Here is a 461,373-nt window from a genome sequence, read left to right as displayed (position 1 = left end):
TCACCCCAGTAACACTCGAATTGGGTGGTAAATCGCCTGTGATTATCGCCCCCGATATGCCGCTTGAGATAGCAGTAGAACGAATGATTTACGGTAAGTGTTTGAATGCCGGACAAATCTGCGTAGCCCCTGATTATGTGCTTTGCCCTAAAACCAAGGTGGATGACTTTATCGCCGCCTACCAAGCTAAGTTTAAGGCCATGTACGGCACCATTAACCACAATAAGGACTATGGCAGCATCATTAATACACGTCAGTTTGACCGCTTGATGACAGTGCTCGAAGACGCCAAAGCAAAAGGTGCCCGTGTTATTTCAGCAACTGACGAAGCCATAGATAGCCAACATCGTAAACTCGCAACTCAGTTGATAACTCACACCAGTGAAGACATGCTATTGATGCAAGAGGAAATTTTTGGCCCATTGTTACCGATTATTAGCTACGACACCTTAGATGAAGCGATTCAGTACATCAACCACAGAGCCAGACCCTTAGCGCTTTATGTGATGAGTTTCGATGAGCCAACTCAGCAAAAGATCCTCCAGCAGACCCATTCTGGCGGTGTTTGTATCAATGAAACCGTGTTTCATGTCGCCGCCGACGATGCGCCCTTTGGCGGAATAGGCCCGTCGGGCATGGGGCATTACCATGGCAAGGAAGGCTTTTTGACCTTCAGCCATGCTAAAACGGTACTCAGCCGTGGCCGATTCAACACAGGCAAATTTGTGCACCCGCCCTACGGCACTTTTATCCAGCGCATCTTAATGAAGCTATTTTTGCGCTAGTCATTGGGGGATAAATCTTGAATAAACCATCAACAACACAACCCATTAAAACCATGACTGATAAACGCCAAGCTATTCTCGATACTGCTTTAGCGCTCTTTGTCAGCCAAGGATTTCATGGCACGTCCACCGCCTCGATTGCGAAACAAGCAGGTGTAGCAACGGGCACCTTGTTCCATCACTTCCCTTCTAAGGAAGCCTTGATGGAATCTTTGTTTCTTACAATAAAACAAGAATTTGCCGATGCCTTACTGTTAAACACCCATAAGGGCAGCGATCTTAAACACAATGCCCTACAACTATGGCAAAGTGCGATAGATTGGTCGCTGGATAACCCTGTCAAACAACTGTTTTTTCAGCAATATTCAATGTCGCCCATGATTGCTGCTAAGGTGCGCGATCAAGCGATGAATAGCATCTTAGGCTTTATTAGCGAACTCATTAAGCAGGGACAAATGATGGGGCTAATCGCCCATTATCCAGTGGAATTGATGCTAGAAAACTGCCACGGCCAATATCTAGCAGCAACGCGTTTCTTTATCGATAATCCGCACTTGGGGACAGATAGAACATACCGCGATGCCAGTTTTGAACTGTTTTGGAAGGCCATGCAAACGGACTAAAATAGCCAAATATCAACTGACTGCTGCAATAACTGCAATAAAAAACCGAGTCAGCTTAACTGGCTCGGTTTTCTTTTTCGCTATCGCGACTAAGTGCTAAAGCAGAAGCCTGCTTTGCTCTAGCATCTAATACCGACTTTCAGGCACCTAGCCCTGACTCAACTCCTGGGCTTTTTCTGCTGGCTGCGCCACTTGAGTTGGGCTCCAGTAACCTTGTTTGATGCCCTTATCAATCAGCTCAGCGACCGCCAATTCAATGGCTTGTAATACGCAAAATTGCACTGGCTCATTGGTAGTAAAACCGACTTCAGCCTCAGCGAGTCGATTTAAACTCGTGTAACGGAACAAGCCCGCACGCATTTCTTGGGATAAAACACGTTTGCTGGTTGAGACCGACATCATGACTTTACCTGTGTGTACATCCACGGCGCGTAGATAAATGGTCACCAGATCTTCACGGTACATTTCAGAGGCGCCAATACCGTAGTATTCGACACCGCTACCACCAGTGCTAGTGTTGGTCTCATAACTAATCACCCCACCTTCGAGTAACAATCTGGCGGTGGATAATACGGGCACTTCATCGCCCTTAGTACCGCTCTGTTTGTTGCTGATCTTACGCTCGGTAAGCAAATTTTGTAGCCCTTCACGCTCAACGGGTGTAAACCATTTTGAGTCGAGCAAAGTCTGCATCAACATCGATGTTGCGCCCTGAGTAACCGCGGTCGAAAACGAACTCACGTTAGCCTGCGGCTTATATTGGCCAGTTTGATCGCGAAAGGAATACACGGCCACAGGGATAGGAAACTTAGGTCCTGGTTGAGTTTGCAGCCCACGCATCACCTCACTCAAGGGGTTAACCTCGGCAGCCGTGATATTTAAATCGGGTTTGGAGATCAGGCTACAGGCCGACACACTTAGCAGTAATAAACTCACTAACACTAGACGGGCCATTAGTTGACTCCTCCAAATGTCGGCATTTCAATCACAGTGACTTCACCGGTTTCAGTATTAGTAATAGTTAGCATCACGCCATTTCCCGTTGAAGCCACTTCAATCCGAAAATCACCTGTATCGTAAACACCATCGGTAATTTCACCATCAGCAACACCGCGGGTGATTGAGTTAATGATATTACGCTCTAGGGATTCTTTAAAACGGGTGACAAAGTCCTTCTCGGTCGAGGTAGATTTATTGTCATTCTGGGCTTGGGCTTTATTTAATAAGAAAGCCCCATTTTGTGGATTGCCGCCAAAACTGGGATTCACTGGCGTATAAATCAATTCAGTGGCTTGGCCACTGCTTGCCACACATAGCGTGACAAGAGCAAGTAACGTCCTGTATGTCATTATTATTATCCTAAAAGTCGTCCGATGTTCCTGAAAAATCACCTGTTATTGCATTGGCTCTGACTTGCGCTAAATAATCAATCGTAAGCAAAATCGCCTGCTCTGCGCTCTCTTTAATCGGATTTGCACGACGACCAAAATGGGTGGTGTAAATCCGAGTCCCGTTTACCTCTAAGGTTAAAACGGTTCCAGCCTGTGGAAACACTGTCTCATATAGAGTGACGTTAAAGCCTTGGGTAAAGGGCAATTCGCGCCAATAGCTTGAGTAGTAAAAGCCAAAGTCCTTACCAAACCGAGTCAAGGTTCTATCTATTACTAAGCCACTAATTTCAATGTCGTTATCGGCAATAGTGATAGGGGAAGCCAGCAGCAGGAATGGACATAAAACGTAAGTAAGCAGACGCTGTTTTAACTGTTTCACTTATCCCTCCTTAACCTTTTTAATCGAACCTTAAAAACCGCGCTAACCTCTGTTAGAACAAGGTGAGTTTTAACGCAAATTTTCGATAAAACAGGTTAACAGGGTTAAAGATCTCCCGTCATTACGCTAGGGGGCAAATTAGCCCGAAGAGCTAAGGTAAAAAGGCAAAAATAGCCCATTTGGCTAATACGCCAAGAGGCTGTTGAGGATAGGAGTTATGCATTAAACAAGCGGATAAGATAAGCAATAAAAATGCGACTTAAGAGTCGCATTACGGTGTTTATTCAAAACGCGAGCATTATTGTGGTAACCATAGTCGAACCAACAGGCCACCGTCACTGCGATTATGCATGCTAATACTGCCATCGTGGGCTTCGATAATTTCACGGCACAAAGGTAAACCTAAGCCTGTACCCGATTGTTTTGTTGAGTAAAACGGCAGTAGCGCCTGCTCTAATACTTCACCAGACATACCTGCGCCGCGATCCTCAATCACAATACTAAAACCTGCACCATCCACTAAGGTTTGATACCGAATCGACAGGGTGACATCCTCGGGGTTTGAGCCAGATTCATGGGCGTTTTTAAGTAAATTGAGGAGCACTTGCTCCATCTGTCCTTGATCGAAAAAACCATCAACCTCAGGTAACTCATGAATGAGTTTAAAGGGATAATGCTGAGTTAACTGGGCAGTAAATTGCGTCCAATTCACCTGACGCCGTTGCGGGAGCGGCAACTTAGCAAAACGAGCATAGTTGAAGATAAACTGGCTTAGATGGCTGGTGCGATTCTCGATGGTATCGAAAATTAAGGTTAGCTTGGGATTATCGATATCTTTGGTGAGCAGTCGGCCGGAGTTCACCATAGAGGCGATGGGCGCGACTGAGTTATTGAGCTCATGGCTAATAATGCGGATGACTTTTTTCCATACTGCCACCTCTTGACGATTGAGCTCGCGGGTCATCTGCTTGAGCAAAATCAAGTTATGCTGTTGGTTATTCAATAAAAATTGGCCGCGACTTAAATACCAAGTTTCCACATCATCTTCACCCATGGCGAAGAGTCCGTTCTTTTCATGTTTAAGCGCTAAGGCCAATACTTCGGGCAAATCCACCAGCAATTCATCTAAGCTCAAGCCTTCCATTCTGCCCTTTTTATGAAATAGGTGACGCGCCGCATCGTTGGCGTAAATGAGCCGCTGATGATCGTCCAGTAACAACATCACATTGGGAGAACTTTGAATCACCTTATCCAGTAATAACTCCCGCTGATAAATGTACTGCCTTTCTTGGCGCAATTTTGCCGCCGAATGGTTAAATAACTGCGCTAAGGTTTTGAGCTGACCTTCGCCATGTTCAGGAATACTCACACTAAAGTCATTATCACTAAAATTTAGCAAGCCGACTTCAAGGGAATCTAAACTGCGGCCGAGATGTCGAGTCAACCAAGCAATACCTAAACCACAGACAGCACAAGCGAGAAGCAACACGATCAAACCTTCACCTAAGGTCAAACTCGAGACACGCTCTCCCTTAGCTATCTCAGCGGATATCGCAGGAGATACAGGTGCTTTGGGCGGTAAAATGGATAGCGGTTCTACACGTAAAGGCTCAACCACATGAGGAATAGAATTAAACAGCCCTTCTTTAAGTTGTTCTAACTTGAAGAGTTTTATTTGTAACTGCTCTTGTTTAAGTTGTTCAAGCTTTTGCAGCTCGGCTTTAATCTGCTCGGCCCTCTGGTGCGCTTGCATCGCCGCAGCCTCCTGCAATTGCTCACTATTGTTAAGGGCGAGTTCGATGGAGGCGACCGTTTTCTCAAGCTCTGCAAAATCCAGTTGCACATTCACATCAGGGATTTCAATCGTGTTAGACGTGGCAACAGACGAAGCATCGGGTGAGATATACTTCACCAAAGCAAAACTCAGCAAGACGCCAAAGGCGCAGCAAGCCATTGAAAAAATGATAAGTTTAGTTCGAATTAACACTCAGATTCCTTAATCGATAGCCTTTACCCTAGCATCTGCACTTAGCCTATGACTTATCTAAACCAAACTTGTCCATCCGCCGATACAGCGCTTGGCGACTGAGTCCAAGCGCTTTTGCCACCCGAGCAATTACGCCATGATGCTGTTTTAACGCCGCTTCGATATCTTCTCGGCTCACGTCTATCGCCTCATTGGCATCTGACACTTGGGCACGAACAGACTCATGATAAAATGCGGTATTTACGGGGATGGAAGCGGGCGAATAAACAGGCAGAGGATCAGACTGTCTCAAGCCAGATAGCCGCGACTCAGATACAGCCGAAACACTGGAAGCCGATTTGATGACACTCGCAACAGTCGCCAAACCAAAGTCAGCTTCAGTCAACACATGGCTTTGCGCCAACAATACGGCTCGCTTACAGGCGTTTTCAAGCTCGCGCACATTTCCCGGCCAGCGGTGCTGTAATAACGCCTGCAACGCAGGTTTACTCAAGCTAAAATCGCTGCCAATAAAATGCTGCACTAAAGGTAAAATATCATCGATGCGTTGATTCAGCGGTGGCAATGCCAGTTCAATCACGTTTAAGCGGTAAAACAAATCCTCACGGAATCGCCCTTCAGCGATATCTTGGGCCAGATCCGCATTGGTCGCACTGATCACCCGCACTTTTACTTTCTGGGTTTTATGGCTTCCTAAGCGTTCAAATTCGCCGGTTTGTAGCACCCGCAATAATTTCACTTGCCCAGACAAAGGTAAATTGCCAATTTCATCTAAAAACAGCGTGCCGCCGTCTGCCGCTTCGAAACGGCCAATACGCGCTTTAGTCGCGCCAGTAAAAGCGCCCGCCTCGGCACCAAACAGCTCGGCCTCTAATAAATCCATCGGCAAGGCGCCGACATTAACCTTAATAAAAGGTTTGTTTTTTAAGGGTGAATTGGCGTGGAGAATATCGGCAAGCTTGTCTTTACCCGCGCCATTGGGGCCAGTGATCAAGACCGACACATCGGAGCGTGCCAGTTGCAAGGCTAAGTCAATACAACGTTGCATAGCACCGCTACCAAAGACAATACCGCAGAGATCCGCATCGGCGATCGCCACTTGGCGTTGATGATTCACCCGCTCCAAGCGGTGGTTAGCACGGGAGAGTTTATAAAGCGCAATCAGATTAGTGATGCTATTGAGTAGCTTAGCGTCATCCCAAGGTTTGCCCATATAATCGGCAGCGCCCGCTTTGACTAATTCAACAGCCGTTTCGAGCTGGGTCCACGCCGTCATCAAAATAATCGGCAAATCCCCTTGGCGTTCGCGCAGGGCGTAAAACAGCTGCCGACCTTCCTCACCCGAGGTGGTATCTCGGGTAAAGTTCATATCTTGGATCACTAAATCCACATCTTGCGTCGTCAATAACCCAAGGGCGTCCTCTGGGCTATGGCAAATCAGCACCCGATAATCATTGAGTTCTAGCATCAAACCTAGGGCTTGGCAGATGGCATGATTGTCATCGACGATAAGGATAGTATCCATAAGTGTGAGTGTTGTCCTAAGTAAAACTGTTAACCGTAAAGTAACAAAAAGTGCAATAACATCCTATTGTTATCGCACTTTTGTCGCGCTTTTATCGCACCTTGAGTGACATCAAATATTCAGTTATACGCTGCGAGTTGCGGTTGCTGGCGAAATATTTGCCGCTTTACGCGCTGGCAAGTAAACCGCTAACGTGGTGACAATAAACAAACCTGCCACAGTAATTAGTGGGTAGCTTAAGTCCAACATAGGCAAGCTATAGATTTTCATCAACTGTTGGCCTAACTGTATCGCTAACAAGCCGCCAAGCACGCCTCCCGCTAAGCAAATCAAATAATTCTCCACGAGGAAGTAACTGATAATATCGCGCTTTTTAGCACCCAATGCGCGGCGGGTACCTATCTGCTTAGTGCGGCGCTGGATATTAAACATCACCATGCCCGTTAAACCGAGCGAGGTGATAAGCAATAACAACACCACCATCATAGTTAACACAGTAATCATCAATTTATGATCTCGGTATGAGCTATCTTTTAAGGCCTCGATTGACTTAAAGCCATCGAGCACTCGGTTTGGATTCTCAGCCAGCAGCGCTTTTTTTATCGCGTCTTTAAGCTCGGCGTGAAACTCAGGTTTGGCCCGTACCATGTAAGAACTGCTGCCATAATCCACATTTTGAATCACACTATTTTCAAGGCTAGAACTGTCAATCCACGCGCCTTGCAGTTTTTCGACTACGCCAATCACAGTGATCTGCGCATCCTTACCTTCGTACAATACTTTGCCAAGTGCGGATTCATCAGGCCAAATGGCTTTCGCTAACGTACTGGAGATGATCGCTAATCGGCTAGGGCTATCGAGGTTATCCTTAAGTTCATGGGGGTAAAAGTTACGCCCCTCAATCAGCTTAATTCCTAAGGTCTCAATGGTGTGATCTGTCCCTAAATACATGGCAAATTGCGGTGTCGATTTAGCGCTATCTGGGTCGGGGCCCAGATTTAACGTGCTCGACCAGCCGCCACCGCTTAACGGCAACATATTGGTTGAGGTCGCATCAATCACATTGGGCAGCCCCCGCAAAATTTGCTGATCAATTTTGTTTTGCGCGGTTTTATCAATCAATGGATCGAAGTTGAACAAGCTAAAGGTCAAGACTTCTGACTCTTTAATCCCCGAATCACGCTGCATCAGGGCTAAACGCTCTTGAATAATAAAGCTCGCATTCGCCACAATCGCCACAGACAAGATAATCTGAATAAGCAGTAAGACTGGACCGCTTTTACTGCGCAATAAACTGCTGAGAATAGGTTTAATATGCAACATAATGAGTCCCTTACTGGCTTTTCAGATAAACACTAGGTTTAGTGCGACACACCACCCATGCGGGATACAAGCCAGCCAACAAGGCTGTGCCTACCGCAATACTTGGGGTGATAATCCACATACTCGCCGATAAATGGGTTAACCCCTTCGCGACCTCAAACTGGGCCGATAACCCATAAAGCGAAGCGTAGGCCCAAGCGAGTCCCAGCAAACCACCGAATAAGCCAATCATGCCCACTTCCACCATGTATTGAGCGAAGATTTGGCCACGGCTAGCACCAATGGCGCGACGCACTCCCACTTCGGGTGCGCGCTTGAGGAACTTTGTCAGCATTAAACCTAATATATTGACTAAACAAACACTTAAAAACAGCGCACTCAAGCCAACCAAGATTTTATTGTCTTCGGGCACCACATGATTGTATTCAAGCCAAGTTGCCACATCGGATACTTTGACTGAGTCAGCGGCAGATTTATTATCCGTAAAACGGCCTAGGGCTTTTTGCTCCGCTACATAATTGCTGAGCCAAGAACGGTAACTGGCTACTGCGTCTTTATTTGGTAACTCAACCCAATACAGCAGCCACACTTTTTCAGAGTTAAGGCGATCACTGTAACTATTCATCGTCTCAAACTTCCAACCCGACGTGTTACCCCATACATCAAACTCTTCGATAGGCGTCAGCGAAAACGGCACAAAAATTTGTTCCGTGTCGTTAAAGGCACCGTTAGTGGGATCATAATATTTAGGCTTAGGATCCCAAGCATCAATCACCCCCACCACTTGATAAGGTTTACGATTAAGATAGATAACTTTGCCAACACTGTTTTGACCCGCAAACAACTTTTGATTGAGTTTATCGTTAATCACCACTTGATAAGCAGGTTCAGTGTCGACGGATTTATCCCACGCATTACCGTACAAAAATGGCACGTCAAACAGCTTAAAAAAGTCACTGTCCGTCACCCGAATGCTTTCTAAAATAGGCGCAAAATTGGCATCCTCCGTTTGCACTGCCATCCCAGTGCGAAACATCGCAGCTTGGCTTTTAGGTAAGGTATTGTTGCGCAGATTCATCGCGTCTTGGTAAGTCACTAACGAGTTTAACTCATCCCAAGAATCAGGACCTTGGCTCCAAAGCTGTACCGCATTTAACTCATCAGAGCGTTCACCCGCAGGATTAAATGACATCATCTTGTACACGTTTAACGTAGTAATCGTGATACCAATACCAATCGAAATCGCCAACACCATTAACAGCGACAGCACCGGGGTTTTCTTAATGCTGCGCCAAGCTAAATCAACATAATAAAAGAACATAATGCATATCCTTAACGGTCGGCGTTGGCGACAAGTTTGTCGATATCAGTCGCAGCAGTGATGTCACTGACATGTCGATGACCTTGATGATACATAGTAAAATCACACACTTGACCATCGACAATTTGAATGTTGCGTTGGGCGCGGCGAGCGAGTTCAGGATCGTGCGTCACCATGATAATGGTCGTGCCCGCTTGATTGATATTTTCGAGTAATTCCATCACTTGACGTGCCATTAGGCTGTCGAGGTTTCCCGTAGGTTCGTCGGCGAGCAGGAAACGTGGCTCCCCCGCCAAAGCACGAGCAATCGCCACCCTTTGTTGTTGTCCACCCGACAACTGAGTAGGTAAATGTTGGAGCCGTGAAGCTAAGCCCACTTGCTCTAATGCCTCTTGTACACGACGTTGACGCTCCTTGGCATTAAAACCACGATAGCGCAGCGGCACTTCAATATTCTCAGCTAAGTTAAGATCGGGAATTAAGTTAAAACCTTGGAAAATAAAGCCAATTTTTTCATTCCGGATAGTGGCGCTCTTGTTATCGCTCAAGTTAGAGACGTTAATCCCATCGAGAAAATAGTCGCCGTGGGTAAAACCTTCGAGTAAACCTGCAATATTTAAAAAGGTGGTTTTACCCGAGCCAGAAGGACCTGTGACTGCGACAAATTCGCCTTCGTTCACCTCGAGGTTAAAATCGCGCAGGGCGTGGGTTTCTACTAAATCCGTTTTAAAAACCTTGCTCACATTCTTCATTGATAACATGTTAATTTCCTTTAAATAATCAAATCTATTTTGGCGCCTAGACTCTGCGTCTACACCTTAGGCATCGACTCATGTACGACCGTAATCAGCACACCTTTATCAGCCAAAGAATGGCTCAACGACACATTCTAAAAACCACATAAAAGCGCCCAGCATAAGGTTGGCAGTTTCGGTTGAAACCTCACCCACTTGGCGAAACTCATCCAAAGGATTACTCCATTCCAACAAATTGAGTCCGAGGAAAAACCAGCTATTGGCCTCACCGATACTTAGTTCCACCGCAACCACCAGTAATAATAAGGCTAGTACTCCAAACACTTTGGATGACATCAACATGCTGATATCAAATTGTTTATCACGCATATCCGGCTCCTATTCTTATCCATGTCGCAGCAGGTTTCGTCATTCACCTTGATCACTGCGCTGTTAAATTCATCAGATTGGTTGTTTAATAATTTACGAATATCGGTCATCAATGAATTCTGACCTGTTCGGCGTGATTAAAAGGGTCGACACTTGAAATAACCCACTCATCTCCGGCTTTGCCACCATCAAGCACTTCGACTTGGCTCAGGCTAGTACTGCCGAGCTTAACCTCACGACGGCTGGCTAAATCGCCCTCGACTTGATAAGCCACATTACCTCCACCGCTGGTCATAAAGGCGCCGCGTTTTACCATAAGAACATTGGGTCTGTGCTCTAATAACACTCGGGCCGAGATGCGTTGATTCTGGCGCAGTGTTAGGCTGTCGCTTTGGTCAAATTGCACCCTAGCGGTCACTTCACGGTTACGCACTTCAGGGGAAATCGACGATAACTTGCCCATTAACTTAATACTGCCAAAACTCAACTCGACTTCCATGCCTAAACCCAGATCATCCGCATAGGACTCAGGCACGGCTAACTCAGCCTCATAGGCGCTTAAATCCACGACGGTTAAAATCGGTTGGTTAGCGCTAAGACGGGTTTTCTGCTCGGTAATCCAGTTACCGATAATGCCGTTAACAGGTGCAACAATATTCAAGGCATCGACTTGGCGTTCTAATTCACGCACCGCGAGAGTTTGACGCTCAACTTCTAGGGCTTTATTTTTAATCTCAAAGGTTAACGTATCTTTCGTTAACGCAACTTCTTGCTCTGCATGCTTAAACTTCAGCTTGGCTTTGTGTAAATCATCTTTGCCCTTTTCATAATCAATCTGGCCAATAAGCTGACTTTGAATCAGTTCCTCTCCGCGTCGGCTTTCCCTATCCGCCGCTTCAAGATCGACCGTTGCGATATCTAAGGTTTGATAAGCTTGTAATTGATCGCGTCTTGCATCCAACTTAGCGCGCTCTAATGCACTCTCCATACCCGCTAATAGGGACTTGGCTTGCTCTAGCTGATTAGTGAGTCTTGGACTATCAAGTTTGGCGACCACATCGCCCTTATTAACAGTATCGCCAGGATTGCTGAGCAGAGTCACAGTACCTTCCTCTGTGCTATACAAAATAGGCGCATTGGCCGCCACGATTTTACCTGTGGTCGCCACATCGCGGGTTAACGTTCCAACGAAGAGTTTTGCGGTAGTGATGTCGCTGCGGCTTAAGGATTTGCTCACGCTATCAGTGCCCAAGCTCGCCCAAACTAAGGCGCTGACTAATAAGGCGCAACCGCCAATGATCAGCGGTAACTTAAGACGTTTAGAGGTCGATGGCACAAGTACTGTATCTTGGCCGCTAGTATCTTTAATCATGGCTTTACTCGCTTCCCTGTTGGAATCATCAGTGCCGGAACGTATCAACGGACACTATTGGAAATCTCTACCCTAGAGTTAGCAAAGCCTATGCCAAACAAGTAAAATCATATTATTTCAAAACGTTAACAAAAAATTGCAGATAAAAGTGTCCGCGGACACTGGCGCTTTCATTTAAAAGTGTCCGCAGCAGAGAAATGAAAAGTGTCCGATTGAAAAAAAGCAGTTCCTAGATTCTAGGGTCTAGAAATCTAGATTTATTAACCAAAACAGCCGAGTTTCCCTTTACAGTAAAATCCTTGCCACATAAGATCCCGCCACCCTCGCAGCAAAAACGATCAAAAGAAAACCCTATGACCACAATAACAATCACTCGCCCAGACGACTGGCATATTCATTTAAGAGACGCCGCCCAGCTTAAAGATACAGTGCGCGATATCAGCCGCTATATGGGCCGCGCCATCGTGATGCCAAACTTAGTGCCCCCCGCTATCGATACCGAAACCGCACTGGCCTATTACGATCGCATTAAAGCGCAAGTGCCCGCGGGCTCACAATTCGAACCTTTGATGGTGTTGTATTTAACCGACAAAACCAGCCCAGATGAAATCCGCAAGGCCAAAGCCTCGGGTAAAATTGTCGCCGCTAAACTCTACCCAGCGGGCGCGACGACTAACTCAGATTCCGGCGTAACCGATGTTAAAAACATCTATCCCGTACTCCAAGCCATGCAAGAAGTCGGTATGCTGTTTTTAGTCCACGGTGAAGTCACAGATTCAGCCATTGATATTTTCGACCGCGAGCGTGTCTTTATTGAAAATATCCTCAGTAAAATTGTCGCCGATTTCCCAGCGCTTAAAATCGTGCTTGAGCATATCACCACCAAAGATGCAGTTGATTTTGTCACTCAAGCCTCAGACAATGTGGCCGCGACTATCACGGCCCACCATTTACTGTATAACCGCAATCACATGCTGGCAGGCGGTATTCGTCCGCATTTTTACTGCCTGCCGATTTTAAAACGCAACACCCACCAGCAGGCGTTGTTAGGTGCAGCGGCAAGCGGCAGCAAGAAGTTTTTCCTCGGTACAGATTCAGCGCCACACGCCAAGGATAAGAAAGAAGCGGCCTGTGGCTGTGCGGGTTCGTACACGGCTCATGCCGCCATTGAGCTGTATGCCGAAGCATTTGAGTCGGTCAATGCGCTGGATAAACTCGAAGCGTTCGCAAGCTTTAACGGCCCTGACTTTTACCATCTACCACGCAATACCGATACCATCACGCTGGTCAAAAAGTCATGGGATGTTCCTGCAACTTACCCGCTTGGCGATACTAACGTCGTGCCTATTCGTGCTGGAGAAACCATTGATTGGCAAGTTGAGTAAGCCTTAAGTCTTTAACATCAAGTCGCCTACGGGCGACTTTTTTATCAGATTTTGATTTTTAATCCACAATCGGTCAGTATCCTGCGCTTAGAATACGGCCCTTACTTATCACCTTTTAAGAGAAAATCAGTATGCCCACAAGGATATTATTCTCCGTTTTATCTTCAAGCCTGTTGCTGACCGCCACGATCTCTTTGCCGACCTTTGCGGCCAATGAACTCACAGGGATCTGGCAGGGACAGTTAGGTAAAAGCAAGGTCAGAATTTGTTTTAATCAATATGGAACAGGCAGTTATTACTATCAACGCTACTTAACGCCGATAAGACTCGAGCAGCAAGATGAACTGTGGAAAGAAGAAGGCAATACAGGAAATTGGCAGTTTGATAGTGTCACGCCACAAAAACTGAGCGGCCATTGGTTTAAAGATACCGCGAGTAAATCGTTACCAGTGCAACTTGAGCGAGAAATCAGCCCAGATAAGGTCGAGGATTGTGGTGCCGATGCTTACAATCTACCGCTAGAAACCACGCCAAAACTCAGCCGAGGTAAATGGCAAAGCTACGAAAATATTGAGTATCGCCCGCTGACGTTTGGCACAGATGTAGGTATCGAATTTAAAGGCCCACAAACGGGTATATTGACAATTAATCAATGGCTTGAACATAAGCTCACCGATGAAGCCCAACTAGCACAAACCTTTGACACTCGCCGCAGAATGCTGGCACAAATGGGCAGTTTTGTAACTGACGAAACCTTTGCCGAACCGATTTTTATTAATCAGCATTGGCTCAGTGTGCGCCTATATCGCTGGGCGGCAGGTTATGGCGCCAATGGTATCAGCCAAGAATTTGTGAGTTTCTCCCTTAACGACGGCAAACCTTTCCACCCATGGCAATGGTTTCTCGCCGATACTCAACCACAAAGCATGCTCGAGGGTATGAGTCATCCTTTACCCCCAGCATTAAGGGACAAATTGTTTGCTGGCAAAGCACCGGACGCAGAATGCCCCACATCCGACGGCTCGGGATATTACCAGCTCACCCTCGAGCCAAAGGGCATCAAATTCTGGGAAACGCCCCGCGGCGATGGCTGTGAAAATGAGTTTATCCTCAGCCCGCAAGAAGCCATGCCCTATGCCACCCAATGGGGAAAAACACAGCTTAAGATATTGGAATAGTGTACTTAACTGAGAAAATATTAGAGGGAAAGAAAGCAGTCATGGCGATGATAGTAGTGCGATGATAGTAGCGCGACGACAAGCACTCTTTCCCTCCCGACACAGCAATCCATTTCGAGCTAATTCATTTCAGTAAGGAATCATCTTTGAGCAATTTAACCGCAAAAATAGCGACACCCGAGGCCTTAGTGCAAGCTCAGCTTGAAGCATAATATTTGAGCAAGGAGTGCCTACTACCTTGAAAAACACCGATGGTAGGTGTGAGAGCATTGAGAATTATAGATAAAAAAGGAGTTATCGATGAAGGAAATAGATTTTAATCAATTGCAAAATATAAATGGGATCTATTATGAAATAGATACACAAATACCTTTTACTGGGAAAAGTAAAAGGTATTATGAAAGTGATGATTGTGACGGATATAGGGAAATAACTTATAGAAATGGTCTAGAAGACGGTCCTTTTAAAACATATGATGAAGATGGTTTGCTATTGTTCGAAGGATCTTATAAAAATGGGTTAGAAGAAGGCCCTTACAAAAAATATTATGAAAATGGCGGAGTGGAGAAGGAAGGAAGTTATAGAAATGGATTAGAAGAAGGCCCTTACAAGATATTTTATAAAAATGGCGCTGTAAGGCTTGTAGGGAATTATAATAATGGATTAGAAGATGGTCCTTATAATAGATATTATGAAAGTGGGAGGATATTGAGAAAAGGAACTAAGAAAAATGGACTTCCAGAAGGAATTTGTGAATCATATTATGAAAATGGTCAATTGTGGGGAGTGGTTTTCTGTAAGGATGGTAAGCAGGAAGGCCTTTCTAGATATTATTATGAAAGTGGTCAGTTGTGGTGGGAGATGACGTATAAAAGTGGTTTGGAAAATGGCCACTCTATACATTATTATGAAAATGGAAAGGTCAATTGTGATGCAATTATTGAAAATAATCTAAAAGAAGGTCCATATAAGCGATATTATGAAAGTGGTCAATTGATGGAGGAAGGGACTTATAAAAATGACTTATTAGAAGGAGTCCTTAAAAGCTATGGTGACGATGGGCAATTAGCATCTGAAGAGATTTATAAAGATGGTCAATTAATCATGGTAAAAAATAAATAAAATTTAAATCTGCAATTCACTGAACCAGACTTATCTCGTCTGGTTCCCAGGGTAATCGCGTGAATGTTCATATTTTGTCCGCCTTGGCAAGTCCAGCCATTAATATCTTTTCAAGAAATGCGGTTTTCATCCAAGCTCGATTTCTTTTGGTCACTAGACTCGGCTTGCTCGGCTAGGCATTGAGCATATAAGCGAAAGTCAGGACTCCCATAACTCTTTTTCTGCTTTATTATCAATATTATCAAGACATCCATTGTTCATAGCCTGTACCTTAAGCATCTAAATGTGCCCATATCAACTCTAAGCTATTGTCGTGCTTTGTTTTTGACTGCTTGCTGCGATAACATTTGGTGGTAATAAATTCTATTGCCCAACTCAGATCGGCCTTGAACTGCGTATTACCACGCATGGCAGTAAAAAAAGCGGACAGCCATGAATTTTTTAAGAATCAACCATCTGACATACACAGGGATTAACCCAAATTAAGCACTACCATGGAAGTGACCATCCGTGGCATGGTCGCTTATTCACATCCATGTGATCGCGACATTATTATGTCCTATACAGCAGATTCCATTCTCGAGCATACATGGACGACTATTTTAAAACCAAAGTCGGCGTGTCACTAGAATGATAGTGCTTAATGGTTATGGGAATTAAAGCTCCACCAATATTTACAAACGCACGAAGGATTAAGTTGGCATCCAAACTAAACTGCGGACAAAACTGAGTATTCATGATCTCACCCAGCGGTAGATAGCATTAACTCACCAAAAGATTTTTTGTTTACGAAAAAGTCTTAACCAAACATATCCTCATTGATCAAAATAAGCTGAAAGAGCAAAATGCGCCTCTTGAAGCCGTATGCCAATTCGACTAACGCTCCTGTGTCTATGGCAAAATTAAATGTGTTGATTATGTGAAGGTAGGTGCAATGGATAGCTCAATATTAGTTTTTGATTCAGGTTCAGGTGGACTTACCGTCGCGGCCGAAATAAAAAAGAGAATCCCCAACATACGGCTGAGTTACGTCTCTGACGCTGGCTTTTTCCCGTACGGAAAAAAGCCACACGATATACTTAAAAAGCGAATTTTAGACGTTATATCCAAAGCAAGCTCACTGACTCAACCCGATATCATCGTTATCGCCTGCAATACAGCGAGTACCATTGCGCTAGACTTACTTCGTGCTGAACTCAATCTACCTATTGTCGGCGTTGTCCCTGCGATAAAACCTGCCGCTTCGTTATCAAAATCAAAGGTAGTGATGGTACTTGGCACTCACACCACGGTGAACTCAGCTTATGTTAAGATGCTGATCACGAATTTCGCCACAGAATGTAAGGTTTTAGTAGAAGACTCTGAAGTGCTGGTTCTCGCCTCAGAGCAAAAACTTCTCGGCAATGGGCTTGATCCCGACATTGTAACTCAGGAAATTCAGCGTATTTTTAGCAAACCCGATGCGTTTAATACCGATGTATTAGTGCTGGCTTGTACTCACTTTCCACTTATCAATGCAGAAATCAAAAATGCCCTTCCCCACCACGTTACCGTCATTGATTCTGGATTCGCCATTGCTAATCGAACGCACTCATTGTTGAAAATCGAACACCAAGCGTGTAGCCCGATACTCGATCCAGAAATAACGTTTTACACCACTGGGAATGTAGATTCAGAACAAGCGAAACAAAGCAAAATTGAAGCACTGCTTCAGTGCTCCATTAAATTTAAGCAGCTGTTATTGTAATATTTTTAACTCATTTTCTTTTAAAACCCGTTTTCAAAGAAATCTAAATGATTACCCTAAAAGACACCCACGAAATAAATGCTATGTACCATCGCTGATTGTTAAATATTGGATCTTAACAGGCCGCTATTGCGGCCTTTTTTGTATCAGCTACTTCCTGAAGTGCTTGTCTTCGCATAAAATTCGGCCCGTTTACTGGTGCGCATGAGGCGCAAGTTATCGGTGTAAAAGGTGTAGTTAAATGGAACTTTCGATTCGCAGTTTATTCACTGCAGCGGGCATGATGTTGTTATCCTCTTTAACGGTTATTCCTGCGGCAAGCGCTGCGGGCAAAGCCGTCCATCCCACTGTCGATTTACCAAATGGCCAATGGCTTAATTTTCACCAAAAAGACAATCAAGTGTGGAGCGAAATGTCCGACGGCGATGCGCCCGGCGTACATCTTGATGATTATGGTACGGCTGAAATTGTGGCCGTTTTTTACTATGACTTTGATAAGGGTGGCGACAAAGAAGTCGTGGTCATGCTTAAAGATGCTGATGGCCAGCATTTACGGGGTTATGGTTTTGAGGATTCAAAGCTCACTAAGCTGCCACGCCTTCAAGTTGTGCTGGATGAAGTCGCCCCGACGTTATCGTCATTTACCGTCAGCGACACCCGCAAAGTGTTAAACCAAATTCCGCCGCAGCAATATCGCATGACCTATGATGTTGAGGCGATTGAAGATCCTGCCATTAAAGCGATTATCGATGGATCAACCAAGCTCAAACCAACCTTAATCGGCTATCGCAATGCTAAAGGTTTACCCGCCGATGTGAAAACCGCGGACGAATATAAATTACGTTATCCCCTCACCCGCAAAGATAAAGATGCCCAAGGCCGCGAGCATCAATACAGTTTAGTGACCCACTTTTATCGCAATGATTATCGCGAACAACAGGGCAGTTTTGTGTTGGTGAGCGTTGTCTTTGAAGCCGATGATGTGAACTGGCTAAACAGCGGTGAGGGTGAGATCCCAAAAACGGGCCCAGCTTATGATTATATGAATCTCGGTGGTTCTTGGGCTGGACTTGCGCTTGAAAGTCATTATGCCCAAGGTGTGCTCGATGGCCCCTATATCGCCTACGATAACCGTAATGCCAATATCATGTTGAATGGTCAGTACAAACAAGGCAAAAAAGTCGGTAAATGGATGGAGGCTGACGGCCAAGCAAGCTATTGGGAAGGTGAATATCTTGACGGCAAAAAGCAAGGTAAATGGATTGCACAGTCCATGTTCGATGAGGCAGATAACTACGGTTTTGCCCATTACAATCAAGGAGTGCTCGATGGCCCATATGAAATCTATGAGCCCGAATATGGCGCAGACACAGGTGATAAGCGATTGTCTGAAAAAGGCATTTATCGCAACGGCGTCAAAGACGGTGAATGGCTTGAGAGCAATGGCAATAAAGGTCACTATCAAAACGGCATTAAACAAGGCCCTTGGGTAGATAAAGTCTCGCTTGGCGAATACCGCAACTATGTGGGTAACGGGGCTTACCTTGATGGCAAGCGCACTGGCCCTTGGGTATTTAAAACTGACAAGAAATCACGGATCGAAGTGACTTATCTCAATGGATTACGCGAAGGTGAAGAAAAACTAATCAGCGATGAAAATGTGCTCTTTGCCAATAAGCATTATAAGCAGGGCCTGCTCGATGGTCAGAGTATTTGGTACTCAGCACAGGATGTTGCCAGTGGCATTAGGCACTATCGCAAAGGTGAGTACCATGGCATGCAGGCGATTTTTGATCCTAACCATAATCACCGGCTTATGGAGTTAAGTCATTATGAATATGACGAAACCCTGCCCGTCAAGCCCTCCCAAGACGAGTGCATAATGCGAGAAAATCCCTATAGCAATGACTGTAAGGACATACTGAATGCCCCTTTTAGAAATACACCATCGATTAAGCATGGGAAACAATATTATTATGATAGTAAAGGAAAATTATACAAATTTTCTGATTATCATCATGGCAACCTCATCAAAGAATATGAATTCGATGAAGAGGGACATGTCCAAAAGCTGCAAAATAATGAACAGGGGCAAGACAGTCAAATCAGCATCCGCTACAAGAAGGATGGCGGTTATTCAATGTCCAATTACAGCGACAATGAGCAACGTGGCTGGACATATGAAATCGATAACAAGGATCGATTACTGTCCCTGAAGTATTACCACGATGGTGACAAAAAGGGGTTTACCATCCGCTATAACACAGATGGAAGTTATGCGATTACAGAAAGGTAAACATTAATATCGAACATCAGGCACTGCTTATCCTTTTATCCTAATGGTTAACTCAAGACCTTGAAGACAATTACCAGCAAAAAGGCAAAGTTTAAAGTTGGGATATAGGGTAATGCGGATGCCCTTGATTAAATTGACCTATATAAGTCTAATTAAAGTGCGCTTTATTCAGGCTAAGTGAAAATGGTTATTTTACCAATCACTTAGTTTGTTCTTGTTAATAGATGTAATGGTGCGTCATCACTTAAATAAATATCATCCACCAGATATAGCTTATTGGTACGGATCATCTGACGAATCGCCTCAACATAGGCGTGACCACGCTCCGAATATCGGTCTAACGTCCCTGCAAGTGCAGAGCCTGTCACAGCTTGATTAGCTTGTCTTGATTGGGCACGAAAATCTCGCATCTTCTGATAAGCATTATGGGTATTCAAATTCAACAAATACCCTTCTACTGAAGCAAATGGTGTATCGAATCGTGCTAAACCATAATTGCCTAAACCTTGGCGCTTTTGCCTAGGTTCCATACCATTACCCTTGAAATCCCACTGCCCAAATAATGCATTACCTTCACGGGCAAATCGCGATGTGCCCCAACCGCTTTCTTTTGCCGCTTGAGCTAACACTAACGATGGTGGCAGGATATCCACCCTTTCAAGTAGCATTTGTCTTTGGGCTTCTAACAGCGGTTTATCTTCACTGCTTATTACTTTGTACTTTACCCCTAAGGCTAATAACGCAATATCATCGAGGGGGGCAGACATAATGACCTGTCTTTCTTGTAAAATTTTCTCATTCGCCAATAAGACTAAAGGGGCAATCATCCTAAGAAACACCATTTTCTTTTGCTTCACCGGGAGTAGGCTTGACACTGAACTCCAGCCCTCTCCCACGGCATCAAAGGTCAATCTAGGGACCGATTTATTACCATCACGAAAGCTTTCTGGCGTGTAATTAAGCGAGTCAAACAAGCCCATGAGTTCATCGAGAGAACTGATATTCAGACTCAGTTGTTTAATCTCTGGATTATCTAAGGATGACTGCTCAAGCATTTTTGGGGATGAGAAATGTTCAGCAACCGTTGGATTGGCAACAGCACCTTGATTCGCTTGCGCCAGGGAAGTCGTCATCAGTTTTGGCAAACTCTGCATATGATGCAGAGCACTCTGACTGGCAACTAAAGGATTGGAAGCCGTCTGAGACTGAAAGCTAAGAGTATCAACTGGCAGCCTATTTGAAATCAGCTTAGTTACTCGCGTTTCTTGCACATACACCGAAGAGCATAAAACAGACAAAGCAATGAGTACGAGCATAGCAACGGGAAGCTTAAACTTTATAAACATGGTATCTCTTTAACTAAGGTAAAACGGTTGCAATGGGATTAGCCAATACATCGGGGGCGTAAGGTAACAGTAAAAACCTGACTGTTTGCTTAATAGATATACAAAATGGCCTATTAGGATCATTTTATTAAGGAGAATAGGACGAGCGCCTTCTTGGCCGCCTCTTGACCCAATGTCAGCAATTAAATCCAACACCTTGATTTATTTAAACTCAATATGAAAATAGCGAGCGTTCACTCGCCAATAGAGATTGGCGAAATAAAATCAACTTATTCCAGTGCCAGCAAAACGAGGTAAAGCCTCTTCAAGATAGGCGACGCAGGTGCGAAGTTTGGCAGACGTTTCTAATCGTGAAGCATAAATTACATGAATTTCAGCGGATTGATGATACTCGGGGAGTACTCTGACTAATCTGCCACTTAAGAAATCTTGCTGTAAATCCCAGATGGAGCGCAACATAATACCGTGGCCTTTAAGACACCACTGCTTAGCGACTGTGCCATTGTTGGTCATCAAGGAAGCCGCTAAATCAACCGAGGCTATGCCAGCCGCACTTTCCAATCGCCACACTCTATGGTTTTGATCGCGCTCGCGGATCCCTATGCACTTATGCTCGGCTAATGCCGCGAGATTGTTTGGCATGCCATGCGTGTCGATATAGGTCGGCGATGCCGCCAATACCCGATAATTACTCGCAAGACGCTTAGCAATCATTTGCGGTGGCAATTCGCCACCGACACGGATCTCCAGATCAAAACCTTCAGAGACCAGATCGACCGGGCGGTCGAGCAACTCTAAATCAACTTCTAATTCGGGATAGTGGAACACGAGGTCTGAAATAATCGGCGCAATACAGTGGCTGCCAAATCCTGTGCTAGTTGCGATACGTAATCGCCCCCGTGGCACTTGCTGCTCTAAACTAATTTCAAGGCTCATTTGCTCCATGGTATCGAGCAAACGTTCGGACCATTCCAAGGCAATCTTACCCTCTAAGGTGAGGCTGACACTTCTGGCAGAGCGCAGAAACAAGCGCACTCCGAGCGCTTTTTCTAATAGGCCAATGCGTTTACTCACATACGCTGGCGAAAAAGATAATTGCTCCGCAGCGGCTGTAAATCCCCCGCTTGTTGCGGCGATAACAAAGACCCGTAAATCTTCAAGTGGCGGCAGTTGACTCACGATTCGTAATCCTTAACAAAACATTTAGCCTATTCATACACGATACGAATATGGAATAACATACAAAAAACGCAGAATCCCCTATTGGAGTCGAAGATGTCTAAGGTAAAAATCGCCGTAATTGCCGGAGATGGCATAGGTACAGAAGTGATCCCCGAAGGGATACGCACACTCGAAGCCGCAGGAAAAATCTTAGGTGTAGCGTTTGAGTGGACCTACTTCGACTGGTCCTGTGAAACCTACCATAAAACCGGTCGCATGATGCCAGAGGATGGACTTAAGCAACTAAAATCCTTTGATGCCATCTACTTAGGCGCGGTTGGATTTCCAGGAGTTCCCGACCATATTTCACTCTGGGGATTGCTACTACCGATCCGCAGAGCCTTTGAGCAATACGTGAACCTTAGGCCTATTCGGTTATTTGAAGGCGTGCCCTGCCCACTCGCGGGTAAAAAGCCCGGCGATATCGATTTTTATGTAGTACGTGAAAACGTGGAAGGCGAATATTCCGCCGTCGGCGGCATTCAATATGAAGGCACTGAACATGAGATTGTCTCCCAGCAGAGCATTTTTACCCGTCGTGGCACAGATCGCATCTTAAAATATGCCTTCGATTTAGCCCAAAGCCGCAAAGCAAAGCACTTAACCTCGGCGACCAAATCCAATGGCATATTTCACTCTATGCCCTATTGGGATAGTCGCGTCGTGGAAATGGCAAAACAGTATCCCAATGTTAAGGTCGACCAATATCATATCGATATTCTGACGGCAAATTTCGTGCTGAAACCCGAGCATTTTGACGTGGTTGTTGGCTCAAATTTGTTTGGCGATATCCTGTCTGATCTTGGCCCTGCGTGCACTGGCACTATCGCCATTGCCCCTTCGGCGAACATCAATCCAAACAAGGAATTTCCGTCGATGTTTGAGCCGGTTCATGGTTCGGCGCCAGATATTGCAGGCCAAGGTATTGCCAATCCTTTAGGGACAATTTGGGCAGGCGCTATGATGATGCAACATTTAGGTTATGGCGCAATGCACGACCTGATACTCAGCGCGATAGAAAACGTATTGAAAGATAAGCAGTCTTTAACCCGCGATATGGGCGGAACGGCAAATACTTGGGAACTGACCGATGCGGTGATCGCTGCGATTAGTCGCAATTAAAACGTGCATTAAAACCTAATGCTAAAAGCCCTTTAGCATTAGGATTGAAAGGGGCTTAGACTATCAAGCCGCTGATAATAAACGCATCAATAAGCTAACCAGTTAATGCGTTAATTAAAGGCCCCTCCTTACAGTGGCATTCTGTACTCAATGACTCCCGGTTTTTCACCAATCCAGTTATAGAGTTTTTGCGCGGTTAAATTTGTTTCCTGTGTATGCCAGTACAGGCGCGCGCAGTTGTGTTCAATGGCCGCTTGCTTTACATACTCAATCAATTGTTTTCCAACATGTTGCCCCCTTGCCGTTGGGGCAACAAACAAGTCTTCAAGATAACAATAATCCGTTTCGGCCCAAGTAGAACGATGAAAAACATAGTGCACAAAACCGAGTAAGTTTTGGCCCTCTCTTGCGACGGCGCAATAAATAGGTTCTTGGTCATCGAAGAATCGGCGCCACGTGGCTTGGGTGGTCGCTTCTGATAACGCCACTTTGTAAAAAGTCTGGTAATCACGCCAGTGTGGTAACCAGAGTGAATAGTCCGTTTCTTTAACCATATCAATGGTTACTGTTAGTGATTGGCTGGACATTAGCGCACTCCTTGAAATTAAGTAAATGGTCTCAGTTTTACTGAAGCAAGATTCTAGATTCAATTGTGGTACCGCATAAGGTACACTTTTTGTATTTTTTACAGTACCAGTTAGCAAATGAAAAAACCTCAATCCAATTTCCCTCACTTGCAACTCAAAGATGGCATCCTCAAAGATCAGCTTTATCATGCGTTTAGAGAGGCCATTCTTGATGGACGTTTACACCCGCGAATGAAGCTCCCATCCAGCAGAGCCTTGTCGGAAACTATGCAGATTTCACGTAACTCAGTACTGCAAGGGTTTGAGCGCCTGATTGATGAAGGCTATCTGCTGACTAAACCGGGATCGGGCACTTATGTGTCAGATACCATTCCCGATGAACTGATCGATATTCCAAACTGTGCCAGAGAAAGCGCTCAAGCCTTTGATTCCGATTTAGAAATTAATCCACAGTTAATAGAAATGGCGCGACTAAAAGCGAAGGGGAATACGGACCACAGCCATAGCATGTTTAATATTGGCGTCGGATGCGTCGATCTTTTCCCGCACCAACTTTGGGGGCGGCTGTTAGGCCGAGTTTGGCGGCAATCGCGTAAAACCTTAGGTAAATCAAACCATAGAGCGGGGTATTTGCCGCTGCGTGAGGCGATAAGTGACTATGCGCGTTCGACCCGCGGCCTCAATTGCACACCTGAGCAGATCATCATAGTCAATGGAACTCAGCAGGCCATTAACCTCACGGCACAGGTACTACTCCAACAGGGAGATGAAGTCTGGCTTGATGAACCTGGGTATGACGGGGCTTTAGGCGCTTTTCTCTCGCAAAATATGCAAGTTCGTCCTGTGAGTGTTGATGATGAGGGCACAAATATTGCCGATGCGATCCAGCGGTGGCCCTCAGTGAAACTGGCTTTTACCGCGCCCTCACACCAATTCCCCCTCGGCGGAACACTAAGTCTGCCACGACGATTGGCCTTACTCGATTGGGCCGCTGAGCAGAGTAAATGGATTTTAGAAGATGACTATAATAGCGAGTTTCGTTATAGCGCCCGCCCAATTCAGGCACTGCAGGGACTCGATAAACAACAGCGGGTGATCTACGCAGGCACCTTTTCCAAGATGCTGCTACCCGAATTACGACTCGGCTTTTTGGTGGTGCCCCCTAAACTGATACAGGCTTTCCAGTTGGCAAAATATTATGCCGATACGCACACGGCTCACCTAGAGCAAGCAACATTAGCGTTGTTTATCGCCGAAGGACATTACGCGCGGCATGTTCGCCGAGTGAGAAAAGCCTGCTTAGCACGCCAAACGGCGTTAATCGCGGCAATTGAGCAGTATCTGCCCGATAAATTGTCCGTTCAAACCTCTGACTCAGGTATTCACCTCGTATGTTGGCTAAAAGGCAACTTAACCGAAGAGGAAGTGATCAATAAATGCCGCCAACTCAGTTTAGGTGCACAGCCTTTGTCTCGATATTGCCAAGCGCCCTATCCAAGGCAAGCAATCTTACTGGGCTATGCCGCTCATACGCCTGATGATCTGCGGGAAAGTATCAAAAAACTGGCGCAGATCCTTTAATATCCAAGCTTAAAAAGCCTGAAAGAAAATCCCGAAAGCACTGAAGATAGCAACAAACCATGTGAGGGATCTTAAGGTGCCTTTGTTGGCAAGATAGAGGATGTGATACACAAAGCGGGCGCCGACATGGACGATGGCGAGCCACTCAGTGGTGGGATTCACTTTGCCCGTGGCGATAACCACTAATACGGCTAGGCCAAACACCAGCAATGATTCAAAGGCATTTTGATGTCCTGCTAAAGCGCGAGCGCCAAAACCGGTTAGCTGTGCTTGCTGAGCACGGGGATGATTATTATCGTAACCACCCGTCTTTGCCATAGCCCAAGCCACTGGACCTTTCGCAAGATATGGCAATAACATGGCGACAAATAAGCAAATAAGTAAGGTATTCATGGGGTAATCTTCCTTTGATTGTTGTTTTGAGCTCTACTGTTTGAGTTCTACTGCTATAAGTGCCTAAGTTACAAGTGTATTGGTTAGCGCCGTTATTTCACCATATACATGCCTTCACTTGCGGGACGACTAAATTTAAAGCCAAACTTTTCATAGAGTTCAGGCACATCCGCCATCAGGGTAATATACGCGCCCTCAAAAGCCTCACGATCTAGATAAGCCATGATGTGCTGCATAATAAGCCGCCCTAATCCCTTACCTTGATGCTCAGGATCCACTGCGATATCGACAATTTCGAAGTTGAGCGCGCCGTCACCAACCACACGCCCCATACCCACAGTCTGCTCAGCGAGCTTTATTTGCACGCCATATAAACTCCTTGGCAAAGCCTTAATGGCGCCCTCCAATGGTCTAGGGCTTAAGCCAGAAATCTGTCGTAGGCGAACAAAATCATTGGCTGAAACAACCTCCTCAAGCACTTGGTACATGATATTTCCTATTGTTTTTATTCACTATAATTATCTTTCTATCACCTCAAGATCAAAGCCTTCATCCAGAGTCGGCGGCTGAAAATAACCGCTCACATGCCAGAACATCGCCTCGGTATCGAACATAGCGCGCTCAGGGTGGCTTTGTCTGCGTTTATCGAGTTGGCTCAAACAAAGCGCATCGCTGTGATTAAGATAAATAAGTTTATGGGCGGCGCAATCAGTAAAAATGCTTCGAAACCACAGGCGCTGATTGATAGTATTCGCGGGAAAGTCCATGACCACAGAAACACCCGAACAGAGCAGTTCCTTCACATGCTTTTTAAGCAAAGGCTTAAGGCGAGCGGAATAGCTCAAGTAAGTATCAAAATCTTTAATTTCATCGGGATATAGCGCCGCCAGCCATGCGTCTTCCGAGATTAAAATACAGTTTTCGGCCTCAGCAATTTGTCGCGATAAGGTTGATTTACCTGCGCCCATTTTGCCACAAAAGAATATTAACTTACCTTTACTGACCAATTGTCCTAACGCATTCTGCTGTGTCATCTTCACTCCTTGATTACTGGTCTTTTATCTCAGCCGACGATTTCACTCGCTATGACACCAATGAACGACAGTACAGAGCATCACATAAAGCATGAATACCGAGCAAGACTTGGGACGAGTTTAAGGTAATAAAATCCCATTACATTAATGACTATGCAGTGTTTAGACAGCAGACGTTTACCGCTATTCGCACAATCCACCGTTAGCTTTTTTTGAGATCTTACATCTCTTCGCCCGCTTAGATCGCCTCGCTCTCTGCGCCCTATCCTTGCCTTAAATCAGGGAGAAACCAAAGCATTTAACTCGAAAAATAAAACAATAAACCACATTATTAATCTAACAATTAAGCACTAAAGTAGTAATTTACGCTTAGCAATAAAAACATTGCCACCATTCATGCTATGACATTAATTTAGGCGTATGCTAGGGTAAGAATGAAAGGATAACCGTCATAAGTGCAAAGGAGGCTCTATGAGCACTGTCGTTCCACGTACCGTCACTTCCCCTAAAAAATTCATTATCGGCAAGGGCCTATTAGCTCAAATGCATGATTATGTTAAGGACTTTGGTGACAATGCTTTTATCATCTGCGATGAATTTATCCTCAGCCGCGTGAAGAATGAAGCGGTCGCTGGGCTAGATCAAAATGGGATCAGCAGCCACCTCGAAAAATTCAACTATGAGTGCAGCGAAGCCGAGATAAAGCGCTTAGGCGCGCTGGCAGAACAGCATCATACCAACGTTATTGTTGGAGTTGGCGGTGGAAAAACCTTAGATGCCGCCAAAGCCGTCGCCTTCTATCAAAAAAAGCCAGTCATCTTGTACCCCACAATTGCCTCAACCGATGCGCCTTGTACTGCACTTGCAGTGATCTACTCCGAAACAGGTGAGTTTGAACGCTATCTGTTTCTGCCACAGAACCCAGATGCTGTAGTTGCCGACACTGCTATTATCGCCGCGGCTCCGGCCCGATTTTTTGCGGCAGGCATAGGCGATGCACTGGCAACCTATTTTGAAGCTCGTGCCTGCTATCAATCAGATGGCGTCAACCTAGTCCTGAAAAAGCCTTCCCGCACAGGGCTGGGATTGGCCCAACTTTGTTATCAGTTACTGACTGAAAATGTTGAAGCTGCTATGGACGCCGTTAAAAACAAAATAGTCACACCTGCGCTAGAGCAAACCATTGAAGCCACCATCTATCTCAGTGGTGTTGGTGCAGAAGCGGGCGGGTTAGCCGCCGCCCATGCCGTAAACAATGGTATGTCAGCGGTGGCAGACTTACATAAAGCTCAGCACGGCGAGAAAGTCGTCTTTGGGCTGCTAACTCAGCTCGTGCTCGAAAATGCCCCAAAAACCGAAATCGATAACGTTATCCGCATCATCAAAACAGCGGGACTACCGCTCACTCTCGCAGATTTAGGGCTGAAAACCTTTATCGAGGCCGAGTGGCGCAAAGTGGCTGAGATAGCCTGTGCAGAGGGCGATACTATGGGCAATATGCCGATGAAATTAACCGCAGATGATGTCTATCAAGCCATGATAGCCGCCAATGCCATGGCTGAACGCTATAAAACAGCTGAAGCTTGTTAACCGTAACAATATGACGTGTACTCCGCAGGTGGCAACCATATGATTTTATTAATTAATACTACTGAAACAGTTCCTGCTGCCACACGAATTTACCGTTCATCCTAGGCTTCCTTGCCACATAATCAATGGCAAGGGAGTCCACAACAAACAAGACATTTCCACCCTCGATGCCAAAGCTGGCATTTACGCTCTATTTGTTAAACGCTTGGAGGCACATATGGCTTATGCAACAACCAATCCCTTTACGGGAAAGCTCATTAAAGAATTTCCAAATGCAACAGATACCGAAGTCACACAGGCGATAGAATCCGCCCATCAGGCATTTTTAAGCTGGCGAACCACTCCCTTTGCCGACAAGGCCGCAATACTGTCTAAGGCAGCGAAGATCCTCAGAGACAACAAATCCAAATACGCCAATCTACTGACCTTAGAAATGGGCAAAGTCACAGCAGAAGCCGAAGCTGAAGTCGAACTGTCGGCGCAAATTTTCGAATACTACGCCGAACATGCCGAGCGACTGCTGGCACCGCAAAAACTGCCGGTTGCCGATCCCGCCGAAGGTGAAGCGATACTGGTTAATGAGCCGCTGGGCGTATTATTGGCCATCGAACCTTGGAACTTTCCCTACTACCAAATTGCGCGCATCTTAGCGCCGCAGCTTGCCGCCGGAAATACCTTACTACTCAAACATGCATCCAACGTGCCCCAGTGCGCTGCGGCCTTTGAAGGCTTAATGCGCGATGCCGGACTGCCCTCAGGTGCATTCCAAAATCTGTATGCCACACGAGAGCAGATAGAACAGATCATCAATTCACCCAAAGTGCATGGTGTTGCGCTCACGGGATCAGAAGATGCGGGATCGATCATTGCCGCTCTGGCGGGTAAGGCACTGAAAAAGTCCACCCTAGAACTGGGTGGCGCAGATGCCTTTATCGTACTTGAAGATGCCGATCTGCCTAAAACTATCGACTGGGCTGTGTTTGGCCGTCACTGGAACGCGGGACAGGTCTGTACATCATCTAAGCGGATGATCTTAGTTGAAGCCATTTACGATGAATTTATGAAGGGTTATATCAAGGGGATCGAAGCGCTAAAAGCGGGCGATCCTATGGACTCGGCCACTACGCTAGCGCCGCTGTCTTCCCAAGGCGCGGCCGATGAGTTGAAGCAGAAGATCCGTGATGCCGTAAAACACGGCGCAACCGCGACCGAAGTAGGTCCTACAGTGCCGCAGCAAGGCGCCTTTGTGCAGCCAACAATACTGACAAACCTGACGCCAGATAACCCAGCCTACTATTGGGAATTCTTCGGCCCTGTGTCCAGTATCCACAGGGTGAAAGATGAGCAAGCGGCGATTGCCATCGCCAATGACTCGCCCTTTGGACTGGGTGGCTCAGTGTTTACCGCCGACACCCAACGCGGGCTGGCGGTCGCTAAGCAGGTTTCCACAGGCATGATGTTTGTCAATCATCCAACTATGGTCAAAGCCGACTTGCCCTTTGGTGGCGTGCGCCGCTCAGGTTATGGCCGCGAGTTGATTGATTTAGGATTGAAAGAGTTTGTAAACCACAAGCTGATTAATGTGGTCGACATCAACGCGCCTTTCTAAACGCTTAGAAAATAGCAACATCTGACTAAACGCCTGACGGAATAATCAGTCAGGCGTTTTATTTAACGTGCTTTATCCAAGGCATCACATAAGGCTTGAACGCCAAGCAAAGCTCTGGGCGTCGCGCGGTGTAATAAATCGGCATTGAGTTGATAAATATGCTGTTTCTTCACGGCAGGAATTTCTGGCCATTGGCGCCAATCAACCCCTTTCACATTACCTTCTTCCTCACTTTGCAAAATCACCTCGGGCAAGGTCAGCAAGACGTTTTCTAAACTGACTTGCGGATAATCACTGGCGGCATCGTAAAACACATTTTGTCCATGACACACACTGATGATCTGTTGGATCCAACTGTTTTTAGAGACAGTCATCAAGGGGGTCGACCAGAGTTGATAAAATACCTTAGGTTCTGATTTTTTAGCATTTTCAACCCGCAATCGGATAAGCTCAGCGCGATAAGCGGCCGCAGCCTTGCTTGCTTCTTCAACATGCCCCGTAAGTTGGCCTAACTCTTCAAGCTCCTTGGCGACGCCTTCTAAGGTTTTAGGATCGCTACCATAAAGGTTAAATCCTAACGTCCTAAGCTGGTTGATATCTTCGGCTTTATTACCCGAATCCCACACCACAATCAGATCGGGATTAAGCTCCATCACCCGCTCCATTTGAATGCCATAGTAACCACCAATACGCGGGATATTTTTTGCCGCCTCGGGATAATCCGCATAATCGGTTGCGGCCACAATCGTATCGCCCGCGCCTATGGCGTAAAGCATTTCCACCGCATGGGGAGAGAGCGCAATAATGCGTTTAGCGGGCTGCGCCAATACGCTATGGGGAAGAAACAAGCTAAGCCCAAAAACGAGTCCAGCTAAGTGTCGCTTAATCATGATATGCCTTAGTATTTATCCCCAAACCGCCTGAAGATGCAGGCGTAGTCTCTTCAGGTCACTTGGGGTTATAGAGTTAAACTAGCTGCTCTGGCCAGCCATAGTGTTCGATATAAGTTTGTAGATTCTTGGGGCGATACTGAGGATCTTGATCCCAGCGGGCCTTCACCGAATGATGCAAAAGTACTGGGACTTGCTCAGGGTCGAGTGGTCGCAAATATTCCTGTTTTATCCGATAAAAACTGCGTCTCGAGTTATGTAAGGTCGCAAGCGGATTTGGATGCACACTCGCGGCTAAGTGTGGCTCTAGGCTTAAATTAAATTTCTGCGCCTCGGATATCATCCACAACAGTGCAATATCCGACAACAATGAACCGTCTTTATCGGGTTTATAACTGCCGCCAATATTGCTATGGGCGCCCGCAAACCACACTTGCTGCATGTCCATATTGTCACGCAGTTGCCAAATAGTCGGCTCAAAATCACTGCGGTGTTCATCTATGGCTAACGCATGGCGGGCAACGCGCACATTGCGGCCAATTTTAGTGTCGTAAAACTCGTCTTTATCTTCGAACAAGCCTAAAAATGAAATAGGGATCCCCATAGCACCAACGGTATCCCACACGCCAACAAACTTGATTTCCCGTGATTCATGACTGTATCTCGCTCTAAATTCGAGGGATTTTTCACCATCAGGCGCAAAGGGCGCACTGCTTTTTTTATAGTGGTCGAAAGCTTGTTGAATCAACGCCGCATCGGGACGTTTGAGTATGCCGCAGTTATTAATCAAACCACACAAGCAACGCACAGTGTAAGCACCGCGGCTAAAACCAAAGAGATAAATCTCATCGCCTGGGGAATAGTTTTGCACTATATAGCGATACCCATCCATGATGTTTTTATGTAAACCGCGCCCTGTCGCACCGCCAATGGCTTGATCGTAATAGGAACCCACGCCCCAATCATAAAATACTTGTTGGGGTTTGCCATCAGCCGCTATCGGGCTGATAGCACGCGCGAGGCGTAGCACATTGGTGGGGAAATCGACCTTAAGATCTTTCTCGGGCCGATTCCAAGTCCCATCGGCACAAATCACAATACGTTTATTCATCGCATCATCCTTGAGTCACTGATGCCCAATCTCACAGGTAAAAAGCTGTCGATACAGACGCTAACGGGTTTTACCAAGAATAACAGCCTCAATAGCCTTGTTTACCAGCGATTCAAGGCGTTAAAAGCTCATCTTGCTTTACATGCTAACGTCGCAGCAAAAAACCTATAGTGACATAAAAACCTAAGCTGACAAATTAGAACAATAAGATGCCGCTATAGTTTGCATATGTAATGTTCGTACGAGAGAAGATTAATGCTTTCTTTAACAAGAGTTAGACTGAGGAGCGTTAAATATAGAAGGGTATTGCTTGGTTATTAAATGCAGGCCCCTATTGAAGGGCGCTCCATGGTATTTGCTCGACGACATTGTGAATAGAAACCTAGGGTTTCTAAGCTTATGAACGAGAGCCATGGATGGCGAACTGGCAATTAAACACGGATGTTGTCCAAGCCGCTCGACCGCCCCGACTTATAGGTTTGCCATGCCATTTGCTCGTCGACTCGCAGCCAGTCCATCCTTGGATGCTCGACCGCCCCGTCCATGGGGCGGACGGTCGTCTCGCAAATCACCACGGCTCACCGTTTTGGCTTTAGCGTAACCTGTAGATTTAAAAGACATACGCAACACAGTTTTGAGACATTTCCGTGTTAAAGCCTTAACTCTAACGCGTCTGTTTCGGATAAAGATTTCTATAGGTAACGCCGCCAACACGGGCCGAGCGATAGCGAGGTCCAGCCCGCGTTTTTTTGCGGGCGATGTGCTTGGCCTTGTTAATGGTTTACTCACTATGAACCACGACCATTTCGCCATCACTGTTTCTTTGCATGATTGTTCTCCCGATGTAGCACTGTGCTATTGGAGATAGTAATTCGATAAAATCAGCGATTTTTAGCATATATAGTTCCTTCTTCTTGCTGCGATCCGAGTTGAACAGAATGCCTTCGATATTATCTTTTGACTTGAAAGCGAATAAAAACGTATAGCTATGTATTATTTGATTAATAACATATGTAGTGGCACACTAATTTTGGCCACCTAAATAGAGGTGATATTATTACCTCGTAGATGACTTTAGGTGAAAACATGAGATCGACAACCAGAAAAACATTTAGTGCTGAATTCAAACTTGAAGCAGCCCAATTAGTCCTCGATAAAAACCATAGCATCATCGAAGCTGCAAAGGCGATGAACGTAGGTAAGTCCACTATGGATAAATGGGTGAGACAGTTAAAACTAGAACGCCAGGGTGGCACACCAAAAGCATCTCCGATTACCCCTGAACAAATTGAAATCCGTGAGCTGAAGAAGCAAATAGCTCGTCTTGAGGAGCACAATCTTATCCTAAAAAAGGCTACCGCTCTCTTGATGTCAGACTCGATGAACAATTTACGCTAATCAGCGCACTCAAGCAGAGCCACTCTATTCTCACAATTTGTAATGCATTCAAAGTGCATCGAAGTAGCTATAAGTATTGGCTAAAAAGAAAAGAACATATTGATACAGACTTTACTATTTTATGCAGTGAAGTGAAGGCCGCACATCGTATTAGTCATGGCTCTGCCGGTGCGCGAACGATAGCGCAATTAGTGACTAACAAAGGGATTGGTCTCAGTCGTTATCGAGCCCGTAATCTAATGAAAAAACTTGGGTTATTAAGCTGTCAGCAGCCTAAGCATTCTTATAGGAAAGCGACACAAGAGCATGTTGCAATCCCCAATACGCTTAATCGACAGTTTGCAGTAACTCAACCAGATCAAGTGTGGTGTGGCGACGTGACGTATGTTTGGGTCGGTAATCGCTGGGCCTATCTAGCCGTTGTTTTAGACTTATTTTCCCGCAAACCTGTTGGATAGGCTTTGTCATTATCACCAGATAGTGCGCTGACCTGTAAAGCTTTGAAAATGGCATTTGAGTTAAGGGGTAAGCCTGAGAATGTGATATATCACAGCGATCAAGGTTCGCATTACACAAGCTTGAAATTCAGACAATTAATATGGCGTCTTCAGATTGAGCAAAGTATGAGTCGCCGCGGGAATTGTTGGGATAACGCACCAATGGAGCGTTTCTTTAGAAGTTTGAAATCTGAGTGGATACCTGCCAGTGGTTATGGGAATTTTACAGAAGCAGATAAAGAGATCACAAATTACATCACTGGATATTACAGTGAGACCAGACCCCATCAATATAATGGTGGGTTAACGCCAAATGAGTCAGAACGTTTATATTGGAATGACTCTAAAACCGTGGCCAATTTTACTTGACCATATATGGACGCCTCAGCTTTTACAACACTTTTGAATGATTGGTTCACTACCATATATTCGGCGTCTAAATAGGCTTTTTACCCGCGCCATGATGTAAATCCGAAACCTATTACCTTATCACTACATCGGCATTTAATGCCTTGGTCAAGTCAGGCTCTAATAGGTACGGTTGACCGTTTATTCATCAGTGCATATAAACTTTTACGTGATGCTTAACGTCTTACGCAAACGCTTTATTAACGTCGAAATTATCGTTACTCGTGAGGATCCGCCATCCTATACGCGCTATTTTATTGGCCAATGCGACAACGGCTTTGTGTCGACCTTGCCTTAACGCAAGTGCATTAAACCATCGCCCAAGTCTATCATCACGTTTGCTCGCAAATCGGCCAACGGCTCTGGCGCCATGGATGAGTAAAACACGTAGTTCTGAGCTGCCATTTTTCGTGATCGATCCTAGTCGAACTTTTCCACCAGAACTCGATTGCGATGGCACTAAGCCACACCATGCAGATAATTGCCGGCCATTTTTAAATTGATGAGCCGAACCTAATTCACTCATAAAGCTTGCTGTGACTAATGGTCCAAAGCCAGGGATCGACAGCAATGCATTGTAGCGAGGTTGGATTTGACATAGCGCTTTAATGTCGCGCTCGATTTGATTAATTCTCTCATTTAAAACACATAAATCTTCATATAAAAGTTTTAACAGGTAATGAAGCGTATGAGACAGTTCATGCTCATTATTTGCTAAAATACGGCTAAGTGACGCTTGTAATTGCAACCTGCCGACAGAGAAGATCACACCAGACTCGCTCGCTAGGCTTCGAATTTGATTGACCATGGCGGTTCGATTTTGAACGAGACGACTACGTACACAACGTAATGCTTTAATGTCTTGTTGCTCAACAGTTTTAACTGGAACCATGTGGATATTAGGTCTGAAAACCGCTTCGCATATAGCGAGGGCATCGTTGGCATCATTCTTTTGGTTTGCAACAAATGGCTTAACATGTTGAGCAGGGATCAATTGCACTTGATAACCAAGAGCTTGAAATTGTCTTCCCCAGTAATGCGCCGTACCACAGGCCTCCATAGCAATAAGACTACCTTCGGGGAATTGTCTAATTTTATCGAGCAGCTTGTTTCTGTTAACCTTTTTGTTACTCATGACAGAGTTATCCATAAGACAAACACAAACTTGAAAAACATTTTTGGCTAAATCGATACCAATAACTTTAATATCCATGATGGATACCTCCAGAACTATTTGTCAGCTTTAAGCTTGGCATAATACTGCAAGCTTAGGTGCTGAGGCGTCCATCACATCACTACAAAGACAGCATTACTCTTTTTTCTAAAGCAGCAAAGGAAGCTTCCCTCCAAGTCGTCTGATGCAGCTTGTTGTGGAAGAATTCGACGTTCTTCTGTAGGTCATTTTTCCAGTATTGTGATTCAGAGATCATTGCTTTTGACCATTAACGCTTTGCCAAGGGGCAAATGCGAACGTTGTTGGGCGAAGCCCAGTGAGTATTTGTCCCCGCCGCGCTTTTTGCGGCGAATTTAGGCAACTTGTTATATGCCACTTTTACCCCAGTCATCTAGCACTTCTTGAAAGCTTTCAGCTACATCATTGGCATTAATATCAAAACAAGAATATCCGTATCCCAAAGCTACAATATCTTCTCTTACGTCTTTAATAGTATTCGCATTTTTAACGATTAGCATGCCTTTACGTGCACCATAACCTTCAATTAAGGCATCAATGACATATTTTTCGCCATTAACGCTTAAATGAAACGGCGCAAGGATAGTAAGTTGGTAACGTTCAGTTAGAAGTTTAATCGACAAGCCTAATCTCCCTGTGGCATATAACGCCTTTATAACGGGCAGCCTGTGGCGAAGCCACGCTTTAGGCTGTCCAGCCACGAAGTGGCGTTCGTTGATAAACTTGTTATAGGTTTAGTGGATAAAGTGTAAATGACTTATCTCCTTTTCGATTTACTAACCGATAATTTCTTTGAGCATCACAGACTTGAACCACCCAAACATAGTCGAATAACCCCGGCTCTATATTGGCCCCTGTTGAGTCAATGTCTTTGATAGGATCATATTTTCTAGTTTGGAGTACTTGAAGTGAATTGCACTCTTTACTGTTAATGGCCTCCATTAGAGCGATGTAGTCTAGAGACCATTGCACATCAGCTTCGTTTAGCAGGCTGCTTGTAACAATACGACTCCCATTACCTTTCCATTTCTCACGAACCTCTGAAAGCAAACCTTCAGAGACGCTCATATTTTTACCATTTAGGTTAAATACATGAGCGTCGCTAGACAAAGACTCTTTATTTGTAGCGCAACCAAATAGAGAAATAACTAACAGAGTAAAAATACACTTCTTCATGATTGACCTATAACGTTGAGCGCATGGGCGCCGCGTAGCGGCGTCCCAGCAGCCGAAGGCTGCAAATGACGCGAATTGTTATATTTTTAATCTGGATCAAATTGAAACAAGGATTCGCCACAATTACGACAGGAAAACCTTAAAAAATAGTGCAATTCGTCGTCGTCTTTACCTCTCTGTATATCTGTAAGCTCACGCTTGTCTAAATAGCTAGTTTGGAACAATCGTTCTTTTTGCTCAGCAGAAATATTCTTTATATCTTTCACTGTGCTTATTCCATGATATTCACAGAAATCACCACAATGATTTGGCCATTCAATTTCTTGATAACTTGAAAACCCAGGAGTTCGGTGAAGCAATTCATCGAAAGCACTTTCGCTACATTCTATCTCTTGTGGATTGCTAGGATCGATAATTGCCGGCATCAAAGAGACAAACTCAATTCCGAACATTTTAGCTGCACCACCATCGGCAATGCACCAAGGACAGATTGAGTCTGGCCTATTTTTACTATAAATAGAACCTGAGTAAACGTACCCCTGCTGATGCTTGCAGCAATCACATGAGTTTTTACTCTCTACTATACTCCCAGTTTTTATCGGATCGGGATGGTATTTAAACTTGGGAAAGATCATAACTTACCTTAGAAATATAACGCCGTGCTAAGACGCGCGCGCTTTTCGCGCGTCGGCTCTTGAGCACCTTGTTATGAGCCTTTAACGTAAATAGCACTTATATTAGGCTCCATGTATGGTTGATTTAGACAGGTTAGTAAATCTCGAGCATGCAACCTTAGTGCCTTAAAATCATCGCCGGATTTCATTTGCTCAATCATTTCTTCGTAATCCGATGGCAATTCAATGTTCTCTAATGCCTCGTCTAGAACTTGTACTTTAGAATATTGTTCTTTCGACAATAAACCAGCACTAACAACCAACCCTAAAGTATCCAACGATACTGCATTAAGAACTTCATCAGGAAGGTGCACAAATTCAGGCAAACGTCTTTCTTGAACCTCAAATTCGCTAGATATCAGGCGAAGCCCTTCGATTAACTCACCGTACCAGTATTCAGCACTTTCTCTATCAGTGGTCATAGCTCATAACATTTTATTAGTGCGCATGCGCGTTTACCTCATTAGACCAGTGAAAATGCGCACAGTTAACTACCTGTATGCAAAGAACTTATCAGTTTTTTATCAAATACACCATCCGGAAAAACGCGCATGCGCGTTTTCCAAACCTATTAACTAATTTTGGAAAAATATATACAAATGATTTTAAAGGGTTTTGTTAATTTCATGCTGGATAAACGCGTAAAAAAATGAGCTTAAAAACACTCAAAAGCATCTAAATTTAAATACGACTGTACCCATACATTGTTAGTCGCTTTACGGTAGGGCCAAACATTCGTTAAATAGATGAGATTTTGTAGGGCAATTTATTCGTCCGTTTTCGACTCACTAAATGAATGCTAGCAAGCTTTGGGGCGTGCGACGTGAAGTCGTATGAAGCGCTGTTCACCGCTTAACGAGTGAACCTTCTGTATCACCAGATGAACCTAGGAGCCTGAATAAAGTAGCGGCTCTGACAATGTAACGAAGATTAGTCTTTGACCAATCGGGATATAAACCGCGAGGGGATGATCCTCCTGATAACCACAAATCGGGTGAGTGCTAGGTAGTCAGTATGATGAATGTAAGTGAATCCGTGTAAGGTGCGTCATGCGATGAAACAGCGGAAGTGGTTAACACGCTGTAGCCAAAAGGCACGAGAGTCGGAAAGAGATTGTCCCATGCTCTTTCGTGATCATTGTACTCTCCGCACCATAGCGGGCATCTAACCTGACATTGCGCGACATACGGAACACGGTAAGCCTGTATCGCTCCCTCTGGGAAAGCCAATATAGCCGATGGCGGTGCAGGTATAGGATGTTGGAGAAAGCAAAGGCTGCATTGTAACGATGCAGATACAGACAACTGTCTGGCACGAAAGTGAGCCCACTTCCGACTGGTCTCCCGTTGCGAGAGAATTTGAAGAACTTTATTCAAGGTGAAACGCAAATGATGATTTCGCATGAAATCAGTGCCTCCCCTGACAGCAACCCGTGGAAATCCATTGACTGGAAGGCCGCTGAGTCGCTTGTATTAAAGCTTCAGATGCGTATTGCAAAGGCAACAAGAGAAGGTAAACAAGGCAAGGTGAAAGCCCTGCAATGGATACTGACTCACTCTCGCTCAGCAAAACTCCTTGCTGTTAAACGAGTGTCGAAAAACAAAGGCAGTAAGACGCCTGGAATAGACGGCATTATCTGGAACACAGATGCACGCCGCATGAAAGCAGTCAATCAATTGAGCAGAAAAGCTTATCAAGCCAAGCCGCTCAAGCGTATCTACATCCCTAAGAAAAACGGCAAGCTCAGACCTCTTGGTATCCCGTGCATGATAGACAGAGCGCAACAAGCACTCCACCTTCTTGCACTAGAGCCCGTGTCAGAAACACTTGCCGACCCTAACAGCTATGGGTTTAGACCAAACCGCAGTACTGCTGACGCTGTCGATCAGTGCTTTAAGTGTCTGGCTCTAAAGACATCAGCCCAATGGGTTCTCGAAGGTGATATCAAAGCCTGTTTTGACAAGATCGGTCATCAATGGCTTCTTGATAACATCGCCGTAGATAAGCGGATGTTGGAACAATGGTTAAAGTCTGGCTTTATGGATAAAGGGCTGTTTTATCGTACCGACGAGGGTACACCGCAAGGCGGGATCATCTCACCAACCTTGATGTTAATGACTCTTGCAGGCCTTGAGCAGCACATAAAATCCACCGCCCTCAAAAAGGGGACTAGAGCCAACTTTATTGGGTACGCCGACGATTTCGTCGTCACTTGTGCTTCAAAGGAAGTGCTGGAGAACGATATCAAACCGTTGATTACTGACTTCTTAGCAGAAAGAGGCTTAACACTATCCGAAGAGAAAACGCATATCACTCACATCAACGATGGCTTTGACTTTTTAGGTTTTAACCATAGGAAGTACAAAGGAAAACTGCTCATTAAACCGAGTAAATCCAATACGTTGATGTTCTTAAGTCATCTGCGTGAACTCATCAAAAAGCACGTAACCCTACCCGTGAACGATCTTATCAAACTGATAAATCCGAAACTTAGGGGATGGTCGAATTACTATCGACACTGCGTCGCGAAACAGGTGTTTGGATATGTAGGCCACAAGCTATTCCTTGCGTTATGGCACTGGGCTAAAAGGCGTCATCCAACCAAATCTAAAACTTGGATCGCCCTTAAATACTTCGTCAATCGAAAAGGCCAGTGGCAATTTCACGGTTGGCAGAAGCTCTTGGGTATGGATTGCCAGTTCAATCTCTTCCAAATAGCCAAAGTGCCTATCGAGAGACATGTGAAAATCCGAAGTTCAGCAACACCATTTGACCCTCAATACCAAGCATACTTGGCGAAGAGAAAGTCCAAAAGGCTAGCTCGCAGCTCTTGGAACGAACCTGCTCTGACTGCTTTATAAGTTGCTGGGTATCAAACGATGCTTTTGTGGAGGCTTGAGCCGTATGCAGTGAAAGTTGCACGTACGGTTCTTAGGGAGACGGCACTTGGTAACAAGTGTCGTCCACCCGACAATAGCTTTTAGCTAAACGAACAGCAGAAGTGTTAGTTGAGATTGGCATTGTTGCAACAGTGACCGTTGGCGACATGGATGTCGCCGTCGAGCCTATAGGGATATATTTACGGCGAGTCACTGGGGAAACAATGCCAATTCACGCAGCACAACTGACGACAAAGTTATCTTGCTTTGGGGCAAAAGCTTTTAGGCAAATGAACAGTTCAATAATCGCTAAGATTGTCACTATTGCAACAGTGACCGTTGGCGGCATGGCCGTTCTTTCACATCCATGTGATCGCGGCATTCGCACTTCCATATGCAGCAGATGCCGCCGCCGAGCCTCAGGGAGGCTTATTTTGAAAGAAATAGACGGCGAGTCACTGGGGAAGCAATGACAATTAATCCAACCACCTGACGACAAAGTTATCTTGCTTTGGGGCAAAAGCTTTTAGGCAAATGAACAGTTCAATAATCGCTAAGATTGGCATTGGTGTACCTGTGACCGTTGGCGACATGGCCGCTATTTCACATCCATGTGATCGCGGCATTCGCACTTCCATATGCAGCAGATGCCGCCGTCGAGCCCTCATGGATGCTTATTTTGAAAGAAATAGACGGCGAGTCACTGGGGAAGCAATGACAATTCATCCAACCACCTGACGACAAAGTTATTTTGCTTTGAGACAAAAACTTTTCACCAGATAAACAGCTCAATGGTCGTTAAGATTGCCATTGTTGCAACAGTGATCGTTGGCGGTATGGCCGCCATTTACTATCAGCCCAATATGGATATAAAAAATATCGCTTTATGATGATAACAACACGCTCAGTTTAATAATCAAAACCTTGCTGTGCCTTGATACCCGCTTCGAATGCGTGTTTCAACGGTTGCACTTCGCTGACAGTATCTGCAAGCTCGATAATCGAGCGATGACAAGCGCGGCCCGTAATAATCACATGCTGCATGGGTGGACGATTTTTAAGTGCGCTAAGCACACGTTCCACATCCAGATAGTGATAGCTCACCATGTAGGTCAGCTCATCGAGCATCACGCAGTCAATCGACTCATCTTGCAGCAGCTTTTCGGCGGCTTCCCAAGCGAGTACAGCGGCGGCGGTATCTTTTTCTTTATCTTGGGTTTCCCAGGTAAAACCTGTGCCCATTACATGAAACTCAACCCCTGCACCTTCGAGTAAATTGCGCTCACCGCACTCCCAAGTGCCTTTGATAAATTGCACTACCGCGGCTTTTTTACCGTGACCGACGGCGCGGGCCACTGTGCCAAAACCTGAGGTCGATTTGCCTTTACCGTTACCGGTTAACACCAGCAGAATCCCCTTCTCCTCTTGGGCGGCGGCAATTTTAGCATCCACACCTGCTTTCACTTTCTGTTGGCGAGCCTTGTGGCGTTCGGCCTTGATTTGCGCTTGTTCGTTGTCGTTTTGTGCTGTCATGGTCTTCTCTTCACTCTGCTGCTAAAAATGTCTGCTTCTAAAACTTATGCTTCTAAAATTGGCTGTAATTTTTGCATGTCTAAATGCTCGGCTAACACATCGGCTAAACGATCGAGTTGCTGCTCACGTATTTGATTGATATCTATCGCCTTAGCATCGTTTAATCCCGCCCAGCGCAAAATCAACTGACACGCATCTGGGCTATCAAACAGCCCATGTAAATAAGTGCCAAGGATTTGCCCGTCATCACTTTGTAAGCCATCAGCAAAGCTCACAGATGTGGATTCAGGGATTAACTGCAAGGGCGCATTCGTTTGTTCAAGCCTAGGGATAAGATAGCTTGATTCACCGCAGTGGATTTCATAGCCCTTCACAGCAACCTTTTGCCCAAGTAACGTTAGCTCACCTCTCACTCGCCGTAACTGTTTTTCGGCTTTGAGTTCTGTGCTCAGCGGCAGGTAGCCAAGTCCTGCGGTATCACCCGCACTGTCTTCAATGCCTAAGGGATCGGCAATGCTTTGGCCTAGCATTTGATAGCCGCCACAAACGCCTAGCACTTTTCCGCCGTAACGCAGGTGTGTGGCGATATATTTATCCCAGCCTTGCTGGCGTAAAAAAGCTAAATCGGCGCGCACATTCTTACTGCCGGGCAAGATCAATACATCGGCGGGCAAATGAGTGGCGTGACTCGCAGCTTGGGTTTGCAATGACACATAGTCAAAATCGATATCGGGATGCAGCCGCAGGGGATCAAAATCAGTGTGATTACTGATCCTTGGGTACACTAATACCCGCACTTTTAAGCGGCTGTTAGCGCCTTTGGTCGGCGAGCTTATCAGCGCATCTTCGGCATCGAGATGTAAATCATGCAGATAAGGCAACACGCCTAAAACAGGCTTGCTCGTATAAGCTTCAAGCCAATCGAGGCCAGATTGCAACAGGCTAATATCGCCACGGAAACGATTGATCACAAAGCCCTTTACCCGCGCCTGTTCGGATTCTGATAATAAGGCCAAGGTCCCGACCAAATGGGCAAATACGCCGCCCTTGTCGATATCGGCAATGATAATCACAGGACAATCTACGGCTTCGGCAAATCCCATGTTGGCAATATCGCCCTCGCGCAGATTGATCTCCGCCGGACTCCCCGCGCCTTCCACCACTATGGTTTGATATTGACCGCTTAATCGCTCGAAGGATTCCAGCACAGCACCGAGCGCCATTGCCTTGTAATCCTTAGATTTAGGCCCAAAAAAGGCCGAGGCTTCCAGCGTTGTCAGGGCTTTGCCGTGAACGATAATTTGCGCGCCCGTGTCCGAGCTAGGTTTAAGCAGAATAGGATTAAAATCGGTATGGGGCTCAAGATAACAGGCCGCGGCTTGCAACGCCTGTGCGCGGCCAATCTCGCCGCCATCAATAGTGACAGCGCTATTGAGCGCCATATTTTGCGGCTTAAAGGGCGCAACCTTTACGCCCTCTCGGGCGAGCAAACGACAAATCCCTGCCACTAAGGTGCTCTTGCCCGCATCCGACGTTGTGCCCTGCACCATCAAGACTGCCGCGCGCCGAGGTGAATTAACAGCAGGCGTATTAACTACAGGAGTGTCAGCGGTATCGAGTGCATTAGCACAGGCTGTGTTGTCTGTGTTTGGAGAGGACATAGGTTTAAAAGGCTTATTCTAGTTTGCAGTCATTAACATAACAGCTCAGTCTAAAAATAACTTAAGTATGCAACTTAAGCTTAAAACGTGGACTGAGCCCAAAGTCTAAAGTGGTTTCAATGCTAAGGGTAAACCAGCGACCACTAAGGTGACATTATCCGCTAAGGTCGCCACGGCTTGATTTAACCAGCCTGCTTCATCGACAAATTGTCGGCTCAACTCACCTAAGGGCACTATGCCAGAACCGACTTCGTTACTGATCAACACCACCACTCCCTCAAGCTCGACAAGGGAATCCACAAAAGCGGTTTTCTCGGCCTGCCAACTCGCATAAGCTTTATCGTCAGAGGTTGAAGTGGCAAAGGTGGAAACGGCAAAGTCAGTCGCATTCCACTCAGTCGGTGCGGGTTCATCATCGATGTTAACGTTCGATGCAAGTAATTGATTCGTTAACCAAAGGGTTAAACAGTCTACTAAAATCACTCGCCCAGGTTTTGCTAACTGTTTTAACAGTGCAGTGAGGGCGAGCGACTCTTCAAACAATTGCCATTCGATACCATCGTCCGATCGTCCCGCTTGATGCTTGGCGATACGTGTCGCCATTTCATCATCTAGCGCCTGCGCCGTCGCCACATAGCAGGCATCGAAGCCGAGCGCAGTGTACTGACGCACTAAGGCTTCGCCGTAGCGGCTCTTACCGCTACGGGCGCCGCCTAGGACGAGGTGGATCACAGTATGTTACCCACAACGAGCAATACAAAATAACACACGATTTCAGATATTTGCTGCGCCGCGCCTAAGGTATCACCCGTGTAACCGCCAATCTGGCGTCTAAAAATCACTATGATCAAACGGCGCAGTCCTATCATCACCAATAGCAATGACAATGCCGCTAACCCCTTGAGGAATAACAGCACTAATACGCCGCTGGCGATCAGGATAAGCAGCTCATTAATGCCTTGATGTTGCGATAGCGGCTTAGACTTACTGGTCTCGTCATCGCGGACATATTTTTCACTAAAGATGATACTGGCTGATACCACACGGCTCACTGTGTGCGCGACGATAAGTGCAGAACCCGCCACGACAGGATCGTACAGCGCCAACTCGACTAACAACTGCCATTTCAGCAGCAGGGCCAACATCAGCGCCAGTGCGCCATAACTGCCAAGGCGCGAGTCTTTCATGATCCGCAGCTTGTCTTCCGCCGTCCAACCCCCGCCAAAACCGTCGAAGGTATCGGCGAGGCCATCCTCATGAAATCCGCCCGTGAGCAAGACGCCAACCAACATAGCTAAAAGAACAGAAACGCCGGCGGGGAGCCAGTTCTGCGTCAGCCAAAACACTATGGCGCTTAACAAACCGACCAGAAGACCGACGAGACCGAAATAACGGCTGGCCTTATTCAACTTATCGCTATCGACTTCGACCCACTTAGGCATAGGAATGCGGGTAAAATAGCCCATGGCAACTAAAAATAAATCTATCTCTTTGTGCCAGCTTTCGCGTTCTGACATAAAGCATCCTTAGTGAATTCACACTTGCTGCAAGGTTTAAAATTAAAACGGTTGGCTAAAAGGCTATTATTTTAAATAAGTAAAATAAGCGACTTAGCAGAGCACATCATACAACAGCCTCAATCCCCGCATCACTAAAACTCGCCATTTGATTGTAAAAATTTACTGAGGCTTGAATAAGCGGCAACGCCAACGCCGCCCCCGTACCTTCGCCTAATCTCAGCCCTAGGGATAATAAAGGTTTAGCCTGCAAAAATTCTAACATTCGCAGATGACCTTGCTCATCGGATTGATGGGCAAAAATCAAATAATCACGCACATTGGGGGCGATTTGCACTGCGACTAATGCTGCCGCTGTCGCGATAAAACCGTCCACGACCACCAACATTTTACATTCAGCGGCAGCTAACATAGCTCCCGTCATCTGCACAATTTCAAAGCCTCCTAGGCAAGCTAACACTGACTTAGGTCCAGTTAAGGCGCTTTGATGCAGCAATAACGCGAGCTCAATCAGCATCAATTTACGTTCTAAGGTTTCGCTATTAATGCCAGTACCACGGCCGACACAATCAATCACATCCAACTGCATGATCGCCGCCATAATGGCCGCAGCAGAGGAGGTATTGCCTATGCCCATTTCGCCAAAGGCGACTAAGTTACAACCCGCTTGATGGTGACGCTCAATCAAATCGCGCGCCATAGCAAAGCCTTTATCGACGGTTTCCAATGTCATCGCGGGCTCTAAATGGATTGCCCCCGTTCCAGCGCCAAGACGTTGATCGATAATACCTTCAACCCCTTCAACTGGCGTTAACATACCGCAATCGATCACTTCGAGCTTAAAGCCCACCTGCCGACAAAAAACGTTAATCGCCGCGCCGCCATGGGCAAAGTTTTGCACCATTTGGTGAGTCACTTCGCTAGGGGCAATCGACACGCCTTCTGCGGCAATGCCATGATCCCCCGCAAACACTAACATGGTTGGATGGACTATTTTGAGCACATCCGTTTGTGGCTGCTCCGTTTGTTGTAAATCAGTCGCTTGCACGCGGGCAATCTGCAAGGCTAAGGATTCGAGCTGACCTAAGGCGCCGGGCGGCTTAGTCTTAAGATCAATTTTCTGCTGAATCACCAGATCCTGCGCTTTACTCACAGGGCTTATTTGAAAAGATACGGCTGACTGAGACATCCACACTCCACTTTGTAATCTACATTAAATAACCACAACGCATCCCGCGTCTATGACGAACATGTCCAATTGTGCATTTCCAATCGCGGGTGGGATATCAACAGAAATACTGATTATCCCGTCAGTCGGCACTTACGACATGACTCTAGGATGACGACTTAACTCTGGGTTTACGTCCTGACTAGGTGCCTACGGCATGACCTTGTATTTACGGCATGACTCTACGCTTACGCAAAATCAGCAAAAAGAACATGCTACCTATGGCGGCCGTGATAATACCCACGGGCAACTCTTGATTACCCAATAAACAGCGCGCTAATACATCAATCCACACCATAAATAATCCGCCCACCAGCGCCGTTAATAAAATCGGCTGACGACCGGGAAACAGCATGCGCACTGTGTGGGGGATCATTAACCCGACAAAACCGATACCGCCACAGGTAGCCACCAAAATAGCGGTAATCAAGGAGCAGAGCAGCAACATATTGAGCCGCAGCTTAGGCACATTCACCCCTAAGGTATGCGCCGTTTCATCCCCCGCCTGCAACGCCATGATCTGCCGTTTCATGCCTAAAATAATGAATAAACTCGCACCAATCACCAGTGTCGGCAGTACTAACAAGGACCAACTGGCCTTTGCAAAACTGCCTAAACTCCAAAACAGCACAGAGGCTGTCGCCTGCGGACTGGCGAAATACAGCAGCAGACTCGTTAATGCGCCGAACATAAAGGAGGTCGCCACACCAGAGAGCAGCATGCGCTCCACTTGACTATTAAGCCCTAAGCCTGACAAAGCAAGCACTATCAACACCGACAAACTCGCACCAATAAAAGCGCCCAAGGGCAAGCTAAACCAAAGTAATCCAGACAAGGCACCCGAACCGCTAAAAAGCCCAGAATGTACCGCCATGCCCGCATTATCAAAAAATCCAGAGCCAGTGAATAAGGTCAACATCACCACAGCGCCAAAGGACGCGCCAGAACTAATGCCAAACAAATAGGGATCGGCGAGCGGATTGCGAGTCACGGTTTGCAACACACTGCCCGCCAGTGACAAACCCGCACCCGCCACAAAAGCCAGTAAAATGCGCGGTAGCCTGAGCTCCATCACAATGCGCTCAGTCATGCCATTGGCTTGAGTGAGGTTCGTCGCCTTATTGATAAACACTTGAATAACATCCGTAAAACTGATGTTTGCCGCACCAAAACTCGTTGCGGCAATAGGCGTTATCAAAGTGATGATACCTAATACGAGCAGCATCAGTTGTTGTCTCGTCAACGGTGTCACGATACGCCCCAAATATGAGATGAAATATTGTTTACCCCCCTGAGTCATCCACCTTCGCCTCGCTCGTTCAGGCCATGATCTACATGGTGGTAACCATAAAAATAGCTGATTAAGGGCTTTTTATGTTGTGGATGGGGCGATACCTGAGCACACACGCCAAACACATCGCCAATTCGCGCCTCGGTTAATACTTCGGTTGGCGTCCCCATAGCGCTGACTTCCCCGTTATGGATCAACAACAAACTGTCGCACAGGGCACTGGCTAAATTAAGATCATGAATAGAGGCAATCACGCTGATGCCAAGACTACGCACCAATTCGAGGATTTGAATTTGATAGCGCACATCGAGGTGGTTAGTTGGCTCATCGAGGATTAAAAGCTGCGGCTGCTGCACTATGGCGCGGGCAATCAAGGCGCGTTGCTTTTCACCGCCGGATAAGTGTTCATATTGTTGGTGCATCTTATGGCTCAAGCCGACTTTCTCTAAAGCCTTAGCAATACGTTCAATATCACAGCTCGAATTGGTATCGAACATGCCCTTGTGGGGCGTTAAGCCCATGCTGACCAATTGCTCTGTGGTGAGGTCAAAATAGTGCGGTGTATCCTGCTGCACTACGGCGACGCGACAGGCAAACGCCTTGGGCGACAAGCGCTCAATATCTTGATCAAAAAGGGTAATTTTGCCCTGAGTCGGGCGAACAAACCGATACAAACAGCGCAATAAGCTAGACTTGCCCGCACCGTTAGGGCCAATCAGCCCCAGCATCTGCCCCGTTGGCAGCGTAAAGTTAATATCGGAAAGTATGGTTTTGCCATCGATACACCAGCTCAACTGGCTCACATTGAGCGCGACTGACGGGCTCAATGACGGGTTAGTGTCATTCACGGGGCTGTTAGTTTGGATTGCGGAAAGTTTCACCTAAGCGGCGCTCCTATCGAGTCCAAACCTGTATAAAAAAAGGTTGTGCACATTGTCATCTGCTCCCTCGAGTCACCCGCTCGAGAACTAAGGCTGCACGCAGCGATAACAGAAATAGGCAGGTCTCCTGACTTGTAGAAAAGAAGGAGCTAGGCTCTAGAATCTAGGTGCTTCTTTAAACTACTCACAGTTGCGGGCACAGTTCGGGCTGACTGACGAGCAGCTCCCCGATTCCCTATTATGTTTGGGTTGATATGCTCTTTGTTAACAACGCCACTGTGAATTAAAACAACGGAGCGATTCGAACAAAGAGAGTCTATTCCCAACACCTATTTCTGCGACGTTATCACTCATTGCGCATGTAATACGCTATCTCGTTCAAACGTCAGGGAAAAGCATTATCCTACATCTATCCCATTAGGCAATGCTGTTTAAATCAGAATATTTTCATATCAGCTTATTCTCGCCAAACGATCACGCCTACACCATAGCGCCTAGGTCGTGAAATAAGGCCTCAACACCTGCGCCCACTCGGCCAATCTAAACGCCAATAGCAGGCACCCTGTTCATCTTGCAGCACATTAATCCTCACCACGGCCGCCACGGGTAAATCGAGTTGACTATAAAACCCCACCGCCCGTTCAACCCCTAAGGCACGCGCCATTAAGTGACGGATCACCCCGCCGTGGGTCACGACCCAGACTTGAGTGGCAGGCATATTATCAGCGGTTTCATTAATGGCACTGTTTTCATTACCCATTTTATGTGAGTCAAGGGTCAATCGTTCAAACTCGGCGGCGAGTATCTGGTCAATCGTCCCATTCACCCGCGACTCAAAACTTGCCATAGTTTCACCATTAGGCGGCGGAGTTTGCCAAGGGTTTTGCCAATACGCCGCTAAGCGTTCGCCCTCTTGTTGATACAGTTCATCGAGCCGGCAACCGTCCCAATCACCAAAATCAATTTCCTGTAAACCCGACAAAAACTGCGCCTGTAATGGCCTTGACTCAGATATCAGTGCCGCCGTCGAATGCAGCTCGGCGGCAAAAGCGTGGGCAAAATCGGCGCAGCGGCGTGAAGTCGAGCTATAGATCGCGCTACACACGCTGGCCTGTGACTCAACTGCTGCCGACATTTGTTGCCAACCCTTTTTGCTTAAAGGCACATCCACACGACCCCGTAAAATAGCGCCGCCTTCACACTCACCGTGGCGCAACAATAACAATCGAACTTGTTTCATATATGCCTTTTTAGTTAGGGACTAGATGCTAGGAACTCAAGCCGAGGGCCTAAATTCTTGATTCTCGATTCTCGCTCCTAATGCCTTTGACTTTCATCTTGCCCTGACAATCATAAGTCGCGTATTATGGACGTCTATACGTTTAAATGTCCAAAACAAATTTTTAAGAACAAGTATTCAAAAAATGTCGGCTGACGACAATAAAATGCAATTAGCATAACAATGGTCGATTTTTGGACTTAACTTAGCTGTATTTAAGGTAATTATTTATGACGATACCCTCAACCAAAGCCAGCCAAATATTAGCAGACATTCGCAAACAGCTTGCAGAGCGCATTCTGATCTTAGACGGTGCCATGGGCACTATGATCCAAGGCTACAAGCTGGAAGAAGAGGACTATCGCAGCGAACGTTTTAAAGATTGGCATACAGATGTCAAAGGTAACAACGACCTCTTGGTCTTGTCGCAACCCCACATCATCAAACAAATTCACACCGACTACTTAAAGGCCGGTGCCGACATCATTGAAACCAACACCTTTAACGCCACCACCATCGCCATGGCCGACTACGACATGCAGTCGCTGTCCGCCGAAATTAACTTAGTCGGCGCGCGCCTCGCCCGTGAAGCCTGTGATGAAGCCTTTGCTGCCACAGGCATTCCACGCTACGTCGCCGGTGTGTTAGGCCCCACTAACCGTACGTGTTCGATTAGCCCTGATGTGAACGACCCAGGCTACCGCAACGTCAGCTTCGATGAGTTAGTGACTGCTTACAAAGAATCTACTAAGGCGCTGATTGAAGGCGGCGCGGATATCATTATGGTCGAGACCATATTCGATACCTTAAACGCCAAAGCCGCGCTATTTGCGATTGAATCCGTATTCGATGACTTATTCGGTCAGCATTCTAAAGACAGATTGCCGATCATGATTTCGGGCACCATTACCGATGCCTCTGGCCGCACACTGACTGGCCAAACGACCGAAGCCTTTTACAATTCCCTTCGCCATATCAAGCCCTTATCTATCGGTTTAAACTGTGCACTTGGGCCAAAAGAATTGCGCCCCTATGTGGAAGAATTATCCCGCATCAGTGAGTGTTATGTGTCGGCGCATCCGAATGCAGGCCTGCCGAACGAGTTTGGCGGTTACGATGAAACCCCAGAGGACATGGCGAACGTGATCGAAGATTGGGCGCGCGAAGGCATGCTCAATATTATCGGGGGTTGCTGTGGTAGTACGCCTGAACATATCCGCGTGATCCGCGAAGCGGTGAGCCGTCACGATCCACGTATTTTGCCAGACATTCCGGTAGCTTGCCGCTTAGCCGGTTTGGAACCACTGACTATCGACGCCCAATCCCTGTTCGTTAACGTGGGTGAGCGCACCAACGTCACAGGCTCGGCTAAGTTTTTAAAGCTGATCAAAGAAGGCAAGTTTGAGCAAGCGCTTGATGTGGCTCGCGAGCAGGTCGAAAGCGGCGCACAGATCATCGACATCAACATGGACGAAGGCATGCTCGATGGCGCCGAGATCATGCACAAGTTTTTAAACTTGATTGCCTCTGAGCCCGACATCAGCCGCGTACCTATTATGATCGACTCCTCTAAATGGGAAGTGATCGAAGCTGGCCTCAAATGTATTCAAGGCAAGGGCATAGTTAACTCTATTTCCCTCAAAGAAGGCGAAGCCAAGTTTATCGAGCAAGCCACCTTAGTGAAACGCTACGGCGCGGCGGCCATTATCATGGCATTCGACGAGCAAGGTCAGGCCGACACTAAGGCGCGTAAAATCGAAATCTGTACCCGCGCCTATCGGGTGTTGGTCGATAAGGTCGGCTTTCCGCCCGAAGACATCATCTTCGACCCGAATATTTTCGCCATCGCCACAGGTATCGATGAACACGACAACTATGCCGTCGATTTTATTGATGCCATTAAAGCGATTAAAACCACCCTGCCCCACGCAATGATTTCGGGCGGCGTGTCGAACGTGTCGTTCTCATTCCGCGGTAACAACCCAGTGCGCGAAGCAATTCACGCCGTTTTCCTGTACCACGCCATCAAAGTCGGCATGGATATGGGCATTGTCAACGCGGGCCAGTTAGCCATTTACGACGATATCGATCCTGAGCTTAAAGTGCGCGTCGAAAACGTAGTGCTTAACTTGCCCTGCCCAGTTGAAGGCTCAAGCAATACCGAGCAGTTACTTGAAATTGCAGAGAAATTCCGCGGTGATGGCGCGCAGGTGGGTAAAAAAGAAGATTTAGAATGGCGCAGCTGGCCGGTGAGCCAACGCTTATCCCATGCGCTAGTGAAAGGCATTACCGAATTTATTGATGAAGATACCGAAGCCGCTCGCCAAGAAGCGAAACGTCCACTGGATGTGATTGAAGGCGCCTTGATGGACGGCATGAACGTGGTCGGCGACTTGTTCGGCTCAGGCAAGATGTTCCTGCCGCAGGTGGTGAAATCGGCGCGGGTGATGAAAAAAGCCGTGGCTTACTTAAACCCCTATATCGAGCTTGAAAAGGTCGAAGGCCAATCTAATGGCAAGATTTTGATGGTGACGGTAAAAGGCGACGTGCACGATATCGGCAAAAATATCGTCGGCGTAGTGCTCGCCTGTAACGGTTTTGAGGTATTCGATTTAGGTGTGATGGTCTCGGTGGAGCGAATTCTCGACGCCGTGAAAGAACACAATATCGATATCATCGGCATGTCGGGGCTCATCACGCCGAGTCTGGACGAGATGGTGCATAACGTGAAAACCTTCCACCGTGAAGGCTTAACCATTCCGGCGATCATCGGCGGCGCCACTTGCTCTAAAATCCACACAGCGGTGAAAATTGCGCCCCATTATCCCCATGGCGCTATCTATATCGCCGATGCGTCCCGCGCCGTGCCTATGGTGAGTAAGCTCATCAACAACGAGACACGCCAAGCGACCATAGACGAAACCTATGCTGAATACGACGACATGCGCACTAAACGTTTATCCCAAGCCAAGCGCAAAGAGATAGTGTCACTCGAAGCGGCCCGTGAAAACCGCTGCCAACACGATTGGGCCAACTACACCCCGTTTACGCCAAACGTGCTCGGTCGCCAAGTATTTGATAATTATCCGTTAGAAGATTTAGTCGAGCGTATCGACTGGACACCGTTTTTCCGCTCGTGGGAATTGCACGGCCATTACCCTGAAATCCTCACCGATAAAGTGGTCGGTGAAGAAGCGCAAAAGCTATTCGCCGATGGTCAGGCCATGCTCAAACAAATCATCGAAGAAAAATGGCTCACGGCGAAAGCGGTTATCGGCTTATTCCCAGCCAATACCGTGAATTACGACGATATCGAGCTGTATACCGATGAGTCGCGCACCACAGTCGAAATGACCACACATCACCTGCGGATGCAGCTTGAACGTGTCGGCAACGACAACTTCTGCCTATCCGATTTTGTTGCGCCAAAAGACTCAGGCGTCGCCGATTACATGGGCGGCTTTGCGGTGACCACAGGCCAAGGCATCGACGAACATGTGGCGCGTTTTGAAGCCAACCATGACGACTACAACGCCATCATGCTCAAATGCTTAGCCGACCGTTTGGCCGAAGCCTTTGCCGAGCGGATGCACGAACGGGTACGTAAAGAGTTTTGGGGTTATGCGGCCGACGAGCAGTTAAGCAACGAAGCCTTAATCCGCGAGAAATACAAAGGCATACGCCCCGCACCGGGCTACCCAGCTTGCCCAGACCACACAGAAAAAGGCTTGTTATGGGACTTGCTCAAGCCCGATGAGACTATTAACTTGAACATCACCGAAAGCTACGCCATGTTCCCCACAGCGGCAGTATCGGGCTGGTATTTCGCCCACCCGAAATCCCGCTACTTTGGCGTGAGTAACATAGGCCGCGATCAAGTGGAAGATTATGCGAAACGCAAAGGGATGAGCATTGCGGAAACGGAGAAGTGGCTGGCGCCAGTACTTGACTATGATCCCGAGTGATTGGGATCTGCAATCACCCGCAGGGCTTAAACTTTCAAACTTCGTTTGAATTAAGCGTTAAAGTCGTGGGGCTTCACCCCACACCCGACCAAGGAGGACTGCTCGTCCTATCCTCCTTGGATTCTCCAAGACGCCCCTAGCGAAGTTACATGCATTAGTTACCTGTCTCATACTCCAATAAAAATCGCCTAACGGCTCAGATGGCACATCCATGTGCCCCCGAGCCTGCGCCATCATCCATGATGTCGCCACGGCATTTTTATCTGCGTATTTCGACAACTTCGCAGGGGATCGGTAAACTTCTGTGGCATTTAGAGTTAACTTTTCGCATTGAAAGAGTTATGCCAACTCCACACGCCTTATTGTCCTCAACTTACCAATTTATATAGTAGACTCAAGCTTATTATTGATACTTTTATAAACTAAATATAAGTGTATCAACTCAACCAAAGCGAAATTAACTATTACGACGGTGAAATATTGTAGATCACCCATAGACCATAAGTTAAATAAAAAGAAAACTTCTAGATATCGAAACTTAGACCACCTAAAGTAATTTGACGGATAATCTTTACCTATAAGCATAGGTAACACTTTAAAATTAAAAGTGACTGCAATAGCAATATATACACAAAGCATGCTAAGTAACGAAAATAATAACTTGAAGCTAAAAATATTCATCTGCATAAAAATCGATTCAGACTTAAATTCAACTATAAAATCAACTGCAAGGCCGATAACAAGTGTCAAAGCAAGCACTATGCTCATACCCAAAAAACTAATTTTTTTCATAAAACTCTTAAATCATCCCTAAAATAAATCAATAAACACAGTCAGCGAAACATCTTGAAAGTGAAAATTAACCCAATAAATTCAACCCATTATACTTTTTCATAAGTATATTAAAAACAAAGAACAAGGTCAGAAACATGAGTGTTTTTACAAAGATATCGATAAAACGTAATGGACTCATCCCGCCAGCTAATAACACATCGAAAACAGGCATTAATGGCAGCACAACAAATGTAAAAAATGAAGTACCTAACACAGAGTAAATAAAATACCTTGGATACCCAACTCGATTAATAATCAAAGCACATGCTAAAGAAAATATGATCATCAGTGGAAGATGTATCCAAAAGCAAAATACAACCATCCCCAAGTTTTCACTTAACGCTTTTACATTGAAAGATAACAGTAAATCCCACCACCATTTGCTATCGACAGACAACCCACTTCCATGCATAAATATCGACACAGCTATGCCGAAGATAATCACTAAAAACTTCAATTTACCTCCAATAAATCTGCTCTGTTTCGAGCTATTGCAAACTTTATCTTTTGAAATAAATAACAAAATAAAAATTATAGAATTCCATCCCACATCAGGGCAAGAAGGGGATCAACAGCAATCCCCCCTCTTGCATCTCCCCTAGCGAAGTTACATGTATTGATGACCTATCTCATACTCCAAAAAATCGCCTAACGGCTCAGATGGCCATCAATGTGCCCCGGGAGTCTGCGCCATAATCCATGATGTCAGCACAACATTTTTATCTCCGCATTTCGACAACTTCGCAAGGGATGGTTGCAGTCTGCGGTCTTGTAATTAACTCTTCACAATAAAGATTTATGTCTGCTCTTTTTATTTCTAGTATGAATGCAGCTCCAAAATCATGTTGATTACATTACACTATCCATATCATTATTTTGCAAATGCAAATGTCACGATCTCTTTCAAAGTCGCTTTACACCTTTCCGTCAGCTCAACTTTTCCATCAATATAATCTCGAACACGTTTCCATGAGTTATATGGCTTATCAGTAGATTTAGCTTTTTCACCCTCGACTTGATCCCATAAAACATGTTCAAAAGTATCATCAACTATGAAAACGCTATTAGCATTTGCGACAGACGCAATCTTTGCATTAGCTTTAAATGGATGAATTGCTGCTTTCTCTAACAACTCAGCATCTGTAAGGTTTTTGCGATCAGCATCGTGAATCACTCTATAATCTATTTGCAATGCATTCAATATCTTAACCAAGGCAGTAATTGTCCATTTTCCGCCAGCTGATATAACGGTAGTGTCCTTATCAAGGCTATTTTGAACACCTAGCATCTCTGCAAGTTCAGAAATCATGCTGAATACTGCGACTTCAGTGTCCCCCTCCACAATTACAACTCTTTTTGCAAATAAGCTTTCACAAACAGTTGGATGAAAGTCTAACGCAGCCCTCAATATATCTCTTTCATTGTACTCATCAGTAATTTCAAAAATAGTCGAGGATACTTGGTGCACAACTCGAGCATTTCCTGCATTTTTCTTTATGAGTTTCAATGATTCGGGTTTGTCAGCAATATTAATCAAAAAAGGTGAATGCGTTGAACAAATAACCTGCCACTTAGATGACTCTGAACGCGTTTGTAGAGTATTCTTAAGTCTACGCATTAAGTGAGGATGAATATATAACTCTGGTTCTTCATATAGAACCACAACTGTTCTCTGCTCTCCTTGAACAGATGACTCAACCTCAGCATTAGCCTCTAGCATTGCAAATGCTAAAGCTCTCTGCACACCACTTCCTTGATACTGCAGACTTGTCTCTATTTCATCATCAATTAAAAAAGTTGCAGCTTTCATAAACAAAGGTTCAACATCTATATCACCAACAGCAAGTTTAACCTTTGAGTCAAAATCTAATATCTGATTGAGTGTTTTTGACACTTCACCAAGAGCCTCCGCCAATCCCTCAATTATTGAACCATCTCCAGCTTTCCCCTTTAATTTATCTTGCAGTTCCGTAGCTTTTTCAATATATGCTGAATAGCTTTTATCTCCTTTAACTTTCGGAAAAAGCTTATTAGTAAATAGGAACGAGAAAGGACTATTATTTGTAGCTTTCAACTCATCTTCTATTTTAAAACTTGCTGGAACATACATCACGTGAGGTACTGCTTGCTGTAAGGAATTAGCAAATTTTTTAACATGCCAATCTTCAGACGATACTATTAATTCAGGTGAGTTTTCGACAACGTAAGCCACCAAATCAGCTTGTCTTTCGTTGTATTCATCAGCTTTTGTAATACCTAGTTCTTTTAAAATTGGTTTGCATATGTCGTCAACTTTAGCCTTAGAATGGCTCAGATCTGACCAAGGGTACTGCGTTTCAACGCAGTACACCGAATATTCATAAGAATAATCGGTTTGTTCAGTGTTCCACCACGCTGACATTTTTACTTTTAAACAGTCTTCATGTAACAGAGTTGAAATCGCTGACTTTCTTTTCTCCCAATCTTCGAGGTCTCCAAATTCACAGATAATGTCCATAACTTCTCCTGACGATTGCTGAGCAGGCCAGTCTTCTAGTTTTGGCTTTTTATTATCTAAAACTAAATGTATCGCATTGAGAATAGTAGATTTACCAATATTATTTGGCCCAACAAGTGTGGTGAAGTTTTCAAGGTTAATCTCGGCAAATCCAATACCACGAAAATTGTTAATTACTAGTTTTTTTAATTTCATTTTATTACCTACCAATGTACAAAAAGTGCATGGATCCAAACCGCCGAGTGTTTTCTATATAAGACGAAGTCATAAGTCTCACGCCGCGTTAGGCTAGCTTTCGAGGGGAAGCGATACCTCATAGAAGCCGGAGTAAAAAGGGCTTTTAACTCCGTTAGGCTTCATGGTGGATATAAGGAGGATAAGACGGCCAATCCTCCTTACTTACTGCATTGTGGGACAACAACCTTAATCCACATCAGCCACTAGGCCGCATCGCAGAAAAATTGTTAACAGAAAATGCTTACATCAGTTTTTACAGCCATTTTTATCGCAAGTTATTCGCTCAGCTGATTGAGTCCAATGATCAGCATTTTTTTTTAGTATCAGTGCCACAGCCTGTACTTCCGCCTTTAGTCCCTTTGTGAACAACGCCTGTAGGTGTATGTTTTACGGTCATAATAAATTCCTTTTACTAGTTTATGGATTATCTTTTCGCCGGGATCTCACCGGTTCATCAGCAGGCTTAGCCTGTAAGATATTTTCGATTCCTTTTTGAGTTTTACAAAAGACTTCAAACTCAAAATAAACTCCAACTATAAAATGCCACCCATCCCCTCGGAGTTGCCGCAGGGCGAATAGGCAAATTGCGTGAGTCTCGCCATGGATGGCGAGCTAGCTTTCGCAGGTGCAGGGACGCATCCTTCGGAAGCGATAGCAAATTTGGCAATGAGCACAAGGGGCTTTCAACTCCGTTAGGGGCGTCTTGGAGCATCCAAGGAGGATAGGACGAGCAGTCCTCCTTGGTCGGGTGTGGGTTGAAGACCCACGACCTTGATTCACCTCGGCCGCTAGGCCGCAAAACTGCCAGTTCACTACTTTGTGAAACGACAAATTGTGAACCGACAAAGCTTCCCCATTGCTACCGCACTTAGCCAACACCTGTCAGCCAAGCCATCAATCAAAACAAGGTTGCACCAACTCAAAACGTTCACTGCTGAACATTGAGCAAAATGCCAATAAGCACTATGGCAACAAGCATAAGTGCCAAAGCATATTCACCAATTTGCAGGAGGAGTTGGGTATCTAAGAAAGAGAAAAGACACATCGTCCTGATGCAAGTGACTCGAATCACGGGTACGCGATTAAAGCTCATCCTTGTTAAAAACCTAAGATAGCGACATAGCGTACACTTGTCTATAACTTTAGCATTACAAATCAAGTGATTAAGCAAGCACTGATTTAACAATGTCGATATGAATACATGTGACTAAACCAATCGCCATCAAATAACACTATCTCTTGATCTTGCAGTGACATGAAGTCTCGCGGTGTCAGGCGGTTTGGTTTTGGCAAGCGAGCCAATTTCGACATGCGAATAAGCCCCAATTGAGCTCATTGCTCAAGGGCTCGAACAAAGAGCACTGAGCAAAATTCAGCCATAACGTAACTGAGTTGAATCACAGTGCGAACATCACTGCAGAAGCCTGATAACACGGGTTTTACACTCTGATTTAGCTTGGTCAAAACTGCAACGATTAACCGCCTAAATTTGCATTTTCGGCCCTACATGCTAACGTGGCTAATGTAAATTTACATTCAGTGTTTATCAAAGCTATGTCGCAACAATCAATAAAAAGTCGATCGACAACAAGCTTATATCGGGCGATACCATGCAGCGCGGCTGATATTACACGGAAGCACAACTGAGGTTGAGATATGGAACCATCTAATACGTCACGCCGGACCTTTATTAAGCAATGTGTGATTGGCGGGGTTGCCGTATATTCGGCCCCTTTGTTGTGGGAAATGAGTCGCGCTAATGCGGCGATTGTCTCACCTGAACTGGCAGCCCAATGGCAAACTCAGGTTAATGGTCAATCCAAACCTAAGTTTCGTAATGACGGCATAGCTAAGGTCACAGGCCAAAAGGTCTATGGCCGTGATTACCGCGCTATGGACATGGAGGGCTGGCCCAAGCAGCAAGGTTACGCTTTTATCCTTCGCGCCGCCGATGCCTCCCATGTTTATCAAGGCTTTTCCCTCGACCACCTGCCCGCGTCGGCTAAGCCCTATAAAGTGATCACCGCAGCCGATCTGGCCCGTGATAAAATCAAGCTGCCCGATTTTTACGGTGACAACATGTTACTGGCCGAGGGGCAAACCGCCGACTACTTAGGTCATGCGGTGGCGATATTGTTGTTCGACAGTTTCCCCGCCTTTAAGCAAGCTAAGTCCTTGCTGCAATTTGACCAGACCTTACTGCGCTTTGGTGAGCAAACGCCGTTTGTATCGGACACCAAAGACCCGTACGCCAGCTGGCGCCTTATTCGAGTGGAAGGTGAAAATGGCGCACGGGAAGATTTATATAGCCCGCTCCACGATGGGCTATTTTTCCCCAGCGTAAAAGATCGCAAACCAGAATGGTTAGGCAATCCGAATGCCAAAGGGACAGTGTCTGAGCGCGGGCTTTATTATGCGGGTGAGATAGATAAGCAGATTGCTAGCGCCCAAGCCAATCAACAATGGCAAGTGCTAGAGCGGGAATATCGCACCCAGATCATCGATCCTATGATGATGGAACCCGAAGCCTTTAACGGCTGGTATGATGCGGCTAGCCAAACATTCCATACTGTGATTACCTCGCAGTCGCCGCAGGACTTTCAAGAGATGGCAGTGCACATGCTGTTATCTAGCCCACTGGCAGGCAAGGTAAAACATCTGGTGGTGCATTCGCCTTATATCGGCGGTGGATTTGGCGCGAAAGACCATTCGATATTTCCTTATTACGGCGTGATCGCGGCCGTTTATGCCAAAGGGCCAATCCGACTCGCCAATGACAGATTCGAACAATTCCAGTCTGGCCTTAAGCGTCATCCGTTCATCATGAAAAGCCGCTTAGCGGTGGATAAATCGACCTTAAAAATCCAAGCCTTAACTTCGCAGATGACAGTCGATGGCGGCGGACGAGTCAACTTTACCCCGTCTGTGACCTCAGTTGGCGCGACAGCGATGCAAAGCATTTATTACACGCCGCGCAACGATATTATCGCCACCGCCTATGCGTCGCGTAACCCAGATGCGGGTTCGATGCGCGGTTATGGCACGCTGCAATCGATGACGGCGATGGAATGCATGATCCATGAGATCGCCGACGAGCTAAAGGTTGATCCCTTTAAACTGCGCGCCGCCAACGTGATGGAATCCGGCCAGCGCAACACTCAAGGCGCGATTCCTAACGGTACTTTACGTTACCGCGAAATGCTCGAGATGGCCGAGCAAGCTCCCGTGTGGCAAAACCGCGCGGTGAATAAAAAGGACTATGAGGCCAAACATCCGGGGATGCGTTACGGCGTCGGTTTTGGTATCGCCACCAAAGATTATGGTACGGGCGCAGCAGCACCAAGTGCGGCGGTTCGCCTAGCTAAAGACGGAAAAATCACCCTAGAAATCGGCTTTATCGAAATGGGCACAGGCACGCAAACCTCCCAAGCCGTTGTGATCAGCGATGCCCTTGGCAACTTTGCCGATGAGGTAAAACTCGCCGAAGTGGATATTTGGGATGCGATGCAATTAGTGCAAACCGATAATCCTTATATTATTTCGCAGCAACGCCAAGATGAAATGGCGGCCAATCCACGCTGGACACCGGTTAAAGCCATGGCATCGTCGGCGTCTATGTCGGCCTATTACCAAAGCCATGTTACCCGCATCGCCGCCGATATTATCTATCGCCACGGCCTATGGCCTGCGGCGGTATCAATTTGGAACGAGTTGTATTTTAATACGCCAATGGGGTCGACTAATTTGCATAACTCACGGGATGGTCGCTGGGTCGATGGCAAGCTAACTGCCTTGGGCTTTCCGCCACTTTCTATCGATATTCTCGCTAAACGCGCCCACGATATGGGTTTAGTGGTCGGCGTGATGGGCCATGCCTTTAATCGCTGGGCTTGGGCCGAAGCCGATTTCGACATTCTTGGCACTAAAGAGCGTTTAGCACTCGATGCGCTGGCGCTGCAATACGGCGAAGGCAATGCGACGTTTGCGGCCACCTCCGACACGACTATGAGTATCAAAGCGCGCCAAGCCAGCATGAAGTCTAACGGCTATCACTTGATCGATCGTCAAGCCATGAGTTATCCCAAGGCCGAACTGAACAATGCCATGGTGACTTACTACGCCCCCTGCGCCACTTTGGTTGAAGTGGCCGTAAACGAAGGCAATGGCGAAGTCACGCTGCTGAGTTCTCATACTTGGTTAGAAGCGGGCAAAGTGATTGTTAAAGAATTAGTCGAAGGGCAAATTCAAGGTGGTCTTGCGATGGGGATTGGCCATGCACTGCATGAAGGCTTACCGCCATTTGAAGCAGGCGCTGGCAATGGTACCTGGAACCTCAATCGCTATCAGGTGCCGTTAGCGCGGCATGTGGGCGTGTGGGATCAACGTCATACCATATTGCCGCAGTTATCTGATAACGATCCTAGCCGTGGTATCGCCGAAGTCGTGATGATCCCTGTGGTCGCGGCGCTGATTGAAGCCGTGTATCAAGCGACCCATGTCCGCTTTTACGATTTACCTATGACAGCGAAAAAAATTAAGGAGGCCATGGCATGAGCCAGTCTATTAAACTGACCATTAATAACCAAGCCGTAGGCCCGATTGAAGTCGCCGATGGTGTGATGATGATTGAGTTTCTACACGAATACTTAAACCTCACAGGCACTAAGTTTGGTTGTGGCGCAGGCGTATGCCACGCCTGTACAGTGATCGTCGACGACGAGCAAGGCATGAGCGAAGTGGTGCGTACCTGCATCAATGGTGTAGAGCGTTTCAATGGTAAACGCGTCCGCACTGTTGAAGGTCATGCTAGACAAAACTCCCTTGGCGAAATCACCGCCCTAAGCCCAGTACAAGAGGCTTTTTTGGAGCATTTTTCGTTTCAATGTGGCTGGTGTACCTCAGGCTTTGTCAACGAATCGACCGCGCTGCTTGAGCGATTAGAGCGACAACCTATCGCTAAAGATCAAGTTGAAAAAGTCGTTGAAGATGCTTTGAGTGAACACGTATGTCGCTGTACTGGCTACGTAAAATACTATGCGGCGGTCAAAGATCTGATCCTCAAAACTAAGGGGCTAACCCTGTGATGACATCAGCCAATCTGCGCTATTTCCAGCGCAATTTCTCGTACATTAGTAGGATAAAAAATCTGTTGAGTCACAATCTACTCCTGAGTTTAGGGCTAGGTTTGCTCGCCTGTTCCAGCAGCGTTGCCGATGAAGGTGGCAATACAAATAACGACATCGCACGCGGCGCGTATCTGATGAAGATAGGCGACTGTGTTGCCTGCCATACTGCGGTGGGTGGGCGCGAACTCGCGGGCGGTTTGCCGTTCGAAACGCCCTTTGGCGCTGTGTACTCAACCAATATCACCTCAGATAAAGAAACCGGGATTGGCAAATACAGTTACGAGGAGTTTTTTGATGCCATGCACCACGGTGTTGGCGTCAACGGCAACCTTTATCCTGCTATGCCTTACACTTCCTACAGTTTGCTCACGGACGCAGACACTCAGGCGATTTATGCCTATTTGATGAGTACTAAACCCATCAAACAAGCCAATCGCGACAATGATGTTTACTTTCCGTTTAACCTGCGTTTTGGCTTAAAAGCTTGGAACTTAGTCGCACACGATGCTAAGGAATTTACCCCGAGCAAGGAAAAAAGCGAACATTGGAACCGCGGCAATTACTTAGTCAATGCCCTAGGGCACTGCGGTGAATGCCACACCCCAAGAGACACGCTGTTTGCCATGGAGCAGGACAAGCACTTTGAGGGCGCGATTATCGAAGGGCTAGAAGCATCGGACATTCGCCCCGCTGAGCTTAACAGACAGAACTGGACCCATGAGGATCTTAAATCACTGTTTACGCAAGGCTATTCCCGCAAAGGTACTGTCTTTGGCGGCATGTATCCCGTGGTGTATCACAGCTTTAGCCACTTAACCGATGATGATATGCGCGCGGTAAGCAGTTATCTGCTCGATAACGACGATGATCTTAAACCGGATCCGCTCACCTTTAACGGCCATAAACCTGAACTGCCAGGCTATACGCTCTACAAAGGTTACTGCGCCGGTTGCCATGGTCAAAATGGTGAAGGTCGTCCTAATGTCGCCCCTGCGATGGCAGGAAACGCCACCTTAGATAAAGCGAGTCCACACAATATCGTCGCCGTGATACTAAAAGGTATTCAGAGCCAGCATTACAACGCCACCACCAGCTTTTATGCTATGCCGGGATATGCTGATGAGTTAAGCGACGAGCAGATTAAAGACTTAGCCAATTACCTAAGACTCACCTGGAGCACACAAGCTGGTAATCTCGATGTGAAAACCATCCAAAGCTTAAAAGAAGTGATCCTCGAGCACGACTAACCCACATAGATATGTGGGAGATTTAAGATAAAAACCGCATAGGTATGTGGGAGATTTAAGATAAAAGCCGACGCTAGCGTCGGCTTTTGCTTGAATGATATAGAGTGCGAGAATCGGTCACTCATCGACTTAATCAAAGTAAGCGGGATCAGAGTAAGCGGAGCTTCACTTTCACTTAGCCACGCAGTCGAGTATCGAAGAAGGCTAAGCTGCGCGCCCAAGCGAGTTCGGCGGTGGCTTTATCGTATCGGCCAGTGGAGTCGTTATGGAAACCGTGATTCACATTCGGGTAAAGATAAGCGACATAATCGGCTTTGTTGGCTTTTAGCTGAGTTTCGTACTCGGCCCAAGTGTCGTTTACCCGCTGATCGAGCCCAGCAAACTGCAACATTAGCGGTCCCTTTACTCGGCTACGCAGTTCCGCAGCGGCTGGCGTGCCATAGAAAGGTACACCAGCATTAAGCTCATCGGGAATCGTGGCGGCCAGCATATTGACGATATAACCGCCAAAACAAAACCCCACGGCACCGAGTTTGCCATTGCTTTGAGGATGGGATTTTAAAAACTGCGCAGCGGCAATAAAGTCTTGCTCGATTTTGGCTCTGTCTAAACTGCTTTGCATGGCGCGGCCCGCATCATCATTGCCCGGATAACCACCTAGGGAATAAAGTGCATCGGGGGCGAAGGCGATATACCCCTGCGCGGCTAATCGGCGAGCCACATCTTCGATATAGGGATTAAGGCCACGATTTTCGTGCACCACTAATACCACAGCGGCTTTTTTACTGAGATCTAAGGTTTTCGGCTCACCTGCGGCACTGCCCGCGAGCAATAACTCATCGGGCATGACTAAGTAGCCGCGCCCTTCACCGTAACCATTTGGCGAGGGAAACTTAACATAGCTGGCTTGAATACTGGGATCGTTAAAGGAGACTTGCTCGGCGAGGGCATAGTTCGGCAAGAGTGCGCCCGTGAGCATCGTCATGGTAAAACCTAGCGCCACCAATCCTGCGAGCCGCCCCATAAACTCACGGCGATCGATAATGCCATGGGCATATTCGTCATACCAGTCAAAGGCTTCCTGCGGTATCGGTTGTACTTTCTGGGCATGTATCTGACTTGTTTCTGCTAAGGCTTGCTTGTCTTGTTGTGTCATCGTTATTCCTCCATTGAACAAGCTAACCACAGGTAACACGTCTTCCCTAGCTTGTGGGTGTTAAGATTTAACTCAAGAGTAAAGTAAGAATCGCACTTAGGGCAACTGACTTTAACGTTTGCCGTTTGGTAAGTTTGTTTTGAAATAGCACACGATCGGCACAAACGGCTGTCGGTTAGGGCAAGGCTAGCTTAAAATAGCGATTTAGATTCTAGAGGGCCTAGCGTGATACAACATAGAGCTAGCCAGATGGTGATATTCCACACTCTGGTGACCAGTGGTAGTTTTACCCAAGCGGCGGCCAAGTTAAAAACCTCGACTTCCTATGTCAGCAAGCAGCTGGGCGCACTGGAAGCCGAGCTGAACTTGCTGTTAGTCCAGCGCACTACTCGCACCTTAGTGCTAACCGACGCGGGCCAACAGTTTGCCCATTACTGTGAGCAAGTGTTTGAAGCGACGCAAAATGCCGATGCGATTATGCTGGATGCCCGCGATGACATTAGCGGTACGATTCGTCTCGGTTCCTCCCAGTCCTTTGGCACCTTACACATTATCCCCGCGCTGGAAGTGTTGCAGCAAAAATACCCCGAATTGCGATTTGAGCTAAGCCTGTTCGACCATAAAGCCGACATGCTAGAAGAAGGCCTGGATCTGTGGATCACTAACCATGAACAGCTGAACGATGGTTATATCGCCCAGCACCTCGCCGAGACTAACTTTGTGGTGGTCGCCTCTCCCGATTATTTACTCAAGCATGGCGTGCCACACCATCCACAGGCGTTAGCGCAACATAATTGCGTTATCTATCAAAGCAAGAGCCGTAATTATGATCGCTGGAGTTTTGCTAAGGATGACCTAGAACAAACCGTGCATGTGGCGGGAAATTACCGTGTCGATTTAGCAGAAGCCGTGCGCAATGCGGTGATTGCAGGGCGCGGCATAGGCTATGTTGCAACGTATTTACTCAGTGATGAGTTTCAAAGCGGAAAACTGATCCAGCTCTTACCCGATTGGAAACCACTGCAACAGATGCCCGTCTATGTGGTTTACCCAAGGCGGCGCCATTTACCGACTAAGTACAAGGTGATAATCGAGTGTTTAAAGTCCCATATCGGCCACCCGCCCTACTGGGATAAAAAGCTCAAACCTTGGTTAGGTAAGACAGTCACTTAAACTGCAGCCACTTAAGCTACAGTAACTTAAACTGCAGTCACATAAGCTGCATTTCAAACCAGCACTGACTACTGCACCAGCCTAAAGTCGTCTGTGGCGTGATTTCGATTATTGCCACAGACACAAATATTATTTCCTCTGGGCAACAGTAGCTAAAATAGCTTTTATTCTCCTGCATAAACAGCAACTTAAACTGTTGTTATTTTCGACTATTTTATCGTAACAGCCCAGTAACGCCCTCGACTTGCCCTTACTGCGACTCGGCCTACAATGCGCGGCTTCTTCCTTAACTCAAAAGAATAACCCCTTATGACCGCGATATTAGGCATGATTAGTATCTTGTTTTTTGCTTGGTTACTGTCAGTGAACCGCAAGAACATTCCCTACCGCACTGTGATTTTAGCCCTAGGCCTACAAATTATATTTGCCCTGTTAGTGCTCTACGTCCCTGCGGGTAAGGCCGTATTGCAGTCTGTTACGGCGGGCGTGTCGAGCGTGATAGCCTACGGCAACGAAGGGATTGGTTTCCTGTTTGGCGATCTCGCCACGGGTAAAGTCGGCTTCGTATTTGCGATCAATGTGTTAGGTATCATCATCTTCTTCTCGGCGCTGATTTCAGCCCTGTACCATATTGGGTTAATGCCTAAGGTGATCAACATTATTGGTGGTGGTCTGCAGCGTTTATTGGGCACGGGCCGCGCCGAGTCTTTATCTGCTACGGCGAATATCTTCGTCGGCATGATTGAAGCGCCGCTGGTGATCAAACCTTATTTAAAGCACATGAGCGATTCGCAATTCTTCGCGGTCATGAGCTGTGGTTTAGCCTCAGTCGCGGGCGGTACCTTAGTGGGATATGCCGCTTTAGGTGTCGATCTTAACTATCTGATTGCCGCCGCCTTTATGTCGGCACCTGCGGGTCTGTTGATGGCTAAAATCCTCATGCCGCCTAGCGACAATGACAAAAATAGTGCCGATGAAATCACCTCTGTCGAATTGCCACGCGCCACCAATGTGGTTGAAGCCTTAGCCGATGGTGCTATGTCTGGCATGCGGATTTCTGTCGGGATTGGCGCCACTCTACTGGCCTTTGTCAGTGTTATCGCCCTACTGAATGGCATGTTAGGCGCTGTGGGGGAATGGTTCGGTTACCAGTTAAGCTTCGAATTTTTACTCGGTTATCTGTTCGCCCCTATGGCGTGGCTGCTGGGTATTCCTTGGCATGAGGCCATTACTGCAGGCTCACTCATTGGCCAAAAAATCGTGGTGAATGAATTTGTGGCCTTTATTCAGTTAATGAAAGTCGAAGACCAACTGAGCGCCCATTCTCAGGCCGTTGTGACTTTCGCCCTGTGTGGTTTTGCGAACATTTCAACCATGGCAATTTTGATCGGTGGACTGGGTAGCATGGTGCCAGAGCGCCGCGAATTTATCGCCCGTAATGGTTTTCGCGCCATTGCCGCTGGCGTATTCGCTAACCTCATGAGTGCGGCAATTGCCAGCGTGATCCTCTCGCTGTAATCCATCAGCTTGGGCTTTTTTAGGCACTCATCTCACCATTGAGTTAGCCACTCTCGCGCAGCAAAACCGCGATCAACACAAACCCAAATCAAGCAAGCTTGGTTTGGGTTTTCTTTTATGCCTCAGATATTTTTTGTGTATAATGTCGCCAGAAAAAGATTAATGAGTTTACATTTCAATAACATGCGTAGCCAAAGGAGTACGAATGGCCATAGTGAAATACAAGGCAGTTAACGCCGCAATCGGTATAACAGCACTAGGCATAGCCTTAGTGCTCGCCGCCTGCGATAACTCAACGTCACCCTCCAATTCAGTTAATACCAACATACCCACAGAGCGTGAATATCAGATTATCTCCACCATAAACCTCAATGATGGCTTTGAAACCCGCAAAGTGCTGCAAGCACGACTGCTGCTGGATTACCAATTACAGAATGCAGAGGGTAAGGCGACCAGCTTAACGACGCCGTTAACCCATAGCGCCCGCTTTTTTCTCCAACCTAACCTATTGCAAATAAGCGACTATGGCTTGCCTATTCCGGTGAGTAATATCGACCCTAAAAGCAAGTCCAATGAAATCGTCCAATTGGTTAAAGACGGCTTTAATGTCGAGTTCAGCAAGGGTGAAGTCCGTCAACTGACGCCCATCGCGAAGGCGGATCAAAAAGAGGTTATCGAGCTATTTGAGCACTGGACTAATCTTAAATCACTGTTTGAACAGGCTCCAACCTTGCCCGTGGCGCTAGAGCCTCGCGTGGGTTATAGCATTAGCGCCCCCATGGACGCACGCCTAACTTGGACGGTTGAGGGAGTGACCGAAGATAAGTTATTTGCGGTAGTACAAGGTGAGAAAGACAACTTTAAGGCCTATGGCAAGTTCGAGCTTAACCGCAAAACCGGTTGGTTAGAGAGCATGGCGTTTTTTCAACAGGAAGTGCAGCAAGGCAGTACTCTCACCCGCCGCATCGCCATGGCGCCCAAGGATAGCCCTTATATTATGAGCATGCTTTGGCATGCCGACGCTCGCTACGATGCGGAGCGTGATATAGATGATCTGCAAAAAGAGCTCTACCCGATTAGCGATGTTCCGCGGGAATATAAAGCCCATGATAAGGACTTTATAAAATCCTTATTAGCTGATCAGCAAGGTATTCTTGATAATATTGGCCCATGGGGCGCTGACACGCCAGAAGTGCTGCAATTGCGCTTTGTGCATAATATGAGCCCGCGATATGTGGTTGCTAATGTGAATTATGAAGACTTAGCCGCCTTTGATGCCAGCGGAAATCCGATAGATATTCACTTCTGGCAGCACAGCAAAGGTGTGGCGATGAATTTCAACCGCTCGATTGAGTCTTCGGTGGATCTTATCGCCACAGGCTGGGACAACACCGCCAATAAACTCAAACAGATAGACCATATCACCGCCAAGCTGACCCTTATCCCCGAAAGCAATAAGATAGTCGAAAAATCGTGGGATGAACTGGTCGCCACTCCCTATACCTTTGGCGATGCGAGCCTCACGATTCAGGTGCTCGACGCCGAGGCAAAGCTATTTAAAGTCGTGACAAAGCAGAGTAAGACTAAAAACATTAACCTTCCTTTTCAGCAATTTAAAGGAAAGATGGCCGAAGCCCGTCGCGATGGTGATTATCCTAAATGGTTAACGGTGACGGATAAGGAACTACTAGGGGAATTAATCGGTGTCGATGATCCTCATCACCTTAGCACCCGCGCCCTGCTACTTAAGCTAGATGAAATCCCTAAAACCGTTGTAATACTGGAGAGCCAGCCACAGCCGGAGTTAAGCCAAACCAAGAACATCCGCTTTGTGACCTTTACCGACTACAACCAAAATCTGGCCAATCCCCTAAGCGAGTTTGGCGATTCGAGCCTCAATAACTTCCTCTATCAAGATCTTGAGCCATCAAACGCCGAAATCAGTGCGATCCAAGGGATAAAACCTGAGACTGAAAATGGCCATAATCTGTATATTCCTATGTCAGCCGCATTAGCGAGTGCCTGTAAACCTGAAATAGAACAAGGTTTTAAAGAGGGGAAACACGAAGTCACTTGGCTGTTTGAGCATAATGCCCCAAACGGACCAGCCTATACCCTGATGACGCCCGACCGCGAGCGGCAGTTTTTCTACGATAAACACATCCAAGGAAAAATCCATTGCCAAGGTGATATCAGTTGGCAACCCTTAGAGCAGGCAGCTAACCCACGTCCTTGGTTAATCGATTTACAAGCTTGGCTAACAAAAACCGGTTATGGTGACGAGCCGAGTAAAGATCTTAAGAACTACTTTAAAGTCGAGGATGCCCAAGGCAAATCCCTAACGATTCGACTGCCCGAAACCACCGAACTGCGGATTAAAGAGGCGCTGGTCGATGGCCGCTATTTGAGTGTGGAGGGCCCTGCAGCGAAGGTGAGTTATATGACTCTCTCTCAAAACCCCGTAGACATCCCCTATGAATTCACCTTTAAACCTTTGCCATAAAAAGGAGCGGTTATGCGTCTATTTACAGTAAAACTGCTCCTTGGAGCACTGGTACTTATCTGTATCACTATCAGTGCCAGTGCCAATGCCAATGCACAAAAGGTGTTACTCGATGCCCATTGGAAGGTTGTCAAAGATGAAAAACAGGCTCAATACTATCTAAAAAAATCGACCGAAGTTATCGACGGAAATTATAAGGCTGAAGTTTATTACAAAAATAACGATATGCTTTTCTGCGCCAGTGCCCTCGCCGATAACAAAATTGGCAAAACCCTCATAAGCGAACAATTTCGCGGTGCTTATCAATGCTACTTTGAGGATGGCAAGCCCTACGAACAAGGCTTTCGCAACGAGCAAGGTCAACTTCATGGCCTGCTCAAAAAATATATCGCCACCGGCCAATTGTATGTTGAATCGCACTATGAAAATGGCGTTAAACAAGGCCTTGAAACGGGTTACTGGGAAGGTGGGAAGATCCGGTACAAAACGACCTATAAAGATGGCAAAGAGGTCGGTATAAGCGAGCTTTTTGATAGCGAGGGCAAGCTTAGGGGCAAAGTCTGTAATAGTGGTACTTGTGTTACCCAGTACTATGACAATGGCAACTTACACGTCGAAATCCCTATGGTGGATGGGCTTACACATGGCAACGAGACCAATTGGGGCTTTGGTAAAATCATTTCGACCCAAGCTTATGTCAAAGGTAAGAAACACGGGGATTACTTCGAATATTTCGACGATGGCAAGGTAAAGCGCCACTACCGCTACCACAATGATTATAAAGTCGGTGAACAACTGGATTACTTTAAAAATGGCCAGATAGCCCAAAAGGAAATCATAGAGGCGCCATGGAATGTGAAGTTATCGATTAAATACAATGAAAAGGGCGAAATGCTCAGTTCAACCGAAGAAAAACACCAAGACAACAACTGGGTTTACCGTAAGCATCAACGCTTTAGTGAGGGTCAACTTACCTCTAACACAGAGGAGGACAAACTTAAAAAATGGGTCCTCAACGAAACATTTGAGCAAGGTGAGTTAATCAGCCGCAGCGAGCATATCGATAACCAATTGACCGGTTTATATCTGCAAACCTTAAACCGAACTCAAACCTTAAAAGTCATTACCCGGGAATATTTTAAAGAGGGCAAGCGCGAAGGCCCCTACGAAATGCTGAAAATTAACCATGAGACAGGGGAACAGTGGGTGGCCGAGCGCGGCCAATATGCCAACGACAAGCCCGTTGGCGCTTGGAAGAAACAACAAGAAGATGCCACCCTCACCTTTAGCTATGATGCCCAAGGCGAGCTCGATGGTGAGTTCCGTAATGAGACAAGTTCTGGGCAATTGCTTGAATTAATAAACTTTAACCATGGCAAACCCGAAGGATTAGTACAACGCTACGCCACTGACGGCCAATTGTATGAAAAGGGCGAATACCGCAATGGGCAACAGGATGGCGACTGGGTGTACACCCATGGTGAGTTCGGTTTCAACCCAATGCCAAATCCTGAGAGACACTATTGGTACGGACGCTTCGACCAAGGTAAACAAGTCGGCCACTGGGAACTGCGTAATACCGAAGACTATGTGCTTGAAATAGCTAATTATGACGAGCAGAGCAGGCTTCATGGTAAACAATACGAATTTAGGGATAATGGCTGGATAGAAGTGATCAATAGCTTCCATCATGGCGAGTTTTTAAATCGGGAAATACCGCCGCCGGTGATTACCTCGGACCATGTTTTCCCTATTTTTTAGCCTAAGCATATTCGCTTAATCGATTAACTTAACCCTTGGCGCTGTGCACTGTATATAAGTGCACAGCCCGATAAATAAACTCAACAGCAAAAAATTAGGATTCTTGTATAGGCTGCAAACCGCGCGGCCTTAAGACCCAGAACAGAGCAAGGAATCAGCATGTTCAATACGCCATTTCGCTTTATCAGCCTCGCGATTGCGGGAGCCAGCTTAACCAGTGTCCATGTACAAGCAGCGCAAAATCTCTCCTCCATGATGGTCGAAATCCGCCAACAGGACGGAATTCCCAGCTATTACAATCTCGCCACTGGCATGCCCTTAAATGGCGATATCGCCATAGTGCGCGATAACCAAGGCTATACCTTAGGGCAGTTTTCCGAGGGGATCCCTAATGGTAAATGGCAAGTATTTCATACCAATAACAGCAAGCTAGTCGAAGGAAACTATCAGCAGGGTTATCAAGATGGCACTTGGCATATGTTCGATTTGAGCGGCGCAGTTACTGAGGAACAGCAATTTGCCAAAGGCGTGCCCACGGGCGAATGGAAGGAATACAACAGCAGCGGCCATCTCAGCCAAACGACGCGCTATCAAGACGGTAAAAAGGAGCAAGTAAAACGTTTCTATGCCAGTGGCAAACTGCAAGCCCAAGAAAGTTACCTCGATAACCTGCGCCACGGGAAATGGGAAAGTTTCTATGAAAACGGCACCTTGTCCCAAAGCCAGAGCTATGCGAACAACCAACTCTCAGGTTCTTATTTAGAACAAAATCCCAATGGACAAGCCACAGTGACGGGCCGCTTCGATGCCGAAGGCCGTCGCCAAGGAGCATGGGAAACCTTTTTCGATGACGGGACTAAATCGAGCAGCAGCCAGTTTAATCTCAATCTGCTCGAGGGTGAAGAGCGGACATTTTACCCCAATGGTGAACTCGCCAGGCGCTGCCAATATAGCGCTGGGCAACGCCAAGGGAAATGCCAGCAATTTAATGATGCAGGTAAATTACAAGTTGAAGAACAGTATGTTAATGGTGCATTAGACGGGCCACAACAATATTTTAATGCCGAGGGCATTCTCACCAGTGCTCTCAACTATAAACAGGATCAACTCGCCGGTACGCAAAAGTATTTTCACAACAACGGCCAACTTAGAGAATTACGTAACTACCAAGACTCAAAGCTGGCTGACAATGGCCAATACCCGCTTCATGGACCATCGGAGCGTTATGACACCGAAGGCAATTTGCTCGAAAAAAGCCACTACAACATGGGAATTAAGGATGGCCAATTTGAGCGCTATCACGCTGGCAAGCTGCAATCCTCCGAGCAATGGCGACAAGGGCAGCGTCACGGTGAATCACGCCGTTACCACAACAATGGCAAGCTGCGGACGCTAGATCAATACGTTGAAGGTAAACCAACAGGGAAATCAGAAACCTATTTTGACGACGGCACAGTGAGTGAGCGCGGCGAACGTATCGATGGCCAATGGGTCGGAAAATATGAGTCATTTTACGATAACGGTAAACCTCGGGAAGTATCTCACTACGCACGGGATAAAAAAGACAATGCCAGTCGTTACCCTCTTGATGGCCATTTCGCCCGCTGGTATGCCAATGGTGATCCCAATGAAGAAGGCACATATCAAAACGGCAATAAAGAAGGCCTATGGATACAGTACAGCGAAGGCCTGAAACAACGGGAGCAAACCTTCGCCAATGGCAAACTTAATGGTAACTATGCAGAGTATTACCACGGACGCCGCCGTGTGACAGGGGAGTATCTGGACGACCAAAAAACCGGTCTATGGACGGATTATCGCTACGAAGAAAAAGACCCTACCTATGGCACAATCCCCGAGGGGAATATCCAGCAAAAAAACCATTGGCAGGAAAACAAGCGCCATGGAATTCGAGAGTTTTACAGCTTTAAGCAAGTGGTTTACCGCTCAGAAACCTATGATAAAAATGACAAAACTGGCCCATATGTCGAATACTATCCCAACAATGGCCAGCTAAAACTCAGCGGGGCTATGGATAAAGGTAATCAAACTGGACTGTGGGAAAGCTGGTTTGAGGACGGGATGCAAGCTGCTAGCACTGAGTTTTTAGAGGGTCAAAGCCATGGCCAAACGAAAGAATATTACAGTAACGGCCAACTCAAATTAGAGGCAACTTATGCTAAGGGTTCGCTTGATGGTCAAGTGAAGCAATATCACCAGAACGGTAAGCCAGAACTCGTTGAAACCTGGGTGAAAGGCCAAAAAGAAGGCGATGCCAGCTATTACCACAACAATGGCAAGTTAGCCGAACAAGGCACTTATCTTAGGGATCGCAAGGAAGGTCTATGGCAAAGTTTTTGGCCTAATGGTGAAAAACGCACTGAAGGCAGTTATCTCAGCGATCGAGAATCAGGGGATTGGAATCATTATGATCAACTCGGTAAGCTGATTAAAACAGAACACCATGGCTAGCTTAAAAATGGGGTTTTAGATTAAAAAGCGATCTAGTTCAAACATTTATCCTTAACTCCAAATCTAAAGGAAGTTTCATGCAAAGTGTGCCATAACCAGTGTCTATACTAACGGCCTTTTTTTTCGTTTAGGACAAATTGCCTATGAAGACATTTATGAAAGACGAGTTAGCCCTGCTACTGGGAATACTGACCTTAGTATTCTTTAAAACCGGTGGCGATAGCTTACTCGCCGATGGCACCGCCCTCTCGACCTATATTCCCGTTTCACTCGCCCTATTGGGTGTAGTGACTTGGGCTATTTTCTCTGTGGTACGCCACTCAGATGCACTAGCGATTAAGCTTGGCGATCCCTATGGCACCTTAATCTTAACTTTATCGGTCATTTCACTCGAAGTGGTGATGATCTCCTCCGTGATGCTGACCGGAGAACCTAACCCTGTCATGGCGCGCGACACTATGTTCGCCGTAGTCATGTTGATCATCAATGGCTTAGTGGGCTTTACATTATTACTTGGCGGCTGGCGTTACCATACCCAGCATTTCAATTTAGATGGCGTAAAATCCTATCTCGTGGCGATTATTCCCCTCGCTCTACTCTGTTTAGTACTGCCCAATTTTACCGAAGGTGGCACTATTGGCGGCATGTCTAAAGCCATGTCTTGGATGCTGATCATTATTTCGATACTGCTCTATGGCGTCTTTTTAGTGGTACAGACGAAGAGCCACAGCCATTTCTTTGTCGATGCCGATCATGAAGACCATGAGGAACACCACGGCATACTGCGCAGTAATGCTTACCATACGATTCTATTAATTGGCTACTTACTCGTGGTCATTTTGCTGGCAAAAACCTTAGCTATGCCCATCAATTACAGCGTAGCTACCCTAGGCGCTCCACAGGCATTAGGGGGCTTTATTGTGGCCTGCTTGATTTTATCCCCCGAAGCTGTGGGAGGCTTTAAGGCCGCGTTAAACAATCAATTACAGCGGGCGATGAATCTGTATTTTGGCTCAGTGCTCGCGACGATTGCACTCACAGTCCCCGCGGTATTAATTATTGGCAGCGTGATAGATCAAGAAGTCCATTTAGGCCTGTCACCCGCCGACATGGTGCTGTTAATCACCAGTTTAATGGTCTGTAAGGTAAGCTTTAGCAGCGGTCGCACCAATGCATTGCACGGCGCGACTCATATAGTCTTGTTTATCGTTTACTTGTTCTTAATGTTTGAACATGCCTAAACTTTATTAAATCCAAGGCCGAGCGTGATTTATTTGCGTCTCGGCTTTACGCTTTTCTCATCCAGATTGACCCGCAGTAAGAGTACAAACCAGACTAAAGCGCCAACAACAAACCAGATAAAAATCCACACTAACTTATGGCCATTACGAGCCTCAAATGGCTCAAATTTGGGCATAAAAATCGTTTGATGTTCAGCTTGATAAAGCGGACTTTTTTGTGCAGCGCTGAGCAACTCTGAACGAAGTGAGGATGGGGCTAATCGTTCAAGGTAAACAAAACTCTGGGGATCCAACTCATTGAACTCATTTAGGGATTTAGCCAAAAACGCTTTGAATTGCGCTTCTTTCTCATTGGGTTCAAGTCGATTACTGATCTCCTGCTGATAAACTTTACCATACCAAGCGAGGGCATTAGCATGCCAACTGTCTGCACGCTCTGCAAAAATCGGCATAGCGATATACAGCGCCATATTTAAGTGACTACTATGTTTACCTGTAACCTCTAGGCTTCGCTGCAAACCAATTTGCGTCTTATCAATATAAGATTGCTGCAACTGATAATACTGAGTATTTTTATGGAGATACAATTCTTGTATCGATGCTAATTGCGTTAACTTCCCCGTGGCAGTCTTGAGATATTCCTGCGCAACAATGCAAGGAACAGCCATTAATTGCACCGCGATCAATAAATAGAAAAAGCGCGAATTATCTTTAACAAACTTGAGTCGTTTTAGCCTAGGTCGGATATAAATGATCGACAATAACCAAGACAGTATCTGCGGCAGCCACAAATTAACGATATCTTCATCTAGGCTAAAAAACTCAAGGTTAACCAACAACAGCCAATGGACAAAACTGTAACCAGAAACAAATAACAGGCTGAGAAATAAGAAGGGAAAATAGATAAGTTGAATTTTTTTTAAAAATACATCCACACGAATGTCATCCTTGAGAACATAAAATAACGACTATGGTACGCTCAAATCCATCATAAATTTATCAAAATTGAGTAGAAACTCAAAGCGTTAAAACATAAAGGCCAGATTGATTGCTCATCTGGCCTGTTATGTTTGTACTTTTATAGAGCTGCAACCGAGAAACTAGGTCTCACTCAACTTAGCTAATTGCTGCTGGCTACGTTGTTTCTTGTATTGCTTAGCTTCAGCAGGAATAGGAGTGACTTTGCCTGTCTCTAGCCAGTTACGTAAACGGTTAGCATCCGCAATATGAGTATATTTGCCGTAAGCATCGAGCACGACAAATGCCACTTGGCGTTTTGCCATTTCAGTACGCATCACAAGGCAGTGCCCTGCTGCATTCGTAAAGCCTGTTTTGGTTAGATGAATATCCCAGTTATCTTTATAAACCAAACGATTGGTATTACGAAAATCTAAACTGTATCTTGGGTTGGCAAAGGTAACCGTCTTCTTCTCGGTCGAACTCAGCTGGCCTAGCATAGGATACTTTTCACTGGCCTTAAGTAATACAATCAGATCACTGGCACTCGAAACGTTTTTATAGGATAAACCTGTAGGTTCAACATAGCGGGTATTTTTCATTCCCAGCGCTTTTGCTTTGGCATTCATCGCCTTAATAAAAGCTTTATGACCACCGGGATAATGATGTGCAAGACTTGCAGCTGCACGGTTTTCTGATGACATTAAGGTCAGTAATAACATTTCTTTACGGCTGATTTCACTGCCGATACGAACTCGAGAATAAACACCTTTCATTTCTTTGGTATCACGAATGTTTACCGCAAGCTTTTGCTCCATAGGTAACTTTGCATCCAGCACCACCATAGCTGTCATCAACTTAGTGACAGATGCAATTGACATTACTGCATTAGGATTATTGGAATAAAGCACTTCATTGGTTTTTAAGTCCACGACTATCGCACTACGGCCTGCAATTTCTTGCTTTAATGGTGCTTGCTTCGTTTTTGCTGTCGATTGAGTTTTGGTGCTTTTATATGCGACAGAGGCCGAATCGGCTGAATGCGCTGTCGTGGCAACGGTGAGACTGCTGCACGCAAGAATAAAACTACTGAGCAGAAAACGGATCTTCATATAGATTTCACTGAATAGATAAGGGATCGATTGTGCTATGGCACAGGTTTTGGCTAAGTATAGGAGTTCTACAGTGAAAGAAATAGAATGCAATTAGACTTTTATCAGTAAGATCAGCACTTTCTTCTCAATTTTTTTATATAAAACCAGCTTAACCTGTCACCAATTCAGAGCAATAAAGCATCTAGATCTAGGCTTTTCAATTACAGTAGAGACAAAATCTTAGAAAGAGGCTTTTTTCAGTAGAATAATTTGAAATGAAAATAATGGGCGACTTTTTGCACTTTTAACAAAAGTCCCTGTACAACAGTGGTTTCAAGCATCTAAATACGTCATTTTAGGCGAATGAAAGCGTTAACATACGCCCTAAAATGCCGCGTTATAGCATCTTATCCGCTAGCGTAAGACAAATTCGAGTAAAGCTTCAGTATCTTCACACTCTTGTATCAGTTGGTCTGTCAGCACAAAACCGTGTTTGAGTAGTACTCGCTGTGAAGCTAAATTATGTTTAGCCACATGGGCAAAAAGGGGTCTTAAACTGACTAAAGGCAAAAATTGCGCTAAGGTCTGTGTCGCGATACCTTTGCCCCAATATTCACTGTCAATCCAATACCCTATAAGCGCTTGTCCATCACTTTGCCAATGCCCAATATTGCCCACAAACTTGCCATCGACCACTATCGCCCTTGGTAATACATTCACTTGTCCCAGAATATTTTGATGCCAATGTTTAAAAAACGCTTCCCGATCCCGAGGAGGAAATTGAGCAAGCTGGTTAGCAATGGGATCGCTTTGATGCACAAAAATAGCTTCAAGATCACTTTCAATAATCGGGCGTAAACTCACGCTGTATTGCGTGTTTGGTTGTTTGTCTGACTTACTAGACATAGGTATCACCATTAATACTATGTATTTCAACTTGGTACAGCATGCCACATTTTATGAAGGTAAGCTCAAAAAAAAAGCGCATAACCGAGAAGGAGTTAGCGCTCGAAGAGGCAAATTTGCCGAAATTGAGGTGTGTAAATTCAAGCCATAAAACTCACACGATAGCATTCAAAGCCTAGATAAAAATCAATGCAAAAACGGGTGCGCCTAACACCATAGCGATACCAATAAAAATCATAGTCAAACTGGCGATAACGCCCTCTTGCTTGCCGATTTCATTGGCTTTTGCGGCGCCCGCACCATGGGCAGATGCCCCTAGAGCAACACCTTTACCTAACGAAGTACGAATACGCATAAATTTGAATAAGGGATCGCACACCAAGATGCCAATGACGCCTGTGATTAACACCATCATGGCCGTCAACTCAGGCACGCCGCCAAAGGCACTAGTCGCCTCCATCGCAAAGGGCGTCGACACCGAACGTACCAGCAAACTCTTAGACAATTCCACCGGCAGAGGCACAAACTTTACCAACAGCCAAGAAGACATCATCCCCAAAAACAATCCCGCCGTTACACCTAACCCTATCGTCAGCGGATACTGGCGGATCAAGTTACGCTCACGATAAATCGGCAAAGCAAAGGCGATAGTCGCGGGCGCTAACATGGCCATTAACCAATGGGTGTATTCAAAATAGGTTGGCAGCGGGATCTTAAGATTAAACACCAATAAGGTAATCACTATTGGCGCTAACACTATGGGCGCTAACCACCAGACTCTATGGTACTTATAGAGACGCTTTGCGCCGAAGTAACAGAATATGGTCAGCAATAAGCTGAATAAGGCTAATCCCGTCTGCGACAACACAAAATCCACCACTTTTGAGTCAGTCATCATTAAGCCGCCTTAGCATGGCGACGGGCTTGCTTTTTGATGTTCAGTTGGCGCTCAAAACGAAACACTCTATCGACCACAAAGCCTGTACCAAACATCACACACACACTGCCCATCACTAAAGTGAATAAAATATTGGTGCCGTATTGCTCAAACAAACCTTCGTACTTAATAACAGATATCACTGGCGGGATGAAAAACAGCAATAACTCACCAATCAACCATGCAGCGCCCAGTTGTACGGCATTTTCAGGAATGAGTTTAAAACCTAATAAAAATAAGAGTATGCCTAAGCCAATCACACTCCCTGGAATAGGAGAATGTGCCCAAGTGGCGAACCAGTGACATGCGAAGGACAGTAAACAGAAGAGGCCGATTTGGCTTAATAACAAAGCCCAATGTCGACACTGACGTATTGCGGCTTGTGGGAATGACATGATTTTCTCGGTTAGAACAAAGTTTTCTATAGGGCTATTCTAGGCTTGCCTATTTGATAAAAAAAATGAATATTAAGAATGTAATGCATGAATTTTAAGAATACATTTAAAGGTGAACCTTAATGGACCTCAAAGTTATCCGCTATTTTATCGAAATCGTCGATGCTGGAGGCTTCGGTAAAGCCAGCGAAAAAGTCCATCTCACCCAACCTGCACTATCAAAGGCCGTACGCCAATTGGAAGAGGAGCTAGACCTCATCTTACTCGAACGCGGTAAACGCGGCACCCAAGTCAAACTCACGCCCGCGGGCGAAGTTGTTTATCGACATGGCAAAGAGTTACTCGCTGGCCGACAACGCATGCTCGCTGAACTCACGGCCCAACGCAGTTTAACCGCGGGCGAACTCAATCTCGGATTGGCTCCTCTAGGGAGTGCCGAAATTTTTGCCCCGATTATTGCCAAATATCGCCAGCAATATCCGCAGATAGAGATGCACTTACTCGTCCGTGGCGGTGTAGAGCAAACCGCGGCAATCCAAAAGGGCGAAATTGAACTGGCCACTGGGATTATTGATTTTGATGAGGGCTATGACGGCATACGCGTGTTTAACGATCCTATGGTAGTAGTGCTGCCTAAGGAAAATCCGTTATCCACCCGACAGATATTATCGTTTAGCGATCTCAGTGCCGACCCTCAGGTGATGTTCGAAACCGAATACACTCTCTATCAATTAGTGCTCAATGCCTGCCGACACGCCGGATTTGTCCCTAAAAACATTACCCGCGTTAGCCAAGCCGATTTCGGTATTGCCTTAGTCGCCGCGGGCACAGGGGTTATGGTATTGCCGCGCTCCATCGCGCGGCGCTACAGTGTACCCGGCGTCGTAAATATCCCGCTGGCGAGTGACGAGCTGCGCTGGGAGTTATCCCTCTTTTGGCGCAAAGACCAAGTCTTATCCTTCGCGGCTCAAGCCATGATCGCCTTAGTCGAGAAGCACTTAACCCATAAATAACCCTATTCTTACCAAGGAACAACTAAGCTTAAACGCACTAGCGTATCGCTATCCCATGGCAGAATAGGCAAATACTCAGCCGAGTTAACATCGACTTTGGCATAGTGGTCTAAATTGTACTGCGTGTGCTCAGCGCTCAGCATTAACACGCTATTGGGCCGCCAAAAATCGGTTTGGTAACTCAGCTCAAAGCGATATTGATTCTCTAACCATTGGTCTTCGTCTTGCCAGGTTTGTGAGGCCACTTGCATATGTAGCTTAGGCGTCACATTAGCCCCTACACTTCCCATAAAGGTATAAGCAAACGTACCATTCCCAAAATCGCCACGATCGTAACCTCGAGTTCTAGGCACATCGTCATCGATTTCGAGATAGTAATAACCCGCACCTGCCTTGAACTGGGCCTGTAATGCTTGTCCGTCAAAGTTAGCTGTCAGCCCAGGAAATACCTTAGCTTGTTTCTCAACCGAGCTAACGGTATTACGCTTTCCCTGTAAATCGAACTGCCAACCAAATGAAAACGCGGGATTAACACGATAAAGTTCACCGCTCGCGGCATAGGCAGACTTAAACCACACAGGGATGTGGTCAGGGTCGAGTTTATCGACATCTACGTCTATATAGGCATCCAGCGCCGCCGTCAGCAAAATATCGCTTTGGGTTTTATGTTCTAACAATAGACTCGCATTCACCCCTAAGGTGTGAGAATCCTCGACCACAAAATTATGGCTGCCTAAGCTGTAATGCCACTGAGTTTGCTCTTCGGCCTGCAGTGCACTCGATAAGCACAGGGCTAAGCACACTAATGCTGAGTTGAGATAGTTCACTTTTAACTCCTGAAACATCGTTTCTAGCTTGATAATCAAATCAGCCAGAGGATTAAACTGCATAAAATAGGAATAACACCAACTAAGGTTGCCGTTAAAGAGCGGCTAAACTAGCCAATTTAATCAAAGAATAATAGGCGATAGTTCAAATTATGACACTCTCATTGAGCTGCCGCTAATAAACACCACAGAAGTATAGATAGCCAAAAACCTAACAGTAACAATAGTTATAGACCAAAACACAATAATTCAACCCAGAGAAAACAACTTACACACAAATTTGTACAGGAAAGCAGCGCCCCTCAATCTTGCGACTGAAAACCGCAAAATAGAAATGAATTTTTAATCAAATTAACAGCATAATTATTGACACTTAATGCTCATCTGCCTATAGTCGCCACACTGATAGTGAAATCGAACAAGAGAGTCTTAAATGAAAAAATCCATGTTATTAGGCGGCCTGACCTTAACTGCCACCTTGTTGTTAGCTGGATGCGGAAAAAGCGATGACGTGTTAGTCGTTGGCACTAATGCCGCCTTCCCTCCTTTTGAATATGTTGGCGGCCAAAGTGGCGATGAAATCAAAGGCTTTGATATCGATCTGGCCAAGCAAATCGCTAAAGATGCGGGCAAGACGCTCAAAGTCGAAAACATGAAGTTCGATTCACTGATCGTCGCGCTTAATTCAGGCAAGATTGATTTTATCGCCTCAGGTATGACGATTACCGCTGAACGTCAGGCCAACGTAAACTTCTCTGAGCCTTACTACGAAGCGACCCAAGTGGTACTGGTTAATAAAGATAACAATAGTATTCATACGCTTGAAGATATTAAAGGCAAACACTTTGCGGTGCAGTTAGGCACAACCGCTGACATCATGTCGAAAAAATATACCCAAAATATCACCGCCTTTAATACGGGTTTCGAAGCCATTATGGAGCTTAAAAATTCAAAGGTAGATTTAGTGTTATTCGACAGCGAACCTGCCGCTAACTATCTGGCTAAAAATCCTGAATTAAAGATGATTAAACTGGATTTTCCTGCTGAGTTTTATGGTTTCGCCGTGTCGAAAGAGCAGCCTGAACTGCTGGCGAGCATCAATAAAACACTGGCTAATATGAAAGCTGACGGCCAATATCAGACGCTCGTTTCTGCCCATATAAAGTGATATCAGCATGATAGACGCAATTAATACCTCGCTGTTTAGCCCGATTGGCGAAGATGGCATGATAGGCATACTGCTGATATTAAATGGTTTGAAAGTGACGTTAATCGTCACTTTCTTCGCCATGTTATTAGGCGCAGTGTTAGGCATTGGCACTACCTTTATGAAGATGTCGTCTAAGTGGTATATCCGCTTCCCCGCCAATCTTTATGTCGGTGTGATCCGTGGCACCCCAGTAGTTGTGCAATTAGTGATCCTTTACTTCATCGTGCTTTCAGCCTTAGATGTCGATAAAATCACCGCCGCCATTATCGCTTTTGGTCTCAATAGCGGCGCGTATATTTCTGAGATAATCCGCGCAGGGATTCAAGCCGTTGATAAAGGTCAAACCGAAGCGGCCCGTTCACTTGGCTTGTCCCAAGCAATGACCATGAAATCGATTATTCTGCCCCAAGCGATTAAGAATATTCTGCCCGCACTTGGTAATGAATTTATCGTGCTCCTCAAGGAAACCGCCGTCATTGGCTTTATCGGTGGTGTTGACCTTATGCGCGCCGGTGAAATCATCCGTAGCCGTACCTTCGAGGACAGTGTGCCCTTATTTACCTGCGCCCTCATCTACCTATTCCTGACCTACAGCTTCACGTTTGTGCTGTCGAAATTTGAAAAGAGGTTGAAACAAAGTGATTAAAATAACCAACCTGCATAAAAACTTTGGCGATAACCAAGTGCTCAAGGGCATTAGCGAGCATATTCGTCAGGGCGAAGTGGTGAGTGTGATCGGCCCAAGCGGCAGTGGCAAGAGTACCTTTTTGCGCTGTATCAATCTGTTAGAGCAGCCAAGCCAAGGCGATATCGAGATTGAAGGTCAATTGATCACAGCGCCAAACGCCTGCGTAGATAAACTGCGGCAAAAAGTGGGCATGGTGTTTCAAAACTTTAACTTGTTCCCCCATAAAACCGTCATCCAAAACATCACCTTAGCGCCTATTAGTCTAAAACTGATGACGCCAGCTCAAGCCGAGACCAAAGCCCTCGACCTACTGGCACAGGTTGGTTTAAGTGACAAAGCCAATGCCTACCCCGCCAGTTTATCGGGCGGCCAAAAGCAAAGGGTCGCCATTGCCCGCGCATTAGCGATGGAACCAGACTTGATGCTGTTCGATGAGCCAACATCGGCACTCGATCCCGAAATGGTCGGGGATGTATTAGACGTGATGAAAGACTTAGCGCTAAAGGGCATGACCATGGTCATTGTCACCCACGAAATGGGCTTTGCGCGCGATGTATCCGATCGCGTGATCTTTATGGACGGCGGTTATGTAGTCGAATCTAGTCCGCCAGATGAGCTATTTAGCCACCCGAAAGAAGCCCGTACCCAAGCGTTTTTAAGCAAGGTATTGCGTTAGCTTAAGCGGCTTAAGTCCTGTCCCTCATGCTCACTGTCGTGACCTTTATAAGTACGTGCAGTGAGCGAAGGATTCAAATTAGGATCCCAACATTCAACGTTGATGACAAAGACTAAATTAGACAAGTCAGGATACAATCATCTTTCACAACACCATAAAAATTATGCCTTTGAATTAATAGGTATTGAACAAAAACTAAATAGCCGTTTATCTGTTCTGGGAGTTTATTGTCATTGTGTCTCCAGCGACACGCCGTGAATATGTCCTTATAGGCTCGACGGCGACATCCATGTCGCCAACGGTCACTGGTGACCCAATGCCAATTTTAACTACCAGTTTTGCTATATATACGTAAAAAGCTAGTAGACATAAATGAGTTAGAATTCTTGCTCTAATCTATGATTTTCGGATTAAATTTTCTATGGATTAACGCCGCGCTCTAGGACAAACCGAAGCGCAGCGCAGATTTGTCCCTAGCAGCGCCTTGTTATGCGCTTGCCGCTTCACTTAAATCAATCTCCATTGGAATCTGATATGAATTTGTGTAAAGGCTAGCTTTAAATGATGCCCTCGGCGTGATCAGGACTTTTCCATCTTTTACTGAAATTGTACCGACAAGAGGAAATATATCCGATGGTCCCTTAAGATCAACAAACCTTTTAGTGAAAGTAGCACCTGTTTTGTGGTTAATGTATTTTACAAGCCCATGAGATGCTTCGCCATTTGGGCGCAATTTATATGAAACCAGAACCGAATATGACTTAGTATGTTTTGCCTTAACCGGAAGCTCGACCGCAGAACCAAATCTTTCCACCTCGTTTGAAGCAAGCTTGATTTTTTCGGTTTTTTCTATGCTCAACTTACAAAGGTGCTCAAGACACTCAAAGGTACTGCGAATTACAAATTGTTCAAGTTCGGACTCATTTAATGATTTTAATTTCTCAAAATTTACACCGCAGTCTATATACCTAAGCCACTTTTCTGGTGTTCTATCGGAAAAAACCATCGTGCCTTCTGGAATAGCATTTGTGTAGTTTACATATAGGTGATCGAATTCTCCGAGGGATAATCCATTTGCACCAAGTATTGTGGCTATACGAGCACCCCAGTAATGAAGCAGCTTAGGAAATTTGAAAAAGCTAGAACAACTCGAAGGTAGACTCTTACCTGTCTCATATAAGGAGTCGCTAGCGTAATACCTAATATCTATTAATGCTTTTTCCATTTATATATCCGATCTCTCTTCACGCATAAGCCGCAAACAGCCGCTGCTTTGTAGTGGATTGTTTTGCGATAGCGTAGCAAAACAAGGAACGAAAAAGCCATCAGGCTGGTTTGCATTGTTATGTGTTACTCACAGAATGGACAAAATAAGTTGTTCATGAAGTCTAGTGGATCAATATTGCAGCTAGGTAGTAGAACCGTAACTCTACCGTGCTTTTGACATTCTATTTCTTGGAAGCCACCTTCTGCTTTTAAAGTACTTATTTCCAGATCGCTCCAGCCGCACCAAGGGCAACATTTTATCTCAGCTTCAGTGATAGCAGCTATTTCCTGCTCCCAGTTACACTCTCCGCAATGGACTTTGCGAATCGTTCTGGCTTCTGTGAGGTTTATTACTTTGGGTCTTTCGATCATTAAGATTCCCTTACACATAACGTTGGGTATAAGCGGATCCGCGTTAGCGAATAATAAATCAAGCCATCCATTTCAAACCAACAACATAATGCACTTTTGGTTTGCCTTCAACCAACGATTGCTTTGTTAAGTAACTAAAATCATTAAGCTGTGTGCTAGGCTATATGCAGGGTGAACACTGGAAGCGAGATATTTCGATAATACCTATTCTTGCTCCCAATTATCCCCTTCTCGGCGACAAACATAGTCATAGTAAAGGGTGGAACCAAAGGGCTGAAATTCCATCTCAATGCCGTTTTCGTAATACTGACCATTTTCGCAGTCCATTCTGTCATTAAGTCGTACTAAGGCATCATGAATACCACCACGTCTAGCATTAATAAGCATCTTGACGAGAATCTCTCTTTGCTGGACAGTTAGTGACGTTAAGAACTCATTTATTTCTGAATTTTCCTGCCTGTTTGGATAGCTCCCTTCTTGCAAGACCCATTTTTCAAATACTCCATCATGTAACTGAGCAAACTCGTCAACAAAGCTTTTCCACAATTCAACTGAACTCATTTTTTCTCCTGAGAGCATAACGCAGTGCCCATGCGCGTAAACTTGTAAATGCCGCGGGTCTCGAATGCCTCACTCTGTTATGTGTCTGCTGCTTCATTAAACAAAATCCTGTTTGAAAACGGATCTGTTACAGTAAAGCAACGATCGCCCCAAGGCGCATCTTCAATACTAGGTTTGTTGTATTTATATGGCTTAGAAGTCACATGAGCAAATAATTGATCAAGTTCACTCACATTCACAAAAACCTTACAGCCAGGAGTACAGTCGCCTGAATGTTCGCTCAAGTGCAAAACAAAATTACCAAGTGAAACTTGTATATAAATCGGGTAGCCATCCTCAAAGCGATGTTCCCAATCTAATTCCATTCCCAGAAAGCCAAGGTAAAACTCTTTGGCTTTATCTTCATCAAAGATCCGCATAATTGGGATTGTCTGAAACTTCATGCCATCTACTCCATCACACATAAGCTTTGTCTAGTGCGCATAAGCACCCAGTTTCAAATTTTTTTTGAAACTAATACCTGCCTTGATCACATTGTTTTTTACTTAAACCTGCTTAAAATGCTGCCATTGAATTTGTATTCCTTAATGATTTGGAGCCGTTACATGAGTGATTTAAGTTTCTTCGCCAAAAAGCGCTACACCACTAAGGCCTTTGATCCAACTAAGACGATTCCTGCGGATAAAATAGCAGAAATCAAAACCTTATTGCAGTACAGCCCATCATCGACTAACTCACAGCCTTGGCATTTTGTGTTAGCGAGTACGGCGGAAGGTAAAGCGTTAGTTGCCCAAGCGACCGAAAACTATGCGTTTAATACCCAAAAAATTCTCGATGCTTCCCATGTACTCGTACTCTGTGCTCGTGCTCAATTAGATGAAGCACACTTACTGCAAGTACTCGAGCAAGAAGCGAAGGATGGCCGCTTTGCTAATGAAGAAGCCAAGCAAGGCCAACATAATGGCCGTTCTTTCTTCACTAATATGCATAAATTTGAGCTGAAAGATGCCCAGCATTGGATGGAAAAACAAGTCTACTTAGCGCTTGGCACTTTAATGCTCGGTGCAAGTGTATTAGATATTGATGCGTGTCCGATCGAAGGTTTTGATGCCACTAAAATGAATCAAGTCTTAGGCTTAAGGGAGCAAGGTCTATGTGCCTGTGTGGTTGTCGCATTAGGTTATCACTCAGAAAATGATTTCAACGCTAAGTTGCCTAAGTCTCGCTTAGATCAAGAAGTGATCTTCACCGAAATCTAGTCCTTCACTCTATGTGAAAAATAAGCATGCCCTTGATTTTATGTGATATAAACAAGGGCGTCATGTCTAAAACTAGCCCTCTCTTAACTACCTTCCCCTAAAACCTCACTGCTGTTAACGGCTTATTTACGCCGAGAAACCATCTAAAGTAGGAGTAAACCATCACGGTATTGCTCTAAAATTCATCTTTGCCTACACTTTGGCTCTGTGGCATAGTTTGCGGCTCAACTTAGTGAATGATCATTTATCGTCGCCTTTCGAGTCATATTTGTTGCAGCCCAGCGGTTTTATCGGCGCATTGGTAACACTCACAATTTAGGATGGGACAGTCAGTATGTTATTTGCCAAACCCTCACTCACTGAAGAACCTCAATCGATTCGGGTTGCAAACACTAAGGGCGATAACCCACTGATTTGGCCGTTGCTTACGGTTTTACAAGCCTCAACTCAAAGTTGGAAAATCCATCACTTAGCCACTGAATTACAAACCCAAGGGCTGATCCACCAGCTTGATGAAAATCCGGGTAACGATTTATTCAAACGTAACTTCCTACTGATGAACGCCCTGTTTGAACTGCAGGAAATATTACTGCCCAAGCAATGGCTACAAGTCAAAGCCATGGAAATTCAAATCTTCCGCTTAGTACCATCAAACGTTAACCTGCTGATAATGCAAGATACTTCCCTGCGTGAGTATTACCTCGATTGGAATAACTACGACACCAGCGAAAACGTAGTACGAGAATTACTTGAGGCATTCTGGAGCAATTATAAGAGCTATATTGGCTTAAATATCAATCTGATGAACAAAGGTAACGCGCTGCGAGTTTTCGAATTAGACGAGAGTGCTACCGCCCGTGATATCCGCAAGCAATGGCGTCGTTTAGCGCTTAAATGGCACCCAGACAGGCCCGATGGCGATGCGGCGCGTTTTCGCGAGGTGTGCGAAGCTTGGCAGTCGCTTAGGGATATTGCGTAAGAATTTAGCCAGTGGTGATGCAGAACGGGGCTTTAATCAATATGCACCGACTTAGCGATGCGATCCTGTCTGCAGTCCTGCCAAATCTAAGGTAAAACTTCCATTGAGATCACAGATTTAGCCTACTAGCTTCATGCCAATTCAGTCATAATTAAGCCTTTCCATTTAACCTGAACCTATGTGTCAACGCTGCCATTTGGGCTAGCTTAACTCCTAGGTTGAAGCTCACTCTATCTCTAATGTTGACCGTTGAATATCAACGATAACAACGACTGACATTGTGAATTCAATCCCACCGAATTTGAGGAAACTATGATTAAACAATTAGCCTTGGCAGTAACCTTAGCGATTGCACCATTGAGCACCTTTGCCGCCAATTTTGTTGAAGGCACACATTACACTCAAATCTCGACCAAAGCGCCTAGCAGCGAACCAAAACTCACTGAATTCTATTCATTTTATTGCCATAACTGCTTCAATATGGAAACCAACTATTTGCCTGATATCAAGGCAAACCTCAACAAACAGATAAGTTTCGACAATAAGCATGTCGACTTTATGAATAGCGACATTGGCACCGAAGTGATGCGTTCATTAGCCGTGATCCAAAGCGTTGATAACAAAGACGCCTTAACCCATGCCATGTTTACCGCAATCCAAGGCGCAGAGGGCGCAAACGGCCACGATCATAGTGCACCTGGCCATCAGCATGAGCCGCAAATTAACAGCCGGGATGACATCAAAAAAGTCTTCGCCCAATTTGGTGTCGATGCTGCTAAATACGATGAATTAGCCGATAGCAAAAGCACTAATGAAAAGCTTTCCCTGTGGCGCACCCAGCAGAATGAATTCAAAATCGACAGCGTACCCGCCTTTATCGTGAACGATAAATATGCGGTAAATTTAAACAGCATCAAAACCTTAGATGAGTTAATTGGGTTAATTAACTACCTTGCTGTTGAGAAAGATGCCGCCCCTGCTAAAACCTCATCGGGTGGCAGTCTAGGCTGGTTATTTCTAGTCTTCGCCGCCGCAATTGGTGTGACCCGTCAGCAACGTCTTAGCTAATTCAAAACAATCGTTGGAATAAAAAATGGCCTCCAAATTAGGAGGCCATTTTTATGCATGTTCAATCCAAGCTATCGATATAAGCGCTCAATATGAGTTCTGAAGTTTATTGCCGAATAAAATCAAGAATATGGCTCGCAGCCAAGACGAGATGTAGGATCAAGAAACCAATAAAAGCCTGCGCAAAGACTTGATGATAACCACGCCATGCCAGTGCCGTTGGCGTCCCTTGAACGATAAACCAAACTAGGCCCGTAACCCCTGTAGCCACCAGCAACAGCATGCCAATACCTTCTATGGCACTAAACAGCCCTTTGCCACCAGCCACGGGGAATTTGCCTTTAGCAAGTCCAACAATATCTTGCTTTAACTGTGCCCAATCGCCCGCCAACCAGCCAAAGTATTGGTGCCACTTGCCACGCAAGGTATTGCTGAGTAAGAAAAGAACCCCAAGCACAGTGCACGCTAAACCTAAATATACATGCAAATAATCCCAAAAACTGGCGTTATCGGGTATCCGTCGGCCCATAAAAATCCACGGACTGGAACACACGAGTAAGATAGTCGACACGACAATCCACACATGCAGTTGCGCCATAATGACTCGGCATAAGGAGCGAAGTTTAGTCATCATACTGATCATATTTAATGCTCCTTTGCCCTTGTGACTAAGGCATACATACAGCTTTCAGGGCGCGAATAGAATAGGGCTAAATGAAGCACCGAAATTTGATATCAAGCTTAAGCGCTGTGGATCTGCTCACCAAACTCAGTCACTTTCTGCCAATCCGTGTATTCAACATTGGTAACAGGGTCAGTAGGTCCTTTAGTTAACCACATGATGAAACGGATAATATTTCTATCTAAAGCGTTATAGCCTTGGTAATTCAAGTTCCCCCCAAAAACGCGCAACAATTGTGGCCGCCAAGTGGTTTTACTTAAAAATGCCTGCATGTAAGGATTGGTCTCTGGGGTGTTTTTCTCGGGTTTACGTGCCACTAAGCTGACAGAGAAAAAACCACTTACCTTATCCGTCAATACGGCTTGATGCTTTTCAATAAACTCGTACAAACTTGGGTTATGTTTACCATGGCGAATACTGGCGCCTATGATGATTTTGTCGAACTCAGTGAGCACTGGAGCGGCCTTGATATCGGCAGTAACCACTTCATTACCCAAAGCCATTAACTGCTGTGCGAGCTTTTTAGCAATCTTTTGGGTCTGGCCGTGAACACTAGAGTAAATGATAAGAATTCTTTTCAATTTAGCCTCGATTAATCCCAAGCAAAATAACAATAAGCGGCCTAGAAAAGACGGTGCAGGCGACTTAATTTCGACTCTCTATGCCCGTTCGGCATATCAAATGACATCACAACGCTCAGACTAAATGCGCTAAAAGTAGCAATGGACACCCAGAGTCATTGGCATTCCAGTGGAATTTAACTTGGTATGCAAAAGTAAAATGACAATTAAGATATTTCATACTAGGTGATTTACCCGCCAATTTACATGAAATAGATCACGGGCTTAGCGCCAAACACCCCAAGTATATGCGGTAGTTTTAACTGCCTCACAAAAATAACGCCTTAGGTATATTCTCGCTTTAGCGTCTTTGTAACCTAGGGAGTTAATTCGCCTAAACATTGTTACAAAATTGAAAGGGATAAGTCACACCTTATATAGCCAACCTAAGGAAAAAGCATTAGCATTTGAACACTTATCGCCTGAGTCCCTTATCAATGAAAGCTATTCAAGCAAAAGATCCTAAAGCACTCTTGCTGTGGATGACCTTTGTTATGTCGCTCGTGTTTGCCGTTTGGCAGGCATTGCTCAACAACTTCGTGATTGAGAAAGCCCAATTCACTGGGGCTGAAATCGGCATGTTACAAAGCCTGCGCGAAATCCCCGGCTTCTTAGCTTTTACGGCAATTTTTGTGCTGCTGCTCATTCGAGAACAAGCCTTCGCCCTGCTCTCGCTCGCCATTTTATGTATCGGCGTAGCGGTAACAGGTTTCTTTCCTCAGGTCATAGGCCTGTATCTAACGACTGTGTTGATGTCTGTCGGGTTTCACTATTTTGAAACCATCAACCAATCGCTAACGCTGCAATGGGTCGATAAAAAAGACGCGGCTGGATTTATGGGGAAAGCACTGGCGTGGCGTTCGGCGGCCGCTTTAGTCGGTTATGCCAGCATTTGGCTAGTAATGACTTGGTTGAAGCTAGACTACCTGCATATGTATTTGATTATAGGCGTATTAGGTCTCATCATTGTGCTAACCATAACATGGTATTACCCCAAGTTTGAGACAACGGAAATACAACACAAAAAAATCATACTGCGTAAACGCTATTGGCTCTATTACCTGCTCACCTTTTTTTCAGGTGCAAGGCGGCAAATCTTTATGGTATTTGCGGGCTTTATGATGGTTGAAAAGTTTGGTTATAGCGTCAGTGAAATCACTGCGCTGTTCTTAATCAACTATGCCGTTAATCTACTGTTTGCGCCTGCTATTGGTCGTTTGATTGGACGTATTGGTGAGCGTAATGCGCTTACTGTGGAATATATCGGACTCATCTTAGTCTTTATCAGCTATGCCCTAGTCGAACAAGCCAATATGGCGGCAGCACTCTACGTTATCGATCATTTACTTTTTGCGATGGCAATTGCGATGAAAACCTATTTTCAAAAAATCGCCGACAGCAAAGATATTGCCGCCACTATGTCAGTCAGTTTCACCATAAACCACATAGCGGCTGTGATTATTCCTGTGCTTTTGGGCTTATTGTGGTTAACCGATCCCGCCTTTGTATTTTACATAGGGGCGGGCTTTGCCGTATGTTCGTTAATACTAGCGCTGAATGTTCCGCGCCATCCTGAACCGGGTAATGAAACCTTATGGTCTTGGCCAACTAAAAGTGCGAAATCAATCGCTAAAGTCGTTAAATAAAACGGCATAATAACGAACCAAAGAATTGGCTTAACGAGATGCTCAAACTAAAGAGATGATCATCTAAAGTGAGCTACAACCGAATGTAAGAGTTCACTAAGCCCACACCTCAACCACAGTGCAAGCTCAAGGATTAATAACGCGATGAAGGATTCAGATATTTTGCAGTTGGCAGAAGAAGGCGAGTCAGCATCCGAGGTATCCGCTCGCAAAAAAGCCCTGCTACTTGGTCGCCAATTAGGGCTCGCCAGTGAGCAAGAATATCGCCCTGCGAACGCCTCAATAGCCGAGCGAGCTCAACATAGAGCACGCAAGTTATCGAGCGAATATCAGGCCAATGTGGAAACCATTTTTGCCTTAGCCCTCAGTTATACCCACTCAGATGTCACTGGGGTCGATCTTGATCCTGATTGGAGCCATCAATTTTTCTTGATGGCGGAACAAATCCATAACCGTAAGATGCAAGATTTGTGGGCTCGGATATTGTCGAGCGAAATAGTGAATCCGGGAAACTTCAGTCTACGTACCCTAGCGCTGCTCAAGCAACTGACTCACAGGGAAGCACAAATTCTTGAAAAAGCCCTTGGCATGGCGGCTAAGGTGAATAACGAGCAGCGCCTAAAACTCATCAGTGGCTACCGCTTGTCGGGTGGGATTGGCCAGTATTTCCGTAAAACCACCTCAGTCAATTTAGGCTTATCCCAGTTTGGGCTACCTTATTCCAGTATTCTGACCTTAGTCGATGCGGGAATACTTCACAGCAGTGAGTTCGAAACCGGCCTACTCAATAACAAAACACCGATTCAATTTGCCCTGCAAGGCATACAAATGAAGCTTACGCCCAAGAGCGGCAATCTGCTTTTTAGCTATTATCGCTTAACACCGATTGGTGATGAACTCGCCCAACTAGTACAGCCTAAGCCAGATCAAGAATACTTGAAGGCTCTACAGCTCTTGTTTGCTAAAGACTTTAAAATAGAATAATTATCACGCCATAAAAAATTATGAATCAATGGTATAAGCAGTAAAACCCAGAAATAACAAAGGAGCCTAAAGGCTCCTTTTAAGCAAGATAAGGGCTAAATGTTAAGCTAGCGCTTTTGCCTTATCGGCATTAATGACATTGATCGCCGTTAAATAATCGATTAATGCACGCACTTGTGTCACTAAATCGCCTTTGCTGGTATCTATGGTTAACTCAGCGGCTAATGGCGCTTCATAGGGTGATGAAATACCAGTGAAATTGCTAATTTCGCCACTGCGCGCTTTCACATACAACCCCTTAGGGTCACGCTGCTCGCACACACTCAAAGGCGTCGCTACATGCACTTCAATAAACTGCCCTGCAGGAAAACGGGCACGAATACCATCACGTTCTTCACGGGTCGGGGAAATAAAGGCCGATAACACCACAAGCCCCGCATCCACCATCAATTTAGCCACTTCACCCACACGACGCAGGTTCTCATCACGGTCTTCAACCGTAAACCCTAAATCTTTACACAGGCCATGGCGCACATTATCGCCATCGAGCAAATAAGTGTGGAATCCCGCCTCAAATAACGCCCGCTCTAGTGCACCCGCCAATGTTGACTTGCCCGCGCCAGAAAGTCCGGTAAACCAAAGTAGTACTGGGTTTTGGCCTTTCTGCTCGGCTCTGGCGGCTTGGTCTACAGGATGTTGATGCCACACGATATTTGTCATAAAAACTCCTCAATCCCCATGTTGACTAACCGCTAACATAAGGGCAATAAACTCAAGCTAATCACTAAAATGGAAAGATGATCGGCACCATAAATATCACTATCAGGGAATACAGCACAGATAACGGCAATCCAAGGCGGACAAAGTCACTGAAGCGATAATTACCCGCATTAAATACCATCAAATTGGTCTGATAGCCGTAGGGTGAAATAAAGCTCGCACTGGCACCAAAGACAACGGCCATAATAAAGGGCCTTGCATCGACACCGTAATTAAGTGCAATCGCGTAAGCGATAGGGAACGCCAGCGCCGCCGCTGCGTTATTGGTCACCAGTTCAGTCAGCAATAAAGTCATTAAATACACGCCGACAAAAGCGCCAAATACCCCATAACCGTTAATAACTGAGAGTAATCCTTGGGCTAAACTGTTCGCAAGGCCTGTACTCATCATCAAGTTGGCAAGCCCTAATGCACTCCCCACGATCACCACTAATTCCAATGGGAAACGGCGTTTAAGCTCAGCCAGTGTGACTGCGCCTATGGCAAAATAACTGAGCAGCAATATCACTAAACCTTTAGCCAAGGGTAATATGCCAGTGACACTCAGGATGATCGTTGCCGCAAAGCCCAGCAATACCCAACGACCACGACGACTGTCTAGACGCACATTCAAATCTAAGCCACTGATCGCTGCAAACTCTGAACTCAGCTTTGCGCTATTGCTAAAACCATCACCTGGCGTCAATAACAACACATCACCGGGTTGCAGAATAATGTCACCGAGTCCACCCTTCAACGGATGATTTCCGCGGCGAATGGCCATCACAGCCGCATCAAATTGCTCACGAAAACGCGATGCTTTCAATGAACTGCCCACTAAACTGGACGACGGTGCGAGTACAGCTTCAACTAAATTTTGTCCTTTGGCTTGATGTTTACCAAACCAATCTAAACCATCGAATTGGTGCAATAACTCAACCGATTCCACCGCGCCACTAAAGCGCAGCACATCGTCCGCTTGCAACACTAACTGGGGCGGCACAGGGCAAATACAAATGCCACTGCGTTCTAATTCAACCAGATATAACTTTTTTAGTGCCCTAAGTTTGTTATCCACCACACTGCGACCGACCAAGGACGAACCTTTCGCCACATGGGCTTCGAGCAAATATGGCAGCGCTTCTTCACCTGATTCTTCCCGTCTGTCGGGCAGAATGTTCGCCAGTAAGGTCAGTAACAAGATGCCTGCGACGACGATCACCACTGCAACTGGCGTAAACTCGAAGAAGCCTAAGGCGGGTAAGCCGGCGTTTTCTACAAAGGAGTTCACAATCAAGTTGGTCGAGGTACCAATCAGGGTCAGTGTGCCACCTAAAATTGCCGCATAATTTAACGGCAATAATAACTTAGCCGGCGCGTGTGCCTGATTGCGGCGCACAACACCAATCAGTGATGCCACGACCGCAGTGTTATTAGTAAATGACGACAGTAAAGCCGTCGAAAAACCGAGCTTTGCCATTGTCATAGGCAAAGAACTATTGCCTATGACTTGACTCAACTTCCCCAGCAGGGACGTTTTTTCTAACGCCGTCGCGGCCAACACCAGCAGGACCAGCGTGACTAAGCCAATATTGGTAAAGCTTGTTAATGCGGTATCGAGCGCAACCATGCCAAGCAAATAACAGAGCAAAAATGCAAATAAAAACAATACCGCTGGATTGATACGGCCGCTAATTAAGCCAGCCACAAGCCCTATCAAAATAATCGCTAATAGCCACAAGTCACTCACAAATTAAGCTCCAAGCTTAGTGATATCTATCGCTTGCCAATGGGGGAAGTGTTTACGCACTAAGGCATTAAACTCGACTTCAAAGGCACTAAATTGCGATGCAGTTTGTTTGTTAACGTGTTGACCCGACACCACCATCACAGCGGCAACCGTCGCATTGCTCAGGCGATCAATTAAGATCATTCCGCCCGTATCACGCACTAACGAATATGCATCAAACACTATGTCTTCGGTCAGCTCTAAGGTCACACGCGCAATGGCGTTTAACCCAAGCGTATCCGTCGCACTGCGCGCTAAGGTATTAACGTCAACCACATAATCGATAGCAGTCACAGAGGCTTGCGTCTTCTTACCAGCCACTTTGATGTCGTATAACTGACCAAGTTGTAATGGCTTTTCATCCATCCACACTATGTCAGCGCTGATCACGTTAGCGACGGCAGGTGCAGAATCCGGTTTTGCCAGTAAATCGCCACGGGAAATATCAATTTCATCTTCCAGCGTGATAGTCACAGCTTGGCCTGCAACCGCTTCTGGTATGTCACCATCGAAGGTCACAATACGTTCAACCTTGCTGCGTTTGCCCGATGGCAAAGCGACTAACTCGTCGCCAACATTAATGATGCCAGAGGCTAAAGTGCCTGCAAAACCGCGAAAATCTAAGTGAGGGCGCGACACATATTGTACCGGAAAACGCACTGGCAATGAGCTGAGTTCACGTTGAGTATCAATGGTTTCTAGCAGTTCAAGCAGTGTACCGCCTTGATACCATGGGCTTTGGGTGCTGCGCTCAACCACGTTGTCACCATTAAGCGCCGATAACGGCACAAAGTGGATATCGAGATTACCGAAGTCTTTAACAAAATCCGTAAAATCGGCACGAATACGGTTAAATACTTGCTCGTCAAACCCAAGCAAATCCATCTTATTCACGGCCACAACAAAGTGACGAATACCCAGTAATGACGCGATAAACGCATGGCGCTTAGTCTGAGTCTGCACGCCGTAGCGGGCATCGACTAAAATCACCGCTAAATCACAGGTTGATGCACCCGTTGCCATGTTGCGAGTGTACTGCTCATGCCCTGGCGTATCGGCGATGATGAACTTGCGCTTATCACTTGAAAAATAACGATAAGCCACATCGATAGTGATGCCCTGCTCGCGCTCAGCTTGTAGGCCATCCACCAGTAAGGCTAAGTCAATGGCTTCACCTGTGGTGCCCATCTTAGCGCTGTCGCTCTTTAGGCTCGCTAATTGATCTTCATAGATCTGCGCGCTGTCGTGTAACAGACGGCCGATTAAGGTACTTTTACCATCGTCAACACTGCCACAAGTTAAAAAACGCAGTAAGCCTTTGTGTTGCTGCAGGGCTAGATATTCTTTCACACCATGGAGGGTAATTTCTGCCGCCATGAGATTGGTTTTATTGACCGCTTTGTCCATCATATTCTCACTCTTGATCTGCTTGGCTGAAGGTCGCGCTGATTAGCGCCACCTTCGCGAAATAGGGTTAACCCTGTAGAGATTAGAAGTAGCCTTGACGCTTCTTCTGCTCCATAGAGGCACTTTGATCTGAGTCGATCAATCGGCCCTGACGTTCGCTCGAACGGGTTAACAGCATTTCTTCAATAATCTTTTCTAGACTGTCGGCCTCAGAATACATGGCGGCCGTGAGTGGGTAGCAACCTAAGGTTCTAAAACGCACCACTGCTTCTTTAATCTGCTCGCCCTCGGCTAACTTCATCCGCTCGTCATCGGCCATGATTAACTGACCACCGCGCTCAACCACTTTACGTTTAGCAGCAAAGTACAAAGGCACTAACTCAATGTTTTCTTGATAAATATATTGCCAAATATCCAGCTCAGTCCAGTTAGATAATGGGAACACACGAATACTTTCGCCCTTGTTCACTGCGCCGTTATAGGTGCGCCATAATTCTGGACGTTGATTTTTAGGGTCCCATCTGTGGTGGCGGTCGCGGAAGGAATACACGCGCTCTTTGGCGCGAGATTTTTCTTCATCGCGGCGAGCCCCACCGAAAGCCGCATCGAAACCATATTGGTTAAGTGCTTGCTTTAAACCTTGGGTTTTCATGATGTCAGTGTGTTTCGCACTACCATGGTCGAAGGGGTTAATTCCCTGCGCCAAACCTTCTGGGTTGATGTGCGTCAGTAACTCGAAGCCAAATTTCTTTGCCTGCGCATCACGAAACGCGATCATCTCTTTGAATTTCCAACCTGTATCGACATGCAGCAGCGGGAATGGGATCTTGCCTGGATAAAAGGCTTTACGCGCTAAGTGCAACATAACGGAAGAATCTTTCCCGATGGAATACAACATCACAGGATTATCGAATTCGGCTGCAACTTCACGAATGATCTGGATGCTCTCAGCTTCCAGTTGTTGTAAGTGGCTTAGTTCACGCCCGGCCATACTATTCTCCGTTACCTTAAATTCGCCGTGTTACCACAGCATGGATTAGCTTAATTTGTTTAACTGCTTAATAGCTTTAACTGTTTGCGGCTTAGCTTATCGACGCGACGGCCGAGACTCTAACCGATTGAGTCTGTTCATCGCTGACCTGAGTCGATTCAATCGCTTCAGGTTTGAACCAATGCAAGGTGTCACTCAGCGTGACGACTTCACCTATGATCATCAAAGCTGGCATTTGTAATTCTGGATCGGCGGCAAGCTGTTCAAGCTCACCTAAACGGCCGATAAAACGACGTTGCTCTTTAGTGGTTGCCTTTGACACTATCGCCACGGGTGTTTCAGGGCTTCGGCCCGCATCGACTAGACCTTGGCGAATAATGCCTGCGTTCAGAATCCCCATATACACGACTAAGGTATTGTTAGGATTAGCATAACCTTGCCAATCCATAGGGCGACTCTCTAACTGACAATGGCCAGTGATAAAAGTGACGCCTTGGGCATGGTCTCTGTGGGTTAGGGGAATTCCCGCATAGGCTGACGTGCCGCTGGCAGCGGTAATGCCGGGAACGACTTCAAACTCAACCCCAGCTTCAACTAAGGTTTGTAACTCTTCGCCCCCGCGGCCGAAAATAAAAGGATCGCCACCTTTAAGGCGCACCACATTTTTACGGGTGTAGGCTTTAGTGACGAGTAACTGATTAATCTCGTCCTGTGCGGCGCTATGCTTGCCCGCACGTTTACCTACGGCAATCTTCTCAGCGTCTTTGGGAATAAGATCGAGGATATCTTGGCTGACTAAAGCGTCGTATAGCACTGCATCAGCAGTTTTAAGGATGCGCCATGCCTTTAACGTCAATAGCTCAACGTCGCCGGGACCTGCACCCACCAGCCAGACTTTGCCTTTGGCCGCTTGGCCCGGTAAAGAGAAAATTTCCATCAGAATCCCCAAGATCACTTTAGTCTGTAGAAATATAGCGCGTCTTATATTCCATAATAAATAGATAATTATTAGTTTTTATATCATTTAGATATAAAAGAATGAGTGACCACTCACTTAAAGTGGGGGAAACCTTGGGTTTCAAAATCAAAAATGCCCTAAATCCAAGTTAACCCATTGAAATAAAAATGACTTAATAAGATTAAGCGAATTGCATCAAATTAATTTCTGTCCGCTAAGTGCATGATTTTGGCACTATGTTATTGCCAAAAATTCTACCTAAACATGTCTCTATGTGACTAAAAATGGCTGACTACAAGATTTGTCATTAAGTGACACAGGATTTTTCCATAACCATAAATTCACTTTCTAATGTTAAGCTGGAAATAACTATCTTTGTTGAGTACGACTGACAAATAAATAAACACATCAAGGAGGGCAGATGAAACCACTTTACTCAGGTATTGCATTGGCAGGGCTATTAGCCTGTACGGACATAAATGCCGAAGAATCATTAGTCAAAGGAAGAGTAAAAGATGAACTTGCCACGGCGGATCTACCTTTTGTGATTACGCCACATAAAGTGAATTACCTTTTACCAGTCACCTACAGCCCAGATCCCAACATGGCACCTTTCACCGAAGATGCAATACTCAACCCCTATTCTTTAGATGAGTTTGAGGCTAAGTTCCAAATCAGTTTTAAATTTCCTATTTGGTACAATGTGTTTGGTGATAATGGCCATTTATTTTTTGCTTACACCAATCAATCCTATTGGCAAGTTTATAACAAAGACACTTCGTCGCCTTTTAGGGAAACCAATCACGAACCTGAAGTCTTTATGCTGTTTAATAACGATTGGAAAATTGGCAGTGTGACCAATTCCTTTTGGGGGTTTGGTGCCGTACATCAATCGAATGGTAAAGCAGGGCCACTTTCCCGCAGTTGGAATCGCCTCTATGCCACTATGATTTTTGATGCAGGCCCACTCGCCTTCTCCACCAAAGTGTGGTGGCGTATTCCTGAAGATGAAAAAACAGATCCATATAAAGCCAGCGGCGACGATAACCCTAATATTGATGACTATATAGGTAAAGCAGAGTTTATTGGCGTTTATGGTATCGATGAACATAGATTCACTTTAACCGTTAAAACGAATCTAGAAGATATCGACAGAGGCTCAGCAGAACTGACTTGGAGTCATCCTATCGTCGGCAACTTACGCTTTTATACTCAATACTTTAATGGTTATGGCGAAAGCCTAATCGATTACAACTATCACAATCAACGTATTGGTATCGGAATTTCACTCAACGATATTCTTTAAGAAAGATATACCCACTTGATCCCGCTATTTAAGATTGTTTGGGTATATAAAGTGACTAAGTACAAAAATCGACCATAATTTGCTGCTAATCTACCAAGCCTGCTGCTAAATTGCTCAGATGGACCTGAGTTTAGGGCAGAGCAGGACGATTTACATTGATCCGAATGGCATTTAAGCCGATAGTCGCACACCTTTTTGTGCCCTGAAGCAGCGCCTTAACATCATGGAGGAATATGAGTTTTAGCTACCGCAGCATAGTCATGCTACTCAGTGTCATTATTTTCGCGAGCTTACTTAAGCTCGCGTTTTTCGCTGTGCCAAAAGATAGCGCTGCACCAGTGCTGAATGCACAAGAGGTACGCCAAGATCTCTATGCCTTATTGGATCAAATCGAGCAACACTCAGCGTTTTATGCCTTAACGGCCGACAAAGCCAACCCGCAGCTTAAATTTATGGCTAGCCTTATTGTTGAACAGTATCAAGATATTACTCCCAATGATCGTTTTGCTGCTGAAGTCACTAAATTACTCAATACCCTCAAAGATCCAGGCGCTCAAGTGCATAACTTCGACGATCAAAGCGGCGATCTCCCGTTAACGCTAAGGCCAGTCAACGACCAATGGTTAGCCTTGGATAACGGTAATAATCCAGTCAACAACGACTTCCCCTTTATCACTCATATCGATGGTTTACCTATGAGCAAATGGGTAGCGACCAGTCAAGCCTACTTACCTGAGCCGGCAAAACAAAGTCAAGAAATGCAGTTACCTTGGCTGAAAAAACTTAACCTACTGCGCGAAGACTTAGGACTCAGCATAAAGCCCTATGTAGTCATTACGCTAATTAATGATGATCTGCAAAGCCAGCAGGTGACTCTCGCCCTGCCAAGCCATAAACCGCAAGTTCAATTAGCAACTATCAGTGAAAAAGACGAGACTCAAGATATTAATGTGCTCGAGTTTATTAACCAATTATCTCAATTTGAGCGCACCGAATTTCAAGACATGCCAAATCAATTAGAGACGGTCAACAATACGACGGTCAAACTTAAGATCAGCGATCTCTACGCCTTTGAATTAGATAAAGAACAACAGCAAGAACTGCTCAAAGGCATGACACATCCCTTACTGATCATTGATTTACGTGATGCCAGTGGCTTTAGTCCGAAATTATTGACTATGCTGTCGCGATATCAAGATGCGGATTTAAATAACACTTTAGCACCTAACGTGATGGGATTTGCGCACTATCGCCGCTCACCAGAGCTGAGAAATGATTATCTACAGCCGCTCAATTTTATGCCTCTGGATGCGTTAGAGTACAGTCCTCCTAGGCTCAAATCTCTCACCCGTAACTTACCCTCTATCGATAAAGAGAAATTCAGCCCTTGGTATGTTCGCACTAAGCCTGCGGTGGCTCCTGAAGGGCGAAATCGCTTAGCGCTACTCGTGAGTCCCCATTGTCGCCAAGAATGCGAGTGGATTGCCTATCGTACTAAATCTTGGTCTAGGGCAAATTTGATTGGTGAAAAAACCTCAGGCGACTTTGCACGTCAGTATCATTTCAAACTGCCAAACAGTGGATTAAACATAAGATTCAGCAGTTCGTTAACCTATGATGCACAGGGGAGACTCCTGTCCGGTATTGGGACTGAACCGGATATTTTGCTCCCTCAGAACAGTGATATTCAATGGCAAGGGCTCGTTAGTTTAATGCGCTCCGCCAAGCCCAAAGCGCAACTTGTTCTGCCAGCACAGCACACTAAGTTGGCTCAAGCTAAGCTAAATTAAGCCAAAAAAAGAGCCAGCAATCTGCTGGCTCATTTCAAACAAATATGAGTTTACTAACGCATTACTTCTTTTCAGTCGCTTTAGAATTGGCGACTGAACCTATGACCAAGCCTTGCTTATTCACATCGAAGCTCATTTGAACTCGCATGTTGTAATCTTTAAGCATTTGCATTTCTTCAGGGATCGGCTCACCGCTCATTTCTAACAGTGTAAGCACTGGCGTAAACATCTTGCCGTAATCAGCAGACAAGCTGTACATGCCATTAGCTGACAGTTTCTCGCCTGCTAATTTGTTGGCTAAAGCCAAGCCTTTATCACCGCTATACACCACTAAATGTTGGCCTTTAATCGCCAGCATTGGCTTAACACCTAACTCTGGAGGCAACATCAATATTGGAGATAAATCAGTAGCATCGCCGTTATCGGCTAATTGCACTTCAGCCAGCATAGGGGCGAAAGGTTTGACCATATTGAACAACATGGATGGGTTTTCGGCGCTAAGGCTGACTAAAGCATCTAAGCTTTCTAACTTAGGCTCTTGATCTTGTGTGCTCATTTTAAAGTCGAGCAATGAAACGCTCATGCCTTTCACACCGTTAGCCATGCCAGTGAACATGCCTAGCATAGCTGGGCTCTGTTGGCTCAACTCAGCCTGCAACTCTGCCAATGGTGCACAGGTCAGTTGTGGCTTTTGCAGATCATCCCAAATAGCCGTTAATGAAGGGGTAATTTCATTGATATCTAAACCTATACCCATGGAGAAGATAGTGCTGTCGATATCCGCCAGATGCGATGGAATAAAACCACGCATCTTTTGCATTGCCGCAAGAATAGGTTGATTCTTCGTTTCGACAACAAATGAAGCCGCCATATGGCTTTCTTTTTCAGTCACAGAAAACGCCGTTAAACCAGCAACAGTACGCGGCCAGTTAGCGGCAATCGCAGTCAGTTCGGTACGACATTCTGGTGTTCTGATTTGAGCTAATGGATCTTCACCCTCACTTTCATCAGCAAAAAATTGAGTCAGTTGCTTAGCTAGCATATTGCTATCTGCAGAGGTCAATGCCTTTACAATTTCCACATGGTTAATAAAGCTAATGCTGTCATCTTTAAAACCATGGGTCTTAATAATATCTTCTAATATGCCAGAAGCGGCTAATGACTGCGGCGCCTTCTTAATACCAAATGCCATTTCTAATAACTCAGGCTCGGTAATAGAGGTGCTGAAAGTCATCGTTAATATGCCATCTTTCTGGGCAAATAGCAGTTCTGCTTTCTCTGCTGAGCTTTCATCCGATAGTGCATAAGCGCGATAATCAACATCGCCCACTTTACGCATTTCGTGGGTTACACCACTGTCTTTTTCGGCTTTATCTAATACAACCCAAAATGCTTCGGCCTGATTAACATCAATCTTTAATACTGGCAAAGCACCTAAAGTATAAATATAAGGTTTAACTTCATCGGGGAAACCGAAGGTTTTTAACAGTAAGGCAGGATCTTTCATCCCATCCATATACTGCTGATAAATGCTAACGAAGAACTTGCCCATAGGGCTATCCTGCACACCGAGTTCATCAAGCGTATTACTTGGATATTGCTGATAATTTCCAGAAATAGACTGTAAATACGCTTTTAACGGGAAGGGTTTTAACTGGCCCGAAAATATCGGCGTATCGGCAGGCACATAGTCGAGCAAAGGATTAGCAGAGGCACTAGAACCCGCGCCATTCTGCATATACCAATAACCACCAGCACCTGCTGCAATAATTGCCGCGGCAATCACAATCTTTTTCATTTAAGAAACTCCATTTAATGACATTCAATTTTATGAAAACAATACCTAAAGAACTCACCTTAGGTATTTAAATATTTATCCGCTCTTACATATCCCTTATGCAGATAATGCAAAATCAGAAAACGCAACGACTCAGCCCTACGCAATACAAACCCAGTTTAAAATGCTTAGGCTAAGCGAAACTAAGGTATAAAATTTTCCCGATAATTTAACATTAAACCGACACAGAAGCGAACAGGATAGGAGTTCGCAGCATTAAAAACGTATTAGAACTAACGTTTATTCAACATGATTCCAATCTTATTTCAATTCGGTAATAAAACATCTCAAAGTCATCGACGATTAAGCAAAGAACTCAATGACAAATTAAGCTCATCTCACTCAAACTAACTCACCAGAGCGTCATCGTGCTTCGTGGACTTTTTTAAGCGTGATGTCACCTAGCTGACGCATTTGCTTACGGATCCAAGCTGAGCGCTGCTGCACATAGGATGACGGTGGAGACACCTTATAGCGCCAAGGATTGGGTAAAATGGCTGCGAGTAATGAGGCCTCGTATTGGGTGAGTTTTGCCGCTGACTTTCCAAAATAATGCTTTGATGCCGCTTCGGCGCCATAAATGCCTGGACCAAATTCTACAATATTTAAATACACTTCAAGAATACGCGACTTATCCCAAGTCAACTCCATCAATAACGTAAACCAAGCTTCCAATCCCTTACGAAAGAAACTGCGACTCGACCACATAAAAAGGTTTTTCGCCGCCTGCTGACTTAAGGTACTTGCCCCACGGACTTTGGTGCCTTTTTGGTTGTATTTCAGTGCCGAACTTATCGCGGCTAAATCGAATCCAGTATGCTCAACAAAACGTTGATCTTCCGCAGCAATCACAGCCAATTGTAATTCGGGAGAAATTTGCGTTAAATCGCGCCATTGATGCCTAATCTCACCGATAGGTGCTGGTGGAAATAAGGCACGCTCGATACGCCAAGTCCACATAGGAGGATCGACGAATCGTAGTAGGATCACTAATAAAATTGAGCAAATAAATGCCCAAACTAATCCCTTAAATAACCAAGACAATAAACGACGAAAACCACGCTTTCGTCTCTGAGGTGCTGGGTCACTCGACTTATTAACACTTGGACGCCTGACATGATCTCGCATCGCATATAAAGGGGCCGTCATTTATACCATCTCATCCACACACTCTCATTTCTTGTTTCTCATCTATCCAGTCAAGCCATCCCATTGCAAGGATTCTTTGGCGCAACCTAGGCTTACAGAAAATATTCTAAAGCTTTACGCGAGTTGCAAGCTGATCATGCTACGAGAGTAAAGGAAACACCAAGGATATCTTACTCGATAATCAAAGATAGGTTGAGAAATAACCATAACAAGAACAAATCACTATTAGAGATTAACTGGGGTCGACTTAACTTGACCTCGGCAGCTTTGACGACAGCTGACCGAGGTAATGATGGCTGATTAACGAGAGCTAGCAAGTCAATCAAACTGCTTGATACTCGCAGGTGCGAGTCAGGTTTTCAACGCTTTCACTGCATCCAATTAAGCCATATCGATACACAGCAAACCCAGCCCATAAATACCGATATACAACAACTTAACGTCATAAAAGACATGAATCATGTCAATTAACGCAGTAAAACGCTTCAAAACCATCTACGGGAACTTCAAAATATAGCGCAGGCTTAACCAATATGCATAACTCTGTGAGTAAAAATGTACAACATTTTTAGCATTTAAAAATGAATGCAAACTAACTCTATGAATATCAATCTATCTTAGTTAAATGACGCTTAAATGACATCACTTAACTTCCTCGGCAATCCAGAGTATTAAATTCACCCCAAACCCCACCTACCTTAAAATGATAAAAAAACGCCCCAAACTAAGTTGAGGCGTTTAATATTTAAAATCAATAAAATGACTAGATATCGTAGTGCAAACCACACTCACGTTGTAGGCCATTAAAGCGAGTTTCTTCCTCTGTCATGCCTAATTCGAGTGGTTTACTCGAATGGGTATCTCCCACAGAAACATATCCTTGGTCCCAAAGTGGATGGTACGGCAAGTCAAATTGAGTCAGATAGAGGTGCACATCTTTATTCGACCACTCAATAATCGGCAGTAACTTAAAGCGCGTGCCATGAATCGCCAGTATCGGCAACGCCTCACGGGTACTGGCTTGGCTGCGTCTCAGCCCTGCAAACCAAGTGCCTACCTCAAGCTCGGCTAAAGCGCGTTGCATAGGCTCAACTTTGTTTAACCGGTTGTATTGCTCTAGTCCGTTGACCCCTTGCTCCCACAACTGGCCAAAGCGCGCCTCTTGCCATGCCGATGTCATCACTGCTTGGTACACTTTTAAATTCAGTGATAAACGATCTGTCAGCTCGTCGATAAACTGATAAGTCTCAGGGAATAAATAACCCGTATCTGTGAGAATAACCGGAATATTCGCCTGTGCCTGACTCATCATATGCAGCATTACAGCGGCTTGGATCCCAAAACTTGAGGACAGCACATGATTACCGGGCAAATAAGTTAAGCCCCATAGCACTCGCTCTTGTACGCTTAATCCACCTAAGAACTGATTAATACGTTCAAGCTCTATCGCTTGCTCTGCCTTAGGCGCACTCAATAATGCCTTGAGTTCGGCAGCGCTGACCACAGTCGGCACTTTATCACTGGTTTTTTGCTCAATATCAGCCATGAAAATCCTTAGCGGCATCGATCACCGCCTTCACTACACCCACGCGGACTGTGAAGTTACCAAAGGTTTCGCCAGCATCACGCTCTACGGCGTAGCGGCCAAACAGGGTATCCAATTCGGCGAGGATATCCGCCTCTTGGATATTTTCTCTGTGCATTTTGTTCAGACGAGTCCCTTCAAAGCTTGCACCTAAGTACAAGTTATAACGGCCCGGCGCTTTACCCACAAGCCCAATTTCAGCGGCAAATGGGCGGGCACAACCGTTTGGACAACCCGTCATCCGCACCACAATCGCTTGCTCGCTAATGCCGTGTTTTGCCTGCAGCGCATCGATGTGATCGATAAACTCAGGGAAATAACGCTCGGCTTCCGCCATCGCTAATGGGCATGTCGGCAACGCCACACAGGCAATCGAGTGACCGCGAGTTTGCGTCAACACTTGCCCCAGCAGACCATGTTTACGGGCTAAACCTTCAATGGTAGCTTTATCTTCCGCTGCGACGCCTGCGATGATCATGTTTTGATTCGAGGTCATGCGGAAATCGCCCTTGTGGATCTTAGCAATTTCACGCAGCCCCGTTTGCAGGGTTTGGCCCGGTAAATCTTTAATACGACCGCTTTCGATAAATAAGGTTAAATGCCACTTACCGTCAACGCCTTCGACCCAACCATAACGATCGCCGCGATCGCCAATCACGACCTCACGCTTAGGTTCAAACTTCACCCCAGCACGTACTTCAACTTCGGCTTTAAATTTCTCATAGCCGTGGTCAACGATAGTGTATTTAAGGCGCGAGCGCTTACGATTAGAGCGATTGCCCCAGTCACGTTGCACAGTCATCACAGCTTCGGCAAACTTCATCACGTCTTCAGTTTTGATAAAACCAAAGTCGTCCGCTAGGCGTGGAAAGGTTTCTACTTCGCCATGGGTCGAGCCCATGCCGCCGCCCGCGGTTAAGTTAAAGCCAACTAGCTCGCCGTTTTCAGCAACAGCAATAAAGCCTAAATCGTTAGTGTAAACGTCAACATCGTTATCGGGAGGAACCGCAACCGCCATTTTGAACTTACGTGGCAGATAGGTTTTGCCATACACAGGTTCAACGGTTTCATCTTCGGTTGAGAGTAACTTTTCTTCATCTAACCAGATTTCGGCGTAGGCGCGAGTGTGTGGCAATAAATGATCAGACAGTTGTTTCGCTACCGCATAAGCTTGCTCGTGCAGTTTCGATTCCACCGGATTGGGGTTACACATCACGTTACGGTTAACGTCACCACAAGCGGCAATCGAATCCAGCGCTTCACGATCTAAGTCTTGAATAATGGTCTTCAAGTTACGCTTAGGAATACCGTGGTATTGGAAGGTTTGGCGGGTCGTCAAACGAATACTGTTCGAGCTGGTGAGCGTCGAGGCAATTTTGTCCACGCCTAACCATTGCTGTGGAGAACAAATACCGCCAGGTACACGGGCGCGTAACATAAAACTATATAAAGGTTCGAGTTTTTGCTCTTTACGTTCGTTACGTAAATCGCGGTCATCCTGCTGATAGAAGCCATGAAATTTGATCAGCTGCTGATCGCCGTCACTGAAACTGCCAGTCACAGAAGAATCTAAACCTTCTTTGATGGTCCCGCGCAGGTAATCACTGTCGGTCTTTAGGTATTCGTTTAACGCTAACTTTTGCTCACTCATGGCAACTGCCTCTTAAAATTGGGTTCGCTGGCTGCACAGGTCATCACGTGTGCAGCTTTGGCTATTCTTATGCGTTTCTTATCTGCGCAACGGTTGAGATTAATACACGTCTTTTTGGTAACGTTTATCGCTGCGCAGGGTTTCAAAATAGGCTTCGGCAGCTTCGGTATTCAAACCACCGACTTCGACTGCCACCTCAATCAAGGCTTGGTGAACATCTTTCGCCATACGTTCAGCATCACCACAAATATAAAGGTGCGCGCCATTTTGCAACCATTGCCACAGGGCTTGGCCTTGTTCTTTAATGCGGTGCTGCACATAAATCTTATGGGCTTGATCGCGTGAGAACGCCACGTCGATACGGCTGAGATCGCCATTTTTCAAATACTGTTGCCACTCAGTTTGATACAAGAAATCCTGCTCAAAGTGAGGATTGCCGAAGAATAACCAGCTATCACCTTTAATTCCTTGAGCAACGCGCTCCTGCATAAAGGCACGGAAGGGTGCAACACCGGTACCAGGCCCAACCATAATAACCGGTGTTTCTGGATTTTCAGGCAAACGGAAATGCTTGTTCGACTCAACATAAACCTTAACTTGCGTGCCTTCCTGCGCAGATGCTAAGAAGTGTGACGCACCGCCAAAACGTGCTGAGCCGTGGCGCTCATCTTCCACTAAGGCCACAGTTAAGTGGACTTCTGTTTCGACTTCGCTTTGACTTGAGGCGATAGAGTAAAGTCTTGGCGTTAATGGACGCAGTAGCTCAAGCAGTTTTGCTGCATTTAAGGTTACTGAGTTATTTGATAACGGATACTGAGTGACTAAATCGGCAAATTGATGCTTAAGGATAAAGTGGCGCACTTGTTCTTTATCTTCGCTCAATGCCAGCAGTTCAGCGCTGCCGCTCAATTCGGCCCAGGCTTTGACTAATCCAGGGTATAACTGGGTCAGTTCTTTCTTATCAACCAAAGCTTGCTTAAGGGACAAGGATTCTGTGCCTAGGGTTACTAACTCATCAGCGACCAATGACAGGCCTGCTAAGACTTCATCGACTAACACTTCGTTATTACTAAACCACACACCAAGGGCATCACCCGCTTGATAGGTTAACCCTGAGTCGCCTAAGTCGATTTCAACATGGCGCACATCTCGGTCTGATCCACGGCCGGTAATTTTCTGGCTCACAAGCACTTCGGCGCTATAGGGGTTTTGCTTAGTAAATTCACTTTCGCCAATCGCTTTAGCAGTGCCGATGGATACCACACTGGCGGACGAGGTTTCAATTAGCGGCTTAACGGCCTCTAATACATCGGCGTGCCACTGGCCCGCGGCAGCTTCATAATCCACATCACATTCAATTAAAGGTAACAGTGATTTAGCACCGAGTGCAGCTAGGCGGGCATCGAAGTCTTTACCAGTTTGGCAGAAAAATTCATAGCTAGAATCCCCCAGCGCAAGCACAGAGTAATGTAGATTGTCTAACTTAGGGGCACGTTTCGATGCTAAAAACTTGTGTAATTCAATCGCATCATCCGGCGCTTCACCTTCACCATGGGTGCTGACCACCAATAAAAGCACAGCTTCTTGCTTTAATTGGCGAACATTGTATTCGCCCATTGAAGCCAGATTGACCGCATAACCTTGCGCCAGTGCCTTATCGGCGAGCGCTTTAGCGACACCACGGCCATTACCCGTTTGGCTGCCATAGAGGATAGTCACAGTTTGAGCCGTTTGCGTTTGCGCGACGGGCGCTAATTGGCCCGCATTGGCTGTGGCAGCAAGATAGCCACTCACCCAGGCCAATTGCACAGCACTTAACTCAGAAGTGAGTTGTTTTAGCTTCTCGACTTGTCCTTGAGACAATGGCGAAGCCAGCGATGAAAGTTCTTTTAACAACATGAGACGGCCCTATGACAGTGTAATGTCCAAAAGCTTATCGCGGTTTAAGAAAAGCAAAAAAGAATAAAATAGGATTTTTAATTCCATTTTGGAATATACAAAGTGCAAAATTTAAGCTACAAAAGTGTGCACTGGTTAAAAGTTTTTGATCCGACCAGTGCAGAAACGGCCTGCTTGAGAAATATGCACTTGTGCCAAGCTAAAGTATTGCCACAATGGTCATGAGCCTGTCGAACAATAATTTCTGTTGCCCACAGAATAGTTTGTTTTAAAAACAAAAAGTGTCCATCCTAGATTGAATGCCCTAACTGACTCGAATCACCCGCCGAATAAACGCTGGTGACGACAGATTTTGCAGTTGAGTACGATGAAGGAAGAACAGCAGGCGGAACGATTATATAAACCATCAGGGAGTAGTCATGCAGATTGGAATACCGAGAGAAAGTCTCGCCGGTGAAACTAGGGTCGCCGCGACCCCAGCCACCGTTGAGCAGCTTAAAAAACTCGGCTTTGAAGTTGTTATTGAGGCCAATGCGGGTCAACTGTCAAGTTTCGATGATGCTGCTTTTGAAGCTGCAGGCGCGAAGGTGACAACAAACGTTTGGCAAGCCGATCTGATCTTTAAGGTCAATGCGCCAAGCGACGCCGAAATTGAACAAATCAAAGACGGGGCGACTATCGTCAGCTTTATTTGGCCCGCACAAAACCCTGAGCTGGTTGCGAAGTTATCTAAACGTAAGATCAACGTGATGGCAATGGACATGGTGCCACGCATCTCCCGTGCCCAGTCACTTGATGCCCTCTCCTCTATGGCAAACATTGGTGGATATCGCGCCGTTGTTGAAGCCGCACATCAATTTGGCCGTTTCTTTACCGGTCAAATTACCGCTGCCGGTAAAGTACCGCCCGCCAAAGTGTTAGTCATTGGTGCTGGTGTAGCTGGCCTTGCCGCCATTGGTACAGCTGGATCGCTTGGCGCCATAGTGCGCGCCTTCGATACCCGCTTAGAAGTGGCCGAGCAAATCGAATCTATGGGCGGCCAATTCCTTAAACTGGATTTTGGTAACGAGGAAGGTGGTTCATCGGACGGTTATGCTAAAACCATGTCGGATGAATTTATTGCCGCCGAAATGGCACTGTTTGCCGAGCAAGCCAAAGAAGTCGACATCATCATCACCACAGCGCTAATTCCTGGTCGTCCAGCGCCTAAGCTCATCACCAAAGCCATGGTCGATAGCATGAAGAGCGGCTCAGTGATCGTCGATTTAGCCGCTGCGACGGGTGGTAACTGCGAATACACTCAATCGGGTGAGCTGTTTGTTACTCCTAACGGCGTAAAAGTGATTGGTTATACCGACCTTCCCGGTCGTCTACCGGCGCAATCGTCACAGCTTTACGGCACTAACTTAGTCAACCTGATGAAGTTAATGTGTAAAGAAAAAAACGGCACAGCCAGCATCAACTTTGATGATGTAGTCATGCGCAATATGACAGTGATTAAAGAAGGTGAAGTGACCTTCCCGCCGCCACCGATTTCGGTTTCTGCGGCGCCAGCAAAACCAGCGGCGAAAATCGAGCCTAAAAATACCCCCCCAAAGGCGCCATCTAAGCTCAAATACGTGCTCGCCGCCTTAGGCGTTGCAGGATTTGCTGCCGTGGCATCGGTAGCACCACCAGAGTTCCTGTCGCATTTCACAGTATTCTTGCTGTCCTGCGTTGTTGGCTATTACGTGGTATGGAACGTATCCCACTCACTGCATACGCCTTTAATGTCAGTCACTAACGCGATTTCGGGCATTATCGTGGTCGGCGCCCTACTGCAAATCGGTCAGGGTTCAACTTTGGTCACTGTACTGGCGTTTATCGCCGTGCTGATCGCCAGTATTAACATCTTCGGTGGCTTTACCGTCACTCAGCGCATGCTGAAGATGTTCCGTAAGGATTAAGGGGGTTTAACGTGTCTCAAGGACTGGTAACAGCAGCTTACATTATTGCCGCCATTCTCTTCATCTTCAGTCTCGCGGGACTGTCGAAGCAAGAGACGGCAAAACACGGCAATTTATTCGGTATCTTAGGTATGGCAATCGCCCTACTGGCTACCATTTTCAACCCCGATACTAACGGAATTGCGTGGATCTTAATCGCTATGGTGATTGGCGGCGCGATTGGTATCCGTTTAGCACTAAAAGTCGAAATGACTGAAATGCCTGAACTGGTTGCTATATTGCACAGCTTTGTGGGTATGGCCGCGGTATTAGTGGGTTTCAACAGCTTTATCGACTTACACCCACAGGAAGTATCACAAGTCGTGGTGGCTGTCGGTGGTGATATCAATACGACCCTCGCCGCAGTACAAGATGCGCTAAGTGAAGCGGTGAAGACCGCCAGCAAAGAGCACCTCACTGGCGCTATGCTTAACATTCACTTAGTCGAAGTCTTCCTCGGGATCTTCATCGGTGCGGTGACCTTTACGGGTTCTATCGTTGCCTTTTGTAAGTTACGCGGACTGATTTCATCTAAACCTCTGATGCTGCCACATCGCCACAAGCTAAACCTAGTCGCAGTGCTAGTGTCTTTCGCCCTGTTGGTATACTTCGTACAGACAGGCGGCACTATGCCAGCACTGCTGTTGATGACCTTGATTGCCTTCGCCTTTGGCTGGCATTTAGTTGCATCCATTGGCGGCGCGGATATGCCAGTGGTTGTGTCTATGCTGAACTCCTACTCAGGTTGGGCAGCGGCAGCAGCAGGCTTTATGTTGTCGAACGACCTCTTGATTGTGGTCGGCGCGTTAGTGGGTTCATCGGGTGCTATTCTGTCTTACATCATGTGTAAGGCCATGAATCGCTCATTTATTTCAGTTATCGCGGGCGGCTTTGGCACAGATGGTGTGGCCTCGACTGCCGATGAAGAAATGGGTGAATACCGTGAAACCAACGCCGAAGATGTGGCGGATATGCTGAAAAATGCCACTTCAGTCATCATCACTCCGGGTTACGGTATGGCAGTGGCGCAGGCGCAATATCCTGTTGCGGAAATCACTCAAAAACTACGTGATCGCGGCGTGAAAGTCCGTTTTGGTATCCATCCAGTTGCTGGTCGATTACCAGGCCATATGAACGTACTGCTCGCTGAAGCGAAAGTCCCCTACGATATCGTGCTCGAAATGGACGAAATCAACGAAGACTTTAAAGACACAGATGTCGTGCTAGTGATCGGCGCCAACGACACGGTTAACCCCGCGGCAATGGAAGATCCAGGCAGTCCAATCGCAGGTATGCCAGTGCTGGAAGTATGGAAAGCGCAAAACGTGATTGGCTTTAAACGTTCGATGAACACAGGTTATGCCGGCGTGCAAAACCCACTGTTCTTCAAAGAAAATACCCAAATGCTGTTTGGGGATGCTAAGGCCAGTGTTGAAGCCATTTTAAAGGCACTTTGAGCTTGATTTAATATCAACAGAGTAAAAATCGTTTAGGCGATAAACACTATTCTAAAGAAATGAAGGGAGCCAATGGCTCCCTTTCTTTTCACATTTTTTTAAGCCTATTAAGCTAGTCTCTGCGCCAATATGATGCGAGGCTTATCTGCCCACAATGCTGATATGCTTAATGTAAGCTAAAACAGTAAGTTAAATCTAAAGCTGGTTTAAGGAAATAATAAATGTTGCTTGGGCTGTTTATCCTGTCTGCCGTATTAATCAAAACCTCATTACTCGGGCTTGGCTGGATATCGATTACCATCGGCCTGAGTGGGTACCTGTTTTGTCGATGGTTTAATATCAATTTAGATATCAAACTGATTGATAAATTTAAACGACTCTTTATCACTGGCGCGGCTCTGCATCTTCTCGTCTATATCGGCTTAATCACTAAGCTTTTCCTTATCGACAGCTTTGAAGACTTGCCCACATTCCTGATAAGTCACTTAGTCTTCCACCACGCAATCAGCGCCGTGATTGCTGCCGCATTAACCTTCTTGGCGATTCGCATCTATCTACAACAGCAAAAATTAACTCAAGCCTATCGACAGGAATTAAGCTAACTCAACAAGGTTTTGATGACAAATGCAGACGAATAAAAGCTGGCTAGATTCATCATTAGCTTAAGTGCCATAAAATACTGGGGGACTAAAGCTGATCAGGCAGAGATGTTGTCAGCAACACTGAATTCATCAATGGATTCAAACATCAGGGATAAGAATGACCCCTGATGTTTTTGGGGGGAAGCTAAGCCAAGATACGTTAGTCGACGGCAATATCGTTATCTTTAAGCTCTTTTGACAGGGTTTCATAATTCGTTTTGAGTTTTGGCAAAGTATCTTCTTTGATTTTACTCAATACATTTTGCAACTGATCCTTACCGTAAGAAACGCTATAGTGACGGGTTTCAATATTGCTAATGATCTTCTCAGACTCTAAATACAAACGACGAATATCAGACAAAATATCACTCGGTGTTTCTAGCGCATTGGCAGAATAGCGCATGTTATCCCAGACAAATAATCCCATCTGCGGATGCATTTTCACTAAACTATTACTACTCACAGTCTCAACTGTGTCAGCGTAATGACTCAAGATTTCAACATTGTCACTCACTTCGTCATATAGGGCATGACGCAAATGATAGTTATTCTGCATATTGCTCAGGGCATCAAATTTAATTGCCTGTGACAACCCTTCTTGCGCGGCTAAATACACGCCAACAACAGTCGCAATGATTATAAAAATCTGACTCACCCAAAAACTGGTTTTGATAAGCTCAGTGTTATCAAGCTTAATGGCGCGTTTAGGCATATCTGCCTCATTAGAGATGGGGGTCATGTCCATATGTTTTATCCTGTCAAATCAAGAGTAAAAGGCAATATCACTAACTTAAATCATTGTTAAGTGGTCATCCTACACTATTGGGGTATGACTTACCTCAGTACAAATCACGATTTTTACCCACAAAAAAGGAGCCATCTGGCTCCATTTTTATATTCATTGGTCAGTCTATTATGCTGCTTTTGCCACATCAAAATTGGATAACAACATCACAGCTGTACGGCCTAATAAATGGTTGATCGTGCGATCGCCCGCTAAGCCTAACTCAGCAATCGCTTGCTGACGCGCTGTACTCACCGCTCTAAAGAGGGTAATTTCATTATTCGCACCACCACAAAGACTAAAGAACAGTCTTAATACTGCGCGGTAATGCTCTTCCTGCATTGCCTGCATCCAGGATGTTTCCAATGCCTCTTGGCTAGAAAAATCCAGCGCAGCAACAAATAGATTGCCGATACGACTATCTAAACGAACAAGAAAATCGCTTTTGCGTGGAAAATGGTGACTAATACCTGTGCGACTAATACCCGTTGCTTCAGATAACGTAGTATAAGACATAGTCTCAAAGCCGATAGTCAAAATTTGTCTTAACGCTTCATCCATAATTTGATTTATGGTTTGCTCAGTTTGTACTCGCGAGCGCTTAGCCATAGTAATGTCTCCCCTCTTATTTTTAGGGGGAAAGCTTACCAAAGCCGCTCAGGGATTACTGCTGTTCACTGGGCCGTAACCAGCGTATTTCACTTTTGTTCAGCTAGGGTTCAGTTTAAAACAGGCTTCACCACTGATTTAATTAACACATTCATAACATTGAATTTTGTACCAACCAGTTATGTGCTTTTTCTTCGCCCATGAGTAAAACGAACGTCGGTTGGAGATAGTGTCCAAGATCAGCTTTTCGCCAAAATAGATATTCAGGAAGGGGTTGCAATACACTCGCGCCAAAAGTGCGTTGCATTAAGCTCGAATACTCACCTAATAATCTCGGCTCTAATTGCTCGGCTTTAGGGTAGAAATTCGTTAAAAAGTCCCGATACTCGGCAAATTTAGCCACTTGAGCAACATCGTATCGATGCAACACTTGTATCAACATTGGCGAGCTCCAATGCAACAAATATTGCGGGCTTGTTAATGCATCAAGGTTGCGTCTGTGGTATTGCTGCCACGCCAAGGCAAAATCATTTTTCTCCCGTGCGATACGCCAAACCAAATAAATGTCAGCTAGCCATTCATGTTGATATGCACTCAAGTGAATAGGTAACACAGAGCCTTGCAGAGCAAGGTTCTCCAAATGACCGAGCTCATGCCATAGGGTTAATTGCGGCTGTTCAAGCAAAGGTAATTGATAGGTCACCATATCGACACTGGCTAACTGTACTTGTGGTGTCAGCTGCTCATTCACTAAGACTAGGCCCGCAATCTTATTGTCATCGACGGGCATGACCATGGCACTTCTGCGGCCTAAATCAAGCCTAAATTGTTCGAGTGTTGCAGGAAGCTGCACCAACACTTGCTCTGGCAGTAATGCCAAGCAAGTGCCAAGCTCTGGTAAAGGGCAAATCAAAGCCTGCTTATCGGCAATGGGCGTCCAAGTCAGGCTAGATGCGAATGCCAGAGCGACTAAGCTCACTGATTCGCCATGATATTTTGAATAATCGCCGTGGTTGAAATACCATCCTCAAAGCCCAGCACTTGCACTTGACCACCTGCGGCAATCACTTCAGCGCCACCAGCAATATCCTCAAGCTTATAATCACCACCTTTGACCAGCAGATTTGGCAGCAATCGAGTAATGATGCGCTGCGGCGTATCTTCACTAAAAGGCACAACCCAATCAACAGAAGCTAAGCCAGCGAGCACAGCCATACGACGATCAACCTGATTAACTGGACGGCCTTCACCCTTGAGGCGTTTAACCGAGGCATCATCGTTTACCGCGACGATCAAACGATCGCCCAAAGCTTTCGCCTGTTTAAGATAGCTCACGTGGCCCGCATGTAAAATATCAAAGCAACCATTAGTCATCACCACACGTTCACCGCGTAGTTTGGCTTGCTCTAAGGCGTAGGCCAGTTGATCTTCACTCACCACCCCAAAACCCGATTCTCCATGGTGCAAAGCTAGGGCTTCAATAAGCTCAATGCGGCTCACGGTAGAAGTGCCAAGTTTACCTACCACAACGCCAGCGGCGGTGTTCGCAATTGCGCAAGCCTGCGGTAAATCGGCGCCCGCGGCTAATGAGGTTGCTAAGGCTGAAATCACAGTATCGCCAGCACCCGTCACATCATAGACTTCACGGGCAACGGTAGGAATGTGCAACTCAGGCGCATTAGCGGTCACTAAGGTCATGCCCTTTTCAGAGCGGGTCACTAAAATGGCATCAAAATGATGTTGCTTGAGTAAGCCACGGGCTTTTTCTAGCAGATCGGCTTCAGAGGTCACAGTGCCAACAACGGCTTCAAACTCACTCATATTTGGGGTAATGAGTGACGCGCCATGATAACGACCAAAGTCACTGCCCTTAGGATCGACTAATACCATCACACCTTTCGAACGCGCTAAAGCAATAAAATCTCGCGGCTGATCGATAGCGCCCTTAGCATAGTCAGATAACACCACGACATCGACAGAATCGAGTAAGGCCTCGGATTGTTTCAATAAACGCACGCTATCGGCCTTGTCGAAGGCTTCTTCGAAATCGAGGCGGATAAGCTGCTGATTACGTGATAACACCCGCAGCTTAGTGATGGTTGGTTTATCAGCAATACTTAACCATTGGGGTTCAACCCCTAAAGTTTGCACACCGAGCGTTAGGGCATGGGCAGTATCGTCTTGACCGACGAGCCCGGCAAGTTGGACTTGCCCCCCTAAGGTCGCGATATTGAGCGCCACGTTGGCCGCGCCGCCGGGTCTGTCTTCGACTTGATTAATCTTCACCACAGGTACGGGGGCTTCAGGGGAGATACGTCCCGTAGGGCCAACCCAATAGCGGTCTAACATCACATCGCCGACGACTAACACTCTGGCTTTTTCAAATGCTGGCAGAGAAACCTTCATAGTGCTCTTATCTTTATGCAGAAATTAAACCGTGATTGTACCTAATTTTCAGCAAAAATTGAGTTAGAATGAGCAGTAATTTTCAAAAGTAGTGAGTATTTTTGTGGTCGAGAAAGCCGAGTTTTCATCTTCTTTATATCATCCTAAGCATTGGCCCATGTGGTTTGGCGTATTTTTGATGCGTTTAACTCAGCTTCTACCGCTTCCTTGGCAGATGACGCTGGGGAAGGGATTCGGTCGCTTAGTAATGAAATTCGCAGCTGGCCGCACCCACACAGCGCGCCGTAACTTGACCCTCTGTTTCCCTGAAATGACGGAAGCACAGCGAGAAGATTTACTCACGCGTAACTTTGAAGAAACGGGCAAAGCCATTTTCGATACCATCAATGCATGGTGGTGGCCCGATGAAAAAGTGCAGCAGCACATGAGTATCAAAGGCGAAGAACACGTACAAAACACGTTAAATGCTGGCCACGGCGTGATCCTCTTTGCCGTGCATTGTTTACCGCTGGAAATGGGCGCACGTATCTTCGGCCAATTCCAACCCGGCGTGGGGGTTTATCGCCCACACAATAATCCAGTGATGGAATACCTGCAGGTCAAAGGCCGTTTACGCTCCAATAAAGGTCTCATTTCTAAACGCGACTTGCGCCAAATGATACGCTGCCTCCGCAATCCCGATGTGATTTGGTACACGGCCGATCAAGACTTTGGCCGTTCCAGCGCGGTATTTATCCCATTTTATGCCATGCCAGATGCGGCAACGATTACCGGTGCCACCACTTTAGCTAAACTCGGCAAAGCCAAAGTCCTGCCTTTTTTTGTGGAACGTACTACAGATGATAAAGGCTATCGAATTGAAGTGATGCCACCGCTGGATAATTTCCCCGGCGAAGATGAGTTAGCCGACGCCATTCGCGGTAACAAGATTATCGAATCCATCATAGATAAAAACCGCGCCCAATATATGTGGTTACATCGCCGCTTTAAGACCCGTCCCGACCCAACGGACAAATCTTTATATCAATAAGCTCAATTAGCTTTGAATACAAAAATGCCAGCAAATAAGCTGGCATTTTTTATGGTAACTTTCGATAGTAAGGACCATCTAGCACATAGGATTAGAGCGCATTCTCAGTCGGTAAACGAATACCTACGTTAGTGACTTTGCCTTCATATAGCCCCGCCACCACCCAATGCAACGATTGCCAGTGGAACTGATCCCCAAGTACAGGATTGGCGCCAAGCTGAGATACCACAAGGTCTGCGACTGTCATATCATCAGCGAGATTATCTAAACTCAAACCATAAATAGGCGCGAGATCCGCAAGCTTAACGTCTGTTTCAATAAAGAAATCACCGAAGAATCGTTGTACTTCTTTATTTTCTGGCGCTTGGCTAAAGAGGTTACTCAAGGCTTCTAAACTTTTCTCCTGACCCAGCACACAGAGTATATCGCCCGCTTCGAGGCGAGTACTACCCGATGGATGCAACAAAGTGTCATCCCTAAATACCGCCGCAATCCGTGTCCCATCTGGCATAGCCAAGCGCTTTAGTGGCTCACCAATACACCACTTACTTTCACTCAAACGATAGACAAACACTTCCCATTCGCTGCTCGGGTAAATTTCAACTCCCGAGCGCGAAACGGGTAACGGCTTTGGGGGCAGTTCCACCTTAGCTAAACGCGCCGCAGTGGTCAAAGATGCACCTTGAACCAGCAACGACACTAATACAACGAAGAAGGCTAAGTTGAAGTACAACTGAGCACCCGGTAAGCCCGCCATCATAGGGAATACTGCTAAGATGATAGGCACAGCGCCGCGTAACCCCACCCAAGAAATAAACCAGCGGTCGCGACTGCTAAAGCTCTTAAACGGCAATAGACTGATCCATACGGCGACAGGGCGAGCAAATAAAATCATTCCGAATGCCAGAGCAAAACCTGGGATCATGATATCGACTAAATCTGAAGGGGTAAGCAATAACCCTAATACGAGGAACATGCCGATTTGACTGACCCAAGTCATACCATCCAGTACGTTCAAAATCGCATGACGGCCACGGGTTGGCTTATTGCCGAGGAACAGACCCACTAAGTAAATCGACAAAATACCGCTACCACCCAGTTTGTTGGACGCAGCATAAATAATCAGACCACCGCTTAAAACTAAAATAGAGTACAGACCATCAGCTAACTTGCTTAAATTGACGAGCTTCCACAGCATCCAGCCGCCGCCCAAACCTAAACAAATACCCAGACCAAATTGCTTAATAAAGCTAATAAGCATAAAGCTGAAGGACAACTCACTGTCGACATTGGCAAGAATGGCAATCAAGGTTACGGTTAAGAATACCGCCATGGGATCGTTACTGCCGGACTCAATTTCTAAGGTCGCACCAACCCGCTCATTAAGGCTACGCCCTTTAAGCAGAGAAAATACCGCGGCGGCATCGGTCGAGCCCACAATCGCGCCCACCAGCAAACCTTGCAACCAATGCAAGTCGAACAACCATGCGGCCATCATGCCGGTGATACTGGTCGTAATGGCAACGCCAAAGGTCGCCAACGATAATGCAGGCCATAGCGCCACCCTAAAACTGGCAACGCGGGTGCGCATACCGCCATCGAGTAAAATAATCGCTAAGGCTAAGTTACTGACTAAATAGGAAGTTGAATAATCATCAAACTGGATTCCACCAAGTCCATCTTCGCCAGCCAAAATACCCACAGCGAGGAAAATCAATAAAATAGGGATGCCCAAACGGGAAGACATAGGACTAAGTAAAACACTCACTGCTGTAAGCAAGGCGCCAATCAGAAAAAAACTATTGATGGAATCTGCATCCACAAACGCCTCCTTAATACAGGTTGTTTAGTTAAACGATAGACAAATCACCGAGGTTAAAAATGACTCAACTCACAATTTTATGATTTTATATTAGCACAAAAATATCGAATTATTGGAGCGTTAAATATTAAATTTCAATCATCTACATAAAAAATGTCATAAAACCAACTTTCTATTAACCTTTAGATAAAGGCTAACGTAAAACCTAAAGGATAGCAGAACATCACCACACGACTTAATAAGCATTAAAATAAATAAATATCAAATAGTTAAAAATAACAAACTGAACGTAAACTCAAATCATTCAAGCAAAACTCAGCTCACAAACCTATATAAACTAACGGTATCATAGCCAATTTAGTGTCAGATAAAATAATGTCGTGTAAAGGGTGAATATTTGACCATTATCCTTAAGCTAATTGTTTTAACTCCATTTATTTGCCAATGAGATGATTTAAACTCACTTTATCCGATGAGCAATAGCCTTGTGAGAAAAGGACCACACACTGTTTTCCCAAAACAAATCAATTCAGTTCCAGTAACGCCATACATGCTCGCCATTTCAACAGACACGTTTTAGATTGGTTAACACTGCAAATATTTTTCATCAAGCAGGAAGGCATACACAAGATAATTGAGTACAGCAGGTTTTAACGACAAGACTAAATACTGGCAATTGACGCCGCCAAGGAAAACCGTTAAAACAAAAAATTAAGCGATAAATCCGCCGTACTGATCATATTTCAGTTGAAATAATGTCCAAAATAAGGAAGGATGCGAGCTTCGCGCGCCAGTGCATTTTGCTCGTCAAATTGCCGCTCTCGTTTTAAGAGAGAAAGCTGCGTTAAACACGCTTTTTTATTAACAGGAATCGTAGTATCCGCTTATGAGTATGCTTCGCACCACAGCTTTATTATTGACTTTGGTTTTCCCTAGTCTGTCCGCTTTAGCAACGGAATATCCTTTACCAGCCGCCCAAAGCAGGCTAATTGGCGAGAACCAGTATTATACGGTTCCAGAGGGTAAACACACTCTCGAAGATATCGCAGCCAAATACCAACTTGGTCTCAGTAACCTACTCGAAGCTAACCCCGGTGTGGATCCATTTCTGCCAAAACCAGGTAGCCAACTGATCATTCCATTGCAATTGATCCTGCCAAACGCTCCCCGTGAAGGCATAGTGATCAACGTGGCTGAAATGCGGTTGTATTACTATCCAAAAGGCAAAAAGACTGTTGAAGTGTTGCCTATTGGTATTGGCCAAATAGGTAAAGACACACCAGAAAACTGGGTGACCACTGTACAACGCAAGCGTGCGAATCCAACTTGGACACCCACACCGCGCATTCGTAAAGAATATGCTGCTAAAGGTGAAATCCTGCCAGCGGTATGGCCAGCGGGTCCAGATAACCCTATGGGACTGTATGCGCTGTATATCGGCAACTTGTATGCGATTCACGGTACTAACGCAAGTTTCGGTATCGGTTTGCGTGTCAGTCAAGGTTGTGTGCGTTTACGCCATGAAGATATCGAACATCTATTCAAGACTGTACCAGTGGGAACCCGGGTACAATTTGTGAACCAGCCGATTAAAGCAACCGAAGAGCCAGACGGTAAACGCTACTTAGCCGTGCATCAACCATTGTCTCGCACTGTGGCGGAGTTTGAATCAAATGAGCCCGTTGCGATATCACTGCCAAAAGAGATCGCTAAGTTTATCGCTAAAGCTGACACTGATTCTTCTGTGATCAAGAAGCTACTCGATGAACGTACTGGTGTGCCAATGCGAATTAATCAATAATTCACTGGCGAATATCACCTAAAAAAATACCCGCAATCTGCGGGTATTTTTTTGTCATGTCAGGCTGTTCACTAACGTAATAGACTAACATATCAATCACATAAAGGTGCACACAGAGCCAAGAAGTGAGTCATAGCAGCACTGTTTGCTAATACGCGTTGATCGAAGTTTTGCAACGCAGGCGTTTCAGTACAAGCACCTACACGAGCACCACTTCGTACTAAACAAGCTTCAAAAGACGTATCAAAATGATTGAAGATCAAACCATCCTTAACAGGACACCCATCAATCTCACCGTCTACCGCAATCGGGAAATAACCACCTAAAGTATCGCGCAGATCGAGACTAAAACGTCCAGGCACTTGGCTTGGCTCAAAAGAATACACATAGGCTTCACGACTCAAGACATCTTCATGGCAAGTTAAAATACCGTCTCGACTCGCAGCAAGCAGTAACTGTGCGTGCTCTAACAATAGCTTACCTTCAACCGATGTATGTTCATTCGCTTTAGGTTTACCGTTCTCAAATACAAAACCACGATTTGGGTTTTCGCCGTATTTATTAAATCTATGACCACGACTGAATCCAGTAGGATTGACGAGAGGCAATAAACTCAAGTTCACCCGTTCAAATAGGTCTGCTGAAGCTTCACTCAAAAAATGCAACAAACCCCATGGGCCTGCAGATTCTTCGCCATGAAATCCTGTGCTGATCAATAAAGAAGGTAAGCCTGACTTAGCGGCCGGTGACTGATACAAGCTAACATCGTATTTACCCACTTCACCCAATGTTTTCTCAACCATGCCCAAACGGGTCATTTCCTGCTCAAGCAGCAGATAGAAATTATCAATATCAGTGCTTTCACAGTTAAAAATATCGCTTTTCCACTGAAAGGATTCGAACGGAGATCTGCTTACCATATCTTGTACTTATGCCAGAAAAAGAACTGTGCCATCATAGCAGTTCTTTTCAAAAACTGAATGCTATTCAACTGATTTCGATGAAATCCGAGCAGTCGTCGACAGTGGTGCAATCTGTATCGATACCTGCGAATGTATCAATTGCCTGTCGTTAATGGTATCCAGCTTGAGTAAGACATTTAACAAATTAAAAAATAAGCTCGGCAGGACGCACTTATGAACACTCAAATCACCTTTTTTATCGCCCTTTCGGCCAGTGTTTTCAGTCATACGCTACAGGCCCAATGCCACGCCGAGCAAGATGCACAAGCCTTATATGCGCTCGAAGCGAATATAGAGACCTATACACTACAAAATGGCCTGACTGTGCGATTACTGCCCATAGCAGATAAACAAACAGTCACAGTCGCCAGCCAATTTAATTTAGGCGCCCGCAACGAAGCCCAAGGTCAGAGTGGTTACGCCCATCTGTTTGAGCACATGTTGTTTAAAGGGAGTGAAAATGCCCCCGGCGATACCTATGCTCAGCAGTTCAGTGCTTTAGGTGCACGTTTTAATGCCAGCACGCATTTTGACTACACCAACTACTATGTGACGCTGCCAAACCAAGCATTAGAACTGGGCTTATATCTCGAAGCCGATCGCTTTATCCGCCCTAGCCTTAACGCCACTACGGTTAAAAATCAACAGGAAACCGTACTGCAGGAAATGGCACAAACCATAGATAATCAGCCCTATATCCGCAGCGCGATGGCGTTTTTACTCGAGCAAGTAAAAGGCACTCCCTACGGTCACGGTATTATTGGCAGCCGCGAAGATATCTTGCAAGCCACGCCAGAAAACCTAACGGCCTTTCACCGTGCTTATTATCGTCCCGATGCGATGCAGCTTTCCCTTGTCGGCAAACTAAGCCCACAAACCCGACAATGGATAGAGCAAAATTTTGCGGCTTGGTCTAGGCCAACGATTGCTGAACCTGAATTTTCTGAGTTAACAATCCAACCTAAACAAGTACATGCTGAGTTAGTGGATGAGCGCGGACCTTGGCCCGGATTACTGCTCACTTGGCATACAGTAGGTAAAGATCACCCCGATGCTGCGGCAATTCGGCTGCTAGAAGGTTATTTATTTCAAAACACCGCCAGTGCACTCGCTAAACTCAGTCTGCATAATCCCGAACAAATGCTCAGCTACTCCCTGCCCTTTGAGTTAGAAAATCATGGCATAGCGAATATCGTCCTGGTTCCACGGGCACGGACCTCACTCGATGCCTTAGTGCAAAAAGTATTGGGACTTGTGGCACAAACGCAGCAAGATGCTCTTGATGAAGCAAGTCTTTGCACACTTAAACAAGTGTGGTTAAACAATCAATTACAACAACTGGATGACACACAGGCCTTAGCCATCAAGCTTTCCGCAACGTCGGCTCAAGATAAAGACCATCCCTTTACCGCGCAGTGGCAACGGATCAACGCAGTCACGGCCGACGATATCCAAAGCGTTGCAAAACGGTATTTCAACCAAGATTATGTCCGAGTCGACCTACTGCCACCTTGGTATATTCGCTGGGGTAAAACGCTACTGGAATGGCTGCCTAACGATATGAGTGACAGTTTAGAGGATGCGGTATTATGACGACTCAGACAATGTCAAAGCAGCTACAAGGCTTAATGTTCTGCGCTGTGGCTTTATCACTAAACGCCTGCCAGCAGACGCAAATCATCTTCACGCCGAGCGAACCGCCGAGTTTAGCCCATTTTGAAACGCCAAACTCTTTAGCCCATTCTTTGCCTAGCTCTTTGAACAATCATTTACTCAAAAGCGGCGTCATTATCCCCGTAACGGATGAAATTTTTACCGATGAAGCCCATACCGAATTGGATTTACCCTATCAGTTACATCGCCTTGCCTCACTTCAAATGAATAACAGTGTGAGCAACAGGGTCAGTTTAGCGGCAGTGAGCCCGCAAGTTCCCTTCAATAATCCTGATATTTTACAGATTGCCTTTCAAGAAAAGGCCCGCGCACTTGCCATTAGCCGCGCAGATCCCTGTCTTGAGACTTTCAATATGCGTGTCAGCTTGCACAGCATTAATTTAAGCCTCACTTGCCCCGACGATGTTAACCATATCTACGGCTTACTACTGCAATTTTGGCAGCCAGATGCCTTTGTTGATGCGACAACCACCCCCGTCGATGTCGACAATATTCGCCGTCAACTCAAGCTCAATAAACACTTAAACGCCTTTAGTGGCGCCGAGATAGATAAAGTGTGGCGCGATAAACTGCTCGGCCCAGAACATCCCTACAATAGAGTGATCAATAATAATGCATTGTTCGATTCGCTCAGCCTAAGGCAACTGCAACAAATCCAACAGCAGGCGGTAACACAAGCACAGTGGCATCTTTTTCTACCCAACTCTTTGGCAAATAACGCTAAATTTGACCTTCAAGCTAGCCTTAAACTGTGGCCATTATTGCCTAATTCAGTGTGGAAAGCGGATAAAGCAGAGACAGTAAAGCCTCAGCAAATCAAGAGGATTTACCTTATTGATGCGCCGGGCAGCGTGCAAACCCAAGTCCGCCTAGGTTATGCCATAGATCATGTCCTAAGTGATGCATCAACTCAGCAGCAACTGAACCCACAGGAAGTCGCCTTAAGCTGCCGCAGTTTATCCGCACTCATGGGCCGCAGTTTTTCGGGCAGACTCTACTATGATTTACGGGAAAAACGCGGCCTCACCTATGGCATCTACGGCCAGTGCGCCAATGCACCGCTCTCCAGCAGCATCAAGTTTTATGGCAGTACAGCCATAGAACATACGGGCGCGTTTGTGGTGGGGATAGTAGATCACCTAACACTCGTTAAGACGCAAGGTGTTAGCCAAGGTGAAATCGATGCGCTTAAAACCTATTTGATCGGTGAAGATTTGCTCAGCCAAGACAACAGCATTCAACGTGAAAACCAATATATCCACCAAGTCGCGACAGGATTAACTCAAATTGAAGTTCAGCAGCTAAATGCAGGATTACAGGCTCTAACGCCCGAAAGGCTACAACAGTTAGCAAACGCGGCTTTTAGTGGTAATCCATTGATTATTTTGCGGGGCGATGTTGATCGAATTCTTCCTGACTTAAAAACCAAGCTACCAGAGTGGCTGTTTGAAAGGGTCAAGGTTGGCCTAACTGACAACTAAAGCCAAATAATCCTTCTAAAAGATTCAAATGCGCGATCGACAAATTAGAGCTTATTGGTCGCACTGTCGCTGGCACGCGGTGCGCCATTATCACCCTGCGTCATCTGTTCATGGCCTTGTTCCATTTGTTGTAAATCTTCCATCGCCGAATCCTGCTGCATGATCTGCGGATCAGGATCATCTGCCGGTAATACCGCCATATTGTCGGCATTCGCGCTATTTGGCGTAGCAGGTTGTTCAGGAGCCATACCATTTACGGCCTTAAGCCCCTCGATTGCCGGAGACACCTCAGTTTTCAGCGGGCTGTTACTAAGATTCGGTAACCACTCACGCAATTGCTCGGGTCCAAAACTAAAACCTAACGCTATGACGACAGTTGCCACTGCAACATACAGCCAAGGGCGAATCGCCAGATGATCACCTCTTAGTAAAGTGCTTTCACTGGCATATAAATGCGCATCCGAGCGTTGAGCTATTGGCGCGAGTGCTTGTAGCATGTCCGGCAAGGCATCAAGTTCAGGACCTTTAATACGCTGACCAATAAACTGCCCGCCTTCGTAAATCTCCATCTGATGACTGCCGACTTCACCGTCAACCACACCAGAACTGGTAATAATCAACTTATTACAACAGACTCTTCCGCGAAATACGCCACAAACCCGCAGCTCATGACAACTGACTTCACCAGAGATCTCGCCGCCAAGTTCGATCTTAATTTGTCCTGCTGATCTAATCTTGCCCTGCAATTTACCCGCAATGAATGCCGCGCTCTCTAACTGAATGTCGCCCTCAATCAAGGTTTGCGCACTGATAACCGTAATGCCATTGCCCTTACTCGCCATAGGATTCATTCCATATCATTATTTTTGTGACAAAGATGTTATGGTAAAAGTCCTCGAGAATAAAGCACTGGTTTCGCTTAGTATTTGACCTAAGCCCCAGAGCGGGACTTAAGTCACGTCAGCGACTATGTTACCCTGCGCAGCTTGCCATATGGCTCCCGAGTACCTGAATATGAGTAACAGGATGCCTCAAAAAGGTGAGTGCTGATATCGCACTAAAACAAAGCTAAAGAACACACTAGCAGCAAACACCGAAAACAAACCGCCAACGAGACCCCGACATGGCACATTCAAACTCCGCTAGCTCGCAATCGATAACCCCAATCGTGACACCACTTGAAGCGTATCGCGCCAAGGTGAGCATAGATCTCATTGACGATCCCGCGCAGCAACAGGCGGTGTTGGCGCTCGATGTGCTATTTAAGCAGTTGATGCTACAGCCACATTCAGCACAGTTTTCCCTTATCAACAAACAAGCAATCAAAGGTCTGTATCTGTGGGGCGATGTGGGTCGGGGCAAAACGTTTCTGATGGATTTGTTTTTCGATTGTTTGCCGAGTGAAGGCAAGTTAAGACTGCATTTTCACCGATTTATGGCGCGGATTCACCAAGCATTACGCGAACATTCGGGTAAACGAGATCCGTTAACTCTCATAGCTAAAAATCTCGCAAAAGAGTGCAAGGTGCTGTGTTTCGATGAGTTTTTTGTCTCGGACATTGGCGATGCCATGATACTCGCAGGGCTCTTTGAATGCCTATTCAAACAAGGTGTGGTACTGGTCGCCACCTCAAATATTCCTATTGAGCGCTTATATGAGAACGGCCTAGCTAGACACAGATTTTTACCTTGCATCCAACTGCTGCAAACACACACTCAAATGCTGCATCTCAATGGCAACCAAGACCATAGGATGCACGCCATCAATGCTTCATTAAACAACGAGATTGGCATTGATAGCGCTGAAGTTAACGCCTCGATTTCCCGCAATATCGGCATTACCGGAACACTCGATTTTGAGCAGATTTTTGACAAGCTAGTGAATGGGTTAACGCCAAATACACCCTATATGAGCGCTACTGCCATTAGTGATAGCAGAATGAGTAATACTAGCCTCACCATCTGCAACCGTGAAATTCCAGTGATCCGCGCCGCTATAGCACCAACAGGCAACTCAGTCGCTTGGTTCGATTTTTATGCCCTGTGTGACGGCCCGAGATCTCAACTCGATTATATCGAAATAGCCAGCCGATTTAAGATCTTAATGGTAAGCGGCGTTCCCAAATTAGGCGGCGAAATAAAAGGCTGGATCCGTGCCCGCGGCACAGAGGACGGTACAGGTGATAACCAAGCCGCAGCCACGGGCGAGCGCAAACTCTCCTATGCGGCCAACGACGACCCAGCACGGCGTTTTATCAGCTTAATTGATGAGTTATATGATCAAAATGTCAGCTTATATCTCAGCTGCGACGTGCCACTGAGTGAACTTTATCAAGGTGGCGCACTCAGTTTTGAATTCCGCCGCACCTACAGTCGATTAATAGAAATGAGTCGAAGTAAATGACCGTAAAACATTAGCAATTTATCGCTCTGTTGAGTTAGACCAAAAGCCTAATATTGATAAGCGAGAAGTTAGCCATCACGATAAAAATTCGAGAAACAATTAGTGACAAGATAATTCATGCATTAAGAATATAACAAGTCAAATACGCTATTTGCAGATACAAGCCTAGAAAGATGAATAAGTACCTAAATTGAAAATCTGCAACCATAGATAAACTAGTACAGAAAAAACATTATAATAATTAAAAATCAAATACATAAAATATAAAACCCATCTGCCATAATCGATTCAATCCACACAACCAAATGACTCATTACGTTCAATTTGCTTCTAGCTGTTGCTAACCTTGAGTTTTAAGGTACGGTGTAACTTAGTTTCAATTGTTCTAATTTACAGCCTATAGGTTTAAATCGATCAAATTTACAACCTGCAACATAAAAGCTCAAAAATATAATCTATAGTTTATGCAATCAACTAAAGACTCATGATTCTGAATAAGCGCCATGACACTTAGTTCGAAGTATTCGCTAGAAAATATTAAGAACAGCCTTAAACGGAACTCTTTTAAATACAGGGACGATTAACTTATGTGGTTACGACAATTTAAGATTGGCTCACGATTAATTGCTGCGTTTGGATTACTTGCTCTTGTGTTGCTACTTCAAGGAATCATGTCATTACAGACGATGTCATCCATGCGATCCACTGCAGAAGAAATTGAAGATAATACCCTACCTACGCTGGTCAGTCTGTCGAGCATCAACCTCAATGTGATGCGCGCTAGGGTGTTTACATTTCGCCTGTTATTAGCAAATTCGGCAGCAGAACTTAACAAAGGACTCGATACATTAAGGCAAATCCGCCAGAGTATTAAAACGGATCAAAAAAACTATGAGCCTTTAATTAGCCTGCCAGGTGAGCAGGAGCTCTATCAAGAATTTAGTGGCAGCCTTGATCTGTATTTAAAGCATCAAGATGAGATGATCAGCAAGCTACAGGCGAATGATGCAGCCGAAGCTAAACGGATCATGGATGATGTCATGATAGTGCAAGCCGAAAAAATGACAAAGACGCTCATTAGCATTGGCAGCTTGAATACTGAATATGCAAAGGAACAAGGTCAAATAACTGCACAAGCCTACGACGAGAGTAAATGGCTAAACAGCATTATGATAGTGGGCTCCTTAATCGCTGCATTTGTAGTAGCAATATTTTTAACTCGCAGTATCGTGCAGCCAATGAAGGAAGCTGTAGGCATTTCAGTGGCAGTCGCAAGGGGGGATTTAACGCAGAAAATCAGCACAGTGGGTAAAGATGAAACCAGTCAACTGATGCAATCATTAGCTGAAATGCAGCAAAACCTGCGTGACACTTTATCCCATATAGCAAACTCCTCTAGCCAACTCGCCTCCGCCGCCGAAGAACTCAATTCAGTCACTGAAGATGCTTCCCGCGGCATACAGCAACAAAATGATGAAATACAGCAAGCGGCAACTGCGATTACCGAAATGAGTTCGGCAGTAGATGAAGTTGCCAATACGGCGGTGCTCGCTTCAGAAGCCTCTGAAGAAACCGCCCGCAGTACCGAATTAGGTAAAAAACAGGTAGATCAGACAGTCGCAGCCATTATCGACATGAATCAGGATGTAACGCAAAGTTCACAGGTTGTTCAAACCTTAGCGATTCAAGCGAGGGATATAGGCAAAGTTCTCGATGTGATCCGCGCCATTGCTGAGCAAACGAATTTACTGGCCTTAAACGCAGCCATTGAAGCGGCGCGAGCGGGCGATACAGGCCGTGGTTTTGCGGTTGTTGCTGATGAAGTTCGCGCCCTAGCCCATCGCACTCAGTCCTCGACCCGTGAAATTGAAGACATGATTAACAAAATCCAGCACGGCACCGAAACGGCTGTGCAATCGATGCAGCACAGCGGCCAAAAGGCTGAACAGGCACTCTCAGTCGCAAGATTGGCAGGGGATGCATTAAACACGATTAATCGCCAAATCAGTACTATGAATAACAGCAACATGGTCATCGCAAGCGCCGCCGAAGAGCAAGCGAAAGTCGCACGCGAGGTCGATAAAAACATTGTGAATATTAGTGATCTTGCCAGCCAAAGTGCTGCGGGGGCACAGCAAACCAGTGCCTCAGCACATGAGCTCTCAAGACTCGCCGTTGAACTGAACAATCTACTGACGCGATTTAAAGTCTAGAGTATCACTTTATAATGGAATCAGAGGGTAATGGCACAAGATGTGTTAAACCGTTACCCTCAATGCATAACGCTATGATCTAGTTTAATAAAGCATTCCATAATACAAGCGAGACTCAAGAGTGCTAGGATCGAGTTTGCGGTGCATGATTAAAGTGCATAGCCAGTTCACTGATATCAGTGGCAACCCATTCTGGCTCGATACACTCGACCAAATGCGCCGCCATAAAGTCCACTAGTTGCATGGCGGCATAGGGCAAACGGCGATCTTTACGGCCAACTAGATACCAGTTACTTTCGAGCGGAAACCCCGTAACAGTTAGAATTGCAGGTTTTTCGCGCCCTTCTTGCAAGGTATGCGCCGAAATCACCGACAAACCTAAGCCCGACGCGACACTCAAGCGTATCGCCTCATTACTCTCGATTTGCATAGTGTCACCGAGCGTGATGCCTTGGCCGCTGCACCAAGACTCGAACATTAAGCGGGTGGCTGATCCCGGTTCGCGAACGATAAAACGCTCATTTTTAAGCTCGTTAAAATTCACTTGTTCACGACCCACTGCCCAATGCTCCTTTGGTGCAATCAGTTGCAGCGGATTTTTGATGATGCGTGCAGATAACACGTTATCGCCACTTGGAGGATGACTGAACAGGTATAAATCATCTTCTTGACGTTCAAATCTGCCTAATACATGGGCACGGTTACCAATGTTTAAGGTCACTTTAACCTGTGGAAACTGCCGATAAAATGCCCCTAAAATCCGTGGTAACACGTATTTTGCGGTAGTGACAATACCGATATTAATGTGACCGACACTGCCACCTTTAGCCTGCTGCATAAAAGCATCGAAATCCTCAAAACGACTCAAGGTATCGCAGGCTGCGCGGTACAACTCATTACCAATCAAGGTCGGTAACATGCGACCATCACGACTCTCGAGTAATGGCTCGCCCAACACATCGGCCAGTTTTTTAAGCTGTAATGACACTGTGGGTTGAGTTAAATGCAATGCCCTCGCCGCTGCGGAAATATTACCTAACCGCACCACTTGCACATACACCTGCAGTAACCGAAAACTCAAATGCCGCAATTTAAGCTGAGTCGATGACGAACGCTTATCCATAGACAATTATCTATACCTAGGTGGTAAACAATTTATTTTTCAATATAACTAATTAGGTCCAAAATCACCAGCCATCAGGATCACTCGACAAACAAGCGCGTTTTGCACCGCTTAAAAGTCAAACTTAATGAGATACCCATGCCCGATATTGTCATTGCATTTTTCGCCTTAGGCCTGTTAGCTGGCCTAGTGAAGTCAGATCTTAAAGTCCCCCCCGCGATCTACGAAACCCTATCCATACTGTTAATGCTCACTTTAGGCTTAAAGGGCGGAATGGCGCTCCACGGTCACACCCAAAACTTAGTAATCACTGAGCTGTTAGCGGTTGTTGCTTTAGGTTTGATTATCCCCTTGGCCTTATACCCTGTACTAACTCGGCTGGTTCGCATTGGCCATACCGATGCCATTAGTATTGCCGCCCATTACGGCTCCGTCAGTGCGGGAACCTTTGCGGTGGTGATGGCTATGGTTGAAAAATCTGGACTGATCTTAAGGCCAGAAACGACCCTGTATCTCGTGCTGCTGGAACTACCTGCTATTGTCGTAATGCTCTGGTTACACAGATACTTAAGTGCCAAAAAAGCAATTGAAACATCACCCAAAAATGAAACTCAATCAAGCGTGTTGCACGAAGCCTTAACCAGCCGCGGCGTTGTATTACTCCTTGGCGGTGTGGTGATAGGTTGGCTTTACGGCCCAACGGGACTTACGCCGCTTACACCTGTGCTACTAGGCGGGTTCAAAACCTTACTGGCATTATTTTTACTGGAAATGGGCTTAGTAACGGCCAAAGTGTGTTTGCCGCTACCACTTAAACAATGGCGCTTATTAGTGTTTGCCGCCGTAGCGCCCTTTGTATTGGCTTGGTGTGGTATTGGTGTAGGCGTTTGGTTGGACTTACCTTCAGGCAGCATTTTAGTGTTAGCGGCATTAAGTGCCAGCGCATCTTATATCGCAGCGCCTGCGGCCATTCGTGCCGCAATCCCCGAAGCCAATATAGGTCTGGCTATGCTAGCCTCACTCGGGATCACATTTCCGGTTAACGTGCTAATTGGCTTACCCTTATATCAACATTGGGTAACGCTCATTACAGCTTAGTACTTCTTCGCCGAATAATGTCCAATGAAAAGGGAGACATTATTGTCTCCCTTTTCATTGGCATAAGCGTAAACAATTTAAGATGCATCACTGTGATGTGTGGCTTTATCCTGATACATGGCTTTATCAGCGGAATCTAACAGATCCTCTAAGCTCATATCTGAATTTGGTGTCCAATGGGCGATACCTATGCTGGTCGCCAATCTATGTTGCTTAGGATGCTGTTGATTATACTGCTCAAGTAACTGCTTAAAACGCTCGATGACCCGATTGACTGTATCTCTATGCACAAAACTTAGCAGCACCACAAACTCATCGCCGCCAAGCCTTGCGATCACATCCGACTCCCTAAAAGCAGTCATTAAGATATGGGCAAAATCATATAACACCTGATCGCCCTTGCGATGACCAAAGCTGTCATTCACTTCCTTAAAAAAGTCGAGATCGAAGAATACTAAGGCCGCCTCAGATTCGGTACGTCGACAACTCGCCAGTGACTGATGGGCCAGTAATTCAAAACCACGTCGATTCGAAATAGCCGTCAAGGGATCTAAGGTATTTTGCGCGATAGAGAGTAATTCAGCCTCTACCATTTGTCCTAAATCCGTTAAGGTTTCAATGTCTTCAGCCGTAAAATCCCGCGGTTCAGTACCGATTAAACACAAAGTACCCACCCGATATTGCTCGTGAATGGTGAGGGGATAGCCGGCGTAAAAGCGAATGTGAGGCTGCTCAGTCACCAGAGGATTGTCACTAAAGCGGGGATCTTTGAGGGCGTCGTTCACGATGAAAATGCCGTCATGATTGATCGCATGTCCACAAAATGAAATTTCCCGAGGTGTTTCAGTCACCTCCAATCCTTGACGGGATTTAAACCATTGCCGATCGGCATCTACTAAGGTCACAACACAGATGGGCAAGGAGAAAATTCTGCGCGTAAGCCGAGTAATACGATCGAAACGTTCCTCGGCATCGGTATCGAGCACATTAAGTGCGCGTAACGTGGCCAAGCGTTGCAGCTCGTTTTCAGGAATTGTAGGTAATTGCATGGCACTCTCAGCTAACTTCTCTCATTAAACTCTAGCTTAAATTGTGTATTCTTGCGGTGTTAAGGCTGAAATTCGTATCAGCCTTAATCCCCTTAAAGACTGCACTATTCAAGCACAGCACGATAAATGTTTAACACCCGCTCAGCATGGTCTTCTACCTCTGACACTGGTAACTGCCCCGCCTTTTGTTGCAGAGTAAGTCGATGATTTTCATCTCGTAGTAAGCAATAGGTCTGAGTTAAATGCTGGGCACTCATCATTGGCAAAAGTTCAAGCTCAGCTAACACACCAAAAATCCGCACATTGTCGGACCAAATCGTTAGCTCTGGATACTCGTTGGCATTAGCCAGCACTAAGTACTGGGCAATAAACTCAATATCGGCAATCCCGCCTAGACTCTGCTTTAAATCAAACATGCCATCACTGACTTTAAGCAAGTGATCACGCATCTTCTGACGCATCTCACGCACCGCTTTTTGCAGCTCAGCTTTATCCCGCGGCTTTTCCAATACTGAAGCGCGAATACGGCTAAATTTGACCGCTAAACTATTGTCGCCAAAAACAAAACGCGAGCGCACTAAGGCTTGATGCTCCCACGTCCACGCCTCATTAGCTTGGTATTCGCCAAAACGCTCAATCTCACTGACCATCAAACCCGAGGCGCCAGAAGGACGCAGCCGCATATCTACTTCATACAACTCACCCGAAGTCGTGCGAGTCGAGAATAAATGCAAAATACGCTGGGCAAGTTTGAGGTAAAAATGACCAACTTCAATCGGGCGATCACCATTGGTCAGGCCATTTTCTGTTTTATTTTCACACAAGAAAACTAAATCGAGATCGGAGCCGTAACCCAATTCAATCCCGCCGAGCTTGCCATAACCGACAACGGCAAAGCCTGTGTCACTGCCCTCAAGGTATGCTGGCACGCCATGGCGCACTGAAACCTGTTGCCACGCCTGCATCACCACTTGTTCGATAATAGCTTCGGCTAAAAAAGTTAAGTGATCGCTCACTTGCATCACGGGTAAAACACCCGTGACATCGGCGGCGGCGATTTTAAGTTGTTGTGAAAGCTTAAATTGTCGCAGCGCTTCCATTTGCTGCTCCATATCATCCTCGGGCACGCGCATCATGTACTGACGCAGCTCGCTCGGATAATCGTCAATGGAGGTCGTGTCATAGAGCTGCGACGGATCGATAAGCTCATCGAGCAACATGGGAAATTTAGCCAACTGCGCGGCAATCCAAGGACTGGCGCAGCACAAGCTCACCAACTGCTGCCGCGCGCCGGGGTTTTCACACAAAAGCTCAAGGTAAGTGGTGCGAGTTAAAATCTGCTCCAGCACCTTAGACACGGGCTCAAAAGCTGACGATGGACTCTGTTGATTAATCAATTCTTCCAATAATCTTGGCATTAATTTATCTAAGGTTTCTCGCCCGCGCGGACCAATCGAACGCTTAGTCACTGTTTCGCGCCAGCTGCTGAGCATAGGGCACAGCTTGTCATCATCAATTTGCTGTTCGGCCAACAACGCGATGCCATCATCAAGGTCTTGCATATTCCACAGCTGCGTTGTCCAATGCTCTGCCTTTTCTTCGCCTTCTTCGCCACCCACAGTGGCTTTAAAATGACGATGGATTTTGCTCATTGCCGCTTCAATATGAGTGCGTAAATCAACCTCATTGGCCATATCGAGTACATGGCACAATCGCGCCCAATCCAGTGGATTATTCGGTAAGGTTTGGGTTTGTTTATCGTCAATGGCTTGCAGCAGATTCTCAACCCGGCGCAGCAGTAAATAACTGTGTTTAAGCTCATCCACCGCCAAATATTCAAACTGCCCTAAGCTGTAGAGCGTATCGATAGCACCGAATAAACTCTGCTGGCGCAACGCAGGCTCACGGCCGCCACGGATCAATTGAAAACTTTGCACCACGAACTCGACCTCACGAATACCGCCTGCACCGAGTTTAATATTGTCGGTCAAATGACGGCGCCGCACTTCTTGCGCGATGAGTTGCTTCATTTTCCGCAGGGATTCAATTGCCGAAAAGTCAATATAACGGCGATACACAAAGGGTCTCAGGAGGCTGTGTAGTTCATCGGAGAAATGGTTCCAAGGCCCGAGCGCACGCGCCTTGACCATGGCATAACGCTCCCAGTCTCGCCCTTGTTCTTGGTAATAATCCTCAAGACCACTAAAACTCACCACCAAGGGGCCACTTTCACCGTAGGGGCGCAAACGCATATCCACGCGGAACACGAAACCATCGACTGTGACTTGATCGAGCAAGTTCACTAGCCTTTGCCCCATGCGGATAAAGAATTGTTGATTATCTAAACTGCGACGACCGCCGACGGTTTCGCCATGCTCAGGAAACGTGAAAATCAAATCGATATCGGAGGAGAAATTAAGCTCGCGGCCGCCTAACTTGCCCATGCCTAAAATCAGTAGCGGTTGCGGATTCCCTTCTTTGTCCATCGGCGTGCCATATTGAGCGCACATATCTTTATAGAGCCAATCGCGGGCGCAGATCACTAACGCTTCGGCGAGCGCCGACAGATCAAGCAAGGATTCCTCTAAACTGGCATAGTCTAAAAAGTCACGCCAAGCTAAACGCACCATTTGATAGTTACGAAACCGTCGCAGGGTGGTTTTAGCCATCTCCTCAGTGGTCGTGCTAGCAAGTTCTTCATGTAAATCAACATCAAAGTTTTTACGATCAATCAGGCTTAAATCGCCTGCAAACAGCATAGCGATCCACTCGGGATGTCGGCATAGTTGAGCCGCCACATAATCACTGAGTCCCAAAACCGTTTTGAGTTCTTGCTGCTGAGCAGGCGTTAATTGCGCAAGTCCTTCGGACCATGCTTCCTCTAATCGCAGCCAATTGCGTTCAGCGGTTTGATTAATAAGAATAGACAATGACTTATTACTGTCTTTTTGCATGGTCATAATAATCCCTAACAAATTTAGCTATCGACATATTATGTCGTAAATGATATAGATTGACGCCACATCATGTTATGTTCGACGAGACTTGCAGCTACCTGATGTAACACACAAATAAAGGTTTACACTTTTATCTGTGGCATTTAAGGGTACTATAACCTGCGCGGCAGGCATATTGGGCAAGCGGATTATTATTGCCTGCAAGTATTTGAGTTTTATTTCATTACCTTTTGGAGAAAACATGGCAGGAATGCTAACCCGTGTTCTCACATCGATACTTTTTTTAGCCGTTTCGCTATCGCTGACGGGTTGTGGCGATGACAGACCGGATAAAATCGCGAAGTATCAACAACTCACACAGCAACGTCTCGCTACGCTCACGACGATGATCGATGACGGCCAGTTGCGTAACGCTAATCTCTTAAAACAATACACGACACTGCTAAAGCAACAGAAACCCGATTTAGCACCCTTACTCGATGAATTAGCAAAGGATTCTGGTACCCAAGGTCCCATGTATACCTCGCTAAAACGTCGTTTAGATGAATCGAAAGTGGCGAGTAACTTTGCTGATCTCGATCAACAGCTGGCCGAAGCAGAAAATCTTTATCAAGCCGCAGATCCCAGTCTGTTTAACGATATGTTGTCTGATCCCGTCAACGTGGTCGCCGATATGTCCGACGGCAAACTGGCTCGCGTAAATGCGATTAGCCGTGAGGCCGCAACATTAGCCAATGGCGGTGAAGATTTTGGTCCAGGCAGTCAATTAGTTGGTAATCCCTCTTACGGCAACTGGCAAACCGACTCAAGCGGCACTTCGTTTTGGGCTTGGTATGGCATGTATTCGATGTTTTCGAATGTCTTCAATCGCCCAGTTTCCTACGATCGTTGGTCGGGTAACCGAGGTTATAGCTATTACAATGACGTAGGTCGTTATCGCTATACCTCACCCAAACAAGCGGATGCGCAAAATAAGACTTTCGAACAAACGAAAAAACGTTTCGACTCACAAGGCAAGCGCTTTGACAGCCCTTATGCTAAGCCGCGAACTGGTGGCACGGCGTTATCCCGTGAAAGTACCAGCGCACCTAAGGCCAGCACGACAAGTGCGAGCAAGAGTTCGAACAGTAAGTTTCGATCTAACTATGCTAAAGACAGCAGTTTCCGCAATTCCAGCAATCGCACGACCCGCAGTGTGCGCCGGGGCAAGTAACTAAGGATTTCCAATGACATTATTTCAGGATTTCGGTATCACACCAGAGCTAGCCATCATTCTGGCTATCGATCTCACCATAGCCGTGATTTTGCTAACGCTAATGCGTTATTTGCAAGGTTGGAGTGTAAAGGTCAATAGCAGTAAGGAGCTGGCAGAGCGGGATAACTTTGCCTTTGGCATAAGTACCGCTGGCGCAGTTGCCGCCCTAGGCATAGTACTTACAGGCGCTATCACAGGCGCTGCGGCACACTCTTATCTTACCGAAGCGATTGGCATGAGCTGCTATGGTTTATTCGGTTTAGTACTGATTAAACTCGGCCGTTTTCTCCACGATAAAATAGCGCTAAATGAGTTTGATAAGAACGAGCAAATCATCAAAGGTAATGTGTCCGTCGCTATCGTCGATGCCAGCGTTGCTATTGCTACCGCCATTATCATTCGCTCCGTCTTGCTGTGGGCAGAAGATTTAACGGTCGATACCTTCATTGCCATCTTCAGCGCCTTTGCGATTTCTCAGTTGATGTTAGTGCTACTCACGCGCTGGCGTGAAAACCGTTTCGCAAGCCGCAACCAAGACTCGTCTATGCAGCAAGCCTTAGCCCAAGGTCATACAGCGTTAGCGCTACGCCATGCGGGTTATATGATTGCTATGGCACTGAGCTTTAATGCCGCCAGTCACTTTATTATTTATAATCCAACGGCTTATGTGACTAACGTGATCGGTTGGTTAGTGTTCTCAGTCATTATGCTGATCGCACTCTCCTTACTGCTGTTCGTCGTGAAGAAACTGGTATTGGCCCGTATCGATTTAGCCGATGAAGTGGAAAGACAACACAATATCGGTATCGCCGCAGTAGAAATGGCGATCAGTATCGCTATCGCTCTTATTCTTACGGCACTGATGGCTTAATCGAATGCAAGAAATTAGCTTAACTCCCTCGGCGGCTAAACCTAGCCGCCTAGGTTGGTTCGACGATGTTCTCTTATTGGGCATTATGGCCGTATTAGCAGGTTGCGGCCTGATCTACGAATATCTTTTATCCCACTATGCGGGCCGCATTTTAGGCGCATTAGAAGCCGCCATTTACACCATGATAGGCTTAATGATTGTCTCCATGGGGCTAGGTGCCTTCGCCGCGCGTAAGATCCGTGATGCCTTTACCGGTTTTGTGATCTTAGAACTCACAGTTGCACTCTGTGGCTCACTCGCCATTTTAATCACAGCAGCGGTGATTGGTTTTGGTCAACAACTGCCATTGATCATTGCTAACACCTTAGGTTTACCGCCAGATCAACTGCCCGAAGGTGGCATGATAGGCTCGCTGCAAAAACTCAGCGAATACTTACCCTATGTGTGGGGTGTGTTATTGGGCCTGATGATTGGTATGGAAATCCCGCTGATTGCTAGGGTTCGCCAATCCCTTTCCGACGAGCATTTACTGCATAACGCGGGCACAATTTACGGAGCTGATTACATAGGCGCAGGCATAGGTGCCGCCATTTGGGTTGGCTTTATGCTCGCCATCGATATCCAACTCGCCGCCGCCTTAACCGCCAGTTTCAATCTATTGGCAGGTTTTGTGTTTATCTGGCGATTCTGGCCTAAAATCCGCCGCCCTAAACTGCTTTTGAGTGGGCATTTTATCGTGACTGGTGTCTTACTCGTATTAGCAATCCACGGCCCACGCTGGGAGCAAGAATTCAATAATTTGCTCTATAAAGACAAAGTGGTTTACGCCAAGGCGACACGTTTCCAACAGCTGACCTTCACCGAGCGGTTGCGCGGTAACGGTCTGCCGCCCGTTTATGCTTTATACATCAATGGTCGCTTACAATTTTCTAGCATAGACGAGCACATCTACCATACGTTTCTCGTTCATCCTACGCTCGCGGCCAGTGCCCGTCACAATAAGGTGCTGATCATTGGCGGCGGTGATGGACTCGGTCTCAAACAAGTACTGCGCTGGGAACCAGAACAAGTCACGCTGCTCGATCTCGATGTAGGCCTAGTGCAATTATTTAAATCGCCCGATACAGATATGCCCGATAGTCTCAGTCGCGCTATGTTGGCGCTCAATGACAACGCACTGAACGATCCCCGTCTCACAGTGATCAACGACGATGCATTTAATGGTGTCGATAAACTAATTGCCACAGGCGTGAAATACGATGCGATTATCGTAGACTTGCCTGATCCGAGCCATCCCGATCTTAATAAGCTGTATTCGGACTATTTCTACCGTAAATTAAAGGAACTTATGAGCAGTGATGGCGCTCTGACTGTACAGTCAACATCGCCTTACCATGCCCCTAAGGCCTTTATTTCGGTAGCAAAAACCTTGGCATTGGCGGGATTTGACGTCAAGCAGTACCATCATAATGTGCCCAGTTTTGGCGAATGGGGCTGGAGTATTGCAACCTTAGGCGGACTCGATGCACAACACAGATTAGCGAAGTTAACTGAGTTGCCCATCGAAGATGATTGGCTCACTTTAGGTTTAGTGGATGGCGCCTTTGAGTTTCCAGCCAATTTTTATCAAGATGCCGCCAACATAAAACCCAATGAATTGGGTTCATTGCAGCTGTATCACTACCATTTGCAAGATTGGTCCGAGAATCAAGGACTGGATCTTTTTTAATAGGATGAGATAGTACTTGACATATTATGTCTCGGTGCTATCTTTGAACACAGACATAATATGTCAATAAGGACAAATATGAATATCCATACCATTGCCAATCACCTCAACAGTCTTGGCAACAACAGCCAAACTGGCTTTCAATTTGATTGTTATCCAATCGATGGTGAAGTCGAAGTGTTGCAAGTGAATGTGGTCGGCCGTGAAGAAATCCCGGTATTTGTATCGGTAACGGACAACCAAGTACTTTGCATCAGCTACCTGTGGGGCGAGAACGAAGTAAATCAAGAACGTCGCAGTGAAATGTTTGAAACCATGCTAGAGCTCAACATTCCAATGCCCTTGTCAGCTTTTGCAAAAATTGATGACAAATACGTGGTTTACGGTGCGCTATCACTACAATCTAGCATGCTCGAAATCGAGCAAGAATTAGCAGTTTTATCTGATAACTGTTTAGAAGTTATTGATGAATTGGTCGACTATCTGAAATAAGGAGCCACAAAATGGGCATTCTGAATAAAATTTTAACAGCGTTTCGCGGTGGTGCCACCGAAGTTGGCCAAAGCATCGTTGACGCAAACTCAACCCGTATTTTCGAACAGGAAATCCGTGATGCAGAAAAGCATTTAACCAATGCTAAACGTGAACTGACCGATGTCATGGCAAAAGAAATGCAAGCCAGCCGTGAAATCGACCGTCTGAAACGTTCGATTGCAGAACACGAAGGTTATGCAACTCAAGCATTGGACAAAGGTAATGAAGCCTTAGCGATTGAAATTGCTGAAAAGATTGCTCAGTTAGACCAAGAGTTGTCTGAGCAACAAAGCGCCAACGACAGCTTTAGCGCCCATGCTGCACGCTTGAAAGACTTAGTGAAGAAAACCGAACGCCAACTGTCTGATTATCAACGTCAGTTGAGCATGGTTAAAACCACTGAAAGCGTGCAAAAAGCGACGGCAACCATTACTGACTCGTTCGCGTCTAGCAACTCTAAGCTGCTGAACGCTAAAGATTCACTAGAACGTATCAAGGCACGTCAGCAACAATTTGACGACCGTTTAAAAGCGGCTGAAACCTTAGCCGATGAAAACAGTGATAAGTCGTTGCAAGCCAAACTAGCCGAAGCGGGTATTGGTGAGCAAAAGTCAAACGCAAATGCAGTGCTAGATCGAATCAAAGCACGTAAAAGCTAAGCAATGATTGACCGAATGCCGAGTCTCAGTGGGATCATCACCCCCTACTGACCTCGGCATTTTTTGTTTCATCCTCATTAAATAAAAATGACCACTATTGCCCGTGAATATCCGCAGCCAATCAATATGAGGCCGCACGCGAGCATAGTCAGCAGGAGTCACTATGGGATTTTTCAATAGTATTTTTGGTAAGAAAGCCCCGCCACAGCGCGAGCTCAATCACCCGTCCCAGCTCGATGTCGGCGACATGATCTCAATCGATGATAGTTTTGCCCTGCCACCACAACTCCGTGGTCAACAATTAAGAGTCGAAGCCGTACATACTTACGAGTCTGAACGTAAACAACACTCCGAGTGGTTACTCAAGGGACATGGTAGTGATACTCTCTTTTTGAGCATTGAAGAAGACGACGAAACCTATCTCGCCTTTTCGATTAAGGTTTCCCGCGCCCAAGTGGAGCAATTATTCGATCTCGAGCAATTCAGCGCCCTGTTCGAGGAACCGGGTCATGCCGAGTTAACTACGCAAGTATTACCGGCCGACTTAGCTGAACAACTTGAACAATGGCTTGGAAAACAATACCACCAAGTGACTTTTGCCGCTTTTGGCTATTTCCATCGTCAGGATTATCGTGGCCAAAAGCCGCCACAGGATGCCAATGGCGCCACAGGTGAGCCCTTTGAGTACTATTTATTACTTGATGACAATGAAAGCTGCGCCGTCGAAGTGGAAGTCTACGAAGGGGGTGATACCGATGTTGTCTTGACCCTATATCGCCCGCTAACGGATATTCGGGAATACTGGCCGGCGAAATAACACGAAAATAAGATAAAGTGCGTGCTCGCACTTTATCAATAATCCCAATACAATCTCACAGATAAGCGCTAGAAACGGTTGATAGCAATAGGTAATACGCCATGAGTAAAACCAAACACCCTCTGCCCGAGCAATGGTTAAAGAACCAACAAGCCGCTAAGGCGACACAGGTTGCCTTCGATCTCGATGAAAAATTTCAATACTCTATTCGTAAAGCCGCGTTAGATGCAGGCGTTAGCCCTTCTGATCAAATTCGCACTATTTTAGGTCTTAGCGTATCGAAACGGCCAACGCGTCCGCGTCTTACCGTGTCACTCAATGCAGATGACTATGTGCAACTGGCAGAGAAATATGGTTTAAGTGCCGATTCACAGCTAGAAATTAAACGCCGTGTGCTCGACGATTTAGTCCACTTTGTTGATGAAACCTAAAGCAACGCTGATCTCAAGCGCCAACCCTTCTTACCATTGGCTGGCGCGATTAATCGATATATAGCCCTTTTATTAACTCAGTCAATTTACTCACAGCCTAAAGTCTTTTACTTTAGTAGTGATATTCGCCGCACTTAACAGGGATCATGTTTGGCATGACAGATAAAACCCCATGGTCGCTTCGCACCCTTGGCACTCCTTCTCCATTCGAAATGGCGATGATGCTATTGTCCTTGCTGTCGGTGATCATAGTACTTGTCATGACCTTCGGCCGCCTAGATAGCGAAACCTACCGCTTACTCTTCTTTGTCGATACCAGTATTTGTATGATTTTTATGATCAACTTCTTTGTTGGGTTGATCCGTGCTCGCGATAAACGCTTTTTCATTAAACACCATTGGATTGATTTTATTGCCAGTATTCCGGCGATTGAAGCCCTACGTATGGCACGGCTTTTTCAAATCCTACGGGTAATACGCCTGATCCGCATGAGTCGCTCACTGCTGCTCCCACTGGTAAAACAACGTAAACAAGCCACCTTAGCCAGTTTACTGGTTGCTATGGTGACGATTCTGACATTAGCTTCCGTCATTATGCTCATCGTCGAAAGCGGCACCGAAGGCGCCAATATCCAGACCGCTGAGCAAGCGATTTGGTGGGCATTAGTCACTATCTCTACCGTCGGCTACGGCGATTATTATCCTGTAAGCACAGCAGGCCACATCATAGGTGGTGTGGTCATTGTCAGCGGTGTGAGTTTTTTTGGGGTGATTTCAGGCTATATGGCGTCGGTATTTGTCGCGCCAGATGAATCTGAACGCCAAGAACGCCAAGATGCGCATAAAGCCGAAATCAAATCAGAGCTTGAATTAGCCTTAGCGAGAATGGAAGAGAACCAACAAAAAATAGAACAAAATCAAGCGCAAATGCTGGCTCAAATTGCGGAACTTAAGCAGGCTATCGAAACAAAAAATAGCTGACTTTGTTGAGAAAACGGACTAATGAAAAGGCTCAATCTATATTAGATTGAGCCTTTTCCGTTTATCAGCGATAAAAAGTAATATTACCAGTAGACCTGCTGTTGCATCGCGTTACGGCGTGTCGATTCCATAGCAAACAACAAACTCTGCTGCTTGTCTTCCAGCCACTCAGCTAAATTGATATCTAACTCCCGACTCGCATCCTGTAAGGCGCGATAACAAGCCAAAGTTTTAATCCCAAGCGCGAGATCTTGCCAAGGTGCACGAAATGCGTCCCGTGATTTCGCCTCATATAAACTGCCGTAGGCATGACCCACAAGAATGCTCGCATCCAACACTGTGGCCACTTGTAGATAATTTGCCGCTGTCATGACGCTATTGAGTGGCATGACCTCAATTATCGCCATCCAAGAAGCTTGCTGAGCACGATCGGCATGCTGGCGTAAGCTAGGCTGATGGGTGATGTCCACTTCACCAGCACTGATCTTTAGCAACAGTTCAACAATAGCCAGCTGTAATTGACCATATTCGGTCTGTTGCCATAGGGAGAGTAAGCGTTCCGTCAGATTAATCTCTGTCAGTTGCGCCAGAAGTCGCGCCTTAACTTGGGCATGTTGGCCAAGTTTAGCAAATAAGCCTCTTTGGCTACCAAGCAAAGCGGTCAACGCCTGTGCCTGCTCAATAAAATCGAGCTGCTTTTCAATCAGCATAAATTGGCTAGACAGTGTCACATTCAATAATTCGAACTGATTTAAGGTCATTCGCAGCAAACGAATACAGGCGCGCATCCGCCACCATAGTGCCACACAGGCTTCAGGGTCACTTTCCTCTGCGATCATGCTCTCTAATAATTGCCAGCGCTCAAGGGCGGTTTCAAGCAGGATTTGGCAGTTTGCACTTAAATCCTGTGAAGAAGAAGAATCGTGTGACTCGGCCAGTGGCAGAAATTCCAATGCTTTTAAATCGAGCGGCTTAGCCTTGCCCGCCAATCGATAGCCCCGCTGCGCTTTACTGGCCTTACCTAAACGCACGGGCACCACGCTCGCCACTTGCATCGCTAGCTTAAGTAGCGCCTCAGTATCGCCACTGAGGAGTTCAAACTCGAGCTCACACAGGGCTTCTTGCTGACCATTTGCGGTGATTTCACCTATGTCTAACGCCACTTCGACTAAGCTGTTATCAATCTGAACATGCCAAGCGCGACGATAAAAATCGGTGTGAAATATACAAGTCAACTGAGCTTGCGTCGCCGCTAAATCAGCATCAGCGGGCCAAATGCTGGTAGGAAATAGACTTAAGGCTGGGCTATCGGATTGGATAGTCACATTGTATTCGGGCCGCGAATGAATGCCGCCCACGACTTGTCCTGCGGTTTTTATGGTCTGCTCTCGGTGCGCATCGTAACCGCGCACCCGCAATCCCATGTCCCACTGACGTAATTGCAAGTCAGGGGTGTCGAAGTAACCATTCGCCAAACGACGTTGACCTTGAGGTACGGCATTATCGAGACTATCTAACTTATTTATCAGGGATTCTTGATATATCGGCAGGAAAAACAGTTTTAATTCAATCTCAGCATTCATTGCGTAACCGCTCATTTTGTCATCAAATATTCATCGATGCGTCATCTTTAGTTCATAATGTCACAAATGTGTCATAAAAATCCCGTAGGATTTGGTTTTGCAGTTGGTATATAACCCGTTAGAATAAACCTGTCGTTTTTTCTGAAAAAACACAGTTTCAATACGCGGACGCATAGGTTAACATGCGCCCGCTTTTTCCAATAATGGAACAATCTAAATAGGTAAACGGCAATGCCAGTAAACTCTATTTTGGGCGTGTTTGCAAAATCGCCAATTAAGCCTCTTCAAGAGCACATGGACAAAGTACACGATTGCGCATCGTTACTCGTCCCCTTTTTCGAAGCCACTATCACAGGCAACTGGGACAGTGCAGTTCAATTACGTAAGCAAATTAGTTTAGCCGAGAAGCAAGCAGATTCACTGAAGCGTGAAATCCGCCTTACTCTGCCAAGCGGTTTATTTATGCCAGTAGAACGTACAGATTTATTGGAACTTTTAACTCAACAAGACAAGATAGCCAACAAAGCCAAAGATATTTCCGGTCGTGTTATCGGCCGTCAGCTGTTAATCCCTCAGGTCATGCAAGTCCCATTTATTGCTTATCTACAACGCTGTATCGATGCGGTAGCACTAGCAAAACAAGTCATTAATGAACTCGAAGATCTGTTAGAAACAGGTTTCCGTGGCCGTGAAGTCGACTTAGTGGCAAAAATGATCAACGAACTCGATATCATCGAAGAAGATACTGACGATCTACAAATTCAGTTACGCCGTCAGTTATTTGCTATGGAATCTGAATTGAATCCTGTCGATGTGATGTTCCTCTACAAAACGATTGAATGGGTCGGTGGTCTTGCAGATCTTGCCGAACGCGTCGGTTCGCGTCTTGAGCTTATGCTGGCTCGCGTTTAACAAATTAAGGTTATCAAGGTATCAATATGGTTGATGCAGGTATTGAGGTGGCTAACGTCTTAGTCACCAATGGCCCGTGGCTTATTGCCATTGCGGCTGCATTTGGTTTTCTCATGGCATGGGGTATTGGGGCGAATGACGTTGCCAATGCGATGGGAACCTCTGTAGGTTCAAACGCAATTACAATTAAACAAGCGATTATTATCGCAATGATCTTTGAGTTTTCCGGTGCATTTTTAGCTGGGGGCGAAGTTACCAATACTATTCGTAGCGGTATTATTGATTCTAGCTATTTCACTGCGACTCCTGAATTGCTGGTTTACGGCATGATAGGATCATTGTTGGCAGCAGGTATTTGGCTTGTCGTCGCATCGGCTCTTGGCTGGCCGGTATCAACGACTCACTCCATCGTCGGTGCGATTATTGGTTTCGCCGCCGTGGGTGTTGGTGCAGATTCAGTCTCATGGGATAAAGTGGGCGGGATTGTAGGCTCTTGGATCGTAACCCCCGCTATTTCGGGCTTTATGGCATTCATCCTCTTCCAAAGCACTCAAAAACTCATTTTTAACACTGATGACCCATTGAGTAATGCAAAGCGTTTCGTACCTTTCTATATGGCATTTGCTGGTTTCATCATGTCATTAATGACGATTATGAAAGGCTTATCCCATGTTGGTCTGCATTTCTCAGTTACCGAGTCTTACCTACTCGCAAGTGCTGTTGCCGCTGTAGTTGGTATCTTAGGTAAAATCGCCATTTCACGCTTACAAATGAGCGATAAAGCAGATCGTCAAACCCAGTTCAAAAACGTTGAAAAAGTGTTTGCGATCCTGATGGTTCTGACAGCTTGTTGTATGGCTTTTGCCCATGGTTCAAACGATGTAGCAAATGCGATTGGTCCATTAGCGGCGGTTGTTTCAGTCGTCAATAGCGGTGGTGAGATTGCAGCGAAATCACCTCTAGTCTGGTGGATTTTACCTTTGGGTGCCGTAGGTATTGTGATGGGTCTGGCGATTTTTGGTCAGCGCGTTATGCAAACTATCGGAAAAAACATCACTCACTTGACGCCAAGTCGTGGTTTTGCGGCAGAATTAGCCGCGGCAACAACTGTAGTTATTGCTTCTAGCACTGGTTTACCTATTTCTACCACACAAACCTTAGTGGGTGCGGTATTAGGTGTAGGTATGGCCCGTGGTATCGCAGCGATTAACATTGGTGTGGTACGTAATATCGTCGTATCTTGGGTTGTGACCCTACCAGCAGGTGCTGGCCTATCAATCATCTTCTTCTATATGATTAAAGGTATTTTTAATTAAGAAGTCTCGCTAAATGTGTTGCTGACATTAAGCAGTATTAGCGCCTAAGACTAGAAGGTCGTAGGAAAGATTGAATTAAATTGGAATGGTCATAGCATGGATGCCGTAAAGTTGAGGGAAGTCTATGACTTCCCTCTTGCATTACAGGCCTCAAATCCCTAGCATGTGCAGACTATTTCGTTGATGAGAATACAAAAGTGTTTAGACTCCTGACTCTGGTAGGAATGATCTTGCTGTCTTCCAACCTGCTGGCCGAAGGCCAATCCCGCTACATCTCGGATAACGTGTTTCTGTATCTTTTAGGTGGCCCTGGTACTGAGTTTCGAATTGTTGGATCAATTGAAGCGGGTCAACCTGTGACACTGCTCAACGAAACTCAAGGTGATTACTCCAAAATAATCGACCATAAAGGCCGTGAAGGTTGGGTACAAACCAACTTGATCAGTTCGACTCAAAGTTTCCGTGAACAAGTCCCAGTGTTAACAACTGAACTCGCACAGGCCAAAGCTAAGTTAGCAGAAGTATCAAGTTCAACGGATAATCATGCCGGCGAACTGCTCGAATTAAAGGCTAAACTAAGCGAGTTAGAAACCAACCTAGCTAAAACGACTCAAGAACGTGATCAACTGAAAAATGCGGTAGATCGCACAGCTCAAGACGAACGTTTTGAACTTTGGCGCCAAGGTGGATTAATCGCAGGCATGGGCTTAATCCTAGGCATTATTTTGGTGTATTTACCTAGACCACAACGTCGCAATAAAAAACGTTGGATGTGAGTCTGACACACAAAAAGTCTTAATTTACCTTCCAAAAGCCAGTGTTTGAAAACACTGGCTTTTTTGTCAATCAAGCGTTACATCGACTTATACCAATCACCTTAAATATCTAATCAGTTCAGAGCCTCACAGGCATCTCAATCCAAGGCGCATTGACGCAGAAATGGTTATTCCCTTTTAAGTCAATGCAACACGGGAGTGGGATGCCTGTGAGGCTCCCGAAGGGCGGCTGATGTTCACTACATGGCAACGCGCTTTATACTGCGTTCAAGGCTTTCGACAGAGCACCACTATGTCTTTAAGCCTTCGCCTTGTCTAAAGCGCGTTGAACTCCCGCTGAATGAACAGATATTTAATACGATTGGTATTATTAACAAGCTAATCAAACAAGCTTCACAATCTTTCACGCTATAGTGTTGTCCGTCACATTTTGGTTGTATAATCTGCGCGCGCAAACCTTCATATTGTATACAAAATATCAAATGCGTTTGGCGCCTCCCAATTTGTTTCAACAATAGCGCCCCAATAACGGCCAAGATGGAAGCGATAACTATGTTCAAAGCGAGTGAAGTGCTGGCAGGCCGCTACGATTCTGCCAATCTCGACGAACTGTTCAAAGCAGTCAGCGACAACTACATTGTCGATGAAGAACAATACTTGTCAGAGCTGATCAAACTAGTTCCCTCAAGTGATGAAGCCATAGAGCGCGTCACTCGTCGTGCCCACGAACTGGTCAATAAGGTTCGTCAATTCGAGAAAAAAGGCTTAATGGTCGGCATTGATGCCTTCCTGCAACAGTACAGCTTAGAAACACAGGAAGGCATTATCCTGATGTGTTTAGCCGAAGCGCTGTTACGTATTCCCGATGCCGCCACCGCTGATGCGCTAATTGAAGATAAACTTTCAGGCGCTAAGTGGGATGAGCATATGAGCAAGAGTGACTCAGTGCTGGTTAACGCATCTACTTGGGGCCTAATGCTCACGGGTAAAATTGTCAGCCTAGATAAAAAACTCGATGGAACCCCAAGCAGCCTACTCAGCCGTTTAGTCAATCGTCTCGGCGAGCCCGTGATCCGCCAAGCTATGATGGCAGCAATGAAGATCATGGGTAAGCAGTTCGTGCTGGGCCGCAACATGAAAGAAGCCCTAAAAAACAGCGAAGACAAACGTAAGTTAGGTTATACCCATTCCTACGACATGCTGGGCGAAGCGGCGTTAACTCGCAAAGATGCCGAGAAATACTATACCGATTACGCCAATGCGATCACTGAGCTCGGTGCTCAAAGCTATAACGAAAATGAATCACCGCGGCCAACAATCTCCATCAAGCTGTCGGCATTGCACCCACGTTACGAAGTGGCCAATGAAGACCGCGTCTTGACTGAACTGTACGACACAGTGATTCGCCTGATTAAGCTGGCACGTGGTTTAAATATCGGAATATCTATCGATGCCGAAGAAGTCGATCGCCTCGAGTTATCACTAAAACTGTTCCAAAAACTGTTTAATTCTGAAGCAACTAAAGGCTGGGGATTACTCGGCATAGTCGTACAAGCCTACTCTAAGCGTGCCCTGCCCGTACTGGTTTGGTTAACGCGTCTAGCAAAAAATCAAGGGGATGAAATCCCAGTGCGTCTGGTAAAAGGTGCCTATTGGGATAGCGAACTTAAGTGGGCGCAACAAGCTGGCGAAGCCGCTTATCCACTCTACACTCGCAAAGCCGGTACTGACGTTTCTTACCTCGCCTGCGCCCGTTACTTATTATCGGATGCGACTCGCGGTGCTATCTATCCACAATTTGCTAGCCACAATGCGCAAACCGTGGCGGCAATTTCCGATATGGCGGGCGATCGTAACCATGAGTTCCAACGCTTACACGGCATGGGACAAGAGCTGTACGACACGATTCTGGCTGAAGCCGGTGCTAAAGCGGTACGTATTTATGCGCCTATCGGTGCGCATAAAGATCTACTGCCCTACTTAGTTCGTCGCCTGCTGGAAAATGGCGCAAATACTTCGTTCGTCCACAAACTGGTCGATCCTAAAACCCCCATCGAGTCATTAGTGGTACATCCGCTAACAACACTGACGGGTTACAAAACCCTGGCTAACAACAGAATCGTTTTACCTGCCGATATTTTCGGTAGCGAGCGCAAAAATTCCAAGGGACTCAATATGAACATCATTTCCGAATCTGAGCCATTTTTCGCGGCACTAGAACAGTTTAAAAATACCCAATGGCAAGCGGGTCCTCTGGTTAACGGTAAAACCTTAACTGGCGAACATAAAACGATTGTTAGCCCATACGACACCACCCAAACCGTAGGTCAAGTCGCCTTCGCCGACAAAGCTGCAATCGAAGCAGCCGTCGCATCTGCCGAAGCGGCATTTACCTCTTGGGCACGTACGCCAGTAGAAACCCGTGCCTCTGCACTACAAAAGTTAGCCGATTTATTAGAAGAAAACCGCGAAGAATTGATCGCCCTGTGCACCCGTGAAGCGGGCAAGAGCATTCAAGACGGTATCGACGAAGTACGTGAAGCCGTTGATTTCTGTCGTTACTACGCAGTACAAGCCAAGAAGATGATGGCAAAACCTGAACTGCTTCCAGGCCCAACGGGTGAGCTGAACGAACTGTTCCTCCAAGGCCGCGGCGTATTCGTGTGTATCAGCCCATGGAACTTCCCATTGGCCATCTTCCTCGGTCAAGTGTCTGCGGCATTAGCGGCGGGTAATACAGTCATCGCAAAACCCGCGGAGCAAACCTCGATTATTGGTTACCGTGCGGTGCAACTCGCTCATCAAGCGGGTATTCCTGTCGAAGTGCTGCAATTCCTACCCGGTACTGGTGCGACTGTGGGTAGCGCAATTACGGCCGATGAACGTATCGGTGGCGTGTGCTTTACCGGTTCAACTGGCACAGCAAAACTGATTAACCGCACACTCGCCAACCGCGAAGGCGCGATTATTCCATTAATCGCCGAAACGGGCGGCCAAAATGCCATGGTAGTGGACTCAACATCTCAACCCGAGCAAGTGGTTAACGATGTGGTTTCATCGTCATTCACCAGTGCGGGCCAACGCTGCTCAGCGCTGCGCGTGCTTTTCCTCCAAGAAGACATCGCCGATCGCGTGATCGAAGTCCTGCAAGGCGCCATGGATGAATTGGTGATTGGCAACCCAAGTTCAATCAAAACCGACGTAGGCCCAGTGATTGACGCCACCGCCAAAGCCAACTTAGATGCGCATATCGATCATATCAAGCAAGTCGGTAAGCTTATCAAGCAAATGCCGCTGCCTGCTGGCACTGAGAACGGTCACTTCGTGTCGCCCACTGCGGTTGAAATAAATTCAATTAAAGTGCTGGAGAAAGAGCACTTTGGCCCAATCCTGCACGTGATCCGTTATAAAGCCGCCGATCTTGGCAAAGTGATCGATGAGATCAACAGCACAGGCTTTGGCTTAACCTTAGGCATCCACAGCCGTAACGAAGGCCATGCCCTCGAAGTTGCAGATAAAGTGAATGTCGGTAACGTCTACATCAACCGTAACCAAATCGGCGCTGTAGTGGGCGTACAACCTTTCGGCGGTCAAGGCCTGTCAGGTACTGGCCCTAAAGCCGGTGGCCCACACTACTTAACCCGTTTTGTGACTGAAAAGACCCGCACTAACAACATCACCGCCATAGGTGGTAATGCCACGTTACTGTCACTGGGTGATAGCGAAGAATAAGTACACTGAACTTGCTTTAGAATATCGCGATGCATCTTTAGCCATCGCGATAACAATAAAAAAGCCAGACTGAGTCTGGCTTTTTTATTGGCTAATTTTTATCTCTCAAAGAGATTTCTTCACAACCCTCAGAATGAAATATCTATCCCTTAATATCGGGCTATTGCGAGCGAGTTCAAATTTTTAATCGACTTGATTTTAAAGCACTTGTAGGGGATTGCACATCGTCGATAAAAGCCCTCATAATCACACTCTAATTAGACTTGATGATTTTTGATTTCTACTTTTGACTTTAAAATTAGGTTGCTATGACATTTTCGTTGTTAGATATTTCTGCATTGGTGTGGTTTATCGTTTCTTGGGCTGGCTACACCGCCTTTGCCCGTAGCAAGGCGAGAGATACAGACTGTATTGCCCGTGGTCTGCATAAGCATAGAATTTACTGGATGCTTGAGGTGATGACCCGCGGTGTGCGTGTGGGGGATGCGGCACTACTGGCCAACTTAGAACGCAATATTGCCTTTTTTGCCTCGACCACGCTGTTTGTGCTTGCGGGTGTACTGACCTTATTTGCGCAAGTTGAACGACTAGAAAGTGTTATTGCGACGATTCCCTTCGCTACGCCACCGAATCATGCGCTGGTGCAAGTCAAGTTAGCTCTACTAGTTGGCATTTTTGTAATGGCCTTCTTCCAGTTTACTTGGTCAATGCGCCAATACGGCTTTGTGAACGTGATGATAGGCGCGGGTCCTCTGGACACCGATGGCTCAAATGACAATCTCAAAGCCTATGCAAGACAAATGGCGACAGTGCAAGATCAAGCGGCACACTCCTATAACTATGGTTTACGCGCCTATTACTTTTCAATGGCGGTATTGTGCTGGTTTGTACACCCGATACTTTTTATCTCGGCCAGCTTATTTGTGGTCGCAACCTTATATCGCCGCGAGTTCAAGTCCCGTGCCGTTCTGGCGATCACGGCAGCAAAAGGCCATCTCCAAATAGAGAGCCAAGTGCGGGAAACCGCCCGCAACCACAAAATAGAATCATAGCCTTGGCGGTTTAGGCCGCTGGCGTCATCTTGATTGGAATTATTGTTCTATACTCTTTGGGTTATGTTTCTATTGAATTACTGGGAGAGTGCCATGAGCGATAACTTATTAACCTTAGATGAAGTGTGCAAAATGCTAGATAAAACACCAGCGACCATCAAACGTTTCGCTCGGGAGAATTTACTCTCAAGTGTTCAAGATGGTGACGAATTAAAATTCCCTGAAGCGGAAGTTAAACGCTACCTCGCCTTTTCACAACGCTTAGGCTAAAACGCATCAAGTAACTAACGGCAAATAAAACTGAATAATCAGTATGTAAGCCGTTTGAATTTGAATTTGTAAAGGTGGTTTGAATTGAAATGTGATACTCGAATTAAAGTACGCTGCTTAAGTTTAAGTCGTCGATAGCGAGTTAAAACAAACGGTGAATGCGATATGGACAGTGAAGCTCAAAGGGATTTGAACTTAGCCATAGCGGTTTGTTGCGAAGGATTGGTTAGGCAAAATCTAGCGGTGTAAACCATAAAATTTAAGCGATGAAACTTTAAGCTATTAAGCCTCAAGCTGTTAATTCAAAAGATTGAACCATTACTTATTATTTAAAGCCTGCTGCAACTGCCGATAGGATAACCACTCTCGCTGCACTTCACTTAGGCCTAAGTCAGCGGCGAGTTGTTGTAATTGCACTTCATATTTAGGCAATAGGGTTTCATCATTGGTCATAATCGCGAGTTCAGCAAAATCCCCTAAACCTTCGATATGATCGATTGTTAGATGAAATTCACCCAGAAAATAGATACTGCGGCGCTTTTTAATTTCCAGTACAGACTCATAGCCTAAGGTCTGCAGCATACTTTTTGCTTTTGTTGCTTCAGTGATATTAACGGCTTCACAGCGGTCTTTTTCTGGCCCTTTCACTATCCACAGCATTATCCCCGATGGCTGCATCTCACGGATACACAAGCTCTTGTGCTCACCTTTAAGTGACTGTGATGGCAGATCAAAGTAACAGTCATGCTCAAGGTTATCTTCGAGCATGACCTCGGGATTTCTCATTTGTAAGGCAACGAAAAAAGCGTAGCGATCCAGTAAGCGGTATTTAAGCTCGACCTCAAACTTACCATTAAAATGGGCATTAATTTGTGGGGCTAATGCTTCTGGCATCGCAGGGTTCATAGATTCATATCCGCTTTTAATGAGTAAAATATATCGCTATTTATAATATTGAGCGCCAACGTCTTAATTCTAAAAGATTAAATCCAAAACCTTAAGCGAGTCTTTGGTACAAGGCCTGATACTCCACACTGTCTTCAATTAAGCTCTGGTGAGTACCAGACGCAATAATCTTCCCCTGACCGAGTAGATGAATTTGATCCATCTTCGCCATAGCAGTTAAACGATGGCTAATCATAAGTAAGGTTTTATCCTGAGCAAATTCAAACAGTAAACTTAAAATTTCCCGCTCGGTGCGTTTATCTAGCCCTTCGGTTGGCTCATCTAGCAATAACAGCGGTGCATCACGCAGCAGCGCCCTAGCAACACCAATACGGCGCTGCTCGCCGCCCGAAAGCTGACGTCCACCTTCACCTATCCACATATCCAGCGGCTTATCACCCGTGAGTAAAGCCCCAAGCCCAACCCGCTGTAACACATCAATCAAGCGTGCGTCGTGGGCCGTGCGTTTCTCGCCTTCGATAACAGGTAGCGCTAATACTAAGTTTTCCCGCAATGTACCCGCAAACAAATAGATGCGTTGGCTAATCACAGTAATCGCATCCCTAAGACCGCGCTCGCTGTACTCTGAAAGTGCATGACCATCGAGTTTGATGTGCCCTTGCTGCGCTTGCCATTCGCGGGTAATCAGCGTCAATAAGCTCGACTTACCGCAACCCGTTGGCCCAAGTAACGCGACTTTTTGCCCGGCTTTTATCTCAAGGGACAAACCTTGCAGCACGTTTTGATCGTCTCGATAACCAAAGTGGATACCTTCAATCTGTAATGCGCCAGACTTTGCCCTCAAGCCAGTATCGACAGCAAATTGAATATCGGCCTTTTGTTCGGTGATTTCATTAATTCGCGTTGCGGCCAATACGCAACCTGACAAATGCTGAAACGCGCCCGCGATCGGCATCATCATCTCGACGCAGGCCATAGTCGCAAACACCATAAGTGCAAACATGGGCCCCGGCGGCACGGCATCACCCACACCTTGAGCGGCTAAATACAGCATCATGATCAAGGCTGAGCCCGTGGAGAGGATCAACATGGCTTGGCTGAGTGCAGTAATATTGGCCATCGCGCTTTGGCTGCGAAACAGCTCTGTCTGCGCATCATTCAGTTTTTGCCTGAATCTGTCGTTCGCGCCAAATAGACTGAGTTCGGCTTGGCCTTGCAACATATCCAGCAACTGCACCCGATAATGACGCTTGGTTTCGAGCATAGTTCGGCTTGGCGCGTGTCCAAGGCGATAAAATAGCAGTGGCATCACCAGCCAAACAGCGACTAAGAATAAGCAAAGACTGAGAGCAAGTTTGGCATCGAACCAAGCAAGAAACAGATACAAGAGCCCCGTCATCAGAAGGGATGCCGCCATAGGCGTGAGCAGTCGCAGGTAAAGATGATCGAGGGTATCGATATCGGCCACTAAGCGATTGAGCATGTCGCCACGGCGTAGCCCCTGCAGATTTTTAGCACTTAGCGGCAAGAGTTTACGCCACGCCCAAACACGAAGCTCAGTCAACAACTTAAAGGTTGCCTCATGGGTCGCTAAACGCTCGCCATAACGACTAGCGGTTCGGGCAATTGATAAGAAACGTACCCCGCCAGCAGGAGTGAAAAAGTTAAAGGACTGCGCCGTGACTATCGTCAAACCTGCAACAGCAGTAGCGGAAAGAAACCAGCCCGAAAGTGACAGTAAACCTATGCCCGCCATCAAAGTAATAATGGTCAGCAGCAAGCCCACGGACATCATCAACCATTGACGCGAGAACAATCGAATAAAGGGGATCAGCACTTTCATTGGGCATCTCCTTTAGTGGACTCGGCGGCAATGTCGAGTGGAGCGTCACTATCAGGCTGCGTCTCACTGGCGCTTGCCGATAACGGTACAAGTTCAATATCAGCCACGGACTCAACATTTTCACGCAGTAAAGTTTGGAATAAGCCGTTTGTGTTAGACAAAGTGGTAAAGTCGCCCCGCTGTACTATCAAGCCTTTATCGAGCACAAGAATAGTATCCATTTGATCTAACTGATCTAATCTGTGGGTCACCATAATGCACATCTTACCCGCCATGGCGCGATTCAGCGCAGAACTCACCGCCTGCTCACTCTGGCTATCTAAACTAGCTGTGGGTTCATCGAGGACAAACAAACTCGCCTGCTGCCCAAGCGCCCTTGCTAAAGCAATACGTTGAGCTTGGCCGACGGATAAACCGGAAGATTGCTCACCGACCGGCGCATCTAAACCCAGTGGTTGCGCCTTAACGAAGTCACTGATATTGGCCTCAGCCAGTAAGTGCCACAGCATATCGTCGGGCAGAGTAGGGTCGGCTAAGGCAACGTTATCCCGCACAGTGCCGTGAAATAACTGCGGTTCCTGTCCAAGCCAAGCTAAGTGCTGTCGCCAATGGGCTAAGTCTAATGCGGATAACTCATGGCCATTAATCAACAAATGGCCCTTGTAGGGTAAAAATCCCAATAAGGCGTTGAGTAAACTGGTTTTACCCGCTCCGCTCGGACCAACTAAAGCTAAGCGTTCACCCTCTTTTAACTCAAAACTCAGTGGGCCAAGTAAACGCGTACCATCAACACTGAACACCTCAAGATTGTCGGCACTCAGCGTCTCTATGCTATTGATACGGACGTGGCCGAAAAACTCAGGTTCCGGATGTTCGAGCAAGGTAATCAAGGCTTCTGCCGCGCCTATAGCCTGCGCCTTAGCATGGTAATGAGTCCCCATGTCGCGCAGCGGTTGATAAAACTCAGGAGCTAAAATCAGAATAAATAGCCCAGTAAATAGGCTGAAAGGAATACCACCCATGTCAGGAGCTGTACTTGAGCTGATATTGGCATGAGCGCCATAGTAGCCAAAATCTAAGTGACCTAAGTAACTAAAACCAAAGTAAACCGCCAAAACAGCAATCGATACCGCGGCAAAAAACTCTAAGACTGCTGAGCTTAAAAAGGCCATGCGTAGCACAGACATAGTGCGGCTACGAAACTCTTCTGAAGCACTCGCGATCACCTTAAGCTCGGCATCACCACGGTGAAAAAGTTTCAACGTGCTTAAGCCTTTTAATCTATCCATAAAATGGCCGCTCAATCTTGCAAGCGCACTGAAGTTTTTGCGATTAGCATCGGCAGCGCCCATGCCAACTAAGATCATAAACATAGGGATTAATGGCGCTGTGAGTAACAGGATTAAGCCTGCCGCCCAGTTAATCGGGAATACCTCCACTAAAATGAGTACGGGAATAAAACCTGCAAGGCTGATTTGTGGGAGATATCTGGCATAAAAATCTTGTAAATCTTCGACTTGCTCTAAAACTATGCTGGCCCAACTCCCTGCGGGTTTACCTTTAATAAATGCTGGACCTAGCTTAGTCAACTTGTCCATCACTGCCGCGCGAATATGGCCACGTAGACGCTTACCCGCCTCAAAACTGGCGCGCTCACGCCCATAAGCCAGCAAGGCACGCAGTAACATCAAGGCAATTAACGCAATAAAATGAGGAATATAGGTATCAATACTCACGCTGGAACTGATCGTTTGGGCATTGTCAGTAAGCGGTATAACTTGCCCTATGATCACGCCATCCAGAATCGTCGCGATAATATAAGCCTGCGCCACCATAGCGACGGCGCTTATCATCCCAAGCCATAACGACAATTTAAGGAACAGGCCACAGGCTTTTTTCTGGGCTTTAAGCCAAACAAGAAGGGATTTTTCTAACGACTTATCCATGGTGCTCCAACAAGAAAACAATTAAGCGACTCGTAGCGGGGATCGACTATCGATAACAATTCAGTTTAAGGGGCTTGCAACAGCCAAAAAGTTCCGATAGGGGCGCAGTATCGCAGGCATCTACAACAGATGAAACCCTATCACAGACTTTTGCTAGCGGACTCACAAAAACGAGCTAAAGATAAATAAATCTAGGAGTTAACGGAACTTTACCTAGTACTAGCCTGATTTAAAAAACTTAGGTAGCATGAAGCTCTTTGTATTGAATGTCCTCTATCTATGCCAAATAAAAATGCTGGTTTCACCCTGATTGAACTCGTTGTGGTTATTATTATTCTTGGCGTATTAGCCGTAGTAGCTGCACCTAAATTCATTAATTTACAATCAGATGCATATAAGAGTCAGCTCTCAGGTGCACTGGCTTCGATGAAATCCGCCGTCACTTTATTCAAGGCAAAGTCGGAAATTGCTAACAGCGGCACCACGAATAGAGTCGTTTACGACGAAATCCGTGGCGAAAACTATCAGCCTTGGGCTGCCAGTACCAGCGGTATAACGCCAAGTACAGCTTACACGACTCCGCCAGAAATTTTTAAAGCGGCAGGGCTAAATGTGAATGAGTGGTCCTATCGAATTTACACCACCAACGGCACCTATGAAGTTATCGCCACACCAAAGCAAAAACTGAACCTTGCCACGCCCACAGAAGCGCAAGTCGAAGCGACAAATTGCTATATCGACTATAAATGGGAGACAACGGGCGTTCCCACTTATAAAAAAGTCGACACTGGTTGCTAGGCGACCTTAACGATAAAATATCTATATAAAAACAGCGAGTTAACCTGAGGTTATCTCGCTGTTTTATTTACGCCCTAAACTCACTTTGTTGTTAATGCTTACGTTTACAATTAAGCATTTTTAAAGAGTTCGCGCTTATTGCACTCCACCGTATTTCACTAGCACATGCCAGAGCAACTTAAGTTCATGGGCGACTTGCGCACGATTACCGCGGTCACGCCAATGCTGGGGAGAATGGTATAAATCCCGCGCCGCCACGCCTATGGCATAGGCATCGACTCTGTCTTCTACGGCAATCCGATTAGCCAGCGATGGCATAGTTGGCCCACGGAAATCACTGGGGATCTGTGCCGTATGCAGGCTAAAGCCACCATGATATTGCAGCTCAATATCATATTTATCGCAAATTTTACTTAAGCTTGCGCCAATATCAGTACCCTTAAAACTGGGGTCCGCCACCAGCATGGCGATATCTTCATCGAGGGAAACATCGCCATGGATCTGTGCCTCTATATAATGGTCAAGATTATTCGATAGCGGCCGCTCGAAACGTGACAGCAAGGAAGCATTGAGCTGATGCCCCAAATAATGGATCACATTCAGTGGCTTAAAGTCGGTTTTGCCTAAGGCATAGTGACGCTCAAAACTCTCAGTCAGCAGCGCCGCTAAAATATCATCGAAACATGACAGCGTGCCCTTCTCTTTCGGATTACGATACGAGTCGAGATAACTAAAGGTTGAGCGCGCCATCGCACTTGTATGAGTCAAAAAATAACAGCTTCCAAAACGTGGGGCGGGACCGTCCTGCCACATCCCCAGATCGAGTGCACCGTATTTAGGCCGAGATTTAGTGCCCTTGTATACATCCCCAAAAAGCTGATTTTCCCAATGATCCCGTGGGCCACCTAACTCAGGTGACAACTGACCATTGGAAATATGAGTCTCAAACTGGCTACGGTATTGACCATCGCGCAGTAAACCTTCGGCAACAGTCATACCACGGCTGTCGATTCTATCGGGGTGAAAATGCAGCGCAATTCGGCCACAGTTGAGCAATTGTTTAAGCGCGAGTTGCATCTCATGCATGGGGATATTTGACATCTGCTGCACATTTTTAATCACAGCGACGGCTTGTTCACTGCGTCCTCGTGCAAGGCGTTCAATATGCTGTATCGCTGTCATAATCCACCTATAAATGAGAGGCGTTTAACCGTTCCTACAATGCCTCATCCTAAAATAAACGTGAGATAAATCGCAAGCATGCAGAGAACTGCTCTTAAGCCACTCCATCTAAATAACTAAGTTAAACATGAATGACTCGGTTAAACATGAATGACTCAGTTAAACGTGACTGTGAAAACACTCAATAATTCTTTCGCTCGGTTCATTGTTAAAAATTCAGCGAATAACATCAATCACGAACTGAACAGATAGCGAAACCAATTGCGTCATTAGTTAATTCTACTCCAATCGACTTTAGTTTATACCACTCTCATTATTGTAGCGTGATCTACCGCTAACTCATTCTAACTCTGGATAAAAAATGCCTATGACTTCAATTGATATTATGAAATAGGCCTAATAGTCATCTTGTTCCTTGAAATCAATTAACTTCCATAACCTCAAACTCTGCCATCTAAACTTGCGCCTATAAAAATAAGCGAGGCCGAGTGAAAGCCGCCGACAAGCGATTTATGTGCCAATATGAATGAAACCCAGCCCAAAAACCTTTATTAGATGGCACTTAAAGCCCTGATCCTGTAAGCTGCACGCCCGCCAGCAGACCTGGCTATTGACCATAAATGCAGCACAGTGTTGCCACAAGAGACCAATCTATGAGTTTTACCTCCCTGGGCTTATCGGCCCCGATACTTAAAGCCGTTGCCGAACAAGGCTACGACACACCTTCGCCAATCCAAGCTCAAGCAATTCCCGCTGTGCTTCAAGGCAAAGATGTGATGGCGGCCGCCCAAACAGGAACAGGTAAAACAGCAGGTTTCACCCTACCTATGCTCGAACTCCTGAGTAAAGGTAACCGTGCCCAAGCAGGCCAAGTGCGCGCATTAGTGTTAACTCCGACACGCGAATTGGCAGCTCAGGTTGCAGAAAGTGTTGAAACCTATGGTAAGAATTTACCACTGCGCTCAGCGGTGATATTTGGTGGCGTGCCTATCAATCCACAAATCGCGAAATTGCGCCACGGTGTCGACGTATTAGTCGCGACGCCTGGTCGATTGATGGATCTATATAATCAAAAAGCGGTGAAATTCAGCCAGCTTGAGATCTTAGTGTTAGATGAAGCCGACCGCATGCTCGACATGGGCTTTATCCGCGACATCCGTAAGATTTTGGCCATTTTACCTAAGCAACGTCAAAACCTGATGTTTTCGGCCACCTTCTCCGATGAAATTCGTGAGCTGGCAAAAGGCTTAGTCAACAATCCGGTCGAAATTTCGGTCACGCCACGTAACGCGGCAGCGACCACAGTAAAACAATGGGTTTGCCCAGTTGATAAGAGCCAAAAATCGGCACTCTTGATCCAACTCATCAAGCAAAACGATTGGCAACAAGTGTTGGTATTCTCGCGCACTAAACATGGCGCTAACCGTCTGGCGAAAAGCCTTGAAGAGGCAGGTATCAAAGCCGCCGCTATCCACGGTAACAAGAGCCAAACCGCCCGTACTAAAGCCTTGGCCGACTTTAAAAATGGTCAAGCTCGCGTACTGGTTGCAACCGATATTGCTGCCCGCGGTTTAGACATAGACCAATTACCACAAGTGGTTAACTTCGACTTACCGAACGTGCCAGAAGATTATGTGCATCGTATCGGCCGTACTGGCCGCGCTGGCGCATCGGGTCAAGCCGTGTCACTGGTGAGCAACGAAGAAATCAAACTGCTGAACGATATCGAGCGTTTGATCAATCGCGTATTAGACCGAGAAATGGTTGAAGGCTTTAACCATGTATTGCCTGAGTCACGTTTGGGTGGCGGCGGGAAAAGTAGCGGTAAATCAGTACCAAGCCGTAGAAATACCCGCAGCTCAAACCAACCTAGCTCACGCGATGGTGCTCCAAGAAGCGCCGAGCATAAAGACGGTCAACGCAGCGGTGACGTCGCGCGCGGTCACAAGCCAAACGACAAGAATCCAAGACACAGCGGTGAAGCCAGTAGCGCCCCCCGCAGTGATGCCAAACCTCGTCCCCCACGTTCAAACGATGGCCGAGCCAATAGCGCAGGCGCTAGTCGTCCAAGTGAAAGCCGTTCAGGCGCTGGCGAAAATCGTGGCCAAGCGGGTGAGAATCCTTACGCCAATGGCCCAAAGAAAAACACCCGTCGCCCAAATAACGGTGCGAGTCGTCCAAGACATTCACAGGATTAATGCAAAAGCTAAGCGAACTTGCTTAGCGATTTAGCCGTATTAAGTCCTAAACAGAAACGCCCAACTCCATATGGAATTGGGCGTTTTTGTTTGTCTTTGTTTATTTTGATGTTTAGCTCGTTATCTACGCTTTGAACAATAATCGGCTTGAACAATCACTGCCTTAAACAACCTAAAACGGCAACCTAAGCTAATTCGCCTTTGTATCTGGCAACTGCTGCAGGACTTCATCCGTAAAATAGGGTTCATCTTCAACCCAAAAAATGTAGTCTAAGCCTAGGTAGTTTTGCGCAAAATCCAACAGCTCAGGCACAGTATTCTTTTTACCCGTTTTAGGATTAATCTGCCGCAAATTACCGTCTTGCACCGCCATACCTTTCACCAGTGTCGCTGGGTACTCTTTAATAAAGGCATAACTTTGTGCCATATGACTTTTACGGTAAGGCATCAGATCTGGGCCACCAACACCCATGTTGAGCGATTTGGCTTGCGCAAATAAGCCTCGCATATAGCCTTTGTCATTCCATGGCAGCCATTCGTCTGGCAAAAAGTTCAAATACACCATAGCGGTTGAATGCTGAAATGACTCAGCTAATACCTGCATATTCTCGCCAATCGCATCAATATAGGCTTTAGGATTAAAATCACTGGGGAAGGTGGTTGTTCCGTCGGCGTTTTCAGTCCCCACATCAATTGAGCTTTCACTAAAGTTAATGCCCGCAATTTTCCCATCAAACTCTTGGCCAAGCTGACGCACCAATTGTTGATAACGTGCACGCACTGAGGGCTCCCACATTTTGGCTGACCAGCCATACTCATCATCCGTCACCGGTTTATTGGGATCACGCTCTGGTGCACTCAACATGCTTTGCTTCAACACACCGCCTTGATAAATAGGATCATCGAGCAAATAACGCGGCACATTGACTCTGGGCGTAAAGGATTTCTCTTGCAGCTGGATCCACAATTTTTTGCCTATCGAATCGAGATACGCAATATCGGCCCTAATCGCACTGAAATCATATTCGCCCTGCTTAGGCTCTAAACTGCGCCAAGTATAAACAATCTGCGCACCGCCAAAACGGGGATCGTGCAGCGCCTTGTCGGCACGAATGTTTTCTCCGTTAGCCTCACGATGGTTAATGTAGATGAAATGCTGTAACGGTTGCGGCTCTGGCTGAATTGATGCAGCGCTCGCTGCGCTCAAAAAGATGCTTAGTAAAATAGTCCATCGAAACATAAATACTCCAAACCGATGCAGCCCTATCACCTGACAAAGCCGTTAATCCGCTCATTTATTTTTTACTCAGAATCACTTCTAACACAGGCAAGCTGAGGGGCATATCAATTAAGCAGACAAATACAAAGTGTTACTTAATCGCCCAATAAGATTCGCGGTGAAGTAGACACAAAGGTGTAATGACTACCGCTATAAAACCGAACAAAAAAAGGGAATAAACCTGAGTTTATTCCCTTTAAAAATAGAGCGAATTAAATCGAGGTACGATTCAACTCAAGCTAGGCCAAACTTACTTCATTGGCCAAGCGCGGTAAGATTTTCCTTTGATCCGGCCGCCAGTAATTTTGTTCAGTGCTTTCTTGGCAACCTTACGATTAACGGCCACATAGGCGCGGTAATCTGTCACTTGGATTTTACCCACCTGTGAGCCTTCGATACCGTTTTCGCCTGTCAGCGCGCCTAAGATATCCCCTGGGCGCAGTTTTTCCTTCTTACCACCATCGATCTGCAGAGTGATCATGGTTGGCGCTGCAGGCGTGTTGCCGAGCAGGCTTTCAGATGGCAGTGATTCACTGGTAATTTCGCGCTCTAAATACTCTTCTAACAAGGCAATTTTATAACCGTCTTGGTCGTTATAGAAGGTATAAGCGGCACCTTTACTGCCCGCACGGCCAGTACGACCGATACGGTGAATGTGCACTTCGGTGTCATAGGCGACGTGATAGTTAAACACGGCATCGAGCGCATCGATATCCAAACCACGGGCAGCAACGTCAGTCGCCACTAATACACAGGCACTCTTATTAGCAAATTGCAGCAGGGTTTCGTCCCTGTCTCTTTGCTCTAAATCGCCGTGCAAAGCCAATACGCTAAAGCCTAAGCCTTCAAGCTCATCGGCCACTTTTTGAGTTTCGCGTTTAGTGTTACAAAACACCACAGCGCTTTCAGGCTTATGTTCTAACAACAATAATTGCAGCGCTTGCATACGCGCCTTGTCATCGTCTAAGTGATAAAAATGTTGAGCTATGCTCAAGCTGTCGTGATTACCTTCAACTTTAACCATGCTTGGGTCATACATGATTTGCTTAGCAATCGATTGAATTTGCTCCGGGAACGTCGCGCTGAATAGCAGCGTCTGACGCTCACGTGGCGCTTGTTCGATAATCGCATCTAGAGCGGGTTGGAAGCCCATTTCTAACATGCGATCGGCTTCATCGAGCACTAACATGTTGAGATTGCTTAAATCTAGACGGTTGCGATCTAAGTGATCGACGATACGACCCGGCGTACCCACAATAATGTGTGCACCGTGCTCCAGCGAACCAACCTGTGGCCCCATAGGCACACCGCCGCAAAGTGTCAGTACTTTAACGTTATGAATACCACGGGCAAGGGTACGGATTTCCTGCGCCACTTGGTCGGCCAACTCGCGGGTTGGGCATAACACTAAGGTTTGAATGCGAAAGCGTTTAACGTCTAACTTGTTCAGTAACCCTAAGCCAAAGGCGGCCGTTTTACCCGAGCCAGTTTTACCCTGACCTATCACATCCTGCCCCGCTAAAATGGGTGGCAAACTTTGCGCCTGAATTGGCGTCATCTCGTTGTAGCCCATAGAAGAAAGGTTCTCAAGCAGTTCGGGTTTTAGCTTAAGAGTCGAAAAAGCCATTGATGGATTAGGCTTAGTATCAGAGTTGCTCAAGGTGAATATCCTGTGGTGGGTAACGAAGCGGCTGCTAGGTTACTGAAATTGCGTTACTTATCGATTAAACTGGTCTATCAATATTCAGGTTAGTTTTAGGCTAGCTTGAGTTTAGATTTAAGCGCTAGGCTCGCTCAACCCAAAAGCACGGCTATTGTAGCAACAAAGCGCGGCTTTTGCCTCAAGTCCTTAAGCAATAAACATAGCAGGCGTAAACAGCAACAAAAAAGCCCTGCAGGAATACAGGGCTTAGGCTTGGATTTAGAATTAGCTCAGTGCGGCAGATTTAACAAATTACGCGATCTGGCCGAAACGCCCTTCTTGGTAATCGCGAATCGCCTGCTGAATTTCCGCTTGGGTGTTCATCACAAAGGGACCCATCTGGACGATTTTTTCACGGATAGGTTTACCCGCAAATAGTAACATCCCAGCGCCGCGCTCATCAGCTTTAAGCTTAAGCACACTTTGGCTATCGAGCACTAAAAACTCGCCCTGATGATGTTGATTTGAAGCAGATGACCACTGTGAGTCTTCACCTTTACTTAAGTCACCTTGGTACAAGTACAAGGCGACAAACTCATGTTGAGACAAATCAAGCGTGGCCTCAGCATTTGGCGATAGACTTAAATCAGCAATGGCTGCTTCGCCCGCTAACCCTTGAATAGCTGCACTAATAAGCGGTTGATCTTTAAAGCCCCAATCACCCGCTAAGGCTTTTAAGCTAGCACCCGTGTCATTGGCCACTTCAACGCTCGCGCTACCCGCAGTATCTTGATACTTCGCTGGACGCAGCTTGTCTTTGGCGGGCATATTGACCCAAATTTGGAATCCATGCAGACCATCGACAGCATCGGCCAGCGGCATTTCAGAGTGCACTACCCCGAACCCGGTACTCATCCACTGCACATCGCCGGCACGAATCGCCTTCACATTACCCATTTGGTCGCGATGCTCAAAACCGCCCTTACGAATATAAGTGAACGTCTCCATCCCGCGATGGGGATGTGCGGGGAAGCCACCGATAAAGTCTTGTTCATCATCGGATTTTATTTCGTCGATCATCAAGAAAGGATCAAATTTAGTCGTCACAAAATCGGCGACACGGCGAATATTGACCCCATCGCCATCCATCGCGGCTTTGGCGGAAAACTGACTTAATACTTTCATTGCTGCTCTCCTATCGGTTGAGCAAAGCGATACGTGAAACGCCAAGATCATACGGCTAACACAAGACGCAAACGCTTTGCTGATGGAAGCAGAATAACAAGGAAGTTTACAAAAGAATAACGCGAAATCACGACCTAAACATTCGAAAAAATAGAACGGTATGCAGGAATGAGCGAGTAACCTAGTGTTATAACTGGATAATAAAATAGTGGTTTAGTTGCCAAATCTCGCACTTCGGATTTGAACTCGTGGCAATCAAAAATAGCGTTAACATAAAAATCAAACCTTAAATCTGAATGAAATAACTTCCATTCATTAAAAATGTATTTCCGCACACTGTATACGAATACAACCAACACAAAAAATACTATAAAAATCTAATTTAGTTCATTCAGAAACAATGAGGATTTAACAATAATCACTGTTTACCAAGTAAAATACATAGCGAATTACTGAAGTCTAATAAGAAATAATAAATTATTACATTTGTTTCAATATAAACTTACAGACATCTGCCCACTTATCGGGAGACCATACGAAATAAATAAAAATCAAAACATTTACAATTAGCAACCAAATCTGTTACTTTTAGCGTTCATGGATTAATGTGATTACAGGAAGTACAATGAAACGCTTATTTATACTTTTAGCTTTACTCATTTCCACTACAGCATCTAGCGCAGACGAAACCCATGGTTTCTCTGCAGGCTTGGGTTTAGGCTCAACAGAAGACTATGGGGGGATTACCCATTATGACTTTGCCTATCGCTATCAATTCACCCCAGATTGGGGAGTAGAAGTAGGTTACACACCATTTCAAAGTGAGCCTTTTACCGCAGCAATACATGGTGTTTTTGACGATTACGTGTTGGAGAACTCTTATTCCTCTCGGCTTGCTGGCACATATACATACCAAATATCAGCAAGACATAATGCGATATTTAAGGCCGGATTATCTCAATCTAAAGCTAATTATCAATTGAATGACTACGGAAATAGTAGTGATGATGTTATAACTATAGAGGAGTATTCAGACGATGGATATGGCTTATATGCCGCATTAGGTTGGCGTTGTCGTTTTTATAATGGCTTCGAAATTATGACAACATTAGCCTACCAGGATTCTGGAGTATTTGAAATGACGAGCTTCACTGTAGGAATAGGCTACAGTTTCTAAAGCTATAAATTTAAAACCTTAATGCCAGTAAATACTGGCATTATGTTCCCAATAAAAATTTAATTTAGAATTCTAGAAAAAATCCATTTTTATCATAATTAATTACGTTATTTCTATTAACGCTATATAAAACTTATAGCAAATGCTGAAGAAAAATATCCCATTCCACAGCTGATTAAACTATATCTCCTAAGAATATTCATCTTATATTCACTGAAGACACTATTTTAAGAAAATACCCACACATAAAAAACGCCATTGCAGATTGGCAATAGCGTTATATTTGAGATGACAAGTTAATAAGTCTAAAGTCTCATCATTATTCTATGGGTCATCGAATTTATTTTTAGTAACTTATTCCGCCCATTTACCCATAGTGCATCTGTCATTACTGCCAAAGTCTCGCACTGTGGCGACATTCTCGTAGCCTAGTTCGATAAGCTTAGCCCTCAGTTTCACAGCCTGCTCAAAACCATGTTCGAGCAGGATATAACCGTTAGGCTTTAAGTAATCTCGAGCTGTGTTGGCAATATAATAAAGATCGGCAAAGCCTTCCTCGGCGGCGGTTAACGCGCTTTGGGGCTCGAAACGCACGTCACCTTGGTGCAAGTGTTCGTCAGCTTCATCAATATAGGGCGGATTTGAGACGATTAAATCAAAGTCCCGCGACTTTACGGCACTGAACCAGTCACTCTGGAGAATTTCGACCTGTGGCAGCTTTAAGTTCTCACGATTCGCGATAGCCAAAGCCACGGCATCATCGACTTTATCGACCGCGGTGATTTGCCATGACTCACGCTCAGACGCCAACGCCAGCGCAATTGCCCCAGTACCAGTGCCTAAATCGAGCACTTTGGCGTAGGTGGAAAGCGGCATGTTCAATGCAGTTTCAACCAAAATTTCCGTATCAGGACGCGGGATCAAAGTGGTGTCGTTGACGATAAAAGGCAACGACCAAAATTCGCGCTCACCGACAATATGTGCCACAGGTACGCCTTTTTGGCGTTTCTGTACCATTTGCTGGAAGCGTTTCCACTGCTCAACCGTCAAGGATTTTTCAGGCCAAGTGTATAAATAGCTGCGACTTTTATTGAGGCAATATAACAACAAAACCTCTGCATCCAGATGAGCGGATTCAGAGGTTGATGCTAACTGCACATAAGCCCATTGCAGGGCTTCGGCTATGCTAGATTGATCTGACAAAATTACCCCTGCTCGTCAGCCAGTGCGGCTAACTGATCGGCTTGATGCTCTTGCATCAGAGGCAATAAAATAGCATCGAGATCGCCTTCCATCACTTCGTTCAAGCGATATAAGGTCAAGTTGATGCGGTGTTCGCTCACGCGGCCTTGCGGGAAGTTGTAAGTACGCACACGTTCGGAGCGATCGCCACTGGCAACCAGACTACGACGGGTCGATTCTTCGGCGCTACGGCGTTTTTCGTCTTCAACAGCTTGAATACGTGCGGCCAGTACACTCATGGCTTGGGCACGGTTCTTATGCTGCGAACGTTGATCTTGGCATTCCACCACGATCCCAGTAGGAATATGGGTGATTCGAATAGCTGAGTCAGTTTTGTTAACGTGCTGACCACCCGCACCTGATGAACGATAAGTATCGACTTTCAGATCGGCTGGGTTGATTGAAATCGCTTCCGCTTCAGGCACTTCGTGAAGTACCACTACAGTAACCGCTGAAGTATGCACACGTCCTTGGGATTCGGTTTCTGGCACACGCTGTACACGGTGGCCGCCGGATTCAAACTTAAGTTTGCCGTATACGCCTTCACCGCTGACCTTCATGATCACTTCTTTAAAGCCACCATGTTCTCCTTCGTTGCAGCTCATGATTTCGATCTGCCAGCGATTCGCTTCAGCATAACGGCTGTACATGCGGAATAAGTCACCGGCAAAAATAGCCGCTTCATCGCCGCCTGCACCAGCGCGGATCTCAACGAAGGCGTTTTTATCGTCGTCAGGATCTTTTGGCAATAATAGAATTTGCAATTCGTCTTCGAGCTGCTCGAGTTTGGCCTTAGCGGCTTTCATCTCTTCCTGCGCCATTTCACGCATTTCAGCATCGTCTTCTTCCAGCATTTCTTTGGCAGAATCGAGATCGGCCTGCGCTTGCTGATAGGCTTTAAAGCCAGCAACAACGTCTTCTAACTGGGCATATTCTTTCGATAACGCACGAAACCTGTCTTGATCGGAAATGACGCTAGCATCACCCAGCAAAGCCATGACTTCTTCATTGCGCTCGAGCAAGCCTTCCAGCTTGCGGATAACGGATTCCTTCATTTAACTCGCTAACCTTAGTTTTTATCTAATCCAAGCGCTGATCTTAACTGACCGAGAGTATTCAAATCGCCCTGACGACTCGCTGCCGTGAGGGCCTGTGTCGGTGCGTGGATAAGTTTGTTGGTCAGGCGATTGGCTAGTTCAATCAATACCTGCTCAGTGTCTGAGCCCTGGGCTAATTTATTCAAGGCGCGTTCCACTAACTCATCTTTTACCGCCATGCTCTGGCTGCGATACTCGCGAATACTGTCGACCGACTCTAAAGAACGGATCCAATCCATAAATAGGAAAGATTGTTCTTCAGTAATTACTTCAGCTTGCTCGGCGGCTTCTTTTCGAGAAGCCATATTCTGTTCAATAATGCTATGCAGGTCGTCCACTGTATACAGAAACGCGTCATCCAAATCGGCGACTTCCGGCTCAATATCCCGGGGAACTGCTATATCAACCAATAACATAGGTTGATGGCGACGCTGCTTTAGCGCTTTTTCGACCATGCCTTTACCTAGGATAGGCAGAGGGCTGGCGGTAGAGGATATCACGATATCGGCTTTTGGGAGATAATCTGGTATCTGCGCCAGTGTAATTGCTGTTGCGCCAAACTCCTCGCACATGCCTTGGGCACGTTCTAACGTCCGATTTGCTACGACCATTGAAGCCACGCCGTTATCTTTAAGATGCTTCGCAACCAGTTCTATGGTTTCACCCGCACCAATTAACAGCACTTTAGTGGTCGATATCGATGAGAAAATATGTTTCGCCATGCTTACCGCGGCAAATGCCACAGAAACTGCGGCGGCGCCAATTTCAGTGTCAGTGCGGACTTTCTTAGCGACTGAAAAAGTATTCTGAAAGAGTCTATCTATGGTTAGCGCAACCGTACCAGCCTCTTTGGCCTTAACGAACGCTTGCTTTACTTGACCGAGAATCTGCGGCTCACCAAGGATCAAAGAATCGAGCCCAGAGGCTACGCGCATCAAATGCCTGACGGCATCTTGACCATGATAGTTATAGAGACAAGGTGCTACATCCTCATGATCTAGGCCGTGATACTCTTCAAGCCACGCAATAATGTCGGCCTCATCGCCGTTGTTGCAATACAACTCAGTGCGATTACAGGTCGAGACAATAACGGCTTCACCCGAGCGTGTACGACTGGCCAGACTCTTCATAGCGTCATGAATTTTGTCCGGAGAGAAGGCGACTTTCTCACGCAGGTCTACCGTGGCTGTTTTATGGTTAATACCGATTGCTACAAGGCTCATCTGACTCTTTCTAGATTCTTGGCGACTCTCTTAATAAGGGCATTCTACTGAATTGGCCCAACTAAAAACAGAATACGCTTAACAAAACCGAATAAAGGTCTAACTTCTTACCTAAATTTTCTATCAATAATAGGTAAGGCAAAATTTGTCCCAAGGGAGCAAATCTAAGTGACCGCCGATGGAAATTTTACGTTTGGCATTGGTATTCTTTCCAAGCCCTCGTATCATAAGGACTTTGGTATATCAGTCATAGATGAATAATTTGAAGCGCCTCACAAAAACCATTTTCTCTTGTTTTACCTTAAGCGCCCTACTCTTACTGGCGGGGTGTGAAACCTTGCCGCCGATGACTGACTTAAGCCCAATCACAGTCAATGATGCGCGCCAAGCCAAAGCTTGGGAATTACAGGGAAAACTAGCGATAAAAACTCCCGACGATAAACTCAGTGCCAATATCTACTGGCGCCACAGTGAAGATCGCGATGAACTCACACTCACGACTATGCTAGGTACAACTGTGTTGACGCTTAATTCAACCTCGAACTCTGCCCATTTACATATCGATGGCAAAGATTTTCGCGACGATAATGCCCAGCGTTTACTCGAGCGCGTCAGCGGTTGGTCCATCCCCTTGGCCGATTTACCTTTGTGGATCACTGGTCAAGTTGGCCTGAATGATCAAGTACTTGAAAGCGATAGCCAAGGCAAACCTAAACAGCTCACGAACACTCAAACCCCACCGCCTTGGCAGGTCACATTTTTAAGTTGGCAATCCCAGAGCGGCGCCAACGTGCCCCATCAATTAAAGCTTGAGCGTGGTGACTTACAACTCAAACTACAATTGAATCAATGGCAAGCCCTCGGCAAGCCTGCAATCATACTCGAAGAGAAACCTTAGCATGCCCGCAGCAATTTCACGCCATTGGCCAGCACCAGCCAAGCTTAACTTATTCTTACACGTGAATGGTCGCCGCGCAGATGGTTATCATGAACTGCAAACCTTGTTTCAGTTTATTGATTACTGTGACATGCTCGATTTTAAGGTCACTGAAACCGCAGAACTGATTTTGCACTCCAATATCTCTAATGTTGTCGCCGATAGCGATAACTTAATTCTGCGAGCCGCAAAATCATTACAACAAATCACAGGCTTTACTGGCGGCGCCGAAATCTGGTTGGATAAACGTCTACCCATGGGCGGAGGTTTAGGTGGCGGCTCGTCAGATGCTGCCACCACCTTAGTGGCACTGAACACGTTATGGAACACCCAATTATCGACCGAAGAACTGGCTAAAATCGGCCTTAAATTGGGTGCCGATATTCCTGTTTTTATTCATGGTTTCGCCGCTTTTGCCGAAGGTGTAGGTGAACGCTTGCAAGCGGTAAATCCGAGTGAGCCTTGGTACTTAATCATCGCACCCGATGCCCATGTTTCCACCGCTGAAGTATTCCAAGATCCACTTTTACCACGTGATACCCCGAAACTGGCCATAGATACCCTAATGAACCAACCTTGGGCAAATGATTGTCAAAAACTAGTCGTTTCTAAATACCCTCAAGTTGCCAAGGCATTAGGCTGGCTGCTAGAATATGCGCCGTCGAGAATGACAGGAACAGGCGCATGCGTGTTCGGGGAATTCACACAAAAGCAACAAGCTCTCGCAGCCTTGGCGAAATTACCGTCTGAAATGCAAGGATTTGTTGCACAAGGGATGAATCTTTCGCCGCTCATCACGCGACTCAGTCACCCTTAAACTACTTTCTTCTAGAGTAACCACTTAACGATAACGCCTCGGGTTCCTCCCGTCCCAACATCGTCGTTACTCTAGCCACTAAAATATAAAGCAAACGCCTGAGGTTCATACAGTGCCCGACATCAAGCTCTTTGCTGGGAACGCCACCCCCAGTCTCGCTAAAAAGATAGCCGATCGTCTATTTTGCAAACTCGGAGACGCAGTGGTTGGTCGTTTCAGCGATGGTGAAATCAGTGTCCAAATTAACGAAAATGTACGTGGAGCCGATGTGTTCATCATCCAATCCACTTGTGCGCCGACAAACGACAACCTGATGGAACTCATCGTGATGGTTGACGCGCTGCGCCGTGCATCTGCTGGCCGTATCACAGCTGTTATTCCTTACTTTGGTTATGCTCGTCAAGACCGTCGCGTTCGTAGCGCCCGTGTACCTATTACTGCAAAAGTGGTTGCCGATTTCCTGTCTAGCGTGGGTGTTGACCGCGTTCTGACCTGTGACCTGCACGCTGAGCAAATCCAAGGTTTCTTCGACGTTCCTGTTGATAACGTATTTGGTAGCCCAGTGCTGCTAGAAGATATGTTAGCGAAGAACTTAGATAATCCAGTCGTTGTTTCTCCAGACATCGGTGGTGTTGTTCGCGCTCGCGCAGTAGCAAAACTGTTGGATGATTCTGATTTAGCGATCATTGATAAACGTCGCCCACAAGCGAACGTTGCGCAAGTTATGCACATCATTGGTGATGTTCAAGGTCGTGACTGCATTATCGTTGACGATATGATCGACACAGGCGGCACTCTGTGTAAAGCGGCTGAAGCCTTAAAAGAACATGGTGCGAACCGCGTATTTGCTTACGCAACTCACCCAGTCTTCTCAGGCAAAGCGGCTGAAAATATCGCTAACTCAGTGATTGATGAAGTGATTGTGACTGACACTGTTCCTTTAAGCCCAGAAATGTTGAAAGTGGCTAAAGTGACTCAGTTAACTATGTCTGCGGTACTGGCTGAGGCAATTCGTCGCGTAAGCAACGAAGAGTCTATTTCTGCCATGTTCCGTCACTAATAGTTCTGTTACTGAACGTTCTGACTAATCTGAGTGGTTCCAATGCACAGCTTACTGTTTTAACGAATCACTAAGCTTGCAGAGCTAACCACTCAGACATAAAAACGCACTCCTCGGAGTGCGTTTTTGTTAGTGTATTTTTTAAGCCAGCTTCTGATCATCAGATGTAAACTGGCTTCTACACATTAGATTTTAAAATTACTCACCGCACGGAATAAGAACTCAGCCTGCGCCTTAAGCTCATCCGATGCGGACGCATTTGCATCTGCCGCATGGGATGACTCCTCAGCGATATCGCGGATCACCACCACGTTCTTGTTCACTTCAGCCGCCACCATACTTTGCTCTTCAATAGCCGCCGCAATTTGAGTGCTCATGTCCATAATATTACGCACGTCGTTATTGATAAGCTTCAATAAAGCGCCAGCACTTGCCGCTTGTTCAGCGCTTTCAACGCCTTGTTTTTGGCTAGATTCCATCAATTGCACAATCGATCGGGTACGCGTCTGCAGGGTTTGAATGATGTTAGCAATCTCTTGGGTTGACGATTGCGTCCGCATCGCTAAGTTACGCACTTCATCGGCAACCACAGCAAAACCACGGCCCTGCTCACCCGCACGCGCCGCTTCAATCGCGGCGTTCAAGGCTAAAAGGTTAGTCTGCTCAGCAATGCCGCGAATCACATCTAACACGCTACCGATAGTCTCGCTGTCACGTTCCAATTCATTAACGACCGCTGCTGAGCTATTCAGCTGCTCAGCAAGTGACTGGATTTTATGTATCGTTTGCTCAACCTCTAATTGACCACTTTGAGCATTATCGTGAGTCTGACCCGCTTTTGATGCAGCTAATTCGGTTGTTTTAGCGATTTCCTCAATCGTTGCGCCCATCTCAGTGATTGCTGTTGCGACCATGTCGGTCTCATTAAGTTGTTGGCCCACACCTTCGGAGGCAAGCATGGCATTTTCTGAAACACGTTTACAGGAAGTGTTAATCGTTGCGACCGACTCAATCACTTGCTCAATCAGCTGTTGGAAGCTACTCACCATGCTATTGAAATGCTGTGCAATTTCACCAAGTTCGTCTTGGGTGGAGGCATCGCACCTCAATGTCAGATCTTTACTCACTTCGATGCGAGAAATGATCTGCGTGATACGCTCAACAGGCGCGATAATACTGCGGATAATCAAGTAGGTAATGATTGATAGTAGTAACGCAATAAAGATAAACACAGTAATACCGACATTAACGCTACTACTCTCAGCATCATCAATAGCCTTAAGAGCTAAGTTTTTCAAGTCACTCGTACTGCTCTCAGTTTGCTGGTTTGCAGCTAAAACTCGCGCCATAGTACCGTCATTTTCGGTCAAACCAAGCTGCTGTTCTTTATTAATTAAGCTTTTGAAATCCTTTTGATATTGGGTAATAAGCTCTTCAATTTTTCGTTGAGTATCAATATCGATACTCGAGGCACGAAGCTTGTCATTAAACTTACCAATATTAGTATCGAAGGTTTCGACATAACTTAGCTCACGACGCAGCATAAAATCCTTTTCGTTACGCCTAAGTTGCAGCATTGCGGCTTCGAGTGCGGGCTGATCAAATTCCTTGAGTAGCGTTTCAACGTTATGCACCGCAGCTCGTAATGTACCGTACAAACCTGTTTTAGGTGTTAAGCCAATCTCTTGTTGTAGCTGCACCACTTCAGAAAAAGCGGCTTGATACTGATTTAAATTACGGTCAAAACTTTCAAGTGAGGCAGTCGACACCCCATATTCTTTAAAGACTTTCTCTAACTCAGGGACAATACTGTCGATTGCCATGTGGCTTTGCTTATGCAGCTCGACATATTTCAAATCCTTGCGAGCGAAAAAGTCCTTTTCATTTTTACGCAAAATTAAGACGTCGCGCTCTAAATCAAGCACACTTTGAGCCGCGTTAGAAAGTTCCGATTTCACCGAATTTGAATAGAGTTGTAATCCAAACATGGCAATTAGTGCCGAAATAGACACTGCAGCACTGAGTAACAACTTTGAGCGGATTAGCATAGAAAGTCCCCGAATATATAATCTATCTTAAAAAGATAGCTGGAAATTAAGCCTTTAACAGCGCAAACATAGCAATACATTAAAAGTTCACATCAAATACTTTGATAGCTTGTCGATTTAAGCTCCCATACTGTGAGTACCGCATTATTTTTAACTTATTTTTAGCTTGGTGCTTCAGGGTGATACCCTACCGTTACTACAAAGTATTTCGTTTTAATTACGTTAAATATACCGTCTCAAAGCAGATGTAAGCGTCATAATATCAATTGATATAAAATGAATTACTTCATTAGCTTAGCAGTACTTTTTCGGGCGAATTCTACTACAAATTACAAAAATGTTACGCTGGATAATTGATCTAAATAAAATATATTTTTTAAGGTTCCAAACCTTTTGTAGCGCCCACTGCGTCAAAACTACAACACTCAATCATTATGGCAGGAAATTACAGTGACAGCAGGGATCCTCCCACTCAATGGCTCAATGTCTGACTTTGAACTGGTCACCTTAGCGAGCCAAGGAGACAGAACTGCCTTCAAGTTGCTGTATCAAAGCCATTACAAACGTATTTACGCCCTATCACTGCGCCTTTGCGGCCATAGCGCTATGGCTGAAGAAATTACCCAAGAGTGTTTTATTTTAGTGTGGCAGAAGTTGCCACAATTTCGAGGTGAGAGTCAGTTTTCCACTTGGTTACACAGTATTTGTGTCAATCAGGCATTGAGCAGCATTCGTAAACAAAAGTCCTTTTGGTCACGATTTATTCCGCTGGAACAAGAAACTGAACCCTTAAGCTCTGATAGCAGCTATAGCGGATTAGATAAGTTAATTTTCAAACTGCCAGAACGCGCTCGCATGGTTTTCGTACTCTGTGCAATCGAAGGTTATCAACATGATGAAATCGCTGACTTACTCGGCATTGCCGTCGGTACCAGCAAGACCCAATACCATAGAGCTAAGCAACTACTACAGGAGATGCTGTAATGACGTTAACGCCGCTTTCCCGTGAACAACAGCTTGAGCAATTGATCAATAGCGCGCCCAAAGAGATGTCGCCTACACATGATCTGTGGCAAGGCATTGAAAAACGCATGGATAAAACGCTGATACCCCAAACGTACAAATCCCAGAAGAGTCACGCTTGGGCGATAGCGGCTTCGTTTATTATTCTAGCGGCATTGGGATATACCCAATTGCCCTATTTCAACTCATTCGTAATGCAGCAGACAGAGCTTGCCCAGAACCAAGCTATGCCAGAGCAACCAGGGGATGCGGCCTTACATTTATTACTCACCCAAATTGCAACATCACACCAAGCGCAAGTGGACAACCTAGAACAGGCGCCAAATGCGCTAATGTGGCAAACGAGCAGCTTCAGCGCACCCGTTGAGCAAGGTTTAACTGAGCTAAGGCTCGCGGCAACACAGATTTACCAAGCTTTACAAGCAAATCCAACCGATAAACAACTTTGGCAACTCTGGCTTTGGGTGCAGCAGCGTGAGCTCGACCTATTACAACAGGGCCAAAAATTACCCATTAGAAACTCGACACAAGGAAACACCCTATGAGTAACCGCAATCTCACTAAAGCTAGCCTATTGGTTTCGACACTCTGTTTAGGCTTAATGGGCAATGTGTTAGCAGCACAAAGCGTTGATAAACAGTTAAGTGTCAGCAGCGACACTCAACTGCAGATCAAAGTCCAACGCGGTGATGTGACCATTCAAACATGGGATAAGAGCGAAGTGAGTGTCACTGGCACATTAGATGAATTGAGCGAAGGCTTTGTGTTTGAGCAACAGGGAAATAGTCTCAATATCGAAGACAAGATGCCTCGCCACTATAATGGCAATAATGACAAAGGATCACAGCTCACCATTAAAGTCCCAAAAACAGTTAAACTCAGTGCAGATACCATATCTGCCAATCTGCAAGTTGCCGAAACTCAAGGTGAACTGGATTTGAATACGGTAAGCGGCAATATCAACGCCAACAACTTAAGTGGTAAACCTGAGTTACATACAGTCTCTGGTGATATCACGACCAAAGCACTTGATGGAAAAATCAAATTAGAAACCGTATCCGGCACGATTCAGGACACTGACAGTAAAGGAGAAATGAATTATCGCCTCGTTAGCGGTGACTTAAAAAGCCACACTCAAGCAGAAAAAGTCACGATTGAACAAGTCTCAGGTGAAGTGAATGCTAACTTTAGTGTCACCAAGGAAATCGAGCTCAGAACCGTCAGCGGAGATTCACAAGTGTCACTCGCTAAAAACTTCAACAAAGCGAATTTAGAAAGTGTGAGTGGCGATATTACCGTGATCTTTAATGATGTTCCCGATGCAAGCTTCAACTTAAATGGTGGTCCTGGTGGAAAAATCAACAACGGTTTAACCCAAGATGTACCGCAAAAACAAAAATATGTACCAAGCACAGAGTTATCATTCCAAACAGGCTCTGGTGCAGCCAACGTGAAGATGAATACCATCAGCGGTCATCTGATTTTAAAGAAACAGTAATAAAAGCTATTTAGCACAAATAAAAATGCCGCCAAAGTAAAACTCGGGCGGCATTTTTTATATCAAACTCATCAGACTGAAGCTATCTCTTCAGCCGTCAAATATCGCCATTCACCCAGTGCTAAGGTGGGGTCTAATTCAATTTGCCCTACACTTTCACGATGCAACCCTTGCACATGATTGCCCACAGCGGCAAACATACGCTTCACTTGATGATACTTACCTTCGGTGATGGTTAATCGCACTAATTGTGGATCAATAATCTCCAGTAACGCTGGCTTAGTTAGACCATCTTCACCGCGCAATTCAACGCCAGCGGCAAATACCGCAATCAAACTAGCATCCACAGGCTCAGCGAGTTGCACTAAATAGCGTTTGCCACATTCTTTCTTCGGTGAGGTGATCTTATGCGACCATTGACCATCACTGGTAATCAACACTAGCCCTGTAGTATCGGCATCTAAACGACCAGCAATGTGCAGAGTTTCTGGCTTAGGTACATCCACTAAGCTCAATACCGAAGGGTAGGTTTCATCTATCGTCGAGCAAATAGTGTCTACCGGTTTGTTAAGCATTAAATAACGCTCGCCCACTAAGACAATCGGCTCGCCTTCAAGGCAAACACACATACCTTCAGTCACTTTAAAACCCGAGTCTTTAACGACTAAGCCATCACAAGTAATATCACCGCGATGCAGGGCTTTTTTCGCTAATGAGCGAGTCAATGAGGTACTCTCACAGATAAATTTGTCTAAACGCACGTTAATACTCAACTTCAATAAAGAAAACTGCCGTATTATGAAGCCGACCCGTTCAAAGGGCAAAGAATTGCTGCTCAACACGAGCTGTGTTTCTATTTAGCCCTTACGCATTGACAGTAATCACCATAGGGAAAGATGCTATGACTGAATTCCAAAAGATGATCACAGGCCAAGAATATGATTGTCTTGACAGCGAACTCTTAAGTTTAAGAGCACAACAGCAGCGACTGAATCGACAATTAAATCAAACGATTGCTCAAAATAGCACTGAGTACGCCCAACTCTGCCAACAACTTATACCCCTTAAATCGCCAGTCGCAACTATCTCCACGCCGATTTTTATCAGTTATGGCATTAATCTTACTCTTGCTGACAGAGTGTTCATCAATGTCAATGTCACCTTGCAGGATAATGCCCCCATTTTTATTGATGAACAGACTATGATTGGCCCCAATGTACAGTTCTATACCTCAAGTCACCCACTTGATGCCGAGCTACGTTGCTCAGGTTTGGAAACCGCTAAAGCGATTCACATCGGTAAACGGGTATGGATTGGCGGCGGCGCAATCATAATGCCAGGAATCAATATTGGTGATGATGCCGTCATCGGTGCTGGCGCCGTAGTAACTAAAAATGTCGCAGCCAAAACAGTGGTTGCAGGTAACCCTGCAAAACTAATTAGGCAACTGAATTAACCCTATTTTAAAATGAGAAAGCGAAGTGCTCGCTTACCTGAAAAGGCCTGCATACGGTAACTTTGCAGCTACTGACTTAAATATGCTCACTGGTAACCTTTAGTTACATATCACTCAAGATAAATCCACGATAAACACTGTAATGACCTTGTTTCGATTCCTAGTAAGGCATTAACATAGTTCATTGCGCCTGAAGCAATCCCATTTTGCCAAAATAACAGCCCCAATAATGGGCACAATAATAAACTCGAAGGAAACAACATGAGAAAAGTACTCATTGGGGGACTGTGTGCCTCACTTATCGCAGGCCTGACTGCCTGTAATGACAAAGCTGCCGAAGTTAAAGCACCTGAAACTGCTAAAACAGCCACCGCAGCGGCAGTGACTCAAGCACTAGGTTCTGGAATTGAATTTGCTAATTTTGATAAAGCGATTCGTCCACAAGACGATTTCTATAAATACGTTAACGGCACTTGGCTAAAAAACACTGAGATCCCATCCGATCGCACTAGCATTGGCGCTTTCTACGATTTACGTGAAAAATCACGTGACGACGTAAAAGCCATTATCGAAGAAGTGGCTGCAACGCCCAATCTCGCCGCTGGTACAGACGAGCAAAAAGTGGCCGATTTATATCGTTCATTTATGGATACAGAGACACTCAATAAGCTGGGAGTCACACCAATCCAAGGCGAATTTGATGCTATTAATGCCTTAAAAGATAAGAATGAATTAGTGAAGTACTTCGCCCACTGCCAAATCGCTGGCGCGGGTACCCCAATAGCATTTTATATCGATATCGATGCGAAAAACTCTAGCCGTTACGCAACGCATCTCTATCAATATGGCCTAAGCCTGCCAGAGAAAGACTACTACTTTAACGAATCAGAACGCTTCGTTAATATCCGTAAGGCATATGTCGCCCATATCGAAAAAATGTTTACCCTTGCGGGTCTTGCTAACCCTAAAGCCAGTGCTGAAGCTATTTTAGCCTTAGAAACGGCCATTGCTGCCAAGCACTGGGATGTGGTTGAAAACCGCGACAGCACTAAGACCTACAATCTATATCAAGTCAAAGATCTGCCAACACTGGCACCGGATATCGATTGGGCAGGCTACTTAGCCGCTCTTGGCGCTGACAAGCAAACCGATATCATAGTTAACCAACCTAGCTATATCCAAGGATTAAACGAAGTTTTAAAAACGACTGAGTTAGCCACTTGGAAAACCTATATGCAATGGCAAGTGCTGACGCACGCGGCGAGCAATCTAAGTGAAGCGTTAGACAATGAAAACTTCGCTTTCTTCTCTAAAACCTTAAATGGTCAAGAAGAACAAGAACCTCGTTGGAAGCGTGGCGTTGCAGCCGTCAATGGCGTTCTTGGTGAAGTTGTGGGTAAAGTGTATGTCAAACGTCACTTCACTCCAGAAGCCAAAGACCGTATGCAAGCACTGGTTGAAAACCTGCGTGGTGCTTACGGCGACAGCATCAAAGAATTAACTTGGATGAGCGACAGCACTAAAGTGGCTGCGGCGGATAAATTAGCAAAATTCAACCCGAAAATCGGTTACCCGAACAAATGGGAAGATTACAGTAAGCTGACCATCAAGGCAGAACGACTTAGTCGGTAACGCTATGCGTGCCAGCGAAGTTGAACATGCTAAATCACTAGCCAAACTGGGCGCGCCAATCGATAAAGACGAATGGCACATGACGCCACAAACGGTTAACGCTTACTACAACCCAACCATGAATGAAATCGTGTTCCCTGCTGCCATTCTGCAACCACCCTTCTTCAATTTGGCGGCTGACGATGCAGTCAACTACGGTGGTATTGGTGCGGTGATCGGCCATGAAATGGGCCACGGTTTTGACGACCAAGGCGCTAAATTCGATGGCGAAGGCAACATGCGTGATTGGTGGACAGAGCAAGACTTGAAAGAGTTCTCTGCTCGCGGCAAAGCGCTAATCGCACAGTACGATGGTTACGCAGTGTTTGATGATCTGCATGTCAACGGCAGCTTAACCTTAGGCGAGAACATTGGTGACTTGTCAGGTGTGACTATCGCTTATCGTGCTTATAAGAAATCGCTTAACGGTAAAGATGCACCCGTTATCGATGGCTTAACGGGCGATCAACGTTTCTTCATAGGCTTCACGCAAATTTGGCGCGCAAAAGCTAAAGAAGAAGCCATGCGTAACCGCGTAGCGACCGATCCACACTCACCTGCGGAATTCCGCGCTCTGGGTGCCCTATCTAACATGCCTGAGTTCTACACTACATATGATGTAAAACCTGGCGATGCCATGTATATCGCACCAGAGAAACGCGTAAAAATTTGGTAAGCCAAATTTAAATCACTGTTCAGCGGCATAAGCTGGCCAACAATGGCGCTCACTGTTAAAGGTGGCGCCATTTTTATTTCCTTAAACCACTGAGCCCCATGCGCAAGATGAACAAGTCTTCATGGTTGGTTCAGCTTTAATTAAGCAATAGAAGCCTATGGTGGGTGCGTGACCTGAATAACTCACCCATAAGGAAGTAGGCCGCATGACTAAGTTATTTCGTACTTTTTTTATTTTTCTACTCTTATTATCGAGCCGCGCTGGTGTAACAAATCCTCTCGACATCAGTGACAGTAAAGCAGAACGTGGTAATTACAGTGCAAGACAGGCATCAAGCCATGACCTACATGGTCTATATGCACTCAGCAGTCAGACCTTCGATGCGCCTCATCAACCCTCGAATGACTTATCCGTGCTCCATCACCAAGCCTATGATGCACAAGCTGAACTCGCCCAATTACTCACCAATATTGCCCATTATTCACAGGCACAAGTGATTGTTCCGCCAGTAAAGAGTTACCAAAGAGCTGCCGATAAAGTGGCGACAAAATTTAACGGTGATGCCAGCCAAATTACCGACCTTGCAAGGGCAAGTATTGTGACCGACAGCATTCAAGATCTGATGCATGCCTACCAAACTTTGAATGAGCACACCCAAGTTGTGAAACAAAAAAACCGCTTTGCTGAACCTAAAGCCTCTGGCTATCGCGATCTCAATCTACTGGTACGCTTACCCCAATCAGGCATGATTGCTGAAGTGCAGTTACACCTACAGGATATCGCTGATATCAAAAATGGTCCTGAACACAAGGTATATGAAAAAGTACAAAGGATTGAGGCCAATGCTCGTAAACAACAACGTTCACTAAGTGAGTTTGAACTCGCGCAGATTGCCCAATTACGTCAAGAATCACATAAGTTGTACCACAAGGCATGGCTTAACTATAAACGGGTTGATGAAGCCAGTTTATTAAGAGCCTCGGTCGCTTAACTAAAAAGCTTCCACTCTTGCGCTGGTTATCTGTAAAGGTGCCAGCGCCTTTTTTTATATTTTACAGTGCCTGAAAAAACATATTAAAAATAAGCTGAAAAATGCACTCTCTCGCATCGAACGTCTTTTTAAGTATATAATCCCGCGCCATAGCCCTATCAGCAGGAAATGCCATGCACGACATTATTGAGCAACTCCAAGAACGCAGCGAAACTGTTCCTGTACCACTCGAATTACCCACATTTGAGCAGCTCGTCGAAGTCGAAGAGCAAATCCTGATTTCATTGCCAAGGGAGCTAAAAGAATACCTGTTGTATGCCAGTGATGTGATTTACGGCACGATAGAGCCAGTAACAGCATCGGATCCCTACTCGCACACCTACCTGCCCGAAGTGACTTGCTATGCGTGGTCCATCGGTATGCCAAGGGACATGATTGCCATATGTCAGCAAGGTGATGCTTTTTACTGTATCGACCAAGATGGTCAAGTACATTTCTGGAAAAACGGCGACTTTACCGATATCTATTGGGAGTCGTTTTGGGAATGGGTTGAAGAAATCTGGTTAAAGATCAAATACTAATTTTACTTTTATTGCATTGAGAACACGATTATGTCTAAGAACATTGGCTTGAATGCCATCGAAATGAGCTACTTACGCCAGTCACTCAGCTTAAGCACGGCTCAAGTTGGTGCTCTGACTAACCATAGCGAAGCCGATGTACTCGCCTGGGAAAGCGGTGAACAACTGGCACCTGAGCTGGCACAAAAGAAACTGCTTGATATTGATGACATCATTGAGATGCAAGTGCTCAACACCTGCGATGGTATCGAAGAACTATTTAAGAAAGAACCTAAGCGTCACTTAGCCTTCGTGGTCTACCCCACTCAAGCGGTTTACACACAATACAACCCCGAATTCTTAAGTTCACTGCCTTTTACTGAGCTGTACAACACGGCCGCTTGGCGCATCAAGAAAGAGTGCAAACTGGTCCTAGAAGTCGACGTCAGCCTAGTGGCCCTCGACGTGGAGGCCTACAAAGCCTTCCGTGAACCGACCAAAATGAGTGAAAGCCGCGAAAGTCGCGCAAAGTGGGCAGCGACGCAGTTATAAACTCAACCGTCACAAGTTTAACCCTATAAAAATAAAGGCCAATATCATTATTGGCCTTTTTTATTAGAGATCACACCACCCATCATAAATGACGCACCATTCCGAATGAAATGACGCTAAGCGGTAGTTAGAAGTTCATCGTGAATTTAGTGTAAATGTAGCGGCCCATAGGATTATGTACTGAAATAACATAGCCGTAGAGATCCGTATCCCCGTCACCGATAGCAAATGGTGGCTCTTCATCAAATACGTTGTTCACGCCTAGTGTCAGCTTGAACATTTCATTGAAGCGATAAGTACCAGACATGTCGACCAATAATTGAGAGTCGATCATACGAGACTTATTACTTTCAAAATCAAGTACACCATCGAAATTGATATCTGGGGTATCTTCAAATTCACCGATGTAACTCAAATTAATATTGGCGGCAAAATTATCCATAGTCCAGTTAGTGGTGAGTAACCAGCGATGTTGAGGGAACTTATACTCACCCGTGTAATCCAGACCATCTTTCTCAAAATTATGTAAGTAGCTGTACTCTAAGCCAAACTTCAAATCCCCATAGCTATCTAGCTCAAAACCATAATGACTAGAGACATCCATCCCTTGTACATCTTGAGAGCTTAAGTTGATAAAGCTTGAATGGATAATACTGATCGGACCTAAAGTTTGACCTAGCTGTGGCGCTAAGCGCTCGCACACTGTGCTATTTTGATCGTTACAATTTGCAGTATAGATATCGCCTAATGGCTGTTTATCAATTTTGTTGTCTTGCGTGATGCTAAAGATATCAAAACCCACATCAAACGTCTGACTCGGCGCCCAGATCATACCGACGTTCCAAGTTTCGGATTCTTCAGCATCCAGCTCAGAGTTACCTTCAAATTCAGTGTTGTAATCTAAGGCTTCACAATCAACATTATCGGCAGCGCAACGGTAAGTATCGACAAAGAAACTACTTTCGCGAGATGGACCAAGACCTATCTGCGCTAACGAGGGTGCACGGAAGCCCGTAGACCAAGACGCGCGCGCCGTTAGCTCGTCAGTCACTCCCCATTGAAAGGCGACTTTAGGGTTAGTCGTTGAACCAAAATCGCTGTAATGATCATATCGACCAGCGAGTTGCAACTCGAAGTTATCCGTGACTGGAATAGATAATTCCATATAAGCGGCATATTGCTCACGGGATGCCGCCGCAGAGACAGCTTCAGTACCAAAAATCAATCCACGTTGGAATTGCTCATCGGGCACATCACTGACATCTTCTTCGCGATATTCAGCTCCCGCCGCCATCATGATGTCGCGACCAGCCAAGGTAAATGCTTGACCAGATATGTTAGCCGCATAAGATGTCATGTTTGACAAACCTTGGCGTACTAAACTGGTGGTAATAGCGTCAATGACCTCTTGTGAGTTCATCGTGCCGCCGAAAGGATTGTAACGACCCGCATCAATTTCACGTTGCAAATAATCTGTTCTTACCCAGCCTTGGCTGCGATCACCCGTTTGAGTCGACTCACTGCGACCTTTTTGAACAGAAGCTTCCCAATCCCACTCTTTTACTACACCGCGTAAACCAGCAACTAAACGTAAACTATCGGATTCAATATCCCAACGTCGCGCCCCCGCATCAACCGTACGGAAGCGACCAATTTCAATATCTTTCCCCCAAGGATTATTCGGGTGAGATCCAGGTACAGTTAAACCAGCATCCTCGTCAAGTGGTGTCGGTGCTCCACCTGCGATTGAGGTATTGTGCTGCGCCGCTAACTCTAAAAATGCTGTTAAATCATCATTAAAATGATAGTCAAATTGGCCAATAGCCCCTACGCGCTCCGCAGCCGGCGCAACAAAATTGTATGAGCCGTACTCAAATAAACAACTTCCACTCGCGGTTGCACTATCAGCAGGACAAGCAGGATCGATAGTTTTAACACCATCAACATAGAAATACCCAGGAAAACCACGGGAAGAACGAAAATCTTCACCACCATAAGGTGATTGATTTGAAACACCAAAACGTCCTAAATCAGTCGCAGCTAAAGTATCATTTTTGAAATAGTCGAGGATAACGGAAGCACTGCCCTTATCGGACTTCATCCCCCACACCATATTCGCTGTCGTTTCATCGTAGCCAGTGCCTGAAGCATCACCGTAGCCAAGATTGACCTCAATGCCTTCAATATCTTTTTTCAGAACAATGTTAACCACACCCGCGATCGCATCAGAACCATAAATAGCCGATGCACCGTCCTTCAGTATGTCGATACGTTCAATAGCTGATACCGGAATATTATTGATATCAACAAAGGAATTAGTGATACCTTCGGCAAAAGCACTCGCCGCAACACGACGACCGTTAATTAACACTAAGGTCGCGTCTGGGCCTAAACCACGTAGACTGATAGATGCGCCGCCGTTGGCGGTTGAATCTTGGCTGTTTCCTCGGGTAGAAAACGCGCCAGCACCATTGGCAGGCATGCGTTCAAGTAATTGCTGCAGGTTATCAAATCCCATATTGGCAATATCGTCTTTACTGATCGATTGAATAGGGGAAGGGCCTTCAATATCGGTACGTTTAATACGGGAACCCGTTACTTCAATACGTTCAACTTTTTCTGCACCTTTATCGGCAGCATGGGCCACTGTTGGCGCATATGCCATAGCAATTGCGATTGCACAAGCACTGGGTAGAATCTGAGGTCTGTTCATACATTTCCCTTGTTTTATTTATCTCATTAAAATTATTTTAACAATAAGAAAACCCTAAATTAACAATACACAAGGTAATGAGTTACAAACCAAAGTCAATGGCAGAGAAATAAAAGTTAAGCTTTTGTTACATTTGAGGCAGTGTATTTTCCTCATACGAGAATCAAAGAAGGTCTAAGCACTAAAAATTCAACCTACAAGACAAGTCGCAGTATTTGAATATCAGAATTAAAGGAAGAAATATGGAAGACAAGATTATTTATCAAGCAGAGTTTGAAACCCATTTAGGTTGGTATTGGTTGCTTTCAGGGGCCGCCTATTTCAGCCTAAGCATAATAGGTATTCCCTTGTTATTACTTTGGTTTCCAATAGGGCTGTGGGGGACTCGCCGCTATATTAACAACATGAGTGCCGAGCTCACCAGCAATAAACTTATTGTCAGGAGGGGCATATTAACTCGTACTGAAAACACTGTGCCTTTGGACAAAATTACCGATATGGCATTGATCCAAGGCCCAATTATGCGCCTATTTGGTCTGCATAAACTCACGGTAGAAACCGCAGGGCAATCGGGCGCAGGCGCATTGATAAGCTTAGTCGGCATAGTCGATGCGCCTCGATTTAGAGCCCGCGTATTAGAACAAAAAGAACGGCTTACCCAGCCCTTGCACCCAATAAGCCCATCGGCACAGCCAGATAATACGCTGTTACAAATCGTAGTCGAAATGGCTGCAAGCTTAAAACGCATTGAAACTTTACTCAGTCAAAAATTAAACAGATAAATTGAATAAAACGACTTTTAGTTCAATCACTTTACCTTTAATGTTGAGCCACTCACTTAGCGTTAGCGCGGCTTTAACATGAGCGCAGCCTTAACATGAGGGAGTGTTCGATTCCCCAGATTAATTTTCAACAGGCATTTTTAATAACGACATGACAGAATCTTCAGTAACTTCTCCTTCATCCTCTTGGATGACACACCTAACTCTCGGCATTAAAGCCATGGGCCCAGGTGTTCTTATGGCCGCCGCGGCGATTGGCGCATCCCATTTAGTCGCCTCGACTCGGGCGGGCGCCGAATTTGGTTGGCAACTAGCTTGGGTTATTCTTGGGGTGAATTTACTTAAGTATCCCTTCTTTGCAGCTGGCGCACGCTACACAGCTGCCACAGGGGAGAGTCTACTGCACGGCTACCAAAAACAGGGCCGAGGTTACTTACTGCTGTTTACTGGGCTCAATGTGATCGCCGCCATTGCCAGTACTGCAGGGGTATGCATGTTAACCGCCGCTATGTTGACCCAATTTATTCCGCTGCCCATCGATTGGTTAGCCCTGCTGGTATTGCTAAGTTCATTGGCTTTACTGATTTTAGGCCATTATCAACTCCTTGATAGACTCACTAAGATCATCATGTTCGCCCTAACCTTAACCACCTTAATTGCCGTGGCCTTAGCTTGGGATCACGCTCAACCATTAGCGAGCAATTTTGCCTCTCCTTCACCTTGGCAATGGGCCCATGTGGGATTTCTGGTCGCCATGATGGGTTGGATGCCAGCCCCGATTGAAGTCAGCGCTTGGAATTCTCTCTGGTTGCTCGAAAAACAAAAAAGCCAGACAGTGACGAAAGCGCAGGCGCTGCTCGACTTTAACTTAGGCTATATCATCACTGCGATCCTCGCGATCGTGTTTTTGTCCTTGGGCGCTTTAGTGATGCATGGCAGTGGCGAACACTTTTCAGATTCCGGCGCGCAGTTTGCTAATCAATTGATTAATCTTTACAGCCAAGTGATGGGCGGCGAGAGTCGTTATCTTATTGGTATTGTGGCATTTCTGTGTATTTTCAGCACAACAGTTACAGTGATTGATGGCTATAGCCGTACCTTAGATATGGGCTGGCAGTTACTCACCTCAAAGACCAGTTCAGACAAACGCCTCACAGGGATCATGCTCGCCATCAGTGCCTTTGGCTTATTACTGATCCTCTTCTTTAAAGGTGCACTCTTACCGTTACTCGAGTTTGTGATGATCTTGGCCTTCATGACCACAGTCATTTTTGCTTGGTTAAATTACCGCTTAATGACCAGCAAACAGCTCCCCGAGACAGACAGATATGGCGCTAAGATGAAACTCCTCTCTTGGTTTGGCCTGATTTATCTACTGATTTTCGCAGCACTGTTTATCTATTGGTACAACATCATTAAAGGTTAATTGCCAGAATGTTTATGCCGGAGCAATAAATGGCCTTAACTAACTGCCATTAAATTCCCGCTGAATTCTGCAATTAAGGTGGTTTGGGTATATAATGCGGGCTCTTAAACCAGATAGCGCAGCCGCGCCAAGAGATGACCATGATTAATAATGATATTTTGCGCCGTTTGCGCTTCGTGTTTGATTTTAGCAATGCAAAAATGATTAAAATTTTTGCTAAAGCTGGAAGAGAAGTGCCTGTCGAAGAGATGATTGATCTTCTACGTAAAGAAGAGGAAGAAGGTTATAAAGCTTGTAACGACACGACCTTATGTCAGTTTTTAGATGGTCTTATCATAGAGAAGCGCGGTCTACGTGAAGGTGCAGAAATTCCAGCGCCCGTTTCACGTTTAAACAACAACCTCATCTTTAAAAAGCTGAGAGTTGCCCTCGAAATGCGTGAAGAAGACATAGTAGCAGCTTTGGCTTTAGCCGAAGTGCAAATGTCAAAATCAGAGCTAAGCGCCCTGTTCCGCAATCCAGACCACAAGAATTTTAAAGAGTGTGGCGATCAAATACTGCGTAACTTTATCCGCGGCTTATCACTTAAGTATCGCGGCGTATAACGCTAAACTTATGACATAAAACGCAGCTTAGGCTGCGTTTTTTTATATCCGTTTTTATCTACACCTGAGCTTGTTTGGATATAAACAAGACCTTAACAATTCCATCTCAACAACCTCAGAAATCCTGTTTAAAACAGCTGACTTTTTTACTGCTGCAAAAAAAACCACAAATACCTCGTTCCACGGACAACAAAGATCACATTTCATGATAACCTTACGTGACTTACAGCACGTATTGACCACTTAAACAATAACTCAAAAGGTTACCCATGGACGATAATAAACGCCCCCTCTATCTTCCGTTTGCAGGACCTGCCATTCTTGAAGCCCCACTGATTAACAAGGGCAGTGCATTTTCTGAAGAAGAGCGTATTTTCTTTAACCTCGAAGGCTTAGTCCCCTATGCCATTGAAACGATTGAGGAGCAGGCTTCTCGCGCCTACGATCAATTTAGAAGTTTCAATAACGACTTAGACAAGCACATTTACCTACGTAATATCCAAGACACAAACGAGACCTTATTTTATCGTTTAGTGCAAAATAACATCAGCGAGATGATGCCCATCATCTATACGCCGACAGTAGGTTTAGCTTGTGAACGTTTCTCGAAAAACTATCGCCGCAACCGTGGTTTGTTTATCTCCTATCCGAACAAAGATAGGATCGATGACATCCTCAATAACTCGACTCGTCAAAAAGTTAAAATTATCGTAGTCACTGATGGTGAACGTATTTTAGGCCTTGGCGATCAAGGTATTGGCGGCATGGGGATCCCTATCGGTAAGCTGTCACTCTACACTAGCTGTGGCGGTATCAGTCCAGCTTATACCCTGCCTATTACCTTAGACGTAGGCACAGATAATCCGCAGTTGTTAGAAGATCCTATGTATATGGGTTGGCGCCATCCTCGCATCGGTGGCGAAGAATATGCCGAGTTTATCGAAGCCTTTATGCAAGCCGTCCACGTGCGTTGGCCGGATACTTTGATCCAGTTCGAAGACTTTGCCCAAAAGAATGCCATGCCGATCCTAGAGCGTTATAAGGATCGCTATTGCTGCTTTAACGATGATATTCAAGGTACTGCTGCGGTTGCCGTTGGTTGCTTGCTCGCCGCGTGTAAGGCTGCGGGCACTGAATTGAATCAACAACGTATCGCCTTCCTCGGTGCTGGTAGTGCCGGTTGCGGTATTGCCGAAGCTATCGTGGCACAAATGGTGTCTGAAGGGATCAGCGACGAGCAAGCTCGCACTCAAGTGTGTATGGTTGACCGTTGGGGCTTATTGCTCGACAACATGCCTAACCTGTTGCCATTCCAGCAAAAATTGGCGCAGAAATGCACCAACATCCAAAATTGGAGCAATTTCAGCGACAATATTTCACTGCTCGATGTGGTTAACAACGCCAAGCCGACAGTGCTGATTGGGGTATCTGGCGTTCCAGGACTCTTCACCGAAGAAATCATCCGTGCTATGCACAGCCATTGTGCTCGGCCGATTATTTTCCCTATGTCGAACCCCACCAGCCGCGTAGAAGCGACACCGAAGGACATTTTGCATTGGACCTCAGGTCAAGCACTCGTCGCTACGGGCAGCCCATTCGAGCCTGTGGTTGTCGATGGTGAAACCTATGAAATTGCCCAGTGCAACAACAGCTTTATCTTCCCAGGTATTGGCTTAGGCGTATTAGCTTCTGGCGCACGTCACGTATCCGATGCCATGCTGATGGCTTCAAGTCGCGCACTTGCCGAATGTTCGCCACTGGCAATCGATGGTACAGGTCCACTACTGCCTAAACTGGAAGATATCCATGCGGTGAGTAAGCATATTGCTTTCGCCGTAGGTAAAGTCGCAGTTGAACAAGGGTTAACGCTGCCAATGAGCGATGAGATCTTACAGCAGTCGATTGAAGGCAATTTCTGGAGTCCAGAATATCGCCGTTACAAACGCACTTCGTTCTAAGCATAGCGTTGCCGCGACTTAAGTTGCAGTAAAACAGCTTAGTTGAGCGTTTGTGCTAGCCAGCAAAAAGCCCGTTACTTTGCAGTAACGGGCTTTTTCATTTCAGGCACAGTTTTTCATTTCAATAGAACACTAAGGTGCCATCACCTGTTTAAAGCTATTGAGCAAAGCGCGATCGGTACGCGCTTTCTTCAACTTACGTAGGCTTTCTTTGAGCGATTCATCGGCTAAGCGCGTAAAAATGCCATTATATTCTTGCTCTTGGATTGCACTATCGGTATCGGCTTGCTCAGAAATTTCTTGGGCGACACGACTCAATTGCAACCAAGCATTCGCGATATAGAAACCGTGGAATGCGGCTTGTTCCATTAGATTACGTGCACTGGCAGGTAAAGATGCCCAAGCTTGGCTAAATTTACCTTCCCTGTCTTCCAACAGTTCGGCACACAAACCTTGGTACGCTGCTAATAAGTCACCCGGTAATTTAGCCATTGGTAATACTTTATTCGCAACATTGTAAGAAATCTGCTCGGCAGTTTCGCGGTAAACAGCTGATAATTCGCTCATAAAAATCTCGATTCACATCCCAAAAAATAGTCTTAAAACTGACCACTCACATATAAACCATAAACGCCGTTACCCGCAATCGGCGTAACTGTAATCCCCTCATAGGGTTGAGTAAAATACCAACCCGCCAGCGCTCCAATCGCCGCGCCAGCTAACACATCCTCGAGATAATGTTGGTCGCTCGCCACTCGTGTGTAACCCACATAAGATGCGGCAACATAGGCAGGTAAACCATATTGCCAACCATAGCGCTGCTGAATAAACGTCGCCGCCATAAAGCTGTCTGAGGTATGACCCGATGGAAACGAATCATCGCCACTATCGTCTGGCCTGTCTTTACTCACACTATACTTAAGACCTTCAACAATTAACCGACTCGACACCGCTGCCTGAATTAACTGCCAACTACCGTCATAACCCTCTTCATAAAACAAGGTCGTGCCCATCGCAGTAGCGGGTAATAATAAATGCAATACATCGCCAGAGGTTTCTAAATCTGAGCCTGCCCAGCTAGTGCCACTCATCATGAATAATGCGGCACAGAGTAATTTCTTCAAGGGTGATTCCTTTGTGGGATAATAACCAAGGCGGAGTTTATACCTTGATCATTAACCGAATGCAAAATTGCTATACATCTATATTAAAAATGAACAAACAAGTTATGCTAAGCTAATAATTAGCTATTGATTTTAATGCGAACAGGAATCTTTTTTGCTACATAAACTTAGGTATTTATCATTCTCCTTATTGCTGCTTCTACTGCCGCTTAGCAACACTATGGCAGAAGAAAAAACTCAGGTTGATAAAATATTTGCAAGATTTGAAAGCGGCGTCCCTATGACCCGTGAAGAAATCGAAAGCAATCTAGTGTTATTAAGCAAACTAATTTCAACTGACGATGTCACCCGTCATGAAAAGCTGCAACTGCTTAAATGCTGGGATCAGAATACAGAAAACGACACCGCTATTGCACTGGCACTTAAAAATACTAACCAAGCACTGAGCAATATTCCGCCAACCGCCTCCCCCCATTTCATTACCGACCTCACGCTCTGCCGCTCTTGGTTTCTGCAATTAAGTGGTGATATGGATGGCGCGATGGAAGGCTATAATCTCAGTGTTAAACGTGCCTATGAGCATGAAGACCTTAAGCTAATCGCCGACTCGCGCAGCATTCGCGGCGCACTTTACTCTTATATTGGCGATTTTTCTGCGGCATTAGACGATCTCGTCACTGCACAAGATCTCTATGAATCACTCAATTTAAGCGGTTGGGCTAACATTAACCTTGCCGATGTTGCTACCAGTTTTAGACGTTATGGCGATCCCCAAAGTGCAATCCGCTATTACACCAAACTCAAAGCTCTCTATCTAAAAAACAATAACCAAGAACAGGCAATGTATGTCAACTCGGACATTGGCCTTGCCTTAGATGAACTCGGTGAACATCAACAGGCCGTAGATAATTTCTTAGTAAGTTATCAATACTTCAAGGAACATCAGCAGGAAAAAGTGGCAGCAACTATGGCAACGAATATTGCCTACAGCTTAATCAAACTCAATCGTCTAAACGAAGCCGAAAAGTATTTAATCGAAGCCGATACTGTTATTAATGAAAAAGATCTGACCGATTACAGCTTCATGAAGCTTTTTATGGCCGAGATAAAGTTTCAACAAGCTCGCTATAAAGAGGCGCTTACCGAACTTGAGCAAGGGGAAAAAGCCTTTCGCACTCTGCAGAATAATCGGGGACTCACTCAACTGCTGCAGCTTAAAAGTAACATATATGTGGCTATGAATGATTTATCTGCCGCCTACGGAGCGCTGCAAGAATTTGTTACCCTAACAAAAAAAGTCGATGGCAATTCTCTCTCCCATCATACGACAGAATTAAAGGTCAAGTTTGATACCAGTCGGATTGAATCTGAAAATCAACGCTTGATTGAAAACCAAAACCTTAAAGAACAAGAGCTCGCGCTACTCGAAAAGAACAAATCACTGCAACACATTATCCTATTACTAGCGGGCTTTATCCTGACGATAGTGTCTATATTCGCTTATAAACAAGTACATAGAAATCGCCAACTGCAAGTTATTGCCCTCACGGATTACCTTACCAAACTCCCTAATCGTCGGCATATTTATGCCCAAGCCGCGAAATATTTTCAGCAAGCCTTAAAACATCAAAGCCCTTTTTCAGTGATTATTTTTGATGCGGATCACTTCAAAAAAATCAACGATAACTTCGGCCATGAATTAGGCGATCGCGCCCTTATGACCATTGCAAATGCAGGCCGAGCCTTATCAGGTAATAAAGACCTCGTTGGCCGCATCGGTGGTGAAGAGTTTTTAATCCTATTGCCTAACACTGACGCCACAGGTGCGTTAGCGCTGGCGCATCAATTGCAGAACCATATTAGCCGCCTTAGCGCACAGAATTTACCAGCAGAACTCAAATTAACCGTTAGCGCTGGTGTCGCCACTTTAGAACCACAAAATAATACGGAAGATGCATATCAAGATAAAGATTTTGCCACCTTGCTAAAGCGGGCCGACAATGCTCTTTATGAGGCTAAAAATGCGGGCAGAAATTGTGTGAAATCAGCCAATAATGAGGCTTTAAGAGAGAATTAAACGGCCTTATGCCAAAACACTTGATGTTGTAATGGCGGTGGCAAAGTGCCAAACCATGTCTGATACAGACGACTAAATTCACCCGAGTCTTTCATTTTCTCAAGCTCTGTTTGCCAACTGATAACGGTTTCCGCCGACGTCCCTTTAGAAAAAGCTAAATAGAGATTAATCTCCGATACCACAAACACTTGGCGGATATCTGTCTCACTCGCGCCAACCTCTTCGAGTATCTGCTTTACCGCAAGATCCGCTTGGCACCAAAAACGAATTCGAGAAAACAGCAACTGTTTCGCCGATTGCTGTGGAAAACTCGCCACCAGCAAATTATCCACGCCCGCTTGTTGTAGCAACTGCGCACCCGCCGATTCCCGATAAACCCCCACAATATCTGTCGATTGAAGTTCAGCAAGTTGATCGAGAGCGATAGGATCTGCCGCCCTTGCGTACAATGCAATTTTGCTGGTCGCAATAGGACCGATAAAATCAAACTGCTCAGCTCGTTCATCATTAATTGACGTAGCAAAAAGTAAAACGTTCGCAGAGGTATTAGCAATCGAATACGCCCGAGCCCAAGGTAACACATCGATTTTTTCACTCTGACCCAGTCTTGATTGCAAGGTATTGACTAAGTCCACCGCAAAACCTTGCGGCACACCATTTTGCTCGTAACTCATGGGAGGCCAAGCTTCGGTCACCAATTTCAACTTGTCAGGCGCCGCAAAAACAAGATTAGGCATCAGGCCTAATAAGCTCATCGCAAGAAAACACGCCCTAAGGGGAATCGCACTCAGCATACGAATACCAAACGATAAACAGTAGACCTAATCATAGACTCAATCCCAACAGCAAATAAACAAATACCCCAAAGAAAATATCGCCTCACGCCCCCTTCTGAGTAAACTCGTCCTCAATAAGTGAAAACTGCTATCATATTGCCACCTAGCCAAGAGCCTCGCTGCAATCAATTCATGTCAACTTTAGTCAATCAAACCCCAAGCCAATCCTATGCCAGCATGCTGTCGCGGCTCGCTCTGCAAATTAAAACGTGGGGAAAAGCACTCGGATTTGCGCAGGTTGGCATTTGCGATACGGATTTAACCGCTGAAGAAGCCAAACTCCAAGCATGGCTAGACAAAGGTTTTCATGGCGAAATGGCCTATATGGCTACCCATGGCATGATGCGCGCTCGCCCGCAAGAACTGCATCCGGGCACAGTGCGGGTGATCTCCGTACGGATGGACTATTTGCCACCCGAAGCTGGCTTTGCAACGAATCTCACCGATCCCAACTTAGGTTATATTTCCCGTTATGCCGGAGGTCGCGACTATCACAAGTTGATCCGCGCTCGACTTAAAAAGCTCGGAGATCAAATCAGTGCAGAGTTAGTTGCTCTCGGTTTCGATGCCGCTGACTTTCGCCCCTTTGTTGACTCAGCCCCTGTACTTGAGCGCCCCTTAGCAGAAAAAGCCGGTATAGGCTGGACAGGTAAACACTCACTCATACTCAACCATGAGGCTGGCAGTTGGTTCTTTTTAGGTGAGCTACTGATCAATTTGCCTCTACCTGTGGATATTCCCATTCAAGAAGGCTGTAACACTTGTGTCGCCTGCATTACCTCCTGCCCAACGGGTGCAATCGTAGAACCTTATGTGGTCGATGGCAGACGCTGTATTTCCTATCTCACCATTGAACTGCAGGGCGCTATTCCCGAAGAATTTAGGCCACTCATGGGCAATCGCATCTATGGCTGCGATGATTGCCAACTCGCGTGTCCCATCAATCGCCAAGCGCCGCTGACTGAAGAAACTGACTTTCATATTCGTCCGCAGTTAAAGCAACCTGACCTTCTCAGCCTTTTTGCTTGGAGCGAGGCCGAGTTTCTTAAACAAACTGAAGGCAGCGCCATTCGTCGCATTGGACATAAACGTTGGCTACGTAATATTGCAGTAGCACTGGGTAACGCTCCCGCGAGCCCAAGCATTATTGCCGCACTTAACGCCCGCAATCACAGCGAAGATATCGATGAGATAGTGCGTGAGCATATTGAATGGGCGCTTAATGCCCAGCAATCGCGCCTTGCTGAAAGCGCAGCAACTGAACAACAAAAAGCCCGCCGCAAAACCGAGCGCATGGTGCGCATTATCGAAAAAGGCTTACCGCGAGATGCTTAAGTCAATCGGCAAGCAATAAACAACGGATGCATAAGCATCCGCTGTTACTAATTCAATAAGCTCAGTAAAAAAATATTTCACTCAAGCATAATATTAACCAAGGCGGCGACGTAGTTCTCGCGTGGCATCGACCATGTTTTTCAGTGCGGGTTCAACTTCATCCCAAGTACGGGTTTTTAGGCCGCAATCTGGATTAACCCATAGCTGACGTACGGGCACTTTTTGCGCCGCTTTCTCGATTAAGTGCACCATGGCCTCCACACTTGGAGTGTTTGGCGAATGAATGTCATACACACCGGGGCCAATTTCATTTGGATATTCAAAATCTTCAAAGGCGTTGAGTAACTCCATCCGTGAACGCGAAGTCTCGATAGTAATCACATCGGCATCCATGGCGGCAATCGCGGCAATGGTGTCATTAAACTCGCTGTAACACATGTGGGTGTGGATTTGAGTCTCATCAGTCACGCCAGCAGCGCTGAGTTTAAAGGCATTCACCGCCCAATCTAAGTAGGCTTGCCATTCACTTTGTTTCAATGGCAGACCTTCACGGAAGGCGGGCTCATCGATTTGTATAATGCCAATACCGGCATTTTGTAAATCCACCACTTCATCACGGATCGCCAGCGCCAGCTGAGTCGCAATCACATCGCGGCCGATATCTTCACGGGCGAATGACCAATGCAGAATCGTCACCGGGCCAGTCAGCATGCCTTTTACAGGCTTGTCGGTGAGACTTTGGGCAAACTCGGCCCAATCAACCGTCATCGCCTTTGGACGGCTAACATCACCATAGATCAACGGCGGCTTAACACAGCGTGAACCATAACTTTGCACCCAACCATTTTTGGTAAAGCCAACACCCGCAAGCTGCTCACCAAAGTATTCCACCATATCGTTGCGCTCGGCCTCACCATGAACCAGTACATCGATACCGAGTTTAAGCTGGCGGTCGATTGTATCGCGGGTGACTTGCTGCAATTGCTCTGTATATTGTGCATCACTCAGATCGCCCTTGCGCCAACGACTGCGTAGTCCACGGATTGCTGGTGTTTGTGGGAAGGAGCCAATGGTGGTGGTCGGCAACAGAGGTAAACGGTATTTCTGCTGCTGCACTGCTTGGCGTACGCTGAAATCACTGACGCGCTCATAATCGGCAGATGTCAACGCGGCAACGCGGGCAATCACTTGACTGTCGGCGGCCTGCGCTTTCGCCTCACGGCGCGCCAAACAGGTTTGCACAATCTCTTTTGCCGCGGCCGATTCAGGTGCCAGTAGCAATTGGCGCACATTGGCCAGTTCGAGTAATTTTTGCTTCGCAAACGCGAGTTGTTGACGCAGCGCAGGCTCAAGCGTGGCTTCCACCTCTAAATCCACAGGGCTGTGCAGGAGTGAGCAAGAAGTACCGATCCACAAGCGATCTCCGAGATCACGGGCAACCGCGCCTATGCGTTCGGCAATTAAATCCGCCTCTGCCGCCCACACGTTGCGGCCATTGACCACACCCGCCGACAAAATTTGATCTTGACCAAGCGCATTGGCAAAGACTGCCAATTGATCCGGCGCTGTGACTAAATCGACATGCAACCCCGCGACCGGCAAGGCCGATACCAGCACTTGATGGTGTGCGATACCGCCGTAATAACTGGTAAGAAGGATCTTCACCTTCGCAGTGCTGAGTGCTTGATACGCCTCAATGATCGCCGTTTGCCATTCGCCATCCAATTCCAATGCGAGAATGGGCTCATCGAGCTGTACCCAATGCACTCCCTGAGCAGCAAAACGCGCCAAAATGTCAGCATAAGCAGCTAATAAATTGGGTAATAAGCTTAACTTATCAAACTCTTGGCCCACGGTTTTAGCAAGGAACAAGTAGCTAACAGGGCCGAGTAGCACAGGTTTTACTTTATAGCCTAAGGACTGCGCTTCACTGACTTCATCGAAAAATTGCTCATAGGCAATCGAAAACACTTGGTTTTGGCTGAGCTCAGGTACCAGATAGTGATAGTTAGTATTGAAATACTTGGTCATTTCAGAGGCTGGCGCATCTTGGCCCGTTGGCGCTCTGCCGCGGGCAACACGGAATAAAGTATCGAGATCGATTGTCCCTTCACCACGATGACGCTCAGGAATGGCATTTAAAGTCGCGCTTAAGGTCAGCACTTGATCATAAAAGGCAAAATCACCTACGGGAACTTGCTCAATGCCCGCAGCAGCTTGCCACTGCCAATGGGTGCGGCGAAGTTCACTCGCCACTTCACGTAATTCCACCTGAGTGCTCTCACCACGCCAGTATTTTTCTAAGGCAAATTTCAATTCACGACGACGCCCAATACGGGGAAACCCAAGACTATTTAATTGCATACTCTATCTTCCTTTATTTGAGATAAGCCACATTCGGCACTTGCACCCACCAGATTGTTTTCTCTTGGCACTTTTCAGCACTTCAGCCTTGATAAATAACAATGGGCGTCTGGACGTCTAGAAGTTTATTGTGTTAGTCTCTATGCCAGCAACCGAATTGATTTCAAGCACAACATGAGCGAAATTCACTTGGAGTGAACATGATCGAACTAAGACACCTGCGAACCTTAATGGCCCTGAAAGAAAGCGGCAGTTTGGCGGGCGCAGCCAAAAAACGTTTTGTCACTCAATCCGCCCTCTCCCACCAGATTAAGGAGTTGGAGCAAAGGATTAACTCGCCCATTTTTGTGCGTAAGAGTAAGCCACTGTCATTCACCCAAGAAGGTGCACGCCTGCTGCATCTGGCCGAAGAAATTTTGCCTAAAGTGTTAGAAACCGAGACAGATTTGAAGAATGGGCTGGAAACCGAAACCAATCAGTTGCGTGTCGGCATTGAGTGCCATAGCTGTTTTCGCTGGTTAATGCCTGTAATGGAGCAATTTAGGCAAGATCATCCGGCAGCCGAGTTAGACTTGTCGAGCCGTCATCTGTTCGACTCGCTCAATGCCTTAGAAATGGGTGAACTGGATATTGTATTAACCTCAGATCCTGTGCCTGGGCATTCACTCGCCTACCAGCATTTGTTTGATTTTGAAGTGAGGTTAGTGGTTGCTAAGGATCATCCTTTAGCGAAAGAAGCCTATGTCACCCCTAAGCAATTAGCACACTTGCCTATTATCAGTTATCCAGTGCCGTTGACACGTTTAGATATTTATCGCCACTTTTTAGAGCCTGCGGGCATAGAGGCGGGCGAGCAAAAAACCTGTGATTTAACCATGATGTTATTGCAACGCATCGCCTGTAAAGACGGCATAGCCGCACTGCCAAGCTGGTCGATTAATGAAGGACATGGACTGAGTCTCGCTACGGTAAAACTCGGCCAAGAAGGCCTGAAACGACCGCTATTTGGTGCCTATCGCCGCCACAGTGCTAACTCTGCATTGATCCAAAATTGGTTACAACTGGTGGCGAGGGAAGGTTTATCCCGCCAGCAGAAGACGAATTAATGCGGGTGACATTGAATAAAAAAGCCTGCGAATGCAGGCTTGTTTATTGAGTCAAATGACTATTTCATAGCATCGACAAATTACAGCGGATTCATCAACAATCCACGCATAGACAAGACACGGCGCAGTATCAACCCTGATGAATTAGGATTACGGGTCTGACGCAAATTATGGGCGATCATAAATTCTTGACGCAGATCCTGATCGAGATCTAACGCCTCGAACGCTTCGATGGTTAAGGTCTGTTGTTGATTATCAATCAATGACTTAATCACACTTAAAGGAAATGACTGTTCGGCATTAGCATTTAAATAGGCAAATGCGGTCAGTGCGATAATTTGGCCGAACACACTGAACAGAGCTAAGGTTTGTACTTCGTCAGCATCAACCTCCACACCTTCCATATCCGCTAAGCTATCTACCGCATCCGTTGCAATATCTTCAGTCAGCTTCCAATAACCTTGGACCAACTTTTTATAGGGCTGTGGCAGTTCATCGAGGCGTTCTTTTAAATAGAACGTAAAAGCGTAGCGATAGATATTAACTTGACCTAAGCGGATCAAAGCTTCTTTCAACGAACGAGTTTTGTGATTTTCCACTACAGCAGCCTGTGCGGAATTACTGCGCATAAGCATGTGCGCTGCCAATGCGGGATCGCTCGAGATAATGTCAATCACATTACGAATGTCGCCTTCAGCAAGGATCGCTTTTTTGAGTGGAATTAGAATTCCTCGGCGGCCAATCACTTGCTCTTCGTTCGCTATGATAGCTCTAACTTGAGTAAAAACCTGTTGCTCAAGATCAGTCATAAGACACTTTACACCTGTTTATTAACAATAAGATGATTCGGTTACAGCTCACATCATACCTAAAATACTAAGAATTTCAGCCATAAACAGCAGAGTAAAATATAAATTACTCCTATTTAGTGATGACTGCCCGCTAACACTATAGATAACGACAATTAAACCACTCTACTAAAACGATATTCAAGACTATACCTATTTTAAGATTTATTCTTTGAACTCAGCGTAAAAAATAAAAAGCCAGACTCAGTCTGGCTTTGTTATTAGATAGCTCATTAATAATTAGAAGCGGTAGCCCACAGTGAAACGAATATCACGGCCTCGACCAGAATAGTAACTATCCCCCCAATCGCCACCGTAATAACCTGCACTGACATAATCTTTATCGAATACATTATCGATACGCAGACTTGCAAGCCAAGCATCACGATTATAATTCAAGGCTAAATTACCAAGCACGTAACTTGCTAGCTTATCACCTTGATTAGCGTTATCGCCTTCAATAAAACGATCACCCGTGTAGATAGCTTCGGCAAATACTTGGAAATGCTCAGCAAAATCCATGCTGACATAACCGCGTCCCGTGTGTTTTGCCACCCAAGACAGCTCTTTGCCATCGTTAGCACCATCGGTAAATTCGGCGTCGGTATAGTTATACTCTAGCCCGAGTTGCAGCGCTTTAGTGATCTGCCAATCCCAATCGGCACCCGCGCCATAACGACGAGAAGCGTCGGCATTTACGTTTGCACCGTTGAAATTTCCACCTATGGGTTTAACTGCACTCGAGTCATAAACAATTTCATCCTCTAAATCGAGACGATATAGGCTGACTCGCAGGGTTTGACTAGCGACAGCCCAATCCCAACCCGCCTCATAGGAACGGCCTGTTTGCGGCTTTAAGCCAAATACGCCCGGCGATGTATAAGCTTGCTCATCCACTTTGGCAAAACGGAAGTTATCATCGGCGCGCACATAGAGTCTGTGCTCCGCAGTTGGGCGGTAATTTAAACCCAGTTCGAATGCGTGGGCATTTTCGTCTAAATCCATGCCATTAGGATAAACATTGCCATCGACTAACTCATCGGTCACCCGCGCATATCGTCCACCCACAACGTAACTTAAAGTATGACTTAAAGGCACTGTAGCTTGTAGATAGGCGCTTTGCATTTGCTGCACATTACTGCGCGCCATAGTGTCAAAATCAGCCTTGCCACGGCTGATGTCTAAACCTGTGACTAGGTTTAGCTCGCCTTGACGCGTACTGTAATTCGCTAACGCTTTAGGGCTAAACATTAACAGTGAGCGTGTGTTATGGCTGTTCGCCCCCCAATTAAGAGAAGACACCAAGGTATCGCTATAATCTAAATCCGCCGCCAGCGCCCAGTTTTGATTAAGCTGATGCTGGTAACCCGTTCGCGCCGCAGTGGTCATCTCGTGGGCATACTCTACCTTATTTAATGAAGCACGGGGATCGTCTTTAAATTGCTTTTCAGTAAGCGAGCCCGGATTTTCACGATCGTTATCGTAGTAGCTGGTTTCAACAAAGAAGGAGTCTGTGGCTGTTTTATATTGAATGCGGCCAAGAATAGAGCCGGTTTCGTTGGCATTATGCTGGCGATAGTTGTCACCTTGGTTGTAACTACCGGTGAAAAAGTAACGCCAATCTTTGTTGATCGCGCCAGACACATCACCACGACCTTCATAGGTATCAAAACTACCGCCAGATAACTGCACGCTGCCGCCAGTATTTTCAGGGGACTTAGTGACAATATTAATCACCCCACCCACGGCTTGATCGCCATAAAGTACACCTGCACTACCCGATAAAATTTCAATACGATCCACTTGATTAAGCGGAATGGCATTAAGGCTAGGTGCGGCGATATCGATATTATTGAGACGACGACCATCAAGTAAAATCAGCGTGTTATTAACGGCAGTGCTGGCGCTAAAACCGCGCATCGCAAAGCTAGTTCCAATATTGTTATCCGAAATTTGAATACCGCTTTGACCACGTAAGACGTCGGTCAAATTAGTCGCGCCACTCATTTCAATCGCAGCGGCATCAATCACATTCACATTGGCGGCAATATTTAACGGGGTCTTATCAGAGCGGCCGATCACGACAAGATGCTCGTCGACTTTAGCTGTGCTGGTATCGTCAGCCGCCATAACGGGCGCGATAATTGAAAAACTGCAAAGGCTGCCGATCAGCAGCGCGATTTTTGTTGGATTTGTTCCCATTTTACCTTTAACTCCTGCAAGGAAAACGGGGCATTGACGCCACGATACCGTTAATTCAGTCGTAAATACTGACGGTGATTATCGCATTTTGAGATCTGCCCACCGAAATCTCAAAAACACCTTTAGGGCCGGTCTCCGGACTTAGGCTATGTTAATCCATTAAAGTTGGATTAACACGAGACTGACCTTTCACATTCTGACTTTCGGGTTCTGTCTTGAACACACCAATCAAACGCGGTCCTCTCTCACCTTTTACCGTTGCGGGGGCAGTGCCAGAATTTCACTGGCTTCCCGATTATCTCACGACGCTATCATCGCAAGCACCACAGAAGGTTGACTCAAAATTAGGTTCAAAGGGCGTACAACCTGTTAACGCCCAACAAGGCTCAGAGCATATCAGACCTGAGCGCGCGCATTATAGACGTCTATACGGATGAAAGTCCATCAATCTCAGATTAGCGAGAAAACTCACATGAGCTAGAAAACGCCATCCCAGTTTTTTGCCGCAGGTTTTGGTCTGTCTTGGCTCAAAATCGCCTGACGCTGCTCAGGAGTTTCGCATTGGGCAACGGGGGTAAAATCCAGCGGTTTAATCACTAACGAGTCAGCAGGTTGTACCGGCGACTTGTCGAACATGGGCAAATTCATCGACCAAGAGACCAGCTCCCCCTTTTCGCTGATGCCAACATAACCGTCATTTGCGCCATCTAACCAAGTGAGTCGCGGAATACGTGCAATCAACTTCTCCACATTTTCACGGTTGGCGCGATAACCAACAGGCACCACTTTGCCATCGGGACGCGTAAACACAAAGGAGGCAGGCCCTCGAGTAATGATGCTGCCTTCCTGCCAATATTTATCAAGAATCTCTTGGGCATAGTGAAACCCAAACATATGAGCGTAATCAGTATCGTCGGCCACTATTTGCGGCACGGCCTTATCCCGCAGTAATAAAAAGCCTGAGCCAATGCTAATAATCTCTTTTACCCCTGTGATATTGGTTTTTTTAATCCAATCGACACCACAGTTAATCCCATCGCCCCAAAAATGCGCATCCCCCGTAGGACTTAAAATCGCAAAGGCACAATTGTTTGCCGTCATACTCGCCACATCCTTTAAGGCGCTGCGGATCGAGTAAGCATCACTGCGCCAACCCCAACTCACCACAGTGCCGTCCTTTTTCAAGGCGGCATAGGTGTGTTGAAAATATTCGATCTTCGCTACATCCGTAAGCTGCGGGAGTAACTTTTTCATATTGGTCGACTCTTCAACCTGCCCCCAAATCACTGCACTGCCCTCTTTTTTGAGGGCGACAAAACTGCGTCCTCTGGCAAAGATATCGACAACATCAACTAATTGATCCTGCACATGTAAGCTATTGCCGCCGTAGGGGCCATAACCCCAAGTGTGTACCTTGCCATTAGCATCAAGGGCCGCAATGGCCTCTTGATTAGCGAACAACTTGGTAATATTGGTCATGCGGTTTTGCAGGGCTTTGTCGAGGCTCAATTTCCCCACATTACCCCAGTAAACCACAGTGCCATCTTGACGTAGCGCGGCAAACCCGTCCTTAACTGGGACGATTTGCTTAACTTGCTTAAGCTGCTCCGTCACCTCCCTGCTATCACCGCCAGCATAACTGTCGCCCCAAGTGATCACCTCACCGGATTTAGTTAACGCCGCAAAGGCCGAACTGTTGTTGACCACAGTCTCGACTGCGGGTAAATCACAGGGAATATGGCGATACTGTGGACTCGGATTTTCCTTAAGTTGGAGCAATTTGCCGTTATCAAACTGCAGCAATGACTCGTTATTACTTTCCAGAACGGCCATAGGTTGAGGATCGCTACAGCCAGAGATCTGCATGGCAACCATGCCCGCGAGTAAAGCCTTAGGCCAAGTGATTCGATAAGTGAGCATTACTTATTTCCTTGTATTTGCTTGGATATGTCATTCAATGTTGTGCAGCGGACAGAGCGAGAATGGATTTACCTAACATCGCCTAGTGTCAAAAATGGGCAGAATTCTAGCAGCTTGTTGATAAAAAGACGAAAATGCTCACAGTTTACTCTGCAAGTCCCCTCCACAGGCTAGCGCCTAACTGATGGCATGCTATTCTAAGCACTCATCACCGCTGTTTAAAGGAGTAACAGTATGACTCGCCCTATTATTCTGGATTGCGATCCCGGCCATGACGACGCTATTGCGCTCATTTTAGCTCTCGCCCATCCAGAGCTGGTTCCACTGGCCGTCACCACCAGCGCCGGTAACCAAACGCCGGATAAAACGCTCAATAATGCCCTGCGGATCTTAACCTTATTAAATCGCAGTGATATTCCTGTCGCTGGCGGCGCCGTCAAGCCATTAGCTCGTGAATTAATCATTGCCGACAATGTCCATGGTGAAACCGGACTCGACGGCCCTGCATTGCCTAATCCAAGTTTTAGTCCTCAAGCCATTACCGCAGTTGAATTAATGGCGCAGCAAATTCGCCAAAGTCATCAGCCAGTAACCTTAATTCCCACAGGGCCGCTGACTAACATCGCCCTTTTACTGGCGAGTCATAGCGAGTTACACGATAAAATTGAGCGCATAGTGCTAATGGGCGGCGCAGCCGGTGTCGGTAATTGGACCCCAGCCGCCGAATTTAATATTTTTGTCGACCCCGAAGCCGCCGATATTGTCTTTAAATCCGGAATTCCCATTACCATGTGCGGCCTCGATGTAACTCATCAAGCGCAGATTATGGACGAAGATATCGAACGCATTCGCGCGATTCAAAATCCAATTGCTCAGTGCGTCGCCGAATTATTGGATTTCTTTATGATTTACCACAGAGATCCTAAATGGGGCTTTATTGGTGCGCCATTGCACGACCCCTGCACGATCGCTTGGTTGCTTAAACCTGAGCTATTTGAGGCGCAAGATTGCTGGGTAAGCATTGAAACCCAAAGTGAGTTGACCTTAGGCATGACAGTGGTCGATCGCTATCAGCTAACAGGTAAAGCCGCCAATGCGACTGTGCTGTTTGGGCTCGATAGGCAAGGCTTTGTCAATTTACTGGTAGACAGTTTACGCGTCTATGATGCAACTTATCTCAATCGCAGATAAAAATGACAGTGAGTCTTCTATGAGCCAGATACTCGTTATCGGCAGTGCAAATGCCGACCATGTGATGAAATTTGAGTACCTGCCCGCTGCAGGGCAAACCTTAATGAGCCGAGATTACCGCCTCGAACAGGGCGGCAAAGGGGCCAATCAAGCCGTCGCCTGCGCGCGCTTAGCCAAATCAGGTTCACGCACTGATTTTATCTGCCATCTCGGCCAAGACAGTATCGGCGATGATATGCGTCAAAGCTGGATGAAAGATGGCATCAGCACGGAAGGGATCCGCCAAATAGCCGGACTGAGCACAGGCACTGCCATGATTTTTATCGGTGATAACGGTGAGAATACGATTGGCGTTGCCGCAGGTGCTAACGCCAGCCTTTCACCCGATGACTTAGAAGCTCATTACGCCCTGTTTGCTAATGCGGAGTACTTGTTAGCACAATTGGAAACGCCCGCTGCCACAGTGGCAAAGGCGCTGCAAATAGCCAAGAATCTTGGCGTGACGACTGTACTAAATCCTGCTCCAGCGACGGCACTTGGCCAAGATGTACTCAAGTGGGTAGATATTATTACCCCCAATGAAACCGAAGCAGAAGCCTTAACGGGAGTTGAGATCAACCATCTTGATGATGCACACATGGCAGCGCAACTTCTCCACCAGCAGGGAGTAAAGATTGTGGTCATAACCTTAGGTAGCCGTGGCGCATATATCAGCAGCCCAGGTTTTAATGGGCTAATACCTGCGTTTGAAGTGCAGGCCATAGACACAGTCGCCGCAGGGGATACCTTCAATGGCGCCTTAGTTGTGGGCTTAAGCGAGGGCATGTCGATTGCTGCAGCCGTGGGATTTGCCAATGCAGCCAGTGCCATTACTGTCACTCGCCCAGGTGCACAACGTGCGATTCCCTATCGACAGGAGCTTTCGTACTAAAAACGTAAGAAGTTCTGAAATAGACGCCCTGCGTTATAAAAAATTACAACTTATAAATCAAACACATAAATAATAGTTCCTGAGTACTTAGTTCACTAAAGCTAAGTACTCACCTATGTTTACCGCTAACAATTTTGCCGCCAATAACAATGTAAGCTTTCAACCTAAAGTTGCATATACATAATTTACACGCTGATTTCATTCCCATTTAATGAAGATTGCTTATGCTGGCAGGTGCATGTCCGAGTCAAAACGGCTCGGCTACCCTTGTTCAAATAAGGAAGTACCAGATGAAAGCAAAAAGCACAGCTTTACGTAACGTGACCAGCACTAGCCTAATCGGCCTAGGATTATTATTCGCTAGCCAAGCGAGTGCCAACGAATGTGAACTGAAAATTGCCGCCACTGATGCAATGCAATTTGACACTAAAGAGCTGTCAGTACCTGCAAGCTGTAAAGAAGTGACCTTAACCTTAACCCACTCAGGCACTTTGCCAAAAGCAGCCATGGGCCATAACTGGGTATTAACTAAGGCAGCCGATATGTCAGCAGTAGCAACTGAAGGCATGAGTGCAGGTCCTGATGCAGCCTATGTCAAAGCGGGTGATACGCGCGTTATCGCACACACAGATTTAGTGGGCGGTGGCGAATCAACGTCTATCACCTTTAGCACTGCCGGTATGAGCGCTACCGAAGCCTACCAATTCTTCTGCAGTTTCCCAGGTCACTGGGCGATTATGCAAGGCAGTTTCAAGTTAAAAGCTTAAAGGAATGGCCTAGCCTCACCTTAAGTTAGTCAATAAAAAAGCGGATCTTAGGATCCGCTTTTACATTTCAGCCATTGCATTTAGCCGCACTAATCCATCATGGTCTTGGTTGGATGACTAATGGAGCAAAACTCGTCATCGCATTACCGTTAGCGCCGTTCAAGTTAGGATATTCAACCCCTTCCTGTAAAGTGTAATACACGTCGACAAAGTCATCGTCATTGGTGAACCAAGCATCCGGCATCACACTTAAAATACCATTGGTGATTTGCGGGATCAGCGCATAACCCTGAGCTTCAGGATCGGGGATCGACTTTAAGATCTGCTCCGCCGCTTCCAACAGCTTAGTGGCCAACACTTTATAGTTAGTACCATCGTCATGCTCCATTAAGATCATGTCCGCAGCCGCCCAACGATAACGCTCCCAATGTATGATGATTTGATTCGGATAATAGGTCGTATCCGCATAATCTAAATAGGGCATTTCGACGATATCGAGCACAGGCTCTTCACGGCTTGGATCAACCCCAGTCACTATGCCGTAAATTTCGGCACGACCAGAAATCCACGGCTCATGGTCATCCTTCAAGGATATTTGTTTGATCACTGTGGTTGAAATCGGCTTGTCTGCCACCGCCTGTGTTTGCGCACGGCTCAGTAGCGCGCCCTCTTTTTTTGCCGATTGTACTTCGGCAAATGTCGCCCGCATCACCTCTAAGCCAGCCACAAAGGCTTTTTTGCTATCGATACCGACCACAAACACTGGCTGCTGCGGCAGGTTATACACGTCTAATTGATGCACTTGCCCATGAATATCAAAGGCTTCAATATAATCCCACTGACTCTCGTCACCATCGGGCTCATAGGCAAATAAAGGAGACTCACCTTGCTGCCATGAGGTCAGCATGGCTTCATCCGCTAGACGCACTTGCACCAGAGAATCCGCTTTGGCACTTAAGCCCTTCACTCGGCGAATTGATGCATCGGCTTGGGTGATCACATTATCATTGAGCCTATGTTGGGACAGAATCTCATCGGCATTTACTGCCAACTGATACTGGTTTATTTCAGTCTGTAAGATAGGTGCGAGCTGCGCATATTGATGGCTTAAATCTAACGCCAATGCCCGTTTAGTATTGGTTAACTGCGCTTGTGCATCCAAAGTCGAATCCTTTAGCGACGCTTGTAGTAAGCGTAATGCCTCTCCATCTAAGGCTTGGCCATAACTCAGGGTTGCCGAAGCCGACAAACACAGCAATAAACTGGATTGAAGTAGTTTCATAGGAGTTCCCTTACCTTGATAAAGTTAAACGTGCGTTCGAATTCCTTACATATGAGCACAGAGCAGCATCTAAGTAAATCAAATGATAATAGTTATCGTTAATTATTAATGGTATAGGGTACGTAATCCCGGCTAAATGCGATAAAAACAGGCTAATGACAGCATCAACAGATCAGTCCAGCCGAACAGAGTGTATGAAGATAAACGAGGAAATAGGATGAAATGAATTGATATGCACAGTTTCGCGAGCGACAAAAACACAAAAGGCAGATCTTAAGATCTGCCTTTTGCTGTTCATCGCCAGAGTGACGTTTCAGAACGCGTTATGGCTCCCTAACAGTCACACTGGCTTGATAAGACAAGGTTAAACGAATGAGTATTACTCTTCGTCGAAATCATCTTCATCAAGATCTTCGGCATCAGTAGCCGCTTCAGCCGCTAATGCTGCGGCTAATTTTGCTTTAGCTTGTTTCTCTGAGCGACGTTTATTGCGCTCAGTTAACGTGCCTAAAAACACTTGTAATTCAGTTAAGCCCCAAGCTTGCGCTTCGGCTTCAGTCGCAAAGCCATCGTGGCTCTTAGACACAACTGTTTTAGTTGATGTCATGCGACGAGTGATTTCAGTTTTCCAACCGTTGTCGCCCTGTGTCACGCGAAAATCGTATTTTTTGCCCTTGCTCATTCTGCTCTATTTCCTAAATGATGCTTGTCACGTTTGTCTTATCAAGCGAACCAAACGCTCATCATAAAACAAAAGGAGCGCAGTGTACTTGATTTCGGCCCAGAAAGATCGCCCAGATGAAAATATTCATGCCAGTTTCATTGACTCGCTCAGTGGAGTCAATGCTCACATCTAAAGCAACACTGTGCATATATCCCGACCGTCCTCTGTCGAAGGCAGTTTATCGCAAGCTAGCGTGCCTTAGATAATCGTCGTGCAAACGGTATATATTCTTGTTTATGTCATAAAAGTAGGCTTTTTCAGTCACATTAACACTTTAGAGTTTCTGATTAATATTAATAATTTACATCATTACTCATAGGTAAATCTGATGAAACTACACCCTATTTCGTCGCTCTCACTCGGCCTGTTAATTACCACGAGCGCTTTATTAGCCGGTTGCAATAATGACGATGATAACGCCGCAGTCACGCCACCCACCAGCAAATCCGTTCCTGCTCAAGTGGGAGAAAGACCCTTATTCCTCGTACGTCAGATGCAAGACAGCACACTTAAAACCCGCTTAGAACAATGCACCACTGACAATTTTTATCGCAGCGAATTTTCCATAGGCCACCGTGGCGCGCCAATGAAATTCCCTGAGCATACAAAGGAATCCTACCAAGCGGCTATCGATTCGGGCGCAGGCATAGTCGAATGTGATGTCACCTTCACCGCCGATAAAGCTTTAGTTTGCCGCCACTCACAGTGCGATCTTGCCAGCACGACCAACATTTTAGCCATACCCGAACTTGCCAATAAATGTTCGAGCCCATTCACTCCTGCTGATGCCGCCAATGGCGTCAGCGCATCGGCAACCTGTTGCACTAGCGATATCACCCTCGCTGAATTTAAAACTCTCAAGGGTAAGATGGAAGGCAGCAATCCGAAAGCGACCACTGCGGCCGAATTCATCAATGGCACCCCAAGTTGGCGCACCGATCTCTACGCTGGCAATGGCACCTTGATGACCCACGCTGAAAGTATTGAAATGTTTAAAAAAGCCGGAGTGAAGATGATGCCTGAGCTAAAAGCGGCGAGCGTATCTATGCCCTTCGATGGTTTTACTCAGCAGGATTACGCGCAAAAAATGTTAGATGAATACACGGCGGCGGGCGTCGATGTTTCGCAGGTATTCCCCCAGTCATTTATTTTAGATGACATCAAATATTGGGTCGCCAACGCACCTGAATTTGCGAAGCAAGCCGTGTTTCTCGATGACAGATACGATTATAACAGCGCCTTTGATCCGCAGAACTCTGCCACTTGGTCACCATCAATGGCGGATTTAAAGACCCAAGGCGTCGAAATTATTGCGCCGCCACTCTGGGTATTAGTTGCCTTAGATGCGGATAAGAAAATCATTCCTTCGGAATACGCTAAGGCCGCTAAAGGCGCTGGGCTTAAGATCATCACTTGGTCGCTAGAACGTTCTGGTTTATTAAAAAATGGCGGCGGCTTTTACTATCAAAGCATTACCGAAGCGATAGATAACGAAGGCGATACCTTTAAATTACTTGATGTACTGGCGAAAGATGTCGGCGTGATTGGAGTGTTCTCCGACTGGCCCGCCACAGTGACTTACTATGCTAACTGTATGGATTTATAAGTCATCGATATAGAAAACAAAAAATGCGTTAACGATTAATCGTTAACGCATTTTTTTATTGCGAAAATAATCTATATCTCGCCACGAGCTATTTAAACAGGTGCTGGATATTCTTTAAATCGCCCTTACCTTCGGCAATTTCTTCAGGCGTTAAACCTGTAACTTCGTGCGGGAAAACTAACCAGTCTTCAGAGGCATGAATGTAATAGTCGGGTTTTAAAGGCACTGCGGTATTTTTTGGCTTGTAATAAGGGCAAGCGATACGGATATCGGTTGGCATATTTAGGCGCATCAGTTGGCTGAGTTTTTCTTTTAATGCATGAATACTACGGCCAGAGTCAAACACGTCATCCACAATCAACAAACCGTCACTCGCGTTCGCATTTTCAACGATGTAATGCAGGCCATGAACTTTGATTTCTTTGCTTTGTTTGTCGGTGCCAATCCCATAATAAGAAGAGGTACGCACGGCAATGTGATCGGTTTCAACTTGTTTAAAATCGAAAAACTCCTGTACCGCGATCCCGATTGGAGCACCGCCACGCCAAATACCCACGATAAATTGCGGACGAAAGCCACTCTCATACACTTGCGAAGCTAATAAAAATGAATCTTCCAGCAATTGCTGCGCGGTAACAAAATACTTTTCTGACATGACACAGTCCCCATCACATTGATTTTATTCTTAGGTCGTTAAAGCTTATGACCCCTGTAAGGTCTGTTCGGCGGGTAAAGGTTCCCAAAACACTAGAACAGCTTTGCCTTAGCAAGTGTAGGCAGCCGCCGAATTTTGGGAGCGAATTTTATACCAAAAAAATGCGATGTGCTGCAGTAATAGTAAGAACTTGCGTGACAACAGACATTTATTTTGCCTTTTAAAGCCAAAAGCAACAAAAAGGCCACCCTAAGGTGGCCGATAAACAACGAATAAATACCTGCGTTAAACGATAGGGGTAATCACATGCTCGCCCACTTTGGCCTTGGCGCTATAGCCACGTGCCGTTGCCGCTTGGAAATCCTTCGACAAAATGGTATCCACATAATGCCAGTCGCTGCGCACCTCATCAGCGGTAAAGGTGAGCGTCATAAAGCCTCGGTCTTTTAAGTTAGCGTACTTAAGATCTGGCACTAACTCGACGATTGCCGCCTCGGTCGCGGGGATCTGTTCCGCTGGCAGATTCAAGTAATATTCAAGGCCTGGCGATGATACTGAGCTAGTCGCAAACTCCACCCCAACGGTATCGCCATTCACGTCTTTAAGCTCGTTAGCCCATGCATTATGGGTGTCACCCGCGATCACAACTAGGTTAAGATTTTTCGATTTAGCCGTACCTAAAATCACTTCACGCTCATATGCGTAACCGTCCCAAGCATCTAAGTTATATGGAATGGCTGGCAATTTCAGCAGTGCAATAACTTCTGGGGTTAATAGGGCTTGATTAGCTTGAAGATATTGCAGCTCTTGGGCGGTCAGCGTGGGATCATTTGCCGCCACACGGGCCGCTAACTCAGCTAAAGCCCCTAACATGGCAAATTGGGGAATGCTCATCTGCTGAGTGGCAATCGCCGCAGGCAATGACATCTTACCCATTAATACCTGCTGTCCCAGTACCTGCCACTTGCCTGTCGACTGTAGCAATATGCCCTGCAACCATAATAATTGCGTCAGCCCCAGCATAGTGCGAGTGGTCGAAGTGACATCGGCAAGGAAACGCTCTCCCGCAAACGAGCCCGTGGTAGGATCCATATAATCGGCATAATCGAGCTGTTTATCACGGGCCAATACGCGAGTATCCAACATATGCAGATCGACGAGATTGCCGTAACTGAAGCTGCGGTAAATCTCTTCATGGTTCCCTTCACGCCATGGGCGAATCGGTAACCACTCGAAATAAGCTTGTAGTGCCGCTTCTTTACGAACGGCAAAATCCCCTTCGCCTTCGTTGTGATTCTCGGCACTATCACGCCAAGTATCATTGGCCACTTCATGATCATCCCACACTGTAATAAAAGGCACTTTCGCGTGTAACTTTTGCAGACTCGCATCGGTATGGTACTGACCATGGCGAGTACGGTAATCACTCAACGTCAGCAACTCATTGGCGGGTAACACTTCACGCCCCAATTCGGCAGCATGCTCACTGGCATAACCACCGCGGGCATATTCATAGATGTAATCGCCTAAATGCACCACAGCATCTAAATCATCCTGCGCCGCCGCTAACTCATAGACGTTAAAATAACCGGCAGGAAAGTTAGCACAGGACATCACGGCTAATTTGACTGAGCTAACGTCACCCTCAGGCAGAGTGCGGGTTTTACCCACAACTGAGGTTTTATCACCCGTCATAAAGCGATAAAAGTAGGTTTGCCCGGCACGTAAACCACGGGCATCAATCTTAACCGTGTAGTCACGGCTCGCATTAGTGACAGTCTCACCTGTGGTCACTAATTGACTAAAGGCCGCATCGCTTGCCACTTGCCAACTCACTTTTACATCGCCCTCAGACTCAGGCGTGACACGGGTCCAGAGGATCACGGCATCGACTGCCGGATCGCCACTGGCAATTCCATGTAAAAATTGCGCGGGTACAGAATTATCATCATTACTATCACTACAGCCCATCAAGCCGTAAGAGATCACAGCAACACCAACACCTTTGGCCGACATAGCCAAAAAATCACGACGAGTTACGGTACGATTCATTATTATTATTCCTTGTTAGAAAAGGCTTCACTGGTATGAGGTCTAATAAGACCACGATTGTGAGATATCACTGTTACACATTTGTGACATCTTTGTCAGCCTTTTATGATATCTATCAATTCAAACACTTATACTGGATAGCGTACTTTATTTGTGCAGGACTGGCGTAGCTTACAGAGAAGCTGCTAACATCGGTGCAGGCTAACGCAGCGTGTGAAATGCACGCCAGAGAATGGCAAGAAAAGGAATTTATACAATGAAAGTCAGCGATATTATGAGTGATCAAGTCATTTGCATCAGCGATGGCGCCAGTTTAAAAGATGCCCACCATCTGATGCAAACCCGTGGCGTACGCCACTTACCTGTGATTTCTGAAATTGATGGCACCCTCGTTGGCGTACTCACCCATAAAAAGATGATCGCCAGCGTGATGACTATGTTGAACAAGTACGGCCAAGGCGCGCTCGAGCGCAAGGAACGATACACGCCGATCACAACTGTGATGGATAAAGACTATCAGCATCTCACCGCCGACGAGCCTTTAACTGTGGTGGTGGAATATTTTATCGAGAACAAACTTGGTTGCCTGCCCGTCGTCGATGCCGATAAAAAAGTGCTCGGTATCGTCACTTCATCGGACTTTATTAAGCTGTGCCGTACCCTACTGCAACAGCAAGCGTAACGTTTTACGCTCCTTTTCTTCTATGTCAGCCTTTTACTACGTAAAGGCTGGCGTTGTATTTTTTATAAACTGTATTTTCTATAAAAAGAAAGGATTCCCTTGGCTAAATTACTCTCCCAGGAACAATTTATTCGCGCCTATGAATGCGCAGAATTTGGCTGTTTTGCCAATCAACAACAACTCGCCAAATTACTCGCCGATCCCGATTACGACTTTTTACATCAAGACAGTACCTACTTTGGCAAAGCGGCGACGCAAATCACCTGTATCAGTGACTTACAAAGTATGGAGGAATTGCATTTTGTCGCGGCCAACTTGAATTGGGATAACGATGATCCCGACATGGTCAGGGCGATTATCGAACATCCACTCTGCGACGCAGGTACCGCCTTATTACTCTACTGGTACGGACAAGGCTTTTATTACTCCACGCCAGAGACGCTCGATACACCTTTTGGACAGCTATTCAAAACCATAACCGATAGATTTGTTGAGCGCGGCTATGCCAGTTATAAAATCCATTTTGACCCGATTAAAGAATGTTTTATGCCCTCATTAGAAGACGTTCTTACTAGAGGATGCCAAATTCCAGGGGCTATTTTTGCCCCCTACAGCACTATGGAAATCGAAACCTATGAAGGGCATCCAAGGTATCTACAATTTAAAAATGAACTACTGAAATCGGGCAAATGGGGCAACCAATAAGCGTTGACCTTTTGATATCAGAACAGTTTAAGCTGGGGTTACTGGCGGAATACGCGTAAAACGCTGCCAGCGACCCGAGCGCCAACGCTGCACCATAATCAATCCACGCACCCATTCATCTGCCGCAACGGCCAGCCAAGCAGCCAACACGCCATAACCTAAATGCAAGCCAAAGAACCAAGCAAAAAATACCCCAATACCCCACATACTAAAAAGGCCTATACGCACAGGGAATGCCACATCACCCGCGCCCTTGAGCGCCGAGATAATCACCAGATTAAACACTCGCCCTGTTTCAAGGGCGATGGAACCTGCCAGTAATAACGCCGTCAGTTGGATGACTTCTTCGTTCTCACTCAACCAGCCGACAATAACGAATCGCTGCCAATAGAAGACTAATACTATGGTCAGTGAAGCCACAAAGCCCACCAAACAGTAACGCTGCACCCGAGTAGTGATTTCATCGAACCATTGTTTACCCACATAGTATCCGGTCTGAATTTGCGTCGCCTGCCCGAGTGCTACCGCAAAACAATAGATAAAACGGCTAATATTCAAGCCATAGGTGTAGGCCGTGAGCGATAAAGTGCCCATCTGGCTGATAAAGTAGATGATGGTCATCTGAGCCACATTGTAAGACAGCATCTCGCCAGCATTGAGCAGGCCAATACGCATCACACTCCAATAAGTGCTGCGCGGTAAAAGCTTAAGTCGTTGCAGTGGCAGCGGAATTTGCTTATGCCGGATCACCATCAGCATGATACACGCACCGATGATCTGGCTGGTCACTGTCGATATCGCCACCCCTGTTACCCCATAAACAGGTAAACCAAAAGGTGAATACAGGGCAATATAATTACCGATCACGTTCATTAAGCCAGTGCTCGAGGTGACTAACATGGCCGAGCGGGTAAAACCGTAACTACGCAAAATAGCGGCGAAGGCAATGTTCATCACTAGCCCTATGCTCAAGCTGCCGCAAATCACTAAATAGTCATATCCAAAACCAGCCACATCGTGCTCAAGCGCAAATAAGCCGATAATGCCCTTAGCACCAAAGAACATAGATGCACCCATGACCAAGGCTAATACCAAACTCAATACGACACTCGCCACGCCTATGTCTATAGCCTGCTGCGGTTGGCCTGCCCCATTGCTTTGGCTAATCAAAATACTTGCGCCCGTACTCACCATCATGGACATGACCATCATGAAGAACATCAACTGAGTCGTGAGTCCCACCGCGGCAACCGCATTATCGGAATAATGGCTCAGCATAAAGATATCGCTGATCCCAAGCAGAGATTGCAACAAGGTCTCGATAAAAATCGGCCACGTCAGGGCAACTATGCCCATGCGCTGTTGCAATGTTTTGGGTGCTTTTGCCACGAAAGATTCCTGCAAATAGAGAACGAATAACGAGTGTGATCGCTGGCTCAATGTGTCGCTCAAACAGCATCTTGGCAACCTATATTTTAGCCAAGAGACTGAAACCCACTTTCACAAATAGACATCAAAGTGCTATCGAACGCACAATCAGGCGGACATTTAAGCGCATTAAGCCTGACAGTCAATTAAGTTGGTAATTTTCTTACAAGACACCCTACAACTCAATCTGTAATAGTGAAAAAGATGCCGACTGCAACCGTATTCATTACTGAGTTAATACCAAAGTTAATTTCCGCAATCATGATAGAGCTCATGGCTGAGTGTGAATCTAGGCTACCAATTCAATTAAGCTGCCGATAAACTCAGCCCATTGCAGAACAGCCGAGCGCACTAAAAATTGAGGGAGTATTAAATGAGCCAACTCTATTTAGAAGAGGGAATTAAACAATTAGTTAGCGAGTTTATCGCGGCGGGTTGCCCATCGGTGCGAGAGCAAACCATTGAGCAACGTAGACAAGGTTATATTGCCAGCACTGTACTCGCAGGTGAGCCTGAAGAGGTGTTCGAAGTGCGTGCAATTTCCATCGATGGCGCAGAATTAACTCTGTTCAAACCCTCGGCGGCAAACAATTTACCTATCGTCATTTACTACCATGGTGGCTGTTTTGTCAGTGGCGGCGTTGAAACCCACAATCAACAACTGCGAAAACTCGCCAATGATTCTGGCGCACTGGTGATCGCCGTTCGCTATCGCCTCGCCCCAGAACATGTTTATCCCGCAGCCCACGACGATGCCTGCCATGCTGCAGAAGTCATCTATCAACATTGCCACCAATGGGGCGGTGATAGCACCAATATTACCCTAATGGGCGACAGCGCTGGCGGCCATTTAGCCCTAGTCACTTGCCTGCGTTTAAAAGCCAAAGGGCAATGGTTGCCACAGAAACAAGTGCTTATCTATCCTATGCTCGATGCCACCGCGAAGAGCCAAAGCTATAGCGACAATGGTGAGAAATACATCATCACCCGCGACACCTTGCTAACAGGTTTCGATCTGTATTTAGATTGGCACCCCAGAACCGATGCAGAAGCCAGTCCACTACGCCGTGATGACTTAGCAGGCTTACCCGAAACCCATATCATCACCGCCGAATTCGATCCGCTCGTCGATGAAGGTGAACAGCTATTTAGGAATCTATTAGAGGCTGGCGTCAATGCCCACTGCCGTCGTTATCTTGGCGTCATCCATGGCTTCTTCCAACTCTCGGGCGTGAGCCGTTCCGCTCGGGATGCCATGGTGCAGGTGACCAATATAGTGAAGACAGCCTAACGTCATACTTGATGATTAATTCATTCATAAAAAAGGCTTTCTATCTAGATAGAAAGCCTTTTTTAACCGTTTGATATTCAGATTTAAACGGTTTTCTTTCGATACGCCAAGAACAACAAGACTATACCTACGGCTAAAAACGGTAAGCTCAAAAGTTGTCCCGCACTTAAGAAAGTTTCAGAGTAAGCCGCTTGGCTAACTTTAATCGACTCAATCGCAATTCGCGCACTAAACACCGACACCAGAAACAGGCCGAAAATAGCCCCATGTCTTTGTTTAATCTGCGTGTATTGATACAAAGCATACAGACCAATAAAGATAGCTAAATAAGCGAAAGCCTCATAGAGCTGTGCTGGATGTCTTGGCAACATGTCGACACGGGCAAATATAATGCCCCAAGGTTGAGTCGTAGGATCGCCTAAAATCTCTGAGTTGGCGAAGTTTGCCATACGCACAAAAAAGCCAAAAATGGCAGTGGCGATAGCGAGTCTGTCCAACAAAAACAGGAAGGGTAGCTTCACTTTACGTTGGTAATAATACAAGGCAAGAATCGCGCCTAAACCACCACCGTGGCTGGCGAGTCCGCCTTCCCAAATCGCCAAGATTTTAAGCGGATGAGCAAAGTAATAAGTCGGATCGTAGAACATACAATGGGCCAAACGCGCGCCCACAATAATGCCAACCACACAATAAATCAGTAAATTATCAAGGGACTCAAGATCGAGATTTTCCTTGATATAAATCCGCTTCATCACCTGAAAACCAGCAGTAATAGCAAGAGCAAACAGGACTCCATACCAATGTATTTTTAGTCCCATAAACGAGATTAATACAGGATCGAGCTCCCACACTAAGTGTTCCAAATTCAATTACTCCATAACACTTGGTACATAGAGGTACGCCAAAAAGCATGTTTTACGTGGTTAAACGCCAATAGACAAGCCTTGTCGCGGGGATATCTTACTATTGAGTCAAATTTAATGACTCAGAGCGACCTTGGTTTTGCCGAATGAGGCAATGTCAACCAAGTTACCATTTAACGAATCAACTGGCTAAATTTAACTGACTTTAGCGCCCCCTACCTGCTCAGACGTTGGATGATGTCACTATGCTGTGGATATTGGGCTAACAAAGTTTGTTGGCTAAACAGCTCAAAATCATCAAAGGTAAAACCGGGCGATACCATACAGCCCACTAATGAAAAACCATCTTGATTCATGGCTGAACCAAAGATACAGCCCTTAGGGACTAAAAACTGTGGCCGCTCGCCCGCAGCTAAATTAAGCCCTAATTGCGCCGTCGTTAGCACCCCATCAGGATCAATCATGTAAATCGTCAGCGATTGCCCCGCATGGAAATACCACATTTCATCAGCTGTCAGACGATGGAAATGGGAAACCTCTCCCGTACGCAGCAAAAAATAGATACTGCTCCATAATGCCCGAGTCTGATCAAATGCCGTTTCTGAACGATAGGATGAGCGGTAATAACCGCCTTCAACATGCTGCTCTAGCGCTAAATGTTCAATAAAATCATCTGCAGTATGCATTATAAATCCCTGTGTAAAATTAAAACCACAATTAAGGCCCTAGATTCTACTCGAAAATCATCTGTCCACTAAACACCGCAATGAAGCTTTTTGAACATAAGCACAAACGCTAAAGTTCAAGACATCACGACTGACTCGATACGATCGCAGGACTTAGGTTTTAAGCCTCAACAGGGATACAACTCTGCGCCATCGAACGCTCTGATGCCTTGGTAAAATCGCGACGACAAATAAATTGTACGGCATATTGTTATGGTTTGTTGTTACCCACAAAAGCGGCTAAATTGTAATGAGTTCGCAGGATGCATTCGCGGCTAAAGCGCCAAAGAGTAGTTTATCTATGATAACTTGGACACGCGGACTTAAGGTTGGGTGATTTTCCACAGGGATTTTAATCGATGATCAAAATAGAAGAAATGGCTTTAGTCCTTGATGCACTTCCTGATCCTACTTTTGTTCTGTCAAAAAGTGGTAAATACATTGCCGTCTTCGGTGGTAAAGATGACCGTTATTACCACGATGGTAGTGGCCTAATCGGCTTGTATCTTAGCGATGTGTTAAAGGCTGACAAACTCAATTACTTTTTACAGGTTATCGACAGTGCATTAACCAGCCGAAAATTACTGATCGAAGAATATGAATTGAGCAATAAAGATGTCAAAGGCTTACCCGATATAGGCCCTGAACAACCCATTTGGTTTGAGGGACGCATTCAAGCACTAGACTTTCTGGTTGATGATGAGCCTGTGGTGCTTTGGGTCGCCAGTAATATTTCCAAGCGGCATGAACTTGAACTGCAACTACGTCAACTAAGCGATACCGATCAGCTGACAGGGCTGTATAACCGTCGCCGCTTAGAACGTGATTTAACCTTTCAATTCGATATATTTCAGCGCCACCGTATTCCCACCTCAATCTTGATCCTCGATTTAGACCATTTAAAGTCCATCAATGATCAGTTGGGTCATTATGCTGGCGATCAAATCATCATCGCGGTTGCCGAAACCTGCCGAACTCAATTTAGAAAAACCGATAGCGCGTATCGTTTTGGTGGCGATGAATTTGTGATTGCCCTACCTGGGGTAGAGCATTCGCAAGCGGTTGAATTTGCAGAATACCTCTGCGATTGCTTTTACACTGAACTGCAAAAATATGCGGTCAATGGCTTGTTTGCCACCGTAAGCATTGGAGTCGCCTCTATCGAACCATTGGATAAGTCCTATGAAGAAACGCTTAAGCGGGCTGATGCCGCCTTGTATCAAGCTAAACGTAACGGCAAAAATCGAGTTATATCAAATACAGCCTAAGCGGGCTGAACATTTCAAACCACACATAGCAATAACAAGCGCCCTTAATAAATGATAGCCACAAGTGCTCATAAGAAGCGCGAATCAAAAGAGCAACAAACAAAAAAGCGAACCAAAAGGTTCGCTTTTAAACACATGAAGCTAATGCCAAATAACAGAATTAATTCAGGTCTTTCGCAGCTTTACGGGCTTGATGCAACTTCTTATAGCTTTCAATCAATCTTAAATGCGGCTCAATGCCTTCGAGCTGCATGCTGGTCTTAGTTAAACCATAAAAACGCACTTTTCCTGTGACTGAGCCAACGACATTATCCATCACTTCTTTACCGAACATACGGTTGAAGTTATGGATAAAATCATCAAGTTCTAACTCTTCATCTAAGGTCACTTCCAGCACAGCATTCATGGCTTGGTAGAACAGGCCACGTTTAACGGTATTGTCGTTAAACTGTAGGAACTCACCGACCAGCTCAATCGCGTCTTCGTGTGCACCAAGTGCCAAATAAATCAGAATCTTAAGCTCAATAATCGTCAGTTTTCCCCACACGGTATTTTCATCAAATACAATGCCGATTAAGGTGCGAATATCCGTGTAGTTATCGAGTTGGCTTTCTTCTAAACGGTTGACCAAATTAGCCAATTGCTTAGTGCTTAACGAATGCAGATTTAGGATATCTTCACGGTATGCCAGCGCCTTGTTGGTGTTATCCCAAATCAAATCATCAACTGGATAAATCTCCGAATAATCAGGTACTAAAATACGGCACGCCGATGCGCCTAAATCGGTAAACTCAGCGATATACACCTCTTTACCTAACGCTTCTAAGATCCCAAACAGGCCGTCAGCTTCTTCTTCGCTGGTGCCAGAAAAATCCCATTCGCAGAATTCATAATCAAATTTACTGCTAAAGAAGCGCCATGAAATCACTCCTGTTGAATCAATAAAGTGCTCAACAAAGTTTTCTGGCTCGCTAACCGCCATGCTGTTAAAGGTCGGTTTTGGCACATCATTTAAGCCTTCAAAGCTACGGCCTTGCAGCAATTCAGTTAAGCTACGCTCTAACGCCACTTCAAAGCTTGGGTGCGCGCCAAAGGAGGCAAATACACCGCCAGTTTTCGGGTTCATCAGGGTGACGCACATCACTGGGAACTGGCCGCCGAGTGAGGCATCTTTAACCACAACCGGGAAACCTTGCTCCTCTAAACCGTTAATGCCCGCGAGGATGCTTGGGTACTTTTCTAGTACAGACATAGGCACATCGGGCAGGACAATTTCTTGCTCAATGATTTGACGTTTTACAGCGCGCTCAAAAATCTCTGACAAGCACTGCACATGGGCTTCTTGCAGGTTATTACCCGCACTCATACCATTGCTTAAGAACAGGTTTTCAATCAGGTTCGATGGGAAGTAAACCGTTTCACCGTCAGATTTACGGGTGTAAGGAATCGCACAAATGCCGCGCTTAACATTACCCGAATTAGTATCAATCAAGTGCGAGCCGCACAGCTCGTCATCTGGGTTATAAATCTCTAAGCAATAGTCATCGAGAATACCCGCTGGCAGCGCATCGTCTTCTTCTAACGCAAACCACTTTTCATTGGGATAATGCACAAATTCGCTATTGGCGATTTCAGCCCCAAAGAATTGATCATTATAGAAAAAGTTGTTATTCAGACGCTCAATAAACTCGCCGAGTGCCGAGCACAGCGCGCTTTCTTTGGTCGCGCCTTTACCATTGGTGAAACACATTGGCGAAGCCGCATCACGAATGTGCAGTGACCACACGTTCGGCACTATGTTACGCCATGACGAGATCTCAATCTTCATTCCAAGATCGGCGAGCATGCCCGTCATATTGGCAATGGTTTGCTCCAGCGGCAGATCTTTACCCAGAATAAAGGTGCTCGATGCGCCATTAGGCTGGCCCATTAACATGGCATTGGCGTCTGAATCTAGGTTCTCAACGGTTTCAATTTTAAATTCTGGACCCGTTTGCACCACTTTTTTAACCGTACAACGGTCAATCGAGCGCAAAATACCTTCGCGATCTTTCTCCGAAATATCTTCGGGTAACTCAACTTGAATTTGGAAAATCTGGTTGTAGCGATCTTCTGGATCGACAATATTGTTCTGCGACAGTCTAATGTTATCCGTTGGAATATCACGGGCTTTGCAATATACCTTCACGAAATAGGCCGCACACAGGGCTGACGACGCTAAGAAATAGTCAAACGGACTAGGCGCTGAACCATCACCTTTGTAGCGGATTGGCTGATCGGCGGTCACGGTAAAATCATCAAACTTGGCTTCAAGTCTAAGATTGTCGAGAAAATTAACTTTGATTTCCATTGAATATGATTTCCACTAAATATGCGAGTCTGTAGCAGCCCATCGACCAAGTCGCGTCATTGGTAATGAGTCATTAAGGGTGAATTATCGGTGTTTTTGGCCCATTAGTCTTGGGTTAATTATGTTAAAAACCATAATCAGGGCATTTACGGCTGAGCTTGACGGTTTGAATAGCAGGGTTAAGTGAGTACTTAGATTGAGTCTCAAGAAGGCGAGGAAACCAATGAGTCGCAGAGTAACACTCTGTGCAAAAACACATTATGGATGTTTTTCAGTTTCTCGCTTAACCAACAGAAAGGTTAAATACATCTTAGTCGGTAATGACAAGGCCATGCCAAAGGCGACACACATGGCGCTGATAATAATCCCTTGCACGCCCATCGCCTCAACGGTTTCATTAAAGTTATGCAAGTAGATGCCCAGCGCAATAAGACAAATACCCACACTAATGCAGATTTTCAGCGTTAGGATCAACTTTTCATTTGTCACAACCCTGCCCTTACTGTTCGCCACTATCTCCACCAGCACACCAGCCTGCACCAGCTCTAGCTAATTTTGCATCAATTTTAGCTAATATAGTGAACTCATTGGGCCCATATAGTGTTGATAAAGATCAAAAGAAAGGCCTAGATTCACAGCATAGTTAACGATTTTGGAATAAATCAACAGCGCGCATTTTATCGATTTCCATTAAATTTTTGTTAACTTAAACACTTAAGAATGCGGGAAATTAGTTATACTGCCCTGCAATAAAAGAGATGTTCATCATGGAGTCGTCAAGCATGTCTAATTTCAGCCTACGTAATAAATTACTGCTGTTGTCGTTATTCCCTTTAATTTTTACTTTGTTCGTACTCATGACAGTTTCTTATTATGTCGAAAAAGACGCCCTTGCAGATGAAGTGACGACCTTTAGAACTAAGCTCATCGGTGAACGTAAAACACAAATAAAAGAAGCCACCGAAATTGCCGCAGGAATAGTGCAGTATCAGTTGTCTTTAAAAGAAAATGGCAATGTAAACCAAGCGCTCCGTGATATCCGTTTTGGCAGTTCTGGTTACTTCTTTATTTACGACTCCCAGGGTAAAAACCTGTTCCATGCCGTCATGCCCAACCTCGAAGGGCAAAATAAAATTGATATGACAGATCCCCGCGGTACTAAAATCATTGTCGGTTTACTCGATGCCGCTAAAAAAGGGGACGGTAACTTCTCGTTCTACTTTCAAAAACCCAATACCAATGAGCAAATTGAAAAAATCGGTTACTCCATGATGATCCCTGGCACAGACTGGATGCTAGGCACGGGAGTCTATATCGATGATATCGACACTGTCGTTGAGGATTATCGTGCGACGGTCACTGAGCAGATGATCGAAAAATCCTATGCCATTCTGTTAATTGCGCTGTTACTCGCCGCGATTACTACCGTTGTTATTCTGATCACCGCCCAACGTATGGTCGCGCCAATTAAAAATATGGCGGACAATTTAAACGACATTGCCAAAGGCGAAGGCGATTTAACCAAACGTCTTATTGTGAAAGGTGAAGATGAAATTGCACAATTAGGTCAATCCTTTAACCTGTTTGTCGATAAACTCCAAACCATCATAGGCGATGTGGCAAACGCGACGGCTAAAGTTAAAACCGCCGCCAACGCGATTCACGATCAAACCAAAGTCATGTCGAGCCAACTCATCAGCCATAACAATGAAACTGATCAAGTGGTTACCGCTATTACTGAAATGTCAGCCACCGCCAGCGAAGTAGCGCAAAATACCACGCAAGTGGCTGAAGCGACTCACGCTGCCACTGGCGATGTAGCCAATGCTCAGCGCTGCGTCGATGCTTCTTTAGAAGAAATTTCGGCACTCATGGCGCAAATCAACAATGCGGCGGGCAGTATTCAATCCTTGAGCGAACAGTCTAAAAAAATCAACAACGTGCTGTCAGTGATTGGCGGTATTGCTGAGCAAACGAACCTATTGGCATTAAATGCCGCCATCGAAGCGGCCCGCGCCGGAGAACAGGGCCGAGGCTTTGCCGTGGTGGCCGATGAAGTGCGTAACTTAGCGAGCCGAACGCAATCAAGCACGCTAGAAATCAATGAGATGCTGTCAGAACTGCACAAGCTTGTGGCGCTAGCGGTGAAAACGATGGAAGAAAGTCAGCAAAGCTGCGTACGCTCGGTAGACTCATCCCGTGCAATTTCTGAAAGCCTAGGCTCAGTGACATCGGCGGTCACGGCAATTAACGACATGAGCACACAAATTGCGACTGCTGCCACGGAACAAAGCTCTGTGACCGAAGAAATCAATCGTAATGTGTTCGCCATCCAAGAGATTGTGAATGAGTTACTCCATTCCAGCGAAGATGCTGCCAGAGTCAGCCAAACCGTGTCGCAGGAAGGTATTAACTTAGGTAAGCTCGTCGGTCAGTTTAAGATTTAAAAATATTTTCAATGGGTTGCAAGCTAGATAAGACATAGCAATCCATTAGTTTGCTGCAAATGTAAGATAAGGTCTCAGCCTTGCTGAGACCGATGGCAGTGGAATTGAAGGATTGTGAGATCGTGGGATTTTTTAATTTCAAAAAGTAAAACTTAAATCCCATTGCCTACGTATATAAGTCCAAATACCCAATCCAATAGAAATGGCCATGTTCTCAATATTTAAGAAAAATCCCTTAAAAAAATTAACTCAGCAATATAACGCCAAGCTTGAACAAGCTATGCATGCCCAGAGAAAAGGCGATATTAGATCCTACTCAATGCTGACCGCTGAAGCCGAGCAAATCGAAAATCAAATAAAAGTGTTAGAAACAACAAGCCATAAATAAATCTTCAAAGCAAAAACACTCAGCAGACAAACTACCAAGAGTCAGCTTGAAAACGTGCCAATCTGGCCTCTGTGACTGTGCATTGGGTCAATTGCATCAACTCACCTAAGGTAATCGCAGGGTTGTCTGTGATAAGCCGAATCAGCTTAGCGTCTAATGGTTCAAGTTTGTCTGCATGCTGCAGTAAAGCTGACTCAAGCTTTTGAATAAGATAACGAAATGCGCCATCGGCCATCAGTAGCTGCTCGGCTTTTAAATGCGCACAGCAGGATTGGATCTTGATCGCCGCGCCAACCATGCACCAATTCCTTGAACGCCGCACACGCTTAAGCTCGCAATCATATTGGGTTGCAATCGCTTGAGCTTGTTTAACCGCCTCCCGCCCAATTCGATGAATCAGCGAGGGCAGCGAGATACTAATGTCGTCGTTCATAACGCTTGGTTCATCGCCGCTCTTTTATGCCTGCATGGGAAAAGCCTGCTCGACTTTACATTCAAATACAAAAATTCAATGCGCGGCAGTGTACTCTGCCTCACTTTATTCTAAAAGCTCCGCCCTCAGCCGGATAAGATCCGATGCGATTACGCTTTGACTCATTAACCCACATATTTTGAGTGAGTTTCACACCAAGTTTGTAGCTTATTTTGTAAATCGCGCAGCTTCTTTGGGTAATGGCTCTGCTTGGCATAAACCATATACAACTCATGTGGATAACATTGCCATTGGGGAACAAGCAAAGTGAGTTTGTGCTGAACGATATCCTCCTCTACCAAATAATAAGGCAGGCTAGCGATACCTGTACCACTCAAAGTAAGAAGATGTGTAGTGGCATAGTTTGAACTGCACAGTGCAGGCTCAAAAGTGAGCGTGAGACTGTCCCCTGCGAGCGGTTCAAACACCCACTGTGTTTCGCCCGAAGACAATAGACGATAATGGCGTAAATCATCAGGGTGACGAACCTCTGCGGCGGGATGTGCGGGCGCAACCACTAAGACATGACGAATTCTGCCAAGATATCTGGCGATCAGATTATCGCTGTGCGCAATGCTTGTTCTTAAGGCGAGATCAAACTTGCCGAACTCAACATCTTGAATATTCTGCTCAAAACACAGTTCGAGTTTCACTTGAGGATACTCAGCAATAAACTGAAGCAGCATAGGACTCAGCAATTTTTTGCCCAGTTCCGTTGGAGCGGTAAATTTTAAAGTACCACAGGAGTCCTGCGTTAAATCCTGCACTAAACGTCCAGCTTCATTGGCCAGCCTCTCGATTTCGCAGGCTTTACCATATAACGCTTGCCCTGCTTCGGTCATTGATACTCGCCGAGTGGTTCGGTGGAGTAATTGACAACCCATTTCATCTTCAAGGGATTTAACATGGCGCGACACTAAGCCTTTAGAAGCCCCGAGTTGTTCAGACGCAGCGCTAAAACTGTGCATTTTGGCAACCAGCATAAATGACTGCAGATGAGTGAGATTCATCAATTAAGCCTATTAACGAAACAATGTGGTGATTATATGCGCTTTTTCTATTTAATTAACTAGACTATCCTCAATTTGTATTCAATTTAGGAGCATGTCATGAAAATAGTCGTAGTGGGTGCATCAGGCACAATCGGACAAGCCATAGTCCGCTTATTTCATTCAACTCAGCATGAAGTTATTCAGGTAGGGCGAACAACGGGGGATGTCCTGATAGACATTCGGGATGAACATTCACTCCATCAAGGGCTAGAAAAAATCGGTAAAGTCGATGCAATGATTTCGGCCATGGGTGATGTCGTGTTTAAACCCTTCAACGCTATGACCCAAGCAGACTGGTACACAGGGCTCCAAAGTAAGTTATTGGGGCAAATACAGTTAGTGCAAATAGGTAGCCAATACCTCAATGCTGGGGGCAGTTTTACACTGACCAGTGGCATTATTGCCGATGTCCCAGTAAAAGATGGCATCAGTGCCGCCACAATCAATGGCGCACTTGAGCATTTTGTTACCGCCGTCGCGGGTGAATTACCTGCGCAGCAGCGGATAAACATTGTCAGCCCAACGGTATTAAGCGAGTCATTAGCGAGCTATCAGGACTATTTTCCCGGTTTGAGTGCAATCAATGCCGACATATTAGCCAAGGTTTATTTGCGCTCAGTCATGGGCAGAGAAAACGGCCGAGTGCTGAAAGCCTTTTCCAGCTGCGGCACAGTGTCCTAACAGCAGTGTCCTAACAGGACAACCGAACCTTGTAACGCAAGGCGCGTAATCAGTCACAGTTAAAGTCTTGAGCGTTGCGCTGGGATTGCCTACAATAGCGCACGCTTTTTCACTATAGACAACGACAGATCACGACCATGACCGACACAACATCATTACCTGCTTTACCGGATCGCCTTTCCGTTAACCCACGCAGCCCACACCATGTGGCAGAAATTTTCGAGCACGATATCGGTATTAAGCTCAACGGCAAAGAGCGTTTTGATGTCGAAGAATATTGCATCAGTGAAGGTTGGGTAAAAGTGCCAAGCAAATCCTTAGACCGTCGTGGCCAACCTCTTTTGCTCACAGTAAAAGGCACAGTTGAAGCATTTTATCGTTAAGCTTTAGTGCAAAGAGCTGGATCATAACAACGGCCAATCTAATTGGCCGTTTTTGTTTGCCCAGCAGCAAATGATACTAATTCAATACTACTTGCTGAAACTGCACCAGTGCAGTGAACGACTATTCGGAACAGCTATCTAGTCGGTTTTTGGCGAAATGGATTAAATCAAATAGCATTATGCATGCCTACTTATTTGAATATCATTAAGTTTATTTGGGGATTCGCTAGAGAAAAGCGTTAGAGAGAGAGGAGAAATAGTTGATGTCTCGGTAACTCCAATATATAAAGGTCCTTCCAGAATACCGGCAGGTATAACAGTGAATGCTCAAGGTAGTGGTGGTTTCTTTGAAAGCATTACTCTTCTTAATCCTCGTGGAATGTAGATCATGACCCTATCTGTATTAAATAGCATTTTAGTTCCCCCTAACTTCCCTAATGAATCTGGGATTGGTAACGTTTGGCCTTCTATAGATGAAGGTCTTAGTTTTCCCCGGGATTACATTGCGTTTATTAATCGTTATGGCACAGGAAGAATTGCCGATTTTATAGCGATATTCAATCCATTTACTACGAATTGTGACCTTGATTTTTTTGAGCAGAAGAAATCAATCATTGAGGATTTCAATTACCTTAATAATGAAGACCCAGAGTATTTTAAATATAACCTCTATCCAGACATTAATGGCCTTTTACCAGTAGGCGTAACGGATAATGGTGATTGCATATTTTGGGTTGTTTCCGATCTAAAAGACAGTGAGACATGGGGCACTGCAATAATCGCATCTAGATCGCCAGATGTAGAATATTTTGATGAAAATATAACCTCTCTATTGACTGGTTTATTGTTAAGAAAAATAAGATCAGGATCATTACCTAATAGTTTCCCTCCTAAAAATGTTACCTTTGAAAAAATTTAAACAAAAAATAAATGGTCATCCGCAATAAATCATGGACCGCCACGGCCAACCACTGCTACTCGCAGTAAAAGGCACAGTTGAAGCCTTTTATCGTTAAGCTTTAGCGCAAAGAGCCGGATCATAAAATGAGTAAAGGCTAGCCGTGGGAACCCTAGCTAGCCTTAGATAACAAACACCGCCTTCCTTAGGTTATTGTTTGCGCAATAGTTTATCCGCAAGATAGTCAGCTAATTCAGCAAGAGGGATATGAGTCATCACACCGTCTTTGCGGCACTTAACTGACACACACTTCTCGGCCTCTTCTTTATCCCCAACCGTTAAGATATAAGGCACTTTTTGCTTGTGAAAGCGTTTCATTTTGCGGGCAACTGAGTTTTGACTGATATCAACCAACACTCGCATGTCTCGTGCTAAACATAGTGCGGCTAACTGACGGACAAATTGGCTGTTTGATTCATTTACAGAGACAATAGCAACAGGTACAGGATGTAACCAAACAGGAAGGTTACCCTGTGAGACTTCCAAGAGAATCCCCAACCAACGCTCGATAGAGCCATACATAGCTTGGTGCATAATCACTGGCCGTTCGAATTCACCTTGCTCATTTGTGTACTGAACATCGAATCTTTCAGGCAAATTGAAATCAAACTGGATAGTGCCACACTGCCAGCGTCTTCCCATAGAATCTGTCAGTGACAATTCAATTTTGGGACCATAAAAAGCCCCTTCGCCAGCTTGATACTCGGCATCAAAGCCCTCAATCTGGCAGGCTGAATCCAATAGCTTTTGTGCTCGGCACCATTGCTCATCGCTGCCTAATGCCTTCTCAGGTTTAGTCGATATTTTTACGTCTAAATTATGGTAGCCGTAATCACCATAAACCTGCTTTGCACGCTGGAGAAAACCACGTATATCCTCCTCTGCCTGAGACCAACAGCAAAAAACATGGGCATCATCCTGAGTGAACTGGCGTGCGCGCAGGCAACCATTTAACGAGCCTGAGGATTCATTACGGTGCACCAAGCCAAACTCAAATAGTCGCAGTGGCAAATCTCTATGGCTATGTACCCCGCGCTTAAACAGCAAAATATGGGCAGGACAAGACATAGGTTTTAACACATATTCATCGATGTTTTCCTTTCCGCCACCGAAAAACATGTTCTCTGCAAACATGTCCATATGCCCAGACGTTTGCCATAACTCCTTCTTCATAAAAACAGGCGTGTTCACTTCCTCAAAACCATTTCGGCGATACACGCGCCTCATGTGCTCTTGAATATCTCGGAATAACGCCCAGCCATTCGGGTGCCAAAAAATCATACCCGGCGCCTGTGGTTCAGAGTGAAATAGGTCAAGTTGTTCTGCAATTTCGCGATGTGTTTTCATCATTCTCTCCTGAGTAAATCTGAGTAAAATCTGAGCGAAATACAAAACCAAGGTATAAAAAAACCCTCTGGCGATGTCGCTCAGAGGGTTTTTTTAAAGACGCAAAAAACTACCCCCCGAGAATTCTCGTGGTGGTAGTGGTGGTGTTAATTGCGCTTACGTATATTTTTTTCATGCGCCAGTAATAACAAATCATCCCTATCGCAGCAAGCATTTTGTTTATAAAAAAATAAATGGCAGACAAAATAAATGGCCATCCATAATGAATTATTAGACCGTCGCGGCCAACCTCTTTTGCTCACAGTAAAAGGCACAGTTGAAGCCTTTTATCGTTAAGCTTTAGCGCAAAGAGCAGGATCATAACAACGGCCAATCTGATTGGCCGTTTTTGTTCGCCTATTCTACTTCTGCGGCTAAACCATAGGCCTGGTAAATCTGTTTTACACGGCCCGATGCAGCCATATCAAGCAGCGCCCGATTAAGTTCATCGAAAATAGCAGCATGGGTAGAGTTACGGGACATACCAAAATAATGTTCGATCCGATTCGACTGACGGTAATCGGCATAGCTAAAACGATCGTAACCGAGCTGCTTGAAGGCATTCTCAATGGCGGCACGATCGAGCACCACCATAGTGTCGAAACGCCCCATGATAAACATGCGAGCCATGTTTTCATCATCGGTAGACTCAATTTTACGTAGCGCGGGATCCGTATTAAAACGCTCAAAATAAACTGTGCCCCGTTTAACCCCTACAGTAAGCTGATACAAATCCTCATAGGACTTAATCCGTCCTTCCTCGCCGGCTTTTACGAGAAACAAAATATCGCGAGTCTGAGTGCCGATAGGACCAAGAAACCGTACAAATGCCTCTCGCTCTTCGTCTCGTATCGTGCGCGGCACAATGTCGACCGTGCCTACCCGCAACTCATGAATGCTGCGAGCAAAAGGACGCGCGCTCCATTCGACGCGATAACCGACCTTAGCCGCCGCTTCCTCAAGAATATCCTTTAACGGACTCGTCATAGTATTAGTTCGCTCATCAAGCACCATCTCAGGAGGACGATGCCGAAAATCGGCACGCAACACGTTAGAAAAAGTAGCCGATTGCAGCTCAGCGGCGACAATGATGCCCGCGAAAAAACCACAACCAAGCACACACAAAATTGCGTAAACAGAAGGCAACGAAACAAGGATACTTTTAAAATACATAGAGATACCCGCAAATTTATATGTTGCATTTAGCATAACTCAAAAAATCGAAAACTAAAGTGCATAAAACATTAAAATAAATGGCCATCAATAATGAATCTTAGAGCGTCGCGGCCAACCTCTTTTACTCACAGTAAAAGGCACAGTTGAAGCATTTTATCGTTAAGACGTATGCGTACTGATAATATCGGTACGACTGTTGATGTAGTGGCTAACAAGATGTGACCAATACACTCAAAGACTCATTATTTTTGGCATAAAAGTACTAGCAGCTAACAGATATGTACTTAGCAAGTTACAATGACAATACTAAACAAGGATGTAATGATGAATTCGAATCAATTAATACTTATCGGGCTGGGTTTGGCGATTATCATTTTCGTGCCGCTACTCTTACGCATATTCACTAATCTGCTTATCCCATCTTCAGATAATAACTATCGCTACCGTAAACAAGACGCCCTATTTTCCAGTGCTGAACGATCCTTTCTCGGGATATTAGATCAAGCTGTAGGCGAACAATTCCGAGTTCTGGGCAAAGTGCGTATCGCCGACGTTATCACCCCAGAAAAAGGCATGAACCGCAAACACTGGCAAATTGCCTTTAATAGAATTTCAGCCAAGCACTTCGATTACTTACTCTGCGACAAAAATACACTTGAAGTTATCGCCGCCATCGAACTCGACGATAAAAGCCATAAGCAAACACGTACTCAGCAACGCGACCTCCTCATCGAGCAAGCCTGCGAAAGCGCCAAACTGCCATTAATCCGCTTCGATGCCAAACGCAGCTATCAGCTAGAGCTTATTCGCAGCACTATACATGCAGCCTTACCAGCAAAAACTCACGCTGCTGAAGAGTCGCCAATCATACTGACCGCGGACTAAACATAAACTAAATCCATGAACACTACATATCCTGAGTTTGAGGATGTTAAGCTTGACTCGATTTTTTACCCTTAGCTGCTTTTTGAATTCATGTACATCATGTAAGCGGGCAGCGCTTACTCGTCTAACAGCGCTTGAGATTTAAAGCGGCCTTCCCCAAACGCACCTTTAATACTTGTCTTCACGATTGGCCTTGCGAGCAATTTCTTCAATAAAAAAAAGCATAAGCTAGCTAATACTACTTAGCAGCTCATTCTACTCTGCGAGCAACACGTCAAGTAACATGATTTCACCACAGTTCAAAGTATCAGCATTATCCGGGCAATTTAAAAGCGGTGCTAAAAAATGCAAAAAGATGTGGCTTTACTGGCTTAAATTACAACTGACTCAATTTACTCATGGAGGTAAAGCAGCTTTGACAGGCTTACCTCCATATTATTGATTATTTAGAGATATATTTAACCACAATATCTTACTCGCCGACTATTCGCCTGTTAATGACGATTAAAAAAACCTGTTTCAATAATCTTATCCGCAAAAACTTTATGCACGGCAGTCGTTGGATGAGTGATCCCCCAAAACAGATACTTATCAGAGCCATAGTAGGCGCAATCTTTTGTTAAGCTGTGTGACAACAAATAATCCTTACTACTATCTCTATTGATATCTAAGCAAGCATCTGTGACATTAACAAAACCATACTCTTTAGGATTTTGAATAATTTCATCGAAAATAGAATGAGCATCAAACAACACAAGATCTATACCTTTTGCTTGATACAACAGAGCCTGCTGTTTAATAAAGCCATTGAACTCTTCAATTTTTGATTTTATTTTCACAATATTCTCTTGAGTAGAATACTTGAACTGTGGTGCGCGCGTAGCATCGGGCAACGTGAATAAAATAATATGCTGAGCCCCGCCTTCATCAACTAAACGTTTTAACCCATCACTTAAGTTCTGACTCACATCTTTAACCTCACGATCATAATTCATGAAATCATTAAGGCCAATTTCAAGTGTAAATAACGTATTTGTAGGCTGGTAATTTTTAGCCTTTTTTAAATAATGAAAATAGGATTGTATTTGATGACCTAAACCGGGAATAATCTTATATTCATCAATACCTGCTGCCCCGCCAACAGACCAATTATACAGAGGAATATTCTGTGATTTAGCCAAATATTCCGGCCATACAAATCCATTAGAAAAATGACCTAAAAACCAAGAGTTAGGATTTGGAAATCGCCACTCAGAACCATTAAATAGATTTCCCGTATCAGACAAACTATCACCAAATGCGATAATTTTGTTAATTTTATTCCCTTGTTCCGCCTTATCTTGCGTCCAGATAGTCTGATTAAATGACAATTTTTCATTAGCAGCAAAGAAGGTAATATCTGCGACTTCGTTGCTTGAAACCCCTAATGTATCGACACACCGTTGCATGATTTCATCTTGTGACGTCTCTGTATAAAACATATTTTTACCCGAAAGCTTATGTCTCCAAGCGCCTTGAATAGAATAATATTCATCACTGTCCTTTTGCTTTGCCCACCTATGTTCAGTTGCAGGATTATTATGCGTTTGATCTAATCGATACCAACAACGGATATAAGTATGACTGTGACCAGCTTCCAAATGGTTATCTGGACCATCTGTCTCATCTATATCATCTATCTCATCGATATCCGCAGTTCTAAGCGTTTCCAATATGCTAGTTTTGCTCTCCATATCATCCCCAAACGTTTCATTAGCAGCCCAAGCAGCTGAAAAAGGTAGGGTTAATGAAAAAAATAATAAAGCCTTATTCATACATTTCCTTAACAAAAATAAAATCAACACATATAAATTGGCCATAAAGTTAAAATTGAGAAACCTAGTAATTCAACAGACTAATAAGTTTTGTCACAGCCAATATCAGAATAAATATTAAGTATGGGAGAATAATGATAAAAAACTCAAAAAAATATTATAATTAGTATGTTGACACTTAAAACTGGTCCGATGAGGAAGTATAAAATATCCTTACTAGGGGCAGTTATTTACATGAAGTGATTAATCTTGTTTAACACTTGTGTAGATCTGCAAGTTTAGTAAGTAAAAAGAGCAGTATCTAAAAATGCGACGCGACAAATGATGCCTATCAGATCTTTTCACCAGAGTAATTTGTTTACAAGTTGTTATTTAAAATACGTTTTTGTGATAAACATCATTGATTAAACCGCATAGAGCGGGTTAAAGTGTGACCACAAAGTAAAAAGTGTGACCACTCAGGAAAATGCAGGGCAAACTCGAACTCAATCATCGAGCACGCCATTTAGGGAAGAAGAAGCAAATCAGCAATGTGCGCCCAAACTCTAAGCAGATAAGTCTGCCACCACTTTCCAAAATAATAAGTACATTTTATTAGCGGGTTATGTCATCGGGTTAACTATTGACTCGCATTACTTCAGGGACGTAAATGACCGATTTCAGCAGCATTCTTTTATCCTACGGGATACTTCTCTCTGGCCTTCTTGTCACAGTGGGTGTGATGTATGTGTTGCTCAAACATCGCGATGCAACCGTCAAGTTGCCCGTTGATCGTGAGCAACTGACCCGTATCCCCGCCTATGGCTTACAAGAGCAAATCCATGATCTGCAATTAGATTTAATCGGCTGCATGATGATGGGACTATTGATTGTTTGCCTTCCATTTGCCGCCAGCAGCATCCAAGCGCATATCACAGTCGGAAAATTCCCTTGGTTGTTCGCCTTAACAGGTTTAATAGGAGTAATTTACTTCGGTATTAAAACCTGGAAACTCTTTTCAAAGCTCACCAAATTACGCCTCGGCCATACAGCAGAAATCGCCACAGCCAATGAGCTCATAGGCTTACAAGCATTGGGTTATCAAGTGTTTCACGATGTCCAAGCCGACGGCTTTAACATCGACCATCTCGCCGTAGGCAAAAATGGCGTATTCGCCATTGAAACCAAAGGCCGCCATAAACGGAACAAAGACCTACTCCAAACCAATGGAAATGGCTCAAGCTCTGGTAAAAAAGGTTATCAAGTATTTTATAAAGACGGGCGCTTAAACTTCCCCTCGTGGACAGAAACCAAACCAATCGAACAAGCGCAGCGCCAAGCCCAATGGGTCAGCCAATGGTTAACCAAAGCCACAGGCTCCCCCGTCGCCGCCACCCCAGCCCTAGTATTCCCCGGCTAGTACGTCACAAGCCAATCAAAACCACCGTTCCCGATCCTGAACCACAAACAATTAGTCGGCACTATCCCAACCCTGCGAACCCAAGCCCTTACCCAGCAACAAGTCGACACCATCATCTACCAAGTCGCCCAAAGATGCCTAAGTAAAAGCGAGATTGGGAAATGATGATGGTGAATAAATTTATTCTGACCCCACTGATTTTTACTACTTGCTGATATGGATACAGTTAAAATGGAAAAAGTGTTAGCTAAAGCTCCACCAAAGTCAGCAAAGTACAAGCCTATTGCAATTGAACGAAATTTATTGCCTACACCTGCCTACGACACTTTTTGGAAGTTTGCGGCTGAAAGGCAAAATATATTCGTTAAGCAGTTTCGAGGCATTGGTGATGGAGCTCCTCTTACCAATGACCCAATATTACAAGTTCACAAGTTTACTAATGCCTACAGAGCATGTGACCGAGTTAGTCAATATCTCATTCGGGAGGTCATTTATCGTGACATATTTGATTCGCGCTCGATCTTCTTAAGAATAATTTTGTTCAAACTCTTTAATAAGATTGAAACTTGGGATTTATTAGAAAGTGAATTTGGTACCATTACAGAAGAAAATTTTAGTTCTGAAAAATTTTCGAATTTCTTAGATAAGCAAATGGAAGCAGGCAAAAGAATTTACTCAAATGCTTACATGATGGCTTCGGGTTGTAGAGACTTTAATGTCACCAGAAAACACCAAGCTCATCTTCAACTGTTAGATTTGATGATGAAAAAAAACCTGCCTCATAAAGTTCAAGATTCACTTTCCATGCGAGAAGCTTATGAGAAAATTTTAGCTTACCCGATGATAGGGAAGTTTTTAGCATATCAGTACGTAACAGACATTAACTACAGTACCTTAACTGACTTTTCAGAGAATGAATATACTATGCCGGGTCCAGGTGCTGATGACGGTATTGCAAAATGCTTTTTTTCTACAGGAGGTTATTCAGGCGCAGACGTCATAAAAATAATGACTGAAAGGCAAGAATATGAGTTTGAAAGGTTGAGATTGCACTTTCCTCTGTTGGGTGAAAGAAAGCTACATTACATTGATATTCAAAATTTGTTTTGTGAAACGGACAAGTATTGCCGAATGGCTCATCCAGAAATAAAGGGCATTTCCGGAAGGTCGAGAATTAAGCAAAAATATAACTGTAGTGGCACACTGAATTTGGCCACCTAATAAGAAATGTTATGATCCACTCATAACCCATTTAGGTGACAACATGAATAAAAGTAAACGTGCACGATATAGTGCTGCAATTAAGCTCGAAACCGCTCAATTAGTCATAGATCAAGATTACACACAAGAAGCGGCGGCGAAAGCCATGAACGTGGGTAAATCAACGGTCAGTAAGTGGGTAACACAGCTTCAGGTTGAGCGCCAAGGGCTTGCTCCTAAAGCCTCACCCATGACACCTGAGCAAATTGAAATTAAGGCACTTAAACGTGAAATTGAACGGATTAATCTCGAAAAAGAAATCCTAAAAAAGGCTACCGCTCTATTGATGTCGGACTCGCTGAACAATTCTCGATAATCGAGAAACTCAATCAGAGCAACAAATACCCTATTTCAGTGTTATGCCATGTATTTAACGTGAACCGGAGTAGCTACCGTTATTGGGTGAGCCGTGAACTTGTAGCGACACCTGAACAGCGGATTTTAGAGTGTGAAATCAAAGCAATACACGCTGAAAGCAAACAGTCTGCTGGTGCAAGAAGTATCGCAACAATCGCCTCTGAACGTGGCTTTGCGTTAAGTCGTTATAGGGCGACTCGGTTAATGAAAAAGCTTGGATTAGTGAGCTGCCAACAACCCAAACACCGCTATAAGAAGGCTGAAAATGAGCATGTGACCATCCCTAATTTACTCAAGCGACAATTTGCCGTTGTCGAACCAAACACCGTTTGGTGTGGCGATGTGACGTATATTTGGGCGGGTAATCGTTGGTGTTATTTAGCAGTTGTGCTGGATTTATTTTCGAGAAAAGCCATTGGTTGGGCGATGTCATTTTCACCGGATACAGAGTTAACGGTGAAGGCCTTAGATATGGCCTTTGAATCTCGTGGGAAGCCTAAAAACCTGATATTTCATTCAGATCAAGGCTGTCATTATACCAGCCTGAAATACCGTCAGCGGCTGTGGAAATATCAAATCACCCAGAGCATGAGCCGTCGCGGTAACTGCTGGGATAATGCGCCAATGGAGCGGTTTTTCAGAAGTTTAAAAACGGAATGGCTCCCGACACAAGGCTACAAGAGTTTTAGCGAAGCTAAACAAGATGTGACCGATTACATCATTGGTTATTACTGTGAAGTCAGGCCACATCATTACAATGCAGGATTGAGCCCAAATGAATCAGAGCGACGATTTTGGGAAGATTCTAAAGCTGTGGCCAAATTTAGTTGACCACTACAGTGCTGTATAAAACTCTTGTGTGACAACCCAATGAACCGTTGACAGTAATTCCATGCCGTTCTGAGACTCATACCGGCTTTGTTTCCTAAATCGAGTCAGCGAACAAAACTCTCATCATTGTTCAAATATCAAGCTATATAGTGGGTTTCAGGCATACCTAGCCCAGTAAGTTTGTTCAAAGCCCTAATCATCGCGTAAGTTTCTCCCACCTGAGCGTTATAATTCCGCATGCTCAACGTGCCTCCTAGCAGTTGTTTTATCCTGTACATGGCGGTTTCTGAGATTGAACGGCGATGATAACCATACCGTTTTTTCCACTGCTTATTTGAGCCATGAAGCTGTTGCCAACTGACGGCTAAGTTTCGTGGATGCCCTTGTTCCCATAGCGCAGCACCTTCCCTAGGGGGAATGAGCACTAAAGCGCGTTTTCGACGAACGGCTTCATGACAGGCTTTCGTGTCGTAAGCACCATCACCCGAGATATTGCGGATTTTTCGATGGGTTTGCTTAAGTAAATTGGGCATCACTTCAGCGTCTGTGACACCTGATAAACTGAGTTCTGCGACAATAATTTCATGGCTATGCGTATCTACGGCAATATGCAGTTTACGCCACACTCGGCGCTTTCCATCTGTGCCATGTTTCTTCACTTTCCACTCACCTTCGCCATAGACCTTCAAGCCTGTCGAGTCGATAGCTAAGTGCTCAATGGCGCCGCGAGTCTTGGTTTTAAAAGCAATATTGACCGTTTTCGCGCGTTTACTGATACAGGTGTAATGCGGGCAAGATAATGGGATGTCACCCAGTTTAAACGCCGAATTGATAACGCCCTGTAAGGCTCTCAGTGGCATAGAGAAAATACGCTTACCCATCAATGGTAATAGCTAAGTCGCTAAACACACGAGGACGACCTTTCTTGGGCTGCTCGACCTTGGTTTTCCACTTAGCAATTGCATCCTCATCAATCCAGAAGGTAAGTGAACCGCGGTTGATTAAGGCTGGGTTGTATTGCTTCCTGTTGGTTGTTTTATAGCGAGGTTTTGACACGGTAGATGGGTAAGTTGATAGGCGATGCCGATCAAATCTGCGGCTACGGTTTTAGTTCAACCGATTTAGGAAACAAAGCCACTCATACCCTTCAATTAGCTTAGCGACTCTATCAAAACGCTGTTTAGTGTCAGAATGTTGCGCGAAGAAACCTAAAGCCTCCTTGGCGGCATCATTTTTGAGAACAATAGGTGTCTGTAGTGGCCAGCGCTGTATTTAGACTGGCAAATCGCAAAAGAAAAGCGACCAGCTTAATGGTCGCTTTGTGGGGAACTTTAATGTAAATCTATTGATTGCCTAGCAGTTGAAGTTGCTTTTCCAAGCAACTCGATTTCTGTGCCACTTTGATGGAAATCAGAAGGCCAAGAATAGTGCCGATTTTGTCTTTGAAGTCAGCACTGGCAGCCCACTGAAGAGGGAGCATGATGTACAGTCCTTTATCTTCGACGAGCTCTATCCGAGCTCCTTCAGGAAAGTCTTTCTGGATTGAAAGCAAGTTGATGGCCAACTGCCCTTTGAGCTTCTCCATACCTTTTCCGCTGTGCGCGTCTATAATCCGCCAAGCTAGCGTACTATCAGGCTTGTACTCAAGTGTCAAATCAAAACCGGCCATAGGTTTCACGCCACCCACCTTAAAGGTATTCTCTGAGCAGTTTGCTAGACAAGTTTCCTGTTCCAATGAATACTCGGTATCGGCAGTTTTCTCTTCAACAGGAGATGTGTCAGATTGTTGTTCTGAGGCCCCTAAAACAGGGTTATATAAACTTGCGCTTAAGTCGTGCAATTGTGCTTTGCAATTGATCTGTTTGCGCTGCTCTGCACTCAGATAGCTATATCCGGTTCTTGCACTGATAAACAAATCGGCCAAAGCGTAGACTTTTTCGCCCAGTTTTTCACCTAGTTGTGATTTCATGCTATCAATGTTTTTCTGCTCCGGGTTCAAGAAAACAAGTGTCATGGCTCTTAATATAATGTTGCTGTCGTCGGTATAGCTTAGGGGGACATCTTCATTGTTTATCAGCTTCCTAGCAGTCTCGCCCCACACATTCACTGCTTGTTGTGCATCAGGGTTGTATTCCAACTCTTTTTTAAAAACATAAATAATTTCATCTTGTTGCCAGCCATTATCTATGTCGAAATTACTGCATATTTTAAAGAAGATGACAGCTATCGCCAGATGGGTAGCATCATCGGTATAGAGTGACATGATGCGGTTTAACACGCCCTCTGCATCACCTTTGAGTTTCAGTATTTCATCACCACATTGTGGGTGAGTAATAATAGCCTTTTGAGCTGCAATCGTAATGGCATCATTCAGTGCCACCTTCTGGGAAAAACTGTACCTATCTATGGCTTCAGGCGGTGTTATTTCTATAGTGACAAGCTTACTGTCATGAGGATTTTCCAGTACGTACAAGTCACTATCGCTCAGTTCATAATTCTGAAAGTTTTTGTCTGTAAATGATTCAAGACTGTCTTTACTGGTGAAACCAATTTTTTTGATATTTGTAACTGACTGAAATAAACTTACATTAAACTCATTAAGTCCAATAACAGTATCGCTATCACTGACTTTATTCTGTCCGAGCATTGCTTTCAGTGTCTCTGCGTCAAAAACTTTTTCGCCGTTCACATCGTGACAGCACTCTAATGGCAAAATATCGTAGGTTAGAACATAACGACTAAGATAGCGTTTTGATAACATTACATAAAACAATGTATCGGCGTCATTTACCATTATATTTGTTCTCTATATTCGACCAGACCGCTGACGCGGCTTGGAAAATGTTCAAAAAATGCATGGTTTGCATCCGTATCACCATTGCATAGGAAAACAAGTTCATTACGTGCTCTTGAACACATAACGTATAGGTTCATTTTAAAGGTTGTCTGGTCACGATCGTCAACAGAAAAGGACTGTAACTGGGGAATATACACAGAATCAAATTCTAAACCCTTGCAGCTTTTTCTATGGATAACAGTAACGACACCTTGCGTGTCAAACTGCAATTCTTCACTACATAGATAGTCTCGGCTACTGTATGTCTGCACATGATAGCTAGACAGTCTTCTTGAGATTTCCCGCGTGAACAGCTCTCGGTCTGTGTCCTTATCTACGATAACCCCAACTTCTACGGCGGCCCTGTTCCTGAGCGAACGACAGATATATTCAATCTGTGCTTCAGTGTTTGCCGTAGATACCAGAATGGGTTGGTTGCCTTGGCGATTTGGCAGTTTGGGCATGCCGGTTTCAAGGCCTACGTAAAAATGGCTTGCCACTTTTGCAATCTGATAAGTATTGCGGAAGTTGACGGTGAGCCTGAATTCGCGCTCCGGCTTTGTTGTGATTTTCAGATTTGCTCTTATGTCATCTAGGCTGGAGTTTCTGTTCTCCTCGAGTCGCTGGTTTTCATCCGCGAGGACTGTAACCCCTCCTTTATCCAATTGTTTTGAAACAAGATTCAGGAATGTAAACAGTTCTGGCTCAAAATCCTGTGCCTCATCAATCACCAGATGCCCCCAGTCGTGCATACTTTCAGGTGGCTGGCTAAGATACAAATCAAGCATCTTCATCCAGTTGTACTGCCACTGCTGTATTTCAGGCGGATCAAATGAGGCTCTTTTCCAAACACCGTATGCTTTCGGGTTGGCGTCATATAGCTCCCGTGGGACAAACCACATGCCTTTCTTTCTGGTTAAGAGGTTGAATTGGCGTTTGTCCCACTCACCACCGACTGCCTTCAGTGCTTCTTTCTCCTGAAATGGGCAGTTAACGTATACCCGTTCGCTCTCATTATTATCGATTCTGTGTTGCTGCCACCACCCCGGCAGCCAGCTGTGCATTGTTTTGGACTGAACATTCCCTTGTATACAAGAGGCAATGTGTTCGGTATACCGCCTTAATACTCGGTTGAACATTAAGACGGTAACATCAATATTTTTCTTTGCGAGAATCTGAGCACGCAGAAATGCGATAACCGTCTTTCCTGTCCCAGGAGGACCAGAGACAAGGATGCTACCATCGATGGGAGCATCCTCAAAAATGTCCAGCTGTTCCTCGCTGAGTTGACGAATGTTAGGCATTCTCATCTAACTCAATGCCTCTTGTGCTGCAGTGACTATATCCGTGAAAAAACCTTCATATTCGTCATTTCCAATCAGGATTTTCCGGTCCAGAAGCAGGTTGTTATTTTCACAGCTTGTTTCAGAGATGATGGAACATGAATGACAGGCCGCTTGGTTCAGCCCCATAATCCCTGTATCTTGTTTTTCACTGCACACAGGGTCATTTGAACACCAATGTGCTGCTTCCAAGGCGGCCAGTAGCGCCGGAAATAGTCTGTTAGCTTCACCCTGCTGCACTAGGCCGCCGAGACTTCCTTCAGAATCACCATCTGCCGTGTATATAAGAAGACCTGCCTGCCCGTCCGCTGCGTATATCCGTTCTCTCAGAGAGCCACTTGAATACCCACTCTCAAAACTTAACTGGCGAATAAGTATATGAGCCAGTGTGTGAAGGATCAGGAATTTCACGTTTGGTTCTGGCAGGTAGGTGGAGCTAAGACTCGCATGATTTTTCTGTAACGTGGCAATACGCTTTTTCAGTTCAGGGGCCATATGGTTCTCCCAAGCACTGAGCACATTGCTGTTTACTTCGATGAATATTCCTTCACCATAGACTTCAGTGGCCGGAAGCCAAGAATGAGTAATGGTCGCAGTTTTCGGACTGACAGAGGTATTGCCCGGAATAACCCGTTCAAAACCACAGAATGCGCGGACTTCGCGTAGCTTTTCAAGCAGGACTACACGACGAAATACATTCTCGAATCCGAACGTGTGATTGTCAGCCCATTTGGCTACTTTCGCTTTGAACGTCTCAGTCTCTTTCGTTTCAATGCTTTCTGATGAAAAGAGCTCCCATTCAGCGACTCTCAGATCTTCATCTTTGGGTATTTTGAACGTTCGTTCTTCCCGCCCTTTACCTTTAACAGCATTAATAACCTGCTCTATCGTTAAATCAAATTCTTCACCAATTTCAGCAGCATAAGCCTGAATCAATCTTTCCTTGCCGCCATCCAAAGCCCTAATAAGCGATTCGAACTCGTTGGACTCTTTGAGCTTTGCATAGATTGAGTTTCCTACACTTCTCCCGCTATGCGGAATGTCTAATGCGGAACGAATGATTGGGTAGTAGAGGTTACTAGCTCCTCGCTGCAATACATTCAGAGGTTCTGGGCACTCTCTGTCGCTGAGTTTTTTACTTTCCCAAGGCTGCTTGTCGTCACACTTAACCCCCATAAGAGCATGCTGGCTCATGATCTCTGTCAGTGAATTCTGACTGCCACACTCAGGGTTTTTACACTCCACGTATAACGCATCCAGTCCACTACCTTTTTCAGGATTTGACAAAAAATACAGTTCCGGGTGCTCGCAGGTATTCTGCTTACTTTTTTTATGAGCCCAGTAAACCCAAGGAACATCCTGGAGATGCCCGTGCTGGCAGGCTGCCACAAAACGCATTGGCGCTAGGACTTTCTGTTTGCATGCACGGTTAGGACAAACAGGTATGCCTTCAGCGTTTTTTTTCCCAGTTTCAGGCTTCCAAAGCTCCATTTTTTTGCAGCGAGGGCAGAACATCCATTTGGGAAAGCGAACTGTCATCAGGGCATTATAGGGGCCTGGCTCTTCTCTTTTATCCTTAATGACCGGTGGTTTTTTTAACGCCCATACACCTGCCTCTCGCGCTAATCGTTCCAGTTTTACCTCTTCCAACCGTTTAGGCCAGTACGAGGGATCTGCGAGTACTAAAGATTCATCGCCTAGCTCAATGATGGCACCAGGACCAAAGGGGGTGATCAGTTGAGAACTGCGGTATGCATGCTTTGAGTCGGCCATTAGTTCTCTCCTCGGATAAACAGATGTGTCTGAGTATCAACATTACGCATTGAGTTAAGTGTGCGCCAAGCTTCTGAATGTGAAGCGTTTTCAAATGATTGAATCAGTGGCTGAAATTGCTTGTCTGCGTCATAATGTGTCAGAGGCTTAGACTTTCGGTTACAGCGATCCTGCCATATACCAATGATTGAATCCAAATAACTCAGCGTTTCTAGCTGTTCGTTCTCTGGTATGCCTTCCATTGCCTGCTCGATGCGTTTCTTCAAGACAGTAGCTATGCTGACAAAGTCTGCGTGAGTGGTGTCCAAATAGCGTGCGCTTTCGTTCTTTCTCAAATAGCCGGTAACTCGGACTGCAGCAATGAGAGAGGCGTGTAATGCACGCTCAAGCGCAGGCTTGGCCCATGGCGTAATGCTGGTAGGCTCGACATAGCGATAGAGCGCCTGATGATAGCTTTTGAACGTCTCGTAGTGTGAGCGATCGCGAGGCTTTGTTGGTGAATATTGAGTGATTACAATGCCTGGGGGGCGCTTTTTACTTCGTCCGACTCGGCTGGAAGCCTGAATATACTCTGCGGTAGATTTTGGCTGACCGGTAATAACCATCATGCCAAGTCGCTCAATATCGACACCAACAGAAATCATATTGGTGCACGGCAAAATGTCGACAGCGTCAGGAACGGTTTTACTGAGGTTTTCCAATACTTCAGGGATTTTTGCCCCCTTTACGCCAGCACTGAGCTCTTCGACACTGTTTATTACTCGAGTATCATGCTTGTTCTTTGATATAACCTTGATACGTTCCGGAATATCATCCCTTCCTAGGGTCATGGTTTTGCCCAGTTCGCGCCGGCTGTTGTGATAGATAGGCAGCGTCCAGTAACTGTCCAGCAGCATATTATCAAAGCCTAGCTCATAGGGTGCCAGCAGTGCTGCTGCACTGGTCTGGATCAGTGATGTCTGCCCAGTATGACCGGATGGCATTACTCCAACATACATACGGCCAGGTTTGCTTTGCTCTTCCTTGGAAAAAAATGAGTCCGCCTGATCGGTACCGGAAGGTGGAAACACATTGACCTTGCGACCAAACAGTCTGACGCTTTGCTGGTTTGCCGCGCGGATGGTTGCGGTAGCAGCAATAATTTTGGGCTTTTGGCCAAGCACTTCCATGATGGTATCAAACCCCGCCTCATAAATGCCGGCTATTGTCCCTAGGGGCCCAGAAATAAGATGCAACTCATCCTGAATGATCAGGCTGGGTGGAAGTACCTTTCTGTCACCAAAAAACGCGGCAGCCTCGGCTTTCCATGTCAGGCGAGCAAATTTATCGATCGTGCCAATCAGAAGGCTAGGAGGGGTACGATACAGTGCATCGTCGACAACCTGTATTGGCAGATGATCGTGAAAATCGCAAGTTTCGTTTGGGCAGAAGAATTCAAACTTGCTGTCAGGGTTGGCGCGAATCCCATAAGCATTATCATCTGAGGTGTAAGCTTTTGGTATTATTTCAGTGCCACACCACGGGCAGTGCTGGAGCTGAAAGCAGTTCTCGGGTTCATGGTCGTCACGTGCTAAGACAAACTTACCGTGCGCATCTTTAAAGTTGTTTGGAGTGCTTCCTTCTCCGGCCCAGAGCCCCAGAGAGAAGTGGCTATCTCCCAGCCTTTCGTCACTTTTGCGCATTTTGTCCAGAGCACAAATAAGACTCCCTGCCCTCTGGAATTGCTGAGATGTCAGTAGTCGAAGCGTATAGCGCTTTATCACTGCTGTTCCCGCCCCTTTCTCCCCTTTTGTCAGACGGCGGTATATCAATTCCCATGCTGCTACAGCCAGATAAGCTTCCGTTTTACCGCCCCCTGTCGGGAACCACAGAAGATCCACCTCATCATGGGATTTAGCGTATTTTCCGGTTTCATCAGGAATAAGGGACTCGAGAACAAGCAACTGGAATGCCAGTTGAAAGGGACGCCATCTGAAGTTTGCTACTACTTCTGAGGAAAAATAGTCAGGCTGCTCAAAGGCGACATCCCTAGGTTTGGACTCGCCGGCATATTTTTTACCGCTATGGATCATCTGCATCAGCATCGCTTTGTTTGCCATTCGGAACGCTTCCATGGCAACCGGTGACTGTTGCAGTCGGGATACCCCGTTTTCCATCCGATGAGCGGCATTTTTCAGTCTCTGAATAATGCGCTCTTTTGCTGCAAGATATCGCTCGTCAAGCAGCTCACCATCCAGTTCGTAGATCCATGTCCGGTAAACATTGATCAGTTGCTGGTAACCGGCAAGAAGCTGAGAGTCAGTGGCTGCGTCAGTATCAGCTATTCGCGTTATGCTAAGAATGCTAGGATCAAGGTCGGGATACTTTTCCTGATCGATATCTGTGCTGAAGTCCTTAACCTCATGAGTGGGCATTGTCTCAGTATAAAGTGAGGTCGGGTAAGATCCTTCATCAAAGGACCAGTCTACTGCGACTCCATGCCCCACAGCCCATGGGATGCGCTTTCTGTATGTCAGGTTCAGCTCCTGCTGTTCATCATCAAGTTTGAACCTGTCACTGCAGGGGTACTCACGAATATTTCCTTCCAGCACCGAAACATGGATACCACATTGATAAAGACATTGCTCAGGATCGAGTCGCTCTCCAGAACTCGCGTTATTTGACAGTGCAATCGTGACAATTTTACCTGTAGCCAATGTCCTGACTTTTATATCCAAACGGCCACGCCCATCAAATATCTCTATCTTTCGGTTCGTCAGTGAGTCTAACTTTTCTTCATGCAGAAGCTCATAACGTTGCCAAGCCGGCATATTTCCTTTGTAGTAACGGCCTGCTGAAATACTCAGCTTTAAGGATGTGTTTGCCTGCATAGCAAATGACATTGCCATTGAAGACGGCTTAAAGTCATTGGCAAGCGCTTCGGTTGTTGAATCCTCATCCTTATCATCATTGCTATCATCTACACATGCGGCGGAAGGGAAAAGCGTCCCCATCAGATAACGTTTGTGTGGTGCATCCTTTAATATTTCCTCTGCACCGTCAACTGGGCCTATAAGCTGTTGTTTTAAAAAATTAATCAGAGCAAGCCTTGCTTCAGTAAACTCGTTCATTAGAACTCTCTGCATTCCTATGGCTGTTACAGCTTTCTTCCTGATGAAGGGGAAAATCTATAAGGCAAATTTTTATACTGTACACTAACTAATTGTTTAAAATTAGTGCGTTATATTGTACTGATAATATCAATTTTTTCCTAATGATTGATATTGTTAGTATTAAATATGCTAGCTTGCTAACGTGTTAAAGAGGGGGAATAGGAAGTTTCAATTTGATAATATGTATACTGACAAGAAAAATGGGCGTATTTACACCCATTTTTTCAAGAAAATTAAGCCCCTAGGCCACATCCACTTGCAAGGTTTTGATTTTTTCAGCGACTTTAAGTGTAGAAACCATTTTTTCTGCAACCGCTTCAATGACCTTCACGCAAACCGAGTTTCCAAACTGTTTGTAGATCTGTCCTTGCGACACAGCATCAACAATAAAGTTCTCTGGGAATCCCTGAAGCCTTGCACACTCCCTTGGAGTTAGCTTTCTGGGATTTTTATCAACTTCAGTTTGGTCAATGAGAATTTCAGAACCGTCTTTGTAGTATCTGGCACTTATTGTATTTGTGTATTCGCTGTCGGCATTGTAAAGCGTATAGCCAAATCCATTCCCCTTATTCTCGTGCTCTTTCTTGCGTTTCCTATGGCCAGCCCATAACTTATCTGAAATGGTGTAAACATCTTTTCTATGTTTAGCTTCATCAGCCATCAGTTCAGCACGAGTTTGGAGAATGTCACCGACTCTGGTTGGCGTGCACTGTGGTGTTGGCCACTTGAAAATTTCATTGAAATCCAAGTCACCAAAGTAATCTTTATCAAACCCTACAATGAAGATTCGCTCTCGGTTTTGCGGCGCGCCAAAGTCAGCTGCACGAAGAACTTTAAAATCAACCCAGTAATTTAATTTTTGGGTAAGTGCATTTCGTGCTTCCTCGCTAATAGGGATATCTTTAGGAAGCTCTTGATTATTGTTGCCCTTTAAAATGTCAACAATTGTCTTGAGAGTTCGGCCTTTATCGTGCCCCTTTAACTGCTTAACGTTTTCAAGTAAAAAAGCTTTGGGTCTTTTTTCTACCAGTATTCTTTGAATTTCAAAAAACATTGTCCCACGGGTATCACTGAAGCCCTGTTTCAGTCCTGCCTGAGAGAAGGCCTGACAAGGGAAACCACCAAGTAATACATCGTGGTCTTCGATATCGGCAGCCTTAATCTGTGTAATATCCCCATTAGGCATTTCACCATAATTTGCGAGATAGGTTTTTTGCGCGAATTTATCCCATTCAGAAGTAAATACACATTTACCACCAAGCCTCTGAAAAGGAAGACGAATACCACCGATTCCTGCGAATAAATCAATGAATTTAAATCTGTTATTGAATGCAGGATCTTGCCTGAAAGGTGCGTTTTCAAGGTGAGCTTTCATTACTCTTTCTAGCTCTAGAATTGCGTTCCACTTAACGGAAGTAGGGACATGCTCTGCTTCTTCCCACCCTCTGACAGTCCTCTCTCCCGTCGATGACATCCCCAACAAATTTGCGAATTCTGTGCGTCCAAGCCCGAGGTTTTCTCTTATGTTTCTGATATATTCAGATTTTGATTCGAATGATGTAGTCATGTCTTAAATTTCTGCGTCTACTTATCCGGTTTTAATCCTGGATGTTAACACTGTATATTAAAACAGGCAAGGAACTGCTGTGCTAAAAGATCTTAATGAGTTAATTACTAGATGTCGTAACACCTTCGACACAATCCCATCTAAATCAGACATTTTCATAAATGCTGAATTGAAGGCTATTTTACAACCAGCACTTGAGCAGGCGGAAAATGGTTCTACGTTTGAATTAAGCGCTTACTCTATAAGGCTTATAAATAACAAAGGCTTAAGAGCAGATATACCTTCATCGTGGCTATGGTATGGATACGCATTCAGAGATTTAAAAGAAGCTTTAAACGAATATAGGGTATTTGTAACGAGTTTAAAGGACTATTTGAAAAAAACTAAAGGCTACAGTACCGACGACATAAATAGTGTTTTGAAACTATGTCCCAGCCAAGGTTTCTTGCAAAACTCATCTCCCATCATGGAAGATTTAAATGGTTACATTTTGAGCAACTATAGTACTCAAGAACAAATTTACATTAATAAACTACTATCTGATAGAGACTGGTGGTTTAAACCGTTGATCTCATCTGAGCAAATGAATGGTAAAACATTAGATAGAACTGATACATACAATTCATCTCTATATTTGGCTGCTCGAGTAATTGTTGCAAACTCAGATCGCTTATACACAATAGCTGAGGCATTTGTCATTTCGCAGGATCTTACTCGCTATTTTGATTCTTTAGACCCAAGTTTGCTTGTTCCTGTTCATATCGATTCAACTGCAGTTTCACTGCCCACAACTAATCCGAAAGGTGGTACTAACAGAATTTATTATGGTGCTCCGGGAACCGGTAAGAGTTATAAGATAAAGGCTGAAATTAGTCAGGCTAAACAGATCAGAACGGTGTTTCATCCAGATACGCAGTACTCAGATTTTGTGGGCTCTTTAAAACCCAAAACAGCGACCAGTAGCTTGGGTGATCCAATAATTACGTATGAATTTCGTCCAGGTCCATTTACTAAGGCATTCATTGAAGCTGAAAAGCTAAAAAGTACATCGGCTCCTGTGTACTTAGTCATCGAGGAAATAAACCGAGCTCCAGCTGCTGCCGTTTTTGGCGAATTATTTCAGTTACTCGATCGTAAAGCTGATGGAAGCAGTGAATACGAAATTGAGTTATCTGACCCAGATATGCTTGAGTACATCAACAGTCAATTACCAACCCCTGTAACTAGCTTGTCACTACCTTCAAACTTATTTTTGATGGCAACGATGAACAGTAGCGACCAAGCTGTAAAACCTATGGATACTGCATTTAAACGCAGGTGGAGCTTTGAATACATACAGATTGACTACTCAAAAGCTACCCAAGGGCAGCTTATCGTTCCATTGTCTTCAGGTACTGTTAGTATTGAATGGGCTACATTTGCAAAGATCATTAACCTACGCTTGCAAAACCTAGGAGTCCCAGAAGATCGCTTGCTCGGTCATCGTTTCCTTGCTGAAATAGAGTTGTCTACGCCAGAAGCTGCAATAAATTCTTTATGCGGAAAGTTGTTTGTTTATTTATGGGATGATGTTCTTCGTCATGGTCGAAGAGAAGAAATTTTCAACATTGCTGACTACGGTACTTTTGGTGATCTAGTTAGAGGTTATAAGGATAACTGTTCGGTGTTCTGTGAAGAGCTTGAGGAGGATTTCAGCTCAGCAGTTGATCTCATTGCTGGAGTTTCAGAGCCGGAAGAAACTGCAGAAAATGAGTGATTCTGAATTCGCGTTTGAAATTTTTAATGACCGAGCATTATTAAGTAGCTTGCCTAAAGAGCTCTTTTGCTCAATGAAAGAAAAAGGGTTGATTCCCCACGGCAGTGTATACGTGCATTTTTGCGGGTTGATAACCTATGCGAGTATTACTGCCATATTTTTGCCACGTAACAGTAAGATTAGTAGTAGTTTGAAACGCCCTGAATTAGCTCGTAATTTATTAAAGGCTATTCAGCGATATAAGTTATCCGCAGACGCTGCTACTGAGACAGCTGATAATGGCAAAGAAATCGTTGGCAGTGACAGTATATCATTGATTGTAAAACTGCTTGATGACTTCGTCCTTAATGGTATTTATGCACAGAGGATCGAAGAACACAGACTTAACCTAGGCAAGACGGACTGGAAAAGAACCATTAATCAGAGAACCGCATTTATCATTAGTGACAGCGTCTTTTATCCTGATGTGATTGGTTCAAGAAAGTTAGTCGATCAAAATAGCGACATAAGTAGAATTCATGCTCAGATTGTTAGAGAAATCTGCAATAAGGCCGGTTGGATAGCGTTCCCAAAACCAGATGTACCGTTACAGGAGTTATCATCAATACCGAGTATTTCGTATGGTATTGAGACCCAAATACAGATGTTGAATAGAGAGCTTTATATGTCTTATTCAGATCGAGACATTTCCCTTTTGAAAGGGTTAATTCAATATCTGGAGAAGAAACGTGGTGATGATAGCAGCGATTTAGTCATAGGGATCCGAGAGTGTCACGGCTTCTGGGAAAGAATGTTAGATTGCTGCCTGATGCACAAAGAAAGCGTTAATCATCGACTTCTCGCTCCATTATTCAAAATTTCTGGCAACTACATTTTAGCTTCAGCTAAAGGACAGCGAACAGATACAGTTTTAAAACATCCTACAGCTCAAAAGTATGTCATTGTAGATGCAAAGTATTACAGCGCACACAATGTTCGTACATCTCCTCAGTTGTCGGACATTGTTAAGCAGTTCTATTACGCTAAAGCTATGAGCATCCTCGTGGATAATGTAGAGGACATAACAAACATCTTCATATTCCCCGGTAAATCGGGAAATATTCAATCAATACATATGGCTAAGAAGGGGCAAAAAAAGCAGTTCACCGAAAGCGACTGTTTAGACATAGATTACCCTCCTATTCAATGCATCTATCAAGATCCGATTGAATTAATAGAGAATTATTCCAAGGGAAGGTATTTAAAAGATTTGACGCAAAAACTGTTGAAGTGCTTTTAGTCGTCATAGTGGACACTTTGCAAATCGACACGGCTTTGTTTCTAAAATCAAGTTAAGGAGCATGGGCATGTATTTACATACCCATGCTCCTCGTCTTTTGAAACATAACTGGAGTTAAACGCTTTAACTGAGAGGGGGTGCCCCCCCCTGTGTTGTTCATCAGGGCGACAAGACAGGCGCATGCCGGTGAGGGCGATGCGCTTGTCTATACGTCAGTGAGTGCCCAGCTTGAATAGCCTCTGCCATTCAAGTGCTTAATACATCTTGATTGGAGGTGTTATTACAATAGTAACTAGGTAAACTTTGACTTTTGTCCTATCCTAGCTTGTTTTCGGTCGCTCCCTTGGTTTAGTTAGGTTATTTTTTAGTTATTGCTCATAGGCTTACTTATAGAGGGATTCAGCCAAGAAAAAGCATTTCAATCTAACCATGAGGGACATTCTTAGCCTTTGAAGGCGGGAAGTTGTAAGGGATATTCTGAACTTAATGAATGCGCAGTAAAACGGATGTTGGTATGAGCTTAAACGGTTGCACTTTGGGCATCTCGCTCCTCTATTCTTGTTAAAATCCATTCTTGCACTTCACTTTCTACCCATGCAGCAGCTCGGCTACCAAGTGACACCGGTTTGGGAAATGTTCCTTCTGCGATGTACTTGTAGATAGTGGAACGTGCTAGACCAGTGTAGTCCATAACTTTAGTAAGGCGAATTAGTTTCATGATGAGTTTCTCGGTTATTGTCTCATTACATATGCCCTTCTAGTAATTTTTAACTTATTCCTTATTTCCAAATATTTTCAGATATATATCACTCCTAAGCATAAGCCCACTAACGCTTCCAAGGAGCCTGATATGTCAACAAAAGCGATGTCCTCCCAATCCGTAAAGCCCTGTAGTGGTCAACTAAATTTGGCCACAGCTTTAGAATCTTCCCAAAATCGTCGCTCTGATTCATTTGGGCTCAATCCTGCATTGTAATGATGTGGCCTGACTTCACAGTAATAACCAATGATGTAATCGGTCACATCTTGTTTAGCTTCGCTAAAACTCTTGTAGCCTTGTGTCGGGAGCCATTCCGTTTTTAAACTTCTGAAAAACCGCTCCATTGGCGCATTATCCCAGCAGTTACCGCGACGGCTCATGCTCTGGGTGATTTGATATTTCCACAGCCGCTGACGGTATTTCAGGCTGGTATAATGACAGCCTTGATCTGAATGAAATATCAGGTTTTTAGGCTTCCCACGAGATTCAAAGGCCATATCTAAGGCCTTCACCGTTAACTCTGTATCCGGTGAAAATGACATCGCCCAACCAATGGCTTTTCTCGAAAATAAATCCAGCACAACTGCTAAATAACACCAACGATTACCCGCCCAAATATACGTCACATCGCCACACCAAACGGTGTTTGGTTCGACAACGGCAAATTGTCGCTTGAGTAAATTAGGGATGGTCACATGCTCATTTTCAGCCTTCTTATAGCGGTGTTTGGGTTGTTGGCAGCTCACTAATCCAAGCTTTTTCATTAACCGAGTCGCCCTATAACGACTTAACGCAAAGCCACGTTCAGAGGCGATTGTTGCGATACTTCTTGCACCAGCAGACTGTTTGCTTTCAGCGTGTATTGCTTTGATTTCACACTCTAAAATCCGCTGTTCAGGTGTCGCTACAAGTTCACGGCTCACCCAATAACGGTAGCTACTCCGGTTCACGTTAAATACATGGCATAACACTGAAATAGGGTATTTGTTGCTCTGATTGAGTTTCTCGATTATCGAGAATTGTTCAGCGAGTCCGACATCAATAGAGCGGTAGCCTTTTTTAGGATTTCTTTTTCGAGATTAATCCGTTCAATTTCACGTTTAAGTGCCTTAATTTCAATTTGCTCAGGTGTCATGGGTGAGGCTTTAGGAGCAAGCCCTTGGCGCTCAACCTGAAGCTGTGTTACCCACTTACTGACCGTTGATTTACCCACGTTCATGGCTTTCGCCGCCGCTTCTTGTGTGTAATCTTGATCTATGACTAATTGAGCGGTTTCGAGCTTAATTGCAGCACTATATCGTGCACGTTTACTTTTATTCATGTTGTCACCTAAATGGGTTATGAGTGGATCATAACATTTCTTATTAGGTGGCCAAATTCAGTGTGCCACTACACCCCCAGTGCTAAACCAACCGATCAACCATTGGCCGCAAACTGCCGATGAGGTTCTTGCCTCTGCTGCCAATATCATTGCCGAGCGCTATGTAAAGAAAGACGCCTATACCAACCCTCAAGCCACTAAGGATTTTTTAACTTACAAACTCGGCGGTTATGAACGAGAGGTGTTTGCAGTGATGCTGCTCGATAATCAGCATCAATTACTGGAGTTTAAAGAGTTGTTCTTTGGCACTTTAGATGCTGCTAGTGTCTATCCAAGGGAAGTGGTTAAAGCGGTATTGGCCGTCAATGCGGCAGCGGTGATTTTTGCCCATAACCACCCGTCTGGCGAGTCTGAACCTTCAGCTGCGGATAAGCACATCACCAAACGGTTAACCGATGCACTAGCGCTTATCGATGTGCGTGTACTTGACCATATCGTGGTTGGTCGAACGCCAGTGTCCTTTGCTGAGCGTGGTTTACTCTAGTCAGCGTTAATGCCAACCATTTTCCGAGGAGTCCATCATGATTGAATTTACCGATAGTTTTTCACAGGCCTGTGTTGCCGAGGCCTGCGCCGCGTTTCCGGAATTGCGTAACCGCTTAGCAGTTGAACTAATTTTGCCGATGTTTGTGCGGCCACTTAATGCCATGGGCCAAGTGATTGGCAAGCCGATTGTGGTACCAAATCCAAAGCTGCATAAAACCGTATTGAGTGTGTTTCACCGTGATGTGGTTGAGCACTTACCTAAGGAGATTGCCTTTTGTCGCTATGTATGCCCCTGTGACATTTATGGTGTACCAACAGGTGAATGGCAACGGGTGATCAACGGCGTGTACTTTAACCATGGCAGTAATGAACAGCCTAATTGGAGTGTGCATACCTAAAAACGATTACCAGCCCACTAGCCAGCTGTATTCACCGCTTGTACTAGCCTAGGTATTTATCACCGCTCCCGCTAATCTGCTAACAAGCAAGCCACTCCCTTAGTTTCATCCTTTAACCATTGAGGTCACTATGACAACACTTAAACTTTTCGATATTGAGCACGCCTGGGGCCTGCCCCGTAAAGTGTCTCCCCGCTTTGGTGCGAGACTGATTTTACGCAGCCTACATTTGAATTATCTCCATGACCGCGCAAGCTTTGTCGGTGAATTTCCACCAGCAATTAAACAACAATTTGTCGAGGCCTTTCCCACCATGATTAAACAGCTTGAGCAGCTGGTGGCCAACGGCGAGATTGATGCAACTGAGCAGCACTGCGTTAGCATTGAACACGCAGGCTTTACCTGTGAGGCCGATACCTTAGGCAGCCACGGCTATTTGTATATTACGATTTATCAAACCGAAGATAAACCAAAGCTAAGCCACTGACCACCAGCAACTTCGCCCTCACTCGATAACTTGTTCTAGCTCGTAAGCCTGCACCAATTCCCTAACCGTAAGCACCTTTTCCTAAACCCTAGCTTTAGAGCTCTATCAAGCAGCCTTAGCGACTCATATAAAACCGCTCGACCAATACCCGTTTTATAAACCCAGCCGCATAGACAGCAAAAGCCAAGGCGTGACTGCGCCTTGGCTTTTGCGTATGCCCGTTTTTAAATAAGGAATATCCCATGACATTAACCATCAAGCGTAACCAACAGCCAGCGATGCCCGATCGTTTTTACCAAGTGATTGAAAAGGAACTGGCCAACGTCGATCCAAAAGACGCCAACGCCATCACCCTTAATTTTCGCGATCCTGATTACAGCGCCGAAGCGGGCGGCTTTCATCCCGTCGAAGTCCGGCTTGAGAAACAACTAGATCACTGGCGTTTAGTCTACGTCACCGACTTTGCATTTCGTGGCCATCCTTTCCCTGAACTGATTAAGGACATCGCTATCTGCTTTAACAGCAAACAAGTCTATAGCCTGTTTAGTGGCTGGATTGGTGAGCGGGAATCACAAGGGCTGATTAAGTTATTCAGCGATAACTTTGTTAGTTACTACCAGATGGGAGCCTATCAAGTGCAGGTTAGTTTGGATTAAACCGCATCGTTATTTCAAGATTGTTGAACGCCTGCATGTTCCCGTAACGATAAAACGGGAACACTAAAATCCTTGAACCATTAGGCTTTGCGCAACGCAAGTGCCCAAAAACGCTATTGTAAAAAAGAGGAACATGACCATGCCTGAAGTTCAAGCAGTTAAAGATCAAGACACCGTTAAGCTTATCGGCTATCTGCTCGAAAGACAGTTTAACCAACAACTGGCCGATGTGTGGAATATCGGCCTTAATCTCGCCCTTAGGATCTCTGACTTACTCTCAATTAAGTTCAGTGACATCCACGGCGATAGATTCATCTTTAAGAAATCCAAAACCGGAAAAATTGCCAGTATCAAACTCAACTAAAAGACGCTGGAACGGATACACTGTTGCTGACGTTGCTCAGTGTTTGGGTACGACCACTCATAGTCTTTATGGGTGGGTTCGGCGCTATGGTTCTGATTCAGAGGAAGACCTCATGCAATCAGCTGAGTCCTCTGAAATTCATCGCCTCATTAAACGAGCAGTACTGAGAGCACAAGTTGGCTATCGTAAACCTAGCGCTGAGTAACATGTATTTACTCCAAATCGTTTACAACGGAAATTTAATCCGTCAGCGCCTAACAAAGCTTGGGAAACGGACATTACATACATCAAAACACATGAAGGTTGGCTTTATCTTGGCGCAGTGATGAAACTTGTTTTCGCGTCGCATTATTGGTTAGCCAATGGGCTGTCGGACCATAAAAGAACTTGCGTTAGATGCGTTATTTATAGCGGTATGGCGCCGAAAACCTAATGGTAAAGCGCTCATTCAGATCAGGGAAACCAGTACACAACTCACGATTGGAGCGATTTTCTGAGTGCCCATGCATTGGTTGCATAAGTCGTCGAGGAAATTGCCATGATAACGCAGTAGCAGAAAGCTTCGTTCAACTGCTGAAAGGCGAGCTTAACAAGCGGAAAATCTATCCGACTAGAGACAACGCAAAGATGGATTCGTTTAGTTAAATTGAGATGTTTACAACCCGAAACGATAGCATTGTTCCAATAATGGACTATCCCCGTTAGAGTATACATATCAGTATGTCAATGAGGCTAAAAGTTGTCGAGTGAAGTAATGGCGATTCACACCCCTGCATTTCAACAAGATCTTAATCACTAAAAATTGATAATACAGCAAACAAATTGAGGATCTTAAAATGACACTATACAAACAAGAATTTGGTGAAAGCTTTAATTTAGGCTTTAACCATTCCGAATTCCCTTGGTTGGTTGATAAGAGTTGGCACAATGATGTCTGTCCTAGCTTTACTTTTAAAGCAGGTTCCCAGTACCTAGTCCTTTGGGTGGACTATGAAGCACCTGAAAAACGAGAGTATGAGCAAGAGCGCTATGTCGTAATGACGGCCACCAATGAAGGAACTGATACTGAGCCAGAAATCTACGCGGGTGAAGGGAGTGAAGTTGTACTGGCAACTGAAAGCCCCTCTGAATTTACGGCATATCTGAGACAGTTAGCCTCAGCGCATTAATCATGGGTACACAATCCCGATGGATTTCGGAAAGGCAATTGCAAGCACTTGAATCGAAATTAAGTATAGGAAAAATATGATGAATAAATTTAAGTTAGGAGCTGAAGGTGTTGGTGATGTTCCGGACTATCTGGCACAGGAGGGATTAGAATTAGCGGTTCTTTACTTTCAGGAAAACGATTTGGAACCCGCAGAATGTTATGCGGCCTACAAGCAGGCTCCAGATTCTGAGCTGGGTCAGGCTTGGTACACTGCCGAGACCGACGCCAATAGAGTTATTCAAGGAAATAAAAGGTATGATAACTCAATGATTGTATTAGTTAATGAGTTGGCTTAACACCATTACTTTGGTACTACGTATTATCTGAATGCAGACTGCCTATGAAAGTGACTCAAACTGAGCAACTATGGCCTCTGTTTTATCAGTTCATCATGTAACCTACGGATAAACTCTTCAGAAGTCACGCCTAGTGCACTAATTAGCCCTTCAAGCGAATCAAGGGTGATGTTACGAACGGATCGTTCAACTCCCGATATGTAAGTGCGATCAATGCCTGATTGCCTTGCCAATTGTTCTTGGCTTAACCCAGCCTCATTGCGCAATTGCCTTAACGTTACCGCTGTTGCCAGTTTAATACTCATAGTCAGTCCTACACACCACTGTAGACAGGATGTTCCCAAATCTTTGCGTTAGACACAACTGACTATGAGTCACATACGACAATCTAATCTTAACTAACGCTAATAAAAATAGTAAATGATACCCAAGAAAAATCAGATGTAACAATATAGTTTTAAGAGCAAAAGAACGAATTACCAAATAATCCCAGCCTTCTGAGAAGGCAAATATTCAATCTCACGACAACCTAGTAAGCACAATCAAACCCGCGCTCTTGTCACCCTAACTCATTACGTCAAGCCCATATCGTTAACAACCTACCTCGCCCGCAACGCCTGTCGTTCGCGGGCTTTTTGTTTTGGAGTCCACCATGAAAATACACCGCGAAACCATCCTGCCAGAGCCCTTTTATGAATTATTAGAACGGCAACTGGCAGCACTCAATAACCCGAGTCTCAACATCGTCACCCTAAACTACCGCGATCCCGACTACAGTGCGGAGAGAGGTGGTTATCACCCAGTGGAGATCAACCTCTACCGCCAGGGGGATTGCTGGTATCTCAATTACTTCACCGACTTTGCTTACTGCGGCGGGCCCTTCCCTGAGCTTGAGAAAGAAATGGAAGTGCTGTTTCAGGAGAAGCAGGTCTACAACAGCTTCTTTGGCCGCTGTTACCTCGAGCAAGCCGACAGCTTGGTGAGGTTGCTGCTGGAGAACTTCTGTAACTACGTGGAGATGGAAGTCTATCAGGTTCAAGTCAGTGCCGACTGAACTTGGTACCCACAAAGGTATCTTGGGAACCAAGCAACACTGGCCCGATGCGGGTTTGCGATGTGCTGGTGCCCACATTGATGACATAGCTAATTGAGGGAACCAAGCATGAACGAAGTCGAAGCGGTCAAGAACCGCGACACCATCAAGCTTATCAGTTACTTGCTCGAACGTCACTTTGGTCAGCAGATGGCGGATGTCTGGAATATTGGCCTTAACCTGGCGCTGCGGATCTCTGACTTACTTTCAATTAAGTTCAGCGATATCGACGGCGACCGCTTAAGCGTCATCGAGCAGAAGACCGGTAAACGCGCCAGCATAAAACTCAACCCGAAGACACTGGCGTTGATTGAGGCGATCCACCAGCGTCACCCCGAGCATATCTACCTGTTTCAATCCCACCGCTCGAGCCAAGCCAAAGACCGGCAGGCCCCCGCGAAACCGCTGACACGGCGCGCCGTCGCCAAAGCGTTTGCGTTTGCCTTTGTCGGTGACGATATCAAGTTAGCCTGGGCACCCACTCAATGCGTAAAACACGGGGATATCACCTATATCAAGCCTGCAAAGACATTGGCCGGGTGATGCGCATGCTGCGGCATCAATCGGAAGCGATCACCCTGCGTTATATCGGCATTACTCAGCAGCAAATCGATAAAGACTTTGTCGAGCTGGAAATCTGAGTCAATCAGCACGCCCTATTCAACCCATTGGCAGATGCGACCTATTGGGTATCTGCGTTATTTTTCTTGGAGTCCATACCATGTATAAATTTCATCCCGGTGATCATCTGGTCACCAATATCGATCCGCTTGGCTTAACCGAACACCACGGCCTTTATGTGGGCCATGGAAATGTTATTCACTTATCTAAACAGGGCATCATCGAAGAAATCGACCTGCAGCAATTTGCTGGTGGCCAGAGTATCAGAGTGAAAAAGTCCACGCTGTTTCCCCATCAAGTTATTGAGCTAGCACGCAGTCAGCTGGGTCACAGCCCATACGGCGTTGCTACCAATAATTGCGAGCACTTCGTCAATGAATGCTTAGCGGGGAGTAGCACCTCTAATCAAGTGAGTAATCTTAGCCACATTGCACTGCAAGGCTCAGCCAGAGCAGGCTTACTGGGGAGCACCGCGTCGAAGTTCGCCACGGGAACTGTCGCAAACGTCGTGTTAGCCTCTACCGCCGCTAAGATGACCGGTGAATACCTAGGGCTACCCGATAACGTCAACACACTCCTAGGCACACCAGGGGATCTTGTCGCTAAACCTGCCGAATGCCTACTAAAAGGCACCACACAAACCCTTGGTGAGAGTTATACTTGCTTACGCCAGGGTGAAATAACTGATGCAGGGATCAAACTCGTCACCGGCAGTGTAGAAACTGGCTTAAACACCGTGTTGACGACAGCAGAAGTGGGCATCAATGGCGTAAAAGCTGGTGCTGAGCTGATAGCAGATGCATGGCATTGGTTAAGGTCATAAGTATTGGAGCTAACTCTTTAACAACGAAGCGGCCCTCAAGCCGCTATCGTTGACATACTTAAGGACCAATACAGGTCCCACAGCTAAGCACCTTTATTTTTTTAGCTTAAACTTTAATAAGTTAATCACTCTATCACCACGCTTAAATACAACTGCAGCCGAATGAACGTGTTCTATCGCCATAATGCTTAGTCTCTAACTTGGCCAGATAGCTCAAGCGAAAGAAAGCACTCGCAAAGGTTTGAGGATAATTCGGTGCATTACGATTGAGATAGTAAACAGGTGTATCCTCAGGGAAATGGACTAAATGCCGAGTACTGTAATCATCTAATCCCAAGGCACTGGCCCAGGCTTCAACAATCTTAGTACTCAAGTTTTGACCACTTCGATTGTAATTACCGAGATGGTTATAAGCATCGTTATTGAGGAATATTGCGATATGGTAATGGTCTGTATCGGCACATGCTCGCTCCCTTGCCCAAATATAACGCCGAGTACAAGGATGCACCCGTTTACCCTCACGGCCCTTGATTAACCTATCCTGCTGGATTTTGGCATCCAGAGATTTAAAGAACTTGCTGATTACCGTTGAATCATAAACCGTTGGTGAGTCGCGAAAGTTAAGCTGTGGTAGATGTAAATCAAACCGCACCATGAAGGTACGAGGGTGCTCATTCATAGCTGCTTGTAAGGTCTGTAAAATTGCATCTAAGTATGCAGCGCTTAGTGGCCTCGGATAAACATTGAGGCCTTGGTATTGGCCATTGCTGATGACGGTAAGGTTAGTGTTAGAGGTATGACGTTTTGACATGTTGAGTTCCCATATTGGTTAAGTTACATAACGTATGGGGTTTGTGTAATTTATAACTCAAAAGCCAAAAAGTGATTGATATTACTCAGTCGAGGTTAGCATGCCTTTGATAGCAGCTAACCCTGTATGTTCATGGGTAAGGTAGTGTTAGAGATACTGGTCGAGTGGATACTATTGAGTAGTAGGCATGACGACAGGGCTGTAGTATTAACAAACAGACAATCGCAATAACTGAAATCCCCGTCAATCATTGAGCAGTAGATCGGGTGAGCAAGGGCGATTGGATATCACATTACTCGATAATTAAATCATTGGTTTTGTGCAGTTTTTAGTCTATTCCCACGTTGGTTTCAATCGGATGAACTTCACCATCTACAATGTAAACCCGCTTTTCATAGGGACCATTCGAGATAGGATATAAGTAATAAATGTCAAATGGGCGCTTAATCTCAATAACGTCTTCTGATTTTTCATCCAATAAAAAAGCAAATTTAAATGGCGCTTTGAAATGCTTCTTAAGGATAGCTGTCTTGTATTTCAGCGTTTCAACTGCTGGGAATATGACACATCTCACTAAGACCTCAGCAAATACACTCAAATCTGTGGTATCAAACAGGTCTACCTCATCGCCTGATTCACGTTCAATCACATGACTTTTTTTGCTATTTTTATCAATATCTTCAGCATAATCTTTCCCAATCAACACTTTTCCCTGTTTTAAAAATACTGGCTGTAGCTCCTGACAGAAACTGATACTCAATTGTGTTAGCCACTCTTGGTTTAGTTTTCTCCTAGAAATGGCTGATTGAGCCACTGTCAGCAATATTTTTTCGAATAAAAATTTTTTCAATGCAGGCATACGAGCTAATTCGATAAAAAATATCCAACTAGATTCAGCACCTTCAATACCGATTGCCATCGCGAATCGCTTTCTACACTGAGCATATGCATTCGTCCTAATGGTCTTGCTATCATCGTCGTCCTTCTGTTGTAAATGACTGAAAGAAACTAAGCCATTGTTCGATATAGAAATCAATTTCTTAAGGATATGCTGATACTCTTCAGTAGAAATTGCTTGCTCACAAGTAACGGAGCGGAATATAGCACTAGAAAACCGCTCATTTGTAATATCTAGCAGATAAATTGAAGGCCTGGATCCAAAAATCACCTTTGAAGTGACCCCAGAACTCAACTTCCTCAGATATCCAAGCCTAGAAAGCTTATCTAGCTGTGAATTGAATTGGTCATTACTCATTCCGGTCATCTGAGCAATGACTGAGAATCCCAAGTTTTCCACCAGACCGTACTCATTTGCGTGAAGCAAGAAGATGCAAAGCAGTAAACGATTGCTCAACGTCAAATGTTGGTGATTGTTGAAATGTAATTCTTCGATCAGACCAGCGTGAAATCTTGGATGTTCATCCACACATAAAATAGCAAGCAGTTTATTGGTAGCAAAATACTGTGATGTGGGTCTGCCAACCCTAACTCCTAGATGAATGTGACTCCTTTCAAAAAAACCTTCAGTAGTCATGTAGGCAAGAGACGACATGACAACATTCTTAGAAACGCCTAGCATTTTTGCTATATCTGCTACTGGTAATGGGACCCCAGCTTCAGGTGCAAAAAATCTAAACCATAGGGAAATAAAAAATCTGGATTCTGGTTTGGCACCTTTGAGCGAACTAAGTAAGCGCTTCATTTGAATTTTAATGATAGAAAACCATTAATAAATACTTCCATAACCAGTAGGTAATTGCAATTTAAAATTACTAGTAATTTACTAGTAAATAAAAACAAAAAAGTGTTAAAATCACAGCAAATAAAATTTCAAAAAATATTTACATTACCTGAACTAAGTGATAAGAGTGGTTTGCATGATGGACATTAAGCTCCAGGCCGAATTTGAAGCAAAGTTTGACTTCTTTTACCGAAACAAAACGCACAAATTGCTACTGGCTTGGGTGACTAAATACCTTTACAAAAAAGGGATTTTTTTTAGCCAGAATCCAACAATAATTGAAGTTAAATCGACGCTTTTTAATTTGTTTAAAGACAGTAATGAAAGAGCCACTTTCGAATTTTATCGAAAAATGGAAAAAGCATGGGAAGCACACAATAGGAGGCTTGCATGCAAAGCCAAGATGCTCAACATCAGTGTTTCAATCGAGCATAAGAACAAATTCAAGGAGATGGCAAAAGAGGCAAAAATCACGAACATTCAACTGTTTCAGTCTCTCATCGATGATAACTATAAGCTTCTCATCGGTTTAAAGGAGCAAGAACTCATAGCTAAAGTTACAGAAAAAGCGAAAAAGGCAGAAATAAATAAAAATAAATCACTTACAGATCAGTCACTTATCGGTGAGCTTCATCTACAGAAAAACTATAACAACCGTTTAAAAAAACAGATGACTGAGCTAAAGAATAAACTTCAAGCCGTAAAAGACAATTCATCAATCTTATTTACTATCATTGAAAAAGCTAAAAAAAACCGCTCAAAGCTCACCGATGACCATCTTATTCAAGCAACTATAGCCCTTACTGAAATCAACGGTGAGCAACTTCCCTTAGAGGAGTCCATAGAGGCTACAGAACAGGAAGAAAACACTGAGCAAAATCAGACTTCAGGTCCCCGCCTTAGAAAACGAGCAAGACCAGCTAAAACGGCTAGCAAACAGTAAAACAAAGAATCATCTCGTTAAGGCATTAGAATATGGTGGGTATATCGGTGGGTATCAATGCGAATTACCACAAAATAAAACATGCTAGCTATTGTTTAATAATGGTTTTATTTTAAATAAAAATATTCAGATCCAAAACGTTGAGTAATAATACTTAACGCGTTTTAGATACCAAAAAGCCCTTAATGTAAGGGCTTTTGGTATTTTATGACACTGAGGGAGTATCAGTTAAAACACTCACTTTGAGTCACTAATATCAAGTGCGAAGCGCTGAGCTAGGCTCAGTGAACAATTATTTACGGTAACAGGATTTTTTGCAGCTCTTGGTGCGAGCTCACTTGATAGTGCGGGGCGATACCGGCGGGCACATCGTGGCCGTGGACGTTATACCAGCAAGTATGAATACCGGCGTTGATACCGCCTTGGATATCTGAATGCGGGTTATCACCGACCATAAGCACAGCATCGCGCTCAGGATAGCCCATGAGTTCGAAGGCATGTTCGAAGATACCCACATCAGGTTTGGCTATGCCGACTTTTTCTGAAATCACTAAAATATCAAAATGATGCTGTAAGCCTGTACGCTCTAATCGCACGGTTTGTAGCTCAGTGAAACCGTTAGTGATGATGCCTAATTTTGCCTTACCTTGGAGCGCGACTAATAACTCGCGGGCACCGGGTAGCGGCGAACAAATTTCGGCCATTGCCGATAAAAAGGCACTATTGAGCGTCATCGCCGTGACAGATAATTTGGCAGCCCAAGGCTCGAAACGTATGGTCTGCAACTCAGCGGCAGTTATCTTACCATCTTGATAATCGACCCAAAGTGGTTTGTTAACTAACTGATACTCGTCAAAATCGGCTTGGGTAAAATCGACCCCAAACTCACTAAACATCAACTTAAGCCCTTTTAAGGCATCGAAATAAAATAAGGTTTCATCGGCATCGAACAAAATCCATTGGTAAGGCAAGGACATAGGAACTCTCTTTCTGACAAAATAGCTAAGACCCATCCCATGCCGTTCAGTGGCATCGAGAATGGTACATCGGCGATTGCGGCAACACTGTGGCTAACTACCTAGCAGTAATCAAGATAAGCGATAAACATGAGCGATGAGCGCCAAAATAACTAGGCTCCACAGTCGACACTCGCAATCAGCAAGTGCATTAGTCTACCTTGCATCAAGGGCAATGATAACCACGATAATAAAAACTGACTGTTGAGGTATCATCAACAATAATGGCAGGGGAACGCGATAATCTAAGGACACCATGGAGCACTTTTCAGCACTATCTATCTTTGTCACGGTCGTGGAATGCGGTAGCTTTTCGCTTGCAAGTCAAAAGCTTGGACTGAGTAAATCGGCTGTGAGTAAACGCATTACCCTATTAGAACAAAGTCTGGGTATTCAACTTTTGCACCGTACCACTCGCAGCTTAAGTCTTACCGAAGCGGGCGCCCGCTATTTTGACTATGTTCGTCCTGCCGTTAAACTCGCAGAGGAAGGGTTAGACGCCATTTCTGAGCTACAACAAGCGCCTCAGGGCAATCTTCGCATCGCAGTTCCTATGGTATTTGGCCGCTTGCATATCGCCCCTTTAATCCCCGAGTTTCTGCGCCGTTACCCGAAAATACAGCTGCAAATGCAGATGGATGATAAGACAACCGATTTAATTGCTGGCGGATTCGATCTGGCAATTCGTATCGGCGAGCTACCAGATTCCAGCCTGATTGCCCGTAAAATCGCCCCTTGTTTAAGTGTCATTTGCGCCTCACCCGAGTATCTTGCTCGCCACGCTGCGCCACAAACGCCGCAGCAACTCAGCCAACATAACTGTTTGTTCTACTCATATTTTCGTGATGGTGTTGAATGGACCTTCTTAAGCCCGCAGGGCCCCACTCGCATCCAGCCACTCGGCAATTACCAAGTTAATAATAGTGACGCTATCCACCAAGCCACACTCGATGGTCTAGGCATAGCCAACCTGCCCCGTTTCATGGTCGACGCCGACTTACAAACAGGCCGCCTACAAGCCTTGCTCACAAACCATCCCCTCCCCGAACATGGCATTTATGCAGTTTATACACAGCGGAAATATTTGCCGACTAAGGTGAGTGTATTGATTGAATTTTTGATGGAGAAGCTGGCGAGTTCAGATAAGTTTCAACTTGTAAGCGACTAGGAATTACATCCCTACTTTACCCATATGTTGAATGAGAGATATGCTCGATACCTGTAAAAGCGGAGCAACTCTATCTATCCAATGGGTAAAGTTGATATTGCAAATAGGATAATAAAGTTAGTTCGTGTCTCACTCAAAAGTTCAAAGCTCTTCGATTCCACACGCTTTTAGAAATTGATAAGTCGAATCATAAAAAGCCGGTTTTCTAGTAATATCTAACTCATCGCCTTTAGGGACGAAAATCACCATTCCTTGCCTCGCTCGCGTCAGTAAGACTCGATAGGCATTTTCAAGATACCTGCATTTTTCTTCCCGTTGTCGTTGTTCCCAGCTTGAGCCTCGAAACTGCATATGCTCAAAACCTGCATGACCGAATCTAAAATCAGCCTCCCAAGCAACCAAACACCAATCAAGCTCAAGCCCTTGAACATCAAACTCTGTGGCGACATCTTCAAGAAAATGTGAAGAACGAATATCCTCTATCGGCCCCAAAAACCAATCTTTATGCTCAATTTTGTTTTTGACGAAAATGCCTTCAGCTTTTAATCGAATACCATTTGACGAGGCTAGCATTCCCATTGTTTCAGTCCCACGCACTTGAGATTTTATCCAACATTTAGCAGCCTTTAAGTCTCGGGTAACTTTAATTGGATATTTTTGCTTAAAAGTCGCCAAAACATTCAAAGCCATGCCACTGTTACCATTAACTAAATGGTGGATAAAATTTGACAACTTTTCGGCTCGAAATGAACGCATCGATGTCGCCAAATGTAAACAAGGTAACAAAGTACCTTTTGAAAAGTCGCGAGTCGTTAAACCCGTAGACACATACTCACCATTAAGTAAATCCGTAGAATAATAAGCATCCCAGTGAGTAAATCGGTTGCCAAGTGCATCCAACCATCCAAAAAGCCCAACCTCGCCGGTGTTGATTTCTTGTCCACCGCCGATCAACGCAATAATTACAGCCCAATCTTCATGGCGGTCCATCACTTCGATAAGATATTCTGGCTCAGACTTATTGAATCCAGCTTGATTACGCTTGGTCTGCATGAATTTGCTAGTCTGCTCAACATTCCAAGCACGCTGAGCTTCGTCAAAGATAGCTACTTGCTCTACTGGGGGTTTGTTCGATGTAAGCGAGTCATCCCTAAACTTATGGATATTCTGAATAAATTGCTCAGTATGTCGTCGACAATCGCCAATTTTCTCTTTAGTGCGATCACGTCTATCTCGCGCCAGGGCTTCTTGCAAAACAGAGACTAAAGGGCCATTTCCGCTTAAAAATACTGCATATTCCTTTTCGTCAGCATTAGAATGCGCACTCGCAATATTAAGCCCTACAAGGGTTTTGCCCGCACCCGGAACGCCGGTAACGAAACAAATGATTTTTCGCTTATTGATCCGAGCATTGTGAATCAACTGAAGTAATTGCTGGCTCGTTTGTCCAAGATTTTGAGTGTCGGCTTCACTACGAGCAATATCTTCGACTTTATGCTGCGCATATAGCGCTTGCGCCGCTTCGATAATTGTTGGTGTCGGCAAATAGCCAGAATCAGCCCACAAGCTTGGGTCAAAAGTAGGTTGATTCAACCGTTCAGCGATTTGGCGCATTCTTGAAAACAATTCACTGGGTGAAATACACAAGGTCGAAGCAACATTATCGTCGGCGAATTCTGGATTTTTCGATTGGCTAGTCGCTTTAGTGGCGACAAGCAGAGGAACTAGATATTTATCATGACTACCGCGATGAAAGTTTTTTAAATCTAAAGCATATCCATGAGTTTGCCTCATATCTGCAGCAGTAAATACTTTTGCGCCAACTTTAAACTCTACAACAAAAACAATCCCTTTAAATATAATCACGACATCGGCACGTCGTCCCATTCGTGGGATCATAAACTCAATGAAAATATGCCCTTCTCGCTCAACGCTCTCGGCCAAGGAGCGTTTGAGAACTTCAATTTCAGCACACCAAGCACGAGTTTGTGCATGCAATAAATGCTGAGTATGGAAACGTGATATCTGCCCGGTAATCGCATCGGGCTCAGCAGATAGAAAATCTTTAAAACTCGCCGAATAAAATGCTCGTTGAGTCATAATGATCCCTCAACGGTAAAATCAAGAAGTTGTTTCGCCGGGATATCTAAAGCACTGGCAAGCTTAAAAAGATTAATCAAACTAACATTGCGTTGCCCACGTTCAATGCCGCTGACATAGGTTCTGTCCATGTCAGCTTTTAATGCAAGCTGCTCCTGAGAAAAAGATCTCTCAAGTCGCAAACTTTTTAGATGAGTACCGAATGAGGTAAGCAAATGATCTTCCATGAATAATCCTTTGAAGAGTTTTCATGATGATCTTTACTTGTAGACAATACGTCTACGGACTATGAGTCACATTAAATGCCTAGCACTTAATGATTTGGACATAACATCGCACAGGGTAGTCACTCACAAAATGCAAAATGATTGTTGCCGCTGATTACATTTAGACGGCAAATTCCACAATCTACTTACCAACCACTCGGCAATAAGTACCTTGTACTTCGGCCGCCGACGTCGGCTTTGGGCCAGTATCTATCTCAAATTTCTATTAAGCGATTAGTTCTACTGGCTAACAGATATGCGCGAAGGCTAACAGGATTAGGCACTAACATGGAAGTGACTATCCGTGACAGGACGTCACGGTTGAGCATCCTGGGACTTGAACATTCCCTATTTAACTGCCAGTTCGCCTTCCATGGCTCTCGTTCATAAACTTAGAAACCCTAGGTTTCTATTCACCGAGTCACTGGAATGCAAGTGCTTGATAACATGCCTAACCTTTATCGTTTCATACTGAGTGGCAATAAGTATCTGGTACTTCGGCCACCGGCGTCGGCTTTAACTAAAAAGTGCTGTTCGACCATTTGCGCAAGATGACGGGTGGCGGTGGCGCGACTCACCTTAGCGACTTTTTGATACTGGCTACTATTAATCCCTAACTCAAAATCGCCGTCTAACATGCGATTAAGTACTTTGGCTTGCTCTTGACTCAATAAAGATTGGTCGACACTTTGCCAATACTGAGTTTTCGACAGCGTTCTGCTCACATCTGCCATCGCATTGAGTAAGCAATCATTGAGGGTCTCAAAAAACCATACTAACCAAGGAGTAATATCTACATCCCCCCTTTGAGTGGACTCTAAAATGTCATAGTAAGTTTGGCGACGGGCAAGAATACTGACCGACATAGCGTAAAAACGAATCGAGCGTTTCTCCGCTTGCGCCAGAGCTAAATCAGTCAATAAGCGCGCGATGCGCCCATTACCATCATCAAGTGGATGAAGAGTAACAAACCAAAGATGTGTTATCGCCGCACGGATAAGCGGATCTAAAACCTGCGCTTGCCGTGATGCATTAAACCATTCGATAAACTGTGACAGTTCAGCATCCAAGGCTGCTCTAGAAGGTGCCTCAAAATGCACTGTTGGTTTATCAATCCGGCCAGAGACAACCTGCATAGGTGTATCGCCACGCAGCGCTCCGCCAATAACAGGGTTAAACAGCGTATAACCCTGGGGAAATAACTGTTTATGCCAACCTAATATCCGCTCAAGGGTTAACTCTGTATCTAAATTTTTTAAGGCATCGAGCATAATGTCAGCCAAACCATCGGTTTGTGCTGTTGTCGGATACGGTTTATCTTCAGTCACGCCGAGTTTTTTAGCCAAGGATGAGCGCACCGAGGCTGCATTGAGCTTTTCACCTTCGATGGCACTGGAATGGATAATGTTAGCGAGTAAGGTGTCGAGTGCAGCGTCTGAAGTTAATAAGCTATCGTCGTGACTTAGCATTTGCTTGCCAAGCAACTGGCCCTGATTGAAATAGACCTGACGCAGCAAGGCATCAATGCTGCTGGTGTTCCAATGAAACTTAGGCCAATCGGCTTGCTGCCAAATCCACATATCTACCCCATGAGTCGAATAACAAGCCTATTCTACTCACATAATGAGGCGATTAACAAATGTATTCGCCTCACTTTATGAGTCGAATAGCGCTAATAATCGCCTCATCAATACCAACATGGCTATGCAATGCAGAGAAATGAGCCTTGTTGGTAATCCGAAATCTCGTTTCTAAGCCTTGCGGTCATCCACTTGCTATTATTGTGCAGCTACAGTGCAGTTATCATACAATACGGTGCGCCTTTACTGGGTGCATTGCAGTGGTGCGTGACTTTTATGTATATACCCAAGCTACCTGAATATACGAGTTTCAGAGCGTCTAGGGGGATTCAATTCAAGGCGCATCAATGACAGAATGTCGGCCACCTTTTGAATTGATGCAACACGGAAGTGGAGTACCCTAGGCGCTCCGTCCCGGCGGGTTTTAACGCACTTTATGCGGTGTTGGTTATTTTTAACTTAGCCCGCTAGGTCTGCAAATAACCGCAATCGCCATGGATGGCGTGAATGCCATTTATGCAGGAGCAATAAATGGCATTGCCTAAAGTGCGTTAAACTCCCGCTGAATCCTGCATCTTCAGGTTGTTTGGGTATACCACCGACAAAGTCTTCGCGCTGAGATATACTGCCGCCGCTGATTTGACACGCCAATGTGAAACGCCGAAGTGAAAACTTACGGCTTTACCGCACCGCTGACACACATTCTGAGCCTAACCTATGCCTGATAACGCCAACAATTCACCAACTTCTACTCACGTACAATGTACTGCTAATACACAGCGTATCGGCAATGTTCAACCTACTGGTAATTCACAGATTGCTACGCCAGATGCAATGTACCCAGTCCAGTCGAATGCGCTCAGTGACGAACAGATAAAGGTGAAAAAGCAGAAGGTCTTTATCATAGGTTTGCCACGCACGGGCACCACGAGTGTGAGTGTGGCGTTGTTGGAGCAAGGGCTAAAAGTGGCACACATGGCCTTTACTAAGCAGGCGTTTATGCTGGCCGATGCAGTGTCTGACACGCCTTGTTTCAGCGATTATCAGCAGTTGGATTTATTATTTCCCGAGGCAGTGTTTGTCTATCTCGACCGCGATATCAATACTTGGTTGCCTTCGATGCAGATGTTACTTGGTAAAATGGCGCCCCATTTGGATGAAAAAACGGGCCGCTTTCATCCAATATTAAAGCGCAGTTTTAGGCATACTTTCGCCATAGATAAAGTGGCGGAACCTGCCAGCAGTGAGCACTTAATTGCTTGTTATCAAAAGCATCAGCAAGAAGTGTTCGCTTACTTTAATGGGCGGGAAGACTTTATTTCAATTGATGTTAGCCATGCGGGAAGCTTGAGTCAGTTACTGCAATTTTTGGGAATGGAAGCAAACGCGAAGAATAGCGATGTTACATTAGGTTTAAGCGAGCCACTGAGTTTCCCTAAACTTAACGTGGGCCGCAACGTGGCAAGTTGGGGCGAATATAAACACCCCAACAAGGTCAACACCAATAGCGCAGGCCCACAAAGCCGTAAGTTTTTCGACTACACGCTTTAACAATGCATTGGATCAGTACACAGATACCAATGTACAGATATCCAAGCGCTGAATTAGAAATTAGCTTTAAGCACAGCCTCTTGGTCGAGCAAGCTTTGGTACAAGGTAAACTGGTTGGCGGCGCGGTCTAAATTATGGCCTTCGCGGTGGATATGGAAATACACATCACCGTTAAGATAATCCGTTAAAAAACGCACACCTATCATCAAACAAATCACCCGAGCACCGAGCCACAGACTGCGCTTTTCGTCTTCCGTTAAAACGTCACCCAACTCGCTCAAGTAGCCACGGCAAATCGCGGCGAAGATGTCTTGACGCACTTGGACTTTATCCAAGGCCGTAGAGTCTTCCTCCTCTGGCGAGCAGAAAGTGCGTACCATGTCGCCGAAGTCATACATAAGATGACCTTTCATGCAGGTATCTAAATCGATAATCGCCATGCTGGACATATCACGTTTATCAAAAAGCATGTTATTGATTTTAGTGTCGTTATGACAAATTCGTAGCGGCAGCTTTGGCGATATTTCTGCAAGTTCATCCAGCAAAGCCTGCTGAGATAACGCGTAATCAACCCAATGACGGCAGAGCGCTAAGCGATGTTGACTATCGAGTTCAGCGGCCTGCTTTAGTAAGGCCATGCGTCCCGGTAGATGGTGAAATTGAGGGATCACATCTTCAAGCTCTGTCGCATCAAAATCACTCAAGGCTGAGGCAAAATGCCCAAAGGCCTTAGCCGCCATTTCCGCTTCTTGTTCCGACTTAACCACTTCAATGCTGAGACTATGAGGCAAGTAACTGATCGCACGCCAAAATCCTTGCTCGCCTAAATCGATAGCCAGCTCACCCTCTTGGGTTAAACATGGGCTAACGACTTTAAGGCCGTATTGTTGCTGTAATGACTTAGCGCATAAATGATGGCTAATTTTATCGGCATTGCAGACCAAAGCGTTGGGTGTTTTAAATACCTCAGTGTTAATTCGCTGCAATACCAATTCGCCCGCAGGCCATCGCACTAAAAGGGTGTCATTGATGTGGCCATTACCGAGGGCAGAAATTTTCGCCTCGGCAGATTCAATACCAAAATGAGGCAACACTGACTGCCTGATGAGTTTAATCACTCAATAACTCCGTTAATTTTTGTTTTACCCAGACAGTGTCCTGCGGATAAGTCACGCCAAGCCATGGCTCACAGGCAACATCGACATACACAGGCAAACCTTGCTCAATTCCCGCTTGTACTATGGCGGGTAAATAGCATTCAGACTTAGGTTGTTGACCCTGTTGCCCGATAAATTCGGTTAATTCACGTTTAATAACATCAAATATGTTTGGGGAGAAGCCCCAGCATGTCATAGAGACCAAGGACTGCGCCGGCAAATTAGCATGACCCTGCGGGCCATCACCCATTAAGTGGCCAGCTTGCTCGGCGATATTGAGCCATTCGGCGACCGATTTAAGCTGACCATTTTCAACCTGACACAGACCACGGTTAACACCACCGTGTTCCGACAACGTGAGTTCTATGGGATAGGCCACCATCATCCACTCAGTTGGCCTCATGCTTAAGCCTTTGGCTAAGGAAGCAAAAGCGCTATCACCATAAAAATCATCTGCATTGATAACGGCAATTGGCCCTTTAACAAGATGGCGCGCACTCCAGAGTGCATGGGCCGTCCCCCAAGGTTTAAGCCTGTGGCTAAGATCCGCCAACTGCGCCGCTTCGGGTAAATCCGTTAAGACTTGATAGCAAAAATGATATTCAAAATCGGCTGGCAAAAATCGTGTCAGGATCTCAGTTAATTCACTTTCTAACTCTGGACGGATCACCAGCACAGCACGCTGAAAACCACTGCGAATGGCCGACATGATTGATAGCACCAACATGGGTTCACCCGCGGGGCCGAGTGCCGCCAATTGCTTATCGCCGCCGAAACGACTACCTAGCCCCGCAGCCATAATGACTAAGGTCAATTCTGTATTCATGCTGGATTGATATATTCAGTTCAAATTTAAAGGTGTTTCCCCAAACCGCAGCGACCTAAACAACCTAAAGTACGGTTTGAGAAAAAGAGGAGCAAAAGTGTAATCTACCCCTCTAATTGTGACTAGCATTTAAGCAGAATTTTTATCGACTTAGCTGCAGACTTTTTTAACGAGCAATATAATCGCCAAAGGTGCGATTTTGTTCCAATATCGCTTGGCTGCCCTTAAGACTGAACTTATAACCACACAGGCTAATATTACCTCGACGGGCGAGGTCAATAATGATGGCCTGAGTATCGAGTGGCGAGAATCGCGCCTCTGAAGCGGAATCCGCTTTCAGATCCACAGTCACAGGACGATAGTCAGTGCCATTGTTAAAGGATAAGACGCTGCAAGTTTTATCTCCCTTTGCCGTCGCTAAGGACCACAGATTTTGTGCTTTACCTTTCTCACCGAGCCAACGCATGATCAAGATGTCATCCTCCAGCGCCACAGAAAAACCGTCCGGCAACGCGAGTGTCACGCGCTCACCCGCATAGGGAGCAATCGCGTTAACCGTGACAACCTCTGCACCATCACCCGTTTCTGCATCGCCATTTGGCCAAAGTCCCCACACCAAGGCAATCAAGAGCACCACACCACAGCCAATTCCTGCTGGGCGCCAATAACGGCGTTCCACTTTCGGCAGTTTAATCTTAGGCAACACCAAGAAACGCTTTAGTGGCGCCAAAAACTCAAATAAACCGCGAAATAGCTCGGTCATCGAACCAGAATCTTTTGCTTCGGCGCGGCGCTGACGCACTTCTTCGGCATGATCTCTATCGTTAAAGCTGTCAGGCTCGTCATCTTCTTCGGCGGTAAAACGCCAACCGGGTTCAGCACTACGCTCGGCAGGATCTAATTGCGCCGCAGTAAAGTCGACATGTTTCAAATCAACATTGTCCACATCGACATCGACCAACTCAATGTGGGTCTGTTCAACGCGGCTAGTATTAGCAGGACGAAAATCCGCATGGCTGTCTGGTATCACAAAATCGGCAGGATTCTGCGTCATTCGAGTTAACGCATCAAAGCGCAGCTCATCTTGACGCAACGCCTCTCGCTCTGCCTCCGCCGCGCTAACACTCGGCTCAACCCTCGGCGATGTTAAAACAGATTCAACATGGGTAGACAAATCGACCTCTGGCTCAGACACAGTCTCAGCGCTAATGGTTTGGGCATGAAGCTGCTCAACATGCGGCTCATGCCTTTCAGCTTGAGGTTGTGCTTGAATATGAGAGGTAGATTTTGCCGATTGTCTTACGGCAACGTCTTGAGCAACAATAGATTTAGGGTCAATGATGTTAGGATCTATGGCAGTTTTAGATGCTATGGCTTTAGCGTCTATAGTGTTAGGATCTATGGTTTTAGGTGCGATGGTTTTAGGAACGATAGTCGGTTCCACACGGCGCCTAGGCATTGCCTGTGATGTTGGTGCATCCAGCTCAGGACCGAAATAACCGTAGCGATAATCCACTATCGTTGGTGCAGGAAAGCGCCAGCCCCAAAATGTCAGTCCCGCGGCTAACACTAAACTCAATCCAATTAAGGCAATATGCACACCGGCCGCTAACAGGCCGATGAAAATTATTAACGGCAATAGAAATACGCCAATCAAGCCTTTTGACTTATCGGCATCGGCCAAACGACGCAAACTGGTGAGCCCTAATAAAGGTAGACCCAACAATGCCAGCAAATACATCAGAAAATTAGCCCCAAAAGCAGCGGCGGCAAATGCAATACAGACGTAAACGCCAACACTAATTGCGACAAAACGGGGACGAGAATCACGCCCGTGAAGGCAGAAAAGAGATTTTAACAGCACGACCCTTCCTTTATTGTTGTAAAAACGAGATACAAAAAGACACTCATTGCCTTATTCGCACGAGCGTAACCAATTTACCCGCAATTGTCAGTGCCTACGACCCAAGTCGGATAAAAATGCACATAATATCGAAGTAAATCTAAAATAGGCTTAAATTGCCAGCCAACAAGCCCTAGTATTTCTATGGTCAAAATCGGTATAATGCTCGGCTTTCTGGGCCCTTCTTGCGTTAACCCATTGGATATTTAGCTCATGACCGCACGCGGAAATTTATTTATTGTGTCGGCGCCAAGTGGCGCAGGTAAATCCTCGTTGATTTCAGCCTTGCTTAAAGACAAGCCAGCCGACATGCAGGTTTCGGTATCTCATACCACCCGCGCACCACGCCCAGGTGAAGTTGATGGTCAACACTATCACTTCGTTAATGTTGAGCAATTCAAAGCCTTAATTGCTGAAAATGCCTTTTTTGAATGGGCAGAAGTGTTCGGCAATTACTATGGTACCTCGCGCCATGTGATCGAGCATACGCTCACCCAAGGTATCGATGTTTTCCTCGATATCGACTGGCAAGGTGCCGAACAAGTTAAAGCCGTGATGCCAGAAGCCGTTGGTGTGTTTATTCTACCACCCTCTAAAGCCGAGCTAGAACGCCGCCTCACTGGTCGCGGACAAGACAGTAGCGATGTTATCGCCAGCCGTATGGCACAAGCCGTATCGGAAATGTCCCACTATAAAGAATATGATTTTATTATCGTCAACGACGATTTTGACACTGCCTTAGCCGATTTGCGTGCCATCATTCGCAGTCAGCGCTTAACAGGTGCTAGTCAGATCCACGCGCAAAATGATATGCTTCACGATCTGTTGGCAGGATAGCTGTCATAGTGTACAATTTTGCGTCATTTTTTCCCTAGATAAACTGGAGTTTCAACACATGGCTCGCGTAACTGTAGAAGACGCCGTAGAACAAATCGGCAACCGTTTTGATATGATCTTGGTTGCGGCGCGTCGTGCTCGCCAAATCGCCGTGCAGGGTAAAGACCCTATGGTTGAAGAGATGAACGACAAACCCACGGTTATCGCCCTGCGTGAAATCGAACTAGGTTTAGTTAACGCTCACACCTTAGATGCAGATGAGCGTCAAACGGTGCGTGAACGTGAAGCCGCTGAAATTGCAGCGGTTGCAGCCATTGCTGAAGGTCGTTCATTATAGTTTTTGAGTAAAAACCTATTTAGGTAAAAGGAGAGCTGCCACTTGTATCTGTTTGAAGGTCTAAAGGAGTCTGCTTCCGGTTACTTAGAACCTGAACAGGTAGAATTGCTCAAGCAGGCGTACCAGATTGCGCGCGATGCCCACGAAGGGCAAATGCGCACGAGTGGCGAACCTTATATTACTCATCCGGTTGCGGTTGCCCGCATCCTTGCTGACATGCGTCTTGATCATGAGACGCTGATGGCAGCACTGCTCCATGACACCATCGAAGATACCCATGTCACCAAAGACGACTTAGCCGAACTATTCGGTGTCGCGGTGGCCGAACTCGTCGAAGGCGTGTCAAAACTCGATAAGCTAAAATTTCGCGACAAGAAAGAAGCCCAGGCTGAAAACTTCCGTAAAATGATGATGGCGATGACGCAGGATATCCGCGTTATCCTCATCAAGCTTGCCGATAGAACCCACAACATGCGTACCTTAGGCGCACTGCGTCCCGACAAACGTCGCCGTATCGCCCGCGAAACCTTAGAAATCTACGCGCCCATCGCTAACCGTCTCGGTATCCATAACATCAAGACAGAGTTAGAAGACTTAGGTTTCCAAGCTTATTATCCAATGCGATATCGGGTGCTTAAAGAAGTCGTTAAAGCCGCCCGTGGCAATCGCAAAGAATTGATCCAAGGCATCGAAGCCGCTGTGTATACACGCTTAAATGATGCGGGTATTCCAGGGAAAGTCAAAGGTCGCGAGAAAAACCTCTACTCCATCTATAACAAGATGCAGAGTAAAGAGCTGCAATTCCAAGAAGTCATGGATATCTACGCCTTTAGGGTGATAGTCGATTCCATCGACACTTGTTATCGCGTACTTGGCGCCATGCATGGACTGTACAAGCCTCGTCCCGGTCGTTTCAAAGATTATATCGCTATCCCTAAAGCCAACGGTTATCAGTCACTCCATACCTCTTTATTTGGTCCACACGGCGTGCCCGTTGAGATCCAAATTCGTACCGAAGATATGGATCAGATGGCTGACAAAGGGGTCGCCGCACACTGGGCCTACAAAGGCGGTGCGCAAACAGGCCAAGGCACGACGACTCAAGTGCGTGCCCGTAAGTGGATGCAAAGCTTGTTGGAGCTACAACAAAGCGCTAGCACCTCATTCGAATTCGTTGAAAACGTGAAGACTGAACTCTTCCCTGAAGAGATTTATGTGTTCACCCCTGAAGGTCGCATTCTGGAATTACCCGTCAATGCCACCGCGGTAGACTTTGCCTACGAAGTGCATACGGACGTAGGTAATACTTGCGTCGGCGCCCGTGTTAACCGCCAAGCGTATCCGCTTAGCCAACCGTTAATATCTGGCCAAACCGTTGAAATCATTACCGCTAAAGGCGCCCGTCCTAATGCCGCTTGGCTGAACTTTGTGGTAACCGGTAAAGCTCGCGCTAAAATCCGCCAAGTGCTGAAAAGCCTTAAAGGTGATGATGCGATTGCACTCGGTCGCCGCCTGCTTAACCATGCGCTAGGCAAAACCAAACTCGACAGCATTGCGCCTGAGCAGATTGAAAAAGTGATCCGCGATACTAAACATACGACGCTCGATTCGCTGCTCGCCGACATCGGCCTTGGCAATGCCATGAGTATTGTTATCGCCCAGCGTTTGATTGGCGATAATCTTGAGAATCAAGAAAGTCGCGACGGCCACATGATGCCAATTCGTGGCGCCGAAGGCATGCTCGTTACCTTCGCTAACTGTTGCCGCCCCATCCCAGGTGATGCCGTGATAGCCCACGTGAGCCAAGGTAAGGGCTTAGTGGTACACATGGAAAACTGTGCCAATATTCGTGGTTATCAAGGCGAGCCAGACAAGTATATTCCCGTACAATGGGATAATGTTGAAGGCGTTGATTATCAAGCCAATCTGCGGGTGGAAATTGTTAACCACCAAGGTGCACTGGCGAAGATCACCTCGATCATTGCCGCCGAAGGTTCAAACATTCACAACCTCAGCACTGAAGAACGTGATGGTCGCGTGTATTTGATCAACCTGCGGATTTCGGTGAAAGACAGGATCCATTTAGCCAATGTGATGCGCCGAATTAGGGTACTGCCCGAAGTACTGCGCACGTCCCGTAATCGTTAATTAACTCAACACTAAAGAGAGCGTCATGGCAGAAAAAATCATCATAGCGACTGAAAACGCCCCAGCGGCCATAGGCACGTATTCACAAGCGGTTAAAGTCGGCAGCACAGTGTATTTATCTGGCCAGATCCCGCTCGTGCCAAGCACAATGCAAATTGTCAGCGATGATTTTGAAGCACAAGTCGTGCAAGTATTTGAAAACCTAACGGCGGTTTGTGCTGCTGCGGGTGGTTCAATCAACGATATCGTTAAGCTCAACATCTTCCTGATTGATTTAAGCCACTTCGCTAAAGTGAATGAAATCATGAGCCGTTACTTCAGCCAGCCATACCCAGCCCGTGCTGCTATCGGCGTGAAGCAATTGCCGAAGGATTCTCAAGTTGAAATGGACGGCGTGATGGAGCTGTAAGCGCTAGCATTTCACCTTCTATAAACAAAAAGGCGCTACGGCGCCTTTTTGTTGCCAACACAATCCAACCCCCCGCTCGCCACTCTCTTCATCTTGCTTTCACACTCAACTTGTAGGCTTTGCGCTCCATTCTCATATTTTACAATCTTGTAAACTATTTGCGCGAGCTCACAAAACTCGCCATACTGGGTACAGCCAAAAGAACAATAAATAACAGGGAATTGCCAATGGATACAGCGATTAAGACGCCAATTGAAATGCTGGCGCACTGGGCTAATACTCAGGGGGACCAAGTCTATTTACGCCAACCGATCAAGGGTCAATTCCTTGATTTTACTTGGGCTGAAGTTCAAGAAAAAGTTCAACAACTTGCCGGAGCCTTACATCACTTAGGCTTAGAGCGTGGTGATAAAATTGCCGTTCTCTCTAAAAACTGTGCCGAATGGTTTATCACCGACCTCGCGTTGATGCACGGCGGCTACGTCAGCGTACCTATTTACCCTACCGCCAACACAGATACTATTCGCTATGTGCTGCAACACAGTGGCGCAAAAGCCATTTTTCTCGGCAAGCTTGACCATTGGGCAGACCAAGAGGCTGGTGTCGGCGGCGAGCTACTTCGCCTTGCTATGCCCTATGATACGATGCCAGCACAATATCAATGGGAACAATTACTTAAGCTAGGCTACCCCTTAGTTAATGCCCCGCTGCCTACTCCAGATCAAGTGATGACACTCATCTATACCTCTGGCTCAACTGGCCAACCTAAGGGCGCGATTCAAACCTTCGCGAGCTATGGCTGGACTTGCCAAGCGGTAGTCCGTGACCTGCGCACCGATGGCGACGATAGACTTTTATCCTATTTACCCTTAGCCCACATCACTGAGCGCGTTGCGATTGAAGGATCATCCTTCTACTCAGGTAGTGTGGTGGCTTTCGTTGAAAGTCTCGACTCCTTCGTTGTCGATGTTCAACGGGCAAAACCAACGGTATTCTTCTCGGTACCACGGTTATGGAGCCTGTTTCAGAAAAACATTATCGACAAAATTGGGGTCAGTAAACTTAATCTATTGCTGAAAATCCCACTGCTTAGCAGCTTTGTGAAATACAAAATCCATAAGGGTTTAGGTTTAAACCATTGTCGTCTACTCGGCTCTGGCTCGGCGCCTATTCCGCCATCACTGATCCACTGGTATCACAGTATTGGTCTTAATATCTGCGAAGCTTGGGGTATGACAGAAAACTGTGCCTATTCGATCATCAACTATCCTTTTGATGCGCGTAAAATTGGTACTGTTGGCCGCCCAGTTGAGGATTGCCAGATCCGCCAAGGCGAGGATGGTGAGCTACTGCTCAAGAGTCCGGGATTAATGACAGCTTATTATCTGCAGCCTGAAGCTACTGCAGCGGCATTCGATGCTGATGGTTTCTTCCACACAGGCGATCTCTGCTCAATTGATGCCGATGGTTATGTCACTATTACTGGCCGAGTGAAAGACAACTTTAAAACCGCCAAGGGCAAATATGTAGCGCCCGTGCCTATCGAACGTAAATTGGCGCAGGATCCCCATGTTGAACTGATCTGCGTGATTGGCTCTGGTCTGCCACATCCCGTCGCACTAGTGCAGTTATCCGAAGGGGCAAATCTACAAGCCCGCGAAGAAGTCCGCTCCTCACTCAAAGCGACACTCGATAGCGTTAATCCGCACTTAGAGTCACACGAACATGTCGATGCGATTGTCGTGGTCAGTGATCCTTGGACGATTGAAAATGATGCGCTCACACCTACCCTCAAAATCAAACGCCATGTGCTTGAAAAAGCCTTTAGCGAACGAGTTGACGGCATTCGTGGCGCCCAAGTCCGCTGGGAAGATGAATTAACTCAAAAATAACTAGGCCAAACAATCAGTTGGCGAGTATGGTCATCAGCTAAAACTAAGCACGCCTAGGGTGTGCTTTTTTATGACATATTCTGTCAAAATCCGATAAAACCACGTATCATGTGCGCCAGTCGGCCAAGGGGCAATTCCCTTGTACTTTTCCATTCAATATTAGGTTTAACAGAGTCTAACGATGCTAATTACACTATCGATTATTGGCGGTTTTATTATTTTAACCTTAGGCGCTGAAGCCCTAGTTCGTGGCGCGAGTTCTATCGCTCTACGTTTAGGTATTACGCCACTTATCATAGGCTTAACTATTGTAGCCTTTGGTACTAGCGCACCAGAACTGGCTGTGAGTGTAAAATCTGCTCTAGCAGGAAACAGCGGTATCGCCTTAGGTAACGTTATTGGCTCTAACATTGCTAACATAGGTTTGATTTTAGCCATCACGGCACTTATCCGCCCTATTCAAGTGCAATCTCAAGTCGTAAAGCGTGATATCCCTTTGATGATATTGGCTTCCATGTTGTTCTGGGCACTCTTGTTAGATGGCGAGCTCAGCCTAATTGACGGTGTGATATTGCTGTCACTACTGTTCGGTTATTTAGCCTTTAGTTACATCAGCTCGAAAAATGGTAATGAAGAGGAAGAGATTGAAGCGGGTCCAAATAATCCGCTACTTTCAGCCCTATTTATCTTAGTCGGTATTGGTATGTTAGTCGGTGGCGGTATTTTGTTTGTCAACGGCGCAGTAGATTTAGCCAAGACCTTCGGTATCAGTGAAGTCATTATCGGCTTAACGATCGTGGCGATTGGTACCAGTATGCCAGAGTTAGTAACTTCTGTTCTAGCGGCACTGAAAGGTCAGAGTGACATAGCCATAGGTAACGTTGTCGGTTCTAACATATTCAATATTTTGGGTATTTTAGGTATTACTGCAATAGTACAGCCGGTATCATCACTTGGCTTCCAACCCTTTGATTTCATCGTGATGTTGGCATTTGCCATCATGATTTTACCTTTCGCTTGGACAGGATTTCGTATTGGCCGCCGCGAAGGTTCAGTATTACTACTGTGCTACTTAGGTTACTTGGGCTACCTAATAAACCAAGCGAGCACTCAAGCTGTGGTATAACACTTAGCTGCTCATTTACGATAAAAAAACACCGGAGCCTCTCCGGTGTTTTGCTCTCTAGGTATTGCAGTCCTTTATTCATCACGCACCTTCTTTAAAGCACACCTCATAAAAAATATAAGCACACAACTCAACTGATGACATTTGTCATGCCAAAGCCATGACCTTTGTGTCTGCACTTCTTCTATCGAATTTCTGATAATGAGCCCGTACCCAAACATTGGGAAACTCACTCAATAAGGAAATACCATGAAAACATTACTCCTCGCCTCCAGCTTTGTGCTTATCAGTACTCACTCGTTTGCAGCAACGCCATCAAACACTAGCATCACCAACGTAGACGCGGCCTCGAATGCGATGAATCTAACGCAATTACAACAACTGAGCGGCAGCACTCAAGATTATGATAAAGCCTATGCGAACTATCGCTTAGCCATCAGTGCCAATGTAATGGGGCAGAAAACACTCGCTAGCAGCGCACTGAGTGCAGCGCAAACCACATTAGAAGCACTCGAAACCAGCCAAGCGAATGCAGAATCCCTCGCGCTATTATCGTCGGTTTATGGCATGCAAATCGCCTTAGACAATAGCAAAGGTGCAACGCTCGGCATGAAATCCGCCAAGGCGATTGCCGGTGCCGAACAATTAGAACCACAAAATCCACGGGTAGCGCTTGTTAAAGCCATCGCCGCCTATAACACCCCAGCCATATTTGGCGGCAGCATGCAAAATGCTAAGACCTTAGCCACTACGGCCATAGAAAGATTCGCCCAGCCTTGCGACAACATTTGCTGGGGTGAAGCCGAAGCCTACACGTGGCGCGGGCTCGCTAAACAGGAATTAGGTGATAGCCAAGGCGCGATTGAAGATTGGCAACAAGCGATCAAAGTACAAGCAGATTATGGTTGGGCAAAATTTTTGCTTCAACAAAATCAGCAATTAAGTGCAAAATAGACAAAGTTGTTAACGGGGATCTATGGCGCTGACGATAGCGCCAATCCCTAAAAAGAATAAATTAAAACAGATGCCATCGGTGGGCATTCAACAACCAACTCAGTGACACAGAGGCATCATGATAAGCACTCCCCTTCAGCTCGAACGAAAACTTGCTTGGGTGTATTTGATAAACTTAGTGTTTTATCTGATCCCACTTGCCATAAATCCCTATCCAAGCTGGAAAATCGCCCTCAGTTTTGCCGTGTTAATCCCTTTTATTGCCAGTTATTTTTGGACCTATAAGTGCAATAGCCGTAGCGCCTATCTGCCCATTCTCATTATGGTGGCCATAGCAATAGCGATCACACCAATCAACCCAGGCTCTATCTCGCTATTTACCTTTGCCGCCTTCTTCATTGGCTTTTTTTATCCTCTCCGGACCTGTCTGTTGGCTATTGCAGCCCTCATCGGCCTGTTGTTTGCCCTCAATGAGATTTACCACTTTAACAGTTACTACTTTCCACTTTACGGCTCGGGATTAGTGCTCGGCGTGGGCATGTTTGGTGTCGCCGAACGCAGACGTTATCGGCATAAATTGAAAGAACAGCAAAGTGCCCAAGAAATTACCACCTTGGCCACTATGCTTGAGCGTGAACGTATCGCGCGGGATCTACACGACATTATGGGGCATAGCCTTTCTTCCATCGCCCTTAAGGCTGAGCTAGCCGAAAAGCTTATCGCAAAACAAGAATATGAACTCGCATCAACCCAATTGATTGAGCTAGGACAAATTGCGAGGGAAAGTTTAAGCCAGATCCGCCACACAGTGTCAGACTACAAACACAAGGGCCTAGAGAGTTGCGTGACGCAGCTTTGTAAATCATTAAGGGATAAAGGCTTAAGTGTCGAGCTCAGTGGTGAGCTACCCAAGCTAGGTGCAAGCACAGAAAGCCAACTGAGTTTGATCCTCACCGAACTCATTAATAATATTCTTCGCCATAGCGGTGCAAGTGAATGCTCTATCCACTTTTCTAAGCAATCAGACCGCCTGCTGCTCGAAGTCAAAGACAATGCCGCGGCCAAACCTTTTATAGAGGGTAATGGCCTCACTGGTATACGCGAGCGTCTCGACAGTTTAGGCGGCAGCTTGAGCTATAATCTCGAACAGGGATATACCTTTACCGTCAGTTTACCTTTGCAGGGAGCAACACATTAATGAAGATTTTATTGGCGGAAGATCAAGCTATGGTGCGAGGAGCACTCGCCGCACTCCTTACGCTTGCAGGGGGTTTTAGTATCACCCAAGCGAGTGACGGCGACGAAGCTCTAAGCTTACTCAAACAGCAAAGCTTTGATCTCTTGCTAACGGATATCGAAATGCCCGGCCGCACAGGCTTAGAGCTGGCCACATGGTTAAAGGAGCAACATAGCCAAACCAAGATAGTGGTCATTACCACCTTCGGCCGTGCGGGCTATATTAAACGTGCCATCGAAGCGGGTGTGGGCGGCTTTCTGCTTAAAGATGCGCCCTCGGAAACCTTAGTCAACGCGATTCAACAAGTGATGGCGGGAAAACGAGTGATCGATCCTGAACTTGCCATGATGGCGATTGGCGATGTCGACCCGCTCAACGACAAAGAACGCCGCGCTCTTCGCCTCGCTAGCGAAGGCAAATCCACCTCCGACATCGCCGAAACTCTTTTTATCGCCGAAGGGACTGTTCGCAACTACCTCTCAGAAGCCATAGCCAAGCTCAATGCCAGTAATCGAATCGATGCAGCCCGCATTGCCAAGCAAAAAGGCTGGTTGTAATAACACTCACAGTTAACCACGCTTTCAGCCTAACGATATCTTATCAACAATTTTGCGGCCTTAAGGTCGCAAAAAGATATTAGCTATGCTTCCAAACAAAATTTGATAACACCCTAATTCCCCTTGAGATTGCCTTACGCTTATTCTCTGTTAATATATGTATAAATTCACAGTGATTGAGTGCTAACGACTTGCAGCAATTGGATCTTGTTCCGATCACCGACCTCAAAGGCGTCGCCAAAAAGGTCGCGGAGAAACTCGCAAAGCTCGGCATCACAACAGTACAAGATCTGCTGTTTCACTTACCCCTGCGCTACGAAGATAGAACCCAAATCTATCCCATTGCCGCCCTCAGCCTAGGCGGTTATGGCACTATAGAAGCTGAAATCCAATCGACACAAATCATCCAAGGCCGCAAGCGCATGCTGGTCTGCAATGTGCGCGACGATACGGGCAGCTTAAGCCTGCGCTTCTTTAACTTTTCCGTTGCTCAGCGTAATGCCATGCAAAATGGTTTGATGATCCGCGCCTATGGTGAAGTGCGCCGTGGTAGTCATCAAGCTGAGATAGTGCATCCAGAATATAAAGTGGTGTATCCCGGTGAAGATGTTCACCTGAGTGATACCCTAACGCCGATTTATCCCACGACTGAGGGCTTAAAACAGGCGAGTTGGCTAAAGCTGACGGAGCAAGCCTTGGTATTGCTAGAAGAGGGTGGCTTAACTGAGCTGCTACCACCGCAATTGCAACCTAACAACATCAGCCTTAAACAAGCGCTGCAGACGCTACATCGTCCTCCTGCGGGGATCTCTCAGTTCGATTTAGAGCTAGGCCAACACCCAGCCCAGCAACGACTCGTGCAGGAAGAATTACTCGCCCACAATCTCAGTATGTTACGCCTAAGGCAGCGCAGTAATTTAGATGCCGCTGTCACCATGCAGGCCACGGGGCAGTTGCTCAATCCCTTCCTCGCGGCTTTGCCCTTTAAGCCGACTGGCGCCCAGCAAAGAGTCGTGGCTGATATAGGCAAAGATTTAGAACAGCCGCACCCTATGATGCGCTTAGTGCAAGGGGATGTTGGCTCAGGTAAAACCTTAGTCGCGGCGATGGCGGCATTGCAAGCGATTGAAAACGGTTATCAAGTTGCCATGATGGCGCCAACCGAGCTATTGGCCGAGCAGCATGCGACTAACTTTGCCGCTTGGTTTGAGCCACTCGGGCTTAAGGTCGGTTGGCTGGCGGGCAAACTCAAAGGTAAGGTCAGAGCCCAATCCCTTGCGGATATTGAATCTGGCGCAGCCCAGATGGTAATTGGGACCCATGCCATCTTCCAGCAGCATGTAGTCTTTAGCAAACTCGCGTTAATTATTATCGATGAGCAACACAGATTCGGCGTACACCAACGCTTAGGCCTGCGGGAAAAGGGCGTGAACCAAGGTTTCCACCCGCATCAATTGATCATGACAGCCACACCTATTCCCCGCACGCTTGCGATGACGGCCTATGCAGATCTCGACACGTCCATTATCGATGAACTGCCGCCGGGGCGAACTCCAGTGACCACAGTGGCGATTGCTGATTTACGCCGTAACGAAGTGCTTGAACGGGTGCGTAACGCCGTCATCAGCGACCAACGTCAGGCCTATTGGGTGTGTACTCTGATTGAAGAATCCGAAGTGCTCGAATGCCAAGCCGCCGAAGACACAGCCGAAGAACTGCGCCTCGCCCTGCCCGAGCTCAATATTGGCCTAGTGCATGGCAGGTTGAAGAGCGCCGAGAAACAGCAAATCATGGCCGACTTTAAGGCAGGCATTATTCATCTACTGGTAGCGACAACCGTGATTGAAGTGGGCGTCGACGTGCCTAATGCCAGCCTGATGATCATTGAAAACCCTGAACGTTTAGGTCTAGCACAACTACATCAACTGCGCGGACGAGTCGGTCGAGGCGCCATCGCAAGCCATTGTGTGTTACTCTACAAGGCGCCGTTGAGCCATACCGCCACCCAAAGACTGAGTGTACTCAGACAAAGCAATGATGGTTTCATCATAGCGCAGAAAGATTTAGAAATTCGTGGCCCGGGTGAAGTGCTTGGCACTAAGCAGACGGGACTGGCTGAGCTCAAAATTGCCGATCTGGTGCGCGATCAAGCTTTGATCCCACACATTCAGAAATTAGCGAGCCATGTAATGGTGCAAGCCCCCGAAAAGGTCGATGCAATTATTTTACGTTGGCTCGGGCACAGGCAGCACTATGTGCAGGCTTAAGCCGTAAATATTAAAGGGTAAAGGACGAGGCGTAACATCAGCCTTTACTCGAAATAAATTGTTTATGTTCAGCTAAGCGCTATAGACAAGCGCATGGAAACTTGCAAAATGAACCTGCGGCCTTCAAATAGCCCGCTCTTGCACTTTAATGTTAGCTGCATGTATTCACCAAGTTACCTTGACACTCAAGCGAAGGATGTAAAATGCAAGTTAATCAAGATGATAGAATAACACCTCAAGAGACTTCTTCTAGCAGCAATCGCTTTGCGCTTTTTGCGATAGTGCTCGTCGTGCTACTTTCTGCCGGAGGATATTATTACTACAGCGGTGATTCTGACTCACCTAAACTCATTCCTAACGCCCCTATTGTATTGCCTGAAACACCGCCATCTGAACCTATGACGCTCGAAAGTGAGCCAGAGCCTGAAACCACTGAGACGACGCCTGCCGTTACAGAAACGAACACTAATAGCACTGAAACCACTGCAGTGGCAGAGCCTGAAGTTGTCGTAGAACCTGTGCCTGTGCTGGCTGAAAGTGATGCATTTGTGCAACAAAAAGCTCTCGCCATGATCAATAACAATGTGCTGAGTTCTTCGTTAGTGCAGCAAGATCTCGTCCGCCAATTTGTGGTATTCGTGGATAACCTAGCTCAGGGTGAATTAACCCGTAAAGTTAGCCCACTTAAAGGACCAGAGAAGCTGTTCTCAGTCTCAGAAATCACCAACAAAGTGTATTTAAATCCTGAGGGTTTCCACAGATACGATGCCTATGTTGACTCGATTGCCAAAATGGACGAACAGAGCTTAATCACAACTTACAAGCAACTGACGCCGCTCCTAGAGGAAGCCTTTACCGAACTCGGCTACAGCAACGCCAAATTTAACGACAGAATGCTGCAAGCGATTAAAATGTTACTCGCAGCACCTATTATTGAAGATCCGATTGAGCTGAATTCAATTAGCGTTAACTATCAATTCGTTGACCCTAACTTAGAGGCACTACCCAGTGCACAAAAACTGTTGATCCGTATGGGTCCAGAAAATACTCGCAAGTTGAAAGTAGCGCTGCGTAAAATCGAGAATCAATTGTCGCAATAGGTTATCAAGCTCATGCCAAAAGGCGCTCAGTGCGCCTTTTTTCATTTTAACCTGTAAGTTAAAGCGTCTGCGCAATCAGATAGCCACTGCGATATTTGTTACTCAATGTCGAATAAGTGCTGTAAATCACAGCACTTGATCCCATTCCGTTAACCCGCACAATGCAAATGGCTTCATAAAAAGAAGGGGCATAGTGTAGAATGACCACGCTGTAGAGGGCATTTCGAGCGTCATTCTTCTAACGCGTATACTCCTCACTATGGTATGACAATCCATTAATGTTCTAACTTAGTTAGGGATAACTAAGACAGCTTAAATTTAGTGTCGAGGCAAAGTAGTGCAACTAACATTCAGCATTCTCTCTTGGGGCGCTTGGGCCCCCCAATATCAGCACCATCAAAGTTGGCAAACTTGGTGCGAGAGTTCGGCTGAGCTCAATCTCGATACGCCACCACAGTCGGATACCACCGCTCCCGCACTCAAACAAATTCCCGCCATGCAGCGCCGCCGTTTTAGTCGCTTGACTAAGATGATGTTAGAGGTGAGTTTTCAGTGCGAAATGCCTGCAAATTGTCGCTCTATTTTTGCCTCGCGCCATGGAGAGTTGCAGCGCACCATTGGCCTACTCGAAGACATTATCGCCAAACAACCCTTATCGCCCTTAGGTTTTAGTCAGTCGGTGCACAACACCGCCAGCGGCATTTTTGGCATAGTGGCGGCCAATACAGCGCCTTCAACCTCAGTTGCGGCGGGCACAGAAACCCTGTCCCAAGCTATGGTCGAAGCCTTCGCCCAATTACATCAATCGCCAGAACCATTGTTATTGGTCTTCGGTGATGATCCAGTGCCTCCTGTGTACGATGAGTTTACCCAAGAATTTGAATTACCTTTGGCCCTAGGCCTACAGCTCGCGCCCTTCGATACACCCGCTTCGGCCAAGCTCACAGTGAGCCGTATTTCTAAGGCAACAGCTTTAAATCCGCTGACCTATGGTGCATTTATCCACGCCCTAGCAACGGCGCAAAATATTTCAGGCTGCTTATCCCAATGGCATTGGAGACTTGAGCATGTTTGATGCAGCCCACAGCCATGACGCCGCTAAGGGCCATGAAGATTCAATGCTCAATGCCGCTTATACCTTGCCGGAAACTCGCCGCGAAGGGCTGAATTATGTGCCACGTTGGCTAGGTGGCGTGAGTTGTTATATCGCCTTTGGCTTAGGCGGCTTATTAAGCTCCTTGACCATTCTGCCACTACTGCGTTTTTGGCCAGGCACACCAGAGGCGCGGATTATTCGGGTACAAAAGGCCGTGCATTTAATGTTCAAAGGCTTTGTCGCCATGCTCACTTGGGCAGGTGTGATTAAGGTCAGCAGCCACGATGCCCAAAAATTACATGATGCCAGAGGCGTTATCGTCATAGCCAATCACCCCAGTTTAGTCGATGTGGTGGTATTGATAAGTCTCATGCCCAATGCGGGCTGCATAGTCAAACAAGCTTTGTGGCGTAATCCATTTTTGCGGGGGGTGGTGTCCTGCGCAGGTTATATTCCCAATCGCGGCGCCGAACTCATGCTAGAGGATTGCCGCGAAGTGCTCGCAAGAGGCACCAATTTAATTATCTTCCCCGAGGGCACGCGTACGGTGGTCGGTGCGACCATTAACCACTTTGCCCGCGGCGCTGCCAATATCGCCTTAAGGGCCGAAGCGGATATTTTACCTGTGGTGCTACGTACCAATGTGCGTGGTTTGACAAAGGAGCAACCTTGGTATGAAATCCCAAGGCAAACCATGGGAATGGCCGTTGAAATCGGCACAATCGTTTCTTACCAGAAATACCAAGCGGCTTTAGGTGAGCATGCAAAAATGGCCCGGCAGCTGACGCGGGATCTTGAACATTACTATAAACAACAACTCGAAAATAATTATGAACTTAAACAATGAAATAAAGCAGTTAATCATCGACTGTCTCGATCTAGAAGACGTCAGCATTGATGATATTGAAACCGATGCGCCGCTATTTGGCGAAGGTTTAGGCTTAGATTCTATCGACGCCCTCGAGCTCGGCTTAGCCATCAAGAAAAAATTTGATGTCAAAATCGAAGCCAATTCGGATGCCACTAAGGCTCATTTCCACAGTGTTGCCAGCTTAGCTCGCTTTATCGAATCACAGCGTCCATAGGAGAGGAATATGCAAAATCGTGAACAAATCCTCGCTATGCTGACCACTATTTTAGTGGACGAATTCGAAATTGATGCCGAGGCGATTACGCCTGAGGCCAACCTGTATGAAGAGCTCGATCTCGACAGTATTGATGCAGTCGACTTAGTGATAAAACTGCAGCAACTGACAGGTAAAAAGATCCAACCCGATGAATTTAAATCAGTTCGCACAATCAACGATGTGATTAATGCTATCGAAGGTTTAGTTAAAACCTAATGCGAGCCTTGCTACAGGTCTTAACCGCCCTAACTTTGCTGGCCTACCCCGTTGCCGTGTATTTAGGGCTCAGTTACTTGCCTGCTGGCACCATAGCGCTCGTGCTGTGTTTATTGCTGATAGTGCGGCTAATGCTACAAAAGCAAAAGGTTAAGACATTAGTTTTACCACTATTGGTGGGGATTGTGCTCACGGCAGGCAGTTATCTTGCCAAGCGCAGTGACTGGCTGCTGTATTACCCAGTAGTGATAAATCTCACTATGCTGGCGCTGTTCAGTTATTCACTGCACACTGGCCCTAGCATGATCGAACGTTTAGCCCGTTTGAAAGAACCCGATTTACCGGATGAAGCCACTGGGTATCTTAAAAAAGTCACGCTACTTTGGTGCGGCTTATTTATCTTCAATGGCACTATGGCGGCTTACACCGCTGGCTTTACTAGCTTAGCAACCTGGACCTTGTATAACGGTTTGATTGCATACGTACTCATGGGACTGCTCCTCGTTGGGGAATGGTTATATCGCAGCTTTTGGTTGAAGAAAACATGACACAGCTACTCAAAAACTGGTTAACCCAAGGGCCCTTTGCCCAACAACTGATCAGCTTTAATCACCACGACATAGTCACGGGTGCATTATTTACCAATCAGGTGGCGTATTTTTACGAGCAACTGCTGGCCGCGCCAGAGAAAAAATGGCTGCTCGCGAGTGATACCAGCGATCTGTTTGCTGTGGGTTTATGTGCGGCGCTGTTAGCAGGCAAGGAAATTATCTTACCAGCCAACACCCAAACGGGCACGCTGAGCGAGTTAACCCACCAGTTTGAAGGCATATTGTCGGACAAGCCATTGTGTGAAAGTCAGGCCTTTATTCTACTGAGAAAAGAGCTGAGCCTGCCGAGCAAGCCTTGGCCGGCAAGCGAGGCTATCGGTGAACTTGTGCTATTTACCTCCGGCAGCAGTGGCGAACCTAAGGCGATCCGTAAAACACTTCAGCAATTAGACGTTGAAGTCTCAGTGCTCGAACATACCTTTGCCGAACATTTACCCCATTGCAGTGTGATTTCAACGGTTTCCCACCAGCATATCTATGGCCTGTTATTCAAGATTTTGTGGCCACTCGCCGCCAGTCGGCCGTTTTTAAGTGAGCAGATTGAATACCCAGAAACCTTAAGCTATTACACTGCCTTACTGCCAAACCTGTGTTTGATCAGTAGCCCTGCCCAGTTATCGCGTTTACCTAAGGCCTTAGAGCACGAGCGGCAGCTGCGATCACCTAGCTTAGTGTTTAGCTCTGGCGGGCCCTTAAGTTTTGCGGCGGCTCAGGGGATCAGCCAATGCTATGGCCATCTGCCCATCGAAATTTTTGGCAGCACAGAAACGGGCGGCATCGCCTATCGCCGTCAGCATGAGGCCGATGAACCTTGGCAAGTGTTTGACAGAATATCGATAGATCAAGACCCTAGCGACGGAGCCTTGCTGCTTAAATCACCTTATTTAGCCGACGATGAATGGTTGCGCTGCGAAGATAAAATCGAACCAACCGAAAATGGCCAGTTTAGACTCAAGGGCCGACTCGATCGCATCGTTAAGATTGAAGAGAAACGCCTGTCACTGGCGCAAATGGAAACGCTGTTAGGCAGTCACGCCTATGTTGAGCAAGCCGCACTTGTGGTATTGCCGCAGTTTAAATCCCAACTGGGCGCTGTGATAACTCTCTCCGCACTTGGCCGCAGTGTGCATCAAGAGCAGGGAAAACTCAGTATCAACAATGCGTTAAAAGCACATTTACTGACACAATTTGAGCGAGTCACCCTGCCACGCCGCTGGCGTTATCCCGATATTTTGCCGCTGAACACTCAGGGTAAGCGTGTCACTGCCCAGTTAGTCGAGTTATTTGATCATGATTAAATCGAGTTTACCGCCGATCCTGCATTCCAATATCGGCATGGATAATATTGAATTACGTCTGTTAGTGGCGGCCGACCTTGAATCTTTTAAGGGACATTTTCCCGAGCAAGCCGTACTGCCAGGCGTGACGCAATTAGATTGGGCGGTGCGTTTAGGCTGCCAATATTTCGGCTATTGCGAAGCCGTAGCCAACTTAGAAGTGCTTAAGTTTCAGCAACTCATACTGCCGGGGCAAGAAGTCACCTTAAGCATTAGCAACAATGCGGCTAAGGGAAAACTCACCTTCGCCTATAGCGATGGTGAAAACCGCTACGCGTCAGGTCGTATCGCCTTCGATATCTCGCCAGTTAACAGCAGCGATGGGGCGAGCCAGTGCTAACACCTCCCAGCGACTTAGTTGAGTCGGTGCCCATCAAGCTCGCCTTAGTGATCCCCAATTACAATCACAGTGCCGCAATTGCCCAGACCTTGGCCGAACTCGCCCAATTTAATCTGCCCTGTTATTTGATTGATGATGGCAGCAATGACGAAACCCGTTATCTACTGCAATCCTTAGCCCAAACCTATCCTTGGGTGACTTTGCTGCTGCATCCTTACAATCGTGGTAAAGGCGCTGCTGTGATGACGGGCCTACGCCGAGCCTACCGCGATGGCTTTAGTCATGCACTGCAGGTCGATGCCGATGGTCAACACAATCTGGCCGATATTCCAGCTATGGTAGCCAAGGCGCAGGCTAAACCCGATGCGCTGATTTCAGGCAAACCCGAGTACGATGAATCCGTGCCTAAGGGCAGGCTTTATGGCCGTTATATCACCCATTTTTGGGTGTGGGTCGAAACCTTAAGCTTTGATATTCAAGATTCTATGTGTGGCTTTCGCGTTTATCCCCTCGCCGCCACCGAGCGATTACTGTGCCAGCAAGCATTAACGGAGCGAATGGATTTTGATATTGAAATCCTCGTCAAACTCTACTGGCAAGGGGTAGAAATTTTATTCCAGCCGACTAAGGTGATTTATCCCGAAGGTGGTGTTAGTCACTTTCAAGGTGTGGCCGACAATGTTCGCATCACTAAACTGCATACCAAGTTGTTTTTCGGCATGCTCAAACGCCTGCCTTGGCTATTGAAGCGTAAATCACAGCAACAAGCCGCGCAAAACTCCCATTGCTCGTCAGCAACATCATCGACTTCAGCCACCCATTGGTCTGGCATGAAGGAGCGCGGCAGTTACTGGGGCATAAAACTGTTAGCCGAGAGCTATCGTATTGGCGGCCATTGGTTGTGCCGCGCCATTATGTATCCTGTGATTTGCTATTTCTTTCTCACGGGCAAAGTCACCCGTAACGCCTCGTTAGACTTCCTGCGCCGCGTACAAGTACTTGAGCCGCAACATCCTAAGCTCAACCAGCCTGCAGGCTGGCGCGATAGCCTGAATCACTTTTTAGCCTTTGGAAATGCCGCACTCGATAGAATCGATGCGTGGTGCGATCGCATCCAATTGAGCCAAGTGGATTTCCCCGATCGCCAAGTGCTGGCCGACCAACTCGAAAGCGGTAAAGGCGCCGTGTTATTAGTGTCGCACCTCGGTAATTTAGAGCTCTGCCGCGCCATTTCCATCCACCAGCGCAAGGTCAAAGTAAACGTCATGGTGTTAACGAGCCATGCTGAAAATTTCAATAAGGTACTCAAGCAGTTAAACCCTGATAGCACGCTTAATCTTATTCAAGTGACCGAGCTTAACCCCGCGACGTCTATGCTGTTGCAGCAAAAGATAGAAGCCGGTGAACTGGTGGTGATCGCGGGCGATAGAACCTCGCCGAATACCCAAGGTCGCGTCATGTACGCGCCCTTTATGGGGCAAGACGCAGCGTTTCCCCAAGGGCCGTTTATTTTGGCAGGTTTACTCGATTGCCCTGTATTTTTAATGTTTTGCCTGCGGGAACAGGGCCGTTATCGGGTGCATTTAGAGCGCTTCGCCGAAACACTAAAAGGCCCGCGAGCGGGCAGAATGGACAGATTACAGCAGGCGGTAAATCGCTACAGCGAACGTTTAGAATACTTTGCCAGACGCGAGCCTTTGCAATGGTTTAACTTCTTCGATTTTTGGCGTAAAGACAGCGAATTAGAACGCGCATCAACCAATTCAGTACAAGCCGATGCTGTAACAGCAGAGTCAACATCACCGCAGATCCCAGAGCAGGATCATAAGACAGACAGGACTAGTCATTCATGAGCCACACCCAAGCCGCCGACTCAAAGAATCAATCAGACTTAAAGACTGTTGAGTTCGGCTGTCAATTTCTTACCTTAGAACAAGTGGTTGCCGTCGCCAAGGGCGCACCAGTCAAGCTCTGTGACGATGCGGATTATCAAGAATATATCCAAAAAGGTGCGCGCTTTATCGATAGCCTGCTGCACGAAGAAGGCGTGGTTTATGGTGTAACAACTGGTTATGGCGACTCTTGCACAGTCAATGTGAGCTTAGATCTGGTCCACGAATTGCCACTGCATTTAACCCGCTTCCACGGCTGCGGTTTAGGCGAGACCTTAAACATAATGCAGGCCCGCGCTGTGATGGCTTGCCGTTTAAACTCCTTAGCCATTGGCAAATCTGGCGTGACCTATGAGCTATTAAAGCGCATCGAAACTTTGCTCAATCTCAACATAGTCCCTGTAATCCCAGAAGAAGGTTCGGTCGGCGCCAGCGGTGATTTAACGCCGCTGTCGTATTTGGCCGCCGTGTTAGTCGGCGAGCGCGAAGTGATTTACCAAGGTGAGCGCCAAGCGACTCAAGCTGTGTACGCTAAGCTCAACATTATCCCGCATGTCCTGCGTCCAAAAGAAGGCTTAGCCCTGATGAACGGCACGGCTGTAATGACGGCCTTGGCCTGTTTAGCCTTCGATCGCGCCCAATATCTTGCCCGATTAAGTAGCCGCATTACCGCTATGGCTTCGTTAACGTTAAAAGGCAACTCGAACCATTTTGATGAAATCTTATTTGCCGCCAAACCGCATCCGGGACAAAACCAAATCGCCACTTGGATACGGGAAGATTTAAATCACCACGAACATCCGCGCAATTCGGACAGGCTGCAGGACAGATATTCCATCCGCTGCGCACCGCACATTATCGGCGTGTTGCAGGATGCGCTGCCGTTTATGCGTCAGTTTATCGAAACCGAAGTCAACAGCGCCAACGACAACCCGATTGTCGACGGCGAAGGCGAGCATATTCTCCACGGTGGCCATTTTTATGGCGGCCATATCGCCTTTGCGATGGATTCACTGAAAAATACTGTGGCCAACTTAGCCGATCTTATCGATCGCCAAATGGCACTGGTAATGGACCCTAAGTTTAATAATGGCTTACCCGCTAACTTATCCGGCTCAACCGGCCCGCGCCGCGCAATTAATCATGGCTTTAAAGCGGTGCAAATTGGGGTATCTGCGTGGACAGCAGAAGCGCTCAAGCACACTATGCCCGCCAGCGTGTTCTCACGCTCAACCGAATGCCACAACCAAGACAAGGTGAGCATGGGCACCATTGCCGCCCGCGACTGTATGCGTGTACTGCAATTGACCGAACAAGTCGCGGCGGCAGCCTTGCTCGCCATGACTCAAGGTATTGGCCTGCGTATCGCCCAAAATGAGCTGGACGAAGCCTCGCTCACGCCTTCATTGGCGAAAACACTCGCCCAAGTGCGCGCCGATTTTGAGACCTTAATTGAAGATAGGCCGCTTGAAGCCGTGCTGCGCCAAACCATAGCGAAAATCCAAGCAGGCGAATGGGAAGTGTGCCGATGAAATCATTGCTCACTATCGATATGGAAATGCAAATCCCCTTCCACGATGTGGATTCCATGGGGATCACTTGGCATGGCAATTACCTGCGTTATTTCGAGATTGCTCGCTGCAAACTGCTCGATGAGTTGGGCTACAACTACCGCCAAATGCAAGCATCTAACTATGCGTGGCCTATTATCGATTTGCAGATTAAATACGTCAAAGCCAGCACCTTCGAGCAAAAAATCACAGTGCGCGCCGAGTTAGTCGAGTGGGAAAACCGCTTAAAGATCAATTATCAAATTCGCGACGTTGAAACGGGTGCGCGCATCACTAAGGGTTATACCATTCAAGCGGCGGTCGATATGAGTACCCAAGAATTGTGCTTTGTTACCCCAGAGGTGTTCCGTGACAAAATAGCCACCCTGCTCGCTAAGGTTGAAGACTAATGAACTCAGTACTCGCCAAGAGCTCTGCGCTGACGAAGAATCCTGTGCTGGCGAAGTGTACATTACTCCTCTGCTTAGCTTTTGCTTTGATAAGCCTGCCACTCAAGGCTGAGACTTTAGCCGCGCCCGGCGCTTATCAAACACTTTTTAGCCAAAGTGCAGATACTGCGCAGCTTGTCGCCTTAAGCCAAAAACTTAACTTGGGCGAAACGGTGCGAGGTCACTTTGTGCAATCTCGGCAGTTAAAAGTGCTCAAAAAGCCGTTAATCAGCCAAGGTCAGTTTATCTTCGATCAGACCCAAGGACTTATTTGGCAGCAAATAAAGCCCTTCGAATCCCTGCTAATTTTAAAAGATAAGCAACTGATTCAGCGTGATAGCCAAGGTAGAGTACAGGTCAGCAAGGCCGATGCCTCGACGAGCGCAGCCGCTATGGGGGATTTATTGCCCAGCCTAGTGCGCGCTATGCTCGGCGGTGATATTTCCGGTTTAAGTGAGAACTTCGAACTGCACTTCCTCATAACAGAAAGCTTGAACACAGACGGCCAATGGCAATTAGGCCTAACGCCCAAAGATCCCTTAATGAAAAAAGCCATCGCCAATATGGTGTTAGAGGGTGGCGATACCTTGCAATCCTTAGTGCTGCTGAGCGCGGCGCCGAGTGTGGCACAACAGGATATGACCCGCATCGACTTTAGTGCGCTTTCCCAAGGTAAACTCAGCGAAACCGAATTGACGCAGTATACTGTGGCGATAGAGGCGAATAAACCTTAACCATGGCCGCCAATTTCACCGCGCGCGCCAATCAAGCGCTAATACAATTATCCCCTAAATGGCGCCTCACCATTTGGTTGCTATTGATGCTGTCTGCCAGTCTATGGACGTTGCAACTCTGGCAAAACGGCGCAAGGGTGCAGAGCGATATTCTCGCCATGCTGCCGCATTTACAGCAGGATAAACTCACAGAGCGCGCCCTTAACCAAGTTGAAGCGACGCTCGCCGATCAAGTCTATATTGCGCTCGTCGCCAAGGATGAAACCACGGCAATCGCTGCGGCTAAGCTGTTGATGCAAAAGCTTGAAACTGACCTTGTTGCTACTGGAAAAAATGCTGCACTTACAGATATTCGCAGCGCAGATATGCAGCTCGGTGAAGCGTTGGGGCAATATTATTTCCCCCACAGATTTAAATTACTGACAGCGCCACAAGCTGAGGCGTTAGCAACGAAAGACATTGGAAATCTGATTGAAGCGGCCACAGCGCAGCTTTACAACGCCTTTAGTTATGCCAATAGCAACTTACTTGCCCAAGATCCGCTGCTGTTATTCCCCGCCAATTTACTCGCCCTCGCGCCGAGTTCAAAAGTCAGGGTCAGTCAAGGTATTCTGCTGGCGGATCAAGATAATAATGTCGCTGCGGTTGTTATGGCAAAGGGCCAAGAAAGTGCTTTTAATCCCAATGCGCAATTGGCGCAGATAACGGCATTAACCCTAGGATTGGATGCGGTTAAACAAAGCTATCCCGATATTACCCTGCTTAAGGCTGGCGCCCTATTTCACGCGATTGCGGCGACCCAAACGGCTAAGAGTGAAATCTCGATTCTTGGTCTTGCATCCTTACTTGGGGTCATAGCCCTAGTCTGGCTGGCGTTTCGCTCTGTAATGCCGCTACTGTTGGCCATCGTTACCATTTCCAGCGGGCTGTTGCTGGCCGTGACTTTTACCTTAAGCGTGTTTGGCGAGCTGCATTTACTCACCTTAGTGTTTGGTACTAGCTTGATTGGCATTGCCATCGACTACAGCTTTCATTTTTACTGCGAGCGCTTAAGCGATACCGATCGCAACGCTCAGGCGACGGTCGCGTATATATTCCCAACGGTGACGCTTGCCTTTATCACCAGTGCCTTAGCTTATGTGGGCATAGGGTTAGCGCCGTTTCCTGGGATGCAGCAAGTGGCGATTTTCTGCGCCGCGGGACTGCTCGGGGCCTATCTCACCCTCATTCTCGCCTACCCTCAGCTCGCGGGAAGTCGTTTGCCATCGGGCTCCCGCCCATTAGCGTTAGCGGGGAAGTACCTTGCCAACCTCACTCAGTTATCCAACAGATTGACCACGCCTTTAGGCATGAGCATGTTTGCTTTAGTGATAGTAGTGTGGTGTCTGGTTGGCGTAACCAAGTTAACCGTCGATGACGATATTCGCCATTTGCAGCAAAGCCCCGCGAGCGTGACTGAACCTGAAAATCAGCTCAGGCAGCTGCTCAGCGGCGGCACAGATAATCAATTCTTACTGGTACGCGCCGCGAGTGAAGAGGCACTACTACAACAGCTTGAGCGAGTGTCGCCACTGCTCGATGCCGCTATTGCGAACCAAGAGTTAGGCAACTACGTCAGCCTCAGCCGGTATCTTCCCAGCCATCAAAGGCAAGACACGGCTTATCGCTTACAGGGCGAAATCTATCAAACTCAGATAGATACTGTGCTCACAAACCTTGGGTTGGATGAGAACTTAAAGCCAGAGCTGCAAGCAAGCTACTTAGCAGCTAAAGACCAATATATCGCCCCAGCGGATTTCTTTAAGCTAGAGGCAGGCAAGCAAATCGCACCACTGTGGCTAGCATCAAATGGCAAGGCCACCGACTATGACGCGCTAAATGATGGCGGCGCGAGCGCTGAGCATGGTGCCATTGTCTTGCTTGGCGGCATTAAACAGATCGACGCGCTCAAGACGCGCTTTGCCCATGATCAAAGCGTACAACTTATCGATAAAGTCGCGGATATATCCGCCGTCATGGGCCATTACCGACAGTTAACTCTAAAGCTGTTAGCGCTCGCACTCGGTATCGCACTCTTGTTGTTTAGCCTGAATTTTGGCATTAAAAAAGCCGCGGTTGTCGTTGCCGTTCCAGCCCTTGCGGCCTTGCTAACGCTTGCAACCTTAGGCTTAACAGGCTCGCCGCTGAGTCTGTTCCATGCACTCGCGCTCATTTTAGTTTTCGGGATTGGGATAGACTACAGCTTGTTCTTTGCCTCTGCTCAAAACCACGGCAAGGCAGTGATGATGGCGGTATTTATGTCCGCCTGCTCGACCCTATTAGCCTTTGGTTTACTCGCCTTTAGCCAGACCCAAGCGATTCATTATTTTGGTTTAACCCTGTCGCTAGGTATAGGTTTAACCTTTTTACTTTCGCCACTGATTTTAACGACTAAAAAGTCCTGATAACGACAAGGAACGTACTTTACATGCCTACACCCGCTCACGATTTATCGGCTATGCCAAATTCACTTGCCGTCGATGTGGCTATTATCGGCGCAGGACCTTCAGGCGCCATCGCCGCCAGCTTGCTACACCAACAAGGTAAGCGCGTGCTGGTGTTAGAAAAACAACATTTTCCCCGTTTCTCCATCGGTGAAAGTTTACTGCCCTGCTGCATGCAGTTTATCGAAGAAGCCGGCATGTTAGATGCGCTCAATGCCGCCGGATTCCAGCATAAAAATGGCGCCGCCTTTCGTCGCAATGGCACTTACACTACCTTCGATTTTACCGATAAATTTACCCCAGGGCCGGGCACCACATTCCAAGTGCAGCGCGCCAGTTTTGATAAACTGTTAGCCGATACCGCCCAAAGCCAAGGGGTCGACATCCGCTACGGTGAAACCGTCGAGGCGATAGATTTAACCGAGAATCCATGCTTAATGGTGCGCAATGAACAGAGCGAGCTTTATCAAATCAGCGCCCAATATGTGCTTGATGCCAGTGGTTTTGGACGTGTGTTGCCACGCTTGCTCGACTTAGAAAGTCCGTCTTGCCTACCACAGCGCAGCGCCATCTTTACCCATGTGGAAGACAACATCAGCGATCCTCACTTTGATCGAAATAAAATTTTAATCAGCGTCCACCCAGAGCATAAGGACATTTGGTATTGGCTCATTCCCTTTAGCAATGGCCGTTGTTCACTCGGCGTAGTGGCAGAACCGCAGTTACTTGCGCGTTTACAAGGTTCGCTTGAGCAACAATTGATGAGCATAGTCAATGAAGAACCCGGGCTAAAAGCCCTACTGGCAAACGCTAAGGTGGTGCAAGAATGCGCCACACTCAAGGGTTATTCCGCCAATGTGTCACGGCTTGCGACCGACAAGTTCGCCCTACTGGGTAATGCCGGTGAGTTCCTCGACCCGGTATTTTCCTCCGGCGTCACTATCGCCATGCAATCGGCATCGATGGCGGCAAAATGTGTGACTAAACAACTCAATGGCGAAACGGTTGACTGGCAAGCCGATTACTCAGCGCCTTTAATGCAGGGGGTGAATACCTTCCGCACCTATGTGCAAGCTTGGTATGATGGCCGCTTTCAGGATGTGATCTTCTATGAAGAACCGAATCCACGCATCAAGCAAATGATTTGCTCGATTCTGGCGGGCTACGCTTGGGACCTCAATAATCCCTTCGTTAAAGACTCGGAGCGCCGCCTGAACATGGTGGTCGAATTGTGCCAAAACCAAGTTGCCATTCCTGAATTTGCAGAGGCGTAACCGCATGTCGCTCAACTTTAACGCGAAATGGCGAGTGTTCCCCGCGCTACTGATCATCAGTCTGGGGCTGACGGGATGTAGCGAACTGCTGTTCAGGCAAACCTGTGTCGGCCTCGCTAAAGACATGCGTTATTGCTTGGCGCCACTGCCCCATGATTTTGCCCCCGCAGCCGATAAGCCTCTGACTAAGCCGACGGCCAAACCCGCCGACATTAGCAGCCCGCAAACCGAGAGCAAAACGGGCGTATCCTCACCCCAGTCCTTTAGCCAAAAGGTCAGCATTAAAGTGGGTGATAAGTCCCACGAGCTGCTCACTCAATTAGAGTTAGAGGATGAGCGCATGACGCTCGTTGGCTTAGCGCCACTCGGACAGGCTTTGTTTACCTTAGTTTATGATGGTAATACACTCAGCAGTGAACAAAGCGTGCTGCTAGGAGACAATTTTAAAGCTGAGTATTTAATGGCGATGATGCAACTGATCTATTGGCCTGAGCAGAGTATTCGCGCCCATTTAGAAGGTGGTCATTTAGTCACAGGCCTTTGCGATACGGTTGGGGGAAATCAGGGCGATACGCTTATAGGCACCCGAGTGAATACAATCCCCTGTCGCCAGATCTATAGTCAAGACACCTTGATCAGTAAAAGCGGCCAGCAAACCCATGTGGTGCAAATCCGTTATCAACAAAATATCGGCGATGCTCTTTGGCAAGCCCACATCAGCTTAACTATGCCACAAGCTAAATTTGAGCTAGAAATCGAACCTATTTAATCTGTTAGCATCCGCACTTAACTGTGCCATGGTAAAAAGACACACAATAATGAACAGAGTAGCTATTACACAGATTGGATTGTGTACCCCGCTAGGGCAAGATCCCCAGCAGGTTTTAGACCGCCTGATCGCCGGTGATACCAGTGCGATGCTGCGCAGTGACACTCTCCTGTTCGAGCATCCAACCTTAGTTGCCCCCGTGACGACAGCGCTACCAACCATTCCCGAAAAACTCATTCAGTTCGATTGCCGTAACAACCAATTACTGCTGTGCGCCGCACTGCAAATTGCGACCACAGTTGAACAAGCGAAACGGGATTTTGGTCATGCCCGTATTGGTGTTGTGCTAGGCACAAGCACGTCAGGGATTTCAAAAGGTGAAGCCGCGCTGAGCTACCGCAATCAACACGGATACTTTCCGGCGGATTACCACTATTTCCAGCAGGAGCTCGGCAGCACCAGCGACTTTTTACGCCAATATTTTGAGCTCGATGGCCCTTGCTACACAATTTCAACCGCCTGCTCATCCAGCGCCAAAGTGTTTGCCAGTGCCAAACGCCTATTACAGGCGAATCTCTGTGATGTTGTGATTGTCGGCGGTGTCGACAGTTTATGCCAACTCACAGTCAATGGTTTTCACGCCTTAGAATCTGTCTCGAAAGGCCACTGCAATCCTTTTAGCATCAACCGTGATGGCATCAATATCGGCGAAGGCGCGGCGCTTTTCGTCCTGACGTTGGGCGAGTCAGAGATCATGCTAGCGGGTATTGGCGAGTCGAGCGATGCGCACCATATGTCGGCGCCACATCCCGAAGGCGCAGGCGCCATCGCTGCCATGCACGCGGCGTTGCAAGATGCACACATTGCAGCAAAAGACATTGGTTACATAAACTTACACGGTACAGCCACGCCTAAAAATGATGCGATGGAAAGCCGCGCCGTGGTTGAGGTGTTTGGCGTGAACACGCCCCCTTGTAGCTCGACCAAGCCCTTAGTCGGCCATACCTTAGGTGCCGCTGGCTCCATTGAAGCCGCCTTCTGTTATTTATTACTTTCAGCACATAATCACCGCCAAGCCCTGCCGCCCCATGAATGGGACGGACAAGTCGATCCACAGGATCCGCACATTGCATTGGTCGAGCGTCATCAAGTCGCCGCTAAGGGCGCGCTTAATTATGTGATGAGCAATTCCTTCGCCTTTGGCGGCAGTAATGCCAGCCTGATTTTCTGCCGTAACGAGGCCTAGTACCATGCAGTTGCTTAAGATCAACCAACCCTTTGCCGAACAGGATATTGCCGATTTTATTCCCCATAGGGCACCGATGATTTTGCTCGATAAAATCATTGGCTATCGGCGCGATAACCTAGAGACCGAAGTCACTATCACGGCCAAGAGCCCTTATTTCGATGATAAATATCAAGCCGTACCCAATTATGTGGGTATCGAATATATGGCCCAAAGTATTGCCGCCCTTGCAGGGGTTGAGGCAAAGCTTCGCAATGATAAAATCCGCGTCGGGTTTCTATTGGGATCGCGCAAATTAACCTTGTATGCAAAGCAATATGAGCTCGGGCGCACCTATCGCACCCAAGTCAGCCGCCTCTATCAGGAGGAATCGGGATTAGCGGTATTCGATTGCCAAATTTATCTGCTGCCCGAAGCCGGCACTGAGCTAGAAAAGAGCTTAGTGGCCCAAGCCAATGTGAATGTGTTCCAGCCTCAGGACACACAAGCCTACCTTGCAGGCAATCAAGACGCGGCAAATAGAAGCCTTGGGCACTAAAGCTATGGTGTAGATAAAAAGCATTAAAGCGCCTTAACAAGCGACCTTTTTACCATAAATACATGAACCCCCATACCGACACATAACGATAAAATGGGGTGGAGAAAACAGATGAATAACAGAGTATTAGTTACCGGTTCGAGCCGCGGCATTGGTAAAGCCATCGCCCTAAAACTCGCCGCTGCGGGTTTCGATATCGCCCTGCATTACCACAGTAACCAAGCAGCTGCCGATGACACTGCCGCGCAAATCCACGCACTTGGGGTGAATGTGAGCCTGCTGAAATTTGATGTGGCCGACCGCGCAACCGTCAGAGCCACCATTGAAGCCGATATCGAGGCCAATGGTGCCTATTATGGCGTGATCCTCAATGCTGGCATCAACCGCGATACCGCCTTTCCCGCTATGACAGAAAGCGAGTGGGACAGCGTCATCCATACCAACTTGGACGGCTTTTATAATGTTATCCACCCCTGTGTTATGCCTATGGTACAAGGCCGCAAGGGCGGGCGTATCATCACCTTAGCTTCGGTTTCTGGGATTGCTGGCAACCGTGGCCAAGTCAATTACAGCGCCTCAAAAGCGGGTATTATCGGCGCAACTAAGGCATTGTCATTAGAACTAGCAAAACGCAAAATTACCGTCAACTGTATCGCTCCCGGCTTGATTGAAACCGACATGGTGGCCGATATTCCTAAGGATATGGTCGAGCAATTGGTGCCGATGCGCCGCATGGGTAAACCCAGTGAAATCGCCGCCTTAGCCGCATTTTTAATGTCTGACGATGCCGCCTATATCACTCGCCAAGTGATATCAGTCAATGGAGGCATGATCTAAATGAGCGAGCCGACAAATCAAACCCGCTTAGGGAAACGAGTGGTTGTCACCGGCATTGGCGGCATTACCGCCCTAGGCCATGATTGGCCGACGATAGCGGCGAGCCTTAAGGCGCAGAAAAACTGTGTTGTCGCTATGGGCGAATGGGATAAATACGATGGTCTCAATACCCGCTTAGCCGCGCCCATTACCGACTTTGAAGTGCCAAGCCATTATTCGCGCAAGAAAATTCGTTCTATGGGTCGGGTTTCCATCATGGCGACCCGCGCCAGTGAACTTGCATTAATCGATGCGGGATTGTTAGACAATCCTATCGTGTCCTCGGGTGAAATGGGTATCGCCTATGGCTCGTCCACTGGCAGTACCGATGCCATCATCGCCTTTGGCGATATGTTGAAAACCGGCGATATGTCGGGCGTCACCGCCACGAGTTATATCCGCATGATGGCACACACCACAGCGGTAAATGTGGGGGTATTTTTCGGCTTAAAGGGCCGAATTCATACCACTAGCAGCGCCTGCACCTCGGGGAGCCAAGGCATAGGTTACGCCTATGAAGCCATCAAATACGGTCATCAAACCTTAATGTTGGCGGGCGGCGGTGAAGAACTCTGCCCCACAGAGGCCGTCGTGTTCGATACCTTATTTGCCACTAGCACTAAAAACAGCACTCCCGAACTCACGCCACGCCCCTTCGATGCGAGCCGTGATGGCCTCGTGATTGGCGAAGGTGCCTGTACGCTGGTACTCGAAGAGCTCGAACACGCCAAGGCACGTGGTGCAAAAATTTATGCTGAGTTAGTCGGTTTTGGCACGAATTCAGATGGCCAACACGTCACCCAACCAAACGCGCAGACCATGGAAATCGCTATCAGATTGGCGCTCAAAGATGCCCAGCTTGAGCCTAGCGCCATAGGTTATGTGAACGCCCACGGCACGGCAACGGATCGCGGTGACATCGCCGAAAGCCACGCGACCCATGCAGTTTTTGGTGCTGGTATGCCGATTTCATCCCTTAAAAGCTACACGGGCCACACCTTAGGCGCCTGCGGCGCACTAGAAGCTTGGGTGAGTATTGAGATGATGAATGCGGGCTGGTTTGCGCCGACACTCAATCTTGAAAGTATCGACCCACAATGCGCTGATTTGGACTATATCCGTAACGAACTGCGCCCAATCGACACAGATTATGTCATGAGTAATAATTTCGCCTTTGGCGGCATTAATACCTCGCTGATTTTTAAACGCTGGGCCCAATAACAACATATAAAAACCACATAAGGACATCACCATGAAACCACTGTTTGCAGGTATGCTGCTTAGCATCAGTTTATTAAGCTCGCCTTTATTGGCTCAGGAATATACGGTTGAAACCTATCAAGAAATCTTTAAGGGTGATAACCAATTCAAGCAAAAAGAAGCCATTGAATCACTCACCATCGCTGGTTTATCCGATCCTGCCATTTTTGATGCGCTCGAAGCAAAGCTACTCGCATCTTTGCCCCAAGCCACTGAAAAAAATGCCATTGACTACAGTGCTTGGTTAGTCAAAGGCTTAGCTTATTCAGGCAATGATAAGTACAGCGAAACCATCAACAAGATTGTTAATGGTGATTATCCTAAAAAACTCAAAAAATACGCAGGTCAGGCTTTAGAAAACATAACGATATATAAAAAATGGAATGCGATTCTTGCGGATAAAAGCCAATATACTGCCGATCAAAGTCAGCAAAATAATGCCTTCGCCAATGCACTACGCAGCAATGATTTAGAATTAATGCGTCTCGCGGCTAAACGCATCATAGATGACCGCCAGTACGATGATTTTATCCTGGCCGTACTCAGTAACGAATTGAAAACACCACGCTTAATGGCCAATGACAAACTCGCCATCGATACCTATGCCAACATGGCAAAAGCGCTAGCTAGTTCAGGGAATACCGCTTACCGCGATGTGATTGAGAATATTGCAACCGCGAGCTCAAACAAAAAACTCAAAAACTACGCCGAGAGTTATTTGAAGAAATACTACTAAACCTACCCGTTTTACGCTTAATCGAGCAAATCATGGCCGAGCTTATCCTCGGTCATTTTTATATCCGTTTGGATCACTTTTTAAATAACTGTTGGCCTTAGCGTTTGCTGAAATTGCCTATACAGGCTTGCCATGGCATTCACTCACCGACACTGTGAATAGTTTCAAAGTTTATGAACGAGAGCTATGAAAGGAGAAGAGGCTATTAAACATAGATATTGCTCAGAGTGAGGCCAACCATGGTACTGGCTCTACGACGCGCAGCAAGTCCATCCTTGGATGCTCGACCGCCCCGTCCATGGGGCGGACGGTCGTCTCGCCAATCACCATGGTTTGCCTTTCGAGCATCAGCGTAACCTTAGGTTCAAAGACTAGAGCTAACATTTAGCGATGGCGATTTTAAAAAAATAACAAATGCCAATACCACACATTAACAGTTCCCTTTTAGTCATTCAATTTACGCAAGTGTTACCACGTCTACTGGCACAACAGGCTCAAAGCCTTTTGTCGGCTTAAAGGACATGTTATGGATAAAATTTCGCATGCTGTCAGAAGGATCTATTAAATCCATATTCAAACTATCCAAAGTGCTCCTTGATACATACACCGACAATATAGTTTGCTCTTCAAGATATCCAGTAACCTTGTTTAACAGCTTATCGGTAGCATTAATCAACACAAACTCGTCAGGCAAGATTGCAAAAGTTTCTCTAGCCACGCGCAGAACTGAACTACATACATAGTCCTGATACAATTCGTTGAACTTACCTACAGGCATTTTCTTAACTGACAACTTACCGCTTTTAAGCAACGATTTTTGCTCATTTGGAATAATATCTGCGCCACGAATATTTATATTTATGGTTAGAAGATAATTCTCCAATACTGAAAAATGCAAACTAGAACCTAAAGTGTCTAACTCGCTAAAAGGATTAAGCTCTTTGATCGTGTTAATTCTTGCTTCTGGCTCACCAGCTATAAGCAAATTAGCTTGCTCAACACTTTCCGCCCACTCTTTATAATTCTGCTGCCACTTTTCAAGTGACAACTCAAAATTAATTTGATCTTGCTTTTTAGCAGACTCAATTGCGACATCTAGAACTCTCAGCTTGTTTTCAATACGTTTAAATAAACGGTCAAAAAAACTCGGTTGATATTGTTCTTTTTGACTAATCGCCTCCGACTCTAATCCTTTGATGAAAATAGGTTTATTCGGTTCTGCTATAACTGCAACTTTTTCCCAATTAATGCTATCACCACACTCTTTGTGCATCGATTGAACAATTTCTATATAATTTTCAAAAAATTCTACATCATACGCGGCCTGTTCTAACTCTTGCATTTTTGCATATTCTTTATGTCTAAGTGCTAGCTCTCTCTGAGACTTTTTAGCATTTCGTTCAGCTTTTTTAGCTGCTGCATTGATTGCTCTAACAGTACCTTTCCACCCCATATCCACTTCTGTTAATTATAATTATTGCTAACGTATTAATAGTTATTCGCCGCGCTAAATTTGGGGAAATTCATGACGTTGATTTACTGCACTCCGCCCCTAAATTCAGGCTAAAACTCCTACCACAGGCAGAAACAGGACAACTACTCTTTTATGCTTTAAGGACGATCAGACAACTCTAAAGTCAAAAGAATATACCATCATCTCGGAGTTGCCGCAGGGCGAATAGACAAATTGCGTGAGTTCGGTCATGGATGACCGACTAGCTTTCGCAGGTGCAGGGACGCATCCTTCGGAAGCGATAGCAAATTTGTCAATGAGCACAAGGGGCTTTCAACTCCGTTGGGGACGCCGGGGGATATCCAAAAGGGGAACAGGCGCTTTTCCCCTTTTGGTCGGGTGTGGGGTGAAGCCCCACGACTTTGATTCTGGGTTTAGCTTTAGCTAAAGATAAAAACTCTTGGCCTACCCTTTGCTTATCCACCGCAACGTTTACCCCTAAAAAGAACTAAACGCGATAACACTATGATGGATAAGCAACAACAGAGGGAGTTTCAATCTTGAGAAAGACGATGAAAATTATACTAGATGATCTAAAAGGGCCTGAAATTGCAGCACTTTTAACAGAACACCTCAACGATATGCGGGCAACCTCACCGCCTGAAAGCGTTCACGCATTAGATCTTGACGGCCTGCGTCAGCCCAATATTCGCTTTTGGACCCTGTGGGATGGTAATAATCTCGCGGGCTGCGGTGCACTAAAATGGTTAGATACCGAGCACGCGGAGATCAAATCCATGCGCACCGCCGCGCCCTATAAGCAGCAAGGTATAGCGTCTAAAATATTGCAGCACTTGATTAACGATGCCAAAGCCGCAGGTATCAAACGTCTGAGCCTAGAGACAGGTTCGATGGACTTCTTCAACCCCGCTCGCCTGCTCTACTGCAAATTTGGTTTTGAAATCTGTGGCCCCTTCGCCGATTATCGACTCGACCCCAATAGCGTGTTTATGACGAAGAGAATCTAAAACACATGCGCCTTAGTCTTTGAAATTCATCTCTAAGGCACTTTGCTGCAGTTAAGTATTCGCTCGCTTAACTACTGATGCAGTTCTGTGCCCGTTCCACCAATGGATAATAAACCCAAGTAACAACCCCCAAAATGCACTGCCGATGCCCAGCACACTAAAACCCGAGGCCGTCACCAAAAAAGTGATCACTGCCACTTCGCGATCTTCGGTTTTAGCTAATGCAGCGGTCAGGCTATTGGCGATAGTGCCGAGCAAGGCTAATCCGGCGATGGCCAGTACTAACTCCTTCGGGAAAGCGGAAAACAGGCCAACCACAGTGGCGCCGAGTAACCCAGTGATAAAGTAAAATACCCCGCCCCACACCGCCGCCCAGTAACGAGTCGCGGGATTCGGATCTGCTTCTTTACCCATACAAATCGCCGCTGTGATGGCGGATAAGTTAAAGGCAAAACCGCCAAAGGGCGCGAGAATGACCCCTATTAACCCTGTGCTAGTGATCAAAGGTGAAATGGGTGGCCTGTAACCATTACCGTGCAGTGCAGCAACGCCCGGCATATTTTGCGAGGCCATAGTCACCACAAACAGCGGCAGCGCCACGCCAATCACACTCGCCAACGAAAACTCAGGTGTCGTCCACACCGGCATCGCCAGTTGTAACTGAACTGCATCTAGCTTGAGCAAATCTAATTGAAAACTCATGCCTATGCCCACCAGCAAGGTCAGCAAGATGATGTAGCGCGGCGCAAAAGGCTTAACGACGACAAACACCAACAGCATGATTAATATGAGACTCAGCTGGGTTTGCATCGCCTGAAATAGCCCTATCCCAAATTGCAGCAGGATCCCCGCTAACATGGCTGAAGCGACTGACTGCGGCATGATACGAATAAGTTTATCCATCCAGCCCGCCACCCCGCAAAGAGTAATTAACAGAGAACTCACCAGAAAAGCGCCTATGGCTTGATTGACGCTCAATCCCGCAAGGCTTGTCACCATCAGCGCCGCGCCCGGTGTAGACCAAGCCGTTAGAATAGGATTCTTGTAGTAAAGCGATAACCCTATGCTGGTCACGCCCATGCCCACACCTAAAGCCCACAGCCATGAACTGATTTGTGCTGGTGTCGCCCCCACAGCCTCCGCTGCTTGAAAGATGATCACAGCCGAGCTGCTATAACCCACTAATACCGCAATAAATCCCGCTGATATTTTTGATAAACTCCCTGCATCTCGCCACATATCCACTCCCTTTCTCTGCAATTGATGTCGCCATTACTTTGTGCGCTATAACTTATAAAATTAACAAGATCGCTTTTTGTGCGCTATAACGTACGAGATGGACAAGATAACACCTGTGCGTTATAACGTACAAACTAAATTTTCATAAAAATGATGGGGCCATTGTGCAGACGATAAACAGCTATCTCGCCACCACGCTTAAAGCACTTCGCAACCAAAAGGGATGGAGTTTAGATAAAGCCGCCCAAGAGACGGGCGTTAGTAAGGCCATGATAGGACAAATCGAGCGCGGTGAATCAAGCCCAACCATTGCGACGCTGTGGAAAATTGCCAGTGGATTCAATATCTCGCTGTCGACCTTTCTCGAACCCACACCCCAGAGCCAAGGCGCAGTATTCCGTAAGCCCGACGAGTTACGCCAACAACCCGCCACCGACGGCATGCTAGTCGCCTCACTCTTCCCCTTTGAAGAGCGCTTCGGTTTCGAGATGTTTGAGCTCACGCTGCTGCCAAACTATGAGCGCCTTTCTGAGCCCCATGAAACGGGTGTCACTGAGCATGTCATTGTCTTGAGCGGCACTATGGAAGTGTTAGTCGATGGCCAGTGGCAAACGCTCAAGCAAGGTGAAGCGGTGCGATTTGCGGCCGACAAACCCCATGGCTATCGAAATCTCAACGAGCAAGCCGTGGTATTCCACGACATCATTCACTATCAAAGAGGCAATGAATTTAGCTTGTAGCAGCTTATCTAACGCCAGTAATGCAGAGTTCGAGTACCAACAACGCCAAAGACCAAACCATTACTACCGATAATCTGCAGTGCTTGCACTCGCCTATTCATTAGAATAAACTTATTTAAAATTTTCTAATGGTAGGAGCAATGCTATGTTTCAATCTTTACTGACTAAGTTATCCGGCAGCCACTCAGGCGAAAAATGTTGGCAATTGATTGAGCAAGGCGCACGGGTGATTGATGTGCGTTCACCGGAGGAATTTGCCTCAGGTCATTTGCCCCAAGCCATAAATGTACCATTGCCAACGCTCGACCAATGGTTGCACCAAGTCGACAATAAGCAACATCCCTTCGTGCTCTACTGTGGCGCTGGCATTCGCGCCCAAAAGGGTTGCGACATTCTCAAGGCCAATGGTTTTAGCTGCGTGGTAAATGGTGGCTCGCTTAAAGATTTAGTCTGCTGCCAACCGAGCTAATTTAAGCCTTGGTTGTGCGGCGCCAATCTTACAAATCTGTATATTGTGATGGTTTAGATATCTGCGAGGTGATGTATGCATAAAACGAATTATGCCAAAGCGTTACAGCTTGAAGCCACACAGGTTAACCTTGCCGAAAAGCCGCTTGAAACTGAACGCCATGCACGCTTTAGCATCAGTCGTAATCGCGACCAAGCCAGCACTAAAGTGCGTTATGTTGAGACAAGCACCCTAGCCAAAGGCTGCAGCCTTTGCGAATAAACAGCTTAGCGTGCGACTTAAACCTAGCCGCTCGAGTCTAGTTGCTCAAACCTAGCCACTTAAGCAAAGCGTGCTTAGCTTAAATGGACATACAAAAATGCCAGCCTATTAAGGGCTGGCATTTTTTATTCAGCTAAATCAAATGACTCAGCTAATCAACGGAACGATTAAGCCTGCAGCAAATCTATGCTGTGTTTCGCTTCGCCCATGCCTTTATCGTGCGCTTCAGGGCCCATATTCAGTGCTTCGGCGTAAACCACTTCAACATTGGTGATACCCATAAAGCCTAAAACCGTTTTCAAGTAAGGTACAACATGATCCGTTGGGCCATCTTTGTGAGCGCCGCCACGGGTCGTCACTAACACAGCACGTTTACCTTCCACTAATCCTTTTGGACCTGTTTCAGTGTAAGTAAAAGTCACACCGGCACGGGCGACAAAATCGATCCAGTTTTTAAGTTGAACCGGAATCGTAAAGTTGTACATAGGTGCAGCGATAACAATCGTATCGTTCGCTTTTAATTCAGCGACTAAGGTATCTGATAAGGCGAGCATTTCTTGCTGACGTGCCGATAATTCTGCACCACCGCGTAACCCAGAAGCGATTTCACCGTCTACCATAGGCAGTACGTCTTTACCGCCTAAATCACGTACTGTAATAGCGGCACCTTGGGTTTCCCAGTGGCTCGCTAAGTGGTCAATTAACACGGCAGATTGTGAATAACCGCCAAGAATGCTTGATTTTAAAATTAAGACTTTAGACATAATCTGCTCCGAAAATAGGTAAATGACTCAGAGTCAGATGGAATATCTCAACTCTATGACGCTAGTGTATTAGCCCATAAAAAAGAAATAAAGCGGATAAAATCTGAGATTAGCTTCGATTTTTTAGAAAGGTTATACGTCATCTTCGACGTACAGATACACTAAGTTGTTTTCGACGCATTCATACTTTCGACGTACTAACATACAGGCCTTCAAAAACCGCACACAGTGAATCCATACAATACAATTGCACTACCAGCTTCACCTTAACTCTGCGCCCCCTTTGTAACGGGCTGAGATCCACATCTGGCCATTGTACTTTTACCACAGGGTCACAAGTCACAGGAGCAAGATAACGAATATGGGCATCGGCGAGCACAATATCACCCGCCACGCCCACCAACTGTTGATTTAGCCACACGGCACCCCAGCCTGTTAAGGTCATCAAGGTATAAATGCTGCCCGCAAACATGGTCTGATGCAGATTAAGATTGGGCGTCATCGGCGCTGTGACTCGAAACTCTCCCTCGATATAATCGAGTGGCACTATCTGCATAAACTCGCTAACGGGGATCGTACTGTGCCAAGTCTGGTGTAATTTAATGAGTAATTGATCCATGTGCATTCCCTTAATACTCCCTTGGTACAAGCGACATTGATTATGCCTAGTACCCCATCACCTAGACCCCTAGATAAACATCACTATAGAAGCTACACCTGCAGATTAAAGGTCACTGGGCCATCATTGACTAAGAACACTTGCATATCGGCGCCGAACTGTCCGGTTTCTGTATGAACGCCCTTAGCGCGGCAGAATGCGACAAACTCTTCATACAAGCCTAAGGCTTGATCCGGCGTACCCGCCCCTGAAAAACTCGGCCTCAAGCCTCGGCCTGTATCAGCGGCTAAGGTAAATTGTGACACGACTAATAAAGACCCACCGACTTGTTCTAGATTGAGATTCATCTTGCCATTTTCATCGGAAAAAACGCGATAACTCATGACTTTAGTCGCCAACTTTTCCATCTTCTCGCGGGTATCTTCTTGCTCGACACCGAGCAGAACCAACAAGCCTTTATTGATTTCACCTAGGGTTTGGTTATCAACCACTACACTGGCGCGACTCACTCTTTGAATTAACGCAATCACAACTTTTCCTTTTAGATTAAGGCTTAACGGGAACCATTTGCGGCATTAGCGGGAGCGGGCGGATATATTGCTCTACGCCATCAGGCAAAGATTGTACGACTTGCGCCAAGCCGCCATTCGTCCACAGCATAAAACGACGTAACTCTTCTATTTCAATACGGTCGGCAAAGGTCACTGTACCTTGCACTTGGATCACTGCGCCTTGGTCCAACAACACAAACTTGGCAAAATTAAGCTTCTGATTCAAGGTGCCAATCACAGCAGGCAACTCTTGGCTGGCCTGCAATTGCGGATGCACTGCATAGAAGCGATTCATTAAAATACGGTCAATGCCTGCAGAATTAATGCTCGGCTCAAGCAAAAACTGGTTATCGCCAAACTGCACCGCGACTTTCGTCGGCGCAACTTGGGTGGCCAGATAATTTGCGTCAATCAACGCTTGATACAAGCGCTCAGCGGCAGCTTCATTGGTTAGTCCACCGAGTTCAACAACTTTGGGCGCGACGGGTGCACTCACGACCTCCTGAGCCACCACTGGGTCAATCGCGCTGGTTTGCGAGGGCGCCGTGGTAGCACACGCGGTTAATCCGAGTAAAGTGGCACTGATGAGCAATGTTTTCATTGTATTTCCCTTTGATGTATCCACGACCACATAACATGGATTTCTGCTGTGACCGCCAAAAACAGAGACTCACTATTGAGCATATGTCCGCCATCGACAACAGATTGAATTGTAATAGCATGCTCCAACCCAGCCAAAAAATCGCGTAATAGCGTCGCTGGGCAAATTGCATCCTGCATTCCTTGCAATAACACACTACGCGCCTTCACTCTAGGCGTCACGCGCTGTAACACATTCATGGCATTGAAATAATTATGTCGAGCAAAGTGTAACTCGATATTGGCTAATGCTAATACGGATTCGGGTAACAGCCTTGGTAGCACTAACCTCGCCCCCGCAAGCTGCAACTCCCACTGTACCCAACGCCGCGCAAAATGGTATCGCACATTTTCATCTGCCGATGCCAAACCTTGATGGTACGAATCCAGCAGTTCAGTCAGCGATAACTGAACCGGAAAAATGTCATTGAAGAGTCGATAAGCAGCAGGTTGCAATTTTGCCGCGCCGTCAGCGCCATAGAGCCAGTCGAGACCTTCTTTGGATGGAATAAATAACGCCCACAGTACCTGTGCAATCACCCGCTCTGGGAATAATCCGCTGTAAATTAAGCCTAATGTGGCCCCAAAAGAGCCACCTGCTAAACACCAACGCTCAATACCCAATGCGAGGCGAATCGCCTCAATATCGCTAATCAAACCAGTGAGATGGTTGTTGGCTAAATCGCCAAAGGGTAAAGATTGCCCAGAACCGCGTTGATCTAAAAGCAAAATCCAATATTGATCGCCATTAAATAAAGCTAAATCACCGATATCACAACCCGCTCCCGGACCGCCGTGCAAATACAGCAGTGGAATACCTTGTGGATTACCGTATTGCGCCAGATGCAATTGCTGACCATTGCCAACGTTAAACCAGTCGCGACGGATAAAAGATGGGAAGGATTCAGGCATTCAGTGTCATCGCCATTAATAATCCTCTAATGGGGTCATTCAGATTTTGCCACCGCCTTGAGTGCCGTCACCTCAGCCGAAGTTAACACCGCAGCGGAATTATCTTGGGAGGCATTGTCTAGGGGCTTAGCATTCAGAGCGGTTTCGTCATCATCTGAGCTCGACTCATAATCTAAATATTCAGGCATAGCGGCGGTAATTTCCGCGCCGAGTAATACTATCATCCACGATAAATACACCCAGACAAAGATAATGGGGATCACGGCTAAAGCACCATAAATCGCTTCATAACTCGGAAACTGAGTGACATACAAAGCAAAGGCTTTTTTGCCTAACTCAAACAAGATTGCGGCAACAATCGCCCCTAATAGTGCATGTAGAAACTTCACTTTTTGATTAGGCACCACCATATACAACAACAAAAATGCCGCCACAGAGAAAAGCATAGGTAAACGCTCAAGAAACACGGGCACCACACCCGACAACTGACCGTCAAAGACCTTCAATGACACCACGTAGGAAGTGGCGACCAAACTGGCCCCCACCAATACCGGGCCCAAAGTGATGACCATCCAATACATAGAAAAAGCCACCACCACTGAACGCTTCTCTTTAGTGCGCCAAATGTTATTAAGCGATTTATCAATGGCGGAAATTAGCAAAATGGCAACCACGACTAAGGCCGCAATCCCGACCGCAGTCCCCTTAGAGGCATTGGCCACAAACTCATTGATATACACTTGCACAGTATCGCCAGCGGCGGGTAAAAAATTCTGATAAACGAAACCTTCTATCTGTCCACGTATCCCCTTAAATACCGGAAAAGCTGACAGCATAGACATAGTCACCGCCACCATAGGCACGAGTGACAACAGTGTGACATAGGCTAAATGTCCGGCGCGAATATTGATTTGATCTTCAACTAAACGCCGTCTCAAATGCAGCAGGAAGTGCCAGATCCCGAGGAATAAGGCGCGAATTTGTGCCAGTTCTATCTTCTTAGTCACGGGTTTCTCTTGATTCTGTTGGTATAGACTCGTTATCTTCGTACAATAAACACTTAATTTACAAGTCTAAGGAGTGAATTGATGTCTCAACAAGGATCTGCAGGTAACGTTATTTCCGCTATTGCTAGCCTATTTTTTCCTGGGCTAGGCCAATTATTGCAAGGCAGAATAATGGCCGCACTGTTATTTTTCATTATCACAGTGGTGGGTTATGCCCTCTGGTGGCTGATTGTGCCCGCGGTAATAGGGGCTATCTTTCATCTGTGGAGCATTATCGATGCGGCGCGATTTAAAGCCGATTAATTAATTTCATTCAGCGACGGAACACCCAATGAAAAGACTGATAGCTTCAGGGCTGATTGCCACAAGTCTCCTGCTTAGTGGTTGCCAGAGTGCCTACTACGGCGCAATGGAAAAGGTCGGTTACCATAAACGCGATATTATGGTCGACAGAGTTAAAGATGCGAAAAAGTCCCAACAGGATGCTCAAAAAGAGTTCAGCTCTGCCCTAGAAGAAATGCAAGCACTGCTCAATTACAGTGATGGCAACTTAGAAAAAGCCTATAGCAGAGCCAAAGATGAATACGAATCGGCTCAAAGTGCCGCCGACAACGTCAGCAACCGCATCAATAAAGTCGAAGATGTAGCCGAAGCACTGTTCGATGAATGGCAAAATGAAATTAGCGAGATCAGTAAAGCCAACCTACGCCGCAACAGTGAAGCTAAACTCAAAGAAACGCGCCGCGCCTATGAACAATTGATCAAAAGTATGCGCCGTGCCGAGTCAAAAATGCCGCCGATACTCACCGCCATGAAAGACAATATGCTGTATCTCAAGCATAACTTGAACGCCCAAGCCATTGGTGCGATTAAAAGCGAATTTGCGAGTCTGCAAACCGATATTTCAGCCCTGATTAAAGAGATGAATACCTCGATTAACGAATCGAGCAAATTTATCGAAGCACTCGAAAAATCAAAAAATTAATCCAAATGCCCCACTGAACTCCTAAGCCCTAGCAAAATAAATTGCTGGGGCTTTTTATTCTTTATGTGACCTCGCACGCTGTCCCTGCAAGCTATACTTTATTTGTGCAAGACTAAAACACTTAGCTTTGTGAGCTATGGCGCGCTTTAATTGATTGATAGCGCGAATCTTAGATCTGACGCACAATTTCACTTATTACTCAAAAACTTATCCTCAGTTCACCACTCAGAGCCTGTACTTGTAACTTATTAGCTGTATTCATCACTATGACTTTTATCGAATCACTCACGCTGATGTTGGCACTCATGTATCTCGCCTCCCTCAGCTATTGGAGCGGCCAGAAATGGGGCGCGGTCGCCACACTGTTGCTCAGTATCGGTGCGGTGGCAATGAGTCTTTATTGGCCACTGGCTCTCGGGCTTCTTATTACACTACCACTGATGCTACTTGGGCATAAATTTGCGCCTGATTCACTCAAGGGTGAAATTAAAATCAATACCCTTCGTGAAGGGACTCAACATGTCTTAGCGCTATCGCTCTTGCTGGTTGCCATACAATACACAATCAATACCGTACTGCTTAAGCAAGGAATCACGCCTTGGCTAATGCGCCCAGACGTAGTCGATGCCTTTTTACCGATTGCGGGTGGCATTGAGCTTAAAGCCATTATCAGCCTCAATTTGTGGGATCAAACCCATCCTGCGGCAGCAGTCATGCTAGCGGCGGTATTACTCACAGGTTTACTCTGCAAGCGGGCATTTTGCGGTTGGGCTTGCCCATTAGGTCTGGCAGGGGAATATCTGTATTCCTTTAGAAAACGCTTTATTAAATCAGAGCTTACACCACCCGCTTGGCTAGATTGGCCACTGCGAATGTTGAAATATCTATTACTCCTAGCACTTTGCTACATAGTCATTGGTATGCCAGCACAATCCATCCCCCATTATCTTGAAGGTAATTATCATAAGATTGCCGACTTAAAGATGGCATTGTTCTTCCTAACACCCAGCCTAATCACGCTACTGGTATTTGCGCTGATCCTCGCTTTAGCGGCATGGCGTCGTCAGGGATTCTGCCGTTACTTGTGTCCCTATGGCGCTATGCTTGGGATCTTAAGCTTTGCGAGCCCATTAAAAATCCGCCGCAATACCCAGCACTGCCTTATCGAAGCAAAAGGGATGAAATGCGACAAGTGTACCCGCGCTTGCCCAGCAAACATCATAGTGCACACTAAAACCACGGTTCGCAGTGACGAGTGCCAAGCCTGCATGCGCTGTGTCGCGGCTTGCCCTAAATCTGCCGCCCTCGGCCTTGGGCTGAAATCCGGCCATAGACTCGGTCATAAGGGATTGCTCGCATTAGTGCTCATCGCATTATTTATCCTACCGCTGGGCGCTTACTTAGCGGGGTTCTGGCATAGCCAAACACCAGACAACATCCGCATGGAATTGATCCAAGTGATTAATAGAATTGGGCACTAGAACACCTAAAATGACACATATGATGGGATCCAATTGCGATGGAATAAAACACTAACGAAATTGAAAAACAGCAGCAGATAAGACTAGAAAACCTCAAAATGGAAACCTTTAGGTACAACTAAAGGTTGACCCACTTAGTAGGAATAATCTGAAAGGATTAAAATAAAATCATATAGAACAGATGCTTAATTGACACAAAATCTAATTACTGGTCTAATTCGCGCGCATTTAATAAAGGAATGTATTAACCAAAGGAATTATTGTGTGAAAAAATCATTATTGATCGCTCTTACTGCTCTACCATTATTTGCTTATGCTGGCCCATTCGATTCAATCGTTAAATCAGCAACTCAATCTGTCACTGACACAGTGAATGATACGGCAACCAATGCGTTAGACAGCGCAACGAATGAAGCGATTAAAAATACATTCGGCATTAAAGAAGGCTCAACCAAGCAAACAATCACTGAAAAATTAGGTGCGCCTGCTAGTACTTATAATGAAGCGGATCTAGAAGTTTGGGCCTATGATCTTAGTGCGTTAAATGCAGCTTCTCCAATGCTGGCAGAAACCACTAAAACTTTGCTGAAAGATAATGAAGTCGCTCAGAAAAATGTGACTATCAGCTTCAAAGGTGAAAGTGTCAATGCGGTAAAATTGGCAGATAAAGCTAAATCATAAGTTTGACTGCTCACTCGATAGGGTTCTAAGTCCTATCGAGTATCCCGACGTCCTCGGTCGCACCACAGCGATGATAGGCGTCAGCAATAAAGCCACTGCCAAGTAATACTATCCAGAAAAGACCTCACCTGCCGCCCAGTGACACACTCAGCTAACGCAATCCGGTAACCTCTCATCAGCAGCCACTGCTAAGCAATACCAACAAGCTTGGCCTGATTTTGAACCAACCCAACAGGCTGTGTTAAATAATACTTGGGCTAAATGATACATTAAGTGAATGCAAAACAATTTTGTCTCACAGACCATACTGCAGATAATGGCTTACATCACTCTCTGCAGTATTTTTAATATATACGTCATAAAATTGATTACAATCAGGCAACAGCTAGACTTTATCGCAGATAATATTCCTATACGGATATTAGGAAAATGGTTTTATGTTCCCCAACGGAGCTAACCTATGCGACCCGACCGACAGCAATTGATCCATTCGTTATTTGACGAATATATTGAGATGTATGCCTCCCGTGATGACAGGCTAACTCGTCGCTTTAGTGATAACTTTAGCGGCTATGCAGGGAGCAGTGACCAGCTTGTCACCAGCAGGGAAGAATGGGTGCGAATCACTCGTCAGGACTTTGCACAAGTGCCTGAGCGAATCCACATCGAAATGTTAGATCTTTCTTTACAAGACCTTGCCGACAACCTCGTGGTTGTGACTGCCTTTTTCCATATCCACTTACCTATCCCTAATCCTATGCTTTCCCGCGAGACAGCACGGCTAGTGTTGATATTTCACCGAGAAAACAACGACTGGATGATTGTCCACAGTGGCATATCCATCCCCTACGGCTTAGCCCACAAAGGGGAAATTTACCCGATCGCGCGATTAGAGGAACGTAACGTCGAACTTGAATCCATGATCACAGCTCGAACCTGTGAGCTGGCAGAAGCCAATAGGCAACTTGAAATACTCAGCAATACCGACGGTTTAACCAATATCGGCAATCGCCGCCTATTTGACATGATGTTACAAACAGAGTGGAGTCGTGGACAAAGGAGCAATTCCTCACTGGCCCTCATCATGCTCGATATTGACCACTTTAAACAATTTAACGATCACTATGGCCACCTCGCCGGAGACGATTGCCTTAAACAATTAGCGAGTACACTGTCCCAGTCCGGTCGCAGAGCGGGCGAATTAGTCGCTCGCTACGGCGGCGAAGAATTTGTCATTCTATTACCTAATGTCGATAATCAAACCGTACTTGAGACAGCGCAGCATATACATCAGTTGATCCAAGCCATTGCCATTCCACATGCAAATACCGACCTTGGGATTGTGACAGTGAGCGCAGGCGTCGCCTATCTGCAACCCTCTAACAAACAAAATGCTTTAGAACTCGTTCGCCAAGCGGACGCCGCCCTCTACCGCGCAAAATCCGCTGGCCGCAATTGCATACGGGTGATGGATGAGGACTACTAATACCAATCGTATTAAATATCTGTTCATTCAGCGGGAGTTCAACGCGCTTTAGACAAGGCGAAGGCTTGAAGGCATCGTGGTGCTCTGTCGAAAGCCTTGAACGCAGTATAAAGCGCGTTGCCATGCCGTTAACATCAGCCGCCCTTCGGGAGCCACACAGGCATCCCACTCCGGTGTTGCATTGACTTAAAAGGGAATCACCATTTCTGCGTCAATGCGCCTTGGATTGAGATGCCTGTGAGGCTCTGAACTGATTAGCTATTTAATGTGATTGGTATAATACCCATTATTCAATTTATCCCAACAAAAAGCCCTGCACAGTTTCCTATGCAGGGCTTTTTAAACCGATTGACTCACCTTAAGGGCGTGTCACCTGAATTAACAGGCTGGCATTAACCGCGGTTAAAGCGCTTACGATCGTTTTCAGTCAAGTGTCTCTTACGAACACGAATGTTCTTAGGCGTTACTTCAACTAATTCATCATCATCGATGAACTCAAGCGCTTGCTCAAGTGTCATTGTGATTGGCGTCGTCAGCACTTGGGCTTCGTCAGTACCAGAAGCACGCATGTTGGTCAGCTGCTTACCTTTCAAACAGTTAACTGTCAGATCGTTTGAGCGAGCGTGAATACCAACCACTTGGCCTTCGTATACTTCAGCGGCATGGCCGATAAAGAGACGACCGCGATCTTGCAGACCGAACAGTGCGAAGGTCAATGCCTTACCCGTTGCGTTAGAGATCAATACGCCGTTAGCGCGTTGACCGATATCGCCACCTTTGTGCGGACCGTAATGGTCGAATGAGTGATAAATTAGACCAGTACCAGAAGTCGCTGTCATAAACTCAGTTTGGAAACCGATTAAACCACGGCTTGGGATGATGAAGTCGATACGTACACGACCTTTACCATCAAGCTGCATGTCTTTCATTTCAGCTTTACGGGTACCTAATTTCTCGATTACTGTGCCTTGATCTTCTTCTTCAACGTCAACAGTCAACGTTTCAAATGGTTCACACAGTTCACCGTCGATAGTTTTCAGAATAACTTCTGGACGTGATACGGCTAACTCGTAACCTTCACGACGCATGTTTTCAATCAAGATTGATAAATGCAATTCACCACGACCAGATACACGGAAGCGATCTGGACTTTCTGTTTCTTCAACACGCAGTGCCACGTTGTGGACTAATTCTGTTTGCAGACGCTCCAGAATGTTACGTGAAGTCACATACTTACCTTCTTTACCTGCAAAAGGTGAAGTATTAACTTGGAAAGTCATGGTCAGAGTAGGTTCATCAACAGTCAAAGGTGGCATAGCTTCTACTGCACCAACGGCACAGATAGTGTCAGAAATTTTCAGCTCGCCTAAACCAGTGATAGCAACGATGTCGCCAGCGTTAGCAATTTCAACTTCAGTACGGTCTAGACCCATGTAACCTAATACTTGGCCCATTTTACCGTTACGAGTTTTGCCATCAGCGCCAATAATAGTCACTTGTTGGTTCGTTTTAACGCTACCACGCTTGATGCGGCCGATACCGATAACACCCACGTATGAGTTGTAGTCGATTTGCGAAATTTGCATCTGGAACGCGCCTTCGGCGTCAGCATCTGGGAAAGATACTTTTTCAACGATAGTTTGGAACAGCGGCGTCATATCATCGCTCGCTACATCCGGGTCTAAAGTTGCAAAACCGTTTAACGCAGAAGCGTAAACGATTGGGAAATCTAGCTGCTCGTCAGTTGCACCTAAGTTATCGAACAGGTCGAATACTTGGTCAATAACCCAATCTGGGCGTGCACCTGGACGGTCAATTTTGTTGATAACAACGATTGGCTTTAGGCCTTGAGCAAACGCTTTCTTCGTTACGAAGCGAGTTTGTGGCATTGGACCGTCAACGGCATCAACTAGCAATAATACTGAGTCAACCATAGACAGAACACGCTCAACCTCACCACCGAAATCGGCGTGGCCTGGGGTATCAACGATGTTAATACGGTAGTCGTTCCACTTGATGGCAGTATTCTTTGCCAGAATCGTGATCCCACGTTCCTTTTCAAGATCGTTGGAGTCCATCACCCGCTCAGTGGCTTCTCCTCGGGTTGCAAGGGTGCCTGACTGTGACAGCAACTTGTCTACCAGGGTCGTTTTGCCATGGTCAACGTGTGCAATAATGGCGATGTTACGTAAATTCTCTAGCACGGATAAACCTCTTACCATCAAACAAAAATAGGGATATTTCAGTAATTCGTTATGGTGATCGAGCTCGATCTACCACAATAAAAAGCGTGCCATTCTACTCCAGAGCGGCCTTGGCGCACAGGATTATTTTTGAACACTTATAAAACAATTCGCCAATCCTTGGGTAATTTCCGCCAATCATCCACTGAATGAAATCCTCTATAGCCAGAGTTAACGCTCTGTTTAATTGCCATATTCGTAGGAAAAATCCGAGTTAAGCAGCTGAATTTGCTATTTTTCGTATTCAATGTTAGCACTGCTAATGTCGATTTAAGCATCAGCAAAATCGACTTAGATACAGAGAAATTACCACGTCAACACACTGCAATAAATTCTGCTGCACACTTAATCTAGCATTCATGTTGGCGTTTACACCCGATGGCATTAAGACTCACTTCATTGTCACGGGATACCTTTTTACGCATCACTGATTTCACTTGGCCTGTGAACAGCAAAGACATTTCGCACATGAGAACGAACTCTTTCCTAATAATATGATAATAAACCACTATTGGATTGATAATGCGTGGCATAGTTGGACAGACTAGCGTGGTTTTATGACAATTATGCGGCGGTTATGCGGTGATAAATAGTCTCGTGCAGTACTGCAAGTATGTGTGAGCTTCACAGAGGCGGTACTTACTGAGATAGTGAAAGCCAAAGCGTTATTGCCATCTCAGTGCCATATAAGCGGTGCATGTTATCGCTGTGCATCCCAGCTTAAGGTTTGCATGAATCAATTCAGTGCGCACCAAAATGGAGTAATGCACCAAAATGCCACAGACAAAAGCACTATTATGGTGCACACGCGAATCCAATTAAGTGCAACAAAGATTTTAAACCATGTTAATCAGTAAGTTAAATTATTGGCATGGATATCGCTTTATAGCTCGTAAATTTGGCTCAAGATAAATCACTTGAGTTAAAAGATTATAGAAGGGGCATCCCTTTACCCTACCGGAGGCTTGAGAATGTCAGTTGAATCAGTTTTAAAGCAACTTGAAGAATTAGAAGTTAAGTTCGTTGATTTACGTTTTACCGACACTAAAGGTAAAGAGCAGCACGTATCTATTCCTTCTCATCAGGTAGATGCTGATTTCTTCGAAGACGGCAAAATGTTTGACGGTTCTTCTATCGCAGGTTGGAAGGGCATTAACGAATCAGACATGGTACTGATGCCAGATCCAACGACATTCGTACTGGATCCTTTCACCGAAGAAACCACAGCGCTGATCCGTTGTGACATTCTTGAACCCGGTACCATGACAGGTTACGACCGTGACCCACGCTCAATTGCTAAAAAAGCAGAAGCTTACCTGATCTCTACTGGTATCGCTGATACTGTATTGATTGGACCAGAACCAGAATTCTTCCTATTTGACGATGTCCGTTTCGGTACTGACATGTCAGGTTGTTTCGTTAAGATCGACGCTAAAGAAGCGGCTTGGAACTCAGGCACTAGCTACGAAGGCGGCAACACAGGTCACCGTCCATTTGTTAAAGGCGGTTACTTCCCAGTTGCACCGGTTGACTCATCACAAGACCTACGTAGCGCTATGTGTTTAGTGCTCGAAGAAATGGGCCAAGTGGTTGAAGCGCATCACCACGAAGTGGCGACTGCAGGTCAAAACGAAATCGCCACTCGCTTCAACACCTTGACTAAGAAAGCGGATGAAATCCAAATTCTGAAGTACGTAGTGCACAACATGGCACACGCTTACGGTAAGACGGCGACTTTCATGCCTAAACCCATCGTTGGTGACAACGGTAGCGGCATGCACGTTCACCAATCTCTGGCGAAAGACGGTGTTAACTTGTTCGCTGGCGACAAATACGCAGGTTTAAGTGAAACGGCTCTGTACTACATAGGTGGTATCATCAAGCACGCTCGCGCGCTGAACGCTTTCACTAACCCAAGCACTAACTCTTACAAGCGTTTAGTGCCACACTTTGAAGCACCTGTTATGTTGGCCTACTCTGCCCGTAACCGCTCTGCATCAATCCGTATTCCAGTGGTACCAAGCCCTAAAGGCCGTCGTATCGAAGCACGCTTCCCTGATCCACATGCAAACCCATACTTAGGTTTCGCAGCGCTGCTGATGGCGGGTCTTGACGGTATCCAAAACAAGATCCACCCAGGTGAAGCGATGGACAAAGATCTGTACGATCTGCCTCCAGAAGAAGCGGCTGAAATCCCACAAGTGGCAACGTCATTAGAAAACGCCCTTGAAAATCTGCAAGCTGACCATGAGTTCCTGACAAAAGGCGGCGTGTTCAGTGAAGATTTCATCCAATCTTATATCGTACTGAAAACAGCAGAAGCTGAGCGCGTAGCACGTACAACTCACCCACTTGAGTTTGAAATGTACTACAGCCTGTAATGGCTAGCGCTATACAACCGGCTCGCTTTATGTAATTGATACAGAAAATATAAAAGCCTCGATAGCAACGCTATCGGGGCTTTTTGTATTTTGAAGGTATATACAACTTTGATTCTGATTCAATCATCGCGTTGTTCTCTAAATAGGCATCATCGCCAACCACTCTTTTATCATTCATAGAAGGCACGCCAGACACCGCGGCAACAGCAGCAACAATAGAGATAGATGGTTAAAAACCGATTTAAACTATACGAGGGTGCGGCATAAAACCACCCATATAGTCGGAAGTTAACTACCGCGCCATTATTGTTAAGTGTCCAAGCTTTATTCAACTAGGCTGGGGATTGTCAGGGGTAAAATCTGCCAGTTGGGCAGGTTCGCCTGACTCAAATGACGCAAATGTTACGCCATCTAACACGCGCTCATTTTTAAATACACGGATTTCAGAATCAGGTAACTGCGTCATTAGCAATGACAAGATAGTGTGCATCTTATCCAATGGGCAATGAAGACGAATGCTTGCGCGTAAGCCCATTGTTCGTACATCCGATTGGCAGGCAATAAATGGACGATTCCGCGTTACCTTAATCAAATGACGATGCCCATTTTTTATAGGACTCTCGTAAGTAGTCTCTATATTTTTAAAACCGGTGAAGAAAAATGCCATCACAGCAAAACCACCCGCGCCGACCAAGGCGGCCGGGCCTAAAAAGGCCACCCCGACAATACAAACCACCACCCCAAACCAAGCCAGCCCCCGCACTACCGCGTAGGCAGCATCCGGTATAACGTCATGATAGGTGGTAACTAACCCCTCGGTGGTAAGCCGATAATTGTACTGTTTGTCAGCCAACCAGAGGTAGCGCATAAATGGCCCAAAAATCATCGCTATGATGAGAAAATAATACCATTGCTCAAATCCATACCAGTATGTCACCAACCCAACTAGAGCCGTAATCCCGCACGGAATAAGGACCATGATCCACCCAATGCCATACACAGTCGCTACCTTAATATCCCACTCATAGAGGGTGGGCGCCTCACGCACCCGCTGCTGACGCAGCTTATTGAGCCGGTCTTGCTACTCTTGGGGTAATTGCAGGTACTCACTGCGCGGCAGGTCTTCATACCGACTGTCGTCCAACGGTTGTGTCTCTTGCTCTGTCGACGCCAACTGCTGCGGCGCTGCTCTCTTATTCATATAGCTATTCCTTTGCTGTACCCACGGACTGCACGGTCATCGTTAACCTACCCACACAGCTCGTACTTAATGTTTTCTCGCCCTTGACGACCTTGCCGCTAAAAAGTCTGTTAGCATCTTGGTGGCAAAGCTGCCACTGATGACACCGAATCTCACGCCAATAACAGGCGCGAGAAAAAACGTTAACTGGGCTGGGGATTCTTAGGGGCGAAATCTGACAGTTGGGCTAGTTTGCCGTCACGGGTGCAACTTTAGAGAGGCCAACTATTCGTTCATTTTTCAATAAAAAGAGTTCCGACCCCGGTAATTGCTTCATCAGTAGCGACAACACTTTATGCATATCTTCGGGATGGCAATAACAGTCGAGATTTGAATAATATCCGAAATAAAACCTGTCTGTATCACACGATATATATGGCCTCTTGTGGGTCACTTTTATCATATGGGGGTGTCCACGCTTGATAGCACTTATTGAGGTGGTTTCTACATTTTTAAAACCAGTAAAGAAAAATGCCCCCAGAGCCATTCCGCCTGCACCAATCAGCGCTGCTGGGCCTAAAAAGGCCACCCCGACAATACAAACCACCACCCCAAACCAAGCCAGCCCACGCACTACCGCGTAAGCTGCATCCGGAATCGCGTCATGATAGGTGGTAACTAAACCCTCGGAGGTGAGCCGATAATGGTACTGTTTGTCTGCAAACCAGAGGTAACGAGCAGATAAGCACATAATTAAAGCCATGATGATTAACCCTATACCCAAGCTAGTATCGCCAGATAGCAAATAGCACCCTATAAGTGCTACGCAACCACACGGGATCAGGAAGGTTAACCAAAATAGACCATACACAGTCGCTACCTTAATATCCCACTCATAAAGCGTGGGCGCCTCGCGCACCCGCTGCTGACGCAGCTTGTAGAGCCGGTCTTGCTCCTCTTGGGGTAATTGCAGGTACTCACTTCGCGGCAGGTCTTCATACCGACTGTCGTCCAACAGTTGTGTCTCTTGCTCTGTCGACGCCAACTGCGGCGCAGCTCTCTTATTCATATAGCTATTCCTTTGCTGTACCCACGGACTGCACGGTCATCGTTAACCTACCCACACAGCTCGTACTTAATGTTTTCTCACCCTTGACGACCTTGCCGCTAAAAAGTCTGTTAGCATCTTGGTGGCAAAGCTGTCACTGATGGACACCGAGTCTCGCGCCAATAACAGGCGCGAGAAAAAACGTTAACTGGGCTGGGTATTGTCAGGGGTAAAATCTGCCAGTTGGGCAGGTTCGCCTGACTCAAATAACGCAAATGGTACGCCATCTAACACGCGCTCATTTTTAAATACACGGATTTCTGAATCAGGTAACTGCGTCATCAGCAATGACAAGATAGTGTGCATCTTATCCAATGGGCAATGAAGACGAATACTTGCTCGTAAGCCCATTGTTCGTACATCCGATTGGCAGGCAATAAATGGACGATTCCGCGTTACCTTAATCAAATGACGATGCCCATTTTTTATAGGGCTCTCATAAGTTGTCTCTATATTTTTAAAACCAGTAAAGAAAAATGCCCCCAGAGCCATTCCACCTACACCAACCAGCGCTGCTGGGCCTAAAAAGGCCACCCCGACAATACAAACCACTACCCCAAACCAAGCCAGCCCCCGCACTACCGCGTAGGCGGCATCCGGAATAACGTCATGATAGGTAGTAACTAAACCCTCGGTGGTGAGTCGATAATGGTACTGTTTGTCGGCCAACCAGAGGTAGCGGATAAATGGCGCAAAAATCAATGCCATGAAAAAAAAACCATACCATTGGTCAGACTCATACCAGTGTGCCACCAAGCCAATCAGCACCATTATACCGCAGGGAATAATGACAACGAGCCACCCCATGCTATACACGGTCGCTACCTTAATATCCCACTCATAGAGGGTCGGTGCCTCGCGTACCCGCTGCTGACGTAGCTTATTGAGCCGGTCTTGCTCCTCTTGGGGTAATTGCAGGTACTCACTGCGCGGCAGGTCTTCATACCGGCTGTCGTCCAACGGTTGTGTCTCTTGCTCTGTCGACGCCGACTGCGGCGACGCTGCTTTATTGTTCATCCTGTTACCTCTCGGTAGACTCTACTTGTAGCGTGGCCATCGCCAGGCAGTAAATCCAGTCATCCATTTTAAATCAGCAACATAATATGCTCTCGGCCTACCCTCAAGCGAATATTTACTGAAACAGTTTTAAGGAAAGTAATAAAAGTAGCTAGATGGCCAGTGAGGGAAGTGGAGACTGATTTTAAAGAGTATGTTCAAAACTCATCTGAGTTCTGCAAGGGCACGGCATACAAACCTCCATGTTTAATACCAATCCAAAACAAGAGTCGCCGTTAACAACTAGGTTATTGAGCTTGGTTGTATCTCGTTTCTGTTGATGAATAATTGACAGATATAATCATATAGTTAGAATGCCAAGCTGTTGAAACAGAACAGGTTGGCGTCAAATGAAACCTGATCTGGTTCCACATCACTAACGCTCTCAGTTGATCAAGTGAGTAGATCATACCGAAGCAATGCAGTTTTTCACATATAAACAATGGAGTGGTTATGCGTTGGTTGACTTGGTTGGTCGTGTGCTGTTCTCTCACGGGATGTGCAACGATAACGTCGAGGATGGGAGAAAATTCAACTTGGGGTCACTCTTTCTCAAGTGTGCAAACGGCTGTTGATAATGGCGAGGAGTGTATGATGATCTCCGCGTTAGCGGCCCCACCCTTACTGCTCTTTACCATCCCGCTGACACTCGTTGATATGAGCAGTGCGTTGATCATCGATACTGTTATGCTACCTGCAGATTTAGCGATCACGCCCAGCGATCCCAAGCTCCACACCCCGCGACCCATGGTCTGCCGCTATGACTATAAGATTTAAGCATGATCGCACCCAATAAATAACCTCAAGTTGCCCGTGTGGCGGTGAATTAACGCCGGCATACGGGAACGACCATGTCGCGGTTTGCCTCCCAGAGTGTTGTGCCTTGTTAGTTGTAATTACGTGGTACAACTTAGCCTAGCAAGCCATTTTAAATCATTTAAGTTAGCGATTTGCTTTAATCACATCAAGTAACAACTTGATATCAGCCATATTGTTATAAATATGCGGAGAAATCCGGATCCCCATACTGCGGGCGTCGACACTAATATTCGCGTTCGCCAATGCCGTCATCATTTGATGCTGCTGTTTACCAAACTGCAGAATAAGCGTGCCGCTGCGCTTTTCAGTATCCCGCGGCGACACAAACTCATGGTCGAGCTCTTGCGCCACAGCATCAATCAATTGCTGATTGTATTTACGCAGCAACGGAGTACCTAAACCAGCAAGATAATGAATGCTATGGGTGGCAATGGCATAAGGCGCGATTGATGGTGTCCCTCCCCAAAAGCGCAGTGCGGAATGCAGGTAACGAAAATCATGGATATCAAATTCGAACGGATTCTCGTGGCTAAACCAACCCACATCTTTAGGCTGACAACTCTCCAATATGGCGGGATTAACCCAAAGATAGGCAGCACCAGGGCCGCCGCAGAGCCATTTCACACTCGAACCGATTAAAAAGTCGGGTTGTAGGAGCGCGAGATCCAGCGGAATAATCCCCGCCGATTGCGCTACATCCACTAAGCTCAAACAACCTCGCTCACGGGCTATAGTGAAAATATTGGCTAATGGCGCCTGCTGCCCCGTATTCGAGTAAGCATGGCTGACAAACACCAGATCCACATCGCGGCTGATATGCGTATCCCACACATTAGGGTCGGTGATATCGAGCCCTTTAGGAATAAAGCGTACTTCGCAACTGGCAGGCAGCGCTTTTTTAAGGGCAAAACCCATGCTGGGAAAATCAATCTCACTCATTAACACAACGGCGTGTTCGCGGTTCAATCTGTCGAGGGACATGACAATTTTAGTCAGCGCACTGGAAAGATTGACCTGAGGGCAAAAATCCTTTTGGTGGCCGTTAAATAGTTTAGATAAAGCAAAGGTAAAATCATCAATCACACCCAGCCACTGGCCCCAAGGTTCACGCCCCGACTCCTGCCAAGGCGCAAAAAAGGCTTCTTTAAAGACCTGCTCGGTCGATTTTAATGGCCGGCCAACGGAATGGTTTAATAGATATCCTGGACCTGCTAGGTAAAAGTCCTTTTTAAAATCTTCAAACATAGTGTTATCTCAAACTCTCTTTTAGTTTTTTAATATCACAATAACGAGTCCGAATATCGCTGCGCTGAGCGGCGGCGCGTCTGTCTCTGAGTCGCTCCAATGAGCCGAGTAGCACATGCAGTGGCGGACCACTGGCGGTGACTTTGGCTAAATGCTGCTGCTCCATACTTGTCGAAGGCTCAGCAATATATTTAGTCACTAACTCATTATGGTGCTGAATCGCAGTCTCGCCATGTAATTCGCAGACTTCAATAAAGAGTCGCAAGTTTTCTTGATACCAATCTTGGGTTGAGCAGTCTTTTGCCTGCAGGAAGTCATCCATCAAATTCGGCCGACGCATGCACTCGCGCAATATCTGTTGATCCTCCGGCATCATGTATAAAAACTTGTCCACCAGCATTTGCGAGTAGGAAGCTTCATTGGCGAAACAAAGACCTAGCGTTAAATCGATGACATTAATCCCCGCAAAATCCCCTGCATTGGCACCGCGATAGATGACTGAGCCCACCCGATAAGGCTTGTAGTAAGGGCGAACACAGTAAAAGAAACGGTCAGTATCTAATCGATTAAATAATTGGGTATTTGACTCAATCACATCTTGCAATGCCTGTTTAGCGACTCGCAGTAAATCGTGACTGATGGGATGGGAAATGCCCAAAGGCTGGATCTTCAATAGCGCATCGGCGGCGCGTTTATAGGCCAAAATGCCTTTAGTGTTGTAATCCACAAACAGCTTTTCGGCGCTCAGATCGGTAAAGCGCTTATAAATGCCATTGTGGGCACGATTGTGAGTAGTTAAATGTGCGGTGGCAAAGCGCGGCGTGACGCCTATTGAAGCGCCAATATGCATGGCGAGCGCAGAAGCCTCAGCTAATGGCGATGTCGTTTCCCGCGAGGGCTCGGTAATTTCATGGCGCCGACAGGCCGCCATATACAAGCCCACATTGCCGAGTAAATCGAAGGCACTGTCGAAACCTTCATCAGTATTCCCCTCATCGAGCAAGGTCTTAATCAACTCTCGCCCTTCGCTCTCCAGCGCCAACTTAGCTTCTGCGCCGATATCGAGCACATTGGCCCGATCTGTTTGTTGGTAGTAAAGCTGTTCTAGCTCGGAATTGAGTTCCACAAAGCGGCTGCGGATCCAATCATCAAAGGCTTCGGTATTAAAGGTGGCAGGTTTCACGGGCTTATCCTTGAGTATTGTTATCGTTCTTTTAAACGGAGTGAGCTCAAAGCGTTAGCCCAATCCGTAAAACTCGTAACCAGAATGCAACTTATCGCCACGTGTTTCTAGCGTTAGGTCAAATTTCCGAAAAAACTAATGCCATTTTTTATTTACACCATGCGCCAGCGCAATTTTTCAAACACTTTTACTCCGCAGAATGTTCCTGAAGACACTCATCACTCAACTAATAGCTAAGCGGTAAGTTCCGCAGAGGTAAATCGGATGATTTTAATGGAATTTATAGTAGTGCTTAGCTGCCTACTGCTAGGTACCCGCTACGGCGGCATGGGATTAGGCCTCATCAGCGGTATTGGCTTATTTTTACTGATTTTTGTTTTCGGTTTAGCGCCGGGACAACCGCCAGTGCAAGTTATGCTAACCATACTTGCAGTCATTGGCTGTGCAGCCGTATTGCAAACCGCGGGTGGATTAGATGTGATGATGCAGTATGCCGAGCGCTTACTGCGCCGTCATCCACAATACATCACGATTCTAGCGCCGCTGACCACGTGGACCCTGACCTTCCTTTGCGGTACTGGCCATGTGGTTTACACCATGTTCCCGATTATTTCCGATATCGCGCTGAAGAAAAATATTCGCCCAGAGCGCCCAATGGCGGTGGCCTCTGTCGCCTCACAAATGGCGATTTGTGCTTCGCCCGTGTCAGTAGCGGTGGTGTCTATGGTGTCGATTCTGGCATCGCAACAGGGTGTAGGCCGCGCTTACAATCTGCTCGAAATTTTAATGGTGTCAGTGCCAGCATCGCTTTGCGGTGTCATGGCTGCTGCACTTTGGAGTCTGCGTCGTGGTAAAGATTTAGATAAAGATGAAGAATTTCAAGAACGCATTAAAGATCCAGTCCAAAGAGCCTTTATCTATGACAAGAGCGAAACCCTGTTAAATCAAAAATATCCGAAGGAAGCTTACTGGGCAACGGGGATTTTCTTCACCGCTATCGCTGCTGTGGTACTGTTAGGTTCATTTAGTGAATTACGTCCCGCCTTTGACGTTAAAGGTAAGTCGACCTTACTCTCGATGAACTTAGTGATCCAGATGATGATGTTAATTGCAGGTGCATTTATCCTGATGACCTGTAAGGTCAAACCGACTAACATCTCTAACGGTCCCGTTTTTAAAGCGGGCATGGTGGCAATTTTCTCAGTATTTGGTGTGGCGTGGATGAGCGATACTTTCTTCATCAGCCATATGGATGTACTGCAGGAAAACCTGTCCCATGTAGTACAAAGCCAGCCTTGGACCTATGCCTTAGTGCTGTTTCTCATCTCTAAGCTTGTTAATAGCCAAGCGGCAGCACTCACAGCAATCGCACCTATGGGACTCGCCTTAGGGGTCGATCCAAAACTCTTAATCGCCTTCCTCCCTGCAAGCTACGGTTATTTCGTGCTACCAACCTATCCAAGTGATCTGGCCTGTATCGGCTTTGACCGTTCAGGTACGACTAAAATAGGTAAGTTCATTATTAACCACAGCTTTATCATTCCAGGCTTTATCGGTGTAGCGACAGCATCGGCTGTCGGTTATCTACTCGCAACCGCTTTACTCTAACCTCCACAAATAACAAAGGCCGCAGATGCGGCCTTTGTTTTAGATAACCTTAGATCACCCAAAAGTATTAACCTGTGCCAATATAAAACCCATACCCTAGACGCCCATATTCTTCAGAACATAAAATACGCAGCCCGAAAGTGAGATAAGTATCTTACTCAACAACTCTTTTTAGCTTGCCGTACTAAAGATGATTAGACGCTTATCCATTCTATTAGCTTTTTTCGCGATACTGATGGGGCTCATATACTGTGCCTACAGTCTGATAACTCGGATTAACTTTAATTCCCATCATCAAGTAGGAGAAGTCATCGACACTCTAAACGGGGTTAATATCTATTATAACGGAGGAGTTAATACCCATTCAGGACGTAACCTATCTATAGATGGTTATAACTTAGGTATTCAATATCAATGTGTTGAATTTGTTAAGCGCTACTTTTACCAACGCTACCAGCATAAAATGCCTGACGCTTTAGGCCATGCTAGAGACTTTTTTGATAACAAGTTAAGCGATGGCATGTGGAATGAAAAACGCGCTATGCGGCAATACACTAATGCGAGTCAGACCAAACCTATGCAGGATGATCTACTCGTGTTTTCTCCATGGATATTTAACCCCTATGGTCACGTTGCGATCATTGCCTCAGTTACCGATAGCAGTATTGAAATTGCCCAGCAAAATCCCGGCCCCTTTGGCCCATCACGCGAACGGTTGGCATTAATTCAACAAAACGGCCTCTGGTATATTGATGCGCCTCGAGTAAAAGGTTGGTTAAGATGGCAGGCTCCGGAAATCACGGCATCCCCGATTGCAGAATCCGCAAATACGCCATTCACCAGTAAAGTTCACTGAGAAATAACAATAATGTCAGTATTAACTTGGATTAAACAACGCTTTGCGCGCAACAGTAATAGCCTCAAGCAATCTAGGCCACAAACTGAGTTACACACTGTTTTTCATCAAGCCCAGATGCCCAATATCAGCTTGCCAATCATACAAACCTATCCACTCGTTGTACCTATGGACAGAGCAGATATTTTTGCTTATCAATTGCATTGCTTGCTGACTTACCAAGGGAAAGAGGCCTTAAACACTTTACTTAGCCAGGCAGGCTTTAACACATTGCCCGAGCAAACGGTCAACTTTAACGGTTTTATCGAACATCCAACCCAAGCGACCTGCGTATTACTGAACCAATATGACGATTTTGCGGGTGTGTGCATAACCTTAGTGACCAATGACAAACCCTTGCTAGAAGCATTAATCAGATTCAAATCCACCCCGCCCAATCCATGGGAAAGCTTTCCTAATATCGATCCCGATACCCTCGGCAGTCTTCAAGGTAATATCGACTTTTGGTGCAGCTATTTTTGGCGCCCCTATTGGCTATCGCTTTCAGAAGCCGAGCGCTTGCAATATCCTGAAAGTTGGCGGGAATTTAGCGATTTTCATTAAAACTTAAGGTACGCAAACACTTAATGCAGGATAAAAAATGAAATTGAAATATGTTGGATTAGCACTGACGTTACTGCTACTTGGTGGTTATCTGATCCCTGAGTCACCCGCGATCCCAGTAAAGGGTGCCAGCAGTAAAGATTGGAACAGCCAAACCTTTTGGTATGAACCTTGGGGTCCATCGGGCGTTCACAAGGGGATAGATATTTTCGCCGCCAAAAACACCGCAGTGATTGCGCCAACGCCTATGCTGATCTTGTATCGAGGTGACTTCTTCAAAGGAGGAAATGTGGTGGTTGGTTTAGGTCCGAAATGGCAAATTCACTACTTTGCCCATTTAGCACAAATTGAATCAGCCACAGGATTGATTGCCTACCAAGGTGACACTTTGGGCACTGTCGGCGATACGGGCAATGCACAAGGTAAACCGCCCCATCTGCACTATTCCATTTTGAGCTTATTGCCTAAACCTTGGCTGATGGATACTTCAACCCAAGGTTATAAAAAGGCCTTTTATCAAAACCCTATCGAGTATTTAACTGCACTATAGGCTTAACAACTTACTTTAATCAGCTTATTGGCCAAGCTGAGGTTCTGCGGTTTTTGATGGGGTCTCATGCTCAACTGCCGCAGCTAATGCTTCTCTCTCTGCCTTCGCAATATATTTAGGTTTATTGCTAGATTGCAGTTTGGCATTGGCCTTTTTTGCCTTGCTCTCTAAGGTTTGATTAATCTTCTTTTTACGGTTCATCAGAGTACCAATGCGAGATACGGTATAAAGGGGCGCGATTATAGCCTTCCATCAACGCGCCAGACAATCGAAAGCTCTAAGGCAAACACGTAGCCCAATCAAATAATCAAACCTGCGACTAAAACATAGGTCTCCTAAATCAAAGACAAATGCCAAAAAAGGTAATGCCTTACCGACATGAAATCGCATTATATGTATGGCCTTTACGGTAAAACCTCTCGATACCGAGTGCTGTGTCGCAATTTATTCATACTGTCGTCAAATCATGTAATTTCCTGTATGACGTGACTAGACAAGCTGTAATTCCTCCCCTAAAATCGCGAATAATAAAAATCGTTATCATTTGCAATACAATTTAATGGAATATTAACCTATGCCAAGGGAGCCGGTGTAATAAACTCATTCGCCCTTAGCAGGAAGTTATATGACATTCAAAACCTCGTTTGTTGCTTTAGCCGTATTGGCAGCGTTAACCCAATCCGCTGCGGCCCAAGATACCACCGACAACAGTCCAAACAACAAAAATAAAGACATAGAAAAAATCACTGTCACTGCAAGTCGAATGGATAAATCTCCCAGCTCGATCCCCAATACTGTCACTATCATCGACCGCGCCCAATTAGAAGAACAGTTCCGCACCACTAAAGATTTATCGACTATTATCGGTAACTTAGCGCCTAGCTTTTCACCGAGCCGCCAGAAGATGAGTAACACAGGTGAAACCCTGCGTGGTCGTCCGCCATTAATTATGATCGACGGAGTGCCTCAATCGAACCCACTTCGCAGTGGTGGTAGAGAGGGACAAACTATAGATCCTGCCATGATTGAGCGCATCGAAATCATTCACGGCGCCAATGCCATGCACGGTCTCGGTGCTCAAGGCGGCATCATCAACTACATCACTAAAAAGCCAACAGGCGACAGCGAACAGGTTGCTAGTTTCGATGTCACAGTGCCTGATTCAATGAAATCCAATGGCTTAAGCTTTGGTGCTAGCTATGCGTTTTCTGGCGAGTCAGAATTTATCGACATGATAGGTTCGGTTAGCTACCGCAATAATGGCGTCTATTACGATGCCAATCATAACGTAGTGGGTGTCGACACGACTCAAGGCGAGTCGATGGATAGTCAAAGTAAAGACTTCTTCATCAAGCTTGGCCATAACTTCGATGAGTCTCGCCTTGAATTAATGGTTAACCATTACAATGCAGACAACAATGGCGATTGGATGCCCGTTGCAGGTGACAAGCCCAATGGTGTCCCCACAGGTGCAGTTAAAGAAACCCAGCCATGGGAAGCCGCCAACAACCAAGTGACCACCACAAGTTTGACTTACACCCACGCCAATATTGGTGGCCAGCAACTTAGCCTACAACTCTTTAATCAAGATTTTAAAGCAGTTTATGGCGGCGGCTGTTTCGATAGCTTCTACGATCCATCCTTCGAAGGTAGCGACCAAGTGATCCAGTGCGGTGTCGGCAGTAAAGGCGAAAGCTTGTACTACGAGCAATCGCGTAACTCTTCGGTTAAATGGGGTTTAAAAAGCGCCTTGATCGCTAAGGATATTGCCGGCTCAGGAATTGATGCAGCCTACGGTGTCGACCTTTTCCGCGACACCACTGAGCAAGACTTAGTAAAAACTGGCTTTTCATGGGTTCCCGAAAGTACCTATGACAACGTTGCGCCATACTTGCAGTTAGATTATGACTTAATTGAAAATTTAACCTTATCGACCGGTGTTCGTTACGAACATGCCGAGTTAAGTGTCGATGACTACAAAACCCTGTGGGGTGCAGGCAATAAGCAAATTGCGGGCGGTTCAGCCACCTTCGATGAAACCTTATTTAACGTCGGTATCTCTTATAAAATCACTCCTGACATTCGCGTTTATACCAGCTATAACCAAGGTTTTGGCATGCCGGATATCGGCCGAATTCTGCGTGATGGTAAAAGCTTCCCCGGCGACAATCCCAGCATAGATGGCTCACTGGCACTCACGCCGATAGTCACAGATAACGTTGAAGTCGGCGCCGATTACCAAGGTAAATACTTAAGCGCTAAGCTAGCTTACTATCGTTCCGCCACTGATTTTGGTTCACGTTTGGCCTTAAATAGTGATGGTTTCTACGACGTGAAGCGCGAAAAGAGTGTGATCGATGGTATTGAAGCCAATGTCACCGCCTACATTACCAGCAATGATGATCTCGGCATGAATATCGCCTTCCAGCAGGGCGAATACGATTCAAATGGTGATAGCCAAGTCGATACCGATCTCGATGGTGCAAATATTTCGCCAAACCGTATCAACCTGTTCTGGACCCATAGCTTCGATAATGAAATGTCGACCCGCGTTCAAGCCAATTACTACATGGACCGCGATTTTAAAAACGCGGCGGGCAACAAGTATGCAGAGTTTGATGGCTACACGACAGTCGATGCTTCCTTCTCAATGCCGCTTTACACTGGCACCCTGAGCCTAGGTTTGCAAAATCTATTTAATAAGGATTATTTCAATTATTACTCACAAACCATGGGTACAAATGATCGTTATTTCAAAGGGATGGGGCGTACTGCAACAATAGGCTACACCTTACCTTTCTAAGTGAAAGGCCCATTTTGAAACATAAAAAAGCGCAATTAAATTGCGCTTTTTTATTGTGTGGAAGAAAGCAAATTATGCCTTGGTCACGACCCAGAGTGCGTGTAATAAACCAGGGAACCAGAACAGTAAACATAACACTATGTTTATTAGCAGATCTTTACCCGCTCCCGCCTTCAAAAATACAGCAACTGGGGGCAATAAAATCGCAATAATGACTAAAAGTAGTTTATTTGTATCCATAACAGAACATCCTCAAAACGGAGATTGTAGGCAAATCAACAAGATCTAACTTCGCAGGAAGGCTCAGAATTTGCAAACCTTTTAGTTTGCAAGGCGTAAATAATCACTGTTGTAGCCTAAATGAAGGCCCTTAACATTTCCTAAAATGAAAAAGGATATTCAACCCATTATCTGTCCAGAGTAGACTAAGATATCCAGCAAACTCCAACCGAAAATCCCTAAAAGCATCTATAGTTAAAGAAAAATATGAAGTAAAAGAATGATATTTGATCCCCAAGCCTTATTACTCATCAAGTTTATTTGCCTGCTTACTAGCACGGCTGCCGTCGCATGGGGACTCATTGCACAACCTTTAAAAATTGCCACTCAAGCCAGTATGCGCTTTTCTCTGGCGAACTTATTCGTCCTCCTTGGCATCATACTCAACAGCCAACGCACCGAAGCCTCCAGTTACTTTTTTTGGTTCTGCTCGGATATGGCGATTTTATTTGGCTTCATTCTAGCGCGTTGGGGAACGAAGGCGCTTTTCAGACTCAAGCCCAGCGTAAAATCGGATCTTATTCTTTTAGCACTCACCGCTGGTGTGATGCTCTTGGTTCCACCTAATTTCAGCTCCGAACGCATTTTGGCCATCGTATTCTCAGCCTGCGCCGCGCTCATTTTCGCCATGTTAACTCGAGATAACTATCTTGCCATCAAACGCGATACGGGAAATCGAGTTGCCATCGCTATGGTCATGCCCTTAGTCGCCATGGTGGGTATTTTTATCATTCGTATCTTTATCGCCTTACTCTCTCCCGAAGAAAGTTCGATGTTTATCGCCATGCACACGCAAGAAGCCATACCTGTGCTTTGGTTCTATGTATTTCTGGCCCTATTGATCAATATCGTGATGATAGGTAATGCCATGACTCGGCTTGTCAGTAAAATCCGCATGTTAGCGGAGCGGGACCAACTCACAGGCCTGTGGAATCGCCGTGCTATGCATAAGTTTTTAAACAATATCCATCAACGCTGGCTGCGGGATAAAGTACCTTACAGTATGATTTTATTGGATCTTGATCATTTTAAAGACATAAACGATCAATACGGGCACGATGCGGGCGATCTCGCCCTGCTGACGGCGGCGAGACTATTTGGATCGGTATTGCGAGAAAATGACGCCCTATGTCGTCACGGTGGAGAGGAGTTTCTAGTGATTTTACCCGCAACTGATGCTCCCGCGGCCAGAGTCGTCGCCGAGAAATTGCATCAAGTACTTAAGGATAATTCATTTATATGGCAAGGTGTTACGATAAAAATCCATGCCAGTTTAGGTTACGCCACGATTTATCAAGGATGCCAACCTGACAAACTACTCATTCAAGCAGACCAAGCTATGTACCGCGCAAAATCTGAGGGCAGAGACCGTATTTGCCAAGCTTGCTAGGCTTTCGCAACATAACGCTGCAAAGATTAATCTCCTTTCGCAGGCCAAGCCAAAGTATCGGGCTCACGCCATGAAACTAGCGCCTCAGTGACACCTTCAGCGCCAAAATGCTCACCTTGAGTCGGCAAATCCCGATAAGCGTAATCATGCCAACCTGTCACGTCATCACCATAGCGAAAATGCAGACAATAGGCATGCAGATAACACCGATCCGCAGCCTCACCTCCGTATAAATCATCCCCTAAAATAGGTACACCTAAGCTCGCCAAGGCGACTCTTAATTGATGGGTTTTACCTGAGTGGGGTTTAAGCAAATATAAACGCAATCCCTCGCCAACACTCAAGGAGAAAAACTGCGTAATCGCTGGATTCTCTTTAGTCCGCAGTAACTTAAACATGCTACGACGCGACTTTGCCATGTCACCAATCACCCAGCCTTGCTTCTTCTTCGGCTTACCTTTCGCGAGGGCGAGGTAATATTTCTGCACTTTATGGGCGGTAAACAGCTCAGTAAATTGCTTGGCGGCGACCGCGCTCTTAGCCAAAATCAACAGACCGGAGGTGGGCGTATCGAGTCGATGAACGGTAAAAAGCTTAATCCCTAAATCTTGCTCAGCCTGCGCCACCACGCCCGCTGTTCCGTCCTGACTGTGGAAATGCACTTTGGCTGATTTAGAAATAACAATAAAATCAGCCTCATCGGCTATGATTCGATACATGGAGTACTCGGTGTTGTAATGCGGATCATCGACTTAAAACTGAATAGTGACGACTAAGCCAGGATGATTATCCGTGAGATTAATTTTGGCATTGTGCCGTGAGAGAATCGCTTTGACCATAGATAATCCTAAACCAGTGCCCTGTAAATGCCGGCTAGGGTCGAGGCGCACTAAGCGTTCGAACACTCTTTCTTTACTCTCGTCTGGAATACCGGGCCCATTATCGCGGATCTGAATTTGTGGGCCTGACTGAATAATCTCAATCCGCGCACCTTGGCCAGAATACTTCATCGCATTATCGACAAGATTATATAAGGCTTGGAATAATAAGTATTTATCACCAAAAACCTTATGATCTGTCAGTAGCGATAAACTCAAGGTTTGCTCGTTAGATTCAGCCACAGCATCGGCCATATCCAATAAGTCGGTACACAGTTGCGCTAGGCTTAACTCCTGCAAATCGAGTGTCTGCTGACCTTCTTCGATACGCGTGAGCGATAACATGGCATCAAACGTCGCTAAACAATGATCGAGCTCCTCGGTCAAAATGGCGCAACCTTCGCTAATCTCATTGCTCGGCTTACTCGCCAACTCTTCAATACCAATACGGATATGTGACAGTGGAGTACGTAAATCATGGGCAATATTATCGGTCGCACCACGCACTGCCATCAGGTTATTTTCAAGAATATCCAGCACATTATTAAACTGCAGTGCCAACATATCGAACTCATCCTGACGCCAACTCAAGGGTAAGCGGGTGTCATAGTGACCGCGTTCAATCTGTTCACTCAAACGGTTGTATTGTACAAGCCGACGCAAAATAGCCTTAGAAAACAAATAACCCAGCGCTAAAGTCAACACTACGGTAAGCATGACAGCCGTCGCGGCGGCACTGATAAACTTATCAATTAACGTCGCTAAGTTATCGGTACGGGTCGCAATCAATACTGGGCCGTAGCGGGTCATCACCAGACCGCCGGTAAGAATATGCAGCTTATCTGGACCACCAGTTAAAATAGGAAAATCCCGCGTTTGCGGCAGCATGGGCATGCCTTCGGGCATAAAGCTCAAGGCACCGACCATATCGTAGCTATTACGCCAAGCGATCAGGGCCGTTTGTGGATCGGCGGCGCGGATTTGAGCGGCAAAACTACGGCGATCAACCGTTAGGGCAAGTTGCTGATAACGTTGGGTCTCTGACTCTAAATATTGAGTCACTTGATACTGCTGCTCAATAATCAACTGTCGATAAAGGGCAAATAGCAACGCCCCGATGATCACTATCACTAAGGTCGAAAAAACGATTGTGATGCGCCAGGCGCTGCTTTGGTAAGGCTTAATGCCTTTGTCGTAAGCGATAACCCGCTCCCCTCACGGTTTCGATAAGCTCGCCATGGCCTAACTCTTCAAATTTACGGCGTAATTTTGCGATATGCACATCGATGACGTTCGTGCGCGGGTCGAAGTGATAATCCCACACTGCTTCGAACAATAAGGTGCGGCTAATAACTTGATTAGCATGTTCCATCAGATACTTAAGTAACTGGAACTCTTTTGGCTGTAGCATCAACTCCTGCCCGTCTAAAGTGACATTACGGGTCAGTAACTCCATCTTCAAACCACCAACAACGAGATCAGTTGTCACAGGCACAGATTGGCCACGGTGCATCAGTTTTTCAGCGCGAACTAATAACTCGGAGAAAGCAAACGGCTTAGTCATATAGTCGTCGCCGCCCGCGCGCAGGCCTTTCACTCGCTCATCAACGTGCGCTAAGGCAGATAAAATCAGCACTGGGGTTTGATTGCCCGTTGCCCTTAAGGCAGCCAGCAATTTTAAGCCATCGAGCTGGGGTAACATGCGGTCGAGGATCACGAGATCGTACTGACTACTCGTCGCGAGTGACAGACCTTGATGGCCATCGCTCGCCGTTTCGATATTGTGGCCCTGCTCAAGAAATCCTTTGACGATGTAATCAATCGTCGTCGCATCATCTTCAACTAAAAGTATTTTCATCTGTATGTTGCGCTCCTCAATCTTAAGCACTCGTGTGAGCACTCGATTGACTTAGATATTTCAATCCCACTTAAGTAAAGGTAACGGTCGTAAATTTTCGACATCAAAGGCCAACTTAAACTTACCCGTATCGTCTAGCAGCTTAAGTTCTAAGTAACTGATACCTAAGTCGTGGTCTAATTTTGCTTCGGTTAAGAAGGCTTTATGATCTTTAGTGGCCTTAATGATTAGACCTGAAAAGGTTTGATCTTTTGCCGCGATCATACGCGTTGCCTCAACCTCACCCAGATCATCGGCGCTTACTTTACTCGCCTTTTGTTTCAGTAACTTACCATCACGGGCACGATATTCAAACCGCGTTATAGAGTTTGCTAAAGGATTAATCAACTCAAATTGATAGACTAATTCACCCTCTTGCTCTTCCATATGAAATTCGGCAATCACACCGGAGAACCCTTTTTCAATCTGCTGCATAACGCTCAACGGCGGTACATAGTCTCCACCCGCAAACATCGAATACATGCTCTGAGCCGCCGTTGCGACACCAGATACCAACATGAATCCTAGCAACCATAGTCTCATGGCCCCTCCATTTAAATCAGCTAAGTTTGTATCTTATGAGACAATCAGTTAGAAGTCGATGGACCTATTGCGCCTGTATACAATTCCAAGCTAATCCCTCACAATTTACCACTGGATATCGAATCACACTGTGTCAGCGTTAACTCTGGTTCGGCCATCAATTGATCTGAAATCCAACGTCAACAGCACCTACATCGCTGATAAGCCAAACACTAAATCATTTTGTGGCTAATGTGTTAAGTCTACCTAATACCAGCTTAAACACCGATGGAAACAAGATTAAGCTTTGATCATCTGAGGATTTTTAAACATGACATTTTCAGTGATAACCCTCAATTTCGCCATTTAGAATCAAGAGGATTGAATTTTAGCGGGTATTTTAGTCTATCTGTGTCATTACAAAGTGGAATTGGCAAATAAATCTCCCTCGACTAAAGTCAGATAACTTAGCGTCAGGTAACGGTATTTTTAAATCGGAGCGAAAATGAAACCAGTCATACGATGGATAAGCTTAAGCTTGTTATTAATAGCAGCATTAAGCGCTTATGCCTATGGCAGCGCCACCAGTGCATTGGTGTTCATCATCTTAGGCATGCTATTGGAAGGGACATTTTGGATTGGATTACTCGGTAAGCGAAAAACGAAATAAACAGCCTCAGTTAATTTGCAGCTAGTGCGTGATTCGTCCTAACTATCCCAGTGTGAAATCGGCGCAGGCATAGCATGGGCATACCCCTGTTGATAATCGCATCCCAATAAAGTTGCCACATCAATGTGCGTCAAAGTCTCCACACCTTCACAAACAACCTGCATTCCTAATCGCTGTAAATACTCAACTAAGCTCGTCAACATACGCATTGAATGTGAAGAGCGACAAGCTTGCAGCAAAAGGGAACGGTCTAACTTGATTACATCATAGGGCAATACCATCATACGCAAGAAATTACATTCTTGGGTGCCAAAATCATCCAGTACGATGCTGGCTCCTCGTGCCCGTAACATTTCAATCAATTCATGCTGTTTATCATCTAATAAAGTGTGTTCTAACACTTCAAACCAAATTTTGATGCACAGCACTTTTGCTTGAAGCAACAGCATTTGTAATAAATTTTGGTAAGTCACACTGTATGGCATGGGATTTAAATTAATGGACAGTATGCCAACGCCTTGATCGGCTAATCGAGGTAAGTCTTTGATAATCGACCTCAACATCCATATATCAATATGCAAAGCAGCATTTTTATCTAACAATAAAAAATCAATACCTGTATATGCATGACGCTTGGCATCCCAACGGCGTGCAAGTGCTTCATATCCTATAACGGTTTTATCAACCCCGATAATAGGCTGATAAAAAGGCATAACCACATCAGACATAATGCAGCTTGCAATATCTTCACTCACTTTTTTACGCTTAACTGACAGCATAGATACCTACAGAATATTAATATATCTGACTTATTTTTAACTAAATTGGCACTCGTTTCTATCAGATAAATCCTAAAAACAAAAAAATCACTGCACTTTATTATAGGACTATTCCTATTAACGCATAAAAATCACCCATATAAAATACAGCTAAAATGTTGTTCCAATCGAACAGCAACATCAACCAAAAATGAAATAAAGGCAAATCAATACAAGGTAACTCAATAATAATGCGATTATATTTAGCGCTGTTTGGTATTATTTTTTATAGCTCTCAAGTTTATGCTGCGGCAGAAATAAGCATAGGAACCTTATTTGACTATATGCCTAGCAATAAAACCACTTATTTGAAAAAAATAATGAACATGGGCGATTCAACTGCATTTATTAAAATATCGATTAACGAAATAAAATATGATGAAAATGGTCTGCCATACGAAGTACCTGAACAAGAGACAGAAAACCGCGCCTTGATAGCGAGCCCGTCTCGCTTAATTATTCCAGCCAAGGGAGTACAAGCAACGAGATTATTATTCTTAGATAAAAAAGACACAGAACGTTACTTTAGAGTTCGCTTTGTACCAGTGCAGCCAAAAAACAATGATGGATTTGATGAGCAAAAAACTGAAAAAACGCATGAAGAACTCACTGCCGGAATACAAATACTAACAGGTTATGGGGCATTTTTATTTATCACCCCAGAAGAACCTAAATACTCAACTGAAATAACGGAAGACACAAATAGCGCAGAAATAAAAAATAACGGGAATACAACTATTATTTTAGATTTTTTTGAATCATGTAACAAAAAAACCAAAGAGTGTTCCACAGCGACCAAATTGCACATCTTACCCGGTTCAAAAAAACAACTGGTAAAAAATAGTAACGAAAGCTATCACTTTCAATTGATTGAAGGTGATAAAACCAAAAGCATAGTTATTGGTAACTAATGCATCCCTAAAAGGAGACTGTAATGAAAATATGGAAGGCGGCCCCAATAACCTTATTAGTGGCCATGAACTCATTTGCGGCTGAAAAGATTGAACATCAAGTCATTGTGATTGCACAAATTCCGTCAGAGAACTTTTTTGTGCAACCAACAGGCAATGATAACTGGATCAACAGCCAGCAAAAGTTAGCATATAACGTCCATACAAAAAAGCTAGATCAATTAAATAAGCAACTAGAAGTGAAAAGTACCATTGGTGCTATTACGGGTTACTTATCAAACCCAGCCATTATCGCCAGTGGCAATGATAATATTGCACTAACAGTTAAAGTGGGCGGTATTGAACTGAAGACATCTGCGACAGAATTAGTCGATGTCGACAATGCTAAAACGGGTAAAACCCTTGGACTAGAGATCATTCCAACTGTCCCAGCAAGCGGCTATGTCGCAGGTAACTACCAAGGCATGGTCAATATGATTTTCGAATCTGAAACACCACCTAAAAAACCATAGAGATTTATTAAGTTAAATTTCAAAAAAGCTCCCGCGAAGGGAGCTTTATTAATTTTCAAGTTAACGACTCATGCTTTTCATTTTTTCGATATGAGGCAACACACTTGTCATCTTTGATCCTGACTATTCTGATCGCAACGCTAATCTTTAGCTCTTGCTCTTTGGCTAATAGCACACCATCAGACTCACTCAAGCTGCTAAAGCAATATCAAAACTTGCCCGATGGATTTTCTGAGCATTTTTTTAATGCCCCATTAACAGTAAGAATCACCATTGATAATAAATTGCTTGGCGAAGGTGAAATAGTGTTAGGACTCGATACCAGCGTGCAACTATTAAAACTCATAGACGTGAGCGAAAGCGATCTTGACGAACGTCAGCAACAATTATGGATAGCGCAATTAAACCAAAAACATAAGTTGGGTTTGTGCCCAAAAGGCTGTCAGGGCGGCATATTAGCGATTGAATATAATTTGGAGAACTCTCAATTATCCATTTTAACGGCTAATATCGAAAAACAACCATCAAGCTCGCACTACTATGCCTTGCCTGAACAGGGAAGCTACGGCGCGCTATTTCGACAACAACTCAATTGGAGTCAATCCAATGAGAGCGATTACGCAGGCCGTTATAATTTGCAAGCCCAAGCAAGTTTAGGCCAGTGGACCACACTACTTGAAGGTGAAGTCACTCAAAATAATGAAGAGACACTCAACTCGACTATTCAACAGTTGTATACAGAACGTCAAAACGAAGGACACTTCTATCGACTCGGGTATTTCTCCCCTTATGCCCAAGGTTTAGTTCGTCAGCCCATCATTTATAGCGGCAGCTCACAAGCTGTGATGGGGGTGATGTTGGGTGACTCTAATCAGTTATTGGTCGATCAAGCCTATGCCAGTGCCACACCCATTTATGTCACTCCGAATCGTGCAGGTGTGGTAGAAATCTACCAAAATGGACAATTGATCAACTCGCAACAGATTAACGCAGGCTTACAAGCCATTGATACTAAAGTATTACCATCTGGCATATATGAAGTTGAAATTCGGATTCTAGAAGATGGCCAAGTCACTGAACGTCGTCGAGAAATCATTAACAAACCCACTCAATGGCAAAACACTGAAGAACCCTTTCGAGTGAACTTGTTTGCTGGAGAAAAGTTACAAGATATAACGAATTGGGATGATGAAAGCAGACGCGGACTCAGCACGGGGGTACTCGCAAACTACTTATTAACACCGGCGATCATCCTTGGCGCCGCGGCTCAATTTATGGATAAAGGTTGGCATTATAGCGTTTCGGCCGATTGGGACTGGAACCAACAACTGCGCTTTTTTGGTAATTGGGTGATAAATGAACAACAGGGCAGCGATTTTGATTTGCAAGCAGTTTATAGCTATAGACACGGCAGCTTTGTACTCAGCCATCAGCAACAGCTCAATCAATCGCAAAGTAGTGATATCACGAACTCTAATCCCCAAAAGACGAGTGTATCTTTGCAACATAACTTAGGAAATGGTCACTCTGTTTCGGCCTATTTGTCACATCAATCCGAGCAAGGTCAAGGAATTGACTTAGGTTGGCAGTACAGCGGCAAACTCTGGGGACGCCAAATGAGCTGGAGTTTAAATGCGTTCGATCGTCCTGGCAGCATTAACACTTCAGCCCAGCGCGACCAAGGCGGAGCACTTTATTTCAGTATGAACTTAGGCGCTCAAACGCGTCGAATGGGTGGTGGCTTAGGCAGCAGAACTTCACGTTCTGGCGGGCAAGAACAGCATGCCTATGTTGATTACCAACAGCAACTAGACTGGCGTGGCATTGAAACCATAGGGATGGGGCTAAACACGGATAGCTATGGGGTTGGTGCAACCGCCAATAGCCGCTTTAGCAACGATATTGTTAGCGGGGATGCCTATGCACAGTCATCGTCCTATAACAGCGGCATCACAGGCGGCATAAACCTCGATAGTATGGTTGCACTGGGGCAACAGGGTGAACTCAGCATCTCAGGCCAAAGCCAAAACCACGATGCGGGCATGATAATCGATGTCATGGCTGATACCCCAGACATCATTTTACAAGCAGAAGATGAGCACGGTGGCAGTGTCACCTTAAAGCCTGGGCGCAACTTAGTGCCAGTGACCGCCTATCGCAGTGGTAGCGTACAACTCGCCATACAGGACTTTGATGACACACCTTCAGTCATCCAACCGAGCGTATTGCACTACCACCTCAATAAGGGAGGCGTCAGTTACCAACAAATCAGAGTCATGAAGACTGTCACTGTGATTGGCCGCTTAGTGAATCAACAGGGATTGCCGCTTAAAGGCGCGCTTATCGCCAACCATGCGGGGCGCAGCTTGAGTGAGGCCGATGGCTTTTTTGCCGTCGAAATGAGTGAACACCATCCGAGCTTGCAAGTGGAGTATCAAGGTATACAAGAGTGCAACCTTGAACTCGATTTACACCGAGTGAAACGTGAACAGAACCTATTGCTATTAGGCAATATCACTTGTAATGCCCAAACATGGGCACAACAAACATTAACAGAGAACCTAGCCAAGTGAATTATCGTTACGCTTTATATGCATTGTTGGGATATTTGCTACTCAGCCCATTAACAGAGGCAGCTACCATTCAGGTTACTGCTGAATATAAACCTGCGCCCTATGATATTAATGGTAGTAAGTTTATTAACACTACACCATGTTCAGTTCCTGAAAATATGACTGGTGATTTCTGGTGTAAAGGCACCGCATCTTTAGAAAATGAGCAAGCAATAAAAATAGAGACGACAATATCATCAAAACTAATTAGTAATGATGGAAAACTAGAACATGCTATTACTTATCAAAAGTTTACTGGCGAAAAAACTGTAGAGCTGACAAAAAAAGGGAGTAGTAAAACACACAAAATGAAATTTAAACTAACGAAAATTGGAGCATCTCAAACCCCGAACTTAATAAAAGAAGCAGGAGAAACCGATAATTTTTGGTTATATTATGTTCAAGGAGATTGCAACTTCAGATTAAATACCTGGGCAAGCAGTAGCATTTTAGATTATTTTTATGACATAAAAAACGCTAACCAACAGTCTGGAGGCATTTGTTACAACAATAAATTTAACCCGAAATTCACATCATCAAAGAATGTCACCCTTCAAAGGATTTATATTGGTTATAAACTGCAACCTCCCGATCCTTTAAAAATGGAAAATGGTACTTATAAAGGCAATATAACCCTGAGCCTTGGACGCAATAAAGATCTCGACTTTGGTGATGCAACCTATTCAGACTCAAACGTAACCATAGAATTTACCTTAAGGGTCACGCATCAACTTAAGTTAGAATTCCCTGCTGGCAGCAATAAAGTAATCTTGCAACCGCCTAAGGGCTGGGCACCATGGATGAACAGCGGAAAAACACCGCCCAACTTAAAGGCTGAATTGCCGTTTAAGTTTTGGTTTAGCGCACCATTTGATGTTTCATTGAGTTATTGCCAATATCAAAAAAATGGCCAGTGCCAACTTAAAAACATTAAAAACAGTCACAAAACAAATATAGAAATCAGTTATATAAATGGTATAGGAAAATCAGTGCCGCTATCGACATCAAAGTACCATTTTACAAATACAGATGGGGAATATATCAATGTTGCAAGAAAGCTATTGTTTGAAATTAACAAAACCAACTTAACTGAAATGATGAAATATCCAGGAAGCACTTACCAAGGGGATGTAACTATTATGTTCGAGGCTGAAATCCCTCCATTTTAACATTAAAATAATCCCTGTTGCTGTGCATAATGAAACAATTCACTGTCACTTTTTAAACCGAGTTTTTGCATCGCATTGGTTTTTTGGGTACTTATGGTTTTTACACTGCGGTGTAAATAGCTGGCAACTTGAGTCACTGACATGCCGTTTGCCAGTAAACGTACCACTTCTATTTCTTTCAGTGAAAGTTCAACTGGGATGGTATATTGATTAATACCTTGTTCATTTAATAATTCACGGACAGTTTCGCCAATGTAAACAGAACCTAATAATACTTTTTTAACTGTTTTCTCTAATTCGGCAATGACTGATTTTTTTAATAATAAGCCTTGTATTCCAATCTGTAACAGCGCTTGTAATACACCTAAATTATGTACTTGGGTCAATACTATTATGGGTAAATTTGGATATTTTCGTCTTAGCTGTTTAATCATGGCCATACCATCGACATTGTCATCATTAGGCATACTAAAGTCTGTGATCAATAAGTCACATTCATGTTGTTCTAATGTACGCCATAATTCGGAAACATTATTTGCTTCAGCAACAATGTCACAACTTGGCTGCATTTCAGCCATCAAACTACGCACGCCAGTGAGTATAATAGGGTGATCGTCGGCAAGGATGATCTTAAAAGCCATATATAACTCCTCGTGATAATGTGAACTTATGGATGCCTTATCTATACTACTTGGCATCGGTGTTTTTTTCGAGACTTAATACACTTTGGTCATAGAGATGCGTGCGACTCAAAAATTGCGTTACCAACTTCTTTGCATCTTCAGTTGCTTATCCCTGCTATGCATGACTTTTATCACTCATGCCGAACAGCCCAAAACCACAACAATTAGAGTAGGCGTACTCGCCAATGGCTGGGGACCTTTTCAACAAATTAATGACCAGATAACAACGGGATTTAGTGTCGAACTCATACAACTGCTCGCCAAAAATCTTAATTACCAAATAGACTGGAAGGTTTATCCCAATTGGATGAGCCTTTATTCTGCTGGCTGCAATGGGGAAGTCGATGTCTTGCTTGACGCTTTTCGTACTGTTGAACGTACTCAATGCCTTATGTTTAGCCGCTCATACTACACCTCCCCTACTGTTGTCGTTATTCGTTACGACAGCCGATTTTTTCGCGATGTGAGTGAATTTGGCCAAGCTCGGATTGCCGTTGAAAAAGGATTCTCGACGGAGAAATTAGTCAAACTGCATTATCCAACCGTAACAGAAGTAACATTTTCTAATACAGAACAAGCACTTTCCTCCGTCATTGATAAAACGACCGATGCCTATATCGGTAATCTTCATGTTGCTAACCAATACATTAGTGCACACCCTGAACTTCTTATCGTTGCCCAAGCCCCCCTGATGATGGAAAACTTACATTTAGGGATCACGAAGAACAATAGCCTGCTTGTAACACAACTCGATAACGCCTTAATGGCTCTGAGTGTAGAAGAGCGCAATGCTCTCGAAGTAACTTGGCTGGGTATGGGTGATCTTCATTTTTTAGGCCACAGTAATTTTCTACTTAGACCCAATGAACGCGAATGGCTGGCAGGTTTACCTTCACTCAGAGTCGGATTTGTAAGTCATTGGATGCCATTCTCTTCGGTTAACAATAAAGGCATCTTGGTTGGTTTACTTGCTGATTATCTTGAACAATTCAGAGAAAAACTAGGGCTTGATTATGCGGCACAAAAAACCAGAACGTGGGATGAAATCCAAACCGCACTCGTTAATCATGAGATTGATCTCGCCATTATTCCAACACGATTGAAAGCACAATATCCAGACTGGCACATGAGCGAAGTGTTTACGTCTTTCCCTATTGTTATAGCCACTGCCCGCAACAGTCCGCGAATCGCGGGGCTGTCAGAACTGAACTTTCAACGCGTGGTCATCACAGATAATCTACTGCTGCCAAGCATTAAAAAAGCCTATCCGAATATCGATGTTGTAGTTTCAGCCAATCCCGACGAAGGTCTGACCTTAGTCGCAAAGGGCAAAGCAGCGGCTTACATAGGTAATTTGGCCGTTGTGACTATGCTCATCGACGACAAATTTGACGATGAATTACGAGTAGCGGCACCAACGCCTTATAAAGATGAACTCGCTGTTGCCGTTCGTGAACCTTATTGGCCACTTATCCCATTAATTAACCGTGTTTTCTCCAGTATGAGTGAGAAAGAAAAACAGCAGATCCGCAATACTTGGCTAGCCGTAAATTACAGCGAAGGCATCTCTTGGCACACCTTACTCAAAACACTACTGCCGATTGCGATAGGTTTACTGCTTTTCATTGGCGGCTTAACCATAGCCTATTTAAAACTCAGGCAAGAAATCAATAAACGGCGCATCGTCGAAAATGCTCTGGCCATCGCAAAAGAAAACGCCGAGCAAGCCACTAAAAGAAAAGCTGAATTTCTCGCAGCCATGAGCCATGAGATCCGCACGCCCATGAATGGACTCGTGGGTATGGCAGAGCAACTCAGCTTTACCCCTCTTGGTATAGAACAAAAACAAATGGTACAAATCATTAGTAATGGCGCGGAAGAAATCCTCCAAATCATTAATAATATTCTCGATTTCTCTAAAATAGACATGGGGAAAATGCGCTTAGAATCAACCCCTATTCTATTGCGTGAAGTTCTCGATAGTACGCTTAATATGGTCATGAATGATTTACGCACCAAAGGCTTAAGCCTCTACTTACACGTTGACCAAGGCGTAGCTGCACGGGTAACAGGAGACAGTCTTCGTATAAAGCAAATCCTATTCAATTGGGTAAATAACGCCATTAAATTCACTGAACGCGGGTTTATTGAGGTCTCAGTCAAGCTTGAAGCCGAACAAGAAGGTCAACAATTACTGCTCATTGGCGTACAAGATACGGGTATCGGCATGAACACTGAGACTCAAGCGCGAATATTCAATATTTTTGAGCAAGCTGATGTCTCGACAACACGTAGCTATGGTGGTGCAGGTTTGGGCCTTGCCATTAGCCATACACTCGCCGAAATGATGGGCGGCGACATCATCCTGAATAGCGCCCCTCATTTAGGCACATTTATTGGTTTACGCATTCGGTTACCTGTGGTGGCTCAGAATGAATTTGATGAACAATTGCAGGGATTAAAAGCATATATCGCCATCGGCGATATAAAACTACGTCACACTTTATCTTGGCATTTAGCTTCATTAGGCATTGTATTAACAGAGAATAAAACCAATGCAGACCTGTTGTTTACTGATAATGCTTCGGATGATCGGCAACACATACTCTGCACTCACTTTAATGAAGCACTGGGTTATAGATACCAAAATGAGCAATGTTTATTGAATGCAAATCCCTTAACATCGCAAGCTGTGAAGGATGTGTGTTACATCAACATGGGGTGGATTGATACTATAGTCTCAACCCCGCAAAGGGATATTCAATTTAAGTTTAACTGGCCAGAATGCAAAATATTATTAGTTGAAGATCATCAACTTAATCAGATATTGGTGCAGCGACAGCTGAAACAGTTACGCCTAACATGTGATATTGCAGATAACGGTGCCCAAGCGCTCGCCCTCATGCAAAAGACTCAATATGACTTAGTGTTATGCGATTGCCGCATGCCAGTGATGGATGGCTACACTTTTTGCCAACAAGTGAGATCGCAGGAAATCGAGGGGCAACATATTCCCATCATCGCACTCACGGCCAACGTGCTAAATGAGCAGAAGCAAAGGTGCATGGCAGTTGGGATGGATGACTTACTGGCAAAACCACTGCACTTAGATGAGCTGTATAAAATGCTTTTGAAATGGCTACCGTCTGCAAAACCAGCACTTATCGATATAAAAATATTAGAGGATGCCTTTGGTCGGGAAGAGACATTAAGCAAAATGCTATTAATGTTTAAAACTGAGCTCGAAACCTCACTTCAGGATATTCAACTTAAAACACCTCAACTTGCGGATAAGATCCATAGATGTGCAGGAACTATCAGTATGTTAGGGCTCACATCAATAGCAGAGCACGCTTGGATACTCGAAGAAAAAATGAGGCAACAGGGAAATAATAATGCTGAAGCGGAATTGGCTCAATTTCAAACGACAATAGCCCAATTGATAACTGAGCTAGACGCGATAATGCGAAATCGCACCTAAATGGTGGCTGGTTTACTCAGAGTTATCATGGTGGACTAAGCTATTCCAAAATATGAATTTGTTCGGATTTGAGTGCCACCGTAGTTTGCATCCCCTTAGTAAGAGCAAGCTTTTGGGCAAAATGCAGCGAGACTTCGGTGTTAAGTTGTAATGGGGTGCCAGTGACGTAGCAGATAAGCCGAACGGATTCGCCCATCACCAGCATAGCGTCGATCGTGACATCTAATTTATTAAAACTGCGGCATAAACGCCCTTTGGAAATCGAATTAAAACGAATACCTTGATTGGGGATAACCCAACGGACTCGACTTCCCACAGGGCGCTCTTTGCCATAGTCGCAGGCAATTAGCTGCTCACCAAATTTAAGCCAAGTGAGATTTTTAATGCTGTCTTGAAATACCACTTCACCATCAAAAATATTTCTTAGCCCCATCTGCCTAGCCACAGCTTCATTTCGTGGCCGCGATAACACCTCGAAAGGTGCACCTTGCTGCAGCATCTTGCCTTGGCTGATCAAAATCATCGAATCAGCCAGCAGTAAGGCTTCATTTAAGTCATGGGTGACCATAATCACTGGGCAGAGTAACTGCTCTTTGAGGCGCGCAAGCTCAAGGTATAATCGCTCGCGAGTTTCCCTGTCCACCGCAGAAAAAGGCTCATCCAGCAACAAAACCGACGGTTCGCGAGCAAGCGCTCTGGCAAGCGCAACGCGCTGGCGCTGGCCGCCCGATAAATGCGCCGGTAATCGATCGGGTAATCCCTGTAGATTGACCCGTTCGAGCCAATCTTTCGCGCGCGGTATGCGTTCCGCCTTGGGAATATGATCAAGCCCAGCGACTACATTTTCTAAGGCAGTGAGATTCGGAAATAGCCCAAAATGCTGCGGCATATAACCGATATGGCGTTGCTGCGGGCTTAAGGCGATACGCGCTTTATCATCAAACCAAGGCCGATCGCCAAAGTGGATTTGTCCCGTATCGGGATGATTCAACCCAGCGATCATCCGTAGCAGTGTGGTTTTTCCACCGCCAGACGGCCCGACCACAGCAAGTACTTCACCCGCTTTACAGCGAAAATCGGCGTTGAGTTTAATGTGTTTATGATTTTGGATCTGACACTGCAGATCAGCGATGATTTGCGCCACGCTGACCTCCTAAACGCCGCGATAGGCTGGTTGTTAGTGCTAACGCCGTCACGGCAAACAGCAATAAGACTAATGACATAGTGCCAGCGGCATTAAAATCGAATGATTGCACACTGTCATAAATTGCAATCGAAATCGTCTTAGTCTCTCCAGCAATATTGCCGCCCATCATCAGCACAACGCCAAACTCCCCAAGCACATGGGAGAAGCACAGAACTAATGCCGTTAGCACACCCGGCCACACCATAGGCAATTCAATTTTAAGTAGAATTTTAAGTCGACTCATGCCGCAACAAGCCGCTGCGTCGCGAACATCATTAGGTACAGTTTCAAAGGCGCGTTGTATCGGCTGCACAGCGAAGGGAATATTAACTAAAACAGAGGCGATAACCAGACCTGAAAAGTGAAACACGAGTTGCTGACCCATGACTTGCTCAATCCATTGTCCGAGCCAACTTTGACTGCCAAGCCCCACCAGCAAGTAATAACCAATCACAGTCGGTGGTAATACTAAGGGCACCATGATCAGCGCCTCGACCCAAGATTTGCCGACAAATTGACGATAGGCTAATGCTCGTCCAGCCAAAATAGCTAAAGGAATCAACACTAAAACTGTGATGCCACTCAGCTTGACCGATAACCAAAGTGCCTGCCAATCCATCATGGTTGCTCTGGCAATGAAAAACCATAATCGGCCAAAACACGACGAGCACTATCGGCTCTTAAATAATCGTAAAAATGCTGAGCTGTTTCACCCGCCTTGGCCATTAATGCCATACGCTGAAACAGTGGGCTATGCATTTTTGCTGGCACTATGGCGTAATCACTATGTTTGGCAAAAGTAGGAGACATAGCTAAAGAGAGCGCAATAATCCCGCCCTGGGTTGAACCACTAATCGCAAACTGCCCTGCTTGGGACACATTTTCCCCAAGGATCAATTTAGCTTGAATCGCATCCCACAACTGCACAAACTGCAATGCTTCTTTGGCCTTTTCGCCATAGGGAGCGTGATCAGGATTAGCAATAGCAAAACGGGTAATTTTTCCTGCAGCGAGTGCGTCGGCTAACCCCTTAAGTTCAGGATCAACGGACAAACGACCTGTTTTAGGTACAACAATAGCGAGTTGCCCTTGGGCATAAAGAACGCCAGCATCGCGGGCAACGCCAGCACTATGCAATTGCTGAATATATTTTTCATCCGCAGATAAAAATAATTCATAGGGCGCACCATTTTGGATTTGAGTAGCAAAATTGCCCGATGACCCATAGGATATTTTTACTTTTAGCCCAGTTTCATTGGTAAATTTTTGGCTAATATCATCGAGGGCAAAACGTAAATCAGAGGCAGCGGCAATTGCGGGAATCGCTGTATTATCCGCCGCGCGACTCGTCGATGGCACGACCGCCAAGCACCAGAGTAATGCAAAAACACAGGTATGAAAGAAACGGGTCAAACTCTGCATTGGGTCACCTTAGTGCAATATTCGCGCGGGTCTTAAACTGGCAAGCTGCGTTGCGACTACGAGTATCTCTGTCACGCGACTAGTCTTTGTGTTGCCATAGCTTAGCCGCCTGTTCATCGGCATCTTTCGCTTCAACCCAACTTTTACCTTGCTCGCCCGCTTCTAATTTCCAGAATGGCGCTTTGGTTTTTAAAAAGTCGATTAAGAATTCACAGGCAGCAAAAGCGGCCTTGCGATGGGCGCTGGTTACGCCGATAAACACAATCTGCTCACCCAGAGCCATAGTACCGACACGGTGAATAACCGTCACTTTATTAAGCGGCCAACGGCTACGCGCCTCGGCAACGATTTGTTCTAACACGGCTTCGGTCATGCCCGGATAGTGCTCTAAGGTTAAATCTGTCACCGCGGCGCCATCGTTAAAATCACGCACTTTGCCGACAAAAGTGACTACGGCACCATCGCTATCATCTTGAGCTAGCTGGCGATATTCGTCAGAAACACTAAAATCGACCTCTTGCACTCGAACTGCGGGTAATAAACGCATATTAACCTCCTGTAACCGGTGGGAAAAAGGCGACTTCATCACCATCGTTTACAGGCGTATCCCATTGACTAATGGTCTGATTTACCGCCACCAGCAATTTGTCAGAGGTTAATACTTTGGCCCATTTGTCGTCGGTGGCCGCCAGCGTTGCCCGTAATGCTTCGGCAGTTTGAGTCTGCTCGCTCGCCTCTAAACTTAATTTAGCTGTGCCCAACAATTCTCGAACTTGAGCAAAAAACAACACGTTAATCATAGTCTTCTCTCGTTTTTGATCCGCTAAACCTTAAAATGTCCCGACTTGCCGCCACGCTTTTCCAACAGACGGACTTGGGAGATCACCATATCTTTTTGCACAGCCTTGCACATGTCATAGATAGTTAACGCCGCCACTGAAGCTGCTGTTAACGCTTCCATCTCTACGCCCGTTTTGCCGGATAACTTGCACAGGCTAGTAATACGCACGCGGTTATGTTCAGGTTGTGCCTCTAAATCAACTTCAACTTTCGTTAGCATCAGCGGATGGCAGAGAGGGATAAGATCTGAGGTTTTTTTCGCAGCTTGAATGCCCGCAATACGCGCGGTCGCAAACACATCACCCTTGTGGTGGCTGCCACTCATGATCATCTCGAGTGTCGTGCTCGCCATCTCAATAAAAGCTTCTGCACGGGCTTCGCGCTCGGTAACGGCTTTTTCAGTTACATCGACCATATGGGCATTGCCATCGGCATTAATATGAGTAAATACATTGCTCATTGGAGCGATCCTTTAATTGAGGTCAAAACAGGGTACAAGGGAAATTGAACTTATACTCGCGCTAAATTGGCTATGGCAACAGACCTAAAATCAGGTCTAGCCGCCAATAGAGGCAAGATGCTGAGTGACACCTGTGATGCCTTGATGCAAGTAATGGGTTTCTTTCTTCTGGGCTAATTGACCGTGCAGACGCTCAATTAATTCCGCTTGCTGGTTAGAATGCTGTAGCAGATCACGTAAATCGACACCAGATTCCGTAAAGAGGCACAAGTGCAATTTACCCTTAGCAGATACCCGTAAACGGTTACAGGTAGCACAAAAATTATTGGCATAGGGCATGATCAAGCCGATACGGCCCTGATAATCGCTGCGGCTGAAATTTTGGGCTGGACCATCGGAGGCACTTGGCGTATCTAATTGCCAGCCATCTGCCAGTAACTGTGCTTTGATGTCGGCGCCCGCTAGGTGATGGGCTTCAAAATACTCACGACCAAGACCCGTTTCCATCAGCTCGATAAAACGCAGGTCGATTGGCGTGTGTTTAATCCAGTGTAAAAAACGTGGCAAATCTTTATCGTTTAAACCTTTAAGCAGTACGGCGTTGATTTTTACTCGCTCGAAACCTGCCGACAAGGCGGCATCAATCCCCCGCATCACTTCATCAAACTTATTTTCGCCGGTGATCTGGTAAAACATTTTGGGATCTAAACTATCCACGGACACATTAATACGACGCAAGCCCGCATCGAACCATTCTTTAGCATGCTTTTCGAGTCGATAGCCATTAGTGGTCGTTGCTATGGTTTGAATGCGCGGGTTATCGGCAACGACACGTATGATGTCGGTAAAGTCTTTACGCAGGGTAGGTTCACCGCCTGTAATGCGGATTTTTTGGGTGCCGACTTGGCTAAATGCAGAGACTAAGTTTTCTATCTCATTGAGAGATAAAAATTTTGGTTTACCTTCTGGATGATAACCATCAGGGAGGCAGTAACTGCATTTGAAGTTACAAACGTCAGTGACTGACATCCGTAAATAGTGAAATTTTCGACCAAAGCTGTCTTGTAATTGAGACATGATCACCTTTCCAAGTGTGGGAGGTGAGAGCATTTCTTATCCCACCCCGGTGGCATTATTACCACGGCTACACCTCCATATCTTTCGACTTAGGTAGGCAAGCTCGGAGAACCGTCGTCGGTGATTATAGGCCGAAAGTACTCACTAGCTATACCCCTAAACAGGTATTTATTAACCTAGATCACGCTAGCGTGAATAATCTGTGACAGTCCTCACCTAAAGATTTGTATTGAATTAGACTAAACAGCAGCGTAATCCACTGTGACCTTATCTTATTTTCAGGTAAGGTGGTACAAGCAATAAAACGCCCGTTTACAAACTACAACACTCGATAAAAATCGGGGAAACGTGAAGGAAGAGGTGAACTGATGGAACGCGAATCAATGGAATTCGATGTTGTTATCGTCGGTGCTGGTCCAGCTGGCTTGGCCACGGCATGTCGATTAATGCAAATATCACAGGATTCAGGTAAAGAAATTACCGTCTGTGTGGTAGAAAAAGGCTCAGAAGTGGGCGCGCATATTCTGTCAGGCGCAGTGTTCGAGACAAAAGTGCTAGACGAGCTATTCAGCGACTGGCGTGAAAAAGATGCCCCAATAAAAACCGCTGTCACCCACGACGAAATCTACCTACTCAGCTCAGCCACCGACGGCCGAGTCATGCCTAATGCTTTTGTGCCAAAAACCATGCACAACGACGGCAATTTTATTATCAGCGTCGGTAATCTGTCCCGCTGGCTTGCCAATCGCGCAGAAGAACTCGGTGTCGAAATATTCCCCGGCTTTGCCGCCAGCGAACTGCTATTTAACGCCGATAACAGCGTTAAAGGTATTTTAATTGGCGATATGGGAGTGGGTGCCGATGGCGAACCCAAAGACAGCTTTATGCCAGGCATGGAGTTGCATGCTAAATATACCGTTTTCTCCGAGGGTTGCCGCGGCCACTTAGGCAAGCAACTTATCGAAAAATACCATTTAGATAATGGTAAAACACCACAGCATTATGGTTTAGGCTTCAAAGAAATTTGGAAAGTCCCCGCCGAGCAACACGAACAAGGCAAAGTCGTTCACACAGGTGGCTGGCCATTAACCGAGGGCGCATCGGGTGGCGGCTTCCTTTATCACATGGAAGATAACCAAATTGCGGTCGGCCTTATTATTGATTTGAACTACAAAAATCCGCATCTGAGCCCATTTGACGAATTCCAGCGCTATAAAACCCACCCTGTGATTGCTAAGTATTTAACGGGTGGCGAACGCCTTAGTTATGGCGCCCGCGCGATTACTAAAGGCGGCTTAAACTCGCTACCTAAGATGAGTTTTCCTGGCGGTCTTATCATAGGCTGCAACGCGGGTACGTTGAACTTTGCTAAAATCAAAGGCACTCACACTGCGATGAAGAGCGGGATTGTTGCAGCAGAAACCTTAGGTAAAGCCATGATGGCAGGGGTTGAAGGCGGTAAAGATCTCGACTGTTACCAAACCCACCTTGAAGAAAGCTGGCTATACGAAGAATTGCATAAATCCCGCAACTTTGGTCCAGCAATGCACAAATTTGGTACCTATTTAGGCGGCGCATTCAACTATATAGATCAAAACTGGTTTGGCGGAAAGTTCCCTATCACACTGCGTGATGAGCACCCAGACTATGCGCAAATGGCACCTGTGAGCGCTTACAGCAAGATTGATTATCCAAAACCCGATGGCAAGCTTAGTTTCGATAAACTGTCCTCAGTGTATCTGTCGAGCACTTATCATGAGGAAGATCAGCCCTGCCATTTACGTCTCAAGGACAGCAGCATTCCACTGGGCATTAACTTGACTCAGTTTAATGAGCCAGCACAGCGTTACTGCCCAGCAGGCGTGTATGAAATCGTCGAAGAGGCGGGTCAACCCAAGTTTGTAATCAATGCGCAAAACTGCATTCATTGCAAAACCTGCGACATTAAAGATCCGAGCCAAAACATCACTTGGGTTACACCGGAAGGCGGTGGTGGTCCAAACTACCCCAACATGTAACATTTGGATGATAAATGTAAATAATGGCGCTCAATGGAGCGCCTTTTTTTCACCTTTTACACGAATAGTTCACTTTTTTTACTTGCCCTTACTCGCGACATTGGCCACAATTGCCACACAAAAAAGAGTTCGTTTTCAATCACCATCTCATTTCCATCTATACTCTACATAATTAGATCTACAGCAAGACCAACAGGTTAGGCCAAATAAGTGTTCTATACGCTGTTTCATTCGGCAACCGGCCTAGACTAAGGTTAACTTTTAACATTTCTGTCCGATAATCTTTTACCGTACAAGAGTGCGTTGACCGATAACTCAAAATAGTCCAACACAGGCATATTGATATTTATGATATTTAATAACCTCACCATTAAGCAGAAAATTCTGTTAACAGTGACATTTGCAGTACTGTTGTCGACCATACTCGTCGGCGTATTAAGCCAACGTAGCGCGAAAAATGTCGTACAACAAAGGATGTTAGGTTCGGAATTACCGAGCTTAATGATGCAAATTCGCAATAAGATCGATCTCGACATTTCCACTTTGATGAATGCTGCAGAGCAATTGGCCAGTAGCCGCATGTTACTGCAATGGCTCGAAGACGGTAGACCGCAGGCCCAAGAACCCCAAGTCGTAGCCCAACTCAAAGACATCACTCGTCAGTATAAGCTAGCGCAAGCTTCCTACGCCGACAGACAAACTGCCGCCTACTATACTCAGGATGGTTTTTTGCGCGTGCTCACTCCTGCGCAGGACGGCTGGTTTTTTGGTTACCGAGACAGTGGCCAAGAACGTATGTTGAACGTATTTACTGAGGCCAACGGCGAAGTCAAACTCTTCATCAACTACCAACAACCCAATGGTCGCGGCTTAGTCGGGCTCGCTAAATCACTCGATGACATGGTGCGTTTGCTGAGCTCGTTTAAAATTGAAGAAACCGGTTTAGTCTACTTAGTGGATGCTAAAGGTGAGGTAAAACTCCACCCAGATACGAGCCAAATTGGTAAGAGCAGCCTAAGCAGCTTATACAAGGATGCGAGTTCAAGCTCATTATTAAACCGCAGTGATTTCAATCTGATCAATACCAAAATCAATGGCGAAAACATGCTGGTTGCCAGTAGTTATATCGCATCTATGGATTGGTACTTAGTCGCACAGGTGCCCGAGGCCGAAGTGTTCGCACTATTAACCGAAGCGGCTTATCAGATCTTAATCTGGACGCTAATAATTGCAGCGGGCTTTATTGTACTCGCCATCGTGGTGGCAGGTTCTGTGAGTCGTCCTATTGCCCAAGTTGCCGCCATGTTCCACGACATAGGCGAAGGCGAAGGTGACTTACGTCAACGTCTACCAGTCAATGGTGAAGATGAAATTGCACAGCTCGCCAAAGGATTTAACAGCTTTATCAGTAAGATACAGGAATCTGTCATCGAAGTGGCACAAACCAGCGAACAGCTCGGTTTCTCGGCTAAGGATGTGTCGAATCAGGCACAGCAAACCTTAGAAGACAGCCACGAGCAGAAAGATCGCACTATGATGGTGGTAACGGCCATTAATGAAATGGGCGCGACGGTTAATGAAATTGCCAGTAATGCCGCCCAAGCTGCGGTTGCCGCCAGAGATGCAGATACTGAAGCCAGCAGCGGCCAAGTTGTGGTAACCCGTGCCCGCGATACCATTAACCAATTGTCGAAAGACGTTGGCCAAGTGGGTGAAGTGATTGAGTCCCTCGCGACCCACACTAAATCCATCGGTGGTATTTTAGATGTGATCCGCGCTATCTCTGAGCAGACTAACTTGTTAGCACTTAACGCGGCCATTGAAGCAGCACGTGCCGGCGAAGCTGGACGTGGATTTGCTGTCGTGGCCGATGAAGTACGTAACTTAGCCTCACGCACCGCGGCATCGACCAATGAAGTGCAAGGCATGATCGACAAACTGCAATCGGAAGCCAGCCGCGCGGTTAATGCGATGGCCCAGAGTCGTACCCGCTCCCACGAAGGCGTTGTGGCCGTCGATGAAGCCAGCAAATCGTTAATTGGCATTAGCGATCGCATTGGTCTTATCAGCGACATGAACATTCAAGTTGCTGCGGCAACGGAAGAACAATCCACAGTTGTGGAGGACATCAACCGTAACGTCACTGAAATCAATGACATTACTCAACGTACTGCCAATACTGCACAAGCGGCGGCACAGGCGAGTTTAGCCTTGAATCAACTGTCACACCGCTTAGATACCTTAGTGGCCAAGTTTAAGGTGTAAAACCTTAAAATTTACGCCATAAAAAACGCCTTAGATGTTTCCATCTAAGGCGTTTTTCTTTAACTCGCAGAGGCAATTAATCCATAGCAATAAATTTAATCGTTAATGGATAGCGATACACTTTACCTTCGCTGGCCTTAATAATCGCCAGCACAGTACACACCAGATCGAATATACCCAGTAAGATCAATAAAATGAAACCTATTCCGACCAAAGCTAATACGGCACTGATGATCACATAAATCAACAGGCTCAATTTAAAGTTCAAACAACTACGGCCACATTGATCGACAAATGCGGACTCTTCACGCTTCATCAGCCAAATGATCAAAGGACCAAGAATAGAGCCCAACGGCACTAAGTATCCAATAAAACTTGAGGCGTATACCAGTAAGCCAAAATCTTTATCACTTTTTGTAACGGGTTCAATCATAGGTCATCCCTGTTTTATCATTTTGAATATAAAGCCTTATTTTCCACTCGGCCCATATAAACGCATTTGCCAATCTTCTACTGTCTGTAATGCTAAGCGGCGTTGTAGGCTATTAACCCAACTCAGCGCTAATCCCTCGCAGGAAGCTAAACGATCATAGGCACTGGTATTAAACGTTGGCGAGAAATAGAGTGACATGGCCTCGGCAACACTGATATCAGTACGACGCTCAACTAATTCAATCCTATCGTTTAACTGAATAATCCCTGGGGTTAAGATTCTATAAAACCAACCACATAATTGGCTTTGCTGCATGGCGAGGGCGAATTCTTTGTGACCAAATTGCAGATTCAATTTAAAACAAGGTGAACGCGGCTGAGTCACTTGCACTTTTACTGCGCCAATTTGCAAGATATCGCCAATATTGACTTGAGTTTCGTTCAGTCCAACTGTGCTAATGTTCTCTCCCATGCTGGGCGCATCTTCGAGCTGGGTGATTAAGTCCCAACGACGATATTGGCCGTAGTGCTCGCGGGGGAAATGATGTAGCACGCGATCAAGGCCGCCATGGTGTTTTGGATCGGCCTGCGCGTCCCCTTCAACATGGTCGATATGCACTAACAGTTGTTGAGCCGCTTGCTTACCATCAATCCCCGTAGCAACACCGGACATTTCTTGAAGATGAGTTCCTAAGTACAATCCAGACAACTTATTAATCAACAACTTTGACATCTGCAACTCCAAATCAATGACCTATCGCGCATTACTGTCAGAGTGTAAACCGCGATACGCCAATAATACAATCAACCCACGCCATAACCCACAAAGGTAGGCTAAACATTGCTGCCAAGAAGAACCGAGTAGAGTCTATGAATGATTTAACACCACTTGATTTCGGCCCGCTTCTTTTGCCTGATACAAGGCCAGATCGGCACGTTTGATAAGGTCCTCCGCAGGCTCTTGCACTTGATGCTCAGCAACACCAATACTGGCAGTAATAGAAATGTGTAATCCATTCACTTTAATTTCCCGCTGGGAAATGAGGTCACGGATCTGTTCTGCCAGTTCTGCCGCTCGGGATAAGTCCATCTCAGGGAGTAAAATTAAAAACTCCTCACCGCCCCAACGACATAAAATATCCTGTTGTTGTAGTAAACCACGCAGCATATTAGTCATGGTTTTTAATACTAAGTCACCAATCCCATGCCCATAACTGTCGTTCACTTTTTTAAAGTGGTCGATATCCAACAAGAGTATTGAAATCGGCGATTGTGTCAGCTTAGCTTTATCTAACGCCTGCCTAAAGTACTCATCAAACACCTGACGGTTAGCGGCGCCAGTGAGCTTATCGGTAGACGCCATAATTTCTAGTTTGCGCTGATAACGACCTAAGGTCATGTTTGAGATGAATAAAATACCTAGAGTCACCATTAGGCTTAACGCCAAATTACCCCAAAACGTATTTAACAGTTCCCGCTCTTGTGGCGCATCCTCCTGCTCAACAATCAAATACCACTTAAACTCAGGAACTAAGCGACTATTGAGATAAACCGTTTTCCCGCTTTTCTGATAGCTGAAGGCGGCACTTGGGCTGGTTAAAATACGCGTAGCCAAATTATCAAGCCCTACGTTCGTTTGCAGCGAATCCGTACCGTCATATTGATCGCCATGCAAAGTGACATTACCTTGCCGATCCGTAAAGAACACTCGGCGGTTATAACGCTTTTGATATAACTCAATTAAGGCTTTAACCTTTTCAACCGCCAACCCCACACCGGTAACACCAATAAATTTTCCTTCAAAATCAAAAACCTTATAATTCACAAATACTGTTGTCTTACTGCGATCAGCCGTATCGGCATCAATATTGACCTCATAATGCTCAGATTCAGGTAAAGAACGCACTCGAAAATACCAAGCATCGTCAGGCTCTACATCTTGGATTTGTTTTAAAATGCCCGTGGAATGGTAATAATTTCGACTTTTCTCAGACACAAAAAAGCTCGTGACTGTACCGTATTTTTCTTGGATTTCCTTAAGGTAACGAATGAGTTTTTCGGGCTCTTGCTCATGACTTAAGGTCCAATCCCGAACAAAGGTATCCTGCGCCATCAAGGATGAAATAAAGATGGGTCGTAACAAATCCTGTTGAATTTCTGAATAAATATTGTCACTTGTGAGCGGTAAGGTATTGCTCTCTATTTGTTGGCTCAGTGAATCATGGGCTACTTTGTAACTGATACCGCTGGTCACTAAAAAGGCGACCAAAAGCAAAACAGACAGAAGCCAAATAAATTTATTTTTATCATTCCAAGCGTTATTGCCCATTCTCAACTCCAAAGACTACAGAACACCTTGAGTGGCTTATTATTTTAATTTAACGATAACTATTTTAGTTGAATAAATGTTAACGCAATTGCGCCATAGCCGCACAAGATTTCTGTCGTATTGGCGTTCTACGATGGAATAACTTTATTTTGAGCAAAAAAATGCCTCGTTGGGGAAACGAGGCAAAAAACATACTAACCAATAAATGGGAGAAAAGTACAAGAAAACGTTAAGGGACAAGCTATGCGCCACAAGACATACTCTAGCAAGGACGTATGACAGAAAGATGACTCAAACTGCTCGCCCGCAGATTTTCATGCGATTTGCTTCGCCTCTAAATACTGTTTTAGTGCCTCACCCGGAATAGAACTATCAGTTGCCACCGCAAATGCCGCCCAAATCGCCCCTTCTGCCATGGCCTCAGTAATCGACTGGCCGATGCAGAGACAGTGGATCAACCCTGCAGCATAGGCATCACCAGCGCCAGTGGTATCAACAACTGTGGCAGGGATAGCGGCAACATGCTGCACTTGATCGTGCGTGTAAACCTTAGCCCCATTGATACCATCGGTGACAATAAAGTAACGCAGACAATCGCCGCCAATGCTTTTGCCATATTCCCAAGATGCGCCATCACAACGCCCCTGAATATCACTCATGGAGGCCAATAAAATATGACAAGGTCTCTGTCTGTCGTCCTTGGCTAATTGCGCGACCACAAGACAATGTTCTAAAGCTGTTTTTGCCCAGCTGACAGAGCCTTCTGCGGAAGTATTAAAATACAGCGCGTCCCATGGCTGCCATTTCGGCGGTACAGATAATTCAAATATGGGTCTTTGTGGCCGAATAATGGTGCGCTCGCCATCTGGCGTCATTACAAGCAGCATTTCGCATGTATTGCCGGCGCGGCGCTGCACTAAACGACAATCGAGCCCTTGAGTACTGGCTTCTGCAATGAGCCAATCCCCCATGTCATCACGGCCCACTTGACTCACCAACGCGACGCTATGCCCAGCCCAGACTAAACCTAATCCGGTATTTGCCCCACCGCCACCGAGCCTTTGGCCGCCATCTTGATAATGGAAACGTCCACCCGTTTTTAAAGGTTTATCAAGCAGTAAGATCCGATCACAGTTGAGATTGGCAACTAACAGAATATTAGCCATTACACGGCTCCAAAGGGCAAAAAAGAATCAAGGCCAGAAGATAAAAACAAAGAAATATCAATCTAGAGCAAAATGCTCACAGGCACAATCCAATCATCAAGATAGAAACATTATAAGGATATGGCAGCGCCTTGATGTAAGCATTTGTCCCGAAGAAGATGAGGAAAAAAGTTATCCACTCATACGGTATAATATAGTTGTTAACTCTAACACTTTGTTTAACATCGATTTATAGAAAAGATAACGTCTCAGGACAACATGAAGCGTAACCATTTTGAAGCCGACTCGATTAATTATCAGTAGACATAGTTAAAATGCATGCTGGATACATATATTAAATTTATGAATGGAATCAAACGCTATGCTAATGGAAATATGGGATACCGCCGAAGAAAAATCTGAGCAGCTACGCCGTTATCAGCTCTGTATAGAAGAATTTAATGAATTGAATTTTCACGATGTTTATATTGCAGAAATCAAACAAGAATACCAACAACTTGCTGAACAAGTAAAAGTGCAGTCAACCTCGGATCCCGAGCGCTAACTGCACTTTGCCATCTAGTTACTCACGATAAACCTTCAATTACTTTATTGGCGTCAATGGTGATAAAGACGCAAATTGTACTGCTAATGTCCAATCTGTAATGACCATATCTGAAGGCTGCCAACTGTCATCAACCCACTCATAAACCAAGCCAGGGTTTTCCTCTGCGTTGACTAACAAACGCCGTCCATCTTGCAACACAAGCGTATAATCGAGCCCCTGCGCATCGACACTTTCAATGTCCCCCAAGACATTGTGCTTAATGGCCGAAATAGTTCCGGTTGCCTTAACGGCATCGTTTTCCTTTGCACCGCTGTAAAACTTTAACGCCTCGTTTGCGGCAGTCTTGTGAAAAACAAACTCCTCAGTCACACCCACTACGATCGACGGATCAAGCTCATACCAGGCGGGTATCCATAATGCGTTAATTGTCATCCCGTTATATCCTGCATAATAATTTTACGGACGGGATCATTCTGCCTTAACCCCGACAGAGAAAATACTCTTCAGGGATAAAATAATTTTAATCCCTGTAAGGGATAGCATCACTAAATTGAGCGCATCACTTTCTTTGTAAGATAATTCCAAACCAAAGGGTCATACCTGAGATGCTTTAAGCTCCAGCACTGATGTTGGACTCAATTGGTCTTTCTGTTAGTTTGTAAAACACTTTGCCTGAAACCGACACATTAAGCTGACAAAGTGATCCTGAGCTCAGTAATCGCGTATAGAGTCACACACGATAGATTAATCTTCCCATGCTTGCACCGCAGGCCGATAAATACGGAGTTTACTTGTCTATGGATAAGCCCATAACGCAACCCCCTCAACCCCTTAAGCTCATTGGTGAAACTGAGGCCGGAAAGCGTCAAGAGCTTAAGCAATACTTTAATCAGACATGGGCTTTATACGAGTCTCTGTATGATTTGATCCAAGAAGATAGCGCCTATTACCTCAAAGCCGAGCCGCTGCGCCATCCGTTAATCTTTTACTTTGGCCATACGGCCACTTTCTATATCAACAAACTCAAACTTGGTAAATTTCTCGATGAACGAGTAAACGACAACTTCGAATCCATGTTCGCCATTGGTGTCGATGAGATGTCTTGGGATGATTTGAACGAACAACATTATCCGTGGCCGGATGTAGCAGAGGTGCGAAGCTATCGCCAACAAGTTAATGCTGTCATCAATCGTGTTATCGATGAAATGCCTCTAGCGTTACCTATCATTCAAAATAGTCCAGCTTGGATCATTTTGATGGGCATTGAACATGAGCGTATTCATTTAGAAACCTCATCGGTGATCATACGCCAACTGCCGCTGGAGTATGTCGCGCCCAACCACCTCTGGCCTGCGTGCCAAGACACCGCCCCTGCCGAGACCAACAGTTTATTGGCTGTAAAAGGGCAAAAAGTGACCTTAGGCAAAACAGAACAAGACCAAACCTACGGCTGGGACAATGAGTACGGCCATAAAATATTTAACGTTAACGACTTTAAGGCGGCTAAATTCTTAGTCTCGAATCAAGAGTATCTCGCATTCGTCGAAGCTGGCGGCTATCGCTCACCCCAATTTTGGAATGAAGAAGGCCAAGCTTGGCTTGCCTATACCCAAGCACAAATGCCGCGTTTTTGGCGCTTAAGACAAGATAAATGGTGGCAACGTAACTTAGTGGAAGAAATTCCGCTGCCATTAAACTGGCCTGTTGAAGTGAATCAGCTCGAAGCTAAGGCCTTCTGTAATTGGAAAGCCGAACAAAAGCAAAGCAATATACGTCTATTAACTGAAGCTGAGTGGTACATCTTACGCGAGAATGTGCCCGCCGATGCGCCCGATTGGCATGAAGTGCCGGGCAATATTGCTTTGGCTTATTACGCCTCTTCTTGCCCAGTGAATCGCTTCGAACATAATGGCTTTTTCGATATTGTCGGTAATGTTTGGCAATGGACAGAAACCGCAATCGACGGTTTTGACGGCTTCGCCGTACACCCACTTTACGATGATTTCTCCACCCCAACCTTCGATGGCAAACATAATCTCATCAAAGGCGGCTCGTGGATCTCTACGGGTAATGAGGCAATAGCTTCATCACGCTATTCGTTTCGTCGACATTTTTATCAACACGCGGGCTTTCGCTATGTGGAATCCACCCAAAATCCAGCTCAAATGGAAGAGGTCAATGTGTACGAAACGGATGAACTGATTTCCCAATACCTTGAATTTCACTATGGCGCCGAATATTTCGGGGTTGCTAACTTCTGCGTCAATGGTGTGCAGCAAGCGCTGAGTGAAATTCAATTGACTCATACTGCTAAAGCCCTGGATATCGGCTGCTCCGTTGGTCGCGCGAGTTTCGAGCTGGCAAAAGTGTTTGATCATGTTGATGGTATCGACTTCTCGGCGCGCTTTATTCAACAGGCCTATGCGCTGACAGAACAAGGTGAAAAACGTTACACCATACGCACCGAAGGCGACTTACAGGAATTTAAGAGTGCGAGTCTCGCAAAACTGGGATATGAGCTTGAGGCGAAAAAGGTCAACTTTATGCAAGGTGATGCCTGTAATTTAAAGCCCATCTACACAGGTTATGATTTGGTTTATGCCTCAAATCTTATCGACAGGTTGAACGAGCCTAAACACTTTTTAACCAGTATTGCCCAGCGGATTAATCAAGGTGGATACCTTGTGATTGCCTCGCCATACACTTGGCTTGAAGATTATACGCCCAAGGATAAATGGTTAGGTGGCGTTAAAGTCAAAGGAGAGAACTTCACCACCTTAGATGGTTTGACCGAAACCTTGATCGGCCAATTTGAGCTGGTCGCAGTGAAGGAAATTCCCTTCGTGATCCGCGAGACTAAACGTAAATTCCAACATTCCATCTCAGAAATGACAATTTGGCGTAAACGTTAATGCTCACTCATGGGATAACCAACTGAAGTCCTGATAAAAATATCCGCCAGAAATCCATTTCTGGCGGATGTGTAACATCCAGCTCAGTCACATTTACAGCACCAACTAAGGTGAGAACACTGTAAATGCAGCGAAAAATATCTACACCTTAAACTGTGCCGTTGTTAAACCAAGCTGATTTGCTAACCCCAACAGACTCCGCGTACTCGCTGCTACTTGGCTGATAGCCGCACTATTTTCCTCCGCCGCCACGCTTAAGCCCGCAATCCCCTGCGCAATCGTCGCCGAAACCGTTGTTTGTTCTTCCGCAGCGGTTGCGGTTTGAATCATTAATGCCTTTAAGGTTTCTAAGCGCAAAGCAATATCATCCACCGCGGTCTGCATTCCATCCGCATCTTCTGCGGTTTTAGAGGCTTCAGTGGAACAAGTCACACTATGCAACGCCAGCACACCTGACTGTTGCTGAATACCTTTTAACACTTGCCCAATATCCTGAGTTGCTAACTGAACCTTCACCGCTAACTGACGCACCTCATCGGCAACCACAGCAAATCCACGACCATGCTCGCCAGCTCTCGCTGCTTCAATCGCCGCATTAAGAGACAAGAGATTAGTTTGTTCCGCAATCGCATTTATCACAGCTAATACTGAGCCGATTTTCTGACTATCCGCCTCAAGACTGCCCACCTGTTGATGAATAGTTGCAAAACTGCTCAAGGTCACTTTTAAGCTTTTACGAGTACTAGCCAAGTTTTGCGAAAGAATTTCACTCGAATGGGTACAGGCGGACACTTCATCGGAGGATCTCATCGTATTCGTGCTGATTTCAGCTGCGGCATAACTCATTTCTTCAACTGCAGTAGCCAACATATCAGTTTCTTTAGCCTGCATCTGAATACTGCAATCGGCTTGTGTCATAGCGGCAGAGTTTTGTTCGGCGGCAGATTCAAGTTCATGCCCAACGCCCACCAGCTGACTGATGATTTCTTTGAGCTTAGTTTGCATCCGCGCCAACCAACTCATCAGGTGATTATCCGTTTGAACATGCGGTAAATTATGAGTTAAATCGCCAGAGGCGATCATACTGGTCAAGTTACACATGTCCTCAGGCTCACCGCCGAGCGGCTTTAATACAAACCCTGTAACTAACTTAGCGGCAGCGAACGCCAACACTAAGGCTGCTGCACAAACAGATAAGCCGATAAACATCATACGGTAGGCGGGAGCTGCTATTTCACTCACATCAATTTCAGCCATCAAACCCCAACGTAAACCGAGCTCAACGACAGGAGAATAAGCGGATAAAACGGGATTATTGTTATAGTCATTCACTTGCATCACACCCGATTTACCTGCCAGCGCCTCCTTTACCGCCAGCGTATCGACACCATTCTGAGCTACCGTTCCTGCAAACGAAGCCGTAACAGTGCGATTAATGGGATCGAGAAAAGAATCAGAACGCATACGATTATTTGGGCCAATGAGATAAGTTTCACCACTTTGCCCCATACCCTCACGAATTTGCATAACTCTGTTGATGCGATCGATTGATACTTGAGCCGCCACCACCAATCTTTGCTGATTGAACTGAATCGACTGGCCAATAAATGCCGCAGGTTGACCATTTGAAGGCGCGTATGCGGAAAAATCTTGTAGTAATACTGTGCCCGCCGATCCCAATGCCTTATTGAATAACTGTGCTAATCCCGAATCATGGAAGGGTCCAGTACGCAAATTGGTGCCGAAATCAGACTCCTTCGCCACTGTATATAAAACGGTGCCATCGTCACTAATAATAAATAGGTCATAAAAACCGAGGGATTTATTTAATGACTGCAAGGTTTGATCTATGTCAGTAAGAGTATCGAGGCTTTTTTGGCTGGCAATTACGGCGCTGACGGCCTGCAGGTTATCGGAAAAGTCCTGAAACATGCCAACAATCTGCCGTTGCTTGATCTCACGCACTGCCACTAAACGAGACTGAGCCTCGGCAAACAATTCATCCCGAGCAATGTAAGTCACTATTGCGGTGGCAAATATGAGGGGTAATAGGACAATCAATAAACTGATAAGCTGAATTTTACGAGTAAAACCCATGGTGAGACTCCTTGTCGCGCGTCGAATTCCATTCCTTCAATCTTTGCAGAATCAAACCTGCCTTAAAACTATAGGAGAAGAATCTCAGCTAAACAAAGCGGTGCCGACTATTTTCATCAAAAGTTCACTAAAATTCCGACAACTCATTATTTTTAAGTAGAAAAATGATTAATAACTTTAAATGACAGCCAAGCCATACCGACCATTTCAAACAAAATGATATAGTGGGAAATAAGCAATAAACCGAACGTTAGCATCAACTTATATTGAATGCGCACATCCATGCGACAAATGATGCATTGAAATTTATTAAATATGCATATAAATTCATCTCAAGCCAATTTATAGAGGATTAATAATGAGTTTACTCGAGCAAGTGTCAGTATCTAAAAAAGCCAACATCTACTTTGATGGCAAAGTGGCTAGCCGTAGCGTATTTTTTGCCGATGGCAGCAAGCAGACCTTAGGTGTTGTATTACCAGGGGAATATGAGTTCTCAACCTCCCAAGGCGAAATAATGGAAGTCACCAGTGGCCGTTTTGAGGTGTTGTTACCGGAGAGCTCTGTATGGCAGGAGTTTAGAGAGGGCACTCAATTTGAGCTGGCTGCAAATGTTAGCTTTAAAATTCGTAACACAGCCATTGCCGAATATTGCTGTAGCTATCTCTAGTCATCTCGATTAAGTGACAGTGCGATTAATATTTCATATCAATCGTTAATCGAACGCTCACAGTGACGGTTTATCTCAGCACTGTGAGTATGTTGTCCTACCGAACCATTTCACCATTTCACCATTTCACCATTTCACCATTTCACCATTTCACCATTTCACCATTTCACCATCAGAATGCCTTATCCGTCTAACATTTATCAATTTGGCAATTTTATTAACTTGGCTCAAGGCAGCGCAAAAGTCACAATGCAAAGCATACTAAATCGAATGCGTTGATATCGCCGAAAAAAACAACACTAGACGACCGGTCTAATTTGATTTATCCTAAACCCCATGAAAATTGAAACTCAATCCACTCGCCAGCATATTCTCGACATCGGCTACAAGCTGATCGTACGCAAAGGCTTCTCCAGCGTCGGCTTATCCCTACTGCTGCAGGCGGCCGAAGTGCCAAAAGGCTCGTTTTATCACTACTTCAAATCCAAAGAACAATTTGGTGAAGCGCTTATTACTGATTATTTTGAAAAATATCAATTAGATTTAGACGCATTATTCAATGACTCAACACTGACAGGCCATCAACGCTTGATGCAATACTGGCAACAATGGTTGCACGTACAAGCCGATGGCTGCGTAGATCAAAAGTGTCTAGTCGTTAAGCTCAGCGCCGAAGTGGCCGATTTATCAGAAGCCATGCGTGTTGCCTTACTTAAAGGCTCCGCCGGCATCATAGAGAGGTTAACGACTTGTGTTCAAGTGGGCATAACCGATAGATCAATCGCCCAGCAAGATCCGCAATCAACCGCTGAAATGTTGTATCACATGTGGTTAGGCGCCAGCTTAATGAACAAGTTGGGCCACAGCCCTGCGGCACTCGAACGTGCACTCGTAACGACTGAATCCATTTTAACGCCTAAAACGGCCCTTTAACCTAATACCGACTCAAAACTAATATTTGCTGATATCGATCAGCCCAGATTTTTAAAGAATACATTTTCACGCCCCAAAATTAGACGACTGGTCTACTAATTTAACGGGCGATTAATTAATGCAGCTCAATTAACGCTGCTCATTTAAAGTAATAATAGGAATAACATCATCCATGCTAAATTTTAACTATTACAACCCGACCCGAATCCGTTTTGGTAAAGACACTATCACCGAAATTGATTCTCTAGTACCGAGCGATGCTAAAGTGATGATCCTCTTTGGCGGCAGCAGTGCTAGAAAAACAGGCACGTTAGACGAAGTTAAACAATCATTGGGTAATCGTTTCGTTGTCGAGTTCGATGGCATTGAGCCAAACCCAACCTATGAAACCTTAATGAAAGCCGTCGCCCAAGTACGTGAGCAGAATATCGACTTCCTCCTCGCGGTTGGCGGTGGTTCGGTTATCGATGGCACTAAATTTGTTGCCGCTGCAGCGGTATTCGAAGGTGAACCTTGGGACATTCTCACTAGCTGGGGCGCCAATGTGACTCAAGCTATGCCTTTTGGCTCAGTGTTAACCTTACCTGCGACCGGTTCCGAAATGAACAACGCCAGCGTAGTGACCCGTAAATCACTACAGGCTAAACTGCCATTCCGTAATGATTTGGTTTATCCACAATTCTCAATACTCGATCCGACCAAAACCTTCACCCTGCCAGAGCGCCAAGTGGCCAACGGTGTTGTCGATGCTTTTGTACATATCACAGAGCAATACCTCACTTACCCAGTTAACGCCGCCGTGCAGGACAGATTTGCCGAAGGTCTTTTACAAACCTTGATTGAGCTTGGTCCACAAGTGCTAGTTCAACCCGAAGATTACGACATTCGCGCGAACTTAATGTGGGTTGCCACTATGGCACTCAACGGCACGATTGGCGTCGGTGTTCCCCACGACTGGGCAACCCATATGATTGGCCATGAACTAACTGCACTTTACGATATCGACCATGCGCGTACATTGGCAATCGTACTGCCTGCCCTGTTGCAATGTACAAAAGAGGCTAAACGCGAAAAGCTACTCCAGTACGCCGACCGTGTGTGGCACATCAACACAGGTACAGATGACGAGCGTATCGACGCCGCTATCGCAAAAACCAAGGCTTTCTTCGAAGCCATGGGCATACCGACACATTTATCTGCCTATGATCTCGATGCCAGCCACGTTGATACTGTAGTGAAACAGCTTGAACTGCACGGCATGGTGGCACTTGGCGAACATGGCAATATTGACCCAGCCATGAGCCGTGACATTTTGACCTTAGCCCTATAACGTCAAATGAACTAAACCCAAAGCTCACACATATTGATGTGAGCAACTTAGGTAAAGGTATGAAAATGAATATATTAATGGTACTCACGTCGCATGATAAACTCGGTGATACCGGTTTAAAAACCGGCTTTTGGCTAGAAGAATTCGCCTCACCTTTTTATGTTTTTAAAGATAAAGGTTTTGACATTACCTTAGCCTCACCACTGGGCGGTCAACCACCACTCGATCCAAAAAGTGATGAGCCAGACTTTCAGACCGAAGCTACTGCACGCTTTAGCAAAGATCCTGAGGCTCAAGCACTGCTAGCGAATACCACTCGCTTAAGTGAAATCAACGCAGCCGATTATGATGCGGTTTTTTATCCGGGCGGCCACGGTCCACTGTGGGATCTTGCCGAAGATAAACATTCTATCGTCTTGATTGAACAGTTTTATCAAGCCAATAAACCCCTAGGGCTCGTATGTCATGCGCCTGCTGCATTGCTGCACCCTAAAACCAGTGATGGCAAGCCATTGGTCAGCGGCAAGCGGGTTACCGGTTTCAGCAACTCTGAAGAAGAAGCCGTGCAACTCACTCATGTCGTGCCATTTTTGGTTGAAGACATGCTGCAGAAAAATGGTGGCAATTATGTCAAAGGCGATGACTGGACAAGCTTTGTCGTCGCAGATGGCCATTTGATCACAGGCCAAAATCCGGGATCATCCGAAGCCGTAGCCGAAACCATAGTTGCGCAATTGAACGCGAGAGGCTAAGCGATAAATACGCGACGCTCAGCTTGAAATGAACAAAGACAGGCGCACAAGTGTGCTAAATACGTTAAAAAGAGCTGTCGCACCATAATAGTGCGACAGCCAAAATGTACTCTCACTGTCCAAAGGAAAGCCCATGATCACCTTGCACCATCTCAATAAATCACGCTCTAAACGTATCATCTGGTTGCTAGAGGAGCTAGGTCAACCCTATGAAATTAAGAGTTATCAACGTGATAGCCAGACTTTTCTCGCGCCACCCGAACTTAAGCAAATTCATCCGTTAGGTAAATCACCCGTTATCGAAATGGACGGTCAAGTGATAGCAGAATCGGGTGCGATCACCGAATATCTTATTGAAAAATATGCGGCGGATACCTTAGCCCCCGCCAGAGACAGCGCAGACTATGTCAGTTATCTGCAATGGCTACACTTTGCCGAAAGCTCAGCCATGCTGCCTTTGTTACTGCGTATGTTCGTGCAAAAGGACGGTTGTAAAACCAATTTCCTTGAAGGTTATGCGGCGATAGAAGTCAGTAAGATAAGCCATTACTTCAATGATATGTTGGCCGATAAAACCTATCTTGTTGCAGACAAGCTCACGGGTGCGGATATCATGATGTCCTTTGTTGTAGAACTACTGGCGAACAGTGGCGATCTCGCGAAATTTGAACACATTGAACGCTATGCCACTCAATTATCCCAACATGCCGCTTGGGTCAAAGCGAGTGAGATCGAGAAACAACTCGATGCAAGCCTGTAATTGATGGATAGAATTCGGGCACATGTTAGTGCCCGAGCTTAACCAACTTTAACTAACCCCTGTTTCTGCCGCCCCATTTTCTGTCGACTTTATACCTTCTCTGTGATGACATCCTTAACCACTTAGTGCAACAAACACCATGATTTTTGATGTAAAAGAGACTAATCTTGATTAACTCTATCTCAAGGCTACAGGGACTTTAGCATGCGTTCACTCACACTCATCGGCTTAGTGCTATTTAGCATGTTAGCGCAAGCGACTGTTTATAAATGGGTCGATAAGGATGGCAAAGTCCATTACTCCGATGAGCCGCAGCCAAATGCCCAAGTCGTTGAGCTAAAAGATAAGACCTTAAATCAAATTGCCCTTCCTCTGCCCAAAACAGACTTAAACAGCTCAGTTCAAGCAATTGAATCTATTCAATATCAAGTCAATATTACCTCTCCGACCGAAGAGGAAACCGTCAGAGATAACAATGGCGATTTCGACGTCGTTGCGACTATCACCCCAGAGCTAAAAAGTCAGTATTTGATGGCCCTCAAGCTCGATGGCAACCCCGTCGGTCAACCGCAAATTGGCGGTACCTTTAAACTCAAAAACATCGACAGAGGTGAACATACCTTAGTCGTTGACGCTTTGACTCAAAACGGCAAAGTCTTTGCATCAAGTTCACCAAGAAAGATATTTCTTCATCAAGCAGCTAAGCGTTAATGTCACTATTTGTATAGTAAAAGTTAGTATAAAAACTTTAAATACATGAAGTTAGATTAACTCCTCCTGACTAAACCGTTTGATGAAGACAAGTTGCAGCTTGCACCAGATTGGTGCACCATAGTGGTGCAACCCTATTTCTAGGAATGGTCGATGGATAAAGAGACACTGCTCAATCATTTAGTTACCGCTGTACTTGTCATAGATAAGGATCTCAAGCCTTGTTATGCCAACGCAGCAGCAGAGCAATTATTAGGTGTTGGTAGCCATAGACTCGTAGAACAAACTTTGCCTGAGCATTATCAAATCCTCGGTGTCGACGCCAAGCTATTAATGGATGCAGTAACAGCCGGCCAAGGCTTAACGGTCAATACGGCAGCACTAGTCACGCTCGATGGCCAACATCATACCGTTGATTTAACCCTTATTCCCCTCGATGATGAGGCAGAGCTCAGCCTGCTCGAACTGCGCCAAGTCGACCAACAAAGACGCATTCATCAGCAACTGAGTCAAGATGCACAGCAACAAGCGGCGCAGTTTTTGGTGCGCAACTTAGCCCATGAAATCAAGAATCCTTTAGGCGGCCTTCGCGGTGCGGCGCAGCTATTATCGCGGGAGCTGGATGATCCGGCGCTGAAGGAATTCACTACGCTCATCATAGAGCAGGCCGATCGGCTGCGTAATTTAGTGGACCGTCTGCTCGGCCCGCAAAGGCCGACACAGCACAGTCTGCACAACATCCATCAAGTGGTGCAAAAGGTCTATAAGTTAGTTGAAATGGCGCTGCCCGCTAACATCCAGCTCAAACGGGATTACGATCCATCCATTCCCGATATCGAGATGGATCCGGACCAAATGCAGCAAGCTGTGCTGAACATTTTACAAAATGCGGTGCAAGCACTTGAGCATACGGGGGGCGAGATTTTGATCCGCACTCGCACTCAACACCAAGTCACCATAGGTTCACAGCGCCACAAGCTAGTGTTAACCCTATCGATTATCGACAACGGCCCCGGTATACCGCCTGAGCTAATGGACACATTATTTTATCCCATGGTGACAAGCCGTGAGCAAGGTTCAGGTTTAGGCCTCTCGATTGCCCATAATATTGCCCGTTTACACTCGGGAAGGATCGATTGCCTCTCCAGCGCTGGGCACACAGAATTTATCATTTCATTACCGATTTTAAGCGCTAAATAATTTCGAGAGTACCTACCCCTACCGTATGAGGAAGCAAGATGCGAATTAGTGAACAAGTGTGGATCCTCGACGATGACAGCTCGATACGCTGGGTACTCGAAAAGGCACTGCAAGGTGCTAAGCTCAGCACCGCCAGCTTTGCCGCCGCCGAATCCCTGTGGCAGGCATTAGAAATATCGCAACCGCACGTGATAGTGTCGGACATCCGTATGCCCGGCACGGATGGTTTAAGCCTGCTCGAACGATTGCAGGTGCATTATCCCCATATTCCCGTGATCATTATGACAGCGCACTCAGACTTAGACAGTGCAGTGAGTGCCTATCAAGCGGGCGCATTTGAGTATCTGCCTAAACCCTTCGACATCGATGAGGCTATCTCTCTGGTTGAGCGCGCACTTACCCATGCCACTGAACAGAGCCCTGCACCCGCGCAGGAAGCCCAAGTCAAAACACCCGAAATCATAGGTGAAGCGCCAGCGATGCAGGAAGTGTTTCGCGCCATAGGCAGACTTTCACGCTCATCGATCAGCGTGCTGATCAATGGTCAATCGGGTACGGGAAAAGAGTTAGTGGCTGGCGCGTTACACAAGCACAGCCCACGTAAAGATAAGCCGTTTATCGCGCTGAACATGGCAGCGATCCCTAAGGATTTAATCGAATCTGAGCTATTCGGCCACGAAAAAGGTGCCTTCACTGGCGCAGCCAATGTGCGCCAAGGTCGCTTCGAACAAGCAAACGGTGGCACGCTCTTTTTAGATGAAATCGGCGATATGCCGTTAGACGTACAAACACGGTTACTCAGAGTGCTCGCCGATGGCCAATTCTACCGCGTCGGAGGTCATAATGCGGTACAAGTCGATGTGCGTATCATAGCGGCGACCCACCAAGATCTTGAATTATTAGTACAAAAAGGTGGCTTTAGAGAGGACTTGTTCCATCGCCTCAACGTGATCCGCGTGCACTTGCCGCCACTATCACAAAGACGGGAGGACATTCCCCAGCTCGCTACCCATTTCCTCGCCTCTGCAGCAAAGGAAATTGGCGTGGAAACTAAGATCATGGCCAAGGAGACTGCGGTAAAACTCTCCCAATTACCTTGGCCCGGTAATGTCCGACAACTCGAAAACACCTGTCGTTGGTTAACCGTAATGGCATCGGGGCAAGAAATTTTACCCCAAGACTTACCGCCAGAATTACTGAAAGACCCTGTGAGTGTCACCCACACGGCGAAAGGCAGCCAAGATTGGCAATCGGCACTGACTGAGTGGATAGACCAAAAACTCTCGGAAGGAAACAGCGATCTGTTAACTGAGGTGCAGCCCGCATTCGAGCGCATACTGCTAGAAACTGCGCTGCGCCATACTCAAGGCCATAAACAGGAAGCGGCGAAACGTTTAGGCTGGGGACGAAATACTTTAACGCGGAAATTAAAAGAACTGTCGATGGATTGAGTAGATAAAATAACGTTACTACTCGTTATATCAATACAAGCTTATTCATATCAAACAATAAAAAGGGATATCTTCACATCCCTTTCTATTTGAAATTCATTTCATTTTCATTGGCATGAATTAAATATGCCAAATCTAAAAAAATTAGAATTGATAATGCATACCTACAGCGAATTGCTTAATATCAGTGTCAATATCTTTTAATCCTAAATAGCTACGGTCGGCATCTAAATCACCTGTAGTGACATCATAGCTTACACGGATATTTAAGTGCTCTGTTACGGCGGCATTAACACCTACACCATAAGTCCAACCAAAACCAGTAAAGTCTTCATCGTAACCATAGCCATCAACATTCGCCGCCATAGATGCTATACCCACTTTGGCATAGGCAGAAAAAATATCATTAATTTGTGCAGTAAATTTAGGTGTGAAGCTTAATGCACCTGCACTAATATCAACATCCTTATCGCCTAAGTCACCAGTGGCAAACAGGTTAGCTTCTAAACCAAACCATTCATTGAAGTTATAGCCACCGTATACGCCTACACCAGTACCGGTTTCTGAACCATCAAAAGCATCAGCTGTGACTCTATTTAATGCACCACCCACATAAAATCCAGTAGTGTCGGTTGCTGCAGAGACTTGAGTGGCCGCTAATGCTGATAGTAAAGAGATAGCAACAATTGATAATTTATTCATCATAATTCCCTAATGATTTAACGAAAGTATTAGACGGCGCGGATATTACAATAAGCAATTCAGAAGTGTCATGGTTTAAATTATCAAAATACAAATCATACAGCATTGATTCAGCTTGAGTCGGAAAATGGAAGTTATTGTTATTCGTTATGTGGCTAAATAATATTTACTGTAAGTATTATTTTTAAATTGAAACTATTAATAACTTTAACCTAACACCCGCAACAGCCCTATAAAACTCGCATATAGCCAACGGATGAGGGAACGACGCCTTCTCACATCCAAATATTCGGATACGACAACTCTGCCAGACGCCACACAAGTAATACGTGTACGCTAAAGAAATAATGGCCAGACATGGACTCGATAAGCTTGGTTAGCAATGTCGAGATCAATTTTCTGCGGTAAGTAATAAAGATGTTTACGCAGGACTAACTGACTCCAAGCCCCCGCTATCACAGGAGATACGGTACTATCCGCTTGATTTACTATCGAAGGTTTCTGTTCCATCAGGAGCGTGATTTCTGTACTCATAGGGATGCTAATGTCAGAAATCACAGATTCGGCTATCAACTCAAAGCGAGTCGATAGCCTATGATAGCGACATATCAATCGAGTGGAATGATCCCATCTGTGACTTTGCTTCTGCATCCATGCCATAGCTTGTCCTTAATTTATGTTTCGTTGACTTCAGGTTTAACCGGATCTTGGTGAATAATCACCTCAGCATCTTCGAAGGCGGCTTTGACTCTTATCCCTGTTGTATCAGCAATACTGTGGGCTTCATTCAAACTCAAATTGCCATCGAGTTCTAAATGAAATTGAATAAAAACAGTTTTGCCTGCTTGACGAGTGCGTAAATCATGCAGCCCTTGCACCCGTGGATCTTCCATCGCGATTTGCGTGATTTGCTGGCGAGTTTCTTCGTCTAGCTCTCTGTCTAACAAGGCTTGAATTGAGCGATAACCTAAGCCAAAGGCTTGATGACCAATATAAAATGCAATCATTACCGCAAATAAACCGTCAGCCCACCACCAACCGTATTGCGCTAATACTAGTGCCAACAATACCGCACCATTAAGGAATAAATCTGATTTATAGTGCAGCGAATCAGCTTCAACCACAGTACTTTTTGTCGCCGCTAATGCGCGTTTCTGCAACATGACTAAAGCTAACGTCATCACAATCGCTATGATAGAAACAACTACACCTATGGTGGCATTTTCAACCGGAACAGGTGTTAATAGACGCTCGCCACCATAGAAAAGTAATAAAAATGCGGAGCCCATAATAAAGGCGGATTGCGCTAGAGACGCTAACGGCTCAGCCTTACCATGGCCATATCTGTGGTCATGATCCGGCGGCACAAGCGCGTAACGAATGGCAATAAAATTGATAATAGAAGCGAGAGCATCGGCAAAGGAATCCGTCAAAGATGCCAACATACTGGCGGAGCCGGAATAAAGCCAAGCGAACATCTTGATAAGAATAAGGATCAAAGCGGTAGCCACGGAAGCGCGGCTAGCCAGTTTGACCCAAAAATCGTATTGGGAAGTTTGAGTCATAAGGGATCTATCTTGGGAAGCTATGACCCTATTGTATATCAGCTAAGACGCTTAACCGCGAGGTTCTTTACCAGCTTGTGCTTCAAATCGCGCTTTAAACTTAGCTTGCTGCTCTGGTGTCAGCAGATTAAATATTTGATTATGCAGCTTCATACGTTCAATGGCTTGAGTTTGACGCTGCTCTTGCTGCGCACTCATCAGTGCCTTTGCTTGTGTTTCATCAAAACTTGGCGCGGTAATTAAGGCCTGCATCTCTGTGCGATGTGCCAAGCGTTCCTCTTTCGTTGGACGATTATCAGCGCGCGTGGCTTTCTGATCGGCAAACAACTTTTTGACGTCAGCTTTCTGGGCATCCGTTAAATCGAGCCCTTCAAACATACGATGCATGCCACCGTGGTCCATATGTCGGCCGCCATGTTCCATGCGGTCGCCTTTATGGAATTCAGATTTAGAGAAGTCGCAGCCAGCATCCTTAGGTGCAGCATTAACTGCCGTCGCGAAAACCGCAGAACTCGCTAGAATGGCAAACAGGCTCGCTTTCAAAGGTGATAATGTTTTCATAGTGTTAACCTCGATGGTTCAACTTTAATATGGCAAGTAATAAGACACAGTGACGACCCTTTTAAGCCGAGTCACTTTCGACCCTTCCAGTCTAAACCCCTATATGTAAGTGAGGGCGTTGCCTGAGTAAATCACTGTAAAGTTGCGGCAATAACTAACAGATTCTCTATTCTTTACTTTGGCTTACATTGCTACACAGCAATTGACATCAAAACAGGTATACTCAGCCAAAGCGCTAAAAGTGCCTATGATAAACAGGCACACGAGGCCACATTACAGAGATTAAGGAACAGTATGAGTCGGATATTATTAATCGATGACGATCTGGGTTTATCTGAGCTACTAGGGCAACTGCTCGAGTTAGAAGGGTTTCAATTAACCTTGGCCTACGACGGTAAACAAGGTTTAGATCTGGCACTGACCGCAGATTACGATCTGATCCTACTCGATGTAATGCTACCTAAATTAAACGGTTTTGAAGTGCTACGCGCACTGCGCCAACATAAACAAACCCCAGTATTAATGTTGACGGCCCGCGGCGATGAAATCGATCGCGTGGTTGGGCTTGAGATAGGCGCCGACGATTACCTGCCAAAACCATTTAATGACAGAGAATTAATTGCCCGTATCCGCGCCATTATTCGTCGTTCGAACTTAACAACCCAAGAAATCCATGCCGCGCCCGCCCAAGAGTTTGGCGATCTGCGCTTAGATCCATCGCGCCAAGAAGCTTACTGTAATGAGCAATTAATCATACTCACAGGCACCGAATTCACTCTGCTGCACACCCTAGCACTGCACGCTGGAGAGTTGATGAACAAGGAAGAGTTAAACGAGAAAGTGCTCGGCAAAAAACTCATGCCCTTCGATCGCAGCTTAGACATGCATTTATCGAATCTACGTAAAAAACTCCCCGAGCGTAGCGATGGTCGGCCAAGGGTGAAAACCATCCGTGGCAAAGGTTATATTTGGCTTCCATAACGGCGGTATCGACTGTGCCTAATCGTTTATTTATCAAATTATTGCTCGGATTTTGGCTTTGCAGCTCGCTAATCATTGCCTTAGTGGGTCTGCTACCATTGCTGCAACAAAATCACGACCGTGCGCCACTGCCACCTCACCTTGAAAAAGTCCTATCGACGATAGCTAAGCGCATTCAAGAAAACCCCGCCTTACTGGAATCCGATTTTCTTCGTCGCTGGGAAAGACATCGAGACATGGAAGGCAAGCCACTACGAGTTTATCTCGTCAACAGCCAGGGCCAAGTCGTCAACACACACAGGGTGAGTCGCGGTGTGCGCAGCTTTATGCTGATGGCTGATGAAGAAAAACAACCGATTAGCCATCAGTTTAAAGATGAGCTGGTGTTTGGTCCCTTTCAATTCAATCTGGGCGCCGAGACCTATTCACTTTATGGTCGCCTACCAGATAACCATCCACGGCCTTGGTTCTTCTTCTTCGCCGAAAATAAGTTATTAACTTTAAGCTTAGCAATTTTCCTGTCGGGATTACTATGTGGCTTGCTCGCGTGGCATTTAGGTAAAGCATTAAATTCACTTAAAAAGAGTGCTAATGCCCTCGCAGAAGGCGACTTAAGTCACCGAGTCGATAAGTCCACCACTCAGCGCAACGATGAAATTGGTCAGCTCGCCACGGCTTTTAACAGCATGGCCGACTCCATCGAAGCTATGGTGAATAATCAGCAGCGGCTCATGGGAGATATTTCCCATGAACTACGCACACCATTGACGCGGCTACAGTTATCCCTTGCCCTCGCCCGTAAAAAAGGTCAGCAGACCACCGAAACGGAACGCATAGGTTATGAAGCTGAGCAACTCGAAAAGCTTATCAGTGAATTGTTAGAGCTCTCGCGGGTCAAGCTCAGTACTAACGAAACCAAAGTACATTTAGGCTTGGCCGAATCCCTGAGCCAAGTTTTAGACGATGCGGAATTTGAAGCAGAACAGCAAGGTAAAAGCATTACTATCGATATCGATGAAGAAATTGAGTTAGCGCATTTTCCTAAATCACTTTCCCGCGCGATTGAAAACCTGCTGCGTAACGCGATCCGTTATGCCGCAAGCGATATTCACCTGCAGGCGAGTGCGACGGCTGATCAAGTACAAGTTACCATAAAAGACGATGGTCCAGGCATAGATGCCGCCGAACTCGATGCCATTTTTAAACCTTTCTACCGCCCCGACTCGGCAAGACAAAGAGAAAGCGGTGGCTGGGGACTTGGGCTGGCAATCACTGAAGCGGCGATTACCGCCCACAAAGGTAAGATTAAAGCCGAGAACCGTGTACCAACCGGTCTTGAAGTGACGATTACACTACCGAAATAGCCGATATGAAGAACAAGTATAGGAGGCAGAACTAATTAGTCGTAATTGGCAACACCTCAGTGTTGCCATCGTGTTAAAACGTAGGAAACGGGATTACAGCTTAACTAATACACGTCCAGTGACTTGGCCTTGGATAATTTTATTCGCGAAATCAGGCACCTCTGCCAATGATATCTGCTGACAAGCTTGCTGATAAAAATGTGCGGGTAGTGCTTTAATCACAGCTTCCCACGCCGCTTTTCGCTTCTCAAATGGACAAGAAACGGAGTCGATTCCCAGTAGGCTAACACCCCGTAAAATAAACGGCATAACGGTTGTTGGTAATGCAAAACCACCCGCTAAACCACAGATAGCGGCGGCGCCACCGTATTGCATTTGCGCTAATGCTTTGGCGAGGATCTTGTTGCCAACGGTATCGACCACACCCGCCCAGCGCTGCGCCTCAAGCGGCTTAGCATCTTGTTCAAGTTCACTGCGATCAATCACTTCTGCGGCGCCAAGCTCCTTCAATAAAGGCGCATTCTGTTCAACTCGACCACTGCAGGCAGCCACACGATAGCCAGCATTGGCGAGCAAAGTCACCGCCACAGAACCCACACCACCACTGGCACCTGTGACAAGAATATCCCCACTTTGCGGTGTTATCCCAGCCTGTTGCAGCGCTTGCACGCACAACATCGCCGTAAGCCCGGCCGTGCCTATCATCATGGATTTAGCGGCATCACAACCTTGCGGCATGGGCACCAGCCAGTCGGCTTTAACTCGCGCTTTTTGCGCCATACCACCCCAGTGATTTTCGCCCACGCCCCAGCCGGTCAAAATCACCTGATCGCCAACTTGGTATCTTACATCCGTCGATTCGCGCACCACGCCCGCAAAATCGATGCCTGGTACCATAGGAAACTGACGAATGATTTTGCCAGCACCGGTCACAGCTAAACCATCTTTATAATTCAGCGAGGAATAGGCGACATCAACCAAGACTTCCCCTTCTGGTAAATCAGCTTCTGTGATCTGTGAAACTTGAGCAAACGTACGTTTATCTTCTTGCGTCAGTAGTAAGGCATCAAACATAAATCGCTCTCCGAAGGCCAAACCGTATTAAACGATATTCAAAAAGTTACCATAAAAGGCATAGACATCATTAACAAGCAGACTTATTGCTAATAGTAAATGCTGGGATCTAAACAGATTAAAGATAATGACCCAGAGTGATCGAGCGCAAGAGATGGCAAGATCTAGCGTCTTTATTGCTTTAAACTCGCCTGCTGTAAAGCGCCACTTTGACCCCAGTAGCGGGCGAACTCAGTCAAGGTCATTCCGGCATTATTCGTTAGGTTCGCATCGCATTCTTTCGCGTATAGTCGCTTTACAATATTGAATTCGGCCTTAATCACAGCGCCCATCATTGCCGTATTACCACGCTTATCTTGCAAACAAGCATTAGCACCATGCTCAAGCAATAAATCCGTTGCAGCCTCTTGGCCATTATAAGCCGCCACCATTAGCGCGGTATAGGTTTGACTATTTCTCTGGTCAATAGGGAAGCCAGCATCGAGAAAATGCTCAAGCACTGTGATATCACCGGTACGCGCTGCTGCAAAAAAATAGTCCACCAGCAATTGTACTTGTGCGGTATCGGGCTCGTCCGTTTGACTTGCCGTTGCGGATGTAACCAATGGTGCTTGAAGCGAACCCGCCCCCATTGCCACCGACATACTCAGGGCCACAATAATCAATAATAAGATAGCAATAGTGTGTTTCATCAATGGCTCCCAGCACAGCTAAAATAGAGATTTAAACAATGAAACGTGACGAAATGCCCGCAAGACGCCCTCTTAAACTGGGCAGAAAAGAGCTTGTTTACGTCTTGCGGGACTTACTGGGTTCGGACTGTTAACGCGCAAATCTCTTCGACCAAAACAGTCCTAAAAATAACGACATCAGATTGAACGCTGTTTAACGTTGGCCAGATCCCCCTTTACGGCCTTGGTTAAACGCTCACCAAACTCTGGGTCTGCACGATAAAAGTGACTGAGCATCTGATGTTTCACATTGGTATCGTTCACTTTGCCTAAGTCACCGGCCAAGTTAGTGATCAGATCTGCTCTATCTTGCTTGCTCAAGCTGCGATAAAAGACGCCCGCTTGGCTAAAGTTATCCTGCTTGCTAATAGCCGTCTGTTGCACAGTCCCCGTCAGCGCAGTTGTTACCGCACGATAACGATTATCTTCGGCCAAGGCTAAATGTACGCTCGGTTGATAGTTCACATCGGACTGGGTATGCCCCATATTGCCCGCACCTTCTTGGTTGTGGTTTGCCACCGCCACTAAGGGTTTATTAATCGGCAATTGCGACAAATTCGCGCCGAGTCGATACAGCTGAGTATCGGCGTAGGAGAACATGCGGCCTTGCAGTAATCTGTCTTCCGAAGGCTCAATCCCAGGGATCAAATTCGATGGCGCAAATGCCGCTTGCTCAGTTTCTTGGAAGAAGTTTGCAGGCATGCGGTTCAGCGTCATAGTGCCCACTTTTTGTTCTGGCACATCTAGCCACACCTTAGTGGCATCTAACGGGTTGTAATCAAACTTATTAAGCTCAGTCGGGTCGAGTAATTGAACGTACAGATCCCACTTAGGATAGTTACCCTTGTTGATCTCACTATAAAGATCATCAGTTAAATGGTTAAAGTTTTGCCCTTGGACTTTAACCACTTCATCGGGACGTAAGCCTTTAACACCTTGCAGACTCTTCCAGTTAAATTTCACGTATTTAACTTGGTTATCTCGATTCACAAATTTGTACGCATGCACACCGAAACCGTCCATTTCACGATAACTGGCAGGTACACCTAAGTTACTGTAAACCTGAGTCAACATATGGGTTGAACCCGCTTCGTGACTGAAAAAATCGAAGAAACGATTCGGATCTTGCATATTGGTCACTGGCGATGGTTTGAGTGAATGCACCATGTCAGGAAACTTGATCGCATCGCGAATGAAGAATACGGGTAAGTTATTACCCACTAAGTCCCAGTTACCTTGGTCCGAATAAAATTTGGTCGCAAACCCTCGGGGATCACGCAGCGTTTCTGGCGAACCTTTCGAGTGAATCACGGTAGAAAAGCGCACAAATACGGGCGTCACTTTACCTTTTTGTGCAAAGGGTGCAGCTTGGGTTAGGTTACTAAAATCGCCACTCGATACAAACTCACCATGCACACCTGTGCCTCTGGCGTGGACGACACGCTCAGGAATACGTTCACGGGCAAAGCGTTGTAGCTTCTGGATAAGCTGCACATCTTGCAATAACACGCTGCCATTACTGCCCGCTGTGGTCGAGTTTTGGTTATCACCCACAGGTGCACCATTGTCACGTGTCAGGGTATTTGTTGGTAAAGTTTGAGCCTGTACATTCAATGTCAGACCCATAGAAATAATTAAAAGGCTTTTAGTAAGATGCATAACAGTTCCTCTTCTATGCATAACGCCAAGCTCTTTTCTGCCTGCCCGCAGTATAGTTCTGAATTTGTGATCAGAAGAAGCGATCCTTATCGATTATATCAATCAATAAAACCTATTAGACATAAATTGGCAACAACAAAAAGTCACATTGTCAGATACTGAAGCTAGAGATTGTAGACTAAAACCTCTCGGTTTTAGTCTATTGCGAAGTGGATAAACATGGGGTGGTTAGGAGATATTTGGCGATTAATTGAGCTTCGTAACAAGAGCCGTAAGCTAGCATTAATCCTTAAGCCCCATCTGTTTTAATCGACGGTACAAGGCATTACGGCTGATCCCTAACCGCTTAGCGCATTGGCTCACATTGCCATTACAGGCTTGGTATGCCTGCAGCACATTGCTATAAATCGCCTCATTTAGGGAATCCGATTGAACCTTTGTGACATTCGGCTCTACAGCGAACTTACCACTTGGCAGGGGTGATGCAGAAGGTTGACCACTTACCTCCTTAAATTCATCACATAAAGATTCAGCTTGTAACAGGTCTCCTTTTAACGGCTCGCATGTGAGTTTGGCCGCCAGATAATCGGGTAAATGTTGCCAATTGAGGGTATTGTCTCCTTCTGCCATCAAGCAAGCGACTTGCATGAGGTTATCCAGCTCACGCAAATTCCCCGGCCAGTCGTATTGCATCATTTTCCCTAACAGTTCTGGGCAGATATCCTGCGCGGCGATACGATGTTTACGATGCAATTTATGGATAATACGCTCGATATCCAGCCGCTCCCGCAGCGCAGGCAAACGCACTTGTAGACCATTTAATCGATAGAATAAATCCTGTCGAAACAGCCCTTGAGTCACCTGTTGTTCTAAATCCATATGGGTCGCGGCAATGATTTGAATATCAACTTTAAAACTTTGATTACTGCCAACGGGTACCACTTCGCGCTCCTGCAGTACCCTCAGTAAACGACTCTGGGCCGCCAGCGGCATTTCGCCAATTTCATCTAAAAACAAAAAACCGCCGTGGGCTTGGCGAATTTTGCCGATAAATCCAGTGCGGTTTGCCCCAGTAAAAGCGCCCGCCTGATAACCAAAGAGTTCAGATTCGACTAACTCGGCAGGCAATGCCGCGCAGTTCACTGCCACTAAAGGCTCGGTGCGACGCGCGCTCTGAGCGTGGAGCTTTTTAACAAACTGCTCTTTACCGACGCCAGTTTCACCAAGCACTAACAGCGGAATTTGCTTGGTGATCACCTTATTGGCATGTTGCCAAGCCCGTTCTAATTGAGGATCGCGAAACCGAACCCCCAATTGATTGAGCGATTTATTGCTAATCGCAACTCGACCCTTAGCACTGGGAATATTTAAGGATTGAGTCTGTAGATGCAAGGCTAAATGCTGATTAAAACCACCCGCACGGCTCCAATTATTGCCTAAGTACTGCTCGACGGTATCGCCCACCTTGGCATGATTAAGCAATTGTTTCGCCATGGGATTGCACCCCACAATGCGACCATCGCTATCGGCAATCACTATACCCTGCCAACCCGAATTCAACAGGTTTGGCTGCGCAGCTAAATCGATTCGATAATGGCTATCGGGCAGATGGCACAAAAGCGCGGTCTCGACCTGCTGCGCCAAACTGGACACTAACATTAGCGTCTGCTGAGTGTGCTTTTGCTGCTCGCTGGTGATATCAATCACCCCTAGCATCTCACCTTGGGGGGAAAATATCGGGCAAGCAGTGCAACTCATAAAACGATTCTGGCGAATAAAATGTTGCTCACCCACCACAGATACGGCTTGTTTGGCGGTAAGTGCCGTCCCTATCGCATTGGTACCCTTGTGCTGCTCAAGCCAATTCACCCCAATATCCAAAGCCACATCTGCCAGTTTTGTGGAGTAACGGCTCACACCCCAATGCCTAAGCACATAACCCTCGGCATCGGAGAGCAGGAGTCGGCTATTAGAATGCGCCATCAACTGATTGAACAAAGGCAAGGCATGGGATTGCACTAATGCTATGAGCATTTGATATTGCTCATGTTTCTGCTTTAGTCCGCAGGCATCGAGCCTAAGATCTTGGGGTAACTGAAATTCTGACAAGCCAGCGCCAATGCTGCGCTGCCACGAATCGGCCAACCACGCCTGTGTCGATGGTAAATGCGGTTTAACTGCCATAGCCGTGCTCCCCAGAGCTGTGTTCCGTTTCAGCACAATTGCTGTGTGCCACTCAATGACAAAGTAACCACAGGACACACTTCTCTCCCTGAGTGCCCATACTTATTCAAATCTGCAAAATTAGCTTTTCATCATACTGTTAGCACAACAAGTGTACAACTCCTGCCAGTTTGGCACTCTCCTTGCGATGCACCCTTGGTATGCAAGCCTCAGGTGTTGCATAAGAGAACACTAAGCCAATCAATAGGATTGGCTTAAAGCAAAACGAAAAATATTTAAAAAGGCATCCAGCAGAGATGCATCAACAAGACTCCCTTGCTGAAGCCAAGAGCGTAAAAATCGCCAACGCCCAGCATGCCATCCACAAGAAGGAATGATTCTATGATTTATGCTCAACCCGGAACCGCAGGCGCAATCGTTAACTTCAAAGAAAAATACGCCAACTTTATCGGCGGAAAATGGGTCGCCCCAGTCAATGGCAAATACTTCGACAATCGCTCCCCCGTGAATGGCCAAAACTTTTGCCAAATCCCGCGATCCGATGCACAAGATATTGAATTAGCATTAGATGCCGCTCACGCAGCGAAAGAAGCATGGGGTAAAACCTCAGTCACCGAGCGTTCAAACCTGTTACTGCGCATTGCCGATCGCGTCGAGCAAAATCTCGAATACTTAGCCGTTGCCGAAACCTGGGAAAACGGTAAAGCGGTGCGTGAAACCTTAAATGCCGACTTGCCCTTATTCGTCGATCACTTCCGCTACTTTGCGGGTTGTATCCGCGCACAGGAAGGCAGCGCTGCCGATATCGATGGCAACACAGTCAGTTATCACTTCCCAGAGCCTTTAGGCGTGGTCGGCCAGATCATTCCTTGGAACTTTCCACTCTTAATGGCCGCATGGAAAATCGCACCTGCGCTAGCGGCGGGTAACTGTGTGGTACTCAAGCCTGCGGAGCAGACGCCAGTCTCGATTCTGGTCTTGATCGAACTGATTGAAGACCTATTACCCGCGGGTATTCTTAACGTAGTCAACGGCTTTGGCGCCGAAGCTGGACAAGCTTTGGCCACCAGCAAACGCATCGCTAAATTGGCCTTTACGGGCTCCACCGAAATTGGCTATCACATTTTAAAATGCGCCGCCGAATCCTTAATTCCATCAACCGTTGAGCTTGGCGGTAAGTCGCCTAACGTGTTTTTTGCCGATGTGATGGACCATGAAGACGAGTATTTAAATAAGGCCGTCGAAGGCATGTTGCTGGCCTTCTTCAACCAAGGTGAAGTCTGTACTTGCCCATCTCGGGTGCTAGTCCAAGAATCGATTTTTGATCGCTTTATTGAAAAAGTGCTCGCCCGCGCGCAAACCATTAAGCAAGGCGATCCCTTAGATACCGACACTCAAGTTGGCGCTCAAGCCTCTAAAGAACAGTTCGATAAAATCTTAAGTTACTTAGCCATAGGTAAGGCTGAAGGTGCAGAAGTGCTACTGGGCGGCACACTTTGCCAACTCGATGGCGGCCAAAGCGAAGGTTATTACATCAGCCCGACGATTATGAAAGGCCACAATAAGATGCGTATCTTCCAAGAAGAGATCTTCGGCCCCGTCATTTCGGTCACCACTTTTAAAGATGAAGCCGAAGCCTTAGCGATCGCGAACGATACTGAGTACGGCCTAGGTGCTGGCGTGTGGACACGTGATATGAACACGGCTCAACGTATGGGGCGTGGCATTCAAGCTGGTCGAGTGTGGATTAACTGTTACCACGCCTATCCTGCCCATGCCGCCTTTGGTGGTTACAAAAAATCCGGCATTGGCCGCGAAACCCATAAGATGATGCTCAACCACTATCAAAATACCAAGAATCTCTTGGTAAGTTACGATGTGAATCCTTTAGGTTTCTTCTAAGGTTTTGGGGCTCAAACAAGCTGATGTGAGGAAGCTTTTATTTAGGTTTTTAAACGTCTTTGCAAGCAAGCTTATAACACTTTCCGCATGAGTAATCGATACAAGTGATAAACATGAAAGGGCGAATAGCCCTTTCTTTTTTAACTGAATTTAATTCAAACCTCACTCAGTTTATATTATCAATCCGCGCTAAACGCTGGGCTAATTCAGCAAGAGAGGAGGCTGTTTGTGGATCGCTTTGGGGATCGACAACTTCAACCAGTTTAAGTTTTGGCTGAAAAGGTAACCAAGAACTGCCCGTTGTCATCACTAAATCCAGCACAAACTGACCGTAATAGTGCAACCTCAGTCGGTTATCTGTCATAGGCCAATGGGCATAAAGCAGAAAAGAATCGTACATTTGCGCCAAAGAGGTTGTCGCAATGAGCTTAAACCCTTCATCAAGCAGACTAAACTCGGTCGATTCTTCGAAGGGACAATCGAAAGAAGTGATGACCAAATACCCCAAGGTTTTATTGGATAAAACGCAGCGATATTGGCCTTCAATCACTAAGCCAGCAATAAAGGTATGAGTAGGTTGACCATTGAAATACAGAGGCATTTTCAGTGGATTAGGCTCAAACCCATCGGCATGCTCTGTTAGCAGTGAAAACCCCGTTATCGGCTGCATCCCTTACCCCACTTATCTCGCCTACCTATCTCGCCTACCCGCGAACACACACATCACGCGGCTCTTGCAAATTCAAATCACTAGAACTGACGGCTTTTCCAATAACAGCCCAGTAAGATCAAATAACCGACAAAATACGCCACGAGATCAAGTGGATCAAAATGGCTGCCTATCACTATTCGCGCCAAGCGATTTCCGCCCAAGCCTAGCTTGTCGACTAAACCCCAATACTGACCAAACTCGATAGCAAAGGCAAACAGCAATACCGAAAACGCCAACCAAGGAGTTTGAAAAAAACGCTTCATGCCCTCGACTGTGTTTTGTGCTAGGGACTTTTCTGCTGGGCTGTCAACCGGAACGACAGCCCGCACCATACAAAACAGTAAGATCACTACTAGTACATCGCCCACAAAACCACGAATAAAACCCGCAGGTGCATATAAAGCGATTAAGACTTCAGTCAAAAATAATAAAACGGCATAAATACAAAAGGATTTACGACTCGGATTGCGGCTGATAAAAGCGCGAATAACGGCGGTAGACATAAATAAGTTAATCCCTTCACTCGATTGAGGTGGCAGAATCTACCGTAATACCAATAGGTTAACAAGTGAGTTTTCGTTGACATTTAAGGCTCACCACCCGAGCAACCGCGCCACTCAAGCCTATCAATTCGAATAAATGTTCGCGCCTCAAAATTTAAGCGAGGTTTAAGTTTGGGTTAAGTAGCCTACACCTAAACCCACTTAGGAGCGTCACATCATGTCATCAAACACACTGCAAACCATCAAAGTCTGGGACCTGTTGATCCGCATATTCCATTGGTCACTCGTCGGCTTTTTTGCCTTAGCCTACCTCACTGAAGGCGAAGACGAGTGGATGACCATCCACAGTTACGCAGGTTATAGCATCTTAATTTTACTGGTGTTTCGCCTGCTCTGGGGCGTGATGGGTACCCACAATGCGCGCTTTAGCAACTTTATCACTCGCCCTAAAGAAGTGCTGGTGTACCTCAAAGGACTCGTCACGGGCAAAGCCAAAGACTACATAGGCCATAACCCCGCTGGGGCAATGATGATAGTGGCCTTGATTGCCAGCATAGCCATCGCGGGATTCTCAGGCATGGCGCTGTACGCCACCGACGGACACGGCCCATTAGCTACGAGCTTTTTCGCCACTTGGCCCGAAGGCGCCATAAAAGAAGTCCATGAATTCTTTGCCAACTTCACAGTGTTCCTTGTGGTCATCCACGTTGGCGGCGTCATCGTCAGCAGCCTGTTGCACAAAGAAAACTTAGTCAGAGCCATGGTCACGGGCAAGAAACAACGCCCTGTGGGACAAGAAGATTAATCCCTTAGCCATTTTGCTTAGCAATAAGATATCCAGCCCAAAAGGAATGCCCTATGAACAGATTAACCAGACACACGAATAAAAGTCGCCTTGCCATTGTCGCAATTTCAACCTTGCTGCTGACTAGCCTCAGCGTTAGCGCCGTCAACAGTAAAGTGCAAAGCCTGCCACTTAGCGCCGAGCGCATTGGCACGCAACTGCAAAGCTATCAAGCCCAAGGCGCAGGGCCCTTTACCGCCGCCGCAGGACAAAAGCTTTGGCTACAGGACATGGACGGCCGAAGCTGCGCCAGTTGCCATACCGCCAAAGTCACCGACATGGGCATGCACCACAATACCCGTAAACCCATTGACCCTATGGCGCCATCGATTACCGCAGATCGGTTAACCGACTCAGCCAAAATTGAGAAATGGTTTAGCCGTAACTGTAACTGGACCTTTAAACGCGACTGCACGCCGCAGGAAAAAGGCGATGCCTTACTTTGGTTAAGCCTGCAATAACCGCCAAATGTCGACCATATTACTCATTCAATAACTCATTTAATTAGATCGATTAATTTCAATACCTTCCACAGAAGGTAACGACACAAAAAGGAAGATGTCATGACTCAACAAGCACACCCTATTAGCTGGATCTTAGGTTCATCACTCACAGCCGCGGCATTGGCCATTGGCGTTATCGGTGTCAGCCTAACCTTAACTGGCACAGGCTATGCGGACGATGGCCGCGAGCTCAGCCGCGCCGTTCCACAGAATGCGGAATACACGGCAGAATGTGGTAGCTGCCACATGGCTTATCCAGCCAATTTACTCCCCGCCAACAAGTGGCGCGCCATTACCGCAAATCTTGATAATCACTTTGGTGACAACGCCAGCCTAGATACTCAAGTCACTGCTAGAATTGAGGAATATCTGGTTCAACATGCAGCGCAAAATGGTAAGGTGATGAAAAACAGCACGCCGCTGCTCGTAGGTTCTGGGCCGCAGAAGATCACAGAACAGGCATTTTTTATTGGCAAACACGATGAGATCCCCAGACGTATGGTGCAAGATAACCCCAAAGTCGGCTCATTCAGTCAATGCAGCAATTGTCACAACCTCGCAGAGAAGGGCATATTCGATGAAGATACCGTTAATATTCCTGGTTTTGGCCGCTGGGATGATTAGCAGTCCAAGCACTGATGCCCACGACGATGATCTTTCCAGCAAGGTGGTCGAGTGGGTTAAGGAGGGCAAAGTTTTGCCCTTCGACACCATAATGCAACGCTATGAATCACGGCTAAAGGGACGGTTGCTCGATCTCGAAGTCGAGCAAAAACATGGAAGGATCATCTACGAGCTCGAAATCCTTCGTGACGATGGCATAGTGTATGAAATCAAGATTGACGCCAAAACCGGCGAGTGGCTAAAGGAAAAGGTCGACTGATGCGCTTGCTATTGATTGAAGATGATACCGATCTGGTCGCGCGCCTCATTCCCGCCCTTAACAAGGCGGGTTATACCGTCGAGCACGCCGATAACGGTATTGATGGCGCCTTTTTAGGCGAAGAAGAAAACTTCGAAGCCGTGATCCTCGATCTCGGTTTACCCGGCAAACCCGGTCTACAAGTCCTCGGCCAATGGCGACAAAAAGGCTTAGCCATGCCAGTGCTGATCCTCACCGCCCGCGATGCTTGGCACGAGCGAGTCGATGGCCTCAAGGCGGGTGCCGATGATTACCTCGGCAAGCCTTTTCACATTGAAGAACTACTCGCAAGGCTCGAAGTGTTGATCCGCCGCCACTTTGGCCGTGCCGACAATATGTTGCAGCATGCAGGCGTCTCCCTCGATGTCGACAAACAAGCCGTCACCAATGTTGATGGTGAAGTGATAGAACTGACTAAGCTTGAATATCGTCTGCTGCATTACTTAATGGTCAATCCCAGCAAGATCGTCTCTAAGTCAGAGCTCAGTGAACGCATTTACGAAGAAGATCAAATCAAAGACAGCAATGTCATCGAAGTGTACGTCAACCGCCTGCGCCAGCGCTTAGGCAAGGATTATATCGAAACCCGCCGCGGCCAAGGTTATCGACTCAAGGAGTAAAAGGCGTGTATTCACTCAAGGGTTATCTGACGCGCAATCTGCTGATCACGCTCACCTTTGCCATGGTGTTGTTACTGTATTTTCTGTACCAAGGTATCCAAGTATTAACCCAAGACTTTGTCGCTTCGCGTCTACAACACGATGCCGACAGCCTGATCTCCGCCCTGAATCATAATCCCGATGGCACATGGGCGCTCACCACCGACCGTTTACCCAATGTGTACCACAGGGTTAATTCTGGGCATTATTTTGCGATTCAAATCGGCGAGCAAACTCTGCGCTCACGCTCCCTATTCGACCATAACGTAAACATGCTTAAGCTGACCGCTGGTGAACAACGCCAAGCCACTGAGTTTATCGGCAAAGAACATTGGCTGATGTTCAGTCTGGCCGTTATCAAAGATGACCAATTAGTTACTTTGTGGGTGACAGAAGACATCAGCGAGCTCGAACAAACCCAAGTGCAATTTTTAGCCTTTGCCAGCGCAGCCGTGTTGCTCACGATTGTTATTCTATTAATGGCGCAGTATCAGCTACTGAAACGCGGCTTTAAACCCTTAGAGCAGATGCCAGAAGCTATACGGCAAATGCGCACCCAAGGGCAAGAAATCAATCCTGACCAAGTGCCAAGCGAGATAGTCCCACTGATCGAAGAGATAGATCGTTTAGTCAATCAATTGGGCCAGCGAGTACAACGCTCCCGTAATGCCTTGGGTAACTTAGCCCACGAAATGAAACGTCCGTTACAAGGGCTGCAGTCCTACCTAGAAAGCCTTCCACCAGAACAGCGGAGTGAGGGCAGCAAGGTGCTCGCAAACCTGCACCACATCATCGAGAGAGAGCTTAAGCGCACTAAGATTGTCGGCCTGTCCACTCCAGGGCGTTATACCGTGCTCGATGACGATCTTGCGCCGCTAATCAAAGTAATGCAGCGTATTTACCCAGACCGCATTATTCATAGCCATTACGCGAGCGGCTTAGTGATGCCGTTTGATCGGGATGACTTACTCGAACTCTTAGGCAACTTGCTGGATAATGCCTGCAAGCATAGCCGCAAGAACATTGAGATCCGTATAGTGCATCAAACGGCTCCCACCGCAGGTTATGGGATCATAGTCAGCGATGATGGCGAAGGCGTCTCCGATGCCGCGCTGTCCGTTATCATTGAGCGCGGCATTCGGCTAGATGAAAGCATCCAGGGCCATGGTTTAGGATTATCTATCTGCAAAGATATCGTCGACAGTTATCAAGGCGAACTCGGTTTTAGCCATGCGAAACAAGGCGGACTTAAAGCCAGCATATTTCTGCCGCTCCCGAGTTAAGCGGTATACTCAGCCAAACCGTGCTTAATTAATCCTGCCGCCAAATCATTCAGACCAGCGAACGGACTTAATTATTCGTGCCACTATGTCGCACCATTAAGCCCTTTGCATAACACAAGTCCAGAGATTTATATGAAAGTTATCGACCTAAAATCTGCCCCGCAACACATTCCACAATTGGCGGAGTGGCATCATCAAGCATGGGCACATTTGAGTTCTGCGGATACATCAGTCACCACGCTGATTGAGGAAATGCACGATTATTTAACTGACGCAGCTATTCCTAAGATGTTTATCTGCGAACAGGCAAATCAAGTAATGGGATCATCGTCATTAATCGCCGCCGATATGGACAGCCGAACCGACTTAAGTCCTTGGCTCGCCAATGTGTATGTGAATGCAAACCATCGAAATAAAGGATTAGGTAAGTTGCTCGTCAATGCCGTCATTGAGCATGCTAGAGCGATTCGTTTACAGAAAATCTATTTATTTACTGCAGATAAAGCCGATTTTTATCGAGCGCTGGGTTGGTCAATGATTTCACATGAAGATTATAAAGGCGAGATGGTCACGATTATGGAGTATGAATTAAGTCAGCAAAGTTGCTAAGTTAAGAGAGCAAGCCTCACGACGGGCGTCGTGAAGCTGTACATGCTGGCTAAATATCTAGATGTGATATCTAATACTTAGCGACAAGCCAAAGGCTTTAGTCAATTTCTATATCCACGCCGAAACGATTGGATAATTGGCGTTGCTCGTGCAGAATTTCAATTCGGCGGCGAGTGTCTTGGGTTAACTTGTCTTTGAGGCGCAAACCACTAGTAATGGCGGCTTTTTTTGCTTTCTTGCTCTTCATCGGTAAATCAGTTGTCGTTGCATCAGTTGGACTCTCGACGGCTTGAGATTCGATAGACATAGCTAACTCCTTTAATTAGAACCTTAAATAGGCTCTTCCAGTAAATCCCTGCTCAAAACGAACAAACAGGTCATCTTTATAATGAGTCAATTCGCCATTCACTATTTAAGTAATAGATAATTTGGCGACTCATAAACTTACGGCCCATATCATTTACCTAAGCCAACAAAATTAAATCACATGCTAACAGGATAAAAATAATCGAGACGTAAGGTCGAAATGAAAAACTGAGTATTGATTGACTTCATCCGCGTAACAGAACCCTAACGAGTCCTAAATTTCCAGCGACAAAGCGGCATAACATAGGTAGAGAAAGAACAGGTAGTAATGCAGAAAGGTTGGTAAGCTCGAGCGGCAAAGCGCTGCTGCGCAACAATTAGGCTACGCAACAGTACTACATCTAGCCTAGATTTACGACTTATATGGCATAGCGCCGAGGTAATCTTTCTTGCCAATTTCAACACCGTTGTGGCGCAAAATCGCGTAGGCTGTTGTTACATGGAAGTAAATGTTCGGAATAGCGTGCTCAATGGCAAACTCATAACCTGTAAGATATTTTCCTTCCCATCGTGGTTGTGAGACATGGATCGTGGCCGCATTAGCAAAATCATCCGCTTTAAACGTCGCTAAATAATCCAAAACCGAGCTAATACGCGCTTGCAACTCAGCCAGCGTCGTCTCGCTATCATCATGCTTTGGTACTGTATCTAAGTTATCAGTCAAACGTGCTACGCCAATTTTGGCAGTATCGCAGGCAATTTGAACTTGGCGAATAAGATTGAATTGATCCGGCGCTAAACGTGAGTTTAATAGCACCGCCATATCAACTTTCTTGAGGTTTGCGAAGCATTCGCCTTTTTCAAGAATAACGCTTAAATTTTTCAGCATCTTGCTAAATTGTACAACCGTTAAATCATAAAGCATGGCATAGACCTCATTGATGGACGCTACAAAACTGCAGCACTTAAGACGATCTTGGGGCAAATTACTCAATTTCAATCATTCTTGGAATTTAAGTATCTGCTTAATAATAAATACTTCAATATAAACGATATTAAGTCAATTAGGACGAGAAAAAGATAGACGTTACCAGTAGGCATAGAGCGTCAGCTACAAGCCAAGAGATTAAAATTATCTCGGACTGATCCGAATAACAATAACGTACACTCGTAGGAATTGGGATGGCCAGCTATGACGATAACCACATACTTCGAGCCCAAAGCATGTGCGTCACTGACACGAATTATCCGCGACACCATAACGAAAAAAGCCTCATCTTTCGATGAGGCTTATCTCTTAATGTTGGCGGAGCGGACGGGACTCGAACCCGCGACCCCCGGCGTGACAGGCCGGTATTCTAACCAACTGAACTACCGCTCCTTTAGCTTAACGTCTACACGTTAACCTAAATTAGGCGCTTGGCGATGACCTACTCTCACATGGGGAGACCCCACACTACCATCGGCGCGTTTGCGTTTCACTTCTGAGTTCGGGATGGGATCAGGTGGTTCCACAAGGCTATTGTCACCAAGCAAATTCTGTTTATTACCGTGTCCATCTCTGGACCACGTTAATAATAATTCGGAAAGCTGATTTGCTTTGTTTGAGTTCAAACTTTATCAAGTATCTGTATTCTGTCTAAGGCTTTCGTACGACCTCCATGGAAGGAGGAAGTGCTAGAAAATGTCTGGAACATTTTCAGTAAAACCCATCTGGGTTGTATGGTTAAGCCTCTCGAGTCATTAGTACATGTTAGCTCAACGCCTCACAACGCTTACACACCATGCCTATCAACGTCCTAGTCTCGAACGGCTCTTTAGAGGAATTAAATTCCTAGGGATGACTCATCTTAGGGCTCGCTTCCCGCTTAGATGCTTTCAGCGGTTATCGATTCCGAACGTAGCTACCGGGGCAATGCCATTGGCATGACAACCCGAACACCAGCGGTTCGTCCACTCCGGTCCTCTCGTACTAGGAGCAGCTCCCTTCAATCATCCAACGCCCACGGCAGATAGGGACCGAACTGTCTCACGACGTTCTGAACCCAGCTCGCGTACCACTTTAAATGGCGAACAGCCATACCCTTGGGACCGACTTCAGCCCCAGGATGTGATGAGCCGACATCGAGGTGCCAAACACCGCCGTCGATATGAACTCTTGGGCGGTATCAGCCTGTTATCCCCGGAGTACCTTTTATCCGTTGAGCGATGGCCCTTCCATTCAGAACCACCGGATCACTATGACCTACTTTCGTACCTGCTCGACGTGTATGTCTCGCAGTTAAGCTGGCTTATGCCATTGCACTAACCGTACGATGTCCGACCGTACTTAGCCAACCTTCGTGCTCCTCCGTTACTCTTTGGGAGGAGACCGCCCCAGTCAAACTACCCACCAGGCACTGTCCCTAATCCCGATAAGGGACCTAGGTTAGAACATCAAAACTACAAGGGTGGTATTTCAAGGACGACTCCATCATGACTAGCGTCACAACTTCAAAGTCTCCCACCTATCCTACACATGTAGGTTCAATGTTCAGTGCCAAGCTATAGTAAAGGTTCACGGGGTCTTTCCGTCTAGCCGCGGGTATACGGCATCTTCACCGCAATTTCAACTTCACTGAGTCTCGGCTGGAGACAGCGTGGCCATCATTACGCCATTCGTGCAGGTCGGAACTTACCCGACAAGGAATTTCGCTACCTTAGGACCGTTATAGTTACGGCCGCCGTTTACGGGGCTTCGATCATGAGCTTCTCTTGCGATAACCCAATCAATTAACCTTCCGGCACCGGGCAGGCGTCACACCGTATACTTCCTCTTGCGAGTTTGCACAGTGCTGTGTTTTTGATAAACAGTTGCAGCCACCTGGTATCTGCGACTCCCGTCAGCTTAGAGAGCAAGTCTCATCACCAACAGGAGCGTACCTTCTCCCGAAGTTACGGTACCATTTTGCCTAGTTCCTTCAGCCGAGTTCTCTCAAGCGCCTTGGTATTCTCTACCCGACCACCTGTGTCGGTTTGGGGTACGATTCCCACTAACCTGAAGCTTAGAAGATTTTCCTGGAAGCATGGCATCAACTACTTCAGTCCCTTAGGACCTCGTCATCAGCTCTCAGTGTGTACATTAAAGTACGTGTCCCCGGATTTGCCTAAGAACACCACCTACCACCTTAAACGCGGACTACCAACGCCGCGCTAGCCTAGCCTTCTCCGTCTCTCCATCGCAGTTAGCGGAAGTACAGAAATATTAATCTGTTTCCCATCGATTACGCCTTTCGGCCTCACCTTAGGGGTCGACTCACCCTGCCCCGATTAACGTTGGACAGGAACCCTTGGTCTTTCGGCGAGGGGTTTTTCACCCCCTTTATCGTTACTCATGTCAGCATTCGCACTTCTGATACCTCCAGCGTGGGTTACCCCTTCACCTTCAACGGCTTACAGAACGCTCCTCTACCGCGCACAGTAAACTGTGCACCCGTAGCTTCGGTGACTAGCTTAGCCCCGTTACATCTTCCGCGCAGGCCGACTCGACTAGTGAGCTATTACGCTTTCTTTAAATGATGGCTGCTTCTAAGCCAACATCCTAGCTGTCTAAGCCTTCCCACATCGTTTCCCACTTAGCTAGTACTTTGGGACCTTAGCTGACGGTCTGGGTTGTTTCCCTTTTGACGACGGACGTTAGCACCCGCCGTCTGTCTCCCGAGTAGTACTCATTGGTATTCGGAGTTTGCAAAGGGTTGGTAAGTCGGGATGACCCCCTAGCCTTAACAGTGCTCTACCCCCCAATGGTATTCGCTCGAGGCGCTACCTAAATAGCTTTCGAGGAGAACCAGATATCTCCCCGGTTTGATTGGCCTTTCACCCCCCAGCCACAAGTCATCCGCTAATTTTTCAACATTAGTCGGTTCGGTCCTCCAGTTGATGTTACTCAACCTTCAACCTGCCCATGGCTAGATCACCGGGTTTCGGGTCTACACCTTGCAACTAAACGCGCAGTTAACACTCGGTTTCCCTACGGCTCCGCTATTCGCTTAACCTCGCTACAAAATGTAAGTCGCTGACCCATTATACAAAAGGTACGCAGTCACGGTCTCAAGAACCGCTCCCACTGCTTGTACGTATACGGTTTCAGGTTCTATTTCACTCCCCTCACAGGGGTTCTTTTCGCCTTTCCCTCACGGTACTGGTTCACTATCGGTCAGTCAGGAGTATTTAGCCTTGGAGGATGGTCCCCCCATATTCAAACAGGATGTCACGTGTCCCGCCTTACTCGTTTTCATCAATGGTTAGTTTTTCATGTACGGGGCTATCACCCTGTGCCGCTGCGCTTTCCAACGCATTCCACTAACACCCCACTGACTTAAGGGCTAATCCCCGTTCGCTCGCCGCTACTAGGGGAATCTCGGTTGATTTCTTTTCCTAAGGGTACTTAGATGTTTCAGTTCCCCTCGTTCGCCTCGCAACACTATGTATTCATGTTGCGATAACAGCTTATGCTGCTGGGTTCCCCCCATTCGGACATCGTTAGCTCAAATGCTTGTTACTAGCTCGCCAACGCTTTTCGCAAGTTACTACGTCCTTCATCGCCTCTGACTGCCAAGGCATCCACCGTATACGCTTAGTCGCTTAACCATACAACCCAAATGAGTTTCACTCACCTGAGTCGCATTGCGACCAGCTTGGTTTTACTTGTCTCACTTCTGACCAAAGAAGTGGACGCGCCTTAGACGTAAACTATTCAATAAAGAATAATTTACTTTTGAATATTCAAGACACTTAATAAAGTGTTTGAGAACTCATGTTCAATGCTTTCGCATTAAACGTTTTGTAATTAATCACATGACAGACTCATGCAATTAAATACTATCAGCTTTCCAAATTGTTAAAGAACAATGCGTACCGGCTCGCGGCGCATTTAGCTCTGACTTCTCCTAAGAGAAGCTAAACAAGCAATCTGTGTGAACACTCAACAAACATTAAGTTAGTCGTATAGGTAAGGAGGTGATCCAGCCCCAGGTTCCCCTAGGGCTACCTTGTTACGACTTCACCCCAGTCATGAACCACAAAGTGGTGAGCGCCCCCCCGAAGGTTAAGCTACCCACTTCTTTTGCAGCCCACTCCCATGGTGTGACGGGCGGTGTGTACAAGGCCCGGAACGTATTCACCGTGGCATTCTGATCCACGATTACTAGCGATTCCGACTTCATGGAGTCGAGTTGCAGACTCCAATCCGGACTACGACGAGCTTTGTGAGATTAGCTCCACCTCGCGGCTTTGCAACCCTCTGTACTCGCCATTGTAGCACGTGTGTAGCCCTACTCGTAAGGGCCATGATGACTTGACGTCGTCCCCACCTTCCTCCGGTTTATCACCGGCAGTCTCCCTAGAGTTCCCACCATTACGTGCTGGCAAATAAGGATAGGGGTTGCGCTCGTTGCGGGACTTAACCCAACATTTCACAACACGAGCTGACGACAGCCATGCAGCACCTGTCTCACGGTTCCCGAAGGCACTAAGCTATCTCTAGCGAATTCCGTGGATGTCAAGAGTAGGTAAGGTTCTTCGCGTTGCATCGAATTAAACCACATGCTCCACCGCTTGTGCGGGCCCCCGTCAATTCATTTGAGTTTTAACCTTGCGGCCGTACTCCCCAGGCGGTCTACTTAATGCGTTAGCTTGAGAGCCCAGTGTTCAAGACACCAAACTCCGAGTAGACATCGTTTACGGCGTGGACTACCAGGGTATCTAATCCTGTTTGCTCCCCACGCTTTCGTGCATGAGCGTCAGTCTTTGTCCAGGGGGCCGCCTTCGCCACCGGTATTCCTCCAGATCTCTACGCATTTCACCGCTACACTCGGAATTCTACCCCCCCCTCTACAAGACTCTAGTTCGCCAGTTCGAAATGCTATTCCTAGGTTGAGCCCTGTGGCTTTCACATCTCGCTTAACAAACCGCCTGCGCACGCTTTACGCCCAGTAATTCCGATTAACGCTCGGACCCTCCGTATTACCGCGGCTGCTGGCACGGAGTTAGCCGGTCCTTCTTCTGTAGGTAACGTCACAGATATAGCGTATTAAACTACATCCTTTCCTCCCTACTGAAAGTGCTTTACAACCCGAAGGCCTTCTTCACACACGCGGCATGGCTGCATCAGGGTTTCCCCCATTGTGCAATATTCCCCACTGCTGCCTCCCGTAGGAGTCTGGGCCGTGTCTCAGTCCCAGTGTGGCTGATCATCCTCTCAGAACAGCTAGGGATCGTCGCCTTGGTGAGCCATTACCTCACCAACTAGCTAATCCCACCTAGGTTCATCCAATCGCGGAAGGCCCGAAGGTCCCCTCCTTTCCCCCGTAGGGCGTATGCGGTATTAGCAGTCGTTTCCAACTGTTATCCCCCTCGACTGGGCAGATCCCTAGGCATTACTCACCCGTCCGCCGCTCGCCACCTCAGAAGTAAACTCCCTTGTGCTGCCGCTCGACTTGCATGTGTTAGGCCTGCCGCCAGCGTTCAATCTGAGCCATGATCAAACTCTTCAATTAAAGTTTTGTTGTTTGACTTACGTCAAACGGCTCAATGAATTCTACTGTTTTGATTCGCTTTGCTCACTAAGAAGCATCGCGTTTCAATTCATACATTACTGTATGTACATATTGCTATGAACACTCAATCACCCTTCCCGTAAGGAGAATGACTTGAAAACATTGATTTAAATTTTTGACTGCCAACCCTAAGGCTAAGCAGTTTCGATTAACTCAACACCTGTGAGTGTCCACACAGATTTCTTGTTTTATCTTGTTAAAGAGCAACTCAATATTCGTAAGAGAACTTGAGTACCACACTGAGCGTTGAACGCTTCCAGTTGGCTAGGGCTGCGTATTCTACGCATTTCCCGTTTCGCGTCAAGGAGTTTTTACAAACTTTCTCAACACTCATCAATCAGTAAACTCATCAATGAACTGTCACACCAGGCTGCTTAACGCTGTCTGCCGTGTCAGTGGATGCGCATTATAGGCAGTGAAACTTTTTGTGCAAGGGCTTTTTAAATGAAAAAAGATCGCATGGCGATCTTTTAAACAGCGGCGATTGTTTTACATGCAAAGTGCCCATTAATTGGGCTTTTTGCTGCCTTTATCGATAAAACCTTGGATTAGCGAGACGGCTTTTACGTCATCCCAATCAACATAGGATCGAACAAAGGCAATTAATTGACCCTGTTGATCAAGAATAAAGGTCGCAGGAATCGTGTCGAGCGGAAAAACGTTCCCAAGACTTTGTGGTTGATCGTAGTAAGAGTTGAAATTCGCCATACCTAATGAACTTAAGAACGGCTGAACCTGCTGCTTACCTTCTGCATCAATAGAGATAGGCAGCACGACAAAATCTTCAGTCTTGAACTTAGTTGCTAACCTTTCGATTGCAGGCAACTCTCTGACACATGGCGGACACCAAGTCGCCCACATGTTAACCATAATGATCTTGCCTTTAAATTGGCTGAAGTCGATAGCTTTACCATCGACATCATTAAAGGCAACAGGCTCAATAGGAAAAGTCTTTGGCAGTACATTGATCAAATCAACCGTTGATTCCATCGGTTTAGCCGTTTGCTGCATACCAGGGTACGAATGCGCGACCCCAGCAACAAATACCGAAAGAATGGATGACAACATGAATGCCGTTATGACTTTATGCTTCATTTTGTATTGCGCTTTAGCAAGGTATCTAACTCGCGCTGATCTTCTGCGCTAATTTCGTTCGGCACATTACCGCCAATACGTTGCTTACGAATGAAGATGAATCCAATCACTAGACCCAGAAGTAATAAACCAATAGGACCTAACCAGAGAATGTAGGTCTTGGTTTCCATCTTAGGTTTATAGAGAACAAACTCACCGTAACGACTAGTCATAAACTCGATGATCTCATCATCCCCTTTTCCTTCGTCAACCATCTTGAATACCTCAAGACGCAGATCTCGAGCAACGGGTGAATTGGAGTCGATCAAATTTTGGTTTTGACACTGTGGACAACGTAGTTCATGGGCCAAAGACAAACCGCGCTTTTGATTTTCAGGTGACTTGAATTCGTAAGTATCAACTGGTGTTGCCATGACAGCGGTCGTCATGCTGAACATCAGCACTAGACTACCTATGATTTTTATCAGTGTTCTCATGCTGCGCCATCCTTCGCTGCTTCAGCTTGTAATTGTTGGATCATAGGGTAAAGGGTTTCACTCCATACGCGTTGGTCTATTGGACCTGCATAACGGAAACGGATAATACCGTTGTGATCAACAATAAAACTCTCTGGTGCACCATAAACGCCAAGATCTAATCCTAAACGGCCATCTTTATCATAAATATTAACGTTGTAGGGATCGCCCTGACGTTTTAACTCTTCTAACGCAGGAACACGCTCATCACGATAGTTGATCCCGTAAATTGGCAAAAGATTTTTACGTTTTAGCATCACTAAGAAAGGATGCTCATATTTACAAGATGGACACCACGTCGCCCATACGTTAAGTAATGATACCTTACCTTTTAATTGCTCATTCGTTATTATCTCAGCCGGTGTTTCTAGGCGTTCCAGTTGGAAAGCCGGAATAGGCTTCCCTTCCAGTGCTGAATCCAATTGCTGCGGATTCAGAAATAACCCTTTATATAGAAACACCCCCATGGCGAGAAATATGACCAATGGGATAAACAGAACCAACTTCTTCATACATTCCCCAATTATTGAGCCGTTGCCAATTTTGCCTTTTCGGACAAAGGCGCGACGGCTGCAGTGACTTTCGCACGGTAACGTTTATCCGATGCAGCGAAGAATCCACCTATCATCATGAAAATTGCCCCAAACCATAACCAACGCACGAACGGCTTATAGTTTAAACGAACCGCAAATTCAGTGCTGGTAATAGGGTCACCCATAGTCACGTACAAGTCACGGAATAGACCCCAGTCAATACCGGCTTCTGTCATATCCATAGTTCGCACATTATATTGACGACGATCGGGTTTTAGTAATGTCAGTAGCTCATCGCCCTTGTAGATCTCTATCTGTCCCTGCTGTGCAGTGTAGTTAGGACCTACTACGTTTTTGGTCTCGAGATACTTAAAAGTATAACCGGCGAGTTCTTGGCTTACACCAGGTCCCATACGAACACTTTTCTCAATCGAGTAATTTGACACCATAGTGGCACCAATCACAGAAACAGCAATACCGAGATGCGCGAAGATCATACCAAGCTGACTACGGCCCATGCGGCTAATGCTGATATCACCTTCTTTCGACTTGACCATGTTATAGGCCGCTCTTGCGGTAGCCAGAATAATCCAAGCCGCGGCAGCAATACCAAAGGTAACCCAAATATTGAATACACCATCGACGATAAATGGCGTCACAATACCGATAGCAGCAGCAATCATTGCTGGGATCAATAGCTGACGCTTAAGCTCGCCCGCTTTCGATTTTTTCCAGCGAATAATTGGACCAATACCCATAAAGCCAAATAGCACTAATACGATAGGCACGAACACCGCATTAAAGTATGGGGGTCCAACAGAGATTTTACCCATGCCAAGCGCGTCGATGAGCAATGGATATAATGTACCCAATAGTACCGTACCTGCGGCAACCGTCAGTAGCACGTTACATACTAAGAGCATTGTTTCTTTAGACTTGAGCTCGAAACGGGCAGGACTACTCATTTCACTGGCACGTAAAGCAAACAGTGTTAATGAACCGCCAACAGCTAAACCAAGTAACAACAGGATGAACATACCGCGGCTTGGATCGGCTGCGAATGAATGCACTGAGGTTAATACACCTGAGCGAACAATAAAGGTACCAAGCAAACTTAAAGAGAAAGCGAAAATAGACAGTAATACAGTCCAGTTACGGAAGGCGCCGCGTTTCTCAGTCACAATCAAAGAGTGAACAAGCGCAGTACCCACTAACCAAGGCATAAAAGAGGCGTTCTCAACGGGATCCCAGAACCACCAACCGCCCCAGCCTAATTCATAATAAGCCCACCAAGATCCTAGTGCGATACCGCCCGTAAGGAAGGTCCAAGCAGCCAATGTCCATGGACGAGTCCAACGAGCCCATGCAGAATCGAGACGGCCGCTCATCAGCGCAGCAATCGCAAATGCAAAGCTTACAGAGAAGCCCACATAACCCAAGTACAACATAGGAGGATGGAAGATTAATCCCACGTCCTGCAGCATTGGATTTAAGTCACGACCTTCGGCAGGGATCGGGAATAAACGTTCAAATGGGCTAGATGTGAGTAGCATAAACAAACTAAAGCCAATCACAATAAGAGCCAATACTGCCAGCACACGGGCAGTAAATACTTCTTCTAAACCTTTGCTAAACAAAGCAACCGCAGCCGCCCAAGTTGATAAAGCAAACACCCAAAATAACAGTGACCCTTCATGACCGCCCCATACGGCCGAGATCTTAAAGAAGATAGGTAACTGAGAATTTGAATGATGTGCCACATAGGCGACCGAGAAATCATCGACGGCAAAACTATAAGCCAGCACGACAACAGATAAGGTAATAAAAAAGAACATTCCGTACGTTAATGGCCAAGCGTACCTAACAAGGTATTGGTCTTTTCTGGCAACACCTATTAGGGGGACGCTGATTAATAAGAAGGCAAAAGCCACCCCTATTATCAACGCAAAGTGTCCAAGTTCTGGGATCATGGGTTTTCCTCAGTCTTCAATAATATGTTGATTTAGAAAGACTCTATCTCAACGCACAACATGCTATTCACGCAAATGCACGAAATTTTGCTCATTTTAGTATTTGCTATTGTTCCTGTCTGCCTCTTTCGTACAAAACTGGGTTACTTGTCTCATTCTCAATTTTAGAGGTCGATGAAAGTCACGGAAGAGGCTCAGTTCTGCATGTGACCGACAAATGACACTTAAGTTTCATACAAAATTTACAAGAAGAATCAATTTGTGAACCAGTGCCCAACTATAAGCTTTCAGCACTGGGATTACCTTATATTACTGTTCAATGAACAATCTTTACGTATAATCTTGCTTCCAAGCCTAGCGGTTACTCCGCTTTCTGCAAACTAAAGTGAATATAGAAACAATGACGACATTTTGGATTTTTATTGCGCTTGTTATGTTAGTCGGCCTGATGCTGATTTGGATCCCGCACTTCAGACAGCAAAAATTGCTGAAAACGGAAGAAGCTGGAGTTCGTAAACAAACGAACCTTGAATTGTTCAATGAGCGCTTAGGCGTTCTTGAAAAAGAATTAAGTGAAGAGCTACTCGATCAAGCCGAATTTGATGCATTGAAGAAAGAACTGGAAATCAGTCTACTCCAAGACATCAAACAAGCGAACGACGATTCACTGGTCAACCAAATAAAGCCAAAGACGATTCTGTGGCCGTCGATCATGTCAGTTTGTTTGATTGTTATCTCAGGCTATCTCTATCAACACTTAGGCGCCTTCGAGAATATTGATAGTGCTCAACAACCTGCAAATCCACATGCGGGAATGGATACGGCTCAAATCATGATGCAACGCGTGCAGATGATGGAAGCTCAAGTTAAAGCCGAGCCAGAAAACAGCCAACTGTGGTTCAGCTTAGGTCATGCTTATGTATCGGCAAACCAATACGATAAAGCGATTGCGGCTTTCGATAAAGTAATCGAATTAGTCGGAAAGCATGCAGAATTGCTCGGTCCAAAAGCAACGGCGATGTATTACAAAGCGGGTCAACAAATGACACCGCAAATCCAAGCTCTTATCAATGAGTCTTTAGCAATGGATGCACAAGATCCTTCAACGCTACTGCTCGTGGGTATGGATGCTTTCTTTACTGCTGACTACAAGAAAGCCATCACCTCTTGGCAAACGATTTTAGATAGCGGTCGTGCCGACGTTGATCGTGCTGCTCTTATGAATGCAATCGAAACCGCCAACTTACGCATGCAGTCGGAAACCGCTGGCATGCCAAATGATGATGCACATAAGCAAGTCAAAGCGAGTGCTAAATCGGTCAATGTCACTATATCTATCTCAGCAGAACTTGCGGCTAAAGCCAGTCCAGAAGACACCATTTTCATCTTTGCCCGTGCAACTGAAGGACCTAAAGTCCCATTAGCTGCAACCAAAGTCAGTGCTAAGTCTTTCCCGATTACAGTGACATTAGATGACAGCAGCGGTATGGGTGGTGATGTGAAGTTAAGCGATGCAGCCAATGTGGAAGTGATTGCTGTACTATCTAAACAAGGTAATATCAAACCGCAAACGGGTGATATTCAAGGCAAGATCAGTAAAGTCGCCGTAGGCGATACAGCGAACCTAGTACTTGATACTCAAGTGCAATAAATCGCAGTTAATTGCAGATATAAAAAAACCGGCTTTCGCCGGTTTTTTTATATCTGAAGAATTACTTAGCTGTAGACATAAATTTGATAGCAGCTTTGTAATCATCATCAGTACAATCAGTACACATACCGCCTGGTGGCATAGCATTCAGACCGGTTTTCACACTCTTCACTAGAGCGTCAACACCCTTAGCTAAGCGTGGTTCCCATTCTGCAGCGTTGTGTACTTTTGGAGCACCAGCAACACCCATACTGTGGCATACGGTACATGCCTTATTATAAATAGCCTCAGCATCTTGAGCTGAAGCGTTAACTGACATAGTCAAAGCAGCGACAGCAGTCATTGCTAACAGTTTTTTCATGTTCAATGTTCCTAATGCAAATACGTACAAAGCTCGGCGCCGCCCTTACTTAGGCAGACTCATTATAGCCGACTAAGATTACTACAAACTTCAAGAAATCTCATCTTTTTGTGATTAGAATCTCAACACAAAATGAATCAGGCGACAAGGATGACAAATTCGTTAATATATTAGCAAGTCGTAAAAAAGTTCGATAAATATTGCGGTTATTGGAACCACATCATATTGCTGACATCTAGTGCAAACCAAGAGTAAACCCCCAATAACGTTTGTGTTAGAATGACTTGTGTTTCCTTCCGGCTTGAGATAGAGGGTTCAGTGACAAATATAACTAAAGAAACCACATTAGTGTCAGCCAGCAAGCTGACCTGTATCCGCGAAGAACGCATCCTCTTTGATGAGTTAAGTTTTGATATAAATGCTGGTGACATTGTTCAGATTGAAGGCCCTAACGGCGCAGGCAAGACCAGTTTATTACGCATATTGGCGGGCCTTTCTCGCCCCTATGCCGGACAAACTTTTTACATTAATGAAGACATAAACCGTTGCCGCGATGAATACAATGAAGACCTCTTGTATTTAGGCCATTTAGCTGGCGTGAAATGCGAGCTGACTGCCGAAGAAAACCTTAATTTCAATTTAAGAATCAGTGGTTATGATGACTTTGATACGTCAGAGATTTTAGCCAAAGTCAATTTAACGGGCTTTGAAGAAGCTCTCGCGGGGCATTTATCCGCAGGCCAGCATCGCAGAACAGCGCTATCAAGATTGTGGCATAGCAACTGTAAAATTTGGATCCTTGACGAACCTTTTACTGCAATTGATAAAAAAGGCGTCGAAGAACTGGAGCAGTTATTTATTCAGCATGCGGATAATGGTGGTTGTGTGATCCTCACAACTCACCAAGATATGGGCATTATCACAGATGATAGGCTTCGTAAAATTCGTCTCGATTATCGCTTCATATAAGGTCAGGCTCAATGAAAAGAGGCATCAGTTTTACCCAAGCATTTTTCACCTTGCTGCAGCGAGATCTTAAAATTGCTATTCGCCACCGCGGCGACATTTTTAACCCACTGCTATTTTTTATTATGGTCGTTACCTTGTTTCCGCTGGGAATTGGACCAGAGCCGCAAATGTTAGCACGTGTGGCACCGGGGATAATTTGGGTAGCCGCATTATTAGCATCAATGTTGTCACTTGAAAGGCTTTTCAAAGCCGACTTTAGTGATGGTAGCTTAGAACAAATGCTATTAAGCCCACAGCCATTAGCCATTCTCGTATTAGCTAAAGTGTTAGCCCACTGGATTTTAACAGGTGTGCCACTGATTATTATCGCACCACTGTTAGCGGTATTACTCAATCTAGACGGCAACAGCTACGGTGCGTTAATTTCAACGCTTGCGCTAGGCACGCCAGTATTGTCGCTGTTAGGTGCTATTGGTGTGGCATTAACCGTCGGTCTAAGGAAAGGCGGCGTGTTACTCAGCTTACTTATTTTGCCCCTATATATCCCAGTACTCATTTTTGCAACGAGTGCCATAGACGCGGCAGGAATGAATTTACCCTATGATGGTCAGCTCGCTATAATAGGCGCTATGCTGGTCGGATCGTTAACCTTAGCACCTTTTGCAATTGGTGCATCTCTGCGAGTGAGTACTAACTAAAATGTGGAAATGGTTACACCCTTACGCGGATCCTGAACGCGCATATAAATTATCAGGAACTTTATTTCCATGGTTTGCGATCTTAGCCGGTCTATTGATTGCTGTTGGCACTACATGGGGACTCGTCTTCGCGCCGACGGATTACCAGCAGGGTGATAGCTACCGTATTATATTTATCCATGTTCCTGCAGCGTCTATGTCAATGGCGGCTTATATGGGTATGGCAACAGCAGCCTTTATCGGTCTAGTTTGGCAGATAAAACTTGCCGACTGGGCTGCGGCATCTATTGCTCCCATTGGTGCAGTGATCACCTTTATCGCACTCTTTACCGGGGCAGCATGGGGTAAACCTATGTGGGGTGCTTGGTGGGTATGGGATGCACGCTTAACTTCTGAGCTGGTATTACTATTCCTATATCTAGGTGTGATCTCGCTCTACGCCTCATTTGAGGATAAAGTGCTCGCAGCTCGTGCAGCAGGGATCTTAGCGATCGTCGGTGTGATCAATATTCCTATCATCAAATACTCAGTTGAATGGTGGAGCTCATTACATCAACCGTCGACAATACGCATTACCGAGAAATCGACAATGTCGACGGAAATGCTCTATCCACTATTAATTAACATACTGGGCTTCGGTCTTATGATTGGCGCCATCACTATTGTCCGTTTTAGAGCAGAAATTTTAGCAAGAAATGGCATGCGCCCTTGGGTCCGTGAACTAGCTAAAGCGGAGGAGGTCAAATGATGCAATTCGATTCAATCAGTGATTTTTTTAATATGGGCGGCTATGCATTCTATGTATGGCTATCCTATGGAGTGACCTTCTTCTGCCTCTCTACGCTCATCATTACCAGCGCACGCCAAAAGCGTAAGGTGTTAATTGATATCGCGAAGAAGATGGATAGAGAAGAACGCCTAAAAGAAACTAGGAGTACTAAATCGTGAACCCAAGACGCAAAAAAAGACTGACATTAGCTGTAGCATTAATCGGTGGCGTTGCTGCGATTACTTCGCTTTTGCTCTATGCGCTGAACTCCAACTTGAACTTATTCTATACTCCGTCTGAAATTGTCCACGGCAAGACAGACACTGGCGTAAAACCTGAAATTGGCCAACGTATTCGTGTCGGCGGAATGGTGACGGTAGGTTCTATGGTGCGAGATCCCAAAAGCTTGCATGTCGAATTTGCAGTGCATGACTCCCTCGGCGGCGAAGTACTGGTCACTTATGACGACCTATTGCCCGATCTTTTCCGTGAAGGACAAGGCATTGTTGCTCAGGGTGTACTGGGTGCTGATGGCAAACTAGAAGCAACTGAAGTACTGGCCAAGCATGATGAAAACTACATGCCACCAGAAGTCGCTGAAGCCATGGGCCAAAAGCACGAAAAGTTAGATTATAGCCAGCAAAAGGCACCTGATACTAAGTAGGTTATTGATGGATCAGCAATAGCGTACAAACTAAGCCTCCTAGCTTAATAACTAGTGAGGCTTTTTTATTATCTCAATATGCACAATTAAAGGTGGACTATACTCTAGGCAGCGCCAATACCTAAGATTGCATATGATTCAAATGAGACAACTAAACTCTAGTTTGCAACACATTCTAAGCTTCCTAATTATCTGCTTGATAGGCCTCTCTCAGGAAGCCAATGCTGCTAAAGTTGTTGTTATCGAAAGCTACCATCATAGCTATCAATGGGACCAAGAATACTATCAAGCGATTTATGACACGCTCAGCCCTCACCACGATGTTAGTTATTTCGAGATGGATACCAAACGCTTGCCCGAAGAGCAATTTACTGAACGAGCTGACTTAGCATGGAAATACATTCAACAACAAGCACCTCAATTGGTTATTCTCGCCGATGATAATGCGGTTAATCTCTTACACCAGCGCCTAAATGACAGCCTAATCCCAGTTGTCTATTTAGGGGTGAACATGAATCCTAGAGAATATCATCTCAATGAACACAAACGCTTCACAGGCGTCATTGAAAGACCACTACTACGACGTTCACTACTGCTCATTCAACGTTTACTACCACAGACTGTGCATAGAAAAATCTTAGTTCTATTCGACCAAGGAGTCACCTCTGACTCAGCGGCTGAATACATCAGTAAACAACACTCAAGCATGTTAGGCGATATCGAAGTTAATTTAGTGCAATTGTCACAGCTAAGGGATTGGCAGCGGAATGTATTGACCGCGAAGGAACAGGGTTATAACGCTATAGTCGTGGCGCTATACCACACAGTTAGAGACGCAGATAATCGCTCAGTAGATGCAGATCAGCTCCTAAAATGGATATCTGAACATACTCCGGTACCGAATTTTGGGTTTTGGGGATTTAGTGTCTCTGCTGAAGGTAATATTGGTGGCTATGTTCTCGATGGCTATCATCATGGCAAGATTGCAGCGAATATGGCGACAAAAATACTCGGCGGCGAGAAACCCGAAAATATTTTCCCAGTAACAGATGATCTTGGAAAATACATGTTTAGCCAGAAAGGCTTAGCTAAATGGAATATCGTCCTCCCAAAAGAAATCGAGAAAACCACACTTTGGGTAAAATAGTAAAAAAGGCATAAAAAAGCCGGGCTAATGCCCGGCTTTTTAAAAGTGTAACCTTAATTACTCAGCAGCTTCAACATCAACAGCTTGAGCAGCTTCTGGGCGACCAACTAGCTCGATGTAAGCCATAGGGGCTTTATCACCAGCACGTAAACCGCACTTAAGGATACGGGTATAGCCACCAGGACGTTCCTGGTAACGTGGACCCAACTCAGTAAATAACTTACCAACGACTTCAGCGTCGCGAGTACGTGCAAACGCTAAACGACGGTTTGCAACGCTGTCACTCTTAGCAAGTGTTATCAGAGGCTCAACTACGCGACGCAGTTCTTTCGCTTTAGCCACAGTTGTCTTGATGATCTCATGACGAACTAGTGAACCGGCCATGTTGCGAAACATGGCTTGGCGATGACTGCTGTTACGGTTTAGTTGACGACCACTCTTACGATGGCGCATGACCTAATCCTTATAACCTAAATCTGTACAAACCTGAGACTTATAGGTCGTCTGCTAAACTAGCTGGAGGCCAGTTTTCCAAACGCATACCTAACGACAGTCCGCGAGAAGCTAAAACATCCTTAATTTCAGTAAGAGATTTCTTACCTAAGTTCGGGGTTTTCAGCAACTCAACTTCAGTGCGCTGTACCAGATCTCCGATGTAATGAATCGCTTCGGCTTTCAAGCAGTTAGCCGAACGTACAGTTAGCTCTAAATCGTCGACAGGACGCAGCAGAATCGGATCGAATTCCGGTTTCTCTTCTTTCAGCTCTGGCTCAGTCACGTCACGTAACTCTACAAACGCATCTAGCTGTTCAGCCAGAATAGTTGCAGAACGACGGATAGCTTCCTCAGGATCGATAGTACCGTTTGTGGTCATATCGATAACGAGTTTATCTAAGTCAGTACGCTGTTCTACACGTGCTGCTTCTACATTGTAGGCAATACGTGCAACTGGCGAGAAAGAAGCATCAACCAGCAAGCGGCCGATTGGGCGATCATCGTCTTCGGTCTGTGCACGAGCAGATGCTGGTACATAACCACGACCACGCTCAACGCGAATACGCATGCTGATATCATTATTACCTGTCAGATGACAGATAATATGATCAGGATTCACGATAGTGACATCACCATCATGCGTGATATCTGCTGCGATGACAGGGCCTGCGCCGGACTTGCTCAACGTAAGCATAGCCTCGTCTTTACCCTCGATGGTCACTGCTAACCCTTTCAGGTTTAACAAGATCTCAAGGATATCTTCTTGAACGCCTTCCTTACTGCTGTATTCGTGCAGTACACCGTCAATCTCGACTTCGGTAACCGCGCAGCCGGGCATAGACGACAATAGGATGCGACGCAACGCGTTACCTAAAGTGTGGCCGAAACCACGCTCAAGTGGTTCCAATGTAACCTTGGCACGTGTTGAGTTAACCTGCTCGATATCAACGAGACGCGGTTTAAGAAATTCTGTAACAGAACCCTGCATTGTGTCCTCTCTTGTTTGTTAGCCTTACTTAGAGTAAAGCTCGACGATCAGCTGTTCGTTAATTTCCGCAGACAAATCGCTACGTTCTGGAACGCGCTTGAAAGCACCTTCCATTTTCGCGTTGTCGACTTCAACCCATGTAGGCTTCTCGCGTTGAGCTGCCACTTCTAAAGCCGCTTTAATACGAGCTTGAGTACGTGACTTCTCGCGGATGCTCACAACATCATTCGCAGACACTTTGAATGATGGAATGTTAACAACACGACCGTTAACCATAATAGATTTATGGCTTACTAGCTGACGTGATTCTGCACGAGTTGCACCGAAGCCCATACGATAAACGACGTTATCAAGACGGGTTTCTAAAAGCTGAAGCAGGTTTTCACCTGTGTTGCCTTTAGTACGTGCAGCATCTTTGTAATAGTTACGGAATTGTTTTTCTAACACACCGTAAATACGACGAACTTTTTGTTTTTCGCGTAACTGAGTACCGTACTCTGACAAACGTGGCTTACGAGCGCCATGTTGTCCAGGTGCAGTTTCCAGTTTACACTTTGAATCGATTGCTCTCACACCGCTTTTTAAGAAAAGGTCTGTACCTTCTCGGCGGCTGAGCTTGAGCTTGGGACCCAAGTATCTTGCCATGATCTTTCTCCAACTATCCTAATGAAACGGCGTTATACACGACGCTTTTTAGGAGGACGACAACCATTATGAGGGATCGGCGTCACATCGGTAATGTTGGTAATTTTATAACCAACAGCGTTCAGCGCACGAATGGCTGACTCACGACCTGGACCTGGACCCTTCACAAACACTTCAAGGTTTTTTAAACCGTAGTCTTGAGCAGCAGCACCTGCACGCTCAGCAGCCACCTGTGCAGCAAATGGAGTAGATTTACGTGAACCACGGAAACCTGAACCACCTGAAGTAGCCCATGACAACGCATTACCTTGACGATCTGTAATGGTGACAATAGTGTTGTTGAAAGAAGCATGGATATGAGCCATGCCATCTGCAACCTGTTTACGTACGCGCTTACGCGGAGAACGTGACGGAACTTTAGCCATTGCTTTACCTTCCCGTTACTTTCTAATAGGTTTACGTGGACCTTTACGCGTACGCGCATTGGTCTTAGTACGTTGCCCACGGAGAGGCAGGCTACGGCGATGGCGGAGACCACGATAACAACCAAGATCCATAAGACGCTTGATGTTCATTGAAATCTCACGACGTAAGTCACCTTCTACTAGGTATTTGGCGACTTCTTCGCGTAGTGTGTCTATTTGAGCTTCGCTCAATTCCTTGATCTTAGCAGTTTCAGCGATTGCTGTAGCCGCGCAGATTGCTCTAGCGCGAGTACGGCCGATGCCGAAAATTGCAGTCAATGCGATGACTGTATGCTTTTGATCAGGAATGTTAATGCCAGCGATACGGGCCACTATGCACTCCTTAAAGTTAAAGGCCAACTGCGAAAAGCCCGAAAGGATACTCGACAGTCGACAGATTTGCAAACAAAATTTTGTTCAGCCCAATTCATGGGCTGAACAAATTACTTTTTAGCCTTGACGCTGTTTGTGTTTTGGTTCAACACAGATAACGCGTACAACGCCACTACGCTTGACGATCTTGCAGTTACGGCAGATCTTCTTCACGGAAGCTCGAACTTTCATTTCATCACTCCGTAAAGCTACTTAGCGACCAAAGCGATCTAAATTCGCTTTGTTAACTAGGTTAGCTTTCTTCATCACAGACTCATACTGATGAGACATCATATGCGTCTGAACCTGAGCCATGAAGTCCATGATTACGACTACCATAATTAGTAGTGAAGTACCGCCGAAATAAAACTGTACTTTCCACGCAATTAACATGAACTCCGGAATTAAGCAGATAAAGGTTATGTATAACGCGCCTGCCAATGTCAAACGGGTCATAACTTTATCAATGTAACGCGAAGTCTGTTCTCCAGGACGGATCCCAGGGATGAATGCACCACTCTTCTTCAAGTTATCTGCTGTTTCACGTGGGTTAAACACCAACGCAGTATAGAAGAAACAGAAAAAGATAATCGCTGTTGCATATAATAATGAGTAAAGCGGTTGGCCAGGTGACACAGCAAGTGAAAAATCACTTAACCATGACATGGACTCATTTTGACCGAACCACTGAGCCAGTGTTCCAGGAAACAAAATGATGCTTGACGCAAAAATTGGCGGAATAACACCTGCCATGTTTATTTTCAGCGGTAGATGGGTACTTTGCGCAGCGAACACCTTACGGCCTTGCTGACGCTTGGCATAGTTAACGACGATACGACGCTGACCACGTTCCACAAACACTACAAAATAAGTCACTGCAAACACAATTACCGCGAGCAACAACAATACTAACACATTCAAGTCACCTTGACGCGCCTGCTCAGCCGTTTGGCCGATAGCGGAAGGTAATCCAGCAACAATACCTGCGAAAATCAAAATCGAGATACCATTACCTATACCACGTTCGGTAATTTGCTCACCTAGCCACATAAGGAACATAGTTCCTGTTACTAAGCTCACAACCGCAACAAAGTAGAATCCAAATCCAATGTTGACCACAAGGCCTGGCACTAAATTTGGTAACCCGGTTGCAATACCGACCGACTGGAATGTACCCAGCACTAAGGTACCCCATCTGGTATATTGACTGATTTTCTTACGTCCTGATTCGCCTTCCTTTTTCAATTCAGCGAGTGCAGGATGTACGACAGTCAACAGTTGCATGATAATCGATGCCGAAATGTACGGCATAATACCTAATGCAAAGATAGAGGCACGCTCAAGGGCACCACCCGAGAACATGTTAAACATGCCAAGGATGGTTCCACTTTGCTGAGCAAACAGCTCTGCTAATACAGCTGCGTCAATACCAGGAATTGGCACAAACGAACCGGCTCTAAAGACGATAATCGCACCAATCACGAACAGGAGGCGAGCTTTCAATTCTGAAAGTCCACCTTTCGCGCTTTTTAAATCAAGTCCTGGTTTTGCCATCGACGTATTATTCCTCGATCTTACCGCCGGCAGCTTCAATAGCTGCACGTGCACCTTTGGTTACCTTCAGACCTTTAACAGTCACAGGGCGCTCAATGGTACCTGAAAGAACAATTTTCGCAAACTGGATGTTGCGAGTTATTACGTTCGCATCTTTCAGAGCGTTTAAGTCGATAACATCACCGTTAACTTTTGCCAGTTCGAGTACACGAACTTCAGCTGTTACCATAGCGCGACGCGAGGTAAAACCAAATTTAGGTAAACGGATTTTCAGTGGCATTTGACCACCTTCGAATCCTGGGCGTACACCGCCACCAGAGCGAGACTTTTGGCCTTTATGACCACGACCCGCTGTTTTACCTAGACCTGAGCCCATACCACGGCCTACACGCTTTGGTGCATGCTTAGAGCCTGCAGCTGGAGATAGAGTATTTAAACGCATCTATTAATCCTCCACCTTAACCATGTAGTAGACCTTGTTGATCATACCGCGAACAGAAGGAGTATCTTCTAATTCAACAGTATGACCAATGCGACGCAAACCAAGACCCGTTAGGGTTGCACGGTGCTTCGGTAAACGACCGATACCGCTTTTAGTTTGAGTAACTTTTACAGTTTTAGTTGCCATGGTGCATTACCCCCGAATTTCGTCAACATTCAGGCCACGCTTAGCTGCGATTTGCGAAGGTGACTTCATGTGCACCAAAGCATCGACAGTCGCGCGAACGATGTTGATCGGGTTAGTAGAACCGTATGCTTTTGACAGAACGTTATGCACGCCTGCTACTTCCAATACGGCACGCATTGCGCCACCGGCAATAATACCAGTACCTTGTGATGCAGGTTGCATGTACACAAGAGAACCAGTATGACGACCTTTAACTGGGTGATGCAGAGTACCTGCATTCAACTCAACGGTCACAATGTTACGACGAGCTTTTTCCATCGCTTTTTGAATCGCGGCTGGAACTTCACGTGCTTTGCCATAGCCATAGCCAATCTTACCGTTACCGTCACCCACTACTGTCAGTGCTGTGAAGCTAAAGATACGACCGCCCTTAACTACTTTAGAAACACGATTAACTGCAATTAATTTCTCTTGCAGATCGTCTTTTTGCTGAGCTTCTAATTTAGCCATTTTATAACCCCTTAGAACTTCAGGCCAGCTTCACGAGCTGCATCTGCTAAAGCAGCTACACGACCGTGATACTTGAAACCAGAACGATCGAACGCAACTGAAGTTACGCCTTTTTCGATCGCGCGCTCAGCAACAAATTTACCTACTGCTTTCGCTGCGTCTACGTTACCGGTACTCTTCAGTAGCTCTTTAACCGCTTTTTCTACGGTTGAAGCAGCTGCCAACACCTGAGCTTCAGGATTGATCACCTGAGCATAAATGTGACGCGGTGTACGATGTACAACCAGACGGTTCACGCCCAGCTCTTGGATCTTCTTACGAGCGCGAGTAGCGCGACGTAAGCGAGATGTTTTCTTATCCATATCGCGTTACCTACTTCTTCTTAGCCTCTTTACGGCGTACTACTTCGTCGTCATAGCGAACACCTTTGCCTTTGTATGGCTCTGGTGGACGGTATCCGCGAATCTCAGCAGCGACTTGGCCAATTAACTGTTTATCAACGCCACGTAGGACGATGTCAGTTTGGCTAGGGCACTCTGCAGTAACGCCTGCGGGCAGTTTGTGTACTAACGGATGAGAGAAACCTAAAGTAAGGTCGATATCAGCACCGACGAGTTTCGCACGGTAACCAACGCCAACTAACTTTAACTTACGCTCAAAACCTTGAGATACACCAACAACCATGTTGTTTACTAATGCACGAGTTGTACCAGCCTGTGCCCAAGCGTTAACAACGCCTTCAACAGGGAGGAACTTAACTACGCCGGCTTCAATAACAACATTGACCGCATTGTTGATCACTCGAGTCAGACTACCTTTTCCGCCTTTGACGGTAAGGGTCTGTTCGTTCAAGGTCACCTCTACGCCAGCTGGAATAGATACTGGTGCTTTTGCTACACGAGACATTCCTAGCTCCTTAAGCTACGTAGCAGATAACCTCGCCACCCATGCCTGCAAGGCGGGCGGCACGATCAGTCATCAAGCCTTTAGAAGTGGACACAATTGCGACACCCAGACCGCCCATCACCTTTGGTAGTTCGTTTTTACCTTTGTAAATACGAAGACCAGGGCGACTTACACGCTGGATAGTCTCAACGACTGGTTGGCCTTGGAAATACTTTAAAGTAACTTCCAGTTCAGGCTTGGCTTCATCTGCTACGGCGTAATCAGCAATATAACCTTCATCTTTAAGTAGTTTCGCAATTGCGACTTTCAACTTAGCTGAAGGCATCTTCACTGATACGTGGTTAGCAGCTTGGCCGTTACGAATACGGGTTAACATATCCGCAATAGGATCTTGCATGCTCATATTAGCTTACTCCGTGACAAGTGCTTACCAGCTGGCCTTACGCAGGCCAGGAACTTCACCACGCATGGTTGCTTCACGTAATTTGATACGGCTTAAGCCGAATTTACGTAAGAAGCCATGAGGGCGACCAGTTTGATTACAACGATTGCGTTGACGCGCAGCGCTGGAATCACGTGGTAGAGCTTGCAGCTTAAGAACCGCATCCCAACGATCTTCGTCAGAAGAAGCTGGACTTGCAATGATAGTCTTAAGAGCCGCACGCTTTTCAGCGTACTTGGCCACGAGCTGTGCACGTTTAGCTTCACGTGCTTTCATTGATGTTTTTGCCATTACGCTACCCTTATTTCTTGAATGGGAAGTTAAAAGCGTCTAACAAAGCACGACCTTCTTCATCATTCTTCGCAGTAGTAGTGATAACAATATCCATACCACGAATCTTATCGATTTTATCGTAATCGATTTCTGGGAAGATGATCTGCTCACGCACGCCCATTGCGTAGTTACCACGGCCGTCAAACGCTTTAGCGCTTAAGCCACGGAAGTCACGAATACGTGGGATTGCGATATCGACTAAACGCTCTAAGAATTCCCACATACGCTCACCGCGTAGGGTCACTTTACAGCCAATAGGGTAGCCTTCACGGATTTTAAAACCAGCAACTGACTTACGAGCTACAGTCACAACTGGCTTTTGACCAGCGATTGCAGTCATATCACGGACAGCATGGTCCATGATTTTCTTGTCTGCAACAGCTTCGCCAACACCCATGTTCAGGGTGATTTTCTCAATCCGAGGGACTTGCATGACACTGGTATAACCGAACTTTTTAGCAAGTTCAGCGACAACAGTCTCTTGGTATTTATCATGCAGTTTCGCCATCGTTTACTCCAATTACTTAACGAGTTCACTGTTCGATTTGAAGAAACGAACTTTTTTGCCGTCTTCAAAGCGGAAACCAACGCGATCAGCTTTGCCAGTGGCAGAGTTGAAAATCGCTACATTTGATGCTTGTATCGGTGCTTCTTTCTCAACAATACCGCCAGCTACGCCCAATTGTGGGTTTGGCTTTTGGTGTTTTTTGACAAGATTGATGCCTTCAACAATCAATTTACCAGTAGGAAGGACTTGAGAAACTTTTGCACGTTTACCCTTGTCTTTACCTGCTAATACAATCACTTCGTCTTCACGACGTATTTTAGCTGCCATTTTGAAGCTCCTTACAGTACTTCTGGTGCCAGCGAGACAATTTTCATAAATTGCTCATTACGCAATTCACGTGTCACTGGTCCAAAGATACGAGTACCAATCGGCTGCAGGTTGTTGTTCAAAAGAACAGCTGCATTCCGATCGAAGCGAATGACAGAACCGTCTGGACGACGTACGCCTTTCTTAGTACGGACTACCACCGCGTTATACACATCGCCTTTCTTCGCTTTAGCGCGAGGAATCGCTTCTTTAACAGAAACTTTGATGATGTCGCCGATACCGGCATAACGACGATGAGAGCCACCCAAGACCTTAATACACTGAACTCTGCGTGCGCCGCTGTTACAAGCAACGTCAAGAGTCGATTGCATTTGGATCATTTTAAGTGCTCCGCTATCGTTACTACACAATTCCCACTATGGGACAATAAAAACACTCATTTTTGCTATTAATTTAGTCAAAAATGGCGCGCAAATATAACACCATAAAAGTGGAATGTATAGTATTAAAAAACAAACGGCCCCACATTCTGGAGCCGTTTACCTAAATACCTAATTAGCTTAGGCCTTTGATACTACTTCAACCAGGGTCCAAGACTTAGTCTTAGACAAAGGACGACATTCGCGAATCGCTACTAAATCGCCTTCATTGCACTGATTCGTTTCGTCATGTGCATGGATCTTTGTCGTACGCTTAATGTATTTCCCATAAATTGGGTGTTTCACTTGGCGTTCGATAGCAACAGTAATGGACTTGTCCATTTTGTTGCTAGTTACACGACCCTGCAAAGTACGGATTTTATCAGACATTATGCACCCGCCTTAGAAGTAATAATGGTCTTAACGCGCGCAATGTTACGGCGCACCAATTTCAGTTGATTAGTCTGAGTCAACTGACCAGTGGCGTGTTGCATACGCAGGTTGAACTGCTCACGCAGCAGACCAAGTAGTTCAGCGTTCAGTTCTTCAACGCTCTTTTCTCTCAGTTCGCTCGCTTTCATTACATCACCGTCTTAGTTACGAAGGTAGTCTTAATTGGAAGCTTGGCAGCAGCCAAAGCAAACGCTTCACGAGCGATCACTTCAGAAACACCATTCATCTCATAAAGAACCTTACCAGGTTGAATCTGACATACCCAGTATTCAACGTTACCTTTACCTTTACCCATACGCACTTCAAGAGGCTTAGAGGTAATCGGCTTGTCCGGGAAAACTCGAATCCAAATTTGTCCCTGACGCTTAATGTGACGTGTCATGGCACGACGTGCAGATTCGATCTGACGTGCAGTTAAACGGCCACGGCCGACTGCTTTCAGACCAAAAGTACCAAAGCTAACTTCGGTACCGTTCGCTAGACCGCGGTTGCGGCCTTTGAACATCTTGCGAAACTTCATACGTTTAGGTTGCAGCATTGCCGGCTCTCCTATTTACCACGAGGCTTGCGCTTAGGTTGCTGCTGCTTCGGCTCTTCAATCTGTGGCAGCATTCCGTCTAGAACTTCACCTTTGAAGATCCAAACTTTAACGCCAATCACACCGTATTGGGTGTGACTTTCAGATGTAGAATAGTCGATATCAGCACGCAAAGTATGTAAAGGTACACGACCTTCACGATACCACTCATCGCGCGCAATCTCAGCTCCGCCTAAACGGCCACTAACTTGTACTTTGATACCTTGAGCACCAATACGCATTGCGTTTTGAACTGCGCGCTTCATAGCACGACGGAACATTACGCGACGCTCTAATTGCTGTGCAATTGAGTCAGCAACTAACTTGGCATCTAGCTCAGGTTTACGGATCTCAGCGATGTTAATTTGAGCAGGAGTGCCAGCAAGTTTTGACACTGCAGCACGCAATACTTCAACGTCTTCACCTTTCTTACCGATCACAACACCTGGACGGGCAGTGTGAATGGTAACGCGGATGCTTTTCGCTGGACGCTCGATAACAATCTTAGATACTGAAGCAGCTTGTAATTTCTCTACAAGAAACTTACGCACTTCCCAGTCGCTGTTCAGGTTACTTGCGTAATCTGATTTATCTGCGTACCAGGTAGAGATCCAAGGCTTGGTGATACCCAGACGGATACCATTAGGATGTACTTTCTGTCCCATTGCTCTCTCCTAGCGATCTGATACAACCACAGTAATGTGGCTGGTACGCTTCATGATACGATCAGCGCGGCCTTTAGCACGTGGCATGATACGCTTCATAGTTGGGCCTTCATCTACGAAGACGGCTCCGACTTTAAGCTCATCAATATCCGCGCCTTCGTTGTGTTCGGCGTTTGCGATAGCTGAGTCAAGTACTTTTTTAACCAGTACGGCGGCTTTCTTGGGGCTGAAAGTCAAAATTTCGAGGGCCTTAGCAACAGGCAATCCACGAATTTGATCAGCAACCAGACGGGCCTTCTGCGCAGACGTACGGGCAAAACGATGTTTAGCTAAAACTTCCATCTTATTCCTCCCGTATTAACGCTTCTTCGCTTTCTTATCTGCAGCATGGCCGCGATAAGTGCGAGTTGGTGAAAATTCACCAAGTTTGTGGCCGATCATTTCGTCAGTTACGAACACAGGAACGTGCTGACGACCATTATGGACAGCGATGGTCAAACCAATCATATTTGGAATGATCATAGAGCGACGTGACCAAGTCTTAATAGGCTTTTTGTCACCGGCTTCCATCGCTTTCTCTACCTTCTTCAGCAAGTGCAGGTCAATGAAGGGACCTTTCTTGAGAGAACGTGGCATGGCGAATCCTCTTACTATTTATTACGACGACGTACGATGTACTTGTCAGTGCGCTTGTTACTACGAGTTTTATAACCCTTAGTTGGCACACCCCATGGAGTCACTGGGTGACGACCACCAGAAGTACGGCCTTCACCACCACCGTGTGGATGGTCTACTGGGTTCATTGCAACACCACGCACTGTAGGACGTATGCCTCTCCAGCGCTTAGCACCTGCTTTACCTAACTGGCGTAGCATGTGTTCGGCATTACCAACTTCACCAAATGTCGCGCGGCAATCAACTGGCACTTTACGCATTTCGCCAGAGCGAAGACGTAGAGTGGCATATGCGCCATCACGAGCAACAACTTGTACATAAGCACCTGCAGAACGAGCGATCTGAGCACCTTTACCAGGCTTCATTTCAACTGCGTGAACTACAGAACCTACTGGGATGTTGCGCAGTGGCATAGCGTTACCGGTTTTGATCTCGGCAGCAACACCAGACTGGATCTTATCGCCAGCTTGCATGCCTTTGGCAGCAAGAATATAACGACGCTCACCATCCGCATACAATACTAACGCGATGTTAGCAGTACGGTTTGGATCGTATTCCAGACGCTCAATCTTTGCAGGGATACCATCTTTATCGCGTTTGAAGTCGATTAGACGATAATGCTGCTTATGACCACCACCTACGTGACGGACAGTGATACGGCCAGTATTGTTACGGCCACCACTTTTAGATTTTTTCGCCAACAAGCCAGCAAAAGGTTTACCCTTGTGCAGGTCAGTGTTCACCACTTTAACTACGTGGCGACGACCTGGAGAGGTTGGCTTACACTTAATAACTGCCATGATAATTCTCCTTTGCTTACTCAGCGCCGCCGACGAAATCGATGTCAGCACCAGCAGCTAGAGTCACATAGGCTTTTTTCCAATCGCTACGACGACCAGTACGGCCACCAGTGCGTTTAGTTTTGCCTTTGCTCACTAAAGTGCGAACTGAATCAACTTCAACTTCAAATAGCTTAGCAACAGCAGCTTTAATTTCAGCTTTAGTTGCATCGATAGCTACGCGGAAAACAACAGTGTTGTGCTTCTCAGCGTTCACAGTGCTCTTTTCAGAGATATGTGGTGCGAGAATAACTTTTAGCAAACGTTCTTCGCGGATCATCATGCTAGCATCTCCTCGATTTGCTTCACTGCGTCAGCAGTCACAAGCACAGTGTTGAAAGCGATCAGACTCACTGGGTCTAGACCCGCTACATCACGAACGTCAACCTTGTACAGGTTACGAGCTGCTAAGAATAAGTTCTCATCAACTTCTGCAGTCACAATCAGAACGTCTTCAAGGTTCATTGCTTTCAATTTAGCTTTCAGCTCTTTAGTTTTAGGAGCTTCAACACCGAAAGATTCAACAATAACCAAACGCTCTTGACGTACCAATTCAGACAGAATGCTTCTCAGCGCACCGCGGTACATCTTTTTGTTAACTTTTTGGCTGTGATCTTGGGTTTTAGCAGCGAATGTTACGCCACCGCCACGCCAGATTGGGCCTTTAACAGAACCAGCACGAGCACGGCCAGTTCCTTTTTGGCGCCAAGGCTTTTTGCCTGAGCCAGTTACTTCCGCACGAGTCTTTTGAGCACGAGTGCCCTGACGCGCGTTTGCAGCGTATGCTACAACTACCTGATGAACCAGTGCCTCGTTAAAGTCACGGCCGAAGGTAGTTTCGGAAACTTCAAGAGCGCTTTGCGCGTCTTTCAATACCAATTCCATTACTATCTCCTCAGACCTTAAGCTTTAACGGCAGGCTTGATAATCAAGTCGCCATTGGTAGCGCCAGGAACAGCGCCACGGACTAGTAGCAGGTTACGCTCAACATCTACACGAACAACAACTAGATTTTGAGTAGTAACACGCTCGGCACCCATATGGCCTGACATTTTTTTGCCTTTGAATACGCGACCAGGCGTTTGGTTCTGACCGATAGAACCATTCGAGCGGTGCGACAAAGAGTTACCGTGAGTCATATCTTGAGTACGGAAGTTCCAACGCTTAACGCCGCCTTGGAAGCCTTTACCTTTTGATTGACCAGTAACATCAACTTTCGCTACGTCTGCGAAAATATCAACATTTAGCTCAGCACCAACTTCAATGCCCTCGCCTTCACCGTCTACCAAACGCATTTCCCACAAACCACGACCGGCTTCAACGCCGCTCTTGGCAAAGTGACCTGCTTCTGGTTTAGTGATGCGATTGGCTTTTTTGGTGCCAGTTGTAACTTGAAGTGCACGGTAGCCGTCAGTTTCTAAAGTTTTCACTTGAGTAACACGGTTGCCTGCAACTTCAATTACAGTAACTGGTATTGAAACACCATCTTCAGTGAAGATGCGAGTCATACCAACTTTACGACCAATAAGACCGATAGCCATCTCTCAAACCTCTTCTTACTAGGATCTCAATTAACCCAAGCTAATCTGTACGTCGACACCAGCCGCAAGATCTAAACGCATTAACGCGTCAACAGTCTTTTCAGTTGGCTCTACGATGTCAACCAGGCGCTTGTGTGTACGTAATTCGTACTGGTCACGAGCATCTTTATTAACGTGCGGAGAGATCAAAATGGTATAACGCTCTTTGCGAGTAGGTAGTGGAATTGGACCACGAACCTGCGCGCCTGTACGCTTAGCAGTTTCAACGATTTCCGCTGTAGACTGATCAATTAAGCGATGATCAAATCCCTTTAAGCGGATACGGATTCTTTGGTTCTGCATTGACCAGAGCTCCTAAAATGGACATATAAAAAATCACCCTCTAGCTTCTTCAATATAGAAAAGCAGAGCGAGATGATTTAACCGTTCGACTCCCAATCGGAGCCGCTATGATAATGATTAACTTCAGCGACTAATCATTTAATTCGTCAACCTAAGTCGACGAGGGGGCCATTATACCTATCTAAATCCGGATATCAAGCCCGCTGTGTAAATAGTCATCAAATAACTATTTAACTTCAGAGTGGCGAGCATTTTACACAAATTTGTGAATAAAACCAGCCCTCAAACAAAAAAGGAAGCCGAAGCTTCCTTTTCAAACTAATCTCTATCGCAATTAAGCGATGATTTTAGCTACTACACCAGCACCAACTGTACGACCACCTTCACGGATTGCGAAGCGTAAACCTTCGTCCATCGCGATTGGGCAAATCAGAGTCACTACCATTTTGATGTTGTCGCCAGGCATTACCATCTCTACGCCTTCTGGCAGTTCGATAGTACCGGTTACGTCAGTTGTACGGAAGTAGAACTGTGGACGGTAGCCTTTGAAGAATGGAGTGTGACGTCCGCCTTCTTCTTTTGACAGAACGTAAACTTCTGATTCAAAAGTCGTGTGTGGGTTGATTGAACCTGGTTTAGCCAATACTTGACCACGTTCTACGTCATCACGCTTAGTACCACGTAATAACACACCACAGTTCTCGCCTGCACGACCTTCGTCAAGCAGTTTACGGAACATTTCTACACCAGTACACGTTGTTTTAGTCGTTGTGCGAACACCAACGATTTCAACTTCGTCACCCACTTTAACAATACCACGCTCAACACGACCAGTAACTACTGTACCACGGCCTGAAATTGAGAATACGTCTTCGATTGGCAGTAGGAACGGCTTATCGATGTCACGTTGTGGTTCTGGAATGTAAGAATCCAGTGCTGCGGCTAATTCAAGGATCTTAGCTTCCCACTCTGGTTGACCTTCTAGGGCCTTCAGAGCTGAACCTTGGATTACTGGTAAATCATCACCTGGGAAATCGTATTCTGACAGAAGTTCACGCACTTCCATTTCAACCAATTCCAGTAACTCTTCGTCATCTACCATGTCACATTTGTTCATGAACACGATGATGAAAGGTACGCCAACCTGACGAGAAAGCAGGATGTGCTCACGAGTCTGTGGCATTGGACCGTCTGTAGAGGCAACTACTAGAATCGCGCCGTCCATCTGTGCAGCACCAGTGATCATGTTTTTAACATAGTCAGCGTGGCCTGGGCAGTCTACGTGTGCGTAGTGACGTGAAGGCGTGTCATATTCGATGTGAGAGGTATTGATCGTAATACCGCGCTCACGCTCTTCTGGAGCGTTATCGATTTGAGAGAAGTCTTTAGCTTCGCCACCGTAGGTCTTAGCCAGTACGTGAGAGATAGCTGCAGTCAGTGTGGTTTTACCATGGTCAACGTGACCAATGGTGCCCACGTTTACGTGAGGCTTAATACGTTCAAATTTAGCTTTTGCCACGATATATTCCTTTCTTTTCAGAATAGTCCAGTCAGTGCTGGACCATAATAACATTTATGTCGTAACTGGATATTAGCTACGAGATTCAATAATCGCTTTTGCAATGTTTTGCGGTGCATCAGAGTACTTCAAGAACTCCATAGAGTATGAAGCGCGACCCTGTGTAGCAGAGCGCAAATCAGTTGCATAACCAAACATTTCAGAAAGAGGCACTACAGCATGGACTATTTTGATGCCACCAAAGCCATCATCCATCCCTTCAATCAAGCCACGACGACGGTTTAAATCACCAACGACGTCACCCATATAATTTTCAGGGGTAGTTACTTCTACTTTCATGCAAGGTTCGAGCAACGCCGGATTCGCTTCAAGCGCACCCTTTTTGAAGCCCATAGAACCTGCAATTTTGAACGCCATCTCATTCGAGTCCACATCATGATATGAACCGTCGAACAGAGTGACCTTCACGTCCAACACAGGGAAGCCAGCGAGAACGCCATTCTTCATCTGTTCTTGGATACCTTTATCAACCGCAGGAATGAATTCACGAGGAATCACACCTCCCACAACTGCATTGACAAATTCGTAACCAGCGCCTTCTTCATTAGGCTCTAGTTTTAACCAAACGTGACCGAATTGTCCACGACCACCTGATTGGCGTACAAATTTACCTTCAGCTTCTACTGATGCTCGGATAGTTTCGCGGTAGGCCACTTGTGGCTTACCTACGTTACATTCAACACCGAATTCGCGACGCATACGGTCTACGATGATGTCTAAGTGTAACTCACCCATACCCGAAATCAGAGTTTGTGATGATTCTTCGTCAGTTTCAACTCGGAATGATGGATCTTCCGCTGCAAGTTTTTGCAACGCGATACCCATTTTGTCCTGATCGGCTTTTGACTTAGGCTCAACGGCAATGGTAATTACTGGCTCTGGGAACTCCATACGTTCCAAGATCACTCTATGATCGTTATCACAAAGCGTATCACCCGTAGTCACTTCTTTTAGACCAATCGCCGCTGCGATATCACCAGCACGGACTTCTTTCAGTTCAGTGCGATCGTTTGCGTGCATTTGCACCATGCGACCTACGCGTTCACGCTTCTGTTTGACAGAGTTGTAAACGCCCGAACCTGATTCGAGTACGCCTGAGTACACGCGAATAAAGGTCAAAGTTCCTACGAATGGATCTGTAGCAATCTTAAATGCCAATGCAGCAAAAGGCGCATTGTCATCTGATGGGCGTTCTACTTCTTGGTCGTTCTCATCGATGCCCTTAATTGGAGGCACATCAATTGGCGCTGGCAAGAATTCAATAACCGCATCAAGTACCGCTTGAACGCCTTTGTTCTTAAATGCAGAACCACAAGTCGCTAAAACGATTTCATTATTTATAGTACGCTGACGTAGCGCCTTTTTAATTTCGTCTTCTGATAGCGTGCCTTCTTCAAGGTACTTATCCATCAGTTCATCCGAAGATTCGGCTGCTACTTCAACCAGATACTCATGCATTTCAGCCGCTTTAGCTGCTAACTCTGCAGGGATCTCCTCATAAGTGAAAGTCATACCCTGGTCTGATTCATTCCAGTTAATTGCTTTCATCTTGATTAAGTCGATCACGCCTTTGAAGTTTTCTTCTGCACCAATATTCAATTGAATAGGCACACAAGTGGCTCCAAGACGAGTTCTAATTTGCTTCACTACACGTTCAAAGTCTGCACCTGCACGGTCCATCTTGTTGATAAATACCAAACGTGGAACGCGGTATTTATCAGCTTGACGCCACACTGTTTCTGACTGAGGTTCAACACCAGATGAACCACAGAAAACGACAACAGCACCGTCGAGGACGCGCAGAGACCGTTCAACTTCAATAGTAAAGTCAACGTGACCAGGGGTATCGATGATATTGATGCGGTGTTCAGTGAATTGAGCATCCATACCACGCCAGAATGTGGTTACCGCAGCCGAGGTGATAGTGATACCACGCTCTTGCTCTTGAACCATCCAGTCTGTGGTAGCGGCGCCGTCATGCACCTCACCGATTTTATGAGACAAACCGGTATAGAACAGAACACGTTCTGTTGTGGTGGTTTTACCTGCGTCAACATGAGCACAAATACCGATATTACGATAACGCTCAATTGGGGTTGTACGAGCCACGATTATACCCTCTCCACCAAGACCTAAGTCTTGGCAATATCAACAACTATGGTGTGGGCCTAAGCCCACACCATCATATTACCAACGGTAATGAGCAAAGGCTTTGTTAGCTTCAGCCATGCGATGCACGTCTTCACGCTTCTTAACAGCAGTACCTTTGTTTTCAGACGCATCCAGCATTTCACCTGCCAGACGTAAAGCCATAGATTTTTCACCACGCTTACGAGCAGCTTCAACTAACCAGCGCATCGCCAGTGCGTTACGACGCACAGGACGAACTTCACATGGTACCTGGTACGTAGAACCACCAACGCGACGAGATTTAACTTCGACTGATGGGCGAACGTTGTCCAGGGCTGCTTCAAGGATAACTAAATGGTTTTCGCTTTTCTTTTCAGCGACAACATCTAGTGCCTTGTAAATAATTTTTTCTGCAGTCGACTTTTTGCCGTCTTGCATAATGACGTTGATGAACTTAGCCAGCAACTCACTGTGAAACTTTGGATCTGGTAGGATTTTACGTTGTCCTACAACGCGACGTCTTGGCATAACAATTCTCCGTATGCTTCAGGGATTTCCAAAACTGGAATTCTCAAAATAAAACTAGCTTGGCCTTACTTAACGGATAAGTTAAGACTTAGGACGCTTAGCACCGTATTTAGAACGGCTTTGGCGACGTGAAGTCACGCCTGCACAGTCTAATGCGCCACGAATAGTGTGATAACGCACACCTGGTAAGTCTTTAACACGACCACCACGGATTAAGATCACGCTATGTTCCTGCAGGTTGTGGCCTTCACCGCCGATGTACGAAGTAACTTCGAAACCGTTAGTTAGACGCACACGAGCTACTTTACGTAGTGCAGAGTTAGGTTTTTTAGGGGTAGTAGTGTACACACGTGTACAAACACCACGTTTTTGCGGGCACGCATTCAACGCAGGCACGTTAGTCTTGTCGACTTTTGGCGCGCGTGGCTTACGTACCAACTGGTTTACAGTTGCCATGTATAGCTCCGAGTCAGTTGAATCAAACTCAACGATAAGGTGTGAAAAATCTATATCCCACAATGGTGGGACGCGGAATTTTAGAAAGGTAATGCCTGACTGTCAAGAAATAGCCAACTTTTGCGGCATATTACAAGAAAAAAGGCGCCATAGGCGCCTTTTTATAACAAACTTATTACTTAATCTTGGCTACCAGCCAAGTTTAAGAGATCGGCCAAGTTCTGTTCGGCTTCACTTGCAGTGATCTTGTTCACTACTACAGGTTCGTTTTTCTTCGCACGCGCTTCATTACGAGTCTTGTGATAAGCGTAACCAGTACCGGCTGGGATCAGTCGGCCAACGATAACGTTTTCTTTCAGACCACGTAATTGATCGCTCTTACCACCGACGGCGGCTTCGGTCAGTACGCGCGTAGTTTCTTGGAACGATGCTGCTGAGATAAAGGATTCTGTTGCCAGAGATGCTTTAGTAATACCCAGTAGTTCACGTTCAAAGGTCGCAGGCACTTTACCTTGGGCGATCAGTTCGCGGTTAGCGATCTTCACGCGTGACACTTCAGCTTGTTCCCCTTCGAGGAAGTCAGTGTCACCGGCAGAAGTGATAAGACACTTACGCAGCATCTGACGGATGATCACTTCGATATGCTTATCGTTGATCTTCACGCCTTGCAGACGGTAAACGTCCTGTACTTCGTTCACAATGTAGTTTGCTACGTTGTGGATACCACGAAGACGCAGAATGTCGTGTGCCGCTTCTGGACCGTCAGCGATAACTTCACCACGTTCGACTTTTTCACCTTCGAACACGTTTAAGTTACGCCACTTAGGGATCATCTCTTCATAATGATCGCCGCCATCAGCAGGTGTAATCACCAAACGACGCTTACCTTTGGTCTCTTTACCAAACGAGATGGTACCAGAGATTTCCGCCAGAATAGCAGGCTCTTTTGGCTTACGCGCTTCGAACAAGTCAGCAACGCGTGGCAGACCACCGGTGATGTCGCGAGTTTTAGACGATTCCTGAGGAATACGAGCTAATGCATCACCCACGTTGATTTGCGCGTTATCTTCTAAGTTAACGATCGCACTACCTGGTAAGAAGTATTGTGCTGGCACTTCAGTACCTGGGATCATCAAGTCAGCACCATTAGCGCCAAGCAGACGGATCATTGGGCGCATTTCTTTACCCGCAGTACCACGCTGACCAACGTCAAGGATCACGATTGATGACAGACCCGTTAGTTCGTCTGTTTGACGTGTCATAGTGACACCGTCAATCATGTCTACGAACTTGATACTACCCGCCACTTCAGAAATGATTGGGTGAGTATGTGGATCCCAGTTAGCGATAACATCGCCCGCTTCAACAGCCGCTTCTTCTAGTTTCTCGAGCACAGTACCGTATGGCACTTTATAACGCTCTTTCTCACGACCCAGCTCGTCAATAACGGCCAGTTCAGAAGAACGAGAAACGATAACCAGTTTGCCGTCACTGTTAGTAACATGCTTAGCATTATGCAGTTTCAATGAACCCGAGTTTTTCACTTGGACATTGTTTTCTGCAGACGCTCTAGATGCCGCACCACCGATGTGGAACGTACGCATCGTTAACTGTGTACCTGGTTCACCGATAGATTGTGCTGCCACAACACCGATGGCTTCACCGTGGTTAATAATATGACCACGAGCCAAGTCACGACCGTAACAGGCTGCACACACACCGAAATCGGTATCACAAGAAATAACAGAACGTACAATCACTTCGTCGATTGAATGCTCTTCTAACTTGTCACACCATGCTTCGTCGAGTAGCGTGTTACGTGGTGCTAATACGTCTTCAGTGCCTGGATAGAACACATCAATCGCAACCACACGACCCAGTACGCGTTCACGTAACGGCTCAACCACATCACCACCTTCAATCAGCGGTTTCATGGTTAGACCTTCGTGAGTACCACAATCGTCTTCGATAACCACTAAATCTTGTGCAACGTCTACAAGACGACGAGTCAGGTAACCCGAGTTCGCTGTCTTCAATGCCGTATCGGCTAGACCTTTACGCGCACCGTGAGTAGAAATAAAGTACTGGAGTACGTTTAGACCTTCACGGAAGTTAGCGGTAATTGGCGTTTCGATGATTGAGCCGTCTGGCTTAGCCATCAGACCACGCATACCCGCCAACTGACGGATCTGTGCGGCACTACCACGAGCGCCTGAGTCAGCCATCATATAGATGCTGTTAAACGAGGCTTGTTTCTCTTCAACGCCATCACGGTTAATCACTGTCTCAGTTGACAGGTTTTCCATCATAGCTTTAGAAACTTTTTCGTTGGCACTTGCCCAGATATCGATAACTTTGTTGTAACGCTCACCGGCTGTGACTAGACCAGATTGGAACTGCTCTTGAATTTCAAGAACTTCCGCTTCTGCATCAGCAACTAAGGTGTATTTCTCGTCTGGAATAACCATGTCATCGATACCGACAGAGGCACCAGAGATGGTTGCAAAACGGAAACCGGTATACATCAATTGGTCAGCGAAGATAACAGTATCTTTCAGACCCAGTTGACGATAACAGGTGTTCAACAGTTTAGAGATCTGCTTTTTGCCCATGTTCTGGTTAACCAGATCAAATGACAAACCTGCTGGCAGAATAAGTGACAGCAAAGCACGACCAACAGTCGTATCAACGATACGGCGTTGTTCAGTGCGCTCACCATCGTCACCAATAATGGTTTCAGTGATACGAACTTTAACGCGGGCATGCAGTTCAGCAGCGCCAGTTGCGTAAGCTTTTTCAACTTCAGCAACAGACATAAATGCCATACCTTCACCACGGCCGTTAATACGCTCACGGCTGGTATAGTACAGGCCCAATACCACGTCTTGAGACGGGGTGATAACAGGCTCGCCGTTGGCTGGTGACAGGATGTTGTTGGTAGACATCATCAGGGCACGGGCTTCAAGCTGCGCTTCCAGTGTTAACGGTACGTGTACCGCCATTTGGTCACCGTCGAAGTCGGCGTTGTATGCCGCACAAACGAGTGGGTGTAACTGGATCGCTTTACCTTCAATCAGTACAGGTTCGAACGCTTGGATACCCAGTCTGTGCAGTGTTGGTGCACGGTTGAGCATCACTGGATGTTCGCGGATCACTTCATCCAGAACGTCCCAAACTTCCGCTACTTCACGCTCAACCATCTTCTTAGCCGCTTTGATAGTAGTAGCTAAGCCACGACCTTCTAGCTTGCCATAGATGAATGGCTTGAACAGTTCCAGTGCCATCTTCTTAGGAAGACCACATTGGTGCAGACGTAGAGTAGGACCTACGGTAATTACCGAACGACCAGAATAGTCAACGCGCTTACCCAACAAGTTCTGACGGAAACGACCTTGCTTACCTTTGATCATATCAGCCAAAGATTTCAGAGGACGCTTGTTAGAACCGGTAATAGCACGGCCACGACGACCGTTATCTAATAGCGCATCAACAGACTCTTGTAACATACGCTTTTCGTTGCGTACGATAATGTCTGGCGCAGCTAAATCTAACAGACGCTTCAAACGGTTGTTACGGTTGATCACGCGGCGATACAGGTCGTTAAGATCTGAAGTCGCGAAGCGGCCGCCATCGAGCGGTACCAACGGACGTAAGTCAGGTGGTAACACAGGCAGTACTTTTAAGATCATCCACTCAGGCTTGTTGCCTGAAGTGTAGAATGCTTCCATCAACTTAAGACGTTTAGTCACTTTCTTGCGACGAGTCTCAGAATTGATTGAAGGCAATTCTTCACGCATTTGTTCGATTTCTTTCGCTAAATCGATAGCACGTAACAGTTCAAGTACTGCTTCGGCACCCATTTTAGCTTCGAACTCATCACCGTATTCTTCTAATGCATCCAGATAAGTTTCTTCTGTCAGCATTTGGCCACGTTCAAGGCTGGTCATGCCAGGCTCGATCACGACAAATGATTCAAAATACAGTACGCGTTCGATATCACGCAGCGTCATATCCAGCATTAAGCCAATACGTGACGGCAGTGATTTTAAGAACCAAATGTGCGCAACTGGGCTAGCCAGTTCGATGTGACCCATACGCTCACGACGTACTTTAGTTTGGGTTACTTCAACGCCACACTTTTCACAAATAACACCACGGTGCTTCAAACGTTTGTACTTACCGCACAAACATTCGTAATCTTTGACTGGGCCAAAGATACGCGCACAGAACAGACCTTCACGCTCAGGCTTGAAGGTACGGTAGTTGATGGTTTCTGGCTTCTTAACTTCACCAAAAGACCAAGAACGGATCAGATCAGGCGATGCCAGACCAATTTTGATGCCGTTAAATTCTTCAGTCTTGCTTTGCTGTTTCAGAAACTTTAATAAGTCTTTCACGTTTCTCTCCTGAAGGAGTTAAACCGGGTGCTCCGCTTGCACGGAGCACCATTCTGTTTGCCAAACGCGGCTAAAGGCCTGCGCTTATGCCTGATCCAACTCGATATTAATACCGAGTGAACGGATCTCCTTCAGTAACACGTTGAAGGACTCTGGCATGCCAGGTTGCATCTGATGGTTACCGTCGACGATGTTCTTATACATCTGAGTACGACCGTTAACGTCATCCGATTTAACAGTGAGCATTTCTTGAAGCGTATAAGCGGCACCGTATGCTTCTAGTGCCCACACTTCCATCTCACCGAAACGCTGACCACCGAACTGAGCTTTACCGCCCAGTGGTTGTTGAGTCACTAAGCTGTACGAACCGGTAGAACGGGCGTGCATCTTGTCATCAACTAAGTGGTTCAGTTTGAGCATGTACATGTAACCTACCGTTACTTGACGCTCAAATTCGTTACCGGTACGACCATCAAACAACTTCAACTGACCAGAGGTTGGCAAACCTGCAAGTTCAAGCATCTGCTTGATCTCTTTCTCTTTAGCACCGTCGAATGCAGGAGTTGCAATCGGGATACCGCCTTTCAGGTTAGTCGCAAGACGTAATACTTCATCATCAGTGAATGAATCGATATCGACGCGCTGCTGCACTTCGTCACCTAATTCATAAACTTGCTTGATGTAACCACGAACTTCAGCCAGCTCACGCTGTTCTTCAAGCATCGCAGTGATCTTGTTACCAATGCCTTTGGCAGCGGCGCCCATATGGACTTCAAGTACCTGACCAATGTTCATACGTGATGGAACACCTAGCGGGTTCAATACGATGTCTACTGGGTTACCTTGTTCGTCATATGGCATGTCTTCGATTGGGCAAATCTTAGAGATAACACCCTTGTTACCGTGACGACCCGCCATCTTGTCACCAGGTTGGATAGTACGCTTAACCGCTAAGTAAACCTTAACGATTTTGAGTACGCCTGGCGCCAAGTCATCACCTTGGGTGATCTTGCGACGTTTGATTTCAAACTTCTTATCGAAGTCAGCTTTCAGCTCTTCATGCTGTTCAGCTAATTGCTCAAGTTCAGTTTGTTTTGCTTCATCGTCAATGACTTGAACCAATACATCTTTACGTGGCAACGCAGCAATTTGCGCTTCAGTGAAACCAGCACCGATTAACAAGTTACGCGCACGGCTCAATACACCTTCTTCAAGGATCTTGAACTCTTCGCCTAAGTCTTTACGAGCTTGGGCAATGTGCATCTCTTCGATTTCAACTGCACGCTTGTCTTTTTCAACGCCGTCACGGGTAAATACCTGAACGTCGATGATAGTGCCCTTAACAGAGTTAGGAACACGCAGTGAACTGTCTTTAACATCAGACGCTTTCTCACCGAAGATAGCACGGAGTAACTTCTCTTCTGGCGTTAGCTGTGTTTCGCCTTTTGGCGTCACTTTACCAACCAGAATATCGCCACCCTTCACTTCTGCACCAATGTAAACGATACCTGACTCGTCGAGTTTCGACAGAGCAGATTCACCTACGTTTGGAATATCAGCCGTAATTTCTTCGCTACCCAGTTTGGTATCACGAGCAATACAAGACAGCTCCTGAATGTGGATAGTGGTGAAACGGTCTTCTTGCGCTACACGCTCAGAAATTAAGATCGAGTCTTCGAAGTTGTAACCGTTCCAAGGCATGAATGCGATACGCATGTTCTGGCCAAGGGCTAAGTCACCTAAGTCAGTAGACGGACCGTCTGCTAACACGTCACCACGAACGACTGGCTCACCAACAGCACAACAAGGGCGTTGGTTGATACAAGTGTTTTGGTTAGAACGGGTGTATTTAGTCAGGTTATAAATGTCGATACCGGCTTCGCCTGGGCGCAGCTCATCTTCATTTACTTTAACAACGATGCGGCTCGCATCAACGTAGTCTACAAAACCACCACGTTTAGCAACAACCACAACACCAGAGTCAACAGCCAAAGTACGTTCAATACCAGTACCTACTAGCGGCTTTTCAGAGCGCAGAGTGGGTACGGCTTGACGTTGCATGTTCGCACCCATCAAGGCACGGTTAGCATCGTCGTGTTCTAAGAACGGGATCAGTGACGCAGCAACAGAAATAATCTGTTGTGGCGAAACGTCCATATACTGGATGTCAGCAGCGCGCATAAAGGTTGATTCACCTTTATGACGACAAGCAATTTGCTCTTCTGCCATACGACCGCTAGCGTCAACTTCGATGTTCGCCTGTGCAATCACATAACGACCTTCTTCAATTGCTGACAAGTATTCCACTTCGTCAGTAATCACGCCGTCGATAACCTTGCGGTATGGCGTTTCTAGGAAGCCGTAGGAGTTAGTACGGGCAAAACTTGCTAATGAGTTGATTAGGCCAATGTTTGGACCTTCAGGGGTCTCAATTGGACATAAACGACCATAATGCGTTGGATGTACGTCGCGGACTTCGAAGCCTGCACGTTCACGAGTCAAACCACCAGGGCCAAGAGCAGAAATACGACGCTTATGCGTTACTTCTGACAGCGGGTTGTTTTGGTCCATGAATTGTGACAGCTGAGAAGAACCGAAGAACTCTTTCACTGCAGCAGAAATTGGCTTAGCGTTGATCAAGTCTTGTGGCATCAGCTCATTCAGATCACCTAAAGACAGACGTTCACGCACGGCGCGCTCAACACGGACTAAACCAACACGGAATTGGTTTTCAGCCATTTCACCGACGCTACGAATACGACGGTTACCTAAGTGATCGATGTCATCGACTTCGTCGAAACCGTTACGGATATGAATGATGTTCTTCATTACCGCGACGATGTCTTCTTTAGACAATACACCGCTACCTTCGTCATCAGGAATGCTGAGACGACGGTTGAACTTCATACGACCTACTTTAGACAGGTCATAACGCTCTTCACTGAAGAACAAGTTCTGGAATAGTGCTTCGGCAGCATCTTTGGTTGGTGGCTCGCCAGGACGCATCATACGATAGATCTCAACCAGCGCTTCTAAGCGGTTAGTGGTTGAATCGATACGCAGCGTATCTGAAATATAAGCACCATGATCTAGCTCGTTGATATACAACGTACTGATATCTTTAATACCGGCCAATGATAGTTTAGCCAGATCTTCTAAGCTAATTTCACTGTTGGCAGAGACTAAAACTTCACCTGTGTCCGGATCGATATAATCTTGAGCAGCATATTTGCCCACGATATATTCAACTGGCACTTCAAGCTCAGTGGTATTGGTCTTTTCTAACTGACGAATGTGACGCGCAGTAATACGACGTCCCGCTTCAACCAGTACAGAACCTTCAGCATCCTTGATGTCATAGCTGGCAGTTTCGCCACGCAGACGTTCAGGCACCAAAGACATGACCAGAGTATCTTTCTTGATCTTGAACTCAACGCGTTCGAAGAACAGATCGAGGATCTCTTGAGTAGAATATTCTAATGCACGTAACATGATGGTCGCAGGCAGTTTGCGGCGACGGTCAATACGCACAAATAGTGCATCTTTAGGATCGAATTCAAAGTCAAGCCATGAACCACGGTAAGGAATAATACGTGCGTTATACAGCACCTTACCTGATGAGTGGGTTTTACCACGGTCATGATCAAAGAACACGCCTGGAGAACGGTGTAATTGAGATACGATTACACGCTCAGTACCGTTGATAACAAAAGTACCGTTATCCGTCATCAATGGGATATCACCCATGTAGACTTCTTGTTCTTTAATATCTTTTACTGTGCCCGCCGCTGCTTCACGGTCATACAACACCATGCGTAATTTAACGCGTAGTGGAGCTGAATACGTAACACCACGGATCTGACACTCTTTCACATCAAAAACAGGCTCGCCAAGCTTATAGCTGACGTATTGCAGTTCTGAGTTACCAGAAAAGCTCTTGATGGGAAAAACGCTACGGAAGGCGGCTTCTAAACCGCGCTCACCGGTAGGATCTTGATCGGTGAACTTCTTAAAAGAGTCTAGCTGGATAGACAATAAATAAGGGATATCCAAAACTTTTGGACGCTTACCAAAGTCTTTGCGAATACGCTTCTTTTCAGAATAGGAGTAAACCATGGGTTTCCTCTGCTTACGAGATGTGACCAAGACTGAATAAATAACTTAAGTTATTAAAATTCAGCACGTTTGCCCATCACCGTTGATGGCAAGAACCTAACCAGTAATCTCTGCTAGGGACTGCAAAATTTGGCGACAAACGGTGAAAAAAAATCGCCAGCGCATATAGCGCAAAAAAGGCCGACGGTTAAAAAACCGCCAGCCTCCACCCAAGTGGCTTGGGTGAGCAAGCTAAATAATAGCTTACTTAATTTCTACAGAAGCACCAGCTTCAGTAAGTTCTTTCTTCAGAGCTTCAGCTTCTTCTTTAGAAACGCCTTCTTTAACTGCTACTGGAGCAGCTTCAGACATAGCTTTAGCTTCTTTCAGGCCTAAACCAGTTGCGCCACGGATGGCTTTAATAACTGCAACTTTGTTGTCGCCGTGAGCAGTCAGAACTACGTTGAATTCTGTTTGTTCTTCAACAACAACTGCTTCTGCACCGCCAGAAACAACAGCAGCAGCGGCAGAAACGCCGAACTTCTCTTCCATAGCTTCGATCAGTTCAACAACTTCCATTACAGACATAGCTGCAAAGGCTTCTAAGATTTGGTCTTTAGTGATAGACATAACAAATGTTTCCTATTGTTCTGAATTCAATTTTATTAAGCAGCCAGCTTGAAATTAAGCGGCTTCTTGTTTTTGATCGCGCAGGGCGGCCAGTGTACGAACGAACTTGCCAGCAGATGCTTCTTTCATAGTCATCATTAACTGAGCTAGTGCTTCTTCGTATGTTGGCAGTTTCGCCAAACGATCAATTTCAGCTGCAGGGATGAAATTCCCTTCAAAGGCTGCGCCTTTAACTTCGAAGTTAGCTTGTTCTTTAGCAAAGTCTTTTAACAGACGTGCTGCAGCACCTGGGTGCTCTAAAGAAAACGCAATCAAAGTTGGGCCAGTGAACGTTTCTGCTAGGCACTCAAAAGCAGTACCTTCAACAGCACGACGAGCTAGCGTGTTACGTACTACACGTACATATACACCAGCTTCGCGAGCTTTTTTACGCAGACCGGTCATAGCACCTACAGTCACACCGCGAGAATCAGCGGCAACTGCAGATAGCGCACCTTTGGCAGCTTCGTTGACTTCAGCAACAATCGCTTTTTTGTCTTCGAGTCTTAATGCCATTGGCTTTACTCCTGGATTCTACCTAGGGTATTCCCTAGTATTTACCATACTAAATACTTATGTATTTAGTGACTTACGGTGCAGATTATCCAGTAAAAAATTTTAGCTGGGGCCTGACACCGTCTACGCAGGAAATTAAGTTATTTTTACAAAAAACACCTGCGGTCTTGGACGGAAACCTGAGTTAAACTCCGCCTAAACGGAAGATAAAACAGGCTTCAACCCACAAAGTGCGCGCATTATAGACTAATGCACCCGCTTTGTAAAATTATAGAGTTGTTTCAAGCGTAGCTTGATCAACTGCAACACCTGCACCCATAGTGGTAGAGATGCTGATCTTTTTCACGAAAATGCCTTTAGCAACTGCAGGCTTAGCCTTTTTCAGTGCTGACACTAACGCTTCCAAGTTTTCTTTCAATTGAACTGGTGTGAAATCCACTTTACCGATAGTAGTGTGGATAATACCGTTCTTGTCGTTACGGTAACGAACTTGACCCGCTTTGGCGTTCTTAACAGCTTCAGCAACGTTTGGCGTTACTGTACCTGTTTTAGGGTTAGGCATTAAACCACGTGGGCCTAAGATTTGACCTAACATACCAACAACGCGCATTGCATCTGGAGATGCGATAACTACGTCAAAATTCATTTCACCGGCTTTGATTTTCTCAGCCAGATCATCCATACCAACTAGCTCAGCGCCAGCAGCTTTAGCAGCTTCAGCATTTGCACCTTGTGTAAATACTGCAACGCGAACGTCACGACCAGTACCATGTGGCAACACTGTTGCACCACGAACGTTTTGGTCAGATTTACGTGGGTCAATACCCAGGTTAACTGCTACGTCTACACTTTCAACGAATTTTGCAGTTGCTAATTCTTTTAACAGAGCAACAGCTTCGTTGATATCGTAGCTTTTAGTACCGTCAACTTTCTCGCGAATTACGCGCATGCGTTTAGTTAGCTTTGCCATTATATTAATCCTCTACAACCAAACCCATTGAACGCGCAGTACCTTCGATTGAGCGAGTCATCGCTTCAATGTCAGCACCAGTCATATCGGCAGCTTTAAGTTCAGCAATTTCTTGAACTTTAGCGCGAGCGATAGTACCCACTTTCTGAGTGTTTGGACGTGGAGAACCTGATTTCAGGCCTGCAGCAGTCTTCAGTAAGTAAGACGCTGGAGAAGTCTTGGTTTCAAAAGTGAATGAACGGTCACTGTATACAGTGATCACGACTGGAATAGGCATGCCTTTTTCCATTTTTTCTGTACGGGCGTTAAACGCTTTACAGAATTCCATGATGTTCACACCTTTTTGACCCAAAGCTGGACCAACTGGTGGTGACGGGTTCGCAGAACCGGATTTTACTTGTAGCTTAATATAAGCATCAATCTTCTTTGCCATCTGACATTTCCTCAGTTTGGGTTCAAACGCGCATCAGCGACATGCTGACATGCTCCCCCGAAAACAACGGGTGCGAATTATATAGAAATTCGCACCCGTTGCCAAACGGATTTTGTAGTTTATTTAATCAGCCTTTTTCAACTTGACTAAAATCAAGTTCAACAGGCGTAGAACGACCAAAGATCATCACTGATACTTTCACGCGGCTCTTGTCATAATCCACTTCTTCAACGGTGCCGTTAAAGTCAGCAAATGGACCATCACACACACGTACCACTTCACCAGGCTCAAATATGGTTCTATGAGTCGGTGACGCTGTCGTTTCTTGTAAGCGACGCAGAATTGCATCAGCTTCTTTATCTGAAATTGGGGCAGGACGATCAGACGTTCCGCCAATAAAGCCTAAAACACGCGGGATGCTTTTGACTAAATGCCAGCTGTCATCGTTCATTTCCATCTGGACTAACACATAGCCAGGGAAAAACTTACGTTCGCTCTTGCGACGCTGACCTGCACGCATTTCGATGACTTCTTCAGTCGGAACCAATACTTCACCGAAGTATGCTTCCATGCCATGCATTTTAATATATTCAATCAGTGACTTACAAACTCGGCCTTCATAGCCTGAGAATGCCTGCACTACATACCATCTTTTTTTAGCTTCTTTAGCTTCAGTCATTCGAGGTGCCTATACGCCAGTGATAAAATTGACAATTCGCATTAACACAGCATCCATACCCCAAAGGATAAGAGCTAAGATACCTGTTGCTGCAAGGACAATAAAAGTGGTGTTTAGCGCTTCTTGACGCGTCGGCCATACAACCTTGCGCACTTCGATATGCGCTTCACGGGCAAAAGCTAACGCTTTTTTACCTTTTACAGTCTGAAGCGCAATAAAACCAGCAATAGCGAATGCAACGATAACACTAAGCGCACGTATGACGGCACTGGCTTCGCTATACATTTGATTGCCAATAACAGCAGCGGCTAGCAATACAATCACTAAACCCCACTTCACGATATCCAGAGAATTGTTCTGGTTTTCAGTATTTGTTGTCATCGGTTTTTCCGTTACTCAATACGGCCTGAGCTTAGAGCACATTAATTGACGGGCATAATCCCACATCACTCTGCATTTCCGAACACCCTTAGAAACGCAAAATAGCATAAGCTCAGGGTCAAAAATCGGCCATAGATTGTATTCTTATTCGACTTTGTAAGCAAGGATGCGAATCCCATGCAAACCACAAAACCTATGAAATAATCCACTTAAACAAAAAAGGAAGCCGAAGCTTCCTTTTCAAACTAATCTCTATCGCAATTAAGCGATGATTTTAGCTACTACACCAGCACCAACTGTACGACCACCTTCACGGATTGCGAAGCGTAAACCTTCGTCCATCGCGATTGGGCAAATCAGAGTCACTACCATTTTGATGTTATCGCCAGGCATTACCATCTCTACGCCTTCTGGCAGTTCGATAGTACCGGTTACGTCAGTTGTACGGAAGTAGAACTGTGGACGGTAGCCTTTGAAGAATGGAGTGTGACGTCCGCCTTCTTCTTTTGACAGAACGTAAACTTCTGATTCAAAAGTCGTGTGTGGGTTGATTGAACCTGGTTTAGCCAATACTTGACCACGTTCTACGTCATCACGCTTAGTACCACGTAATAACACACCACAGTTCTCGCCTGCACGACCTTCGTCAAGCAGTTTACGGAACATTTCTACACCAGTACACGTTGTTTTAGTCGTTGTGCGAACACCAACGATTTCAACTTCGTCACCCACTTTAACAATACCACGCTCAACACGACCAGTAACTACTGTACCACGGCCTGAAATTGAGAATACGTCTTCGATTGGCAGTAGGAACGGCTTATCGATGTCACGTTGTGGTTCTGGAATGTAAGAATCCAGTGCTGCGGCTAATTCAAGGATCTTAGCTTCCCACTCTGGTTGACCTTCTAGGGCCTTCAGAGCTGAACCTTGGATTACTGGTAAATCATCACCTGGGAAATCGTATTCTGACAGAAGTTCACGCACTTCCATTTCAACCAATTCCAGTAACTCTTCGTCATCTACCATGTCACATTTGTTCATGAACACGATGATGAAAGGTACGCCAACCTGACGAGAAAGCAGGATGTGCTCACGAGTCTGTGGCATTGGACCGTCTGTAGAGGCAACTACTAGAATCGCGCCGTCCATCTGTGCAGCACCAGTGATCATGTTTTTAACATAGTCAGCGTGGCCTGGGCAGTCTACGTGTGCGTAGTGACGTGAAGGCGTGTCATATTCGATGTGAGAGGTATTGATCGTAATACCGCGCTCACGCTCTTCTGGAGCGTTATCGATTTGAGAGAAGTCTTTAGCTTCGCCACCGTAGGTCTTAGCCAGTACGTGAGAGATAGCTGCAGTCAGTGTGGTTTTACCATGGTCAACGTGACCAATGGTGCCCACGTTTACATGGGGCTTAATACGTTCAAATTTAGCTTTAGCCATGGTAATGCCTCAGTCCAAGATTCTTGGTGATGAAAACTAACATATAGAAAAAATCCGATGCATTAAAATGACATCGAACCGATTATGTTTAGGCGTAGGAGCTAAATTTAGAGAGGCTGGTGCTGATAGGCAGATTCGAACTGCCGACCTCACCCTTACCAAGGGTGTGCTCTACCAACTGAGCCATATCAGCAACTAATTTGGAGCGGACAGCGGGAATCGAACCCGCGTTATCAGCTTGGAAGGCTGGAGTAATACCATTATACGATGTCCGCGCAACCTAACTAAGGCTACCTAACTACCTAGAAAAAAGTGGTGGAGGGAGAAGGATTCGAACCTTCGAAGGCTGAGCCGTCAGATTTACAGTCTGATCCCTTTGGCCACTCGGGAACCCCTCCACAGAAAATGGTGCCGGCACCAAGAGTCGAACTCGGGACCTACTGATTACAAGTCAGTTGCTCTACCAACTGAGCTATGCCGGCATTATCATTTCGGAACGGGATATTAGGTAAATGCGCTCCCAAGTGCAAGTAAAAAACGCCTATTTACGTAAAAAAAGCGCTTGAACGGTGTTTTTTTACACGTTATGCAACTTTGACGGCCAATTAAACAGCGAATACATCAAACGGTAACGGAAACACGACTGCAATCACCCATTTAGTATTGTTCCAAATAATCTCATAGTGTACTGTGCCTTTCCTAAGCTGAGGAAAGCCAATGACTTCTAAAAATTCAATTCAAAAAGCACTCTATCTCGCCTTCGAGCGCCTGCAATGGTCTGAGTTACGAGATTCAGTGCCGTTGACACTGAGTGAGCAAGACTTGGAGAACCTTAGAGGCATAAATGAAAAGATTTCCTTATCGGAAGTGACCGATATTTATCTTCCCCTTAGCCGGCTACTGAATTTGATCGTTAAAGCTAAGCAACAACGAGGCTTAGTGGTTGATGAATTCCTCGGTCAAAAACCATCAAAAAGTCCTTACATCATTAGTATTGCTGGTAGTGTCGCCGTCGGAAAGAGCACCACAGCACGTATTTTGCAAGCTTTACTACGGCACTGGCCTGAACACCCAAAAGTTGATTTGGTGACAACAGATGGTTTTTTGTATCCTCTGGCGGACTTAAAACGTAAAGGACTATTACAGCGTAAGGGATTTCCAGAAAGTTACGATATGAAAATGCTGGTTGAGTTTATCTCCGCCGTGAAATCCGGTCAGCCACATGTCAAAGCCCCTATCTATTCACACGTCACCTATGACCGCGTTAAGAATCAGCACCAAACGGTTTCTCAACCAGACATCTTAATTTTAGAAGGCTTAAATGTACTACAAACAGGACTCGACTCCCCCGTTGATACCCGTCGTCCTTTTGTCTCCGATTTTGTCGACTTTTCTATTTATGTCGATGCAGAAGAACCTTTGCTAAAACAATGGTATAAAGAACGATTTTTGCAGTTCCGCTCTGGTGCATTCAGTGACAAAAAATCTTATTTTCATCACTATTCGACGCTAACCGATGATGAGGCCAATACGATTGCCGCCAATATTTGGGACACAATCAATGGTCCAAACCTACAACTTAACATTCAACCGACCCGTGAAAGAGCCCATTTGATCCTGCAGAAAGGTCAGGATCATTTAATGTCCCACGTGCTAATGCGCAAATAGCCTTATGTAAAATTGACTCTTGGGTACTTAGCGTGCCCTTAAGCTAATTTCACCGCCGATAAATGCTTGAACACCGTCGGCGGTTTCGAGCAATACTGCACCTTGCTCATCAACGCCACGACAAATTCCTTCGACAGACTTTTCCCCCATAAGCAAACGTATTTCACGGCCATAAAATAAGTCCGCAGCTTGCCAACGAGTCTTGAATGCAGCTAATCCTTCACGCTCAAATAGCTGAATATCACGCTTAAGCTGCTTCTGTAATGCAATAACAAGCGCCGTCTTGTCAGGCATGTCGACCAACTCTGACAAATCACTCCAAGGCTGATCGATACCTTTACCTTGTTCCTCTGACATAGTCATATTGACACCAACACCTATGATAAGCTGGCACAGGCTATCAGCCTGACCCGACATCTCAATCAAGATCCCGGCAAGCTTCTTGTTATCCAAATAGATGTCATTGGGCCACTTAACACCAATATTCTCGACGCCAAAAGATTTAAGCACTTCAACCAATGTACAGGCCACCGCTAAACTTAATCCCATTGCCTGCGCCATTCCCTGCGGGAAAGTCCAAAACAGCGAGAAATATAAGTGATGCCCATAGGGCGACACCCAAGTTCGGCCTCGACGACCACGACCTGCGGATTGATACTCTGCCACACACACATCACCATTCTTCAATTCAGTAATATGGTCCAGCAAAAAACCGTTGGTGCTTGCTATCTCATCAAAGTAAAAGCAACGATTATCAATTGATTGCACTAAACGTGAAGCATCAATCAAAGAAATAGGATTCGCTAACTTATAGCCGCGACCTTTGACGCTATAAATTGCCACACCATAGGTTTCTAGCGCATCGATATGCTTATTCACTGCGGCACGCGAAATCCCAAGTTCAGTAGCTAACTGCTCGCCAGAAACAAATTGTCCGCTAGATAATAAAGCTAATATCTGGCGTTTTCTTCCCCAATGTTCAAACATGCAAATCTCCTTCGCCATTAGCCCCGATGATTCTAGGCTCGGCTTCTAGCACAACACCAAATTTATCCTGTACTTGCGCAATAACATACAGCGCTAGGCGGCAAATATCATGCCCCGTTGCTCCGCCTCGATTCACTAACACTAAGGCTTGCTTGTCATGCACTGCCACATTGCCGAGCACAAAACCTTTCAGTCCCGCTTGTTCAATCAACCAGCCTGCAGCCAATTTCACTGTTGCATCCGCTTGTGCGTAGCCCACTATCGTCGGAAAACGCTGTGCTAAATCTAGATAACAGGCTGCGCTTACAATGGGGTTTTTAAAGAAACTGCCTGCATTGCCGAGCACTGCGGGATCAGGAAGCTTTTCACTTCGTACTTGGCATACGCGCTCAAAAATCTCATGTGCTGTAACGGTTGCAGGATCAAACGATTGCAATGGACCATAGGCCAAACGCGGTTGCCAACGTTTAGCTAAGCGCAGCCCAACAGCTGTGACTACAGCGAGATTGCACAATTTGTCTTTGAAAATAGACTCACGGTAAGCAAATTGACACTCAGCTGTGCTGATGCGCACAAACTCACCTGAGGGTAAATCAAGATACTCAACCCAATCACACACATCACATAGTTCAACACCATAAGCGCCAATATTCTGAATAGGTGCTGCACCAACCGTCCCAGGAATTAATGCCATATTCTCCAGCCCAAACATGCCATGCTCGAGCGTAAACTGAATTAACTCGTGCCAATTCTCACCCGCCTCAACATCGAGATAAAACGCTTCTGTGTCTTCAGATACTTTTATCCCTTTCGATAAAATCCTGACAACTGTGCCGTTAAAGTCCTCCGTAAAGACCAGATTGCTACCACCACCAAGCACCAACATAGGCAATTGCTGTTGCCATAGTGGCAGACAGATCGCCTTAACAGCTTCTTTTGAGTGCGCCTCAACAAGTTCCGCGCAAGACTGGGCTAAACCAAAGGAATTAAATGATTGAAGGCTATGAGATAGAGACATGTGTTTGTTCAATGACGACAAAAACGTATTGTAACTGCTAAAAGCGAGGATTGCAGCTCATGCTAGAGAAGATGGCTGGATGAAGAACTGAGAGAAAAGCAGGAAAATCACTCCAATTAACAAATTGCGAATGCAAAAAAGCCAGCTTGTTCAGCTGGCTTCGTTACATCTCAATGAGATAATTAGGCGCTTGGCGATGACCTACTCTCACATGGGGAGACCCCACACTACCATCGGCGCGTTTGCGTTTCACTTCTGAGTTCGGGATGGGATCAGGTGGTTCCACAAGGCTATTGTCACCAAGCAAATTCTGTTTATTACCGTGTCCATCTCTGACTCACGTTAATAATAATTCGGAAAGCTGATTTGCTTTGTTTGAGTTCAAACTTTATCAAGTATCTGTATTCTGTCTAAGGCTTTCGTACGACCTCCATGGAAGGAGGAAGTGCTAGAAAATGTCTGGAACATTTTCAGTAAAACCCATCTGGGTTGTATGGTTAAGCCTCTCGAGTCATTAGTACATGTTAGCTCAACGCCTCACAACGCTTACACACCATGCCTATCAACGTCCTAGTCTCGAACGGCTCTTTAGAGGAATTAAATTCCTAGGGATGACTCATCTTAGGGCTCGCTTCCCGCTTAGATGCTTTCAGCGGTTATCGATTCCGAACGTAGCTACCGGGCAATGCCATTGGCATGACAACCCGAACACCAGCGGTTCGTCCACTCCGGTCCTCTCGTACTAGGAGCAGCTCCCTTCAATCATCCAACGCCCACGGCAGATAGGGACCGAACTGTCTCACGACGTTCTGAACCCAGCTCGCGTACCACTTTAAATGGCGAACAGCCATACCCTTGGGACCGACTTCAGCCCCGTGGGATGTGATGAGCCGACATCGAGGTGCCAAACACCGCCGTCGATATGAACTCTTGGGCGGTATCAGCCTGTTATCCCCCGGAGTACCTTTTATCCGTTGAGCGATGGCCCTTCCATTCAGAACCACCGGATCACTATGACCTACTTTTCGTACCTGCTCGACGTGTATGTCTCGCAGTTAAGCTGGCTTATGCCATTGCACTAACCGTACGATGTCCGACCGTACTTAGCCAACCTTCGTGCTCCTCCGTTACTCTTTGGGAGGAGACCGCCCCAGTCAAACTACCCACTGTGCACTGTCCCTAATCCCGATAAGGGACCTAGGTTAGAACATCAAAACTACAAGGGTGGTATTTCAAGGACGACTCCATCATGACTAGCGTCACAACTTCAAAGTCTCCCACCTATCCTACACATGTAGGTTCAATGTTCAGTGCCAAGCTATAGTAAAGGTTCACGGGGTCTTTCCGTCTAGCCGCGGGTATACGGCATCTTCACCGCAATTTCAACTTCACTGAGTCTCGGCTGGAGACAGCGTGGCCATCATTACGCCATTCGTGCAGGTCGGAACTTACCCGACAAGGAATTTCGCTACCTTAGGACCGTTATAGTTACGGCCGCCGTTTACGGGGCTTCGATCATGAGCTTCTCTTGCGATAACCCAATCAATTAACCTTCCGGCACCGGGCAGGCGTCACACCGTATACTTCCTCTTGCGAGTTTGCACAGTGCTGTGTTTTTGATAAACAGTTGCAGCCACCTGGTATCTGCGACTCCCGTCAGCTTAGAGAGCAAGTCTCATCACCAACAGGAGCGTACCTTCTCCCGAAGTTACGGTACCATTTTGCCTAGTTCCTTCAGCCGAGTTCTCTCAAGCGCCTTGGTATTCTCTACCCGACCACCTGTGTCGGTTTGGGGGTACGATTCCCACTAACCTGAAGCTTAGAAGATTTTCTCGGAAGCATGGCATCAACTACTTCAGTCCCTTAGGACCTCGTCATCAGCTCTCAGTGTGTACATTAAAGTACGTGTCCCCGGATTTGCCTAAGAACACCACCTACCACCTTAAACGCGGACTACCAACGCCGCGCTAGCCTAGCCTTCTCCGTCTCTCCATCGCAGTTAGCGGAAGTACAGAAATATTAATCTGTTTCCCATCGATTACGCCTTTCGGCCTCACCTTAGGGGTCGACTCACCCTGCCCCGATTAACGTTGGACAGGAACCCTTGGTCTTTCGGCGAGGGGGTTTTTCACCCCCTTTATCGTTACTCATGTCAGCATTCGCACTTCTGATACCTCCAGCGTGGGTTACCCCTTCACCTTCAACGGCTTACAGAACGCTCCTCTACCGCGCACAGTAAACTGTGCACCCGTAGCTTCGGTGACTAGCTTAGCCCCGTTACATCTTCCGCGCAGGCCGACTCGACTAGTGAGCTATTACGCTTTCTTTAAATGATGGCTGCTTCTAAGCCAACATCCTAGCTGTCTAAGCCTTCCCACATCGTTTCCCACTTAGCTAGTACTTTGGGACCTTAGCTGACGGTCTGGGTTGTTTCCCTTTTGACGACGGACGTTAGCACCCGCCGTCTGTCTCCCGAGTAGTACTCATTGGTATTCGGAGTTTGCAAAGGGTTGGTAAGTCGGGATGACCCCCTAGCCTTAACAGTGCTCTACCCCCAATGGTATTCGCTCGAGGCGCTACCTAAATAGCTTTCGAGGAGAACCAGATATCTCCCGGGTTTGATTGGCCTTTCACCCCCCAGCCACAAGTCATCCGCTAATTTTTTCAACATTAGTCGGTTCGGTCCTCCAGTTGATGTTACTCAACCTTCAACCTGCCCATGGCTAGATCACCGGGTTTCGGGTCTACACCTTGCAACTAAACGCGCAGTTAACACTCGGTTTCCCTACGGCTCCGCTATTCGCTTAACCTCGCTACAAAATGTAAGTCGCTGACCCATTATACAAAAGGTACGCAGTCACGGTCTCAAGAACCGCTCCCACTGCTTGTACGTATACGGTTTCAGGTTCTATTTCACTCCCCTCACAGGGGTTCTTTTCGCCTTTCCCTCACGGTACTGGTTCACTATCGGTCAGTCAGGAGTATTTAGCCTTGGAGGATGGTCCCCCCCATATTCAAACAGGATGTCACGTGTCCCGCCTTACTCGTTTTCATCAATGGTTAGTTTTTCATGTACGGGGCTATCACCCTGTGCCGCTGCGCTTTCCAACGCATTCCACTAACACCCCACTGACTTAAGGGCTAATCCCCGTTCGCTCGCCGCTACTAGGGGAATCTCGGTTGATTTCTTTTCCTAAGGGTACTTAGATGTTTCAGTTCCCCTCGTTCGCCTCGCAACACTATGTATTCATGTTGCGATAACAGCTTATGCTGCTGGGTTCCCCCATTCGGACATCGTTAGCTCAAATGCTTGTTACTAGCTCGCCAACGCTTTTCGCAAGTTACTACGTCCTTCATCGCCTCTGACTGCCAAGGCATCCACCGTATACGCTTAGTCGCTTAACCATACAACCCAAATGAGTTTCACTCACCTGAGTCGCATTGCGACCAGCTTGGTTTTACTTGTCTCACTTCTGACCAAAGAAGTGGACGCGCCTTAGACGTAAACTATTCAATAAAGAATAATTTACTTTTGAATATTCAAGACACTTAATAAAGTGTTTGAGAACTCATGTTCAATGCTTTCGCATTAAACGTTTTGTAATTAATCACATGACAGACTCATGCAATTAAATACTATCAGCTTTCCAAATTGTTAAAGAGCGGGCTTAAAAAAGCCAAAGATAATTTTTTAGTTTATCTTTGGCATCTCTATCCATAGTGCATATGCCTTATTACTTTTCAATAAAGTCAGAATAAGGTGTAAATGGTGGAGCTATGCGGGATCGAACCGCAGACCTCCTGCGTGCAAGGCAGGCGCTCTCCCAGCTGAGCTATAGCCCCATTTACATGCAGTGCGAGTAAGTAAGATGTTCCAAACCTCTAAAAGGATTGGTTTGCCAATCATTTCTTATCAAGGCGGACAGTGGCGACGTTTAGTTCACTAAACGAGTCACTTTCCAACGCTGAGAAGGAAGGATTGGTGGGTCAGAGTGGACTTGAACCACCGACCTCACCCTTATCAGGGGTGCGCTCTAACCAGCTGAGCTACAGACCCATCTTTGATAAACCTATTTAACTAGGTCTATCTTTTTACTCTTTCTTCTATCAAGCAAATCTGTGTGAACACTCAACAAACATTAAGTTAGTCGTATAGGTAAGGAGGTGATCCAGCCCCAGGTTCCCCTAGGGCTACCTTGTTACGACTTCACCCCAGTCATGAACCACAAAGTGGTGAGCGCCCCCCGAAGGTTAAGCTACCCACTTCTTTTGCAGCCCACTCCCATGGTGTGACGGGCGGTGTGTACAAGGCCCGGAACGTATTCACCGTGGCATTCTGATCCACGATTACTAGCGATTCCGACTTCATGGAGTCGAGTTGCAGACTCCAATCCGGACTACGACGAGCTTTGTGAGATTAGCTCCACCTCGCGGCTTTGCAACCCTCTGTACTCGCCATTGTAGCACGTGTGTAGCCCTACTCGTAAGGGCCATGATGACTTGACGTCGTCCCCACCTTCCTCCGGTTTATCACCGGCAGTCTCCCTAGAGTTCCCACCATTACGTGCTGGCAAATAAGGATAGGGGTTGCGCTCGTTGCGGGACTTAACCCAACATTTCACAACACGAGCTGACGACAGCCATGCAGCACCTGTCTCACGGTTCCCGAAGGCACTAAGCTATCTCTAGCGAATTCCGTGGATGTCAAGAGTAGGTAAGGTTCTTCGCGTTGCATCGAATTAAACCACATGCTCCACCGCTTGTGCGGGCCCCCGTCAATTCATTTGAGTTTTAACCTTGCGGCCGTACTCCCCGGGCGGTCTACTTAATGCGTTAGCTTGAGAGCCCAGTGTTCAAGACACCAAACTCCGAGTAGACATCGTTTACGGCGTGGACTACCAGGGTATCTAATCCTGTTTGCTCCCCACGCTTTCGTGCATGAGCGTCAGTCTTTGTCCAGGGGGCCGCCTTCGCCACCGGTATTCCTCCAGATCTCTACGCATTTCACCGCTACACTCGAATTCTACCCCCCTCTACAAGACTCTAGTTCGCCAGTTCGAAATGCTATTCCTAGGTTGAGCCCGTGGGCTTTCACATCTCGCTTAACAAACCGCCTGCGCACGCTTTACGCCCAGTAATTCCGATTAACGCTCGGACCCTCCGTATTACCGCGGCTGCTGGCACGGAGTTAGCCGGTCCTTCTTCTGTAGGTAACGTCACAGATGAGCCGTATTAAGACTCACCCTTTCCTCCCTACTGAAAG

403 protein-coding genes, 7 tRNA genes, 6 rRNA genes, 10 pseudogenes and 3 riboswitches (2 of these 429 only partly in view) are annotated in these 461,373 nt (G+C 45.9%); of the genes and pseudogenes, 197 read left to right on the top strand and 229 right to left on the bottom strand.

Annotation, left to right across the window (positions count from 1 at the left end; translation table 11 throughout):
- Positions 1-785: the 3' portion of a coniferyl aldehyde dehydrogenase gene (locus HQQ92_RS03385; protein WP_173243152.1), read on the top strand. Its footprint begins 640 nt before the window's first position; the window shows 785 of its 1,425 coding nt (coding positions 641-1,425); its start codon lies off the left edge, out of view; the stop codon is at positions 783-785.
- Positions 786-802: 17 nt separating this feature from the next.
- Positions 803-1,408, top strand: a complete 606-nt coding sequence (locus tag HQQ92_RS03380; protein WP_173243149.1) for a TetR/AcrR family transcriptional regulator — start codon at positions 803-805, stop codon at positions 1,406-1,408.
- 147 nt (positions 1,409-1,555) lie between these two features.
- On the opposite strand, the gene HQQ92_RS03375 is transcribed toward HQQ92_RS03380, so the two are convergent.
- The 10 genes from HQQ92_RS03375 to HQQ92_RS03330 form a co-directional block, all read right to left on the bottom strand.
- Positions 1,556-2,362: a CsgG/HfaB family protein gene (locus HQQ92_RS03375; protein ID WP_105251644.1), complete on the bottom strand. Its 807-nt coding sequence runs from the start codon at positions 2,360-2,362 to the stop codon at positions 1,556-1,558.
- The gene (locus tag HQQ92_RS03370) at positions 2,362-2,757 is read right to left on the bottom strand and encodes a curli assembly protein CsgF (RefSeq protein ID WP_106649655.1); all 396 of its coding nucleotides are present in this window, start codon (positions 2,755-2,757) and stop codon (positions 2,362-2,364) included. Before HQQ92_RS03370 ends, HQQ92_RS03375 begins: the two co-directional genes overlap by 1 nt.
- A gap of 10 nt (positions 2,758-2,767) precedes the next feature.
- Entirely contained in the window at positions 2,768-3,178 is a 411-nt protein-coding gene (locus HQQ92_RS03365; protein WP_131523186.1) for a curli production assembly/transport protein CsgE, read from the bottom strand.
- A gap of 298 nt (positions 3,179-3,476) precedes the next feature.
- On the bottom strand, positions 3,477-5,165 hold the full coding sequence (locus tag HQQ92_RS03360; RefSeq protein WP_173243146.1) for an ATP-binding protein: 1,689 nt from the start codon (positions 5,163-5,165) through the stop codon (positions 3,477-3,479).
- A 46-nt stretch (positions 5,166-5,211) separates the two neighbouring features.
- Positions 5,212-6,690, bottom strand: a complete 1,479-nt coding sequence (locus HQQ92_RS03355) for a sigma-54 dependent transcriptional regulator (RefSeq protein ID WP_173243143.1) — start codon at positions 6,688-6,690, stop codon at positions 5,212-5,214.
- A 123-nt stretch (positions 6,691-6,813) separates the two neighbouring features.
- Entirely contained in the window at positions 6,814-8,013 is a 1,200-nt protein-coding gene (locus HQQ92_RS03350; RefSeq protein ID WP_173243139.1) for an FtsX-like permease family protein, read from the bottom strand.
- Positions 8,014-8,023: 10 nt separating this feature from the next.
- Complete coding sequence (locus HQQ92_RS03345) at positions 8,024-9,334, bottom strand: ABC transporter permease (RefSeq protein ID WP_173243136.1); 1,311 nt, start codon at positions 9,332-9,334, stop codon at positions 8,024-8,026.
- Positions 9,335-9,345: 11 nt separating this feature from the next.
- Positions 9,346-10,095: an ABC transporter ATP-binding protein gene (locus tag HQQ92_RS03340; RefSeq protein WP_173243133.1), complete on the bottom strand. Its 750-nt coding sequence runs from the start codon at positions 10,093-10,095 to the stop codon at positions 9,346-9,348.
- Between the two features lie 99 nt (positions 10,096-10,194).
- Complete coding sequence (locus HQQ92_RS03335; RefSeq protein ID WP_105251637.1) at positions 10,195-10,458, bottom strand: hypothetical protein; 264 nt, start codon at positions 10,456-10,458, stop codon at positions 10,195-10,197.
- A gap of 109 nt (positions 10,459-10,567) precedes the next feature.
- A complete protein-coding gene (locus HQQ92_RS03330; protein ID WP_173243130.1) occupies positions 10,568-11,830 on the bottom strand; it encodes an efflux RND transporter periplasmic adaptor subunit in 1,263 nt (420 codons plus the stop codon).
- A 353-nt stretch (positions 11,831-12,183) separates the two neighbouring features.
- Between HQQ92_RS03330 and pyrC the strand changes: the two genes are divergently transcribed.
- The 5 genes from pyrC to HQQ92_RS03305 all read left to right on the top strand — a co-directional run bounded on the left by pyrC (position 12,184) and on the right by HQQ92_RS03305 (position 19,558).
- Positions 12,184-13,215, top strand: coding sequence for a dihydroorotase (pyrC, locus tag HQQ92_RS03325; protein WP_173243127.1), 1,032 nt, complete (start codon positions 12,184-12,186; stop codon positions 13,213-13,215).
- 131 nt (positions 13,216-13,346) lie between these two features.
- Positions 13,347-14,393 carry a hypothetical protein gene (locus tag HQQ92_RS03320; protein WP_173243124.1) on the top strand — a complete coding sequence of 349 codons (1,047 nt, stop codon included), beginning with the start codon at positions 13,347-13,349 and terminating at the stop codon, positions 14,391-14,393.
- 300 nt (positions 14,394-14,693) lie between these two features.
- The gene (locus HQQ92_RS03315; protein WP_173243121.1) at positions 14,694-15,515 is read left to right on the top strand and encodes a toxin-antitoxin system YwqK family antitoxin; all 822 of its coding nucleotides are present in this window, start codon (positions 14,694-14,696) and stop codon (positions 15,513-15,515) included.
- Positions 15,516-16,449: 934 nt separating this feature from the next.
- On the top strand, positions 16,450-17,262 hold the full coding sequence (gene murI, locus HQQ92_RS03310; protein ID WP_173243118.1) for a glutamate racemase: 813 nt from the start codon (positions 16,450-16,452) through the stop codon (positions 17,260-17,262).
- Positions 17,263-17,503: 241 nt separating this feature from the next.
- The gene (locus tag HQQ92_RS03305) at positions 17,504-19,558 is read left to right on the top strand and encodes a toxin-antitoxin system YwqK family antitoxin (RefSeq protein ID WP_173243115.1); all 2,055 of its coding nucleotides are present in this window, start codon (positions 17,504-17,506) and stop codon (positions 19,556-19,558) included.
- Between the two features lie 203 nt (positions 19,559-19,761).
- Here the strand turns inward: HQQ92_RS03305 and HQQ92_RS03300 are convergent, their stop codons facing one another.
- Both HQQ92_RS03300 and HQQ92_RS03295 read right to left on the bottom strand, forming a co-directional pair.
- A complete protein-coding gene (locus tag HQQ92_RS03300) occupies positions 19,762-20,904 on the bottom strand; it encodes a glucosaminidase domain-containing protein (protein ID WP_254306297.1) in 1,143 nt (380 codons plus the stop codon).
- Positions 20,905-21,168: 264 nt separating this feature from the next.
- Positions 21,169-22,083 carry a LysR family transcriptional regulator gene (locus tag HQQ92_RS03295; RefSeq protein ID WP_173243112.1) on the bottom strand — a complete coding sequence of 305 codons (915 nt, stop codon included), beginning with the start codon at positions 22,081-22,083 and terminating at the stop codon, positions 21,169-21,171.
- Between the two features lie 96 nt (positions 22,084-22,179).
- On the opposite strand from HQQ92_RS03295, the gene HQQ92_RS03290 reads away from it, so the two are divergent.
- Complete coding sequence (locus HQQ92_RS03290; protein ID WP_173243109.1) at positions 22,180-23,247, top strand: tartrate dehydrogenase; 1,068 nt, start codon at positions 22,180-22,182, stop codon at positions 23,245-23,247.
- 128 nt (positions 23,248-23,375) lie between these two features.
- Here HQQ92_RS03290 and HQQ92_RS03285 read toward each other — a convergent pair whose 3' ends face one another.
- Positions 23,376-23,834, bottom strand: a complete 459-nt coding sequence (locus HQQ92_RS03285) for a GNAT family N-acetyltransferase (protein ID WP_028759274.1) — start codon at positions 23,832-23,834, stop codon at positions 23,376-23,378.
- Positions 23,835-23,951: 117 nt separating this feature from the next.
- On the opposite strand from HQQ92_RS03285, the gene HQQ92_RS03280 reads away from it, so the two are divergent.
- Positions 23,952-25,415: a PLP-dependent aminotransferase family protein gene (locus HQQ92_RS03280; protein WP_173243106.1), complete on the top strand. Its 1,464-nt coding sequence runs from the start codon at positions 23,952-23,954 to the stop codon at positions 25,413-25,415.
- Positions 25,416-25,424: 9 nt separating this feature from the next.
- Here the strand turns inward: HQQ92_RS03280 and HQQ92_RS03275 are convergent, their stop codons facing one another.
- From HQQ92_RS03275 to HQQ92_RS03265, 3 genes are all read right to left on the bottom strand, one after another.
- A complete protein-coding gene (locus HQQ92_RS03275) occupies positions 25,425-25,808 on the bottom strand; it encodes an MAPEG family protein (protein ID WP_105251622.1) in 384 nt (127 codons plus the stop codon).
- 92 nt (positions 25,809-25,900) lie between these two features.
- Positions 25,901-26,296 carry a GNAT family N-acetyltransferase gene (locus HQQ92_RS03270; RefSeq protein ID WP_173243103.1) on the bottom strand — a complete coding sequence of 132 codons (396 nt, stop codon included), beginning with the start codon at positions 26,294-26,296 and terminating at the stop codon, positions 25,901-25,903.
- Between the two features lie 30 nt (positions 26,297-26,326).
- Positions 26,327-26,842 carry an ATP-binding protein gene (locus HQQ92_RS03265; RefSeq protein WP_173243101.1) on the bottom strand — a complete coding sequence of 172 codons (516 nt, stop codon included), beginning with the start codon at positions 26,840-26,842 and terminating at the stop codon, positions 26,327-26,329.
- A 471-nt stretch (positions 26,843-27,313) separates the two neighbouring features.
- On the opposite strand from HQQ92_RS03265, the gene HQQ92_RS03260 reads away from it, so the two are divergent.
- Positions 27,314-28,432 (top strand): glycerol dehydrogenase, encoded by a 1,119-nt coding sequence (locus HQQ92_RS03260; RefSeq protein WP_173243098.1) that lies wholly within the window; start codon positions 27,314-27,316, stop codon positions 28,430-28,432.
- A 217-nt stretch (positions 28,433-28,649) separates the two neighbouring features.
- Positions 28,650-30,041 carry an NAD-dependent succinate-semialdehyde dehydrogenase gene (locus tag HQQ92_RS03255; protein WP_173243095.1) on the top strand — a complete coding sequence of 464 codons (1,392 nt, stop codon included), beginning with the start codon at positions 28,650-28,652 and terminating at the stop codon, positions 30,039-30,041.
- Positions 30,042-30,103: 62 nt separating this feature from the next.
- Here HQQ92_RS03255 and HQQ92_RS03250 read toward each other — a convergent pair whose 3' ends face one another.
- The 3 genes from HQQ92_RS03250 to HQQ92_RS03240 form a co-directional block, all read right to left on the bottom strand.
- The gene (locus tag HQQ92_RS03250) at positions 30,104-30,931 is read right to left on the bottom strand and encodes a cobalamin-binding protein (RefSeq protein WP_173243092.1); all 828 of its coding nucleotides are present in this window, start codon (positions 30,929-30,931) and stop codon (positions 30,104-30,106) included.
- A 76-nt stretch (positions 30,932-31,007) separates the two neighbouring features.
- The gene (locus tag HQQ92_RS03245) at positions 31,008-32,042 is read right to left on the bottom strand and encodes a DUF2235 domain-containing protein (RefSeq protein ID WP_173243089.1); all 1,035 of its coding nucleotides are present in this window, start codon (positions 32,040-32,042) and stop codon (positions 31,008-31,010) included.
- Between the two features lie 471 nt (positions 32,043-32,513).
- Positions 32,514-32,663, bottom strand: coding sequence for a hypothetical protein (locus tag HQQ92_RS03240; RefSeq protein ID WP_158497601.1), 150 nt, complete (start codon positions 32,661-32,663; stop codon positions 32,514-32,516).
- A gap of 465 nt (positions 32,664-33,128) precedes the next feature.
- On the opposite strand from HQQ92_RS03240, the pseudogene HQQ92_RS03235 reads away from it, so the two are divergent.
- A pseudogene (locus HQQ92_RS03235) lies at positions 33,129-34,306 on the top strand (IS3-like element ISSba5 family transposase).
- 223 nt (positions 34,307-34,529) lie between these two features.
- Here the strand turns inward: HQQ92_RS03235 and HQQ92_RS03230 are convergent.
- The 5 genes from HQQ92_RS03230 to HQQ92_RS03210 form a co-directional block, all read right to left on the bottom strand.
- Complete coding sequence (locus tag HQQ92_RS03230; RefSeq protein ID WP_173242341.1) at positions 34,530-35,558, bottom strand: IS110 family transposase; 1,029 nt, start codon at positions 35,556-35,558, stop codon at positions 34,530-34,532.
- Between the two features lie 326 nt (positions 35,559-35,884).
- Positions 35,885-36,160 carry a hypothetical protein gene (locus tag HQQ92_RS03225; RefSeq protein WP_028760233.1) on the bottom strand — a complete coding sequence of 92 codons (276 nt, stop codon included), beginning with the start codon at positions 36,158-36,160 and terminating at the stop codon, positions 35,885-35,887.
- A gap of 103 nt (positions 36,161-36,263) precedes the next feature.
- Positions 36,264-36,713, bottom strand: a complete 450-nt coding sequence (locus HQQ92_RS03220) for a hypothetical protein (RefSeq protein ID WP_028760222.1) — start codon at positions 36,711-36,713, stop codon at positions 36,264-36,266.
- A gap of 86 nt (positions 36,714-36,799) precedes the next feature.
- Positions 36,800-37,348, bottom strand: a complete 549-nt coding sequence (locus HQQ92_RS03215; RefSeq protein ID WP_173243086.1) for a CbrC family protein — start codon at positions 37,346-37,348, stop codon at positions 36,800-36,802.
- A gap of 71 nt (positions 37,349-37,419) precedes the next feature.
- Positions 37,420-37,809: a hypothetical protein gene (locus HQQ92_RS03210; RefSeq protein WP_173243083.1), complete on the bottom strand. Its 390-nt coding sequence runs from the start codon at positions 37,807-37,809 to the stop codon at positions 37,420-37,422.
- Positions 37,810-38,775: 966 nt separating this feature from the next.
- On the opposite strand from HQQ92_RS03210, the gene ltrA reads away from it, so the two are divergent.
- Entirely contained in the window at positions 38,776-40,248 is a 1,473-nt protein-coding gene (gene ltrA, locus HQQ92_RS03205; protein ID WP_173243081.1) for a group II intron reverse transcriptase/maturase, read from the top strand.
- Between the two features lie 250 nt (positions 40,249-40,498).
- Here the strand turns inward: ltrA and HQQ92_RS03200 are convergent, their stop codons facing one another.
- The 10 genes from HQQ92_RS03200 to HQQ92_RS03155 all read right to left on the bottom strand — a co-directional run bounded on the left by HQQ92_RS03200 (position 40,499) and on the right by HQQ92_RS03155 (position 49,617).
- Entirely contained in the window at positions 40,499-40,648 is a 150-nt protein-coding gene (locus HQQ92_RS03200) for a hypothetical protein (RefSeq protein WP_173243078.1), read from the bottom strand.
- A 94-nt stretch (positions 40,649-40,742) separates the two neighbouring features.
- Positions 40,743-40,892 (bottom strand): hypothetical protein, encoded by a 150-nt coding sequence (locus HQQ92_RS03195; protein WP_158497610.1) that lies wholly within the window; start codon positions 40,890-40,892, stop codon positions 40,743-40,745.
- A 283-nt stretch (positions 40,893-41,175) separates the two neighbouring features.
- Entirely contained in the window at positions 41,176-41,799 is a 624-nt protein-coding gene (cobO, locus tag HQQ92_RS03190; RefSeq protein WP_028759371.1) for a cob(I)yrinic acid a,c-diamide adenosyltransferase, read from the bottom strand.
- Between the two features lie 44 nt (positions 41,800-41,843).
- On the bottom strand, positions 41,844-43,460 hold the full coding sequence (locus HQQ92_RS03185) for a cobyric acid synthase (RefSeq protein WP_173243075.1): 1,617 nt from the start codon (positions 43,458-43,460) through the stop codon (positions 41,844-41,846).
- Positions 43,461-43,565: 105 nt separating this feature from the next.
- Complete coding sequence (gene cobU, locus HQQ92_RS03180) at positions 43,566-44,192, bottom strand: bifunctional adenosylcobinamide kinase/adenosylcobinamide-phosphate guanylyltransferase (protein WP_173243072.1); 627 nt, start codon at positions 44,190-44,192, stop codon at positions 43,566-43,568.
- Entirely contained in the window at positions 44,189-44,977 is a 789-nt protein-coding gene (locus tag HQQ92_RS03175) for an adenosylcobinamide-GDP ribazoletransferase (protein WP_028759425.1), read from the bottom strand. The genes cobU and HQQ92_RS03175 overlap by 4 nt, the downstream gene beginning before the upstream one ends.
- Positions 44,978-45,083: 106 nt before the next feature.
- Positions 45,084-46,166 carry a nicotinate-nucleotide--dimethylbenzimidazole phosphoribosyltransferase gene (gene cobT / locus HQQ92_RS03170; RefSeq protein ID WP_173243043.1) on the bottom strand — a complete coding sequence of 361 codons (1,083 nt, stop codon included), beginning with the start codon at positions 46,164-46,166 and terminating at the stop codon, positions 45,084-45,086.
- Between the two features lie 208 nt (positions 46,167-46,374).
- Positions 46,375-47,505, bottom strand: a complete 1,131-nt coding sequence (locus HQQ92_RS03165; RefSeq protein WP_173243041.1) for an iron ABC transporter permease — start codon at positions 47,503-47,505, stop codon at positions 46,375-46,377.
- Complete coding sequence (locus HQQ92_RS03160) at positions 47,502-48,377, bottom strand: ABC transporter ATP-binding protein (protein ID WP_173243038.1); 876 nt, start codon at positions 48,375-48,377, stop codon at positions 47,502-47,504. Before HQQ92_RS03160 ends, HQQ92_RS03165 begins: the two co-directional genes overlap by 4 nt.
- Positions 48,378-48,476: 99 nt before the next feature.
- A riboswitch (cobalamin riboswitch) is annotated at positions 48,477-48,670 on the bottom strand.
- Between the two features lie 221 nt (positions 48,671-48,891).
- Complete coding sequence (locus tag HQQ92_RS03155) at positions 48,892-49,617, bottom strand: histidine phosphatase family protein (RefSeq protein WP_173243035.1); 726 nt, start codon at positions 49,615-49,617, stop codon at positions 48,892-48,894.
- A gap of 269 nt (positions 49,618-49,886) precedes the next feature.
- Between HQQ92_RS03155 and metH the strand changes: the two genes are divergently transcribed.
- Complete coding sequence (gene metH, locus HQQ92_RS03150) at positions 49,887-53,621, top strand: methionine synthase (RefSeq protein WP_173243032.1); 3,735 nt, start codon at positions 49,887-49,889, stop codon at positions 53,619-53,621.
- Positions 53,622-54,480: 859 nt separating this feature from the next.
- Here the strand turns inward: metH and HQQ92_RS03145 are convergent.
- A complete protein-coding gene (locus HQQ92_RS03145; RefSeq protein ID WP_173243029.1) occupies positions 54,481-54,912 on the bottom strand; it encodes a hypothetical protein in 432 nt (143 codons plus the stop codon).
- Positions 54,913-55,326: 414 nt separating this feature from the next.
- Positions 55,327-57,147, bottom strand: coding sequence for an ATP-dependent endonuclease (locus HQQ92_RS03140; RefSeq protein WP_173243026.1), 1,821 nt, complete (start codon positions 57,145-57,147; stop codon positions 55,327-55,329).
- A gap of 1,698 nt (positions 57,148-58,845) precedes the next feature.
- Between HQQ92_RS03140 and HQQ92_RS03135 the strand changes: the two genes are divergently transcribed.
- The 3 genes from HQQ92_RS03135 to HQQ92_RS03125 are packed head-to-tail and all read left to right on the top strand — an operon-like array spanning position 58,846 to position 63,562.
- Positions 58,846-61,743 (top strand): xanthine dehydrogenase family protein molybdopterin-binding subunit, encoded by a 2,898-nt coding sequence (locus HQQ92_RS03135; RefSeq protein WP_173243023.1) that lies wholly within the window; start codon positions 58,846-58,848, stop codon positions 61,741-61,743.
- On the top strand, positions 61,740-62,273 hold the full coding sequence (locus tag HQQ92_RS03130) for a (2Fe-2S)-binding protein (RefSeq protein ID WP_006082848.1): 534 nt from the start codon (positions 61,740-61,742) through the stop codon (positions 62,271-62,273). The genes HQQ92_RS03135 and HQQ92_RS03130 overlap by 4 nt, the downstream gene beginning before the upstream one ends.
- On the top strand, positions 62,273-63,562 hold the full coding sequence (locus HQQ92_RS03125) for a cytochrome c (protein ID WP_173248562.1): 1,290 nt from the start codon (positions 62,273-62,275) through the stop codon (positions 63,560-63,562). The genes HQQ92_RS03130 and HQQ92_RS03125 overlap by 1 nt, the downstream gene beginning before the upstream one ends.
- A gap of 175 nt (positions 63,563-63,737) precedes the next feature.
- Here HQQ92_RS03125 and HQQ92_RS03120 read toward each other — a convergent pair whose 3' ends face one another.
- Positions 63,738-64,718: a dienelactone hydrolase family protein gene (locus tag HQQ92_RS03120; protein WP_173243020.1), complete on the bottom strand. Its 981-nt coding sequence runs from the start codon at positions 64,716-64,718 to the stop codon at positions 63,738-63,740.
- 225 nt (positions 64,719-64,943) lie between these two features.
- On the opposite strand from HQQ92_RS03120, the gene HQQ92_RS03115 reads away from it, so the two are divergent.
- The 6 genes from HQQ92_RS03115 to HQQ92_RS03090 all read left to right on the top strand — a co-directional run bounded on the left by HQQ92_RS03115 (position 64,944) and on the right by HQQ92_RS03090 (position 75,386).
- Positions 64,944-65,891 (top strand): LysR family transcriptional regulator, encoded by a 948-nt coding sequence (locus HQQ92_RS03115; RefSeq protein WP_173243017.1) that lies wholly within the window; start codon positions 64,944-64,946, stop codon positions 65,889-65,891.
- 309 nt (positions 65,892-66,200) lie between these two features.
- The gene (locus HQQ92_RS03110; RefSeq protein WP_105251603.1) at positions 66,201-67,409 is read left to right on the top strand and encodes a NupC/NupG family nucleoside CNT transporter; all 1,209 of its coding nucleotides are present in this window, start codon (positions 66,201-66,203) and stop codon (positions 67,407-67,409) included.
- 205 nt (positions 67,410-67,614) lie between these two features.
- A complete protein-coding gene (locus HQQ92_RS03105) occupies positions 67,615-69,912 on the top strand; it encodes a hypothetical protein (protein ID WP_173243014.1) in 2,298 nt (765 codons plus the stop codon).
- Positions 69,913-69,924: 12 nt separating this feature from the next.
- Positions 69,925-71,673: a toxin-antitoxin system YwqK family antitoxin gene (locus tag HQQ92_RS03100; RefSeq protein ID WP_173243011.1), complete on the top strand. Its 1,749-nt coding sequence runs from the start codon at positions 69,925-69,927 to the stop codon at positions 71,671-71,673.
- Between the two features lie 159 nt (positions 71,674-71,832).
- Complete coding sequence (locus tag HQQ92_RS03095) at positions 71,833-74,145, top strand: toxin-antitoxin system YwqK family antitoxin (RefSeq protein ID WP_173243008.1); 2,313 nt, start codon at positions 71,833-71,835, stop codon at positions 74,143-74,145.
- A gap of 143 nt (positions 74,146-74,288) precedes the next feature.
- Positions 74,289-75,386 carry a calcium:proton antiporter gene (locus HQQ92_RS03090; RefSeq protein WP_025008445.1) on the top strand — a complete coding sequence of 366 codons (1,098 nt, stop codon included), beginning with the start codon at positions 74,289-74,291 and terminating at the stop codon, positions 75,384-75,386.
- Between the two features lie 29 nt (positions 75,387-75,415).
- Here the strand turns inward: HQQ92_RS03090 and HQQ92_RS03085 are convergent, their stop codons facing one another.
- From HQQ92_RS03085 to HQQ92_RS03065, 5 genes are all read right to left on the bottom strand, one after another.
- Positions 75,416-76,321 carry a hypothetical protein gene (locus HQQ92_RS03085; RefSeq protein WP_254306296.1) on the bottom strand — a complete coding sequence of 302 codons (906 nt, stop codon included), beginning with the start codon at positions 76,319-76,321 and terminating at the stop codon, positions 75,416-75,418.
- A 165-nt stretch (positions 76,322-76,486) separates the two neighbouring features.
- Complete coding sequence (gene pbpG / locus HQQ92_RS03080) at positions 76,487-77,455, bottom strand: D-alanyl-D-alanine endopeptidase (protein ID WP_105251600.1); 969 nt, start codon at positions 77,453-77,455, stop codon at positions 76,487-76,489.
- Between the two features lie 396 nt (positions 77,456-77,851).
- Entirely contained in the window at positions 77,852-78,343 is a 492-nt protein-coding gene (locus HQQ92_RS03075; protein ID WP_173243005.1) for a GNAT family N-acetyltransferase, read from the bottom strand.
- A 175-nt stretch (positions 78,344-78,518) separates the two neighbouring features.
- Complete coding sequence (locus HQQ92_RS03070) at positions 78,519-79,238, bottom strand: LrgB family protein (RefSeq protein WP_028761650.1); 720 nt, start codon at positions 79,236-79,238, stop codon at positions 78,519-78,521.
- A gap of 2 nt (positions 79,239-79,240) precedes the next feature.
- Positions 79,241-79,675, bottom strand: a complete 435-nt coding sequence (locus tag HQQ92_RS03065; protein WP_028761649.1) for a CidA/LrgA family protein — start codon at positions 79,673-79,675, stop codon at positions 79,241-79,243.
- 122 nt (positions 79,676-79,797) lie between these two features.
- Here HQQ92_RS03065 and HQQ92_RS03060 point away from each other — a divergent pair, with 122 nt between their 5' ends.
- A complete protein-coding gene (locus HQQ92_RS03060) occupies positions 79,798-80,688 on the top strand; it encodes a LysR family transcriptional regulator (RefSeq protein WP_028761648.1) in 891 nt (296 codons plus the stop codon).
- 8 nt (positions 80,689-80,696) lie between these two features.
- Here HQQ92_RS03060 and HQQ92_RS03055 read toward each other — a convergent pair whose 3' ends face one another.
- Positions 80,697-81,515 carry a hypothetical protein gene (locus HQQ92_RS03055; protein WP_375539955.1) on the bottom strand — a complete coding sequence of 273 codons (819 nt, stop codon included), beginning with the start codon at positions 81,513-81,515 and terminating at the stop codon, positions 80,697-80,699.
- A gap of 433 nt (positions 81,516-81,948) precedes the next feature.
- Here HQQ92_RS03055 and HQQ92_RS03050 point away from each other — a divergent pair, with 433 nt between their 5' ends.
- Genes HQQ92_RS03050 through HQQ92_RS03040 form a run of 3 tightly spaced genes read left to right on the top strand, consistent with a single transcriptional unit; the run spans position 81,949 to position 84,089 of the window.
- Complete coding sequence (locus tag HQQ92_RS03050; RefSeq protein ID WP_071940133.1) at positions 81,949-82,683, top strand: basic amino acid ABC transporter substrate-binding protein; 735 nt, start codon at positions 81,949-81,951, stop codon at positions 82,681-82,683.
- 7 nt (positions 82,684-82,690) lie between these two features.
- Complete coding sequence (locus HQQ92_RS03045; protein ID WP_006085903.1) at positions 82,691-83,371, top strand: amino acid ABC transporter permease; 681 nt, start codon at positions 82,691-82,693, stop codon at positions 83,369-83,371.
- The gene (locus HQQ92_RS03040) at positions 83,364-84,089 is read left to right on the top strand and encodes an amino acid ABC transporter ATP-binding protein (protein WP_028761645.1); all 726 of its coding nucleotides are present in this window, start codon (positions 83,364-83,366) and stop codon (positions 84,087-84,089) included. The genes HQQ92_RS03045 and HQQ92_RS03040 overlap by 8 nt, the downstream gene beginning before the upstream one ends.
- Before the next feature lie 487 nt (positions 84,090-84,576).
- Here HQQ92_RS03040 and HQQ92_RS03035 read toward each other — a convergent pair whose 3' ends face one another.
- The 3 genes from HQQ92_RS03035 to HQQ92_RS03025 form a co-directional block, all read right to left on the bottom strand.
- Positions 84,577-85,314 (bottom strand): hypothetical protein, encoded by a 738-nt coding sequence (locus HQQ92_RS03035; protein ID WP_106649617.1) that lies wholly within the window; start codon positions 85,312-85,314, stop codon positions 84,577-84,579.
- Positions 85,315-85,931: 617 nt separating this feature from the next.
- On the bottom strand, positions 85,932-86,288 hold the full coding sequence (locus HQQ92_RS03030) for a DUF6547 family protein (RefSeq protein WP_254306295.1): 357 nt from the start codon (positions 86,286-86,288) through the stop codon (positions 85,932-85,934).
- Positions 86,289-86,365: 77 nt separating this feature from the next.
- On the bottom strand, positions 86,366-86,731 hold the full coding sequence (locus HQQ92_RS03025; protein ID WP_105251592.1) for a glyoxalase superfamily protein: 366 nt from the start codon (positions 86,729-86,731) through the stop codon (positions 86,366-86,368).
- Between the two features lie 162 nt (positions 86,732-86,893).
- Here HQQ92_RS03025 and nfsB point away from each other — a divergent pair, with 162 nt between their 5' ends.
- From nfsB to HQQ92_RS03010, 3 genes are all read left to right on the top strand, one after another.
- Entirely contained in the window at positions 86,894-87,547 is a 654-nt protein-coding gene (gene nfsB / locus HQQ92_RS03020; protein ID WP_173242996.1) for an oxygen-insensitive NAD(P)H nitroreductase, read from the top strand.
- Positions 87,548-87,881: 334 nt separating this feature from the next.
- Positions 87,882-88,526, top strand: coding sequence for a DNA-J related domain-containing protein (locus HQQ92_RS03015; RefSeq protein WP_173242995.1), 645 nt, complete (start codon positions 87,882-87,884; stop codon positions 88,524-88,526).
- A 312-nt stretch (positions 88,527-88,838) separates the two neighbouring features.
- Complete coding sequence (locus tag HQQ92_RS03010; protein WP_105251591.1) at positions 88,839-89,594, top strand: DsbA family protein; 756 nt, start codon at positions 88,839-88,841, stop codon at positions 89,592-89,594.
- A 106-nt stretch (positions 89,595-89,700) separates the two neighbouring features.
- Here HQQ92_RS03010 and HQQ92_RS03005 read toward each other — a convergent pair whose 3' ends face one another.
- Together HQQ92_RS03005 and hemG are read right to left on the bottom strand one after the other, a co-directional pair.
- Positions 89,701-90,228, bottom strand: a complete 528-nt coding sequence (locus tag HQQ92_RS03005) for a cytochrome b/b6 domain-containing protein (protein WP_173248560.1) — start codon at positions 90,226-90,228, stop codon at positions 89,701-89,703.
- A 107-nt stretch (positions 90,229-90,335) separates the two neighbouring features.
- On the bottom strand, positions 90,336-90,857 hold the full coding sequence (hemG, locus tag HQQ92_RS03000) for a menaquinone-dependent protoporphyrinogen IX dehydrogenase (protein ID WP_028761755.1): 522 nt from the start codon (positions 90,855-90,857) through the stop codon (positions 90,336-90,338).
- Between the two features lie 476 nt (positions 90,858-91,333).
- On the opposite strand from hemG, the gene HQQ92_RS02995 reads away from it, so the two are divergent.
- Together HQQ92_RS02995 and HQQ92_RS02990 are read left to right on the top strand one after the other, a co-directional pair.
- Complete coding sequence (locus HQQ92_RS02995) at positions 91,334-92,542, top strand: MFS transporter (protein WP_173242993.1); 1,209 nt, start codon at positions 91,334-91,336, stop codon at positions 92,540-92,542.
- A 144-nt stretch (positions 92,543-92,686) separates the two neighbouring features.
- On the top strand, positions 92,687-93,526 hold the full coding sequence (locus HQQ92_RS02990) for a TIGR03899 family protein (RefSeq protein ID WP_173242989.1): 840 nt from the start codon (positions 92,687-92,689) through the stop codon (positions 93,524-93,526).
- Positions 93,527-93,628: 102 nt separating this feature from the next.
- Here the strand turns inward: HQQ92_RS02990 and cysC are convergent, their stop codons facing one another.
- From cysC to cobA, 5 genes are all read right to left on the bottom strand, one after another.
- Positions 93,629-94,246, bottom strand: coding sequence for an adenylyl-sulfate kinase (gene cysC, locus HQQ92_RS02985; protein ID WP_105251589.1), 618 nt, complete (start codon positions 94,244-94,246; stop codon positions 93,629-93,631).
- 64 nt (positions 94,247-94,310) lie between these two features.
- On the bottom strand, positions 94,311-96,035 hold the full coding sequence (locus tag HQQ92_RS02980; RefSeq protein ID WP_173242986.1) for an SLC13 family permease: 1,725 nt from the start codon (positions 96,033-96,035) through the stop codon (positions 94,311-94,313).
- A 3-nt stretch (positions 96,036-96,038) separates the two neighbouring features.
- Complete coding sequence (gene cysN, locus HQQ92_RS02975) at positions 96,039-97,481, bottom strand: sulfate adenylyltransferase subunit CysN (protein ID WP_173248558.1); 1,443 nt, start codon at positions 97,479-97,481, stop codon at positions 96,039-96,041.
- A gap of 82 nt (positions 97,482-97,563) precedes the next feature.
- On the bottom strand, positions 97,564-98,472 hold the full coding sequence (gene cysD / locus HQQ92_RS02970) for a sulfate adenylyltransferase subunit CysD (RefSeq protein ID WP_028761749.1): 909 nt from the start codon (positions 98,470-98,472) through the stop codon (positions 97,564-97,566).
- Positions 98,473-98,563: 91 nt separating this feature from the next.
- Entirely contained in the window at positions 98,564-99,409 is an 846-nt protein-coding gene (gene cobA, locus HQQ92_RS02965) for a uroporphyrinogen-III C-methyltransferase (RefSeq protein WP_105251585.1), read from the bottom strand.
- A 442-nt stretch (positions 99,410-99,851) separates the two neighbouring features.
- On the opposite strand from cobA, the gene HQQ92_RS02960 reads away from it, so the two are divergent.
- Positions 99,852-100,736 carry a phospholipase A gene (locus HQQ92_RS02960; protein WP_113939007.1) on the top strand — a complete coding sequence of 295 codons (885 nt, stop codon included), beginning with the start codon at positions 99,852-99,854 and terminating at the stop codon, positions 100,734-100,736.
- A 233-nt stretch (positions 100,737-100,969) separates the two neighbouring features.
- Positions 100,970-102,526, top strand: a complete 1,557-nt coding sequence (locus HQQ92_RS02955) for a S41 family peptidase (protein WP_173242983.1) — start codon at positions 100,970-100,972, stop codon at positions 102,524-102,526.
- Positions 102,527-102,587: 61 nt separating this feature from the next.
- Here HQQ92_RS02955 and HQQ92_RS02950 read toward each other — a convergent pair whose 3' ends face one another.
- The 5 genes from HQQ92_RS02950 to HQQ92_RS02930 all read right to left on the bottom strand — a co-directional run bounded on the left by HQQ92_RS02950 (position 102,588) and on the right by HQQ92_RS02930 (position 110,647).
- Positions 102,588-104,324: a hypothetical protein gene (locus tag HQQ92_RS02950; protein WP_173242980.1), complete on the bottom strand. Its 1,737-nt coding sequence runs from the start codon at positions 104,322-104,324 to the stop codon at positions 102,588-102,590.
- A gap of 402 nt (positions 104,325-104,726) precedes the next feature.
- Complete coding sequence (gene mtgA, locus HQQ92_RS02945; protein WP_173242977.1) at positions 104,727-105,512, bottom strand: monofunctional biosynthetic peptidoglycan transglycosylase; 786 nt, start codon at positions 105,510-105,512, stop codon at positions 104,727-104,729.
- 763 nt (positions 105,513-106,275) lie between these two features.
- The gene (locus HQQ92_RS02940) at positions 106,276-107,058 is read right to left on the bottom strand and encodes a phosphoadenylyl-sulfate reductase (RefSeq protein ID WP_173242973.1); all 783 of its coding nucleotides are present in this window, start codon (positions 107,056-107,058) and stop codon (positions 106,276-106,278) included.
- Complete coding sequence (gene cysI, locus HQQ92_RS02935; protein ID WP_173242970.1) at positions 107,051-108,748, bottom strand: assimilatory sulfite reductase (NADPH) hemoprotein subunit; 1,698 nt, start codon at positions 108,746-108,748, stop codon at positions 107,051-107,053. Before cysI ends, HQQ92_RS02940 begins: the two co-directional genes overlap by 8 nt.
- Positions 108,749-108,847: 99 nt before the next feature.
- Positions 108,848-110,647, bottom strand: coding sequence for an assimilatory sulfite reductase (NADPH) flavoprotein subunit (locus HQQ92_RS02930; RefSeq protein ID WP_105251578.1), 1,800 nt, complete (start codon positions 110,645-110,647; stop codon positions 108,848-108,850).
- Positions 110,648-111,066: 419 nt separating this feature from the next.
- Here HQQ92_RS02930 and HQQ92_RS02925 point away from each other — a divergent pair, with 419 nt between their 5' ends.
- The 3 genes from HQQ92_RS02925 to HQQ92_RS02915 all read left to right on the top strand — a co-directional run bounded on the left by HQQ92_RS02925 (position 111,067) and on the right by HQQ92_RS02915 (position 114,691).
- Positions 111,067-112,593, top strand: coding sequence for a Re/Si-specific NAD(P)(+) transhydrogenase subunit alpha (locus tag HQQ92_RS02925; protein WP_173242967.1), 1,527 nt, complete (start codon positions 111,067-111,069; stop codon positions 112,591-112,593).
- Between the two features lie 11 nt (positions 112,594-112,604).
- Entirely contained in the window at positions 112,605-114,089 is a 1,485-nt protein-coding gene (pntB, locus tag HQQ92_RS02920) for a Re/Si-specific NAD(P)(+) transhydrogenase subunit beta (protein WP_105251576.1), read from the top strand.
- Between the two features lie 221 nt (positions 114,090-114,310).
- A complete protein-coding gene (locus tag HQQ92_RS02915) occupies positions 114,311-114,691 on the top strand; it encodes a hypothetical protein (RefSeq protein WP_105251574.1) in 381 nt (126 codons plus the stop codon).
- 199 nt (positions 114,692-114,890) lie between these two features.
- On the opposite strand, the gene HQQ92_RS02910 is transcribed toward HQQ92_RS02915, so the two are convergent.
- From HQQ92_RS02910 to hldE, 4 genes are all read right to left on the bottom strand, one after another.
- Positions 114,891-115,475, bottom strand: a complete 585-nt coding sequence (locus tag HQQ92_RS02910) for a hypothetical protein (RefSeq protein WP_105251573.1) — start codon at positions 115,473-115,475, stop codon at positions 114,891-114,893.
- A gap of 168 nt (positions 115,476-115,643) precedes the next feature.
- Entirely contained in the window at positions 115,644-116,123 is a 480-nt protein-coding gene (locus HQQ92_RS02905) for a TetR family transcriptional regulator (RefSeq protein WP_006082899.1), read from the bottom strand.
- A 151-nt stretch (positions 116,124-116,274) separates the two neighbouring features.
- On the bottom strand, positions 116,275-117,102 hold the full coding sequence (locus HQQ92_RS02900; protein ID WP_173242964.1) for a hypothetical protein: 828 nt from the start codon (positions 117,100-117,102) through the stop codon (positions 116,275-116,277).
- Positions 117,099-118,529, bottom strand: a complete 1,431-nt coding sequence (gene hldE, locus HQQ92_RS02895) for a bifunctional D-glycero-beta-D-manno-heptose-7-phosphate kinase/D-glycero-beta-D-manno-heptose 1-phosphate adenylyltransferase HldE (RefSeq protein WP_028761811.1) — start codon at positions 118,527-118,529, stop codon at positions 117,099-117,101. The genes HQQ92_RS02900 and hldE overlap by 4 nt, the downstream gene beginning before the upstream one ends.
- A gap of 103 nt (positions 118,530-118,632) precedes the next feature.
- Here hldE and HQQ92_RS02890 point away from each other — a divergent pair, with 103 nt between their 5' ends.
- Positions 118,633-119,559 carry an LpxL/LpxP family Kdo(2)-lipid IV(A) lauroyl/palmitoleoyl acyltransferase gene (locus HQQ92_RS02890; RefSeq protein WP_173242961.1) on the top strand — a complete coding sequence of 309 codons (927 nt, stop codon included), beginning with the start codon at positions 118,633-118,635 and terminating at the stop codon, positions 119,557-119,559.
- Between the two features lie 91 nt (positions 119,560-119,650).
- On the opposite strand, the gene HQQ92_RS02885 is transcribed toward HQQ92_RS02890, so the two are convergent.
- Entirely contained in the window at positions 119,651-121,381 is a 1,731-nt protein-coding gene (locus tag HQQ92_RS02885; protein ID WP_105251569.1) for a potassium/proton antiporter, read from the bottom strand.
- 886 nt (positions 121,382-122,267) lie between these two features.
- Between HQQ92_RS02885 and HQQ92_RS02880 the strand changes: the two genes are divergently transcribed.
- Positions 122,268-123,182 carry a L,D-transpeptidase family protein gene (locus HQQ92_RS02880; RefSeq protein ID WP_105251568.1) on the top strand — a complete coding sequence of 305 codons (915 nt, stop codon included), beginning with the start codon at positions 122,268-122,270 and terminating at the stop codon, positions 123,180-123,182.
- Between the two features lie 92 nt (positions 123,183-123,274).
- Here the strand turns inward: HQQ92_RS02880 and HQQ92_RS02875 are convergent, their stop codons facing one another.
- Positions 123,275-124,102 (bottom strand): M14 family metallocarboxypeptidase, encoded by an 828-nt coding sequence (locus HQQ92_RS02875; protein ID WP_105251567.1) that lies wholly within the window; start codon positions 124,100-124,102, stop codon positions 123,275-123,277.
- 216 nt (positions 124,103-124,318) lie between these two features.
- Between HQQ92_RS02875 and HQQ92_RS02870 the strand changes: the two genes are divergently transcribed.
- Positions 124,319-125,737 (top strand): pitrilysin family protein, encoded by a 1,419-nt coding sequence (locus HQQ92_RS02870; protein ID WP_173242958.1) that lies wholly within the window; start codon positions 124,319-124,321, stop codon positions 125,735-125,737.
- Positions 125,734-127,299, top strand: a complete 1,566-nt coding sequence (locus tag HQQ92_RS02865; RefSeq protein WP_249195686.1) for a pitrilysin family protein — start codon at positions 125,734-125,736, stop codon at positions 127,297-127,299. Before HQQ92_RS02870 ends, HQQ92_RS02865 begins: the two co-directional genes overlap by 4 nt.
- A gap of 44 nt (positions 127,300-127,343) precedes the next feature.
- Here HQQ92_RS02865 and HQQ92_RS02860 read toward each other — a convergent pair whose 3' ends face one another.
- The gene (locus HQQ92_RS02860; RefSeq protein ID WP_173248554.1) at positions 127,344-128,141 is read right to left on the bottom strand and encodes a polymer-forming cytoskeletal protein; all 798 of its coding nucleotides are present in this window, start codon (positions 128,139-128,141) and stop codon (positions 127,344-127,346) included.
- Positions 128,142-128,422: 281 nt separating this feature from the next.
- On the opposite strand from HQQ92_RS02860, the gene zapE reads away from it, so the two are divergent.
- Both zapE and HQQ92_RS02850 read left to right on the top strand, forming a co-directional pair.
- A complete protein-coding gene (gene zapE / locus HQQ92_RS02855) occupies positions 128,423-129,703 on the top strand; it encodes a cell division protein ZapE (RefSeq protein ID WP_173242955.1) in 1,281 nt (426 codons plus the stop codon).
- Between the two features lie 587 nt (positions 129,704-130,290).
- The gene (locus tag HQQ92_RS02850) at positions 130,291-131,916 is read left to right on the top strand and encodes a methyl-accepting chemotaxis protein (RefSeq protein ID WP_173242952.1); all 1,626 of its coding nucleotides are present in this window, start codon (positions 130,291-130,293) and stop codon (positions 131,914-131,916) included.
- A 124-nt stretch (positions 131,917-132,040) separates the two neighbouring features.
- Here the strand turns inward: HQQ92_RS02850 and HQQ92_RS02845 are convergent, their stop codons facing one another.
- Complete coding sequence (locus tag HQQ92_RS02845) at positions 132,041-133,039, bottom strand: LysR family transcriptional regulator (protein WP_173242949.1); 999 nt, start codon at positions 133,037-133,039, stop codon at positions 132,041-132,043.
- Between the two features lie 138 nt (positions 133,040-133,177).
- Here HQQ92_RS02845 and HQQ92_RS02840 point away from each other — a divergent pair, with 138 nt between their 5' ends.
- Positions 133,178-134,137: a sodium-dependent bicarbonate transport family permease gene (locus HQQ92_RS02840; protein ID WP_173242947.1), complete on the top strand. Its 960-nt coding sequence runs from the start codon at positions 133,178-133,180 to the stop codon at positions 134,135-134,137.
- A gap of 77 nt (positions 134,138-134,214) precedes the next feature.
- Here HQQ92_RS02840 and HQQ92_RS02835 read toward each other — a convergent pair whose 3' ends face one another.
- Together HQQ92_RS02835 and glnE are read right to left on the bottom strand one after the other, a co-directional pair.
- A complete protein-coding gene (locus tag HQQ92_RS02835) occupies positions 134,215-135,186 on the bottom strand; it encodes a diguanylate cyclase (protein ID WP_173242944.1) in 972 nt (323 codons plus the stop codon).
- Between the two features lie 104 nt (positions 135,187-135,290).
- Positions 135,291-138,146 carry a bifunctional [glutamate--ammonia ligase]-adenylyl-L-tyrosine phosphorylase/[glutamate--ammonia-ligase] adenylyltransferase gene (gene glnE / locus HQQ92_RS02830; protein ID WP_173242941.1) on the bottom strand — a complete coding sequence of 952 codons (2,856 nt, stop codon included), beginning with the start codon at positions 138,144-138,146 and terminating at the stop codon, positions 135,291-135,293.
- A 238-nt stretch (positions 138,147-138,384) separates the two neighbouring features.
- Between glnE and HQQ92_RS02825 the strand changes: the two genes are divergently transcribed.
- From HQQ92_RS02825 to HQQ92_RS02790, 8 genes are all read left to right on the top strand, one after another.
- Complete coding sequence (locus tag HQQ92_RS02825; protein WP_105251557.1) at positions 138,385-139,356, top strand: hypothetical protein; 972 nt, start codon at positions 138,385-138,387, stop codon at positions 139,354-139,356.
- Between the two features lie 13 nt (positions 139,357-139,369).
- Positions 139,370-140,269 (top strand): DUF350 domain-containing protein, encoded by a 900-nt coding sequence (locus HQQ92_RS02820; RefSeq protein ID WP_113939026.1) that lies wholly within the window; start codon positions 139,370-139,372, stop codon positions 140,267-140,269.
- Positions 140,270-140,273: 4 nt separating this feature from the next.
- Entirely contained in the window at positions 140,274-141,998 is a 1,725-nt protein-coding gene (locus HQQ92_RS02815; RefSeq protein ID WP_173242937.1) for a polyamine aminopropyltransferase, read from the top strand.
- A 78-nt stretch (positions 141,999-142,076) separates the two neighbouring features.
- Positions 142,077-142,490, top strand: coding sequence for a YjfI family protein (locus HQQ92_RS02810; RefSeq protein WP_105251554.1), 414 nt, complete (start codon positions 142,077-142,079; stop codon positions 142,488-142,490).
- Between the two features lie 11 nt (positions 142,491-142,501).
- Positions 142,502-143,191 (top strand): PspA/IM30 family protein, encoded by a 690-nt coding sequence (locus tag HQQ92_RS02805; protein WP_028761835.1) that lies wholly within the window; start codon positions 142,502-142,504, stop codon positions 143,189-143,191.
- 163 nt (positions 143,192-143,354) lie between these two features.
- Positions 143,355-144,008, top strand: coding sequence for a hypothetical protein (locus HQQ92_RS02800; RefSeq protein WP_173242934.1), 654 nt, complete (start codon positions 143,355-143,357; stop codon positions 144,006-144,008).
- 101 nt (positions 144,009-144,109) lie between these two features.
- A complete protein-coding gene (locus HQQ92_RS02795; RefSeq protein WP_028761837.1) occupies positions 144,110-144,439 on the top strand; it encodes a hypothetical protein in 330 nt (109 codons plus the stop codon).
- A 155-nt stretch (positions 144,440-144,594) separates the two neighbouring features.
- Positions 144,595-145,419 (top strand): ion transporter, encoded by an 825-nt coding sequence (locus HQQ92_RS02790; RefSeq protein WP_105253058.1) that lies wholly within the window; start codon positions 144,595-144,597, stop codon positions 145,417-145,419.
- 83 nt (positions 145,420-145,502) lie between these two features.
- On the opposite strand, the gene HQQ92_RS02785 is transcribed toward HQQ92_RS02790, so the two are convergent.
- Positions 145,503-147,002, bottom strand: a complete 1,500-nt coding sequence (locus HQQ92_RS02785; RefSeq protein ID WP_173242929.1) for an inorganic triphosphatase — start codon at positions 147,000-147,002, stop codon at positions 145,503-145,505.
- Between the two features lie 231 nt (positions 147,003-147,233).
- Here HQQ92_RS02785 and HQQ92_RS02780 point away from each other — a divergent pair, with 231 nt between their 5' ends.
- From HQQ92_RS02780 to HQQ92_RS02755, 6 genes are all read left to right on the top strand, one after another.
- The gene (locus HQQ92_RS02780) at positions 147,234-147,914 is read left to right on the top strand and encodes a TIGR00153 family protein (protein WP_105251552.1); all 681 of its coding nucleotides are present in this window, start codon (positions 147,234-147,236) and stop codon (positions 147,912-147,914) included.
- 26 nt (positions 147,915-147,940) lie between these two features.
- Positions 147,941-149,230, top strand: a complete 1,290-nt coding sequence (locus tag HQQ92_RS02775; protein WP_028761838.1) for an inorganic phosphate transporter — start codon at positions 147,941-147,943, stop codon at positions 149,228-149,230.
- 224 nt (positions 149,231-149,454) lie between these two features.
- On the top strand, positions 149,455-150,006 hold the full coding sequence (locus tag HQQ92_RS02770) for a TIGR04211 family SH3 domain-containing protein (protein ID WP_173248552.1): 552 nt from the start codon (positions 149,455-149,457) through the stop codon (positions 150,004-150,006).
- 537 nt (positions 150,007-150,543) lie between these two features.
- The gene (putA, locus tag HQQ92_RS02765; RefSeq protein WP_173242926.1) at positions 150,544-153,738 is read left to right on the top strand and encodes a bifunctional proline dehydrogenase/L-glutamate gamma-semialdehyde dehydrogenase PutA; all 3,195 of its coding nucleotides are present in this window, start codon (positions 150,544-150,546) and stop codon (positions 153,736-153,738) included.
- 308 nt (positions 153,739-154,046) lie between these two features.
- Entirely contained in the window at positions 154,047-154,790 is a 744-nt protein-coding gene (locus HQQ92_RS02760) for a DUF599 domain-containing protein (protein ID WP_131524297.1), read from the top strand.
- 93 nt (positions 154,791-154,883) lie between these two features.
- Positions 154,884-155,060 carry a helix-turn-helix domain-containing protein gene (locus HQQ92_RS02755; RefSeq protein ID WP_006082937.1) on the top strand — a complete coding sequence of 59 codons (177 nt, stop codon included), beginning with the start codon at positions 154,884-154,886 and terminating at the stop codon, positions 155,058-155,060.
- Between the two features lie 318 nt (positions 155,061-155,378).
- On the opposite strand, the gene cyaB is transcribed toward HQQ92_RS02755, so the two are convergent.
- The 3 genes from cyaB to cydD form a co-directional block, all read right to left on the bottom strand.
- Positions 155,379-155,966, bottom strand: a complete 588-nt coding sequence (gene cyaB, locus HQQ92_RS02750) for a class IV adenylate cyclase (protein ID WP_173242923.1) — start codon at positions 155,964-155,966, stop codon at positions 155,379-155,381.
- Positions 155,967-156,057: 91 nt separating this feature from the next.
- On the bottom strand, positions 156,058-157,809 hold the full coding sequence (cydC, locus tag HQQ92_RS02745) for a cysteine/glutathione ABC transporter ATP-binding protein/permease CydC (protein ID WP_173242920.1): 1,752 nt from the start codon (positions 157,807-157,809) through the stop codon (positions 156,058-156,060).
- Positions 157,806-159,755: a cysteine/glutathione ABC transporter permease/ATP-binding protein CydD gene (gene cydD, locus HQQ92_RS02740; RefSeq protein ID WP_173242916.1), complete on the bottom strand. Its 1,950-nt coding sequence runs from the start codon at positions 159,753-159,755 to the stop codon at positions 157,806-157,808. The genes cydC and cydD overlap by 4 nt, the downstream gene beginning before the upstream one ends.
- 279 nt (positions 159,756-160,034) lie before the next feature.
- Between cydD and HQQ92_RS02735 the strand changes: the two genes are divergently transcribed.
- A complete protein-coding gene (locus HQQ92_RS02735; RefSeq protein WP_113939039.1) occupies positions 160,035-160,553 on the top strand; it encodes a type II secretion system protein in 519 nt (172 codons plus the stop codon).
- A 135-nt stretch (positions 160,554-160,688) separates the two neighbouring features.
- On the opposite strand, the gene HQQ92_RS02730 is transcribed toward HQQ92_RS02735, so the two are convergent.
- Complete coding sequence (locus HQQ92_RS02730) at positions 160,689-161,735, bottom strand: DUF3626 domain-containing protein (RefSeq protein ID WP_173242912.1); 1,047 nt, start codon at positions 161,733-161,735, stop codon at positions 160,689-160,691.
- 653 nt (positions 161,736-162,388) lie between these two features.
- Here HQQ92_RS02730 and HQQ92_RS02725 point away from each other — a divergent pair.
- Positions 162,389-163,933 (top strand): DEAD/DEAH box helicase, encoded by a 1,545-nt coding sequence (locus HQQ92_RS02725; protein ID WP_173242909.1) that lies wholly within the window; start codon positions 162,389-162,391, stop codon positions 163,931-163,933.
- Between the two features lie 190 nt (positions 163,934-164,123).
- Here HQQ92_RS02725 and HQQ92_RS02720 read toward each other — a convergent pair whose 3' ends face one another.
- The 3 genes from HQQ92_RS02720 to HQQ92_RS02710 form a co-directional block, all read right to left on the bottom strand.
- Complete coding sequence (locus HQQ92_RS02720; RefSeq protein ID WP_173242906.1) at positions 164,124-165,173, bottom strand: hypothetical protein; 1,050 nt, start codon at positions 165,171-165,173, stop codon at positions 164,124-164,126.
- A 289-nt stretch (positions 165,174-165,462) separates the two neighbouring features.
- On the bottom strand, positions 165,463-166,839 hold the full coding sequence (dbpA, locus tag HQQ92_RS02715) for an ATP-dependent RNA helicase DbpA (protein WP_011847678.1): 1,377 nt from the start codon (positions 166,837-166,839) through the stop codon (positions 165,463-165,465).
- Positions 166,840-167,166: 327 nt separating this feature from the next.
- The gene (locus HQQ92_RS02710; protein ID WP_173242903.1) at positions 167,167-168,039 is read right to left on the bottom strand and encodes a pirin family protein; all 873 of its coding nucleotides are present in this window, start codon (positions 168,037-168,039) and stop codon (positions 167,167-167,169) included.
- Between the two features lie 625 nt (positions 168,040-168,664).
- Here HQQ92_RS02710 and HQQ92_RS02705 point away from each other — a divergent pair.
- Complete coding sequence (locus HQQ92_RS02705; protein ID WP_173242900.1) at positions 168,665-169,216, top strand: outer membrane beta-barrel protein; 552 nt, start codon at positions 168,665-168,667, stop codon at positions 169,214-169,216.
- Positions 169,217-169,570: 354 nt separating this feature from the next.
- Here HQQ92_RS02705 and prmC read toward each other — a convergent pair whose 3' ends face one another.
- Genes prmC through hemA form a run of 3 tightly spaced genes read right to left on the bottom strand, consistent with a single transcriptional unit; the run spans position 169,571 to position 172,778 of the window.
- Positions 169,571-170,419 (bottom strand): peptide chain release factor N(5)-glutamine methyltransferase, encoded by an 849-nt coding sequence (gene prmC, locus HQQ92_RS02700; RefSeq protein ID WP_113939044.1) that lies wholly within the window; start codon positions 170,417-170,419, stop codon positions 169,571-169,573.
- Positions 170,420-170,421: 2 nt separating this feature from the next.
- The gene (gene prfA, locus HQQ92_RS02695; RefSeq protein ID WP_113939045.1) at positions 170,422-171,513 is read right to left on the bottom strand and encodes a peptide chain release factor 1; all 1,092 of its coding nucleotides are present in this window, start codon (positions 171,511-171,513) and stop codon (positions 170,422-170,424) included.
- Between the two features lie 14 nt (positions 171,514-171,527).
- Positions 171,528-172,778 carry a glutamyl-tRNA reductase gene (hemA, locus tag HQQ92_RS02690; protein WP_028761678.1) on the bottom strand — a complete coding sequence of 417 codons (1,251 nt, stop codon included), beginning with the start codon at positions 172,776-172,778 and terminating at the stop codon, positions 171,528-171,530.
- 253 nt (positions 172,779-173,031) lie between these two features.
- Between hemA and lolB the strand changes: the two genes are divergently transcribed.
- The 3 genes from lolB (at position 173,032) to HQQ92_RS02675 (ending at position 175,592) form a co-directional block, all read left to right on the top strand.
- On the top strand, positions 173,032-173,676 hold the full coding sequence (gene lolB / locus HQQ92_RS02685; RefSeq protein WP_173242897.1) for a lipoprotein insertase outer membrane protein LolB: 645 nt from the start codon (positions 173,032-173,034) through the stop codon (positions 173,674-173,676).
- 1 nt (position 173,677) lies between these two features.
- On the top strand, positions 173,678-174,532 hold the full coding sequence (gene ispE, locus HQQ92_RS02680) for a 4-(cytidine 5'-diphospho)-2-C-methyl-D-erythritol kinase (protein WP_173242894.1): 855 nt from the start codon (positions 173,678-173,680) through the stop codon (positions 174,530-174,532).
- A 112-nt stretch (positions 174,533-174,644) separates the two neighbouring features.
- Complete coding sequence (locus HQQ92_RS02675; RefSeq protein ID WP_006080255.1) at positions 174,645-175,592, top strand: ribose-phosphate pyrophosphokinase; 948 nt, start codon at positions 174,645-174,647, stop codon at positions 175,590-175,592.
- 185 nt (positions 175,593-175,777) lie between these two features.
- Here HQQ92_RS02675 and HQQ92_RS02670 read toward each other — a convergent pair whose 3' ends face one another.
- The gene (locus tag HQQ92_RS02670) at positions 175,778-177,640 is read right to left on the bottom strand and encodes a methyl-accepting chemotaxis protein (protein ID WP_105250151.1); all 1,863 of its coding nucleotides are present in this window, start codon (positions 177,638-177,640) and stop codon (positions 175,778-175,780) included.
- 450 nt (positions 177,641-178,090) lie between these two features.
- On the opposite strand from HQQ92_RS02670, the gene HQQ92_RS02665 reads away from it, so the two are divergent.
- From HQQ92_RS02665 to HQQ92_RS02655, 3 genes are read left to right on the top strand one after another with little or no spacing between them, the layout of a single operon-like run.
- Positions 178,091-178,624, top strand: coding sequence for an RNA polymerase sigma factor (locus HQQ92_RS02665; protein ID WP_173242891.1), 534 nt, complete (start codon positions 178,091-178,093; stop codon positions 178,622-178,624).
- Positions 178,624-179,208 (top strand): anti-sigma factor, encoded by a 585-nt coding sequence (locus HQQ92_RS02660; protein ID WP_173242888.1) that lies wholly within the window; start codon positions 178,624-178,626, stop codon positions 179,206-179,208. The genes HQQ92_RS02665 and HQQ92_RS02660 overlap by 1 nt, the downstream gene beginning before the upstream one ends.
- Complete coding sequence (locus tag HQQ92_RS02655; RefSeq protein WP_105250154.1) at positions 179,205-180,161, top strand: DUF4097 family beta strand repeat-containing protein; 957 nt, start codon at positions 179,205-179,207, stop codon at positions 180,159-180,161. Before HQQ92_RS02660 ends, HQQ92_RS02655 begins: the two co-directional genes overlap by 4 nt.
- A 71-nt stretch (positions 180,162-180,232) precedes the next feature.
- Here HQQ92_RS02655 and rsuA read toward each other — a convergent pair whose 3' ends face one another.
- Positions 180,233-180,985 (bottom strand): 16S rRNA pseudouridine(516) synthase RsuA, encoded by a 753-nt coding sequence (rsuA, locus tag HQQ92_RS02650; protein ID WP_173248550.1) that lies wholly within the window; start codon positions 180,983-180,985, stop codon positions 180,233-180,235.
- A 77-nt stretch (positions 180,986-181,062) separates the two neighbouring features.
- On the opposite strand from rsuA, the gene HQQ92_RS02645 reads away from it, so the two are divergent.
- From HQQ92_RS02645 to HQQ92_RS02625, 5 genes and pseudogenes are all read left to right on the top strand, one after another.
- Positions 181,063-181,617: a sugar O-acetyltransferase gene (locus HQQ92_RS02645; RefSeq protein ID WP_173242885.1), complete on the top strand. Its 555-nt coding sequence runs from the start codon at positions 181,063-181,065 to the stop codon at positions 181,615-181,617.
- A gap of 261 nt (positions 181,618-181,878) precedes the next feature.
- Positions 181,879-183,964, top strand: a pseudogene (locus HQQ92_RS02640) (M13 family metallopeptidase).
- Between the two features lie 205 nt (positions 183,965-184,169).
- Positions 184,170-184,955, top strand: coding sequence for a RelA/SpoT domain-containing protein (locus tag HQQ92_RS02635; RefSeq protein ID WP_173242882.1), 786 nt, complete (start codon positions 184,170-184,172; stop codon positions 184,953-184,955).
- A gap of 173 nt (positions 184,956-185,128) precedes the next feature.
- Positions 185,129-185,536 carry an SMI1/KNR4 family protein gene (locus HQQ92_RS02630; protein ID WP_113939053.1) on the top strand — a complete coding sequence of 136 codons (408 nt, stop codon included), beginning with the start codon at positions 185,129-185,131 and terminating at the stop codon, positions 185,534-185,536.
- A 30-nt stretch (positions 185,537-185,566) separates the two neighbouring features.
- A complete protein-coding gene (locus HQQ92_RS02625; RefSeq protein ID WP_173242879.1) occupies positions 185,567-186,067 on the top strand; it encodes a DUF4447 family protein in 501 nt (166 codons plus the stop codon).
- A 127-nt stretch (positions 186,068-186,194) separates the two neighbouring features.
- Here HQQ92_RS02625 and HQQ92_RS02620 read toward each other — a convergent pair whose 3' ends face one another.
- A complete protein-coding gene (locus HQQ92_RS02620) occupies positions 186,195-188,780 on the bottom strand; it encodes a TonB-dependent receptor (RefSeq protein WP_113939055.1) in 2,586 nt (861 codons plus the stop codon).
- A 242-nt stretch (positions 188,781-189,022) separates the two neighbouring features.
- Between HQQ92_RS02620 and HQQ92_RS02615 the strand changes: the two genes are divergently transcribed.
- From HQQ92_RS02615 to HQQ92_RS02600, 4 genes are all read left to right on the top strand, one after another.
- A complete protein-coding gene (locus tag HQQ92_RS02615; protein WP_113939056.1) occupies positions 189,023-189,562 on the top strand; it encodes a PH domain-containing protein in 540 nt (179 codons plus the stop codon).
- A 151-nt stretch (positions 189,563-189,713) separates the two neighbouring features.
- Positions 189,714-190,988 carry an Nramp family divalent metal transporter gene (locus HQQ92_RS02610; protein ID WP_173242876.1) on the top strand — a complete coding sequence of 425 codons (1,275 nt, stop codon included), beginning with the start codon at positions 189,714-189,716 and terminating at the stop codon, positions 190,986-190,988.
- A gap of 140 nt (positions 190,989-191,128) precedes the next feature.
- On the top strand, positions 191,129-191,593 hold the full coding sequence (locus tag HQQ92_RS02605) for a DUF1456 family protein (protein WP_168824742.1): 465 nt from the start codon (positions 191,129-191,131) through the stop codon (positions 191,591-191,593).
- A gap of 269 nt (positions 191,594-191,862) precedes the next feature.
- The gene (locus HQQ92_RS02600; RefSeq protein WP_105250164.1) at positions 191,863-193,551 is read left to right on the top strand and encodes an NAD-dependent malic enzyme; all 1,689 of its coding nucleotides are present in this window, start codon (positions 191,863-191,865) and stop codon (positions 193,549-193,551) included.
- A gap of 132 nt (positions 193,552-193,683) precedes the next feature.
- Here the strand turns inward: HQQ92_RS02600 and HQQ92_RS02595 are convergent, their stop codons facing one another.
- Both HQQ92_RS02595 and HQQ92_RS02590 read right to left on the bottom strand, forming a co-directional pair.
- A complete protein-coding gene (locus HQQ92_RS02595) occupies positions 193,684-194,118 on the bottom strand; it encodes a DUF3069 domain-containing protein (protein WP_105250165.1) in 435 nt (144 codons plus the stop codon).
- A 32-nt stretch (positions 194,119-194,150) separates the two neighbouring features.
- Complete coding sequence (locus HQQ92_RS02590) at positions 194,151-194,675, bottom strand: phosphatase PAP2 family protein (protein WP_173242874.1); 525 nt, start codon at positions 194,673-194,675, stop codon at positions 194,151-194,153.
- A gap of 220 nt (positions 194,676-194,895) precedes the next feature.
- On the opposite strand from HQQ92_RS02590, the gene HQQ92_RS02585 reads away from it, so the two are divergent.
- Positions 194,896-196,752, top strand: a complete 1,857-nt coding sequence (locus HQQ92_RS02585; RefSeq protein WP_173242872.1) for a GGDEF domain-containing protein — start codon at positions 194,896-194,898, stop codon at positions 196,750-196,752.
- Here HQQ92_RS02585 and HQQ92_RS02580 read toward each other — a convergent pair.
- Positions 196,749-197,546 carry an ABC transporter substrate-binding protein gene (locus HQQ92_RS02580; RefSeq protein WP_173242870.1) on the bottom strand — a complete coding sequence of 266 codons (798 nt, stop codon included), beginning with the start codon at positions 197,544-197,546 and terminating at the stop codon, positions 196,749-196,751. The two genes, HQQ92_RS02585 and HQQ92_RS02580, sit on opposite strands and share 4 nt — an antisense overlap.
- A gap of 174 nt (positions 197,547-197,720) precedes the next feature.
- Between HQQ92_RS02580 and queG the strand changes: the two genes are divergently transcribed.
- Positions 197,721-198,923: a tRNA epoxyqueuosine(34) reductase QueG gene (gene queG / locus HQQ92_RS02575; RefSeq protein WP_173242868.1), complete on the top strand. Its 1,203-nt coding sequence runs from the start codon at positions 197,721-197,723 to the stop codon at positions 198,921-198,923.
- A gap of 93 nt (positions 198,924-199,016) precedes the next feature.
- Here the strand turns inward: queG and metE are convergent, their stop codons facing one another.
- Complete coding sequence (metE, locus tag HQQ92_RS02570; RefSeq protein ID WP_173242866.1) at positions 199,017-201,287, bottom strand: 5-methyltetrahydropteroyltriglutamate--homocysteine S-methyltransferase; 2,271 nt, start codon at positions 201,285-201,287, stop codon at positions 199,017-199,019.
- 200 nt (positions 201,288-201,487) lie between these two features.
- On the opposite strand from metE, the gene HQQ92_RS02565 reads away from it, so the two are divergent.
- Positions 201,488-202,393 carry a LysR family transcriptional regulator gene (locus tag HQQ92_RS02565; RefSeq protein ID WP_173242864.1) on the top strand — a complete coding sequence of 302 codons (906 nt, stop codon included), beginning with the start codon at positions 201,488-201,490 and terminating at the stop codon, positions 202,391-202,393.
- Between the two features lie 80 nt (positions 202,394-202,473).
- Here the strand turns inward: HQQ92_RS02565 and HQQ92_RS02560 are convergent, their stop codons facing one another.
- The 3 genes from HQQ92_RS02560 to HQQ92_RS02550 form a co-directional block, all read right to left on the bottom strand.
- Positions 202,474-203,202 carry an HDOD domain-containing protein gene (locus tag HQQ92_RS02560; protein ID WP_105250172.1) on the bottom strand — a complete coding sequence of 243 codons (729 nt, stop codon included), beginning with the start codon at positions 203,200-203,202 and terminating at the stop codon, positions 202,474-202,476.
- A 279-nt stretch (positions 203,203-203,481) separates the two neighbouring features.
- Positions 203,482-205,443, bottom strand: coding sequence for a TonB-dependent receptor (locus HQQ92_RS02555; RefSeq protein ID WP_173242862.1), 1,962 nt, complete (start codon positions 205,441-205,443; stop codon positions 203,482-203,484).
- Between the two features lie 108 nt (positions 205,444-205,551).
- A riboswitch (cobalamin riboswitch) is annotated at positions 205,552-205,786 on the bottom strand.
- A gap of 134 nt (positions 205,787-205,920) precedes the next feature.
- Positions 205,921-207,363 carry a hypothetical protein gene (locus HQQ92_RS02550; RefSeq protein WP_173242861.1) on the bottom strand — a complete coding sequence of 481 codons (1,443 nt, stop codon included), beginning with the start codon at positions 207,361-207,363 and terminating at the stop codon, positions 205,921-205,923.
- Positions 207,364-207,597: 234 nt separating this feature from the next.
- Between HQQ92_RS02550 and rihA the strand changes: the two genes are divergently transcribed.
- The 3 genes from rihA to azu all read left to right on the top strand — a co-directional run bounded on the left by rihA (position 207,598) and on the right by azu (position 210,252).
- On the top strand, positions 207,598-208,554 hold the full coding sequence (rihA, locus tag HQQ92_RS02545; RefSeq protein WP_173242860.1) for a pyrimidine-specific ribonucleoside hydrolase RihA: 957 nt from the start codon (positions 207,598-207,600) through the stop codon (positions 208,552-208,554).
- 19 nt (positions 208,555-208,573) lie between these two features.
- Positions 208,574-209,485 carry a ribokinase gene (gene rbsK / locus HQQ92_RS02540; RefSeq protein ID WP_173242859.1) on the top strand — a complete coding sequence of 304 codons (912 nt, stop codon included), beginning with the start codon at positions 208,574-208,576 and terminating at the stop codon, positions 209,483-209,485.
- Between the two features lie 290 nt (positions 209,486-209,775).
- The gene (gene azu, locus HQQ92_RS02535; RefSeq protein WP_028759449.1) at positions 209,776-210,252 is read left to right on the top strand and encodes an azurin; all 477 of its coding nucleotides are present in this window, start codon (positions 209,776-209,778) and stop codon (positions 210,250-210,252) included.
- A gap of 97 nt (positions 210,253-210,349) precedes the next feature.
- On the opposite strand, the gene HQQ92_RS02530 is transcribed toward azu, so the two are convergent.
- A complete protein-coding gene (locus tag HQQ92_RS02530) occupies positions 210,350-211,534 on the bottom strand; it encodes a DUF3103 domain-containing protein (RefSeq protein ID WP_173242858.1) in 1,185 nt (394 codons plus the stop codon).
- A gap of 379 nt (positions 211,535-211,913) precedes the next feature.
- Positions 211,914-212,216, bottom strand: a complete 303-nt coding sequence (locus HQQ92_RS02525) for a DUF3622 domain-containing protein (protein WP_105250177.1) — start codon at positions 212,214-212,216, stop codon at positions 211,914-211,916.
- 370 nt (positions 212,217-212,586) lie between these two features.
- On the opposite strand from HQQ92_RS02525, the gene HQQ92_RS02520 reads away from it, so the two are divergent.
- Positions 212,587-213,864, top strand: coding sequence for a glycerophosphodiester phosphodiesterase family protein (locus tag HQQ92_RS02520; RefSeq protein WP_173242857.1), 1,278 nt, complete (start codon positions 212,587-212,589; stop codon positions 213,862-213,864).
- A gap of 88 nt (positions 213,865-213,952) precedes the next feature.
- Here HQQ92_RS02520 and HQQ92_RS02515 read toward each other — a convergent pair whose 3' ends face one another.
- Both HQQ92_RS02515 and HQQ92_RS02510 read right to left on the bottom strand, forming a co-directional pair.
- Positions 213,953-214,519 (bottom strand): phosphoribosyltransferase, encoded by a 567-nt coding sequence (locus HQQ92_RS02515; protein ID WP_028759331.1) that lies wholly within the window; start codon positions 214,517-214,519, stop codon positions 213,953-213,955.
- 285 nt (positions 214,520-214,804) lie between these two features.
- Positions 214,805-216,571, bottom strand: coding sequence for an alkaline phosphatase (locus HQQ92_RS02510; protein ID WP_173242856.1), 1,767 nt, complete (start codon positions 216,569-216,571; stop codon positions 214,805-214,807).
- Positions 216,572-216,827: 256 nt separating this feature from the next.
- Between HQQ92_RS02510 and HQQ92_RS02505 the strand changes: the two genes are divergently transcribed.
- Both HQQ92_RS02505 and HQQ92_RS02500 read left to right on the top strand, forming a co-directional pair.
- The gene (locus HQQ92_RS02505) at positions 216,828-217,253 is read left to right on the top strand and encodes an HPP family protein (RefSeq protein WP_173242855.1); all 426 of its coding nucleotides are present in this window, start codon (positions 216,828-216,830) and stop codon (positions 217,251-217,253) included.
- Between the two features lie 99 nt (positions 217,254-217,352).
- Positions 217,353-217,958: a DUF4274 domain-containing protein gene (locus tag HQQ92_RS02500; RefSeq protein ID WP_105250181.1), complete on the top strand. Its 606-nt coding sequence runs from the start codon at positions 217,353-217,355 to the stop codon at positions 217,956-217,958.
- Positions 217,959-217,985: 27 nt separating this feature from the next.
- On the opposite strand, the gene HQQ92_RS02495 is transcribed toward HQQ92_RS02500, so the two are convergent.
- Positions 217,986-219,347, bottom strand: a complete 1,362-nt coding sequence (locus HQQ92_RS02495) for an MATE family efflux transporter (RefSeq protein ID WP_173242854.1) — start codon at positions 219,345-219,347, stop codon at positions 217,986-217,988.
- 412 nt (positions 219,348-219,759) lie between these two features.
- Here HQQ92_RS02495 and HQQ92_RS02490 point away from each other — a divergent pair, with 412 nt between their 5' ends.
- Positions 219,760-220,677 (top strand): alpha/beta hydrolase, encoded by a 918-nt coding sequence (locus HQQ92_RS02490; RefSeq protein WP_173242852.1) that lies wholly within the window; start codon positions 219,760-219,762, stop codon positions 220,675-220,677.
- An 83-nt stretch (positions 220,678-220,760) separates the two neighbouring features.
- Here HQQ92_RS02490 and lgt read toward each other — a convergent pair whose 3' ends face one another.
- On the bottom strand, positions 220,761-221,540 hold the full coding sequence (gene lgt, locus HQQ92_RS02485) for a prolipoprotein diacylglyceryl transferase (protein ID WP_105250184.1): 780 nt from the start codon (positions 221,538-221,540) through the stop codon (positions 220,761-220,763).
- 215 nt (positions 221,541-221,755) lie between these two features.
- Positions 221,756-222,226: a cupin domain-containing protein gene (locus HQQ92_RS02480; protein WP_173242850.1), complete on the bottom strand. Its 471-nt coding sequence runs from the start codon at positions 222,224-222,226 to the stop codon at positions 221,756-221,758.
- Positions 222,227-222,624: 398 nt separating this feature from the next.
- On the opposite strand from HQQ92_RS02480, the gene HQQ92_RS02475 reads away from it, so the two are divergent.
- Positions 222,625-223,533, top strand: coding sequence for a GGDEF domain-containing protein (locus HQQ92_RS02475; protein ID WP_173242848.1), 909 nt, complete (start codon positions 222,625-222,627; stop codon positions 223,531-223,533).
- A gap of 160 nt (positions 223,534-223,693) precedes the next feature.
- Here HQQ92_RS02475 and HQQ92_RS02470 read toward each other — a convergent pair whose 3' ends face one another.
- The gene (locus tag HQQ92_RS02470) at positions 223,694-225,883 is read right to left on the bottom strand and encodes an OsmC domain/YcaO domain-containing protein (RefSeq protein WP_173242846.1); all 2,190 of its coding nucleotides are present in this window, start codon (positions 225,881-225,883) and stop codon (positions 223,694-223,696) included.
- A gap of 258 nt (positions 225,884-226,141) precedes the next feature.
- Positions 226,142-226,372 (bottom strand): hypothetical protein, encoded by a 231-nt coding sequence (locus HQQ92_RS02465; RefSeq protein WP_028759369.1) that lies wholly within the window; start codon positions 226,370-226,372, stop codon positions 226,142-226,144.
- Between the two features lie 293 nt (positions 226,373-226,665).
- Here HQQ92_RS02465 and HQQ92_RS02460 point away from each other — a divergent pair, with 293 nt between their 5' ends.
- Positions 226,666-228,330: a methyl-accepting chemotaxis protein gene (locus HQQ92_RS02460; protein ID WP_173242844.1), complete on the top strand. Its 1,665-nt coding sequence runs from the start codon at positions 226,666-226,668 to the stop codon at positions 228,328-228,330.
- 208 nt (positions 228,331-228,538) lie between these two features.
- Complete coding sequence (locus HQQ92_RS02455) at positions 228,539-228,718, top strand: DUF6435 family protein (RefSeq protein WP_028759324.1); 180 nt, start codon at positions 228,539-228,541, stop codon at positions 228,716-228,718.
- Positions 228,719-228,749: 31 nt separating this feature from the next.
- On the opposite strand, the gene HQQ92_RS02450 is transcribed toward HQQ92_RS02455, so the two are convergent.
- On the bottom strand, positions 228,750-229,151 hold the full coding sequence (locus tag HQQ92_RS02450; RefSeq protein WP_173242842.1) for a ribosome recycling factor family protein: 402 nt from the start codon (positions 229,149-229,151) through the stop codon (positions 228,750-228,752).
- Positions 229,152-229,315: 164 nt separating this feature from the next.
- The gene (locus HQQ92_RS02445) at positions 229,316-230,200 is read right to left on the bottom strand and encodes a LysR family transcriptional regulator (RefSeq protein ID WP_173242840.1); all 885 of its coding nucleotides are present in this window, start codon (positions 230,198-230,200) and stop codon (positions 229,316-229,318) included.
- 99 nt (positions 230,201-230,299) lie between these two features.
- On the opposite strand from HQQ92_RS02445, the gene HQQ92_RS02440 reads away from it, so the two are divergent.
- The 3 genes from HQQ92_RS02440 (at position 230,300) to HQQ92_RS02430 (ending at position 232,225) form a co-directional block, all read left to right on the top strand.
- Positions 230,300-230,923 (top strand): short chain dehydrogenase, encoded by a 624-nt coding sequence (locus HQQ92_RS02440; RefSeq protein ID WP_173242838.1) that lies wholly within the window; start codon positions 230,300-230,302, stop codon positions 230,921-230,923.
- Positions 230,924-231,060: 137 nt separating this feature from the next.
- On the top strand, positions 231,061-231,306 hold the full coding sequence (locus tag HQQ92_RS02435) for a DUF3297 family protein (RefSeq protein ID WP_006080205.1): 246 nt from the start codon (positions 231,061-231,063) through the stop codon (positions 231,304-231,306).
- Between the two features lie 388 nt (positions 231,307-231,694).
- Positions 231,695-232,225 (top strand): SMI1/KNR4 family protein, encoded by a 531-nt coding sequence (locus HQQ92_RS02430; protein WP_105250194.1) that lies wholly within the window; start codon positions 231,695-231,697, stop codon positions 232,223-232,225.
- Positions 232,226-232,414: 189 nt separating this feature from the next.
- Here HQQ92_RS02430 and thrS read toward each other — a convergent pair whose 3' ends face one another.
- A complete protein-coding gene (gene thrS, locus HQQ92_RS02420) occupies positions 232,415-233,656 on the bottom strand; it encodes a threonine--tRNA ligase (protein ID WP_302051428.1) in 1,242 nt (413 codons plus the stop codon).
- 222 nt (positions 233,657-233,878) lie between these two features.
- Here thrS and HQQ92_RS02415 point away from each other — a divergent pair.
- Positions 233,879-233,947, top strand: a pseudogene (locus tag HQQ92_RS02415) (DUF3297 domain-containing protein); the annotation flags it as partial.
- A gap of 60 nt (positions 233,948-234,007) precedes the next feature.
- On the opposite strand, the gene HQQ92_RS02410 reads toward HQQ92_RS02415, so the two are convergent.
- Entirely contained in the window at positions 234,008-234,823 is an 816-nt protein-coding gene (locus tag HQQ92_RS02410) for an ABC transporter substrate-binding protein (RefSeq protein ID WP_251071007.1), read from the bottom strand.
- A 100-nt stretch (positions 234,824-234,923) separates the two neighbouring features.
- Here HQQ92_RS02410 and HQQ92_RS02405 point away from each other — a divergent pair.
- Both HQQ92_RS02405 and HQQ92_RS02400 read left to right on the top strand, forming a co-directional pair.
- Positions 234,924-234,989 (top strand): annotated as a pseudogene (locus HQQ92_RS02405) (DUF3297 domain-containing protein); the annotation flags it as partial.
- Between the two features lie 161 nt (positions 234,990-235,150).
- A complete protein-coding gene (locus HQQ92_RS02400) occupies positions 235,151-235,711 on the top strand; it encodes a DUF2726 domain-containing protein (protein WP_173242834.1) in 561 nt (186 codons plus the stop codon).
- A gap of 494 nt (positions 235,712-236,205) precedes the next feature.
- On the opposite strand, the gene HQQ92_RS02395 is transcribed toward HQQ92_RS02400, so the two are convergent.
- Entirely contained in the window at positions 236,206-237,525 is a 1,320-nt protein-coding gene (locus HQQ92_RS02395) for an SGNH/GDSL hydrolase family protein (protein WP_217272603.1), read from the bottom strand.
- Between the two features lie 649 nt (positions 237,526-238,174).
- On the opposite strand from HQQ92_RS02395, the pseudogene HQQ92_RS02390 reads away from it, so the two are divergent.
- The 3 genes and pseudogenes from HQQ92_RS02390 (at position 238,175) to HQQ92_RS02380 (ending at position 241,372) form a co-directional block, all read left to right on the top strand.
- Positions 238,175-239,089 (top strand): annotated as a pseudogene (locus HQQ92_RS02390) (nuclease-related domain-containing protein).
- 66 nt (positions 239,090-239,155) lie between these two features.
- Positions 239,156-240,145: a nucleotide kinase domain-containing protein gene (locus HQQ92_RS02385; RefSeq protein ID WP_173242832.1), complete on the top strand. Its 990-nt coding sequence runs from the start codon at positions 239,156-239,158 to the stop codon at positions 240,143-240,145.
- Positions 240,146-240,188: 43 nt separating this feature from the next.
- Positions 240,189-241,372, top strand: a protein-coding gene (locus HQQ92_RS02380) for an IS3 family transposase (protein WP_113941724.1) whose coding sequence is annotated in 2 segments (ribosomal slippage) — positions 240,189-240,447 and positions 240,447-241,372 — 1,185 coding nt in all. Because the reading frame shifts where the segments join, the coding sequence is not laid out codon by codon here.
- A 137-nt stretch (positions 241,373-241,509) separates the two neighbouring features.
- Here the strand turns inward: HQQ92_RS02380 and HQQ92_RS02375 are convergent.
- The 6 genes and pseudogenes from HQQ92_RS02375 to dcm form a co-directional block, all read right to left on the bottom strand.
- Positions 241,510-242,428 (bottom strand): annotated as a pseudogene (locus tag HQQ92_RS02375) (IS5 family transposase).
- 286 nt (positions 242,429-242,714) lie between these two features.
- Positions 242,715-244,166, bottom strand: coding sequence for a hypothetical protein (locus HQQ92_RS02370; protein ID WP_173242830.1), 1,452 nt, complete (start codon positions 244,164-244,166; stop codon positions 242,715-242,717).
- Positions 244,166-245,512, bottom strand: coding sequence for an AAA family ATPase (locus tag HQQ92_RS02365; protein ID WP_217272602.1), 1,347 nt, complete (start codon positions 245,510-245,512; stop codon positions 244,166-244,168). Before HQQ92_RS02365 ends, HQQ92_RS02370 begins: the two co-directional genes overlap by 1 nt.
- A gap of 6 nt (positions 245,513-245,518) precedes the next feature.
- A complete protein-coding gene (gene drmB, locus HQQ92_RS02360; RefSeq protein ID WP_173242826.1) occupies positions 245,519-247,324 on the bottom strand; it encodes a DUF1998 domain-containing protein in 1,806 nt (601 codons plus the stop codon).
- Positions 247,324-250,434 (bottom strand): helicase-related protein, encoded by a 3,111-nt coding sequence (locus tag HQQ92_RS02355; protein ID WP_173242824.1) that lies wholly within the window; start codon positions 250,432-250,434, stop codon positions 247,324-247,326. Before HQQ92_RS02355 ends, drmB begins: the two co-directional genes overlap by 1 nt.
- Before the next feature lie 283 nt (positions 250,435-250,717).
- Positions 250,718-252,043, bottom strand: a complete 1,326-nt coding sequence (gene dcm / locus HQQ92_RS02350) for a DNA (cytosine-5-)-methyltransferase (protein ID WP_173242822.1) — start codon at positions 252,041-252,043, stop codon at positions 250,718-250,720.
- A 79-nt stretch (positions 252,044-252,122) separates the two neighbouring features.
- Between dcm and HQQ92_RS02345 the strand changes: the two genes are divergently transcribed.
- A complete protein-coding gene (locus HQQ92_RS02345) occupies positions 252,123-253,799 on the top strand; it encodes an AAA family ATPase (RefSeq protein ID WP_217272601.1) in 1,677 nt (558 codons plus the stop codon).
- Positions 253,792-255,078 (top strand): LlaJI family restriction endonuclease, encoded by a 1,287-nt coding sequence (locus HQQ92_RS02340; protein WP_173242820.1) that lies wholly within the window; start codon positions 253,792-253,794, stop codon positions 255,076-255,078. The genes HQQ92_RS02345 and HQQ92_RS02340 overlap by 8 nt, the downstream gene beginning before the upstream one ends.
- 520 nt (positions 255,079-255,598) lie before the next feature.
- On the opposite strand, the gene HQQ92_RS02335 is transcribed toward HQQ92_RS02340, so the two are convergent.
- Entirely contained in the window at positions 255,599-255,796 is a 198-nt protein-coding gene (locus HQQ92_RS02335; RefSeq protein WP_011920077.1) for an AlpA family transcriptional regulator, read from the bottom strand.
- A gap of 179 nt (positions 255,797-255,975) precedes the next feature.
- A protein-coding gene (locus HQQ92_RS02330) for an IS3 family transposase (RefSeq protein WP_113941724.1) occupies positions 255,976-257,159 on the bottom strand; the annotation gives its coding sequence in 2 pieces (ribosomal slippage) (positions 255,976-256,901 and positions 256,901-257,159; 1,185 coding nt in all).
- A 79-nt stretch (positions 257,160-257,238) separates the two neighbouring features.
- Here HQQ92_RS02330 and radC point away from each other — a divergent pair.
- The 8 genes and pseudogenes from radC to HQQ92_RS02290 all read left to right on the top strand — a co-directional run bounded on the left by radC (position 257,239) and on the right by HQQ92_RS02290 (position 261,116).
- Positions 257,239-257,703, top strand: coding sequence for a DNA repair protein RadC (gene radC, locus HQQ92_RS02325; protein ID WP_173242818.1), 465 nt, complete (start codon positions 257,239-257,241; stop codon positions 257,701-257,703).
- Between the two features lie 37 nt (positions 257,704-257,740).
- Complete coding sequence (locus HQQ92_RS02320; RefSeq protein WP_173242816.1) at positions 257,741-258,103, top strand: hypothetical protein; 363 nt, start codon at positions 257,741-257,743, stop codon at positions 258,101-258,103.
- 130 nt (positions 258,104-258,233) lie between these two features.
- Complete coding sequence (locus tag HQQ92_RS02315) at positions 258,234-258,590, top strand: type IV toxin-antitoxin system YeeU family antitoxin (protein WP_173242814.1); 357 nt, start codon at positions 258,234-258,236, stop codon at positions 258,588-258,590.
- 242 nt (positions 258,591-258,832) lie between these two features.
- The gene (locus HQQ92_RS02310) at positions 258,833-259,246 is read left to right on the top strand and encodes a DUF2787 domain-containing protein (RefSeq protein ID WP_173242812.1); all 414 of its coding nucleotides are present in this window, start codon (positions 258,833-258,835) and stop codon (positions 259,244-259,246) included.
- Positions 259,247-259,385: 139 nt separating this feature from the next.
- Positions 259,386-259,607, top strand: a pseudogene (locus HQQ92_RS02305) (site-specific integrase); the annotation flags it as partial.
- Positions 259,552-260,365 (top strand): annotated as a pseudogene (locus tag HQQ92_RS02300) (IS3 family transposase). The pseudogenes HQQ92_RS02305 and HQQ92_RS02300, both read left to right, overlap by 56 nt.
- A gap of 81 nt (positions 260,366-260,446) precedes the next feature.
- The gene (locus HQQ92_RS02295; protein WP_173242810.1) at positions 260,447-260,779 is read left to right on the top strand and encodes a hypothetical protein; all 333 of its coding nucleotides are present in this window, start codon (positions 260,447-260,449) and stop codon (positions 260,777-260,779) included.
- A 76-nt stretch (positions 260,780-260,855) separates the two neighbouring features.
- On the top strand, positions 260,856-261,116 hold the full coding sequence (locus HQQ92_RS02290) for a hypothetical protein (RefSeq protein WP_173242808.1): 261 nt from the start codon (positions 260,856-260,858) through the stop codon (positions 261,114-261,116).
- Between the two features lie 68 nt (positions 261,117-261,184).
- Here HQQ92_RS02290 and HQQ92_RS02285 read toward each other — a convergent pair whose 3' ends face one another.
- The gene (locus HQQ92_RS02285) at positions 261,185-261,421 is read right to left on the bottom strand and encodes a helix-turn-helix domain-containing protein (RefSeq protein WP_173242806.1); all 237 of its coding nucleotides are present in this window, start codon (positions 261,419-261,421) and stop codon (positions 261,185-261,187) included.
- Positions 261,422-261,768: 347 nt separating this feature from the next.
- Between HQQ92_RS02285 and HQQ92_RS02280 the strand changes: the two genes are divergently transcribed.
- The 3 genes and pseudogenes from HQQ92_RS02280 to HQQ92_RS02270 all read left to right on the top strand — a co-directional run bounded on the left by HQQ92_RS02280 (position 261,769) and on the right by HQQ92_RS02270 (position 263,653).
- Entirely contained in the window at positions 261,769-262,170 is a 402-nt protein-coding gene (locus HQQ92_RS02280; protein ID WP_173242804.1) for a DUF2787 domain-containing protein, read from the top strand.
- Between the two features lie 108 nt (positions 262,171-262,278).
- Positions 262,279-262,850, top strand: a pseudogene (locus HQQ92_RS02275) (site-specific integrase).
- Between the two features lie 80 nt (positions 262,851-262,930).
- Entirely contained in the window at positions 262,931-263,653 is a 723-nt protein-coding gene (locus HQQ92_RS02270; RefSeq protein ID WP_173242802.1) for a lecithin retinol acyltransferase family protein, read from the top strand.
- 142 nt (positions 263,654-263,795) lie between these two features.
- Here the strand turns inward: HQQ92_RS02270 and HQQ92_RS02265 are convergent, their stop codons facing one another.
- On the bottom strand, positions 263,796-264,464 hold the full coding sequence (locus HQQ92_RS02265) for an inovirus Gp2 family protein (RefSeq protein ID WP_173242800.1): 669 nt from the start codon (positions 264,462-264,464) through the stop codon (positions 263,796-263,798).
- A gap of 328 nt (positions 264,465-264,792) precedes the next feature.
- Positions 264,793-266,166 carry a hypothetical protein gene (locus HQQ92_RS02260; RefSeq protein WP_173242798.1) on the bottom strand — a complete coding sequence of 458 codons (1,374 nt, stop codon included), beginning with the start codon at positions 266,164-266,166 and terminating at the stop codon, positions 264,793-264,795.
- A 175-nt stretch (positions 266,167-266,341) separates the two neighbouring features.
- Between HQQ92_RS02260 and HQQ92_RS02255 the strand changes: the two genes are divergently transcribed.
- The gene (locus HQQ92_RS02255; RefSeq protein WP_173242796.1) at positions 266,342-267,148 is read left to right on the top strand and encodes a hypothetical protein; all 807 of its coding nucleotides are present in this window, start codon (positions 266,342-266,344) and stop codon (positions 267,146-267,148) included.
- Positions 267,149-267,444: 296 nt separating this feature from the next.
- Here HQQ92_RS02255 and yjjG read toward each other — a convergent pair whose 3' ends face one another.
- Positions 267,445-268,125 carry a pyrimidine 5'-nucleotidase gene (yjjG, locus tag HQQ92_RS02250; RefSeq protein WP_173242794.1) on the bottom strand — a complete coding sequence of 227 codons (681 nt, stop codon included), beginning with the start codon at positions 268,123-268,125 and terminating at the stop codon, positions 267,445-267,447.
- 295 nt (positions 268,126-268,420) lie between these two features.
- Here yjjG and HQQ92_RS02245 point away from each other — a divergent pair, with 295 nt between their 5' ends.
- Entirely contained in the window at positions 268,421-269,332 is a 912-nt protein-coding gene (locus tag HQQ92_RS02245) for a LysR family transcriptional regulator (protein WP_173242792.1), read from the top strand.
- Between the two features lie 141 nt (positions 269,333-269,473).
- Here the strand turns inward: HQQ92_RS02245 and HQQ92_RS02240 are convergent, their stop codons facing one another.
- The 3 genes from HQQ92_RS02240 to HQQ92_RS02230 all read right to left on the bottom strand — a co-directional run bounded on the left by HQQ92_RS02240 (position 269,474) and on the right by HQQ92_RS02230 (position 273,278).
- Positions 269,474-271,432: a DUF2075 domain-containing protein gene (locus HQQ92_RS02240; RefSeq protein WP_173242790.1), complete on the bottom strand. Its 1,959-nt coding sequence runs from the start codon at positions 271,430-271,432 to the stop codon at positions 269,474-269,476.
- Positions 271,429-271,659, bottom strand: a complete 231-nt coding sequence (locus HQQ92_RS02235; RefSeq protein ID WP_076497128.1) for a helix-turn-helix domain-containing protein — start codon at positions 271,657-271,659, stop codon at positions 271,429-271,431. Before HQQ92_RS02235 ends, HQQ92_RS02240 begins: the two co-directional genes overlap by 4 nt.
- 497 nt (positions 271,660-272,156) lie before the next feature.
- Entirely contained in the window at positions 272,157-273,278 is a 1,122-nt protein-coding gene (locus tag HQQ92_RS02230) for a Fic family protein (RefSeq protein WP_173242788.1), read from the bottom strand.
- Between the two features lie 717 nt (positions 273,279-273,995).
- On the opposite strand from HQQ92_RS02230, the gene HQQ92_RS02225 reads away from it, so the two are divergent.
- Positions 273,996-274,829 (top strand): sulfotransferase, encoded by an 834-nt coding sequence (locus HQQ92_RS02225; protein WP_173242786.1) that lies wholly within the window; start codon positions 273,996-273,998, stop codon positions 274,827-274,829.
- A 53-nt stretch (positions 274,830-274,882) separates the two neighbouring features.
- Here the strand turns inward: HQQ92_RS02225 and HQQ92_RS02220 are convergent, their stop codons facing one another.
- From HQQ92_RS02220 to HQQ92_RS02210, 3 genes are all read right to left on the bottom strand, one after another.
- Positions 274,883-275,947, bottom strand: a complete 1,065-nt coding sequence (locus tag HQQ92_RS02220) for a phosphotransferase enzyme family protein (RefSeq protein ID WP_168826533.1) — start codon at positions 275,945-275,947, stop codon at positions 274,883-274,885.
- On the bottom strand, positions 275,940-276,812 hold the full coding sequence (locus tag HQQ92_RS02215) for an NTP transferase domain-containing protein (protein WP_173242784.1): 873 nt from the start codon (positions 276,810-276,812) through the stop codon (positions 275,940-275,942). The genes HQQ92_RS02220 and HQQ92_RS02215 overlap by 8 nt, the downstream gene beginning before the upstream one ends.
- 166 nt (positions 276,813-276,978) lie before the next feature.
- On the bottom strand, positions 276,979-278,676 hold the full coding sequence (locus HQQ92_RS02210) for a hypothetical protein (RefSeq protein WP_173242782.1): 1,698 nt from the start codon (positions 278,674-278,676) through the stop codon (positions 276,979-276,981).
- A gap of 252 nt (positions 278,677-278,928) precedes the next feature.
- Between HQQ92_RS02210 and gmk the strand changes: the two genes are divergently transcribed.
- From gmk to HQQ92_RS02060, 30 genes are all read left to right on the top strand, one after another.
- Positions 278,929-279,552, top strand: coding sequence for a guanylate kinase (gene gmk, locus HQQ92_RS02205; RefSeq protein WP_105251162.1), 624 nt, complete (start codon positions 278,929-278,931; stop codon positions 279,550-279,552).
- Positions 279,553-279,610: 58 nt separating this feature from the next.
- Positions 279,611-279,889: a DNA-directed RNA polymerase subunit omega gene (rpoZ, locus tag HQQ92_RS02200; RefSeq protein ID WP_007651394.1), complete on the top strand. Its 279-nt coding sequence runs from the start codon at positions 279,611-279,613 to the stop codon at positions 279,887-279,889.
- 42 nt (positions 279,890-279,931) lie between these two features.
- Positions 279,932-282,037, top strand: coding sequence for a bifunctional GTP diphosphokinase/guanosine-3',5'-bis pyrophosphate 3'-pyrophosphohydrolase (spoT, locus tag HQQ92_RS02195; RefSeq protein ID WP_105251161.1), 2,106 nt, complete (start codon positions 279,932-279,934; stop codon positions 282,035-282,037).
- A 25-nt stretch (positions 282,038-282,062) separates the two neighbouring features.
- A complete protein-coding gene (locus HQQ92_RS02190; RefSeq protein ID WP_105251160.1) occupies positions 282,063-282,446 on the top strand; it encodes a RidA family protein in 384 nt (127 codons plus the stop codon).
- A 227-nt stretch (positions 282,447-282,673) separates the two neighbouring features.
- Positions 282,674-284,338 carry an AMP-binding protein gene (locus HQQ92_RS02185; protein WP_173242780.1) on the top strand — a complete coding sequence of 555 codons (1,665 nt, stop codon included), beginning with the start codon at positions 282,674-282,676 and terminating at the stop codon, positions 284,336-284,338.
- 181 nt (positions 284,339-284,519) lie between these two features.
- Positions 284,520-285,464: a calcium/sodium antiporter gene (locus HQQ92_RS02180; protein ID WP_105251158.1), complete on the top strand. Its 945-nt coding sequence runs from the start codon at positions 284,520-284,522 to the stop codon at positions 285,462-285,464.
- Between the two features lie 249 nt (positions 285,465-285,713).
- Positions 285,714-286,418, top strand: coding sequence for a tetratricopeptide repeat protein (locus tag HQQ92_RS02175; RefSeq protein WP_173242777.1), 705 nt, complete (start codon positions 285,714-285,716; stop codon positions 286,416-286,418).
- Between the two features lie 118 nt (positions 286,419-286,536).
- Positions 286,537-287,616: a sensor histidine kinase gene (locus tag HQQ92_RS02170; protein ID WP_173242775.1), complete on the top strand. Its 1,080-nt coding sequence runs from the start codon at positions 286,537-286,539 to the stop codon at positions 287,614-287,616.
- Positions 287,616-288,212, top strand: coding sequence for a DNA-binding response regulator (locus tag HQQ92_RS02165; RefSeq protein WP_113941110.1), 597 nt, complete (start codon positions 287,616-287,618; stop codon positions 288,210-288,212). Before HQQ92_RS02170 ends, HQQ92_RS02165 begins: the two co-directional genes overlap by 1 nt.
- Positions 288,213-288,403: 191 nt before the next feature.
- On the top strand, positions 288,404-290,479 hold the full coding sequence (recG, locus tag HQQ92_RS02160; RefSeq protein ID WP_173242773.1) for an ATP-dependent DNA helicase RecG: 2,076 nt from the start codon (positions 288,404-288,406) through the stop codon (positions 290,477-290,479).
- 203 nt (positions 290,480-290,682) lie between these two features.
- Positions 290,683-291,579, top strand: a complete 897-nt coding sequence (locus HQQ92_RS02155) for a DUF3014 domain-containing protein (protein WP_173242771.1) — start codon at positions 290,683-290,685, stop codon at positions 291,577-291,579.
- Between the two features lie 337 nt (positions 291,580-291,916).
- The gene (locus tag HQQ92_RS02150) at positions 291,917-292,654 is read left to right on the top strand and encodes a beta-ketoacyl synthase chain length factor (protein ID WP_113941113.1); all 738 of its coding nucleotides are present in this window, start codon (positions 291,917-291,919) and stop codon (positions 292,652-292,654) included.
- Positions 292,647-293,522 (top strand): 1-acyl-sn-glycerol-3-phosphate acyltransferase, encoded by an 876-nt coding sequence (locus HQQ92_RS02145; RefSeq protein WP_173242769.1) that lies wholly within the window; start codon positions 292,647-292,649, stop codon positions 293,520-293,522. Before HQQ92_RS02150 ends, HQQ92_RS02145 begins: the two co-directional genes overlap by 8 nt.
- A complete protein-coding gene (locus HQQ92_RS02140; protein WP_011787697.1) occupies positions 293,506-293,760 on the top strand; it encodes a phosphopantetheine-binding protein in 255 nt (84 codons plus the stop codon). Before HQQ92_RS02145 ends, HQQ92_RS02140 begins: the two co-directional genes overlap by 17 nt.
- A gap of 9 nt (positions 293,761-293,769) precedes the next feature.
- Positions 293,770-294,018 (top strand): acyl carrier protein, encoded by a 249-nt coding sequence (locus HQQ92_RS02135; protein ID WP_011787696.1) that lies wholly within the window; start codon positions 293,770-293,772, stop codon positions 294,016-294,018.
- Positions 294,018-294,566 carry a hypothetical protein gene (locus tag HQQ92_RS02130; RefSeq protein ID WP_173242767.1) on the top strand — a complete coding sequence of 183 codons (549 nt, stop codon included), beginning with the start codon at positions 294,018-294,020 and terminating at the stop codon, positions 294,564-294,566. The genes HQQ92_RS02135 and HQQ92_RS02130 overlap by 1 nt, the downstream gene beginning before the upstream one ends.
- Positions 294,563-295,927, top strand: coding sequence for an AMP-binding protein (locus HQQ92_RS02125; RefSeq protein ID WP_173242765.1), 1,365 nt, complete (start codon positions 294,563-294,565; stop codon positions 295,925-295,927). Before HQQ92_RS02130 ends, HQQ92_RS02125 begins: the two co-directional genes overlap by 4 nt.
- The gene (locus HQQ92_RS02120) at positions 295,920-296,306 is read left to right on the top strand and encodes a thioester dehydrase (protein ID WP_173242763.1); all 387 of its coding nucleotides are present in this window, start codon (positions 295,920-295,922) and stop codon (positions 296,304-296,306) included. The genes HQQ92_RS02125 and HQQ92_RS02120 overlap by 8 nt, the downstream gene beginning before the upstream one ends.
- Entirely contained in the window at positions 296,300-298,159 is a 1,860-nt protein-coding gene (locus tag HQQ92_RS02115) for a glycosyltransferase (protein WP_173242761.1), read from the top strand. Before HQQ92_RS02120 ends, HQQ92_RS02115 begins: the two co-directional genes overlap by 7 nt.
- Positions 298,156-299,730 carry a histidine ammonia-lyase gene (gene hutH / locus HQQ92_RS02110; protein ID WP_173242759.1) on the top strand — a complete coding sequence of 525 codons (1,575 nt, stop codon included), beginning with the start codon at positions 298,156-298,158 and terminating at the stop codon, positions 299,728-299,730. Before HQQ92_RS02115 ends, hutH begins: the two co-directional genes overlap by 4 nt.
- Positions 299,727-300,158 (top strand): thioesterase family protein, encoded by a 432-nt coding sequence (locus HQQ92_RS02105; protein WP_006086613.1) that lies wholly within the window; start codon positions 299,727-299,729, stop codon positions 300,156-300,158. Before hutH ends, HQQ92_RS02105 begins: the two co-directional genes overlap by 4 nt.
- Positions 300,158-300,931, top strand: a complete 774-nt coding sequence (locus tag HQQ92_RS02100; RefSeq protein WP_173242757.1) for an outer membrane lipoprotein carrier protein LolA — start codon at positions 300,158-300,160, stop codon at positions 300,929-300,931. Before HQQ92_RS02105 ends, HQQ92_RS02100 begins: the two co-directional genes overlap by 1 nt.
- Positions 300,932-300,933: 2 nt before the next feature.
- Positions 300,934-303,375: an MMPL family transporter gene (locus tag HQQ92_RS02095; RefSeq protein ID WP_173242755.1), complete on the top strand. Its 2,442-nt coding sequence runs from the start codon at positions 300,934-300,936 to the stop codon at positions 303,373-303,375.
- A 23-nt stretch (positions 303,376-303,398) separates the two neighbouring features.
- Entirely contained in the window at positions 303,399-304,688 is a 1,290-nt protein-coding gene (locus HQQ92_RS02090; RefSeq protein ID WP_173242752.1) for an NAD(P)/FAD-dependent oxidoreductase, read from the top strand.
- 4 nt (positions 304,689-304,692) lie between these two features.
- Positions 304,693-305,457 (top strand): DUF3261 domain-containing protein, encoded by a 765-nt coding sequence (locus HQQ92_RS02085; RefSeq protein ID WP_173242750.1) that lies wholly within the window; start codon positions 304,693-304,695, stop codon positions 305,455-305,457.
- Between the two features lie 28 nt (positions 305,458-305,485).
- Complete coding sequence (locus HQQ92_RS02080; RefSeq protein ID WP_173242748.1) at positions 305,486-306,703, top strand: beta-ketoacyl-[acyl-carrier-protein] synthase family protein; 1,218 nt, start codon at positions 305,486-305,488, stop codon at positions 306,701-306,703.
- 4 nt (positions 306,704-306,707) lie between these two features.
- The gene (locus HQQ92_RS02075) at positions 306,708-307,241 is read left to right on the top strand and encodes a hotdog family protein (protein ID WP_168826494.1); all 534 of its coding nucleotides are present in this window, start codon (positions 306,708-306,710) and stop codon (positions 307,239-307,241) included.
- 111 nt (positions 307,242-307,352) lie between these two features.
- Positions 307,353-308,078 (top strand): 3-ketoacyl-ACP reductase FabG2, encoded by a 726-nt coding sequence (locus HQQ92_RS02070; protein ID WP_173242746.1) that lies wholly within the window; start codon positions 307,353-307,355, stop codon positions 308,076-308,078.
- On the top strand, positions 308,079-309,338 hold the full coding sequence (locus HQQ92_RS02065) for a beta-ketoacyl-ACP synthase (protein ID WP_173242743.1): 1,260 nt from the start codon (positions 308,079-308,081) through the stop codon (positions 309,336-309,338).
- Between the two features lie 31 nt (positions 309,339-309,369).
- The gene (locus tag HQQ92_RS02060) at positions 309,370-310,113 is read left to right on the top strand and encodes a hypothetical protein (protein ID WP_173242741.1); all 744 of its coding nucleotides are present in this window, start codon (positions 309,370-309,372) and stop codon (positions 310,111-310,113) included.
- 457 nt (positions 310,114-310,570) lie between these two features.
- Here HQQ92_RS02060 and HQQ92_RS02055 read toward each other — a convergent pair whose 3' ends face one another.
- Positions 310,571-311,566, bottom strand: coding sequence for a hypothetical protein (locus HQQ92_RS02055; RefSeq protein ID WP_168826486.1), 996 nt, complete (start codon positions 311,564-311,566; stop codon positions 310,571-310,573).
- A gap of 572 nt (positions 311,567-312,138) precedes the next feature.
- Between HQQ92_RS02055 and HQQ92_RS02050 the strand changes: the two genes are divergently transcribed.
- Positions 312,139-312,594 (top strand): GNAT family N-acetyltransferase, encoded by a 456-nt coding sequence (locus tag HQQ92_RS02050; protein WP_173242739.1) that lies wholly within the window; start codon positions 312,139-312,141, stop codon positions 312,592-312,594.
- Between the two features lie 51 nt (positions 312,595-312,645).
- On the opposite strand, the gene HQQ92_RS02045 is transcribed toward HQQ92_RS02050, so the two are convergent.
- The gene (locus tag HQQ92_RS02045; protein WP_173242737.1) at positions 312,646-313,833 is read right to left on the bottom strand and encodes a benzoate/H(+) symporter BenE family transporter; all 1,188 of its coding nucleotides are present in this window, start codon (positions 313,831-313,833) and stop codon (positions 312,646-312,648) included.
- A gap of 164 nt (positions 313,834-313,997) precedes the next feature.
- On the opposite strand from HQQ92_RS02045, the gene HQQ92_RS02040 reads away from it, so the two are divergent.
- From HQQ92_RS02040 to HQQ92_RS02030, 3 genes are all read left to right on the top strand, one after another.
- Entirely contained in the window at positions 313,998-314,573 is a 576-nt protein-coding gene (locus HQQ92_RS02040; protein ID WP_173242735.1) for a helix-turn-helix domain-containing protein, read from the top strand.
- A 145-nt stretch (positions 314,574-314,718) separates the two neighbouring features.
- Positions 314,719-315,042, top strand: a complete 324-nt coding sequence (locus HQQ92_RS02035; RefSeq protein WP_173242733.1) for a rhodanese-like domain-containing protein — start codon at positions 314,719-314,721, stop codon at positions 315,040-315,042.
- Between the two features lie 75 nt (positions 315,043-315,117).
- Entirely contained in the window at positions 315,118-315,303 is a 186-nt protein-coding gene (locus tag HQQ92_RS02030) for a hypothetical protein (RefSeq protein WP_173242731.1), read from the top strand.
- Between the two features lie 167 nt (positions 315,304-315,470).
- Here HQQ92_RS02030 and azoR read toward each other — a convergent pair whose 3' ends face one another.
- The 6 genes from azoR to HQQ92_RS02000 all read right to left on the bottom strand — a co-directional run bounded on the left by azoR (position 315,471) and on the right by HQQ92_RS02000 (position 319,795).
- The gene (gene azoR, locus HQQ92_RS02025) at positions 315,471-316,067 is read right to left on the bottom strand and encodes an FMN-dependent NADH-azoreductase (RefSeq protein WP_173242729.1); all 597 of its coding nucleotides are present in this window, start codon (positions 316,065-316,067) and stop codon (positions 315,471-315,473) included.
- Positions 316,068-316,248: 181 nt separating this feature from the next.
- Positions 316,249-316,686 carry a thioesterase domain-containing protein gene (locus HQQ92_RS02020; protein WP_173242727.1) on the bottom strand — a complete coding sequence of 146 codons (438 nt, stop codon included), beginning with the start codon at positions 316,684-316,686 and terminating at the stop codon, positions 316,249-316,251.
- Between the two features lie 92 nt (positions 316,687-316,778).
- On the bottom strand, positions 316,779-317,216 hold the full coding sequence (gene dtd / locus HQQ92_RS02015; protein ID WP_173242725.1) for a D-aminoacyl-tRNA deacylase: 438 nt from the start codon (positions 317,214-317,216) through the stop codon (positions 316,779-316,781).
- Between the two features lie 16 nt (positions 317,217-317,232).
- Positions 317,233-317,838, bottom strand: coding sequence for a hypothetical protein (locus HQQ92_RS02010; RefSeq protein WP_173242723.1), 606 nt, complete (start codon positions 317,836-317,838; stop codon positions 317,233-317,235).
- Positions 317,835-318,788 (bottom strand): alpha/beta fold hydrolase, encoded by a 954-nt coding sequence (locus HQQ92_RS02005; RefSeq protein ID WP_173242721.1) that lies wholly within the window; start codon positions 318,786-318,788, stop codon positions 317,835-317,837. Before HQQ92_RS02005 ends, HQQ92_RS02010 begins: the two co-directional genes overlap by 4 nt.
- A 35-nt stretch (positions 318,789-318,823) precedes the next feature.
- A complete protein-coding gene (locus HQQ92_RS02000; protein ID WP_173242719.1) occupies positions 318,824-319,795 on the bottom strand; it encodes a virulence factor BrkB family protein in 972 nt (323 codons plus the stop codon).
- A gap of 81 nt (positions 319,796-319,876) precedes the next feature.
- Between HQQ92_RS02000 and HQQ92_RS01995 the strand changes: the two genes are divergently transcribed.
- The 5 genes from HQQ92_RS01995 (at position 319,877) to HQQ92_RS01975 (ending at position 324,428) form a co-directional block, all read left to right on the top strand.
- A complete protein-coding gene (locus HQQ92_RS01995; RefSeq protein WP_006079786.1) occupies positions 319,877-320,098 on the top strand; it encodes a hypothetical protein in 222 nt (73 codons plus the stop codon).
- Positions 320,099-320,126: 28 nt separating this feature from the next.
- Positions 320,127-320,780, top strand: a complete 654-nt coding sequence (locus HQQ92_RS01990) for a DUF2959 domain-containing protein (RefSeq protein WP_105251124.1) — start codon at positions 320,127-320,129, stop codon at positions 320,778-320,780.
- 266 nt (positions 320,781-321,046) lie between these two features.
- Positions 321,047-322,261 (top strand): 4Fe-4S binding protein, encoded by a 1,215-nt coding sequence (locus HQQ92_RS01985; protein ID WP_173242717.1) that lies wholly within the window; start codon positions 321,047-321,049, stop codon positions 322,259-322,261.
- Between the two features lie 264 nt (positions 322,262-322,525).
- Complete coding sequence (locus HQQ92_RS01980; RefSeq protein ID WP_105251122.1) at positions 322,526-322,942, top strand: hypothetical protein; 417 nt, start codon at positions 322,526-322,528, stop codon at positions 322,940-322,942.
- Positions 322,943-323,402: 460 nt separating this feature from the next.
- Entirely contained in the window at positions 323,403-324,428 is a 1,026-nt protein-coding gene (locus HQQ92_RS01975) for a diguanylate cyclase domain-containing protein (protein WP_173242715.1), read from the top strand.
- Between the two features lie 392 nt (positions 324,429-324,820).
- Here HQQ92_RS01975 and typA read toward each other — a convergent pair whose 3' ends face one another.
- The gene (gene typA, locus HQQ92_RS01970) at positions 324,821-326,632 is read right to left on the bottom strand and encodes a translational GTPase TypA (protein ID WP_105251119.1); all 1,812 of its coding nucleotides are present in this window, start codon (positions 326,630-326,632) and stop codon (positions 324,821-324,823) included.
- Positions 326,633-327,642: 1,010 nt separating this feature from the next.
- Between typA and glnA the strand changes: the two genes are divergently transcribed.
- Complete coding sequence (glnA, locus tag HQQ92_RS01965) at positions 327,643-329,052, top strand: glutamate--ammonia ligase (protein ID WP_113941334.1); 1,410 nt, start codon at positions 327,643-327,645, stop codon at positions 329,050-329,052.
- A gap of 328 nt (positions 329,053-329,380) precedes the next feature.
- On the opposite strand, the gene HQQ92_RS01960 is transcribed toward glnA, so the two are convergent.
- From HQQ92_RS01960 to HQQ92_RS01950, 3 genes are all read right to left on the bottom strand, one after another.
- Entirely contained in the window at positions 329,381-330,031 is a 651-nt protein-coding gene (locus tag HQQ92_RS01960; RefSeq protein WP_254306293.1) for a hypothetical protein, read from the bottom strand.
- Between the two features lie 448 nt (positions 330,032-330,479).
- Positions 330,480-331,301, bottom strand: a complete 822-nt coding sequence (locus HQQ92_RS01955) for a hypothetical protein (RefSeq protein WP_254306292.1) — start codon at positions 331,299-331,301, stop codon at positions 330,480-330,482.
- Positions 331,302-331,484: 183 nt separating this feature from the next.
- Entirely contained in the window at positions 331,485-332,357 is an 873-nt protein-coding gene (locus HQQ92_RS01950; RefSeq protein WP_173242713.1) for a hypothetical protein, read from the bottom strand.
- Positions 332,358-332,849: 492 nt separating this feature from the next.
- On the opposite strand from HQQ92_RS01950, the gene HQQ92_RS23660 reads away from it, so the two are divergent.
- Entirely contained in the window at positions 332,850-333,173 is a 324-nt protein-coding gene (locus HQQ92_RS23660) for a YceK/YidQ family lipoprotein (protein ID WP_173242710.1), read from the top strand.
- 165 nt (positions 333,174-333,338) lie between these two features.
- Here HQQ92_RS23660 and HQQ92_RS01940 read toward each other — a convergent pair whose 3' ends face one another.
- Both HQQ92_RS01940 and HQQ92_RS01935 read right to left on the bottom strand, forming a co-directional pair.
- On the bottom strand, positions 333,339-334,460 hold the full coding sequence (locus HQQ92_RS01940; RefSeq protein ID WP_173242708.1) for an aminotransferase class V-fold PLP-dependent enzyme: 1,122 nt from the start codon (positions 334,458-334,460) through the stop codon (positions 333,339-333,341).
- Positions 334,461-334,464: 4 nt separating this feature from the next.
- Positions 334,465-335,643, bottom strand: coding sequence for a monodechloroaminopyrrolnitrin synthase PrnB family protein (locus tag HQQ92_RS01935; RefSeq protein ID WP_105251111.1), 1,179 nt, complete (start codon positions 335,641-335,643; stop codon positions 334,465-334,467).
- A 264-nt stretch (positions 335,644-335,907) separates the two neighbouring features.
- Between HQQ92_RS01935 and HQQ92_RS01930 the strand changes: the two genes are divergently transcribed.
- From HQQ92_RS01930 to HQQ92_RS01915, 4 genes are all read left to right on the top strand, one after another.
- The gene (locus HQQ92_RS01930) at positions 335,908-337,251 is read left to right on the top strand and encodes an anaerobic C4-dicarboxylate transporter (RefSeq protein ID WP_105251110.1); all 1,344 of its coding nucleotides are present in this window, start codon (positions 335,908-335,910) and stop codon (positions 337,249-337,251) included.
- 235 nt (positions 337,252-337,486) lie between these two features.
- Positions 337,487-338,107 carry a CHAP domain-containing protein gene (locus HQQ92_RS01925; RefSeq protein WP_375539954.1) on the top strand — a complete coding sequence of 207 codons (621 nt, stop codon included), beginning with the start codon at positions 337,487-337,489 and terminating at the stop codon, positions 338,105-338,107.
- A 12-nt stretch (positions 338,108-338,119) separates the two neighbouring features.
- Complete coding sequence (locus HQQ92_RS01920) at positions 338,120-338,710, top strand: hypothetical protein (protein WP_173242704.1); 591 nt, start codon at positions 338,120-338,122, stop codon at positions 338,708-338,710.
- Between the two features lie 37 nt (positions 338,711-338,747).
- Positions 338,748-339,260, top strand: a complete 513-nt coding sequence (locus tag HQQ92_RS01915; protein ID WP_168826445.1) for a M23 family metallopeptidase — start codon at positions 338,748-338,750, stop codon at positions 339,258-339,260.
- 24 nt (positions 339,261-339,284) lie between these two features.
- Here the strand turns inward: HQQ92_RS01915 and HQQ92_RS01910 are convergent, their stop codons facing one another.
- The gene (locus tag HQQ92_RS01910; RefSeq protein WP_173242702.1) at positions 339,285-339,461 is read right to left on the bottom strand and encodes a DUF2986 domain-containing protein; all 177 of its coding nucleotides are present in this window, start codon (positions 339,459-339,461) and stop codon (positions 339,285-339,287) included.
- Between the two features lie 424 nt (positions 339,462-339,885).
- Between HQQ92_RS01910 and HQQ92_RS01905 the strand changes: the two genes are divergently transcribed.
- Positions 339,886-342,063, top strand: a complete 2,178-nt coding sequence (locus HQQ92_RS01905; RefSeq protein WP_173242700.1) for a TonB-dependent receptor — start codon at positions 339,886-339,888, stop codon at positions 342,061-342,063.
- A gap of 72 nt (positions 342,064-342,135) precedes the next feature.
- Here HQQ92_RS01905 and HQQ92_RS01900 read toward each other — a convergent pair whose 3' ends face one another.
- Positions 342,136-342,303: a YqaE/Pmp3 family membrane protein gene (locus HQQ92_RS01900; RefSeq protein ID WP_006079767.1), complete on the bottom strand. Its 168-nt coding sequence runs from the start codon at positions 342,301-342,303 to the stop codon at positions 342,136-342,138.
- A gap of 259 nt (positions 342,304-342,562) precedes the next feature.
- Here HQQ92_RS01900 and HQQ92_RS01895 point away from each other — a divergent pair, with 259 nt between their 5' ends.
- Positions 342,563-343,732: a GGDEF domain-containing protein gene (locus HQQ92_RS01895; RefSeq protein ID WP_173242698.1), complete on the top strand. Its 1,170-nt coding sequence runs from the start codon at positions 342,563-342,565 to the stop codon at positions 343,730-343,732.
- A gap of 26 nt (positions 343,733-343,758) precedes the next feature.
- On the opposite strand, the gene HQQ92_RS01890 is transcribed toward HQQ92_RS01895, so the two are convergent.
- From HQQ92_RS01890 to HQQ92_RS01875, 4 genes are read right to left on the bottom strand one after another with little or no spacing between them, the layout of a single operon-like run.
- A complete protein-coding gene (locus HQQ92_RS01890; RefSeq protein WP_173242696.1) occupies positions 343,759-344,451 on the bottom strand; it encodes a TIGR01621 family pseudouridine synthase in 693 nt (230 codons plus the stop codon).
- Between the two features lie 33 nt (positions 344,452-344,484).
- Complete coding sequence (locus HQQ92_RS01885) at positions 344,485-345,741, bottom strand: HAMP domain-containing sensor histidine kinase (protein WP_105251097.1); 1,257 nt, start codon at positions 345,739-345,741, stop codon at positions 344,485-344,487.
- Between the two features lie 49 nt (positions 345,742-345,790).
- Complete coding sequence (locus HQQ92_RS01880; protein ID WP_006079763.1) at positions 345,791-346,468, bottom strand: response regulator transcription factor; 678 nt, start codon at positions 346,466-346,468, stop codon at positions 345,791-345,793.
- A gap of 60 nt (positions 346,469-346,528) precedes the next feature.
- On the bottom strand, positions 346,529-347,050 hold the full coding sequence (locus tag HQQ92_RS01875; RefSeq protein WP_131524044.1) for a hypothetical protein: 522 nt from the start codon (positions 347,048-347,050) through the stop codon (positions 346,529-346,531).
- A 484-nt stretch (positions 347,051-347,534) separates the two neighbouring features.
- Between HQQ92_RS01875 and HQQ92_RS01870 the strand changes: the two genes are divergently transcribed.
- Positions 347,535-347,699: a hypothetical protein gene (locus tag HQQ92_RS01870; protein WP_105251095.1), complete on the top strand. Its 165-nt coding sequence runs from the start codon at positions 347,535-347,537 to the stop codon at positions 347,697-347,699.
- Positions 347,700-347,737: 38 nt separating this feature from the next.
- Here the strand turns inward: HQQ92_RS01870 and HQQ92_RS01865 are convergent, their stop codons facing one another.
- The gene (locus tag HQQ92_RS01865; RefSeq protein ID WP_309247072.1) at positions 347,738-348,454 is read right to left on the bottom strand and encodes an EAL domain-containing protein; all 717 of its coding nucleotides are present in this window, start codon (positions 348,452-348,454) and stop codon (positions 347,738-347,740) included.
- Between the two features lie 254 nt (positions 348,455-348,708).
- Between HQQ92_RS01865 and HQQ92_RS01860 the strand changes: the two genes are divergently transcribed.
- The 4 genes from HQQ92_RS01860 to HQQ92_RS01845 all read left to right on the top strand — a co-directional run bounded on the left by HQQ92_RS01860 (position 348,709) and on the right by HQQ92_RS01845 (position 353,721).
- Complete coding sequence (locus tag HQQ92_RS01860) at positions 348,709-349,428, top strand: hypothetical protein (RefSeq protein WP_173242692.1); 720 nt, start codon at positions 348,709-348,711, stop codon at positions 349,426-349,428.
- Between the two features lie 23 nt (positions 349,429-349,451).
- Entirely contained in the window at positions 349,452-349,940 is a 489-nt protein-coding gene (locus HQQ92_RS01855) for a CS1 type fimbrial major subunit (RefSeq protein WP_173242690.1), read from the top strand.
- 104 nt (positions 349,941-350,044) lie between these two features.
- On the top strand, positions 350,045-352,513 hold the full coding sequence (locus HQQ92_RS01850) for a CS1-pili formation C-terminal domain-containing protein (protein WP_173242688.1): 2,469 nt from the start codon (positions 350,045-350,047) through the stop codon (positions 352,511-352,513).
- Positions 352,474-353,721 carry a hypothetical protein gene (locus tag HQQ92_RS01845; RefSeq protein WP_173242686.1) on the top strand — a complete coding sequence of 416 codons (1,248 nt, stop codon included), beginning with the start codon at positions 352,474-352,476 and terminating at the stop codon, positions 353,719-353,721. The genes HQQ92_RS01850 and HQQ92_RS01845 overlap by 40 nt, the downstream gene beginning before the upstream one ends.
- A 2-nt stretch (positions 353,722-353,723) precedes the next feature.
- Here the strand turns inward: HQQ92_RS01845 and HQQ92_RS01840 are convergent, their stop codons facing one another.
- Positions 353,724-354,362, bottom strand: a complete 639-nt coding sequence (locus HQQ92_RS01840) for a response regulator transcription factor (RefSeq protein ID WP_168826430.1) — start codon at positions 354,360-354,362, stop codon at positions 353,724-353,726.
- A 163-nt stretch (positions 354,363-354,525) separates the two neighbouring features.
- Here HQQ92_RS01840 and HQQ92_RS01835 point away from each other — a divergent pair, with 163 nt between their 5' ends.
- Positions 354,526-357,885 (top strand): response regulator, encoded by a 3,360-nt coding sequence (locus HQQ92_RS01835; RefSeq protein WP_251071109.1) that lies wholly within the window; start codon positions 354,526-354,528, stop codon positions 357,883-357,885.
- A gap of 40 nt (positions 357,886-357,925) precedes the next feature.
- Here the strand turns inward: HQQ92_RS01835 and HQQ92_RS01830 are convergent, their stop codons facing one another.
- The 7 genes from HQQ92_RS01830 to moaA all read right to left on the bottom strand — a co-directional run bounded on the left by HQQ92_RS01830 (position 357,926) and on the right by moaA (position 362,870).
- Positions 357,926-359,029 carry an ABC transporter ATP-binding protein gene (locus tag HQQ92_RS01830; RefSeq protein ID WP_173242682.1) on the bottom strand — a complete coding sequence of 368 codons (1,104 nt, stop codon included), beginning with the start codon at positions 359,027-359,029 and terminating at the stop codon, positions 357,926-357,928.
- Positions 359,010-359,690, bottom strand: coding sequence for a molybdate ABC transporter permease subunit (modB, locus tag HQQ92_RS01825; RefSeq protein WP_105251087.1), 681 nt, complete (start codon positions 359,688-359,690; stop codon positions 359,010-359,012). The genes HQQ92_RS01830 and modB overlap by 20 nt, the downstream gene beginning before the upstream one ends.
- On the bottom strand, positions 359,690-360,493 hold the full coding sequence (gene modA / locus HQQ92_RS01820; RefSeq protein ID WP_173242680.1) for a molybdate ABC transporter substrate-binding protein: 804 nt from the start codon (positions 360,491-360,493) through the stop codon (positions 359,690-359,692). The genes modB and modA overlap by 1 nt, the downstream gene beginning before the upstream one ends.
- 79 nt (positions 360,494-360,572) lie before the next feature.
- Positions 360,573-361,040 (bottom strand): molybdopterin synthase catalytic subunit MoaE, encoded by a 468-nt coding sequence (gene moaE, locus HQQ92_RS01815; RefSeq protein ID WP_105251085.1) that lies wholly within the window; start codon positions 361,038-361,040, stop codon positions 360,573-360,575.
- 1 nt (position 361,041) lies between these two features.
- The gene (moaD, locus tag HQQ92_RS01810) at positions 361,042-361,293 is read right to left on the bottom strand and encodes a molybdopterin synthase sulfur carrier subunit (protein ID WP_006079756.1); all 252 of its coding nucleotides are present in this window, start codon (positions 361,291-361,293) and stop codon (positions 361,042-361,044) included.
- Positions 361,294-361,316: 23 nt separating this feature from the next.
- Positions 361,317-361,793: a cyclic pyranopterin monophosphate synthase MoaC gene (gene moaC / locus HQQ92_RS01805; protein ID WP_006079755.1), complete on the bottom strand. Its 477-nt coding sequence runs from the start codon at positions 361,791-361,793 to the stop codon at positions 361,317-361,319.
- Between the two features lie 96 nt (positions 361,794-361,889).
- On the bottom strand, positions 361,890-362,870 hold the full coding sequence (gene moaA / locus HQQ92_RS01800) for a GTP 3',8-cyclase MoaA (protein ID WP_173242678.1): 981 nt from the start codon (positions 362,868-362,870) through the stop codon (positions 361,890-361,892).
- Positions 362,858-362,991, bottom strand: a riboswitch (molybdenum cofactor riboswitch). (Overlaps the previous gene by 13 nt.)
- 247 nt (positions 362,992-363,238) lie before the next feature.
- Here moaA and HQQ92_RS01795 point away from each other — a divergent pair.
- Together HQQ92_RS01795 and HQQ92_RS01790 are read left to right on the top strand one after the other, a co-directional pair.
- Positions 363,239-364,888 (top strand): electron transfer flavoprotein-ubiquinone oxidoreductase, encoded by a 1,650-nt coding sequence (locus HQQ92_RS01795; RefSeq protein WP_105251081.1) that lies wholly within the window; start codon positions 363,239-363,241, stop codon positions 364,886-364,888.
- A 348-nt stretch (positions 364,889-365,236) separates the two neighbouring features.
- Positions 365,237-367,153 (top strand): methyl-accepting chemotaxis protein, encoded by a 1,917-nt coding sequence (locus HQQ92_RS01790; protein ID WP_173242676.1) that lies wholly within the window; start codon positions 365,237-365,239, stop codon positions 367,151-367,153.
- Positions 367,154-367,229: 76 nt separating this feature from the next.
- Here HQQ92_RS01790 and HQQ92_RS01785 read toward each other — a convergent pair whose 3' ends face one another.
- The 4 genes from HQQ92_RS01785 to HQQ92_RS01770 form a co-directional block, all read right to left on the bottom strand.
- Positions 367,230-367,586, bottom strand: coding sequence for a DUF4870 domain-containing protein (locus tag HQQ92_RS01785; RefSeq protein WP_173242674.1), 357 nt, complete (start codon positions 367,584-367,586; stop codon positions 367,230-367,232).
- A 36-nt stretch (positions 367,587-367,622) separates the two neighbouring features.
- A complete protein-coding gene (locus tag HQQ92_RS01780) occupies positions 367,623-368,318 on the bottom strand; it encodes an MOSC domain-containing protein (protein ID WP_173242672.1) in 696 nt (231 codons plus the stop codon).
- Positions 368,319-368,453: 135 nt separating this feature from the next.
- Positions 368,454-369,914 carry a diguanylate cyclase gene (locus HQQ92_RS01775; protein ID WP_173242670.1) on the bottom strand — a complete coding sequence of 487 codons (1,461 nt, stop codon included), beginning with the start codon at positions 369,912-369,914 and terminating at the stop codon, positions 368,454-368,456.
- Positions 369,915-370,228: 314 nt separating this feature from the next.
- The gene (locus HQQ92_RS01770) at positions 370,229-371,080 is read right to left on the bottom strand and encodes a PfkB family carbohydrate kinase (RefSeq protein ID WP_173242668.1); all 852 of its coding nucleotides are present in this window, start codon (positions 371,078-371,080) and stop codon (positions 370,229-370,231) included.
- A 361-nt stretch (positions 371,081-371,441) separates the two neighbouring features.
- On the opposite strand from HQQ92_RS01770, the gene HQQ92_RS01765 reads away from it, so the two are divergent.
- Positions 371,442-371,624 carry a hypothetical protein gene (locus HQQ92_RS01765; protein ID WP_105251075.1) on the top strand — a complete coding sequence of 61 codons (183 nt, stop codon included), beginning with the start codon at positions 371,442-371,444 and terminating at the stop codon, positions 371,622-371,624.
- Between the two features lie 39 nt (positions 371,625-371,663).
- Here HQQ92_RS01765 and HQQ92_RS01760 read toward each other — a convergent pair whose 3' ends face one another.
- Positions 371,664-372,059 carry a hypothetical protein gene (locus tag HQQ92_RS01760; RefSeq protein ID WP_105251074.1) on the bottom strand — a complete coding sequence of 132 codons (396 nt, stop codon included), beginning with the start codon at positions 372,057-372,059 and terminating at the stop codon, positions 371,664-371,666.
- Between the two features lie 365 nt (positions 372,060-372,424).
- Between HQQ92_RS01760 and ovoA the strand changes: the two genes are divergently transcribed.
- The gene (gene ovoA, locus HQQ92_RS01755) at positions 372,425-374,539 is read left to right on the top strand and encodes a 5-histidylcysteine sulfoxide synthase (RefSeq protein ID WP_173242666.1); all 2,115 of its coding nucleotides are present in this window, start codon (positions 372,425-372,427) and stop codon (positions 374,537-374,539) included.
- Positions 374,540-374,680: 141 nt separating this feature from the next.
- On the opposite strand, the gene HQQ92_RS01750 is transcribed toward ovoA, so the two are convergent.
- Positions 374,681-376,636 carry a methyl-accepting chemotaxis protein gene (locus tag HQQ92_RS01750; protein ID WP_105251072.1) on the bottom strand — a complete coding sequence of 652 codons (1,956 nt, stop codon included), beginning with the start codon at positions 376,634-376,636 and terminating at the stop codon, positions 374,681-374,683.
- A gap of 358 nt (positions 376,637-376,994) precedes the next feature.
- Between HQQ92_RS01750 and HQQ92_RS01745 the strand changes: the two genes are divergently transcribed.
- From HQQ92_RS01745 to glnG, 8 genes are all read left to right on the top strand, one after another.
- Positions 376,995-377,306, top strand: a complete 312-nt coding sequence (locus tag HQQ92_RS01745; protein ID WP_173242664.1) for a pyrimidine/purine nucleoside phosphorylase — start codon at positions 376,995-376,997, stop codon at positions 377,304-377,306.
- 336 nt (positions 377,307-377,642) lie between these two features.
- A complete protein-coding gene (locus tag HQQ92_RS01740; RefSeq protein WP_105251071.1) occupies positions 377,643-378,239 on the top strand; it encodes a TetR/AcrR family transcriptional regulator in 597 nt (198 codons plus the stop codon).
- Between the two features lie 172 nt (positions 378,240-378,411).
- Complete coding sequence (locus HQQ92_RS01735; RefSeq protein WP_173242662.1) at positions 378,412-379,569, top strand: iron-containing alcohol dehydrogenase; 1,158 nt, start codon at positions 378,412-378,414, stop codon at positions 379,567-379,569.
- A 59-nt stretch (positions 379,570-379,628) separates the two neighbouring features.
- A complete protein-coding gene (locus tag HQQ92_RS01730) occupies positions 379,629-380,321 on the top strand; it encodes a type 1 glutamine amidotransferase domain-containing protein (protein ID WP_173242660.1) in 693 nt (230 codons plus the stop codon).
- A gap of 133 nt (positions 380,322-380,454) precedes the next feature.
- A complete protein-coding gene (locus tag HQQ92_RS01725) occupies positions 380,455-381,081 on the top strand; it encodes a glutathione S-transferase family protein (RefSeq protein ID WP_168826402.1) in 627 nt (208 codons plus the stop codon).
- A gap of 204 nt (positions 381,082-381,285) precedes the next feature.
- Positions 381,286-381,792 carry a DUF4124 domain-containing protein gene (locus HQQ92_RS01720; RefSeq protein ID WP_131525137.1) on the top strand — a complete coding sequence of 169 codons (507 nt, stop codon included), beginning with the start codon at positions 381,286-381,288 and terminating at the stop codon, positions 381,790-381,792.
- 153 nt (positions 381,793-381,945) lie between these two features.
- Complete coding sequence (gene glnL, locus HQQ92_RS01715; RefSeq protein ID WP_105251067.1) at positions 381,946-382,992, top strand: nitrogen regulation protein NR(II); 1,047 nt, start codon at positions 381,946-381,948, stop codon at positions 382,990-382,992.
- Between the two features lie 38 nt (positions 382,993-383,030).
- On the top strand, positions 383,031-384,443 hold the full coding sequence (gene glnG / locus HQQ92_RS01710) for a nitrogen regulation protein NR(I) (RefSeq protein WP_131525139.1): 1,413 nt from the start codon (positions 383,031-383,033) through the stop codon (positions 384,441-384,443).
- A 144-nt stretch (positions 384,444-384,587) separates the two neighbouring features.
- Here glnG and HQQ92_RS01705 read toward each other — a convergent pair whose 3' ends face one another.
- The 4 genes and pseudogenes from HQQ92_RS01705 to HQQ92_RS01690 form a co-directional block, all read right to left on the bottom strand.
- Positions 384,588-385,145 (bottom strand): porin family protein, encoded by a 558-nt coding sequence (locus HQQ92_RS01705; protein ID WP_131525140.1) that lies wholly within the window; start codon positions 385,143-385,145, stop codon positions 384,588-384,590.
- Positions 385,146-385,352: 207 nt separating this feature from the next.
- Positions 385,353-385,805: pseudogene (locus tag HQQ92_RS01700) on the bottom strand (hypothetical protein).
- Between the two features lie 14 nt (positions 385,806-385,819).
- On the bottom strand, positions 385,820-386,710 hold the full coding sequence (locus tag HQQ92_RS01695; protein WP_131525141.1) for a cation diffusion facilitator family transporter: 891 nt from the start codon (positions 386,708-386,710) through the stop codon (positions 385,820-385,822).
- A 51-nt stretch (positions 386,711-386,761) separates the two neighbouring features.
- A complete protein-coding gene (locus HQQ92_RS01690) occupies positions 386,762-387,271 on the bottom strand; it encodes a Spy/CpxP family protein refolding chaperone (protein WP_113941370.1) in 510 nt (169 codons plus the stop codon).
- A gap of 294 nt (positions 387,272-387,565) precedes the next feature.
- On the opposite strand from HQQ92_RS01690, the gene HQQ92_RS01685 reads away from it, so the two are divergent.
- Positions 387,566-388,252 carry a response regulator gene (locus tag HQQ92_RS01685; RefSeq protein WP_105251061.1) on the top strand — a complete coding sequence of 229 codons (687 nt, stop codon included), beginning with the start codon at positions 387,566-387,568 and terminating at the stop codon, positions 388,250-388,252.
- A complete protein-coding gene (locus HQQ92_RS01680) occupies positions 388,240-389,616 on the top strand; it encodes an ATP-binding protein (protein ID WP_217272600.1) in 1,377 nt (458 codons plus the stop codon). Before HQQ92_RS01685 ends, HQQ92_RS01680 begins: the two co-directional genes overlap by 13 nt.
- A 93-nt stretch (positions 389,617-389,709) precedes the next feature.
- On the opposite strand, the gene HQQ92_RS01675 is transcribed toward HQQ92_RS01680, so the two are convergent.
- The 4 genes from HQQ92_RS01675 to HQQ92_RS01660 form a co-directional block, all read right to left on the bottom strand.
- Positions 389,710-390,690 (bottom strand): MDR family oxidoreductase, encoded by a 981-nt coding sequence (locus HQQ92_RS01675; RefSeq protein WP_173242658.1) that lies wholly within the window; start codon positions 390,688-390,690, stop codon positions 389,710-389,712.
- A 173-nt stretch (positions 390,691-390,863) separates the two neighbouring features.
- Entirely contained in the window at positions 390,864-391,382 is a 519-nt protein-coding gene (locus HQQ92_RS01670) for an ankyrin repeat domain-containing protein (RefSeq protein WP_173242657.1), read from the bottom strand.
- A gap of 177 nt (positions 391,383-391,559) precedes the next feature.
- A complete protein-coding gene (locus tag HQQ92_RS01665; RefSeq protein ID WP_173242655.1) occupies positions 391,560-393,080 on the bottom strand; it encodes a catalase in 1,521 nt (506 codons plus the stop codon).
- Positions 393,081-393,362: 282 nt separating this feature from the next.
- Complete coding sequence (locus HQQ92_RS01660; protein ID WP_173242653.1) at positions 393,363-395,264, bottom strand: sigma-54-dependent Fis family transcriptional regulator; 1,902 nt, start codon at positions 395,262-395,264, stop codon at positions 393,363-393,365.
- Positions 395,265-395,645: 381 nt separating this feature from the next.
- On the opposite strand from HQQ92_RS01660, the gene HQQ92_RS01655 reads away from it, so the two are divergent.
- Complete coding sequence (locus HQQ92_RS01655; RefSeq protein ID WP_173242651.1) at positions 395,646-397,166, top strand: aldehyde dehydrogenase family protein; 1,521 nt, start codon at positions 395,646-395,648, stop codon at positions 397,164-397,166.
- A 166-nt stretch (positions 397,167-397,332) separates the two neighbouring features.
- Here the strand turns inward: HQQ92_RS01655 and HQQ92_RS01650 are convergent, their stop codons facing one another.
- Both HQQ92_RS01650 and HQQ92_RS01645 read right to left on the bottom strand, forming a co-directional pair.
- Positions 397,333-397,836 (bottom strand): hypothetical protein, encoded by a 504-nt coding sequence (locus tag HQQ92_RS01650; RefSeq protein WP_173242649.1) that lies wholly within the window; start codon positions 397,834-397,836, stop codon positions 397,333-397,335.
- A gap of 80 nt (positions 397,837-397,916) precedes the next feature.
- Positions 397,917-398,381, bottom strand: coding sequence for a DUF2809 domain-containing protein (locus tag HQQ92_RS01645; RefSeq protein ID WP_173242647.1), 465 nt, complete (start codon positions 398,379-398,381; stop codon positions 397,917-397,919).
- Between the two features lie 217 nt (positions 398,382-398,598).
- Here HQQ92_RS01645 and HQQ92_RS01640 point away from each other — a divergent pair, with 217 nt between their 5' ends.
- The 7 genes from HQQ92_RS01640 (at position 398,599) to HQQ92_RS01610 (ending at position 403,201) form a co-directional block, all read left to right on the top strand.
- Complete coding sequence (locus HQQ92_RS01640; RefSeq protein WP_173242645.1) at positions 398,599-399,186, top strand: cytochrome b/b6 domain-containing protein; 588 nt, start codon at positions 398,599-398,601, stop codon at positions 399,184-399,186.
- Between the two features lie 53 nt (positions 399,187-399,239).
- A complete protein-coding gene (locus tag HQQ92_RS01635) occupies positions 399,240-399,686 on the top strand; it encodes a DUF1924 domain-containing protein (protein WP_173242643.1) in 447 nt (148 codons plus the stop codon).
- Positions 399,687-399,788: 102 nt separating this feature from the next.
- On the top strand, positions 399,789-400,352 hold the full coding sequence (locus tag HQQ92_RS01630) for a diacylglycerol kinase (protein ID WP_173242641.1): 564 nt from the start codon (positions 399,789-399,791) through the stop codon (positions 400,350-400,352).
- Positions 400,345-400,611 carry a PepSY domain-containing protein gene (locus HQQ92_RS01625; RefSeq protein WP_173242639.1) on the top strand — a complete coding sequence of 89 codons (267 nt, stop codon included), beginning with the start codon at positions 400,345-400,347 and terminating at the stop codon, positions 400,609-400,611. The genes HQQ92_RS01630 and HQQ92_RS01625 overlap by 8 nt, the downstream gene beginning before the upstream one ends.
- On the top strand, positions 400,611-401,270 hold the full coding sequence (locus tag HQQ92_RS01620; protein WP_173242637.1) for a response regulator transcription factor: 660 nt from the start codon (positions 400,611-400,613) through the stop codon (positions 401,268-401,270). Before HQQ92_RS01625 ends, HQQ92_RS01620 begins: the two co-directional genes overlap by 1 nt.
- Before the next feature lie 5 nt (positions 401,271-401,275).
- Positions 401,276-402,592 carry a sensor histidine kinase gene (locus HQQ92_RS01615; protein WP_173242635.1) on the top strand — a complete coding sequence of 439 codons (1,317 nt, stop codon included), beginning with the start codon at positions 401,276-401,278 and terminating at the stop codon, positions 402,590-402,592.
- Between the two features lie 132 nt (positions 402,593-402,724).
- Complete coding sequence (locus HQQ92_RS01610) at positions 402,725-403,201, top strand: GNAT family N-acetyltransferase (RefSeq protein ID WP_173242633.1); 477 nt, start codon at positions 402,725-402,727, stop codon at positions 403,199-403,201.
- 97 nt (positions 403,202-403,298) lie between these two features.
- Here the strand turns inward: HQQ92_RS01610 and HQQ92_RS01605 are convergent, their stop codons facing one another.
- The 10 genes from HQQ92_RS01605 to HQQ92_RS01560 form a co-directional block, all read right to left on the bottom strand.
- Positions 403,299-403,508, bottom strand: coding sequence for a hypothetical protein (locus tag HQQ92_RS01605; RefSeq protein ID WP_105251048.1), 210 nt, complete (start codon positions 403,506-403,508; stop codon positions 403,299-403,301).
- A gap of 411 nt (positions 403,509-403,919) precedes the next feature.
- Positions 403,920-404,432 (bottom strand): DUF1993 family protein, encoded by a 513-nt coding sequence (locus HQQ92_RS01600; protein ID WP_063885021.1) that lies wholly within the window; start codon positions 404,430-404,432, stop codon positions 403,920-403,922.
- Between the two features lie 379 nt (positions 404,433-404,811).
- Positions 404,812-404,888, bottom strand: a tRNA-Asp gene (locus tag HQQ92_RS01595).
- 36 nt (positions 404,889-404,924) lie between these two features.
- A 5S ribosomal RNA gene (rrf, locus tag HQQ92_RS01590) occupies positions 404,925-405,040 on the bottom strand.
- Between the two features lie 189 nt (positions 405,041-405,229).
- Positions 405,230-408,136, bottom strand: a 23S ribosomal RNA gene (locus HQQ92_RS01585).
- 362 nt (positions 408,137-408,498) lie between these two features.
- Positions 408,499-410,043, bottom strand: a 16S ribosomal RNA gene (locus tag HQQ92_RS01580).
- The 16S, 23S and 5S rRNA genes sit together here with 1 tRNA gene alongside, the layout of an rRNA operon.
- A 567-nt stretch (positions 410,044-410,610) precedes the next feature.
- Positions 410,611-411,198: a TlpA disulfide reductase family protein gene (locus HQQ92_RS01575; protein ID WP_173242631.1), complete on the bottom strand. Its 588-nt coding sequence runs from the start codon at positions 411,196-411,198 to the stop codon at positions 410,611-410,613.
- Positions 411,195-411,674, bottom strand: coding sequence for a heme lyase NrfEFG subunit NrfF (gene nrfF, locus HQQ92_RS01570; protein WP_173242627.1), 480 nt, complete (start codon positions 411,672-411,674; stop codon positions 411,195-411,197). The genes HQQ92_RS01575 and nrfF overlap by 4 nt, the downstream gene beginning before the upstream one ends.
- On the bottom strand, positions 411,671-412,225 hold the full coding sequence (locus tag HQQ92_RS01565; RefSeq protein ID WP_105251044.1) for a DsbE family thiol:disulfide interchange protein: 555 nt from the start codon (positions 412,223-412,225) through the stop codon (positions 411,671-411,673). The genes nrfF and HQQ92_RS01565 overlap by 4 nt, the downstream gene beginning before the upstream one ends.
- Before the next feature lie 11 nt (positions 412,226-412,236).
- Positions 412,237-414,216: a heme lyase CcmF/NrfE family subunit gene (locus tag HQQ92_RS01560; RefSeq protein ID WP_173242625.1), complete on the bottom strand. Its 1,980-nt coding sequence runs from the start codon at positions 414,214-414,216 to the stop codon at positions 412,237-412,239.
- A gap of 400 nt (positions 414,217-414,616) precedes the next feature.
- On the opposite strand from HQQ92_RS01560, the gene ccmI reads away from it, so the two are divergent.
- A complete protein-coding gene (ccmI, locus tag HQQ92_RS01555; protein ID WP_173248542.1) occupies positions 414,617-415,867 on the top strand; it encodes a c-type cytochrome biogenesis protein CcmI in 1,251 nt (416 codons plus the stop codon).
- Positions 415,868-415,928: 61 nt separating this feature from the next.
- Here ccmI and HQQ92_RS01550 read toward each other — a convergent pair whose 3' ends face one another.
- Complete coding sequence (locus HQQ92_RS01550; protein ID WP_105251041.1) at positions 415,929-416,228, bottom strand: cytochrome c5 family protein; 300 nt, start codon at positions 416,226-416,228, stop codon at positions 415,929-415,931.
- 318 nt (positions 416,229-416,546) lie between these two features.
- Here HQQ92_RS01550 and ccmA point away from each other — a divergent pair, with 318 nt between their 5' ends.
- From ccmA to HQQ92_RS01520, 6 genes are all read left to right on the top strand, one after another.
- A complete protein-coding gene (ccmA, locus tag HQQ92_RS01545) occupies positions 416,547-417,197 on the top strand; it encodes a cytochrome c biogenesis heme-transporting ATPase CcmA (protein ID WP_131525727.1) in 651 nt (216 codons plus the stop codon).
- Between the two features lie 11 nt (positions 417,198-417,208).
- Positions 417,209-417,895: a heme exporter protein CcmB gene (gene ccmB / locus HQQ92_RS01540; RefSeq protein WP_006079706.1), complete on the top strand. Its 687-nt coding sequence runs from the start codon at positions 417,209-417,211 to the stop codon at positions 417,893-417,895.
- Between the two features lies 1 nt (position 417,896).
- Positions 417,897-418,643, top strand: coding sequence for a heme ABC transporter permease (locus HQQ92_RS01535; protein ID WP_105251039.1), 747 nt, complete (start codon positions 417,897-417,899; stop codon positions 418,641-418,643).
- On the top strand, positions 418,643-418,843 hold the full coding sequence (gene ccmD, locus HQQ92_RS01530; RefSeq protein ID WP_105253042.1) for a heme exporter protein CcmD: 201 nt from the start codon (positions 418,643-418,645) through the stop codon (positions 418,841-418,843). The genes HQQ92_RS01535 and ccmD overlap by 1 nt, the downstream gene beginning before the upstream one ends.
- The gene (gene ccmE / locus HQQ92_RS01525; RefSeq protein ID WP_105251038.1) at positions 418,840-419,328 is read left to right on the top strand and encodes a cytochrome c maturation protein CcmE; all 489 of its coding nucleotides are present in this window, start codon (positions 418,840-418,842) and stop codon (positions 419,326-419,328) included. The genes ccmD and ccmE overlap by 4 nt, the downstream gene beginning before the upstream one ends.
- Positions 419,329-419,470: 142 nt before the next feature.
- On the top strand, positions 419,471-420,475 hold the full coding sequence (locus HQQ92_RS01520; protein ID WP_254306291.1) for an ABC transporter substrate-binding protein: 1,005 nt from the start codon (positions 419,471-419,473) through the stop codon (positions 420,473-420,475).
- A gap of 57 nt (positions 420,476-420,532) precedes the next feature.
- On the opposite strand, the gene rplQ is transcribed toward HQQ92_RS01520, so the two are convergent.
- The 45 genes from rplQ to HQQ92_RS01295 form a co-directional block, all read right to left on the bottom strand.
- On the bottom strand, positions 420,533-420,928 hold the full coding sequence (gene rplQ / locus HQQ92_RS01515) for a 50S ribosomal protein L17 (RefSeq protein WP_006083573.1): 396 nt from the start codon (positions 420,926-420,928) through the stop codon (positions 420,533-420,535).
- A gap of 40 nt (positions 420,929-420,968) precedes the next feature.
- A complete protein-coding gene (locus HQQ92_RS01510) occupies positions 420,969-421,958 on the bottom strand; it encodes a DNA-directed RNA polymerase subunit alpha (protein WP_006083574.1) in 990 nt (329 codons plus the stop codon).
- A 24-nt stretch (positions 421,959-421,982) separates the two neighbouring features.
- Positions 421,983-422,603 carry a 30S ribosomal protein S4 gene (rpsD, locus tag HQQ92_RS01505; protein WP_006083575.1) on the bottom strand — a complete coding sequence of 207 codons (621 nt, stop codon included), beginning with the start codon at positions 422,601-422,603 and terminating at the stop codon, positions 421,983-421,985.
- A gap of 32 nt (positions 422,604-422,635) precedes the next feature.
- On the bottom strand, positions 422,636-423,028 hold the full coding sequence (gene rpsK / locus HQQ92_RS01500; RefSeq protein ID WP_006083577.1) for a 30S ribosomal protein S11: 393 nt from the start codon (positions 423,026-423,028) through the stop codon (positions 422,636-422,638).
- 15 nt (positions 423,029-423,043) lie between these two features.
- Positions 423,044-423,400, bottom strand: coding sequence for a 30S ribosomal protein S13 (gene rpsM / locus HQQ92_RS01495; RefSeq protein WP_011787581.1), 357 nt, complete (start codon positions 423,398-423,400; stop codon positions 423,044-423,046).
- Positions 423,401-423,517: 117 nt separating this feature from the next.
- A complete protein-coding gene (rpmJ, locus tag HQQ92_RS01490; protein ID WP_006083579.1) occupies positions 423,518-423,631 on the bottom strand; it encodes a 50S ribosomal protein L36 in 114 nt (37 codons plus the stop codon).
- Between the two features lie 21 nt (positions 423,632-423,652).
- On the bottom strand, positions 423,653-424,993 hold the full coding sequence (gene secY / locus HQQ92_RS01485) for a preprotein translocase subunit SecY (protein ID WP_007644459.1): 1,341 nt from the start codon (positions 424,991-424,993) through the stop codon (positions 423,653-423,655).
- A 7-nt stretch (positions 424,994-425,000) separates the two neighbouring features.
- Positions 425,001-425,435 carry a 50S ribosomal protein L15 gene (gene rplO, locus HQQ92_RS01480; protein WP_006083581.1) on the bottom strand — a complete coding sequence of 145 codons (435 nt, stop codon included), beginning with the start codon at positions 425,433-425,435 and terminating at the stop codon, positions 425,001-425,003.
- A gap of 3 nt (positions 425,436-425,438) precedes the next feature.
- On the bottom strand, positions 425,439-425,621 hold the full coding sequence (rpmD, locus tag HQQ92_RS01475; protein ID WP_006083582.1) for a 50S ribosomal protein L30: 183 nt from the start codon (positions 425,619-425,621) through the stop codon (positions 425,439-425,441).
- 6 nt (positions 425,622-425,627) lie between these two features.
- The gene (gene rpsE, locus HQQ92_RS01470; RefSeq protein ID WP_006083583.1) at positions 425,628-426,131 is read right to left on the bottom strand and encodes a 30S ribosomal protein S5; all 504 of its coding nucleotides are present in this window, start codon (positions 426,129-426,131) and stop codon (positions 425,628-425,630) included.
- An 11-nt stretch (positions 426,132-426,142) separates the two neighbouring features.
- Positions 426,143-426,493: a 50S ribosomal protein L18 gene (rplR, locus tag HQQ92_RS01465; protein ID WP_006083584.1), complete on the bottom strand. Its 351-nt coding sequence runs from the start codon at positions 426,491-426,493 to the stop codon at positions 426,143-426,145.
- Between the two features lie 10 nt (positions 426,494-426,503).
- Positions 426,504-427,037 (bottom strand): 50S ribosomal protein L6, encoded by a 534-nt coding sequence (gene rplF / locus HQQ92_RS01460; protein ID WP_105251036.1) that lies wholly within the window; start codon positions 427,035-427,037, stop codon positions 426,504-426,506.
- 10 nt (positions 427,038-427,047) lie between these two features.
- Complete coding sequence (rpsH, locus tag HQQ92_RS01455; protein WP_006083586.1) at positions 427,048-427,440, bottom strand: 30S ribosomal protein S8; 393 nt, start codon at positions 427,438-427,440, stop codon at positions 427,048-427,050.
- A 24-nt stretch (positions 427,441-427,464) separates the two neighbouring features.
- Positions 427,465-427,770, bottom strand: coding sequence for a 30S ribosomal protein S14 (rpsN, locus tag HQQ92_RS01450; protein WP_006083587.1), 306 nt, complete (start codon positions 427,768-427,770; stop codon positions 427,465-427,467).
- Between the two features lie 10 nt (positions 427,771-427,780).
- Complete coding sequence (gene rplE / locus HQQ92_RS01445) at positions 427,781-428,320, bottom strand: 50S ribosomal protein L5 (RefSeq protein ID WP_006083588.1); 540 nt, start codon at positions 428,318-428,320, stop codon at positions 427,781-427,783.
- A gap of 12 nt (positions 428,321-428,332) precedes the next feature.
- A complete protein-coding gene (gene rplX, locus HQQ92_RS01440) occupies positions 428,333-428,647 on the bottom strand; it encodes a 50S ribosomal protein L24 (protein ID WP_006083589.1) in 315 nt (104 codons plus the stop codon).
- Between the two features lie 11 nt (positions 428,648-428,658).
- Positions 428,659-429,027 (bottom strand): 50S ribosomal protein L14, encoded by a 369-nt coding sequence (gene rplN / locus HQQ92_RS01435; RefSeq protein ID WP_006083590.1) that lies wholly within the window; start codon positions 429,025-429,027, stop codon positions 428,659-428,661.
- 180 nt (positions 429,028-429,207) lie between these two features.
- Positions 429,208-429,456 carry a 30S ribosomal protein S17 gene (gene rpsQ / locus HQQ92_RS01430; RefSeq protein ID WP_006083591.1) on the bottom strand — a complete coding sequence of 83 codons (249 nt, stop codon included), beginning with the start codon at positions 429,454-429,456 and terminating at the stop codon, positions 429,208-429,210.
- Entirely contained in the window at positions 429,456-429,647 is a 192-nt protein-coding gene (gene rpmC / locus HQQ92_RS01425) for a 50S ribosomal protein L29 (RefSeq protein WP_006083592.1), read from the bottom strand. Before rpmC ends, rpsQ begins: the two co-directional genes overlap by 1 nt.
- On the bottom strand, positions 429,647-430,057 hold the full coding sequence (gene rplP / locus HQQ92_RS01420) for a 50S ribosomal protein L16 (protein ID WP_006083593.1): 411 nt from the start codon (positions 430,055-430,057) through the stop codon (positions 429,647-429,649). Before rplP ends, rpmC begins: the two co-directional genes overlap by 1 nt.
- 11 nt (positions 430,058-430,068) lie before the next feature.
- Positions 430,069-430,761, bottom strand: a complete 693-nt coding sequence (gene rpsC, locus HQQ92_RS01415; protein ID WP_006083594.1) for a 30S ribosomal protein S3 — start codon at positions 430,759-430,761, stop codon at positions 430,069-430,071.
- A gap of 9 nt (positions 430,762-430,770) precedes the next feature.
- Complete coding sequence (gene rplV, locus HQQ92_RS01410; RefSeq protein WP_006083595.1) at positions 430,771-431,103, bottom strand: 50S ribosomal protein L22; 333 nt, start codon at positions 431,101-431,103, stop codon at positions 430,771-430,773.
- A 15-nt stretch (positions 431,104-431,118) separates the two neighbouring features.
- A complete protein-coding gene (gene rpsS / locus HQQ92_RS01405; protein ID WP_006083596.1) occupies positions 431,119-431,397 on the bottom strand; it encodes a 30S ribosomal protein S19 in 279 nt (92 codons plus the stop codon).
- Positions 431,398-431,411: 14 nt separating this feature from the next.
- Positions 431,412-432,236, bottom strand: a complete 825-nt coding sequence (rplB, locus tag HQQ92_RS01400) for a 50S ribosomal protein L2 (protein WP_006083597.1) — start codon at positions 432,234-432,236, stop codon at positions 431,412-431,414.
- A 16-nt stretch (positions 432,237-432,252) separates the two neighbouring features.
- Complete coding sequence (rplW, locus tag HQQ92_RS01395; protein ID WP_025008843.1) at positions 432,253-432,555, bottom strand: 50S ribosomal protein L23; 303 nt, start codon at positions 432,553-432,555, stop codon at positions 432,253-432,255.
- Entirely contained in the window at positions 432,555-433,160 is a 606-nt protein-coding gene (rplD, locus tag HQQ92_RS01390) for a 50S ribosomal protein L4 (protein WP_113941598.1), read from the bottom strand. The genes rplW and rplD overlap by 1 nt, the downstream gene beginning before the upstream one ends.
- Positions 433,161-433,177: 17 nt before the next feature.
- Positions 433,178-433,816: a 50S ribosomal protein L3 gene (rplC, locus tag HQQ92_RS01385; RefSeq protein ID WP_006083600.1), complete on the bottom strand. Its 639-nt coding sequence runs from the start codon at positions 433,814-433,816 to the stop codon at positions 433,178-433,180.
- Positions 433,817-433,846: 30 nt separating this feature from the next.
- Complete coding sequence (gene rpsJ / locus HQQ92_RS01380; RefSeq protein WP_006083601.1) at positions 433,847-434,158, bottom strand: 30S ribosomal protein S10; 312 nt, start codon at positions 434,156-434,158, stop codon at positions 433,847-433,849.
- Between the two features lie 334 nt (positions 434,159-434,492).
- Positions 434,493-435,677, bottom strand: a complete 1,185-nt coding sequence (gene tuf / locus HQQ92_RS01375; RefSeq protein WP_105251028.1) for an elongation factor Tu — start codon at positions 435,675-435,677, stop codon at positions 434,493-434,495.
- A 72-nt stretch (positions 435,678-435,749) separates the two neighbouring features.
- Entirely contained in the window at positions 435,750-437,846 is a 2,097-nt protein-coding gene (fusA, locus tag HQQ92_RS01370) for an elongation factor G (protein WP_006083603.1), read from the bottom strand.
- A 78-nt stretch (positions 437,847-437,924) separates the two neighbouring features.
- A complete protein-coding gene (rpsG, locus tag HQQ92_RS01365; RefSeq protein ID WP_011787570.1) occupies positions 437,925-438,395 on the bottom strand; it encodes a 30S ribosomal protein S7 in 471 nt (156 codons plus the stop codon).
- Between the two features lie 81 nt (positions 438,396-438,476).
- The gene (gene rpsL, locus HQQ92_RS01360; RefSeq protein WP_006083605.1) at positions 438,477-438,851 is read right to left on the bottom strand and encodes a 30S ribosomal protein S12; all 375 of its coding nucleotides are present in this window, start codon (positions 438,849-438,851) and stop codon (positions 438,477-438,479) included.
- Positions 438,852-439,030: 179 nt separating this feature from the next.
- Positions 439,031-443,248, bottom strand: coding sequence for a DNA-directed RNA polymerase subunit beta' (rpoC, locus tag HQQ92_RS01355; protein ID WP_105251033.1), 4,218 nt, complete (start codon positions 443,246-443,248; stop codon positions 439,031-439,033).
- An 84-nt stretch (positions 443,249-443,332) separates the two neighbouring features.
- On the bottom strand, positions 443,333-447,364 hold the full coding sequence (gene rpoB / locus HQQ92_RS01350) for a DNA-directed RNA polymerase subunit beta (RefSeq protein WP_105251032.1): 4,032 nt from the start codon (positions 447,362-447,364) through the stop codon (positions 443,333-443,335).
- A 243-nt stretch (positions 447,365-447,607) separates the two neighbouring features.
- Positions 447,608-447,973, bottom strand: a complete 366-nt coding sequence (gene rplL / locus HQQ92_RS01345) for a 50S ribosomal protein L7/L12 (protein WP_105251031.1) — start codon at positions 447,971-447,973, stop codon at positions 447,608-447,610.
- Positions 447,974-448,027: 54 nt separating this feature from the next.
- The gene (gene rplJ / locus HQQ92_RS01340; protein ID WP_006083609.1) at positions 448,028-448,528 is read right to left on the bottom strand and encodes a 50S ribosomal protein L10; all 501 of its coding nucleotides are present in this window, start codon (positions 448,526-448,528) and stop codon (positions 448,028-448,030) included.
- A 268-nt stretch (positions 448,529-448,796) separates the two neighbouring features.
- On the bottom strand, positions 448,797-449,498 hold the full coding sequence (gene rplA / locus HQQ92_RS01335) for a 50S ribosomal protein L1 (RefSeq protein ID WP_105251030.1): 702 nt from the start codon (positions 449,496-449,498) through the stop codon (positions 448,797-448,799).
- A 4-nt stretch (positions 449,499-449,502) separates the two neighbouring features.
- A complete protein-coding gene (rplK, locus tag HQQ92_RS01330) occupies positions 449,503-449,931 on the bottom strand; it encodes a 50S ribosomal protein L11 (protein ID WP_006083611.1) in 429 nt (142 codons plus the stop codon).
- A 127-nt stretch (positions 449,932-450,058) separates the two neighbouring features.
- The gene (nusG, locus tag HQQ92_RS01325) at positions 450,059-450,610 is read right to left on the bottom strand and encodes a transcription termination/antitermination protein NusG (protein ID WP_105251029.1); all 552 of its coding nucleotides are present in this window, start codon (positions 450,608-450,610) and stop codon (positions 450,059-450,061) included.
- Positions 450,611-450,619: 9 nt separating this feature from the next.
- Positions 450,620-450,991, bottom strand: coding sequence for a preprotein translocase subunit SecE (gene secE, locus HQQ92_RS01320; RefSeq protein WP_006083613.1), 372 nt, complete (start codon positions 450,989-450,991; stop codon positions 450,620-450,622).
- 261 nt (positions 450,992-451,252) lie between these two features.
- Positions 451,253-452,437, bottom strand: a complete 1,185-nt coding sequence (gene tuf, locus HQQ92_RS01315; RefSeq protein ID WP_105251028.1) for an elongation factor Tu — start codon at positions 452,435-452,437, stop codon at positions 451,253-451,255.
- 117 nt (positions 452,438-452,554) lie between these two features.
- Positions 452,555-452,630, bottom strand: a tRNA-Thr gene (locus tag HQQ92_RS01310).
- Positions 452,631-452,638: 8 nt separating this feature from the next.
- Positions 452,639-452,712: transfer RNA gene (locus tag HQQ92_RS01305), tRNA-Gly, on the bottom strand.
- 38 nt (positions 452,713-452,750) lie between these two features.
- Positions 452,751-452,835 (bottom strand) — tRNA-Tyr (locus HQQ92_RS01300).
- Between the two features lie 8 nt (positions 452,836-452,843).
- Positions 452,844-452,919: transfer RNA gene (locus HQQ92_RS01295), tRNA-Thr, on the bottom strand.
- Between the two features lie 235 nt (positions 452,920-453,154).
- Between HQQ92_RS01295 and coaA the strand changes: the two genes are divergently transcribed.
- A complete protein-coding gene (coaA, locus tag HQQ92_RS01290; protein WP_105251027.1) occupies positions 453,155-454,105 on the top strand; it encodes a type I pantothenate kinase in 951 nt (316 codons plus the stop codon).
- Positions 454,106-454,132: 27 nt separating this feature from the next.
- On the opposite strand, the gene birA is transcribed toward coaA, so the two are convergent.
- The 7 genes from birA to HQQ92_RS01255 all read right to left on the bottom strand — a co-directional run.
- Positions 454,133-455,092, bottom strand: coding sequence for a bifunctional biotin--[acetyl-CoA-carboxylase] ligase/biotin operon repressor BirA (birA, locus tag HQQ92_RS01285; RefSeq protein ID WP_173242621.1), 960 nt, complete (start codon positions 455,090-455,092; stop codon positions 454,133-454,135).
- On the bottom strand, positions 455,085-456,110 hold the full coding sequence (murB, locus tag HQQ92_RS01280; RefSeq protein WP_173242619.1) for a UDP-N-acetylmuramate dehydrogenase: 1,026 nt from the start codon (positions 456,108-456,110) through the stop codon (positions 455,085-455,087). The genes birA and murB overlap by 8 nt, the downstream gene beginning before the upstream one ends.
- A gap of 188 nt (positions 456,111-456,298) precedes the next feature.
- A 5S ribosomal RNA gene (gene rrf / locus HQQ92_RS01275) occupies positions 456,299-456,414 on the bottom strand.
- 189 nt (positions 456,415-456,603) lie between these two features.
- Positions 456,604-459,515, bottom strand: a 23S ribosomal RNA gene (locus tag HQQ92_RS01270).
- Positions 459,516-459,877: 362 nt separating this feature from the next.
- Positions 459,878-459,953: transfer RNA gene (locus HQQ92_RS01265), tRNA-Ala, on the bottom strand.
- A gap of 137 nt (positions 459,954-460,090) precedes the next feature.
- Positions 460,091-460,167: transfer RNA gene (locus HQQ92_RS01260), tRNA-Ile, on the bottom strand.
- A gap of 100 nt (positions 460,168-460,267) precedes the next feature.
- Positions 460,268-461,373, bottom strand: a 16S ribosomal RNA gene (locus HQQ92_RS01255); it runs 435 nt beyond the window's last position.

The sequence above is a fragment of the Shewanella sp. DC2-4 genome (genome assembly GCF_013248875.1).
In the GTDB taxonomy this organism is placed as follows: Bacteria; Pseudomonadota; Gammaproteobacteria; order Enterobacterales; family Shewanellaceae; genus Shewanella; species Shewanella oncorhynchi.
This window is presented reverse-complemented; position numbering and strand designations above follow the sequence as displayed.

Bases quoted from the DNA above. Each gene is read 5' to 3' on its own strand.
- HQQ92_RS03320 (WP_173243124.1), top strand. From the start codon at position 13,347: ATGCCCACAAGGATATTATTCTCCGTTTTATCTTCAAGCCTGTTGCTG.
- HQQ92_RS03215 (WP_173243086.1), bottom strand. From the start codon at position 37,348: ATGATCTTTCCCAAGTTTAAATACCATCCCGATCCGATAAAAACTGGG.
- HQQ92_RS03265 (WP_173243101.1), bottom strand. From the start codon at position 26,842: ATGACACAGCAGAATGCGTTAGGACAATTGGTCAGTAAAGGTAAGTTA.
- HQQ92_RS03155 (WP_173243035.1), bottom strand. From the start codon at position 49,617: ATGAAACAAGTTCGATTGTTATTGTTGCGCCACGGTGAGTGTGAAGGC.
- zapE (WP_173242955.1), top strand. From the start codon at position 128,423: ATGGCACATTCAAACTCCGCTAGCTCGCAATCGATAACCCCAATCGTG.
- rpsD (WP_006083575.1), bottom strand. From the start codon at position 422,603: ATGGCAAGATACTTGGGTCCCAAGCTCAAGCTCAGCCGCCGAGAAGGT.
- rplQ (WP_006083573.1), bottom strand. From the start codon at position 420,928: ATGCGCCATCGTAAGAGTGGTCGTCAACTAAACCGTAACAGCAGTCAT.
- rpmJ (WP_006083579.1), bottom strand. From the start codon at position 423,631: ATGAAAGTTCGAGCTTCCGTGAAGAAGATCTGCCGTAACTGCAAGATC.
- HQQ92_RS02630 (WP_113939053.1), top strand. From the start codon at position 185,129: ATGCACGACATTATTGAGCAACTCCAAGAACGCAGCGAAACTGTTCCT.
- HQQ92_RS02910 (WP_105251573.1), bottom strand. From the start codon at position 115,475: ATGGACATGACCCCCATCTCTAATGAGGCAGATATGCCTAAACGCGCC.
- HQQ92_RS02410 (WP_251071007.1), bottom strand. From the start codon at position 234,823: ATGTATTTTAAAAGTATCCTTGTTTCGTTGCCTTCTGTTTACGCAATT.
- HQQ92_RS01910 (WP_173242702.1), bottom strand. From the start codon at position 339,461: ATGAACCGTAAAAAGAAGATTAATCAAACCTTAGAGAGCAAGGCAAAA.
- HQQ92_RS01990 (WP_105251124.1), top strand. From the start codon at position 320,127: ATGAAAAGACTGATAGCTTCAGGGCTGATTGCCACAAGTCTCCTGCTT.
- rplN (WP_006083590.1), bottom strand. From the start codon at position 429,027: ATGATCCAAATGCAATCGACTCTTGACGTTGCTTGTAACAGCGGCGCA.
- HQQ92_RS02860 (WP_173248554.1), bottom strand. From the start codon at position 128,141: ATGGCGAGTAAGGGCAATGGCATTACGGTTATCAGTGCGCAAACCTTG.
- HQQ92_RS02815 (WP_173242937.1), top strand. From the start codon at position 140,274: ATGCAAGAAATTAGCTTAACTCCCTCGGCGGCTAAACCTAGCCGCCTA.
- HQQ92_RS02400 (WP_173242834.1), top strand. From the start codon at position 235,151: ATGAATTCGAATCAATTAATACTTATCGGGCTGGGTTTGGCGATTATC.
- HQQ92_RS02280 (WP_173242804.1), top strand. From the start codon at position 261,769: ATGAAAATACACCGCGAAACCATCCTGCCAGAGCCCTTTTATGAATTA.
- HQQ92_RS01890 (WP_173242696.1), bottom strand. From the start codon at position 344,451: ATGTATCGAATCATAGCCGATGAGGCTGATTTTATTGTTATTTCTAAA.
- HQQ92_RS02470 (WP_173242846.1), bottom strand. From the start codon at position 225,883: ATGGAAATCAAAGTTAATTTTCTCGACAATCTTAGACTTGAAGCCAAG.
- HQQ92_RS03135 (WP_173243023.1), top strand. From the start codon at position 58,846: ATGGAACCATCTAATACGTCACGCCGGACCTTTATTAAGCAATGTGTG.
- HQQ92_RS02170 (WP_173242775.1), top strand. From the start codon at position 286,537: ATGATAAGCACTCCCCTTCAGCTCGAACGAAAACTTGCTTGGGTGTAT.
- HQQ92_RS01985 (WP_173242717.1), top strand. From the start codon at position 321,047: ATGACTTTTATCGAATCACTCACGCTGATGTTGGCACTCATGTATCTC.
- HQQ92_RS02010 (WP_173242723.1), bottom strand. From the start codon at position 317,838: ATGAAAACATTGCTCATCAGTGCCACTTTACTCGGATTAACCGCGTGT.
- putA (WP_173242926.1), top strand. From the start codon at position 150,544: ATGGAAGCGATAACTATGTTCAAAGCGAGTGAAGTGCTGGCAGGCCGC.
- rplE (WP_006083588.1), bottom strand. From the start codon at position 428,320: ATGGCGAAACTGCATGATAAATACCAAGAGACTGTTGTCGCTGAACTT.
- rpsH (WP_006083586.1), bottom strand. From the start codon at position 427,440: ATGAGCATGCAAGATCCTATTGCGGATATGTTAACCCGTATTCGTAAC.
- HQQ92_RS02760 (WP_131524297.1), top strand. From the start codon at position 154,047: ATGACATTTTCGTTGTTAGATATTTCTGCATTGGTGTGGTTTATCGTT.
- HQQ92_RS03075 (WP_173243005.1), bottom strand. From the start codon at position 78,343: ATGTCTAGTAAGTCAGACAAACAACCAAACACGCAATACAGCGTGAGT.
- HQQ92_RS02510 (WP_173242856.1), bottom strand. From the start codon at position 216,571: ATGAATCGTACCGTAACTCGTCGTGATTTTTTGGCTATGTCGGCCAAA.
- rplP (WP_006083593.1), bottom strand. From the start codon at position 430,057: ATGCTGCAACCTAAACGTATGAAGTTTCGCAAGATGTTCAAAGGCCGC.
- murB (WP_173242619.1), bottom strand. From the start codon at position 456,110: ATGTCTCTATCTCATAGCCTTCAATCATTTAATTCCTTTGGTTTAGCC.
- HQQ92_RS03305 (WP_173243115.1), top strand. From the start codon at position 17,504: ATGGAACTTTCGATTCGCAGTTTATTCACTGCAGCGGGCATGATGTTG.
- HQQ92_RS01730 (WP_173242660.1), top strand. From the start codon at position 379,629: ATGAAAATGAATATATTAATGGTACTCACGTCGCATGATAAACTCGGT.
- HQQ92_RS02095 (WP_173242755.1), top strand. From the start codon at position 300,934: ATGGCCGCCAATTTCACCGCGCGCGCCAATCAAGCGCTAATACAATTA.
- HQQ92_RS03370 (WP_106649655.1), bottom strand. From the start codon at position 2,757: ATGACATACAGGACGTTACTTGCTCTTGTCACGCTATGTGTGGCAAGC.
- HQQ92_RS02050 (WP_173242739.1), top strand. From the start codon at position 312,139: ATGAAAATTATACTAGATGATCTAAAAGGGCCTGAAATTGCAGCACTT.
- hemA (WP_028761678.1), bottom strand. From the start codon at position 172,778: ATGAGCCTTGTAGCAATCGGTATTAACCATAAAACAGCCACGGTAGAC.
- HQQ92_RS03345 (WP_173243136.1), bottom strand. From the start codon at position 9,334: ATGTTCTTTTATTATGTTGATTTAGCTTGGCGCAGCATTAAGAAAACC.
- HQQ92_RS02075 (WP_168826494.1), top strand. From the start codon at position 306,708: ATGCAGTTGCTTAAGATCAACCAACCCTTTGCCGAACAGGATATTGCC.
- HQQ92_RS02615 (WP_113939056.1), top strand. From the start codon at position 189,023: ATGGAAGACAAGATTATTTATCAAGCAGAGTTTGAAACCCATTTAGGT.
- HQQ92_RS02295 (WP_173242810.1), top strand. From the start codon at position 260,447: ATGACACTATACAAACAAGAATTTGGTGAAAGCTTTAATTTAGGCTTT.
- HQQ92_RS02655 (WP_105250154.1), top strand. From the start codon at position 179,205: ATGAGTAACCGCAATCTCACTAAAGCTAGCCTATTGGTTTCGACACTC.
- HQQ92_RS02215 (WP_173242784.1), bottom strand. From the start codon at position 276,812: ATGAATACAGAATTGACCTTAGTCATTATGGCTGCGGGGCTAGGTAGT.
- HQQ92_RS02175 (WP_173242777.1), top strand. From the start codon at position 285,714: ATGAAAACATTACTCCTCGCCTCCAGCTTTGTGCTTATCAGTACTCAC.
- HQQ92_RS03200 (WP_173243078.1), bottom strand. From the start codon at position 40,648: ATGCCGCGATCACATGGATGTGAAAGAACGGCCATGCCGCCAACGGTC.
- rpoB (WP_105251032.1), bottom strand. From the start codon at position 447,364: ATGGTTTACTCCTATTCTGAAAAGAAGCGTATTCGCAAAGACTTTGGT.
- HQQ92_RS02225 (WP_173242786.1), top strand. From the start codon at position 273,996: ATGCCTGATAACGCCAACAATTCACCAACTTCTACTCACGTACAATGT.
- HQQ92_RS03105 (WP_173243014.1), top strand. From the start codon at position 67,615: ATGGCCATAGTGAAATACAAGGCAGTTAACGCCGCAATCGGTATAACA.
- cobO (WP_028759371.1), bottom strand. From the start codon at position 41,799: ATGACAGCACAAAACGACAACGAACAAGCGCAAATCAAGGCCGAACGC.
- rpsS (WP_006083596.1), bottom strand. From the start codon at position 431,397: ATGCCACGTTCTCTCAAGAAAGGTCCCTTCATTGACCTGCACTTGCTG.
- HQQ92_RS01770 (WP_173242668.1), bottom strand. From the start codon at position 371,080: ATGGCTAATATTCTGTTAGTTGCCAATCTCAACTGTGATCGGATCTTA.
- HQQ92_RS02180 (WP_105251158.1), top strand. From the start codon at position 284,520: ATGCTAATTACACTATCGATTATTGGCGGTTTTATTATTTTAACCTTA.
- HQQ92_RS02145 (WP_173242769.1), top strand. From the start codon at position 292,647: ATGTTTGATGCAGCCCACAGCCATGACGCCGCTAAGGGCCATGAAGAT.
- HQQ92_RS03095 (WP_173243008.1), top strand. From the start codon at position 71,833: ATGTTCAATACGCCATTTCGCTTTATCAGCCTCGCGATTGCGGGAGCC.
- HQQ92_RS01510 (WP_006083574.1), bottom strand. From the start codon at position 421,958: ATGCAGGGTTCTGTTACAGAATTTCTTAAACCGCGTCTCGTTGATATC.
- HQQ92_RS03285 (WP_028759274.1), bottom strand. From the start codon at position 23,834: ATGTCCAGCCAATCACTAACAGTAACCATTGATATGGTTAAAGAAACG.
- metH (WP_173243032.1), top strand. From the start codon at position 49,887: ATGACGATACCCTCAACCAAAGCCAGCCAAATATTAGCAGACATTCGC.
- HQQ92_RS01855 (WP_173242690.1), top strand. From the start codon at position 349,452: ATGAAAATATGGAAGGCGGCCCCAATAACCTTATTAGTGGCCATGAAC.
- HQQ92_RS02435 (WP_006080205.1), top strand. From the start codon at position 231,061: ATGACCGACACAACATCATTACCTGCTTTACCGGATCGCCTTTCCGTT.
- HQQ92_RS01835 (WP_251071109.1), top strand. From the start codon at position 354,526: ATGACTTTTATCACTCATGCCGAACAGCCCAAAACCACAACAATTAGA.
- HQQ92_RS02185 (WP_173242780.1), top strand. From the start codon at position 282,674: ATGGATACAGCGATTAAGACGCCAATTGAAATGCTGGCGCACTGGGCT.
- nusG (WP_105251029.1), bottom strand. From the start codon at position 450,610: ATGACTGAAGCTAAAGAAGCTAAAAAAAGATGGTATGTAGTGCAGGCA.
- HQQ92_RS02255 (WP_173242796.1), top strand. From the start codon at position 266,342: ATGATGGACATTAAGCTCCAGGCCGAATTTGAAGCAAAGTTTGACTTC.
- HQQ92_RS03090 (WP_025008445.1), top strand. From the start codon at position 74,289: ATGAAGACATTTATGAAAGACGAGTTAGCCCTGCTACTGGGAATACTG.
- HQQ92_RS02955 (WP_173242983.1), top strand. From the start codon at position 100,970: ATGAGTTTTAGCTACCGCAGCATAGTCATGCTACTCAGTGTCATTATT.
- HQQ92_RS02445 (WP_173242840.1), bottom strand. From the start codon at position 230,200: ATGAATCTCACTCATCTGCAGTCATTTATGCTGGTTGCCAAAATGCAC.
- HQQ92_RS03140 (WP_173243026.1), bottom strand. From the start codon at position 57,147: ATGAAATTAAAAAAACTAGTAATTAACAATTTTCGTGGTATTGGATTT.
- HQQ92_RS02710 (WP_173242903.1), bottom strand. From the start codon at position 168,039: ATGAAAGTATTAAGTCAGTTTTCCGCCAAAGCCGCGATGGATGGCGAT.
- rpsE (WP_006083583.1), bottom strand. From the start codon at position 426,131: ATGGCTAAATTAGAAGCTCAGCAAAAAGACGATCTGCAAGAGAAATTA.
- HQQ92_RS01765 (WP_105251075.1), top strand. From the start codon at position 371,442: ATGCTAATGGAAATATGGGATACCGCCGAAGAAAAATCTGAGCAGCTA.
- HQQ92_RS02560 (WP_105250172.1), bottom strand. From the start codon at position 203,202: ATGACTGATCTTGAGCAACAGGTTTTTACTCAAGTTAGAGCTATCATA.
- HQQ92_RS02995 (WP_173242993.1), top strand. From the start codon at position 91,334: ATGAAAGCTATTCAAGCAAAAGATCCTAAAGCACTCTTGCTGTGGATG.
- HQQ92_RS02155 (WP_173242771.1), top strand. From the start codon at position 290,683: ATGCAAGTTAATCAAGATGATAGAATAACACCTCAAGAGACTTCTTCT.
- HQQ92_RS03375 (WP_105251644.1), bottom strand. From the start codon at position 2,362: ATGGCCCGTCTAGTGTTAGTGAGTTTATTACTGCTAAGTGTGTCGGCC.
- HQQ92_RS02140 (WP_011787697.1), top strand. From the start codon at position 293,506: ATGAACTTAAACAATGAAATAAAGCAGTTAATCATCGACTGTCTCGAT.
- hutH (WP_173242759.1), top strand. From the start codon at position 298,156: ATGAGCCACACCCAAGCCGCCGACTCAAAGAATCAATCAGACTTAAAG.
- azu (WP_028759449.1), top strand. From the start codon at position 209,776: ATGAAAGCAAAAAGCACAGCTTTACGTAACGTGACCAGCACTAGCCTA.
- HQQ92_RS02340 (WP_173242820.1), top strand. From the start codon at position 253,792: ATGAGTGATTCTGAATTCGCGTTTGAAATTTTTAATGACCGAGCATTA.
- HQQ92_RS02235 (WP_076497128.1), bottom strand. From the start codon at position 271,659: ATGGAAGATCATTTGCTTACCTCATTCGGTACTCATCTAAAAAGTTTG.
- HQQ92_RS02335 (WP_011920077.1), bottom strand. From the start codon at position 255,796: ATGAAACTAATTCGCCTTACTAAAGTTATGGACTACACTGGTCTAGCA.
- queG (WP_173242868.1), top strand. From the start codon at position 197,721: ATGTCAACTTTAGTCAATCAAACCCCAAGCCAATCCTATGCCAGCATG.
- HQQ92_RS03195 (WP_158497610.1), bottom strand. From the start codon at position 40,892: ATGCCGCGATCACATGGATGTGAAATAGCGGCCATGTCGCCAACGGTC.
- HQQ92_RS01930 (WP_105251110.1), top strand. From the start codon at position 335,908: ATGATTTTAATGGAATTTATAGTAGTGCTTAGCTGCCTACTGCTAGGT.
- HQQ92_RS03250 (WP_173243092.1), bottom strand. From the start codon at position 30,931: ATGATTAAGCGACACTTAGCTGGACTCGTTTTTGGGCTTAGCTTGTTT.
- HQQ92_RS02865 (WP_249195686.1), top strand. From the start codon at position 125,734: ATGACGACTCAGACAATGTCAAAGCAGCTACAAGGCTTAATGTTCTGC.
- rplK (WP_006083611.1), bottom strand. From the start codon at position 449,931: ATGGCAAAGAAGATTGATGCTTATATTAAGCTACAAGTAAAATCCGGT.
- HQQ92_RS01875 (WP_131524044.1), bottom strand. From the start codon at position 347,050: ATGAGACTATGGTTGCTAGGATTCATGTTGGTATCTGGTGTCGCAACG.
- HQQ92_RS03230 (WP_173242341.1), bottom strand. From the start codon at position 35,558: ATGGATATTAAAGTTATTGGTATCGATTTAGCCAAAAATGTTTTTCAA.
- rplO (WP_006083581.1), bottom strand. From the start codon at position 425,435: ATGCGTTTAAATACTCTATCTCCAGCTGCAGGCTCTAAGCATGCACCA.
- HQQ92_RS02525 (WP_105250177.1), bottom strand. From the start codon at position 212,216: ATGAGCAAGGGCAAAAAATACGATTTTCGCGTGACACAGGGCGACAAC.
- HQQ92_RS02125 (WP_173242765.1), top strand. From the start codon at position 294,563: ATGACACAGCTACTCAAAAACTGGTTAACCCAAGGGCCCTTTGCCCAA.
- HQQ92_RS01550 (WP_105251041.1), bottom strand. From the start codon at position 416,228: ATGAAAAAACTGTTAGCAATGACTGCTGTCGCTGCTTTGACTATGTCA.
- HQQ92_RS02005 (WP_173242721.1), bottom strand. From the start codon at position 318,788: ATGCCTGAATCCTTCCCATCTTTTATCCGTCGCGACTGGTTTAACGTT.
- HQQ92_RS01955 (WP_254306292.1), bottom strand. From the start codon at position 331,301: ATGAATAAGAGAGCTGCGCCGCAGTTGGCGTCGACAGAGCAAGAGACA.
- rpmD (WP_006083582.1), bottom strand. From the start codon at position 425,621: ATGGCAACTAAAACTGTAAAAGTTACTCAAACTAAAAGCGGTATCGGT.
- HQQ92_RS01750 (WP_105251072.1), bottom strand. From the start codon at position 376,636: ATGGGTTTTACTCGTAAAATTCAGCTTATCAGTTTATTGATTGTCCTA.
- HQQ92_RS02230 (WP_173242788.1), bottom strand. From the start codon at position 273,278: ATGTGGATTTGGCAGCAAGCCGATTGGCCTAAGTTTCATTGGAACACC.
- cobA (WP_105251585.1), bottom strand. From the start codon at position 99,409: ATGGAAATTTTCTCTTTACCGGGCCAAGCGGCCAAAGGCAAAGTCTGG.
- HQQ92_RS02165 (WP_113941110.1), top strand. From the start codon at position 287,616: ATGAAGATTTTATTGGCGGAAGATCAAGCTATGGTGCGAGGAGCACTC.
- mtgA (WP_173242977.1), bottom strand. From the start codon at position 105,512: ATGACGGCCCCTTTATATGCGATGCGAGATCATGTCAGGCGTCCAAGT.
- HQQ92_RS02455 (WP_028759324.1), top strand. From the start codon at position 228,539: ATGTTCTCAATATTTAAGAAAAATCCCTTAAAAAAATTAACTCAGCAA.
- metE (WP_173242866.1), bottom strand. From the start codon at position 201,287: ATGCAATTAAATAGTCTTGGGTTTCCCCGTATTGGGCGTCGTCGTGAA.
- ispE (WP_173242894.1), top strand. From the start codon at position 173,678: ATGCCCGCAGCAATTTCACGCCATTGGCCAGCACCAGCCAAGCTTAAC.
- HQQ92_RS02045 (WP_173242737.1), bottom strand. From the start codon at position 313,833: ATGTGGCGAGATGCAGGGAGTTTATCAAAAATATCAGCGGGATTTATT.
- HQQ92_RS01995 (WP_006079786.1), top strand. From the start codon at position 319,877: ATGTCTCAACAAGGATCTGCAGGTAACGTTATTTCCGCTATTGCTAGC.
- HQQ92_RS02240 (WP_173242790.1), bottom strand. From the start codon at position 271,432: ATGACTCAACGAGCATTTTATTCGGCGAGTTTTAAAGATTTTCTATCT.
- HQQ92_RS01635 (WP_173242643.1), top strand. From the start codon at position 399,240: ATGAACAGATTAACCAGACACACGAATAAAAGTCGCCTTGCCATTGTC.
- HQQ92_RS03100 (WP_173243011.1), top strand. From the start codon at position 69,925: ATGCGTCTATTTACAGTAAAACTGCTCCTTGGAGCACTGGTACTTATC.
- HQQ92_RS02905 (WP_006082899.1), bottom strand. From the start codon at position 116,123: ATGGCTAAGCGCTCGCGAGTACAAACTGAGCAAACCATAAATCAAATT.
- HQQ92_RS02930 (WP_105251578.1), bottom strand. From the start codon at position 110,647: ATGTTGTTAAAAGAACTTTCATCGCTGGCTTCGCCATTGTCTCAAGGA.
- HQQ92_RS01905 (WP_173242700.1), top strand. From the start codon at position 339,886: ATGACATTCAAAACCTCGTTTGTTGCTTTAGCCGTATTGGCAGCGTTA.
- HQQ92_RS02385 (WP_173242832.1), top strand. From the start codon at position 239,156: ATGGAAAAAGTGTTAGCTAAAGCTCCACCAAAGTCAGCAAAGTACAAG.
- HQQ92_RS03315 (WP_173243121.1), top strand. From the start codon at position 14,694: ATGAAGGAAATAGATTTTAATCAATTGCAAAATATAAATGGGATCTAT.
- HQQ92_RS01915 (WP_168826445.1), top strand. From the start codon at position 338,748: ATGAAATTGAAATATGTTGGATTAGCACTGACGTTACTGCTACTTGGT.
- HQQ92_RS02530 (WP_173242858.1), bottom strand. From the start codon at position 211,534: ATGAAACTACTTCAATCCAGTTTATTGCTGTGTTTGTCGGCTTCGGCA.
- HQQ92_RS02365 (WP_217272602.1), bottom strand. From the start codon at position 245,512: ATGCCTAACATTCGTCAACTCAGCGAGGAACAGCTGGACATTTTTGAG.
- HQQ92_RS02290 (WP_173242808.1), top strand. From the start codon at position 260,856: ATGATGAATAAATTTAAGTTAGGAGCTGAAGGTGTTGGTGATGTTCCG.
- pyrC (WP_173243127.1), top strand. From the start codon at position 12,184: ATGACCACAATAACAATCACTCGCCCAGACGACTGGCATATTCATTTA.
- HQQ92_RS01745 (WP_173242664.1), top strand. From the start codon at position 376,995: ATGAGTTTACTCGAGCAAGTGTCAGTATCTAAAAAAGCCAACATCTAC.
- rpoZ (WP_007651394.1), top strand. From the start codon at position 279,611: ATGGCTCGCGTAACTGTAGAAGACGCCGTAGAACAAATCGGCAACCGT.
- glnG (WP_131525139.1), top strand. From the start codon at position 383,031: ATGCGAATTAGTGAACAAGTGTGGATCCTCGACGATGACAGCTCGATA.
- HQQ92_RS02490 (WP_173242852.1), top strand. From the start codon at position 219,760: ATGAGCCAACTCTATTTAGAAGAGGGAATTAAACAATTAGTTAGCGAG.
- moaC (WP_006079755.1), bottom strand. From the start codon at position 361,793: ATGAGCAATGTATTTACTCATATTAATGCCGATGGCAATGCCCATATG.
- HQQ92_RS02755 (WP_006082937.1), top strand. From the start codon at position 154,884: ATGAGCGATAACTTATTAACCTTAGATGAAGTGTGCAAAATGCTAGAT.
- HQQ92_RS01860 (WP_173242692.1), top strand. From the start codon at position 348,709: ATGCGATTATATTTAGCGCTGTTTGGTATTATTTTTTATAGCTCTCAA.
- HQQ92_RS03065 (WP_028761649.1), bottom strand. From the start codon at position 79,675: ATGTCATTCCCACAAGCCGCAATACGTCAGTGTCGACATTGGGCTTTG.
- HQQ92_RS23660 (WP_173242710.1), top strand. From the start codon at position 332,850: ATGCGTTGGTTGACTTGGTTGGTCGTGTGCTGTTCTCTCACGGGATGT.
- HQQ92_RS02990 (WP_173242989.1), top strand. From the start codon at position 92,687: ATGAAGGATTCAGATATTTTGCAGTTGGCAGAAGAAGGCGAGTCAGCA.
- HQQ92_RS03300 (WP_254306297.1), bottom strand. From the start codon at position 20,904: ATGTTTATAAAGTTTAAGCTTCCCGTTGCTATGCTCGTACTCATTGCT.
- HQQ92_RS02520 (WP_173242857.1), top strand. From the start codon at position 212,587: ATGAAACTACACCCTATTTCGTCGCTCTCACTCGGCCTGTTAATTACC.
- HQQ92_RS03280 (WP_173243106.1), top strand. From the start codon at position 23,952: ATGAAAAAACCTCAATCCAATTTCCCTCACTTGCAACTCAAAGATGGC.
- HQQ92_RS03110 (WP_105251603.1), top strand. From the start codon at position 66,201: ATGACCGCGATATTAGGCATGATTAGTATCTTGTTTTTTGCTTGGTTA.
- HQQ92_RS01795 (WP_105251081.1), top strand. From the start codon at position 363,239: ATGGAACGCGAATCAATGGAATTCGATGTTGTTATCGTCGGTGCTGGT.
- rplB (WP_006083597.1), bottom strand. From the start codon at position 432,236: ATGGCAGTTATTAAGTGTAAGCCAACCTCTCCAGGTCGTCGCCACGTA.
- HQQ92_RS01535 (WP_105251039.1), top strand. From the start codon at position 417,897: ATGTGGAAATGGTTACACCCTTACGCGGATCCTGAACGCGCATATAAA.
- HQQ92_RS02515 (WP_028759331.1), bottom strand. From the start codon at position 214,519: ATGTCAGAAAAGTATTTTGTTACCGCGCAGCAATTGCTGGAAGATTCA.
- HQQ92_RS01725 (WP_168826402.1), top strand. From the start codon at position 380,455: ATGATCACCTTGCACCATCTCAATAAATCACGCTCTAAACGTATCATC.
- cyaB (WP_173242923.1), bottom strand. From the start codon at position 155,966: ATGAACCCTGCGATGCCAGAAGCATTAGCCCCACAAATTAATGCCCAT.
- moaD (WP_006079756.1), bottom strand. From the start codon at position 361,293: ATGATTAACGTGTTGTTTTTTGCTCAAGTTCGAGAATTGTTGGGCACA.
- HQQ92_RS01780 (WP_173242672.1), bottom strand. From the start codon at position 368,318: ATGTCAAAGTTGTTGATTAATAAGTTGTCTGGATTGTACTTAGGAACT.
- HQQ92_RS02960 (WP_113939007.1), top strand. From the start codon at position 99,852: ATGAAACCACTTTACTCAGGTATTGCATTGGCAGGGCTATTAGCCTGT.
- cobT (WP_173243043.1), bottom strand. From the start codon at position 46,166: ATGTCTCAGTCAGCCGTATCTTTTCAAATAAGCCCTGTGAGTAAAGCG.
- HQQ92_RS01705 (WP_131525140.1), bottom strand. From the start codon at position 385,145: ATGAATAAATTATCAATTGTTGCTATCTCTTTACTATCAGCATTAGCG.
- cydC (WP_173242920.1), bottom strand. From the start codon at position 157,809: ATGAAAGTGCTGATCCCCTTTATTCGATTGTTCTCGCGTCAATGGTTG.
- cysD (WP_028761749.1), bottom strand. From the start codon at position 98,472: ATGGCCGGGCGTGAACTAAGCCACTTACAACAACTGGAAGCTGAGAGC.
- HQQ92_RS02020 (WP_173242727.1), bottom strand. From the start codon at position 316,686: ATGGATCAATTACTCATTAAATTACACCAGACTTGGCACAGTACGATC.
- yjjG (WP_173242794.1), bottom strand. From the start codon at position 268,125: ATGTCCTTGCCTTACCAATGGATTTTGTTCGATGCCGATGAAACCTTA.
- HQQ92_RS01895 (WP_173242698.1), top strand. From the start codon at position 342,563: ATGATATTTGATCCCCAAGCCTTATTACTCATCAAGTTTATTTGCCTG.
- HQQ92_RS03035 (WP_106649617.1), bottom strand. From the start codon at position 85,314: ATGGAAAAAGCATTAATAGATATTAGGTATTACGCTAGCGACTCCTTA.
- HQQ92_RS03005 (WP_173248560.1), bottom strand. From the start codon at position 90,228: ATGATGACTAAACTTCGCTCCTTATGCCGAGTCATTATGGCGCAACTG.
- HQQ92_RS02635 (WP_173242882.1), top strand. From the start codon at position 184,170: ATGACTAAGTTATTTCGTACTTTTTTTATTTTTCTACTCTTATTATCG.
- secY (WP_007644459.1), bottom strand. From the start codon at position 424,993: ATGGCAAAACCAGGACTTGATTTAAAAAGCGCGAAAGGTGGACTTTCA.
- glnL (WP_105251067.1), top strand. From the start codon at position 381,946: ATGGATAAAGAGACACTGCTCAATCATTTAGTTACCGCTGTACTTGTC.
- HQQ92_RS02600 (WP_105250164.1), top strand. From the start codon at position 191,863: ATGGACGATAATAAACGCCCCCTCTATCTTCCGTTTGCAGGACCTGCC.
- HQQ92_RS02950 (WP_173242980.1), bottom strand. From the start codon at position 104,324: ATGAAAAAGATTGTGATTGCCGCGGCAATTATTGCAGCAGGTGCTGGT.
- HQQ92_RS01600 (WP_063885021.1), bottom strand. From the start codon at position 404,432: ATGCTTTATGATTTAACGGTTGTACAATTTAGCAAGATGCTGAAAAAT.
- HQQ92_RS02070 (WP_173242746.1), top strand. From the start codon at position 307,353: ATGAATAACAGAGTATTAGTTACCGGTTCGAGCCGCGGCATTGGTAAA.
- HQQ92_RS02035 (WP_173242733.1), top strand. From the start codon at position 314,719: ATGTTTCAATCTTTACTGACTAAGTTATCCGGCAGCCACTCAGGCGAA.
- glnE (WP_173242941.1), bottom strand. From the start codon at position 138,146: ATGACCATGCAAAAAGACAGTAATAAGTCATTGTCTATTCTTATTAAT.
- HQQ92_RS01960 (WP_254306293.1), bottom strand. From the start codon at position 330,031: ATGGTCCTTATTCCGTGCGGGATTACGGCTCTAGTTGGGTTGGTGACA.
- HQQ92_RS02100 (WP_173242757.1), top strand. From the start codon at position 300,158: ATGAACTCAGTACTCGCCAAGAGCTCTGCGCTGACGAAGAATCCTGTG.
- HQQ92_RS03240 (WP_158497601.1), bottom strand. From the start codon at position 32,663: ATGTCTTTTAAATCTACAGGTTACGCTAAAGCCAAAACGGTGAGCCGT.
- ltrA (WP_173243081.1), top strand. From the start codon at position 38,776: ATGATGATTTCGCATGAAATCAGTGCCTCCCCTGACAGCAACCCGTGG.
- rplD (WP_113941598.1), bottom strand. From the start codon at position 433,160: ATGGAATTGGTATTGAAAGACGCGCAAAGCGCTCTTGAAGTTTCCGAA.
- HQQ92_RS02915 (WP_105251574.1), top strand. From the start codon at position 114,311: ATGTTGCTTGGGCTGTTTATCCTGTCTGCCGTATTAATCAAAACCTCA.
- HQQ92_RS01655 (WP_173242651.1), top strand. From the start codon at position 395,646: ATGATTTATGCTCAACCCGGAACCGCAGGCGCAATCGTTAACTTCAAA.
- HQQ92_RS01575 (WP_173242631.1), bottom strand. From the start codon at position 411,198: ATGAAGCATAAAGTCATAACGGCATTCATGTTGTCATCCATTCTTTCG.
- HQQ92_RS02610 (WP_173242876.1), top strand. From the start codon at position 189,714: ATGACAGAATCTTCAGTAACTTCTCCTTCATCCTCTTGGATGACACAC.
- HQQ92_RS02370 (WP_173242830.1), bottom strand. From the start codon at position 244,166: ATGGTAAATGACGCCGATACATTGTTTTATGTAATGTTATCAAAACGC.
- HQQ92_RS02810 (WP_105251554.1), top strand. From the start codon at position 142,077: ATGAATATCCATACCATTGCCAATCACCTCAACAGTCTTGGCAACAAC.
- HQQ92_RS02505 (WP_173242855.1), top strand. From the start codon at position 216,828: ATGAAAGTCAGCGATATTATGAGTGATCAAGTCATTTGCATCAGCGAT.
- pbpG (WP_105251600.1), bottom strand. From the start codon at position 77,455: ATGAAGATCCGTTTTCTGCTCAGTAGTTTTATTCTTGCGTGCAGCAGT.
- HQQ92_RS02705 (WP_173242900.1), top strand. From the start codon at position 168,665: ATGAAACGCTTATTTATACTTTTAGCTTTACTCATTTCCACTACAGCA.
- HQQ92_RS01845 (WP_173242686.1), top strand. From the start codon at position 352,474: ATGGGCACAACAAACATTAACAGAGAACCTAGCCAAGTGAATTATCGT.
- coaA (WP_105251027.1), top strand. From the start codon at position 453,155: ATGACTTCTAAAAATTCAATTCAAAAAGCACTCTATCTCGCCTTCGAG.
- HQQ92_RS02395 (WP_217272603.1), bottom strand. From the start codon at position 237,525: ATGAATAAGGCTTTATTATTTTTTTCATTAACCCTACCTTTTTCAGCT.
- HQQ92_RS02790 (WP_105253058.1), top strand. From the start codon at position 144,595: ATGACAGATAAAACCCCATGGTCGCTTCGCACCCTTGGCACTCCTTCT.
- HQQ92_RS02660 (WP_173242888.1), top strand. From the start codon at position 178,624: ATGACGTTAACGCCGCTTTCCCGTGAACAACAGCTTGAGCAATTGATC.
- HQQ92_RS02805 (WP_028761835.1), top strand. From the start codon at position 142,502: ATGGGCATTCTGAATAAAATTTTAACAGCGTTTCGCGGTGGTGCCACC.
- HQQ92_RS03060 (WP_028761648.1), top strand. From the start codon at position 79,798: ATGGACCTCAAAGTTATCCGCTATTTTATCGAAATCGTCGATGCTGGA.
- drmB (WP_173242826.1), bottom strand. From the start codon at position 247,324: ATGGCCGACTCAAAGCATGCATACCGCAGTTCTCAACTGATCACCCCC.
- rplR (WP_006083584.1), bottom strand. From the start codon at position 426,493: ATGGATAAGAAAACATCTCGCTTACGTCGCGCTACTCGCGCTCGTAAG.
- HQQ92_RS02595 (WP_105250165.1), bottom strand. From the start codon at position 194,118: ATGAGCGAATTATCAGCTGTTTACCGCGAAACTGCCGAGCAGATTTCT.
- HQQ92_RS01625 (WP_173242639.1), top strand. From the start codon at position 400,345: ATGATTAGCAGTCCAAGCACTGATGCCCACGACGATGATCTTTCCAGC.
- HQQ92_RS02060 (WP_173242741.1), top strand. From the start codon at position 309,370: ATGAAACCACTGTTTGCAGGTATGCTGCTTAGCATCAGTTTATTAAGC.
- HQQ92_RS03125 (WP_173248562.1), top strand. From the start codon at position 62,273: ATGACATCAGCCAATCTGCGCTATTTCCAGCGCAATTTCTCGTACATT.
- HQQ92_RS02925 (WP_173242967.1), top strand. From the start codon at position 111,067: ATGCAGATTGGAATACCGAGAGAAAGTCTCGCCGGTGAAACTAGGGTC.
- HQQ92_RS01675 (WP_173242658.1), bottom strand. From the start codon at position 390,690: ATGTTTGATGCCTTACTACTGACGCAAGAAGATAAACGTACGTTTGCT.
- HQQ92_RS03025 (WP_105251592.1), bottom strand. From the start codon at position 86,731: ATGAAGTTTCAGACAATCCCAATTATGCGGATCTTTGATGAAGATAAA.
- HQQ92_RS02720 (WP_173242906.1), bottom strand. From the start codon at position 165,173: ATGTTTCGATGGACTATTTTACTAAGCATCTTTTTGAGCGCAGCGAGC.
- HQQ92_RS02440 (WP_173242838.1), top strand. From the start codon at position 230,300: ATGAAAATAGTCGTAGTGGGTGCATCAGGCACAATCGGACAAGCCATA.
- HQQ92_RS01940 (WP_173242708.1), bottom strand. From the start codon at position 334,460: ATGTTTGAAGATTTTAAAAAGGACTTTTACCTAGCAGGTCCAGGATAT.
- HQQ92_RS03050 (WP_071940133.1), top strand. From the start codon at position 81,949: ATGAAAAAATCCATGTTATTAGGCGGCCTGACCTTAACTGCCACCTTG.
- glnA (WP_113941334.1), top strand. From the start codon at position 327,643: ATGTCAGTTGAATCAGTTTTAAAGCAACTTGAAGAATTAGAAGTTAAG.
- rpmC (WP_006083592.1), bottom strand. From the start codon at position 429,647: ATGAAAGCGAGCGAACTGAGAGAAAAGAGCGTTGAAGAACTGAACGCT.
- HQQ92_RS03275 (WP_105251622.1), bottom strand. From the start codon at position 25,808: ATGAATACCTTACTTATTTGCTTATTTGTCGCCATGTTATTGCCATAT.
- rpsG (WP_011787570.1), bottom strand. From the start codon at position 438,395: ATGCCAAGACGTCGCGTTGTAGGACAACGTAAAATCCTACCAGATCCA.
- HQQ92_RS02735 (WP_113939039.1), top strand. From the start codon at position 160,035: ATGCCAAATAAAAATGCTGGTTTCACCCTGATTGAACTCGTTGTGGTT.
- HQQ92_RS03255 (WP_173243095.1), top strand. From the start codon at position 28,650: ATGGCTTATGCAACAACCAATCCCTTTACGGGAAAGCTCATTAAAGAA.
- HQQ92_RS01695 (WP_131525141.1), bottom strand. From the start codon at position 386,710: ATGACTCAAACTTCCCAATACGATTTTTGGGTCAAACTGGCTAGCCGC.
- HQQ92_RS03270 (WP_173243103.1), bottom strand. From the start codon at position 26,296: ATGTACCAAGTGCTTGAGGAGGTTGTTTCAGCCAATGATTTTGTTCGC.
- rpsJ (WP_006083601.1), bottom strand. From the start codon at position 434,158: ATGCAGAACCAAAGAATCCGTATCCGCTTAAAGGGATTTGATCATCGC.
- nfsB (WP_173242996.1), top strand. From the start codon at position 86,894: ATGAGTGATTTAAGTTTCTTCGCCAAAAAGCGCTACACCACTAAGGCC.
- HQQ92_RS02030 (WP_173242731.1), top strand. From the start codon at position 315,118: ATGCATAAAACGAATTATGCCAAAGCGTTACAGCTTGAAGCCACACAG.
- HQQ92_RS03210 (WP_173243083.1), bottom strand. From the start codon at position 37,809: ATGACCACTGATAGAGAAAGTGCTGAATACTGGTACGGTGAGTTAATC.
- HQQ92_RS01685 (WP_105251061.1), top strand. From the start codon at position 387,566: ATGAGTCGGATATTATTAATCGATGACGATCTGGGTTTATCTGAGCTA.
- HQQ92_RS02870 (WP_173242958.1), top strand. From the start codon at position 124,319: ATGAACACTCAAATCACCTTTTTTATCGCCCTTTCGGCCAGTGTTTTC.
- prfA (WP_113939045.1), bottom strand. From the start codon at position 171,513: ATGAAGGAATCCGTTATCCGCAAGCTGGAAGGCTTGCTCGAGCGCAAT.
- HQQ92_RS01630 (WP_173242641.1), top strand. From the start codon at position 399,789: ATGACTCAACAAGCACACCCTATTAGCTGGATCTTAGGTTCATCACTC.
- HQQ92_RS03175 (WP_028759425.1), bottom strand. From the start codon at position 44,977: ATGTCAGAACGCGAAAGCTGGCACAAAGAGATAGATTTATTTTTAGTT.
- HQQ92_RS02245 (WP_173242792.1), top strand. From the start codon at position 268,421: ATGGAGCACTTTTCAGCACTATCTATCTTTGTCACGGTCGTGGAATGC.
- birA (WP_173242621.1), bottom strand. From the start codon at position 455,092: ATGTTTGAACATTGGGGAAGAAAACGCCAGATATTAGCTTTATTATCT.
- HQQ92_RS01735 (WP_173242662.1), top strand. From the start codon at position 378,412: ATGCTAAATTTTAACTATTACAACCCGACCCGAATCCGTTTTGGTAAA.
- HQQ92_RS02880 (WP_105251568.1), top strand. From the start codon at position 122,268: ATGAGTATGCTTCGCACCACAGCTTTATTATTGACTTTGGTTTTCCCT.
- rplF (WP_105251036.1), bottom strand. From the start codon at position 427,037: ATGTCTCGTGTAGCAAAAGCACCAGTATCTATTCCAGCTGGCGTAGAG.
- HQQ92_RS01775 (WP_173242670.1), bottom strand. From the start codon at position 369,914: ATGGGCAATAACGCTTGGAATGATAAAAATAAATTTATTTGGCTTCTG.
- HQQ92_RS02780 (WP_105251552.1), top strand. From the start codon at position 147,234: ATGCCAGTAAACTCTATTTTGGGCGTGTTTGCAAAATCGCCAATTAAG.
- HQQ92_RS01720 (WP_131525137.1), top strand. From the start codon at position 381,286: ATGCGTTCACTCACACTCATCGGCTTAGTGCTATTTAGCATGTTAGCG.
- HQQ92_RS01690 (WP_113941370.1), bottom strand. From the start codon at position 387,271: ATGAAAACATTATCACCTTTGAAAGCGAGCCTGTTTGCCATTCTAGCG.
- HQQ92_RS02430 (WP_105250194.1), top strand. From the start codon at position 231,695: ATGACCCTATCTGTATTAAATAGCATTTTAGTTCCCCCTAACTTCCCT.
- HQQ92_RS02725 (WP_173242909.1), top strand. From the start codon at position 162,389: ATGAGTTTTACCTCCCTGGGCTTATCGGCCCCGATACTTAAAGCCGTT.
- HQQ92_RS01670 (WP_173242657.1), bottom strand. From the start codon at position 391,382: ATGAAACACACTATTGCTATCTTATTATTGATTATTGTGGCCCTGAGT.
- ccmB (WP_006079706.1), top strand. From the start codon at position 417,209: ATGAAAAGAGGCATCAGTTTTACCCAAGCATTTTTCACCTTGCTGCAG.
- HQQ92_RS02090 (WP_173242752.1), top strand. From the start codon at position 303,399: ATGCCTACACCCGCTCACGATTTATCGGCTATGCCAAATTCACTTGCC.
- tuf (WP_105251028.1), bottom strand. From the start codon at position 452,437: ATGGCTAAAGCTAAATTTGAACGTATTAAGCCCCATGTAAACGTGGGC.
- HQQ92_RS01870 (WP_105251095.1), top strand. From the start codon at position 347,535: ATGAAACCAGTCATACGATGGATAAGCTTAAGCTTGTTATTAATAGCA.
- HQQ92_RS02585 (WP_173242872.1), top strand. From the start codon at position 194,896: ATGGCAGAAGAAAAAACTCAGGTTGATAAAATATTTGCAAGATTTGAA.
- HQQ92_RS02480 (WP_173242850.1), bottom strand. From the start codon at position 222,226: ATGCATACTGCAGATGATTTTATTGAACATTTAGCGCTAGAGCAGCAT.
- HQQ92_RS02120 (WP_173242763.1), top strand. From the start codon at position 295,920: ATGATTAAATCGAGTTTACCGCCGATCCTGCATTCCAATATCGGCATG.
- HQQ92_RS02190 (WP_105251160.1), top strand. From the start codon at position 282,063: ATGGCAGAAAAAATCATCATAGCGACTGAAAACGCCCCAGCGGCCATA.
- HQQ92_RS02840 (WP_173242947.1), top strand. From the start codon at position 133,178: ATGCCCGATATTGTCATTGCATTTTTCGCCTTAGGCCTGTTAGCTGGC.
- HQQ92_RS03030 (WP_254306295.1), bottom strand. From the start codon at position 86,288: ATGAGTTCAGTTGAATTGTGGAAAAGCTTTGTTGACGAGTTTGCTCAG.
- modA (WP_173242680.1), bottom strand. From the start codon at position 360,493: ATGCAGAGTTTGACCCGTTTCTTTCATACCTGTGTTTTTGCATTACTC.
- HQQ92_RS02620 (WP_113939055.1), bottom strand. From the start codon at position 188,780: ATGAACAGACCTCAGATTCTACCCAGTGCTTGTGCAATCGCAATTGCT.
- rpsQ (WP_006083591.1), bottom strand. From the start codon at position 429,456: ATGTCTGATAAAATCCGTACTTTGCAGGGTCGTGTAACTAGCAACAAA.
- HQQ92_RS02135 (WP_011787696.1), top strand. From the start codon at position 293,770: ATGCAAAATCGTGAACAAATCCTCGCTATGCTGACCACTATTTTAGTG.
- HQQ92_RS03015 (WP_173242995.1), top strand. From the start codon at position 87,882: ATGTTATTTGCCAAACCCTCACTCACTGAAGAACCTCAATCGATTCGG.
- HQQ92_RS03120 (WP_173243020.1), bottom strand. From the start codon at position 64,718: ATGACACAACAAGACAAGCAAGCCTTAGCAGAAACAAGTCAGATACAT.
- HQQ92_RS01610 (WP_173242633.1), top strand. From the start codon at position 402,725: ATGAAAGTTATCGACCTAAAATCTGCCCCGCAACACATTCCACAATTG.
- HQQ92_RS02260 (WP_173242798.1), bottom strand. From the start codon at position 266,166: ATGAAGCGCTTACTTAGTTCGCTCAAAGGTGCCAAACCAGAATCCAGA.
- HQQ92_RS02055 (WP_168826486.1), bottom strand. From the start codon at position 311,566: ATGGGGTGGAAAGGTACTGTTAGAGCAATCAATGCAGCAGCTAAAAAA.
- HQQ92_RS01880 (WP_006079763.1), bottom strand. From the start codon at position 346,468: ATGAAAATACTTTTAGTTGAAGATGATGCGACGACGATTGATTACATC.
- HQQ92_RS03165 (WP_173243041.1), bottom strand. From the start codon at position 47,505: ATGACTCAGGGGGGTAAACAATATTTCATCTCATATTTGGGGCGTATC.
- HQQ92_RS03355 (WP_173243143.1), bottom strand. From the start codon at position 6,690: ATGGATACTATCCTTATCGTCGATGACAATCATGCCATCTGCCAAGCC.
- modB (WP_105251087.1), bottom strand. From the start codon at position 359,690: ATGGATTGGCAGGCACTTTGGTTATCGGTCAAGCTGAGTGGCATCACA.
- HQQ92_RS02845 (WP_173242949.1), bottom strand. From the start codon at position 133,039: ATGGATAAGCGTTCGTCATCGACTCAGCTTAAATTGCGGCATTTGAGT.
- rbsK (WP_173242859.1), top strand. From the start codon at position 208,574: ATGAGCCAGATACTCGTTATCGGCAGTGCAAATGCCGACCATGTGATG.
- HQQ92_RS02875 (WP_105251567.1), bottom strand. From the start codon at position 124,102: ATGGTAAGCAGATCTCCGTTCGAATCCTTTCAGTGGAAAAGCGATATT.
- HQQ92_RS03260 (WP_173243098.1), top strand. From the start codon at position 27,314: ATGAGCACTGTCGTTCCACGTACCGTCACTTCCCCTAAAAAATTCATT.
- HQQ92_RS03045 (WP_006085903.1), top strand. From the start codon at position 82,691: ATGATAGACGCAATTAATACCTCGCTGTTTAGCCCGATTGGCGAAGAT.
- HQQ92_RS02800 (WP_173242934.1), top strand. From the start codon at position 143,355: ATGGGATTTTTCAATAGTATTTTTGGTAAGAAAGCCCCGCCACAGCGC.
- ovoA (WP_173242666.1), top strand. From the start codon at position 372,425: ATGGATAAGCCCATAACGCAACCCCCTCAACCCCTTAAGCTCATTGGT.
- nrfF (WP_173242627.1), bottom strand. From the start codon at position 411,674: ATGAGAACACTGATAAAAATCATAGGTAGTCTAGTGCTGATGTTCAGC.
- HQQ92_RS02565 (WP_173242864.1), top strand. From the start codon at position 201,488: ATGATCGAACTAAGACACCTGCGAACCTTAATGGCCCTGAAAGAAAGC.
- HQQ92_RS02105 (WP_006086613.1), top strand. From the start codon at position 299,727: ATGAAATCATTGCTCACTATCGATATGGAAATGCAAATCCCCTTCCAC.
- HQQ92_RS02605 (WP_168824742.1), top strand. From the start codon at position 191,129: ATGATTAATAATGATATTTTGCGCCGTTTGCGCTTCGTGTTTGATTTT.
- HQQ92_RS02730 (WP_173242912.1), bottom strand. From the start codon at position 161,735: ATGACAGCGATACAGCATATTGAACGCCTTGCACGAGGACGCAGTGAA.
- rplL (WP_105251031.1), bottom strand. From the start codon at position 447,973: ATGTCTATCACTAAAGACCAAATCTTAGAAGCCTTTGCAGCTATGTCT.
- HQQ92_RS01665 (WP_173242655.1), bottom strand. From the start codon at position 393,080: ATGCATCTTACTAAAAGCCTTTTAATTATTTCTATGGGTCTGACATTG.
- cydD (WP_173242916.1), bottom strand. From the start codon at position 159,755: ATGGATAAGTCGTTAGAAAAATCCCTTCTTGTTTGGCTTAAAGCCCAG.
- HQQ92_RS02825 (WP_105251557.1), top strand. From the start codon at position 138,385: ATGGCAGGAATGCTAACCCGTGTTCTCACATCGATACTTTTTTTAGCC.
- cysI (WP_173242970.1), bottom strand. From the start codon at position 108,748: ATGAGTGAGCAAAAGTTAGCGTTAAACGAATACCTAAAGACCGACAGT.
- HQQ92_RS02270 (WP_173242802.1), top strand. From the start codon at position 262,931: ATGTATAAATTTCATCCCGGTGATCATCTGGTCACCAATATCGATCCG.
- rpsL (WP_006083605.1), bottom strand. From the start codon at position 438,851: ATGGCAACTGTAAACCAGTTGGTACGTAAGCCACGCGCGCCAAAAGTC.
- HQQ92_RS03130 (WP_006082848.1), top strand. From the start codon at position 61,740: ATGAGCCAGTCTATTAAACTGACCATTAATAACCAAGCCGTAGGCCCG.
- HQQ92_RS01620 (WP_173242637.1), top strand. From the start codon at position 400,611: ATGCGCTTGCTATTGATTGAAGATGATACCGATCTGGTCGCGCGCCTC.
- HQQ92_RS01975 (WP_173242715.1), top strand. From the start codon at position 323,403: ATGCGACCCGACCGACAGCAATTGATCCATTCGTTATTTGACGAATAT.
- HQQ92_RS02555 (WP_173242862.1), bottom strand. From the start codon at position 205,443: ATGGGAACAAATCCAACAAAAATCGCGCTGCTGATCGGCAGCCTTTGC.
- hldE (WP_028761811.1), bottom strand. From the start codon at position 118,529: ATGAAGGTTTCTCTGCCAGCATTTGAAAAAGCCAGAGTGTTAGTCGTC.
- HQQ92_RS02835 (WP_173242944.1), bottom strand. From the start codon at position 135,186: ATGCAATTACCTACAATTCCTGAAAACGAGCTGCAACGCTTGGCCACG.
- HQQ92_RS03330 (WP_173243130.1), bottom strand. From the start codon at position 11,830: ATGATTAAAGATACTAGCGGCCAAGATACAGTACTTGTGCCATCGACC.
- HQQ92_RS02625 (WP_173242879.1), top strand. From the start codon at position 185,567: ATGTCTAAGAACATTGGCTTGAATGCCATCGAAATGAGCTACTTACGC.
- secE (WP_006083613.1), bottom strand. From the start codon at position 450,991: ATGACAACAAATACTGAAAACCAGAACAATTCTCTGGATATCGTGAAG.
- HQQ92_RS01925 (WP_375539954.1), top strand. From the start codon at position 337,487: ATGGGGCTCATATACTGTGCCTACAGTCTGATAACTCGGATTAACTTT.
- HQQ92_RS01640 (WP_173242645.1), top strand. From the start codon at position 398,599: ATGTCATCAAACACACTGCAAACCATCAAAGTCTGGGACCTGTTGATC.
- HQQ92_RS01645 (WP_173242647.1), bottom strand. From the start codon at position 398,381: ATGTCTACCGCCGTTATTCGCGCTTTTATCAGCCGCAATCCGAGTCGT.
- HQQ92_RS01565 (WP_105251044.1), bottom strand. From the start codon at position 412,225: ATGAAGAAGTTGGTTCTGTTTATCCCATTGGTCATATTTCTCGCCATG.
- HQQ92_RS02550 (WP_173242861.1), bottom strand. From the start codon at position 207,363: ATGCTCACTTATCGAATCACTTGGCCTAAGGCTTTACTCGCGGGCATG.
- HQQ92_RS03220 (WP_028760222.1), bottom strand. From the start codon at position 36,713: ATGAAGAAGTGTATTTTTACTCTGTTAGTTATTTCTCTATTTGGTTGC.
- HQQ92_RS01950 (WP_173242713.1), bottom strand. From the start codon at position 332,357: ATGAACAATAAAGCAGCGTCGCCGCAGTCGGCGTCGACAGAGCAAGAG.
- rpsN (WP_006083587.1), bottom strand. From the start codon at position 427,770: ATGGCAAAAACATCAATGAAAGCACGTGAAGCTAAACGTGCACAGCTC.
- HQQ92_RS02310 (WP_173242812.1), top strand. From the start codon at position 258,833: ATGACATTAACCATCAAGCGTAACCAACAGCCAGCGATGCCCGATCGT.
- rplW (WP_025008843.1), bottom strand. From the start codon at position 432,555: ATGATCCGCGAAGAACGTTTGCTAAAAGTTATTCTCGCACCACATATC.
- HQQ92_RS03340 (WP_173243133.1), bottom strand. From the start codon at position 10,095: ATGTTATCAATGAAGAATGTGAGCAAGGTTTTTAAAACGGATTTAGTA.
- HQQ92_RS02355 (WP_173242824.1), bottom strand. From the start codon at position 250,434: ATGAACGAGTTTACTGAAGCAAGGCTTGCTCTGATTAATTTTTTAAAA.
- HQQ92_RS02320 (WP_173242816.1), top strand. From the start codon at position 257,741: ATGATTGAATTTACCGATAGTTTTTCACAGGCCTGTGTTGCCGAGGCC.
- HQQ92_RS01660 (WP_173242653.1), bottom strand. From the start codon at position 395,264: ATGGCAGTTAAACCGCATTTACCATCGACACAGGCGTGGTTGGCCGAT.
- HQQ92_RS03010 (WP_105251591.1), top strand. From the start codon at position 88,839: ATGATTAAACAATTAGCCTTGGCAGTAACCTTAGCGATTGCACCATTG.
- HQQ92_RS02850 (WP_173242952.1), top strand. From the start codon at position 130,291: ATGTGGTTACGACAATTTAAGATTGGCTCACGATTAATTGCTGCGTTT.
- HQQ92_RS01900 (WP_006079767.1), bottom strand. From the start codon at position 342,303: ATGGATACAAATAAACTACTTTTAGTCATTATTGCGATTTTATTGCCC.
- HQQ92_RS02670 (WP_105250151.1), bottom strand. From the start codon at position 177,640: ATGCTAATCCGCTCAAAGTTGTTACTCAGTGCTGCAGTGTCTATTTCG.
- HQQ92_RS01650 (WP_173242649.1), bottom strand. From the start codon at position 397,836: ATGCAGCCGATAACGGGGTTTTCACTGCTAACAGAGCATGCCGATGGG.
- moaE (WP_105251085.1), bottom strand. From the start codon at position 361,040: ATGCGTTTATTACCCGCAGTTCGAGTGCAAGAGGTCGATTTTAGTGTT.
- rpsK (WP_006083577.1), bottom strand. From the start codon at position 423,028: ATGGCTAAAGTTCCGTCACGTTCTCCGCGTAAGCGCGTACGTAAACAG.
- HQQ92_RS02820 (WP_113939026.1), top strand. From the start codon at position 139,370: ATGACATTATTTCAGGATTTCGGTATCACACCAGAGCTAGCCATCATT.
- HQQ92_RS03185 (WP_173243075.1), bottom strand. From the start codon at position 43,460: ATGTCCTCTCCAAACACAGACAACACAGCCTGTGCTAATGCACTCGAT.
- gmk (WP_105251162.1), top strand. From the start codon at position 278,929: ATGACCGCACGCGGAAATTTATTTATTGTGTCGGCGCCAAGTGGCGCA.
- HQQ92_RS02770 (WP_173248552.1), top strand. From the start codon at position 149,455: ATGATCTTGCTGTCTTCCAACCTGCTGGCCGAAGGCCAATCCCGCTAC.
- ccmI (WP_173248542.1), top strand. From the start codon at position 414,617: ATGACGACATTTTGGATTTTTATTGCGCTTGTTATGTTAGTCGGCCTG.
- murI (WP_173243118.1), top strand. From the start codon at position 16,450: ATGGATAGCTCAATATTAGTTTTTGATTCAGGTTCAGGTGGACTTACC.
- dcm (WP_173242822.1), bottom strand. From the start codon at position 252,043: ATGACTACATCATTCGAATCAAAATCTGAATATATCAGAAACATAAGA.
- HQQ92_RS01520 (WP_254306291.1), top strand. From the start codon at position 419,471: ATGAGACAACTAAACTCTAGTTTGCAACACATTCTAAGCTTCCTAATT.
- HQQ92_RS02085 (WP_173242750.1), top strand. From the start codon at position 304,693: ATGTCGCTCAACTTTAACGCGAAATGGCGAGTGTTCCCCGCGCTACTG.
- HQQ92_RS02265 (WP_173242800.1), bottom strand. From the start codon at position 264,464: ATGTCAAAACGTCATACCTCTAACACTAACCTTACCGTCATCAGCAAT.
- HQQ92_RS02475 (WP_173242848.1), top strand. From the start codon at position 222,625: ATGATCAAAATAGAAGAAATGGCTTTAGTCCTTGATGCACTTCCTGAT.
- rihA (WP_173242860.1), top strand. From the start codon at position 207,598: ATGACTCGCCCTATTATTCTGGATTGCGATCCCGGCCATGACGACGCT.
- HQQ92_RS02795 (WP_028761837.1), top strand. From the start codon at position 144,110: ATGAGTAAAACCAAACACCCTCTGCCCGAGCAATGGTTAAAGAACCAA.
- HQQ92_RS03070 (WP_028761650.1), bottom strand. From the start codon at position 79,238: ATGACTGACTCAAAAGTGGTGGATTTTGTGTTGTCGCAGACGGGATTA.
- HQQ92_RS01790 (WP_173242676.1), top strand. From the start codon at position 365,237: ATGATATTTAATAACCTCACCATTAAGCAGAAAATTCTGTTAACAGTG.
- HQQ92_RS02645 (WP_173242885.1), top strand. From the start codon at position 181,063: ATGACTGAATTCCAAAAGATGATCACAGGCCAAGAATATGATTGTCTT.
- HQQ92_RS01785 (WP_173242674.1), bottom strand. From the start codon at position 367,586: ATGATTGAACCCGTTACAAAAAGTGATAAAGATTTTGGCTTACTGGTA.
- HQQ92_RS01760 (WP_105251074.1), bottom strand. From the start codon at position 372,059: ATGACAATTAACGCATTATGGATACCCGCCTGGTATGAGCTTGATCCG.
- HQQ92_RS01920 (WP_173242704.1), top strand. From the start codon at position 338,120: ATGTCAGTATTAACTTGGATTAAACAACGCTTTGCGCGCAACAGTAAT.
- HQQ92_RS02450 (WP_173242842.1), bottom strand. From the start codon at position 229,151: ATGAACGACGACATTAGTATCTCGCTGCCCTCGCTGATTCATCGAATT.
- dbpA (WP_011847678.1), bottom strand. From the start codon at position 166,839: ATGGCTTTTTCGACTCTTAAGCTAAAACCCGAACTGCTTGAGAACCTT.
- HQQ92_RS03290 (WP_173243109.1), top strand. From the start codon at position 22,180: ATGTCTAAGGTAAAAATCGCCGTAATTGCCGGAGATGGCATAGGTACA.
- HQQ92_RS01840 (WP_168826430.1), bottom strand. From the start codon at position 354,362: ATGGCTTTTAAGATCATCCTTGCCGACGATCACCCTATTATACTCACT.
- cysN (WP_173248558.1), bottom strand. From the start codon at position 97,481: ATGGACAAAGCGGTCAATAAAACCAATCTCATGGCGGCAGAAATTACC.
- HQQ92_RS02080 (WP_173242748.1), top strand. From the start codon at position 305,486: ATGGTAAAAAGACACACAATAATGAACAGAGTAGCTATTACACAGATT.
- HQQ92_RS02580 (WP_173242870.1), bottom strand. From the start codon at position 197,546: ATGCTGAGTGCGATTCCCCTTAGGGCGTGTTTTCTTGCGATGAGCTTA.
- ccmD (WP_105253042.1), top strand. From the start codon at position 418,643: ATGCAATTCGATTCAATCAGTGATTTTTTTAATATGGGCGGCTATGCA.
- HQQ92_RS03335 (WP_105251637.1), bottom strand. From the start codon at position 10,458: ATGCGTGATAAACAATTTGATATCAGCATGTTGATGTCATCCAAAGTG.
- moaA (WP_173242678.1), bottom strand. From the start codon at position 362,870: ATGTCTCAATTACAAGACAGCTTTGGTCGAAAATTTCACTATTTACGG.
- rplV (WP_006083595.1), bottom strand. From the start codon at position 431,103: ATGGAAGTTTTAGCTAAACATCGTTTTGCCCGTACGTCTGCGCAGAAG.
- cysC (WP_105251589.1), bottom strand. From the start codon at position 94,246: ATGACAAATATCGTGTGGCATCAACATCCTGTAGACCAAGCCGCCAGA.
- rplA (WP_105251030.1), bottom strand. From the start codon at position 449,498: ATGGCAAAGCTAACTAAACGCATGCGCGTAATTCGCGAGAAAGTTGAC.
- HQQ92_RS02775 (WP_028761838.1), top strand. From the start codon at position 147,941: ATGGTTGATGCAGGTATTGAGGTGGCTAACGTCTTAGTCACCAATGGC.
- rplX (WP_006083589.1), bottom strand. From the start codon at position 428,647: ATGGCAGCTAAAATACGTCGTGAAGACGAAGTGATTGTATTAGCAGGT.
- HQQ92_RS03350 (WP_173243139.1), bottom strand. From the start codon at position 8,013: ATGTTGCATATTAAACCTATTCTCAGCAGTTTATTGCGCAGTAAAAGC.
- HQQ92_RS02460 (WP_173242844.1), top strand. From the start codon at position 226,666: ATGTCTAATTTCAGCCTACGTAATAAATTACTGCTGTTGTCGTTATTC.
- HQQ92_RS03245 (WP_173243089.1), bottom strand. From the start codon at position 32,042: ATGAATAAACGTATTGTGATTTGTGCCGATGGGACTTGGAATCGGCCC.
- HQQ92_RS02785 (WP_173242929.1), bottom strand. From the start codon at position 147,002: ATGAATGCTGAGATTGAATTAAAACTGTTTTTCCTGCCGATATATCAA.
- HQQ92_RS02285 (WP_173242806.1), bottom strand. From the start codon at position 261,421: ATGAGTATTAAACTGGCAACAGCGGTAACGTTAAGGCAATTGCGCAAT.
- HQQ92_RS02940 (WP_173242973.1), bottom strand. From the start codon at position 107,058: ATGGCTGATATTGAGCAAAAAACCAGTGATAAAGTGCCGACTGTGGTC.
- rpsC (WP_006083594.1), bottom strand. From the start codon at position 430,761: ATGGGACAGAAAGTACATCCTAATGGTATCCGTCTGGGTATCACCAAG.
- HQQ92_RS02315 (WP_173242814.1), top strand. From the start codon at position 258,234: ATGACAACACTTAAACTTTTCGATATTGAGCACGCCTGGGGCCTGCCC.
- HQQ92_RS02065 (WP_173242743.1), top strand. From the start codon at position 308,079: ATGAGCGAGCCGACAAATCAAACCCGCTTAGGGAAACGAGTGGTTGTC.
- azoR (WP_173242729.1), bottom strand. From the start codon at position 316,067: ATGTCTAAAGTCTTAATTTTAAAATCAAGCATTCTTGGCGGTTATTCA.
- lolB (WP_173242897.1), top strand. From the start codon at position 173,032: ATGAATAATTTGAAGCGCCTCACAAAAACCATTTTCTCTTGTTTTACC.
- rplC (WP_006083600.1), bottom strand. From the start codon at position 433,816: ATGGCTATCGGTCTTATTGGTCGTAAAGTTGGTATGACTCGCATCTTC.
- HQQ92_RS01560 (WP_173242625.1), bottom strand. From the start codon at position 414,216: ATGATCCCAGAACTTGGACACTTTGCGTTGATAATAGGGGTGGCTTTT.
- HQQ92_RS01605 (WP_105251048.1), bottom strand. From the start codon at position 403,508: ATGTCTATCGAATCTCAAGCCGTCGAGAGTCCAACTGATGCAACGACA.
- HQQ92_RS02130 (WP_173242767.1), top strand. From the start codon at position 294,018: ATGCGAGCCTTGCTACAGGTCTTAACCGCCCTAACTTTGCTGGCCTAC.
- rplJ (WP_006083609.1), bottom strand. From the start codon at position 448,528: ATGGCATTAAGACTCGAAGACAAAAAAGCGATTGTTGCTGAAGTCAAC.
- HQQ92_RS01740 (WP_105251071.1), top strand. From the start codon at position 377,643: ATGAAAATTGAAACTCAATCCACTCGCCAGCATATTCTCGACATCGGC.